The organism is Acinetobacter sp. CWB-B33, from assembly GCF_039655955.1.
In the GTDB taxonomy this organism is placed as follows: domain Bacteria; phylum Pseudomonadota; class Gammaproteobacteria; order Pseudomonadales; family Moraxellaceae; genus Acinetobacter; species Acinetobacter bouvetii.
In genome coordinates, this window is record NZ_JAGFEU010000001.1 from 715,653 (window position 1) to 1,177,025 (window position 461,373).

Consider the following 461,373-nt stretch of genomic DNA (forward strand, 5'->3'; position numbering starts at 1 on the left):
GCGCATTATAGAGGGGGAATATGTGGCTTTTCACATGTCGCATTTGCTGCATCCGCTGCGGATGACTTTAGGCTGTATCCGTCAAAATGGGCAGCTGAGTTTTGATCAGCTGGAATTGCCGAATAATGAAAAAGCGGCTGAACATTTGGTACAGGCAGCCCAGCAGTTTATTCAATGGCTGAATGCTGAAATCGATAAATAAAAATTCAGGGTAAAACTTTTTAAAATTTATAGCGTTGGATTGCGGATGGTTGCTTTGCCGTATTGGAAATTTCTTTGCGCGCTTAACTTTTTAGCCAAAACTCGGTAGGCTATAGCCGTTCTTTCACGGTCTAGGTCATATGAAACAGGAAACTGCACTCAAGTTATTAAAAGCGGGCGAAAATGTCTTTTTGACAGGTTCAGCCGGTGCAGGCAAAACCTATACGCTGAATCAATACATCAATTATTTAAAAGCGCGCAAAGTGACGGTCGCCATTACTGCATCCACAGGGATTGCGGCGACCCATATGAATGGCATGACCATACATACATGGGCAGGCATTGGTATTAAAGATGCCATTTCAGAAGATGAATTGAAACGCATGAAAGAGCGCAAGTACCTCAAGGAACATTTGGAAAACGCGCAAGTGCTGATTATTGATGAGATTTCAATGCTGCATGCCAAGCAGCTGAATTTAGTCAATAAAGTGCTGAAATATTTTAAAGAGAGCGACGAGGCTTTTGGCGGCATTCAAGTGATTGCGGCTGGAGATTTTTTCCAGTTGCCGCCTGTGGGGAAAAAAGAGGAAAGCAACCGCGACAAATTCTGCTTTATGTCTGAGGCTTGGGTGGAAGCAAAATTCCGCGTGTGCTATTTGACTGAGCAGCATCGTCAGGGGAATGATTATTTAAATGATATCCTGAATGCGATTCGCGGACAGAGCATTGCAGAGGCACATTTGCAGGCCTTAGAACAAACCCGCAATCAAGATGTCGGAGATACCTTTACCCGCCTGTATACCCATAATATGGATGTGGACAGCATCAACTTTAAGCACTTGAATGAAATTGATCAGGAATCCCGTCAATTTGATGCGCAGTGTGACGGCAATGATAAGCTGATCGAAACTTTAAAGTCGTCTGTGCGCGCGCCGGAAAATCTGACCTTAAAGAAACATGCCAAAGTGATGTTTGTGAAAAACAACTTTGACTTAGGGTATATCAACGGCAGCTTGGGTGAGGTGATTGCCTTTGAAGAAGATGATGAATATGGCGTACTGCCGAAGGTGAAACTGACGGATGGAACCACATTAATTGTGGAGCCGGAAACATGGTCGGTAGATAATGATGAAGGCAAAACGATTGCCAGCTTTCAGCAGATTCCATTGCGTTTGGCTTGGGCCATCACCATTCATAAATCTCAGGGCATGACGCTGGAAGCGGCGGAAATTAATTTGGCGCATACCTTTGAAAAAGGTCAGGGCTATGTGGCTTTATCACGCTTAAAAAGTTTGGGCGGTTTAAGATTGCTGGGAATGAATAGTCAGGCGCTGGAGCTGGACAGTTTAGCCATTAAAGCAGACCGCCGTTTTCAAGAGCTTTCAGAAGAAGCGGATGTGCATTTTGAAAATGCAGATTTTACCGTGCAGCATAAAGCGTTTATCCGCCATTGCGGCGGCACTTTGAATGAATATGAAATTGAGCGCAATGAGAAAAAACTGGCAAAATCGGGCGGCAAGCAAAGCTTTGCATCTGCAACCTTAGATGAAACCCGCGCCTTGTTTGAAGAAGGCTATGAAATTCAGGATATAGCTGTAGAGCGTGGTTTAACGCCAGCAACCATCATTAATCATTTAGGCCGATTGCGCAAAGAGCAGGGGCTGGATATTTCTGTTGCGAGTCCAGGTGAAGAATCCGTCGAGCAAGTCCGCAAAATTTATAAGCGCTTAACTAAACGCAATGATGCGGAGCATTTTAATGATGACGGCAGCATTAAGCTGCGTCCGATTGTGGAGCTGACCAGCCCGCGCATGGGCTATGATCAAGTCCGCTTAGCGCTGCTGTTTGTAGAGTGACGCGGATTTGGGCATAGAATGCTGCAGCAGCTGGTTTTTTTTTAATAATATCAGTTAAACTGATGCATAATTTTTAGATTAAATCCAATCGCTATGGCATTTACGGCTTGGTATACGCTTCGAAAGTTTGTCTATAATAATTTGCATAATGATGAATACGAACCGGCCTTTAGCCGTGCTGTCAATTATTTTCTTATTCTGTTGATTCTAGGCAATGCCACAGCCGTGCTGCTTGAATCCGTTGATGATATCTATCAATCTTACCGGTTGCTGTTTGACAGCTTTGAACATCTTTCAATTTTTATTTTCAGCATGGAGTATTTACTCCGGCTCTGGTCTATTGCAGAACAGGAACCCTTTGAATCGGGCTGGAAAAACCGGCTGAAGTGGATTAAAAGCGGCGGAGCCATTATTGATTTGCTGGCGATATTGCCGGCTTATATTAACTTCTTTGTGCCTATTGATTTAAGATTCCTCCGAATTTTGCGTTTATTGCGTCTGCTGAAGCTGACGCGTTATTTCATCTCTCTGCAAATTTTGCTTCGGGTTATAGAGCGTGAAAAGGGTTCTTTTCAAGCGGTTATCTTCATTCTCAGCATTATGATTGTGATGGCTGCTGCCTGTATTTATGTGGTGGAAAATAAAGCGCAGCCAGATGTGTTTACGTCCATTCCTGCCTCGATGTGGTGGGCGGTGGTAACGTTGACGACAGTCGGCTATGGCGATGTTACCCCGATCACGCCTTTGGGCCGGTTTTTAGGCGCCCTGATTACGATACTGGGTGTAGGGCTGGCAGCCTTGCCTGCGGGTATTTTGGCTAATGGCCTGGCCAATGAATTGGAGCAGCGCAAACAATTTCTGGAGCTTAAATTTAGGGAACTTTTGCAGCATTCGGAAATTGATTTAGTTGCTGATCAGGAAAAAATAGAAGAAATCCGTAAAGATGTCGGTCTCACCAAAGAGCAGACACAGGATATTCTTTTGCAGTTGATGCGCGAACAGCGTGAAGAGGCCTTGAAGCAAGAACGCGATCTATATGAATATTGTCCGCATTGCGGGAAAAAATTGCCAGAATTGTAAATTGGGTTTTATTTAAAACTGTGCTATCAGATGTATTAAATGCCGAAAGAATAGCCTATTTGCCAGCAATTAAACCCGAAGATGAATAAAATGATCCTAAATCATGTTAAAATGAATTTTATTCAATAGTTAAATGAAAAGCTGTATACTTTTCATTAAGAGCCTATTCGTTGCGCGGGAAAGAGCAGATATGCTGGAAATTCGTCATTTAAAAACATTAACTGCACTGAGAGAGCATGGTTCACTGGTTTCTGCTGCCAATGATTTATGTTTAACGCCATCTGCAATCTCACATCAATTGAAAGAATTGGATCATTGGTATGGGGTGGAAGTGGTCAATCGGCGTACCCGGCCTGTGACTTTTTCTAATGTTGGACAGCGTTTGCTGAAATTAGCTGATGATGTTTTGCCGCAAGTGCAGATTGCGCAATCGGACATCACCCGCATTGTGCATGGTCAAACTGGGCGGATCACTTTTTCTTCAGAATGCCACAGCTGTTTTGACTGGCTGATGCCGCTGTTGAATGCTTACCGCCAGCAATATCCTGATGTTGATTTAGATTTCGCCTCTGGTTTTGAAGCCAATCCGCACGAGCTGCTGCAAAATGCAGAATTTGATTTACTGATTACGGCAGATCCGATTACCTTAAAAGGCATCGAATATTTTCCGATTTTTGAATATGAATCCAGACTGGTGCTTTCACATACACATCCGCTGGTGCGCGCGGACAATATTACTGTGCAGGATCTGGCGAATGAAACGCTGATTACTTATCCTGTCGATAAGCACCGATTGGATATTATGGCAAAGCTGTTTATTCCTGCGAATATTCAGCCTAAACATATCCGCACGACAGATTTGACGCAAATGCTGATTCAGCTGGTGGCCAGCGGCCGGGGCATTGCAGCGCTGCCGGACTGGGTGGTCAATGAATATGAGCAGAAGGGCTGGGTAACATCGCGCCGCTTGTCTTGCGTGTCGCCTAATGGCCTGCGCCGTACCTTATATGCCGGTTTTAGAACAGAAGAGAAAGACAAGAGCTATTTTGAGGGTTTCTTGAAGCAGCTGGAAAAATTTTCTCAAAAACGCGCTACATATTATTCTTCATAATATCCTTTGGCCTGGACGGATAATTATGCAGACTGCATCACATATGCGGTCTGTATTTTTTGACAGGGTTATCAAATTATTGATTTTGAGCCTATACAGGGTTGCAAATAATTTTTAAAATTAAATCAATCTGAGTTTTCAAGAGCCTTTCATGCCTAAGTCTAAACAGCCGACGCCGAAGCAATTAATGTCTGTCATTCAAACGCAAACAGCTATTGCGAAATTGGGTTTGGATTTGAATGCCGTGATGACTTTGGTGGCCGAGCAGGCGCAGTCTTTAACCCATGCGGAAGGTTCGGTTGTTGAACTGGCGGAAGATGGCGAAATGGTATACCGAGCGGTCTCGGGCGGTGCAAGCCATTTGCTGGGTTTGCGCCTGAGCCAGAAAAACAGCTTGTCTGGCTTGTGCATTGAAGAAAACAAAACACTTTACTGCCAAGATTCAGAATCAGATGCGCGGGTTGACCGTGAGGCTTGCAGAAAGGTTGGGCTGCGTTCAATGGCAGTGGTGCCGCTTGTGCATTGTGATGAAGCGATTGGTGTACTGAAAATATACTCAGAACGCGCGGATGCCTTTAAAGAAGGTGACCTGCAGCTGTTAGGCCTAATGTCAGAACTGATTGCGGCAGCCATGTATCATGCCACCAAATATGGCGCGCAGGAGCTGTATAAGCTGGCGACTCAGGATAATTTAACGGGATTGGCCAACCGCGCGTTATTTTTAGACTGTTTGCGTCAAGGTTTGGAAAGCGCCAAAAAAAATAAAAAGGTCATTGGCATTTTAATGATTGATATGGACGGCCTGAAACCGATTAATGATCGGTATGGGCATCGCGCAGGGGATGCAGCTTTAAAAGAAATCGGTCAGCGGATTGCCAGCCATACCCGGAATGACGATTTAGTGGCGCGTTTGGGCGGCGATGAATTTGCCGTGATTCTGACGAATATTGCCGATTTGGATTTGGCGACTAAAGCGATGAACCGGATTGCGGAAACTTGCGGCTTGCCTTTTGCTTTTGAGAATGTCAGCTTGAAAATAGGAGCAAGTATAGGTCTGGCGGTATTTCCCGAAGATGCGCAATCGATTGATCAATTAATGGAAACCGCTGATTTAAAAATGTATGACAACAAACGCCAGCGTAAAATGGCTGATGCTTAGAGACGGCAGAACTGGAAAATGCTTGCCGGCAGAATTTTAAAGTTGAATTTTTAAACTTTAATTTAGACCGTTGGCAACGTTTAAATCTGCGAAAGAACAGCGGGTAAATATTGATTATACGTGGACGTTTAAGTCAGTTCGTATGCAGATCTAATGTAAAGGATAAGCTATAAAAAAGTCGCATAAAATGCGACTTTTTTATAGCGGCTAAAATTAAAATTTTAAACCGCTTCAGCTTCTAAAATTTCAAAATCGTGGGTAATTTCTACACCGCCATCCATCAGCATTTTGCTGGCAGAACAGTATTTTTCTGCAGAAAGTTCGATGGCTTTTGACACTTGCTTTTCTTTAACACCATTGCCTGTAATCACAAAATGCAGATGAATTTTGGTAAATACAGCAGGAATTGTGTCTGCCCGGTCAGCTTTAAGTTCACAGCGCACATCGGTAATATCTTGGCGTGCTTTTTTCAGAATGGTCACAATGTCAAAAGAAGCGCAGCCGCCAAGCCCTGTCAGGATAAGCTCCATTGGGCGTGCACCGCGGTTTTCACCACCGTATTCAGGCGATCCATCCATGATTATAGTGTGGCCGCTTTGAGTTTTTGCTTCAAAAGCGACATTCTCTAGCCAATGAACACTCGATTGCATTGCAAGTCCTTAAAAAAAGCTATAAATTTACGCAGTACCTGTACACTAACATAAATTGAGATGATAAGGAATTTCACCTCTTTCGTGTGACAAGTTCATTTTAGGTCTTGTGCGATCTATAAATTATCCATAATCGGAATTGTTAGCATGACTTCAAGCTTTTCACAACTAAGCACTGATGCGCTGTCTCCTGGTCAACTCCCAGAGTCAGTTAAAGCATTATTAAAACGTGCATATATTAATCGTTATCCTAAACGCACGACTATCGTGGATGCAGGGTCAGAGTCAAAATCTTTATATTTGATTCTGAAGGGGTCTGTATCAATCATCTTAAGTGAAGATGATGAGCGAGAAATCGTAGTAGCGTACTTAAACGCGGGTGATTTTTTTGGGGAAATGGGTTTATTTGAAACCAATGCACAGCGCACAGCGGAAGTCCGCACACGTGATGTCTGTGAAATTGCTGAAATTACCTACGAAAACTTCCATGAATTAAGCAAGCAATATCCAGACCTGAGCTATGCAGTATTTGCTCAGCTGGTGCGCCGCTTGAAAAATACAACACGCAAAGTGACTGACTTGGCGTTTATAGATGTTTCAGGCCGTATTGCCCGCTGCTTAATCGATTTATCATCGCAGCCAGAAGCAATGATTCTGCCAAATGGCCGTCAAATCCGCATTACCCGTCAAGAAATTGGCCGTATTGTAGGCTGTTCGCGCGAGATGGTTGGCCGTGTTCTGAAAACTTTAGAAGAACAGGGCATGATTGAGACTGACGGTAAAGCAATCTTAATCTTTGATGCATCTTTGGAGGCAAACAGTGAATTCTCTTCTGAGGAATTTGAAGAAGAATAAGTTTCTGATTTTAATGATGAATAATTAAGCCAAAACGCGATTTAGCCAGATAGCGTTTTGACAAAAAAGCAAATCTTCGGATTTGCTTTTTTTATGGCAGCCTTTTTCATATTTAGGAACAAACTATCATGAAATAATGATTTAACCTGATGATAAGATTTGGCTAGTCTAAATGCATTTTGATATATCTAAATAAAGTAAAAAGGAATGGAAGAAATATGCAATTTAAAACGCTGGGACATTCAGGGATTCAAGTGCCGGAAATTTGTCTGGGCACCATGACATTTGGGGAGCAGAATACCCAAGAGGAAGGCTTTTCACAGCTGGACTATGCTTTAGACCGCGGACTGAATTTCTGGGATACGGCTGAAATGTATCCCGTGCCACCTAAGCCAGAAACGCAAGGTTCAACCGAACAAGTCATAGGCAATTGGTTGGCACAGCATGGTGGCCGAGACAAAATTATTTTAGCCAGCAAAATTGCAGGTCCTTCACAGGGCGGTAGTCAAATTCGAAATGGTCAAACCCGCTTTATTGCCAGTGAAATTGAATCTGCGCTTGATGGTTCTTTAAAACGCTTACAAACAGACTACATCGATTTATACCAATTGCACTGGCCACAGCGCCCAGTCAATTTCTTTGGTACATTGGGCTATGGCAATGCAGAAGCCTTCAATGAGCGTGAAGTGACTGATTTAGCCGAAACTTTAACTGCACTCAGCAATGAAGTGAAAAAAGGCCGAATCCGCCACATAGGCTTATCTAATGAAACGCCATGGGGAACACTGAAATTTTTGCATTTGGCCGAACAGCTGGGCTTAGAAAAAGTGGTCAGTGTGCAGAATCCCTACAGCCTGCTGAACCGCACTTATGAGATTGGCATGTCTGAAATTGCGAAATATGAAGGTGTGGGCCTGCTGGCTTACTCGCCGTTAGCCTTTGGCTATTTAACAGGAAAATTCCGCAATGGCGCGCGTCCAGAAAATGCCCGGGTAACTTTATATAGCCGCTTCAGCCGCTACAGCAATCCTGAAAGCGAGTGGGCGGTAGAACAGTATGCACAGCTGGCAGAAAAGCATAATTTGACATTAACCCAGCTGGCGCTGGCGTTTATTAAGCAGCAGTTCTTTGTCACCAGCACCATTATCGGTGCAACCAGTTTGAATCAGCTGAAAGAAAACATTGATGCTTTTGAAGTTAACTTGTCTCAAGATGTTTTACAGAGCATTCAGGCGATTCACCAAAAACAGCCCAATCCTGCACCTTAATTTATCTTACTGAAATGAGAAAAAAGCGCTTTTTGATGAGCGCTTTTTTTTGTATAAAAAACATGATTATTATCGTTTTTAATGGTGCAAGGGCTTAATACAAAACTTGTTGAAAAAAAAACTATTCGTCACTTGAAATAATTTTTCTTTATACCCATATTATATATAAGGTTTAATATTAAGCTGATTTAAGTTTTTGAAAAATATATCAAAATATTGCTTTGAAAAATGATAAACCGTTCCCATATATCCATTAAGTACACAATTTGTTGTGAGGAATAACAAGAATGCGTTTTGAAAAATTTACAAACCGGCTGCAACAAGCTCTCTCAGATGCCCAATCTTTAGCAATGGGAAAAGACCATACTGCGATTGAGGGGATTCATATCCTGGCGGCTTTGCTGGAAGAGCCATCTAATCTAAGTTTGCTGCAGCAGGCGGGTGCAAATTTACCGGAGCTGAAAACTAAGCTTCAGCAAGCCTTAACAGATACAGCAACCATCGCCAATCCAACAGGAGATATTAATTTAAATCCAGAAGCCGTAAAGGCGCTTAACCTGGCAGACAGTTTTGCGCAAAAAGCTGGAGATGAGTTCTTATCTACCGATTGGGTCATTTTAGGTTTGGCTGAAACAGGCAAAACAAAGTCTTTATTAAATAGTGCAGGCGTAACTTCAGATAAGCTGCGTAAAGCCATTGAAAATATACGAGGCGGTGAACAAGTAATGAGTAATAACCATGAAGATCAGCGTGATTCACTCAATAAATATACACTGGATTTGAATGCGCGTGCTTTAGAGGGAAAACTTGACCCTGTGATTGGCCGTGATGAAGAAATTCGCCGCACGATTCAAGTATTGTCTCGGCGCAGTAAAAATAACCCTGTGCTGATTGGTGAGCCGGGTGTCGGGAAAACGGCCATTGTTGAAGGCTTGGCGCAGCGCATTGTGAATGGTGAGGTTCCTGAAAGCTTAAAAGGCAAACGGGTGCTGTCGCTTGATTTGGGTTCATTGCTTGCGGGCGCTAAATACCGCGGTGAATTTGAAGAACGCCTGAAAGCTGTGCTGAAAGATTTGGCCAAATACGATGGGGAGATCATCCTCTTTATTGATGAGCTGCATACCTTGGTGGGTGCCGGTAAAGGCGACGGCGCAATGGACGCCGGAAATATGCTGAAACCTGCGTTAGCCCGCGGTGAATTGCGCTGCGTCGGTGCCACCACCTTGGATGAATACCGCCAGTATATTGAAAAAGATGCTGCGCTTGAACGCCGTTTCCAAAAAGTGATGGTTGATGAACCGAGTGTAGAAGATACCATTGCAATCTTGCGCGGACTCAAAGATAAATATGCCACCCATCATGGTGTGCAAATTTTAGACTCTGCGATTATCGCGGCGGCAAAAATGTCGCACCGCTATATCACTGACCGCCAGTTGCCTGATAAAGCCATTGACTTGATTGATGAAGCCGCTTCACGCATTAAGATGGAAATTGATTCAAAACCAGAGCCGCTAGACCGTCTTGACCGCCGCCTGATTCAATTAAAAATGCAGCTTGAAGCGGTGAAAAAAGATGCTGATTCTGTCAGCAAGGCGGAAGTTGAGCATCTCGAAAAGCAAATTGCTGAAGTTCAGAAAGAATACAGTGATTTGGAAGAAGTCTGGATTGCGGAAAAACGTCTGGTTGACGGTACAAACCAAGCGCAGATAGAACTGGATAAAGCGCGGACTGCGTTTGAAAAAGCCCAGCGTGAAGGCGACTTGGCAGAAGCAAGCCGTTTGCAATATGGCGTCATTCCAGAATTGCAAAAACGCTTGAATGAAGAAGAAGTTGCGGAAATCAATGAAGAGCCAAAACTGATTCGGACCAAAGTGACTGAAAACGAAATTGCTGAAGTGGTCAGTGCCGCTACAGGCATCCCTGTTGCGAAAATGCTCCAGGGTGAGCGTGAGAAGCTGCTGCATATGGAAGACTTCCTGCATAACCGTGTTGTGGGCCAGGATGAAGCTGTTGTGGCTGTATCCAATGCAGTGCGTCGTTCACGTGCAGGCCTGTCAGACCCGAACCGTCCAAGCGGATCGTTCTTATTCTTAGGCCCAACAGGTGTAGGTAAGACTGAATTAACCAAAGCTTTGGCAAACTTCCTGTTTGACAGTGATGACGCCATGATCCGCATCGACATGTCAGAATTTATGGAGAAGCATTCGGTCAGCCGTTTGGTGGGCGCGCCTCCAGGCTATGTGGGCTATGAAGAAGGCGGTGTGTTGACCGAAGCGGTGCGCCGTAAACCTTATAGCGTTGTGCTGTTTGATGAAGTTGAGAAAGCGCATCCGGATGTATTCAATATCTTGCTTCAAGTTTTGGATGATGGACGCTTAACGGACTCGCAAGGCCGTGTCATTGACTTTAAAAATACGGTCATTGTCATGACATCAAACTTGGGTTCAAATGATGTGCGTGAATTGGGTGAAGATGCAACAGAGTTTGAAATGCGGGCAGTTGTCATGAGCGCAGTAACACAGCACTTCCGCCCAGAATTTATTAACCGTATCGATGAGTTGGTGATTTTCCATTCACTTAAAAAAGATCAAATTCGCGGTATTGCTGATATTCAATTGGCCCGCTTACGTTCACGTTTAAGTGAAAAAGATATGAGTTTAACTGTAGATGACAGTGCCTTTGATCAATTGATTGATGCAGGATTTGATCCAGTATACGGCGCCCGCCCATTGAAGCGCGCAATACAGCAGCAAGTTGAAAATCCTTTAGCTCAGAAGATCTTATCGGGAGAATTTGAAGCTGGAGATACTATTGTGATTAAAGGCGGAGATGGGCATCTTAATTTTGAAAAGCTGAAATTAAGTTAATTTTGACCTTGTATATTCATTGATGTTTCATAAAAAACCTAGCTTCGGCTAGGTTTTTTTATAGGTGTATTTATTTAACGCTTGTCGTATTTTTCGTTTCAATACGTAAACCAGATTGCATTTTTTTGAATGATGCAATTAATATGACCACCGTTCCAAAGAGAACAGGGTCTTTGATCCGGCTGTTAAAACAAAAAAAATACTGCCTGAAGGGCAACAGGGAATAAATACAATGATCGAATTTAAGCTTTTACGCCGTTTAAATAATGAGCCATACAGTGAGTATAAGCTGGCTGCAGATATTTCAGTTCATGAACTCAAACGGATGTACAGCATTTATAAAAAATATTATGCCAATACTGAATATGAAATTTTTGAAAAAGATTTCATGCAAAAGACGGGTGTATTTTTAATTAGAGATCCTAAGTCCAAAGAAATTGTCGGATTTTCAACAGTTCTAGAACGTGATTTTATTGTCGATGGCAAAGCGCATCATGCTTTTTTCAGCGGCGACACGATCATTGAGCAGCAGTACTGGGGCAGCAGGGCGCTGCAGCGGGCTATGTACCGCTACATTATCACTTATAAAATTCGCCATCCTTTTGCGCCATGCTATTGGATTCTCATTTCTAAAGGGTTCAAAACCTACCTGCTGCTGGCCAATAATTATTACAGCTATTTTCCGCATTATGGAGAGAAGCATCAGCGGTTGGAAAAATACATTAATTCCTATTGTGAACAGTATTTCAGTGAATATTTTGACCAAAACTCAGGGCTGTTGAATTTTGGCGAAGAATATCAGCCATTGAAGGCCGATGTCGCGCCGATTACGCATGAAATGCGCGAAAAAAATGTCAAGATTGCATTTTTTGAAGACATGAACCCGACATGGGTTGATGGAACGGAATTGCCTTGTATTGGCGAACTGACATGGTTGGATTTGTACCGTTATGTTCAGCGATTCTTATCCAAATCGGACAGTAAAGGAAAACGGGACAGCTTAAAGAAAATAAAGCCGGCACTGCATATTGAATCTGCAAATACTAATTCAAAGGTGGCTTGAGAATGGGGATATGGCTTACCGCTTCCCATCGAGTTCTAGAGGCCGCATGCCGAAGCGCTTTTCAGCGTTTTCGGCAGCAAGCGTCTCAATTGGAATGGGTGCAGCGTAAAAAACTGAAGAATTTGGTGCTGCTGCATACTGGCCAGCAGTTAAGCTATGAGCAATTTGCTAAAAAGTACCCGCTGACTCGGTATGCGGATTGGAAATCCAATATTGAGCAGTCCCGCCGCAGCGGGAAAAACTATTTAAGCGCAGAAAAAATTATCCGGTTTCAGCCGACCAGCGGCTCAAGTGAAGCGCTGAAATTTATTCCTTATACCCAAACATTTTTAAATGAATTGGATCAGGCCATAGGACTCTGGCTAAGAAGCCTATACCGCCAATACCCCAAGCTGAGAAATTCAACACATTACTGGTCTGTGTCATGGCTGCCTGAAAGCCAGCGGAAGCTGCTGGAAAATGACAACCTCAATGATGACAGCGCATTGCTGAATGTGTCAAAGCGGATATTGAGCAAAATTACGCAGTCTGTGCCAGCTGAGATTGCATTGGCAGAATCGGCAGAAGACGCTATGTTCGCGACGGTTACTTATTTGGCCGCAGATAAGCATCTGGGCATGATTTCGGTGTGGAGCCCAACTTTCGCTTTGCAGCTGTTTGACATGATTGAGCAAAATCAAGCAGAAATTTCGATGATCTTAAGGACTGGAAAATGGCAGCGCAAGAGTTTGGACTTTCTTGAAGCGCCTAAATCCTGTGAACAAAGTTACAAGTTAAGAGGACTGGATTTTCAAAGTTCAGACGTGTGGAAGCAGCTGTGGCCGAAACTGACGTTAATTTCCAGCTGGGATACTGCCAGCGCGGAACAATGGGCAATTCAGCTGCAAAAACGGGCTGCAGGAGTCAGCTTTGAAGGCAAAGGCTTATGGGCGACTGAAGGTGTAGTGACACTGCCTTTTGATGGCCAACACCCCTTGAGCTATCAATCTAATTTTTATGAATTTTTGCTTCAAGATGCAGAACTGCCCATTCCAAGCTGGCAGCTCAAGCAAGGCGATATTGTCAGCCCGGTCATTACAACCGGTTCAGGGTTAATGCGCTATGTTATTGATGATGAATTAGAGGTTACAGGCTTTTATCAGCAAGTTCCTTGCTTTAAATTCTTGGGCCGTAAAATGACCGTGGATTTGGTGGGTGAAAAACTGGATCATAGTGTTGCAGTCAATGTGCTCAGCCAATTTCAAATAGAAGATTATGTGCCTATCAGTTTATTAGGCATAGAGCAATGCTCAGATAAAAAGCCGCACTATGTGCTCTTGAGTGAAGGCAATGGGCAGCATCAGCCTTCAGCCGCGCAGTTAGATGAACATTTGAAACAAAACTTTCATTATGAACTTGCAAGAAATTTAGGCCAACTGGATGAGCCTGAAATTAAGCATGTAGATGATGCATGGCATTATTATAAAACTCTGGCGATGCATAACGGCATGATAGAGGGCAATATCAAGCCAGAACCTTTAAAGAAAATGAAAATAAAAATAGATTGAGTAGGTTGTCATGAATGCAGAAATATCTAATACCTTAGAAGACAATGTTGAAAAAATATACCGTTCCGAAAGAGTGCCGCATTTTTATGTAAGGGCTGCAACGGGGGAAGATGACGTGCAGCTGAGAACATTAATTTCCGAAAATATGCCCAGCAACGGCATGGTCTTATCATTCGAGCGTAATCCAAGTTATTTACATGCAACGCATACGCAGTACAACCGTCCAGATATCAGGGTGGTTGTTCCAGAGAATCAGCCGGACAAAGTGGTTGGCATGATGAATTTAGGCTGGAAATATTGTTTTATCAATGGCAAACCGGATGTCCTTCGCTATGTTTCAGATTTGCGTTTAGATCGGGACTACCGCGGACAGAAAATTCTGCGGTTACTGATGGATTATCTGCAGGATAAATTGCCGGCAGACAGCCTGCTGGAAAGTATTGTGCTTGAAGGCAATGCGCCTGCGCGCCAAATTTTGCACGAAAAGCGGAAGGGCTTTCCTGTGCCATATCATTATGATGATATTCAGACTTTTATGGTGTCTCAGATGAAAAAGCCACAAACCTATGAGCAGTATCGTTTTGAGTGCTTAAGCCCCGAGAAGATTGCCGCGGCGAATGCTTTTGCTGATGCGATGAAAGCGCATTATAATTTTTTGCCGAATTATGACTTTTCTAACCTGATCACTGGGCATCATCCATTTTGGCGCGGATTAAAGCTGGATGATTTTCATCTCATTTATAATCTGGAAAATCAAATTGTCGGCATATATGGGTTATGGGATCAGAAGCCATTTAAGCAAACACGGGTTGTGCATTATTCGTGGCCTTTGACGCTGGCCAAGCCGTTTTATAATGTATATGCACAATTTCAAGGCGCGCTGCTGCTGCCGAAAAAAGATCAGGCGATTGATTATCTGGTGCTGCATAGCGCCTTATGCCATCCACAGCACACCCAAGTGTTTGGCAGCCTTCTGTATCATGCCAAAAGCCAAATAAAATATTATAGAAAATACGCATTTTGCATCACTTTAGCGAAGAATGATCCTCGGATTAAGCTCATGCACAATACCCGTTCGCATGTCATTCATGCAATACATGCATTTCATAGTTTTCAGGGAGATCCTTGCGGATATTTTGACCGTTCGAAAATCAGCTATTTTGAAAGCGGTCGAATTTAGTTCACAAAATTTTATGAAAATATGAAAAAAACTATACTTTTTATTTTAAAATGTATTTTTTTGTAAACATAAATTAAATATACTGCATTGATAGAATAATCAAAAAGAGTCAAATAATGTCTAAAATTATTTGGGGTGCAGGTTTTCTTTTAGCTGCGGCGGCTTCAGGCGCTGCGGCAAATTGGTATGCAGATCAAAAGTTAACATCGTATTATGAGCAGGCGCAACTGGCAAAATCCGTTGATGAGGCGAATATAAAATACAGCAATATTCAATTAGGGCCATTCAGCGGTACCGCAGACTGGGTGCTGACAATTACGCCAGATCCATGCAAATCAAATGACGTTATTGTGCTGCATGGGCAGGATAAAATACAAAAGAAATGGAATGGCTATGCTATAGATTCCATCTATACACTGAAATCAGGCAATGAAAAAGTCAAAGCAGCGCTGCGCGGCGAACAGCATGCGGAAACTCATATTAATTGGCTGGGGAAATCCTTAACTACAGTTCATTTGCCAAGGATTGATACGCAGGCGGAAGGGCTCAAAATCCGTATTGATCCCAGCCAAGTTCATATTTATGCGGCTTCACCTGCCAATGGTGAGTCTCAGGTTTCCAAACTGATTATGGATGTTCCCGCGTTTACGGTCGTTAAAGGGCCAAGTCAAATCCTAGCGCAAAAAATTCAGCTGGAAACCACGCAAGGCCTGAATCAGGCAGAAATTGAGTCGGGCTATACCCGGTTTACAATAGGCGCTTTTCAGCGTTTAGACTCTAATTTGTCGGGCGGCATTAAAAATATAGATTTGCAGCTGGATACCAAAGTCAAAGAAGGCAAAGTTTCATTTGATGGCAGTTTTAAAATCGGCGAGCTGAATGTGCCAAATTCACCGCTGACGAAAGATATTGTGATGAATTTGGACGTGCAGAATATCAGTTTGCAGCGCATGCAGGAATTATCGGCTATTTTGCAAAAGGCTCAAAACAGCTGTGCCAGCAATGAATTTCTGCAAGAGGATGCATCGAATGCTTTCCTGAATATTGTAAATGATGGGCTTGATTTCGAATCAAAGAATCAGATGCGCATGGGGGACGGCTTAGCAACGGCCAATATTGCAGGTAAAATGATGCCGGGGCATCATGGCTCTGTTCAGGCCTTTGCAAAAATGCTGCCGAGCCTGCTGACGTTCAAAGCTGAGCTGGAATTTGATAAGAATCTTTTCAGGGTTCTTACCAACAGTTATGCGAAAGCGACTGAAGATAAAATGATGTCAGAACAGGATATTGAAGCAATGTTCAGCAGTATGGAAACTTCTGGGCATGCTGTGCGGTCTGGCGACAGCATTCAATTGCTGATGGATTACCAGTTCGGTCAAAAGCAATTTTTAGATCCGAAGAAAAATTAATATTGAAATAGCATGCAAGAAAAAGCCGCTGAATTCAGCGGCTTTTTCTTGGGCTGAAATTTATTGCATCTGTAAATATTTTTTAAATCATTAATTCATGATTTGATTAGAACCGGCTATCTATCGGAGAGTTAAGCTGCAGATATTGTTTTAGGATTGGAAAATAGTTAGCGTGTTAATGCTATAAAAATAAAAGGAATAAGCATTATGAGGATCTATAGCCAAATACTGGATCACTTAACAGCAGGCATCATAATCGGCAGTATTCTGCTGACGCCGCTAGTGTCATATGCGGATGCAAAAACGCATTTGCCAGATCACAAGCTGGAAACTGCAGTGAGGATGAACGGCACTTTAAATCAAGATGCTTTGCAGCAGGCATCTGTAGACGCTGAACAAAGCCAGACCAAGCAACTCGAGGCTTCTAAAGAAAAAGCCAGCAGCATCAATAAGCAATTACAGGAAAATAGCTTGGATGGCTCAGCAATGAGTGACTATCTGCTGCAGAAAAAAAGAGTGGGAGAGTCTATGCCTGCCGGGAAATCGGCAGATATTCCTGATGTGAGAAGAATTGTGCATCAAGAGAAGCATGAAAATATCACAATTTCATATCCTGACGGTTTAGTGGTAGAGATGAAGCACAATTAATGTGCTTCATCTTTTTTAAGCCGGGAAATAAAATATCATCATGCCCAATTCATTTGCTTAAACAGGGAAATGCTGAATTTTCCATGCGCGGTGGATTTTGGTATTGCGTTTGAAATCCAGGCCAATGGTTTCATTGCTGATTTCTTTGACATCAAACATGGCTTCAATTTCTTCATCCATCTCAAAACCGCGGTAATTGTTTGAGAAATACAGCGTGCCATCTGTCGTCAGGCGGTTCATTGCCCGTTTCAGCAGTGAAATATGGTCACGCTGTACATCAAAGGTACCGTAGAATTTTTTAGAGTTAGAGAAGGTTGGCGGATCAATAAAGATCAGGTCATATTGTTCATGGCCTTCTTTTAACCATTCAAAACAGTCGCTGGCAAAAAATTGGTGCTGTTCATCTGCATGGTCGACCGTTAAGCCATTTAAGACGAAGTTTTCTTTAGACCAGTTTAAATAGGTATTTGAAAGGTCAACGCTGGTGGTGCTGGCTGCGCCGCCTAAAGCCGCATGTAAGCTGGCTGTAGACGTATAGCTGTATAAGTTCAGGAAGTGTTTGCCCTTGGCCTCTGCAGCAATGCGCAAACGCATTTGACGGTGGTCAAGGAATAAGCCTGTGTCTAAGTAGTCCGTCAAGTTAACCAGGATTTTGGCTTTGCCTTCCTGCACAATAAAGCGTTTTGATGCTGTACTTTGTTTTGAATACTGGGTTTTACCTTCTTGGCGCGCGCGGGTTTTAATAAAGATCGCATCACGCGGCAAGCCTGTTACTGCGCGGATAGAGGCCAAAGCCAAGTTAAAGCGTTTTTTGGCTTTTTCTGGATCAATTGTTTTTGGCGGCGCATATTCTTGCACATGCAAGCGGTCACCGTATAAATCTACAGCAACATTGAAGTCTGGAAGATCCGCATCGTATAGGCGCAAACAGAAGATATTTTCTTTGACGGCCCATTTTTTCAAGTTCTGCATATTCTTTTGCAGGCGGTTGGTAAAGTCTTCCGCGCCTTCAATGGCCTCAAACTGCTGCGGCTGCCAAGTGGCTAAGAACGGCTGCGCTGCGGCCGCAGGCTTAATCACGCCAAAACGCACATAAATTGGCAATTTACCGTTCATTAAGCGCAGAATTTGCGGTTCATTAAAGGCAAGCACATCGGCCTGTTCAACGGCAGCAGCAATGACCGCTGCGTATTGATTTGGAAAATTCTTTTGCAGTAGCGCAGACAAGCCTAAGTACAGTGCGCGGTTAGACGCTTTGTCACCCAATCGCTCGCCATATGGCGGGTTCGTAACCACAAAAGCGCGTTTCCCTTCAGCGTGGAAGTCTGGCCAGTCGGCTAAAGTACGCTCTTCAATTTTGATTTGATCGAGTACAGATTCAAAACCTGCTGCAATAATATTTTGTTTGGTCGCTTTTACCGCTTCCCAGTCTGCATCAAATGCATAGAATTTTGGCAATTCTTGTTCTAATGCTTTGGCATGGCGCTCGGCAGCGTCTGCTTTAATATCCATCCACAATTCATGATTATGTCCATTCCAGCCATTAAAGCCAAAACGGCGGACTAAGCCCGGTGCACGGTCAGTCAAAATCATCAGGGATTCAATAATGAATGTGCCTGAACCGCACATTGGATCCAAAATGATTTCAGGATTGCGTTCTTTCAGTTTTGCTTTTTGCAGAATGGCTGCCGCTAAGTTTTCTTTAATTGGCGCATCTGTCATAAAGCGGCGGTAACCGCGTTTATGCAGTGAATCACCTGATAAATCTAAGCAAAAGGTATGCTCAGTTTTACCTGCCAGCACATACAGGGTGATTTCAGGCTGCTTAATATCGATGCTTGGGCGCTTGCCGACAGCTTCCATGAATGAGTCCACTACACCGTCTTTAACACGCAACGTTGCAAACTGGCTATTCACCTTAATGTCACGTTCGATATGCAGGCGCACTGCAAAAGTGCTTTGCGGCGCAAAGATCAATGACCAGTCAAAACTGATGGCGCCTTCATAGAGTTCTTCCGCAACATCACGCGCATCATGCGTAAATTCAAGCTCATGGGTATGTATTGGCATTAACACGCGGGATGCTAGGCGTGACCACATGCAAATGCGGTAAGCATCTTCGAGTGTGCCTTGGAAAATCAAACGACCCGGCAATTGTTCAATATTTTGAACTCCTAAACCCTCAATTTCCTCGCGGAGTAAGGTTTCAAGTCCATCTGCACAGGTGACCCAATATGAAGAAAGACGGGGTTTCGAATTCATGAATATTTCCAAAGACATTAAAGCAATCGCGTATTTTAGCGTATTTTGCTTACGAAAACTTGCGGATTGAAATTTTATGCGCTGAAAATTTTGAAAAATGCTAAAAAAAAGCAGAGGTGCTGTATAAAGTTGCTTGAAATATATTCAATATATCCGTATTAAAAGCAGGAATGAATAAAAAGATATTTAAATATGCTTAGTCTGATTGTTTCAATGTTCACTTTTTCATTGTCGATGTCCATTTCACCCGGGCCTGTAAATTTAACGATTCTCAGCAGCAGTATGAATTTTGGAGCTAAGCCCACTTTTGCGTTTATTTCTGGCGCGACGTTAGGATTCACGGCGCTTTTGGCTGCAGTCTGTTTTGGCTTGTATCAGGTGATTGAGCTTTATCCTGCGCTATTAGACATCATTAGCATTTTAGGCACAGCATTACTGGTGTGGATTGGCGTTAATATCCTGAGGACAAAAGGGAAAACCATCCAAACTGATGTCAACGATGAATCTAAAATTCCAACGTTTATGCAAGGCGCTTTGATGCAGTGGCTGAATCCTAAAGCGTGGATCGCAGCCGTTGCAGGAACAGCTTTGTTTTCAGCTTCAGCTTATTCTTTTGCATTGGCTTTATTCATTTTGATCTATTTTTCAGTGTGTTATTTATCGCTTTTGATTTGGGGCATTGCTGGTGAAAAGCTGGCTGTTTTTCTCAATATTGGAAATCGAGCGCGAATTTTTAATATGATGATGGGCTTGGCATTAATCATCATTTCTGTAGAAATGTGCCTTCGCCACTTTGGTATCTTTTAAGCTAAATAAGCCTTTGGCACATGTTTTGCTACATCTGTTCGTGCCTTGGGTACGCAGCATATTGCGCAATTGTGGGCACAGCTTGTGCTGACACTGTTTTAAAAGGGTGAATATTTATATGAATAATTTAATGAACAGCGGTTTTTCAGAACATGGTGAAGCATTTTCTATCGCCACATTAATTTATGCACGTTTACGGCGCATTACTGGCCGTTTGATTGATGTTATGTATGTGGTAGAAAGCCGAGTTTATGCACAATGTGTAGTAGATTTGGCTCTGGCTGCCAATGACGCAGATTTGTTGCGTCATGCAATGCGTTTAGATGCGCTAATCGAGCGTGAAAACAGCATGAATCCATTGCTGGAAAATATCGATCAGCCTAACTATGCCGCGGTTCAACAAGCAAAAGCTCCTGAAGATTTAAGTTTGCCGCGTGAGGCGACTGACGAGGAAATTTATAAAGCGCAGGTTTCACATCACTATATTGGTGCGCTGCGTTAAGTTTTAACCAAAATCATGTTTTCGATTTTGGACAGGCTTTAAAATCTGTCACCTTTTAAAGCCTGTATTGTCTATTTGCTTGAAGCACTAAATGTAAAATTTGAATTTTAATCGACGTTCAGCTTTCAGTTTAGAAGTAGGCAAATGGGGGGAGTTGAAAATAATTAATGATTTTGAAGCGATGGCTGAATTGACTGCGGGTTTTCATTTTCATGCGCTGCTGATGCCTGGCAGGAACGTAATGACAATTAAAGCAATGAAATTATAGGAATAAGGGATCGAGTATATAGATTCTGTTTAAATTATCTAATTGAATTTATGCATAGGAATTAGGAAATCTATTTTTTATTTCTGAATAAGTTTTGTGTAAACGCTGAAAACTTCAACTGCTAAACCGTAGGATTCTCTGTATAATGCGTTAACTTAACGATAAGGAATCTCTCATGCACTTGGCGGCATTGCATACACCGAGCCAGATTCAACTCAACCAAGATGGCCACTTAAAGCATTTTCTCACCATCGATGGTTTATCTAAAGAAACCCTTACAAAAATATTGGACACAGCGCAGTCCTTTTTTAATGACCAAAATCAGCTCATTACCAATAATCTGCTAGAAGGCCGGACGGTGATGAATCTTTTTTTTGAGAATTCTACCCGCACCCGCACCACCTTTGAAGCGGCGGCAAAACGCCTTTCTGCGAATGTGCTGAATATTGATATTGCCCGTTCAAGCACTTCTAAAGGTGAAACGCTGCGAGATACGCTGTGGAACCTTGAGGCGATGGCCACTGATATTTTTGTGGTACGCCATTCATCTTCAGGCGCACCGCATTTTATTGCCAAAGATGTATGTCCGCATGTCGCGATTATTAATGCAGGCGATGGCCGCCATGCGCATCCAACGCAGGCGATGCTGGACATGCTGACCATCCGCCGTGAAACGAAAAAGAAATTTGAAGACATCAGGATCGCCATCATTGGCGACATTAAGCATTCGCGTGTGGCACGCTCCGATGTGGCTGCGCTGCAAACTTTGGGCTGTAAAGACATCCGTGTGATTGCGCCGAATACATTGCTGCCTTTCGGTTTTGAAGAATATGGCAGCGATGTCCGTTTGTTTAACAAAATGGAAGACGGCATTAAAGATTGCGATGTGATTATTACTTTGCGTATTCAGAATGAACGCATTGATTCACCGGCGCTGTCGTCGCAAGCTGAATTTTATAAAATGTACGGCTTGAATAAAGAGCGTTTGGCTTTGGCAAAACCGGACTGCATCGTGATGCATCCCGGCCCGATGAACCGCGGGGTTGAAATTGATTCCAGCATTGCAGATGGTCCGCAATCGGTGATTTTGCATCAGGTGACTAATGGCATTGCGGTGCGTATGGCGGTGCTGGCGTTGGCGATGCAAGGCCAGCTGCAGGAAAAAGGTTTGTTAGAAGCGATTGCGGGTTAAGGGAAAGTCATGACTATTGTAAAAATTGAAAATGTGCGTGTCTTAGACCCAATCCGTCAAATAGATGGCGTGCAAACGGTTTATATCGAAAATGGCAAACTGGTGGCGGAATCAGCGCAAATCAGTGAAACAATTGATGGCCAGGGCCTTTGGCTGATGCCCACGATGGTTGACCTGTGCGCGCGTATGCGTGAACCAGGCCAGCAGCAGCACGGCACATTAAAGTCAGAAGGTAAAGCAGCCCGTGAAAATGGGATTCTGCATGTCTTCACGCCGCCGGATTCTAAGCCGATTGTTCAGGACAATGGCGCGCTGATTCATGGCTTGGTTGAAAAAGCCATGCTGGATGGCGGCATTTATTTGCAGGTGATTGGCGCGCAGACGCAAGGCTTAAAAGGCAATCAGCCTGCTAATATGGCGGGTCTGAAAAAAGGCGGCTGTACGGCAGTATCGAATGCCAATGCGCCGTTTGCCGATGATGATGTGGTCATCCGCACACTGGAATACGCTGCTGGTTTGGAGATGACAGTCGTGTTCTATGCAGAAGAGCCTCAGATTGCTAAAGATGGCTGTGTGCACGAAGGTTTTGTCGCTTCGCGTCAGGGCCTGCCGATGATTCCGGCTTTGGCAGAAACAGTGGCTATCGCCAAGTATCTGTTGATGATTGAAGCAACAAAGGTACGCGCTCACTTTGGTTTGCTGTCATGCGGCGCTTCGGTTGAATTGATTAAACAAGCGAAAGCCAAAGGCTTGCCCGTGACGTGTGATGTTGCCATGCATCAATTGCATCTGACAGATCAGCTGATTGATGGCTTTAACTCGCTTGCGCATGTGCGCCCGCCGCTGCGTTCAGAGCAGGACAAAGAATTGCTGCGTCAGGGTTTGAAGGATGGCGTGATTGATGCCATTACCACGCATCATGAACCGTTAAGCAGTTCTGCAAAAATGGCGCCATTTGCTGAAACGCTGCCAGGCTTTACCGCTTTTGATACCTTTGTGCCTTTTGGCCTGCAGCTGATTCATGAAGGCTTGTTTGAGCCGCTGCAATGGGTTGAAAAGGTGACGGTTGCTCCTGCAAAAGTTGCCAATATGTATGAGCGCTGGCTGGCGGAAGCGGGCTGGGTTCTTGTCAATCCTGCGTTGGAATGGATCATTACCAAAGACAGCATTGTTTCCAATGGTAAAAATACACCGCTGATCAATCAAGCTGCAACAGGGAAAGCCGTACGGACATTTACTGCATAAATCTTCAGTAAGTCCTTGAATAAAAAGCCAGCATCAGCTGGCTTTTTTTGTATGTGAAATTCGATTGTTGAAGCAATACAATTAATTACAGAAGCAGAATTCGTTGGGCATAAACTGTTTAATTAATAAACAAAATAAAAATGACGAAGATGATAAATAGCAAAGGATCAGGCCGATGAGCAATAATTTAATTGAGGTATTGAAACAGCAAGTCTCTGCAATGGTGCTGGAAGGAGAAAGCACATTTCTTACAGAAAAAAATACGGCATTAAGTCTTTTCTATCCCATACTGCTGAGCATTTTAAGAGGAAATCCCCGTTTAATTGAGCGTTTGAGGGATCAGCTGAATCCGCGGCTGAATGATTTATTTGAAGGCCATCCTGCCTTAAAGCCCCAGTTTTTAGATTCTTTGCGCGGTGCAGCGCCTGCGCCCGAAATTGAAAGCACATTGTCTAAATCTATTCTGCCGGTCTTGGGCGTATTGGAGAATCAGGCAGGCTCTGCTGACCCGGATGCAATGGTGCATTTAATCAATACACAGCAAGATTCAGTGCATCGCGCTTTGCCCGTGTGGGCTGCTGGAATACTGGAAGCATTAGGCATCAATACCGCAATCGGGAAAACGGCCCATCAAGCGTCTGAAATTGTAGCGCAAGTGGCGGTTAAGGAGAAAAAATCCGGCGCATGGCTTCCTATTTTAGCCCTTATCATTTTAGGGCTGCTGGCCGCGTTTTGGTATAAATCCTGTTCGAGCAAAAACAGCGTGGAAGATGCTGGGCCTCCTGTGCAAAGCGCAGCGGCACAGCCGGCATCTTTGCATCTCAGCACAAATGAACAGGGGGCGCTGGCAAGCTGCCAAATATATGTCAACAACAGCAGTTATATCGATATTTTACAGCAGCAAGTGAAACAGATTTTTAGCAGTCCTGCAGGCTGTGGCGCTTCGGCGGACGCCGGCTACCATACCGTATATACGGATCAGGATGCCATTCCATCGGTATTGAAACTTATTGAAGGCACACCTAATGTCTCCTTGAATTGGGTCGGTGAACAATTGTCGATTCAAGCGGCTAACCCGCAGGATGCTGAACGGTTAGCCGGTGACATTAAGAAAATTGCAAAAAACATGAATATTTCGGTTCAGAAACCTGTTGATGTCAACGCAACCGTGAATAATAGTATTTCTGAGGCGCAAAAGGCGCTAGCTGCAATTAATCCTGAGCATATTCGCGCACTGGATGTTGCGACTGCACTGAATATGCAAATTATTAATTTTGCTGCGGGCTCTTCAGAAATTCCTGAAGCTAACAAATCAATCCTGGATCAGGCTGCGGCTTTAATGCAGCGCGCGAAGCAGGTCGAACTCACCGTAACAGGGCATACCGATGCGACAGGCAGTGCGGCGGCCAATAAAAAATTGTCTCTGGCCCGGGCCCAGGCTGTTGTGGATTACCTTATTGGCAAGGGCGTAGATCCGGCGCAATTGAGGGCTGTCGGCATGGGGCAGGAAAAACCGGCAGCAGAAAATGCCACAGAGGAAGGCCGGTTTAAAAACCGCCGCATTGAGTTTGAAGTGTTGAATAAAGATACAGGCGTGGCGCGTACAGTAGATGAACAGGGTGTGAAAGAATATTCTTATTAACGCCATGCATGCCGTGCAGCAATGTTTTAAGCAGTTCTTTAATTCTGAAAAATCCTTGCACTGGCTGCAGGGTTTTTTCAAGAAGCTATGGTCAAGATGCTGCGTTTTTGATTTAATACGCGAAAATTATAAAACAGTATGGTTAAAAGATGATAAATAAAAAATTAATGATCGGCCTCATGTGCGGTACTGCAATGCTTTCAGGCTGTGATTATTTTAAAAATAAAAAAGATAAAGCCACTTCAGAAGAACCGAAAATACAGCAAGTGACAGATTTCAGCTGTACAGCGCCAGCAAATGTAGAGCAGCTGCAGGATTATTTGAAGGAAGAATATCTTAAGGATTTAGATCAGCGCCTGCGCCAGTCATCTTTTGAAGCAGATCAGGCCTTATTGGATAAAATCCGCAAAAATATAAAGTTTGAAATTACCCATATCAGCACAAAAACGGAAAATCCTGAGCAGGCTAAAACCTTGGACTGCAGCAGTTTAGTGACTGCAATTTTGCCAAATGGCCTGCAAAAGCGGGCTGAAAATGCGTTTATGGATGCGCCGTGTGAGGAGTGTGAAGGTGAAGCAGCGGATAACACGACGCTGCAAGATTATCTGGGCAGTTCGTTTGCCGGCCTGACTTTGAAAAATGACCGCCTGAATGGCATCGACTTTATTTATCATATTGATAAGTCTGATAAAGATGAAATCAGCATGACCATGGAAAATCATTCAGTCATCAGTCAGTCCGCATATTTGACTGAATTGGCGGTGCAGTATGCTTCATATATGAAAGCCAATGAACAAAATAAAGAAGAGTCTAAAAAATATGTGGAAGAGGATACCGCGCAGCGTGAACTGGCGCAAAAAGCCTTAGATGTGCGCCAAAAAGAAATTGATGGGGAACAGAATGCTTCGGTAGAGAAGCTGAACGCTGCTTGGGACCGTTTGACGGCAGAGCAGAAAACTTCCCAGCAGCAGGATCAGTCAGATTGGTTCGAAAAGCGTGATGTGGACTGTAAAGTGCTGTCGCAAAAAAGCGTACATCAGGTCGATGAAAAAGAGTTAGAGACTTACCAAAAGAAATCTGACTATTGGAATGATGCGATGTCTGCACAGAATCAGGCGATTCAATACAGCAAATGCTTTATCCAAAAAACCAAAGAACGCACGGTCTATTTAAACAATCTGTTTAATTAATTTATAGCCGCTGCAGCATTGTTTACCGCGGCGCGCAATAGTGCATTCTTGAATTGAAAAGTGCGGGGATGAATGCAGCTGCGGTAAATTAATCTGAAGGACGAATTGATTCGTCCTTTTTTTATAGGCATGCTTAGGCATCATTTTAATAATGCAGCGGAATTATGCGGATCAGTTTTATTGGCGCAGGGCGGGTGGCGCATCATTTGGCGCGGGCTTTAAAGGAGCGGCACCAAATTGTTCAAATTTGCAGCCGGAAATATGAACATGCAGCCGCGTTGGCGCAGGCGGTGGGCGCTGAAGCGGCAACGTCATTCAGTGCTTTGAAGGCCGAGATTGATTTATTGATTATTGCCGTGAGTGACAGCGCAATTGCCGACGTGATTCAATCTGTTCACCGCTATGCGCCAGAAGTCTTGATTGCGCATACATCCGGCAGCACAGACATTGCCAAATTAACCGCAGTTCATCCTAGAGCCGGCGTGCTGTATCCTTTGCAGACCTTCAGTTTTGAACGTGAAATTGATTGGGCGCAAACCCCAATATTTATAGAAGCTGCAGAGCTGCAGGATTCAGCCATATTGAATGCATTGGCAAATGAGCTCAGCCAGCGGGTATATCAATACAATTCCGCGCAGCGCCTGAGCCTGCACTTGGCGGCGGTTTATGCCTGCAATTTTGCCAATTACTGCTACGACATGGCGAAACAGGTTGTCGATGCGCAGCAGGTCGATTTCAGCCTGCTGTATCCGCTGATATTGGAAACTGCGCAAAAAGCCACTGCAGCTGATCCTAAGGCAATGCAGACAGGCCCAGCCATGCGGGGAGACAAAAATATTATCGCCATGCATGCAGAAATGCTGGAACAGTCACAGCGTCAAGATTTGAAAGCGGTTTATGCACTGCTGAGCGAACAAATTTTAAAACGGCATCACTCATGATTTTATTGAAGCAATTGATGCTGAATGCTTGAGAAGGAGCGGATTTTGGCAAAGGATTTTAGCAGTCAGCAGGTGGTTGATGGTTATGACCAGCATATTCGAAAATTGATTCCGGGCTATGAGCTGGCGCATCAGCAGATCTTGGCAATTTTACAGGGATATCTGCCAGAGAAATCCAATGTGCTGATTATTGGTGCAGGGACTGGCTATGAATTGGGTTATCTGCTGCAGGCTTTTCCGAAGTGCAGATTTACCGTGACAGAATTGTCCCAGCCGATGCTGGAAAAAGCGCGGCACTATGCGGCGCCGTGGAATGCGGATCAGCGGGTAAATTTTGTTTTTGGCCCGCATACGGCATTGACTGAGCAGGGCGATTTTGATGCCGTGCTTTCGGTACTGGTAACGCACTTCATTCCTTTTTGCGAAAAACTGGCTTTCTTGCAGGGCGCACAGCAGTGTTTAAAATCCAGCGGGATTTTTTTGACATTTGATCTAATGCAGTTTCATGACCAGCAGGAAGCGATGGCCTTAAAGCGGCTGTGTGAAATGAACGGTTTGGCGGAAAAGCAAACACAAGCCATGCTGCATCGGATGAATGACGATTTTTATGCTTTAACTGAATTGGACACTTTGGCGCTGTTGCAAGAAGCCGGCTTTAAGCAGATATCTTCATTTACGCAAATTTTATGCTACCGGGGCTTTATCGCTGGTAAGTAAAATCATCTTCAGGTTCAGCAGCTGTTTATACAAAAAAATGACCTTTAAGTGAAATACGTGATGACGTTTTTTACAGATATATGCTATTAAAAGACAGACATGAAAAATAAAAATCAAAGGAAAACAAAATGCAAAAGGAATTTGACTACATTATTATCGGCGGAGGCAGTGCCGGCAGTGTATTGGCCAGCCGTTTAACGGAAGACCCGAATATTTCTGTTTGCCTGCTGGAAGCTGGGGGGCAAGGCGACAGCTGGACGGTGAATATTCCTGCGGCCTGTGTCGTAAGCCTGCCAACAAAAATCAATAACTGGGCCTTTGAAACGGTGCCTCAGGCAGGCCTGAATGGCCGAAAAAGCTATCAGCCGCGCGGCAAATGCCTTGGCGGATCTTCCGGCATTAATGCCATGATTTACATCCGCGGCAACCGCGCCGATTATGATCATTGGGCAGCATTGGGAAATGCAGGCTGGTCGTATGACGAGGTGCTGCCGTACTTTATCAAATCGGAAAATAATGAACGCATTGAAAATGAATTTCATGGCAATGCAGGGCCGCTTTCAGTCAGTGATGTGCGCACCGACAATCCGATCCATCAGCGCTATATGGCAGCAGCGGAAGCGCAAGGCTATAAAGTTCTGGATGATTTTAATGGCGCAGAACAGGAAGGCCTGGGCGTATATCAGGTGACCCATGTGAACGGTGAGCGCTGCAGTGTGGCCCGGGGCTATCTTTTCCCGCACTTAAGCCGCCCGAATTTAACCGTGCTGACACAGGCCATAACACATAAAATTCTGATCGAGAACCAAATAGCGGCGGGTGTGGAAGTGCAGCATGCAGGGCAAATCAAACAGCTGCATGCGCGTAAAGAAGTGCTGCTGTGCGCAGGAGCAATTCAGTCTCCGCAAATTCTGATGCTGTCAGGAATTGGTGATCAGGCGGAATTGAATGAACACCAAATTGAAGTGAAGCACCATTTGCCAGGCGTCGGTAAAAACTTTCATGATCACCCCGATTTTATTTTCGGCTATACCGTGAAAGATACCGCCAATACATTTGGCGTGTCCATGTCTGGCTCCTTGGGGATGATCAAGCAGATTAAGCGCTACCGCAGTGAACGCCGCGGCATGATTGCATCCAACTTTGCGGAGTGCGGCGGCTTCTTAAAAAGCGATCCTGCATTGGACATTCCAAATTTGCAGCTGCATTTTGTGATGGCGCTTGTTGATGATCATGCGCGTAAATTCCACGCCAGCCATGGCTTATCCTGCCATGTGTGCTTATTGAATCCGCGGAGCCGAGGCAGTATACAGCTGAGCGGCAATAAAATTACTGATCCGTTAAAAATCGATCCGAACTTTCTAGGCGATGCCGGTGATGTGGAGGACTTGGTTCAAGGCTATAAACTGACGCAGCAGCTGATGCAGTCTCCATCTTTATCTGAACTGTATAAGCAGGATTTATTTACTGCGGATGTGCATACAGATGATGATATCCGCAGTATTTTAAGGGCGCGGGTGGATACCGTGTACCATCCTGTAGGCAGCTGTAAAATGGGCATCGATGAAATGGCGGTCGTTGATCCGGAGCTGCGCGTGTACGGCATTGGCCAGTTAAGGGTCATTGATGCCTCTATTATGCCCACAGTTGTGAATGGCAACACGAATGCGCCTGTGGTGATGATTGCTGAAAAAGCAGTGGATTTGATTCGTCAGAGCCAGATTTATAAAGATGTGGCTTGATCAGGCAAAGCACGGTACTGACGAGATTGAAATACACCTATTTTGCAAAGATTAAATAAAGGAAAAATGCATGGCAATGGAACAGCAGCAGGCGCAAGCAGGGAATAGCGCTGCTTTAGAGCAGATTTTTACACAGCAGAAATTGGCATTTAAAGCGCAAAGCTACCCCAGCTATGAACAGCGCAAACAGAATTTACAGACCCTTTACCAAATGTTGGTTGATCACCAAGACGAGATCGCTGCCGCAATCAGCCGCGACTTTTCCAACCGCAGCGCTGACGAAACCCGCTTATTTGAAGTAATGACCAGCTTAAACGGCATCAAGCACAGCTTGAAATACTTAAAAAAATGGATGAAGCCCAGCAAACGCGATGTCGGTATCTTGTTTCAGCCTGCTAAAGGCTATGTGCTGTATCAGCCTTTAGGTGTGGTTGGCGTGATTGTGCCTTGGAACTATCCTTTATTTTTAGCTGTAGGCCCGCTGGCTCAGGCTCTGGCTGCTGGCAATAATGTCATGCTGAAAATGAGTGAATTTACCCCGGACTTTTCTGTACTGTTTAAAAGGCTGATTGCAGACAATTTTAGGGAAAGTCATGTCACTGTAATTACAGGCGATGCACAAATTGCGCAGCAGTTTACCCATTTGCCTTTTGATCACTTGCTGTTTACAGGGGCGACTTCAATTGCTTCGCATGTCTTGCATGCCGCAGCAGACAATTTAACGCCAGTTACCTTAGAGCTTGGAGGCAAGTCGCCTTCTATTGTTGCGCAGAATGCTGATTTAAAAGAGAGCGCTCGGCGCATTGCTTTCGGTAAAACCATGAATGCAGGCCAGACCTGTGTGGCGCCAGATTATGTGCTGGTGCACAGCAGTCAGCAAGATGCCTTTATTCAGGCTTATATGGATGCGCTTAAGCAGTTTTACCCAAACAGCATTGAAGGCAATCCTGACTATACAGCTATTGTGAATGCGCGTCAGTTTGAGCGGCTGCAGCATTATCTCACTGATGCGCATGCCAAAGGCGCGCAGCTTGTTCAGGAGCATGCTGAGCCGGATGGGCGCCGTATGCCGCATGTTGTGGTGACGAATGTCAATGATGATATGGCGCTGATGCAAAATGAAATCTTTGGGCCGATTTTGCCGATTGTCTGCTATCAACAGATTGATGAGGCGATTGAATATATCAATGCGCGTGAACGCCCTTTGGCTTTGTATTATTTTGGCTATGACAAAGCAGAACAGCAGAAGGTGCTGCATGAAACGCACAGCGGCGGCGTATGCCTGAATGAAACACTGATGACTGCAGGGATGGAAGATATGCCGTTTGGCGGTATTGGCGCTTCAGGCATGGGGCATTATCACGGTCATGAGGGTTTTAAAACCTTCAGCCATGCCAAGTCAGTTTTTGTACGGCCTAAATTCAGTTTGATGAAGCTGATTTATCCGCCTTATGGAACATTCATTCAGAAGCTGATTTACCGTTTGTTTATCCGTTAAATGAGCTTCCCATTTAAAGCATAAAAAAAGCGCTCCATTGAGTGCTTTTTTTATGCTTTGGCAATTAACCGATTTTCTTAAATAGGAAGTCGTTAATCTTATGTCCAGCTTCTAAGCCGCGGCGTTCAAATTTAGTTTGCGGACGCCAGTCTGGGCGCGGGTAGCTGTTGCCTTTGCCTGCCGCATTTTCTAAATTTGGACGGTTGTCCAGCACATCCAGCATCCATTCAGCGTAGGGTTCCCAGTCAGTTGCGGCATGGAAAGTGCCGCCGAGTTCCAGCTTTTGCTCCACCAGCGGCATACGGTCATGCGATACGAAGCGGCGTTTGAAGTGGCGTTTCTTTTGCCATGGATCAGGGAAATACAGCTGTACGGTATTGATGCTGTTGTCAGGCATTTCGCGCAGCACTTGAATGGCATCGGCATCTAAGACGCGCAAGTTTTTCAGCTCAGACATCCCGGCTTCAAAAACACATTGCGCAATACCTGGTACATGCACTTCAATGCCGACAAAGTTGCGTTCCGGGTTTGCTTTAGCCATCAGGACTAATGAGCGGCCCATACCGAAACCAATTTCAACCGTCAGCGGGCGCTCAGGGTGTTCGAAATGCTGACGTAAATCACCGACAGGATATTCCAAAATTAAGTGACCATATTGTTCAAGCGCAGTACGTTGAGAGGTGTTCAGCGGAGTTGAGCGGCGCATAAACGTCACGATTTCACGCTGTTCGCTTAAATTGTCCAGCTCTACGACTTGCTGGTCTAATTGATCGTTCGACATAACTTTGGCAAATCTAAAAAATTCAGAATGCGGTATTTTAAGTCCTGAGCTGAACAAGTCAAACTTTTTGCCTTGATTTTATCTTTAAAATGGCTTTGTCTGGGCAGCAGATGGATAGGATTAGCAAAATATCAGGCGTACCTATTTCATCATGCTTCAGCAGAAGCTTTATGTTTCGGGGCTAAAGGCAAGCTGACCTGAATGCTGGTGCTGCCGAATTGCGAAGCTATATCGAATGTACCGCCTAAACGGCTAATGCGGGCGCGCATGCTTTGCAGTCCAACATGCAATCCTGCATCTACAGTTTGCGGGTCAAATCCAGCGCCATTGTCGTGAATGTGCATGAGCAGTTCATGATTGTCTGTTTGGGTTAAAGAAACCGACACTTTTGAAGCTTGGCTGTGTTTGAGAATGTTGGTCAGGGCCTCTTCTGCAACGCGGGTTAAGGTTAGGCACTGCAGCGCTGTAGGCAGTTTCTCCCAGGTTGGCTCAAAAGACCATTGTGAAAGGATCTCTATTTCCTCAAACAGCTGGACAAATCTGTGGCGAATCGGCGCAGCCCATTCAATAGGCGTATCAGGAACTTTAGCGGAAAGGCTGGATCCTGTATCAATCACTTGGCGCAGATCACTGCGCAGCATTTTTAGAATAGACATCACTTGAGGCTTATTGATTTGTTCATTGCGCTCCAGTGTGATGATGGAGCGGACAATAGAGCCGCCTAAGCCATCATGCAGGTCATGCGAAAGGTGAATGCGTTCCTGCAGGCGGGCATTTTCCAGCGCCAGTTTATGCTGTAGGCCTAAAGACTCAGTGAGTTCACTTTTGGCGCGAATGATATTTTCATTTAGAGTTTTATTAAAAGCCGCAATTTCACGTGAGTCACGGGCTAAGCGGAATGCCAAAATTATGCCGATGGACATTGATGAAAAAGGCGCAGTATAGGGCGACAGCGGCTGACCTTGCAAAGTGGTCATAAATATTGCGTCATTAATCGCAATAGGAATAAACACGAGATATGTCACAGACATAAAATAGGTTTCAGTGATTTTAGACTTATAGGCGATATAAGGATAAGTCAGGCATTTGGCTAAAAAGATCAGCACGGCAAGGCCGAAAAAAACCTGCATGGTTTGATTGATATAGGCATCAGGCGCAAAGGCAATTGCAGCTGCTCCGCAGAAGGCAAAGGCAGACAGTATTTTTTCAATTTTAGGAAATGACTTGCGTGCAAAACGCCATGCGCCCAAACAGCCAGCAACCACATAAAAGCAAAAAATAATATTCTGCAGGCGGTCTACATCAGTGCTGTTCAAATAGGGCAGAGGCTCTGAATACACGACCAGTGTGCTGTACAGCACCCAGGCAATCGATACCAGTGCAAACCATAAAAATGCGGAATCATTGCGCGCTATGACCCAAACCAAGAAGCAAATAATAGCAATCACTAAATTCAGCATGGCGTTTAAATAAGGCAAGGTTTTCTTCTCAAGGACCCATTTACTATAGGCTTGATAAATACTTGCATAATCGCCAATCAGCACTTGGCCTAAGCCCGACTTTTGGGTCAAGCTGCCTTGTACTTGTACCCACAGAATATTTTCACCTTGATGCAGGCTTGAGGCTGGAATATTCCATAAATGCGGTGTAACGGCATTGCGTGCAATAGGTTCTTCAGTTGAAATATCTTGCCAAAGCAAGTCATTATTAATAAATACTTGCCCCGTCTGTGTAATGCTTTCAATGGCCAGTGCCAAAGGCGAGTTTTGCGCAGGATTTTGACAGCTATAGCTGAAAATAATTTTGTACCATGCCTTGCTGTGATAGCCAGGCCAGCGCTTTTCCCACTGATCCGGCAGTCTGTCCAGCGTTACCCAGCCTTGAGCCGGGCGCTGCATTTCCTGATTTGGATTGCCTTGCGCGGTTTCTATGCGCTGTATTTTTGTCTGACATTCTGCAGCGCCGCTGTGCTGCTGCGAGGATGCAAAAGCGCTGCTGGATACCCCAATGAAACTCGCAAACCAAACGAAGCACGCAATGATGGCGTGCCTGATCAGATTGGAACGATATTCAGAGTCTTTCAGCTCAATCACAGGTGTTTCCCCAAACCTTATGTTAAAACTAGACAAAATATGACACTTAGCTGAAATCAGAAAGCCGGCAAATGAAATACTGTAAATGTTTAATTTATAATTTTTTTTTGGAAAAATATATAGATAATTACCCTGAGCGTTCAATAAAGCGCTTTAGACAGGGCTGTTGATGCCGCTTGGATGCAATACGGATTCTGCGCATCTGTTTTGCAATTTCAAGAAGGTGAAGTTGGATTTGCTCAGTATGCAGGCGGTCAATTAAGGCGCTGCTGTCTTGATTGCCATAAGGGCAACCAACGCTGCTTGGCCAAATTTGCGATTAGACATCTGACCGATTAACAATAAGGTGTATGAGTAAGGCGAAATCATAAGTTTATAGGGAACTTAGATTCTGGAGGCATTAAAAAAATATCGAACGCTTATTTTAATGCAATAGTGAGTACGCCAAGGGCAATGAGGATGATCCCCAGATATTCTTGGACGCTGGGCCGTTCACCTAAAAAAAGTACAGCAAATAGGGTTGCCAACACGATACTGAGCTTATCAATCGGTGCCACTTGCGATACCTGACCTAGCTGTAGGGCGCGAAAATAACAAAGCCATGATGCGCCAGTGGCGAAAGCAGATAATGTTAAAAACAGCCACGTTTTGCCTGAGAGCAGCAAGGGATTCTGCCACTTACCCAAGCCCCAAACCAATAAACTTAATACAAATGCAATAATCACGGTGCGAATTAGTGTTGCTAAGTCAGAATCGATCTGCCGCAAACCAACTTTGGCAAAAATAGCCGTTAAGGCAGCGAAGCAGGCAGATAATGCGGCCCACACCAGCCAATGATTCATATTCATATTGTTGCCTATATTTTTAGTTTTGAACTGCTATCGCATAGGTTGTTTTATTTATGATAGCAGTAATGGTTTCATTTTTATTTCAGTAAAAAACTAAAGCGGATTGCAGCGGTCAATTAAGGTGCTGCTGGCTTCATTTAATCCTATGATTTCAACATCAATATGCTGATCTTTAAATTTCTGCACTACGGTATTCAGCATATTCACTGAAGTCATATCCCAGATATGGGCATGAGTCAGATCAATGATGACCTTGTGCAGATCTTCTTTAAAATTGAAAAATTGAAAAAACTTATCTGAGCTGCTAAAAAAGATTTGTCCGTAAATGCTGTATGTGCGGATATTGCCGCTGCGCTCAGACTGTACTTTGACTTCACTTTCCAGTTTGTTAATGATGAACAGGGCAGAAAGCAAGACGCCGACCAACACACCCAAAGCCAAATTGTGCGTTGCCAGCACTACAATAACCACGGCAAGCATCACCGCATTAAACGAAGCCGGATGCTTGCGGAATTGCTTGATTGAGCCCCACTGGAAGGTGGTAAAAGACACCATGACCATAATCGCAACTAAAGCCGCCATAGGCACATAGGCCAGCCAGTCTTTAAAAAATACCACCAGGCACAGTAAAAAAACGCCTGCCACTAAAGTGGATAAACGGGTGCGTGCCCCTGAAGAAACATTAATAATTGATTGGCCGATCATGGCGCAGCCAGCCATGCCGCCCATAAATCCGCTGACAATATTGGCAAAGCCTTGCCCGCGGCATTCCTGATGGCGGTCGCCCTCAGTGCCGGTTACTTCATTGATGACAGTTGTGGTCATCATGGTTTCGAGCAAACCGACAGTGGCCAAGGTCATAGAATAAGGCAAGATGATCTGCAGGGTTTCCATATTCAGCGGAATTTCTGGAATCAGGAAAATCGGCAAGGTATCAGGGAATTGCCCTAAGTCGCTGACGGTACGCATATCAGTGCTCAGCAAAAGCGCCAAACCGCTTAGAACAACAATACAGATGAGTGGCGAAGGAATGGTTTTGCCGATTTTAGGAATGTATGGAAACAGATAAATAATCGCGAGGCCCAGTGTCATAAATAAATAGCCTAAGCTATCCATCTGGCTTATTTCAGGAATCTGCGCCACGAAAATTAAGATGGCCAGCGCATTGAGAAAGCCATACACAACAGCCTGCGAGACAAAGCGCATCAGCTTAGCAACTTTAAAGTACCCCGCAATGACTTGTATCACACCTGTTAATACGGTAGCGGCCAGCAAATACTGCAAACCATGCGCTTTGACCAGCGTAATCATCAGCAGGGCCATAGCGCCAGTCGCTGCCGAAATCATGGCGGGACGTCCGCCTAAAAAGGCAATGGTGACGGCAATGCAGAACGATGCATACAAGCCGACTTGCGGGTCTACGCCGGCAATAGCGGAAAAAGCGATAGATTCAGGAATCAGCGCCAGCCCGACGACCAATCCTGCCAGTACATCTGTACGTATATTGGAAAACCACTCTTCTTTTTTAAAAACCACAATTTTTTCATCAAAATTAAATCAGGCGTATGGTAAATCATCATGAAGCAAAATTGCATCGCAGATTCACTTGAAAAAAGCTGTAATTTAGACAATATTCAAAGCGTAAAGGTTTTTATCCATTTACGCTTTTTTGCAATTTATAGGTGTGATCACTTGAAAGTTTGTTAGAAGCGATTTAAAACAGTTAATAGTGTAATAACAAGGATCAGATATGAAGCTTTACTATTCTCCAGGCGCTTGCTCATTGGCATCGCATATTATTCTAAATGAAATTAATGTTGATTTTGATTTGGTTCGCGTCGATCTAAAAACACATAAAACAGAAAAGGGCGCAGATTATTATGAAATTAATCCTAAGGGCTATGTCCCGGCTTTAGAGATTAATCCAGGCTTGATCCTTACTGAAAATGTTGCAATTTTACCGTTTCTTGCACAGCATGATCCGAAGCAAGATTTAATTCCGCCGTCGGGTTTGGGCCGCGCCAAGGTTTTGGAATGGCTGGGCTATTTAAACTCAGAATTGCATGATGCCTATGCGGTGTTTTTTGGCGCGCCGCTGAATGATGAGGCCAAGGCAAAAGGCTATGCAGAAATTGACCGCTTGTTGAGCTATATCGATAAAGCGATCAGCGAATCAGACAATGATTACTTGGTGGATGATAACTTTGGGCCAGCGGATGCATACCTATTTGTGCTCACCAACTGGTCGAATTTGATTCACCATGATTTAACGCCGTATAAAAATATTATTGCACTTCGCAATAAGGTCGCCGCGCGCCAGTCTGTGCAAATTGCGATGCGGGATGAAGGCTTAATTCCTTAAAAAATAGTTTCAAAACGCCAGATGATAAAAAAACGCCTTAGGGCGTTTTTTTATGCCTACTATTCTGATTGCTGATTTTTAATCAATAATATTTTGCATATTCGGGAATTTTTAACAGTATTTATTGCCGCTATAGTGCCTGCAGTACTTAATATTCAAGGCTTAGACATGAGTAACATTTTAATTGTAAATGGCGCCAAAACATTTGCGCATTCAAATGGTGAGTTGAACGATACCCTGACGGATTTAGCAGCATCCGTTCTAGCTGATTTGGGGCATCAGGTTAAAATTTCTCGTGCAGATTCCAATTATGATGCGAAGGATGAAGTGCAAAATTTTCTTTGGGCGGATGCTGTCATTTACCAAATGCCAGGCTGGTGGATGGGCGCACCTTGGACCGTCAAGAAATATATTGATGATGTTTTTACCGAAGGGCACGGCAGTTTATATGCAAGTGATGGCAGATCACGTTCTGATGCCTCTAAAAAATATGGTTCCGGCGGTTTAATTCAGCATAAAAAATATATGCTGTCATTAACCTGGAATGCGCCGATGGCGGCATTTAATGAACCTGACCAGTTCTTTCATGGTGCGGGTGTGGATGGGGTGTATCTGCCGTTTCATAAAGCCAATCAATTTTTAGGATTGCAGGCGCTGCCGACATTTATTGCAAATGATGTCATTAAGGCGCCAGCTGTTGAAACTTACAAAGCGCAATACCGTGAACATTTGATACAGGCTTTTGCTTAATTGGCAATCAAGGAAACCATTATGCTCACTGTTGTTGCAGAAATTATATGTGCTGCAGAAACTGATTTTGTTAGAGTGCTTGAGTCATTTAAAAAGATCCGTCCGCGGGTTTTACAGGAAGCGGGCTGCTATGGCTATGACATTTATATTGATGATCTGTCAGGTGAAAGCGCTATGCAGGCGAAAGTTCCATATTCCATTATTATGTACGAAAAATGGGAAACGCGGCAGGATCTGGAAACGCATATGCACAGCGTTAATATGAAAGCGCATCAAGAGGCAATACAAGGTGCTGTATTGCAGGTTCAAGTGCGCATACTGGAACAAGTGGTATGAGTTGATTGCATTTGCAAAATAGCCCTGCGGCAGGGCTATTTTACTCAAACTCATCATGTTCATTAAATTGTATTTGCTCGAGGCTCAGTGAATATTTATTTTTTAATTTTGACCATTCAACTTTAACGGGCTGCGCAGTTTCTGAAAACTCATTTTCTCCAGATGTGCGTTTTATTTTTCCTGTTAAGAAATTGATACTGCGTGCGCTGATATCGCCTGATGCGCGATGAAAGTCATTGCTGTCCAGGCCAATCAATTTAAATGCATGGTTTTGATATTTGAAGGTATAGGTCTGATTGGTGACGTACCATGAGCCGCAGCTGAGCCAATAATGCAAGCTGATTTTCAGCAGGCCTTTCTGGATGGCTAAGGTTTCACCTTCACCCAATGGGTCGGCGAGGCAAGGAGCATCGGCATCACCTTCGGTCGGCAAGCTTTGGTTGCTGGCAGCCAGCTGATAGCCTTGCTGTGACTGCAGCAGTACCATCAATTTCCGCGGATTCAGATTGAGTTTGTCGCTGCCCAAGTTTTCATTTAAGACAATCTTTTTCGGGTCAGTATCTTCGATAATGACAGCAAGATCGGGCAGTCCGTCCGCATTCAAGTCGCCTTGGGTTGTTTTGAGGACTTTCCAATGTTCAGGAATAAAGGACTGATAGCTTGTTAAAGCAGGCTTTTGTGCTGAAATGCTGCTGATCATTAAAGACGCGACAATAAAACAGAAGAGTCGTTGTTTTAATGGCATGTTTTGGCCCTTTTAAATTTTTATCGAACACACAGCAGCATATCAAATGCTAAAAATAAAATTTGAAAAGCAATCAAGGATAAAAGGATTCCGAAGAATCCTTTTATACGGTATTTTTGCTGATTATTTAAAGAAATACCCGGTTTCTGGCGAGCTGGCATTGGCCATACGCTTGCGCGGCATGCGGCCTGCTAAAAATGCTTCACGGCCAGCTTCGACGGCTTTTTTCATTGCAGAAGCCATCAGCACTGGATTTTGCGCGGCGGCAATCGCCGTATTCATCAGTACGCCGTCACAGCCTAGTTCCATGGCAATGGCTGCATCACTGGCTGTCCCTACGCCAGCATCCACCAATACCGGAACTTTGGCATTTTCTTTAATAATTGAAAGGGTGTGCGGATTTAAAATCCCAAGGCCAGAGCCAATTAAGCTGCCCAACGGCATAATGGCCACGCAGCCCATGCTTTCAAGTTCCTGAGCCACAATAGGGTCGTCTGAGGTGTAGACCATAATTTCAAAGCCATCATCAATTAAGGTGCGGGCAGCTTTTAAGGTTTCAGTGATATTGGGATAAAGGGTTTTTTCATCTCCCAGCACTTCCAGTTTCACAAGGTTATGCCCATCCAGCAATTCGCGCGCCAGCATGCAAGTGCGGATTGCACTGTCGGCATCAAAACAGCCTGCTGTATTTGGCAGTATTGTATATTTCTCAGGCGGGACAACGGACAGTAAATTAGGCTGATCTGGATGCTGGCCAATATTGACACGGCGGATTGCCACGGTCACGATTTCAGCGCCGCTGGCTTGAATGGCTAAATCTGTTTCGTGCAAATCTTTATATTTTCCCGTACCGACCAATAGGCGTGACTTGAATGTACGTGAACCGATTTTAAAAGTGTCTTCCATGGGGACTCCATTTAGCCGCCGCCGACGGCATGAATTATTTCGATGCGATCTTCATCGCAAATGGCGGTCTGTTCTAATCTGCTTTTCGGAATAATCATTTCATTTTTCTCGACGGCAAAGCGCTTGCCTTCCAGTGCGAGTTCTTGAATGAGTTCCAATAAATTGCGGCAAGCAGTTTGCTGCGGCTCGCCATTCAGGTAGATGTGCATGCAAAAATCTCTACGGGGTTATTTTGCGAATTTAAATGCGTTCCAAGCCAAAATCAGCCAGCCTAAAATCATCAGCGCACCGCCAATCGGGGTGATGGCGCCTAATATGCGGGGCAGGCCTAAAGCCATGATATAGAGTGAACCGCAAAAAAAGAGGATGCCCATTTGAATCAGCCAAAAGCTGGCTTTTATGGGAAGCTGCGGAATGATTTTGCTGATGATGGCTAAGGCAAGAAGGCCCAAGGCATGATAAAAGAAATAATCTGTTGCAGTTTGCCACCAGGCAAGCTGTTCAGGCGATGCAATTTTTTTTAAACCGTGTGCGCCGAATGCGCCAAGCATCACGGCTAGAGCGAGGTTAATTGCAGAAATTCCAATCCACATACACAAGATGCCCTTGGTAAAATTTGCGCTCCACCATAGCATATTTAGGGGCAGGCGGGTAAGCCGAAAACTGCCATTTTTTAATATCAGGATTTAACATAGATGCATATGTGCGCACTTGTGTTGAATGTGAAATCGTCAATAAAGCTGAAACTCAGCGGCCAGTGTCGTAAACCATCACAGGGGCATTGCTGTAGGACATTGAACTATTTGCATCAACGGCAATAGCTTGCGCTAAGCCGGCAGATTTCCAGCCATTGCCTAAGTCAAACTGTTGATTGCGCGCACCAAAGTGCCGCCAATTGAAGTTGCAGATAGGCGCTGGATAGCATGCGGGTCATTAAATCTTTTTTTAAAGCGCGGAGTTTTATTGATATATAACGGTCAGAGCCACCCTTTATTTTTATTGAATACATACACGTGTCATTATCTTTTGCGCAGGATAAGAAAAATTTAGACAATAAAAAAGCGCCGAAGCGCTTTTTTATAGAAGCTTAATTAGCCTAATTATTTAGTTGGATGACATCGCGACTTTAATTTTTTCCATCGCGTTTTTTTCAAGCTGACGGATGCGCTCTGCAGAAACATTATATTCAGCTGCTAATTCATGCAAAGTTGACTTTTCATCATCCAGCCAGCGGCGCTGCAGAATATTGCGGGAACGGTCATCTAGTTGGTCCATTGCGTCATGCAATGCTGACGTGCTCTGTTCTTCATAGTCTTCATTTTCGACCAGACGCGCTGGATCATAACGGTTGTCTTCTAAATACAGCGCAGGCGCCACATGGGTTGAGCCTTCATCATCATCATCGCCTTGTGCTTCAAATGCGGCATCATAAGCCGTTAAGCGGCCTTCCATTTCCAGCACTTGCTCAGCAGTTACATTTAAATCTTTTGCAATAGACTGCGCTTCTGCCAATGTTAATTTTTTAGATGACTTTTTTAGGCTACGCAAGTTGAAAAATAATTTACGCTGCGCTTTCGTTGTCGCAATTTTGACAATACGCCAGTTGCGGATCACGTACTCATGAATTTCAGCTTTAATCCAATGCACAGCGAAAGACACTAAACGTACACCCATGTTCGGGTCAAAACGCTTTACAGCTTTCATTAAGCCTAAATTGCCTTCTTGGATTAAATCGCCTTGCGGCAGGCCATAACCCGCATAACTGCGTGCAATATGAACAACAAAACGCAAATGAGACATGACCAGCATTTTAGCCGCGTCTAAATCTTGATCATAATAATAGCGTTCTGCCAGCTCTTTTTCTTGTTCAGCTGTAAGAATAGGAATCTGGTTGACAGTACTGATATAAGCACCAAGATTCACCCCAGGTGCTGATAATGACAGGGGCATCAATTGATTGCTGCTGTCACGCATGTGTTCTCCTTAAGAGTCAAATGGGTTCTCGCCCAATAATTAAGTTTTATCTTAATCCAATATTTACCTGAATTATGGGAAATTGGGTAGAGAAATGTAAACTTTAATACGATTGAGGTAGCTTTTAGTCTAAACGAAAATATTTAAGATTCAATTAAGTAGTGATATTCAAAATCAGAAATTTTGTTAGGCTGACACCTTAATGCGTGCAGTTGGCAGTAGCGTGAAACATCTTGCTGACTATGCGGATCTGACGACATTAATAAGAAATTTTTCCCAGCATTGCTTTTTAGCGCCTTTTTAAGCATCAGCAGGGGCATCGGGCAAGGTCTGCCCATTGCATCCACAATAATACAGGCAGCTGAATTCTCACTCATTTTAAAATCCGTTCACGATTTTTAAAAAAGAACATGAATATTAGCAAATTGAATGCCAAACCCCAAGAAGGCTGAATTTTTTTATAAATGGCTCATTAGTAAAATAAACTCGAAGCTTATGAAAAAATTATAAGATAAAATTAAGATTGATGAAAAAAATTCTATTATTTGTCAGTAACCCATGTTAAGCTCGATCCGAATTTAGGATTTCAGATAAGCAAAAGTTGTTTGTCGCCCTATTTCAAATGGATGTAACCGGGATTTTGTTAATAGTTTTACAGAATGATTACAAGCTTAGAAATAAAAAGATTTTTAAACTTGTTTGCTCTGCTGTTTGCAACACCGGGTTGTCCTTTTTATGCTATACAATGAGGATTAACTTATGACAGCACGTGAACAAGGCGTTGTTAAATGGTTCAACGACACTAAAGGTTTCGGCTTTATTCAACGTAACGGCGGCGACGATGTATTCGTTCACTTCCGCGCTATCCAAGGTGACGGCCACCGTTCACTTCGTGATGGCCAACGCGTTGAATTCAGCGTAGTAAAAGGTCAAAAAGGCTTCCAGGCTGAAGAAGTTCAGCCTTTAGACTAATCGTCTAAAAGGTCTTAAAAACGCTCCAATGTAAATTGGGGCGTTTTTTGTTTATACTGTTCCAAGTTTTTTGTGATTACTAACGTTCGAGCGCATTTATATGTCATCTGGTTTTGAAACCTTAAATTTACATCCGCAGTTGAAACAGGCAATTGACGCCTTGGGTTTCAAGGAAATGACGCCAATCCAGCAAAAAGTTTTGAAATATACTTTAGCGGGGCATGATGCAATTGGCCGTGCGCAAACGGGAACAGGGAAAACAGCTGCATTTTTGGTCAGTGTGATTAATGATCTGCTGAATAACCCGATTCAGACGCAGCGCTTCCGCGGAGAACCTCGTGCGCTGATTTTGGCGCCTACGCGTGAGCTGGCTTTGCAAATTGAGAGCGATGCAAAAGAATTAACAAAATTTACGGACCTGCATGTAGTAACTTTGCTGGGCGGGGTGGATTTTGATAAGCAGAAAGCCCAGCTGGCTAAAAACTTTGTCGATATTATTGTGGCAACACCTGGCCGCCTGATTGATTTGGTCGAGCAAAAAGAAGTTTGGCTGGATCAAATTGAATTTTTAGTGATTGATGAAGCAGACCGCCTGCTGGATATGGGCTTTATTCCTTCAGTCAAACGCATCGTGCGTTTTTCGCCGCGCAAAGAGCAGCGCCAGACGCTCATGTTCTCTGCGACTTTCAGTTATGACGTGCTGAATTTGGCGCAGCAGTGGCTGTTTGAGCCAGTCACTGTTGAAATTGAACCTGAAAAGAAAACCAATGCAGATGTGGAACAGCGTGTGTATATGGTTGCAAAATCAGATAAATACAAACTGCTTGAAGAGATTTTGCGTGACGAGCCGATTGAAAAAGTGATGATCTTTGCCAACCGCAGAGATCAAGTGCGCAAACTATACGATCATTTGAAAAAAGATGGCTATAAAGTGGTCATGCTGTCCGGTGAAATTGCACAGGACAAGCGCTTGAAAATGCTGGATCAGTTTAAAAACGGCAAGCACAATATTATGATTGCAACCGATGTTGCAGGCCGCGGTATTCATGTGGATGGTGTTTCACATGTGATTAATTATACGTTGCCGGAACAGTCCGATGATTATGTACACCGTATCGGGCGTACTGGCCGTGCTGGTTCGCGCGGTGTCAGCATCAGCTTCTTGTCAGAAGACGATGCTTTTTACCTGCCGGAAATTGAAAAAGCCATTGGACAGAAATTGCCATTAACCCGCTTGGAAGGTTACTGCTGATTCTGTCATGGTAAAAAAACCGCTCATTGAGCGGTTTTTTTATTTTAAACATTGAAACATGCAGTATCTGAATTATTTGGCTTTGCAGGTAAACGTCAGTACCGTTTGGTAATCATCATCTTTGCTGAGATTGCCGCTGTTGCCGGTAATGGTGCCTAAAACATTGGCTGCAGCTTGCACCATTTGCCCCGTTTTTTCATCCAGCACGCCTTTTAAGGCGCCATTGTATTCGCTTTTTTCATCCGAGATCACAGGGACTGCATTTTTGCCGCAAGTGCTGTTGGCTGCGCTGATGGCGTTATTTTTAGAAATCAGTGCGGATTTTCCGACACCTGTCACTTCGTATTGATTATTGGCTTTTTGAATAGCGAGAGACTGTGTTGGCGTATTAGATGCGCAGGCGCTAAGTAAAAGCGCTGAAGCGATAGAAGAGCAGATGGCGAATTGTTTTTTCATTGTTTTCCCCGTTGTGATTAAGAATTTATCTATTTGAACATAGCTTTGAAAAATCGATGCATAAAAGCTGTATAGATTATGCTGCTTTTCATTGATGAACTGTATGGTGTAAATGCGTATCAAATTTGAAACTGACAGATTTATTCCATATGGAGTAAGTGCTTGAGAATATGCTAATCTTGAGCTTAGCCTTATTTAAGTGATATATAAAATCAATGTCAGATATTGCGGTTGAAACAGTTCATCAAAATATTCATCAGCGCCAATCCATTGGGCATCTGGTTGAGCCTGCACCCAATGCTGCGCAACTAGAAATGGCTTTTGCTGCGGCATTGACAGCGCCAGATCATCACCGGTTAAAGCCGACCCGTTTTGTTGTGGTGGCGGAATCAGAGCGTGAGGCATTTGGCGAACTGCTTTCCCAAGCGCTGGCGGATACAGGACAAACCGAAGAAGCGCAGCTGGAGCGGGTGAAGCATCATCCTTTTCGGGCGCCGTTGCTGGTTTTGGCTTTAACAAAATTGCAGGATCATCCTAAGGTGCCGCATTTTGAACAAATTTTGAGTTCCGGCGCAGCAATACAGAATTTTCTGCTGTCACTGCAGGCGCAAGGCTTTTCGACCATGTGGCGCAGCGGCGCAGTGGTTGAGTCTAAACTGTTCAAGCAATCTTTGGGCTTGAGCGAATCTGATTTAATTGCAGGGATTATTTATATTGGAACGGCATTCAAGGCGATTCCGCCGCGTTCAGCCATTAATGTTTCAGAATTTGTCAGTGATTGGAAGTAATAAACGTTCAAAATGAACGTATTGGGAAATAAAAACAATGTCAGAACTTAAATTTTCAGATTTGGTTGAGCCAGTTGCGCCAGCGGATAAAACAGCGTTGAGAGTGACGGTATTGGGCGGCGGCAGTTTTGGTACGGCAATGGCCAATACCGCAGTGCGCAACGGCTGCAATACCATGATCTGGATCCGTGATGAAGCTGCGGCGGCAGATATCAATACGTCACATATCAATAAACGTTATCTTCCAGATTTTCAGCTTGAAGCTGGGCTTCGCGCGACTTCGGATTTAGAAGAAGCTGTGTGCAACCGCGACATAATTTTTGTGGCAATTCCGAGCCATTCCTTCCGCAGTGTTCTGGAGCAGATTAAGCCTTTTATTACCTCTCAGGCGGTAGTGTCTTTAACCAAGGGTATTGAGGCGAAAACCTTCAGCTTTATGAGTGATATTATTCGTGAAGTATTGCCTGAAGTGCCTTATGGGGTGCTGTCTGGCCCAAATTTGGCAAAAGAAATTGTTGCAGGGCAGCCAGCGGGAACAGTCATCGCCAGCCAGTCGGAAATGGTGCGCTACGCTGTGCAGCAAGCTTTGCATAGCGCATTGTTCCGTGTATTTGCCAGTGATGATGTGCATGGTGTGGAACTTGGCGGGGCATTGAAAAATATTTACGCTGTGGCAATGGGGATGGCAGCTGCTTACGGTGTCGGTGAAAACACCAAAAGCATGATTCTAACCCGCGCTTTGGCTGAAATGAGCCGTTTTGCAGTCGAGCTTGGCGCAAATCCATTAACTTTCTTGGGCTTATCGGGTGTGGGTGATCTGTTTGCGACTTGCAGCAGTCCGCTGAGCCGCAATTACCAAGTGGGTTATGCATTGGGTTCGGGCAAAAGCCTGGAGCAGGCAACGCAGGAATTGGGCCAAACGGCGGAAGGGATCAATACCATTGTTCAAGTGAAAGCGCGTTCAGAAGAATTGAATGTATATATGCCAATCACCAGCGCGTTGTATAATGTGATTTTTGAAGGCGCACCGCCGCTGAGTATTGCGCTGTCATTAATGAAAAATGGCCACCGCAGTGATGTAGAATTTGTCTTGCCGCATCAGCAGGTTTAATTTGAAGGTGATATGCCTTTTGTTGAGAGTGACAGCATGAATTGTCATACACAGAAGCTATAATGCAGCATAGAAAAAAGGAAATTTTATGCAACTGACTTTAGTTCGTCATGGGGAAGCGGCGCCGCCGGTTATGGGGAATGATGCCAAGCGTCCGTTAACGCCGAGAGGGCATCGGCAAGCTGAGCAAACAGCGGCTTTTTTGAAAGGCGTGATTCAGCCTGAAGTGTTTGTGGTGAGTCCTTTGCTTCGCGCGCAGGAAACACTTGCGCATTTGAGCCAGCATTTTCCAGAAGTGCCTGTGGTGATTTGCAATACAATTAAACCCGATGATGATGCGCGCACGGCTGTAGAGTGGCTTTCGCATCTGCCTTATGAATCTGTTGCTGTGGTGTGCCACATGAATGTAGTTGCACATATTGCATCTATATTACAGGCAGAGCCATTTCAGCCTTTTGCGCTGGCAGAAGCCCGAATTTATGAGCAGGCAGTGATTGCGCCAGGACTATCGACACAAATTAAAAGCTTTATACCAGCAGCATAATAAATTAATTATAACGGCAGAACAGAACCGATGTTGTATTTGTGGACACCTGAAGCCAATGGGGTTTGGCAGTGGTCAGATGGAGAATGCTGGAAACAGTCCTCTAATCTTGAGCAGCTAATTCAAGATCTGAAAGAGCATCATGGCAAAGAAGCAGCCGTTTTTTTTCCAAGCAGGGATGCGCAGATTATTCAGCAGAGTTTTCCCAAGGCGCAGTATAAAAAACTCGGCGCAGATGGCGTGAAATACTTGCTGGAAGAGTATGTTATTTTGCCTTTGGACTTAATGAAAGTGCTACACCATTTTCAAAACCCAGAGCAGTTAACGGTTTTTGGCATCGCGAATGCTAAAGTAGAAACCCTGCAGCATGCTTTGACCTTAATTCCTGTGAATGTGACCGCATTGCTGCCAGATTTTTTGCTGCTGCATGAGCCGAAAGCGGGGCAAGCTGTTTTAGCAAATATTAATGGTCATTTGCTGGTCCGTGAAAATGCGTTTTTGGGAAAAACGGTCGATGATTTATCCCTGTTTTTAGATTATCAGCAAACTCAGCCTTTATATCAGATTGCGAATCTGACGGCAGAGCAGATGAATAGCCTGCAGGCAGTTGTGACAGCAGAGCAGATAGAAAGTTTCCACTATGAAGTCCCGGTTATTAAAAAGCCTAAGCAGCATCCATTTAATGTGCTGCCGAAAGCGAAAAACCAGCAGGGAGTATCGGGTTATTGGAAAGCTTGCGCCGCTGTGCTGCTTGGGCTGCTTGTGGTGCAGTTTAGTTATGATGCTGTGCGCTGGCATCAAAACAAAAAGGTGGCGAATGCGATGGCAGTGCAAGCGGTTGATCAGTTTAAATATTGGTTTGGCCAAAGCTATCCGGTGACAGAGCAAACCTTGAAAAGCCAGTTTGAGGCGCAATTGCGTCAAAGCCAAACGGGTAGTACGCAGGCCTTATCTTTGCTTAGCCGTGTTGGACCTTTGCTGATGCAGCAGCAGATTACGGCAAACCGTGTATCTTATGACGCATCGGCCTTAAATATGGAACTGAAAGCAGGCTCAGCTGAACTGCTGCAAAATTTAATCCAGCAGCTGAATCAGCAGGGCTTTAAAGCTGAATTGGGGAATATTCAGCCCAGCGCTTCCGGTGTGGTGGGATTGGTGAAAATACAATAATGAAAGCATTAGAAAATTTACAGCATCGTATTGATCAGCGTGTTGAACAGATTACGGATTATCTGGATGGCCTCTCTGTGCGCGAGCGGGTGATGGTGGTGTTTACAGCGGCCTTTGTTATTGTGGCGGCGGCGGGTTCTGCACTTTTTTATATGCATAAAGCGGCGGAATATCAGCAAAAGCGCCTCAATGATTTGAAAGATATGATGGTTTGGATGCAAAGTAATGCAGTGACGATGAAGCCCGCGGGTGATACTGTTTTATCCGCGGCAGATAAGGTGCAGCGGGCCGCGCAGCAGCAGGGGCTGTCGGTTGCATCACAGCAGTCTGGCGATCAAATTCAAATTGCGGTCATGCATGAAAATTATGCTGTGCTGGCTAACTTTTTAACCCAAATGGCGCAGATGGGCTTGAGTATTGAAAAAATGGAGTTAAATTCTGAAGCGGGTCAGATTAAATTAACTGCGGTTGTGCATTAATGCGTGTCCATGCCTGATCAATAGCATGAATGGTTCTTCTGCTTTTTGGGCTAAAGAGCTAGGTGCACTGCTTATATATGGTGCTGCTGGTAAAATGCTCTCCATCGGCACATTCATCTATAATGGCGAACAGGCCATCACGATGGATGTGTCAGGTGTAACGATTGATCATAATGCGTATTTAAGGGCGGTTTTTCAGTAAATGCCGGCCATGGCGTGAGTTCCGTTGCTCGGCTGGGATTTAGTGATAAATTGGATGGATATTCTTTCCGGCATTATGCCGCGAAGAATATCGAATGAAGTTGTATATTATTGAAACAATAAAATCAGAACTTTATCAAATAAGCTTTTATCAAGCATGGTGTTTTAGTGCAGCTATGCCTATAATATGGCGACTTAAAAAGCAGTAGACTTTTGCCGATATGTTGTATTCTCTTGCCCGCCCTTTGTTGTTTTCTTTAGCACCAGAGCGTGCACATGAGCTGACATTATCCCTTTTGAAATCATCCCATAAAATGGGCTTGATGCGTCAAGCTGTTGCTGAAAAGCCGGTGACCTGCATGGGTATCGAGTTCCCAAATCCGGTCGGTTTAGCGGCAGGTCTGGATAAAAACGGCGCTTATATTGATGCCTTGGCAGCCCAGGGTTTTGGTTTTATCGAAATTGGCACCATTACGCCAAAGCCTCAGCCAGGCAATCCTGAACCCCGCCTTTTCCGTTTGCCGGAAGCCAAAGCCATCATTAACCGCATGGGTTTTAATAATGATGGCGTAGATCAGCTGATTAAAAATGTCAAAGCCGCTAAATTTAAAGGTGTGCTGGGCATCAATATCGGAAAAAATGCAGCGACCCCGGTTGAAAATGCGGTCGATGATTATTTGATTTGCCTCGAAAAAGTTTACAATTACGCATCATATATTACGGTTAATATTTCATCCCCCAATACTAAAAATCTGCGCAGCCTGCAAAGCGGCGAGGCTTTAACAGAATTGCTGGAAACCCTGAAAAAGCGCCAGCTTGAATTGGCTGAAGAATATCAGCATTATGTTCCTTTAGTGCTTAAAGTCGCGCCTGATTTAGAACAGGAAGATATTCAGTTCATCAGTAATCAATTGCTGCAATTTAAAATAGACGGTTTGATTGTGACTAATACGACTTTGTCGCGTGAAGGCGTTGAAAACCTGAAGCATTGCGATGAAGCAGGCGGTTTATCTGGCGCTCCAGTATTTGCAAAAAGCACAGCATGTTTGGCTGCTTTTGAGAAAGCGCTGAAAGGTCAAATTCCATTAATTGGCGTGGGCGGCATTTTGTCAGGCGAAGATGCTGCGGCGAAAAAGAATGCCGGCGCCACCCTTGTACAAGTTTACAGCGGTCTCATATATACTGGACCTAGGCTTGTTAAAGACTGCGTCGACGCGCTATAAAGATTATGAATGCCATTGATATCTTTATACTGATTATATTGCTCATTGGAGGGCTTAACGGTTTGCGTCAAGGATTTATTAAAGCCTTTGCGAACTTGGCAGGATGGATTCTGGCATTAATTGTTGCGGCAAAATATGCATCCATTTTGGCGCCTTCAATGCTTGCGCTCAGTTCGGATCCAGTGGTTCAAAAAATTGCGGCCTTTGCATTTATTGTGCTGGCGATTGTTGTCCTCACATGGATAGCCACATCCTTGCTGAACGGTATTTTGAAAAGCCTGAAATTAGGCCCGTTAAACCGTTTGGCAGGCGGTGTATTTGGAGGCCTAAAGGGCTTGCTGGTGGTGCTGATTACAATTCAAGGCGTCGGGCCTTGGGTGGAAAGTTCACCGCACTGGAAGCAATCAAAATTTATTCAAGCATTATTGCCATATGCACCTTGGGCTGCGCAAATGTCCAAAGATGCTGCCAATGAAGCCATGCATCATATTCATTCCGAAGACCAGCCAAAGTCTTCGGAACTTTCATCTGAGGCGGCTGCCAAAAAAACGCCGTCTGAAGTTAAGTCAACAAATAATCCTTTTTATTAATCCTAGCTTGTCTGCGAGGTTGCTATGTGTGGAGTAGTTGGTATAGCTGGTAAATCACCCGTTAACCAAATGTTGTTTGATGCATTAACGATGTTACAGCATCGTGGACAAGATGCCGCTGGGATCGTAACTTGCCATGAAGGTCGCTTATTCCTTCGCAAGGACACCGGCATGGTGCGTGATGTGTTTCATACACGTCATATGCGCGCTTTGCAGGGGAACTACGGTATTGGCCATGTGCGTTATCCAACTGCGGGTTCTTCAAGCAGTGCTGAGGCCCAGCCATTTTATGTAAACTCGCCTTATGGCATTACATTGGCGCATAACGGCAACTTAACCAATGCAGCGGAAATTCATGAGGACCTGTTTAAAACAGATTTGCGCCACATGAATACGGATTCTGATTCAGAAGTACTGCTCAATGTTTTTGCGCATGAGCTGCAAAAACGCAGCAAATTGACTGCGTCAGCGGAAGACATCTTTGATGTGGTTTCCCGCGTGCATGAGCGCTGTAAGGGTGGCTATGCTGTGGTCACGATGATTACCGGGCAAGGATTAGTGGGCTTCCGCGATCCAAATGGTATTCGCCCGCTGATCTATGGCTCTCGTGAAACAGAGCAGGGCAAAGAGTATATTATTGCTTCTGAATCGGTCGCGATTACTGCCCTTGGTTTTAAAGTTGAGCGTGATATTGCGCCCGGCGAAGCGATCTTCATTACGGCGCAGGGTGAGATGTTCACGAAACAGTGCGCATCAGAACCTGAATATCGCCCATGCATTTTTGAATACGTTTATTTTGCGCGTCCAGATGCAACTATTGACGGCATTTCAGTCTATAAAGCCCGTTTAAAAATGGGTGAGAAGCTTGCGCAGAAAATCTTGCGTGAATGGGGTGAAGAGCATGATATTGATGTCGTGATCCCAATTCCGGATACATCACGCACTTCTGCGCTTGAGCTGGCAAATACCTTGGGTGTGAAATTCCGCGAAGGCTTCATGAAGAACCGTTATATCGGCCGTACCTTCATTATGCCGGGTCAGCAGCTGCGTAAAAAGTCAGTTCGCCAAAAATTGAACCCGGTTGAATTGGAGTTCCAAGGCAAAAATGTCTTGCTGGTGGATGACTCTATTGTCCGCGGCACAACATGTAACGAAATTATCCAGATGGCGCGTGATGCAGGTGCGAAAAAAGTATTCTTTGCCTCTGCTGCGCCTATGGTGAAATATCCAAATGTATACGGCATTGATATGCCTGCTAAATCTGAGCTGATTGCATCAAACCGCAGTGTTGAAGAAATCCGTGAAATTATCGGTGCGGACCGGTTGGTCTTTCAGGATTTGGAAGACTTAAAAGCGGCTGTGCGCACGACGAAAGTTCCTGAACTTCAAGAGTTTGACTGTTCTGTATTCAATGGCGTGTATGTTGCGGGCGGCATTGATGAAGCTTACTTGGACGCATTGGAGAAACAGCGCAGCGATTCGGCGAAGCTGGAAAACAATGACAAGTATATTGATGTTAATATCGACGCGGCATCGGTTGACTTAACAGGGGTTCGCGAAGAGTAATCACTTCAAAAACTCTATGAAAAGCGGGAATTTCCCGCTTTTTTCATTTATGATGGTTAAACAAAAGACAATGTTGTTTTAAGGGATTGCATTGAGAAAAGTCGGCTATGCTTTTATAAAAAACAAAAATATGTTTTGGTCCGCTTCTATTTGTGCGGTTGCTGTGCTTTTAACGATTGTGCTGATTAATACAATTGTCGGCTTATTGGTTTTTTATGTAGATTCAACCCAATCAATTTATTGGCATATGCTCAGCCCATATTTAATTGCGCTGCTGATCTTGATCATGTCTGTTTCTGTTATTTATGAATTTTATGTTTTTAGAATGGGCGGACATTCGTTGGCAAAGCAGCTGGGTGCGCGCCGATTAAGCCTGATAGAAAGCATTCCTGAAGAAAGCGCAGCGCTTAAAATTACAGAACAGCTGGCGGATACATTTTTAATTGATATGCCGGCTTTATATGTGCTGCCGTATGAAGTTGGGGTGAATGCCTTAACTGCGGGTTTTTACCCGCGAGATACCGCTATCATTTTAACATGGGGGGCAATGCAGAATTTAGATGAAATGGAGTTGTATGGTTTGCTCAGCCATGAATTTAATAAAATTTTGTCGGGTGAAGCTGCCGAAAATACCCGCCTTAAAATTTTATACAGCGGTTTGACAACATTCAGCCAGTGGGGCAGTAAAATTGCGAAACGCGGTTTTTACCGTAACGGCTATGTGCGTGAAAATAAATTTGAAACTGTATTTGTAGCCATTGGCGCGTTGATTTGGCTTACAGGGAGTTTAGGAATACTGATTACCCGCTTTATTAAGTTTATTACCTTGGGCGGGCGCACATACCGAAATGACCAAAAGACCAAGCGTCTAATTCAAAATGATGCCAATATTCAAACGTTGCTGCGGATATATGTCCATCACTCGGGTTCTCAAATTCACAGTGAATATGCTGAATCCATCTCTCATATGTGTTTTGCCAACGCATTAAGCCCGCAAAACTGGATGAATATTCATCCCAGTATTGCGCAGCGCATTTTTGAGTTGAATCCGGGTGTCATTCAGGATTTACAGCTGGAAAATCTAAAAAAATTAAAAAATCAGCTGCTGTTTAGCTTATTCCGTTCGCTGGAAGAAGTCAGTCCGGATGTTACGATTCCTTGGAGTTCACCTCAGCCTTTGCCTTTGCTGCGGCTGTCGCCAATCAGCTTTGCCATTAAAGATGCGATTAAACCTTTAAAGCCTGAAATCCGCACCAATTGGCAGCGACCTGAATTGATTGTCCGGGCGATGCAGACGGCTACGGGGTCGCGTGAAGTGATGGTGGCGATTTTAATGATTCGTCAGTATCGGGAATTTATTCCGACGGAAGCGGAAGTCAGCCGCGCTATTGTCGATTCATTGTTGAATTTGGATGGCCGGGTCCATATTGCTATTTTTAAAGAAGCCTGTAAAAACATTGGCGGTATGCCGGCAACAATTGCAAGACAGTTCCTTATGAAGCTGGCGCTCATTATTCAGGAAGATGGTGAAATTGGGCTGCTGGATGCTTTGCTGCTCGAGCGGGTAAAGTTTGAGCTGAACCTGATGCCTATTCATACAGCGACAGCTTTAGAGGATGTAAAGCCCAGTATTGTGCGTTTGATTGATGCCTTGCTGCATGTGCAGCAAATTAACAGTGACAGTCAGCTGGAAGTGCGTGAAAAAATTCTTAAGCGTATTTTAAGTTCAAAAGAGCTGGAGCGTTACAGCGAAATTTCAGATGAACCCATTGATTTAGCGGAAATTCTAAATGATATTGCAGGGCTTTTGCTTCGCGACCGATTCAGTATTTTGGCTGTTGCAGAAATTTGCTTATGGAATGACCGGATTATCACGCAGGATGAGCTGGATGTGCTGGAGCTGCTGTATTGGCGCTTAGGTTTTGAAACTGATGAAATGATTGATTTAATGCAAAAGAAAAACAGCTTGATGATTATCTAAATGATGGGTTTAAGCTGTGGCGTTGGTATCCGTCAAATGGGTTTTGACTGCGGCGATCCGGTTTAACAATTGACGATGCGCACCATTTAAGCTGAATTAAAATAAAAGTACAGCAAAGTGCGCCTAATCTCGATAGAATATTGGCTAGAATTTTGGTGATGATGAAAGCATGATGGGGCATCAGCGTGACATAATGGCGGCGTTGGGAATTGATATTTGGATTCCTAAGGATGCTCTGTGTCAGCAGCATCAGCCTGCTATATGGCGTGATCAGGCGCCTGAAGAAGCTATTTCGGAAATCATCCTGCCGCACATGCCTGCGGTGGCTGAACAGCCGGAACGGCCTCAGCCGCCTGTCCATCAGGAGCCTGTGCTTTCAGCCCCTGAGGCGGAACAACAGCAAACAGCACCCGCTGCAGTGCAAGAAGCTTTAGTTTCGGCAGTTCACATTCCCGCTTTTTCAATTGAGGCAATGGTGTTGCCGCAATGCGTGCTGCTGGTTGACGCAACTGCGATCACGGCCGATCAGCAGCAATTATGGCGCAATATTCAGCGTGCCGTTTCTGCAGATTTTCATCATCTGCAATGGCCATTTGCTTGGCAGAACATGCAGGATGGCCGCGGTGCATCATCTTATATACAAGGCTTTTTAGATGTGTTCAGCACAGAAAAAAATGTGCTGTGCTTAGGGGAAATTCCTCACCTGCAGGCATCCCATTCTATTCAGCTGGCTTCACTGCAGGAAATGCTGAGTCAGCCTTTGTTAAAAAAACGCCTTTGGCAATTTATGCAAAATAAAATGAAGGAATCGTGAATACATGAAAAAGAAAGTTGTTGTTTTTAGCCAAATCGATAATGAAATTTTGATGAGACTGGAACAGCAATATCATGTTGTTCAAATTAATCCGAAAAAAGGCGATATCAATCAGCAAATTCTAGAAGAAAGCCGTGATGCGGATGGGATGATCGGCGCTGGCCGGCGGCTGAGTGAAAGCAATTTAAAACATGCAGAAAAACTCAAGGTTATTTCCAGTGTGAGTGTGGGGTACGACAATTATGATGTGTCATATCTAAATCAAAAGCATATTTGGCTGACGCATACCCCGCACGTTTTGACTGAAACGACAGCAGACTTGGCGTTTACGCTTTTAATGAGCGCGGCAAGAAAAGTTCCATCATTGGATGCCTGGATGAAGCAGGGGCAATGGTCCAGAACAGCAGGCCCAGAGCAATTTGGTGTTGATGTTTATGGAAAAACCTTAGGCATTATCGGTTTAGGCTCTATCGGCGCTGCGATTGCGAGACGCGGTTTTTACGGATTCAATATGAATGTGCTGTACCATAACCGGCGTGAAAAAATTGAAACCGCAGAACAGTTTAAAGCTGAATTCTGCAGTCTAGATGATTTATTAAGCTGTTCTGATTTTGTTGTAATTGCAGTTGATTTAAATGCGGCATCCAAATCATTAATTGGCGCGCGCGAATTGCAGCTTATGCAGCAGCACGCTGTGCTGGTCAATATTTCTCGCGGTTCTGTGATTGATGAAAAGGCGCTGATTGAGGCTTTAAAGTCGCGCAGTATTTTCGCAGCTGGATTGGATGTATATGAAAAGGAGCCGCTGCAGGCTTCAGAATTATTTGAGCTGGATAATGCAGTAACCTTGCCGCATGTCGGGTCTGCGACTGCGCAAACCCGCAAGCGGATGGTTGAATTGGCATATGAGAATTTGGTCGATGCTTTGGAGGGCAGGCAGCCTCGCTACGCTGTTAAGAAAGTGGATTAATTAAAAATTTAATAACACTTTCTTTCATAATGGCTCATTTTTCAATGCTATATTTCGGAATGAATAAGCAATAAATTTGATTGGGATGCGGCATTGAAAAAAACTTTACTGGCTTGCAGTCTGGGACTGTGTTCGATGCTCGCGCAGAGTCAAACGGTAGAATTTAATTCGGCAGCTCAGTTTGCTGTGCCGGAGATTGGCAGCGGCGTTGGTTTGCTTGATCAGCAAAAAGAAAAGGCGATTGGCGAAAAAGTATTCCGTGAAGTCAATAAGCAGATGCCGGTTCTGCAAAATCCTTGGCTTGAAGACCGTTTGTATGCAGTATTTTCCCATATTTTAAGCCAGACACAGCTCAGTCAGCCGGTCGGCCTTTTAATTATTAGTGATCCGCAAATTAATGCTTTTGCTGTGCCTGGCGGATTATTTGCCCTGAACGCGGGTTTGATTAACTCTGCGCGCAACATGGATGAGATGGCTGGTGTAATGGCGCATGAAATTGCGCATGTCACACAGCGCCATTATAGCCGCTCTCAAGAAGCCTTTAAGGGGCAAGGCTTGCTTTCATTGGCAGGCATTTTGGTGGGTGCATTGGTTGCTTCCAAGGCAGATGGTGATGCGGGTGCTGCTGTGATGCTAGGTTCGCAGGCGGCACTGCTGGATAAGCAGCTGACTTATAGCCGAAACCAAGAACGTGAAGCTGACCGCATAGGAATGCAGTATATGTATGCTGCAGGCTATAACCCGCAAAGCATGGCTGATTTTTTTGAAGTCATGAACCGCGCTACAAGTCAGGCCAGTTTTTTGCCGGACTTTTGGCTGACGCATCCACTCACGACACAGCGTATGAGTGAAGCGCGCCTGAGGGCAAATCAGCTGCCGAAAGTAAAGCCAAATTTAGACAATGAAGATTTTGAAATAATTAAGCAATATAGCCGAGTTCTGTCTGGCCAGAGCAGCGAACAGCAGCTGCAGGCGTTGGCGAATCAAAATAATTTTGCGGGTTTAATGGGCTTGGCTGCTTTTCACATACAGCATGGTGATTTTTCGGCTGCACAAACTGCGCTTGATAAAGCTAAAAATGTTAAATCCAGCCATGTGCTGATGACGCTGCTGCAGGCAGATGTTTACTTGGGACAGAATAAAATTGAAAATGCATTCAGTTTAATGAGCAGCGCTGCGGCGGTTATGCCGGAAAACCGCGCGTTAAATTATAAATATGCAGAAGTGCTTATCCTTAATAAGCAGCCGGCTCAAGCGGAGTTGACGGTGCGTCAATTTTTACGCAATAACCCGCGTGATGTATCCGGCTGGCGTCTAATGCAGCAGTCTGCAAATGCTGACAATTCCTCTGCGCTGCGGTCTGTGAATGTATTGCGCTACCGTGCGGAGGTGGAGTTTTGGACAGGCAATGAAGAAAATGCCATAAAGTCTTTATTGCATGCTAAGCGTTTAGCCAAAGAGCGCAAGTCACTCGAAGCTGTAATAGACCAGCGCTTAAAAGAAATGCAGAAAGACCGGCAATTGACGGTCTAGGCGAAAGTGCTGGAGTTCTCCATAAGGCGTCTTCACTGCATTGATCGGCAGGGGTGAAGATTAAGCCAACGCAATTTAAAGCATAATAATTCAAAATAATGGAGTGCTGTAATGATTCAGGGACAGTGTTTGTGCGGTGCGATAAAATACCAGTATGAGGCCGAACTGGAACGGAGCATTTTGTGTTTTTGTCAGCATTGCAGGCTGGCGCAAGGTGCACTGTTCGGCTGGAACTCTCCAATTGATAAATCCAAGTTTCAGCTGCTGCAAGGCGGTGAGGCTTTAAAGGAATATTTTCATACAGCTAATAAGGCTCGTGTATTTTGCAGTCAATGCGGCAGCCCGGTGTATTCCTGCCGAACTGATTTGCCGGATGTCTTGCGGCTGCGTTTAGGAACTGTGACACATGGTGCATTGCCTGCGCCTGAAGAACTGGCTTATAAAGAATATCAGCCAGATTTTATTTGTATTCATGATCTTTGAGCGATACACAATTTTGGCCTGATGCTACAATGGGTAGCAGTGCTTTTTTTAAGTTTAATGATAAAGATTGATTTGATGAAAAAAACTTGTTTGGCTTTATTTATTTTGGGAATTTCACAGCAGCCAGTTTGGGCGGCCAGCGCTGAGCAGTATGTGCATGCAGTTGAAAAAATTAATGAAAATTATCAGCAGGATACTCGGAATTTTTTTAATACGTTGGATCCCATGCAGCGCGGATTTACTGCTGAGCAGCAGGTGGTTTTTTGTAAAATATTGAGTAAATATGCAGATGATTTATATCAGGCTGCAGATAGCAATAGAGCCTATTTGGATAAGCAGTATGCCAATATCAGCAAAAAAGATGTGATTGTTCAGGTATTGTCTTCAAAAGAAATGCAGATGCTGAAGCGCTATAATGTTCAGTGCAATTTGAATTAATTGTTTTTGAATGAATTTTAGTATCTATGGAAGAACTGTCTTAAAGGTTTGATCTAAATTTTAAGGCAGTTCAACGCAAAAGAGGGAAGTATTTGGGTATTAAGCAAGTTTTGCTTTAATTTTTGCAGAAACTTGAGAAGGATCGGCGCGCCCGGCTATGAGCGGACGCAGAGAGTTCATCACCTTACCCATATCTTTCATGCTAGTAGCTTCTTGCGCAGCAATAGTCTGTGCAATGATGGAATCAAGTTCTTCCTCAGTCATAGCTTCTGGTAGAAATTGAGATAAAACCTCAAGTTCGGCTTGTTCCTTACTAGCTAAATCTTCTCGACCAGCGCCTTCAAAGGCTTTGATCGATTCTTTACGTTGTTTGATTTGCTTTTCAATGACCGCAAGAACCTGAGTATCGTCAAGCTCAATGCGTTCATCGACTTCAATTTGCTTGATTGCTGCCTGTAGACTACGAATTACCGTTAACTTGCCCATTTCTTTAGCACGCATAGTTGCTTTCAAAACATCAGTTATTTGGTTTTTTAAAGTAGTCATTTATTTTTCCAGGTTAGTCAATCAATCACAAATTAATCTTAGTAAAGGCGAGTCGTACGTACTGATTCACGCGCCAATTTCTTTTGGTAGCGTTTAACAGCAGCAGCTTTTTTGCGCTTACGTTCTTGAGTAGGTTTTTCGTAGAATTCACGTTTACGAACATCAGCAAGAACACCCGCTTTTTCGCATGAACGTTTGAAACGACGGATAGCTACGTCTACTGGTTCGCCTTCTTTCAATTTAACTTGTGGCATGAAGAATCCTCATTAAGTTATGGATAAGATCTAGGGCGAAATTGCCTTCGATCACAAGTGAAGGTCAGTATTTTACTCATTTACATCTCATACCACAAGTCTATAATAGGCTTCGCAATAGATTTGATACAGGTTATAGGCAGTTTAATGATCGTTTTAGGCTTAGAAACATCTTGTGATGAAACAGGGCTCGCATTGTATGACAGCGAGTTGGGTTTGCGCGGGCAAGTGCTGTATAGCCAAATTAAACTGCATGCAGAATATGGCGGCGTCGTGCCGGAGCTGGCTTCGCGTGACCATGTGCGCAAATTAATTCCTTTAATCACCCAATTGCTGGCAGACAGCGGCATTAAAAAATCTGAAATTGACGCCATTGCCTATACCCGCGGGCCAGGTCTGATGGGCGCGCTCATGACAGGCGCGCTGTTTGGCCGAACTTTAGCCTTTGCGCTGAATAAGCCGGCGATTGGCGTGCATCATATGGAAGGTCATATGCTGGCGCCATTGCTGTCCAAAACTCCGCCAGAATTTCCATTTGTCGCTTTGCTGGTGTCGGGCGGCCATACACAGCTCATGGCTGCGTATGGCATTGGCCAATATGAACTGTTGGGCGAATCTATTGATGATGCAGCAGGCGAAGCCTTTGATAAAGTCGCGAAAATGATGGGTCTGCCTTATCCGGGCGGGCCGAATATTTCTAAGCTGGCTGCAGCTGGTGACATGAATGCATTTGCATTTCCACGCCCAATGCTGCATCAAGGTTTAGATTTTTCTTTCAGTGGTTTGAAAACAGCAGTATCTGTGCAATTGAAAAAAGTGGAAGGCGAAGGCCGCGAAGCCGATATTGCGGCTTCATTCCAAGAAGCATTGGTGGATACACTGGTGAAAAAATCAGTGAAAGCATTAAAGCAAACCGGCTTGCGGCGTTTGGTGATTGCTGGCGGTGTAAGTGCCAACAGCCGCCTGAGAGAACGCTTAGAAGCCGACCTGGCTAAAATTCGTGCCCATGTGTTTTATGCAGAGCCTGCATTGTGTACCGATAATGGCGCCATGATTGCTTTTGCGGGTTATCAGCGCTTAAAAGCAGGACAGCATGATGGCTTGGCGGTAACCACAACACCGCGCTGGCCGATGACGGAATTGAGCAATCCTGAACAAGGTTAAGTGCTGAATCACACAAACCGATATAAAAAAGCCCAGACATGAGATCTGGGCTTTTTTATATCGGTTATAAGACTATTTTAGGGAAATTGATTTCTTGATGCGAAAGGCAGTTGAAGTAAATGCAAGCTCGCTGAGGAGTGAAATCGGTTTAGATACGAATAGTGGATAAAAATTTTAAAGATAGTTGGATTGACTGTATTTTTCGTTAAGAAGATGAAAATGGAATTTTAGTTTTATAAATTCTGCCAATCGATTAATTCAAGAGGGGTTTTTCAAAAAATAACCGTTGTCTCTGCAGTCTACGTTCGCTATTTATGGGGTGGAAAGGGGATAAAAATAATGTGCTGATGAATCATAAAAGTATTTAAGTCAGTATCTTAATTATGCTTATTTTGTGGGTAAGACCTGTAATATCAACATGTTTTTGTGAAAAAAGGCTCTATTCAAAATAAACAGGGCCTTTATTTTATTGCCGTATGAAGGAAATTAAAACTTAAAAACAGAGTTATAGATTCAATAACTGCTGTGAACCAATCCAGTGTTTAGAAAATTGATACGCTGCGCGCCCCGAACGCTGTCCGCGTCCTTGAGACCATCTTAAAGCCGCTGTCCGGGCATCTTCGGTCCATGGCAGATTGGCTTTCGCTAAATAATGTTCAGCAATTTCCAGATACAGCTTTTGGTCCATGGGGTAGAATGACAGCCACATGCCAAAACGGTCAGACAGAGAGATTTTTTCTTCAATGGCTTCCTGCGGATGCAGTTCTGTATATTGAGGGACATCCACCTTGGTTACAGGCGTGTTTTCATGCATAAATTCAGGCAGCAAATGGCGGCGGTTGCTGGTGGCGTAAATAATGAAATTGCTTGAACCTGACTGCAGTGAGCCATCTAAAACACTTTTTAAGCTGCGGTAATTTTCATCTTCTGCGTTAAAGGCCAAATCATCACAATAGACAATAAATTTTTCCGGACGGCCGGCAATGAGTTTTTGAATTTCAGGCAGATCAGACAAATCATCACGTTCAATTTCAATTAAGCGCAGGCCTTGAGATTCGTATTCAGTCAGTAGCGCGCGCACGATAGACGACTTGCCCGTGCCGCGTGAACCTGTAAGCAAAACGTCATTGGCAGGGAAGCCTTTTAAAAACTGCAAAGTGTTTTGGATGACTTTTTCTTTTTGGCGCTCAATGCCTTTTAAATCTTCCAGATACATTTTTTTTGATTGCTGAATTGCTTTCAGCTGTTTATCCTGCCATTTATAGGCAGCAGCGGTAAAGTCTGGCGCTTTTCTAAGTTCAGGAAGCGTTTGCTGCAATTGCAAAAGAACGCTGGACAGGGACTCTAAAATATTATCTGGTAAATCTAAGGTTGGCATGGGTATTCAGCTTGTGATTAATCGATGAATAGATGTAATTTTACAACAACAATGTATAGTATTTCGGCATGATATGCCAACGGAAGCAACTTTTGCCTATTGAATTAATGATCAAATTTTGCAAAAGTTTAAGCTGCATAAGAATCTAATGATTATGCAGCAGATAAAAGCCAGCGCTGAGGGATGGATATGCTATTTAAAGACTTTGCAAGGGATGTAAATCCGCACCAGGCGTACAGAATAAAAAAACTAAGCCGGCAACTGGAAACTGCAGAAAGCTATGCCGAGTGGAAAAGCACTGCGCTGAAAATTGATGAGGAATCTGGCGCTCAAGAATGGAAGCTGGATAATTGCTCTCCTTATTTTGATGCAGAAATTATTGTGCACCGTTTGGCTTTGCTTAGGCGTTACCGCCAGCAAAAGCGCACTCGCGATCTGATGTATATTTTGAGTGAAGGCTTAACCTACGATATTGCGAATATTGGCCATCCATTGCTCTTTTCCGTGACGCATGTCGGGACAAAAAAAATTATTGAAGACTATGTGTCGGAAGTCAGTGAAGGCTTGGCTTTTATTGCTTCCGAAGACTGTGAATGTTTAACATCAGAAGAAAAAATTGGTTTCTTTGAACAGTGCCAAAAAGCCTTTGGACAGCCTGCCATGATGTTCTCTGGCGGATCAACCCTCGGCCTGTTTCATACAGGCGTCTGTAAGGCGCTGATGGAACAGGATTTAATGCCTAAAGTGCTTTCTGGTTCGAGTGCCGGCGCCATCATGACCGGCATGCTGGGCGTGTCAAAGCCGTCTGAGTTTATGGAAATTTTAAAGGGGCATAATTTTTACAGTGAAGCCTTTCATTTTAGAAAGCTCAGCGATTTGCTGCGCGGCAATGGCGGATTGGCGGATGTAAAATATTTAAAGAATTTTCTCAAAGAAAATTTAGGGGATATGACCTTTGCAGAGGCGAAAAAAACCTCGGGGCTGAATATCAATATTGCGGTTGCGCCCTATGATGCTTCGCAGGATGCGCGCATTATGAACGCATATACTGCGCCGGATTTGCTGGTGTGGAGTGCTGTTCTGGCTTCTTGCGCAGTGCCAATTCTATTTCCGCCAGTTAAGCTGACCAGCAAGCGCTATGATGGTCAATTCACGCCTTATATGGCATCTACCCGCTGGGTGGATGGCAGTGTGCGCAGTGATTTTCCGCAGGAGAAAATGGCGCGCTTATACAACATCAATTATACGATTGCCAGTCAGGTGAATCCGCATATTGTGCCCTTTATGCAAAATGATATTTCCCGCTTCCGCAAAGACATGCTGAGCTGGCCTGAGCGGATTATCCGCCGGCAGGGCAAGGTGATTACTAAAGGGGTGATGGATTTTGCCCGTGAACGTGTAGGCAGTGTGCCGCCGATACGCCGTTTGCTGGATCATGGCTATGGCGTGGTTGATCAGCGTTATTATGGCGATGTGAATATTGTCGGTAAGCAGAGCCTGCGCCATTACAGCTATATGCTGCAAAACCCGCGCCCATATTTATTTAAAGTACTGCAGCGAGAGGGTGAACGGGCGACTTGGCCGAAAATTTCACTGATTGAGACCCATGCGCGGGTTGGAAAAACCATTCAGCATTGTTTAGAGCTGCTGCATTATCAAGAATCACCTGAAAAGCAGCATGCAGAATTTATTGCAGTGTGATCAGGATTTATTGCAGACAGCTGTATACCGCTTAAAAGCCAAAGCCCAGAGTTTGAATTTTGGACGGTACTTGTATCTGCTGCAAAATGCGTCTAACGGCGATCAAGTTAATTCCTCCTGTTTTTGGCTCAAAGGGCAGTCCATGCGGGAAGAGGGCTTTAAGCATGCGCAGCAGGGGTTTTTACAGGAACTGGCGCTGTATCAGCAGTGGTCTCTGCAGCGTCACAGTTTTTTGCTGCCGCATCGTGTTATCTCAGTCAATCAGCTGGATCACCGGCAGTTAATTCAAGCAGGCCATCTGCATCCGCAACTATTGCTATTGCCTCATGCGGAATCGATTTTTAGTCAGGACTCGAACCAGTTCAATTTAAGCCAAATTAAAGCGCTGATGATAGAGGCTGTTAGCGCCTTAGCGCAGTTAACTGAATTAGGGTGGCTGCATGCAGATCTCAAAGCAGCGCATTTTGTCCGCTATCAAGGGCAGGTGAGGCTGCTTGATTTTGAACAGGCCGTGCCGATAGCGTCTGCAAAGCGCCCGGCTATGAACGCAACACCGCGCTATATGGCGCCGGAGTTATTCAACGGGCAGCCCAAAAGTGTGCAAAGTGATCTTTACGCCTTAGGCATTGTGCTGCTGGAATGGCTGACAGCTCAGCGTTTGCAGGCTCATACATATGAAGATTGGGCTGTTTTGCATTGTCAGAGGTTAACAATTGATCTTCCACAGCAATTTATATTTTTCGAACCGATATTGCGAGATATGCTTGCGAAGCAAAAAAAGCAGAGAATGCGTGATTTTTCGCAAATAAAAATGCGCTTAATATCTGAAAATGTTTAAGAAATCTCCAAATTATCTTTTTTGATTTTTATTTAAGCAATCAAAATGCTTTTTTCTAAAAAAGGCTTGTCATGTACAGGTGATCTCTATAATATACACAGCCATTGGGGACGTGGCGAAATTGGTAGACGCACTGGATTTAGGTTCCAGCGCCGCAAGGTGTGAGAGTTCGAGTCTCTCCGTCCCCACCACTTAAAGCTTAGATTCAGGTTTAAGCATTAAGAAAATAGAGGATTGGTGTAATGGTAGCATGACGGTCTCCAAAACCGTTCGTCAAGGTTCGAGTCCTTGATCCTCTGCCAAGCTTTAAAAGACTGACTTTGTGTCAGCACCCTGATGGGGACGTGGCGAAATTGGTAGACGCACTGGATTTAGGTTCCAGCGCCGCAAGGTGTGAGAGTTCGAGTCTCTCCGTCCCCACCATCAAGTATTAAAGCAAGGTTGTTGGCCTTGCTTTTTTATTGCAAGTTTTAAAGCGGTAATATCTTGTTAAAGAAGTCCATTTATATTGTATATAATTGGCGCCCAGTTGGGGACGTGGCGAAATTGGTAGACGCACTGGATTTAGGTTCCAGCGCCGCGAGGTGTGAGAGTTCGAGTCTCTCCGTCCCCACCACTTAAAGCTTAGATTCAGGTTTAAGCATTAAGAAAATAGAGGATTGATGTAATGGTAGCATGACGGTCTCCAAAACCGTTCGTCAAGGTTCGAGTCCTTGATCCTCTGCCAAGCTTTAAAAAGACTGACTTTGTGTCAGCACCCTGATGGGGACGTGGCGAAATTGGTAGACGCACTGGATTTAGGTTCCAGCGCCGCAAGGTGTGAGAGTTCGAGTCTCTCCGTCCCCACCATCAAATATTAAATCATGGGTTTATTATTGATTTAATAGCTGTTTTTTTAAACAGCAATATGTGAAAAAGTCCATTTATCTTGTTATAATTGGCGACCTAAGGGGATATGGCGGAATTGGTAGACGCACTGTGTTCAGGTCGCAGCGCCTTCTGGGCGTGAGAGTTCGAGTCTCTCTATCCCCACCAGAATTTAACTTCATATAGCCTTATATGAAGTATAAAGCCTTAATTCAAAAAGAATTAAGGCTTTTTTTATTGCTTAATTTAATGTTTGAGATTCCGTTGATCAGGCTGAAGTTTAACCGATTTTAATGGTTAAACTTGGGATGAAATAAAAAGAAAACTGATGCATCGGGAGCTGAAGCAAAATTAGATCTTGTTGAATCTATTGAAATACTCTTTCTTAGAGCAAGTGACAGCCGTATAAAACGGGCAATAGGTATTTAAATTTTAGCGGCTATTCAACGTTTACCTTTTTTATCAGCACACATCAGGCTGCAAAGGGCAGGGTAACCAGGCGCTGCCTAATTCAACTTGCAAAAATTCATCATGCTTGGAACAAAGCTTGCGGCCATATGCAAAGATAATCCAAATAAAGCCTTGATCATTCAGCCGGATTGGATGTCTGTATCTGAATAAGTATGGTTCCGGCCGTGGCCACCTGTAGATTCTGCGTACCATTGGCTGCAGGGATCAAACTCAATATTATATTTCTGTGATTAATCAAAGCGCATTAAGGAGTCCCCATTCATTGTTAGGCGCGGGGGATATTTATTTATAAATGATAAAGTTCAATAAACACTGATGATTGGTTTGTACAACAAAGTCAGAGGCAGAGTTTATAGCCTTGTGTTTTATTGCCTGAGGCAAGAAAAGCTGCAGTGCTGTAAAATATAAGCCCTCACAATGGAGGGCCTAGGTTCGAAAAATCCATTTTTCTCGATCAAAAATTGGCAGATGAATTATGCTTTTAAGTGATCCTCAAATTCTTCGCCCAGCTGCATGGCCAAAGCATTGCCGGAGAGGTCACAGGTGACTAAGCCGTATTCTTTTTTAAAACTGAATGAGAAGCCGCGGTTGTCTGCTAAGCTGCGGACGTTATAGCCTAATTTTTCAAGCCAAAGACGAAATGCGATCAGATTTTTTGCTTTAACCACTTTTTTCACGAGAGAACTCCTTATTCATTGATAAATATTTAATAGGGATGGTTAAATATTTTTTAAAGGGCAAAATGGAACTTTTTATAAAATTACATTTTTTTGCTGAATAAATAAACAATAAAATTGGTTAAAATGATAAGGGTTTTAAATTAAATATATAATTTATAATCAATTTTATAGAGTGTAACTAATTATGATTGCATTGATAAAATAAACTTAAATGCAATAAAAAATATATTCTTCAAGGTTATGCTGTATTAAATCTGAATGTAAATCATACAGCTGATCAAAATCAAAACGCGATAAAAGAATAAAGTATGTAGTTAGCGCTAAAATGCGGCCTCTGATTAAGGCATCATTCTTTCAGCATGATGCAGGATTTTTTGCGCTGTATATTTGAGTTTGCAAGTAAAGCCAAACCGAAGAGGGGAAATAGTCATGCGGTCTGAAACCATTGAACAATTCGTTGCCAATCAAATTGACAGAATGACGCAAAATGATCAAGATCCAGCCGCGGTGATGCTGGGCCATGAAGACTGGCTGATTTTTTCTGCTGAATCGAAGGTCGCCTATACGCCATTTGGCAGTGCGCGCCGTTATCAGCCGGCATTGGGCGGGCTGCTTTTGGTCCGTGTGGATGAAATGCATGCAGTTCGTGTGGTGACACAGGCGGAACTGGATGCATTCGCTGAAACAAATCAAATTTTATGATAGAAAAATTCGAGTTTTAGTACTTGGATATTGCTTAAAGCCCGAGTCTTTTTTCTTAGAACTGATCTTTCATTTCTCTTAAGCGCTGAAACTCTTCTGCATTGTCCGCTCGGAGAAAAGGATTGGTTTCAAGTTCTAATTCAATTGTGCTGGGCAGGGTGCACTGTCCCAGCATGCGCAGCGCTTCAACACGATCAAAACGCTCTCTGATGGCCATATTGTGAGGCTCTGCATGCAGTGCAAACTGCGCATTGGACAATGTGTATTCATGCGTGCAATAGACTTTGGTCCGCGGCGGCAGGGCAGCCAGCCGGTTTAATGAGTGGAACATTTGCGGATGGGTTCCTTCAAAGACGCGCCCGCAGCCCATTGCAAACAGTGTATCACCGCAGAACAGTACATCTAAAGCATCAATAAAATACACAATATGCCCTAGGGTATGGCCTGGAACAGCGATAATATCGATCTTTAAGCCGTGAAATTCAAAATGGTCTTCATCTGCCAAGGGGTGAGTGATAAACGGAATTTTAGATAATTCATCCCGCGGGCCATAAACAGGTATATTGCGCTCACTGATCAGCTCCGGCACGCCGCCAACATGGTCTTTGTGCCAGTGTGTCAGCCAAATTTGCGCTAAGTTCAGCTGATGTGCTTGGCAGTATTGTTCAACCAAGCCCGCTTCTGTCGGGTCGATGGCAATAACATCTTGAGAATCTTCATGTTCTAAAAGCCAGATGTAATTTTGAAGCGCATTTTTAACATCTATGCAGTGAATTTTAAAAGACATGGGGCTTACTTCTTAATTTTTTGCATAAATTCAACTTATCATGTAAAGCGCATTGCTAATACTGCAAAAATTGAATATTTGCGGGAGTTAATATTAAAAAATACGGAAACTGTACGGCATCGGCATTTTGCTGAATCCGCTTTATTCTTGATCCGTGTAAACGCTGACGGCATCGCCGATGGTGTAAAAATGCCCGCCAGCCACATGATGCAGGCTTTTCCATTCATTTGCGGCATCCTGATAGTGCCAATGGCCATCCCTGAAAACCCTGTTGTCGGCATAAGCGCCAATGACTTTGCCAATAAATAAATCATGCGTCTGCTGATTATGCGGTTCTGGAATAAGCTCGCATAGAAGCCAGGCGGCGCAGCCCGCGACAACAGGAATATTGAAATGAGGGAATTTAAACAGCTCAGCCCCAGAATGGCGCAGTTTCTCAGGTGCATCTTTGAGGCTGATCATGCCTAAGGCATACACCATTTTCAGCTGTTTGAGCGTGGGAACTTGAAGGGCGAAGTATCCTGAATTTTCAATAATTTCTCGAGTTTTTGTGCTTTTATCCAGCACGACTGTGACTTTAGCGGGGCTGAACTCCAGCGCGCAGGCCCAAGCAGCTGTCATGACATCGGTATGTTCATGATCCTGAGCCGAAACTAGCACTGTTGGCCCATGATTAAGCAGGCGGTATGATTTTTCTAATTCAACGGGAAGAAGATGTGTAAGCATGCAGTGAACCTGAAATCTAAATGGATTTAATAAACTGAGGGAACGCTGATTGAAGCTTAAACCATCAAGCAGGGACTGCAAAGCTTGTAATTCTGCACTGCGCATAAACATGAAGCTGACGAAGATATCATCAAGAGGCGGGTCATAAACACAAAATAGCTGTGGCCGGCTGAATGTGTGCCCTTGGGCAACGTTGAGCTGAAAGCGTATAATAGAGCTAGAAATTTAAAGGAAAGCTCATGAATACACCAATAATGCTGAATATCGCAGTATTTATTGCACTCTTGTTGTTGCTTGCGCAGATGCATAAAACCCAATGGAGCCTGTCAAAGAAAGTTTTTGCCGGTTTAGGGCTAGGTGTGATTTTTGGTTTAGGACTGCATGCCGTTTACAGCAGTTCGCCTGATATTTTAAAAGACTCGATACAGTGGTTCAATATTGTCGGCAATGGTTATGTCAAGCTGCTGCAGATGGTGGTGATGCCGCTGGTGTTTATTTCCATTTTAGGGGCGGTTATTAGGCTGCATGATGCCAGCTCATTAGGCAAAATCAGTATTTTAAGTATCGGCACACTGCTGCTGACTACTTTTATTGCCGCTTTTGTCGGGGTGATGGTAACCAACTTATTTGGCTTAAGCGCTGCCGGTTTGGTGCAGGGCACTCAAGAAACCGCACGTTTAAACCAGCTGAACACGGAATATATTTCAAAAGTTGCAGATTTAAGCGTGCCGGATTTGGTGCTGTCATTTATTCCAAGCAATCCTTTTGCTGAACTGACAGGCGCGAACCCGACATCCATCATCAGTGTGGTGATTTTTGCGGTGATGCTGGGGATAGCAGGGATTAAGCTCATCAATGAAGAACCTGAAAAAGGGCGCCGTGTATTAACTGCCATTGAAACGCTGCAAGGCTGGGTGATGAAGCTGGTGCGGATTGTCATGCTGCTAACGCCATATGGTGTATTTGCTTTAATTACCAAAGTGGTCGCCAGTTCAAATTTGGCGGATATTCTGAATCTTGGCGGGTTCTTGGTCGCGTCTTATATTGGCCTTGCTATTATGTTTGCGGTGCATGCGGTTATTTTGGCGCTTACAGGCATGAATCCTTTTAAATTCTTTAAAAAAGTCATGCCGGTTTTGGCCTTTGCTTTTACCAGCCGTTCCAGTGCAGCCAGCATCCCCTTAAATATTGAAGCGCAAACCCGCCGTATTGGCGTGCCAGAGTCAATCGCCAGCTTTTCTGCGTCATTTGGCACCACCATTGGTCAAAATGGCTGCGCAGGGCTGTATCCAGCGATGCTGGCCGTGATGGTCGCGCCGACGGTTGGCATCAATCCTTTAGACCCATTATGGATACTGACTTTAATCTGTGTGGTGACACTCAGTTCAATTGGTGTTGCAGGTGTGGGCGGCGGAGCGACTTTTGCGGCTTTAATTGTCCTGCCCATCATGGGCTTGCCAGTGACTTTGGTGGCGCTGCTGATTTCGATTGAGCCTTTGATTGATATGGGGCGGACTGCGCTGAATGTCAGCGGGTCGATGACGGCAGGCACAGTGACCAGCCAGCTGCTGGGGCAAACGAATAAAACAATTTTCAATCAAGAAGATGTAGATTTAACACACGTTTAAAGACACAATCTGACTATAAGGTTAAATTTAAAAGCCAATGCATTCGTGTTGGCTTTTTTACATACATATCAAAGATGATGAAAAATCAGTGATCAATCAGGGAAAAGCACAGATGAAAATGTATCAGGTCGATGCATTCACCAAGCAGCTGTTTAAAGGCAATCCAGCAGCGGTAATTGTATTGGATCATTGGCTGGATGAAGCAGCCATGCAGAATATTGCTTTGGAAAATAACCTCTCTGAAACAGCATTTGTGAAAATGCTGGATTCGTTGAATTATGAAATCCGCTGGTTCACCCCCACGACAGAAGTCGATTTTTGCGGGCATGCGACATTGGCCAGCAGCCATGTCATTTTTAAAGATTTTACCGATGCTCAAACGATTCAGTTTCACGTTAAAAAATTGGGCATCTTTACTGTAGAGCAGGCAGATGACGGCCAAATTCAGATGAATTTCCCCATGCGCCGGGCGCAGGCAGTAACGGAATATCCCGATCTTTTAAGGCAAGCTTTGACTAAACCCTTTAAGCAAGTGTATTTGAATGCCCAAGCTTATATTGTGGAATATGAAAGTGTTCAGGATGTTTTGGATGAGCAGCCTGATTTTGAATTGCTGAAACAGTTAGGCCGCATCCGTACAGCCATTACCGCTTCAGATGGCGATGTTTGTGTGGATGTTGCAATTACATCGGGCAATCAGCAGTATGATTGTGTATCCCGCTATTTTGCTCCTGGCAACGGCATTAATGAAGACCCAGTGACCGGTTCTATTCATACAGGGATTGTCCCGATTTGGGCCGATAAACTGGGTAAAAAAGAACTTACTGCGTATCAGGCTTCGGCGCGGGGCGGTGAGCTGTATTGCCGCATTTTGGAAAATGACCGTATCGAAATTTCGGGCTATGCCAAGCTGTACATGCAGGCAGAAATTTTTACAGATTACTAGCTTTCGCTAAAGCTTAAGCAGGCATCCAATTTTGCTTGATAGCTTGATAGCTTGATAGCTTGATAGCTTGATAGCTTGATAGCTTGATAGCTTGATAGCTTGATAGCTTGATAGCTTGATAGCTTGATAGCTTGATAGCTTGATAGCTTGATGTGTGCTGGATTCATCTGGCAAATGTATTAAAAATACGGCAGATTTAAAAAAATCCTGTATATAATGAGAATCATTCTCTAAAATAAACAGCATTACAAATTAATAGACTTGATTGGAAAGATTTTATCCATGCGTTTTAAACAGCTTACTCTCTCACTTTTTTTTCTTGGCTGCAGCTCAGCAATTTTTGCGCAGCCTGTTTTGGTTAAAACCGAACAGGATATTGAAGAATATAAATTAGACAACGGTTTTCGTATTATTCTGGCACAGAATAATAAAGAAAATAAAATTTTTATGAACACGGTTTATAAGACTGGTTCATTGAATGATCCGCAAGGCAAAGGCGGCTTGGCGCATTTGCTGGAGCATTTGGCTTTTAAGGGCACGCAGAATGTCAAAGGCGATGAGTTTCAGCGCAGACTGGATCAGTACACCTTAATGACTAATGCCAGCACAGACTATTATTCGACGAAATATACCAATATTGTGCGCCCAGAACAGGCGGCTTTGAATGAAGTGATTCATCTTGAAGCGGAGCGCATGGATAAACTGGTGCTGCAGGAAAAATATGTTCCGTCTGAAATTTCGATTGTGAAGCGGGAACGTGAAGTGCGTTTAGACCAGCCTTTTGCCGTGTTGATGGATCAGGTGTTTAAAAGCGCATATGGCAATCAGCACTTGGGCCGTTTGCCCATCGGCGATCTGAAAGAACTGCAGTCTATTAACATGCAGGAGCTGAATCAGTTCTACCGTGCGTGGTATGTGCCAAATAATGCGGTCATGGTGCTTTCCGGCAAGTTTGATAAAGCTGCAGTGCTGAAGCAAATTGATGCGCAATTCAGCCCAATCGCATCACGCGCTGTGCCTGCGCAAGCGGTTGTGCCTAAACTGGATGGCAGCAAGATCAAACAGCGCCAGTTCAGTGTGCAAAAAGGCAGTGATTTTGCCAAATTCAATATTTATCTGAATGGCGCAGATCAGGCCATTGTGCCTGCGCTGTCAGTATCCCCCGCGCTTTATACGCTGCAGCCCAGCGGCCATCTATATCAAAGTATCGTAGAAACTGGTTTAGCGACAGGTGTTGCGGCATCAACGTGGCTGGATAAGGATTTTAACTTAGTCTTTTTAGGCGCTGTGTATGCGCCCAATCATGATGCCGCCAAAGTTCAGGCCCAGTTGAATCAAGGGGTAGAGCAGAGCAAAGCCTTTGATGAGACAGAGCTGAATCGGGTAAAAAGCATGACCCGAAATCAGGCCGACAGCATTAAAAATAATGCAGCGGCATTAGGTTCCCGCCTCAGTGATTATTATGCGGCGTATAATGGCGACTGGACGCGTTATTTTAAAGATTTAGAGGATATTCAAAAGCTGACGCCAGCCGAGGTGAATCAAACTTATAAAGCCTTTTTAAAGCCTGAATACCGTATTAGCGGGAATATTCTGCCGACACCGGAAGATCAGAAAAAGGCAATGGAGCAGAAAAAAGCTCAGCCCGCTAAAACACTGGGTCAGCAGGATGCTGCAGAAGAGCCGCTGAAAGATGCCAGTGCTTATAAAGAGGAAGTGAAGCAATATGTTCAGCAGTCAAAAACATACCTAGAGCAGAAAGAAAAACAGATTCAGCGCGGCAAGCTTAAAAATGGCATTCAATATGCGCTGTACCCGACAACGACGCGTGACGACAAAACCTATGCCTCGATTGCTTTGGATTTTGGCACGGCAGAGTCGCTGATGAATAAAGATGTGACTTTGGATTTGACCGCTTATTTGCTGTTCCGCGCATCGGAAGGCAAGAGCTTGCAGCAGATTGCGGACAAGATTATTGAATCAGGCGGTTCAGCCAGTGTCAGCGCCAGCGGCAATGGTTTCACTATTCAAATTTCTGCCAAAAAAGACAAATTTGAAGAATTCTTTAAATATTTCTTAGAGGCGGTGAAGACTCCTGTTTTTGAGCAGGCGCAGTTTGACTTGATTAAGTCACAAAGCTTGTCTAGCTTAGACCGTCCCTATACAGAGCCCGATACGGTCGCTGCTTTAAACATGGCGCGTTTAATTGAAACGCATCAGCCGGGTGATTTGCGCTACCACTTTGAGCCGGAACTGGTGAAAAAGCAGTATCAGGCGGCGACACGCGAGCAGGTGCAGCAGCTGTATCAGCAATTCTTTAAAACCAATCATGGTCAAATTGCCATTACAGGTGACTTTGATGCCAAAAAGATTCAAAAGTTATTGAAGTCTGAATTTGGCAGCTGGACTACAGCGGAACCTTATGAGCGCCTAAGTGACGACTATACCGCCTATAGCGCGCAGAAAGTGCATGCGCTGTCAGAGCAGCGCGAGTTCGGCAGCTATCAAGCTCTGCTAACCGTTCCTGTCGGCAGTGATCATGCAGACATGCCTGCACTGCAAGTTTTCCGGCACATTTTAGGCGATTCGCAGCTATCGTCACGGCTGGCGCAGGAGCTGCGCGAGAAAAACGCGCTGGTTTACGGCTTTGGCGCAAATATGAACTTTGACAGCTGGACAGATTCCGGCGCCTTAATGATCAGCGCAAATTATACGGCTGGAAAATCAGCGCAAGTTTCACAGACGGTGCATAAAGTGCTGCAGGCTTTATTGGACAAGGGTGTGACGGAGCAGGAGCTGGAGTCTGCAAAAGCGTCTATGCTGAAAAAGCGCGTGACTGCTTTGGAAGATGAACGCCGTATTCACAGCATGCTGATTCCTCAGCTTGAAAAAGGGCGTGATTTGCTTGACCGCGAAAAGCGTGATCAAGACATTGCGAAATTAACCAAGGCAGATGTTGATGCTGCGATTAAAAAATACATCCGTCTAGATCAGCTGGTCGAGGTGATGGCGGATCAGTACGGTAAAGCGCAAACGCCCAATAAAAAATAATTGCATGCGATGTTAACTGCATTCAGTAAAAAAACTCCCAGAGCTTGACGCTCTGGGAGTTTTTTTACTTCTGCTGCTGAAGTTTCTGTTTTATAGCTTGTGCATTTGAAGCGGCAGTCAGCCTGCCGAAAATTACATACGGTAAAACTGTTTGGCATTATGTCTAAAAACGTGTGAAAGCGCATCTGGATCATAAGCTGCAACGGCATCACTGAATGCATCGATAATATTCACCAGTGACGTGCTGACACTGTCCATAGGAAAATTGGACGCAAAAATGACACGGTATTTGCCAAAGCAGCTCAGCACATGATGAATCATCGGATATGCCAAATCAAAAACTTCATCTTTGCTGGCTAAACGGCGTTCTTTATGAAAACCGTGGCCTAATACCGGCATAAATAAGCCGGACATTTTAGTGTAGACATTGGGACAGCGTGACAGTTCAGCGATATCATCCTGCCAGCGGAATAAAATATTTTCCCGAGCTGTTTGGGTGATGCCTGTATGCGCGCCGACAGGGCCAAACAGGCCGGCAGGTGTGCCAAAGTGATCTAATACAATCGATGTTTCAGGAAACGCTTTAGCCAGTTTGATTAAATCTGGCAGCTGGGTGGAATAGACCCATGCGTCAAAGCTTAAATCCAGAGCCGCCAGTGCTTCAAAACCCTTCATGAATTTTTTATTGCTATACAAATGCGGCTCATCAGCCCAAGCATGAATCTGACGGTCTTCATGCGCAGCCGCCATTTTGCGTATGCCGCGGAATTTTGGCGACGCTTTTTGATGCAATTTTAAAATTTTCTTAAAGCTGCTGTCTCTCGGGTCTGCTGTGCCGACAATTGCGCCAAGCTTCAAGCCTTCCTGTGCAAAAGGCAGCTTAGAGATAAACTCAGTTTCGCCAATGACGCCTTTGCCCTTATGGTCATGCCAGCTGGCTTCAACATGCACAACTTGCTCTACCGCATAGCGGCCAAGATCCGCTTTATAATCGGAAGGTAAATAGGGGGAGGTGACATGCTGGGTCAGTCCGAGAGTTTCTATCAGATCTTTTGGTTTCACCATGCGCATCATTTTGTCCAGCAGCTTGGGGTGCTTGCCCAGCAGTTTTATCGCGGTGGCCGCCGCATGCGGTGTGCTGTAGGGGTCCCATTGGTGAATGTGCGCATCAATGATGCCAAAATCGAGCTGCTGCATGGCGTTCCCTAATGTGCAGTATTGTGGTGTTGAACAAAACTTTTATCATAAAAAAGCAGCGGATCTGCAAAAAAGATGACAAAACGCTGCGTATTTGAAGGCAGTGAATGATATTCAATCAAAACAATAAAAGCCCCGAAGGGCTTTTAAATGCGTTTGCATGCATTCAGCAGCACTGAATGACTTGGTCAAAACTCAAGGCGTTCAGTGCTTATGATCGTGATCATGCTTGTTGGCATGAAATTCTTCATTATGGCGGAAGCGCAAATAGTTTTCGAACTGTTCACAGTATTCATCGTAGTTGTCTTCCAGCATCATTTGGAATTGCTGCAAGATGTATGACATGACTTGATCTTTGGCATCGCGCATTTCATTGCCATCTTTGAAGTTGTTGGCTGCTACCCAAGTGTTGAAACGGGCTGTGCCAAACAGCATAGCAGCGCTGATTTGCGCGCGTTTTTCAGCAGGCTTTTCTTGGCTGCCTTTTTCTACACGGCTAAATTCATTTGCAAGTTTAATAAATTCATCAGCACGTTCAAAGAAAGCCGCATTTAACGCTTCTTCTTCAGTTACATCGGTCGCATCAATCTTTTGAACCATGAATTTTTCCTGACATCTAAAATCTTAAAGGTTAATTATAGGCAAAGCCTTGCAGAAACAAAACCATTGACTTAATCTAAAAATAGCCTAAGCAAATTGGAAACCGCCATGCAAGATGCAATTGCAGTACAAAGTTTAAAAAGCGACATTGCGTTATTGCGTCAAAATATCTGGCCGCCGGCAAATTTAGCCAATGTTGAAGGCTTGCCCATTTACTATGGCAGCAAAGAACAAGTTGATGAATATTATCAGCAATGGGAAGGGCTGATAGAGCGGGCGCAAGCGCTGTTTCAGCCTTTTATGGAAGATGAAGCGATCGACGCCATTCATTTGCCGAGCCATTTAAATTTACCGTTATTTTATTTTCATGTAGACCGTATCCGGATTAATAAAACCCGCGCCAAAGAGTCAAAAACGTTTCGCGGCATTGCAAGCTTAGTGGAAAAATGCGGGCAGTTTGAGCCTCAGGAAATTTCCGCCATGCATCACTGGCTGGACGCAGATGATACAGCGGCCTTGGTTGCGCACCGTGAATTTATCGACTTGCGCACTTATGTTTTTCAGTTTGGGCAGAGCGAATATACCCGCACACGGTTTTATGTGAATGGCATTGTGCTGAGTGTCGAAAATGATTTCCAGCTGGTCGATGCTCGGGATAAACCGCGCAAGCAGCGTAATGACAGTTATAGCGATCCCTTGGCCGACAATCATACTTGGAAAGTTTTTGGCAAATACCGTTAATCATTAATTCATTTCAGATGTGCATGAGTGAGAGTGAATAGCGTAAATGAAGCCGGCCTGATGTTTCGGATTTATTCGGAAAATGCATCTGCACATTTACCAAAAGGGCTGCGCTTGGTTAAAGCGTTTCAAACTTTTAACAATATGCTTTTCAAGCTGCTGTTTTTCAGCTGTGATCCAGCCGAGAACAAACCATGCTTCAGGCTGCTGCTGTGTATTTTTTTCAAATAATGAATACGCGACAGACAAGTCATTAAAGCGTCCTAAGTTATCCTGCAATGGTTTAAGGGCCTTTAAATAGGTTTTCACCTTGGTTTTGGAATAGAGTGAGGATGCAAACTCCACACTATAACGCAGTGTTTTTACCCGTTTGCGCAACCGGTGTTTTTCTGCATCCTGCATGTGCGCAAATTGCGTTTGCGCACGGCAAATATGCGCATGCATTTTATGGAGCCGTTTGTTCAGCGGTTTTTTGAGTTTTGGACTTTTCTGAGGCGGTGAATAGGCAAATTCAATCAGCTCCAGTAAAAGCAGCGTTGTTGCTGGTGTTTGAAATATATCAGGGATATTTACAGTTTCAGTTTCTTGAAGCAGCGGCAATTGCACAATCGGTGAACCAGCGGCAATTAACTGGGGCATGAAGCTTTCAGACAAGGCATCACGGTCGCGGGTAGTGCCAAACTGCCGAAACAAATCAGCCAGCTTTTGCTGCCAAAGGGCCGCTTTAGATACCGCAGGCGATTCAAAAGCAAAGGTTTTCAGCGCGCTGCGCAGGCGCCGTATGGCAACGCGGGTTTGATGCACATGCTCTGAACTGAATTGACCTGAAGCGATTGCGCTGGAATTTGGCAGCAGGTGTTCCAGGCAATTGGCGGTGATTTTCTTCAGGGCTGTATCGCAGTCATCTGCTGCATTCAGTTTAAGGGCAGATTGATACTGAACTAGCGCTGCTGAACACGACTGCTGCAGCATTTGCCCTTTAAGCGCTTTACTGCTGCTGTCCAGCCAGACGTGATATTTTTTGATCCACGGCAGAATAGCTTGAATCAAATCGCGTATATTGCCTTGCTTGAGTTCAAATTCGATTTCATGAATCTGAAGGGCGTGATCATTGGCTGTGATTTGGCCTTGGTCAAAAGCAATTTCAATTTCACTGCCATTGAATGGCTGCAGGATCTGCTGACGCTGAATTTGTGTTTCAAATTGAACAGATAATGGTGATTGCAGGGCAGGCAAAAGTACGGCTTGCAGGCTCTTTTCCTGAAGATAGGGCTCTAAGCCGATTGAATTGGATTCATGCGGATTCAGTTCGGTTTCAATTTCAATCCGTTCGATATTATTTTTAGGCGCTTTCAAGGTCTGCAGCCATTTTTCATTTTCTAGGCGCTGGCGCAATGAAATCTGGTGCTGCTGTAAATATAAATCTGCAGTATCAAAATATTTGGCATGCAGCTGCAGGCGCTCAGGATTCTGCTGCTGCACATAGCGGCTTAAGGCTTTCAGTTTAGCCTGAGGAATTTGGAATTTAAGTTCAATCTCGGACATTGCAAAACAACCTTTCCCAGTAAGTTAAAAGCAGCATTACATCTTGAGTATTGACTATAAAACAAAGCGGTTGAAAAATATACAAATTGATGCAATGCGGGTGTGCGGTAGCCCGCATTGCATCTGGACGGTTCTTTCAGCCGAAGCTATTTCATAAATTTACGGCTCACCAAAAATTGTTCTGTCGCTTCTAACAGTTTTTGCGCATAAACTTCCTGCTTTGCCGTCAGCCAGCCCAATACAAACCAGTCGCTGGCTTCCAGCTCAGTTTGCTGGATATAGGCTGCTGATGAGGCTAAAACCTGATATTCCTTGGCAGCCAATTGCGCATCATTCAAGGCCTTGCTGTATTTTTGCAGATTTTTGACATCATAAATGGATGTCAAAATCGGAAAGCTGAATTTCAGCTCCTTAATTTTGGCTGCCAGCACATCCAAACTCTCAAAATTGGCAATATCTGCATCATTTAAACTGTCTTGCAGCGCTTTATATTGGCTTTGCAGGGTGTTTTGCGCAAACCATTTTAAATCATGCTGCTGCGGCTGGTCTTGCGGATTTAAACTGAACATCAGCAGTTCTAAATAGTGATGCACATTCAGTGTCGACTTGACCAAGTTATGCAGTTTTTCTTGAGCATATAAAATATCTTTGGCTAAATTTTCAGAGGTGGTCCGGTTCTGTAAAAAAGCGCCCAGCGTATTTTGCATATGTTCGAAATGATGCAATTGCTCGAACTGCTGTTCAAATGCTTCCAGCTGATATCCCCATTTATCGGAGATATCGCTGTTCCAGTCTTTCAGCAATGAAATAGTCAGCTGCAAATGCTGCAGCGCCAGTTGCGCTTCTGCAACATGTTCTTGCGCAGCTGTTTGCGCGGACATTGCTGCAATATTTGGCAATAAGTGCTGCAGCTGCTGGCCAACCAGCTGCCGTAAGTTTTTATTGGCCGCTTCTTTTTTGCTCAGTACAAATTCTTTAGCCTTTGTAGCAGGGCTGGCTGCCTGATGCATCACTAATAAATTGCCAAGCTCGGCTTTGCTGCGCACATCCAGCCACAGCTGATATTTTTTAACCCATTCAAAACTAAACGCCAATAAAGACTGAATAGATCCGCTTTTCAGTTCAAACTCAATTTCATGCACTTCCTGTTCCGCGTGCCCGGTACGGATGCAACCGATATCTAAGCTGACTTCAATTTCTGCATCTTGATACTGAATAACCCGTAAAGTACGGGCGATATCGGTTTCAAATTGCAGGGTGAGCTGATCCTGCTGATTGCCTAAAGCATTCTGCAGTACCGCTTGAGCCTCGGCGTGCTGTGCATAAACTGCCAGATTCAGTTCGGGGGCTTGTTCTGATTCACCCAGATCTACATTATGTTCAAAGCGTTCAATGTGGCTTTTGCCGGCTGCTTTTAAAGTTTGAATCCAGCGGCTGCCTTCCAAGCGTTGACGCAGAGCGGCATGTTTTTGAGCCATTAATCGGTCAGGCGTATCGTAATATTTAGCTTTCAGTTGAATCTGCTGTGATTTTTTTGGATCAAGCGCCTTCAGCAACGCGGTGCGGCGCGCTTCGGGAATTTGAAATTTCAATTCAACCTCAACCATGTTTATGTCCTAATTGATAAGATCTATGTCGGCAATTTAATCGGCGCAGCGCTTTGAGCACTTGATCAAATGCCTGCAGCAATATGCATATGTCATTTTTTAGCTTTTGATTTTAACCAAAAACAAAATGCATGTAAGACTTGACGCGGTGCTAAAGTGCTTAATTGAACAGAGATTAGCACCAATTTTCTGAAAAACACGCAAGCATAGGGCAATGAAACAGCCATGCAATAAATATTTGCGCTCCAGCTGTACTGGCTTTCCATTGCTTGAAATTTGCGCTATGGTGATTGAAAATCATCAGGAAGATGCGAAAAATGAATGTCCAAGCGCCAGTTTCAATTGAGCCCTCATCAGAACCGTATTTTGAATTGCCAATCCGCAACTATTCAGATTTTTACCGTTTTTATCTCTCCGAGCACCGCAATATTATGAGCAGGCGCTTGCATGTGGCTGGCAGCACGATTGGGCTGTATTTTTTTTCCAAGGCTGTACGCCAGCGCAAAGCTAAATATTTTGTTTATGGCTTGGTTTCAGGCTATGCCTGTGCATGGATAGGGCATTTTGTATTTGAAAAGAATAAGCCTGCCAGTTTTAAACAGCCAATCTACAGCTTTATATCTGACTGGCGCATGCTTGCAGATGTGCTTTGCGGCAATTTGAGTTTGGCAGACCGCAGTCGAGATAAAATTGAAAGCTGAATTTCAACTACCTAAGCGGGCAGCCATGGAGAAATTCATGGCGGATTCTGTATGACGGTTATAATTATGCAGAGTTTGCAGACATCTGATTAAAAAATGTGCATATATTTATTGCTGAATCAATAACTTGAATTTTGTTCAGATTTTAATATTGCATTTTTTAAGTAATTGTTCTAATAATATTAAGATTGATATTTGAAAAAGATGAACAGCATTTGCAAGATCAATGCTTTCCAAGCCTAGAGCGACCTTTCTCTAGGCTTTTTTTATTATAAGGTTTTGGTTTTTTTAAGAAGTTTTGATTTTCTGGAAATAGGGTAGGCCTTTTAATGATTTACGCTCCCCATGCGTTTATCTTAAATCATTAAAAGGCCTAATCTTGCGCGGTGTGATTTATAATTATTAAGTTTATTTTTTTATCGCTATATCTGTCATTTTACAATTAACCCAAAGCAAGGCTATCCCCAGAATTTGGTATTTTTCACTTTAAAATTGGCATTACATAACTTTCTGGCCGTAATTTTATTTGTTCAGCATTGTCTGCAGCGGGTTTAAACAATATTTCACATGAGAACTGCTTAATATTATTCACGCTTTGCCTATAATAGGAAAAATTTAATTGATGTGAATGTTGTATGCGCGGTTTATATCTAATTACCAATGATGATCCTATTGAATTGCTTCTAGCTAAGCTTGAAGGGGCTATGGCGACCTATGATGTTGCAGTATTGCAGTACCGCCGGAAAAAAGTGCCTAAAGAAAATCAGGCCTATGAAATTGAGTACATGAAACATCTATGTGCGCAATATAAAGTGCCTTTTGTCATCAATGATGATCTTGAAGCGGCAGTGCACTATGGCGTGGGAGTGCATCTAGGGCAAGAAGACGGCTCAGTTGCAGAAGCGGCGGCGCGGTTGCCAAAAAATGTGCTGATTGGCAGCAGCTGCAATAATTCGGTAGAGCTTGCGGAACAGGCCATTGCACAAGGCGCGACATATGTGGCGTTTGGTGCAATTTATGCTACAGATACCAAGCCGGAAGCGGGCAATATCGGTATAGAAACGTTAAAGCAAGCCAAAGCAAAATTTAACGTGCCAATTTGCGCGATTGGCGGTTTAACCGTTGAAAATTCAGGTGATGTGATTGAAGCGGGTGCTGACCTTTGTGCCGTGATTAGTGATATATTGAACCGGTCAATGTCCGCAGTTCCTGCACGAATCGAAGAGTGGTCTGATTTATTTGCATCAAAAGCGTAAGCTTTTTTTTGATGCGGCTTTATTTTTAGTTGAGACATTTCATGAGCTTATCTCCAAAGCAAGAACAGCTGTTTAAACAAGCCAGCAAGCATATTCCTGGCGGTGTGAACTCACCTGTACGTGCGTTCAACGGCGTGGGCGGTACGCCAGTATTTATTGAAAAAGCGCAAGGCGCATACTTGTATGATGTAGACGGTAAACGCTATGTGGATTATGTGGGTTCATGGGGGCCCATGATTTTAGGCCACGCCCAGCCAGACATTATTAAGGCTGTTCAAGAAGCCGCGGTCGATGGTTTAAGTTTTGGCGCGCCAACCGTGCATGAAACGACTCTGGCGGATATTATCTGTGAAATTATGCCGTCAATTGAATTGGTGCGAATGACCAATTCAGGCACAGAAGCCACCATGACCGCGATCCGCCTGGCGCGCGGCTATACAGGCCGTGACAAGATTGTGAAATTTGAAGGCTGTTATCACGGCCATTCAGACTCGCTTTTAGTGAAAGCGGGTTCTGGCTTGCTGACCAGTGGTGAAGGCGAAGCGACATCTGCGGGCGTTCCGGCAGATTTTGCCAAGCATACTTTAACGCTGCCGTATAACGATATTGCAATGTTAAAAGAGTGCTTTGCAAAATTCGGCTCTGAAATTGCAGGCGTGATTGTAGAACCTGTTGCAGGCAACATGAATTTAGTGAAACCGATTGAAGGTTTTTTGCAAGCCATTCGTGATGTCTGTGATGAACATGGTTCAGTGTTCATTATTGATGAAGTAATGACGGGTTTCCGTGTAGGTCTTGGCGGTGCGCAGGCGCATTATGGCGTGACACCTGATTTAACCACGCTGGGTAAAATTATTGGTGCAGGTTTGCCGGTTGGCGCATTTGGCGGCAAGCGTGAAGTGATGGAATGCATTGCGCCTTTAGGCAAGGTGTATCAAGCAGGCACATTGTCGGGCAATCCATTGGCAATGCGTGCCGGCATTGAAATGTTTAAGCATCTGCGTCAGCCGGGCTTCTATGAAACCCTGACTGAAAAATTGGCAGGCTTGCTGGCAGGCTTACAGTCTGCAGCGGATGAAGCGGGCATTCCATTTTTTACCCAGCAAGTGGGCGGCATGTTTGGGCTTTATTTTACCGATCAAGAAGAAATTACCAGTTTTGATGCCATTTTAAAATGTGACGTCGATGCTTTCCGCAAGTTCTTCCATGGCATGCTGCAACGCGGCGTAAACTTGGCGCCGTCCGCTTTTGAAGCCGGTTTCTTCTCTAGCGCGCACAGTGATGAAGATATTGCATTTACCATTGAAATGGCGAAAGAAACTTTTGCTGAAATGAAAAATGCATAAGCGCTGAAATCCAGTACACTAAAAGCCCGCATAATATTGCGGGCTTTTTTATATGAATTTGCAAATAAATGCACAGGGAATGAGCCAATGAAAACCAAACATTATCTAACACTTGCAGACGCTGAGTTTTTGCTGAATCAGGCGCATCAATATGCAATTGAAAACAGCTTTAATGTCAGCATTGCGGTTACAGATGAAACCGGTAATTTGCTGGCAATGAAACGTATGGATGGCGCTTCACCCATGACAGCAAATTTATGCTTAGAAAAAGCCAAATGTTCTGCGATGAGTAAACGTCCGTCAAAGCTGTTTGAAGATTTGATTAAAGGCGGGCAGATGGGCTTTCTAACCATGAAGACCTTTAATGGCATGCTGGAAGGCGGAGAACCAATTGTGTATGACGGTCAGCTGGTTGGGGCAGTAGGTGTATCTGGCGTGAAGTCTTTTCAGGATGCTGACATTGCACAGCAGGCGATTGAAAAGTTTTTAGTGCAAGTGCATTAACGGTTTGATGTTTAGGAATGTATAAAGCATTCCTAAGGTAAAAAATAATAGGCGCGGAACGTGAATAGTCACAAAAAAACCATGATAGTGCGCTGAACCCCATCATGGTCTCATATAAAATATTGATGCTTATAGAAAAACTTCAAGTAATTCGTATAAGGCGCATTATGGTAATTTTAAAAATACTTAATAAGTATCGCGTTTTATTCAATACTAAGTCGAGAACCTGATTTAAAGCCATTTTTATGTGCTGAAAATACAATAAATAGCCCAATCAAGGATAAAAAGGTCATGCTGACAAAAAAAGAACTGATGCCTATTTCTTTGAGAAGAATTCCACCTGCAATACCGCCACCTGCAACAGCTAAGTTAAAAACAGTCACTAACATAGACTGAGCAATATCGACATTATTCCCTGAAGTATCTGCAATAGCCGTTTGCAATAGTGTTGGAGCACCGCCGAAGGTAACTCCCCATAAGGCTATACCTATTATGACCATCAAAGTGTGACCACTAAACAGCCCTATAAAAATAGAGGCAAAAGCAAAACCTAATAAATTAATTAAAACTAATTTTCTTAATGCTTTATCAATAAAAACACCTGTAATCCAAATACCTAAAATTGAAGATAAACCGAATACTAACAGTATAAAATCAAGGGACTCATTGAGATGGGCTGAACTAAGATAAGGAGCAATAAAGGTATACAAAATATTATGAGCAAATATCCATAAAAAAATAACAGCTAAAATTGAACGTATTCCAGGATAGTAGAAAACTTCCTTTACCGATGTTTTTTTATCAACTGACTGCCCTTGGATATTAGGTAACTTTGTTTGTACCCAAATGATTAAACACAAAGCTAAGCTAGAAATCATAAAGAAAACGCCACGCCAATCAAACATACTCCCTAGCCATGTTGCTATAGGCACTCCCATGCATAAAGCAATCGGTTGACCAACGCCAACGATCGCCATAGCTCTGCCTTGTAGATTGCCAGATACCATATTGCGAGCATAACCAGCTAAAATTCCCCATATAACTCCAGCAGACATACCTGCGAAAAACCTTAGAAATAATATGACGATATAGTTTGAGGATATCGCTGTAAGACTATTAAAAATAAATAAGCCACTAATTGCTAATAAGAATAGTGATTTTCTTGACCAACTGCGTGTTGCAGAAACGATAGGGATTGCTGCAACGACAGATCCTAATGCATAAACTGAAATTAATTGTCCCGCTAAAGACTCTGAAATACCTAAGTCCTTACTTATCAAAGGCAATAAACCTGCTGGGATAATTTCAGTCATAATTGTAATAAATCCAGCAAGTGTGAATGCTAGTAATTTCCCAATTGGTAAGTGCTCTGTTGGGAAGGTATTGGCGCTGTTCATATAGAAAATATCTCTAGACTTTTATTTATAAGGGAATGATCATTCCAGTATGTGATAAATAAAATCCTTAGCTATCATCGATATTAGCTAAGGATCGATTAATAATTATTACAATATATTTAAAGCAACTTTAGCGACATTAGTCAGATATTCTTGACGAGTTTCTTCAGTACAGCCCTTACTTAAAACTCTTATCCCTTGAATTGTATTCACAAAAAAAAGAGCTAGTGCGAGCGGTGAATGATGTATAGAAATTTCACCACTTTCTTGCCCTCTCATGATTAAGCTTTCCAATGCTTTTTTTAGTCTTTCAAAGTTATAAATTACTGTTTTAGCAATTTTTTCATCCTGTCCTGCTAGTTCTAGGCTAGCATTAGCAATTAGACAGCCACGATGCTGTGAATCTGTTAATTCATCTTTAATAATTTGAAATAAAAGTTGGCTAATTAAATCTTTTACTGAACCTGGACTGGATAATAATTCAATATTAGCTTTTGTTTTGATTTGATAATGGTGTAGAGCTTTTTGGTACAATTCCTCTTTATTTTTAAACGTACTATATAAACTACTACGTGATAAACCAGTCTCTTCAACCAGATCCTGAATAGAAGTAGCCGCAAAACCTTTACGCCAAAAGACGTCCATAGCAGACTCAGTAACTTTTTCTGGATCAAATTCTTTAATACGCATAAATTTATACTGGAACAATCGTTCCTGTTAATTTATACAATGTATTCTGATGTGTCAAACTACATCCATTTAACATAAGGTTGCTATACGAAACGAAAATTTAAAATATTGTTTTTTTTCATGAGGTTAAAATTTTTTGACCGACTTGGAAAAACCGCAAAAACCCGATTTAGAAACAAATCGGGTTTTTATGGGTGATTTTGATATATTCAGCCATAAAAAGAGAACAATATTTAATTGAATTAATGCTTTGTTGTGCATTATTAACCTATCCATGGCTCAAACTATCCTTCAATTTCTGCGGACAACTCTTAGAGGGAAAAGTGATCAGCCTTGTACGCATTGGCTTACAACAATTCCCGCCCTTTGCCGCTATACGATCTCACACTGATTTCCTATCATTGAGATATAGAGTGCAGGATGCTCCAGACAAGAATAAGAAAGCAAAGAACAAGGACGAAGGTACGACAGGAGTTATACCAAGGTAACAGATATGTAAAAAAGCCCAACAGGATGTTGGGCTTTTTTATTGTCTAAAATTGCTCATCTGCCAACATCATAAGTCTTGATAGATCTGTTTAATGAATAGCTTGAACACCAAGATGAATCAACATAAGAGAAAGCCCTAGCAGCTTTGGCTGCTCTAAAGCCGTAGGGGGCATAATACTGTCTATGACTCTAAAGAACATGAAAGAACAGCGTATTTAGTATTGTGGTAAATACCGCTCAGAGTATTTCTGTCCTTGATCCTTTAACAGCCATTGGTGATAAAGGCGGTAGAAAGGCGCTTTTATACAGAGATGCTTACAGTTGCAGAGCAGCAAGATGAACTTTATCTCTCAAATTTTATTTTGAATAAGCTGTATAGGGGAAATCTAAGTTAAATCCAAGACCACAAGGCTGTGGTCTATGTATGTTCAGTTGGGGGGACAACTCGACATCATGAATCTTGGTGAAATGATATTCATGATGCCGATACGCTAATCTAATCAGCATAATACGTTATGTAGAAATCTGCGCACAACCTATCTATATGGTGCTCTATTTTGATATAACTCTTTAATATTTAGAATATTTAAGAGTTATATGCATATTTATTAATATTCTAGAGTGCTTCTTAACATCCACGCAGTTTTCTCATGTATTTCAAGTCGTTGTGTAATTAGGTCTGCTGTAGGCTGATCATTAACTTCATCGACAATTGGGAAAATTCCTCTGGCTGTTTTTGCAACAGTTTCGTGTGCATTCACCAATAAGCTAACCATTTCTTCTGCTTTTGGGACACCCTCAACTTCCTGAATTGCAGTCAATTTAACAAACTGTTTGTATGTTCCAGGGGCAGGAAATCCCAAGGCTCTAATACGCTCAGCTATTGTATCTAAAGCATTCCATTGTTCAGTATACTGATCCATAAACATGGTATGTAAACTGTTGAATTGCGGTCCAGTAACATTCCAGTGAAAATTATGTGTCATTAGATACAAAGTATAGCTATCAGCAAGTAACTTAGATAATCCTGCGACAATTTTTTCTCGATCATTGTGCGAAATACCAATATCAATTTTCATTGCTTTTACTTCTTTATTAGGGGGAGTCATAATTGATTTCCTGAATATTAAGTTAATGATATTTATATATTATTTAAAGATTTTTGATAAAAAACGGGTTGCATCTAAAACCTCGTCTATCAGAATATAATTCAACCGAAAATAAAAGCAATAGCTATTAAACAGCAATAATGTTACTTGAAAAGTAAACCAATATTACAGCCATTAAAAAACCAAGGTTAAATTTAAAGAACACAGTTCTTTCAAGCAGCTTAATCAAACCGTCCAACTTTTTGGGAATCGATTATTTAAGGGGCTTTTGATCATCTGGTTAACATGAAATCTTTTATATATAGCTCAGGGGGGAATAACCCAATCAAAGTGTCTTTATTATTCTCACCAATCAAAATCTCTGGTCTATGATGGTCTCTTTTATCATTACAGTCTCCATTTATTAGATGTCAGTGAGCGTATTGCATGCCTTAATGATTTTGCTCAAAGATCGGGTTCTCCATTTATTGAAACCGTTCTTTCAGTAAATTTGCGGCAGTACGGATTAGACTCCGCAGCAATGGTCAGCTTGACGGGATTATGGCGCGCAAATTGGGCAAATATCAGCTCTGAAGATTTATTAAAGCATGCAACTTTGCATGAATTGCTACAAATACTGATGCCTAAAAATTAAATTTAGGCCAATTGGAATTTTTTTTTTCTAAAATCGTAAAAAACGGTATTAAATCTGACATTTCGCATTGTATTTCTTGGCTAAGCTTTTTATCATTGCGCCCTTGTTTTCGCGATTGGCCTGGATTAAACATTGAATAGTTTTCTGACAGAACATCTGATTCATCGTGATGAGGATTTTATGGTAATCCACAAGCCAGCAGGCTTGCTCACTGTTCCAGGGAAAACGCCAGACTTGCAGGATTGCTTGATCAGCCGCCTGCTCCAAGAAGAACCAAAAACCTTACTGATTCACCGCTTAGACCGCGATACATCAGGTATTCTGGTTTTTGGTCTATCCCGCTTAGGTCAAAACCGCATCTCCCGTCAATTTCAAGAGCGCCAAACGTCTAAAACTTATCATGCTGTTGTGGCAGGTACTTTAGAAGGTGAAGGTACTGTTGATGTTCCCGTGGTTTATGATCCGAGCCGTCCGCCCTTGCATATTGCAGACCCAGCGCACAATAAGCCAGCACTCACGCATTGGGAAGTTATTGAAAAATTTCAAATTAATGGTGTGTCCGTAACACGTGTAAAATTGACGCCCATTACAGGCCGATCACATCAGCTGCGGGTGCATATGCAATATTTAGGTCATCCGATTGTCGGGGATACGCTGTATGCTGATGAACCGCATCAAGCGCTCATGCCTCGTCTTTGCCTGCATGCGGAACGCTTGAGTTTTCAGCATCCTGTGACAGATCAGGTCATTGAATTTCATTGTCCGGCGCCATTCTAGAAAATACTGATTAAACATTCAAAATGAGGCTCACTTTTTAGTGGGCTTTATGTCAAAATACATTGCTATTCGGTGTGAATTTTTGCTCAAATATCCAACAGGATTTGGGTCGTAAATTTGCAGTCCTTACTCAAGATAAAGGTGGAAAAATTGCAGCAGTTCGCTATTGGTCAACGTTGGTTATCGGACACAGAAACAGAACTTGGCTTAGGGGTTCTTATTGATGTAGATGAACGATCGGTCAGCATTTTATTTCCCAAAAGCGATGAAACCCGTGTGTATGCACGCCACAACGCGCCTTTATCCCGTATTGTTTTTAACTCTGGTGATGAACTTCAGGATCAGGAAGGCACAGTATGGTCAGTTGAGTCCGCAGAAGACCGCCATGGCGTATTGCGCTACAACGTGATCCGGACATTGGCGGATGGCACAGAAGAGCGCAAAGCGCTGAACGAAACCCGTATTGGCGCCAATATTCAGCTGTCTAAGCCTTTAGACCGCCTGCTGGCCAGCCAAATTGATTACAAAGAGTGGTATGACCTGCGCATTGAGTCACTGCTGATGCAGGCCAATATGCAGTCCAGCCCATTGCGCGGTTTGGTCGGTTCACGTGTTGGCCTGATTCCGCATCAGCTGTATATTGCGCATGAAGTCGGCAAGCGTTTCGCGCCGCGTGTTTTACTGGCAGATGAAGTGGGTCTGGGTAAAACCATCGAAGCCGGCTTAATCATCCATCAGCAGTTAAAAACGGGCCGTTCAGAGCGCATCCTGATTTTAGTACCGGATTCACTGCAATATCAGTGGATGATTGAAATGCGCCGCCGCTTCAATCTTGAATTCTCTTTGTTTGATTTGACCCGAACCGCATCAATTAAAGAGCATGATCCAGAACAGAATCCGTTCTTAACTGAACAGCGCATTATTGCCAGCATTGATTTAATGATTGACCATGACGACTTGCGCGAGCAAGCTTTAGAGGCTGGTTTCGATCTGCTGGTGGTCGATGAAGCGCATCATTTGATGTGGAGCGAAGAAGAAGGCGGCAATGACCGCTATGATCTGGTTGAAGAATTGGCGCAGCAAACGGCTGGTGTACTGCTGTTAACTGCAACGCCAGAGCAGCTGGGCGTAGAAAGCCATTTTGCGCGCTTGCGTTTGCTCGATCCTTCACGTTTCAATTCACTTGACCGTTTCTTGGATGAAGAAGAGCAGTATCAGCAAACTGCAAAAATTGCAGAAGTGCTGATGTCGGATATGCCGTTAGAAGCAATGCATTTAGATGCGGTTGAAGCGCTGCTGGGGCAGCGCATAGACGATACGCCTGAACAGCGCTTCCGCGCGATTCACGAAATTTTAGACCGCCATGGCACAGGCCGTATTTTATTCCGCAACACGCGTGAAGCGATTCAAGGCTTCCCAGGCCGTGACTGTCAGCCTGCGCCATTGCCGGCGCCGGAAAACTGGTCTAAAGACGGCAAGCTGCGTGAACAGATGTGGCCAGAAGAAGCGCAGCTGGATGGCGCTTGGATGGAACATGATCCGCGCGTGATGTGGCTGATGGAAAAACTGCGCACAGATTTAAAACACAATAAAGTCTTGCTGATCGCCCGCAGCGGCCCAGTGGTTGAAGCCTTGGAAAATGTGCTTCGCCTGCATGCCGGTATCCGCACAGCGATGTTCCATGAAGGCATGAGCCTGCTGGAACGTGACCAAGCGGCTGCATACTTTGCAGAGGAGTCTTATGGCGCGCAGATTTTACTGTGTTCAGAAATTGGTTCTGAAGGCCGCAACTTCCAGTTTGCCTCAGATTTAATTTTGTTTGATTTGCCTGCAAACCCTGACGTGCTGGAACAGCGTATTGGCCGTTTAGACCGTATCGGCCAGCAAAACCGCATTCAAATTCATGTGCCATACTTAGCAGGCACTGCGCAAGAGCGTATGTTCCGCTGGTACAATGAAGGCCTGAACATTTTCAGCAATATTTCGCCAACGGCACAAACTTTGCAGGAAAACTTCATTGTGAACTTAAAAGACTGCTTATTGGCAGATTTAGGGCAGCAGTTTGAAGATTTGCTGGAAGAAGTGTCTGTACAGCGTGAAGCGCTGGAGGCCGAGCTGCAGGCTGGCCGAGACCGCTTGCTGGAATACAACTCTTGCCGTCCAATCGTGGCGCAGGAAATTGTCACTGCATTAGAAGATTACGACGACAATACCACTTTGCCAATGTTCATGAAGCGCTTTATGGCGGCAACCAATATTGATTTTGATGAACAAAGCAATGGCACAGTGATCATTAAGCCGACTGATCAAATGCAGGTTCAAGGCCTGACCTTGGATGAAGACGGCATGACGGCGACATTCTACCGTGACCAAGCGCAGCTGCGTGAAGATGCGCAGTACCTGACTTTGGAACATCCATTCACAGAAAGCGTGATGGAAATGATCAATACTCAAGGTTTCGGCAGCACCAATGTGGCTGTGCTGAAATCGGCAGCGCTGCCGCAAGGTTCTGTGCTGATTGAAGTGTGGTTTAAGGTGGACGTCATTGCGCCGAAAGCGCTGAACTTGCCGTCGAGCTTGCCGCAGCAATTGGTGCGTGTGCTTCTAAGTGAAAAAGGCCAAGATTTATCGCAAAAAATTGCGCCAGAAATTTTGAAGCCTTATTTGCATCATTTAGACAGCAACAGCTGCCGTCAAGTGGTGAAAGCGCGCCGTGATGTGATTGAAGAGCGTTATAATCAAGCGCTGGAGATTGCGAAAGAAGCATTGCCAAACTTCAAGCAGCAGGCTAAAGAATTGTATGGCAGTAAATGGCAGTATGAAATTGACCGTTTAACATACCTGAAGCAGTTCAATCCAAGCATTCGTGAAGATGAAATTACGCGTCTGCAGAAATTCCAAAAAGAAGGCTTGGGCTTGCTGGATGGCCTGTCTGTTACGCCGGAAGCGATTCAAGTCATGGTTGTAGTGAAGCCTTAATTCAGGGCTTTCAATGCCGTATCATTTCTTTTAAAAAAGCGCCTATGGGCGCTTTTTTTATGGGCTGGCAGAAAATAATTCAGGCTATTTTGCCAAAGTAAAAAGCTGATATTGGTTAAGCGATAAAATTTTCAAAATGCTGCCAAATTTTGGCCGCGGCCTTTTCAGCGCGGTCAGTTTGCTTTTTTATGCCTAAAAATTCATGTTCAATTTCCTGCAGGCAGCGGGCTATTTCGGCAGCTGCTGCGCTTTTATCTTCGAGTACATCCAAGACATCAACAATATACGCATCGTATTCGTCTTGCATCGATGCATCTTTGCGGATGTTTAATGGATCCCAGTCATGCAGCAATACGTTTTGAATTTGCTGAATAAATAACTCAGAACGTTCTTCGGAATTCATGAAAGCCTCATAAAATGGAACATATAGTTTGAAAAACATTATAGCTGGAATACAGCTAAAAACTTAATCATTGCCAAGATATGGCACTTATCCTGATAAAATGAGAGCTACACATTGTGCAGAGACTGGAGGCTGGAGACCAATTCAGCTAGAATGCACGCATAATTAAAATAATGAATAAAGTAAGGATAAAAAGAATGGCAAAAGCACTGGTGACTTTAGGCTCACAAACTTCGCATGGCGGCGTCGTCTCTGAATGCGAAAATACTTTTACAATTAATGGCATTGCTGTGCATTTGAACGGCATGAAGCATTTTTGTCCAAAATGCAACGTGATGACCGCCGCAATTGCATCCAATCAAACTACGGTGGTTAAAGGGCGGGCGGTGGTCATTGCTGGAGATCAAACTTCCTGCGGCGCAACATTTATGCCAAATCAAAATTTGGTGGTTTCTGCAAAGTAGCAGATTGCCTGCTGGTGTATTGAGATGGAAGAATGACTGAACATTCAGATGAATATGCAGAAATGCAATTACTAAAAAATGCATAACGCGATAGGCTACCAGCAATGATTCCTGTTCTTTAAATTTTATGTTTCAGCCTATACATTTTACTCATGCCAACGGTATTCCTGCTGGCAGCTATGCTAAATTTTTTCAGGCATTTGATGCAAAATATAAAATAAAAGCCATTCCTGTGCTGGGAATGAGTGCTCAATTTCCTGTGACATATACATGGAGCCATTTGGTCAGCCAAGTGATTCAAGACATTGAACAGCAATTTCCAAATCAGCAGGTCATTGGTTTAGGGCATTCATTTGGCTCTTTGGTGACTTTAATGGCGGCGTATCAGCGTCCTGATCTGTTTTCGCAATTGATCATTATGGACCCGCCTTTTGTAATTGGCCCCAAATCAGCCATTTTTGAAGGCATGCAAAAGTTAAGGCTGAAAGCTGTTGATAAAATCACGCCTGCAGCGATCACGCTCAAGCGCAATGATTGCTGGCAAAGTTTTGATGAAGCATATGCTGCGCTGCGCCATAACCGTTTGTTTAAAAATTTTGATCAGGAATGTTTCGATGATTATTTTGCACATGGCATTCAGGCTGATGAACAGCGCGGCGGCGTGACATTAAGCATTCCTAAGCATGTAGAAGCGCATATTTTCCGTACTGTGCCGGCTTGGTGGTGGCGGACGCCGCGTAAAGCGCCGAATATGCCTGTACACCTCATCACAGCAGATCAAAGCCATTTTTATAAGCAGGGATTGCCGCAAGGCATGAAAAAAACTTATGGTATTGAGTTCAGTGTTGTCAATGGCGGGCATATGTTCCCGCTGGAACAGCCGGAAGTAACTGCACAATGTGTGCAAAAAATAATAAATTTACAGGCCGTAAAAAAAGGAGATTCTTAAGAATCTCCTTTTAATGCTTTTTGAGCGTTATTGGCAAGTGAGGGTAATTGGCTCATTGACCTTTGTATCGGGACCCAAGGTAAATTCACTTTTACAGACTTTATCCGCAGTTTGAACCTCCAAACTGTAATCTCTAGGCATCAAGTCATAGAGTGTAACGAGACTGCTGCTGGCAATCGGGTATTTCGCATTTGGAATGCCTAAAATACGGACCACGCTGCCACTGGCTAAAGCCTGCTGATTTGCATCAACAAACCTGAAGGTTACATCTCTGCTTTGATGATTGCTAATTGGAAAATCAATGATGTAGCCGCGCTGATTCATTGGCATAAAGGTATGGAATGTTTCGGCAATATTGGCATCAATGCCGACTTGGCTTTCATCAAAGGCAATGCTGTTTTTGGTATAGCCTGCTAAGTTGTAGCTGAAAATCTCCCCATTTTTATCGGTTTTTCCTATATATGAGCCATTGCTGTACACATCAATGTTTGGCGTATTTTCTAAGCGGACGAGCGAAAAGCTGTTGTTGATGTATTTGCTCAGGTCAAAGCGATTGCCCAGCCAAACGAGTGATCCCATATAGCTTGCGGTGTAATATTTTTGATCATCTGTTTGCAAATATTGCAAATTCAAGTCGCCGGCGTTGGTTTTAAAGCGTGTACTGAGATTGCCGGAATATACATCATGTGAGCGGCTTGCGCCGACCGTGTAGTCAAAACCAGTGTTTTCATAAGAATACTTGTTGAACTGCAGGCTGGTCTCGTCATCATCATGCTGTGAGAAGGTGATAGAATGCTTGCGGTCATCAAAGTTATAGCTCAGCATCAAATCGACACTGGCGCGGTCGCCGCTTTCTGCATCATAGGACACGCCGAAGCTGCCAAAAAGCCCTTTTGCGAGGGATTGGCTGGTTCTTAAGTTGAAAATCCGCTGATCCTGCCGGTCAGTGCCTTCGCGGTATTTTCTCTCAACATAGCTTAACGATAAGTTGTTAATGAATGGAATTTGATTTCTGGATAAGTAGATTTGGCTTTCCTGCTTAGGCAGGTAACTGGCTGTATAGTCATCTAAACCCAGCATGCGGAATTCTGGGCTGTAATACTGAGCGCGCAAGCCTATACTGTACGATTGCGTATCACGCTTAAATTCAGTATTGACGGTATAGCCTTCTAAACCGAGGTCATCTGCATGGCTGTAGGAAGAATTCACTTCCAGCAAGCCAAGCTTATACAGATACTGACTCCATAACAGTCCGGCGCTTTCCAGTTTTTTGCTGTAGTCGGCAACAGCGCCCAATGTCGTGGATGAGCTGATGCCTCTGCGGATATAGGCGCTTCCGAACCAGTCGCGGTAATCATTGTCATCATAGGCATAGTTATAGCGGAGCTTGCCGGCGGAAATATTATAATCCGTCAGTCCGGGGCGCAGCAGGCGCTGATTGACAAAGATCGGTATGCTTTTAACCGTTGTATTGCCTAAAATATCCTTTACGACAATTTCAGCATTGCCGAGGCCATTAAAGCCAAGATTGCTGTCTATATTGAACTGGCCTGGATTGACTTTGGCATTATAGGCTTGCGTGCCATTAATAATTAAATCGACGCTGGATTGAGTCAGCGCGCTGCCTTCAATCGAGGGGGTGTTCCAATAGATATAATTCGGGCGGCTGGTAAAGTTGGTGCCAAAGCTGAATCCGCCAAAATAGAAGGACTGGTTTAAGCCGGTATAGGTGCTGATATTATCGCCCAGTTTTAAACTGCTCATCTGTTTTGGAAACTCAAAACTCAATGAGGTATTTAAACGGCTGCTGTTCTGGACATTAGCCTGCTCATGATTATAGTTTTTCCGGAAAACATGGCTGCTGTTGAAGAGTATATTTTTCCAGAAGAGATTTAAGTCTGTAGAGGCATTTGCCTGCTTATTAAAATCCCCATCTTGAAAATAGAGATTGTAGTTTACAAAACCGCCTAAATTGGGCAGATCCGGCAGGTATGGCTGCTGAGATGACAGCTTTTGCGCCAGCATATATTGCGCAGGAATGCTGAGCTTGAATAGTTGATGCTGTTCATCCATTTGACTGCTGATATCCGGGCGGTCAATTAAACAATATTGCAGATTGTCTTTATTTAAATGGGTAAATTTGGATATATCGACAAATCCGCCTTTTAAAAGGCTGCATTCGATATAGGTCTGGCTGTTTTCCCTTAAAATAAATGCATCCTGCTTCAGGTCTACACCATTAATCCAAAGCCCCAAAATTGCATTTTCTGAATTTGGGCTGCTTACAGGCGGCTTTGCTGCGGATGCAGGCGAAACGTCCTGCGCTTGCGTATGTTCTAACTGAATGCAGCACAGCAGCAGGATCAGCACAGGCGGGGATTTGCGGATCTTGCATAATTGTCTTATCAGCATTGTCATTACTCCGACACATCAAATTGCAGTGTTTTAGAGTCTGCTGTTTGAACAATAAGTTTAAGGTTTGAATCAGGCTTAACAGCCAATGTATTTAAATCAAATGCAACTTGTTTATGCGGCAAAACATACTTCAGTTCTTGGGAATTAAAAATTTCTTTTCCAGCAGCATTCTGCAGTTTGAAACCCGTGATTTGAAAATGGGCGGTACCTGAATTTTTTGCCAGCAGCACCGGCTGATTTTTATTGTTTTTCGCGAGCTGAAAAGACATCTCTGGCTTAAAGTCCGTCCCGGCAAATAACGGGACATTAAAACTGTAAGCATATTTTAAGCCTTTAGCTTTCTCGGCATCAGGAAGGGGAATAAATTTGATCCGCCAGGCGGCTTCTTCCTGCAGCTGCATGGACGCAATAGGCTGCTTGAACCCCATGCGGATAATGCGCTTGCTGTTCGGTTCAAGCATAAAAGTAAGCGGATTGATCATCAACTCTGTATCTGGAGTTAAGAGTTCATGGCCCTGGTCATCCTGCGTCCAGCGGAATACATGAACTTCATAGCTTTGCGGCGGTTCTTCATTTGAAGAAATCACATTCATGGTGGTTGTGCGCTGCCCATTATCGCCAGTGATGAAAAGCTTGATTGGAAAAATAGACAAATCAGCATGTGCGGGGATGCTGACTGCCCCGATTGAAGCAATAAGCAGGCACGATAATTTGTTCAAGATGGAAGGCATTTATTCTTTTTTCCCCTAATAAATCTAAAAATCAAAGCAATTCAAAAATAGTTGCAGGTCTTTTCTGGCACATAAAAAGCCCTTCGGGAGAATGAATCAGCTTGATGGAAGTATATGATTTTATAAACAAAATAAATTAAACATTCCGCAGCGCAGATTTAATTTACTCATGACTTCAGATGATTTATTTAAAATCAGTTCGGTTCAATTACAGGCTTGCCAGCTAAAATATTTTGAGGCAGCATGGCTTAAAAATACATAAGTTAAGAAACATAAAATGAATTTATGTTTCTTAATAAAACCAATTAATAGGATATTTCAATCGTAACTTCGTCGGTGTAGTCTGTTGCAAGTAATGAGGACAGCGAAAAAGCTGGAGCGCTTGCGGTTAATGTGTAAATTTCAGGCGTGGCTGACAGCCCCGCTGTAACTTTAGTGCCTGCCGCATTATTCACAGGCACATTGCGTAAAGGGCTGGATAAGGTAATTGGATATGAAATAAGTGAGGTTCCTTTAGGGCCGGCATAGCGCAGCCATGATTGATTTACAGAACCGCTAGAGTTCTTGGTTTGGGCCGAAATTGTATAATCCGCATTGCACATGACGCTGAAAGTTTCGTTTACAGGCGTGCCATCAACTGGCAGCGACTTTGCAACTGTCGTGCCGGCTTTGGAGAGCGTACATGCGGTTGGAACAGTCAATGTATACTGCACAGTGACACTTTGTGTTGCTGCATGCGCTGCAAAAGCGCTTGCTCCAAGCAGCAAGGCGCTGGTTAGTTTAAATAGTAATTTCATGTTTTTAATTTCCCAAGGCTTAAAAAACGGGCTGTGTTATAGCTGAATAAAAATATATTTATAAAATGTTAAATATATGATTGAGTTTAGATTTGAATGATTCTTAGGGAATAACTAAATTTAGGTATTTTGAATTCATTCGGCGCATTGTTTGATCATCAGCCTGATGAATAAAACCTAATAATCCAAAACCTTAATATTGAATGACGCAGCGCTACCATTCAGCCGCGGAGAAAGTGAGGCTGGCTCTGTAAGTGCCGACTGGATATTGCGCTAAATCTTTATAGTGAGAAGAGGAAAGTTCTGCATAGGTGTTCAGGTTTTTGGTTTGGCTTGAGCTGTTGAAATGGACGTTGAAATCTGCATAAGCATTTGCGGCGGTCATCGATGCGCCTACGACAGGATAGTTGCCATCCCAATCTCCTCCGATTCTGGAATAGAGGCTGACCGGAATATAAACATCGGGTTTGCCGTCTAAACGGAAGACTGAACTATTGCCTGCGGGATTAGACCATTGAAAAGAAGGGCGCACTCGAATTTTACAATTTTTAAAATTTGCAGATACGCGTCCAGCTTGAGCGTAATTTAAATTAACATTTGTGACTGGCGCCGTAACGGTGCAGTTGTCGGCGTAGCTGTTCAATGTAAACGTGCAGCTGAGTATTGCGCTTAAAAAAGCTAAATTTTTAATTTTGAGCATGAGCAGTCAGCTTTAACTTATTTCATAGTAAGTGAAACTATGCTGCTGCAGTGCAGTTTTAGCGATACCTAAATTTAGGTATATATCATGAATTTTCGGCCCGCATGAAAAATACTTATTTTTAGGTATGCCCATGAAAAATTAAAATGACTATAAAAATAAGCGTTAAGTATTCCATCAGGCAGTATTTAACGCTTATAAAGCATTATGATAACAAGGAAAATATTATGAATCATGCAGTTGGCGCTTGGAGTGCGAAAAAAACTCCACTGTTGGGCAGTCCAGTATGGAAAACATTTGATGAAATTTTTTCAAAGCTTCTGGGCTGTGAATATACCTTAACGGCTTATTATGAGCAGGTTGTTGCTGGAACGCATTACTGCTTTGAGGTGGAAGTTAAGCCAATTTACCCGAATGCGGTTAATACAACTAAGTGGGCTTTAGTTTTTAAACCGCTGGAAGGCGCTGCTGTATTGGAAGGCTTCTACGATACGCTGCCAATCAAGTAAGCTGCTTGAAGAAATACTAAAGGCTGCGCAGCTTTTAGTATTTCTGATCCGCTGAGCTGCATAAGAAATTAGAATTGTACAGCAGCCTGATATTTTTTTAATAAAGTTTCTATTTGGAAAAAAAGGCCTTTCTGGCCCAGTCATGACGCAATGCGGCGACACGCGAGAATCCGCTTAAGCGGTTCAGTTGAATTTCCGCCTTTTGGCTTGCTAAGCTGCTAAAAATTATCTAAAAAAAAGAGTGAATGCCTCATCAACAAATCCCCAATTCTAGGGATAGAAATTATACTAAATATAGCAAAAAATATAAAAAAATATATCGGACAGTCAAATGCTGAATCTGAACTTCCCTTTGCTTAAGCCAATACTGATTCTGGAAGATGATCCCAGCGCTCAGGCGCGCATCCATAATATTCTGAAAACTTTTGGCTATCTGGATGGCGACTTATTTTTCTCGCAGACCGTAGATGGGGCAAAGCAGATTTACCGGCAGAACTGTATCGGTTTTTTTCTGGTCGATTTGGATCTGCCGGATGGCTGCGGCATAGAGTTTATTCAGTCCCTGTGCCAGAAGAATGCGCAGAATGCTCCCGTATTGGTCTTATCGGCATGGAATACTACGGAGATGATCTATAAAGCTCTGGCTGCCGGCGCTAAAGGCTATGCTGCAAAGGAACGGGATGATATTGAGCTGATGTTTGCAATCCGCACCATGCTTAAGGGTGAGGCAGTTATTGACCCAGGCATTGCAAAAGAAATTTTAAAGCAGCTGCATGTGACACAAGTGCAGGCTGTGGCAGGCGCAGCTGCAAACCTTCAGGCAAACCTGTCCAGCCGTGAACTGGAAATTCTGAATTTCATCGCCAGCGGCTTCAGCAGCCGTGAAATAAGCGAAAAAATACATATTTCCCGCTTTACAGTTGATGTGCATATCAAGAAAATTTATCAAAAGCTGCAAGTCAATTCGCGGACAAAAGCAGTGCATCTGGCGAAGCAGATCGGCTTATTGAGCTAGCTGCCGCCTGAAGCCGTTAGCGGATTTTGGCTTCATCCAGATGGCGCGCGCCTTCCAGAATCATCCGAATCATAATCATAGTTTGTTCAGCCACTTCTTTGCGTTCGTCTGCCGGCAAATCAATCACTTTGGCGCCCATATTGAATACCAGCTGCGTAATGCCCTTGGCGACAATGTCCGGATGCGCCAATTTGCTTTGGTTGAGCCTTTCCAGAACAATCAGGTCTTCTTTCAGCTCTTGCTGGAAAAAATTCAGCTGGCGTTCGACCGCCTGCTTGTACGATGCTGAACCTGTATAGCCTTCGCGCAACAATAGGCTTAAATTGCCTTTATCAATATTGAGCTGTTCTATAAAGACTTCAACAGAACTGCGGATAATACTGTTTTGTTTAGATGCTTTCAGCCGCGCTTCATGCAGAATTTGACGCAGCACCAAGCCTGAACGGTCAATCAGTTCAATAGCCAGCTCATCAATATCTTTGAAATGGCGGTAAAAGCTATTTGGCGCAATGCCGGCTTCCCGTGCGACTTCACGCAGGCTTAATGAGGCGATGCTTTTTTGCGGACCAATTAAATGCAATGCTGCTTGAAACAGTTCTTCTTTTGTAATGGTCGCTTTACGGCCAACTGTGCGGACAGCATTTGTTTCAGGGATTGCTTGTTCTTGGAGCATAGTACCTATTTTCGCTTTCAATGCAGACGGAGTCATATTTTTCAAGGGATTAGAAACCATACCATATTATCGCAAAAGCTTACAGTTTTTGTAGGGTTTAGATAAAATGAACGAATATATATACAAATATATATACATGTGTATAATAATTATAAAACCGCAATGAGATGTCTATGACAATGCATGCACTTCAGAAAACGAAACAGCCTTTGAGTTTCTTTACAGAAAGCGTTATTGACTTCAATGCTGTCAATTTTTGGCTGCAGAAATTCAATCCGCTTTGGTCAAGCAATCAAGCTTTGGCGAAAGTCGTGCATAAGGAATTTGCCGCGGATGACATGGTCAGTTTGACTTTGCAGGTCAACCGCCATTTTAAATTCGGTGAAGCAGGTCAGCATCATCCAATATTTGTAACGGTCAACGGCGTACGTTATGAACGGACTTACAGTTTGACTCAATTGGATCATCAGCATGTGCTGCTGAGTGTAAAAAAAGTAGAAGCAGGCAAAGTCAGCACATGGCTGACAGAGCAGGCAAAAGCAGGCGATATTCTTGAATTTGGCATTCCATTCGGCGACATGACCGTTCCAAAGGAGAAACCTTTGGTTTTGCTGGCGGCAGGCAGCGGCATTACGCCGATGTACAGTTTGCTGAAATCCTTGAACCAAAACAATCAGCTCAACGCTCAGCCGATCCAATTGATGTATTGGGTAAAGCATTATGAAGATGCGGCGTTTAAAGCGATTTTTGAACAGTGGGCGGAAATAAACCCAAATTTCAGTGTTCAGATTTTCTATACACAAGAAGCGGATCACGATGCGCGCTTGAATGAAGCCCATGCAGCTGAAATTGAAAATTTAACTGACACAACTGTCTTTGCTTGCGGGCCTTCAGGCTTTTCTGGCAAAGCAGAAGAATTATTTGCTCAAACTGCGCAAGTGTTTAAAAGCGAAGCATTCAGTATGAGCCTTGCGCAAACTGACGATATTGGTTTTGTGAATGTCACATTAACGCAATCCAATAAAGTGGTCAGCATTCCAAAAGGCCAGTCTATTTTAGCGGGCTTGGAACAGCAGAATCTTAAGCCGACACATGGCTGCCGGATGGGCATCTGCAATAAATGCGTGTGCAACAAGGCTGAAGGAGCAACTAAAAATTTACTGAACGGCGCACAAAACTCAGAGCCTGGCAATGCATTGAAAATTTGCGTGAACTCGGCCCAGTCTGATCTCGTGATTGATTTATAAGGTAGGACAATTAACATGAATATGCCTGTAAAATTTGAATATTTTAAAAACCCGAAAAATCGTGAGCTGAGCCAGGCTGACTTGGATAATCTTGCGCTTGAGCTGGATGCCATTAAGCAAGAAGTGCTGGATGATATTGGTGAAAAAGATGCCAAATATATCCGCCGCGTTTACTCAACGATCCGCTATTCATCATTGGCAGGCCGCGCGCTGTTATTTGCAGGATGGTTTCCGCCGGCGTGGGTGCTGGGCACAGGCCTGCTTGGCTTTGCCAAAATTATGGAAAATATGGAATTGGGCCATAATGTCATGCATGGCCAATATGACTGGATGAATGATCCGAAGTTCCATGGCCCGAGCTACGAGTGGGACATTGTCGGCACTTCAGACAACTGGCGTCAAACCCACAACTATAAACATCATACTTATACCAATATTAAAGGCATGGATGATGACATCGGTTATGGTATGGTGCGCCTGTTCCCTGAGCAGCGCTGGAAACCGGGCTATCTTCTCCAGCCGCTGTACAGCATTCCATTTTGCTTGCTGTTTCAATGGGGGGTTGCCATTCAGAACCTAGAAATCGGCAAACTGCTGTATGGACGCAAGACTAAAGCGCAGGCCAAAGAAGAATGGAAGCCGATGCAGAAAAAAATCACCAAGCAATTGTTTAAGGACTATGTCTTTTTTCCATTAATTGCTGGGCCAGCGGCTTTACCGGTCTTTACTGGAAACTTAGTTGCAAACGGAATCCGAAATATTTGGACTTTCAGCATTATTTTCTGCGGCCACTTTACCAAAGATGTGGAAGTGTTCCCTAAATCTGTACTGCAAAATGAAAGCCGCGGTCACTGGTACATGCGTCAAATCCGCGGTTCTTCAAACTTAACAGGTTCAGAGGCCTTCCATATTTTAACTGGCCATTTAAGCCATCAAATTGAGCATCACTTGTACCCGGATGTTCCGGCGCGTCGCTACCGCAAGATGGCGCCAAAAGTGCAGGCGGTTTGTGAAAAATATGGTTTGAACTATAACAATGCCAGTCTGGTTAAGCAGTATGGCAGCGTCCTTAAGCGTATTGTGAAATATGCGTTTCCATTTAAAAAGTAAGCCGTATGCAATATAAATTGCACAATAAAAAAGCCATACAATGCATGGCTTTTTTATTGTGCAGAATTATGTTGTTTTAAGATTGAATCAGTTTGGGAATGAATTAAGGTGTATGGGCATAGCTGCTGCTTGAGGGAGGATGAGTCAATTTTGGCAGATCTGCATCGTTTCCGACCATAAAGCGGTGGTTTGCCAGTTCCAACATTTCCTGATCTTCAAAACTGTTGCCATAGGCATAGATATTGGCGTAATCCTGCAGATTGAATTTTTCTAAAATGCGCAGTTTTTTCTGTTCACCGCTGCAGTCTGCAGTCTGGTAGTGCCCTGTAATTTTTTGGTTTTTAATTTCGACTTCAGAGCATATTAAGTCTATGCCTAATAATTGGCAGATGGGTTTTAAATACAGATCGACTGACGCGGAAACCAGCGCAACATCATGGCCTAAATTTTGATGTTCGCGCAGCTGCTTGAGCAGGGCAGGGTTCAGTGAGTCCAGCAGTTTTTCGGCATATTCTTCAGCAATGCGCTGTACATCAAGCGCATCTGAATTGCTGAACATGGCGCGGTACAGTTTTGGGCGCATGGCATGCGCGGGGTAAAGGTTTAAATAGTAGCCTTGAATCCACGGCAGGATTTTAATCCCTTGACGGACAATATGCCGCTTCCGAAGTGAATAAAAAATAAACCCTGTAAAACTGTCTTTGCTGCACAGGGTTCCATCAAAATCAAAAAGTGCTAAATTTTTAGATGTTTTATTCTGTTCATGCATGTTTGATAGCGTCCGTTTACTCTGCTCGCGAACCAATTGGTGTTGTATTCTCTGCTCAGTTTTGGCCCCGAAATGACAACCTCCGGCATCATGGCATAAAAAGGCTCTTTGCCGGTTTTTTCTTTGTACAATTTGGTGACAGCACGGTAGGTGGCTGTATCTTCAAAATCTTGGTCTTTTTCTTTCTTTAAATCAGCCCTGATTTGGCGCGGCGTCAAAATCACGTTATTCGCCGAAAAGACTTTAAGCAATTCTCGTTCAGATTCACTTTTTGCTGAACGCGGCGAGCCGTCTTTATCATACAGCAATAAGTCGCCATCCAGACTTAATTCAGCTTCTGTCAAATCATTCAGCATGCTTTGAAAGGCCGCATTGCGGCTCGAATAGCGCCCTGAGTTGTAGTCGGCAAAGCGGTAAATAGGCTTATCATAATCAGCCGGGTACATCATGAGGCGGTGGATGCCGTAATACATGCCGCCGTACTGGGTATACATATCTGAACGCAGTTCAGCGATACTGCCGCCTTGGCGTTTATGCGCTTTGGCATAGCCAATATGAACCTGCATAGAACCCAAAGTGGTAATCGGGTTCATTTTTTCACCGATGTCCTGGCCGACCAGCTTGGCTGCGCCGGTTAATGCGCTGACATGGTAGTGCTTAGACATATAGTCAAAAATTTCGCGGTACAGCTCGTCCAGCTGACGTTCTGTTGTGACTTTGCGCATTTGGCTTAAATAGTTATTGTCTGGGCTGGGCTGGGTTTTCAGAACCTCTTCAAAATAGCCCGCCATTGTACCGCCAATACCGTCGCCTAATTTTTCTTTAAACTTCTCGTCCAAACGGGTTTGCACTTCTTTAACCGCTTTTTCACCGAGGCCCGGCACTTGCGGGTCAGCAACAAAGTTGGATTCCTGATCAATCACAGCCACAATCGAGCAGATGTTTTGCTTGGTCTGAGGAATGCCCAGCTGATCGGTAATGTCGTAAATATCCTGCGCCCAAGATGAGCGATTTTGCACCCGCGGCGGAATCGCCTTGCGGATTTGTTCTGCATTTAAGGTGGGTTCATCATTTTTAGACCACCAAGACCCATTGCCGCAAGCCGCTAAACTGATTGAGAGGGCCAAAACAGATATTGTTTTAACACGGGCAGAGTATGCAAAAGTTTTTTTCATATCGTAGAAAGCATGTTCCGAAAAGATGAGCCGCAGGGCAGGTGCAGTATACTATGGCTGCTGGTAAAAGGATGAACTAATCTTGTATCCTTCTTGAAAATACAGCAAGTTTTTGGCCTTTGTCTATGCTGCTGAGCAACTATTTTATTGGCGCTGTTCTGTTGCATATCTTCAGGTTATTCGGCAGTTAATGCGGCTTATCATATCGGCAATGATTTGCAGGTTCTAAGGCTTGTCAGAAGCTTGAAGTGCAGAAAGCGGACATTCACATACCTGTGAAAATGGCGCAGCGCGATGAGGCGCCAACGAATAAAAATAATACAGCATGAATGTTTGATTGTTTCATGCCTTCAGTAGGCCTAGGCGGTTTGTTAAACAGGATTTTCAGTCTAAATCGCTCTTCTGCATGGTGATTTTAAGATTCATTTCATCTTGAGTTGGTAAAAAGTATAAACGGAAACTGAACTTGAATTTTTGTTAAGGAAAACGAAAATATCTGGATGATGTAAGTTCAAGATTCAGTTTCTGCTTTTAATTTTGAGCAAATCTCCATGAAAATTCGTTTTCTTCTTAATATTCTTGCAGCATCACTTTCAGCCTCTGTATTTTACACCCCTATGGCATGGGCGAAAGCAGCATCCAGCGACCAAACTTTGACCGTGATTGGCTATCATGAAATTATCAATAAGCAAAATGCGCTTATTCCTGAGTATGCTGTAAGTTCGGCTCAATTTGAAAAGCATATCGAATGGCTGAAAAAGAATGGCTATCATTTTATCAATGTCGATCAATTGCTGCAGGCGCATGCAGGCAAAGCACGCTTGCCCGCTAAACCGGTATTATTGACCGTAGATGACGGCTATGAGTCTTTTTATCAAAATGCTTATCCAATCATTAAGGCCAATAAAATACCTGCAGTGCTGGCTGTAGTCGGCTCTTGGCTGGAACCGGCGGAAAATCAGAAAATCAATTTCTCAGATGAGATCATTCCGCGCAATGCAATGCTGTCGTGGGAACAGCTCAAAGAAATGCAAAACAGCGGTTTGGTTGAAATTGCCAGCCACAGCTACAATCTGCACCGCGGTATTTTAGGCAACCCGCAAGGCAATTCAGAGCCGGCTGCTGTAACACGCCTCTATGACCCGAAAACAGCCTCTTATGAAGATGACCTGCATTATCAGCAGCGCATTACTGAAGATTTAAGGCACAACAATCAGCTTTTGAAAGCGCATGGCATTCAATCCCCGCGTGTGATGGTTTGGCCTTACGGACGCTATAATTTGCAAACAGTGTCTATTGCCAAGCATTTGGGCATGCCGATAGCCATTAGTCTGGATGATGGCGCTGACTCTGCGAAAAGCGCGCTGAATCAATTAAACCGGATCTTGGTAGACGGCAATATGTCCACCAATGATTTGGCGCAGGAAATTGAAAACCGGCAAAAGAATTTGGGCGATAACAACCGCCCGCAGAAAATCATGCATATTGATTTGGACTATATCTATGATCCGAATCCTGCACAGCAGGAGCGGAACCTCAGCAACCTGCTGGACCGCATAGAAACAATGAAAGTGAATACAGTGTATTTGCAGGCGTTTTCAGATCCTGATGCGAATGGCTCTGCAGATATGGTGTATTTCCCGAACCGCTATTTGCCAATGCGTGCCGACTTATTCAACCGGGTGGCTTGGCAGATTCAAACCCGCACCCATGTCAGCCGTGTATATGCGTGGATGCCTTTGCTGGCGTGGGAGTTGCCAAAAAATAATCCGGTGGCTGATGATGTTGTCGTCACGCAGCAAAGCGGCGACAGCGCACATTTAAATATGGGCTATAAGCGCCTCAGCCCTTTTTCTTCAGATGCGCGTAAAATCATTGCCGGCATTTATACAGATTTGGCAAAGTCTGTGCCTTTTAATGGCATTTTGTTCCATGACGATACAACTTTGTCCGATTATGAGGATGCCAGTCCTCAAGCCATACAAGCCTATGCGTCTATTGGGCTGCCAAATGATCTGGCCGCAATCCGCAGCAATGATGCCGATTTGCAGAAATGGACTGCGTTTAAAACAAAATCGATTGATGACTTTGCTTTGTCTTTGGCTGCGGATGTCCGTCAGTATCAGCCATTTCTGCTGACTGCGCGCAATCTGTATGCGCAGGTCGCACTAAAGCCTTATGCGGAAAACTGGTATTCGCAGTCTTTAGAGGAGTCTTTAAGACGCTATGATTTCACGGCCATTATGGCGATGCCATATATGGAGCAGGTGCCGAATGCCGTGCAGTTTTATCAGGATATTGTCAATCGGGTCAAAAAATATCCAAATGGCATTAAGAAGACTGTATTTGAACTGCAGGCGGTAGATTGGCGCAGCAATCAAAAGATCCCATCCGATGAGATGGCTAAAACCATTCAGTCCTTGTATGAACAGGGTGCAATGCATGTTGCCTATTATCCGGATGATCCGATTAAAGATCATCCAGACAGCAGCGTAATGCGCAAAGCCTTTGATTTGAAATCAAGCAAACTTATTCCTTAGAGGAATTGATTATGTTGGCATTTCAGCATTTTTGGCATTCGGCTTTGCACTTTGTTTTTTATTATCCATTGTTTATGTCATACCTTTGGATGGTTGGGGCACTGATTTTCTACTGGAAAGAGCGCAAAGATCCGCCGTATCAGCAGCCTGCAGCTTTAACGGAGTACCCAAAAGTTGCAGTTTTGGTGCCTTGCTTTAATGAAGGTGACAATGCGGAAGAAACACTCAGCCATGCGCTGGCGTTGCAGTACCCGAATTTTGAAGTGATTGCGATCAATGATGGCAGTTCTGACAATACGGCAGAGGTTTTAAACCGCCTCGCCCTGCAGCATGAAAAGCTCCGCGTGGTGCACTTGGCGCAAAACCAAGGCAAAGCAATGGCCTTGCAGGCGGGCAGTTTATTGACGGATGCTGAGTATTTAATTGGCATTGATGGTGATGCGCTGCTCGACCCGCATGCGGCATCATGGATGATGCGCCATTTTCTTGAAGATGAAACCGTGGCCGCTGTGACCGGAAATCCCCGTATTCGCACCCGTTCCACCTTAATCGGGCGGATTCAGGTCGGAGAATTTTCCTCCATTGTCGGCATGATTAAGCGTGCGCAGCAAAGCTTCGGCAGGCTGTTTACTGTGTCGGGGGTCATTACCGCTTTTCGTAAAAGCGCTGTGCACGCTGTTGGATATTGGTCGCCAGATATGCTGACTGAAGATATCGACATCACTTGGAAGCTGCAGCGGGCAGGCTGGAATATCCATTTTGAACCCAATGCACTGGTTTGGATCCTGATGCCTGAAACATTGAATGGCTTATGGAAACAGCGCCTGCGCTGGGCCATGGGCGGGGCGCAAGTGCTGCTGAAAAATATTGATGTCTTGATGAAGCCGCAGCTGAACTTCTTATGGCCGCTGATGATGGAACTCATTTTGACTTTGGTTTGGTCCTATTTGATGCTGCTCTTGGCCGTGGTCTGGCTAGTGCATTTTATTGTGCCTATCACCGGTGTCGGAGATATCGGTTCACCATTTTTACCGTATGGAACGGGGATGCTGCTGGGGGCAACCTGCCTGCTCCAATTTGCGGTCAGCAAATGGATGGACAGCCGTTATGAGCCCGCCTTAGCGAAGAATTATTATTGGATGATCTGGTATCCCTTTGTATTTTGGCTGATTACCATCACCGCAAGCATTGTGGCTTTTCCAAAAGTTTTAAAATTAGGTACGGGGCAGCGTGCGCGCTGGGTCAGCCCAGACCGCGGCATACGCATCAACAATTCATTAGAGAATAAAACAAATGAAAAATAACGGCTTAATTATTGATTTGCGCCATCATCTGCCATGGCATAAGCGCTATGCATCCAGTACCAGTACGGCCGTGATGTGGGCGGTATGGCTGCTGCTGTGGCGTCCGGTGCTGCTGGTTGCAGGTTTCATCAGCCTGCAAAAGCACCATGTATTGCAGCATTTATTCGGCGCTTTTGGTTTGGGGCTAGAACACGGGATAACCGCATTGCTGGCCTGCGCCGCCGCTTTACTGCTGTGGTCTAACTACATGCCTGCTAAGACTGTGCAAAAAACACAGCAAAAAACCATGACCGATTATGTGCATCATTTTAATGTGCCTGTACAGGAAGTGGAGCAGGGGCGCCAGCAGAAAATCAGTATTGTTCATCATGATGAACAGGGAAAAATTGTGCGCATTGAAACTTAAATTTTGAATCGCTTGGCTGAATGTCCTGACTGCTGAATCCAGAGTTTTCACGGTCAGGGCTTATTATATTTGCTCAGCATTGGCTAGAGTTTTTGCGCAGAAAGTTTTAGACTTGCTTCCCATTGAAATTTCTCCTTCAAGGGCTGTCACGTTCTCTTTGCTTGTATATCAGCATGGCGGTTTCCTTTGCAGGCTATTTGGAAAACGGCGTTTTCTATTTGGCCATTCAGCAAGGCATTTTGCACAACGTACAGCATCATCATCGCGCGTGGACACTTTTGCATGACTCAGCATATTGTAATCAAAGAATTGTTTGATAAACCTATTGGGAAAAAACTATGGGTTGCGCCGATGGCGGGCGTCACTGACCGCCCATTCAGAACATTGTGCAAATACTTTGGCGCAGGCCATGCAGTCAGTGAAATGATGACTGCAGATAAAACGCTGCGTATGAGCAAAAAGAGTTTATACCGCGCGAATTTTGATGGTGAAATTGCGCCAATTTCAGCGCAAATAGCCGGTTCAGATCCACAAGAGCTTGCTGAAGCAGCGCGCTATCAAGTTGCTAATGGCGCGCAGATTGTCGATATTAATATGGGCTGCCCTGCAAAAAAAGTCTGCAATAAGCTGGCAGGTTCCGCTTTGCTGCAGGATGAAGCTTTGGTTGCGCGTATCTTGGATACAGTTGTGGCAGCTGTAGATGTTCCGGTCACGCTGAAAACACGTTTGGGCTATTTAAATGGCCATGAAAATATTATGCGTGTTGCAAAGCGCGCAGAAGAAGCGGGTATTGCCGCCTTAGCCTTGCATGGCCGGACCCGTGAAGACATGTATTTAAACACGGCTCGCTATTCGCTGATTAAAGACGTGAAAAGCATGCTGAACATTCCAGTGATTGCCAATGGCGATATTGACAGCCCTGAAAAAGCTAAATATGTGCTGGATTATACAGGTGCGGATGCCGTGATGATTGGCCGCGCTGCGCAGGGGTGTCCGTGGATTTTCCGTGAAATTGCCCATTATCTGGAAACAGGCGAGTATTTGACTGCACCTAATATTGAAGAAGTCAAAACTGTATTGCTTGGCCATTTAAGCGAGCTGTATGAGTTTTATGGCGAATATTCAGGCTGCCGGATTTCGCGCAAGCATATTGCCTGGTATACCAAAGGCCTGCGTTCCAGTAATGAATTCCGTCAAAATATGTACAAGGTTGAATCCACAGCCGATCAATACAAAGTTGTTGAAGAATATTTTGACCATCTTTTAGCGCATGGCGAAATTATGAGTGATGTGCAAACAGAAGCTGTAAATTTATTGGATCATTAATTTTTGAACAGCATTTATTCTTATGCCTAAAGAGGTTTAAAAAATCATTGGCATACATTGCATCATTTATTTTATGTTTTGAGGCGGAGCTTCAATTTTAGCCAATGCGTCAGTTTGACTTTGTGAGGCGGAATCAGTTTTGTTCTTTTCTGGGCCCAATTGCACAGATGAATTGCTGGCGGCAGCATGGTCTGCCTTAATATGCATCGCTGTATCCGCTGAGAAACCGATTAAAACCAATGCAAGCAGAGCGATAGCCATAGTGTTGAACTTTTATTTAAATTATTGTGTCTAAATTTACATAATTATAACGAAATGCGATATCCCTATTTTTAGGTATTTTTCAATATTTTAAAAACTTAGGTTTACCTTGTGACCAAGTTTTGCAATTCAGCTTGCTGTTCTTACATAAAATAAATCGACAGTTTTCAATTGCTGATGAAAAAATGCTGAAAACAGAACCGGCTATTTTCAGCTGAATAGCTGTCAAAAATACAAGCTGACGCTCAGGCAAAATTCATTTCCAGCACCAGCTGATTAATCAGGTCAGCCGCTTCTAATTCACGGATCTGCGCTACATTGCTGCCGGCCCAAAATGCGCCAAAACCATGATCGCCTTGCTGTGATGCGGCAGCATGCAGCTGTTTACCTATATCATAGGCATAAGGGTAAGCGGGAACTGACGGTCTGTCGGGCGTATCAATGTCCATATGCCAATGATTGATTAATCCCCGCGCAGGGCGGCCTGAAATACTGGCTGTGATTTGGGTGATTGGCTGGTCAAACAGCGCTTTGCGATAGGCGCCATTGGCGTTGGAGCTTTTGCATTGAACAAATGCCGTGCCAAGTTGTACCGCATCTGCGCCCAAATTAAGCAGACTCTTTGCCTGCTGGCCTGACATAACTCCGCCGGCTGCCACGATTGGCAGCTGACAATGCTGTTTAAACAATTGAACTAAATCAGCAGTTCTGACACTGCTGTCAAAACTTTCATTGAAGATGCCGCGGTGTCCGCCGGCTTCTATGCCTTGAGCAATAATGATATCGATGCCTGCCGCTTGAATTGCTAGAGCTTCCGCCAAATTTGTTGCGGAAACCATGGTCAGAATGCCCGCGGACTTTAAAGCCAGAATTTGATGTGCATGCGGTATGCCGAAATGGAAACTGACGGCTTGAGGGCGTGTTTCCAAGATCAGCTGTAAAAAGTCATCATTATCTAAAAAGCTTGGGTAGATACAATTCAGCTGTGCCGGCGGCATTGCGCTGTATGTATTGAATTGGGGTTTAAGGTAGTCAATCCATTGCTGAGCCTTATATGGATCTAAAACCGCGGGCTGATGGCAGAAAAAATTAACTTGAAAAGGCTGATCTGTCAGTGCTTGTGTTTTTAAAATTTGATCCCGTGCAGAGGACACCGTACTGGCGCCTAAGCCTAAAGCGCCTAAACCGCCTTGATTGGAAACTTCCGCGGCCAGTTCAGGTGTCGAAACGCCCGCCATTGGCGCTAAAAAAATTGGGTGTTTAATGCCCAAATGTTTTAATAAGCTCATGCACTTATCTCCTTGTATCTCTTCACTTTGCCCAAGGAGCGCGCATTAAGCAAATTATATTCGCTATTTTTTCGGAGAATAATATATAGGGTGCTTGCTGACAGCTGCTGTATGGTGAGCGCCAAATTTAAGGGCAGGGTATTGGCTATATTGAAAATAGCCGCTGCGCAGCTTTGCTGAACATGGAGTTTCCCTGTTCAAATATGCGATTTCAGGCATAATGGCGCGCAAGATTGAAATTAAATTTAGGGTAGATATGAAGCGAATTGCCGCTGCTGCAGTATTTTCCAGTGCGCTATTTACGGCGTGTTCCAATCAAGAGCCGCAACAGCCGGCGGTGAATGAAGCAGCATATGCAGCCAAAGATGCGCAAGATTTACAGCAGAAAATCAATCAGCTGAATATGCAATTTTCTGAAAATTTTAAGCGCTTTAAGCAGGCAGAAAGTTTGGCTTTTTCAGATCAATCGGCTTTAGATGTGAATAATTTAAAAACACTGCATTTGCATACAGTCAGTTCGACTTCGTTAAAACCCAGCAAAGAAGCTTATTGTAAAATGATGAACGCTTATTTCAATGAGCTGTACCGTTTAGGGCATTTTAATTTGAATAAGCTTGATGGGGTGAAGATGAACAATGCGCCCGCATCTAATCTAAAAAGCAAATTTTCTAATGCGGACGCGTTCTATACCTTTGTTTTGGAAGAGCATACGACATATAAGCAAGCGCAGCTGGGAATGGGTTTTGGCTGCAACTTGCGCGGTGCTTTAACTCCCTAAGCCAATACCGAAATATACATTTAGCTTGGAATAATGGGGCGCTGGCTGCTTATCATGGTTTGCCTACGGCACTGCTGAAACATTGAATAAAGAACCTACCCAGCTGGAAAACAGCATGGCCGCGATTCCCCATGCAGTAACCCGGATAGCGCCTTTAAGCAGAGGTGTCCCTGCAGCATAACTGGAAAGTGCGCCAAGGCATGCAAGGGATAAGATGCCTACAATCATCACACTGACAGAGATATATTGATCTGGGCTCAGCAATATGGAAAGCATGGGAAAGAGTGCGCCAACGGAGAATGCCAGTGCGGATGAACCTGCTGCCTGTAAAGGATTGGCGGAGGTATTTTCATGAATGCCGATTTCATCGCGGGCATGTGCTTCTAATGCGTCTTTTTCTGTTAATTGCAGTGCAACTTCATGTGCCAGTTCCGGGGTTAAACCGCGGAGAATATAGATTTGGGTCAGTTCCTTTAATTCGTGGTGCGGATTTTTTTCCAGTTCCCTGGCTTCCATGTGAAGGTCAGCTTCTTCAATATCAACTTGAGATTTGACTGAAATATATTCACCGGCCGCCATTGAGCTTGCGCCAGAGATTAATCCTGCAACACAGGTGATGAGTAAGGTATGTGATGATGCGCCGCTGGCCGCCATGCCCATAATAAGGCTGGTGACTGAAATAATGCCGTCGTTTGCACCCAATACTGCTGCGCGGAGCCAGCCAGTGCGATGAATATAATGTTTTTCGCTATGATGTGATAATGGCATGAAGCGTACTCGTGGCGTTCATTTATTGTATAAAGAGCATAATTAAGTTGAGGCTGCAAGCTTGCAACTCTGATTTGATGAAAAAAAAGCCTTCATAAAGAAGGCTTTTTTATGAAGCTGATTTAGTGCTGCGCTTTTTCTTTCACATCAGCAGCACCTTTTTCAACAGCGGCGGCAGCATCAGCTGTTGCTTCTTTAGTGACTTCTTTTACATCATGAGCAGCGGCCTCAGTTTTGGCAGCCGCTTCATCAGCTGCTGCATCAATTTTAGCAGCAGCGTGATCAGCAGCGGCTGTAGTTTCAGATGCGGCATGATCTGCTGCATTCTTAATGTCATGAGTTGCTTGGCTGGCTGCATTTTCTAAATGTTCACCAGTAGTCGCGCCGGTTTCAGGCGCTTTTTCTTTGTTACAGCCTACAAGCGCAACAGTAGCGGCCAAGCCTAAAGCAACAAGTAATTTATTCATTGTGTTATTCCTCTTTTTGTTATGCCCGTAGCATGGGCTGAAAATATATTAGCCGAAAGAACAATCAAGATCTGAACGAAAATTGTTGATTAAGTGTAATTTTTTATTTTTTAGTGTTGACCTCATTGTCTATTCTTAGAATCTTAATGGCATTAAAACTTCAAGTGTTGCTGGCAATAAAATTGATGCATAGACATTTTTGATCCAGTTATTCAGTAAAATTTTTCACCGTCATGGCTGCATCTGCCGAATGCAGCCATCATTAACCCAGTTGCTGCGTTAGGCAATTGCACTGCTCAGGGGCGTTATCAACACTTTGTAAAGGCAGATTCATTGTACATTCAGTTTGTTTGACAACATGGGGGCTGAAAGGAGGGAAGGCTGCCATGGCTGTATGCAATTCTTCATCAGAACAATGCATGATAAATTCACAGCCATTTTGTTTTACATTGGTATTTTTTAGGGAATTTGAGTCAAAATTTTAACGCATAGATAAATTGAGGCGATAAAAAAGCCCGCATAAATGCAGGCTTTAGGGACAGCAAGAAAAATTAAAGGCCAGCAGATGCTTTAAGCGCTTCAACTTTGTCTGTTTTTTCCCAAGTAAATGCAGTATCTGAACCTTCACGGCCGAAGTGGCCATAGGCCGCAGTTTGCTTATACATTGGCTGAATGAGGTCAAGCATGCGGGTAATGCCATATGGACGAAGGTCAAAATGCTCACGAACCAATTGAACAATCAATTCATCAGACACTTTGCCAGTGTTGAATGTGTTGATTGAAATAGATGTCGGTTCAGCAACGCCAATCGCATAAGACACTTGAATTTCACATTTGTCAGCAAGACCGGCAGCCACAATGTTTTTGGCTACATAACGGCCAGCGTATGCAGCAGAGCGGTCAACTTTTGATGGGTCTTTACCCGAGAAAGCGCCGCCGCCATGGCGCGCCATGCCGCCGTAAGTATCGACAATGATTTTACGGCCCGTTAAACCGCAGTCGCCTACAGGACCGCCAATCACAAACAGACCCGTTGGGTTGATGTGGAATTTGGTGCCCGCATGAAACATTTCAGCTGGAATAATTTTCTTGACGATTTCTTCAATCACCGCTTCTTTAAGGTTGGATTGAGAAATTTCAGGATCGTGCTGAGTTGAAAGCACAACAGCATCTAAGCGTACAGGCTTGCCATTTTCATAAGCAAAAGTAACTTGACTTTTCGCATCTGGACGCAACCAAGGCAGTGTGCCGTTGCGGCGCAATTCTGCTTGCTTTTCCATTAAGCGGTGAGCATATGAAATCGGGGCAGGCATTAAAACATCAGTTTCGCGGCTTGCATAACCGAACATTAAACCTTGGTCGCCCGCGCCTTGATCTTCAGGTTTTTGACGGTCTACACCCTGTGCAATTTCAGGAGACTGCTTGCCGATCATGTTGATCACGGCGCAAGTTGAACCATCAAAACCCAAATCAGTGTGATGATAGCCAATGCCATTTACGGTATGGCGAACGATTGCTTCAAAGTCAACGTTGGCAGTTGTTGTGATTTCACCAGCAAGTACTACAGCACCTGTTTTTACAAGCGTTTCACAAGCAACCCGTGCATAAGGGTCTTCTTTTAAGATTGCATCCAGAATAGCATCACTGATTTGGTCAGCCATTTTATCTGGATGGCCTTCGCTTACAGATTCCGAGGTAAATACAGCGTACTCGCGCATAAGTCCTATCACAGTTAAATTTAAAAGACGCGATATGTTACATCGAGTTGCTTTAAAGGACTAGCGAAAGACGATCAAAATGGGTGAATTTATTTCAATTTATTGACTTTTTATTTGATATGAGCATCTAAAAAATTGATAAACACGTTGAAAGGAGCAATTCACTGTAGAGCTGGAGCCGCTTTAAAATTATTGCGTTTTGGCTGTTTTTGACAGGATGATTCTGAATTCTGTTTCATAATTAATTGAAATATAATATTTAAATCCAAATCTTTTGTGGATTTTTTTTATCTGTAAATTGGGAAGATTTAGTGCGCATCAGATATTGCTCACCTTTTACGGTAAAAAATGAATTTTATTCATTCATACTTTAAATTATTGTTATTTCATTAAAATTTTTAGCGGTATGGCGTAACTTTAAAGGGGTGATATCTGTGTTTAAGTTATTTTAAGCTGCTGTTTCAGCAAATATTTTTAAATATTCTGTATAAAAAGAAAAAATTTGAGTTTTGCCGCTGATTGCAGTGGAAAGCTGTTCAACAACTGAACGAAGAGGGTTTTGATTACGATTTATTCGTGAAAAATTCGACCTTAGTCTTTACCCTGTACGCTTTTTTTAAGACAATATACCGCAGTTTTGAATTGTTATTCATTTTATTCTTTTAAACGATTTATTTGGACGCTGACCTATGACGACCCCACTTAATGAACGCCGGATTGCAAACGCAATTCGTGTATTGGCAATGGATGCTGTGCAAAAGGCTAATTCAGGCCATCCAGGCGCGCCAATGGGGATGGCAGATATCGCTGATGTCGTTTGGCGTGAATTTTTGAACCACAACCCAACAAATCCGCAATGGGCAAACCGCGACCGTTTTGTCTTGTCTAACGGCCATGGCTCTATGTTGCAATATGCGCTATTGCATTTAACTGGTTATGATCTTTCTATCGAAGATTTAAAATCTTTCCGTCAGTTGCACTCAAAAACTCCGGGTCATCCAGAACTTGGCTATGCGCCGGGTATTGAAACAACAACAGGTCCATTGGGTCAGGGCATTGCCAATGCAGTGGGTTTTGCACTTGCTGAAAAAACTTTAGCAGCGCAATTCAATAAAGAAGATATGAAAGTTGTAGATCACTTTACTTACTGCTTCTTGGGCGATGGCTGCTTGATGGAAGGTGTTTCACACGAAGCATGTTCATTGGCGGGTACTTTGGGCCTAGGCAAATTGATTGCTTACTATGACGACAACGGCATCTCGATTGACGGTGAAGTAGAAGGTTGGTTCTCTGACGATACAGAACAGCGCTTCTTGGCATACGGCTGGCAAGTGATTAAAGTTGATGGCCACGACAGCGATGCTTTGCGTGCGGCAACTGTTGAAGCGCAAGCTGAAACTGCAAAACCGACATTGGTTATTTGTAAAACCATTATCGGTTTAGGTTCTCCAAACAAACAAGGTAAAGAAGATTGCCACGGTGCGCCACTGGGCAATGACGAAATTGCTTTGACTCGTGAAGCATTAGGCTGGACAGAAGGTCCGTTTGAAATTCCTGCTGACGTATATGCAGCTTGGGATGCTAAAGCCAAAGGTACTGCATCTGAAGCAGCTTGGAATGAAACTTTTGCGGCTTATGCAGCAAAATATCCGGCTGAGGCTGCTGAACTGAAGCGCCGTTTAAATGGTGATTTGCCTGCAGAATTCTTGGCACAAGCAGATGCGTATATTGCTGAAGTGAATGCAAAGGCGGAAACCATTGCGACGCGTAAAGCAAGTCAAAATGCGATTCAGGCATTTGCACCATTGCTTCCTGAAATTCTAGGCGGTTCTGCTGACCTTGCAGGTTCTAACTTGACCCTTTGGAAAGGCGCAGAAGGCGTTGAATCTAATCCGGCGGGCAACTACGTGCATTATGGTGTACGTGAGTTTGGTATGACTGCAATTGCCAATGGTGTTGCGCTGCACGGCGGTTTCATTCCTTACGTTGCAACATTCCTGATGTTTATGGAATATGCGCGTAATGCAGTGCGTATGTCTGCATTGATGAAACAGCGTGTGATTCATGTATATACTCATGACTCAATCGGTCTAGGTGAAGATGGCCCTACACATCAGCCTGTAGAGCAGATCGCATCTTTACGCGGTACACCAAACTTAAATACTTGGCGTCCATGTGACACGGTTGAAGCTTCTATTTCTTGGAAATCTGCTTTAACCCGCAGTGAAGGTCCGACAGCATTGATCTTCTCTCGTCAAAACTTGCCATTCCAAACACGTACAGCAGATCAAATTGCTGACGTTGCGAAAGGCGGTTATGTATTGGCGAAAGAAAAAGGCGAATTAAAAGCCATCATCATTGCAACAGGTTCAGAAGTTTCATTGGCCATGGATGCTTATGCTCAGCTTGACGGCGTGCGTGTGGTTTCTATGCCATGTGCTGAAGAATTTGTGAAGCAAGATGCGGCATACCGTGAAGCGGTACTTCCATCTGCAATCCGTGCGCGTGTTGCGGTTGAAGCTGCACATGTGGATTACTGGTGGAAATTTGTTGGTTTAGACGGCAAAGTGATCGGTATGACCACTTACGGTGAGTCTGCGCCTGCAAAAGACTTGTACCAATACTTTGGTATTACGGCTGATGCAGTTGTTGCAGCGGTAAAAGAAATTACAGCTTAATCGCTTAAGATTAACTGGCAAAAAGGCGCCCCGAACATTGGGGCGTCTTTTTTATGTTTAGATAACGATATTTCAACGAATGATTTAAAACAAAGGTTTAGAATTAATTTATTCATTGAAGTATCCAGCAGAATTGGCAGTATTTGCCAGAGTGAGGAAGAAATGAGCCTTTACGATCAAATTAATGATGAAATCGTTCTAATGGATGCGGGTGAGCAAAAATGGATTGGCGCTGATTTAGAACTTGACGCGATGATGGCGGTTGAGCTGATGCTGCAGGATTTGCAGGAAGACAAAGTCATTAAAATTCGCCGCAAGAATCATGAAAAGCATACAGGGTTAAAGCAAGTTGACCGTATTTTGGTAGAAAAGCTTTAAGCGCTGAAGGTAGAAAAGCCCCATTTGGGGCTTTAATTTTTGCTTGGCATTCCGGAATGCCAAGCAAAAATTAAATTAAAAGTTCAGTTTGAATCTGAATATTTGACGTCAGCAGCTTATGAATCGGGCAATTTTCTGCAACTTTCAGCAAGCGTTTATGCTGCTCCTCATTAAAGTCGCCTTTTAAGACAATTTTACGCACAATGATGTTCTGGCCGGCTTCAGGATCTCCTTCAGGGTTGAGCTGCAGATGCACTTCAACATGATCAATCTGGATGCCTTTGTTATCTGCATACATCTGTAAAGTTACGGTAGTGCAGGCGCCGAGTGCAGAAAGCAGCAGCTGCACTGGATTAGGCGCAGAATCTTGTCCGCCTTTTGCTGCCGGTTCATCAACATGCCACGTATGGCCTTGCGGGTCTGTCAGGGTAACGCGGTAAGGTGTTGTGGTGCTTTGGGCGAGTGCGCTATGAATCATAATATTTGTGCTGTTCTCATGTTATTCATTTTAATATACAAAGGCTGGCCAAGATTAGCGATGCAGCCATTGGATTTAAAGTGATGTTTTTTGTTAAAAAAAGCTCCCCTTAAGGAGCTTTAAAATTTCAAAAAATGTGTTAAGAATTTTTAGACACACTAAAATTCTTTGTGCTGTCTGAATCTTGCTGAATGATCCATTCTCCGCCAACACGGAACGACGCAGCCGAAGCGTAAGTATCTTCCATAAATTGGAAATAAGTAATGAGGCCATCTTTGACGACAGCTTTAATGGCAAAGGGGGACGTGAAGGTATTTTGGGCATGCACAGAGGTATAGGTAAATTGACCAAATACGGCTACAGTTTCATTTTCAGAAATCATATCCGTTACTTGAAAATCGTCAATATTCCAGTAAGTGCCTACATTGGAAAAAGTGTAAATATAGACGTCACGGCCTTGGCTGGAACCTGCCCAGGGTTCAATTTTTTTCAGTTCAGGATTGCTGAAATTCAAGGATACATAATCCGCATTTTCAGCAATTAATTTTTCTGCGGCATAAGCCACGGACTCTTTTGCGGTATTTAATAAAAAAGCCTGCACGACGTCTTTCGGCGCTTTGGTCGCCAGTGCCTTTTCAATGGCGTTTAAGGCTGCGGATTGAGCTGTTTCTTGTTCTGACATGAAATTCTCCAAGGTTATGAATGCTGTTTGTTAAATTGTGCTGATGTCAAAATCATAAAGAAAAATTGACATGAAAAAACTTGCCTGCGCAGTAAACAGTTTCCTAAAATCGGGAATATGATGAGAAACAATAAGATGATTCAATTCAAGAATTGAAACTTAAAACATTCAAAATCATGAAAAAGATTGCAGCTCACAATGCAGCGGTTGAAATTAAGTTTTTAAAGCAAATGAAACAGGACATAGATTAAAAAAGGTATGGAAAGAAGATATGAAGCAAGCAATTGAAATCCAGCCGCTGCAGTGCATCAGCAAAGAACAATGGATGCCGCTATGGCAGAGCTATCAAACATTTTATGGCGCAAAACTTTCAGAAGAGGTCAGCTGCAATACCTGGAAGAAGCTATGCAGTGCTGACACACCGCATATGTAAGGCTTTGCCGCGATCAGTGAAAATCAGGCCATAGCTATTGTGCATGTGATTTAGCATGACAGCTGCTGGACGCTTAGGCCGTATGCCTATTTGCAGGATTTATATACCCATGAAGATTTCCGCGGGCAAGGCGTCGCGCGGAGACTGATTCAGCATGTTTATGATGAAGCCATGGCGCGTCAATGTGACCGGGTATATTGGCTGACGCATGAAACAAATCAAACTGCGCAAAAACTCTACGACCGAGTAGCGAAAAAGACAGGATTTATACAATACCGCATGTAATGGGCCAGGCAGCATAAAGCTGCTGGCGTTTACAAATTTATCGTTCTACATATGCAACAAAACGTTTTATCTTTAACGGTGCAATGCGTAAAAAAATCTATAGACTTAATCGTATTCAAAAGTGAGATAAAAACATGAACTTTAAAGCATTAGCAATCGGTTTAGCAGTCGCGTCAGCAACAACATTAACAGTGGCTAAACCTGTTGCATACCAAATTGATCCAACACATACCGCAACGGTATTTACTTGGAATCATTTTGGTTTTTCAACACCATCAGCGAATTTCAGCGATATTCAAGGCACAATTAATGTGGATAATGCGAAGCCTGCAAATTCATCAGTAAATGTGACTATTCCTTTGTCTAGCTTGAATACCAATGTAAAAGCGCTGGATGAGCATTTGAAAACTGCGGACTTTTTTGACGCTGCGAAATACCCGAACATTACATTCCAAAGTACTAAAGTTCAGGCCATCAGTAAAAATAAATACAAAATCACAGGCAATCTAACTGTAAAAGATGTAACTAAGCCTGTAGTTTTAGATGCTGTATTGAATAAGCAGGGTGTACATCCGATGACTAAAGCGGAAACTGTCGGCTTTAATGCAACGACTTCATTTAACCGTTCTGCATTTGGCGTAGGCGCATATGTTCCAAACGTAGGCGACAAAATCACAGTCAGCATTACAACCGAAGCTTCTGTTGTAAAATAATATTTTTTAATACAAAAGCTTATCAAGAGGAGAGAGACTCGATAAGCTTTTTTGTCTCGAATATCTGTACGAAAATGTGATAATTTTATTCAAAATTACAATAGAATTTGTGGAGTAAATCAAAAAATATACTAGATCTGCACTAAAAAAGTGAAGATATCCAAGCCAATTCAGCGCGGTTCAAGTTGGTTTAGTGCTGTGACCTTAAGACTATGTATGAGTTACCAAGCAAATTATTAATAAATGCTAGTAAAACCATGCTTATTTATATATCACTTGAAAAGTGTTTGATGGGCGTGCATATATCAGTATCATCAAATTTTTATGTCGATGGCCTCATTTATAGCTCAAGTATAAGATCAAATAGTATTATTTTTCCGTAATTATAGATAAGATTTTTGTTTTTGTAACTATTCTAACAGCTATAATGTTCTCTGTATTTTTTTTGCGTTTTAGCTTAATAATCTTTACCTATAGTTCAAAATAAAAGGGTTATGCTTTCATAACCCTGATATTTTTATAGAATATATTTAAGTTTTTTATTTAGATAAACTAGGATAATACCTGCTAATACGGAAATTCCGAGTACTATAAAAGATGTTAAAGTTGTACTTATGTTTAAATAATAAGTAGTAGTAATTAATATCATAGGATGAATTAAGTAAATGGCAGTCGATAAATTAGCTAAATCTTTGGTTTTTCCTGATAATTTTTTGTTCTTGAAGTAAATGAATAAAGCTGGAGCTGCAAACAGAAGTGAAAATATCTGATCTAAATTCTCTGATGAGCTTATAAAAATTCTATTCAAGTTAGCTTCGAATACAACAAGTAATAAAAGGAAAAATAGTGTAAAAAAGCTGATTTTTAATTTTTGATAAATCTCATATTTATTTATTAAATAACCCATTAAGAAAAATGGTAAACAAAAAAAATAAGAAATTTCTGTGAATAGCATTGAAATTTAGATATTTATCTATAATTCCATTGAATACATGTAGATTACCAATAAGTTGGAGAACGCAGCCAATGGAAAATAAGATTAATATTAGGAAAATATGAATTTTTTTTGATAAATTTTTAATATAAAAGACGATTATTCCACTGAATAGAGCACCTATTAAATACCAAAGAACATAATAACCATTAAATAGGGTAAATAAGGTTTTTGGTATATTATCTAAGCTGAGCCATAGTGGGGAATAGATTGTCATCCATATTAAATATAATGATCCTAGTCTAAATATCCACTTTTTTAAATCATTTAAATCTTTAATATAGAAAAAATAAAAACCACTAATAATTAGGAATGTGGGAACAGCTAACCTAAAAAGTCCTTCTACTGTTGAATAGTACCCAATGATAGAAATGTCTTCTAAAAAATGGCAATGTAGAAATACGACAGAGATAGCGAGTATTATTTTTAATATATCGAGAGAAAGGTTGCGAGATTTTTCCATAAGTACTTGAGAGTTTTAAGTTTTGCAGTATTTTATATAAATAATACAGAACAAACTAGTCCCAGCCCCTAATCAGCCTAGGGCTTTATTAATGTCAAAAATTTAGGAGTAGACAGTGAATGTACCAAGTGCTGTACTTTCAAAAAAAATAAATGAAGTGTCTGGTTAGCTGTAGAAAATCTCAGCACCGCCGATTGAAACCAACACTATAAATACAAGCTACCACCAAGCGCTTAATGAGCAGAATCAAATTAATCACTGGGGAGAATTGGAATGGGGGGTTCAGGCGGCATGGATCATTTAATCCACTTATAAATAAGATGTGGCTGTAATTCAAAGTCATAGAGAGGACAACAAATGCAATTATCAGAAGATAACCTATTGGAATATTTATCTGTGACGTGGGCGCTTTTTATTTTAGGCTTACTTCCTTGCATACTGCAGCAGGGAATGGATACGCAAGTTACCCCAGCCGAATATCATGCAGGTTTATTATCAGTTATGCTACTAATTTTGGGTTGCATTGGCAACAAGAAGCACTAGCTTGAATTACATCCTGAACCGACCTTGCTGGGCTTCGCAATTATCCCTATTGATTCAATTACATTTGATGAAGCATTTCGCCGTTTGATCGAGCATGAAGGTAGATATAAGAAAGACAAGCGCAATCTAGGCAACTGGGCTGGTGGCAAGGTAGGGATAGATACGCTAAAAGGCACAAAGTTTGGATTAGCTTCCAATACTTATATGCATTTGGATATCAAGAATATTATGCAGGTGAAAGCGGTCTACAAAAAAATTGGAGGGATAAACTAGCCGGTCATGGCCTATATTCTGCTGTTACTTTTCAGCTTTGGGATTTTGCAATAAAAGCTGGCAAGAAGCTGGAAATTACAGAACTTTAGCAAGTGGCTGGGGCAACTGCAGACGGTATATTGGCCTGAAAACCATTGAGGCTGTTAATGTGCTTGATTTAAATGATGTGCTTCTTTTGTTGACTGTCGAGCGTTTAAAAGTTCTACACATCCTTAGGCACATGGTTAATATATCGCAAGGGCTGGATGAGTCGAGTGGCGGATAATTTAAAATATGCAGCGCAGGATAATTAGGATTCGTCCATCAAGTGAGGGTTATTCTTACAGCAAATTTTATAGCATTCTTGTTCAGACCAATTTAGCTCATAAAATTATGTGGTTTTTGCATTTTAAACTTGTTGAGAACTCATAAAAAAGCCAAATAAGCACCGATATATTTTAAGTATTTGTTTATTAATTATAAAGTTAACATTATAAACGTAGGCGACAAAATCACTGTCAGCATTACAACTGAAGCATCTGTTCCTGCTGCGAAAACTGCCGCAAAATAAGTTTTAATTTCCATTGATTAAAACGAAAAAGCACCCGAACAGGTGCTTTTTTATTTTGAAAATTTTAAAAAACTAATCACGATTTAAGATCAGCATGCATCCAAAACTGATAAAAATACCGCCAGTAATGCCGTCAATTTTTTTACTGAATTTTTGATAGTAATGATTGATTTTAGGCGCAGAGAAAAGAATCGCAACCAATGCAAACCATAAGAGGCTTTCGGTGAAGATTAAAATCAGCAAAGAGCTTTGCTGGGCAAGCGTTGCATCTGTATTAATGGCTAAAGCAAATACACTGCTGAAATACACCAGCGCTTTAGGATTGGCCATATTGGTAAAGAAGCCCTGCATGAGTAGGGTTTTGCAGGACTTTTGCTCTTTCGGTGCTTCCGCAGCATCAACAGCAGGGCCAGTTTTGCTGCATGCTGATTTAAACAGCTGCACGCCCAAATAGCAGAGATATAAACCGCCGCAGATCATTAAGACCTGCTGCAGCCATGCCATTTTTTGAAATAGGTAATGCAGGCCGCTCATCGCGCATATTGACCATGCCAAAATGCTGAGTGAAATGCCTAAGGCCGCAAATAGTGCATGAGTGCGCGACTGGCGGATGGCGCTTTGAGTCACAAAGAAAAAGTCCGGGCCTGGGCTGATCAATGCAAAAAAATGAATAAGGGCGATACTGATTAAAGGTGTCATTTGAGCAAAGCCATTTGAAGATAAAACTTTATATGACTTTTTAACAAGAAAAGAAAGTCAAATGACTGATTAAAATCATGATCAAGGAGGCAGGAAAACCTGACGCTATGAAAATCTAGTCAGGTTTCCCATGGGCTGTGCTATTGTTGGGTTAATGTTTTCAGCCACTGTGAAAATATTGCTGCGGCTTTATCTTCCAATGCGGATGCGAAAAGGCTGTTGTTTTGACGCAAGGCTGGGATATCAATATTGGCTTTGCGCAGCTCGCAAGTATGGCCAATCAGCCATTTTTCCATGCTGTCTGCGGCAGCTTCTATATGGAACTGCAATGCTAAAATTTGATTGCCTTTGCGGAAGGCCTGGTTGGGATACAATTCTGAGCTGGCAAGAAGTTCTGCCTGTTCAGGTAAATCAAAGGTGTCGCCATGCCAATGCAGCACAGGAGTGCCTTCCAGCGGAGATAAAATATTGTTGGCTTGGCTGGACAGCTGCAGTTTACTCCAGCCAATTTCTTTAGCGTGGCCTGCATAGACTTTTGCACCTAAGGCATGGGCAATCAGCTGCGCGCCTAGGCAAATGCCGACAGTCGGTAAATTCTGCTCTAAGCGGGCCTTGAGCAAGTCTATTTCCTGCTGAAGAAATGGATAGTCTGCTGTTTCATACACACCGATAGGGCCGCCTAAAATGATGGTTAGACCGGGATGCTCAAAAGCTTTGGTCAAATCATCTACGCCAGCTTCAAAATAGCGGACACGAAAACCCTGCTGATAAAATACATCTTCTAATGCGCCTAAATCCTCAAATGCAAGATGTTGAACGGCATAAATAGTGTCTGGAAATGCAGTGCTCATAGCAAATTATTTAATGTGAAGATGTTATGGAATTTATCCTGAAAAAGCTCAAATAGAAAGGCTGCACTCAGCCAATTGAATAAAAATCACGGAGAGTTGTAATAAATGCAAAAAAAAGTGACTGCAGGGTAGAAATTAAGTATAAAAATATTGAGTAAATTCACATTTCTGCAATAAAACAAAAAATACCTTACATTTTTGTCTTAAAATTTATTTAAAGTGTTGAAAATTGCTGAATATATAATTTGAAAATTGATATATATTAATTCAGTCTATAAAAAACTAATGAAAAAACAGATATTAATATTATACGGCCTAGGTATCATACAAAAAAATAGAATTTTTCAGTTTATGCCAAAAGGAACTTTCTTGATTCTAAGAATATGATTTTTTTATTAAAAAAATACAGGAGTGGCAGTTTTATGGATGTGGAACATACGCGTGATGCAACACTGCTGCATGCGATACATAAAATTTTGCTTAAAGAATGGGATCCGCTTCGGATTCGGCATATTCCTGCAATGCGTGATGAATATGATGATTATCTTCCGAATATATTTAAATTGATTCGAGAAAATTCAAATGAAACAGAGATTTTTGAATATCTATGGTGGATCGAACAGAACATCTTGGAAAAAAAAGGAAAAAAAGAGAATACCTTGCGTGTCGCCAGTTTATTGAAAGATTTGCAAAAACTGTAAGACTCTAAGCGGGAGCTATTGCTTTGATAAAAAAAAGCCGATATGCAAATATCGGCTTTTTCTGTAAATGGCGGCTTAGAATTTCTTTTCGACACTCAATAATAGGCTTGGAATCGATTCATTGCTGCGGGCCTGATAGAGGCTGCCGTCACTGACTTTAGTCAGGCGCTCTTTATAGTCTGTACTGAAAATATTGCGCGCATTGATCGACGCGGCCCAGTTATTGTCAAAGCGTTTTGTAATGCTTAAATCAACATTGATGCGTTGATTGCTGGTGCGCTCATATAATTCACCGTTGTAATCCTGACTGTTTAATTCACGGGTATATGCCGGCGTATAGCTGGCATTTAAACTGCTGGATAGGCGCCAAGGCTGATAATTATAGGATAGGCCAGCGCTGGCCGTATAAGGCGCTACATCGCTTGCAAGGCGCTCTGTGCCGTTATCTTCTTCAATTTTTGCCCTCACGGTAGACAGCTGCGCATTCAGCATGAAGGAATGTCCCGCCTCTGTTTGCTTCAATGCATAGCGGCCGGCAACTTCTACACCGTAAGTTGTTGCATTGTCCTGATTGAATGGGCGCTCTACAAATCGGCAGCTTGGGTCATTGGCAGTGGCGCAGCTTTGGCCTTGCGCATCTTCACTGCGGATGGCTTTTTCAATGTAATCATTGATTTCACGGTAATACGCCGTAATATTTACACCGCCTGCGGATGTGTTATAGCCCAAAGTGCTTTCATAGGCATTGATTTTTTCAGGGCGCAAGAATGGGTTGCCGCCTTGATCAGGATTGTTCAATGAGCCTGCATCAATATCGGTAGATACGGAAACTGCGGGCAGCAGCTGATCTGATTTTGGACTGCGGAACGCTTGGCTGATATTGGTTTGCAGTGACCAGCTGTCTGTGAAATCAAAGCGGTGCGCTAAAACAGGACTTAAATGGCTGTCGCTGTAATCGACCAGTCCTGAACGGTGAATCCATTCCTGACGCGCCCCCAGTGTTAAGCTTTGACGCGGGGTAAAGCGCCAGCTTCCTTCTGCATATAGCGCATAGCGCTGCTCATCTAAAGTATCCGCGGCATTGCTTTCTAACTCGCTGGAACGCAAATCTGTCCCAAATTTAATTTGCTTAGTTTCATCAAACTTGCGTACGCCATCATAAGCGAGGCCGTACTCATTAATTTGTTCATCGGTATAGCTTTGGCGCTGACTGGAGCGGGTCAATTCGGTTTCGTTCTGCTGCTCCACAGACAAACGGATTTTATCTGAGTTGCCTTTGTCTTTGCGTTCATAGCGGGTATTCAGGCGAATGCTGTCGTTTTTATCCTCCTGAATTTGATCACGCATGCTGCCTTCGCTTTCATTGTTGCGGTAGAACAGTTCTGCCACAAGCTTCTGCTGATCATCAATTGAATATTCAGCGCGCGGGCTCAGCATCTGTGATGTTCTGTTGGTAATGCGCTTTTGTGAAGACGTGATTCCAGATGCATTTTCAGTCGTCGTCACTGAATCTGAGTCGCTCCACATCTGGTTTGCAGACAGGCTGTAGGTCCATGGATCAGTTTTGCCGTCCATTTGCAGCGAGATGTTTTTGCGTTCTTCTTCTTTTTGGCTGGATTTGGCTATGCCGTAGCCTGCGCGGACGGTGCCGCTGATGCGGGTGCCGTCCAGCGGTTCTTTTAAAATGATATTGATCACGGCTGAGGACGCGACAGAAGCTTGCGCAACGCTAGGCTGTTTTACAATTTCAATGCGTTCGATCATGTCGGGGGTAATGCTGTCAACGACTGACATGCCGCCGCGCGGGCCACCTTGCACTGGTTCGCCATTGATTAGGAAGACGGGTGCGCCGCCGCCGCGGAAACGCATGCTGCCATTGCCGCCGCGCGGGCCTTGTCCAGGTGTGGGCATTTGAAAGCCTGCCGCACGGCGCAGGGCATCATTTACACTTTGATCGCCAAATTTTTCCATTTCATCGCGTGTAATAATTGTTTTAGCAACAGCACTGATGTCTGGATCTTTTTCTACAGCAGGCGCTTGTTCTACCTGAAAGGTCATAGTCGGCAGCGTCTGAACAGCTGCAGGAGGCGTGTCCTCTGCCCATGCAGGCATAGAAAGCGCGCATAAAGAAAGTGTTAAAGCGCTGAGTTTGAATGTGGATGGCATGCGTTTCATTATTGGACGTACCAAATGTAATTTTGCGTAAGATTAGTCTAAAAGTATGGAGAAAATTTGAGGAAAACGGCTGAAACAAGATGAATGAGAAATTTTTTTATGAAAAAATCTAAATAGTGTAAAAAATTGAATTCCATACATTTATTAAGGTAATTTGTCTGCTGGAATCAAGTTGCACTTTCTAAAATCTATAGAAACCATTTTGAAATAATGTGAAGGTATAAAAGTAAGTTTATGTAATAGGTTTTTACATGTTCTCATAAGTATGCTGAGAATGAATGGGTACAGGCAGGCTGTTGGCATAGGGGGATGATGCAAGGCTCTTTGCACTATAGATCAAGGTATAAAAAGATCTGATCAAATATAAGAAAGATTTATCACAAAATTTTCTTTGAAAACTTTATGAAAAATAATGCTTAGGTTAAGATGAGCCATCTTTTGGTAGAAACAATTTAAAGACCTATGCAACCTTTTGTTCTATATAACTCAGAGCAGCGTAAAAAAGTAGAATTTGTACCGCGTAAAGAAGGGCATATCGACATGTATGTGTGCGGTATGACGGTCTATGACTACTGTCATATTGGCCATGCTCGAGTGATGGTTGCATTTGACTATATTATCCGTTTCCTGCGCAGTCAGGGCTGGAATGTCAAATATGTGCGCAATATTACCGATATTGACGACAAAATTATTAAACGCGCAAATGAAAATGGCGAAAGCATTACGGCTTTAACCGACCGATTCATTCAAGCCATGAATGACGATGCAGCAAACTTGGGTTGTGCTGCGCCAGATGAAGCGCCGCGCGCGACTGACTATATCGATCAAATGCAAAATATGATTGGTACGTTGGTCAACAACGGCACAGCTTACCCGTCTAATAATGGTGATGTGTATTTTGAAGTTGAAAAGTTTGCAAAATATGGCCGCTTATCAGGCCGCAAACTGGAAGATATGCAGGCGGGCGCATCTGAGCGTGTCGATGTAGAAGTTGAAAAGAAACATCCATTTGACTTTGTACTGTGGAAGCATGCCAAAGAAAATGAACCGTCTTGGGCATCTCCATGGGGCAATGGCCGTCCGGGCTGGCATATTGAATGTTCAGCAATGTCTACTTGCTGCTTGGGCAACCATTTTGATATTCACGGCGGCGGTTCAGACTTAACGTTCCCGCACCATGAAAATGAAATTGCGCAGTCTGAAGCCTCAACAGGCGAACAGTATGTCAATTACTGGATGCATGTTGGCTTTATTAATGTAGATGGCGAAAAAATGTCGAAATCACTCGGCAACTTCTTCACCATCCGTGATGTGATGGAAAAATTCCATCCTGAAGTCATCCGCTACTTTATTGTGTCTTCACACTATCGCAGCCCAGTGAACTTCTCTGACTTTGCCTTGAAAGAAGCGAAAAATGCTTTAACCCGTTTTTATCATTCATTTAAAGCGTATCAGCAGGCGTATGGCGACAAGACTATTGATACTTTAGAAGAGGCATTGGTAGAGCGTTTTAATGCAGCTATGCGTGACGATTTCAATACTTCGGAAGCGATTGCTGTACTGTTTGAAATTAATAAAGCATTGAACAGCGCTGTAAAAGAGGAACAAGCGGAGCAAGCTGCAGTTTATTATGCAACTTTGCGTCACTTAACCAATATTTTAGGTTTGGTGCAGCACAATGTTGAAGATTTCTTGAAGTCTGATATTGGCCAAGAAGCACTTAGCTTAACTGAAGCGCAAATTGAGGATTTAATTCAGCAGCGTAAAGATGCGAAGAAAGCCAAAGAATTTGCCAAAGCAGATGAAATTCGTCAGTCATTGCTGGATCAAGGTGTTGTGCTTGAAGACACGCGTCAAGGTACAATTTGGCGCCGTGCTGATTAATTCACCAGTTGAATACGTAGGGAGTTGACAGCCTTTAAAAACTCTCTATAATGCATTCCCATATTGCGGGAATAGCTCAGTTGGTAGAGCATAACCTTGCCAAGGTTGGGGTCGGGAGTTCGAGTCTCCTTTCCCGCTCCAGAATATGAAAAAACCTTAGTTTTCGGACTAAGGTTTTTTTTTGCGTAAAATTGTTAAAACTGACGATAAGACATTATAAATTGAACATTTATAAACGTTGAATTTATGCAGATATGCTAAAATCAGCTAAATTATTCATAGTGATTGAAGCGCTGCAAGTTCAGCTCTAATAAAGGTAAAATGGCTTTGAATCCACCAAATATGCCAAATCAAATTGATTTTCAAAAGGTCGCATTGGAAACCCTCAGCATTGAATGCAATGCTTTGAGCGTACTGGCTGCCGAGATAGATGAACGTTTTACCCAAGCCTGCGAAATTATTTTGCAATGCAAAGGGCGTTTAGTGATTACCGGTATGGGTAAGTCCGGTCATATCGGCCGTAAAATGGCGGCGACTTTTGCATCCACAGGGACGCCGTCATTTTTCATGCATCCCGGCGAAGCGGGCCATGGTGACTTGGGCATGTTGGTGAAAGGTGATGTGCTGATCGCCATTTCCTATTCAGGCAAAAGCGATGAAATTATGATGCTGATGCCGCTAATTAAGCATGTCGGCGTACCATTGATCACGATTTCTGGGCAAGATAAAGGCCCAATGCCGCAAAATGCAGATGTGGCATTAACATTAGGTGATATTCAAGAGGCTTGTCCGCTAGGTTTAGCGCCAACTTCCAGCACCACGGCGACATTGGCCTTAGGCGATGCTTTGGCTGTTGCGCTTTTGGAAGCGCGCGGTTTCACTTCAGATGATTTTGCCCGCTCTCATCCTGCAGGCGCTTTAGGCAAGCGTTTGCTCTTGCATGTCAAACACTTGATGCATACAGGCGAAGAGCTGCCAAAAGTTGCGCCTGAAACGCCAATGAATAAAGTGCTGTATGAAATTTCCAATAAGCGGTTAGGGCTGACAACAGTTGTAGATGCTGATGACAAGCTTCTCGGGATTTTTACCGATGGCGATTTGCGCCGTTTGATTGACAAGCAGCAGGGTTTTGATGTGAATCTGCCTGTATCTGAAGTGATGATTCAGCATCCGTCAACGATTTCGAAAGAAGCTCGCGCAGTAGAAGCGCTAGAGAAAATGAATGCTAAAAAAATCAATCAGTTCATTGTTGTTGATGAAGACAATACCGTGATTGGTGTAATCAGCATGCATGATTTAATTCAGGCTGGGGTAAATTAAGCAATGGCTTCTTATGTATTATTGGAACAGGCCCGTCATATTCAAGCTTTGGTGCTGGATGTAGATGGAATTCTGAGTGACGGCTTTGTAACCTTGACCAATTCGGGAGACGAAATTAAGTCTTTTGATATTCGTGACGGTTTAGGTATGAAACTCGTACAAAAAGCGGGTATTAAAGTCATTATTATTACTGGCCGAAAAAGTAATATTGTTGAAAAGCGAATGTCTGACTTAGGCGTGGACTTGGTGTTTCAAGGCCGTGAAGATAAAGGTACAGCGCTTCGTGAAGCATGTGCGCAGCTGAATTTAGATCCAGGAGACTGCCTGTATATGGGCGACGACTGGCCTGATTTATCTGCATTTGCGATTGCCGGCATGAAAATTACTGTGCCCAATGGCCATGTAGAAGTGCGCCGCCGTGCAGATTTGGTAACACAAGCTTACGGTGGCCGCGGTGCTGTGCGTGAAATTTGCGATATGTTGCTGATGTCGAAAGGCGTTTACCAAGAGATGCTTGAAAAATTTGCCAGCGCACCGCATTAATAACTTAATAATTCATTAAATTTGGATTAAACAACCGCTTATGGATACAAAAGTTTTATACGTTACTGCAATCGCTATTGCGGCTGTAAGCGGCGGTTATTACTATTACAGTGGAAAAGGCAATAAACTCCAAGCCGATTCTGCGCGCAGCATGAAGTATTCTGCAGAGAATATTAATCTGACTCAAACTGATGAGCAGGGTAAGCTGTACATTCGCGCGCAAGTCGACCGTTTAGAGCAGGATTTGCAGCAAAAAACATCACAGTTGGATAATCTGAGAGCATCCACGTATAAAGATGGGCGAGTAGATGCGACATTTTTTGCCAAAGTTGCCAATGGTTATAATGACAATGAAAAAGTTGTTCTAAGGCATAAAGTTGAAGCAACAAAACTGCTGGAAAATGGAAAAATGGTCTTTCTAACAGATGAATTGACTGCTTTTCCAAAAACACGTGAATTAGAAACTGACAAACAGGTTACAGTGCAGACTCCGCAAGCCGAATTTGTCAGTAACGGTCTGAAAGCCAATTTAAATGACGGTCAGTACGAATTTTTTAATATTCGAGGAAAGTATGAACCTTAATCATAAACCACTATTGTCTAACGCTTTCCTAAAACAGGCAGTGCTGATGGGTTCACTTGCACTGTGTTCAGCAGGCGCTTTTGCATTGCCTTCAGACCGCAATCAGCCAATTTCGTTAGTGGCTGACCGCGCGACTTTTAATGAAAAAACGGGTATTACGACTTATACGGGCAATGTCATTATTGAACAGGGCACGATGAAGCTGCAGGCAAATTCCATTGTGGCAAACCTGAATAGCCGTAAAGAAATCAGCACCATTACTGCAACTGGCGGGCCTGCCCGTTTTCAGCAAAAAGTAGATCCTGCTAAAGGCTTAGCTAAAGGCCAAGCGCAAAAGATTGTCTATAATGCTGAAACAGGTATTCTTACCATGTCTGGCAGCGCTTTATTGGAACAGAACGGCGCCAGCATTAAAGGCAATACATTAAAGTACAGTATGAACAAAGGCGACATTGTGGCTGAAGGCACACCGAATAGTTCGGGTTCGTCTTCTGGCCGTGTACAAATCATTATTCCGCCTTCCAGTTCTAAGTCATTCCCAGGAGCGCGTGATTAATGGAGAAACCGCTGAATCAGCCTCAAACCTTATGCATTAAGCATTTAGCAAAGAATTACAGCAAGCGCTGGGTGGTGAAAGATGTTTCATTCAGCATGCAAAGCGGGCAGATTGTGGGATTGCTTGGCCCGAATGGCGCCGGTAAAACCACCAGCTTCTATATGGTCGTTGGCCTTGTGCGCATGGACAAAGGCGAAATCCATTTAGATGATTTGGACATGTCGGACTTGGCTATGCATGAGCGTGCGCGTAAAGGCATTGGCTATTTGCCGCAGGAAGCCTCTATTTTTAGAAAATTGACAATTTCTGAAAATATTATGTCCATTTTGGAAACCCGCAAAGACTTAAATAAGCAGCAGCGCCAGCAGCGTCTGGCCGAATTGCTAGCTGATTTTAAAATCACCCATATTAAAGACTCCTTGGGCATGAGCGTATCTGGCGGTGAGCGGCGCCGTGCAGAAATTGCCCGCGCATTGGCGGCAGATCCGAAATTTATGCTGCTGGATGAACCATTTGCAGGGGTTGACCCGATTTCAGTCGGTGACATCAAAGACATTATCCGGACATTAAAAGACCGCGGCATCGGTGTTTTGATTACCGATCACAACGTGCGCGAAACATTGGCGATTTGCGAGCACGCCTATATTGTCAGTGAAGGTTCCGTTATTGCGGAAGGTTCCCCGCAAGAAATTCTAGAAAATGAAACTGTCCGCAAAGTCTATTTAGGCGATGACTTTACAGTCTAAATGGCAAAAAACCCTCACAAAATGAGAAATGGGTCATTGTTGTGAGGGGGCTTATTCAATAAAATAATAAAAATATTCGATAAACGTAATTTTATTTACGAATTACATATAAAAACCCAAATAAAAATTATTGCGTAGAAACAATGCTAATAATAAATAGTAAGTATTTAAAACTATGGGGAAAATTTGAAAAAAATAAACGAACAGCGCTGTTTGTTCTGATTATTCCTTTTCACCTTTCCTATGCTCATGCAGAGAATGCGGAAAAAAATCAATTTCATCTTTTAAACGGTGGAATAGGGCAGTTATTTGCGCCGAAACCCAAGCGTTCTGCTGAAAAAATTGATATTACGGAATTGAGCAAATTTCCTTTTGATACGTCAAAAGTGAATGAGCTGACGCCTTCGGCGCAAGCCTCCAGTCCTCTTAATGTTCATCCCAGCTGGCCTGTTTCAGGGAAATTGAGCTTTCTTGATGCGATTCATGCCGCTGTACAGCGCAGGCCTGAAATCAGCAGAAATATTGCGAATGTCTCTGAGCAAAGCGCCAATATTGACTTAGCCAAATCGCAATACTTTCCGCAGCTGTCTGGCGGTTTCAGTACGGCGGATTTAACCAAGGGTGAGCGCGGCGGGCAAGTGGTTTCACTGAATGCTGCGCAAATGCTGTATGACTTTGGCAAGGTGAAAAGCAGTGTCAATGCTGCTGAAGCTAAAATGCTGCAAGAGCAGGCGGGTTTTTTAGTCAGTTTAGATCAAGTCTCTTATGATGTGGCGGATGCCATTATCAATATCAAGCGTTATCAGGAAATCAGCAAAATTGCACAAGAGCAGATTAAAGGCATTGGGCGAATTGCCGAGATTGCGAATTTGCGGGCAAAAGCAGGAATCAGCAGTCAGGCCGATCCTATTCAGGCTCAATCGAATTTAGAGGCGGCTGAATCCAACCTGATTGTACAGCAAATGCAGCTTCGCCTAAACCAGCAGCGCTTAAGAACGCTGCTGGGTTTTGATGTGTCTGCAAACCAATGGGAAATTCCAACGGCCATTTTGCAAAAGTCTGATTTATATAAAGACCCTGAATATAACTTCATCCCGAGTATTATGCAGGCGCAAGCGAGTGTAGAAGTGGCAAAGTTTCAAAAGAAACAGGCAAAACTGAGCGCTTATCCGACCATTAATATTAAAGGCAGCCTCAGTCAGGCGGTAAACGGCCGCAATCCAAACAATAATGAAGATGACGGCTTTTATAATTCTATTATGCTCGAAGCCAATAGCAATTTTTATCAGGGCGGCGCCATTGCGGCTCAAACGCGGGCTGCCAGCTATGCGGAAGACGCTGCGCGGGCGCAAGTGAATACCGCTTATTTAGATGTCTTGGATCGCGTGCGCTTAATTCGGGAACAAATTGAGAATAAGAAAAGGCAGATGTCGGTACTTGTGCAGCGTAGGGAAACGACAGCGCGAACCAAAGAGCTGTATCAGGAACAATATAAATTAGGCACAAGAACAGTAGTCGACCTATTGAATGCGGAACAGTCTATTCATAGCGCAGCGATGGAAATCGTAAACTCACAATACGATATTTATTCAGGACTTGCGCAGTATATACAGGTGACAGGACGCAGCAGGGAGATCTACGAATTAAATAATAAGATGATTCAGGGGGTTGAAGTTCAGCCATGACACAGACAATAAATTATCAGCCTTGGCTTCAGGCCGTACAGAATATTGCTAAGCATTACCGCATAGAAGCATCGGAAGAACGGATTCGTCTGCAGCTGGATTGGAATCAGCACGGCAATTTAGAAGAATTGATCAATGTGATGGCCAAGCAGATTGGCTTGAGCGTGCGCAAAAATAAATACGATGTCAATTTGCTGAATCCGTGGCGCCTGCCGGTCATGATTGAATTCAATAGCGGGGAAGTCGGCGTAGTTGAACGCATAGATGCGGATGGAAATGCCAGTGTGCAGCTCAGCGGCGATGAAGGCTTATCTCAGGTATTTCCGATCGAACGGCTGAATCACGGCGCACGCAATATTTATATTTTGCGTCCGGAATCCTCTGTGCCTGACATCCGTGTAGATGAGTATATTAAACCATTCGAGAAAAACTGGTTTTGGAGCATCGCCTTACAAGACTGGAAGCGTTATATCGATATTATGCTTGCTTCAATGATGGCGAATATCTTAGCGCTGGCTACCGTGCTGTTTTCCATGAATGTTTATGACCGGGTGATTCCATCGCAATCGGTTTCAACACTCTGGGTGCTGGCCAGCGGTGTGCTGCTGGCGGCGATTTTTGAGTTTGCGCTGCGCATTACCCGTATTCATCTGTCAGACATTATTGGAAAGCGCTCAGATTTAAAAATTTCAGACCGGGTCTTTGGCCATGCGCTGCGCATAAAAAACAGTGAACGTTCTAAATCAACCGGGACATTTATTTCGCAAATCCGTGAATTGGAAGGCGTTCGTGAATTGGTAACCTCTACAACGGTGACAGCCATTGCTGACTTGCCTTTCTTTTTGCTTTTTTTGGCTATCTTTTGGATTATTGGCGGCAATCTGTTTTGGGTGATGCTGCTGATTGTTCCGGTGATGGTGCTGCCGGGCATACTTGCGCAGAAGAAATTGGCGCAGCTGGCGCAAATGGGCATGCGTGAATCGGCGATCCGCAATGCATTGCTGGTGGAGGCAGTGCAAGGGATTGAAGACATTAAACTGCTGCGTGCAGAATCCCGCTTCCAGAATCAATGGAATCACATGAATGAAGTATCTGCCAATGTCAGCATGCAGCAGCGCAAAATTGTCGGCTTTATGAATGCTTGGACGCAGAAAATTCAAGGGCTGACTTTTGCCATAGTCGTGCTTGTAGGCTGCTTTGCCGTCATGAAAGGCGATATGACTACGGGGGCTTTGGTGGCCTGCTCAATTTTGTCTTCGCGCATGCTGGCGCCTATTGCACAGCTGACCGGTGTATTGGGCCGCTGGCAGCAGGCAAAAGTAGCCAAAACAGGGCTGGATGAATTGATGAAAAAGCCGGTGGATCAGCCTGATTATTCGCATTTGATTCATCGCCCTGTGATACACGGCAGTTATGAGCTGAATGGCGTGGTGTTTAAGTATGGCGATGATGACCCGAAACCCAGCCTGATTATCCCTAAACTGGATATTAAGCCCGGTGAAAAAATTGCTATTTTAGGCAGAAATGGCGCTGGAAAATCAACGCTATTGCAGCTGCTGTCTGGCATGCAGACGCCTTCACAGGGCAAAGTCAAATTGGATGGCATTGATATTGGCTTGATTGATCCTTCAGATGTCCGTCGTGATCTGGGGCAGCTGAATCAAACGTCACAGCTGTTTTATGGATCTATCCGGGAGAATTTAACACTGGGCGCGCCTTTAGCGACAGATGATCAAATATTGCATGTGCTGAATATCACAGGCGCTTTAGGTTTTGTGCAAGAAAAGAAAGAAGGGCTGGACCATATTGTGCTGGAAGGCGGTTTTGGTTTTTCGGGCGGGCAGCGGCAGGCTTTGCTGCTGGCGCGGCTGTTGATTCGTGAGCCGAATATTCTGCTCCTGGATGAGCCGACTGCATCCATTGATGATGTTTCTGAAAAGCAGCTGATTGACCATCTTCGATTTTATTTAAAGCATCGGACACTGGTTGTTGCAACGCACCGCCGGGCCCTACTGGAATTGGTGGACCGCATTATTGTGGTGAATGACGGAAAAATTGTCATGGATGGCCCAAGAGATCAGATTTTAAACCAATCGGGCGGTGTGCAAAAGCGTGTGACTGGAGCGAGCGCATGAGTGAAAATAATCAAGTAATGACGCGCTCCGCAAAAGCGGCTTTTCAGGAGCCGCCGCTGCCGAAAGCAAGCCTGGTGATTTGGATTATTTGTCTAGGCCTGGTGATTATTTTAGTTTGGGCTTGGCTATTTAAACTGGAAGAAGTTTCCACTGGCACTGGCAAGGTTGTTCCATCATCCAAAGAGCAGATTATTCAATCTTTAGATGGCGGCATACTCACCACGCTGAATGTCAAAGAAGGGCAAATTGTTGAGCAAGGGCAAGTATTGGCGCAGCTCGATCCCACTCGTTTTGAATCAAATGTTGGCGAAACAGAGTCACTATTGATGGCAAGCAAAGCGACGGCGGCGCGGCTGCGTGCGGAAGTAAGCGGCACGCCGATCAGTTTTCCTGCAGAAGTGGCAAAAGAGTCAAAGCTGGTTAATGAAGAAACCGCTTTGTATCAATCGCGCCGGGCTAATTTAGAAGAGTCGCTATCTGGACTGAAACAGGCGCTGTTCCTGGTTGAGCAGGAGCTGTCGATGACGCAGCCTTTGGTTGCAAAAGGCGCAGCCAGTGAAGTTGAAGTGCTGCGCTTGAAGCGTCAGGCCAATGAACTGCGCAATCAAATGAATGATGTGCAGAACCAGTATTATGTGAAAGCGCGTGAAGAGCTGGCCAAAGCCAATACGGATATTGAAACGCAGCAGCAGGTTGTGCGCGGCAAGACGGATACTTTAAGCCGTACCGTATTTAAATCGCCGGTGCGCGGTGTTGTTAAGGAAATTGATGTCATGACATTAGGCGGTGTTGTGCCGCAAAATGGCAAGCTGATGACGATTGTGCCATTGGATGAGCAGCTTCTGGTTGAAGCGCGGATTTCTCCGCGCGATATTGCATTTATTCATCCTGAACAGGAAGCTTTGGTGAAAATTACCGCTTATGATTATTCCATTTACGGCGGTTTAAAAGGCAAAGTCACCATCATCTCTCCAGATACTTTGAGGGATGAAGTCAAGCAGGATCAATTTTATTACCGCGCTTATATTCGTACCGATAGCGATAAGCTGGTGAATAAAACAGGTAAAAACTTTGCAATTACCCCAGGCATGGTTGCCACTGTAGATATCCGTACAGGTGAAAAGACGGTATTGGATTATCTGATCAAGCCGTTCAATAAGGCGAAAGAAGCGCTGAGAGAGCGCTAGTCCAAGTGCATTTCAGAAAAAGCTCTCGTTACTTGGGGGCTTTTCTTTGCGCTTTTGAAAACTTTTCAGGAAATAAAACGTTATAATTGAATTGATTTTTGCTATTTTGAAGCCAGATGCCGTTTACGATTGCCCGCCCTGTCAGTTTTGAGGAAGACATTAAAAAGAGCCGTTTTTTGGCCATTGCTGCGCCTGTCGAAAATGAGCAGGCAGTCAAAGATTTTTTAGCAGAACATAAAGATTTCAGCACCACGCATCAGTGCTGGGCATGGAAAATTGGCCACAATGTCCGTTTCAATGATGACGGCGAACCTTCAGGTACTGCGGGGCGTCCAATTTTAGCAACCATAGAAGGCAATGAACTGACGAATGTTTTGGTGCTGGTGAACCGCTGGTATGGCGGCGTAAAGCTGGGCACAGGCGGTTTGGTGCGCGCGTATGGAGGTACAGCAGGGCAATGCCTGATGCTGGCGGAAAAAATCGAATTAATTGAAAAAAAGAGGGTCAGCTTTCAGTGCCAGTTTAATGAATGGGCCATTTTTCAATATGAGCTGACCCTCCATCAGATTGAATTTTCTGAAGAATATACTGCATCGGGTGTGGCGGTTCATGCGCTATTGCAGGTGCATCAAATTCAGCCGCTTGCTCTGAAGCTGCAGGATGTTACACGCGGCAGAGAACAGCTAAAAATTATTGAAGAGCCAGAAGATGACTGAACAAGATCCTTTATTGAAATACCGAGAACAGCATAAGCACCGCTTGAATTATATGCCTTGGCTGTATTGGAGTTTAAAGCCAAAAAATAAAGGGTGGGCAGAAGCATGGCAGCAAGAGTATCAAGCGTATTTGATGGCGATGGAAACTGTAGACATTGGCAAAAACTGTTTCATTTCTCCTTTGGCGCATATATTTGCCGAGCCAGGCCGTAAGATCACAATCGGCGATAATACTTTTATAGCCGCAGACTGTACGCTGCATGGTCCGCTGGAAATAGGAAATGAAGTTGCAATCAATCATCACTGCATTTTGGACGGCGGCCGTGCTGGAATCAAACTGCATGATCAAGTGCGCATCGCCGCTTACTGCCATTTATATGCTTTTGATCATGGCATGGATTTAGATCAGCCTGTGTACCAGCAGCCTGTGCGTTCACGCGGTATTGAAATAGGGCGGGATGTTTGGCTTGGCGCGCATGTCGGGGTAAAAGATGGCATACATATTGATGATCATGCGGTGATTGGCATGAACAGTATGGTGACTAAAAATGTCGAAAAAAAGGCCATCATTGGCGGCAATCCAGCGGCATTTATCCGCTACCGCGAATAGCATGTTTTATTGCGGGAAAGTTATGGTGCATAAAAGCTGAACTTGTAAAAGTACTTACATAAAATCCTGCCAAGATAATAAAAGTTGTGCTAAGTTAAAAACATGAAGCAACTTATAGCCCAGCTATCTTAGAAAGAGAGGCTAATTATGAAACGTGTAATCGCGTGTATTGACTCTTCACCATGCATTAATGCACTGGCAGAAGCCGCTGTATGGATTGCTAAAGAAACCCAGCGTGAACTCGTGCTGCTTCAAGTATTAGATTATTACCCGGCCAGTTATCATTTAGGTGAAATCAGCGGCGTAATCGGTTTTGAAAGCAATGCCATGCTGCTGAAAGAGTTAGCCGAATTAGAGCAGAAACAGAGTGAGCTAGCGCTGGATTACAGCAATAATCTGCTGAAGCATATTTCTGAAATGATTCAGGAAAAATATGGCGTAACCGCGTCGCATATTCAAGAAAAAGGCGATTTTTTAGAACAAAGTTTTAATGTGCTTCAGCCTGATGATATTGCCGTCATTGGGCGGGTGGGCGAGCGGTCTGCTGAACGCAACAAACCTATCGGCAGCAATGTTGAAAACTTTATCCGCGGCGCCAAATGCACCGTGATGACCGTCGGTTCAACTTTCAAGCCGCCGACACGTTTCATCTTTGCTTATGAATATTCACCTACCTGTGTCAGCCTGATGAAGCGGGTTGGGCAAAGTGACCTGTTAAAACTGCTGCAATGCCATTTGCTGTATGTAGGCGATCATCCGGAAATTTTAAATGAGCCAATGCAGTATTTGAAAAGTGAAGGCTTAGATGTCGTGACTGAATACCGCTATGGCGACGTCGCAGAAAATATACTGTTATATCAGCAAGAGCAGGGTATTCAGCTGATTGTACTGGGTGCATTCAGCCACAGTAAAATTCATCAATTTTTCTTAGGCAGTATTGCGACAACGATTTTCAGGAACTCAACTGTGCCATTGCTGGTGGTGAAATAAGTACAATTTTAAAAACAGAGTTATCCTCATATATTGTGGATAACTCTGTGGTAAGTATTTGTAAGCTTATGTTTTATTTGTAAAATATCGGTATGGGTGATTTTTGTGCTATTGCGCTTATTTTACGATTGCAATTGCAAAACCATCGTGTCCCTTGCTGCCGACGGTTTGCAATGCCGTGCAAGACAAAATACGCGGATGGTTTTGCATGGCTTTGAACATATCCCGAATGCCTTCGATGCTCGGCTTGTGATTTTCTGGATTTAGAATTTCGCCTGCGCGGATGACATTATCCAGCACAATAATTGTGCCTGAATGTGATAAATTTAAACTCAGTTCCAAATATTCAGGATAGCTTTGCTTATCCGCATCTACAAAAATAAAGTCAAAAGCCTCTGTATCTGCAGGCAATGCATGCAGCACATCTGCTGCGCGGCCGCATTTCAGTTCAATCGTTTGAGGCAGTTTGGCATTGTCTATATTTTCCTGACCTAAGGCAGCATGCGTATCGCGGCCTTCAATTGTTAAAATATAGCCATCTTCTGGCAACGCGCGCGCAAGCCACATTGTGCTGTACGCTGCAAAAGTTCCCAGTTCAAGCACACGTTTACATTGATTCATTTGAATCAGCATTTGCAAAAGCATGCCTTGATTTGGCGCGACGGCCAAATGATCTGGGAAACCGCGCTCTGCCGTATGTTTCAGTGTTTGAACTAAGATAGGATCTTCTGGAATTAAATGTGAATCAATATAAGCATCAATTTCAGTCCACATTTGCTGCATAGTGTTCGCGCCTCATTTTAGATGCATGCATTTTAAACCTTTCATCTGGAAGCGCAATTTTTTGCATCATATTTGCAGAATTTATCGGCAAAAAAAGGCCTCTAGTGAGGCCCTGAAATTTCAACGTAATGATTTAGTAATTACACATCGATGATTGTCTGGATAAATTTGGCCCCCAAGTGCGGAAACCTTGCGTATCAATATGAATTTGACCGCTGGCATACAGCCCTAAGCCCATGTTCAAACTAGGGCCGTGCTGTGTCCAGAACTGGCAAAGTTTGAATTTAGTATTTTCAATATAGGCATAATCTTCAGGTTGAGGATATTCAGGCCCGATGCGGAAATCGATTGCGGAATTGTATAGATGGCGTGAAGAGCTTGCGCCGCCAGCGCATTGGTTCATTGGCAAATCGCGGTAGACTGAGGTCACTTCAAAGTCGGTTAGTACTTTAGCTGCAACTAAGTATTTAAATACACGGAGCGTTGGAATTTGGTTGGCCCAAAGTTCTCGGTTAGGCACCATATATTGTGAACGGCCGCATTTTTGCCAATCACGGGCAGTACGCATAAGTTCAAAACTGGGGATAATATTGCCGACGCCATTTTTTTCTAAGAATACTTCATATTCGCGGACACGGCGCAAGTTGTCTGCTGCGGCAACCCATGCGTTATATGCATAAGGGATGACTTTAGGCGGAACTTGACGCTCAAGACTGATGCGTTCTTGCGGAATAAAAATGCGTTTACCGTCTGGTGTTGTAATTGTTTGACCTTTTTTGGGCGATGTACTGCAGCCTGCCAAAAAGACTAGAGGTATTGCTGTAACTGCCAGCAACGCCTTCATAAAATGCTTCATTATAAAAATCAATTATTTACACAATCGCTATATTTTAATCTAAAATGATTGAGAAAATTTGAATAAATTGCAATGAAATGTGTGCTTTCAGTATAAAAAAAGATCAGCTAAGGCTGATCTTTTTTATTTTGTAATTTCTGGAATTACTTTTCTAAATACTGCAGTTTATCTGCTTTGCCGTTCCATTCTTCACGGTCTGCAGGCTGGTCGCCAATTTGCGTGATGTTCGGCCATTTTTGTGAAAGTTCAGTATTCAGTTCAATGAAAACTTCTTGACCTTCAGGCAATTCATCTTCAGAGAAGATTGCATTTGCAGGGCATTCTGGCTCGCAAAGCGCGCAATCGATGCATTCGTCAGGATTAATTACAAGAAAGTTTGGGCCTTCATAGAAACAGTCTACAGGGCAAACTTCAACGCAATCTTGATATTTACATTTAATACAGTTTTCGGTGACAACAAAGGTCATGGCGACAGCTACCTAAAAATATGGTTCTAATAACTAATACTGTATTTTAGGCAAAAACATAGGCAACTAACAATTCCTTTTATTGATATTTGATATAGATACTGCTGTTAAATTTGATAAAAAACATCCATATTCATCAAAAATACTTATAAATGAAAAAGACTCTCAATTGAGAGCCTTCTTCGATGGATTTTTTTTAAAGATTGTCTTTCAGCATATACAGCTGCTGCAGCGCTTCACGCGGGCTGAGGCTGTCAATATCCAAAGCCTGCAGCAGATCTATCGCAGGAGAGGTTTTTTCAACTTCAATGATGCGTTCCACAACTTCAGGCACGCTGTTTTCAGCAAATAAGTCATTCTGCACGGCATGGTTTAAATGCAATTGCTGCTGCTTTTCCAGAATGCGCAAACGGTTTTGGGCTTCTTTAATGACATTGGCTGGAATTCCTGCCAGCTTGGCAACTTGCAAACCGTGACTTTGGCTTGCAGGTCCGTGCTGTACTTTGTGCAGTAAAATCAGATTGCCATTTAATTCTTTTGCAGTGACATGGTAATTGTCAATGCCGGACTCTTTCCCTAGTTCCGTCAGTTCAAAGTAATGCGTCGCAAAAAGGCATAAGCATTTAATGCGCTTGGTCAGATCAAGCACGCAGGCCCAAGCCAGCGATAAGCCGTCATAAGTGCTGGTTCCGCGCCCGACTTCATCCATCAGGACTAAAGATTGGCTGGTGGCATGATGCAGAATTTGCGATGTTTCGGTCATTTCCACCATAAAGGTTGATTTGCCTGTAGATAGATCATCTGCTGAACCGATACGGGTAAAGATGCGGTCAATTGGGCCTAATACCGCAGATTCTGCGGGTACATAACTGCCGCAATAGGCCAGCAGGGCAATTAAGGCAGTTTGGCGCATAAAGGTTGATTTACCGCCCATGTTAGGGCCTGTAATAATTGCCATGCGGCGGTTAAAGTCCAGGAACGTATCGTTTGGAGTAAAAGCCGTTTTACTGAGAGATTCAACTACTGGGTGGCGGCCTGCTTTAATTTTTACCCCGATTTCGGGGCTGAACTCAGGGCGTGTCCAGTGATGCAGGCGGGCTTGATGGGCAAAGTTAGCAATCATATCCACCTGAGCAATCGCGCTGCTCATCATCTGCAGATTGCCGATATCCTGCCGCAATTCATTCAGCAGCATTTCGAACAGCATTTTTTCACGCGCTAATGCACGGGATTCGCTGGATAAGACTTTGTCTTCAAATGCTTTGAGTTCAGGCGTAATATAGCGTTCTGCATTTTTTAATGTTTGACGGCGGATATACCGTTCCGGCGCTTGTTCGGCCTGGCCGCGGGTCAGTTCAATATAATAGCCGCTGACGCGGTTGTAGCCGATTTTAAGTGTATTGATGCCGGAAGCTTCGCGTTCTTTAATTTCTAAATCAATCAGGAATTGGCCTGCATGGTCGCGGATTTTACGCAATTCATCCAGCTCAGCGTCAAAACCTTCTGCAATGACATTTCCGTCACGCAGTAAAACTGGCGGATGTTCCACAATGGCAGCCATCAGGCGTTCATGCAGCCCATGAAAATCGCCAAGCTCATGATTTAATTCCGTCAGCAGTTCTGACTGCTGCATTTCAATAATCGGCTGCAATGCATGGCGCAAATAAGGGACTTGCGCGCAGGCTTGGCGCAGCTGAACCAGATCGCGCGGGCGCGCGCTGCCGAGCGCGACACGGCTCAGGACACGTTCAATGTCGCTGATTTCTTTTAAGACCAGACGGACTGGCGACTCGTGATAACCGTTGAGTAAAGCCTGAGCCGCATCCAATCGGCCATCTAAAACTGCTGTGTCACGCAATGGCTGCATTAAGGTTCTGCGCAGCAGGCGCCCGCCCATGGCGGTTTTGCAGTCATTCACCAGCTGGAATAATGAGGTGCCATGATCAAATAGCGGTTCTATCAGTTCTAAATTTCGGCGGGTTACAGGGTCAAGGGCGATAAAGTCAGAACTTTGTTCCAGCTGAATGCTGCGGATATGCGGCAATGCGGTTTTTTGCGTTTCTTTGCCATAATGAATTAAAGCCGCCGCGGCCGCTTTGGCTAAGGGTAAATGATCTATGCCGAAGCCGGATAAAGTGGAGACTGAAAATTGATCGCAGAGCGTTTTCTGCGCATTGTTTAAGTTGAAGTCTACATTGGGGCGCTTGGTAATAGGGCAGTCTAATTGCTGCTTAATATGCTCAATAATATTAGGATCAATAATATCTTCATCAATAATGATTTCACTGGGCATTAAACGTGACAGTTCAATTGCCAGCTGTTCAGTTTTGAATTCCTGCTGCTGAACTTTAAATAAGCCTGCGCTTAAATCCAGCAGGGCAATACCGATTTGATTTTGCTGCACGCACAATGCCACAAGATTTGAAGTTTGATGCGCAGTCAGCAGCGCATCATCGGTCAATGTGCCTGGCGTGATGATGCGCACTACACCGCGCTCTACAGGCGCTTTACCTGTAACTTCGCCAATTTGCTCACAGATGACAACGGTTTCGCCTTTTTTAACCAAACGGGCCAAATAACCTTCCGCAGCATGGTAAGGAACACCTGCCATAGGAATAGGTTCACCATATGCCTTGCCGCGGTGGGTCAATGTAATGCCCAGCAGTTTCGCGGCTTTATGCGCATCTTCAAAAAATAATTCGTAAAAGTCGCCCATGCGGTAGAACATCAGCGAATGCGGGTGCTGCATTTTTACCGACATGTATTGCTGCATCATTGGTGTAAGTGAGCTTAGATCAATGTTGGTTTTTTCTGCAGTCATTTGATAAAAATACCTTTTAAATTAAATAGATTCATACATGTTGATCAATTTTTACAGTCTTGATGTTTCAACGGCGCCAAAGATGCAGGCAAAACTGAAAATACAGTACTTTATAAGCAATCGCCATAATTGCGAAGCTTTGAGGTCAGGCCGCTTCATAAAATAAGGCCAGGTGATTTTAGCAAAAATACGGCAGGCAAAAAGGCCTTGAAGATTAGATGAATGTAAAAAGTACAATTCTGATGGTTCGGTTTTGAATCGGCGAATAGATTTCAAGTGATGCCGCGTATTCAAGCGACCGCATTTTTTGCCATAAAGTACTGATTGCGGCCATTAGATTTTGCCAAATACAATGCTTTATCTGCACTCTGAATAAAGGCGGATAGTTCATCATGCTCTTGCGGAATAATCGTGGCGGCGCCAATGCTGACCGTCACATAGGGCGAAATTGGACTGGCTGGATGGGGGAGTTCAAGATTGCAGATGCGTTCTAACAGTTTTGCCGCTATTTTTTCAATTTGCCGTTCATCTTGCATATGAAATAAGAGCAGGAATTCTTCCCCGCCGTAACGGGCCGCTAAATCAGTACTGCGGGAGGTTACACATTGAAGCTCTTGTGCAATTTTCTGCAGGCAAAAATCGCCGGCGATATGGCCCAAATGATCGTTATATTCTTTGAAACAGTCGATATCCACCATCAGAATACTGATCGGCATGTGATACCGCATAGCTGTATGCCATTGCTTATCCAGCACGGATGTCAAATGGCGGCGATTGGCAAGGCCTGTGAGTGAATCTAGTTGTGACAGCAATTCAAGCTGTTCAGACTGTTTATCCATTTCCAGTTTATTCAGCTCAATAATGCAATTTTGCAAATAATTTTCACGATGCTGGCGGTCAATTGCATAAGCGACGGACATGCCGAGGAAACTGCTGAACGTATAAGTCCTATTCAAAAAAGTCCAATCAATCGGGTAATTCAGAAATTTGGTCACGGCAATAGCGATCAATCCGCCCAGCCAGCCTGCAATTAATGCCGTATAAAAGCGGAGTCCTACAAAGCTGTAAATGATAATGACGGCGTACATCATTGAGGCATGCAAAAGGGCATCATTGTCATTATTAACACTGGTAATAATTAAAAAGGATATTGCAACAGCTGCGGCGCTGCCTACTCCTGCGTAGAGATCAAAGTACTGGTCAAATCTTCGGATAAAGGAAACGATCCATGCGGCAAAGATAATCAACCCAACCCAAGCGTATAGAGTTAACCATTGATGGACTTGCGCACTTTCAGAAATGTTTTGATAAATGCCATAACTTAAATAAATATATAATAAGAATATAATAGGGGCGCGGAAACGGAATTCTAAAGCAGCTTCATGCTGATATTGTTTTTTATATATAGGTTCAAGCTTTTTTGAAAAATGCACATAATTGAGCCCTCTTGAAATTAAGGCTTGAATTTCATTTCGGTTTAAAAGTTTTGAACCTTCTAACTTCATATGCTTTTGCCAAATTATCTTTTATATTTTAATGGTTTTAATCCCATTTTTGGAATTTTAACGATTTCATTTTTAGCCTACAGTTACTAGTTTTAACAAAAGAATTTATGCTCTACAAGTAGAAAATATGACTTTTTTTCTGTTACACAGATAAATTATGTGATTAATGAGACAATGGGGTTTAAGGTCTAATAAGTAATAGTGATTAATAGTTGAATGGCGATTAAAAAAAATCACTTGTTTCATTTATGAATTAAATTATGATCGAATGGCAGATGCATAAAAATTATTACATGGAGCAGTAAATGACGGCTTTACAGAAGCAAGTTGATTCAAGCCTCAAAATTAATCCGCATAATGCTTGGTCTCAACAGTTTTGGGATGACCTAACCCCATATAAAAATAGAATAAGTGAACATCCTTTTTTTGTGAATATGGCAAGCGGCCAGCTGACGGTTAAAAGCTTTCGCTATGCGCTGCTGCACTTCTATCCTTTAGTTGCCCATTTCCCATCCTTTATGGCGCTGGCGCTTGCAAAGGCAACTCATTTTTCTGAATCCGGGGTAGCGGAGACACGGGATTGGCTGATTCAAAATATTAAGGTTGAAGAACGGCATCTGAATTGGTACCGGGACTGGGCTGGCGGTTTTGGCATTGCGGTTGCTGAATTGGACAGTGTCAAGCCGTCAGCAGCGATGAACGCAGTCAATCATTTTCTTTGGAACATCAACACACGCGCCAGTTTATGCGAGAGCTTAGCGGCAACAAATCTTGCTATTGAATGGGCGACGGGTGACTGGAGCAGTAGGGTGTATAAGGGAATTCAAGCTTATACAGTTCATCCTGAGGTTTCCATCAATAAGCGTACAATTGCCTGGCTTAGAGCGCATGCGCATTATGATGATTTACATCCTTATGAAGCGATGGAGCTGATCAAGCGCTTGGCCGATGGAAGCCCGGCGCTTCAGCAGCGCGCTTTTAACGCCGCTAAGGAAGGTTTGGCCTATTATGAAATGGCGCTGGATGCCTGCTATAAGATTCATCTCGAATAAATGAATCCCAAAATTAAAAAAACCGGACAATGCGCCGGTTTTTTTACAGTACAAGCTTAAGGTTTATATAATCCTAATTCTACAAGATGCTGTCTTAAAATGCGGCGCAGTTCCAGCACTGCTTCAGGTGTTTCCTGAATGGAATGCCCGCCTTTTAAAATCTTTTCAGAAACTGCACCTTCTAAATGCGCGCTTTTATAGGGAACAACATCGTCAGTGATGATATTCAGATCATCACTTTTTGTCGCATTGCCAATAATTGAATGATATTTCATGCCTTTTTTGGGCATGATGTCTTCAGTTAAAGCAATGAATTTGGATTTATAGCTTAAATCACTTGGCCCATTTTGGATTAGGCCATGATCAATTTCTTTGAACAGGTCTTTAAGGTCTTCTTCTTGCGTGAGGACATCGGCCATAGCGGATAGAAATGCGCCAGGCAGCTTGATTATTTTACGGGCAGCTCTGGTAAACCAGCGGTCTGCAAATTCGGTTCCGCGGTGAGGTGCAGATAAGAAAATGGCGCGGCTGAAATTTGGGATGTCTTTCATGACCAAACGGTCTTTAACGACATTAACGTTTTTATACTGATTGATTTGGCGGGCATTCATCATTTTAAGCGCATTTTGCGTGACATCTGCATCGCTTACCAGCAGACGGGCAATAATGCCGCCCATGCTGTGTCCGATGAGTACCGCATCATTCTTAGCCGGCGCTTGATTGCTGACTTGGGCAAATGCTTGGGTTAAGACAGCATGAATTTGGAACCGGCTTTCAACAATCGGCATATTGGTTGAATAAAACACCTGCCAAACCTGAAAATGCTCGCGCAGTACAGGATCGCCCATTATATCATTGGTCAGGCGGATCCATGCTTCTGGACTGCTGGCCAATCCATGCACCAATACAATGATTTTCTTATTCGGATTATAGGGTTCCAGCATATACAGATGAGGCATGGTCAGCTGTTCATCACGGTCAATGAGTGACAAGTATGCAGATTTCCCTAAATTATTTTGTGCAAGCCAAAGGCCGTAGGGCGCTGAAAAGTTGGCAGCCAGCGGATATTGCTTATTGCCGATGGTTAATTTTTCAAATTTATAGGGGTCATAGGCCTTAATCTGGAAATTTGCCTGATTCAGAATATCTTCAACGGAAGCAGCAGAAGCCGGCTCTGCTGTTAAAGTTGCTGCCAAATAACGCGCTTGGTGAATATTGGGATTGATGCCGCTTGGATATTTGTATGACATCGGTGAAATAATATATTTGGCTTTGCCTGAAGCCTTTGGGATGTCATCAGGCAAAACGACTAAGAACTCTGAACCGAAACCATCACGGCGGGTGATCGAGCGCAAGCCGGAAAAGTTCAGATTATAGGTTGACATGAGCTGTTCAATCCTACGTTTTTTAAGCTCTGGATAGTTGTCAAAATCAATATTATAGATGCTTTGGCCAATCTTAATTTGACTGGTGACTTCAGTCGGCTTATAGCGTAAATAATACGTATTGACGAGTTTCGCAATACTTTGATTGTAGAAATCTCGAATTTGTACCTGTCTGTTGTCAAAAATGCGGTCTTGCGGCCCGCGTTTTGTTTTAAACATGTAGGCGTAGCTGTAGCGAATGCTTTTGTCCAGCATGTACAGCTGCTGGTTTAAACATTTTTCATATGAAACTTGCTGCGCTTGCTGACGTTCCTGAGATACATGCTTGGTTAACAGGCTGATTTTGCATTCAGCTGAGTTTTCAAGTTCTATAGCCTTCGCCAGATAGAGTTCACTTGCGGTCGACAGCAGCTGTTCATCGATAATCTGGGGGATTTGCTTGATTTCATCAACGCAGCTTTCCGGAGATTCTGTGCAGATTTTTGCTTCGCGCCCAGTCATGGACAGGACATTCAAACTGGCTTCACTGAGTTTATTGCGTGAAAGAATGCTGTCGCGCTCATTGGCAATCGTAACATTTAAAGCCTGGTTTTTTACGCTGACGACTTGGCAACCGCTAAGCAGCAGTGTGCTCAGTAATCCCATAAGCAGTAATTTATTGATTTTATGCTGCATGCTGTGTTCACGAAGTTTCAAATTTTCAATGCTTAAATCATACGGCAATCCTGAGGATTTTCAATTCGCTTAAAATAAAAAATAGGCCAGTAAATGGCCTATTTTTTATTTGCAGGATTAAGATGCTTTAGGCGGGTTTAAAACCTGCCATACATTCCAGCGGCCTTGCTTTTCAATTTCTTGAATTAAGCGGTCAGCAACTTCACCTTCTTGCGGATATTTTACTTTATAGTTTTTGAGCACATTGACGGCGCTTTTCTTTTGCTCCATCGCGATGTAGTTATTGGCTGCGGAAAGGTAAGCTTCCTGTACGCCAGCTTTCATTGCTTTGTCTAAATAAGGAATCGCTTCACGCTGACCGCCGCCTTCAGATAAGCCAAAACCGAACCAGAAGTTAGCCTCAGCATCATCTTGGTTAATTTTCAAAATGCGCTGCGCATAAGTTAAAGATTTGGTGGTGTATACCGAACCCAAGTCTAAGTTGCGCGCCATAACGCTGGCTTTAAATGCGCGGATTAAAATATCAAAAGATGCATTGTCTTTAGATGCCAAAGTATCCAGCTGCTGAGTTGTTTCTTTCAGTTTAGCCTCAAACCCTTTGCGCTCATTGCGCTGTACAAAACGTGGCGGATAGTGGCGCGCTTTGCCTTCGACCAATTGCAGAAAGTCATCTATTTCAGTGATATCAATTTCGTTGTCGCCGGCCAGCACCGCATATTTCATCGAGCGGACTTTGCTGTTCACAGTCGGAATGATGAGGCGGTTAACATCCAAAGTCATTTTTTTAGATGGATCGCTGGCTAAATTCACTTCCATTTTAGTTACAGGCTGTGCCGCGGCTTTTTGCAGATCCATTTCGAATGGAGGCGGCGCATCGTAATTAAATGGGTTTAATGCGTAGAATGGCGGTGTTAATTCAGGCTCTGCAAAGATCATTGCGCCTTCAGGATTTTTATTTTTGGTTGGCGCGCTTCCGCATGCAGCAAGAGTTAAAGCGACTAAGGCAACGGCCAAGGGCTTAAGCGTCATAATGATCTTCCATTTAATTTATTTTAAAAACTTTCAAGCATGTTGGTCAGTCTAAAAAAACTCTGATCAACATGCAAGTCAGTTACTAAGCACTTGAGTGTTATTCAACAGCAGCATTAAGCTTTTGATTGGCTGCTCTGCGCTTCACATTCACGTTTCGCCTCTTCAATGATTTTCAATTCTTCATCACTGAATGGCTGTTCATTCAACTGCTGTTTTTTAAAGGTTGGATCGAGCAGAGACAAGCGCTGACACAAGGTGTTCATGCGCTTTTCATTCAGCTGAATGCGGTCAAGCAAAACACGCATGCCGTCCAGAATAGGATCAGACTGATCTTGAGTTGCCCCATAAGCTTGAAAGCCTATGCTTTCTGCATAATCACGGCGGTGATTTTCTTCATCATCTTTTGGTTTGTTTTTGGTAATGAAGCGCGCAGGATTGCCGACTGCGGTTGTTTCTGGCGGCACTTCTTTGGTCACAACGGCATTAGAACCGACTTTGGCATTTTTGCCTACGGTAAAAGGGCCTAAGATTTTAGCGCCTGCACCAACCACTACACCGTCTTCCAATGTCGGATGGCGCTTGCCTTTATTCCATGTGGTGCCGCCAAGGGTGACGCCATGATACAGGGTGACATCATCGCCAATTTCTGCGGTTTCGCCAATCACGACACCCATGCCATGATCGATGAAAAAACGGCGGCCGATTTTCGCGCCCGGGTGAATTTCAATGCCAGTTGCAAAACGGCTGAAAGAAGATAAGAGGCGAGCTGAGCCTTTACAGTCTTTAGTCCACAATTCATGCGCAACGCGATGCATGATCAGGGCATGAATGCCCGGATAGGTGGTTAAAACTTCCAGTGTGTTTCGTGCTGCAGGATCGCGCGCGAAGACAGCTTGGATATCTTCTTTGAGCTGTTTAAGCATTAGATTGATCCTCTTTATCCTTCGATTTTTTCCATGTGCCGTTATTCAGGGCTTGTACTCGGGTAAATATACCGCGAAGCAAATGATATTCCATACGATCTAATTGTATACGTCCAAATAGGCGACGCAAGCGCAAAGGCAATAATCTTGGATTTTTAGGATCCATAAATTCAATCTCTGCCAGCATTTTTTCCAAATGCGGGTAAAATTGTTCCATCTGTTCGTGAGTCACTAAAGGTTCATCCCACTGCATATCCACATGATCTGTCACATGCATTTGAGCTTCAGGATCTGCTGCATGTTCAACAAACTGCATGGCCGCCATGCGCATTTCATAGCAAATGACTTGAATGGCTTGCGCAACATTTAGAACGCCATAGTCGCTGTTTACCGGAATAGTGACGTGATAATTGGCCATCGCCAATTCTTCATTGGTCAGACCCCGGTCTTCACGGCCAAAAATAACGGCAACTTCCTGCTGCTTTTCAGAAACCGCTTTCAGCGACATTTCTGCAGCGGGGCGCGCATCCAGTAAAGGCCATGGGATAGTGCGGGTGCGCGCGCTGGTGCCAAAGACAATATGGCAGTCTTTAATGGCATCTTCTAAGCTTTCGACAATTTCAATCTGTTCGATTAAATCGGCTGCGCCTGCTGCAAGCGCGTCAATATCTGGATGCGGATAGGTTTTAGGTGCAACCAGCACTAATTTGCATAGCCCCATGGTTTTCATGGCTCTTAATGCACTGCCAATGTTTGCCGGCAGAGTGGTATTGACCATAACAATACGCACGTGGGAGAGATGCGCTGAAACAGCAGCATTGTCAATTTGACTCATCATTGTTCCAAATTTAAATATTTAAAAGTTATCTAATCAAGCGTGCTTTATCACGAGTATTGATTTGCGGTTTCAGCCTGATACATATCCATCGCGTCGTCCATGCTCATATCGGCTGGCGGCGGCGGCACATTTGCTGGCTGCGCCTGTTCGTAGCTGACTGCTTTGGCCGCTTTGGATTTTACCTGATATTCAATATGCAGCGCTTCTTTGCCAAAGTAGTCACGCAGCTTGCTTAAGGCTTCATCCAGCGGGGCGATATTCCAATTGGCGCCGCAATGCAGTTCTGCGGAAGCATAGTCAAAATCCAGTTTAAGCTGAATAGGAATATGGCTGCACATATCGACATTGCAGTAAGGCGCAATCATTTTTTGAAGATCTTGCGCTAAGGTTTTCGTGATGTGTTCTGAATCAAGGGTGATTTGAATGCTGTTGGCGCGTTTTTGACGGATTTCATTCAGGCTGAATGCTTTGCTTAAGCGGCCCATTGGACGGTCAAAGCCTTCACGCTCATAAATTTCACCTTCGATCACCACCACTTTTTCTGTCTGAATGATGTCTTTAAAACGCTGGAAGCGTTCATGATTGGCGGAAACTTCAATACGCGCCGTACCGTCATCCAGTGTGACCATCATGCGGTTCGGGAAGTTAGCGACATCGACCACGAGTCCAGCAAATACAGTGGTTACACCGCGGCGGGTCGGCGTTAATTCATTGATGCGCTGTGAAATGAATGATTTCAGTTCTGGGCGGTATACGTCTATCGGATGGCCTGTTAAATACAGGCCTAGCGTATCTTTCTCACCTTTCAGGCGGACTTCATCAGACCAAGGCTTCACAGGTTTGGCTGGTTTGCGCTGCACTTCTTCCACTTCGCCAAACAAGTCCATGATGCCTGTTTCACGGTTGCTGCGCGCTTGTTCCGCTGCTTGCACGGCTTCAGGCAGCTGCACCATGAGGCTCGAGCGTTCAATGCCTAAGCAGTCCAATGCGCCGGCACGGATTAAGGCTTCCAAAGTACGCTTATTGATTTTCTTTAAATCAATACGATGACAGAAGTCGAATAAATCACGGAAAGGGCCTTCTTGAATACGAGAGTCAATTACAGACTGCATGGCCGCTTCGCCCACACCTTTAATCGCGCCTAAACCATAGACAATGGTTTTTGGATCGCTGGCATGGAAATTATACAGTGACATATTCACTGAAGGCGGCAGAACTTCCAGACCATTGCTGCGGCAGTCGTCAATAATGAAGACCACGTTGTCGGTGTTCTGCATTTCCGATGTCATCACTGCAGACATAAATTCGGCAGGATAGTGCGCTTTCAGCCAAGCGGTCTGATATGCAACAAGGGCATAGGCAGCAGCATGCGATTTGTTGAAGCCGTAGCCCGCAAATTTTTCCATATAGTCAAAGATATGGTTGGCCGTATCGGCATCAATATCTTTTTTGGCAGCGCCTTCAATGAAGGTTTGGCGCTGCTTGACCATTTCCTCGACTTTCTTTTTACCCATGGCGCGGCGCAGCAAATCCGCACCGCCCAGTGTATAGCCCGCACAGAACTGCGCAGCCTGCATGACCTGTTCCTGATATACCATAATGCCGTAAGTTGGCTCGAGTACTTTTTCCAGCAATGGATGCAGGTATTCAAATTCTCCGCCGTGCATACGGAAGATAAAGTCTGGAATCAGATCCATTGGACCCGGACGGTACAAGGATACAAAGGCGATAATTTCTTCGAATTTGCTTGGACGCGCCTCTTTCAGCATTTTTTTCATGCCGACGGATTCAAACTGGAATACTGCAGTCGTATTCGCTTTGGCAAATACGTCGTAAGCGATTGGATCATCCAGTGGAATATAGGAAATATCGACAGGCTCTGTAACATCTGGCCGCGCATTAATATGCTTAATCGCATCTTCAATCACGGTTAAGTTACGCAGGCCCAAGAAGTCGAACTTCACCAGTCCAGCTGCTTCTACGTCATCTTTATCGAACTGGGCAACGCGGGCGGTGCCATCGGCATCACACATGACCGCTGAATAGTCAGTGAGTTTTGTAGGCGCAATCACTACACCGCCGGCATGCTTACCGGTATTTCGGGTAATGCCTTCAAGTTTCAGCGCCATTTCCCAGATTTCAGATGCGTCATCGTAGTCTGGGTTGGAGGGGTTAGTGACGACATCTTTCAGCTGCGGTTCGGCTTCAATTGATTCTTCCAGCGTCAAACCTAAGGGTTTGGTCGGGATCATTTTAGACACACGGTCTGCTAGGCCATACGATTTGCCTAATACCCGCGCTACGTCACGAATTGCGCCTTTGGCCGCCATGGTACCAAATGTCGCAATCTGCGACACAGCTTCACGGCCATAGGTGCGGGCGACATAGTCAATCACGCGGTCACGCCCTGCAATACAGAAATCGACGTCAAAGTCGGGCATGGAGACACGTTCGGGGTTCAAGAAGCGTTCGAAGAGCAGATCGTAACGCAGCGGATCCAAATCGGTAATTTTTAAACTGTATGCAACCAGTGAGCCTGCACCTGAACCGCGGCCGGGGCCAACGGGCACGCCATTGCCTTTAGACCACTGAATGAAGTCCATAACGATCAGGAAGTAGCCGGGGAAGCCCATTTGCAAAATAATTTTGATTTCGAAATCAAGGCGTTCATCATAAGGCTTGCGGATTTCTGGCCAATCGTCCCCGCGTTTACTGACGGGATATAGAAAATCGAGGCGCTCTTCCAGACCGACTTGACATAAATGTTCAAAGTAGGTGTCGATGGTGTGGCCGTCAGGAATTGGATAATCCGGCAAATCGTTAAAGCCGAGGCGCAGTGAAACGTTGCAGCGCTGTGCAATGTAATAGGTGTTTTCAATCGCGCTTGGAATGTCTGCAAACAGTTCAGTCATTTGCTCGCCAGTTTTGAAATACTGCTCTGGGCTGTAGTTTTTCGGACGGCGGTCATCACCCAGCACATAACCGTCTGCAATACAGACGCGGGCTTCATGCGCTTCATAGTCTTCAGCCGTGACAAAGTGCACATCATTATGCGCAACAACGCCAATGCCGTATTTTTTGGCCAGCTTCACCGCTTCTTGAATAAAGTCTTCTTCACCCGGACGGTTGGTTCGGGTCAGCGCTAAGTAAACACGGTTGCCGAATTTTTCGATCCATTCCTGCAGCAGCGGTTCGGCTTTTTGAGGGTTGGAGGTGAGCAGCATTTTGCCGACGTCACTGTGCTGACCCAGCAAAACAATCAGGTCTTCGTGCTGATTTAAAATCCATTCTTTTTGAATGCAGGGGATATCCAGCTGCTGCCCGCTGATATAGCCTTCAGAGACAATTTCTGTCAGGCTGCGCCAGCCTTTTTTGGTCATTGCCAGCAAGGTTGCGCGGTGTTCTGCGTCATTCAGGCGGATGGTCGAACCAAAGATCGGCTTAATGCCTTTATCTAAGCTTTTTTTATAAAATTTAACGGCGGCATGCAGGTTCGAGAGGTCAGTAATGGCCAAAGCAGGCATTTCATCTGCAGCTGCAGCTTTTACAAGATCAGGTATGCGTACAATAGATTCTGTGATGGAAAATTCTGTATAAATACCAAGATGTACAAAGTGCATAGATGAGTCCCTGCGAAAACAGCTGAACATTTTAGCATGCTCTGCGATTAATCTTGCGTTTATTGAACGGGATTGGTGAAGTTTTATCTGTTCGCTGCAGGTTCAATAAACGCGCTGGACTGGCCGGTGTTAGCAAGCAATGCCTTGGTTAATCAAGAATTTCACCAGTTTGCCATTTTTGAATGTGAATGCTAAGTTTCCAATGTAGGGTAAATCATAGTCTTCTGGTGTTTTTAAAGCGGATTTAAGAACTGAAGGCGGGAGCAGAATCACATAAGCCGGGAGATTGTTTTCTGCCAATTTTGCACTCTTCGGAAAATCCTTTTTAAATTGCTGAAAGCTGTATTGCGCTGTTATGGTTTTTTGACCGATTTGAATTTTGTCGGTGATTTTATTGGCCTGATCCCATTCCAGCCAAATATTCCCTTTGGTTTGTCCGAGCTGGGAAAATGAGTTTTTATTTTTATAAAATTGGTCATTTTTGACCTGAGGATTATCCTCAGAAAAAATTTCAAATTTTAAATATTTTTCTTTTGTTTGGGCTGAGAATTCAGTATTGCCAGTACATTCTGAATATTCATATTTTAACTGAGTTGGGGTTTTATTCAGCAGGGCATTTGCCTGAGAAGCGGGGACAGGCGATGCCAGTTCAATGCCATTTACTTTTATGCTGCTGATGTGGTCATATGGAGCGATAGATGCTTGCGCGCTATGGCTGATCAAAATAAAAGGGATTAAAGCCAAAGAATATTTCATTACATGAACCTGTTGTTATCTATGAATTGCTGGAATTATAAATGCCCATCAATGGGGCTATGGCTGTAGATTGTATATGATCAAGAAAGGGCTGATTGGACAAAAATACTCAATCAATTCACTTTAAGCTTATGCCTGCTGAATACACATGAGCAATCGCCTTATTTGTATGGGCTGACAGATTTGAAGGGCCTTAAATCTCGAACAATAAAAAGCCCTCCGAAGAGGGCTTTAAAATAAATGCGGTGTTAAAAACTTAACGCAATTTTGACAGCCAATCACCTAAGCTTTGCACCAGCTGCACTAAGATCAGCAGAACAATAACAGTTAAAATAACCACACTGGTGTCAAAACGCTGATAGCCATAAGAAATGGCTAAGTCACCGATACCGCCAGCACCGACGGCGCCAGCCATTGCAGTTGCGCCAATCAAGCTGATGGTGGCTGTAGTGAGGTTTAAAATCAGTGAGCTGCGCGATTCAGGCAAAACAAAATTGAAAATAATCTGCCAAGGCGAAGCGCCCATCGCTTGGGCAGATTCAATAATGCCTTCGTTGACTTCCAGCAGGGAAGTTTCAATGAGGCGGCCAATATACGGGCCAACATAAATGGTTAAAGGTACAATCGCAGCCCATGTGCCAATTGATGTGCCTACCAGAACTTTAGTTAAAGGAATCACAGCAATCAGCAGAATGATAAACGGCAACGAACGCAAAGCATTTACAATCGGGTTGAGGCCATGATAAATCACGCGGTTGGGCAGAATGCCGGCCGGGCGGCTGACAAACAGAATGATGGCCTGAATAAAGCCCCAGATGCAGCCAAACAGCATGGCAAAAAACACCATGTGAAAGGTTTCCTGCAGCGCGGTCACAAACTGATCTATAGACAGTGAGCTTTTCCAAAATGGGGCAGTGACTTCAGTCAGCCATTGGACAATCCATTCTCTCATGCTTGAACTCCTGACTGACTCACTTCTACACCGCTATTTTCCAGGAATGCGACTGCCTGCTGAATAGCTTCAGCATCACCCAGCAGCTGAATGAACATTTGCCCAATCACCGAACCGTTAATTTCAGTCATGTTGGCAAATAAAATATTCAGGCTGATGTCAAAAGTCTTAATCACCGCTTGAATGACCGTTTCCTGAGCGGAACTGCCTAGGAATTTTAAGCAGTAAATGCTGTTATGATTTTGATTTTCCAAATTATTCAAAATGTTTACAGGCAGCTGCTGCTGAAGTACTGTTTGAATAAAAGTTTTAGTGGTTGAATGCTGCGGCTGACTGAAAATGTCCAATGTAGAGCCGGTTTCAATCACTTTGCCTTGTTCCATCACAGTCACATAATCGCAAACGGATTCAATGACATCCATTTCATGCGTTACCATGACAATGGTAATGCCTTGTTCTTCATTAATTTTCTTTAATAAAGCCAAAACAGACTTGGTGGTTTGCGGATCAAGCGCCGAAGTTGCTTCATCGCACAGCAAAATTTTAGGATGATTCGCCAATGCGCGGGCAATGCCGACACGCTGCTTTTGACCGCCAGACAATTCATCTGGAAACGCATCTTTTTTATGCTTTAAATCAATAAATTCTAAAAGTTCATCTAAACGCTTTGAACGTTCGGCTTTGGAAACACCCAGCAGCTTTAACGGCATTTCAATGTTCTCTGCAACTGTTTTGGTTTGCAGTAAATTAAAATGCTGGAAAATCATCCCGATATTTGTACGCTCCTGACGCAATTCAGCAGCATTCAACGCCGTGAAATCTTTATCATTGATAATGATTTGACCTTCGCTCGGGCGTTCAAGCAGATTGATCAGGCGGATAAGGGTGCTTTTTCCCGCACCGCTGTAGCCGATAATGCCAAATATGCAGCCGGCCGGGATCTCTAGATTGATTTGATCCAGCGCCGTAACAGTTTGGCCTTTCAGCTCAAAATGCTTTGAAATATTTTTAAATTGAATCATATCGTCAGAAGCTATAGATAAAAGAAAAACAGGCAAATTGAATTTGCCTGTTTAGTTATGCAGAGTATAGTACTATTTTGCGTCTGTAAGATAGCTTACAGGCTTATTCACATCAACTTTTGTGCCGCCGAAGTGGTCTTGTACATATTTGCCGACTGCAGCCGTGTGGTAAAGTTCACCTACTTTTTTCAGTACTGGGTCGTTTTGACGGTCAGCAGCAACAGCAAGAATGTTGACGTTCATTTTTGTGCTTTGATCGACTGGCTCGTAGTAAATCGCATCTTTCAATACGTTTAAGCCGCCTTCCATGGCCAGTGTGTTGCCTAAAACAATAGCATCCACTTCATCTTTAACACGAACAGCAGTTGCCATTTGAACTGGCTTGATTACGATTTTCTTTGCGTTTTCAGTGATATCAGCAGGCGTGCCTTTAACGGCATCAAAATCTGCTTTTAGTTTAACCAAGCCGGCAGACTGAAGCAGAAGCAAAGCGCGTGACTCATTCGCACCGTCGTTAGGAATGGCAATAGTTGCGCCAGTTTTGAAGTCTTCAAGTTTTTTTACGTTGCTTGAGTAAAGACCCATTGGCTCTAAATACGTCGTAGAAAGCGGTGCAATTTTTTCTTTATTGCTTTCATTAAATGCAACCATATAAGCATAAGACTGGAATGCATTGACATCGATTTCTTTATTGGCAACAGCTGTATTCATCGACACATAATCAGTGAAGTTTTTCACTTCAAGTTTAATGCCTGCAGCTTTTGTTTCCGGAAGCGTTGCAATGTAGCGCCAGATATCAGCATCTGAACCTGTTGAAGCCATTGTCACAACTTGTTCTTTGCCTGCATCTGCCTGTGCAGCATCATTTTTCGGCGCTTCTTGTTTGCCGCAGCCAGCCAAGCCAACTGAAAGGCCTAACACAAGGCCAAGGAGCTTTTTCATGTATGTGTCCTAGTAAATTTAATGGATTAATAAATTTACGAATTGTCATTAGAGAGATTAAAGCAAGCTTGAATCAGATCAACTGATTAATGCAGATGACTTTAAAATGCTCCAGTTATCAATGCAATGCGATCTTAGTCAAAACAGTAAGATTCTTTAAATGCAGCTGTTAAATGGTTCCATTTAAAGAATGACAGATTTTTAACGGGATCTGAGATTTTCAATATCATAGCAATAAATGGATATGCAATATAGTGAAGAAAAACGCTGTATTTAGCGAATAAAAAGCTTAAGGCGATTTGATGAGATTTTTTTAATAGCAATTAAAACAATATATTATTTTTACTTTAACTGATAATTTGAATAAAAACAGTTGCTTTTTCCTTTATAAGATTTTATTCAGTCTAAATATGAAAAATAGATATATATAGTAAATTGAAGAATAGCGATGGCTTTTATAGCAAGCGCATCATGCTGCAGTGCAGCCTGATTAGGGGGCGGATTTTACGCAGCCTGCTTATGCACAAACGTACAATACTTAATATTTGCAAGGCTGTATTTTCACTTTTATGAATTGTTGAGATCTCATTGAGTAAATTGTGGAAATATTTCTTTATACCTTAAGTGTGATGTATAGCCCAGGCCCGGTAAATTTTATGGGTTTAAATGCCGGTTTAACGGGGCAGTTGAAAAAAACCATTGGTTTTTTTCTAGGTGTGGGCTGTGCCATGCTGATTTTATTTGTAGCATTTGGCTATATGGGTTCGGCTGCCATTCCGCAATCGTGGCTGCATTATATTGCGCTCGTAGGGGCAATCTATACCTTCTATTTAGCTGCAACAATGCTGTTGGCGAATGTTGAATCGACACAGTCTCAGCCTGCAGCTTTAAATTTTTTCAATGGCTTATGGATTCAGCTGCTTAATCCGAAAGCGATTCTGGTAATTTTACCTGTCACCACCATTATGTATCCTGCGGCAAATATCAAGGGGAGCATGATTCTTGCAGTATCGCTGCTGATTTCGCTTGGGGCATCAGGTGCGCCTTTGGCATATGCCTTAATGGGTCAATTACTGGGGCAAAAAATTGCAAATCCAGTCTGGTTTAACCGATTGAATAAAGTCATGGGTATTCTGCTGATTGTGTCGGGTGTATTTATGTTCAATGATTTTCTAATGGGTATGAGAGGGCTGTAATCACTTTTTTATGAGTAGACTTCTTTTATGGCTTTAGACATCCTCTTTATTTTTCTCTTATAGGATGAAATGAATAGAATTTAGAGAAGAAATCTATTTTCTTGTGTGGTTAAATTGATGAATTGCATTCATTTTTTTCCATTGCGCAGGGCTTAAGCCAAAGGCCTTAATGAAATGCCGCGTCATATGGCTTTGGTCAAAAAAGCCCGCGCGGATAGCCGCATTCACCAGTGATTCACCTTGCGATAGATAGGCCTTGACGCTTTCTAAGCGACGCATAGTCATATAGCGGTGAGGGCTGGTGCCAAACAATAACCTGAAATCGCGTGACAGGCTCCAGCGATCTCGATCGGTCTGTTGTTCTAAATCTTTTAAGCTTAAGTTTTCCTGCGGATAAGCCAGAATGTATTCGCGGGCTGTTTCTGCAGCGCGATAATCAAACGTTTTTGTGTTCTGTAATTTGCTATCAGAAACTTCACATAACCTTGTGGCTAAATCAAACAGAGCATCTTCTTCTTCAAGAGTATCGAGATGCTTGTGTAAAAGCAGATTTTGCGTGGCCTGAAACAGGCGCGGGTCTTGACTTAAGCCTTGCTGGATAAAGGGCAGCGGTTTGCCTTGTAATATGCTTTGGATTAAAGCCGGCTCAAGATAAATCATTCGATAATGAAAGCCAGCGGTTGTTCCGGCTTCACCATCATGCTTTTCATCTGGATGGAGCACCATGGTCATGCCGGCTAAGCTGTGTCGTAATGCACCACGATAATGAAAATTTTGTACGCCTGACAGGGTTTGGCCAATGGCGTATGTGTCGTGCCGATGAGGTTTATAGCTGTGATTTGAGAAAAAGGCTTCAATACGCTCAAATTGATGATGCTGAGAGGGTACTCGTGTCATCCAGTTGTTTTGATTTGAGGGTTTAGGCATATTAAACTAAATATTGAAGGGTTTGGTTTTATTTTAGCGTATTTTGCCTAGAATCAATGTGATCATTGTTTTTGATATCGATCCCACTCCAGCTGAAAGTCATGCGCCAATTGATCGAGATAAGTCGCTTTTAAATTTTGGATCAGCACTTGCTGAGCTTCAATAAATGCTTGATCGAGCGCACGATTCACGACTAATTCGACCAAACAATCAGGATGCTGATTATCATTCGTCTGCACACATTTGGATAAATGAGGTAGTGTCGGAATCTTACCATTGGCGGAGGATGAGGCGAGGGGTTTGGATTGGTGGAATCATTACACTAATATAGATAATTAATTGTATTATAATATAATAGATTTATTTGTAATTATTACAGACTTTGTATTTTCAGTGATTACAAGATATTAAAGAAAAATTTTAAAGATATTTTATTGGAGGGGATAAGTTGAGTACTGAGATAAATTCTGATGTTTTGCATTTAAATCATGAAGATATTATGGAGCAAAAACGTCAAGATGAGATTGAAACAAAAAAGTTTTTTTTAAGACAAAGTGAATTGGAAAATGAGCGAAGATCAAAGCTATATACTTTGATCGGTTGGACATATTTTTCGGCCATTGTTTTGATAGGTATTTGCTATATTCTCTACATGACAATTGGAACAAATCAAATTCGAGAAATATTTCAATTAAATGAGGATGTGCTATTTGCATTAAATATGAGTGTTAATGCCTTTATATATTCTTTACCAGCATTTTTGGTGGCTTGCCTAGGCTCATTGACAAAGATGTTGTTATCTCAAAATAGTTTAAAGAAAGCTGAATATATAAAATTATTGGTAGGTGCTGGACTAATAGGTGTCTTAACATTCTTAAGTCTAAAGAGTGGAATATTATTAGATTTAATAATAGAGCATAAAAGTTCAATTAATCTCGAAGAAATAGATGAAAAGAAAATATTTTATAAAATGATAGTTTTATGTTTTTTAACGGGAATGTTTTCAACTACATTGTTCTTAACTATTGAAGAAAAAGTGAATAGTTTAGCAAATAAGATTAAACACTCATAAAAAAGTAAAAACCCCGAACGAATCGGGGTTTTTACTTAATCGAAATTAAGATTAAGCATCTTCACGTGCAATTGCACGGTAACCAATATCTTTACGGTATTGAACACCATCAAAAGTCACTTTTTGGCAAAGTTCAAGCGCTTTTGCTTGAGCTTCACCAATGGTGTTGCCAAGCGCTGTTACGCAAAGTACACGACCGCCAGCAGTCACAATGTCACCATTCTCAAGTGCTTTTGTACCCGCATGGAAGATTTTCGCATCAGTCATCACGGTGTCTAAACCAGAAATTACGTCACCATTGCTAGATGTTTCTGGGTAGCCTTTCGATGCCAGTACGATACCGACAGTCTTGCGCTCATCCCATTCAGCTTCCGCAGGTAAATTGCCTGCGATACCCGCTTCAACAAGGTCAACTAAAGATGATTTTAAACGCATCATAATTGGCTGAGTTTCAGGATCACCAAAACGGCAGTTGAACTCGATCACTTTAGGCTGACCTTGTTCATCAATCATTAAGCCCGCGTATAAGAAACCTGTATAAACGTGACCGTCTTTTTTCATACCTTCAACGGTAGGACGCATCACTTCATTCATGGTTTTTTCAAATACATCTGCAGTCACAACAGGAGCAGGAGAGTAAGCACCCATACCGCCAGTGTTTGGACCTTGGTCGCCCTCAAAGATACGTTTGTGATCTTGTGAAGTTGCCATTGGTAGAATATTGTCGCCATCAATCATACAAATGAAAGATGCTTCTTCACCAGCAAGGAATTCTTCAATCACCACACGTGAGCCAGCATCGCCAAATTTGTTGCCTGCAAGCATGTCATCAATCGCATCGAATGCTTCTTGATTGGTCATTGCAACGATTACACCTTTACCTGCAGCAAGACCATCGGCCTTGATCACAATCGGCGCGCCATTTTTTTCAACAAATGCTTTGGCAGCATCTACTTCTGTGAACACGTCATAGAAAGCCGTTGGAATGTTGTGGCGTTTTAAGAAGTGCTTGGCAAATGCTTTAGAGCCTTCAAGCTGTGCAGCAAATTGAGTAGGGCCCCAAATTTTTACACCCGCTTCACGGCAAGCATCCACCACGCCATTCACAAGCGGTGCTTCAGGGCCAACCACGATTAAATCAACTGCATTGTTTTTTGCAAAGTCGATAATCGCAGCGTTGTCTAAAATGTTAAGCGCAACATTTTCGCATTTGTTTTCAGTTGCAGAACCCGCATTACCCGGCGCTACAAATACTTTTGCGACTTTGTCATCTTGCGCGATTTTCCATGCAAGCGCATGTTCACGACCGCCATTACCCAAAACTAAAATATTCATCGGTTCATACTCCATGAATCGAAAATGACATAAAGTCCTCAACCTGAAAGCAGGAGAGGACTTTATGCAAGATTAGAAATCTAGTGTATTAAGCAAAAGACTGTGCTTAATTGTCATGATCAAGTCGTCAACTTAGTGACGGAAGTGACGCATGCCAGTGAATACCATTGCAATGCCTGCTTCATCAGCAGCAGCAATTGTTTCTTCATCACGCATAGAACCGCCCGGCTGAATGATGCATTTGATGCCTGCTTTTGCAGCGTTATCAATACCGTCACGGAATGGGAAGAATGCGTCAGATGCCATTACAGCGCCTTCAACCACTAAGCCAGCGTGCTCAGCTTTAATCGCAGCAATACGAGCAGAGTTAACACGGCTCATTTGACCTGCGCCCACACCAATCGTTTGACGGTTTTTAGCATAAACAATTGCGTTTGATTTAACGTATTTCGCAACTTTCCAAGCAAAGATCATGTCATCGATTTCTTGTTCAGTCGGCGCGCGTTTAGTTACGACTTTAAGATCATCTTTAGTGATCATGCCTAAGTCTTGGTCTTGAACCAATAAGCCGCCATTCACACGCTTGTAGTCTAACTGAGATTGACGGGCATCGATTGCAGGAAGTTCGCCGCATACAAGTACACGGACGTTTTTCTTCGCGCCAGTCACTTCTAATACGCCTTCAGCAATGCTTGGCGCAATGATCACTTCAACGAATTGACGGTCTACAATCGCTTGCGCTGTTGCAACGTCTAATTCACGGTTGAATGCAATGATGCCGCCGAATGCAGATTCAGGGTCAGTTGCATAAGCCAAGTCATAAGCGGCTTGGATGCCGTCTAGAGAAACCGCAACGCCACATGGGTTTGCATGTTTAACGATGACGCAAGCGGGTTTAGCGAATGATTTCACACATTCAAGCGCTGCATCTGTATCTGCGATATTGTTATAAGAAAGTTCTTTACCTTGAAGCTGTTTCGCAGTTGAAACAGAAGCTTCAGTTGCAGTTGCCTCTACATAGAAAGCCGCAGATTGGTGCGGGTTTTCACCGTAACGTAAATCTTGAACTTTATTCAATTGGGTATTGAAAGTACGCGCAAATTTATCAGCTTGGCCGTCTTCTTTACCTACGCGAGCGCCTAAGTAAGACGCAATCATACCGTCATATTGAGCAGTGTGTTCAAATGCTTTCACAGCTAAGTCAAAACGAGTTGCATGTGATAAGGCGCCATTGGCTTTTAATTCTTCAACAACGGCTGCATAGTCAGAAGCATTGACCACGATACCTACAGATGCATGGTTTTTCGCAGCAGCGCGAACCATTGTTGGACCGCCGATGTCGATGTTTTCAATGGCATCTGCAAGTGAACAGTTTGGCTTAGCGACTGTTGCTGCAAACGGATAAAGGTTAACAACCACTAAATCGATCGCATCGATATTGTGTTCAGCCATTACAGCTTCATCTAGACCGCGACGGGCAAGGATACCGCCATGAATTTTCGGATGCAGTGTTTTTACACGGCCGTCCATCATTTCAGGGAAACCTGTATGCTCTGAAACTTCAACTACAGCCACATTATTGTCTTTCAACAATTTGTAAGTGCCGCCAGTAGATAAAATTTCTACCCCTAGAGCTACAAGGTTTTGTGCAAATTCAACAATACCAGTCTTATCGGAAACAGAGATTAAAGCGCGTTTAATAGTCATGATCTTCGTCACAGTTTTCAAGTGCAGATTAAAACAGAAATCGGTCAAATACAGGTTAAAAAAAATGCCTGCGGAAGCCGCAAGCATTTTATCATTTATTCACTCATTAAACCGTGAGCTTTTAACTTTTTACGTAAAGTCCCGCGGTTTAAACCGAGAATCTCGGCAGCGCGTGTCTGGTTGCCACGCGTATATTCTAGAACTACAGATAAAAGAGGTTTCTCCATTTCTGCCAGCACCATGTCATACACCTGAGAAGGCTGTTCGCCTTGTAGCTGTGCAAAGTAATGACGAACTGCGCGGTCTACGTGAATACGAAGAGCGACATCAGATTGTGCAGTAAAAATAGGAGATTTGCTATTCATGCGAATTGATCCGAAAAAATCAGTTATCACTTGGGTAAAGTGATATAAAAAAAGTGGTCTATAAATTCAATGAACTCTGCTTTAGATCTTAAAACAGAAGCTCTAAAACGTGGACATTGCAATTTAGCTTTAGCTTGCCACAACTCAAAGGATTGATCGAAATTTAAGCGTAACAATAGATTAATATTTGTTACAGGCAAAAATCAAACAAAAAAATCTGCTCTATACGCAATATTGGATAATGCGCATTTTGCGGAATAATATTTGTTGTGAAAAATCAGTGAGGAGTTTGCAGTGCAAAGCTTTCGTGGCGCGTATCATACCATTGTCTAAGAAAAAGTGAGCAAGAAAACTGCATTTTTTTTATATTTTTTTGCAATTTTTAATAGTTTTTTTCAATCTTATGGCCGAATTATTTCTAAATCGTAGCTATTGAAGCTTTTACGGTCGACGGGCAGTCTAAAATTGAATTTGAATGGGCTGTTGGAAGGGATGCGCTGAATTCCAGATAAGCTTTCTGCTAAATATTGCTGCGGCTGCAAGGTGTAGGTGGAAAAAACAGTACCGTTATCCTTGAGCTCAACTTTAATAACGGGCAAAGCTAAACTGCGTTCATGGTAATTAATCAGCTGGCCGGAGAATTCGACTTCTTTTTTGGAAATGGTGCGGACTTTAACTTTTTTAGTGGCAATCAGATTGTAATGCTCTTCCAGTTTAGAGCAGTTAAAAACATCGCAGGCGGCATTGAATGCGAAAGCCATGACCGGGCTGTTTTTTAAGTATTGGGGATTAAACCAGAAAAATTGAAATAGCAGGGTACTGATTAATGCAATATTGATGATGCTCCACATTGCATAATATAAAACGCCGCGCTTAGATTCGGTATCTGCTTTTTCAGACCAATTCAGCGCAGGGAAGTTGCCTATAGGCTCTGTGCTGAAATAGTTTAGATTGTTCAGATAAGTTTTCAGGTCAATATTTGAGTTTTCGACTTTATCTTCAAAAAGATCCAGAAGCTTGCGGGGCTGTTCAGCTGCGCTCTGCAGTTCATTCTGCAAATTCAGCTTAGAGATGTCGATGGCTTGAGGCTCAAATTGGATGTTTGAGTCGCGCAGCTCTAATGCTGCCGCAGCTTCAGGCATTAAAGCCTTGGCTGCGACTAAATAGCTGAGCGCATTAAACGATGTGGAACACTTGGGGCAACAAACCATGCCCTGCGCCATAGTCAGCTGAGCAACAGTTACTTTATAAGTTGTAGCGCAAGTCGGGCAGAATGTCTGTTTATTGCTCATAAGTGTTTAAGTAAATCGGTTAATGCGATTGGCGCTTACCTGAGATTCGGCACCAGTGTTCTTCACGTTCCTGAACATCTAATATATCAAAAAATTCAGAATAAACACGAGAAACATCATCAACTTGCTCTTTAATTACACCCGCTAATGCGAACTCACCCGCAGATTTAATTAAAGTTGAGAATTCAGGCGCAAGCGACATCAGCGGGCCTGCCAGAATGTTTGCAAGCAGCACATCTGCTTGCTGGCCTTTGAATTCCGCATTGAATTCTTCAGGAAGGCCGACATAAAGTTTATCCAGCACGCCATTGAGTTCAGCATTTTGCTGTGTTGCATGCACCGCTTGCGGGTCAATATCTGTTGCGTAGACTTTTTTAGCGCCTAGCAGTAATGCGGCAACGCCTAAAATGCCTGAACCGCATCCATAGTCGATGACAACTTTATCTTTAACATCCGTTTGGCCTAGCCACTGCAGGCAAAGGAATGTAGATGCATGGTTGCCTGTGCCGAAGGCCAAGCCTGGATCAAGCTTAATGTTTACTGCATCCGCTTCAGGCGCTTCCATCCATTCAGGAACAATCCAGTATTTTTCAGCAATTTGGATTGGCTCATAGGCGTCCATCCATGTGCGTTCCCATTCCTGATCTTCAATAAACTCACTGCGCATTGGCGCATTAGGCAATTGAGCTTTAATAAAGGTTTCTAAGGCTGCTACATCAATTTCTTCGTTATCTTCCTGCGCGTAGATGCCCGTCACAATGACTTTATTCCATAGCGGCGTCTCACCTGGAAGCGGTTCCAGCAGTTCCTGATTCTCAGCGTCGTCCAAAGTTACACTCACTGCGCCTAAAGAGCTGAGCAGGGTTTCAGTGTAATCGACTTGCGCTTGATCAACAGTAATATGAATTTGTAACCACTTCACGGCAAAAACCTAAATTTGTTATGTAAAAAGCTATTGTAGCGGAACTCGTTATGCAGCGCCTATAACTTATTTCATTCGTGCAAAAATAAAGGATGCCTTGGCATCCTTATCGGGTGTTCTTGTGTCAAAGGCTTGAGCGCTTAATTTGCGGCTTCTGGTGGTTCTGCGCTTAAGGGGGCATATCTGCTGATCAGTGTGCCAAAGACTGCAGCAAAAATGTACATAAAGATGGAATATACAGCGGCAGGCATGGCGACAGTCGCGCTGGACATCACCGTGAGTGCAATCGTCATTGCCAGTGTGCTGTTGTGGATGCCGATCTCAAATGCGCAGGCTCTGGCTTGTGCGCTGTTAATGTTGAATATGCGCGGGATGAAATACCCGATGCATAGGCTGCAGATGCAAAAGATTGCTGTAGCGGCGCCAACTTGACCTAAATAGTTCGCAATGTTTTGCCGTTCGCTGACCACTGCGCCAATGATGATTAAGATGAGAAAAATAACGGCAAAAATCCGCAGGGGTTTGTTGAGTTTGTGGGTGAGTGCGGGTGCGTAATGGCGGATCAGCATGCCGATGCAAACAGGAATGATGATAATACCGAAGACTTGCAGGATTTTGGAAAACTGCAGGCTGATTTGCTGGCCTTCCTGCATGAAATGCATAATTGAAAAATTGACGATTAAAGGCAAGGTCAGTGCAGCGATGACAGAGTTAATTGCGGTTAACGTAATATTTAATGCTAAATCCCCCTTAAACAGGTAGCTGAATAAATTGGCTGTGCTGCCGCCAGGCGATGCAGCCAGCAGCATTAAGCCCACCGCCAATAATGGCTCTAAGGCAAAAACCTTGCATAGTGCATAAGCAATGCCCACCAGCAGAATGAGTTGGCAGAATAATGCGATTAGTACAGCTTTAGGGTGTTTGGTGACCCGTGCGAAATCTTTAGGCGTGAGTTCTAAGCCTAGGCCAATCATGATGAAGGCCAAGGCCAGCGGCAGCATAATGGTGATGATTCCAGAATCCATCTGTTCACTCCTTGATTAAATTGGCAGTTATTCTCTTTATCCGTGTTGTTTTAAGTGGAAACTAAATTTTTGGCGTATTGGAAGCTGTCATTAAATGATTATTTTTGCGCGTTAGGATAAATCCAAAAAACATCACAAAAACATACATGAAAATTGTGTATACCCCAGCTGGGATTGCAATGGTGGTGTTGGATAGCACGGACAGCGCAATCGTGAGTGAAATCGCAGTGTTGTGAATGCCGATTTCAAATGTGCAGGCACGCGCTTGACGTTCAGGGATTTTGGCAAAATTTGGAATGGAATATCCAAGAAATAGGCTGGTAAAACAGAAAATTCCAGTTGCTAGGCCAACATCGGCAAAATACAGAACGATATTTGATTTCTCCCTGAAAAGCGCATAGAGAAAAATAAAAAATAAAAAGAAAATTGAAATCAGGCGCATTGGCCGGGTCAGCTGATAGCTGAGGGCAGGCACAGCATAGCGGAGAAGCATGCCAAGGCTGACGGGGACAAATATAATTAAAAAGACCTGCGCAATTTTTTCGATGGGCATGCCGATGGTTTGGTTGTCACCTAAAAAATAGATAATGGATAAATTCACGATAAATGGCAAAGTGAATGTGCAGATCACCGAGTTGATTGCGGTCAATGTAATATTGAGCGCGACATCGCCTTTATAGATATAGCTGAAGAGGTTGGCGGTCGGGCCGCCGGGCGATGCAGCGAGCAGCATTAAGCCAACGGACAGCAGAGGCGGTAAATTCAGCATTTTGCAGATCAGAAAAGCAATGCCCACGAGTATAATCTGCTGGGTAAAAAGCGCTAAAAAAATAGCCTTGGGATAGCGCCCCACACGCATGAAATCTTTAACTGAAAGCTCTAAGCCTAGGCCCATCATCATGAGAGCCAGCGTGGTCGGCAGGAAAAAAGCAAATAACCCCGAATCCATGGAATATCCTTTTTTGTTTTTGTCCTTCTGTATGTTTTTTGAGTGTAACCAAGTTTTTTAAATTAGCAATAAATAAAAGCGGGTGAAAATTAAACATTTTCTCCCGCTTTTTGAAACAGTTAACATTCGTTAGCTGTTTATGGATAAGTGGTTATTTAGGGCGGGGCGCCATAAAGCCCAGAGCGCATTTACCCTTTACTTCTGTGCCGCCGATTGTGACTGATGCAGCGCCTGAAGCGCTGGAGCAGGTGTTGTATAATTCGGGCTCATCGCCTTTAATCATGGCATGTTTGCCTGAAGCAAAGAATTGAGGTTCGCAAGTGCCGTTCCAGATAATTCCCCGATAGGCAAAGCTTACTGGTGCACCATGGGATTTGCCTTTACAGACTTGCTGGTATTTTTGAGGATTGTAAACTGTTTCGACTTTATCATTGGCCGAAGCGGCAAATGGCGCCAAACACAAACCGCAGAGAATCGATGACAGAATAAAGTTCTTCTTCATGATTGTTGTCCTTATGTGGTTTCTCATGGGATCATATAAAAGCATAAAAAATAACCAGAATAATGCAATATCGATCAGGTAATTTTTACTTTAAAATTGTTTCATTTTGATGAGTTATGCAATTATGTATAACAAATGATTGCCTCTATGGAGGCGCTGTGATAGCAAATAGCAAGAAAATTGACTTATTCTGTCAACTTATGGCTGAAGTTTTGCTATAATCTTTGGTTATCCATTTTTTAATTCTCTCAATACCACTATGCATTATCCTAAAGTTTACGATGTCATTGTTATCGGCGGCGGTCACGCGGGTACAGAAGCAGCGCTTGCTGCGGCACGTATGGGTCGACAGACTTTACTCCTTACTCATAACATTGAGACTTTAGGGCAGATGAGCTGCAACCCAGCCATTGGTGGTATTGGCAAGTCGCACCTTGTGCGTGAAATTGACGCCTTGGGCGGCGCTATGGCATTGGCGGCCGATAAAGGCGGTATTCAATTCCGTATTTTGAACTCGCGTAAAGGTGCTGCTGTACGTGCTACGCGTGCGCAAGCAGACCGCGTGCGTTATAAAGCGGCTATTCGTGAAACACTGGAAAATCAAGCAAACTTAGATATTTTCCAGCAAGCGGCTGATGACTTAATTGTTGAAGGCGATACCGTTAAAGGTGTAGTTACGCAAATGGGTATTCGCTTTGATGCGAAAACAGTTGTATTGACTACAGGTACATTCTTGGGTGGCGTGATTCACGTGGGCTTGAATAATGCTTCAGGCGGGCGTGCGGGGGATCCTCCTTCAATTTCTTTGGCTGCGCGCTTACGTGAATTAAACTTGCCAGTGGGCCGTTTAAAAACAGGTACACCACCACGTATTGATGCGCGTTCTGTCGATTTCTCTGTGATGACTCCGCAGCCGGGTGATTTCCCGTCTCCGACTATGTCATTCATGGGTGATGCGTCTATGCACCCTGAACAGGTAAATTGCTACATTACCCATACCAATGAACGTACACATGACATCATTCGTGGCGGTTTAGATCGTTCACCAATGTATACAGGTGTGATTGAAGGTGTTGGTCCGCGTTACTGCCCATCAATTGAAGACAAGATTCATAAATTTGCAGATAAAGATTCGCATCAAGTATTCCTAGAGCCAGAAGGTTTGGATACACATGAGCTTTATCCAAACGGTATTTCAACTTCATTGCCATTTGATGTTCAGTTTGAATTGGTTCGTTCAATCCGCGGTATGGAAAATGCCCACATTTTGCGCCCAGGCTATGCAATTGAATACGATTATTTCAACCCGCAATCTTTGAAATTCTCTTTAGAAACCAAATCGATTAATAACTTGTATTTTGCAGGTCAAATTAATGGTACGACTGGTTATGAAGAAGCGGGTGCGCAAGGCTTGCTTGCAGGCTTGAATGCTGCGCGCCGTGCGTGGGATCAAGAACAATGGACACCTAAGCGTGATGAAGCGTACATGGGTGTATTGGTTGACGACCTGATTACTTTGGGTACTAAAGAACCGTACCGTATGTTTACCTCACGTGCGGAATACCGTTTGATGTTGCGTGAAGACAATGCAGATCAGCGTTTAACTGCTATTGGTCGTGAAATGGGTCTGGTAGATGATGCGCGTTGGGATTCGTTCTGCCAAAAAATGGAAGCAGTAGAAACTGAAAAAGGCCGTTTACAGCATCTATGGGCTGCTCCAAACAATCCATTAGGCAAAAAATTCGTTGAAATGACAGGTGATGATCTGTCTAAAGAAACCAATGCGATTGATTTGTTAAAACGTCCAAATATCAATTTCTCTCAAATTGCTGAATTGACTGGTTCAGAAGTTTCAGCATTTGTTGGTGAGCAAATTGAAATTGCTGTGAAATATGCGGGTTATATTAACCGTCAGCAAGAAGACGTTGCACAAATGAAGCGTTTGGAAGACACTCGTATTCCAGAAGACTTTAATTATGATGTGGTTTCAGGTCTTTCTCGTGAGATTACATTAAAGCTGAATAATGTACGTCCAGAAACACTTGCTCAGGCAAGTCGTATTCCGGGTGTTACACCTGCAGCAGTTCAATTGGTGATGATTACGATTCGTAAAAATAACCAAGCGAAAAAATCTGCTTAAGATTTAGAGTTTTATAGAAAAATCCCGCTTGATGCGGGATTTTTTTTGCCTATTATTGGAGTATTAGAATAAATATAGAGAAAAAAGATGATTTTGCATTATGCAACTGGGGAGGAAATTCGTGCGAATGATGTTGTTATTTGGCTGAATCAAAGTGGTGAATTTTATCAATTTGATCAGCCTTTAATGAAAGTTTGGGAAGTTGCTAAAACCAATGATGGTGAAGTAGTCGGGGTTAATTTAATGCCGCTTTCTGCAGAATCGCCGATGTTGATGCTTAGAGCGATGAAGCGGTCAAATGAGCCTGAAGCAACTTCTGAACCTGTATTGATGAAAGATGTCCCGGGCTTATATTCGATAACTCGATGGTTTTTGCCTTTATGCAATGTATCTAAGTGTATAGGTCTTGTTGAAAGGATTCAGGCTTTTGCGGAATGGCAATCAGGGCATGGGGAATTAATTGCACGGAGTGTTCAACAAAAAGCAGATCACTATAGAGGAATTTATCAATACTATTTGGCTGATAAAGCATATCAACAGCGGGAATTTCAAACTTACATTGATCTATTACGTAAATCTGCGCAGTCTGGCTATACCCCAGCCATGTGTCAGTTGGCGCAGCAATTATTTATTGGCGGTATCTTGGATAAAAGTTTAGAGGGAAGCTTTAAATGGTATCGAGAAGCGGCTGCTAAAAAAGACAGTATTGCTTTATACCAGTTAGCGGGCTGTTATGCGCGCGGGCATGGTGTTGAGCAGGATTTGACAGAAAGTCAGCGGTTGCTGGAGCAGTCTTCTTTTGAGGGATGTTGGGCTGCAACTTTGGGACTGGCGGGATATTATCGATTTGGTGCTTTAAAATGTTTTTTGGTACATCCTTCCTATCCAAATTTTGGTGTGATTAAAGAACATGTGATTCATCCAGCAAAAGCATTATATCTATATCACCAAATGGCCAGTCAGGCGCCTGAAACGGAACGAGCCCCTTTAGCAAATGCCTATTATCACTTGGCTTGGATGTATCAGGATGGCATAGGCACTGCACAAGATTACGAGAAAGCAGTCTATTGGTATCAAAAATCTTCTGACCTAGGCAATCCAGTTGCCATAAACAATTTAGCTGATAAGTATGAGCATGGCTTGGGTGTGCATCAGGATCTGGATATGGCTGTTGCACTGTATCAGCAAGTTGCAGGTGAAGTAATAGCGGCTGATTTAAGTTTAGGCAGAATGTATGTTGAGGGCCGAGGCTTAGAACAAGATTTTGAAAAAGCAAAAGCACATTTAACGGCTGTGATTGATTCACGTATTGATGGCATTGCTGAAATGCAGGCAGAGGCGATGACTTTATTGGCCTCTTTTGATAATGACAATCCATTGCAAAAAGCCAAGGAAATTTTGAAAAGCCCGAAAAATTATACCATTGAACAAATTGCAGAGCAGGCGAACAAAATTAGACAATATCTGCAAAATAATGAAATGCCCGAAGTGCAAAAGCTCTTTTTTCAATTGTACCAATTAAAAGCCAATAGGGGTGATCGAGCTGCGCAGTATCAGCTTGGATATTGGTATTTAAATGGCTTTTATACAGACATTAATTATGAAGAGGCGGCTTATTGGATTCAAAAGGCTGCGGATCAAAAAGATCAGTACGCAGAAGCCAAAATTGGTTTTATGTACGAAAAGGGACTTTATTTCAATAAAGATTTAAATGTAGCGAAAAAATGGTATGAGCGATCATTGCGCTGTCCCGCTGAAAGTATTTGGCCTGAATATGTGAATGCTGAGTTAAATCCTGAATATCTAAAGATGTATAACGGGATGAATGAGGATGCGTTGGAAGGCTTGGTTAGAATCGAAGCTAAACAGCCAAAGCACAGTAAATGGAAGTTCTGGCAGAAATGATCTGAAAATCTAACAACGATTGTTTTTAGTTATGGTTGTATAGTTATAAGCTTTGTTTTGATTAAGTTTTTGTTTTTTAAAGATAAAATTAAATATTAAGACTTAAAACATATTGGTATGCAACCTTTTAGTTATAGATTGTGTTAATTGTTGCTTATGAGTTCAGCTTTAATCCGACCATTGTAGTGGTGTTTATTAGTGAAGATTCATCTCAAAATGCGCAGGCGGGCCGCGTAGGGCAGCCTGTGTACTACGGATGGAGTTAGAACATGGCACAAGTACAAACTGGAAAAATGCAAAAATTTTTAACGGTATTTTTGTGTTTCTGGGTCGCATTCTTTGAAGGTTTTGATCTTCAAGCGCCTGGAATCGCGGCAAAGGGAATCGCGGCGACATTTTCATTAGATCAAGTTCAGATGGGCTATGTGTTCAGTCTGGGCGTATTTGGTATGTTATTCGGCGCATTTTTTGGCGGCCGCGTAGCAGATTATTTGGGACAGAAAAAAGTCCTGATGTTATCAATTGCAATTTTTGGCCTCTTTATGTCAATTACGGCATTGGCGCCAAGTGTTGAAGTTTTATATGCAGCACGCTTCTTTACAGGCTTGGGTTTGGGGGCTGCAATGCCAACCATGATTTCAGTGGTAGGTGATGAAGCAACAGAAGCAAACCGGGGTAAACTTAATAGCCTGATGTACTGCGGCCTGCCGGTCGGTGCAATCTTTGTTGCAGGCTTGGCCATTATCTTTAAAGATATTTCATGGCATACGCTGTTTTTGATTGGCGGTTTAACCCCATTGCTGTTGATTCCGTTTATGGCCATAATCTTGAAAGATAAGCGCACGGAAAAAGTAGAATCAGCGCCAGTGGAGGCTGTCCCGCCAATGGCGCAAGTCTTGTTTGCTGAAAATCGCTACAAATACACATTGCCATTGTGGGTAAGCTTCTTCTTTACGCTGATGGTGAACTACATTTTAATCAGCTGGCTGCCAAACTTGCTTATGGAGCAAGGCTTAGAAAAACCGCAAGCATTTATGATTATGCTGATTTTCCAAGTGGGTGCAGTGATTGGCACGCTTGGCTTAGGTTACTTGCTGGACCGCTTGAAGTTGTGGCAAATGGCCGTGATTATCTATACAGGTTTATTTATTGCAGTATTGATTCTCTTTACGACCAAATCGATTCCACTCTTGATCTTTGCGGGCTTAATTGGCGGCATTTTCTCTACAGGCGGTCAATCGATTCTGTATGGCATCTCACCAATATTTTACTCAAATGCAGGCAAGGTGACAGGTGTGGGCAGTGCAATTTCTCTGGGACGATTAGGCGCAATGACTGGTCCATTGCTGACGGGTAAAATCTTGGCCTTAGGTTTGGGTACAACCGGTATTTTGGCTGCCAGCGCGCCGGGCATTGTATTGTCGGCGATTGCTGTAGCGGCTTTATCTGCTTATAAGGCAAGCAAGAAATAAACTGATGTGATTGATTCAGATAAAAAGGAAGCTCAGGCTTCCTTTTCTGCGTTTTAAGATGCAGTTTTGCCTGCTGATTATTTTTTAAGTTTTTTGATACACTACGGCAGTTTTTTTGAAAATGTGATTTTATGGCTTATCAATTGGTTCAGCTTGATATACAGGCAACAGATAATATTCAGTGTCCGCATTGCCGGCAGCAAGTAATTAACTGGGCTGAAGAACAATATGTACAGCCTTGTGAGCACACACTCTTTATTGCTATGGATATTGGCTTTGAATACATTACAGATGAGTTTGAGCAAACCATGCGTCGTACAGTGGATGACCTGCATGCCAATGATGATCAGGTCAGTGTGATTGCGGAATTAACGGCGGCGCAATATCCTGAATTCACGATTTATCAGTCTGATTTGGGGATTGAAGGTTATTCACGCTATATCGGTTTTACTGCATAAAATGGTGTTAGACCGCATTGTAAAAAAGCCAGTCATTTGACTGGCTTTTTATCTGAAGCGAAAAAATTAACCTTCTAACTCTTCTTCAACATCATCTTCTGCACTGTCCATACCGAGTTCTTTCAGCTTGCGGGTCAGTGTGTTGCGTCCCCAGCCTAGAAGTTCTGCAGCGTGACGCTTGCGGCCGCGGGTTTGCTGCAGCGCCGCATTAATCAGGGTGCGTTCGAACATTGGCGTGGCAATATCAAGAATTTTCATCTCGCCATTTTTGAGCTTTTGTATTGCCCATTGACCGAGCATTTCATCCCAATGATGGATGGAGACACGGTCAATGGTTTGCGGCGCCTGAGCGCCTTCGCCGCTTTGATGAATTGGAATTTGTTTCAGCTCAGAAGGTAGATCTTCAGGGTATACTTCGCGGCCAGTGATCATGACGGTTAGCCAGCGGCAGGTATTTTCCAATTGGCGCACGTTGCCTTGCCATGGCAATTTTTGCATGTATTCCTGTGTTTCAGGGCGCAAAATTTTAGGGCTGACACCGAGTTCTTTGCCAGCGCGGGCCAAGAAGTGCTGCGCAAGCATTGGAATATCTTCACTGCGGTGCGCCAGTTTTGGGATGTGAATGCGAATTACGTTTAGACGGTGATACAAGTCTTCACGGAAGCGGCCTTCGTGCACCAGCTTTTCCAAATCCTGATGCGTCGCTGCCACAATACGCACATCCACTTTGACGGGGATGTGACCGCCCACGCGGTAGAACTCACCGTCCGCCAATACACGCAGCAAGCGCGTTTGCGTTTCAAAAGGCATGTCACCGATTTCATCCAAAAACAGCGTGCCGCCATTGGCTTGTTCAAAACGGCCTTGGCGTTGAGTGTTGGCGCCGGTAAACGCGCCTTTTTCATGACCAAACAATTCTGTTTCGATCAGGTCTTTAGGAATAGCCGCCATATTCAGCGCAATAAAAGGCTTGCTGCTGCGCGGAGAATGGCGGTGCAATGCATGCGCGACCAATTCTTTGCCGGTGCCGGATTCGCCATTAATCAATACCGTAATGTGCGATTGAGAGAGGCGGCCAATCGCGCGGAATACTTCCTGCATGGCAGGAGATTCACCTATAATTTCTGTCGATTGAATTGGCGGAGCAGTTTTTGCTGATTCCTGCTGCTGCAGTTTGGCAATGTGTAAAATGGCGCGGTTCACTAAAGCCAAAGCTTCGTCAATATCAAACGGCTTAGGCAGGTATTCAAAAGCGCCAGTTTGGTAGCTTGAAACCGCAGATTCTAGATCTGAATGAGCCGTCATAATGATGACGGGCAAATCGGGGTGGTTGGCTTTGACTTTGCCAAGGAAGGTTAAGCCATCAATGCCCGGCATGCGGATGTCGGTTAGAATCACATCCGGCGCATCTGTACTCAGCTGATCAAGCGCAGATTGGGCTTCTTCAAAACTGGTGACATCAAAACCTTCTTCTTTGAATGTTTTTTCCAGCACCCATCGCATGGCGCGGTCATCATCAATTACCCATATTTTATTTCGCGACATGGTCTGACTCCCAAGGTAAATATAAGCTAAATACTGTTTTTCCAGGAACTGATTGACATTCAATCATTCCGTTATGTTGATGCATAATGTTCTGCGCAATGCTTAATCCTAAGCCTGTTCCTTTTGCGCGGCCTGTCACGAGCGGGTAGAACACTGATTCAAGGATTTCTTCGGGAACACCAGGCCCATTGTCTTCAATGTCAATGCGCACGGCCGAGCGCTGCAGGACGCCATTAATGGTCACAAGGCGCTGAATGCGGGTTCTAAGAACGAGTTCCGGCTGATGATCTATAAAAAATTCTTTATTTTCAGTCATGGCTTGCACGGCATTGACACTGATGTTCAGCATGACTTGAATCAATTGATCGCGGTCCGCCAATACGTCTGGCAGTGACAAGTCGTAATCGCGGGTGATTTTTATCTTCTTTTTGGTTTGATTGACAATCAGCGCGCGTACCCGTTCTAGCGGCTCATGCACATTGACCGGTTCATAGCTTGGCAGCTGGCGCGAACCGAGCATGGTATCGGCTAGATTACGCAGGCGGTCGACTTCGCTGATGATGATGTCGGTGAATTCACTGTATTTCGGGTCATTCAGGCTGCGCGCTAAAAGCTGTGTGGCGCCGCGGATGCCGCCTAAAGGATTTTTAATTTCATGCGCTACGCCGCGGATCAGCTGGCGGGCAACTTGATGCTGCTGAATCAGGTTTTCTTCTTTTGATATTTTCAGCATGCGGTCAATTTGATTTAACTCAATCAATAGCAGCGGGTGGTAAGGCTTTCCGGAATTCAGCTGTGAGGCGGTATAGTCCACATGAATGTCTTTGAAATTGACATTGATGGTGGCTTCTCGGCGGGTGTAGTGCTGACCGGAGTGCAATGTGTTTTTGAGCGCTTCTTCAGTGTTGAATTCATCATTTGGCATGTGCAGCAGATTCAGCACAGGCATGCCTGAGGCGCGCAGCAGGCTGATATCAAACAGCGCTTCGCATGCAGAATTCAGATAAAATATGTTCAAATTACTATCGACCAGTAGAATGGCTGTGGTTAAGTTGTCGACCAGCAAGCGGTAATCGATAGCGATAGGATGATCCATTAGCGATGGTTTCCTGTATTAAAATAGCGCAATGGCATCTTCATAAATCGGGCGGTTTAATCTCATAAGGCCTGATATGATGCAAAATACACGCCAACTTTTATAAAAATGACTAAGTTTTGGTGCTTGTTTTGAAAAGTGCGCTGAAAGTGGACTGATTTAAAAATGTATAGCGGATTTGATGGGGGCTGTAAATAAATAATGTCCCAAATTGGTGCGTTGAATATTATGTGGGTGAATTTATAGCATTATTTTAGTGCGTGGTGTAAAGAGTGATGATTCTACCTGTTTTTATGATACGAAAAGACATACAATACGCGGATTCTAGTGGAGCGCAGATTCATGAAATCCCCCAAAGTCGGTTTTGTTTCTTTAGGTTGTCCTAAGGCATTGGTAGATTCCGAACGAATTTTAACTCAGTTGAAGACTGAAGGTTATGATGTTGCATCAGATTATGATGGTGCAGATTTAGTTGTTGTAAACACCTGCGGTTTTATTGAATCTGCAGTGCAAGAGTCTTTAGATGCCATTGGCGAAGCCATGAGCTCAAACGGCCGCGTAATTGTGACAGGCTGTTTAGGAAAAGACGAAGACAAAATTCGCCAAATGCACCCAAATGTTTTAAAAGTAACCGGGGCAGCGGCATATCAAGAAGTTATGGAAGCAGTACGCGAGTATGTTCCAGAACCGCCAAAACATAATCCATTTATCGATTTAGTTCCGGATCACGGCATTCGCCTGACGCCAAAACACTATGCATATTTGAAAATATCAGAAGGCTGCAACCACCGCTGCACATTCTGCATTATTCCAAGCATGCGCGGTGATTTGGTGTCACGCCCAGTGGGTTCTGTGCTGAGTGAAGCGCAGGCGCTGAAAAAAGCCGGAGTAAAAGAAGTACTCGTGATCTCCCAAGATACTTCTGCTTACGGCGTAGATACTAAATACAAACTGGATTTTTGGAATGGCCAGCCAGTAAAAACCAAGTTTTACGATATGTGTGAAGCTTTAGGTCAGCTGGGTATCTGGGTGCGTTTGCATTATGTCTATCCGTATCCGCATGTGGATGCAGTGATTGATTTGATGGCGCAGGGTAAAATTCTGCCATATTTAGACATTCCTTTTCAGCACGCCAGTCCGCGCATCTTAAAATTGATGAAGCGACCAGCTCACAGTGAAAATACATTGGATCGTTTAAAAGTATGGCGTGAAAAATGTCCGGATTTAGTCATCCGTTCAACCTTTGTGGTTGGCTTTCCAGGTGAAACTGAAGAAGATTTCCAAATGCTGCTGGATTGGCTGAAAGAGGCGCAGCTGGACCGCGTGGGCTGCTTTACCTATTCTCCAGTTGAAGGCGCAACAGCCAACGATTTGCCGGATCATGTGCCTGAAGACGTGAAGCAAGAGCGCTATGAGCGCTTTATGGAAGTGCAGCAGGCTATTTCTGCGGCGAAACTGCAAAAGCGCATTGGTCAAACCATGACAGTGCTGGTTGATGATTTCGAGGAAGAATTTCCGGTGGCTGTCGCGCGTTCTTATGCCGATGCGCCAGAAATAGACGGCAATGTTTTTGTCGAAGATATTGATAAATCGCAAATTAAAGCTGGTGATTTGCTAGAGGTTGAAATTACTGATGCAGATGAGTATGACTTGTTTGCCAAGCTGATCCGCATTAAATCTGCTTAAAAGCAGCATATACGAATAAAATTTTAGATTAGATATAGGTATTTTAGATGATGGACTCAAAAAAACCGCGTTATGAACGCATTTTGCTGAAATTGTCAGGCGAAGCGCTTGCAGGCAACAAAGAGATGGGTATCGATGCGCAAGTGCTCGATCAAATGTCTTTGGCTATTGCGCATTTAGTCGGTTTAGGCGTTCAAGTGGGTATCGTTGTGGGCGGCGGCAACTTGTACCGCGGCAGTCAGCTGCAGCAAGACGGCTTGGTTGGCCGTGTAACTGGCGATCAAATGGGTATGCTGGCAACAGTGATGAATGGGTTGGCACTGCGTGATGCTTTGGTCCGCCGCAACATCAAAACCCGTTTAATGTCTGCTTTGCCGATTGGCGCGGTCGTTGAATCATATTCTAGCCGTGATGCGATCCGTCATTTAACTCAAGGTGAAGTGTGTGTATTTGTTGCGGGTACAGGCAACCCATTCTTTACCACGGATACAGCAGCTTGCTTGCGCGGTATTGAAATTGAAGCGAACTTGATCTTGAAAGCGACAAAAGTTGACGGTGTGTATAACAAAGACCCAAGCAAGTACGATGATGCTGTTAAATATGACACATTAACGTTTGACCAAGTGCTTGATGAAAAGCTGGGTGTAATGGACTTAACCGCAATTTGCTTATGCCGTGATCACAATGTGCCGCTTCAAGTATTTGATATGAATAAGAACGGTTCATTGCTTTCTGTTGTTATGGGCGAAAAAGAGGGTACTCACGTTACCAAATAATGACGTGAGCCTGAAAGCGTTTTATACTGCAAACTATTTTGTAAATTACATCTTTTAAAATTAAGTAAGGAAGATCACATGATTAACGATCTTAAAAAAGACAGCGAAGACCGCATGAATAAGACTTTAGAGTCTTTAGAACATGGTTTTGCTAAAGTACGTACAGGCCGTGCGCACCCATCTATCTTAAATGGTGTGATGGTTCCTTACTATGGTTCAGACGTGCCATTAAACCAAGTAGCGAACGTGGGTGTTGAAGACTCACGCACACTTCTGGTTCAGCCGTTTGAACGCACAATGGTTGCTGCCATTGATAAAGCTATCCGTGAATCAGATTTGGGCCTAAACCCAATTACTGCAGATGCGATCCGAGTGCCAATGGCTGCATTGACTGAGGAAACACGCCGCGATATGCAGAAAGTTGCGCGTAACGAAGCGGAAAACGCTAAAGTTGCAATCCGCAACATCCGCCGCGACGTGCTTGGCGATATCAAAGCATTATTGAAAGAAAAAGAAATTTCTGAAGATGATGAGCGCCGTGCAAGTGATGACATTCAAAAAATCACGGATAAATTTGTTGCAGAAGTTGATAAGCGTTTAGCTGCCAAAGAAGCTGAATTGTTGAAGGTCTAAGCTTTAATGACTTCAACTGAAGAAACTTCCTGTCTTCCAAAACATGTTGCCATCATCATGGATGGCAACAACCGTTTTGCCAAAAAAAATCAAATGCAGAAAGGCGATGGGCACCGCGAAGGTAAAAGCGTCCTGGATCCAATCGTTGAGCATTGCCGTTCTCATCATATTCAAGCTTTAACTGTTTTTGCCTTTTCAAGTGAAAATTGGAATCGGCCTCAGTTTGAAGTTGATTTGCTGATGAAGCTGCTTGAAGAAACCATTCGCGAGCAATTGCCGCGCATGGAAGAATTTAATATCGCTTTGCGTTTTATTGGTGACCGCTCGCGGTTGTCAGCGGAGCTTTGTGACTTAATGTTGCATGCCGAAGAAAGTACTGCTAAGTTCACAAGCATGACTTTAACGATCGCGATCAGTTATGGCGGAATGTGGGATATGGCGCAGGCTGCAAAAAAGATTGCGGCAGATGTCCTCAGTAAAAAAATAGATATTGAAACAATTGATGTAGACCTGTTTGGTCAATATGTCAGCTTGAATGACCTGCCGGCTGTGGATTTGTTAATTCGTACAGGCGGTGATTTTAGGCTTTCAAATTTTCTGTTGTGGCAGGCGGCGTATGCTGAGCTGTACTTTACGGAAACATTGTGGCCTGAATTTACCATTGAAGAATTGGATGATGCCTTTTCTGTCTTTGCAGGGCGCGAACGCCGCTTTGGTAAAACTTCAGAGCAAGTTCAACAAGAGCAACTTGAGAATTAATAAATGTTAGAGCGGATTATTACCGCATTGGTTTTGGTCGCAGTTGTACTGAGCTGTATGTTTGCTGCGCAGTCACATTATCCAATGTATATGCTGATGATCATTGCAGCAGGGGTTGCTGGATATGAGTGGTTTAAACTCATGCCTAGAAAATCAAAAAATGTAATCAAACCGTTTGCCTGGGGCTATGGATTGGTGACTGCAGTTTTATCTGCATTGGCTTTGCAGTACAGCGATTTTGCATTGCTGCTGTGGATTGCCTCTATTTTCACCTGGATCTTAAGTGTTTATTGGGTGAAGTCATATCCTGACTATGACAGCTGGTATAATAACTCATTAAAATTTATTGGTTTAATTCTCGTTTCTGCAGCCGTTACGGCGATATTTGCTGTTTGGCAAAGCTCCCCGTGGTGGCTGATGTACCTGTTTCTGCTGGTTTGGGGCGCAGACAGCGGTGCATATTTTGTCGGGCGTAAATTGGGCAAGAAAAAACTTGCGCCAGATGTCAGCCCGAATAAATCTGTAGAAGGCTTATATGGCGGTATTGCAACGGCCATGGTCATTGTGATTGCTGTTGAAGTGCTTTACTTGGATTTAAGTTTAGCCGAGCATGTTCTTTTCCTTATTCTTTCAGTCATTACGGTATTCAGTTCAGTATTGGGTGATTTATTTGAATCAATGATTAAGCGCCGCGCCGGCATTAAAGACTCAGGCCGAATTTTGCCAGGCCATGGCGGCGTGCTTGACCGTATTGATTCATTGCTTGCTGCTGCGCCAATTTTTGCGGCAGGCGTATATGTTTTAAAACTTATAGGTGTAGATTTATAGATGTCACAGTCTGTTTGCATATTGGGTGTCACAGGTTCCATTGGTCAAAGTACCCTAAAAATTTTGGACAGCCACCCTGAAGAGTATTCCGTTTTTGCAGTCACAGCGCATAGCAGAATTGTAGAATTGGCAGAAATTTGCAAACAGTACCGGCCGAAAATCGCTGTTGTGCCATCGCATAAAGTAGATGAGCTGCATCAGCTGCTGATTCAAGACGGTTTAACAGAGATTGAAATCCTGCATGGCGAAGCTGGATTGATCGCTGTGTCTGAACATCCGCAAGTAAATGTGGTGATGGCGGCGATTGTAGGCGCTGCGGGTTTGCTGCCGACTTTGGCTGCGGTCAAAGCGGGCAAGCGGGTGCTGTTAGCCAATAAAGAAGCGCTGGTCATGTCTGGCGATATTATGATGCAGGCGGCAAGAGATCACCATGCTGCTTTGCTGCCAGTGGATTCTGAACATAATGCGATCTTTCAATGTCTGCCGGATGGGTATTTTCAAGCTGAACGCAATGGCCAGCCTAAAATGGGGGTTTCCCGTATTTTGCTGACCGCATCAGGCGGCCCGTTCTTAAATCATACAATTGAACAGCTGCAAAGTGTGACACCTGCACAGGCATGCAAGCATCCGAACTGGTCGATGGGTCAAAAAATCTCAGTAGATTCAGCTACTTTAATGAATAAAGGGCTAGAGTTAATTGAAGCCTGCCATCTCTTTGCAATTTCAGAACATTTTGTAACAGTTGTTGTTCATCCGCAGAGTATCATTCACTCCATGGTTCAATATGTGGATGGTTCAACTTTGGCGCAAATGGGCAACCCTGATATGTGTACGCCAATCGCTCATGCTTTGGCATGGCCGAAGCGCATACAGACGCATGTGCCTGCTTTGGATCTGTTCGCAAATTCACATTTAAATTTCCAAGAACCGGATACGGCCCGTTTTCCTGCGCTGAAACTGGCGCGTCAAGCCATGAAATCGGGTGGCCTGGCGCCAGCAATTTTAAATGCAGCGAACGAAATAGCAGTTGCGGCTTTCTTAAATAATCAGATAGGATTTACTCAGATTCCTCAAATTGTTGAGCAAACCCTGAATCGGATGGAAAATGCTGCAGCTGACACGATTGATGTAATTTTGCAGGCTGATCAGGCGGCGCGCGCTATTGCTCAGCAATTTGTAATGAATAAAGGAAGCTGAAACGATGAATGCCTTGTTTATTATACTCGCTGCAATTTTTTTGTTAGGGCCGCTCATTGCGATACATGAATTTGGCCATTACATTGTTGCGCGTAAACTGGGCGTAAAGGTTTTAGTGTATTCCATTGGTTTTGGTCCAACATTGCTGAAATGGACATCGAAGAAGTCTGGCATTAAATACCAAATTTCTGCATTGCCCTTGGGCGGTTATGTCAAAATGCTCGATGAGCGTGAAGGCAGTGTAGCTGAGCAGGACTTGCCTTATGCATTCAACCGTCAAAATCCCTGGAAGCGAATTGCAATCGTAGCTGCAGGCCCGCTGATCAATCTGGCATTTGCAGTTGTACTTTTTTGGATTCTATTGCTGCCTGCGCAAGAGCAATTGAACACGCGTGTCGGCAAGGTATTGCCGAATACACCGGCTGCTGCCGCGCAAATGCATGCAGGCGATAAAATTACTGCAATTGACGGCATGCCAGTATCAACTTGGGAAAAATTAAACTTTGCTTTGGTAGACCGTGTCGGCGAAACTGGCAGCATTACCGTTGCTGCAGAGCGTGCGGGTGAAACCAAGAATTTTAATTTGCCGATTCAAAGTTTTTTAAAAGATCAATCTCAATCACCATTAGATGCTGTAGGTTTCATTCCTTACCGCCCGCATTTGCCGGCAGTCGTGACTGACGTCAGCAAAGACGGCGCTGCGATTCGTCAGGGCATGAAATCTGGCGATAAAATTGTTGCCATCAATGGCGTAAAAATGAATGAGTGGTTTGATGTGGTGCAGGTTGTACAGGCATCTCCTGAAAAATTGCTCAAGATTGATGTTTTAAGAAATAATCAACTGCTTCATCTTGAGGTTATGCCGCAAGGTAAACGGGACAATATGGGTAAGGTGACGGGTGTGCTGGGAGTGCAGAGCGATCCAGGCAAAGTCACAATTCCTGCGGAATATAAGCAGACCATACAATATTCCCCAGTAGAAGCGTTTACAATGGCAGTGGATAAAACTGGGCAAATTTCCAGTATGATTCTGAATTCCATTGTCAAAATGGTGCGCGGGCTGATTGGTTTCGATAACTTGTCAGGGCCCATCACTATTGCGAAAGTCGCAGGTCAAAGTGCGGAAATGGGCTGGCAAACCTTTATTTCATTCATGGCGCTGATGAGCGTGAGTTTGGGGATTCTAAATTTGCTGCCAATTCCAATGCTGGATGGCGGACATTTGGTGTACTATTTGGTTGAATTAATTCGTGGTAAACCTGTTTCTGAACAAATACAATTGGTTGGACTGAAAATTGGTATGGTACTGCTTGGCAGCATGATGCTGCTGGCACTTTTTAATGATTTTATGCGTTTATAAAATGCATAGAAGATGAAATAAATTAACAGCGGAAAAGACTGGCATGCAGCACACACATTTATTTATGCCTCTGGCACTGGTTAGTGCTATGACAGCAGCACAACAAGTATATGCGGCAGATGATTTTATCGTACAGGATGTAAGAGTAGACGGCTTGGTCCGTTTAACGCCAGAAAGCGTATACGGCATGCTGCCGGTGACTAGCGGTGACCGCGTTAATGACCCAGTGATTGCGAATGCGATACGTACTTTATATGCCACGGGCCTGTTTGATGATATTAAAGCGGCTCAGGAAGGCAATACGCTTGTATTTAAGGTTGTCGAGCGCCCTGTCATTTCTAAAATTGAAATGAAGGGCAATAAGCTGATTCCTAAAGAAGCGCTCCAAGAGGGCTTGAAAAAAATGGGGTTGGCTGAAGGTGAAGTGTTAAAGCAGTCTGCATTGCAGACTGTTGAGACCGAGCTGGAACAGCAGTACATGCAGCAAGGCCGCTATGATGCGGACGTGACTGTAACCACCACGCCTAAGCCGAATAACCGTGTAGATTTATTGATTGAATTTGAGGAAGGCAAAGCTGCTAAAGTCTTTGATATCAATATCATTGGCAATACAGTATTTAAAGATAGCGAAATTAAGCAAGCCTTTGCTGTTAAAGAAAGTGGCTGGAGCTCAGTTGTTTCACGCAATGACCGCTATGCGCGTGAAAAAATGGCGGCTAGCCTGGAAGCATTGCGTGCAATGTACTTGAATAAAGGTTATATCAATTTCAATATCACCAATTCAAGCCTGAACTTAAGTGAAGACAAAAAGCATGTCTTTATTGAAGTGACTGTTGATGAAGGCGAGCAGTTTAAATTTGGCCAAACTAAATTTTTGGGTGATGCGCTTTATACGCAAGATGAATTGAAGCCATTGCAGCTGTATAAAGATGGTGATTTATATTCACAGGAAAAAGTGAATGGCGTGAAGCAGCTTATGCTGCGCAAATACGGTAATGCGGGATATTACTTTGCCGAAGTAAACGTCGTGCCTGAAATTAATAATCAAACTAAAGTTGTTGATTTAAATTACTATATTAATCCAGGTCAGCAAGTGAAGGTTCGCCGCATTAACTTTACCGGCAACTCTAAAACTGCAGATGAAGTCCTGCGTCGTGAAATGCGCCAAATGGAAGGCGCACTGGCAAGCAATGAAAAAATTGATTTGTCTAAAGTACGCCTAGAGCGTACGGGCTTCTTTAAAACTGTTGATATTAAGCCTGCGCGCATTCCAAACTCACCGGATCAGATTGATTTGAACGTGAATGTAGAAGAGCAGCATTCAGGCACCAGTACATTGGCGGTTGGTTTCTCGCAAAGCGGCGGTGTAACGTTCCAGGCTGGCTTAAGCCAAACGAACTTCTTGGGTACAGGTAATTCAGTCTCTGTGGATTTGTCGCGTTCTGAGACTCAAGATTACTATAACCTCAGTGTAACGGATCCGTACTTTACCATTGATGGTGTGCGCCGCGGTTACAATATGTACTACCGCAAAACAAAACTGAATGATGACTATAACGTTAACAACTACGTAACAGACAGTTTTGGCGGCGGGATCAACTTTGGTTATCCAATTGATGAAAATCAAAGCATCAGCGCCGGTTTGAATATTGACCAAACGGAAGTAACGACAGGACCTTATGTGTCCACCTATGTTCGTGACTATTTGCTTAAAAATGGCGGAAAGGCCAAAGGGCAAGGTCAATACTGTTCGACTGATAGGTTGATGTCTCAGCGTGAGATTGAAAAAGCGAGAGATGGGGCCAATTATGTGGAGCCTAACCCGATTCCTGCGGGTTATGATGATTCCCTTTGTGTAAGCAGTACGAATGCAGATGTTGGGTTTACTTCATTTGATGATGAATTTTCTGGTGATTTTTTAACATACAATTTGAACTTGGGGTGGTCATACAATACGTTAAACCGTCCTGTATTCCCAACAAGCGGTATGTCGCACCGTATAAATGCTGAAGTGGCTTTGCCAGGCAGCGATGTTGAGTATCAGAAATTGACCTATGACGCGCAGGCATTCTTCCCATTGGGTAAAGATTTTGTTCTGCGTGGATATGGTAAGTTGGGTTATGGTAATGATTTGCCGTTCTTTAAGAACTTCTACGCCGGCGGTTTTGGTTCGGTGCGCGGTTATGACAACAGTACGCTAGGGCCAAAATATCCTGGTGTGACATATAACGAATCGCATAAAAAAGATTATGATCCGGAAGAAGTGGGCGGTAATGCTTTAGTGCAATTTGGTGCTGAATTAGCGCTGCCGTTGCCGTTTAAAGGGGATTGGACTCGCCAAGTCCGTCCGGTGTTGTTTGCTGAAGGCGCTCAAGTCTTTGATACACAATGTGATATTCCATCTGGTAAGCTTTATTTATCGGGTGGCGTAAATGATCAAGGCGTAGATGCTAAGCAATACTGTGAAGATAACTTCGGTTTCGACATGAACAATATGCGTTACAGTGTTGGCGTAGGCTTTACTTGGATTACGATGATTGGCCCACTGTCACTCAGCTATGCATTCCCGCTGAATGATAAAGCCGGTGATGAAACCAAAGAAATCCAATTTGAAATTGGTCGTACTTTCTAAGTACGGCCTTTTCGGCTGAAAAAACAACTTAAACTCAGGGAATAATATGAAAAAATATTTTGGCGGCGCAATTGCCTTGAGCATGCTGTGTACATCGGTGAGCCATGCAGCAGGTTACGGTATCGTGGATTTAGAAAAAATTGTTGAGCAAAGTGCTTATATTAAGCAGCAAAATGCCAGCATGCAGCAGCAGATCAAGCCGCAAACTTCAAAAATTGAAAGCTTAACCAAAGAGCTTGAATCTTTGCAGCAGCGCGCGCAGCAAGGTGCAAAATTGTCTGATGCTGAAAAGAAGACCATGACTCAGCAATATCAAAGCAAACTGCAAGAGCTGAATGCTTTGCAGCAAAAAGTTCAGGGTGCGGTAGAGACCAATATTCAGGCTCTAAATAGAACGATGGACTCAAGAATTAAGCAAGCGGCGGAACAATTGCGTAAAGAGAATAATCTTGATGTTGTTTTGAATAAAAATTCAGCGCTTGCCTATGACCCTAAGTATGATTTAACTGATAAAATGATTCAAAAGGTCAATGCAATCAAGTAATCAATGAATCCTCAAAATTTCAGCTTAGAAAAACTCGCTCGTCTTGTGCAAGGCGAGTGTGTTGGTCAGCATGACCTTCAGCTTGCTGGCCTCGCCAGCTTAGAGCATGCAGCGCCACAGCATTTGGCTTTTGTAAATGCCGAGAAGTATATTGATTCAGCAGAGCAGTCGAAAGCAGGCGCTTTGATTGTGACTGCAGCCTTAAAAGAACAAATTAAATCAAAACAGAATTTTATTGTGGTTGCCAATCCCTATTTGGCTTTTGCAATTTTGACGCACGTATTTGAGAAAAAGCACACAAAAACAGGCATTGAAAGCACAGCGCAAATTGACGCCTCTGCAATTATTTCTGATTCAGCCTATATTGGCCATTATGCCGTCATTGGTGAGCATTGTGTGGTCGGTGATGAAACGGTCATCCAATCGCACTGCAAAATTGATGATGGCGTTGAAATTGGCAAGCAGTGCTTGATTGATTCGCATGTCGTGCTGACAGGGCAGTGCAAATTAGGTGACCGGGTGCGGATTCATGCCAATACAGTGGTTGGCGGAGAAGGCTTTGGCTTTGCGCCATACCAAGGCAAGTGGCATCGAATTGCGCAGTTGGGCTCTGTACGGATTGGAAATGACGTGCGCATTGGCTCCAACTGCAGTATTGATCGCGGCGCATTGGATGACACGATTTTGGAAGATGGCGTCATTCTTGATAACCTTGTGCAAATTGCCCACAATGTTAAAGTCGGCGCGAATACGGCGATGGCAGCCAAATGCGGTATTGCGGGCAGCACCACAATTGGCAAAAACTGCATCTTTGCGGGTGCGGTAGGCGTGGTAGGCCACATTAATATCGCCGATAACGTAACAGTTACCGGGATGTCAATGGTCACAAAAAGTATTTCTGAAGCTGGAAGCTATTCTTCCGGCACGCCTATGCTGGAAAGCCTGCATTGGAAACGCGCAGCTGTGCGCTTTAAACAATTAGCAGATGTGCCATTGACCCAATTGATGAAAAAACTTGATCATATGCAGTCTCAAGTAGAGTCCCTTGAATCAACTTTTAAATTGCGTAAATAATTATGATGACTGAGTCGAATACTCCCGCATTCACAAAGCCTGAACTGCCAATGCAAATTCAAACTATTCGTGAATATTTGCCGCACCGCTATCCGTTTTTACTTGTAGACCGTGTGACTGATATTACGGATTCAGGCATTGTCGGCTATAAAAATGTCTCGATGAATGAAGAATTTTTACAAGGACATTTCCCTGGCTTTCCTATTATGCCTGGCGTGCTGATTGTTGAAGCAATGGCGCAAATTTCAGGCATTCTTGGTTTTGTCATGAATAATCAGAAACCATCGAGTGACAAAATTTTCTTATTTGCAGGCGCAGAACGCGTTCGTTTTAAAAAGCAGGTTGTGCCAGGTGATCAGCTTGTTTTAAAATCAGAGCTCGTGATGCAGAAACGCGGCATTTATAAATACAACTGTATTGCTACAGTTGATGGCATTGTCGCTGCGACTGCGGAAATTATGATTACGCAACAGAAAACAGAGCAAGCATGAGTAATAACGAATTTATTCACCCAACCGCTATTATTGACTCATCTGCAGTAATTGCGCCAGATGTGCAGATTGGCCCATATTCGATTATTGGCCCAAATGTCACAATCGGCGCAGGTACAAAAATCCATTCACATGTTGTGATTGGCGGATATACCCGTATTGGTCAAAACAATGAAATTTTTCAGTTTGCCAGTGTCGGTGAAGTTTGCCAGGATTTGAAATACGCAGGCGAGGAAACTTGGCTGGAAATTGGTGACTATAATTCAATTCGTGAACATAGCAGCTTGCACCGCGGCACAGTTCAAGATCAAGGCCTGACCAAGGTAGGCAGCTATAATTTATTGATGGTGAATACGCATATTGCGCACGATTGCGTTGTAGGCGACCATAATATTTTTGCAAATAACGTGGGCGTGGCTGGTCATGTGCATATCGGCGATTATGTAATTGTCGGCGGCAACTCAGGCATTCATCAATTCTGTAAAATTGATTCTTACAGCATGATTGGCGGCGCATCGCTTATTCTTAAGGATGTTCCTGCTTATGTTATGGTTTCAGGCAATCCTGCGCATGCATTTGCAATGAATGTTGAAGGCATGCGTCGTAAAGGCTGGTCTAAAGATGTGATTCAAGGCCTGCGGGAAGCATTCAAATTGATTTATAAGTCAGGCCTGACCACAGACGAAGCTCTTCAAAAGATCCGCGCAGAAATCTTACCGGAAGTTTCTGAAGCGCAGCTGCTGATTGACTCTGTAGAACAGTCTAAACGCGGTATTGTGCGTTAATACAGTTTCTCAATAAAAAAAACCGCCTAAAGGCGGTTTTTTTTATTTCTAATGCGCTTATTTAAAATACTTGGCTTCTTCAGACTGAGGATAGCTCTTTAACAGTTTTTGCTTATACTGTCCGGCTTGGGCTGTATTGCGGTCTACATCTTTGGCTATGCTGTAAAGCTGATACAGTGCCCGTGAGGCGCGTGATGAGTTGGGGTATTTGTTGACAACAATGCTGTAGTTGCGCTTAGCTTCTGCATAGTTGGTTGGTTCGATTGCAAGGTTGAATTCTGCCAGCCAAAAGTGGGCATTGCTGATATATACGCTGTTTGGGTTGTTTTTGATAAAGTTCTGCATTGGCGCAATGGCTTTCTTGGCGCCACCTTGCTTATAGGCATCCAAGGCAACAGTATAGGCGGCTTTATCCAGTTCTGCGGCTGTTTGCGGTGTACTTCCCGCAGATGGCGGCTGTATGGCAGGCGTATGAACAGGAGACGCAGCGCTGGCTGCTGCTGGCGATTTTAAGGCTGCGGGTTGGCTGGCAGTGCCGCTGGGTGCAGTATCCTGTTGGTTATCCTCCGCATGGCTATCTTCTGAAGCTGGATCAACTTTTTGTTGCAGTAATTCTAGGCGCTGATCTAAATCAGCATAGCGGTTAGTGAGTTCATTTTTTAATTGAGAAATTTCATTGTCTTGTTCTTCAATTTTTCCGCGCAGCGTGCGCAGGTCACTTTCCAGCTGCTGGTTTTTCTGCATCAGCTGCCAGTTCAAATTGGTTGAAACTGGTGTGCTGTCTGCTGAGCTGCTGCCTGAAGCATAAGCTGCAGGGGTATTCGAGCTGTAACTGGAACTGCTTTGGCTTAAGCCGCGGGATTCAATCGGAACATTTGCCAGAACAGGGGCGGAGCATAATAAGGCGATGGCGCCCAAAACATGCTTACGTAACATCATAAAATTTCCGTATTGTTTTGCAGATGTCTTATTTCTCGCAAGAAAAATTCATCTTTGTCTGAATGAGATAAGCACATTAAAAACGTCAAAGGTCTGAAAAGCAATAATCTTTTGCAAACTTGTTGTGTTTTAAAGTAAATCCTTTCCTGATGTTTTAGGGTGTTTTTGCATCAAAAACCGGCAATCTGCTGTATAAATAATCAAATGAATGAGTGGTTTAGTGAAATTCAGCAATTTGCCTTGCAAGTTCATTAAAAATCTCTATACTCTGTTCTTGCAATGGTAGCCCTGCTGGTTACTTCGCAATTGTAATCTACGAACCCCGCCAGGACCGGAAGGTAGCAACGGTAGTAGACCTATGATGTGCCGAAGGCTTGCTGGCAGGGTTGCCACCAGTTATATAATAATTCGATTTTTCTCTGCTTTTATATCAATTAGCTTTTTTTTCAATTTTTTATTTGCCTAAGCTGCTTTCAGTATTGGTTTTTTCCTATCTTTATTGAAAATCATCATCTTTGCGTGAAATCGCTTTTATAATCGCATCTATTTCAAATCCTCGATACATTAAAAAACGAATCTGCTTGGCTTTGATTTTAGGATCCTTTGTGACTTCGGTTCCATACTTTCTGACTTTCAGTTCGTAAGCCTGCTGAACCCAATCAGTTTCTTTGAGTTCTTCCGCAATTAGGGCAGTATCAATTTTTTTATTTTTCAGCTTCATTTTAATTTGATTCGGGCCTTTGCCTTTGCGCTTCTGGCTGGACAGCATGATTTCTGCGACACGCTGGTCACTTTGATAGTTTTCACGCGAAAGCTCATCCACGAGTGTTGTCACTTCCTCTCGCGATTCTGCATATAAGGCCAGTTTTTCAATCAACTCAGCTTTGGAGTATTCCTTGCGGGTCAGGACGGCAAATGCGTAAGAACGCAAACGGGAGCCTTGCAGGCCCGGTTTTTTCTCAGCTTCTTTTGGTTCGAAACTTAAGGCATGATCAGCGGCTGAGTTTTCTGCTGCGCTGCTGGCAGCAGGTTGGTAGCCGTCATCGCCGAATTGCTGTTTCAGCGCTTGATAATCGAGTAGTTTAGGAAATTTTGGATCATTCATTGCGGCATATGCTTAGATAGAAAAACGCCCCGAAGGGCGTTTACCAGTTTAACCTGAAAAGGCAATACGGTCAGCTTTTCAAGTTTAAGTATTCTTGCGTTAAGCAAAAAAGCTTAAGCATCTAGAAAATCAGGCTCGACTTCATCTTTGTCTTCTACTGGCACATTGCCTGTAGTCAAAAGCTGCTCACGAATCATTTTTTCAATGATTTGCGCAAGCTCAGGATGCTCTTCTAAATGGCGGATTGTATTGTTTTTACCTTGGCCAATTTTATCGCCTTGGTATGAATACCATGCACCAGCTTTTTGCACGATTTCTTGCTGTACAGCGAGGTCAATCAATTCGCCCAAATGGTTTACGCCTTTGCCGTAAAGGATTTGGAAGATGGCTTCGCGGAATGGAGGCGCCATTTTATTTTTAACGACTTTGACTTTGGTTTCTGAACCAATGATTTCGTCGCCTTCTTTTACTTGGCCAATACGGCGGATGTCTAAGCGTACAGACGCATAGAATTTCAGCGCGTTACCGCCAGTTGTTGTTTCAGGGCTGCCGAACATCACGCCAATCTTCATACGGATTTGGTTAATGAAAATCACCATGCAGTTTGAACGCTTTGCATTACCTGTGATTTTACGCAGCGCTTGACTCATTAAGCGCGCTTGCAGGCCCATGTGTGAGTCACCCATTTCGCCTTCAATTTCAGCGCGCGGCGTTAATGCCGCTACGGAGTCGACTACGATCATATCGATTGCGCCAGAGCGAACCAGCATGTCGGCAATTTCTAAAGCTTGCTCGCCGTTATCTGGCTGAGAAACTAAAAGATTGTCAATATCTACACCCAGTTTGCGGGCATATTGAGGATCAAGCGCATGTTCGGCATCGATGAATGCGCAAGTTCCGCCATTTTTTTGACATTGCGCAATGGCTTGCAGTGTCATGGTGGTTTTACCTGAAGATTCAGGGCCATAAATTTCAACAATACGGCCTTTAGGTAAGCCGCCAATGCCTAGCGCGATATCTAGAGTTAACGAGCCCGTTGATACTGCTTCAACAGCTTGAACAGTATTGTCACCAAGACGCATTACCGTGTTCTTGCCGAATTGCTTTTCAATTTGGCTGAGAGCCGCATTCAGCGCCTTGCTTTTATTATCATCCATCTTACAACCTCAATACGATGTCACAAACTATATACTCAAGTGGATGTATGTGCTTAAAACTTTTTCCACAGGGCTATAGTGACAGAAATTATCCTTATGTACAGTAAAAATCACAACACGTGCGACATATTGTGACGCTCTTTATTCATCATCATTATAAGACCAATTTTGGTCAAACTGCTGATCATTTTCTCTTTTGAATTTGCCAATATCACGCCGGTCTTTTTTGCTTGGGCGATGATCTGGACGTGCCAGATTATGCAGCTTTCGCTGTGATGCAAGCAACTCTCTTTTGCTGATGCTGGCTTCTGTTTCATCGTATAGGAGCTGTGCCGCGGGAGCAGGCCCGCGCACATCGGAAAGCGCTTTAACCACAACCGATTTTTTCTCAATGCCTTGCACAATCGTCAGCTCCATGCCGACGCGGACTTCACGCGAAACTTTCACCCGCTCGCCGTTATGATGGACTTTACCGCCTTCAATGGCATTTTTAGCAATGGAGCGGGTCTTGAAAAAACGCGCAGCCCATAGCCATTTGTCTATACGCATTCCGACCGCATCTTCGGCCAGATTTGATTTACGCATATTTCTTTTGTTCCTCGGCGCTTTCTAAAATAGGGATTAAGTCTGTTAATGCGTCCAGCATTGAGTAATTGCAAGAGCTTCTTGGCGCATTGGCGGAAGATGGCTGTGCAATGCTGTAGAGATTTTCAATGCCGAAGTTTTTTGCGCCATGCAGCACTTTCTCGGTATCGTCAATAAAATAGCAGAAGGATGCATTGAACGGATGGGTGGCCTGCAGTTTTTCCCAGAAGGGTTGGAATTCTTTGGCATGTCCCAAGGTTTCACTGCTGACCATGACGTCAAAATATTTGCCAATGCCTGTTTTTTCAAGCTTGAATGCAAGTCCAGCTTCATCTGCATTGGTCGCCAGCCATATTGGATAGCCATTATTTTTTAAATACGTCAGTAACTCAATACAGCCTTCGCGCAATGCGACGCGCGCTTTATGTTCGATTTGCATCGCCAATACATCTACGCCGACTTTAGCTGTCCAAAAGCGTGAAGAGTACCAATTTAAGGTATGATTATGCTCTTGGTAGAATTCGGACAGGGTGTGCCTGCTGTGTTCTAATGAGCAATGATGTGTTTCCGCATAGCGGATTGGAAGTAAATGATTCCAAATGAAATCATCATAGGCAAGATCAAGCAGTGTGCCGTCCATATCAAAAATGATGACGGGTTTTTCTGAATAATTTGGCATATAAAGGCTTTCTATGTTTAAAACTGCAGCGTCGCCGCAAGATCCGATGATTTTACAGCTGGTGCCCATTGTGACACAGGCCTGTGAAATTTTGCGAGAAGAATATCAGCGATATTGTTCGGGTGATGCATTTAATGTGGAAGAAAAAGAGGATCATTCACCTGTCACACAGGCGGATTACCGCGCTAATAGTTATATTACACGTGAGCTGGCCAAAATTTCTGACTTGCCGCTGCTGTCTGAAGAGGGTGAAAAAGGCGCGCGTGAAAAGTGGCAAAAATTTTGGCTGCTGGATCCTTTGGATGGCACCAAGGAGTTTTTGCACAAGCGGCCTGAATTTACCATCAATTTAAGCTTAGTCGATGGCGCGGCAACAGTGTTTGCTGTACTGGCGATACCGGGCAAGCAGACGATATATTTTTGCCCTGAACAAGGCATGCCGCTCAAGCTGAATTATAAGACAGCGCAATGGTCTATCTATTACCCGGCAGATCATGAAAATAATGTGCAGATCGGATTAAGCCAAAGCAGTCAAAATAAGCCGAAATATGCTGAATATTTGGAATATCTATCAACCTTAACGGAATTCAGTGTCTTTAAGGCAGGCAGCGCCTATAAGTTTTGCATGATGCTGGAAGACCGGGTGGATATTTATCCGCGCTTTCATCCAACCTGCGAGTGGGATACCAGTGCAGGGCAATGCCTGATCGAACGCATTGGCGGCGGGTTGGTTGATTTTGAGGGGCGCCCCTTTACATATAATCAGCGTGATACATTGCTGAATGGCGGGTTTATGGCATTTAAAAATCAAGAGATGAAAAATATTGCGCTGCAGGCGCTGGCATTGATGCAGAAACGCCATTGAGCAAAAAACTGTTCATGCTATAGTGGTTTTGAATTATTGAGTTTAATGAATTATGCCCTTAGATTTGCTCCCGCCCAGTATGTTCAAAGCAATAGACTTATTGCCGGACGCAAAAACACCTGTCACTTTGTTCACGCGGCATTCGATTCGTGAAGTGGTAACAGGGCAAGGGCTTGCGGGCTATGATTTGCAGCTGACGAATCAAGGGCGTGATTTGGCTCAAGCATGGGGTTCTTATTTAATTGATAATACAGACCGCGTGATTCAGCATTGCATTTCCAGCCCGATTCAGCGCTGTGTAGATACGGCTGCGTTAATGATTCAAGGCGCAGACGTGCAAACGGTAGAACCCAATACCCATCATATCGAAATTATTGAACAGGGGCTGCTGGTCGAACCCGGCAGCTTTGTGCTGGATATTAAGCAGGCGGGTCCATACTTTCAAAAACAGGGTGCTTTGGGTTTTATTAACAGTTTTGTAAATAATGCATTGCCGGGCATGAAACATCCGATTAGCGGCGTGGTTGATGTGCTGGAGCTGATTTATAACACTCACCCAACGAATCCATATGGATTAAGCCTTGCTGTAAGCCATGATACTATTTTAGCTGCGATCTTAGCTGTCATTTCTGGCAAGCATATTGTGACGAGAGATGACTGGCCAAAAATGATGGAAGGCTTATTTGTCTGGTTTGAAGGGGATGTTTTCCTGGAATCCAAACTGAAATGGGTGTGGCGCGGTGAAGTTAATGAACTGAATATCAAGGACTTCCAAAAACTGGAAATATAGTCCATATCTCAAAGGCGCTGAAAAGAATGTGTTCTTTTCAGCGCCTTTTTACAGCTATTCCAGTATTAAATTTTAGCTTTCAGCCGGTGCGGAAAATCCTGCAGGTCAATAGCCAGCCCTTCATCATTTAAAGGCCAGATGGACGTATTCACAGGAGTGCTCTGCTGATGCAGGCGGCTGTATTTATCTGCAGCAATCAGAGTTGCAATATGGTGATCTGGAATAGTATAAGCATTAATCACTATTTCCGGATATTGCGTGCGCGCATAGAAGCCTTCTTCAGTTTCCCCTTGATGCAGCGCGAATATGCGCTCGATAGCGGGTAAATACACCCCATAGCTCAGCCAGGCATCAACACCTTGCGAAGCTTGAATTTCTGCTGTGCCTTTCATATTGGAAATGACTTTACCCAAAATATCCTTTTCGCCTTTTGCGGTGAAGTATTCAATATATTGCTGTTCAGCAGGCTGAAATTTTTCAAGCGTTGGCAGAAATTTATTAATCATCAAATGCACCTGTTTTATTTTCAATGTTTCTCAGTTCTGAATAGAGAATACCATAATTTTTTTATGGGTATTTTGGGCGGGTTAAAAAAACTCAAAAGAATCGTAGCCCGCCGAAAATGGCTTGTTAAGTTTTTATAAAAATAAAGAGCTGTGTTAAAAAAATAATGACTTTTTTTGACACTGTATCAGCATAAATAATACTGCGCTATGCAGTATTGTGATTAAAAAAGAAGATCTCTGTCTCACAATCTTTTTGATTAATAATCGTTTTTATGGATTAAATTTTTAAATTGTCTTTTTGTGACAAATCACGCCATTTGTAATTAATACTGAATCTTTATACTATATGTTTTCAAATAAATTATTGATTTTATGTATTAATTTTAATTCACATTTTAATGTGAAAGTGCTTGATAATTCGGGGGGATTATGAAAAGTGTGATTGATTTTACGTCTAGCAAGCTGAGTGTTTGTATCTTGGCGCTGATGCTGAGTGCATGCGGTGGCGGTGGGGCAAGCGACGGTGCATCTGCATCGGGTGGAAGTGGGGATTCATCGAATTCTGACGGAACCGCTGAAAGCTATCCTGAACCTGAGAAGGATGTTGCTGATACGGCAAGTATTGGTTTTTATGACTTTAATGCGGATGATAAAGAGCGTGAAATTCGCCCTGATTTAGAAGGGGATTTTCAGGCAATGGTGCAATTTGGTCAGGGGCATGTGGTCGACCCGAATGGCAATGAGAAAAAGAAAATGCCTAGGCTGACTGCTGAACGCGAGGCGCTGTTATTAGTCACTCCTGTAAAAGCACTGCAATCTGTAACGAATCTAAAAGTTGAAATTTATCGTAATGGCACTTTATTAAGAACCGTTGATTTATCTCCGCCTGAGGATATTCCGGCTTCAGATCAAAACATTATTCAAAATCGTCCATCTGTTGTTTATAGCCAGCGGGCGTGGTCAACCAAACTCGCTTGGAACGAAGTTCAGCCTGGCTTGCATATTAAATTCATCGATTCAGAAAACAGGCAAGGTGAGTTGGTGGAAAGCAAGATTGATTTTGCTTCCCCTGGTGAATTGGTGCTGAATAACATCCGTATCGGAATGTTGACGTCCGCGCCTGTTTCGAGTGGGCATTATATGTTGTTGGAGCCTGAGAAAGCAGGGACAGACTATTTCCAGACTATTCCAGCTGCTCAAATGATTGTTGCGAAGTACGACGATGTTTTCTTACCGCGTGTTATGGTGTCAAATGGCACGATTTACAGCAGTGCAAGCAGTACAGAGGGTGACGCTTATTCTGGAGATATGCGTGGAGATACAGCGAAATCGACGTTTAGTGTTGGTATTAATTTAGCGAATTGGGGCGTGACCAGTGCATCTATGAGTGATCAGAGCCAGCCGCAGCTGACTGAGTCAGTCATCGCGCATCATGCTCAGGGCGTTTATAGCAATGGGGTGAAAGGTCATGGTCTGAGCGGCGGTAACGGCATGCTGACCCTGTATGATTCTGTAGGTAACGAGTTTAGTCATGAAATTGGCCACCATTATGGTTTAGGGCATTACCCAGGCCGTGTTGAGATTGATAAAACTACAGTGAATGATTTTTGGGCAGCGCATCATGCAGACAGCGGGTGGGGGTATATCGGCTACCGCAATAAAATGCGCGGCAATTTATCTTGGACTGCGACGTGGAAATGGGATGGTTCGAATGGCATTCCAAACTTTAAAAATCTGTTCCCTTACGGTAAAGATGCGATGTCGGGTGGCTATACAGACAGCAGCATATCTAAATATACCCATTACACGGGCTACAGTACATTTTTAAAAATCCAGCCTCATTTTGACCGTTATGTGTGGGATGAAAAATCACCTACAGGCTATAAAAAATGGAATAAAGATACGCGTCAGATGGAAGTCGCGCAGCCTGTTATGCCAAACTCCACCTCACCGGTATGGTATCGCGCAAATCAAAATTATCCCCGTCCTCGCGTTTTTGGTCAGCCGGTACTGACGATTCTTGGCGGTTATGACCCGGTGGCTCAAGTTGGCTTATTGTATCCAGCTGCACGTTCTAACTGGGGGAATGTCTATGACTTGCCAAGCGCGAATACATCGAGTGGACAGGCATCTTGTTGGTTAAATGTTCAGTACTCTGGTAAATCGACAAATATTGCACTTGCGCCGCAAAGGCTTTGGGTAACAGACAAACCGGAAGGCAATGCGAATAAGCTGCATGTCAATTTATCACTGGCTGACCATCCTCAGAAAGTAGACCTGTATTGTAAAAAAGCCAATGAAGCTGAGAAGCTGTTATCTACAATTGATATTTCTGTATATGCAGATACGATCAAGCCGGCTGTGAAAATCGGCCGTGAAGCGGGGTATAGCGCTTTACGCAAGATTGAACTTCCAGAGCTTGAGCAAGCGCTGGTAAATCAATCAAGCAATGCGATTATCGCTTTGTCGCCGTCTAATTTCGCATTGTATGAATCCTACAAAACTTTTGCTCATGAGCTGTCTGGAGCTGCGCAGGCTGAGTTGCGCCGTTTTGAAGATCAACAGTCTAAAGTGTACCGGTTAAACCGTTGGATGAATGTATATTCTAAAGACTTGGAAGCACAAAAGCCTAAGGCAATAGAAGCACTTGATAAGTTCAAGACATCTTTGGGTTTGGCAGAAGACAATGTGTTTAAAAATGCCTCGCCGATCAAAAATGGCAGCAATTGCTTGAAAGGCGCGCCATTGGCCAATGGTGAATATGATCTTTACATCAGCGGCGCATCTGGTTGTAAGGCGGATAGTACAGAACAGTGGATATATGATGGCTTAGGCCGTATTCATAATAAAAATGCGATTGATCAGTGTTTGACAAGTACGGGCGGTTCAGGCAGCAAGGTCATCATGAGTAAGTGCGGCACAAATTTGAACACTCAAGTTTGGACAATGAACCCTGGCACTGGAACCATTCGCCAAGATGGGCAATGTATGGATTTAAATACAGGACATTTGGTGAATAACCGTCAAATACTGATTCGCTATGGGTGTGGTGATAATAATGCCAATCAAAAATGGACAAATTTGACTGCGAATCAAAGTTTAATTCTCGCGTATTTGAAGCCGCAGAATTTGAAGCTGCTTGCTAAATAAGCGTAATTCAATTGCTTATTGCAGGTATATTGCTTTCTGCAATAAGCAGCATTTTATAAAGCTTGAGTCATAAAATGGCGTACCGCGCATTTCATGGAAAATGCCAGATAGAATTCCTTTAGTATTTTTATGTGCGTGCTGCAGCTGTTTGACTTTAAGCTGATGAAAATAGAATTATTTGATATTTTGGAAAGTGAACGTTATTTGTTTTATGTGATTAAAAAGCAATAAAAAAAGCCCTAAAAAGGGCTTTTTTTATTTTGCAGCAAATTAGTTAGCTAAAGCTTTAACTTGTGCATTTAAACGGCTCTTATGACGAGCAGCTTTGTTTTTATGGATGATGCCTTTATCAGCCATACGGTCAATTACAGGTACCGCAGTTTTGTATGCTTCTGAAGCAGCAGCATAATCGCCAGCAGCAATAGCCGCTACTGTACGTTTAAGATAAGTACGAACCATAGAACGTAAGCTAGCGTTGTGTTTGCGTGCTTTAACGTTTTGACGGGCACGTTTTTTAGCTTGAGCAGAGTTTGCCACTCGTGCACTCCTTGAAATAGATTGGTCTGGGCGGGCTGAAACTCAACTGAAAACCAACATCAGAAGAACTATCACCAGCCCGTAAACAAGTGCCATATTTTGATTAGATTATGCAGTTAAGTCAAGTCTTGACATGCTTTGACAACATTTTAGTTGAAGAAAAATTCCTAAGAAAACGTTAGATTAATGATATCGAAGGGAGATTGTTCAAAAAATGATTAAATTTATTGAGAATGCAATTGTGATCGGGGCGACTGGTTTGGTTGGGCGGGAGCTGGTTCGGCAGCTGAGTCAAAATGGAGATTGTGTAAATATTACGGCGGTAGTCCGCAAGCGCGACGAAGAATTTAACCATTTGGAAAAAGTGCAGCAATTTGAGCTGGCGGATTTCTTGATGCTGAATGAGCAGGATGTCAGCGGATATACTCACGCTTTCAGCTGTCTGGGCACAACAATGAAGCAGGCGGGTTCAAAAGAGAATTTTTACAATACCGATTTTGTGATTAACGCGCATTTTGCTGAGCTGCTGGAAAATATGAATACGCATTATCTTTTGCTCAGCGCATTAGGCGCAGATTCTAAATCTCCTTTTTTTTATAATCGGGTTAAAGGCGAACTGGAATACTATGTGAAAAGCCTGGATTTGCCCTGTACGTCCATTCTTCGGCCTTCTTTGCTGCTGGGCCAGCGGCAAGAGCAGCGCAAGCTGGAAGATGCAGCTCAAAAGCTTTATCAGCGGTTTTCGCATTTAGTGCCGGATACTTTTAAATACAAGCCAGTGACAGCATCACAGGTGGCTCATACTATGGTCGAGGCTGGGCAAACTCAAACTGAAAAATTTCAGATTTATGATAATTTACGCATACAAAAAACCAAATGAGGGATAAAACCGTGTCTACAGTGCCTTTTGTAACTTGTGATTTGCTGGATGATCATCCTGAAAAAGACATTCAGGTGGTTACGCCGTCGATGGACGGGAAGTTTTTTAAAAGCTATGGCGCGCGCAAAAGCTTTGGCGGCCAGGCAGTGACCGTCAAATGTTTTGAAGATAATTCACGTGTCAAAGAGCTATTGGCGACTGAAGGCGCAGGCAAAGTTTTGGTTGTGGATGGCGGCGCATCGATGCGCTGTGCATTGATGGGGGATTTAATTGCTGAATCCGCAGTAAAAAATTATTGGAATGGCGTGATTATTTATGGCTGTGTCCGTGATGTCGATGCAATAGCTGCCTTGGATCTAGGGGTGCACGCTTTGGCCTCTATTCCGAAAAAGAGCAACCGTAAAGGCGCTGGGGAAACCGATATCCAGCTCGAATTTGGCGGTGTCAGCATTCAATCTGGCGACTATGTATATGCAGACAATAATGGCATTGTCATTGCAAAAGAACCGCTGGTTGCGCTTTAAGCTTTTTTGCGCAGTCATCAGGTCATTCTGGGGTATTCAAGGCGGCTTAGATGATGCTGCGCCTAAGTCCTGTTAAATGTGCATCAGCCGAAAGATCGGCTGATGCACAATGTTCTAGGCTTTTGTTATATTTCACTTTTTTGGATAGGCTGTGAATGTGTGAAGTCATTTATGTGTTATTTTAGATAAGCAAAAAAATAAAACAGCTATGCACGATGGAAAATGAATATGCTCAAACATCAAATAAAAGTGGCTCAGTCTCTGCTTTCAAGCCTTGCCGCAGGCGGCCGCGGCACAAGCGGCACACCGCATCCTATTCAGCCGGACAAAATATTAAAACTATATGAATTTGAAGGCTCTCCCTTTTGCCGCCGGGTCAGGGAAGTGCTGACAACCTTAAATATTGATTATGAAGTATATCCTTGCCCGAAAGGCGGTCAGCGGTATCGAAATGAAATGAAGAAATTAGGCGGCAAAACCCAATTTCCTTTTTTGGTGGATGACAATACGGGTGATCAGCTGTATGAATCACAGCAGATCATTCATCATTTATTTAAGCATTATGGGCATTCGGGAAAGACACCTAAGAAATATTCGCATTATCCAAAAATTCCTGTCGTAGCGCTGGCTGGAACGATTATAAATGGTGCCCGCGGCGTATGGGTGAATCAGGCTATTTTACAGCGTGAAGCGCCACAGCAGCTTTTAGAGCTGTGGGGATTTGAGGCCAGCCCATTTACACGAATTGTCCGCGCGGAACTAACTGAATTGGAGCTGCCTTATAAGTTTCACAATGCTGCAAAAGAGCGCTGGCAAGATCAAGGTCCCGCTGTTCTGCGCCTAAAACCTGGCAAATATACGCCACTGGCGGGCGGTAAGCGTGAGCAGGTGCTGAAGGTTATGGGAGATAATATTCAAGTACCGTATTTGGTTGACCCTAATACCGGTGTTAAATTATTTGAATCGGCCGAAATTGTAAAATATTTAAAACAGCAATATGGCTTAACTGCTTAAATTCAATGGCTAGCGTCATGAAAGCCAAAGGGCGTGCCAGAATCATCAAAATGTTAAAGGCTAAAAATAATTTCTGAATAAACAGGAATATACTTAATTATAGGGATGTTGTGCAGTTTTCGAATTGTTTAGAATTGGAAAATAGTTTTGAGCAATAGGAGTGATGGCTATGGAAGTGGTTTTACCGGTACCAGTTCTGGTCGTTGAAGATGAAGAAATTATCCAATTGCGGCTTCGTAAAATTTTGCTTGATTTGGGCTATGCCAATGACGTGCTGCTGTTTGCAAAAAATGTAAAAGAGGCGTTTGATATTTTGCAGCAGCAGCCTATTTCACTGGCTTTGATTGACTTGGGGTTGCCTGATGGGCATGGTACGGAAATTATTGAAAAAATCCGAGCTTCTGAAAGTAACGCGTTGATTCTGGTGATTTCTGCATGGAGTACGCAGGAAAGCCTGTTTAGTGCGATTAAAGCTGGCGCGACAGGCTATGTGCTGAAAGAGCGTGATGATGCTGAAGTTTTGCTGTCGATCCGCAGTATTCTGCGCGGCGGTGCGCCAATTGATCCTTTTATTGCGCGTGAAATTCTTAAGCAAATTGCTGTCTTAGAGGCAGAGCCGCAGACTGAAGCGGAAACCAGCAGCAATGACGCAGATCAAGGTTTGCTGACGATTCGTGAAAAAGAAATTTTGGGTTTAGTGGCGCAAGGCTTGAGTAACCGAGAAATCGCGGAGAAGCTATTTGTCTCGCGCTATACGGTAGAAAGCCATATTAAGCATATTTACCGAAAACTGTCGGTGACCAAACGAACAAAGGCAGTCAGCACAGCGCGTTCTTTAGGGATTTTATAAATGGGTTTATGGAAATATATATGCTGTATATGTTTGTGCTGCCTGATCAGCACGATATGCCGCGCATCTGTTTCCTACGAAATTAACAGTCAATGCCAAGTTCAGCTGAACAGCATCAGTAAAGTAAAAACATCATCAGATTTAGAGTTGCCCCAGCAGGGCTGGGAACCGGTGAAAAAGCTGCCTGACCACTGGGATGGAACGTGGCCGGGGTACTCCGGAGGCGCATGGTATAAGCTGATCTGGGATTGGAATTGCCAAAACAATTCGCGTCTGACAGATCCTATTGCGTTTTCCATCAGTTATATTAATTCCGCGGGTGCGCTTTTTTTAAATGGTGATTTGCTTTGGCGGGATAAGAATCTGCAAGAGCCCTTGTCTAGAAGCTGGAATATGCCTAGATTTTGGATCATGCCAGTTTCAGGCCTAAAGAAAAATGACAATGAGATACTGATATATGTAACAGGCTACTCAGCAATGAGTGCGGGGATTGGCAAAATCAGTTTTGATAATGCCATTAATGCCAATACCTTGAATGAACGAAGAATATGGAATACGCGGACACTTTTTCAAATTAATTTAATTTTGTCTGCTACGCTCGGCACGTTTTGCTTTGTGATCTGGCTGTACCGCCGTTCAGAAACTAGTTTTGGCTGGTTTGCACTCAGCTCATTGTTATGGATCTACTTTATATCCAATATTTTGGCTACAGAAACTTATGTGTTTTCAAGTTCTATCGTTTCATCACGCATTAATTTGATTGTTTTTTTATTATATATTTTGTGTTTTTGTACATATTTGCTGAGATTTATACAGGTAAAAAAACCAAAAATTGAACGGTTTTTGCTGATAATCACTGCAGTATTTATTCTCAGTATTTGGACAGTTTCATTGGCTCAAATGAAAATGCTGTTTAATTTTATATTCTTAGTGTATTGCTGTATTTATTTTGCGACTTATCTTTATTTGTGTTGGGTCGCATGGCGTGTAAGGCGCTCAGATTACATTCTGCTGGCGATCTGCATGACAGCCATTGTCTTGATTTCCATCTATGATTTAAGAATTGCTTTTTTAGGCCCAGGCTATGACCTTATGCCTTTATCGCCATATACCTCGCCGCTATTTACGCTGTTTATTGTCATTATTCTTGGTTCACGCTTAGATCGCAACATTAAAAAGATTGAACAGTTTAATGTAGAACTGTCTACAAAAATACAGCAGGTCAGTTTGGATTTAAGCAGCAGTTTAAATGATCAGCACCGTTTGGAAGTCTTTAATGCACGGTTACAAGAGCGGATGAAACTGTCGCATGACCTGCATGATGGATTGGGGTCATCTATTGTGCGCTCTATGATTTTAGTCGATCAATGTGAGCAGAAAATTCCCAATCAGCAATTCTTATCTATGCTGAAACTCATGCGTGATGATTTACGTCAAATTATCGACAGCGGTTCTGCATTGGATGGCAAGATTCCTGAAACGCCTGTGCTCTGGGCCGCTCCTGTACGCCACCGTTTCAGTCAGCTGATGGATGAAATGGATATTCATGCGGAGTGGCGTTTTGCAGAGCGGTGGGAAGCAGAGCCCTCGGCCTTGCAATGCTTGAATTTAATCCGTGTATTAGAAGAGAGTTTAACCAATGTTATTAAACACAGTCAGGCGATTCAGGTCAAAGTCAGCATGTATTATACGAGTCCAAGGCAGCTGGAGTTGATTATTCAGGATAATGGCGTTGGTTTTGATGTGGATTGTGTGAAACAAAATGGCATGAGTATTGGCATGCGCAGTATGCAGAGCCGGATTGAAAGAATGGGCGGGCAATTAAGCATTCATTCAGGTAAGGGGCTCACCCAGATACATGCCATCATTAAATTGCAATGAGCGCAAAAAGAGCCGAATAGTGGTGTTTTTTTAATAAAAAAAGAGGACAGAATGTCCTCTTTTTCCGCATTGAATATTACTCTTCAGAATCTGCCGGCAGCAGCATGAGTACTGATTCATTCATCAGCTGTGCAATATCTTCTAAAATATCTTGATCAAATAAAGTTTCATTCAGGGCAATCGCCTGACCGTCGGCCAATTTTTTTAGATGCGGCGCAAACTGTTCTGAGATGCAGATGCTTTCACCATTTGCCCAAAACAGCAGCTCACCGTCCTGATCGGTATAGAGTAAGCGTGAAGCAGGCTCAAGCATTAACAGATAGCCTTGTTCCAAGGCGTCTTCTAAATCACCTGTGCCAATGGCTTCAGCTTCTGGAATATTTTCAGGATACTTGGGTTCAGACATTAAGCTGACAATGGCATCTTCAATCACTGTAGAATTTTGCAATTGTTCGAAGATTTTTGCTTTTAAGTATTCCAGTTCATTTTGCGTCATTTGGCCCATTGAACTTTGCTGGCTGCGGACAATATCAAGAAGCGGATTTTTCAATAGATCATTTTCAGAGAATTTGTCGCAGATGCGATCCATCATATCTGGAACATTCGGCATGCGGAAACCGAAAGAAAAGGTGAGGCAGTCATCTTCCGCAACGCCGTAATGAGATAAGCCGGGCGGTACATACAGTAAATCGCCAGGTGCCAGCACTTCATCAAAATGCACCTCCATCTCAGGCAACAATTTTAAAGGCTGGCCCGCAACAAAATCTGTATCTGCATCACACATTTGACCCAGCTGCCAGCGGCGGTGGCCATGCCCTTGCACAAGGAACACATCATAGAAGTCGAAATGCTTGCCAACCGAACCGCCTTTAGGCGCATAAGACACCATAATGTCATCACGGCGCCATTGCGGAATGAAAGCAAAATTTTTCCACAATTCAGCCAAGTCAAAAGAGTAGTGGTCGACCGCCTGAATCAGCAGCGTCCAGAGTTTTGGCATTTTTTGGAAATCTGCTTTCAGCAGAGGTGAGGTTTTGACGGACCACTGGTTTGGATCGCGGTCTTTTTGCTTAATGAGGCGGGCAGTGACATTTTCATCCAGCGCCAATTCCATAACATCATTAGGTTCTAGCATGCCTGCAATTTCAGGAAGCGCATTGCGGACCAGGAGCGGTTTTTTTTGCCAATATTCGGCAAGGAATTGCTCGGCAGTGATGCCGCCGAGAACGTCTAAAGGTTGAGACATGGATATAGCCTAAGCAAATTTAAATCAAGATTGGCTTATTGTCTTATGATCAAAGGGAGCGGTGCAAGCAGTTATATCATTATTTAAATACGCGGCAGGGTATTTGCAAATCAGTCAGTATTGCATGAAGGCTGCTTATTGAATGATTGAATTTTACTTTTACGCTTTTTTTGAACTGCACATGTCAGCATCCACTCGTTAGATCTTCTAAAAAGAGGATTAAGCATATTGCCTGCTGGTAATTTATTGCTAAGGAATGCATCTTCGGGAAAAATCAGCGAACAGCATATTATAGCTGTTCGCTGACTGATTGAATATCACGCGGGGAATGCAAGACCTTAAGGGACTAAAACATTCAGCTGGCGCAGAATGTTGCATAACTGAATCATCGGCATGCCCATCAGGGTGGTTTGGTCATGGCCGATCATTTCTTCAAATAGGCTGATGCCCAAACTTTCACATTTAAAGCTGCCCGCGCAATGTAAAGGCTGTTCTATTTCAACATAGCGTTCAATTTCCGGCAGGCTGAGTTTGCGGAACTTTACTTTGTAATGCTCGACCAGTGTCTGTTCAAACCCAGACGCTAAGTGCTGAACGCTGAGCGCCGTACTGAAATACACAATCTTGTCTGAATTGGCTTGCAGCTGCTTGACTGCTTTCTCAGCGCTGAGCGGCTTGCCGATGAAGATATCTGGCGCGCCTTCACGCCAAGCCACCTGATCTGAACCGATCACAATCGCATCAGGATGCTGTTCAGCAATGCATTTTGCTTTTTCTAAAGCCAAGCGCATGGCCAAATCATCGGCATGGCTTTCACCGCGCGGCGATTCATCAATATCAGGCACTATGGACAGGTAATCAATCCGTAAACGATCCATCAAATCTTTACGGGTTTGGCTGCTGGACGCCAAAATGATCTTGTGAGTATTCATTACACTGCATATTCCATTAGGACATTAAGCGGTACATAAGAAAGTACAGCTTGATGACATGCTTGTATTTTAATAGGCGGAGCAATGCCTGCTTGGTATGCTTCCACCCAACGGGTCACACAGATGCACCAAAAATCGCCTGGCTGCAGGCCAGGAAAACCGACTTCAGGCAGCGGTGTGGTTAAATCATTGCCTGCTTTTTGAGAAAAGCTTAAAAATTCAGAAGTCATTTCAGCGCACATGGTGTGCTGTCCCAAATCAGTCACCGCTGTATGGCAAAAACCGTTGCGGAAATATCCGGTAATCGGGTCATAGCAGCAGCTGGCTAAAGGCTCGCCTAAGACGTTTAAACGGTTAATATTTGGATCTGGATGAATGGACATAAGCTCTGAATCTTAAAGGGGCTTTTTACTATGATAGCAAAAGTTTGGCTTTCGATGCCTTTTCTGCAAAAGAAGCTAACCTTTTTCTGCATAATCATTTAAAATCTCCGCGTTTTGATATCAATAAAGAGAGCTATACATGAACTTTCAGCGTATGACTGACCTTGATTTAGCAGGCAAGCGTGTTCTTATTCGTGAAGATTTAAACGTTCCTGTTAAAAACGGTGTGATTACCAGCGATGCGCGCCTTCGTGCTGCATTGCCCACAATTAAAGCTGCTTTGGAAAAAGGCGCAGCTGTAATGGTTTATTCTCACCTAGGCCGTCCTGTTGAAGGTGAACCAAAAGCTGAACAGTCTTTGGCGCCAGTGGCTGCATATTTAACAGAAGCATTAGGTCAAGAAGTTAAATTGTTTACAGATTATTTAGATGGCGTTGATGTTCAGCCAGGTCAAGTGGTCCTGCTTGAAAACTGCCGTTTCAATACGGGCGAAAAGAAAAACAACCCAGAGCTGGCTGCAAAATATGCAGCGCTTTGCGATGTATTTGTCATGGATGCCTTTGGTACTGCACACCGTGCAGAAGCATCGACTGAAGGCGTGGCGCGTTTAGCGAAAGTTGCGGCTGCAGGTCCATTGCTGGCTGCTGAATTAGATGCACTCGGCCGTGCGCTGAAAACACCTGAAAAGCCAATGGCTGCCATTGTTGCTGGTTCTAAAGTGTCGACAAAATTGGACGTCTTGACATCTCTTTCAGACATTTGCGATCAAATTATTGTAGGCGGCGGCATTGCCAACACATTCCTTGCAGCGGCAGGTTTCAATGTCGGTAAATCATTGTGTGAACATGATTTAATTGATACAGCAAAAGCCATTGCTGCAAAAGTTTCTATTCCGCTTCCAACGGATGTTGTGGTTGCGGATGCCTCTGAAATCAACTTTGACGATTTCTTAGGTTCTTTGGCTGCAGCGAAAGCTGTCGTTAAGAAAGTAGAAGATGTTGCAGACAATGACATGATTTTGGATGTTGGCCCAGAAACTGCAAAAGCATTTGCAGAGATTCTAAAAACATCTAAAACCATTCTTTGGAATGGCCCAGTCGGCGTGTTTGAAGTCGATCAATTTGGCGAAGGTACGAAAGCATTGTCTTTAGCGATTGCTGAATCAAATGGATTCTCTATTGCCGGCGGCGGTGATACTTTAGCGGCAATTGATAAATATGGCGTTGCAGACAAAATCGGCTACATTTCGACTGGCGGCGGCGCGTTCCTTGAGTTTGTAGAAGGCAAAACGTTACCGGCGGTAGCGGTATTGCTTGAACGCGCTTAAAGCGTAAAGCACGTTGAAAAAGGCTGACAGATGTTCAGCCTTTTTTATTGCTCTTTTTTTGATATTTAAACGATTCATTTTATAGTCATCAAAATGAAATATAACTGCAATAAAATTTTCTGCAGTTACTCATCCACCTGTAGGAAAATCTGATGAATCTTAAACTGGCACTTGCTGCATTAATCATTGCGCCACTTGCATTAACAGCATGTTCTAAGAAAGAAGAAGCGTCAAAAGCTGAAACTGAAGCATCTGCACCAGCTGCCGATGAACAAACTACACCGGAACAGCAAGCTAAAATTGATGCGCTGGACAAGCCTGTACTTGATGAAAAGAATCAGGATGTGCCTGCTGAAGTGGCCAATGCGCCGGCAGATGCAGCAACGGTGGATGCGGAAGCTCACTAAGTTTGTTGTTTTTATTTTAAAAGTCCCTGCATAAGCAGGGATTTTTTTTATAAAAGGGCTTTTTGATGCTGATTTGAAACCATTGTGCATGTAGAATATGTCGCATTACCTGGGAGGACACTATGGCTCTTATTTCATTGCGCCAGCTCTTGGATCACGCCGGCGAACATGCTTACGGCGTACCAGCGTTTAACGTAAACAACTTAGAACAAATGCGCGCAATTATGCTTGCAGCAGATGCAACAAACTCACCTGTTATTGTGCAAGCTTCTGCAGGCGCGCGCAAATATGCAGGCGCACCTTTCTTGCGTCACCTTATTTTAGCTGCGATTGAAGAATGGCCACACATTCCTGTCGTGATGCATCAAGACCATGGTACAGATCCTGATGTATGTCAGCGTTCGATCCAATTGGGCTTCTCATCAGTCATGATGGACGGTTCTCTGGGTGCAGACGGTAAAACACCGACAACCTATGAATACAACGTAGACGTAACACGCCGTACAGTTGCTATGGCGCATGCCTGCGGTGTTTCTGTAGAAGGTGAGATTGGCTGTTTAGGCAGTCTTGAAACTGGCATGGCGGGTGAAGAAGACGGCGTAGGCGCAGAAGGCGTACTTGACCATTCACAGCTTTTAACTTCTGTTGAAGAAGCGCGTCAATTCGTTGCGGATACCAATGTCGATGCTTTAGCGATTGCTGTAGGCACTTCACATGGCGCGTACAAGTTCACGCGTCCGCCTACAGGCGATATCTTGGCCATTGACCGCATTAAAGAAATTCATGCGGCGCTGCCAAATACGCACCTTGTAATGCATGGTTCAAGCTCTGTTCCTCAAGAATGGCTTGCAATCATTAACCAATACGGCGGCGACATCAAAGAAACGTATGGTGTTCCTGTTGAACAGCTGGTTGATGCAATCAAGCACGGTGTCCGTAAAATCAACATCGATACAGACTTGCGTTTAGCTTCTACAGGCGCAATGCGCCGTATGATGGCTGAAAAACCAAGCGAATTCGACCCGCGCAAATTCTTCGCTCAAACTGTTGAAGCCATGAAACAGATCTGTGTTGACCGTTACGAAGCTTTCGGCACAGCGGGCAATGCAGACAAGATTCGTCCAATTTCTTTAGAGAAAATGGTCGACCGCTATAAATAATCTGCTATAGATTATTTTTTCAGAAAAGCCCACACTATGTGGGCTTTTCTTTTATTGAAGCATTGAAAATATAGCGCGTTAGCGATGACTTAATGATAAAGAGATTGCCATGGAACTGATTTTTGCCGCTGCGTTATGCAGTGTGGCAGTATCTATTTTACTTAAAATTTGCAAAGAAAAAGGCTTTAACACATTCCAGATGATTGCATGGAATTATGCAGCCGCGAGCATTTTGTGTTTTTTATGGTTTAAGCCGGATTTACAGCATATCTCGATGCAGCATACGCCGTGGTGGCTGATCCTGATTTTAGGCATTTTATTGCCGTCCATTTTTCTGTGTTTGGCGAAGTCGCTGCAGACCGCTGGCATTTTAAAAACTGAAATTGCGCAGCGGCTTTCCGTAGTGTTGTCTTTAATGGCCGCGTATTTTGTATTTCAAGAGCAGTTTAGTCAGCTTAAAGTTATCGGTGTTGTATTGGGGCTCAGCAGTGTGCTGTGCATTTTGCTTTCGCACCGTACTGATGCGGAAAGAACAGAAGGCCCCTATGCCATTTTATATTTAACAGGGGTATGGGTCGGCTATGCGCTGATTGACGTGCTGCTTAAATATACGACAGGTTTAGGACTGCAATTCTCAGTGGCGCTGAATTTGGTCTTTATCTATGCCTTTGCCTTATCTATTTTGTACACCACTGTACGGCATAAAAGCATTGGCGCGGGAAGGGACATTCTTGCGGGTCTGGGATTGGGGGTGCTGAATTTTGCCAATATTGCGCTATATGTCAAGGCCCACATGCTCCTGAAAGACACTCCAGCCGTTGTCTTTGCAGGGATGAATATTTTAGTGGTGATGTTTGGTGTACTCAGCGGCCTTGTTATTTTTAAAGAGAAATTAAGGATCTGGTCTGGTCTGGGATTGTGCCTAGGCATTGTGAGTGTATTGTGTTTGGCCTATACGATGTTTTAAAACAGGATATGGCCGTACGTGTAGAAGAAGAGGGCCTGCTGAAGCAGGCTTTTTTATGCCCTTTGCCCTGAAATGAAAAGCCAAGGCCTTAATTGGATTGGTCGCGTGCGGATTCCAGCATGCGCCTGTAGTTTGATAAAAATTGAATAGGGTGATGAATGAAGTCTTCTGTTTCTACAAGGCCTTGCAGCAGGCCCGCCTGCTGGCAGTTAGGGCAGGCAGGGTAATGATGAGCATCTAATGCATAAGGATGCAAATAGTTTTGATGGCATGCGGCGCATTCAAACTTCATAGGCATGTTGAATAGCGCAGGAGTGAAACTTAGTTTAGGAATGCTCAAAGCCATTGGACACCTCACAATCAGGTAATTGGTATGTGTTTAAGGAATAAGCAACACTTGGGCCAAATGATTCGAATCCATTGATTTTCTTAGACGGATGCCTGACTGAGAGTACAGATAAAACAGCGCCTCGCATTTAAGGGAGGCGCTGTTGATCAATCAAATGCTTCAGTTGAATTTAAGCATCAATATCAGCGGTTAAAGCGCAGCATAGAATCTTGCAAATAGCTCTTTGCGATGGCCAGTGGGTATTTAAACAGGTCGTGGGTTTCGATTGTGCCTTGCAATTGACCTGCGTTCTGGCAATTCGGGCAAGCTGGGTAGTTTAAAAATGCGTCTGAATTGTATTTATGCATATATACAGTTTTGCATGCTGTACATTTAAATTTCATGGGTAATTTTGGTGCAACAGGCATAATGAGTGACCTATTTTGTATTTGCGCAAAATATACTCGATTATTGTTTAAAAAATAAGTCCTGAAATGACAGAAAAAGGGAGAAATTCTCCCTTTCATCGTTTTTATTTATAAATTAAAGCGTCGTGAAAATATCTTCTTTTACGAGGCGTGATTTTGGCAGCTTTGCATTGAAGTCATTTTCACTGCGGTAACCCAATGTCAACAGTACAGATGGAATCAGGCCTTTTTCAGCCAAGCCCAGTTCTTCTGTAAGAATAGACTCATCAAAGCCGCCAATAGGCGTGGCATCAATGCCTTCAATGCCTGCCGCCAATAAGGCCTGACCCAGCGCAATAAAAGTCTGATTTTCTGCCCAGCGCTGAATATCGCCTTTTTCATTGCGATAGTAATCGACATAGCCTGTGCGGCTGTCTTTTTGACCTTGCTTGGCTTTTTCATCTTTAAAGCGTCCACTGATTTCATCGCGGTTCAGCAGATTTTCAAGATGGGTTTCGCTGATGTCTGCTTTGGTGCAAAACAAAATTGTGTGCGATGAATCTAAAACTTTAGGGGCATTGTATGCATATTTGCCAACGAGCGCTTTGGCAATGCGCTCTTTCGCTGCCATATTGTCTGCAATGAAAAAATGCCAAGGCTGAATATTAATGGAGGATGGGGCAAGCCGCAGAATTTCTAACAGGCGCTCAAACTGTGCCTGAGGGATTTTTTTAGCAGGATCATAAGCTTTAGTGGTATAGCGGGTTTTCGAAACGTTCAGCAAATCCATGAATGGGCTCTCCATTAATCAATTTGCTTTATCTTACCTGATTCGAATGACAAATAGATGAGAAGAATTTTCATATAACTTAGGGCTGATAAAGAAAATCCAGAAAGAAGTCTTGAAAGCCTCCGGTGAGCAAGGATCAATTCCTGCTGATTTACACACGGACTTATAGTTCATTTCAATGAGGACATAGCAATTCACTATTGGTACTTCTAGCCAAAAGGGGTTTAATCAAGTCAATATCTCATCCTGCATTGAGTGTGTACATGATTGATTATACAAACTACTTTAAGCGTAAATTGAAAACCCAGCAGCAGATTGGCTTATGGGTGGGGTTGGCGGATGCGTACGGCACTGAAATCGCGGCCAACGCCGGCTATGACTGGCTGCTGATTGATGGCGAACATGCGCCCAGCGATTTAAGAACCACATTGGCGCAGCTGCAAAGTATTGCCGCTTATCCGTCACAAGCGGTTGTGCGCCCGCCGATCGGCAGTGTGCAGCTGATCAAGCAGCTGTTGGATATAGGTGCGCAGACGCTGCTGATTCCCATGGTGGAAACAGTAGAGCAGGCACAGATGATGGTAAAAGCCGTGCATTATCCGCCTATGGGCGTGCGCGGCGTGGGGGCAGCCTTAGCGCGGGCAACGCGCTGGAATAGTATTCCTGATTATTACGCCACTGCGCATGAAAATATCTGCCTGCTGATTCAGATCGAGTCAGTCACGGGATTGGAAAATCTAGATGAAATTCTGAAGATTGACGGGATTGATGGGGTATTTATCGGGGCTGTTGATTTGTCAGCAACCATGGGCTATGAAGGCAACCCAAATCATCCGGAAGTGCAAAAAGCGGTCATTGATGCCATACAGCGCATTCGTGCAGCGGGTAAGGCTGCAGGCATATTATCTACACAGCATGAAGCGACGCAGCAATATATGGCGCTTGGAACAGAATTTGTTGCGGTTGGTGTAGATACCAGTGTATTGATGAATTCACTGCGTGCACTTTTGCAAAAATATAAGCCAGATGCAGAATCCATCTGTTCAGAAGGCGGCTATTAAGCCCAGCAGTATTGCGCAGAGAGCAGCCGTTTAGGTGTTTATATGGATGCTGCAGTATGTGAAAATTGAACATTTAATATATGCAAAGTTTGGAATAATAAGTGATTAATTCTAAGCTTTGCATATATTGTAATGACAATGTATAATAAAAACCTATTTAAGAATGGGCGATCTGCCTGTTTAATTTTTTATAGCTGATTGTGATTTATTAGTTTATAGCCAAATGGCCTAAAAACTGTGTAGAAAACTGCATGGCTGCAGTCGAAGAATTATTATTCCAAACCCGTTTATTAATCCTCTTTGTTGTGTCACAAAAAGCTCAATTGTTGAGTGAATATCTTGGAAATTTTAAATCAATGGCGTACAGCCATAGCCGTAAATGGCGATATTGTACAAGTACAAGTGGTTCCGCTTAACCGTAAGCAAAATACGGTAGGCGGCTTTATTTGGGTTCCGGTAGGAGAAGAAATCTTATTGGAATCTGGTCAAACAGTTCCTATGAATTTAGACGGATCCAGCTTTTACATTGGACAGAATCAACTATTCCGTTTGAAGTAAATCTGGCTGAATAATGAGTGATTTAAAAAATGGCATCAATAGTGCCATTTTTTTAGCTCTAAATTTAGCTCAGGATTTTGCGGATCCAGCTCCAACATCAGCGCTTCATGTTCACGCCAGTCGCCTAAAACAATACGCGGCTTGCCGTGCACATCATGGATTTGCGGGCGGTGGGTATGGCCATGAATTAAAATATCCGCATCTGACAAAGCAAGTTCAACAGCGTGCTGATTGACATCCATAACCTCATAGCTTTTGATTTGATTGGCTTGCTGGCTTTTTTTGCGGAAGCCATTGGCGAGTTTTTGACGGAAGCTTAAAGGCATTTTCTTTAAAAAGCCCAGTAACAGCGGATTGCGGATAATTTTACGGAATTTTTGATAGGAGACATCATCGGTACAGAGCAGGTCGCCGTGTTCTAAACGGATAATGGACTGTGCAATTTTTAAATATTCGATGTCTTTCAGCAATGTGCCGTCGAATTTTTGCAGAAATGTTTTGCCCAATGCGAAGTCGCGGTTGCCTGATAAAAAGTAAATTTGATTGCCGGCATCATTAAACTGCTTTAAGGCAATGATGATTTCATCCAGCCATGGCGCGCTGTAGTCATCGCCAATCCATGCATTAAACCAATCGCCTAAAATATACAGCTGGGTGTTGTTGTTTTTATAAGCATTTAATAAATCTAGAAACCCCCGAACGAGCCGAGGGTGATCTGGTGACAAGTGTAAATCTGCGATAAACAGGTAGGTCACGAATCTTTTCCTTATTTTAGAATCCCTCCCAGCCTCCCTTTGATAAAGGGAGGTGTACTTGCATCTAGTCAAGAAGCTCCCTCCTTAATTAAAGGAGGGCTGGGGAGGATTTAAAAATTATTCAGAAATGATTTTAGCAGATTCAATTACAACGTTTTCTAGCGGCACATCAGCGTGGTAACCGCGGTTGCCAGTGCGAACGCCTTTAATTTCGTTTACAACATCTAGGCCTTCAGTAACTTTACCGAAAACTGCGTAGCCCCAGCCTTGTGCATTTTTGCCAGAGTGGTTCAGGAAAGCATTGTTGCCAACGTTAATAAAGAATTGCGCAGATGCAGAGTGAGGTGCTTGTGTACGCGCCATAGCAATTGTGCCAAGGTCATTGGTCAGGCCGTTGTCAGCTTCGTTTTCAATTGCATCACGTGTTGCTTTTTCTTTGAAGTTTTCATCCATGCCGCCGCCTTGGATCATGAAGCCATCAATCACACGGTGGAAAATCACGCCGTCGTAGAAACCGTCACGAACATACTCTAAAAAGTTAGCAACAGTTTTTGGCGCTTTTTCACTGTTAAGCTCAAGCACAATACGGCCTTTAGTGGTGTTTAATTCGACTTGAGGAAAACTCATGGTGTAATCTCCTGAACATGGCCTGCAAAGCCATGGGTTTTTTGGTTGTGAGAAGCATAAGCAAACTGTAAACTACAAGGCAAGTAAAAACGTTATTTTCTTTGTTAAAATGATCAAATAGCGTTTTAATTCTCTTAATTTTTTATTTTAAAAGTGATTTTACTGTTATGAAGCCAAATGATGTTGTTTCAACACTGCCGAACACCCCGACACCAAATAGCAACGCCGTCGACACTGTGCAGCAGGAACAACAGCCAGGCTTAGACTTTGTGCGTCAAGTGATTACCGATGATTTGGCTTCTGGCCGTACGCAGCAAGTGGTTACACGTTTTCCGCCAGAGCCGAATGGCTATCTGCACATTGGCCATGTAAAAGCAATTTGCTTGAACTTTGGGATTGCACAAGAGTTTGATGGCTTATGCAACCTGCGTTTTGATGATACAAACCCGGATGCTGAAGAACAAGAATATGTCGATGGTATTGCCAACGACGTAAAATGGTTAGGCTTTGAATGGAATGGCGAACCGCGCTATGCATCAAGCTATTTTGACCAGCTTTATACCTGGGCGGTGCAGCTCATTGAGCAAGGTGACGCATATGTTGACTTGCAAAGCCCTGAAGAAATCCGTTTAAACCGCGGCAACTTTATTGAGTTAGGTAAAAACTCACCGCAGCGTGATGCAACCGTTGCAGAAAACTTAGCGCGCTTTGAACAAATGCGTAATGGCGAGCTGGGTGAAGGTCAGGCGGTTTTACGCGCCAAAATTGATATGGCTTCTCCTAACGTTCACATGCGTGATCCGATTCTTTACCGCGTACTGCATTCAGAGCATCATCAAACGGGTGATAAATGGAAAATGTACCCAATGTACGACTATGCGCATCCTTTATCTGATGCGATTGAAGGCATTACGCATTCATTGTGCACATTAGAGTTTGTTGATCACCGTCCGTTCTATGACTGGGTGATCGAGAAGGTGAAATCACCCTCTGTGCCGCGTCAGTATGAATCAAGCCGCTTAAATGTTGATTACACCATTACTTCTAAGCGTAAATTGCGCCGTTTAGTGGATGGCGGTTTTGTGAATGGCTGGGACGATCCGCGTTTGCCTACAGTTGTGGGGATGCGCCGCCGCGGTTTTACAGCAGAAGGCCTGCGTGAATTCTGTAAGCGTGTGGGTGTTACAAAAGTCGATGGCAGTATTGTTGATGTGGCAATGCTTGAATTCTGTATCCGTCAGTCTTTAGAAAATACCGCAAGCCGCGGCATGGCGGTGTTAAATCCACTGAAAGTGACCTTAACAAATTTGCCTGAAGCAATGGATTTGGTACATGCGCGCCATCCTAACGTGGACATGGGCGAGCGTATTATTCCGCTAACTTCTGAGCTATTTATTGACCGTAAAGACTTTGAAGAAGTTGCACCAAAAGGCTTTAAGCGTTTGATTCCGGGCGGTGAAGTGCGTTTACGCCATGCTTATGTAATTAAGTGTGACGAAGTGATTAAAGACGAAAATGGTGAAGTTGTTGAGCTTAAGTGCTCGATCGATCCGGAAACTCTAGGCAAAAACCCTGAAGGGCGTAAGGTGAAAGGTGTTGTGCACTGGGTATCTGCGACTAAAGGCGTGAAAGCTGAAGTGCGTATTTATGACCGCTTATTCACAGAAGCAGACCCTGAAGTAAGCGAAGACTTCCTTGATAATTTAAATCCAAATTCGTTAACGATTGTTGAAGCGGTGATTGAGCCGGCATTGGCGGAAGCTCAGCCTGAAGACCGTTTCCAATTTGAGCGTGAAGGCTACTTTGTTGCAGATCAATACGATCATACAAGCAGCAAACCGGTGTTTAACCGCATTTTGGATTTAAAAGACAGCTTTAAGCCAGGTAAATAAAACCTCGTGTTTTCAATGGGATTAACCTTTGAATTCTAAATAGGTTAAGATCAAGCTCAACTTCGGTTGGGCTTTTTCATGCCGCTTCATCTGTAGAACAATAAGGAATAGCTGTGATTATCCGCGACAAAACCAATAGCTTTAAATTGCTGTTTGCATGGCATGGCACAATTTTGCCAAAAGTCTTTCCTGCATTGCTGGTTGTGGTGCTGATATCTGCCGGTTTGGTTTATATGGCGGCTCGGCACTACGTAGCTGTTCCAGAGGTGCCTGCAATTGGCTTTACCATTTTTGGGGTCATTCTTTCCATCTTCTTAAGTTTCCGCAATACAGCCTGTTATGACCGCTGGTGGGAAGGGCGCAAGCTTTGGGGTGCGCTGATTGCAAATACACGGCATATCATACGTGATACATATGTGCTGGAGGATGATGCCCGTGAAGTGATGATCTATCGTGTGATGCTGTTTACGCACTTGCTGCGTGACCGCCTGCGCAAATCACATGCGGCGTATGATCATTACCAAAAGCATATTCTGTTCAGTGAGCAGCAGTGGCAGATATTGCAGGTACATTTGAACCCGCCGCAATATGTCATGGAAATTGTACAAAAAGATCTAGCTGGCTTTTATAAGCAAGGACTGATCACCGATATTATCTACAGTGCATTAACCAGGCACACAATCGCATTGGGCGATATTCATGCAGGCTGTGACCGTATTTCATCGACACCGCTGCCATTTTCCTATTCTGTGCTGCTGCACCGCGCCGTGTATTCCTTCTGCTTTATTCTGCCGTTCAGCTTGGAATCCAGCTTAGGCATTTGGACACCGGTCATTGTGGCGCTGATTGCGTATCTTTTTTTAGGGCTGGATGCACTCAGCGCTGAGCTGGAAGAGCCTTTTGGTGAACAGGAAAATGATCTGCCGCTGGATTCAATTGTGCGCAATATTGAGCGTGAAATGCTTACATCAATAGGGGCTGAACTGCCGCCAGTCATCCATGCGCATAAGAGTAATTTAAGCTGAAAAATGCTGTGCCTTCCAATTTTGAAGATAACAATTTTGTGATATGAAGCCTGCTTAAAGCTGTGTTATCACAGAGAGATCTCGAACAGTAAGACTTGGAAGGATGAAGTGATGAGCATAGTGATTGAAACCCAAATGCTGATACGGAAATCAGCCAATATCGTTTTTAATGCTTTTGTAGATCCGCTAATCACTACACAGTTTTGGTTTAGCCAATCCACCGGTTATTTGGAAAAAGGTAAGTCTGTACAATGGACATGGCAAAAATATAATGCAGCAGCCAATGTGCATGTGCTGGATATCCAAGAAAATAAATTAATTCGCATTATATGGGGTGAGCCGAAAAGCAAAGTTGATTTTGTATTTGAAAAAATTTCGGCTCTGGAAACCTATGTGACGATTAAAAATTATGATATCCCCCTTGAAGGAGATGCATTAATGAACTTTGTGATCGACAGTACGGGCGGTTTTACGACTGTGCTGGATGCTGCAAAAATACATTTGGAACATGGCATTCACGCGAACTTTGTGCAGGATAAGTTCCCGCCATTCTAAAAAAATACAGTGAGTTTATCCAACAGCTGCATCAAGGTTTAAACTAGTGTTTTTTATGTTCCTGCTGCTTTAATTCTGTATAAACGGATATTTGCATTTTTGCTTTTTCGTGTAACTTCTTCTTAATATAAAAGACCAGAGCGAAACAAGTTGTAGTTACGGTCAGCATCATACTGTTCATAAAACTCATTGCGGAACTGACATAGCCGATTGTCGTCAGCCGGTTCATCATGCGCACGACTTGAGGGCTGCTTTCTACACCTGTAATGGCCCAAGTGCATAGATGTTCACAGTTATTGATGATCAGATGATAATTATTTTCATGCATGCGCGAGCGCATGCGGCGTACAACTTTACGGCCAGTATATTTAGGCGCACGGTAAGGCTGAATTTTAAATTTTTTACCATGGCAAAAAGCCTCCAAAGAAGTGATTTCGATGGGGTGCTTTTTGAAGAGATGAGCGAAACCTGAGTAATGAATTACTCTGCCTCGTCCTGCATAGATTCCATGATGGCTATAACCAAGATGCTTAATGATTAAATGCGCCCCTAGAGGAATCCGTGGTGTCTGCTGGTGCATGTAGACGTTTACCAATAAAGCTGCAAGTGTATTTTTATGGTCTAGTCTACTTCTTTTCTGCGAATTAATCGACTATTTTGGAATTAATGGGGATGGGCATTCTGCAGTGAAATTATTAAATACATGGAATCTGCCTGTGAAGGCGAGTTTCTTGACGTTGAGCCTTTTTGCTGTGCAGCAGGCACCCGCAAAACTGCGCAGCTGGGAATCTGAAGAACCTATTCAGAGCGCAGTCGTTGAAGTGCGGGACTTTAAAAACTTAGGATTGTACCTTTACAGCCCTCAGAACACGCCTTATCTAAGGTTCAGCAGGCTGGACGCTGCATTGCGCAAACGCTGCAGGATTCTGCAATTTGCCATGAATGCAGGTATGTATCATGCGGACTTTTCACCAGTGGGGCTGTATGTTGAAAATGGTCAGCAGCTGCGCGGGCTGAATAAGGCCAAACATGGATTTGGCAACTTTTTCATTCAGCCCAATGGGGTCTTGGCATGGAATGATCAAAAAGCGCTGATTCAGACCACTGAGGCTTTTCAGCGGAATCATTTTAAAGCCAAATATGCAACGCAATCTGGCCCAATGCTGGTGATTAACGGCAAGATCAATACCAACTTTCTGCAGGATGCCAGCTCGCATAAAATCCGCAATGGGGTGGGCATTAAGGATCAGAAGCTGTATTTTGTCATCAGCCGTGAGCCAGTCACATTTTATCAGTTTGCATCCTACTTCAAAGACAGCTTGAAAACAGACAATGCACTGTATTTGGATGGCAGCATTTCCAGCCTATATTCAAGCGGCTTAAATTTGCATGATGCATCGCGGGATTTAGGACCGATGCTTGCATACAGTGAGCCGTCAGCGTGTAAATAGGCTGAATTGGGGCAAGCTTTAACTTAAGCAGACTTTAAGGCTGTTTAGATGCCATATTCAGAAATGCGCTTTGCATATTGCAGGCTTGAACAGCATCTTCTTTGCTTAATCCCTTGATGCTGTCTTCAAACTCTTTTTTATGCGCTTTAATTTGGTCTTCCGGCATTCCCATCTGCTTAGAAAGGGATTCGATCTTTTTCCAGGATTCGCTGCATTCCTTCGGCACTTGGCTGCATGCGTTTAGACTGAGAATAACTATACTACTTGTAATGACGCTAAATGATTTCATGATTGCCCTATAATTATTGAATGGTTTTTTATGCTGAAACGGCACCGAGTAAAAAATGCTGTTCAAGCTTTTTAGAGTTATTTTTTAATACAGCAGAGAATATAGAACAAGATAACTGTTTAATAAAGATAAAAGCAAAGTTAGGTTGATAGTATTCATTCAATAAAAAAGGCATTTAGTGTGCTAAATGCCTTTTTTTGAAACTCAGACCTGCTATTGAAGCGGCAAGTGCTGAAGTTCATTGAGCTCTTTGCGGCTGTAGCCTCGAGAAGCTAACACTTTTTTAATGCCAATAATGACATCTTCATCGGCGGCTTTCGCTAACGCTTGAAGAAGCTGTTCATTGGTTTTGCAAGAACAATCATTTTCAACACAAGCAATTTGATTTTTATGCTCGTTTTCCTGTTCATTCGAAAACAGTTTTTGCCAAAAACTCATAGAGCCTTCATCTGCAGCCTAACATAGGACGAAATATATCCAAACCAGTAAATAAAGCAAGCCGACAAGAGAGATAAAAGCATCAATCAAATGCTGTTTTTTCCGATTGATAGGCCTCTAATAAGCGAAATTTCTGAATCTTACTGTATGTAAGCTCTTAAGTGACTCATTTTTAATAAAATAAAAAGGGTTTTAGATAAAACCCTTTTTATGGCATTAGTATGACTGGAAATAAATTGTTTAAATCTTTTCCAGCAAAACGCCAGATTCCACATGATGGGTGTATGGGAACTGGTCAAACATTGCAAACTGCACAATTTTATGGCTTTGCAATAGTGTTTTCAAATTGTCATGCAAGGTATCCGGGTTGCATGAGATATAGATAATACGTTCAAAACGCTGCAGCAGTTTGAGGGTTTCATCATCAATGCCGGCACGCGGCGGATCGACAAAGACCGTGTCAAAATCATAGCTGCTCATATCAATGCCAGCTTCTTCTAAGCGGCGGAATTCACGTTCGCCATTATAGGCTTGGGTAAATTCTTCTGCAGACAGGCGGGCAACTTGAATGTTATCAATGGCGTTTTTTTCAATATTCCACTGCGCAGCATAAACCGAAGACTTTGCCAATTCAGTGGCTAAAACACGTTTAAAGCGCGTGGATAATGGCAGTGTAAAGTTGCCGTTGCCGCAGTAAAGCTCCAGCAGATCTTTGTTGGACTGCTGCGCTGCATTGCAGGCCCATTCCAGCATTTTCTGGCACACTTTTGCATTGGGCTGGGTAAAGCTGCTTTCAATTTGCTTGTATTGATAGCTGCGGCCGAAAACGCTGAGTTCTTCAACCACATAGTCATCGGTCAAAATGACACGCTGTCCGCGGCTGCGGCCGTAAATTTTAATATTCAGTTTATTGGATAATGCTTTGGCGGCAGTTTCCCACTCTGCATTGAGCGGGCAGCGGTAGACCAAAGACACAAGCATTTCGCCTTTTAGCGTTGCTAAAAAGTGCACTTCAAATAAGCGGTTCGAGAGAATTTTTTGGGCTTTTAATTCATCGAGCAACACCGGCATTAATGCATTAATGCTTTGATCCGCAATTGGAAAATCTTTGATTTCAACGACTTTCTTTTGGTCGTCTGCATCACGTTCAAACATCGCATAGAACATATCATCTTCAGTATGCCAAATACGGAATTCTGCGCGCATGCGGAAGTTTTGCTCTGGTGAATTGAAAACTTCTAATGAGGGAGGATTAAATTCGGCAAATTGCGCTGAAATACGCTCAACTTTTGCATCAAGTTGTTGCTGATAAGATGAAGTCATATACAGAAAAAATCACAAACATGTTCAAAGCTGGGATGGTAGCAAAGATTGAACTTCAACGGTCAAATTATTCTTTCAAAATAGCCATTTTTTTATCATTTTCAGCTGGCATAAAAAGCAAACCCGTACGGATACGGGTTTGCTTCCTCTGAGGGTAGAGGACTGGTTAGCTCATGGTCATCAGGCTGGCATTGCCGCCAGCAGCCGCAGTATTGATGCTGACTGCGCGTTCGATGACAAAACGTTCCAGCGGAATATCATGCTGACCCGGCTCTAAGCGAGTAATGCCGATAATCGCGCCATCACGTGCAGCAATTTGTTTTTGCAGCTGAAGCAGCTGCGCTTCTGTGCCATGCAGCAGCACGGCATCAAACTTGCCTGTTTCAATCGTGGCCAGCACGGCGATGCGGGCGGCAACGGCTTTAGGCATCTGCTGCAAATATTTAAGAATGAATGTGTTCTCTGCTAAGACTGCAGGCTGTGAACCGACTTTTAAGATTGCAAGCAGCTGATGGATATAGTCCTGCTCTTGCTCTGCAAGCAGCAGTACGCGGCTGCGCGGCAATACAGCATACTGGTTGCTTTCACCTGTTGGGCCTTGCAGTTCAAAACTTTGGCCTGCGCAGAAGCCTTCTGGCAGCTGTAGTGAATGCTGCGGAAACATGTGTTCAGCCCATTGCTTGAATTGCTCATACAGAGCTTCATGGTTCGGCAGAGCTTCAGCTTTGCCTACAGCAAAAGGCTGAGCCAGTTTTTTATGGCTGCAATGCTGCATTAAGCGGTAAGCATAGATCGGGCCGCCCGCTTTAGGGCCGGTGCCTGACAGGCCTTCGCCGCCAAATGGCTGCACGCCTACCACTGCGCCGACAATATTGCGGTTAATGTATAGGTTGCCGACTTCCGCTTTGCCGATGACGGTTTGAATGGTTTCATCAATACGGGTATGCAGGCCCATGGTCAGTCCATAACCTTTGGCATTGATTTGATCAATCAGCTGATTAAGCTCACCGTATTTATAGGTAATGACATGCAGGACTGGACCAAAGACTTCACGTTCCAGATCATTCAAGTTTGGCAATTCAATCAGGGTTGGCACAACAAAAGTGCCTGAGGTTAAGGCAGATTGATCGCTATTGCGCATGAATTGATGAACCTGATGGCCTTTGGCGCGCATTTTATCAATGTGCGTATCAATAATGCCTTGGGCTTCAAGGTCAATGACTGGGCCAATATCCGTATTTAATAAATACGGTTTGCCGACATTCAGCTGCTGCATTGCGCCTTTGAGCATGGCAATCACGCTTTGGGCACTGTCTTCCTGCACGCAAAGAATGCGCAGGGCAGAGCAGCGCTGGCCCGCACTGTCATAGGCTGAATTGACTACGTCCAAAATGACCTGTTCTGTTAATGCCGATGAATCCACGATCATGGCATTTTGCCCGCCAGTTTCAGCAATCAGCGGAATAGACTGTCCTGAACGGCTCAAGCGCTGCGCTGCGGTCTTTTGCAAAATTCTGGCAACTTCAGTTGATCCGGTAAACATGATGCCTTGCACACGTTCATCCGCACTCAGTTTGGCGCCAACAGTTTCGCCGCGGCCAGGCAATAGCTGCAATACAGATGGAGGGACGCCTGCATCCCAAAGCATTTGCACAGCTTGCGCTGCAATCAGCGGGGTTTGCTCAGCAGGTTTGGCAATGACCGTGTTGCCAGAGGCTAATGCCGCCGCAATTTGGCCTGAAAAAATGGCCAGCGGGAAGTTCCATGGGCTAATGCACAGTACCGTCCCTAAAGGTTCAATTTGTACGGCATCATCCAAGTCAATGATTTGCGCCGCATAGTAGCGCAGGAAATCGACAGCTTCGCGGACTTCGGCAATGGCATTGGCATAAGTTTTACCGCTTTCACGGCAAAGCAGAACCATCAGCTGCTGCAGATTATTTTCCATGCTGTCAGCGGCGCGCTGCAGGCAGGCTGCGCGGTCATTCTTCGCTAAACTTTTCCATGCCTGCTGCGCTTCTTCTGCATTGGCTAAAGCTGAATCCACTTGATCCAAAGTCGTTTCAGTCACATGCCCCACAACATCTAAATGATCAGCTGGATTCAGCACAACAATAGATGTTGCGTCTGCAGCTGCCTGCAAATTGCTGCCCATAGGCGCAGCTTGCCATTGCTGCTGATGCAGCGCTTGCGCAGTAGCGTCTAGCGCCGAAAGGTCATGATCATTGGCTAAGTCAAAACCGGCAGAATTTTTGCGCATATCGCCATATAAATGGACAGGATATGGAATGGCTGGATGCTTCAAGCCGGCTTTGCCTTCCGCTTGCGCGGCATCTTCGATGGTAATGCGCGGGTTTTCGATTAAGTCATCAATCTGTAAAGTTTTATCTGCAATACGGTTTACAAAAGAAGTATTTGCGCCGTTTTCCAGCAAGCGGCGCACTAAATAAGCCAATAAAGTTTCATGGTTGCCCACAGGTGCGTAGATACGGCAAGGCACGCCTAATTTTTGATCTTTCTTGTCTCCGACAACTTGCTGATACAGCGGCTCACCCATGCCATGCAGGCATTGGAATTCGTATTGGCCGGCATAGTATTTTGCAGGATCTGCCAAATGATAGATTGTTGCCAGTGTCTGCGCGTTATGCGTTGCAAACTGCGGGTAAATCAATTCAGGCGCATCCAGCAGCTTTTTGGCGCAGGCAATATAAGACAGGTCTGTATGCACTTTGCGGGTAAAGACCGGGTAATCCGCCATGCCGTCAATCTGCGCTTTCTTAATTTCACTGTCCCAATACGCGCCTTTCACCAATCGGATCATTAAGCGCTTTTGGCTGCGTTTGGCTAGATCGACCACATAATCGACCACATAGAAACAGCGTTTTTGATACGCTTGAATCACAAAGCCGATGCCTTTCCAGTCCTCCAGCTGCGGTTCAAAGCACAGCCGTTCCAAAAGCTGCAGTGAAATTTCTAAACGTTCAGATTCTTCAGCATCAATATTTAAGCCAATATTGTAATGCTTTGCCAATACAGCAAGCTTCAGCACTTTGTCATACAGTTCGTCTTGCACGCGTTCAATCTGAGCGCGCTGATAGCGCGGGTGCAGCGCAGAAAGCTTGATAGAAATGCCAGGGCCGTCATAAACATCTTTATTGGCAGAGGATTGGCCAATGGCATGAATGGCATTGGTGTAATCATCATAATAGCGTTCTGCATCAGGGGCGGTTAAAGCCGCTTCGCCCAGCATGTCGTAGGAATAGCGGAAGCCTTTCTCTTCTAAAGTTTCAGCATTTTTTAAAGCTTCGCTGATGGTTTCCCCAGTCACAAACTGTTCGCCCATCATGCGCATTGCCGCGTCAACCGCTTTGCGGATAATGCCGCGGCCGCTGCGCGCCAATAGGCCGGTCAGCAAGCCAGACAGATTGTTGGATTTTGGCGTTTCCATTAATTTCCCGGTCAGCATTAAGCCCCAGGCCGCCGCGTTGACAAACATCAGGCTGCTTTGACCTAAATGGTCTTTCCAGTTGCCTTGGTTGATTTTGTCTTTAATTAATAAGTCACGGGTGGCGGTATCCGGAATGCGAAGCAGCGCTTCAGCCAAGCACATCAGTGCAATGCCTTCTTGAGAAGATAAAGAAAACTCTTGCAGCAGTCCTTGCACGATACCGGCTTTGCCTGAATCGCCTTTGCGCTCACGCAAGCTGTGCGCTAAGTCAAATGCCAGCTTGTAAATACGGTCTGAAATTTCAGGATCGATTTTGCTGTTTTCCAGCAAATTTTCTACGGTTTCACTTTCATCACGGCGCCATGCACGGTTGATTTCCATTTCATATTCGGTTTTTACATCAAAAGGGGTGATATAACCGGGCTGCGTTTGGGCTTCGCTGAATTGAGATCTTGCTTCCATCATTTTTACGCCAACATCCTGTGACAGTGAAAATTTAAATTGAGTATTCGGGTTTATTTAATTTATGATCACAGAAAATATGGCGTACAACTCACTATATTTTGCTTAATTTTTAGGGAAAAATTCAAATGGCGAGCCCAATCATGACGTTGGACCGTACAGATATCAGGATATTGGATATTCTGCAAAAAGATGGACGGCTTTCGAATATTAAACTGGCGGAAATGGTGAATTTATCACCAACAGCAGCCTTGGCGAGAGTGCAGAAACTCACGAAAGATGGGTTTATTTTAGGCTATGAAGCAAAGCTCAATCCAGACATGCTGAATAAAAGTTTTGTCGTTTTTGTCGAAATTCTTTTGGATAAAACCACGCCCAATGTTCTGGAAGAATTTACCGATGCCGTTATTCAATATCCTGAAATTGTGGAATGCCACATGATCAGCGGAGGATTTGACTTTGTGGTGAAAATCCGCTGCGCCAGCATGGAAGAATTCAGAAAAATATCAGGTCAGGTGCTGTGGCAGCTGCCGGGGGTGAAGGAAACCCGCAGTTACCCTGTCATGGAAGTGATTAAGGAGTCTTCCCAGATTGAGATCAAGCAGCCGCTGAAAAAATAACAGTTTTGTACAGGCAATATAAAAGGGGCTGAGCGCCCCTTTTTTATTAAATGCTTAAATTAAATCTTATTGCTTAGATTTAAGCTCAAGCATTTCTTTTTCATACAGAGCATTGGCCTGATCAAAACGGTCGGTGACCTCTTTCGATGGCGCTTTGCTGATTAAGCTGAAAATGACAATGCTGATCAGGGAGAAAATAAAGCCAGGGATGATTTCATAAATGCCTGTATCCGCCATCATGTTTTTCCACAAAATTACCGTTGCAGCGCCTACGATCATGCCTGCAATCGCACCATTCAATGTCATGCGCTTCCAGAACAAAGACAGGAGAATCAATGGGCCAAATGCAGCGCCAAACCCAGCCCATGCATAAGCAACCAGTCCAAGAACTTTGCTTTCAGGATTGAGGGCAAGAATAATGGCAAGCACCGCAATGGCAAGCACCATCAAGCGGCCAATCCAGACTAATTCTTTTTGAGACGCATTTTTACGGATGAAAGCTTTATATAAATCTTCGGTCAATGTGCTTGAACAGACCAAAAGCTGGCAGCTGAGCGTACTCATGACGGCCGCTAAAATGGCCGCCAATACGACGCCTGAAACCCATGGATTGAACAGGATTTTAGTCAATTCCATGAACACTGTTTCAGGGTTCGCAGTCACTGCTGCGGCATGCCCCGGGTGAATGTTGAAGTAGGCGATGCCTAAGTAGCCCACGGCAACTGCGCCGCCTAAGCAAAGAATCATCCACGTCATGCCAATGCGGCGCGCAGATGGAATGGATTTTACGGAATCCGCAGCCATAAAGCGCACGAGAATATGCGGCTGGCCAAAATAGCCCAAGCCCCATGCCATGGATGATAAAATTGCGACCACGCCTAAATCGGAAATCATATTATTTGCCAATGGGCGCACCGATTCAACCACAGCCGTAACTTGCTGCGCATGATCGCCAATTGCCATATAGGTCATGATGGGCGCCAGCAGCAGAGCAAAAATCATTAAGCCTGCTTGGAAAGTGTCTGTCCAGCTGATGGCAAGAAACCCGCCAATGCAGACATAGCTGATCGTGGCGATTGCGCCAATCCAAAGTGCAGAAGTGTAATTCCAGCCAAACAAGCTTTCAAACAGGCGCGCGCCTGCAACCATGCCGGAAGCGCAATAAATGGCAAAAAAGATAAGAATGACGAATGCTGAAATAATGCGCAGAATTTTTTTAGTATCACCAAAACGGCTGGTGAAATAATCTGGCAATGTTAACGCATTATGCTGTACTTCGGTATGAACGCGCAGACGTCCAGCGACCAGCAGCCAGTTGAGCCAAGCACCGATAATTAAACCAATTGCAATCCATGCTTCTGATAAGCCGGATAAATAAATTGCGCCAGGCAAGCCCATCAGCAGCCAGCCGCTCATGTCAGATGCGCCAGCAGAGAGTGCGGTAACGACGCTGCCTAAGCTGCGCCCGCCTAAAATATAGTCGTCAAAATTTGTCGTTGCCTTGTAGGCGTAAAGCCCGATGCCAAGCATTGCCACGATATAGAAAATAAACGTGATTAGCGTTGGATTGAGTTGGCTCATAACTATGCCATCCATTGTCTGTTCAAATGACCATCTTTCCAAAGATGAATTATTGTTCGATATGACCGAGGTGCAGATTCAACCATAATTTAAAAATTACGCTCTGTTACAGTTGAGTGCTATTTATTATAGTTTTGTGAAACTGTTTGTAAATTTAGTTACAAAGAAAAGAAATTCATTGATTTTTAAAATTTGGCTATATGTATGAATATTATCCAGCCGGCCGAGCTGTTTTGAAAATAAGATGATGTAGACTTCAATTTGATTTCATTTTAAATCACGCAAGACGCTAAAGGAAGGAGAGTAAGCTAATTTACGAATTGTCACAGTATTTACGTAAAGGCTTTACTGTTAATAATTTATTGCATAATGAAATAAAAATGTTGTGGAGTCGGCTATAAGACAAGATACGATAATTTTGCACAACTATGGTGCATTTATAGAGAGTATGTAACGTGTCGATGGTTCAATTGGAAAAAACAAGAATAGAACGTGATTTGCTGGGAGCCAAAGAAGTCCCAGTAGAAAGCTATTACGGCATTCATACTTTGCGGGCATTGGAAAATTTCCAAATTTCTTCGAATAAGGTGGGTGAAAACCTGCCTTTTATCCGCGCTTTGGCGCAGGTGAAAAAAGCATCGGCAAAAACCAATTTGCAGTTTGATAAAATCTCAGCAGAAATCAGTACGGCAATACAGCAGGCCTGTGACTGCTTAATTGCAGAACCTGAACAGTGGAGCCATGCTTTTCCGCTGGATGTGTATCAGGGCGGCGCAGGGACATCAATTAATATGAACTGCAATGAAGTCATTGCCAATATTGCATTGGAACAGCTGGGTTTACATAAAGGCAGCTATTCACATATTCATCCGAATGATCATGTCAATAAGTCACAATCTACCAATGATGTTTATCCAACTGCTTTGCGTTTAGCGGTGTATTACAGCTTGGATCAATTGCTGGCTGCTTTGCGCACAATTATTGACAGCATTTACGCAAAATCCGCTGAATTCGAGTTTGTGATAAAAATGGGCCGTACGCAGCTGCAGGATGCTGTGCCGATGACATTAGGGCAAGAGTTCCGCGCTTTTGCGACTTTATTAAAAGAAGACTTAAAGCTGATTGATTCAACCCGCCAGCTGCTGCTAGAAATCAACTTAGGCGCGACGGCGATTGGCACAGGGGTGAATACGCCAGCAGGCTACGCCGAGCAGGCGGTTCAGTCATTAAAAGAGATTACGGGGTTGGCGCTGATTGGTGCGGAAGACTATGTAGAAGCCACCAGCGATTGCGGCGTGTTTATTATTTTATCCAGCACATTAAAGCGCCTTGCCGTCAAATTGTCCAAAATCAGCAATGATTTGCGCCTGTTGAGTTCTGGTCCGCGTACAGGTTTGGCTGAAATCCGCTTGCCTGAGCTGCAGGCGGGTTCTTCGATTATGCCAGCCAAGGTCAACCCTGTGATTCCAGAGGTGGTCAATCAGATTGCATTTAAAGTGATCGGGAATGATTTGACGGTGACATTGGCTGCCGAAGCTGGCCAATTGCAGCTGAATGTGATGGAACCTGTGATTGCCGTATCCATTAATGAATCGATTAATTTGCTGTGTCAGGCCATTCAGACCTTAGATGTAAAATGCATTCAAGGCATTCAGGCGAATGAGCAGGCTTGTTATGATGCCGTCATGCGCAGCGTCGGCATTGTTACACTGCTGGATCCAATTTTAGGGCATGCCAAGTGCGATGAAATTGGCAAGCAGTGTATCGCCGAAAATAAAACCATTCAGCAGGTGGTTTTAGAGCAGGGCTTGCTGACACAGCAGCAGCTGGATCATATTTTTGCTTTTGAAAACTTAGTGTCAGAAGTAAAGTTCGGGCAGTCCGCATTGGCTCAGGTCTCTTAATGAAAATCGATGACTGCAGCTATGATGCGCTTTAAAAGTACAGGTGCAGTCAGTTTCGAATAAAATGCCCTATAAAAAGCAGCCGAATTGGCTGCTTTTTATATGAATGCAGAAAACAGTTGAATCTGAAGCCGCTGATTCGTTCTAGAATAGTGTTTTGCTGCTGAATCCATAGATAGTTATGTTCGACAAAATTTCCTCCATATTTAAAAGCAATAAGCCAACAGCTGAGCAGCTGTATAAGGAAGAGCATCAGATTTCATTTGAAGAAGGTGCGGGTTATATCATCAAGGGTATTCTGCTGAATCAAGAGCATGGCAAGCGCTTAGAGCATTTGTCTAATCGCCGTATTTCAAGTTTTGACGATTTGAAAGCTTTATATAGCGCAGCCATCATTATCAATGAAAGAATTGATTTGGAAATTGCTCATCAGCGTTTTACAGCGCATTTGGGCAATACTGAAGAAAATCTGCTGGAATTAAAGCGCTGTCTAAAAATATTAAATGACTATTACAGAGGGTTTCTGCGCGACCGAACATAGGCTGCATCCTCCGTCTTGCCAGCAAAGAAAATGAAACTTTAAGCTGGCAGGCAAAAAGCAGGTGAGGAATAAATACATCGTGCTAAAATAATACACATGTTGTTTAGACTTTAAAGCTATATACATGTTCCAACAAGAAATATCACAACTGAAACTTAGCCAGCTCAAGGCTGGTGAAAAGCGCTGGATTGGCAATTTGCAAGGCTCGGCGGCTGGTCTGCTGTTTAAAGAAATTGCAGCGCAGAATAAGCAGCTGTTTGTCATTGTCGCCCGCAACAGCCAGCATCTAGGCCAGTTGGAAAGTGAGCTGGAATTTTACGGAATAAAGCCCACAATTTTTCCGGATTGGGAAATTTTGCCTTATGACCGCCTGTCACCGCATCAGGATATTGTGTCGGAACGTTTGGCAATTTTATCAAATATGCCGAAATCAGGCGTGCTGCTGATTTCTGCGTCTACTTTAGCGCAGCGCATTGCGCCGGCTTCATGGGTGCTGGGTGAGCATTTTGATATTAAAGTCGGACAGAAATTTGATTTAGAACAGCAAAAACTCAAACTGATTCAAGCGGGCTATCATCTGGTCGATACGGTGTATGATCATGGAGAATTTGCGGTACGCGGCAGCATCATGGATATCTATGCCTCAGGTCAATCCGCGCCTATACGCATAGACTTGTTTGATGATGAAATTGAAACTCTGAAATTTTTTGATCCTGAAACGCAGCGCACTTCAGAAACACTGCAAAATTTTACGGTGCTTCCGGCTAAAGAATTTCCATTAAAAGAAGGCCGGGCTGTATTCCGCGACCGCTATGCGGATATGTTTCCAGCAGCCAATCCAAAGAAAAATCCAATTTATCAGGATGTGTTAGAAGGCATCGCATCTCCTGGGCTGGAGTTTTATCTGCCTTTATTTTTCAGTGCTGAAGCAATGCAAAGCCAAAGTACGCTGATGGCGTACTTGCCAAAGAATGGCATTGTCATTACAGATAAAGACGTAGATGAGGGCTTAACCCAGTTTTGGAAAGAAGCTATACGCCGTTATGAAGACCGCCGGCATAATGTTGACCATCCGATTTTAGCCCCAGAACATCTGTTTATGCAGCCCAGTCAAGTGCTGGAGCAGTTGAATCTTTTTGGCCGGGTGATTGCTTCAAGTGAATGCTTTGAAGAAAAATCGGGTGTGCTGAATATTGAGTCGGAATTGCCGCCTAGGCTGCCTGTGGATCCAAAGCGGGAAAAGCCATTTGCCGAAGTTAAAAATTATATAGACCGCAGCGGTCATCCAGTACTGCTGGTTGCAGAAAGCGCTGGCCGGCGGGAAACATTAAAAGATGCCTTACGCCCGTCTTTAGGCGATATTCCGTACGTCTCGAATTTTAATGATTTTATCGAATCGCTGCATGCAGTTGCCATTACCAATGCGCCTTTAGAGCGCGGCTTATTGCTGACCGGCAAGATTACGGTTATTTCAGAAAATCAGCTGTATGAACACCGTGTGGTGCAGCGCCGCCGCAAACGTCAGCAGGATGTTTCCGAAGAATTTTTAATCCGCAGTTTAACTGAGCTGAGCCTGGGCGCTCCCGTCGTGCATATCGATTATGGTGTAGGCCGTTATGCCGGGTTAGTCACCTTAAGCATTGATGATCAGGATCATGAGTTTTTACAGCTGGATTATGCAGATGCCGCCAAGGTTTATGTGCCGGTGACCAACTTGCATCTGATCAGCCGTTACAGCGGCGGTGATCCTGATTTAGCGCCTTTGCATAAGCTGGGTACAGATGCCTGGAATAAAGCAAAACGTAAAGCCTTAGAGCAGATCCATGATGTGGCCGCGGAGCTTTTGCATATTCAGGCGCGCCGCCAGTCTAAGCCGGGTTTTGGATTTGAGCTGGATCAGAGTCTATATATGCAGTTTGCCAGCGGTTTTGCATATGAAGAGACATTGGATCAGGCCAATGCAATTGAAGCCACGCTGCATGACATGCAGTTAGCCAAACCGATGGACCGTTTAGTCTGCGGTGATGTCGGTTTTGGCAAAACAGAAGTGGCAATGCGGGCGGCCTTTGTCGCCGTGCAAAATAACAAGCAGGTCGCCGTTCTGGTGCCAACAACCTTATTGGCGCAGCAGCATTACGAATCATTTAAAGACCGTTTTGCCGATTGGCCGGTACGGATCGAGGTGTTATCGCGTTTTGGCACATCCAAGTCACATACGAAAACGATTGAAGATTTGGCTGAAGGCAAAGTGGATATTGTGATTGGCACACATAAGATCCTGCAGGAAAATGTGCAGTTCAAAAATCTGGGACTGATGATTGTTGATGAAGAGCACCGCTTTGGCGTGCGTGACAAAGAGCGGATCAAAGCCCTGCGCGCAGATGTGGATATGCTGACGTTGACCGCAACCCCAATTCCGAGGACGCTGAATATGGCTTTCAGCGGCATGCGGGATTTATCGATTATTGCGACGCCGCCCGCCCGCCGTTTAGCCGTAAAAACTTTTGTGCAGGAACATACGGCTGAATCTATTAAAGAGGCGATTCTTCGTGAATTGCTCCGCGGCGGCCAAGTGTATTTCCTGCACAATGAAGTGGATACCATAGAACGCACAGCCGAGAATATTCGAGACTTAGTGCCGGAAGCGCGTGTAGCCGTAGCGCATGGCCAGATGCGCGAGCGTGAGCTGGAACAGGTCATGCAGCAGTTCTACCACAAAGAATACAATGTGCTGGTGTGTTCAACCATCATTGAAACAGGCATTGATGTGCCAAATGCCAACACCATATTGATTGAACGGGCGGATAAGCTGGGTTTGGCGCAGCTGCATCAATTGCGCGGACGGGTTGGCCGGTCTCATCATCAAGCTTATGCCTACTTGCTTGTACCGTCGATAAAAGGCTTAAAAGGCGATGCGGAGAAACGCCTTGATGCGATCAGCCGTGCGTCAAACCTAGGCGCGGGCTTCATGCTGGCGACAGAAGATTTGGAAATCCGCGGCGCAGGTGAACTGCTGGGTGAACAGCAAAGCGGCTCGATGCAGGCCATCGGATACAGCCTGTATATGGAGATGCTTGAAAAAGCCACAAAGGCCATTCAAAAGGGCAAAGCCCCGAATTTCGATGCGCCATTGTCATTGACTGCAGAAATTACTTTGCATATGCCCGCTTTAATTCCAGATGAATATTTGGGTGATGTGCATCAGCGCCTGCTGTTCTATAAGCGTATCAGCAATACAGACAGCACAGACAAATTGGATAATATCCGGATGGAGCTGATCGACCGTTTTGGTGTGCCGCCGCAGCCGGTCAAGCATTTGTTCGCTGTGCATCAAATCCGCCTCAAAGCAGAACAGCTGGGCATTACTAAAATTGATATCAGCAGTCATGGCGGGCACTTAGAGTTTTCACCGGATACTCCTGTGCAGGCTATAAGCATTATTCAAATGATGCAGAAACATCCGACCTTTTTTAGAATGGAAGGCGGGCAGCGCTTAAAAGTCATGGTGATGCTGGAAGATTATGAAAAGCGCATACAGTTTTTGAATGATCTGCTGGATAACTTAATGAAAGAATTGCACTGAATGTAAAGTTTTTTTAATGAATGGCGGTATGTGCAGCTGCATTTCTGCACATATTTTATTCTTTTTAAGAAATCTTTGATTTTTTTCATAAATTTATTAAAGTTTTATGTGTGATTTAATTCAGCTAAATGCAATGATATTTATACTGAAAACATAAAGCTGAGAATATTCACGTCCATAAGGATGTGATAGTATTGGCTATCATTCTAATTTGCATCATTTATAAAGATATGTTTAGTTTACATCCACAACTTGCTCAAGATACGTTTTATGTAGGCGATTTTCCACTGTCAACATGTCGTTTAATGAATGATATGCAATTTCCGTGGCTCATTTTGATCCCTCGCGTACCAGGCGTTACAGAACTTTATGAGCTGAGCCAGGCTGATCAGGAGCAATTCCTGCGTGAATCGAGCTGGCTGTCAAGCCAATTGGCCCGTGTATTCCGTGCCGACAAAATGAATGTTGCTGCTCTGGGCAACATGGTGCCGCAGCTGCATTTTCATCATGTCGTACGCTATCAAAACGATGTGGCTTGGCCAAAACCAGTATGGGGCACGCCGGCAGTTCCATACAGCAACGATGTACTGGCGCATATGCGTCAAACTTTAATGCTTGCACTTCGCGGTCAAGGCGACATGCCATTTGACTGGCGCATGGATTGATCAGAAAGCGGTCTATAACGGGGTATGATTGTGATTGTCTGTTAGGAGTGAGTGTGTGCCATTAGACGATTGGATCAATAAAGAACCAAAACAGTTTGAATATTTTCATCGATTGATGGGGTATATCATGCTGTCTTTGGTTGTAGTCGTTTATTACTACACTCAGCCAGATACAGAATATCAAGTCTATATCCCGATTTTTTTGCTGCTTATCTTGCTGATCACGCCAAAACTCTCGCATTGGCTGATCTATCGATACAATAATAAAGTTAAACGCACAGTATTGTTTTTTATTGATATTGTTGTGATCTCGGTCATGCTGTCGGCAGTGCATCTGAATTTGGTGCTGACTTTTCTTGGCCTGTTTGCGCTGCTGTATACAATCATCAGCAACAAAATATCCTTTTTGATGGTGTCTTTAGCCAGCCTCACCGGAATAGTCGTTTTTTATTTCTGCACGATTTTTATTTTCGGCTTTCATGAATATTTTGAACCGACCAACAGCGAATTAACCATTTTAGGCTTTATCTGTTTAATTTCTTATTTTGGTGTGGGCAGTTTTTATCAGAGTGGCCAAACTTACTATCTCGCGAAGAAAAAAGATCATTACTTTGATCAAATGAACCGCTATATGGAATTTGCCAATCAGCTGAGCCGCTATGCGCCAGTGCAGTTGTGGCAATCCATTATGAAAGGTGAATCAGAAGCAAAAATTGAATACAAGCGTAAAAAGCTCACCGTATTCTTTTCTGATATTCAAGGTTTTACTGAGCTTTCTGAAACATTGATTCCGGATGACTTGGCTTTCCTGCTGAATGATTATCTTAGCCACATGACCGAGATTGCCAAGCAGTATGAAGCAACTGTCGATAAATTCATGGGCGATGCGATTCTGATTTTCTTTGGCGATCCGCATAGCCAGGGCGTCGAGCAGGATGCTAAAGTCTGTTTAGAAATGGCGATGGTCATGCGCCAGCAAATGAAGCTGCTGCGCGAGCGCTGGGTTAAAATGGGCTATCCGCCCTTGCATATCCGCATGGGGATCTCGACGGGCTATTGCCACGTTGGGAACTATGGCGCGGCGCACCGCATGGCTTATACCATTGTGGGCCGAGATGCCAACTTGGCTGCGCGGCTGCAAAGCGCGGCTGAAGTAGATGAAATTTTAATTTCTGATGATACGCATCAGCTGGTGAAAAACGATTACCTTTGTGCGCCGAAAGCGCCAATTTATTTGAAAGGTATTAAAGGGCCTGTCCGGACTTGGCAAGTCATGGAAAAATATTCTTCGAAGAAGACAGATTATCAGCGCTGGTTTGATTACGAGTACAAAGGTTTTCATTTGCTGCTGAACTTGGATGAAGTTCAGAACTTTGAATATCCGGAATTGATCCTGGTACTGGAAAAAATGATTAAACGCTTGCAGACCCAGCAAAAAATGACCAACTCAGAAGGTATTGTGAAGCTGAATCTGGAAGATGAAGTGATTGTGGAAGAAACACATCATCATTAATGATTTGGACAGCCAAACAAGAATAAGCATTATTTATCGGCTTTTTAAAAATTTGGTGTCTGATTCGGTACTTATTTTTAATATTTAATGAATTTTCTGTATTTTGAGATATAAAAAAACCGCTGATTTCAGCGGTTTTTTGATTTTTAAACAATCAGTGATTTTCAGAAGCATGATTGATGGTGTACTTTGGAATTTCTACTTCCAAATCTTCATCTTCAATTTTGACTTGGCAAGACAGGCGGGAATCTGGTTCCAAGCCCCATGCGCGGTCTAGTAAGTCAGCTTCAATATCATCCATTTCATCTAAACCGTCAAAGCCTTTACGGACAATCACATGGCAAGTGGTGCATGCTTTTGACATGTCGCAAGCATGTTCAATTTTAATGCCGTTATCGAGCAGGCTCTGGCATAGATTTGCATTCTGCTCAACTTCAAACTCAGCGCCATTAGGGCAAATGGTTGCGTGAGGCAATACTTTAATACGTGGCATAGTCTTTACCTATAAATTAGTTTGAGTTTGACCAGTCGTCGAGCTTGGTGCCCTTAAGTGCGGCATCAATATGCTGATTCATGCGCGCTGCAGCAAAGGCGTCGCTGTGTATTTTAAGCTGTTCTACAGCTTCTTCAATGGCTTTAATTTCATCACCTTCAAGCTGAACTTCGAGCTGAGCTTTGGCAGTATTTAAAGCAGACAATTCTGATGCAGATAAAAGCTGCGCATCGGCTTTTAAAGCCTGCTCTAAAGCTTCAAGTTCGCGTTTAGCTTCAACTTTGGTTTCTTGCAGGTGCCGAAGTGCTTTGTCTTCTTCTGCAAATTTAAAACCGTCCAGCAGCAGGCGTTCAGTATCTGAGTCTGATAAGCCATATGAAGGTTTAATATCAATTTGCGCATGCACGCCAGAAGTCGTTTCTGTTGCTGAAACAGTGAGCAGGCCATCTGCATCAACCTGGAAAGTCACTTCAATGCGAGCCTGACCGGCAGTCATTGGTGGAATGCCGCGTAACACAAAACGGCCAAGGCTGCGGCAGTGTTCTACCAAGTCGCGTTCACCTTGAACCACATGAATCAGCATGGCGGTTTGGCCGTCTTGATATGTAGTGAATTCTTGGCGGCGCGCGACGGGGATGGCGGTATTGCGCGAAATTAAGCGTTCTACCAAGCCGCCCATGGTCTCTAAGCCAAGAGACAGCGGGGTAACGTCCAGCAGCAAGGCGCCATCTTGAGCATTGCCGATCAGCTGATTGGCTGTAATGGATGCGCCAATGGCAACGACTTCGTCAGGATTGATAGTGCAAAGCGGTTCTTGATTGAATACTTCACCTACAGCTTTTTGCACCGCATAAGAACGGGTAGAGCCGCCCACCAAAACGACATTCTGAATGTCATTCAGCTCTAATTTGGCATCACGCATCACGCGTTTGCAGACACTGATGGTTTTGTCTAAAGCGATTTTAATAATCGCTTCAAATGCAGGGCGGTCTAAGGTTAAGCTTTGATCTAAAAGTTTCAGTTCAACAGATTCAGCATCCGATAACGCTTCTTTGGCTTTACGCGCTGCAACAATGAAATGTGCAAATTCGGTGTCATTTAAATGTTCAATTTGAAGCTGCTTTTTTGCCCATTTCACAATCAAGCGGTCTAAATCATCACCGCCCAGCGCAGTATGGCCGCCTGTTGCTAAAACTTCAAAGACACCTTGAGAAAAACGTAAAATGGAAACGTCAAATGTGCCGCCGCCTAAGTCATAAATGACATAGTTGCGGTCTTGCGCTAAATTGCTTTCTTGGTCTAGGCCGTAGGCCACGGCCGCAGCTGTAGGCTCATTGAGCAAGCGGAGAACATTTAAACCGGCTAACTGAGCGGCATCACGCGTTGCTTGGCGCTGCGCCTCATCAAAATAAGCTGGAACAGTAATGACTGCGCCATTGACTGGATTTTTTAAACTTTCTTCTGCGCGGTCTTTTAATTGCTTTAGAATTTCAGCTGAAATCTCAACAGGTGTTTTTCGGCCCTGAGCAGTTTCAAAGGCAGGCATTTGACTGTCTTCGCCAGACAATTCATAGGGATGCTGAAATTTAATGTCTGCCTTAGAGCGGCCCATAAAACGCTTTACAGAGACAATGGTATTTTTAGGATCTGCTGTAATAAAGGGTTTTGCATCATCGCCATATTCGGTGCTTTGAGCAGAATAGTGCACGATTGATGGAAGTAACACACGGCCTTGCTGGTCTTGAAGCACTTTGGCTTTACCTGAAAGAACAGTGGCAACCAAAGAATGGGTGGTGCCTAAATCGATACCAATCGCAATGCGATGTTCATGCGGTGCACTTGATTGACCTGGTTCTGCAATCTGCAAGAGAGCCATTGTGTTACATCCTTAGAACTTAAATATTTGTAAACAAGTAAAATTAAAAATCATCATCTAAATCAAAGCTGTCATCATCCAGAAAACGGTCTTCAGCTTTGTTGATGTCAGCCATGACTTTTACAAAGAATCGCAGTTTGCGAACTGTATCGCGCGCTTCCGCCCAATCCTCATCTGCATAATCAATTTTAAATTCGCGGACTAAACCGCTGATCCATTGTTCAACCTCAGTTTTTAATGAAATTAAATCATCGGCAGAGGCTGCATCATCCAGCTGTTCGCGAATTTCCAAAGCAGACTGCAAAAACTCAAAATCACTGATGGACTGATCCAGATGGTAATCTTGCTTTTTTAAGCTGAGCAAATATGCAGCGCGGCTGTCAACATTTGATAACGCTTTGAATGCCTGATTGATTTCGCTTGATTTAATCAAGGCTTGATCTTTATCTTCGGCTTTATCCGGGTGATATTGCTGCTGCAGCTGAAGAAAAGCATCTTTTAAAGCTGCCAAATCAATATCGAGTGCTGCAGGAAGGTTGAACAGCTCAAAATGATTCATGGGAGAAATGATCCGCGATTAAGGTGCAAAAGTATGCTTTAAATACAATTAAAACAGTGTATTTTACACTGTTTTAATGCAAAACAAGGCGAGTTGTGATTAAACAGTGAATGATTCACCGCAGCCGCATTCGCCTTTTTTATTAGGGTTGTTAAACTCGAAGCCTTCATTTAGACCATTTTTAACATAGTCCATTTCCATGCCTTCAAGATAAACTAAGCTTTTCGGGTCAACGAAGACTTTAACGCCAAACTGTTCAAATGTTTGGTCATGAGTGTCAATTTCATCGACGAACTCAAGCACATAGGCTAGGCCAGAACAGCCTGAAGTTTTCACGCCAACGCGAATACCTTCACCCTTACCGCGATTCTTTAAGTAATTGCTGATATGAGCTGCAGCATTTTCAGTTAAGTGGATCATGAAAACTCCGTAATACTTACTTCAAAAAACTTGAAACGATTAAGCTTTAGTTTTTTTGCTGCGGTAATCTTCAACAGCAGCTTTAATGGCATCTTCTGCAAGTACAGAACAGTGTACTTTGACAGGAGGAAGGGCAAGTTCAGTCGCAATATCAATATTTTTGATCGCTTGAGCTTCATCCAGTGTTTTGCCTTTCAGCCATTCTGTTACCAATGAGCTGGAAGCGATTGCCGAACCGCAGCCATAAGTTTTAAAGCGCGCTTCTTCAATTACGCCGTTGTCATCCACTTGGATTTGAAGGCGCATTACATCGCCACAAGCGGGTGCGCCGACCATACCTGTACCAACATTTTCTGCATTTTTGTCTAAAACACCAACATTACGAGGGTTTTCGTAATGGTCGATTACTTTTTCGCTATAAGCCATGATGCTTCTCCAAACCTCGGGGTCAGCCTAATATTAAATATGGGGGTGAAATTACAGTTTTCAATGAGATAGCTTTATCGTTAAAGCTATCTCAGCGGGATGAATTAGTGTTCAGCCCATTCAACAGTAGAAAGGTCGATACCATCTTTGTACATGTCCCAAAGCGGAGAAAGGTCACGCAATTTCTCAACAGCAGCTTTAGTAATCTCAAGAACGTGGTCGATATCTTCTTCAGTCGTGTATTTGCCAAAACTGAAGCGGATAGAACTGTGTGCAAGCTCATCAGTCAAGCCGAGCGCGCGGAGCACATAAGATGGCTCAAGTGTTGCAGATGTACATGCTGAACCGGAAGATACAGCGGCATCTTTCAAGGCCATCATCAATGATTCGCCTTCAACAAAGTTGAAGCTTACATTTAAATAGTTTGCAACATTGAGTGTTGGATGGCCATTGAGGAACACTTGTTCGAGGCCTTGCAGGCCATTCCAAAGCTTGTCACGCAATACACGAATGCGGGCTTGTTCAGATGCCAGGTTTTTACCTGCAAGTTCAAACGCTTCACCCATACCCACAATTTGGTGAGTTGCAAGTGTGCCTGAACGCATGCCACGCTCATGACCGCCGCCATGCATTTGCGCTTTAACGCGAACACGCGGAGAGCGGCGGACAAATAGAGCGCCAATGCCTTTAGGGCCATAAATTTTGTGTGCAGAGAAGCTCATCAGATCAACTTTCATTGTAGAGAGGTCAATCTCAACTTTACCTGCAGCTTGAGCCGCATCAACATGGAAGAAGATTTTTTTAGCGCGGGTAATTTCACCAATGGCAGCAACATCAGTGACGGTGCCGATTTCATTGTTTACCATCATCAGGGAAACAAGAATAGTGTCTGGGCGGATCGCCGCTTCAACCATTTCCGGTGTAATTAAGCCAGTTTTTTCCTGCGGCTCAATATATGTAATTTCAAAGCCTTCTTCTTCTAATTCACGGCAAGTATCTAAAATTGCTTTATGTTCAATTTTAGACGTAATGATGTGCTTGCCTTTTGACGCGTAAAACTGAGCTACACCTTTTAGTGCAAGGTTGTCAGATTCAGTTGCGCCCGAAGTCCATACGATTTCACGCGGATCAGCTTTAATTAAGTTTGCGACTTGTTCACGTGCATATTCTACTTTTTCTTCTGCCTGCCAGCCATAAGCGTGTGAACGCGATGCGGCATTGCCAAAAGTACCGTCAAACGTTAGGCACTCCATCATACGTTCTGCAACTTGAGGATCTACAGGAGTAGTTGCTGCATAATCAAGATAAATAGGACGCTTCATGTCAAATACCTGTAACCGATAGAAGGGCTGAATCAAATGCTGAAGAGTTTTGGCGGATGGCAACGGTTTGTACATTGTCACGCGCTACTAAGTCAGCAAGTGTGATTTTAGCGAGATAATCGGCAATATGATGGGAGAGTTCTTGCCATAAATCATGAGTTAAGCACATCGCGCCATTTTGGCAATTGCCTTTATGGTCACAGCGGGTGGCGTCAACTGTTTCATTTACAGCTTCAATAATTTCTAAAACAGTGATCTCTTCAGCGCTTCGTGCTAAATGGTAGCCGCCGTTTGCACCGCGGATACTGGAAACTAAGCCGTGGCGCTTTAATTTCGCAAATAGCTGCTCTAGATAGGCTACTGAAATTGTTTGACGTGTTGCAATTTCTGCAAGAGTAATCGTTTGTTCAGTAGGCTGCAAAGCTAGATCAAGTAGAGCAGTCACTGCGTAACGACCGCGAGTTGTTAAGCGCATGATTCAATACACGTGATTAGACTAGATGTGCTGATTCTAAGAATCCTGACTAAAATAGTCAAGTTTTTTTGAGATTGTTTATTAAATTTGCATTTTTTATAAAAAATTTATATTTATCTAAGCCATAAATTATACACTAATAACGCGATTAAAAGCATTGTAATAATTGTAAATATAACGTTTATCCGCTTTTGGCGGCGTTCAATACGCTTAATGCGGTTTTTGTATTGGATGACTTCAACTTGCAGTGTATTGATTCTAGAGCGCTGCTGGTCAATTTTTTCCAATAGCGGCGCAATGCGTTTTTTGGATGCAATTACATCCTGGTCATCTGCCGGTTCTGTCAGCCACTGTTTCCAGTCAGCGAGTACTTTAGGCAGGCTGAACAGTGACAGCAAATCACGGAATTCATCCTTTAAAACGGTATTGCCGTCAATGCGCATGCCTTTGATGCTGCGGCGGTTGCCGAAAATAAAGATTTTGATTAAATCCATTAATGTGGTGCGGACATCTAAATCGACCGCTTTTTCAGGCGCTTTATCATCAAATAGAATGCCATTTTCAGTAAATTGCACATAGAAGTCGAAATAAGGGATATAGCTGTTTATTTTAATGGCTATTTTTTCATCTACGAATTTTTTTGCCTGCAGCGCGACAACACGGTCATGTTTCAAGATAAACGTGAAAATTGTTTCTAAAACAATTAAGGTCATTGTGAGCAACAAATGCGGCTGATTTTGTCTTTGTTGCGTGTCACTCATAAAAATCCAATCCTTTCCTGAAATAAAAAAAACAAGCATCCTGCCTGTGGGTGATTTCAGGTTAAAACTAAAAACACTTGAATTAAATTGCTTTGTAGAACAGTTTTGCAAATCTATCAAGCCTTAAGTTTGCTATTATAGTGTTAATTTGCAGATTGACATATAAATTTGCACATGAAATCACTAGGAGCGGTGCTTTGTATGGATAAAACAAATACAACTGAGTCAGACACACCTGAGCAGAACCTTTCAGAAAAACATAATAAGGCGAAGTCCCGGCATCCGCATGACCGCAAATCCGTATTGGATTTTCGTAAATATACTAAACAAATTTGGCTTGCTGGATTAGGCGCTTTTTCACGTGCTGAAGAAGAAGGAAATAAGCTTTTTGATTCGCTGGTGAAAGTGGGTGAAGAGCTGGAATCGAAGAGCACAGATATCGCAGATCAGACTGTAGAAAAAGTGTCTGAAAAAGCAAAAGAATCCGTTATTGATACTAAAGATAAAGTTGAAAAAATTTTAGATAGCAGTGTAAACCACTCTTTAAACCGCTTGGGTTTGGTGGCAGCTAAAGATTTGCAGCATCTTGAGAAAATGATTTTGCAGCTTCACGCTAAAATTGACCGTTTGGCGGAAGAGCAGCGCAAAATTCAAGAGAAATTGGCTAAAAAATAGAGTTTTGTGAACAATTATTCATTTTTCAAGGTTTTTTTCGTCAAAATTTTGCAAAAAAAGAGGTTGAGGAGTATTGCGTTTCCCCCTAAAGCATTGCTATAAAGGCGCTAGGGCAAATTAAACAACTTCTGAACCTTAAATAAACGATATTAAGAGGACGTAATTTTCATGAATAAATCAGAATTAATTGATGCTATTGCAGAGAAAGGGGGATTATCTAAGGCTGACGCAGGTAAAGCTTTAGATGCAACGATCGCTTCTGTAACTGAGGCTCTTAAAGCTGGCGATACAGTAACTTTAGTTGGCTTCGGTACTTTCAGCGTTAAAGAACGCGCTGCTCGCACAGGACGCAACCCGCAAACTGGTGCAACTTTAGAAATCAAAGCAAGCAAAGTTCCAAGCTTTAAAGCTGGTAAAGGCTTGAAAGATTCTGTAGCTTAATATTATTGAGCTTCGAAACGCGCCATCATGGCGCGTTTTTTATTGATAAATATGATTTAGCGCTTTAACGCATTCATTCATTGCTGGTTTTCAGTTAAAATCCTTCGCAAATAAAATATTGGATTACTTATGGAATCTTTTCGTAAAGTCATTAAGGGCTGGCTGGGCAAGGCTTTGCTCATTTTGTTTTTAACCCCTTTAGCGCTTGTCGGTATAGAAGGATATTTTAGCAGCGGGTCAAAAGATGCCGTGAAGTCAGTCAACGGTGCTGAAGTCTCTAAAAAGGATTTAGAACAGCTGACGAACTCGCTAAAAGAGCAATATCTGACTTATGCGAATGGTGATGAAACTTTACTAAATCAGAATTTCATTAGTAATAAAGCTTTAGAAACTTTGATTGCGCGTCAGTTATTGCTTCAGCAAGCGGAGAAGCTAGGCATAAGCTTAAGCGATCAGCAGTTAGTGCAAATGATTCAGCAACAGCCGAGTTTTCAGCAAAATGGTCAATTTTCAGAAGAACTGTTTGCAAATTACTTAAAATCTATTGGTATGACAAACCGCGCGTTTATTGACAGCCTGCGTAAAGATCATGCTTTAAAAATGCTGACATCAACTTTTATGGATTATGCATTGGTCAGTAAAGGTGATATTGCGCAAATTGCGAACCTGCAAACTGAACAGCGTACCCTTCAATTGGCCAGTGTAAAATTGGACGATTACAAAAATGCGGTGAAAGTGACTGATGCGGAATTGAATGCATACTATAAAAAGCATGCTGCTCAGTTTAAGCAAGTTACCAGCGTGGATGCAGATTTTGTCGTCATTTCTCCTGCAAATATTAAAGGTGCGTCCAGCGAAGTAACGGATGCGGAACTGCAGCAGGCCTATAACGGCTTCGTGCAGAAACAGCAGCACTCAGCTCAGCCAGTTGTGAAGCATATTCTCATTGCTGTTGATGGCCGTACGGATGCTGAAGCGAAGAAATTGGCTGATGAAGCTGCTGCTAAAATCAAAGCAGGCGCTTCATTTGCAGCAGTTGCCGCGCAGTATTCAGAAGATCCGGCTTCCAAAGCAAATGGCGGTACAATCGCAGTTTATCAAAAAGGTGTTTTTGGCAATGCCTTTGATCAAGCGGTGGCTAGCTTAAAAGCGGGCCAAGTTTCTGCTCCTGTAAAGACAGATTATGGCTATCATTTGATTGAGACTGAAGCATCGGCTGTGCAAGTGCCTTCATTTGAATCAGAAAAAGTGCGTTTAACGCAAGAAGTGCTGAAAACTAAAAATGCCAACCTGTTCTCTGACACAGTGAACAGCTTGAATGACATGGTTGTAAGCAGTGATTCTTTAGATGTGGTTTCACAAGAAGTGAAGGGTGTTCAAGTTCAAACTGTGAAAGGCTTTACTTTATCAGCTTCACATCCTGTATTGAGCGATGCCAATGTTAAAGTGAAGCTGTTTAATGATGATGTTAAAAATGGCGAGCGCAACGTTTCGAGCAGCATTCTATTGGCAAACGGTGATGCAGTATGGGTGAAAGTCCGTAATTATCATCCCGCCGGCGTGCAGACTTTTGTTGAAGCGAAAGAAAAAGTGAAAGCTAAACTGATTGAGCAAAAAGCATTTGATGCGGCTAAAGCAAAAATTCAAAATGCGCTGAATGAGTTTAAAACTAAACCTGCAGCTGAAGTGAATAAATCAGGCATTAATTTTGTCAGTGCCGGCACGTTTACCCGTGCTGACGGTATGCTGAAACGTGATATTCAGCGCGCAGCATTCAGTCTTCCTGCACCTAAAGCGGGATACTGGTCAGTATCGACTGCGAAACTTCCAGATGAATTGGTGGTGGTTGCTGTAACCAACGTCAATAAAATGGATTCTGCCGCTTTACCTGAAGAACAGTTGAATGAATTGACTAAACTGTATCAGCAGCTGCGCGGTCAGCAAGAATTTGATGATTACACGCGTTATTTAAAAGCGCATGCAAAAATCAAATAATTATTCTGTAAATAAAAAAAACCAGCCTTTGTGCTGGTTTTTTATGTTTATTTTTTATGCAGATGCACACTTGGCGGCAGAGTTGTGAATTGGTGCAATTTTATAATGAAAATAACATTGGCCTGATTTGCTCAGATCATTTAAATTTTGATTTGGGTGCTTTTAATTATTTAATATCATATAAATAACAAAATCGAGGCGTTATGAAACAGCATAGTGGATTAGATCATTTTTTTAAAAATTCTTCATGGCAAAACAATCATCAATATATGCATGCTCATCGGCATGATCAAAATGCGGCCGCGCCATCAGTACCGAATGTCACTGAATTTTCTTCGGTATTGGCTGGTACGGCAGATGCGAAAAGCTGGGTGGTTATTAGCGTAGGCCAAGCGCAATATCGAGTTAAAGCGGATGCGCAAGGCAATTGGAGCATAGATAATCCAATTCAGGATGGGGGATCAGCGGCTATTTATTCTGTTAATCAGTTTGGTGTCCGTTCAGAAGATATTCAGATTGCTCAATTGCCAGCGTTAATTTCGCCTCCTAACATGCCTGAAATTATAGAAAGTGAGGAGTATTTGTCTGGAACAGCTGATCCCGGAAATACGGTAATCGTGACGCATAATGGGCAGGAATATACAGCCATTGCAGATGAAAATGGCCATTGGAGCATGCTGAATCCGCTGGTTTCTGCGGGTTCAATGACGATCACAGCGGTCAATGCAGCAGGCACGCGTTCTGATGATCTTGTTATAGCCAAAATATCTACGGTTCAAACACCGGTCATTATAGAAAATGATGAAGTATTGTCAGGAACTGGTGAGCCGAACTCGATTATTGTCATTAAGGCAAATGATGCGGACTATCGTACGCTGGTTGATGATTTGGGCAATTGGAGTATTGAAAATCCAATAGCGAACGGCGGCACAGCTGAAATATATGCAATGAATCAATATGGCAGTACATCTGTAATTATTGCAATTGCGAAAATAGCGGAATTGCCGATCCAGCCAAGTTTTCCATCTGTAACGGAAAGCGGTGCTGTGTTGGCAGGCACTGCGGATCCGCATGCGATCATCATTATTCAGGCGAATGATATAGAGTATCGGGTGATTGCAGATGATTTGGGCAATTGGAGTATTGATAATCCAATAGCAAATGGCGGGGTATTGTCTATGATCGCGCAAGATCAATTTGGCCGGCAGTCGCCTGAAATCTTGCTGGCGGAGCCTTTTGCGCCGGTATTGCCTGAAACGCCTCAGTATGCAATTGCTGCGCCTATTGTTTTGGTTAATGGAGATATGCTGGAAGGAAAGTCTGCACCGAACTTGAAAATTGTGATCAAGGCCTATGATCAGCAATTTGAAACACATGCTAATGCAGGTGGATACTGGAAAATAGAAAATCCAATCAAAAATGGCGGCTTTGCAAGCATCTATGCAGAAGATCGTTTTGGTGTTCATTCAGTAGAAATTTCTATTGCTAAAATTGCGGTAATGCCGCTTGCGCCAGAAAATGATTTATCTGATGTGCTGACGGCCTATGCCGATGTACAAACCGAAACAGGCCATCAAGATCAAGGGGCAAATCTGCAAGCATCGATAGATGTTGATTCCTTGCTTCGCGCTGATCCGGTGAGTGAGGCGCAAAGTGTATGGCTGGAGCCAAATGCTGTTTTGGAGCTTGATGCGGTTTTGCCTCAGCAAGAGGTTCAGAATTTATCCGTCAGCTTCGAATATCGCGCGATTGAATTGAATGCAGTGCAGCCGGCAGCTCACTGGGTGGCTTGATTGACTTGATTTTGCATCATGCAACGACTAACCAGCCCGAGGGCTGGTTTTTTATGGCAAAAATTGACTGTGTTTTTTGAGTTTATAACGTTTAGGCAAATGCAGCATAATGCTATTCAAGCTAGAGTAGCAGGCTGAATGAGATCAAAATTTAATCATCATAAAGCAGCTTGATTAAACCCATCAAAAGCAAATAAGGATAATAAGAAATGGACAATTCTTTAATAAGTGCTGTAAAGCGCGCTAGCATCATTAAACTGATATTGGCACTGTTTATCTTGCTTCCATTGGCACCGATTTATGCTGCTGAAATTAATTTTCAGAGTATTTTGCAGCAGGAACGCGCATGGGCAGGTTTAAGCACCAAAAAAGTTAAATCTGAAGAGATTGAATGGGTATACAGCGAGGGTGGAAATCCATCAAATCCAACCATTTTGCTGCTTCATGGCCTCTCAGGTACCCGTGACAACTGGAACCGTGTAGCGCGGTATTTAACGCCAAATTATCATGTGATTATTCCTGACTTGCCTGCGCATGGTGAAACCCGAGTGCCTGATGATTTTGATTTGTCCGTTGCCAATCTGGCAGAAAAGCTGCGGCGTTTTGCTGATGCGGCCAAGATAGACCCTCATTTGCATATTGCCGGCCATTCAATGGGCGGCGCTGTCGCAATGCTGTATAGCGCGCAGTATCCTTTAGAGGTGAAGTCTTTAATGCTGGCAGATGCAGCAGGGGTATTTAAAACGGCCAATACGGTGTATTTAAAAGATCCTGAGCAGTTAAGGCAGCTGCTGGTTAAGCAGCCGGGTGATTTTGACAGGCTGATGCGGATTGCTATGCAAGCGCCGCCGTTTATCCCGCTTGAACTTAAAAATGCACAGGAAAAGCTGATGCTTGCGCAGTCTAAAAACACAGAGAAAATGGTGCTGAAATTGGTTGAAATGTCAAAACTGTATACGCCGGATTCTTTTGCTTTAATGGCGAAGTCTATTGATGCGCCAACGATGATTGTTTGGGGGAAGCAGGACCAGGTGATTAACGCAGAAGCGGCTTCAGAGTTAAAAGCGCTATTAAAAAATGCAGAGCAGCCCATCCTGCTTGACGGTATTGGCCATATGCCCATTCTGGAAGCGGAGCAATTGATGGTTCAGCCATACTTGAGTTTTTTAAAGAAAGTGCGTTAACCGGAGGTGTGTGAGCTGGAAGTGCAGTCTCTGCCATGTTTAAAAAAATACGGGAGCCGTATGAGCAGCCCCCGTATTTTTATGTTCAATGATGATTAATGGCGGGGTTATTCAGTACGGATTTTAATTTCGTAGCCCGTGTATTTGCGAATATTAATGACACCGGTATCTAAAATTAAATACTGACCTTTGATGCCTTGCAGCTTGCCGCGGATCACAGGAGTTTTATCCAAATTGTGAGACTTTACTTTTTCCGGATATTGATTTACAGGATAAATAAATTCGCGCGGCAATTCATCATCCAGCAGCTCTACGGTTTCGTTGAATTCCAGATTTTGGCTGAATTCGTCCCGGATGGTTTGAATTTTAGGCGCAAACTCTTCAACCAGCTGCTCACGGATTTCCAGCAGGTTAATCGGTTCGGCTTCGCCCTTAAGCAATTTTCGCCAGTCAGTTTTATCGGCCACTTGAGTGCCAAACATGATTTCCAGTTGCCCGGACAGGCGGCGTGAACCGACTTTCATAATCGGCAGGGCTTGAGTTGCGCCCTGATCCAGCCAGCGGGTCGGCATTTGGCCGATACGGGTAATGCCGACTTTCAATGCGCTGGAATTGGCTAAGTAGACGATATGCGGCTGGAAGCAGACTTCATGCGCAAAATCATCTTCACGGCAGGTGCCTAAGTGATAATGGCAGGTTTCCGGCTTCATAATGCACATATCGCAAGCCGCTTTGGTCTTAAAGCATTTGAAGCAATGGCCTTGTGAATAGGATTTTGGTGTTTTGCTGCCGCAGGACACGCAGTAGATATTGCCCGTCCATTCAATTTCAATCTCTTGACCTAAACTGAATGGAAGCTCAGTTTCTGAGCGGTCTAAAATAAATTTGTATTCTACATTTGCCTTGTGAGTCTGTTGATCAGTTACACTAAGGTCTGTGAGACCTGCACGCATTTTATGGCAAATGCCTTGTAGTTCCATGAAATACTCTCTTCAATAATAAGGATGCAGTTATGGCTGGGCAAAATGTCATCACTTCAATGCTAGACGATTTATCAAATGAACAGCCAATTTCAACTGCATTATGTATTGGACAAAACCTTGAACAATACGGCAATAATCAATCAATTCAATGGCAATATTTTAGCGTATCTGAGTTTTTAAATCTGCTTTTTAGTCAGCGTTATGATTTGGGGTTTGTATTGTTTGATACGCCTGAAATGGCGGATATTTCCAAACAGGATAAATCTCGGCTGCTGGTGAAACTGCGTGATTTGATGGCGAAACGCATTGTTGTCGTCAGCAAATTGCACGATGAGCAGCTGTTGCGGGCGCTGGGCTTTACGCAGCTGATTGATAAAACCGCACATGACAGCGATTTTGCATTGTGGCAGTTCAATATTTTAACCTATAAGCATGTACCGGACTGGTTTAACTCGAAATTTTGGGCAAACCCAGAGAACTGGAATAAATTCCGCTGGTGATCAGATTTATTGAGGCGATAGCAGATGCAAAATTTAACAATCTGACTGCGGCGAGATTAAATTTTCTACGTATGCTGTTTATTGGGCTCAATTCGGAAGATAACAATGACAAATCTCAGCAATATTGTGGAAATTTTAGCGCAGCAGGCGCTGGGCAATGCTGATCAGAAAAACCAGCAAGGCGGTTTAGGGGGAATGCTAGGCTCTGTACTTGGGCAATTCGGCAATAATGCGTCATCAGCCAATGCGCAAGGCGGTCTGGGCGGAATTCTGGGTTCTGTATTGGGGCAGCTGGGCGGTACAGGTCAGCAGTCACAGAATACTTCTGCAGGCGGTGCAAATGCATCCTCTCTATTCATTGCTGTTCTGCCGCTGGTTCTTGCCTGGATTCAAAAGCAGGGCGGTTTGCAAGGGGCTTTGGATACACTGCGCGGACAGGGTTTCAGCAGTCAGGTGGATGACTGGGTGTCAACCGCTCCCGGCGATAATGCCGCGGTGCAGCCTCAGCAGCTGCAGCGCCTATTTGATGATGCTGAAATTGCAAAAATAGCGCAGGAAACACAGGCGCCTAAGCAGGATATTTACAACGCGATTTCATCGGTATTGCCGCAGATCATTGATTCCCTGACGCCGCAAGGCGAACAAACCAGCAAGACAGAAGCCAATGCGGACATTCAGCAAGTGATGTCGCTGGTTTCTGGGTTCCTGAAGCGTTAATTTATCTGGAGATGGTCAATTAAGAAGCTGGGTGGCGGGCATTTGCGAATTATTGCAGATTGAATTCGGCTTAGCTTTTTGATGTTTTGTGGCTATAAAGCTTATGTGTCTAAATCTAGATTAAATAAACGGTTGGAAGGACAAATCCGTTTAGCGATGTAATGCGATTTTTTGGGGCGGATCAGGATAACCTGAGACTGGAATTCCAATTCGCCAAATTCAGGCTCGACTTGAACATAATGCAGCTGTCCGTATTCATCACGGACCCGCGCTTGAGCTGAAAAACCGGGACGCGCATTGCCGCTGGATATTGTGGCTAGACGCCCAAGCAAATTCACCTGCTGCTTAATGCGTTTGGTTGGAATCACCTGATCTAAGCAATGAATCATGAATACGGTAAAGAAAATTGCAATGATGAGTGCTGGAAGCATTAAATAATAGGCAGGGAAAAAAGTCATTTCGCGCGCATAAATGCAAAATTGCAAAAAATAGCCCGCAAAGCTGAAATTCATCAATAGAAAAAAGATAATCAGTGTTTTTGAAAATTTGACGTTCAGCAGGGGTAAATCATCCAAATGCTTGGGTGAAAGTTTTTTGAACAGGGTTGTAGGGCGCAGATTTATATAGTAGCCGATAGTTTCTGCCATGCCGAGCAATACAACAGCAATGAGACTTAAATGAAAAGGCATTAAGTTGTAGTTTGTAAGAAACTCAGGCATAGCAGTATCCTGCAAATTTTATTCGTCTAAAAGATAGATTCCGCCATCAGAATGCACGTTAATCTCTACTTTTTCAAGTGATTGCCCTTGGCATGGGCCAGAAATGCATTCGCCGGTTTCAACCAAAAATAAAGCGCCATGCGTAGAGCACTCGATGTATTCCTGATCGCGGTCTAAAAATTGATTTTCTAAAAATTCCAGCTCGACTTGCAAATGCGGGCACAAATTTTGATAGGCAAAAAAAGAACCGTCACGCTGAGTCACAAAAATGGTATCGCCATTTGGCGTCTCATAAGAGCGCGCTTCGCGCTCAGGCACATCTTCAGTCATGCAAATTTTATGCATTATGCACATTCCTTTAGAAAATTTTGCAGTAAAAGCGCGTATTCATGATTGGCTAAACGCGGGCCAAACTTTGACACTACTTCACTTGAAATTAAAATCGCAAGCTCCGCTGCAGTTTTATAGCCTAAACCTGCATTCAGCGCATATAAAAATGCGCCTGCAAAGGCATCGCCAGCGCCATTGGCATCAACAGCGGTAACTTTGCGGCCCGGCACCATAAACGTTTGCTCATTATTATGAATCAAAGCACCTTTCGCGCTTTGTGTAATGACAATGTGCTTGCTCAGTAATTTTAATTTTGCTAAAGCGGCTTCAACGGTATCTGTTTCTGTATACATCATGGCTTCATGTTCATTGCAGAACAGTAAATCTACACCATCGTCCAGAAGTTCATCTAAGCCTTGGCGCGCGTATTGAACCATTGCAGGATCTGACAGTGTTAAAGCAATTTGCACGCCATTGGCTTTGGCTATCTTGCGCGCTTCTTTAACTGCTGCCCGGGCAGAATCGCTTGTTGACAGGTAGCCTTCGATATAAAGCCATTTTGCAGAATTAAGCGGACTGAAATCAATTTGGCTGTCAGAAAGTTCTGCTGTGATGCCTAAAAAGGTATGCATGGTGCGTTCAGAATCCTGACTGACCAAAACCATGCACGTTCCGGTAACGCCGTCACTGATCGACTGAGTTGCGGTTTGGATGCCGGCATCATTTAAGCCATCAAGATAGATTTTGCCTAAGTCATCATTGCCGACACGGCATGCATAGAATGCTGAACCGCCTAATGCGCTGAATGCAACTGTAGTATTGGCTGCTGAACCGCCAGAAGCTTGACCTTTATATACTTGACTGGCTTGCAGGCTGCTGTAAAGCGCGGCTTGAGTTTCACCGTCAGTCAGCTGCATTGTGCCTTTCTGCAAATTCTGCTGAGTAAGAAAATCATCAGAAACTTTAAATTCCTGGTCAATTAATGCATTGCCAATTGCAAAAAGATCAACGGTCGCCATGTCTTTCAGTCACATCAAAAAATGAAAGCACTAAGTTTACACGAATGCTCAGGATTGCTGTAGTTTGTTGAATAAAATTCATGATCTGCCGCGGGCGCCGTTTATTTAGACAGATCTGGCGGATTTAGGCTTTTTTTGGCATTATTCTTACATTTGTATCTCTTTGCTATTGAACATCGGCCATTTTTTTATTTACATAGGCCACTACGGTTCTTTTGCAGTTTCGCTTTTGAAACTGCTGAAAAAAGATAAATTGAGTATTAGATTAAAAAGCGTGGGTATATGGAAATAAGTATTCGTCAGGCCGAACAATTGCCAAAGCAGATCGAAAATTTAGCTGCATTGGCAAATCAAGAAGGCTATGCATTTATTCAGCGTTTAATCGAAGAGTTTCAAAGCGGTAAAAACCGTTTTGATCAAAAAGGCGAGAGTTTGCTGCTTGCATTTGATGGTGACACATTGGTCGGATGCGGCGGTTTAAATCAGCAATGGGGCGATGCGGGAGTTGAAGAACGGATTGGGCGCGTCCGCCGTTTTTATGTGCATCCGCAATACCGTCAGCATGGTGTGGGGAAAAAACTGCTTTTAGAATTGGAAAAATTAGCAAAGCCTTATTATTCTGCGCTTTGCTTAAATACAGATCAAAAGGGTGCGGCGCATTTCTATCAAAAGCATAATTATGTCTTTGTTGAAAGCCATCCAAATTATAATTATTTTAAATATCTAATCGGCTGAGCGGGCTGCTGCACTGGCCTGTCTATTAAGAAGCGCTGCAGATACTATAGGCAGCGCTTCTATTTTTAAAACAATAAATTCTGTACCGCAAATTTTCTTATTTTTAATCTGTATTTAAGCTGGCATGCAAACAATAGAGTGAAGTTTCCTTGTTTGGGGTCGCATATGATCACTGCAGCTGCGCCTGATGATAGTTCACGCCAAATGCTGGCCAAAGTGCCGCAAATTACAGCGCTTTTCTGGATCACTAAAATTTTCGCAACGACCTTTGGTGAAACCGCAGGTGATGCATTATCGATGTCGCTGAATTTGGGTTATTTGCTCAGCACCTTTATTTTTGCCGGCATTTTTATTTTAGCTGTCTATTTGCAAATTAAGTCAAAAGTCTTTCATCCATTTTTGTATTGGTTTGCCATTATTGCAAGCACGACAGTCGGGACAACACTTGCAGACTATGTAGACCGTTCGCTCGGAATAGGCTATGTCGGCGGCAGTACAATTCTATTGTCTTTAGTTTGTTTGTCATTATGGGTTTGGCATAAGGTTGAAGGCACAATTACTCCGCATGTTGTTCATCAGCCGCGGACTGAACTGTTTTACTGGCTGACAATTACCTTTTCGCAAACTTTGGGTACAGCGCTGGGAGACTGGTCAGCCGATACAGCCGGTTTAGGCTATACAGGTGGTATAGTGCTGTTTAGCGGATTAATTGCACTGATCTTTTTACTCTATAAATTTACCTCTGTTTCACGTGTGCTGCTGTTTTGGGCCGCCTTTGTGCTGACCCGTCCATTAGGCGCGGTGGTTGGGGATTTTCTGGATAAGCCGATCAGTTCCGGCGGTTTGGATTTAAGCCGTTTTACCGCGTCTGCTGTGCTTTTGGCTGCAATTTCACTCTGTGTTTATTGGTCACAGCGCATGGATGCAAAAGGCGGCAGGCCTCTTTCTTAATGCGCTTTGATTTCTGCTGATTGGATAAGGACTAAGCTGGTGTTTTGAGTGAAGTGCGATGCTGAATGATCAATGCTTTGGCTATGCCAAGAAAAAATGGAGCAGGTTCGGGCTGCCGCTTCATTTTTTGTATTGAAGCAGACAGATGAAATGTAGAGTTTTAAAGGTGACTAAATAACTCGGAAAATTGTCTTTGATTGAATCCTCATCTGGTTTTTAAGGTATACTCAAACGTCTTAAAAATGCATTAGATTAGGAGATCACATGACTGTAGATGTCACTGAAACCATTTCACAAACTGTTCATCCCGCGTTTCAGTTGGTACGTCAACACCATGTTGAAGCCTTAGACATTGCCGTGTCTGAATATAAGCATAAAGTGACAGGCGCGGTGCATTACCACTTGGCGTCAAAGCATGATGAAAATGTATTTTTGGTGGCTTTCCGCACGCAGCCGATGGACTCCAAAGGTGAAGCGCATATTTTAGAACACACAGCTTTATGCGGCTCTGAAAAGTTCCCGGTGCGCGACCCGTTTTTCCTGATGATCCGCCGTTCATTGAATACGTTCATGAACGCGTTTACAGCAGCGGATTGGACAGCGTATCCCTTTGCGACACAGAATAAAAAAGATTTCCAGAACTTGCTTGAAGTGTATATGGATGCCGCTTTTTCCGCGAACTTAAATCCGCTGGATTTTGCGCAGGAAGGCATCCGCATTGAACTTGAGAATGGCGAGCCGGTCTATAAGGGCGTAGTTTTCAATGAAATGAAAGGCGCGATGAGCTCGCCATCCGATCAGCTGTATCATCAATTGGCGCATCATTTATTTCCGGAAACCACCTACCATTATAATTCCGGCGGTGATCCCAAAGACATTCCTGACTTGACTTACGAGGAGCTGGTAAATTTCTATAAGTCGCATTATCACCCAAGCAATGCCGTATTTATGACTTTTGGCAATGAGCCCGCTTATAAGCTGCAAGAGCAGTTTGAAACTTTGGCACTGTCTAAATTCAAGCAGGGTGAAACGCTGTATTCAAAACCTGAGCGCCGCTTGACGCAGCCTGTTGCGGTTACAGAAACGTATGCAGTTGATGCGGAAGATTTGAAAGATAAAACGTATCACATCATTTCTTGGCTTTTGCCTGAGTCCAGCGATATCAAGCTTCGTTTAGGCATGCGTTTGGTGGAAGGCGTACTGCTGGAAGATTCGGCATCGCCATTGCGCCATTACTTAGAAACTTGCGGTTATGCGCAATCTACAGGCCCGATTATGGGCGTAGATGATTCTAATTTTGAAATGACTTTCTTCTGCGGCGTGCAAGGTTCCAACCCTGAATATGCAGAAGAATTTAAAAATGGCGTGTTTAAAATTTTAGAAGATGTTTCATCCAAGCCGGTAGACAGCGCTTTAGTGGACGCAATTCTGCATCAAATTGAATTGCATCAGCGCGAAATCAACGGTGACGGCATGCCGTACGGTTTAAGTCTGATTTTAAATGGTTTGGGCAGTGCGATTCATCATTCAGATCCTATACATGTCTGGGATGTGGATAGCGCGATGGAGCAGGTAAAAGAAGAATTAAAAGACCCGATGTGGCTGTCAAATTTAATCAAAACACATTTGATTGATAATCCGCACCGCGTACAAATGACCTTAATTCCAGATGCGCAAAAGTCTGCAAAAGAAGCCGAAGCTGAAAAAGCCCGCCTTGCTGAAATTGGCGCAAAACTGACAGAGCAAGAAAAAGCGGAAATCATTGCACAGACCGAAGCGCTGAATATCCGCCAAGATACGCCAGATGATTTAAACCTGTTGCCTAAAGTCGGTTTGGAAGATGTGCCTGCGGAAATGCAAATTGTACAAGGCCAGCTGCGTGAAATTATTTCCAATAATATGGATATGCCGCTGAATCTGTACCATGCAGGCACCAACGGCATTTACTATCAGCAGGTGCTGATTCAAATTCCAAATGACATTGTGAAATCTCCGTATTTTAACTTGTTGTCGATTTTGCTGGGTGAAGTCGGGGCTGGACAGTATGGATATCTTGAGCTGCAGCAATTGCAGACCGCTGTCAGCGGCGGTTTAGGCATGGGCGCATCACTGCGTTCAAAAGTCGATGATAAAAACCAAATCAGCGCTTGGATGACCTTAACCACTAAATCGTTGGTGAATAGTTTAGAAGCGGTTAAGCTGCTGAAGCTGGCTTTTGAACAGCTGCGTTTTGACGAAAAAGACCGTATTATCGAGCTGCTGCAGCAGAGAAAAACACGCTGGCAGTCACGTGTTTCAGGCGCAGGCCACAGCTATGCGATGCAAATTGCCAGCCGCAACCACAGCGCTTTAGCGTTGCGTGATTATGACAATACAGGGCTTGGCGCTTTAAATTGGCTAAGTGATTTAACCGTTAAAATTGAAAATGACGAAGCGGCTTACAATGCATTGATTGATGAGCTGAAACTGATTCATAACCGCTTGCTGAAAGCGCCGAAACAGTTCCTAGTGGTCTGTGAAGAGCATCAGTCTGAGCGCTTGGTCGAAGAAGTTCAAACGGTCTGGGATAATGTTTCAATTGATCATATAGAGCGTGAATTAACCCAAGTTCAGCCCGAACATAGCGAAAAAGATGAAGCGTGGCTGATTCAAGCCAATGTTCAATTCTGCGCTTCGGCTTATCCTGCTGTGGAAGTGTCTCATCCTGATGCTGCGCCATTAATGGTTTTGGCTGCGTATCTGCGCAACGGCTTTTTGCATAGCGCGATCCGTGAAAAAGGCGGCGCATATGGCGGCGGTGCAAGCTATGACGGCAATGCCTGTTCATTCCGCTTTTACAGCTACCGTGATCCGCGTTTAGCAGAAACATTTAAAGATTTTGAAGCGAGTGTGCAGTGGCTGTTTAATGCAGAACAGCTGGATCATCAGCTTGAAGAGGCGATTTTAGGCTTAATTGCCGGCATGGACAAACCGGGTTCACCGGCAGGCGAAGCAATTACGGCATGTTATTCTTTGCTACATAAGCGTACGCCGTCTTTCCGTAAAGTGCTGCGTGAGCGTCTGCTGAAAGTAAGTCTGGATGATTTAAAACGCGTCGCCAAAACGTATTTGCTGGATCAAAAACCAGTGAAAGCCGTCGTTGCTCCAGTGGTTAAGCGAGAAGCTTTAATTGAATTAGGCTTTGATATTAAGCAAGTAAATTAATAGGCGTCGATTTCACAATAAGCAATTTTCAAAGAATAAGGGGTGAGTATGGCGTTCAATTCATTTGAGCGTACACCATTGCAGCTGGGCATTCTGCTCAGCACAATGGTGTCGGCGGGGGCGTATGCGCAAAATGCAGAAGTGGCTGCGAAACCAGCAACACCGGAGGCTTGTGTTGCGCTGTCATCAAATGCTGAGCGTTTGGCTTGCTATGATGCGCTGTTTAAAATTCCTGACAGCGTTAAACCTGTATTGGTTTCAGAGCGTCAAGCTGCGCAGGATCTGGAACCAGCGCCTACTGAAAAATTGACGCTGAAAGAGAAAGTCAGCCACGCATTTTCAGACCGGTTATTTGCAGTGGAAGCGCCGCAGCTGAATCCTAACTTATCTTTACTGGACAGCCGCTGGGAGCTTTCGCAAGACAGTAAATTGGGAACCTGGAATATCCGCGGCTATCAGCCTGTATATTTGATGCCGGGTTACTGGACATCTGATAAAAATGAACGTCCCTCTAGCCCAAACCCGAACAATACGGTAACTGCTGATCAAGAGCAGGATCTGAAGTCGATGGAAGCAAAATTCCAGCTGTCGCTGAAAACCAAAGCGGTTGAGAACTTATTTGGCGATAATGGGGATGTTTGGCTGGGCTATACGCAGTCTTCGCGCTGGCAGGTGTATAACGCCGACGAATCCCGCCCATTTCGTGAAACCAATTATGAGCCGGAAGCCAGTTTAGTCTTTAGGACGAATTATGAATTGCTGGGCATTAACTGGCGGATGTTAGGCTTGACGCTGAATCATCAATCGAATGGCCGCTCTGATCCGTTGTCGCGCAGCTGGAACCGTGTGATCTTGAATCTGGGTTTTGAAAAAGATAATTTTGCTTTAATGCTGCGCCCTTGGTACCGCATTGAAGAAAATGCCAAAGATGATAATAATCCTGATATTACAGATTATATGGGGCGCGGCGATTTAACGGCATTTTACCGTTATAAAGAACACGATTTCAGCTTAATGCTGCGCCACTCTTTAAAAGGCGGAGATGATTCGCATGGCGCCGTACAGTTTGATTGGACTTTCCCAATTAGCGGTAAGCTGCGTGGCCAGTTCCAATTGTTTGATGGCTATGGTGAAAGCTTAATTGATTATAACCATCGCGCAACATATGTCGGTGTGGGTGTTTCACTCATGAATTGGTTCTAGTCCGCAATCAGATCAGCTTGAATAATAAAAAACCGTGCATCAGCACGGTTTTTTATTATTCAATACGTTATAAACAGTTCAGCTGGATTTCTATCCAATTTGAATTTCCGTCGGCGGATGTTTTAAACGGCTCTTTTTCGGCGTGGCAATTAAGTAAGCCAGTGTTAATGGGCCTAAACGCCCGGCATACATCAGCATCATTAATATAACCAAGCTCGCAGGCTGCAGCTCTTCGGTAATGCCGCGTGACAAGCCGACAGTGCAGGCTGCCGAAACGGCTTCAAACAATAAGTCTTGAAAACGCTGATTCGGTTCAAGCAGCAGCAGGCAGAAAAAGCCCATAAATATCAGTGTAACCGTGATAAAAATAACAGCAAGGGCTTTAAATGTGGTTTTTTCAGGTACGGAATGATTAAAAACACGCACTTCATCTTCACGGCGCAAAAAGCTGATGACGCTGAGCACAACGATAATAAATGTCCCCACTTTAATGCCGCCGGCTGTGCTGAGCGAACCGCCGCCAATAATCATCAGCATCATTGTAATTAAAGAAGATGCATCTGTAAGCTGATCCATTGGCAGGCTGTTAAAGCCTGAAGACCGGGGAACAGTCGCATGGAACCAGGCATTGACGGCCTGATCGCCTAAGCTCATCGGCGCCAGAGTCAGCGGATTGCTGGCTTCTAAACACCAGATGACAATGAATGCAAAGATGTTCAGGCCTGCAATAGCGGATAAGATTAATTTGCTGTTTGGGCTCAGTTTTTTCCAGCTTTTATGCTGCTTAATATCCATCAGCACTAAAAAGCCAATGCCGCCGATGATATAGAGCATGCTGATGGTGAAGGTAATGATATATTGATCTGCAAAGCTCATCAGGCTGTTTGGGAACAGTGAAAATCCGCCATTATTGAACGCGGAAATGCTGTAAAAAGCGGCATAGAAAAAAGCTTTTGAAAAATCATAATCTTGTAGCCATGCAATGGTGAGGATGACTGTGCCGACGGCTTCAAAGAATAGTGAATAGAGGAAGACGCCTTTAATAGTAAAAGTAACCTTTTTCAGGCTGGTTTGGCCAATGGTTTCCTGCGCCATAATTTGCTGTTTTAACCCCAGCTGAGGGGAAAGGCTCATAACAGCTAAAATAGCAAAGCTCATAAAGCCTAAACCGCCGCATTGCAGCAAAAACATAATCACCAGTTTGCCAAAAACAGTATAGGCCTCGCCGACATTCACCACAGAAAGACCTGTAATGGTAACGGCGGATGTAGAGGTGAAAACAGCATTCAGCCAAGAGAGCTCGCCATGATGGGCAAAAGGCAGCTTCAGCAGCAGGGTGCCTAAAATAATCAGGGCTAGGAAACCTAAGGCCAGCAGGCTAGGCGGACTGAGATTGACGGTGCCATTTTTGGTGTTGTGCAGTTTTTTCATACAGATTTAAAATGTTTAGAGAGGCGGCGCAAAGGTTCTAATAAGCCTTCAATGACTAAAATATCACCTTTTTGCAAAATCATATTCGGATCAATGCTAAAGACGACTTCTTTGCCGCGTTTATGCATCAGCGTTTTGACTTCCGGTGCATGCTCCATGAGTTGATTGAACCGCAAACCTTGCTGTGCCTCTTTCAGTTCAACCTTGACAATAAAATGATTATCATCCAGAGCCATATAGCGGCTGACCATTGGATAACTCAGTGATTGCGCAATACGCACTCCCATATCTTCCTCTGGATGAATGATTTTATTGACTCCTAAATGGGTTAAAATCATATGGTGCGCTTTGGATTTGGCTTTGACCCAAATTTTATCAATGCCTAAGTTTTTGAGATGCAGCACGCAAAGAATGCTGGCTTCAATATCTTCGCCAATTGCCACCACCACCGCTTCGCACTTTTGAATATTCAATTCACTTAAAACGTGTTCATCCGTTGCATCCGCAATGACGGCATGTGTCAGCTGATCAGAAATGCTTTCTACAAATTTTTTGTTGCTGTCGATGCCGATAACATCATGTTTGAGGCCCACTAATTCTGTTGCAACGGTTGCGCCGAAACTCCCAAGTCCAATGACTGCAAACTGCGCCATATAATCAGGTCCCTATATTCATGTTGTATTTGTTAACGATTATTGGCTGTAAAGTGCTCAATTATTCGTCTATGCTGGTTTTGAGCTATTTTATCGGTTTATTCCAGCTCCAGCTATCAAGCTTACAAAATTATATATTACAAAAGCTTATTGACTTGGAGGGATTCTCGTTGGGAGTGTGAGTATGCATAAGACACTGTATCAGGCATTGCAGGTGGCTTTTCCGGAACTAAAAGACGCCCCATTGCCCGAAGAGCAGGATAATTTTGAGAGTTTGAGGCTTTGGCTGAATCAGCATTATTCAAACCTGCAGCAGCTGCAGATGATGGATTACCGTCAAAATGGCATTGCTGAATGCCACCGTTTGCAGCAGCTGCATATAGATCTGGATGAATTAAGCAATCAGATTGATGCTGAAATGCGTGCTTTTTTTGAAATGTATGAAGAAAGTGATCAGGAAATTGATCCGGAACCAGCGCATGCTTATGATTTTGAATTCACCTATAGTGTTGTATTTAATAATATAAAAATGTTTATTGAGCCTTATGATTTAGCGCTGCTGGTCATCGAGCAGGAAAATCCATATTGGCTGCTGGTGCCGAATAATGAGGAGCTGATTGACCGGATCATCACAACATTTAATGAAGCCTTTGGCAATGAAGAGCCTATGGTCTTAATTGAATAGGCATGTGGCCAATCATCTGATGCTGCCGTTTTAAATCCGGTTCTGCTTTAAGTGCTGTCATATTTTGTTCAAATCAATTTGCTAGACTGTTTAAACACGCTGTGCAAATGATAGCCAAGTCGCAGGCTGTTTGGTGTTTTAAGCAATAACGGCAGAAAAACTAGAAGATGAATGATAAAAAAATATATCAATGGCTGCAGTCATGGTATCCAGAGCTGCAAACCCGAAAAATCCCAAAGGCTAAAAACCGCAACAGTTTTGAGCAGTTTAGCCTGTGGCTGCTGTCAGAAAAGAAAGCACAGCATGAACGCTCATTTATAATGAGCTTTGACCCGCTGAATTTTACCGAAGCAGATCTGGCAAAAAGTGCTGTATTGCAAAATTTGCAGGTCAATATTGCGCAAATGCATCAAGACATAGCTAAGCAAATTCAGCCGATTTATGCGCACTATGAAAAATCTAAGCAGCTTTTGGGCAAATATTACAATGTGCAGGAACAGCTTGCAGAAATCATTTTGAACGCGCTATGTCAAGAATTAAGCCAGTATAACTATGAACTGCTGTTGATCTGTTCGGAACAATATTACTGGCTGGCAGTACATCAGGATGCAGAAAAAATTCACAAATTCTGTAAAAAAATTGAAAAGCAATTCAAAGATGAAGAACTGAAAATTGAAATCTATTCATTGCCGGATTGTTTGCAGTCGATATAGTAGAGTTTGAGTGCCCTATAACTTCAATATAAATAGCCTAAGCAAATCGTTTTAATTTCATTTGTGAATCTTAAATAAATCATGTTTCCGTATTTTCTTGTTTTAAATCCTCTGGATCATTCAATATCCGGTAAATTATCATGGCAATCATTGTCATAATAAGCAAACCGGCTATCCCTTTAGGCTGATAGGGCTGCTGATCAGCATAATTGCTCATAAAAATGAGCAGCTGCGTCAAGCAGATAATAAAGAACATATAAGCTGCGGTTGCTTTATATGCATGTTTTGGCGCGAGTTTAAGCATACTGTAGGGAATACGCACTACGAGTATGCATAGTAATATCAATAAGGGAAAGGCGGCTGTAAATTCCTGTACAAAGTGTTTAAGAATGTTGATTAGTACGCTGACGCATAATAACTGCAGAAAAGGAAAGAGAAAAAATCTTTCCCAAGATCGGATATGCAATTTAAAAATCATTTTTGTGCTTACTGAGTTTTTTTTATCTTTTTGAATATACAAAAAAATAGCCTGTATATATACAGGCTATTGTAGGTTTTTTACGCAGATTTTAAAATTTCAACGGATCATTTGAGGAAGCGCTGATAGCCCAAGTTGTTGGTAATTTCCGCATATGGATAGGTAATGCTTTCCAATGTTTCAATTAAACCGTCCGGGTTTTGCTTGGCATCGGTTGCTTCCATGCCTACTAATACACGGCCTTCAGCAGCGCCGTGATTGCGGTAATGGAATAGTGTGATGTTGTGTGTAGGGCCTAGACGCTCTAAGAAGGTCAGTAAAGCGCCTGGGCGCTCAGGGAATTCCACGCGGAACAAGCGCTCATTTTCGATATCTGCATGACCGCCAATCAGGTAGCGGATATGCAGTTTAGCCACTTCATCATCAGATAAATCATCCACGTCGTATTGGAACTTTAATGTTTCAAAAATGTCCTGACGTTCTTTATCACCGCCTTTCAGGCTGATGCCGACAAAGACTTGGGCTGCGCTGGAATTGCTGGCGCGGTAGTTGAATTCAGTAATGTTGCGGCCTTGCAATGCACGGCAGAATTTTAAGAATGAGCCTTTTTCTTCTGGAATGGTCACGGCAAAAATGGCTTCTTTGCGCTCACCCAATTCTGTGCGTTCCGCAATATAGCGCAGGCGGTCAAAATTCATGTTGGCGCCGCACACAATCGACACCATATTTTTATTTTCTATGCCATGCGCTTCTACGTACTTTTTAATACCAGCTAAAGCCATTGCGCCTGACGGTTCGACAATGCTGCGGCATTCATCATAGGTATCCTTAATGGCGGTGCAGATTTCATCGGTATTGACGAGGACAACTTCACGCTCAACAATTGGGCCTGAATTATCCGATTTTTGCAGCTGAATGACTTCAAACGGTTTTTCACCGATTTGTGCTACCGCTGTGCCATCTGCAAATAAGCCGACAGATGGAAGAATGACACGCTCACCAGCCTCAAAAGCGGCTTTTAAGCAGGCAGATTCATCATATTCCACAGGAATGACTTTGACATGCGGGGCAACATCACCTAAGTAGGCAGCAACACCGCCAATTAAGCCGCCACCGCCGACAGCAACAAAAACATATTCAACATCACGCCATTGACGCAAAATTTCATTGGCGATGGTGCCTTGGCCAGCCATAACGAGTTCATCATCATAAGGCGGAATAAAGGTCATGCCTTCATCTTGAGCGCATTGAATGGCATATTTATTGGCAACATCAAAGGAATCGCCATGCAGAACCACTTCACCGCCTAAGCGTTTAACTGCTTGCACTTTAATATCCGGTGTGGTTTTAGGCATAACAATAATGGCGCGAATACCCAACTTTTTACCAGATAACGCCACGCCTTGCGCATGGTTGCCTGCAGAAGCGGTAATAACGCCGCGTTCCAGCTGAGATTTTGGCAATTGGCTGATGCGGTTGTAGGCACCGCGCAATTTAAAAGAAAAGACAGGCTGTAAATCTTCGCGTTTGAAGCGAATGTTATTCTTGAGCTTTTCACTAATTCGTGGCGCTGCTTCGAGTGGAGTTTCGATTGCAACGTCATACACCGTTGCCTGTAATATTTGTCGAACCAAACGAGACAGCATGTTAATTTTCCATCTAACAGTTTAAAATAAGCATTCATTGTAACAAACCCCCGTACATTTGGGCTGTAAAATCAGCATCAAATGTCAAAAAATAGTTGAGCCAAGTTATGAGTCTGTATGCGACCCAAGATGAAAAGAAACAAGCAGTTGCGAAAGCTGCTTTAAAACACTTGCCGAAAGGCGGTATTTTGGGTGTTGGTACAGGAAGTACAGTAAACTTCCTCATTGAATTATTGCCAGAATTGCAATTGGAAGCGGCTGTAGCCAGTTCTGAAGCCACTGCGCAGCGCCTGAAGAAATTAGGCATTGAAGTGGTTGATATGAACAGCGTTGGCGGTTTAGACGCTTATGTCGATGGCGCAGATGAGATTGACCGCCATATGCACATGATTAAAGGCGGTGGCGCTGCGTTAACACGTGAAAAAATTGTCGCGTCTATTGCAAAGAAATTTGTGTGTATTGTGGATGATTCTAAATGGGTAGAGCAGTTAGGTCATGATTTCCCATTGCCTGTAGAAGTGATTCCAATGGCGCGTTCTGCTGTAGCACGTAAAATTGTTGCGCTTGGCGGTGACCCGGTTTACCGTGAAGGTGTTGTTACAGATAACGGCAATGTGATTTTAGATGTACACAATTTCAATATTTTAAATGCATTGGAACTTGAGAAAACCCTGAACAATATTCCAGGTGTGGTGTGTAACGGTATCTTTGCATTAAACAAAGCGGATATTGCTATTGTTGCCACTGACAATGGTATTGAAGAACGCACTGCGGTTTAAAGAATCCTCCCTGACCCTCCTTTAAAAAAGGAGGGGAAAAAGCACCTCTTTTTCTAAGAGGTGCTTGGGGGCGATTAAGAAAAAAGAAAAAATGACTCTAAACCTCCCAGAAATTCAAATTACCCGAAAATTACGCGCAACTCGCTTAAGGCTGCGTGTAGAGTCTGCGCAAATTAAATTAACTGTGCCACAGTTTTGCACACAGCGCCAAGTTCAAGAATTTTTAAAACAATCAGAACAATGGATGATTGATACGTGGAGGAAGCAGCAGGAAAAAGCAGGGCAGATTGATAAAAGCTTACCCAGTGAGTTAAAACTTTTTAATTTAGAACAGCCTTTAAAGGTTATATATAAAACGCAAAAAAACTCATTTATCTTAGATGAACAGAACCATCAACTTTTCATTAGTGATCGGCAGCCTGAACAGTATTTAAAAAGTTTTGTCATTGCTTATGCAAAAGCACATTTACCTGTGTATTTAGAGCAGTTGAGTCAAGAAATTGGCCTAGCTTATGGGGAATGTTCAATCCGTCAGCCCAAAACCCGCTGGGGCAGCTGTTCTGCTAAGCATGACATTATGCTGAATAGTGGGTTGGTGCTTTTCCCGCAGGAAATCACACGCTATGTAGCTGTACACGAGTTGGCGCATACCAAGCATTTTGATCATAGTGTAAACTTCTGGGTTGAGGTGCAAAAACATGATGTTAATTTTCAGCAGCATCGGAAAACGTTGAAGGGTAGTCCAATGCCGTGGTGGTGGACTAATGTTTGAGGTCAATTCTTTATTAAAAAAATTAATGCAAAATGCGGTAGCTTTTGATTAAGACAAAAATTATTAAAATAAGTATTAAAAAGAAGAAATATTCAACCGTAAATGCTTCTGCAAGATATAGTTTGTAATGAAAGATAATAAAAATAAGTAAGATTACGCCGATGATATAAAGCATAGTAGTTTTTAAGTGTGCGTATTTGGTTTAATGAACTAAATTATACTTAAAATTATTGTGGACCCAATGGCTAGATTATTTTTAAAAATGGAAATGATATTCTCTGATAATTACTTTAGTTCATATTTTACCGATGATAGACGTGCCGAATTGTGCGAAATATTGGTGTTCAACAAGTATAAAAATATTAAGAGCGAATACTGAATGATTTTTCAAACACAAGGAAAACTAAATAAAAAGATTAAACCCAAGCAAAACAGTTCAGAAAACCTAAACTTCCTGTCATACTACGTAGTCATCAAATGGATACTTTGAATTGAGGTAATGAGCGTGATTTCAGTTGGTATTGTCGGCGGTACGGGTTATACAGGCGTTGAATTGCTGCGTATTTTGCTGCGTCATCCAAATGCGGAAGTAAAGGTTTTAACTTCACGTACTGAAAACGGGCGCCGTGTCGATGACATGTTCCCAAGCCTGCGCGGTCATACTGACCTTCAATATTCAGACCTCAATCTTGATGAACTGAAAAAATGCGACGTTGTATTTTTTGCTACACCGCATGGCGTAGCGATGAAACATGCTGAAGAGCTGGTTGCAGCAAATACAAAAGTGATTGACCTGGCTGCTGACTTCCGCCTGCAAGACTTAGCACAGTTTGAAAAATGGTATGGTCTGGATCATGCTTGCCCAGATTTATTAAAAGACTCTGTTTACGGTTTGTCTGAATTAAACCGTGACAAAATCAAACAAGCTAACGTGATTGGCAACCCTGGCTGCTATCCGACAACCGTACAGCTCGGTTTGGCGCCCGTGTTAAAAGCTGACGCATTAGTGAAACCTGAAAGCATTATTATTGATGCAAAGTCAGGTGTTTCAGGTGCAGGCCGTAAAGCCAGCCTTGGCATGATCTATTCTGAAAATGCAGATAACTTTAAAGCCTATGGTGTAGCGGGCCATCGCCATCACCCTGAAATTGTCGAAGCGCTAGAAAATATCTCAGGCCAAAAAGGCGTATTTAATGAGATCTTGTTTGTGCCGCATTTGGTGCCAATGATCCGCGGCATGCTTAGCACGATTTATATCGATTTAACGGATGCAGGTGCAGAAGCTGATTTGCAGGCGCTTTATGAGCAGTTCTATGCCAATGAACAGTTTGTTGATGTGATGCCAGCAGGCAGTTCGCCTGAAACCCGCTCAGTGCGCGGAGCAAACCAATTGCGTATTGCACTGTATAAGCCGCAGCCGAAAAAACTGGTGATTCTTGTAGCTCAAGATAACTTAGTCAAAGGCGCAGCAGGACAGGCTGTGCAAAATATGAACTTGATGTTTGGCTTTGCTGAAGAAGCAGGCCTGCAAGGCATCGGTTTATTACCATAAGAAACGTTTAAATGCTTCACACACATTTAGATTTCGATTTAAATGTGTGTTTTGAATAAATCAAAATAAGAGATGATGATGCAAAATTCAGACTCACATACTGCGCCACAGCACAATGCCAGCGATAAAAAACCGTTTATGCAAACCAATTTGCCTTTGGCAGTTGGCGCGGCTGTTTTAATTTTGAGCAGCGGTTTGCTGGGTTACACGGTTGGGCATCGCCAAGGCCTGACAGTTGTGGGTTATGATGCTGATGCTGAGCAGCTGGTTGAAGTGGTGCAAAAGCAAAAATCTGAGCTTGCCGTATTAAATAAAAGTTTAAATACCGCAATTCAGGAACGTGATGTGGCGGTCAGCAACTCGAATGATCTGTATTTAGAAATGAATAAGGCCCGTGATGCGCAGGCTCAAGCAGAAAATATCGGAGTACTGTACCGTGAAGTACTGCGCCAGCGCGGCGGAATTGCTTTAGCTGTGCAGCATGTAGCAATTAAACCGCTGCCAGACAATGCATTTGAATATCAGCTGGATTTAATGCAAGTGAGTCCTGGAAAAAGCAATGCTTCGGGCAGTGCTGAAATCCGCTTGATTCAAGGAACTGAAGTATTAACTGTGCCGATGGAAGATAAAAACTTCAACTTTGAAAACAATGAGCGCCTAACAGGCCGCTGGACAATGCCGAAAGGCTTTACGCCAAACTTTATCGAAATCCGTTTAAACAGTGCAGGCAAACAGGTTGTCCGCCGTTTCAGCTGGTCTAAAGGGCCAGCAGTAGAGAATCAATCTTCGTTTCTCTCAGAAATTCCTCAAACTGAAGCAAATTCAAACTGAAGTGTGAATCAAGAATCATATGCGAAGCAATAAGCGCCAAATTAGTTTATCTGACATGAAAGACTCATTCTATCAAACTGGAATAGTGGACTGGCACATCAGCCCGCGCTTGAGCAATGAAACGCATGAAGATGGGGATGCCGACACCACAGTCATGACCGCGCGTCCAGAATTAAAACGTCCGCCGATGTACGCTGTTGTTTTAATGAACGATGATTACACCCCAATGGACTTTGTTATTGAAATTTTACAACAATACTTTGCTTTGAATCTTGACCAAGCCACTCAAGTAATGCTAACTGTACATTATGAAGGAAAAGGTGTTGCAGGGGTTTATCCGCGGGACATTGCGGAGACGAAAGCAAATCAAGTCAATAATTACGCTCGGTCACAAGGTCATCCTTTGCTTTGTCAGATAGAGCCCAAAGATTAAGGGGGTTGCATGCTCAGTCGTCAATTAGAAGTATCATTACGTTTGGCTGTCAGCATGGCTCGTCAAAAGAGACATGAGTTTTTGACGGTAGAACATTTATTATTGGCTTTACTGGATAATGACTCTGCTGTGAATGCATTGAAAGCATGCGGCGCAGACATTATCCTGCTTCGAAAAGAACTTGAAGAATACGTAGAACAGCATACTCCTAAACTTGGTGAAAACAGCGATCAAGCACCGCACCCTACAGAAAGCTTTGACCGCATATTGCAGCGCGCAATTTTTCATGTGCAGTCCAGCGGCAGTGACCGGACTGTAGAAGGTGCGGATATTTTGGTTGCAATGTATTCAGAGCGTGATTCTTTTGCAGTGTACCTGCTGAAGCGTCACCAAATTAACCGACTGACTTTAACCCAATACCTTTCTCATGGCACACGCAAAGACGAAGCGCCGCAGGAAGAAGAAATTGAAGAGCTGGATGGTGAAACAGCATCTTCGGCTAATGCTGGCCCGCTTGAGCTGTATACCACCAATTTAAATGCGGAAGCTCAAAAGGGTAAAACTGACCCGCTGATTGGCCGTGAAAAAGAGATTGAGCGCGCTGCGCAAATTCTCTGCCGCCGCCGTAAAAATAATCCGCTGCTGGTGGGTGATCCGGGTGTAGGCAAAACCTCAATTGCTGAAGGGTTAGCATGGCTGATTGTGAACGGCAAAGCGCCGAAACCTCTAGAAAATGCAGAAGTCTACAGCTTGGATATTGGCGCATTGGTGGCGGGTACCAAATATCGGGGCGATTTTGAAAAACGCTTAAAACAATTGCTGAATGCTTTAAAGAAAAAGCCGGAAGCGATACTGTTTATTGATGAAATTCATATGATTATTGGTGCCGGCTCAAGCATGGGCAGCACCATGGATGCCTCGAACCTGATCAAACCGGCTTTGGCAAATGGAACGTTGCGCTGCATTGGCTCGACGACATTTCAAGAATATCGTCAAGTCTTTGAAAAAGATCATGCTTTATCACGCCGATTCCAAAAAATTGATGTGAATGAGCCTTCTATTTCAGAAACGATTGATATTTTACGCGGTTTGAAAACCAAATTTGAAGATTTTCATCACGTGAAATATGATGATTTAGCCTTGGTTTCAGCTGTTGAGCTGTCTGCAAAATTTATTAATGACCGTTTCTTGCCCGATAAGGCCATCGACGTGATTGATGAAGCGGGTGCGCAGCGCCGATTAAAAGCAGAGCAGGACGATACGCTGATTACGGTAGAAAATATTGAGGATATCGTCTCGAAAATTGCCCGCATTCCGCCAAAGACGGTGTCTAAAGATGATAAGACTGTTCTGGAAAATCTGGAACGCGATTTGAAACGTGTCGTGTTTGGCCAAGATGAAGCAATTGAAGCGCTGGCTTCTGCGATTAAGCTTTCACGTGCAGGCTTGAAATCTCCTGATAAACCTGTCGGCAGTTTTGTGTTTGCCGGCCCAACAGGTGTTGGTAAAACAGAAGTAACCAAGCAACTGGCAAAATTGCTGGGTGTTGAACTTGTGCGTTTTGATATGTCTGAATATATGGAGCGTCATGCTGTATCACGCCTAATCGGTGCGCCTCCAGGCTATGTTGGCTTCGATCAAGGCGGTTTGCTGACAGATGCGATTCATAAAAATCCGCACTGCGTATTGCTGCTGGATGAAATTGAAAAAGCGCATCCGGATGTCTTTAATTTACTGCTGCAGATTATGGATCATGGTTCATTGACTGATAATAATGGCCGAAAATCTGATTTCCGCAATGTGGTTTTAGTTCTGACCACCAATATTGGCGCAGAAAGCATTTCCCGTGTCAGCATTGGCTTTAAAGAACAAGACAACAGTAAAGACAATCAGGATGCAATGAAAAAAGCATTCTCTCCTGAATTCCGCAACCGTCTAGACAGCGTGATTCAGTTTAAAGCCTTGCCAACAACGGTCATTGAAAATGTCGTGGATAAGTTCTTAACAGAGCTGCAAGCGCAATTAGATGATAAAAAAGTCATTCTGGAAGTGGATCAATCTGCGCGTGAATGGATGGCCGAGAACGGTTACGACCGTTTGATGGGCGCGCGTCCAATGCAACGTTTAATTCAAGAGCACTTGAAAAAACCGCTTGCAGAAATGATCTTGTTTGGTGAGTTGGCGGAGCATGGCGGAAATGTTGCCGTTTCTGTGAAAAAAGAGAACGGCAAAGCAGTGGGCTTAAAACTCGAAGTGTTTGAAGATCAAACTGCTGAGCCTGCCTAAAATAACGGCTTTTTGAAAATAACCCGTGGCGAACACGGGTTATTTTTTTGCATTCACATCTTATGAGTTCTGGCTGAAATGCTGTTGGGTCGCTAAGTACTGGTTATGGATATTCAAATTTCGAAAGTCATCACAACCTTTCTGTTGTTCGCTGTTACAGCTGTGATGGAAATTCTGGGCTGCTATTTTCCCTATTTAATTCTGAATCAAGGGCGAAGCCAGTGGCTGTGGCTGCCGACAGTATTGGCGCTGGCAGTATTTGTCTGGCTGTTGACATTGCATCCTGCCGCATCGGGGCGGATTTATGCAGCCTATGGCGGAATTTACATTTTTTCCGCATTAATGTGGCTGCGCTTTGTCGATCAAATCAGCTTGACCCGATGGGACTTGCTTGGCGGCGCAGTAGTATTGATTGGCGCTGCGATGATTATTTTACAGCCGCAGGGCTTGATCCGGTAATATTAAAGCAAACTGGTCGATCTTGAGCTGAAAGGTATAAAGCCTCAGTTGCTGAAATAACCGAGGCTTTATTTGGGGCATGGAGAGCATTTTTTAAAAGTTGCATTCACTATTTTTGATGGAGTATTGATATACATGCTTCTCAGAAGATAGCACCATGTTGGCTGAATAGGGATTTTTACGCTGAAATTCATGTTCGAACAGCAAATGGCAATTTTGCAGGGTATTCTTTTTCAGCATGTTTTGAATGTCTTTAATGCCTATGCTTTTTTCAAATTGTGTAAAATCTGATGTTGTAATAATGCCTTCTACCCGCATTTGATTTGCACTGATCTGATATTTTTCCATCAGCATATTTTGGTCAATTTGAAAGGGAAGTGTGCGTGAGTCTTCATCACTGATTGCATCTAAAATTTCATTTAATGCAGCGGCATTTTGAATCATGTAACGGCTGTCTAAAATCTGTTTGTTTACTAAATATTGATCAAGTTCGGTTGGTGCTGCCATAACAGCGGCAGGTATTAAAACCAGAGCACTCAAGCCAAGCAATAAAGTTTTTAAACCCATTTTTAAATCACTTATAAAATTTATGGTTTTATTAAAGCATGCAAAAACAAAAAAAGCACCCGAAGGTGCTTCATTTATATGAGTAAAAACTTAGTCTTTTTTAAGATTTTCGTTAATCAAGAATTCAACTAGCGCTTTTTGCGCATGCAGGCGGTTTTCCGCTTCATCCCAAACCACAGCATTTTTATGGTCAAGCATGTTTTCAGAAATTTCTTCGCCGCGGTGAGCAGGCAGGCAGTGCATAAATAAGCAATTTGAATGCGCCAAATCCATTAAGCGTTCATTGACTTGATACTCTGCAAAAGCTTTTTCACGGATTTTCTGCTCTTCTTCTTGGCCCATGCTTGCCCATACGTCAGTGACGATCAAATCTGCATTGACCGCAGCATCTTCAGCTGAGTTGACTAATTCTACGCAATGCGCAAATTCAGAGAGGAACTGTTCTTTAGGCTCATAGCCTTTAGGCGAAGCGATTTTTAATTTAAAGCCCCACATATGAGCAGCTTCAATATATGAGTTGCACATATTGTTGCCGTCACCAATCCAAGCCACTGTTTTTCCTTCGATTGAGCCGCGGTGTTCAACAAAAGTCTGAATGTCTGCCAATAATTGGCAAGGGTGGTGGTCATCAGTTAAGGCATTGATCACAGGAACCGTAGAATATGATGCAAAGCGCTCAACAATATCGTGGCCAAAGGTACGGATCATCACAATATCAAGCATGCTTGAAATCACGCGCGCAGAATCCTCAATCGGTTCGCCGCGGCCCAGCTGAGTGTCGCGTGATGATAGAAAGATCGCGCTGCCGCCAAACTGGCTCATGCCTGCTTCAAACGATACACGGGTACGGGTGCTTGATTTTTCAAAAATCATGCCCATTACTTTACCAACGAAAGGCTGGAATACTTCATTGTTGTGCTGTTTGCGCTTCAGTTCTATTCCGCGCTGCACAATTTGGTTAAGTTCTAAAGTCGATAGATCGCGTAAAGTAAGAAAGTGACGCAGAGCCATGATTACTCCACAATAATTGCTGAATCAAAAATAAACAACAATTAGTTGTTGGTTGGTTAAAAGAAAAGGAGAATCGAATACTCTATACCAAATATATGCAAAATTGCAAAAAAACTAAGGCTTTTGATGACCGTCGAGGAATCGATCTACGCAATACTCGATGTGATTGATCGCTTCTTGCTCATTTATGACCAGGTCAACACCTAAAATAATGCGCCATTCATAGTCGCGAAGAATTCCAAAGTACAGCATTGCTGAATTGTTGGGGTGCGGACAGTTTAAATCACCGTCTTCATGTGCTTTAGCCAGAACTTTTGCAATTGTCATCTGGATCATTTTTGCACCATTTTCATGAATGTATAGTGCAAGGGTTGAATCCTTTTGAGTTTGATTCAGGACAAGGCGAATAAAGGCAATGTTTTTGGGCTGAATAATATGCTTTAAAAAATTGCTTAGAATTCGAATTAAATAACTGCGTAATTCTTCGGGTTCAGACATGCATGCCAAACTGATGTCTTTATAAAATTGTTCACGCCGATAATCACAAATGGCCTTAAATAAGCCTTCTTTGTTGCCAAAATATTTGTAGATAGAGGCTTTGGAGCCGCCGCCGGCATGGTTGACGATGTCATCTAAAGATACTGCTTCATAACCATTTTTTACGAATAGCTCATTTGCACTTAATAAGAGTGCAAAACAACGTTCATGACCACGTTTGGTTTGTGGTAAATCACGTGCGATAGGTTCGAGTTGAGCTAAATCGTGCATATGGGGAATAATGTTATCTGCCTGCAAAAACTGCTTTAATTATAGCAAAGCTTTGAATAAGTTTCTGTAATTACAGGTATGCGCCAGATGATTATGCTGTAACGAAATAATATTATATATTTCATAAATATTTGACTAAAGTTTTAGAGTAATAATTCTAATGGGTCATAGCGGGCGAAATAATTATGGTTATACTCAAGCCTCAATAAATAAAGTGACCACTGTGGAAAGGAATATGACACAACAAACGTCTGCAGGCTTAAGATTTAGACAAGCACTGGAAGTGGAAAAACCATTACAAATTATCGGCACAGTCAACGCTTATGCAGCCATGATGGCCAAACAGGTCGGCTATAAGGCGATTTATGTTTCGGGCGCCGGTGTCGCGAACTATTCTTATGGCTTGCCTGACCTGGGCATGACCAGTTTGGACAATGTGCTTGAAGATGTCCGCCGCATTACCGAACGTGTAGACACGCCGCTTTTAGTTGATATCGATACAGGCTGGGGCGGCGCATTCAATATCGCGCGCAGCGTCAAGCAAATGATCGCCGCAGGCGCCGCGGCAGTGCATATCGAAGACCAAGTGGCGCAGAAACGCTGCGGCCACCGCCCCAACAAAGAAATCGTCACGCAGCAGGAAATGGTTGACCGCATTAAAGCGGCGGTAGATGCAAAAACCGATTCAGACTTTGTGGTGATGGCGCGTACCGATGCGCTGCAAAAAGAAGGCTTGCAGGCAGTGATTGACCGCGCCTGCGCCTGCGTAGAAGCCGGCGCCGATGCCATTTTTGCTGAAGCCATGACGGATATCACCATGTACAAAACCGTCTGCGATGCGGTAGGCGTGCCTGTATTAGCCAACATCACAGAGTTTGGCGACACGCCTTATTACACGGTAGATGAACTGGGCGAGCAGGGTATTTCAATGGTGCTGTATCCGCTCTCTGCGACACGCGCCATGCAGAAAGCTGCGCTGGAAGTGATGCATTCGATCCGCAAAGACGGCACGCAAGTGAATGTGCTGGACAAAATGCAGCCGCGCAAAGAACTGTATGAATTCCTCGATTACCACACCTTTGAAAATACGCTGGATAAACTGTTTAAATAAATCATTCAAAAAGGAGAATTGAAAAATGGCTGAAGGAAAAGTACTTACTGGCGCTGGCTTGCGCGGACAAGTGGCAGGAAAAACCGCACTTTCAACGGTAGGCAAAAGCGGTGCAGGCCTCACTTACCGCGGCTATGACGTTCAAGACTTGGCTGAGAACTGCCAGTTTGAAGAAGTGGCTTACCTGATCTTCTTTGGTGAATTGCCAACTGCAGAACAACTGGCTGCATATAAAGCAAAACTGAAATCACTGCGCAAATTACCGCAAGCGCTCAAAGAAGTTTTGGAGCGCATTCCTGCGGATTCACACCCAATGGATGTGATGCGCACAGGCGTTTCCATGCTCGGCAACCTAGAAACAGAACAATCCTTTGCTGAACAGCAGGACGCAGCAGACCGCATTTTGGCAACACTGCCAGCGATCATCTGCTACTGGTACCGTTTCAGCCATGACGGCGTGCGCATTGAAGAAAATACCGATGATGATTCAATCGGCGCGCAATTCCTGCATTTATTACGCGGTGAAAAACCAAATGAACTGCATGAACAAGTGATGAATGTTTCATTGATTCTGTATGCAGAGCATGAATTCAACGCATCGACCTTCACCGCACGCGTTTGCGCATCCACCTTGTCCGATATGCATTCATGCATCACTGGCGCAATCGGTTCACTGCGCGGCCCATTGCACGGTGGAGCAAACGAAGCGGCGATGGAAATGATTGAAAACTGGACGTCCCCTGAAGAAGCTGAACGTGAAATGTTGGGCAAGCTGGAACGCAAGGAAAAGATTATGGGCTTTGGCCATGCGATCTATAAAGACAGCGATCCGCGCAACGGCATCATCAAAATCTGGTCAGAGCGCTTAGCCAAAGATGTCGGTGATACGGTACTGTATCCAGTATCTGTGCGCTGTGAAGAAGTGATGTGGCGCGAGAAGAAATTATTCTGTAACGCTGACTTCTTCCATGCATCGGCTTACCATTTCATGGACATTGCGACCAAACTGTTCACGCCCATCTTCGTGATGAGCCGGGTCACCGGCTGGGCGGCGCATGTGATGGAGCAGCGTGCAGACAACCGGATTATCCGCCCAAGTGCGGATTATACCGGTCCTGAACTGCGTAAAGTGGTGCCGATTGCAGAGCGTTCAGCAGCCTAGTTTTGATCTAACTGTCAATAAAAAATTAAAAAAGCCTCTTCGGAGGCTTTTTTAATTTTTTATTTCCCTAATAGAACAGGGTCTTCAATGTTGTAGCCGCGTTCAAAGGGAATGCCTAGGTATTGTACAGTAACAAAGATATAAGGCCGGTTGGGCACTTTATAGGTTTTTGAAATTTTCAGCCCTTCCTTATAGCTCACTGCTGTTTGTACGGTACTGCTGTATTTTGGACTTTTAACTAAATACTGGTAGCTCCATTTATCAATAGTTTCTTGCGGGTCAAACCATGCTTTGGCTGTGCCATTGATTGAGGTGATTAATTGAATGGAAACATTGCTGTTGTGAATTGGCACAAGCTTGACTAGCCGAGTTTTAATTTTGGCAATTTCTTTATCAAACAGTGTACTGTCTTGATCATAGTCTATACGGTTTGTTTTGGGATTGATGTAAAGTGATTTAACGGAGATTAATTGTTTGGGTTGCTGAGCATTTAATTGGTAATAATAAAGCTGAGGCAGGCGGCCGCGGCCATCTTCAAAGTGGCGCATAATATATATTTTTTGGGCTTGTTGATCTAAACCAAGCACTTCAATAAATTGAGGGCCGCCTACAGTTGCATAGGCTGAAAAAGAAATACAGCAGAGCATCATCGTACTGGAAATAACATTTAGTCTATCCATGGCACATCCAAATTTACTGCTTTAAGTTAAATATAGCGGATTATTGCTGTGCGGCATGTTAAAAATTATTATGAGAAATCATACTGTGAGTTATGCCGATGTATTTGCTATGCCAACCAAATGTAAAACTTCCTTTGCTGTCAGTGCTGTCAGCTGGTCTAAGCGTTCAATGGGGCTTCCATCTAAAAAATATTTAAAATTATAAAATTGATTTTTAAATAAAATTGAAATGTAGAAAGTTCCCTCAGGTTTTTCGGCTGTTGCACTGCCGCCTGGCTTAAGTAAGCCGGTGCAGGCAACAATAAAATCGGCTTGCGTAAACAAATTTTTACCATGCTCAGCCATGGCTTGGGTGACTTCAGCAGACTCTGCTGTATAGGCATCAATGAATGACGGCATAATATGCAAGATCGAAATTTTGATGCTTGGATCGTAGCTGACTAAACCGCCAAGCAGAATATCAGCACCGCTATTTTTATAGATAGAAAATTGGCTCGCTAGATAACCAGAACTGGCACTTTCAATAAAGGCGATCGTCAGTAAATTCTGTTCAAGCGCATCGCAGCATTGTTTTAGAATCATTGTTTCCCCAAACTGCATGAATGATAGACTGTGAAGATGGAAGGAGAATTTTAAAAGATTTCTAGGTGAAAAGTCATGAATTGATGAGAATTTTTAGAATGGAATAATGTGAAAAAAGAAGAATCATCAGCTTTATTCTTTGGCCATTATCAGTTGTATATTTGCTGTTCGAAAAAGAAAAATAAAGGTTTTATCATGCGCTGAACAATGGTAAAACTGGAAATAAAGTGCATTTTGAATATAGGTGGCCACAATGAAAACAACTGTAAAATATGTCGTATTGAAAAGCTTGGACTATCAGCTGGGAACACCGTTGTTTCAAGAAGAGTTGAATGCAGACAGTCAATATTTTGATCAAATTCCAGCAGAAATCACCTACCAAAATCATAAATTTAAAGTTAAAAGTAAAGAATTAAAAAGATTGTATTTGGCTGAAGAGCTAGAAGAGACTCAAACGATTATTGTTAAAGTTGTCGCTGCGCAATAATTGAACATATTTCAAAAAAGCCTCGTGTGATTGAGGCTTTTTTTAGAAAATCTTTATGAATTTGAGGTTTATGTGTTTTTTTTATAATTTTATGAGGCATATATTAGTGTAATTATATAGTTTTTTAAGTTAATGCTTCGATTTAATCAAATCAGCATTCAATATATTTAAACTCATGACATTCAGGCTTGCTTAAAAAGCATACTGTTTGTATGGGTTTTGTGATAATTGTGTATAATTAGCTTTCAAAGTGTGACGTTGAGTAAGAATAGAAAAAAAAATTGCTTTATAATTCGCAAGTAATTTAGCGGTATGTGATTATGGATATTTTAAAATTTATTAGAAGTTTTAATACTGTCGGTACATACTTAGTTCTTGCAATTTTACTTTTAGCTTTTTTGATTATTTATTTTTATTTAATTAATCCAGCTTAATAACTTATTGTAATAAGACTAAAGAAACCTTAGCGATAGTAGCCAGAAAAAAAGAGCTGTATTTTTGATACGGCTCTTTTTTGTTTTAAATTATTATTTATCAGTGTCTTATGGTTGGTGTGCTTTATCTGACATGGTTAAAATAGGATTGCTTATTATAATGATTTATTTTAAGTGATCAGAAGTATATTCTATTCACATTAATTTATTATTTTATGCTGAAGATTTTTTTTATTTTGGAAGTTTTATTTTTAATTTCTATATATGCTATGTTTATAATTTTCAGGGTGTTATTTTTTAATAGTTAGATATTTGATTGCTGATTTTTCATGGATTATAATTTAAATATTAATAATTATTGGGAGTTCTTTAAATTTAAAAAAATTAAAAACATATACAATAAGGACTCCCCGAAATTAAAAAAATTGTCTACAATCATGTAAATTTTAAAACCTTATCAAAGGCATTTCTATGAAAAATTTAAAAGCAAGCCTCATTGTTTTAGCAGCCGCAGTATCATTGAGTTTGGCTGCGTGCAGTAAAAAGCAGGAAGAACAGTCACCTGCGGAGCCAGCCGCAGTAAGTGAGACGGTGGCTGTGACCTCTATTGAAGTAAGTCCAGATATGATTGATGCTGCGCCATTAGAGCAAGAGGGTTCTGCTGCCAGTGAAGCTTCAGTAAAATAATGAATTGAATATTATGAATAAAAAGGCCCGTTTTAGGGCTTTTTTATTATATTTATTAATGTAAAAATATTTTAATTATACGGCGGTTTAAACCGCAAGTAAGATAAAATACAATGCTTGATTTGTGCAGCGCTATTTAAGCATTATTCCGCTTTAAGCTGTGTTTGCGATTTTTAACGGATTAATCCAAAATGAATGCGATATCACTTTAAAACTTTAGGATAAGCAATGAAAAAAATAGTTTTACTTTCTATGGCTGTTCTTACTTTATCAGCATGCTCTGCCACAAATACAAACACTGCAAATTTGCCGAAAGTTGGGATTGCTAATCCTGCAAGTGAATACTGCGTAAAGCAGGGCGGAAAAGTTGAAATTAAAAATGATAAAAATGGTCAAGTCGGATATTGCCATTTGAAAAATGGAACAGCTGTTGAAGAGTGGGCTTTTTTTCGAGCGAATCAGCAAACCCGCTGTTTGCCGGAAGAAGCACAAAAATTGGTCGGTCAGTCTGGTTTAACCGCTGCTCAAATCAAACAGCTCACTCATTCTGAAATTGTCCGCATTGTCGCGCCAAATCAGCCAGTCACAATGGATTATCTTGATAATCGTGTGACAGTCATGATTGACCCTGTTACGCATAAAATATCTCAAGCGTCTTGCGGCTGATCCAAGATTTGCGGGTGTTGATGCATTTTAAATACAGTTTAGTCTTGGGGGAACTTTAGTTGAATTCATGATTATTGACTCTCAAGGCTATTCAAACTCATTAATGCATTACTTTATAAACAAAAATTTAACGATCTTCAGATCAGGAAGATACCTAGACTGATTTGAAGGCAGATGATGAAAAGCACATAAAGATGCCTGTAAGTTTTTGGTTTATTTAGCCTGTTCTCTAATTGTGATGAAAATTGGGCACATCGTTCATTAACTTTTTGTGAAAAAACAGCTGTTGAATATTGGATTTATTGCACCTTACATGCTTTGGCGTAGCAATTTTAGATCTGTTGCAGCCAGCGAATGATTCTAAGTGCATCATGGATACAAAAGCCCTCTAACGAGAGCTTTTAGATGTTGCTATTAAAATGTAATGCTAAACAGATATAACAAGATGTCCTTTTTAGGCAAAATTCAATGAAATCTTGGTGTGCGGTTCTGCCAATAAATAATTTAGCCCATTGAGATGGATTTAAACGCTTCTATTGCGCGTAAGCGTGAATATTTTAAATCTACAATTGGCCTTGGGTAATGAAGAGTATGATCATCAGGGGAGTGTGCAAAAGGATCATGAATTCGTTTTGTATCCAAATGCGCCAATTCGGGCAGCCATGAACGGATATAGTCTCCATGGGGATCAAATTTTTGAGATTGGCTCACAGGATTAAAAATACGGAAATAAGGCACTGCATCAGTACCTGTTGATGCACACCACTGCCAGCCGCCATTATTTGCGGCCAAGTCGCCATCAATTAAGTGCTGCATAAACCACTTTTCACCTAAGCGCCAATCAATCAATAAATTTTTACTTAGAAACATTGCTGTAATCATGCGGACTCGATTATGCATCCAGCCAGTCTTCAGCAATTGACGCATTCCGGCATCAACAATAGGAATACCGGTCAAACCTTGCTGCCATGCCGTCAGATCATCATGGTCATAGCGCCACTGCAGTTTTTGCGTGTCTTGTTTAAAGGGCAAATGTTTGGAGACAGCCGGAAAGTGAAACAGGATGTGCTGATAAAATTCGCGCCACAGCAATTCATCAAGCCAAGTTTGCTGTCCAATATTGTCCAGATAAAAGTTGCCGTGCTGCTGTCTGAAAAGAGCCTGCAGGCATTGCCGGATCGAAACCATGCCGATATTTAAATAGGCTGATATTTTGCTGGTGCCATTTTGATGCGGAAAATCCCGCTGTTCTTTATAAAGTGTTAAATCTTCTTGTATAAATTGATCCAGAAGGTCTAAGGCATATTGCTCGGACACAGGCCAGAGCGCCTGCAAGGGATCGTCCAAATAAAATTCGGCAAAGTCGGCCTGCTTTAAATTTTCAGGAAGATCTAAGTTTATGGTTTGCTGCTTTTGCACTGCGGGAAAAATGGATGGCAGGCTTATGCTCAGCTGTTCATAACAGCTTTTTTTGAAAGCGCTGAAAACTTGATAAGGCTGATTGGATTTATTTAAGATTGAACCGAGAGTGAAAATTGTACGGTCAGTATATTGTTTAAATGGAATAGCGGCCGATGCGAGGTCTTGATGAACCTGCCGGTCTCGCAACTGTTCATTAACGCCTGTTTCGCAATTGGCATGCAGGCACTGAACTCTTAAATGGACACACAGCTCTTTTAACTGTTGCGGGATGTTTTTCCAGAGCGGCGCATGCAGAATAATCAGCGGTATATTCAATGTTTGCAGCTGATGCTTTAAGCAGTCCAGCTGCCGCAAATAGAATTGGCATTTAACAGGCGCATCATCATGCAGCATGGATTGCTCTGGAGAAATAAATACAATGGCTGCGCAAGGACCGGCTTGAGCAGCATGCCAAAGCGCAGTCTGATCGGCTATGCGCAAGTCTTGCCGAAACCAGATTAATTGCATAGAACAGCAGCCTAAATATCAGAAGTTTGCAAAGAGTATATCCAAATTTAGGGCTGAATGAGACACACAGGCGGGACAAAAGTTCTAAATATTGAATAAATTACGCTTAAGTAGAGCGTTATTCACTGTTTAAAACAATGAAATTAAAAATCAATATTGCCCGCATTTTGTCTGAAATTCATCAAGCAAGAGCTAGGATCGGAAAATTGATTAAAAGAATAAATAGGCAGGCATCAAATAAAACATTAAAAGAAATTATTTTTCAGGCCGAAGTATCTTTTTTAAATATTCCCAATTTGTTGATATCCAGCAGATAAATGAGCCAAGGGTTACCAGGATAGCGCCATGCCAGAAAGCGGCCGGTAAATGGGTCTGCAGGATCAGCATCGAAAACACAGAAGATATTAATGGGCTGAAATAAGACAGTGTTACTAACAGTGTAATGTTGCCCTTAATGATGCCGATATTCCATGCTGCATAACCCAAAGCTGTGACGATTGAGACAGCCAGCATGCAAAATAGGGTGTCCAATTCTAAGGATGGAAGTACTGGCATGCTGTGCAGAAAATACATTTTTGACCAAAGCACAGCAGTAATGACGATAAAGAATAGGGCAATCGGGTTATGGCCATTGCTGTATTTTTTAGTTATTACACAATATAAAGACCATAAAGCCGCACCTAAAAATGCTAAAAAATAGCTGACGGGATTGGCCATAATGTTATCGAATACTGATAACCAGCTGAAAGCGCCATCGCCTGTTTGAATTAAAACAATGCCGCTCAAACTGACAGCTAATCCTAAAATAACAAAGGGATTAAATTTTAATTCTTTAAATAGAATTAGCGCAGCAATAGTCATACTGGGCCACAAATAATTGACTAAACTGATTTCAATGGCTTGTTGAGGAGTTTGCGCTAAGGCAATGGCATAAGAAAAGCATAATTCATAAACAACGAATAAAATTGTGGCAGATATGAAATATTTTTTGGGAATGACTTTTAAATTAGGAATGCGGAATAAAATCAGCAAAATAATAGCGCTGAAGCTGTACATAAAAGCAACAGCATAATCGGGTCCAATGCTGGAGCTGATACGCTTGAGCAGGCCAACAATCGCGGACCATTGCAAAATTGCACTAAAGCCAATTAGTGTTGCAAGATTTTTAGACATTCTAAGGCTCAATACATTGAGATGAAAAGCTAACAGTACTGTTGCAGCTGCAGGCGGCAGAATGCATGCAGCCGTTATTTAGGCTTAATTCGAGAAACAAGCGCCATTATTTGCATGATCAGATTTTTCAACAATCATTTCAGTATACTGAAATTGATACTAAAAATATCTAAATAAAGGTGATTTTTTAGGTTCCTGTGTTTTTCCAGTTGCATGAATAGAAAAATGAAACAACTTGGAATTCACATTATAAGACTGGAAAATGTTAAATATATCACTATTAATTTTATAAATATCCATTTTTCAATAAATAGGTCTAAGCTATTAAAACAGAAATCAAAACAGTCCATTCACCTATATTATTTAAAATAGGAATAGAGTTAGTACAATGCCAGCAGATAGCTTGAAATCTAAACGCCCGCTGTATATCCCGTATGCAGGAAATACATTGCTTGAATTGCCGCTTTTGAACAAAGGTTCAGCGTTCACAGCAGATGAGCGTAAAAATTTTAATTTACATGGTCTTATTCCGCATGTGGCCGAAACCATTGAAGAGCAGAGCCAGCGCTCATATCAGCAGTATTGCGCATTTAACGATGCGATTAACAAGCATATTTATCTTCGAAACATTCAAGATACCAATGAAACGCTGTTTTATCATTTAATTGAAAATCATCTGACTGAGATGATGCCGATTATCTATACCCCAACTGTTGGTGAGGCATGTCAGCGCTTCTCAGATATTTACCGCCGTCACCGCGGGATCTTTATTTCTTATCCAGACCGAGATAAAATTGATGACATTTTGCATAATGTCAACCGGCGCAATGTTAAGGTCATTGTCATTACTGATGGCGAGCGCATTTTAGGTTTGGGCGATCAAGGAATTGGCGGGATGGGGATTCCAATTGGCAAGCTGTCCCTCTACACCGCATGCGGAGGCATTAGTCCGGCATATACTTTGCCAATTACCTTGGACGTTGGCACGAACAATCAGCAATTGCTTAATGATCCGATTTATATGGGCTGCAGACAGCCGCGCATTTCAGGCGAAGAATATTATAATTTTGTTGATATGGTCATTGAGGCGATTCAGCGCAGATGGCCGGAAGCGTTAATTCAGTTTGAGGATTTTGCGCAGAAAAATGCAATGCCTTTGCTCGAAAAGTACCGCGACAAAATTTGCTGCTTCAATGATGATATTCAAGGCACGGCTGCAGTATCGGTTGGCAGTCTGATCGCTGCTTCACGCGCTGCTAAAAAGCAGTTAAAGGATCAAGTCATCGCATTTTTAGGTGCTGGATCTGCAGGCTGCGGTATTGCTGAGCAAATTATTGCACAGATGACCGCTGAAGGTTTAAGCGATGCTGAAGCGCGAAAACGTGTCTTTATGGTTGACCGCTTTGGCTTGATTACTGAAAATCAGCCTAACTTATTGGATTTTCAGCGTAAATTGGCGCAAAAGCCTGAGGAAGTTGCAAAGTGGGGTAATGCCGATGAAATTATCTCGCTGCTGGATGTCGTAAAAAATGCCAAACCTACTGTACTGATTGGGGTGTCTGGTCAGCCTGGACTGTTTACAAAAGAAGTAATTGAAACCATGGCTGATCATTGTGACAGTCCAATTGTGCTGCCGCTATCTAATCCGACTTCGCGGGTGGAAGCTGTGCCTGCGGATATTATTGAATGGACGAAGGGCAAGGCGCTTATTGCGACAGGCAGTCCATTTGCACCAGTGATATATCAAGATCGCATGTATAATATTTCGCAATGCAATAACTCATATATTTTCCCAGGCATTGGGCTAGGCGTTATTGCGTCTGGCGCTAAACGAGTGACAGACAATATGCTGATGGCTTCGAGCAATGCCTTGGCAGACTGTTCACCTAAACTGCAGGATCCGAATGCAGATTTGTTGCCGGATTTAAGTCAAATCCAGCAGATTTCAAAAGTAATTGCGGTGAAAGTCGCGCAAGCGGCGATGCAGGATGGTGTAGCGCCAATGATGGATTTGATCGATTTACAGCAGAAAATTGAGGCGAATTTCTGGAAACCGGAATACCGCCAATATCATCGTGTGCCGTTTTAATGAACAGGCAGTTGAATACTGCTAGGTCGTAAATCTTCGGGCTGGCATAAATCCCGGATAACAAAAACCGCTTTAAATTAAAGCGGTTTTTGTTATTTGCGGCGAATGGCATAGAAGTTTAACCTAAGCTTTATGATTCAAGTTCTATATAAAAACGTAAATCTTTCAAATATAAATATGGGCAAGCAGAGTATTGGTGCAGCTAAATTTGAACTGTATATAAATTGGAAATGCTGACTTAAATACAATCTTACATCATTAGCAGACACGGTTTCGGCCTTCATTTTTAGCTTGGTACAGACGGTTATCTGCCTGTTTAAAGGCTTCCTTAACATCATTAGAATCATGCGGCCAATATGAGATGCCAATTGAAATGGTAATCGGTGTAGGCATAGCTGCAGTTATTTCCTCAATGTTCTTGCGAAGGCGCTCAGCCGCTTTAAACACGACCGCTTTATCTGTAGCGGCCATGAGCACCGCAAATTCTTCACCGCCCATCCGGCAGCAGATATCATTTTCTCTAAAGTTTTTCTTCATTTGCTCTGCAAGAACTTTCAGCATGTGATCGCCTTGGTCATGTCCAAAATTATCATTTACAGCTTTAAAGAAATCGATATCTATCAGTAAAATTGCAAATTCAGTACCTGTATTCTGCAATTCTTCTAAAAATAGCTGCATCCCCCGGCGGTTATGCAGCCCCGTTAATGGATCTGTATTCACATGTAAATTCAATTCGGAAATCTTGTCTTTGAATTTTTTAGAACTGAACAGCAAGGCTGTACGAAAGCGCATGACTTCAAAATACCAAGGATTGATGTTTTGAATCTCTTGCTCCGTCTCAGGCTTGCTAAGCATGCCAGCCATTTGCGCTAGGCCATGCAAAGGTGAGGAAATATATTGGGTAATTTTCCAGATAATAAAAAACAGAATCATATAGAAAATAAAAATGCCAAAAGCGACCTTAATAATAATGGCATTGGCTTGTTCAAATAATTCCTCGGTTGGCTGCTGGGAAACCACCAGCCAATTGACGCTTGGAATATGCGCAAAACCTGCCAAATTATTAACCCCTTCGCTATTTACCAGTTGAATATGGCCACTTTTGTGCTTGCTCATATAAGCCAAGCCTGTATTGACTTCAATGGTTTTACCAATACGTTTGATATTGGGGTGGAAAATAATCTTATTATTGTTATCAATGACATACATGTAGCTGTTTTTATAAGAATACGTTGTCGATAAGATTTGGCTGATGAGATTTTTTTTATGCAAATACAGAGATCCTGTAATCATGCCTAAGTATTGCTGATCGGGGCTGTAAATTGGCTGTGACATAAGCACAATCAGGTTATTTGCAATGGATTTGTAAGGCGTGGAAATGTAGGTCTTTTTTGACTTTAAAGATTCCACAATTCCTACGGTTTTATATATGGTTTTGGAATCATATTTCACGTGCTGAGGTTCAAGATGCCGAATATGCGCCGTGCTGTCTATTACGCTGACAGAGTTAAAGTTATTGGACTGGTATTTTAAACGGTGCAATTCTTGCTGAATCAGCGCTTGATTAGAGAAGTCTCTACTGATGATGTTTGAACTGTACTTCAGCTCTTGAAGCATGTTGCTAAAATATTGATCGGTGCTTAAGGCAACTTTAGAGGCGTACTTTTCATTTATTGAGAGAGAGTTTTCCATAAGTTGAGCTTTAATCACATGATTAAGAATAAAAACGGAAACAATGAAAAGGCAAGAAACGCAAAGAATGATCAAAATTAATATGAGTCTTTGCAGATCTAATTTCAGCAGTAAAGCAATCTGTTTCAAGTGACCAGCTCTCTCAGTTCAGGTTTTAGAGATATTGCGTGTGGAAATTTATTATTCAAATGCATGCAGCTGAATAACACGTCAATTAAATCACATAATTTGTGAATATTTTGCTTTTACTCTAATTTAAAGCCAAACTTTTCAATTGGAAATGATTTGTGGACATAATGGTTTTTTCGATCAGTCAACAGTAGAAAATTAATCGTGCAGAAGGCATATCAAAAAATATTTTTGAATACACATTTTGGATTTCTGAGATGGAGGCCGTGTCAGATACGGATCAAGCACTATTTTGTCTAAGGCCATAAATATAGGGGAGAGGCCTTCATTTAGATTGCTGATTTTTCTCTTTTATAAATAAATATTTATTGAATGGATTCAAAGAAAAGATTTAGTATGTGATATGCACAGCAATAGTTGTAATGCAATCCGTGAATTTACCAGATACCCAGTATTTTTTGCTTGTTGTCCCATTCTGCTTAATATTGATAGGCGGTGTTTTTATTGCTGCTCATCTGGTTTTTAAAGCGCCAAAATATCTGTTGTGGATGGGGATCGGCTGCATTTTGCCTTATTTGGCATTGGGGCTGCAGAGCTTAATGACGAATGAGCAATTAACAGCAACAGCGCCTTGGATCGGGATTTTATATCTTGGCGGCGCATGGTCAGTTGCGCACGGCATGACAATAAAAGCGAATTCTCAGCCTAAACCCGTTCTGTCCGCGGCTGTCGTGGCGTTGGGGCTTTTGTTTCTGTTTTATTTCGCCTATGTCGATGAGCAATTATGGTTCAGGATGATCACGATCAATCTGATTATCATATGCCTTGAGGCGCTGGCGCTTCCCGCAGTTTATGCACTATATAAAAAATCTTCCGGCTTGCTGAAGCTGCTGAGTTTTAGCTATGTTCTGCTTTTTTCATATGCATCATTAAGAACACTGGCTGTCATTTTTTTTCTGCAAAATGTAGACCGCATTATGCTTTCATCCTCATCATGGTGGATGCTGATGCTGGCGGTCAATATTGTTTTAAGCTTATGGTTTGCCATCATTGTTTCCGCATCCACCATTAAGGAATTCTTTACAGTACTGAATGAAGAGCGAATCAGAGATCCATTAACTGGGCTTTATAACAGAAGCGGTTTTTTCGAAAAATCTAAAGCATTGTTTATCGACCCAAGTGCTGGCCATATTTATGTGGTGATGTGCGATATTGATTTTTTTAAAAGCATTAATGACACATGGGGGCATGCGGCTGGGGATCAAATTTTATGCAGGGTCGCTGCGCTGTTAAGGGAAAGCATCCGTCAAAAAGACATTATTGCCCGATTTGGCGGTGAGGAATTTATTATCCTTTTTCAAAGTATGGACGAAGCATCATCTTATTATTTGGTGGAGCGGTTGCGCAGTAAGATTGAAAAGCAGCTGTTTATGAATAATATCAAAGTGACAGCAAGTTTTGGTGTTGCATGTATGGCCAATGAAGAAGATTTAATGAATGCTTTGGAAATGGCGGATAAGCGGCTTTATTCTGCTAAAAATAACGGGCGTAATCGCATTTGCTTTGAGTTGTGAAAATAACGTCTCCCTTGCTTGGACACTGAATGTCTGGGAAGAATGACAATTTCCCGATGCATTAATCTGATGTTTCATCTTTTTCATTATCCCTATTCAAAAACAGGGCAATGATTCAAAAAACATTATCCAATCATTGCCCATCACCCAGACCAGCAATCTTTATTTCAGGTGCTTACCATAAAATGCAGTCAGCTGATCCATTGCCAGTTTGATATATTCAGGCTTCCAATAGGTTTCAATATGGGTGGCATTTGGAATCTTGAATAAGGTCTTGTCTTTTGTGCCAATGGCTTTGGCAAAAGCATCTTCGGTCATGTAAAGACTGTCTGCCTTGCTGCCTGCAATCATGAGTAATGGCTGATTGATCAATTCAATTTGATCGGTAGCATCCCAGCGCATCAGCTCAAGCAAGCTGCTCATGGTATATTTAAAGGTTGAATTTGGATGGGCATGGGTGCGCCAATAGTATTCATATCCTTGTCGGTACATCTCAAAAGGCAATGCAGCGATTTGCTCATCGGTCATATCGGCATCACCAGCATAAAGAACTTTGCCGCCTGCAATTTCCTGAGCACGGGCATCTGTGGCTTGTTTTAAACGCTGCTGAATGCTTTTTTCAAAGAGAAATATACAAAAAGAGAAAATAGATTTATATACTAATTGCTATCTATAAAAGCCATCTTTCTGTAATTTATTTGAATCATAATGTAAGGTATTGATTAATTTTGTATTTAAACAGCAGCCTATAATTTTTTTTGTAGGCTTATTTGCAGACTGTTGAATTGCAAAACAGGATAAATGAGGGCAATTCAATATAACCTTAAAATTGTATAAGTTTTTTAAAGTACTTATTAATACATATATATGCAGCCAATTCCAATCGAGTCCAAGCTTAGTGGATTATACTTTTCAAGAGAAAAATGTAAAAATAGGAACTGAATGATGATTTTTCAATTACTTTAGGGATTGATAGACTATTAAGTTGAATAGATTAAGATATTAGTTCATGGAAAAATTAGTTAGAAAAGCAAATAAAAATGACCTGAATGACATCGCAGAAATCCATCATAGATCATTTATACGTCAAACGGATTCCAAGCAATGGATAGCATCAACACTTGCAGCCTATCCAAGATTTTTCTGTTACTTAATTGAATTTGAAAAAACGGTTGGATACATTTTTTGGGCTCAAAAGTCGGGGTTTAGAGCGGAAGTGATACTGGAGCTGGATCAAATAGCTATTCATCCAGATTTTCAAGGGTTGGGGTTAAGTAAGAAACTAATCGTAGAGTCCATTAAAGACATTGAAAATGAATTATTGAAGAATAATCAAAAGATAAAAAGTGTACTGGTAACAACAGGAGTGAATAACTTTGCAAGAAAAATCTATGAAGATTTATTAAATGCCCAAGAAGTTGCCATTATCTCTGACTTGTATAGTGCTCCTGAGGTTTATTTAAAAGCAAATCGAGAAGATTTAGTTTTCTTGGATTAACCAGCGTACTAGATATCATCTTTACTAAAAGCAGATTGGCAGAGATTCAGAGTTTAAAGCTCAACCACCTTCGGGTGGTTTTTTAATGGGCGCAGTTTATGGAAGCTAATAACTATTCTTCTGAAAGCGTATACAAGCCACGTTTTGACATTGTTGCGTAGAATCTACAAACATAGAAGAAAGTGCGCTGATTTCGATGGCTGAGTCATCAGAGCAAGCATTGATTCAGTTAGTCAATGTCATGATCAAAGTGAATGATTTTTTTATGAAAAAGAGCCAAAACTCAGACGTGGACGGAAATCACAAAGCAATGATGAGGAGCAGACTAGCTGGTTTAAAACATTCCAATTCTTGATTGAGTCCGGCCATCGGCCTGCAGATATTTTTCAGATGAGCTATGGCACTTTCACTGGTTATTTAAAAGCTGCTCAAAAAAATCAAGTTACAAAGCTGCAGGTACAGACGAACTTAATACATTCAGCACAACATGCCAATGCTAAGGCATTTGCGAAATTAATTGAAGAGCTGAAGCCGAGCAAAGATTAAGCATTGTTATGTGAAGTTGATCACGCTAATATTTAATATATATATTTTACAAGGCTGGATAAAGTGATGAAGAAATTATTAATTGCCTCAGTCTTAATCTCTGCTTTCACGCTTGCAAATGCCGCTGAAACTTCAAGTTTCCGTGTGAATGGCGATATCGTTAGTGTTGGTGATTCAGTTGGTGTCTTGTTTCAGCGCGCTGGGAAACCTAAAAGCAGTTATACCTACCAAGTTGACACTGGCCGAAATACTACAGTAACGGCAACAGATTTTTATTACGAAATAGGAAATGAGATTTATACCGTTACTGTGCGCGAAGGCAAGGTGGTTAATATCAGCTGGGAGCGTCGCTGATATTTTAAATGGCAAATAACTGCATTAGCTGCAATTTCAGGCGGCCTAAAGCATTATTAATCAATTGCAAAGCTGCTAGATGGTAAAACGTTAACTATGGACAAGATCCAAGTAGACTGTAAAAACTCAACTATTGGTGAATACCCTAAATAATCACTAATTTAATTTCATAAACCCGCTTACGAGCGGGTTTTTTAATGCCCGAAATTTGGGGTCCCTATGTCAAAAAATCTAACTTTTAAACTAATTATTGATGATGATAGTAAAGGGCTTGTTGTCACTGGTTTGGAAGATATTTCCGAGCGCAGATTTGAAGTTATCCGTGAATTTGAAGGCTTTCGCGAGAATGCTTATTTAGACATAGGAGGAGTGTGGACTATTGGTTTTGGCACAATCAAATACCCAAATGGTTCCAAAGTGAAAAAAGGGGATACTTGTACACATATTCAGGCAGAAACATGGCTTAAAATGATACTGCATGGGTAGATGCTTGCTTAGATCGGGTGATTAAAGTCATTGTCAATCAAAACCAACATGAAAATTACGATGCTTAGAGTTGAATACAGGAAATTATGCCTGTGCAGCAAATCAGTTTGATCGATGGGTTTATGACAATGGCAAAGCCATAACGGGATTGATCAATCGCCGAAAAAAAGAAAAGGCTTTGTTTCTTGGCCTGATCTGAGCACTTTTTTACGAATTCAATTTTTGAGACGATATTTACAGAAACTTGAATTCCGATAATTTCATCTTTTGAATCTATATCAGTTATTGTATTTCAGTTCTAATGAAATTAACGCATTAGAACTGAAATGATTTCAGAATTAGAAACTGTAATTTCTATCATTGCCTAGTTTTGAAAATTGAACTTCCATATCATTAAATGCATCAGTGAAGCCATCCAATGAAACTTTATTTTCAATTAACTGTTTTTTATTATTATAGAATCGTGTAAATGCATAATTTCCACGTTTGAATTGTTTAATCAGCTCGGAACTATTTCTAAATAACCCCTCTCTTTCTTGAAGAATATCTTTATTATCTACATGAATAAAAACAGGATTATTTTTTAATTGCTTTTCGCCAATATTTACAATGTATTGATGGTTAACATGTAAAATAGAAATAGGGCCTTTACTCATAATACAGGCTTTCATATCTTCAAATACTTTGTATTGACATTTTATTTTCCAGCTGGCGCGTTCGATCAGCTTGTTTTCCATTAAGTCGATTTCAGCATTGCTGCTTGATTTGGCATTAACTTTTAAAATCAAAGTAGAAAGTTGATCTTCAGATGCAGATACATTGTTTGCAGTGATGAGCATTAAAAAAAGGAAGTATAAATAATTTTTTTTACGCATAATGAAATCCCCAATATAAATAAAAGTATTTAAAAAAGGTCATAATAATCAGTAATTTTTTGATATCCATTGCTTAAAGTATCATTTTTTAAAAAAACAGCAATTTAATCTACAAATTAGTACTAAAGTATAAATTAATTCTCATTTTCACTGTAAAATAGCGATACCATTAAGCAGGGCTAATGCTTTTAGAAAACGATTGATGTTGTGTGATGATCATAATTTTGCTATCAGGCCGAACAGTGCATGCCACTGTATTGTGCAGTGTGTAAATTAAAAGCCTTCATTAAGGAAATTTCGTATAATCATGTATTAACTAAGATTTTGGTTAATTTAAGTTAATGGCCGGAATTTTCATCAATGGTATTATGTGAATTTTACTTTATTCAAGAAGGGATTTATGAGTATCCAAATTAAAGGCTATATCGCGACAAGCGCAGACGGATATATTGCTGCAAAGGATGGATCTGTAGATTTTTTAACACCATTTCAGAATATTTACTGTGGCTACAATGATTTTATAAAAGATATAGATGTTGTGGTAATGGGGCGTAAAACTTATGAAGTCATAACTTCATTTGATGGAGAGTGGCCATATCCCAATCAAAAAGGATTTATTGTATCCTCTGACCATAATCTAGAATTAGTTCATCCATCTCTTTCTCGATGGAGTTTAGAGCCATCAGAATTAGTAAGCTACTTGGAAGAGCATTTTAATGGTAATGTTTGGGTTGTTGGAGGAACTTAACTTCAAAACGCATTTATTGAGAATAATTTTCTAAATTCTTTGGAAATTTATGTTATGCCTATCTTATTAGGTGATGGTATCCCATTATTTCCAAGTTTTAATACAAATCCGCGCCAATTAAAATCGATTTCTGCAGAGACAATTCAGAATCAAATTATTAAAAAAATCTATGTGTTTTAAATATCATCATTCATTTTTTAATTAACATAAGACACCTAATATGAAAGGCCCACTAATTGGGCCTTTGGGTTATTTTTAAATAGTAAACACAGCGTATTTAATCCTGTTGGCTAGGCTGCTTTGGTTGTTGATTAGGTTGCTGCGGCTGTTGTTGCTGTTGCTGATTTTGCTTATCTGTTTGTTGGCCAGGCTGTTGATTGGGCTGTTGTTGCTGCTGCTGTTGGCCTGGTTGCTGATTGGGTTGGTTTTGCTGATTTTGCTGTTGTTGATTAGCCATTTTAATTTCCATCCATAAAAGATTTTAGCTAAGAGTTCAATTTACTCCTTAAATTTTAATTTCCCAGCTTAACTTTGTTTCAATGTCGGTCAATGTAATCTCGAGTACTGTAAATAGCTGACATGCAATAAAGCTTTATTTAGCGCAGTAACATTCCTTACCAAACACCCTTAAAAATTCATCCACTTTTATCATTTTTTCTTCTTTGGACACGTCTTCTCGCTCCCGTCTAGCAAGCACATGCTTGGCCTTCGCCGTCTAAACTTTTCCAGTCTGTTTACCTGCCAGATTGTGAAAATTCATTCATGAGCAAGTATGTTCCAGGTGCTCTTTGATATTGGTCAATCATAGGAACTAATCTCTTGAAATGCTCAGTTTCACAATGCGTATCTAATGCAGCCCGGTCTGGCCACTCTTCTATAAACACAAAATGTCCAGGATCTTTCTGATCAATAAAAAGATTGTAAGAAAGACATCTAGGCTCATTTTTTGTTTTTTCTACGAGTTCTTTATATAAAGGCATAACTGCTTCAAGATGTTCCAGTTTAATAAAATCTTGTGCAATGACTTTTAACATAAGCGGCTTATCCAAATTCTAGTTTAAAATTTTGAGTGAAAAGTAGAGTAGTTCTAATGAGCAGATGAGTAAGACAGTATCATAGAAAGCAAGCAAATTATAAATATCAAAAGTTTTCTAATTATCTGAGAATATTATAAAAAAATCCTTTACCTTGGAGTAACTCCATAGTTTTCAATAAGGGTAATGACAACGGGATGAGATCATAATGGAAAAATTGCTGAAAGAAACACCGCTCTTGAACTATGAACATCCTTCAATACAGCAGCTCTTCGCGGACAGAAAGTGGCATGAATTGGGGGATGTGGAAAAAGTAAAAAGTATTTATAACTTTGTTCGGGATGAAATAAAGTTTGGCTATAACACGGGGGACAAAATTCCCGCTTCTGAAGTTCTCAAAGACGGTTATGGACAATGCAATACAAAAGCAACTTTATTGATGGCGCTGCTGAGAGCAAGCCAAATACCGACTCGACTGCATGGCTTTACAATAGATAAAGAGTTGCAAAAAGGGGCTATTGACGGTATTTGGTACAAACTCTCACCTCAAAATATTTTACATAGCTGGGTAGAAGTTTATGTGAACGAACATTGGTATATTTTGGAAGGCGTTATCCTTGATCTGCAGTATCTTCAAGAACTCAAAGCAATCAATAAAAACGTTACAAAGATATTTTGTGGTTTTGGAGTCTTTACCGACAACTTTGCCAACCCGCCTGTGGCTTGGAATTTAAGTGATACTTTTATTCAAGATAAAGGGATTAATCAAGACTTTGGGCTATTTGACAGTCCTGATGATTTTTACAGGAGTCATCAGCAGGAACTGAGCTATATTCAAAATTTCTTTTTTAAGTATTTTATAAGACATTTAATGAACAAAAATGTAAATACGATTAGGAATAAAGGCGGCTAGATGCTATTAGCAGCTAGCCATAGTATTTGTATTTTACAGAAATAGAGCGCCGTGGAGCTTGTAAATTATTTTGTATAAGTTCCATTTTATTAATGGTCTTTGAATCAATCATCAAAGTGAATCGTAAACCACATCACAGTCTTTTCTGAATGGGCAAGGTTCTCTCTCCATCAGGTTTTCCAGCATCGTCTGCATCTGCTGCAATTGCCCAATCTTCTCCCGAACTGTATTGAGCTTATCCTGCATAATTTCCTGAAACTGCTCGGCAGGAATTTCACTTTCATTCACCAAATGGGTGATCTGCCTGATCTCAGCAAGAGTAAATCCTAGATTTTTCGCAACCTGTATTAGCTGCAGCTGCTGCAGCGTTTGTTCAGGATAATCCTTATAGCCGTTATTGCGAACCAGAGGATGAATCAGCTGCATTTTTTCATAAAAACGGATGGTATCCCGGCTCATATTCATCTGTTGTGACAATTCACCAATCAGCATGTGTAAAGCTCCTTTAGGATTAATTTTTCAAAAACTGCTTGACCATAGAGTGTACTCCATACTTTAGCTTAAATATGAGCAATTCGACAGAGTATACATTCATGCACACTTCAAATCAGACCGCCCTCGTAGTCGGCGCAACAGGCTTTATCGGCAAATTTCTAATAGCACGCCTGCTTAGGGATAATGTTCAAGTGTTTGCCTTATGCCGCAATATCGATCAGCAAGCCCCGCAGCTTCAGCAATGGCTGACACAGCAGGGCATTGCGCATCAGCAGTTAAATTTCATTCAGGGCGATATTACCCGGCCCAACTTAGGGCTGTCTAAGCAGGACTGGCTGCAGCTCAAAACGGTTAATTATCTTTATAACACCAGCGCCTTATTTGCATGGCACTTAACGATGCAGCAGGCTAAGGCAGTCAATGTTGATGGGCTTGAACAATTGCTAGACAGTGTCAGCAAGCATTGCCAATTAGAACGGGCAGTACATCTGTCAGGCTATATGCTGACTTTGGATGCGCACTTACAGGCAGCCGGCATTTATCGCGAGCGCAGTGAGCAGACTGACTGGCCACAGGTCTATGCCAGATTGGGGGCATATGAAGCATCTAAAATTCAAGGGCATTTCACTTGGGTTAAACATGCCGATCAGCATAATATCCCATGGACAGTTATCCACCCAGCCACCGTTATTGGTGATGAAACAACTGGAGAGATCCTATCTCATCAGCCGATTGCGCATCTAATCCGGCAAGTGAAACAAGGAAAAATGACGGCTATTCCTGGCACGCGGCAGCATTCTCTTCCATTAGTTTCGGTGACGATGCTGGTTGATGCCATAATTCATGCTGCCCAAGATCCAAGTACGCATCAGCAGGAAATTTTAGTGGCCAATCCAGAGCAAGTTTCCTTTCAGGAATTGATTCAGATGATTGCACAGCATCTGCAGGTCAATGCGCCGCGTCACTTTATTTCGCTAAAATTGCTTCAGCCGATTTTAAAATGGCGATGGTTGGCGCGAAAACTGGAGATGTCTGCAGAAATGCTGAATTTCCTTAGAACTGAGCAGCTTGATTTGGAGCGGTTTATCACATTGAATCAGCAGTGGAATATTCCCACTACCGATATTAGAAGCAAAATAGGAAAGACAGCGGCATGGGTTAGCCACTCACCCTGAAAAAGAATAAGCCCTCAATTGAGGGCTTACAGGGCTATTTTATATAATGTGTATTGTGTTAATTTTATGAAGAATTAATAATCTAAATGCATAACGCCGTATTATTAATGAATTAAGTAATCGATGCTCATAAAACAGCTCAGATTATAACAATGGAACTTATATAAATTAGTTTACAGGCTCAGAAATAATTATGAAAACAATATATGCATTACTAACCCTAATAGGGGCAGCACTGCCATTTTCACAATTTATACTGTGGTTGACTGAATATGGATTTAATTTTACTTTGTTTTTTTAGCAAATTATTGAGAATCAATTAGCAATTTTTGCATGGCTCGATGTTATTGTAACGGTAATTGTCATTGTATTTATGGTTATGAATGAAGGTAAAAACCTTAAAATGAAAAGATTATGGATTCCTATAGCCGCATCATTTATAGGGGGAGCTTCTGTAGGACTTCCGCTGTTTTTATATATGAAGCAATGTCATTTTGAAAAAATCGATTTGAAAAGAAGTTGAATCAAATTTTTCATTTTTTCTTCTTTGGGCATTTCTTATATGTTGCCGTTTAGCATTTAATTTACCCGCGAATAAAAGCCCGATTTTCCGGACTTTTATTAGGCGGTCTGCAATCAGATTAAGTATTTGCTAAAGCATCAATATGCTGAGGAAAATTCCCTTCAGCACCAGCAGCATTGATATGGTTGAAATATTGATACCAGCCGCTGGCGTGAATGCCTTCAAGCAAAGCTTTACGGGCCTGTTGATTTGGAAAACGCCAAATACCTAAAAACTGATGCTCGCTGGCTTGATCAATTTCATGAACTGTTTCAGTCAAGGTTAAGACCTCAACTCCTATATCGGATAAGTTCGCCATTGCAGCCCCAACATTGTTTAAGTATTGCTTGCGCTCTTCGATAGGCAAGGACTGCCAAACAGCATTTGGCGTATATAATTCGACGAGATAGTGATGCATGTTTTTTCCTCTCAGGCTTGTTGTTTTAAACTTGTTTATCGATATGAGGTTTACTCAGCTTCGATGTTTCATGACATGTCATTTATAAGATTGCTGGCTACTTTTCCCAGCAGAGCCGTCAATTGAGAGCGTTCTTGCGCTGAAAGATTGCCAAAAATACTGGCGATCCAGCGGCTATGGTGTTCAAACACTGTTTTAGCCATTTCTTTGCCCTGTTGAGTGAGCCGGATGGTTAAAGCGCGGCGGTCATCAGCATTTGCATGCCGCTCAATTAAGGCATCGCGTTCCAATCCATCTAACAGCCCAGTGACGGTTGCGCGGGTGATGCCAGCCCGTTCAGCCAATACTTTAGGTGCTAAGCCTTCAGGCGCAGCATCAAGTAAAAAGAGAAGCACAAATCTTCCTTCCGATAAGCCGTAAGGCGCCAGCTGTATTGCGCAATCGCGATCAATCATTGAGGCAAGTGAAAGTGTTTGAAAGCACAGCCGGATACCTTCGATACCTGGTATTTTCCGCTGTTCGGCTTCGTTTAAGAGGGCCTTGTATTTTTGTTCAAGCTGCATTTGATTTTTCACCATATAGTATGGTGACTAACTATAATATCGACTTTTATAACTGTCAATATTCAGTGTTTAAAAAAATATTAATGAACTGGCATTGAAGAATATTTCGGATACCGTTATGCGCGAGACAATGAGTTAAAGTCTGCAGATCAGTGCGATGATGAAAAGAATGATCCGCAGATGAAGATTAATACAAATTTTGTAAAAGGATGTGAGGCCTTTTCATGAATTAAATTACCCACTACTTGTGGGGTTGTGGGTAATTTCGTATAAAAGCCATTATGTTAAATGGCAGAAAATTCTATATAATTTATAGTTTTATTGAAGATGATATTTTTGAAAAATATTAAAGTGATTTCTATATCAGAATTAGACTTAGATAGTGTCTATGAAATTTGTTTTAGTAATCCTGCGTACTATCGACATATGAACGAAGAATTGAGCAAAGATAAATTAAAGCACTTAATGACGGCTCTTCCTCCAAAAGCAGATTTAAATAATAAAAAGAATATAGGTTTTGTACATGATAACAAGTTGATAGGTTATTTAGAGATGATTGAATCATATCCTGATACAGAAACGGCATTAATTGGCTTTTTCATCTTGGATGCCTCTCTACAGGGAAAAGGTATTGGAACCTTAATTATAGATAATATAGCCAAAGAGTTGAAAGAAAAGGGGTTTAAATCAATCATACTTAGCTGTGCTGCAACGAACATATCTTCTCTAAAATTTTGGAGAAAAAATGGTTTTATCAAAACTGAAGAATTTGAAGCTTATGATGATATTGAGCTAGTAGTTATGGAGAAAACTCTAGATTAAAAAATTAAGTTTTTCCTAAAATTAACATAATGCACGTTATACGAAGCTTGAAAATTGACACTAAATCATTGATTTGTATATTGTTTAAAACTAAAGCCTGAGAAAATGTCTAGGCTTTTTGAGTTTTATAACAGCAAGTATGCAAATTAAGGCTTGATCTAAAGCTAACATTAGGCTTTATAGTTAGAGCTAAATGAATAGTAAAGATATGAATATATGAATAGCTCTAGTAAGAATTTTTTGATCTATGGTGTTAGTAAGGGGCTTGGTAAGGCAATTATTCAATCAATACCTGAATCCAATGACGTTGTTTATGGAGTATCTCGTTCTGCTCCTATTAAAATGGCCAATCTGAACTGGATAGAAGCGGATCTATCATCTAGCGAGGCTTCTGTTCATAAGATAAAAGAAGTCATAAACAATAATAAAATAGATGTTTTGATTTATAACGTTGGTATTTGGGAAACAAATGCATTTACAGAGGATTATGATTTTGAAAAAATATCATCATTAGAAATCAATCAAATGATAAATACTAATATCAGTACTTGCATACAATCACTGCAAGCTTTGCTCAAAAATTTAAAGGCCTCTGATAATGCTAAAGTTATTCTAATAGGTTCTACATGGGGAGTAGAAAATCACAATGGAAAAGAGCTCATCTTTTCTGCAACAAAATTTGCATTAAGAGGAATTGCGGAATCTTTAAGGGAAATATTACGTAATGATCTGATAGGTGTAAGTATTTTAAATTTAGGATATTTAGCTACAGAGTACGAAATAGATATTCCCGTAGATCAAGTTTTAAAAGAAACAGATCATTTTCTAATTCCTCTAGCAGATGTAATACAAGCTATTAAGTTTATTATTTCTACCTCTAACGGAACCTGTGTTAAAGAGATTTTAATGCCAGCGATGAAAGATACAAATGTTTAATTTCTCTAAAATTAACCTAATACACCTTATACGAAATGGTTGAACTTGATTTATAAGCATCAATATCTTATTTGAAGCCATGATGGGGTTCAGCGCACTATCATGGTTTCTTTGTGATCAATTTACGTTCAATGAGTAAAATTCAATCAAATTCATGAAAACAAAACTGTAGAGCTAATGAGTAAAACTAAAGCAATGATTGTTAGGGAGCTAGCTAGTTTATTTAATTTTTCGCCTTCTGTTTTCTTACTAAAAAGTTTTGATAGCGGGTAATTCTTAACAGGCAATTGGCACCATGGATACCAAAAGCATAGAAAACCTAAAGTTTTCAGGATGCCTTGTAAATTCACTGATTCAAGTAAAGCTATCAAGCTAGTTGTAACGCAGAACAACCCTAGACAAAATCCAAACCAAGATTTGATCAGGCGGGTGTCGTTATAGTTTGTTGATAAATCGGTCATATTATATTTTATAAAGTGTTATTAAGAATCATTATTAATAATACCAGATTAGCTATGTTTTTGAAAAATAATTATTATCTAGATAGTTAGGCATTTGGTTATATCTCTTGTAACTCTAGTTTGTTTGTATTTTCACTTAAACTTCAGCGACTAGTCATTAAGACATTGGTTCAGGATTTTGCATAAGTAAAGCGCCGTGGCGCTTTACTTCATTTCAGATTCTCTGAATTTAAATAATCTTCTAATACAGTTCGACGAGATAATGATGCATGCTTTTTCCTCTAAGGCTTGTTGTTCTTAACTTGTATTTTTGTTCAAGCTGAATTTGATTTTGTGCCATATAGTATGATGGCTAACTGCAATATCAGCTATTATAACTGTCAATATTCTCCCTTTTTCAATGGTCCATAAACCTGTTAAAGAAATTCTAGAAGGATGGGAACTCTGCAACCGTTGCAGATATGACATTCATGTATTCATTATAGATGCGCTGGGCATCAAATCCACATGAGCGATACCAAATAGAGGACCGCCTAAATTTGAATAAGTATACAAATTTTGAAATAATTTAATTAAAATAAATTTGTATACTCATTTGTATACAGTACGAATCCTAAATGCACCAATTCACTACATTGCCGTACAACTTAAAAAAGTCCATAAGGTATTGTATTTACAAGGTAATATAGTTGAATGCAAGGCTTTCCAATCCAGTTAAAACTAGGTGGATTCTACTTTTTCTATAGTGGTACTGTGGATTTATATAATTATTAATATTTAATAAAAACAGTAGGATATGTTAATTTTAATAAGGGCTTTATAGGGTGAAATACATGCTTGTAGACTATTTGTAGACTGCTGAGAAAAGTGATTTAATCTAGGCATGTAAAGGTTTTGGAAAAGTCATGAAACTCAATAAATCTAATGTCGATGCTATTCCATTAACTGATTCTGGTCAAAAAATATATCGTGATAGTGAGTTGATCGGGTTTGCTGTGCGAGCAACGAGTAAATCCAAATCGTACATTATTGAACGTCGCCATTTAGGTGAATTGCATCGGGTAACAATTAGCAAAACAAATGAAATCTCCGCAGTTGCTGCAAGAGCAAAAGCGCAGATGATTCTTGCTCAAATTGCCAACGGTGAGTATGTAAAACCAAATAAGCAAAACTTGGCCAATAATCCGCTGGATTTGACTGTAGGCGAAGCACTGGAGATTTACATTCAGCGCAATGACTTTAAACCCAAAACCATTCGCCAATACAGGAAGTACTTTGAACTTTATTTAGGCTGGTCCAAGAGAAAAATATTTGAAATCACGAAAAATGAAGTTCTTGATAAATTTTTGGAAGTTTCTGCGCTTAGCAAGTCTTCAGCAAATGGTGCAGTTTCATTATTAGGGACTCTTTGGAAATATGTGCATGTACTGTACTCGACCGATGAGGCTCAAATCTTAAAATCAAATCCTGTTGATGTGATTGCAGTAACCAAAGGCTGGAATGTAATTGAGCGTCGTGAGCGACACCTACATAAAGATATAATTCACAAATACTACAATGCTGTACTCAATTACCAAGATGAATTGAATCTTGAAAACACAGCGCGATCCAATACGCATAGGGATATTATCCTATTTACTATGTATACGGGTTGTCGGCGTCAGGAGGTCTGCCAGCTCAAGTGGACAGATATTAATTTCAGAAATGGCACAGTAATCTTTAGAGATACTAAAAATGGATCAGATCATAATTTCCCAATAGGCGATCATTTGCTATCTGTTTTAAAAGACCGCTATTTACTTAGGGAAAATGACTGGGTTTTTCCAGCTACAAAGATTTCCACATCTAAAAATATGCATGCAACAAAGGTAGATACGTTGCTCAATAGAATTGGTACACAAGTAGACTACTATGTATCTATGCATGACTTTCGAAGAACATTCGCAACTATTTGCAACTTATTAAGGTTTAATATTTACGTTACCAAAAGGTTGCTAAACCACACAGCCAAACCACGTCTTGATGTTACAGGCGGATATGTACAAATTCCAATGGAAGAGCTCAAAGCCTCAATGAATATGATTGAGGCGGTGTATCAAGAGAAAATAGATTGCTTTAATTACGAGTCGGTTTGGGATGAGCGGTTAAAAGAAATAAAGGCGGGATAATCCGCCTTTTTACTTATGAATATTGCGCCGTACAGGTGACTGTTCGGCTTTTTTCATATTCGAGCACATCGCATTTTTTATAGGCCACACGACGCCCGATTTTTGTATATGGCAATTTAGAACCTTCACATCGCATACGGGCTAGGGTCCATGGTGAGCAACCAAGATACATAGCAACAACTTCATGGCCAAAGTTCTGATTAGATGGAGCATTGATAAAGTCTTGAAGCGCCTGGTCCTTTTGACTATTTTCAATACCATTCATATTGCGTAATGCCATCATGACACCTCCTTCAAACTACGCTTCACAGCTGCAGGCAACTCATCTGCAGCAGCCAATTTTTCAACACACAAGTGATAAAGTACTGTCACAAGCTCAGCCGGCAATGTTGTCGTGTAAAACATTCCTGATAGATGCCGCGGAGCCAGTTCTTCGCGGAACTCTTCTAAAAGTTCGATTTCAGCAGGAGATAGTTCAGTCATTGGCTGGCTCCTGTGCTTCACTCAAGTACAAACTTAGAATTTCAGTTCCGATGTCATACTGTGTGTATTCGCCATTTTTATGATCATCAGCACTTACAACACAATCAACCGACCATTCAGCTTGACCCACCACAATTCCATATGCGAGTTCATTAAACTCACCCATTTCCGCAATGTGATTACCATCTGCAACTCGGTCACGATATATATCAAGATCAGCTTCAGCTGCATTTTTTGCTTCCTGCAAAGTATCATGATACTGAAATCCATCCCCATTAAAATCATGGCTAAAGAATTTATTGTGTCCAACTGGCACCAAAACAAACCCTTCCGGCACCCCTTGAGCTTTGGCAGCCAGCCAAGTTTCCCAAAGTTGGTGCGCTTGGGCTTCCATCCACCAAACTTTACAATCTTCCTTTTCTAAAATAACGTGTTTAAAAGGGTCCGAATTTGAGTGTGATTCAGCCCAGACTTTTACAACCTGAATTTTCAAGATTTCAGTCTTAAAATTTTCAATTTCAGCAATCAGCTTTTCTTTCTGAATATCCATCACGCCACCTAAACCTTTAATTCGCCGCGTTGTTGTTTAAGCACTTCAATCAATTTTTCTACCGCAAAGTTAATTGATTTTTTAGCGCCATCAGTTGGGAAAAGCTGAGCATATTGGCCCATGCCTAACCACATCATTGAGAAAGCAAATATCCTCGCTGATTCCTTATCTTGCTGGTTCATCTGTTGCAACATTGGATAAATAACAGCTTTAAAAATTTGTTCAGCAATTTCGTCAGAGGTGCCTTCAAATTGAGTTAAGTTGATTTCCATTTTTTGTTCTGAAATTTCCATCACGCCTCCAAATACCCTTCAAATTCTTTGTATAAACGTGCCGCAATCTTATTTAATTTGCCATTAGCCAAAATGACTGCACCGCGTGGAAAGTTTTGATTTACCGTTTCGCAGTAAAACTGTGTTTCACCAGATGCTCGGCATACCGCGCGATATCCAATTTTCACCAGCCAGATCATGAATGCCTCAGACATGAGCAGTGAGATACGTGTGACTTTGGGTTTCAAGAAGCCACCTCACTGCCTTGAGATTCCAGCTCAAAGCGGCGGCGTTTCACATAGCCCATGAGCTTTGGCTGAATATCAACATGTCGAGAGGACACTTCAATTTCCAAACAATCCAATTCAGTTAAATCTTTAGCATTTTGAATTTGCACCATCAATGACGGCGGCTCTTTTGCTTCAGCACGCTCAGGCGGATTCAGTTCATTCAAGCGTTTATGAATGGCATCAAGCAGAGGCTTGCGCTGTGTTTCACTCCAAGATTTGGTATAACCAGTCAGGGCAGTGGCCTCTGCTGGTAATGCTGCATTGGCTGCGCGCTGCAGCAGATCATCAAGAATTTTCTGATATTCAAGTTCAGCTACATCAGCTAACTTATTTTCAGCGACTAACTTTTCTGCTTCTTTCTGCAGACGTTGAAGATTTTCAACACTTAAATTTTCCGGTTCAGGATCAGATGCATATTGCTCAGGATCAAGTTCAAGCAATTTAGCTTCAGTTAGTCTGCATAAGAGCTGCTGATCTTCACGCTCAAGATGTCCGTTTGCAAAAAATACTGGGCGCAATCCCAGAACAGCTTCAGTAGAAGTGCATGCATCAATCTTTGCCGTGAATTCTTCGATAATTTGAGCAGGATCAGTTTTGATTTCAGCAACATCTTCGATGGAAAAAGCAGTGCGGCTTATTGGTGCTGGTTTTGTTTCGGCGGGCACAGTGACATCATCAATTAAACCAGCTGTATTTCCTTCAGCTTTATTCGATGTAGAATTCTGTTTATTCTGCTCCCAAGGCAATAAATTGTCCGGTACCTTTGATGCAGGAGCTTCAATAGATCCACGGCTAACAGCTATCAATGCATTGGCATGAGTAATGGCATTCTCTTCATACAAGTGAACCAAACCGCGGGAAAGCAGGCTTAAGTCGGCGTCTGAATTCTTCCACTTAAAGCCTTTGCTTAATTCAGCCGTCAAAATGGAAGGGGTAAAGCACAGAGTGCCTTTGCTTGGGCAGTCAATAATTGATTCTGGCACTTGCATTGCGCCAATGGTCATGTAGATGACAGCAATGCGGAATTCGAAATCTTGATCAATAAAAACAGTTGCAGGGAAGTTGCGAATCTCATCAAAATCTAAATCAGAGGAAACATGACGACATTCAATTTTTTGACCCGCAGTCATGGCTGCAAATGCTTCTGTACCTGAAAGAATAGGGTTCATTGTTTTATCCTCCAATTAACTATGCATGCTGTTTGGCTGCGGGTTTTGATTCTGCTGCGGCGGTGTATCTGACCAGCTCATTTGATCTGCGCGGGCGCGGCAGGCTTGCCGGATCTGATTGTTAAATTTGGTATTGCCAAATGTATCGATGGCTTTATCTAAGGTCGCAGGGTTCTTGGCGTTGCGAATAGACACCAAAGCATCTTGATAGCGTTGCTCTAAAGGTTTTTGTTGTTGATTATTGGCTTGCTGCTGATTTTGCTCATTTGATGGCTGTGACTGATTTTGATAATGCGCAGCCGCCATTTCCTGATATTTCCAATCATCCCAAATGCCTGAGAAGATATCGCCGGCAAAGCCTATAAAACTTAATGCTTTGACCATTGCATCAGTGACAGACTTTTTGGGCGCATCTTCGTCATAGACCATTTTTCCTGTTTGGGTTTTATACATGGCCATCGTGCCGCCCATATGTTCTACAGCGCATTTTTTGCCATCCTGCATGTACCAAATGCGCACAGTGGCATAGTGCATCATCGTTTCTGGATTACATTGCTGAAAACCTTGCTGCACAATCTCGATGCCCCAGCCAAGACCGCAAGGTCCAAAGGTTTCAGTAGCACGTTTCACCAGCCAATAAGGCTGCGGAGATGAGCCTTTATATGATTTACCGGTAATAGGCTTAACTTTTGAAGGATCTGTAATAGAAATTGAATTCCACAAATCCATATTCGACGTATTTGTATTTGTCATGATAATTCCCCTTACTTGAACGTATTGCCAGAGGCATCAGTATTGTGTTTTGCAATCTTGTACTGCTCACACTCATGGCGTGACTTCCAGCGCGTAAAGCTATGGTGTCGGGTCACACGGTCCAGCTTGCGCTGCGGGTTCACTACACTTTTAACTGCAGTTTGAAAGGGCAGAGAATTGACCAGATCTGCTGGAGCGGCTTTATGCATGCCGCTTTCAACTACCACTACGCAATTTAACCAGGAGAAAATCGGGGCATTCTTTTCAAATACGTTGCGGTCGAAGCCTTTGGAAAAGTCTGCAGAAACCTTGATGATGTATTCGGTACCATTCACATCCACCTTATAGCCATGGCTTACACGGCAGATGAAGCGGGCAGTAATCTTCTGTGTGCCGAGTACTTCGTTTACATTGCGGCGGATCCAAGACTTTGCAGAAAGTGTGGCTTCGTCTACGCGGTTGAGTTTACCTGCAGTATTTAGGATGTAGACTACATTGTGCTTCACGCAGTAAACCGTGTTGCCCATATGAATGCGGTGGAAGCCTGCAGCATCAAGGCCTAAGTCTTCGCGGAATGGTTTATCAAAAGTCTTGTTCATTTCCCGCCTCCGAACTGCGCTTGATACTGAACAGCCTGCGCATGCTGACGATCTACATCATTTGCACAGCCGCGGATTAAGAAAATCGGTGTAGAGATGCAAGCAATAACAATTGCTCCTGCTATTAAGTCTTGGCCCCAAGCTTTAGCTTTCTGAATGAAAGTAACTTTCATCTCGGCAGGTGTAGGGTGCTGGTATAAACGCGCAGTTGTTTGGCTTTTGTGAGCGCCAGACTGCGGTGTATTGCTATGTGATGATGGTTGGTTCATAATTGATCTCGCAAGTTGCAAAGCCCTGATCCCGTCGAAAGTCTCAGGGCTTTTTTGTTGTTCATGAGGTGTAATTTAGTATTTACTAAATATTTAGTCAATAGTTTTGCTAAATAAATTTAGCATATTGTTTAGTAAATGGTAATATAGACAAAAGAAAACCCACCGTGGTGGGCTAGAAGTTTAAAAATGAGAATTATTTTTTTTGGTTGTAGAAAATCGCTAAAAAGATAGCAACTAAAATTAATACAATAATAATTACATATAGTTCCATGGCTTCACCTATAAGCAATATATAGCCTTAAGTTTAGCACTTAATCACGAATTTTTTCTTGTAGTAGTCTAAAGCTGACTTTAGGTCAGCCAGTAGCTTTACTTCTGTATATTCATTAGGCTGAAGCTTCAACAGAACAGGCATGTAATTAGTTTTGTACTCTGCGGGATAATCCACACAAAGAATTTTGGTTTTTTCATCCTGAGGTGTTTCAGGACTATCCAGCTTATCTAGATAAGTCCCGATAATTGCATCAGACTTTTCAAATTGGGCTGTAGCCGTGCTAATTTCTTTAGGATCTTCGGCCAGCTGCTTTTGGCAGCCGGTGATAGCAAGGGAAAGAAGTAGGGTGGTGAGTATTATTTTTTTCATGGTTAGTCTTGTTGTTTTAGTGAATAAATTATAAATCATAACGCCTAAAAGAAAACCCACCGTGGTGGTGGGTTGGATTAATCTTAGAGTGGTTTTACATGCACCATTATAAAGCTTGGAAAGTTAACCTGTAATTCTAAGTGCTATCTGCTGGCTTGCAATTTTTACAGGTTCTAAAGAGTTGCAATAAATCATAACTTCAGAACCTTTAGTTTTATAGTATGCGCTATAGTTCAACTCATAATCTTCTTGGCGATAACCATAATAAATCTGTTTAATCTCTTTGCAGTTATCATAAGAAACAATCCATTTGGTTTTTACATTATCCAAGACCTTACGTATTTTTACATGATCATCATGGTTGTAAAAGTTGCGATACAAGCCTTGTCCTTTAACATAATAGGGGGGGTCTAGATACACAAGTGAATTTTCAGGTAATAAATTATCAACCAGATGCAATAGCTCGAGCGCATCGTAGTTATACACCTTAATGCGATCTTTAAATAAGCCTATCTTATTAATGCGTGCGGCTAAACTTTCTTTATTGAAACGAGCATCGAGCTTGTAGTTCCCATCTTGATTTTTCCCCCCAATGACGCCGCCTTTTAATATTCCTGATCGATTTGTCCTGTTTAAAAAAAAAGTAGCGAAACCATGCTCTAGCTGACTATGATTGTTGGGATCTGATAGGATTGCTTTCTGTTTATACCATTCTTCAATGGTGATATTTGTATTAGACAATAGCTCTAAAAAACCGTCTGTATCATCTTTCAAAGATTTCCAGAAATTAAATACAGCAGGGTCATAATCATTGATATGAATATTGTTGCAATAGTTGTTAAATAGAAGATCTAAAGCCACACCAGCCCCCCCAGCATAAGGCTCAAGGTAGTCACCATTTAAGTTATTGGATTGCATAAGATCTTTAACAAACGGGGCAAACTTTGCTTTGCCGCCAGGATATCTCAGTGGTGTGTGGTATATAGTCAAAAAACACTCCTATTAATAAGCCTAATTCTAAGTGTTTTCATACCAGCTTTCTACAAGATGTGTTGGCACACCCTTATTTTTTGTAAGAACGAATTTTGTTGAAGTCACTAATCTTTCACAAAAACTGTCCTTAAACTCTGGATTTTTAAGGACTAAAATCCTAAATGGATTCAATAATGAACCGCCTTTGATGAGAGTTTGAATCTCAGTCGACTTGAAAAAGTTCTTAAAGAGTTGTCTCACTCTATCTTCTTCGCCAGAGGAGTATTTTTTTTCATCAATGTATGACTTTAAGGAAAAATCAGTAGCTACATTAAAAGGGATCTTTAATTGATTATTGATAGCAGTAACGGATAGCATGTTATGAAAAACATCTTTTGTGAATTTAGCTTTATTGCTCCAATAACTATCATCCTCTGGTAATGTGAATAAAAATTCAAAAAGTAATTGATCGGGTGGTAAGTTACCAGGAAGCTTAATCACATTTTTGTGTTCTTTAGTGCTGATGTCTTTTTCAGGTACATCACCATCAAAAACAATTAGACTAAGCTTATTGAACTCGGGAACCTTTTGACGAACTAGCTCTATATAATTTCCACACCCCATCGAGATTTTGCTCATCAATTTCAAAGGTTTTTTCAGTTTTCTTTGAGTGACCAGTGCATTAAAAAAAGCCCGAGCCTCATCATCTTCGAAATATACATGTGTTTCAGGAAAGGATAAATCATTACTTATATCTTTCATTTTTACACTAATATCAGCAAAAACATCAGTCCAAGAAATGTTTTCTAAGACTTCAATTCTATTTGATTTATTTGATAAATATATCGTTTTGAAGTTTTTATGATCTTTTTGTGAGAGTTGATGATAATCTTCAATTAAAATTGGAGAATGAGTGGTAATTATAATTTGTAGATTTAACTCTTTAGCATACCTATTAAGAATTTCTTTGAGTTGGTATTGAGCACCAGGAAAAAGCCCTGCATCTGCCTCATCAATTAGTAACATACCACCATGATAATCTGGATATTCTTGCTTTAACTTCTTAAATGAAAAAATTGCCTGAATAATTTGACCTGCATTATCTTCTCCAGCTGAGATGGCTTCATGATCATAAGCATCGGAGTGTACGGCTGCTGATTCAATAAATCCAGTTGTGGAAGTAAATTGGGTTCCAGTTGACTTACATAAAAGCTGATTATTTATCCTAATAAATTCTTCTGAATGTTCTTTTAAGAATTCTAAATCCTTAGTTTCATATTTAGCCCTGTGAGCAATGGGTATTAGACGATTTAAACTCAAGTAAATTACTGGATGAGTTACATTGCGGCTATCATTTTTTGCATTGGGAGTAACTATGTTATTCCTAACAATTGCTCGTGGTAAGCGACGATCTTGTAGCTTATAAAACTTGAGTGTTGGATTAATTATTGCGTTAAAATAAGCATCATACAATGTATAAGATGCCTCTAATTCACCTGCGAAATCAAATTTTTCAGAGAGTCTAAAGTGATCACTGAAATTGGATTTGAATGATCCTGAGTGTAATGGTGAATACTCTAATTCGGTATTTTTTACGTAATCCTTACTGAAGCTAAATATCTGAGCTAAAAGACCTAAAATAGTAGATTTTGCAGTTCCATTTTTACCACAGATTACGGTGACTCTTTCCCCAAATGGGATAGTAATATTCTGAAGAGCCCTAAACTTCAGTACATTTATTTTATGAATTTTAGTAATCTTATTGCTCATAATTTAGTATTACTCATTTTCAAATTAACTCGTGCAAAAGTCGATATAATTTCATCAAATTTTAAAAATAAGGTTACAACTCTAATGTGCAGCCTTGGCATCTATTCTAATTCAACATTACCCAGCCCGCTTATCAAAAGATAGCCTATAGCCTCATTTAATAAAGCACACTTCAAAATTTACATATGATTCTCGTTAAATCCCATCAGACCATGTAATTTCAGCTACATGAGTCCCATACACCTATCAACTGCTGGTCTCAACTATTACCTATAGTTAGTAAATGCTAAGCATTGTAATATTTGATTCACCTCACCCACTCCAAAATATTCTCCCGATCTGTTCTAAAGGACTGCGTCGGGTTCGCAGTTCATCTAATTAAAAAGTGATTTACACCTCAGAATACCTTTCTAAAAATTCATCTATCCAGCCTTGCGCCACTTCAAGGTTGGTTATGTCAACCAACTTTAGATTGGTCTCTTCTGCTTCGTTAAAGCCCTCAATGATCGCCTCAAAGATATTTGCTTCGTTTATGACTTCACGGGCCATTTCCGCAGCGTCATAGCTTTGCTTGGCCTTTTTAAGCGCGGCTATTTGCTTATCAATGCCATCACCGATTTTACCCAGCGCTAATTTAAACTCTTGACGGTTGATTGTTAGTGCAGTTTTAGATTTATTGAGTGTTGCAATCATTACGCTTTCCCATTCTAAGAATTTTAATTACACAAATAGCTGAATTCGCTTAAATTTTTTGTTTGCTTCAATATGGCTTCTATAAAATTTATCCCTGTCTGTCGAATCTATGAAGTCTTTAAAGGTACTGGCTTCAAGAAGCTTATAAATAAACCTCTCGCCAGTCCTAAGCACCACTGTTAACAAGAAGTGCTGATAATGCACATGACTGATATTACGGGAATTAACTTCAATTGTTTGTATCAAGTTTATTTGCCATTTCCATAATTTGTCTTTCGGATTCTAGATATGTTTTTACCCATATATAAGCGCTTGTTAGGTCTTTACATAACGGGTTTTCAATATACTTTTGAGCTATTGTGCCTTTCGTAAGTTCCACTGCTAAGGCTTCTATAGTTTCCTGTTTCATTTTTATCCTTGCACCTTTATTTTATTGAACTATTTTTAAGGTTTTACCAATGCAAGCTCTAAGCGGCCAACAAAGTTGATTTCGCTTAATTGTTCATTGGTAATGAATTCATCTGGATAGCGTTTTTTATCAGGATTATCGCTAGTTAATTTCACGGTATTGGAACCATAGCTGACAAAAACACGCTTCATTCTTAATTCATGATTATGTGTAAATACATACACATTCCCATTTTTTAAAGAGTTTGGATCTTTATCTGATATATCAACAAATAAGGGGCTATCTGGCGCAACAGTTGGATACATGCTGTATTCAGCAGAATAGATAATTCTTAAATGTTCCGGCTTTGTCTGTATACCCATAATTTTTAAAATGTATGGATCAATATCCAGGTATTCACTCACATCTTCCAGAAAGTTCTCAATACCCGCACCACAAGATGCTTTGATATCTTTATAGATAGGGATGCGCACATTTGTTGGTTTTGACTCACCGCTTCTAAATTCGATAGGGGATATTTTTATACCCCCAGTAGAACCTGCCGACTGAGTAGTCTCGTCGGTAGATGGATTTTCCTTATCAAGCATTCCTTCCGCCCAGCCAACCTTCTTCTCAAGGTTTCGTGCTGCGCGCTCACCAAAGCTCCCATGCCCATTTATTAGCTGAGAAATATAGCTTGGGTTTAAGTCGTAATGCTCACAGAAAGCCACATCAGATTTAAGGCCCAATGATTTGATTGAAGCATCTATAGCTGTGCGCAAGTTTTTGCGTCTTAAGGCGATTTTTTCCATGTTTAGTATTTCACCTAGTTTTTAGTAAAAAGTAAATTCGCAAATACTAAAGATTTGTTGACATGTTTGATCTTTAAAATTAGTATTTACTAAATATATTTACCAAAGGGGATATAAATGTCTTCCTCCAACACGGAACAACTAAAAGCTTACTTCTCAAAACTCACGCTGGAAGCTCGTAAAAATTTTGCAAAAGATTGTTTAACAACAGTTGGAAATCTACAGCAGATCATTTACGTGAATAAAAAGTGTGGCGCCCCATTAGCAATACGAATTGATAAAGCTACCAATGGCCAAGTTTCTTGCGATTCATTATGCCCAGAAGCAGATTTTAATTATCTGAGAAATCAGCAGATTCCGGCATAACCAATTATCACTCGGGCAATGTTTTAAATAAACGTTCTAAAGGGTTGTAAATGAACATATTAGACGCTGTATATAACACCGTTCACGACTATCCGGGTGGCGCAAATGCTTTAGCTCCACGTATGGGAATCAAAAGCCCAGCTGTCCTAAACAGCAAGGTAAATCCAAACACAGACACGCATCACATCACGCTGCTTGAAACATCAAAGCTGATGACGTTAACGGGTGATTACCGCCCATTGCACAGCCTAAATGCAGAGCATGGGAAAGTGGCTATTGATTTGCCGCAAATACCCGAATGCCGTGATCTCGCTCTTACTGAGCTTGTATTGGGGATAGGCATTGGTGGTGGCGATATCACATCTGTTTTTAGAGAAATGATGATGGATGGGCGCATCACGAGCGGAGAGGCAGCTGACATGTCAAAAGTAATTCATGCGCTGCATATGGTTTTAGCAAAATTAGATGCGCAGGTTCATGCCTGTGTAGAAAAAGCCTGATGGATGAGATCAGGCTTTAGCAATTCGAATCTTGAGGGATTGAATATGAGTACAAATTTAACACAACACCCATGCACTAACAAGTGCAGCAATTTCAAAGAAGAACAGTGCAACAACTGTTTGATTGAACAGATTGAAAAGCGGGAATTTGATTTAGGCCTTGCGCCTGATGATGCCTATGAGAAAGGTGGAAAATCCATTCTTCAAGGGATGGAAGAGTCATTTAACGAAGTATTTGGCGTATCAACACTGCCATAAAAAACCCCGATGTATCAGATCGGGGCCATGTCCAACCACAGGTAAATGTTTATGAACGAAATGATGTTAACACATGACCGGCAAACGCAACAATTTTCTGCGAATGATAGCCAAAAGACTGCGCGTTATATGGATGCAAAAGCTGCTTCTAAAAAAGCGCTGCGTGATGAGCTTGCCAAAGTAACCGCAAAATTTTTAGAGAATGGCGGCAAAGTTGTGGAAGTACCAGGCTTTAAAAACGTAACGCATAAGGAACATAGCGTTTTAAATAATGATGCTGAAAATGCTGGTTTTACAAAAGTAGCAAGAGTTATTCGGTGGGTGAATGAAGATTTGCGATTAATGCGCAGAAAGCAGCTTTCAATTCATGCTGGTATCGGCAAGAACAGAATTTATGCCATCACTGCATCAAACCCGCATGAACGTTGTGCTATGAGCAATGCGGAATATAAAAAAATCGCAACTGCTATGGAAATTATTGAACGTCATGAACTCCAAGACATTCAAGATGCTGCGGGGGCTGTTGCATGAGTAAGCCTAAACCAAAGCAAAAATACAATCCAAGCGGCATTTCTTAAGGGTTGGGTATTCACATGACAACTTTTGTAAATTGCTTTAAGTCTTTTAATACTCAATTTGAATTAAATTTTTCTGAAAAAATCATCATCGATTTCTTTGCAGGCGGCGGCGGGGCAAGTACTGGCCTTGAAATGGGCCTAAACCGTCCTGTTTTTGCAGCCGTGAATCATAATCCTAAAGCTTTATCGATGCATGAGATAAACCATCCTCATGCAAAACATTTTGTGCAAGATGTATTCGCTGTAGATCCGGTTGTGATTTGTGAAGGGCGGCCAGTTGGCTGGTTTCATGCGAGCCCGGATTGTACGCATCATTCACAAGCTGCAGGTGGGCAGCCGCGTAAAAAAGAAATTCGTGATTTAGCTTGGGTGATACCTAAATTTGCCGGAAAAGTAAAACCGGACGTGATCTCGATGGAAAACGTTAAGCAGATGCTCAATTGGGGGCCATTGATTGCTAAGCGCGATAAGCAAACAGGTCGCGTTATTACGCTTGAAAAAATTAAAGTAGGAAATAAGACAATTCACCGAGTTGCAGAGTCTGGCGAGCATGTGCCGCGACACAATCAATTTTTAGTGCCTAACCCTAAGTCAAAAGGTAAAACTTGGAATCACTTTATGAAAAGTCTCCAAGGGCTAGGCTATGTCGTTGAATGGAAAAAGATCAAAGCAGCTGATTATGGAGCGCCGACCACACGTGAGCGTTTATTTTTGGTAGCTAGATGCGATGGTAAGCCTATTGTTTGGAGTGAGCCGACATTTAGTAAAGTGCCAAAACGCGGTCAAAAAAAATGGCGCAGCGCTGCAGAATGCATTGATTTCACAGATTTAGGAAAATCTATCTTTGACCGTCCAAAGCCACTTGCTGATGCGACATTGAAGCGAATAGCCCGCGGCTTAAAAAAGTATGTTTTGGAGTGTGAAAAGCCTTATTTCGTAAATCTTACAACTCCATTCATCAGCAGAGATTTTGGTACATCAACCGGTCATGAGATTACTGAGCCGCTTGCAACTACAACTTCAACATTTGGCGGGCATAGCTCGTTAGTTTGCCCCATACTGGCGCCGTATTTAACTGAATTTGCAAATGCATCACAGCAGCGTAATTGGTCCATTGAACAACCATTATCAACGATCTGTGCGCAAGTAAAAGGCGGGCATCACGGATTAGTAGTGCCAATGCTGATTCATGCAGGACATGGAGAAGGAACTCCTGATAAACCACGCTGGAGCAGCGGCTGTGACAACATCAATGACCCATTGGGAACAATCACGACAGCCGGCGGACGAAGCCTAGTTTCAGCAGTGCTGAGTAAAGAAAATTTAGATGGCGCATTACGGGTTGCTTCGTTCCTGATTAATTTTTATGGAAATGGCGATGCTCGTGATATTACTGCGCCGCTCGATACTGTCACAACAAAAGACCGGCTTGCATTGGTCACTGTTTGGATCAAGGGAGAGCCGTGGGTGATTGTTGATATTTGCATGCGTATGCTGCACCCAAAAGAGCTTTATAAAGCGCAGGGCTTTCCTGAGGGCTATGTAATTGCTCATGGGCATGATGGAACCCCATTATCCAAAAAAGACCAGGTGCATATGGTCGGTAATTCAGTTTCTCCGATGCCGATGGCAGCAATTGCCGAGGCAAATAATCCGTTTATAGATAAGACTGCAAATCCTGATTTGTATGGAGTAAAAGCATGAGTAATTTTATATCAAACGCATTCATGCTCCCCAACGATTTAATTGACAAAGGATACATGGCTTTGATGAAGGGTCCAGCATTAGCCTGTTACCTCTTTATTGCGCGTAAAACACGTGGTTGGAACAAATCCACAGATAGCATCAGCGTATCTCAATTAGTCGAAGGAACGGGCTATAACAAGGACTCTGTTCTAAAGGGATGTGACCGTCTTGTTGAGTTAGGAATTATTGTGCGGACATCGTTTGCAAATCAGCCTGCAAAGTATGATTTAACAGACAGCATTTTTGCAGTCGATATTTTAGATAGCGAAAAAAACGCCGTCGAAAATATAGATAGCAAATCGGATTCTGCAGTCGATATTTTAGAGGGGGGAGTCGATATTTTAGATAGCACGCAGTCGAAAATATCGACCCACAATAACAACTATAAAACAACTAATACAAAAACAAATATTAATACGCCTGAAGAACAGAAATCTATTCGTGTGAAAACGAAAAAAACAAATGCAGATAAATTTGACTTCAAATCATCATTGATCAGAAATGCTGTATCTGAAAAAACTGCAACTGAGTTCATGCAAGTTCGTAAGGCAAAAGGCGGAGTGAATACCGAACGCGCTTTCAAACTTCTTGAAAGCCAAATCGCAAAAGCAAATTTAACTTTTGCTCAAGGCATCGAGTATTGCTTAAACCGTCAAAAACCTTGGGCTGCTTTTGAAGCTCAATGGTATTTCAATGAGCAAAATCGAACCACGCAAACACTGGTACATAACCAACAGCCTTTGCAACGCCGTCGCTTTGGCAGCAGTCAACAAGAGCAACCAGCAATGATGCAAGATATTCAAGGAGAGTGCATATGAGCAATATTCAATTATTTGAAAGTGCATTTGCTGTTGATTTCCCTGTTGAAGTTGCAGACATGGTGCTTCAGCGGATGAGTGATTTATACGGCGCAGCTTTCACGAAAAATTTTGAGGTTTATACCAACGAAGAACTTCGCCATTTAGCGTGTACAGTTCTGAATGGTCTAACCCCGGCAGATATCACACGCGGTTTAATGCGGATGAACTCAGAGGAATGGTGCCCGAAAAACTTGCCTACATTTCGTAACTGGTGTGAACAGGGTGGGGACTGGTGGACGGCTGACATGGCATGGGCAAAAGCAATGCAGTTTGAATCAGATCCACTGACAAAGATCACAACACTGACCAAGCGTGCACTTGAAGAAGTTCGCCATGTGTTGGCCGCTGAGGGACAAAAAACGGCTCATTTCGCATTCAAAGATATTTATGTTGATTATCTGCGCCGTGCAAAGGCAAAGGGTATATCGCAAGAAATGTGGGTGAAGCCTAAGGCACCAAAGCAACTTGATAACCATGAGCGCAATCATACTAGTGTTCCATGTCCGCCTGAGCTGGCGGCGAAGATTAAAGAAATAGGTCGTATTGGAGGTGGAGTTTGAAATTAGATCATCCTTTAATCAGACACCACGGCGGCAAATTCCACCTAGCACATTGGATTATTTCTCAAATGCCAAACCATACTTGGTATACAGAAGTATTTTAAATCCAACAAAAACAAACAATCATCTATACGGAACTCCTTAATAATTGGATTACTTATTGAGGAATAAGATAATTATGAAAATTAAACCTAAAGATGATTTAGTGCCCTCTGATATTTTTGAAGCTCTACGTGAAAGTCATATTATTCAAAGAGATCTTTCTGAAAAGTTAATAAAAACTTCTGGTGATACTGAGGAAAGAAGGAATTTATTTGAATTGTTAAAAAATGAATTATTTGCACATGCAGTTGCGGAGGATCGTTATTTCTACATTCCTTTAATGATGACAGATCAAGGACTAAATATTACACGTCACGCACTTTCAGAGCATCATAAGATGGATGAGTTGTTAGAACAGCTAACTGAAACTGAATTTAGTAATCATGGTTGGCTTTCTATAGCAAAGAAACTCTCTGAAACAGTTCATCACCATTTAGAAGAAGAAGAGCACAGTTTCTTTCAACAAGCTGGTAAAATTTTAGATGATAAGCAGAAGATTCAATTGGCTAAAAAGTACAAGTTTGAATACTTAAAATATTTGCAAATAAATAAGGATAGTCTCACCTAATGGATGTCTAAACGTAAATATTTTTTTAAGTGTGGCTATTTATCACTAACAGCTCGGTCATTGATCGGGCTTTTTGGTTGAATAATCACAAAAAATCTACGTGATACCATACAAGTTTAACTGAAGGTCTATATTTCTAATACTTTGTGAAGAGCTCTCAATGTTAAGTTTATAGGCACAAGAAGAATCTTAAAATAATTAAAGTAATACAGTGCATTGAAAAAGCTTACTGAATTTGGGAGAGTTTAGTAGGCTTTTTTATTTACATATAGAACAAAAGATCATCAAAAGTGGATTGGAAGTACACAAGGCTGGATGATAGGTTGATATTTGTATTTTCCAAATAAAGGAGTACGAGGTGAAATCATTAGCTTTATTTAATGTTGGACTAGTTTTAATTTTTGCTCTAGGTGTAAGTGCATGTCAGGGCGAAAATGATAATAAACAGCAAGACAAGACCACTACACCACATTCCATAGATAAAGATTCATAATTAAATCTGAAATCAAACCTAATTACTGATTAGGTTTGTTATTGCACCAAAAGTGAACATCTTTAACACATAAAGTTTCAGTACTATTCTTAGTTTCATGTACTTAATGGTGTCCTTGTTAAAAAAAGATAAAGAAAATGAATGATGATCCTCGTTACTATGCGCTTCAACAAATATATGGTTTTGTAGCGGAAAGACCTGGATTCAGAACAAAAAATAATTTTGAATTATTGTTAGAATTTTTTACGGAAATTAATGAAGATTTTGATAATGGAATGAAATTTGATTTATCTGAGAAGATAATTGGTAAATTTGGTAATGTCACAGTAATAGATATCAAATCAGCGCCTCTGTTAATAAATAAAGACGAGTTTTTGAAATGGTTATATTTGAAAATGTATCAATAGTATTTAGCTGTATTTTTATGCATTTTTAAGTTTAAATTTTAATCCCTATATTTACATAACGTGGATATTTGGTTGTTAGCTGTTCAGTCTTTAATTGGTTTAAAAATGAATACAGCTGGCATCCAGATTTTAATTCCCTCGAATTCGCTGATTTTAAAACGATCTGGGGCAGCAGATTCAAACAATGGCATTGTTGCCCCAATTGAGTATATTGAAATTTCATATATATTTTATTATGATAAGTCCATTGATTGATAAATTTTTTCAATCATTTTGTGGTGAAAAAAAGTTGGCGGCCCGGAAAGACGGGCATTAGATTTAAAGTTTATATACCCGCAGCCCTAATCTAGCGGGTATTTTTTTTGTATACGAAATCCCATCCTCAATTTGAGTGTGGGATTTTTTATTACCTTAACCCTTGGCATTGGGCTTATTACCCAGCATCAATGCCGCCTGATGCAATGGAGCGGTTAAAACAAAAGTGTGAAGAGTCTCTAAAATAAAGGTCTTATAGAAGGCTAAATTAGTTGTGATAAGAGTTTGATTAATTATTAATAATGATAATTATTTGCATTTATTGGTTGATTCGATTAGAATCAATGCCAATAATTAATACTAATGTGTTTTTTAACCCAGCCTACCATTCTCCAGAAAGGCTGGGTTTTTTGTTTTTATTAAAAATAAATTTTTGATTTGGTTGGGTATTTTTTAATATGTAATATTGTGCCAATGTAAAGTTATTTGATTGATTGGAAAATAAATACCTAGAAGCTTGCTAACGCTTCTAACACCCTGTCGGGTGTCCTTGGTTTGCCCACACGGTTTTTTGTGTGGGCTTTTTTTTGAATGGGGTGATTGAAGTGTTTCAATTCATAAAATGCTTGTTTGGTTTTCATGGTGTGACTGAAATTCACCATTGTAAAGATGGGGATATAGGCTTTTGTCGAGATTGCCTTAAAGTTAAAGAAATAAATTAATTCGCCGAACGTATTACGGCACATAAAACCCCGCTCAATATGCATTATTGGCGGGGTTTTTCTTTTCTTATTTGGTGGTGAGTCACTGACACTTTAGCTTCATACTCGTGAGAGATAATTTTAATTTTTAATTTTGGATTGAGTTGTGTGCCATTCTCAATAGCAAATGAGTATAGTTGGCTTTAATAAATAAACATTAGCAAGATTCAAAAATATCAGCAAACATTAACTTGCTTGCTTCGGCGAGAGATAAGCAGTTTTTTTATTTTCATTTTTTAAGAATAAAAATATGAGTTAAATTAAAGAATGTAAATATTTGTTTAATGTAACATATTGTATTTATTAATTTGTGTCTAAATTTTTTAACGTAAGGTAAAATACCAAGTTCTAGGGATGGGCTAGCTTTCACTGATATGTTTAACTAATGCTATATTATGTTATTCATTATCTTGGTGAAAAATGAGTGAAATAGTTGGTATTATCATATTTTACATATTTATTTTATTGGGTTTATTTGTAGCAATTTATGGATTGCTTGCAGTTGATTATCTTCTTTTCCCAATAGGTGTTTTTCTGATTATTATTGCATTCTTGTTGAAGCTTGAATTTAAAGTACCGGTATTATTTTGGAAAAATGATGATTAGACGGGTTTAAGTGTTGAGTGATTAAGCCGCACCAGTAAAAGCTGGTGCGGTTTTTTATTGGGAGAGTTAAATGGACGCAGATGACTATTTCTGGAAAACCAAGAAGCGCCCACATAAAACCAAACCACGCTCTAAATCTTTGCCCAAGGCAAAAGAAAAATATCTAGAGGCTGAGGAAGATTTCGAACAAGCGCTCAATGTCCTGAATATCAAATACGAAAAGAAATTCCAATTTAAATCTACAAAGCATTGGCGTTTTGATTTTCATCTTATTTCAGTTGAGATTTCTGACGGGCCTTGGCCCGGTGGGCGCGGTGGGAAATATGAAAATAAGGCTTGGCGCTTCGAACGATATGCTGATGAGATGTGCCGTTGTTCGTTTAAATGGCGGTTTGCTGTTTATGTGTATGAGTGTTTAAGCCCCGGTCATAGAGCATGCGCCGTGTTTTGAATCATGGGTTAAAGAGTAGCTGTACGTTTAGCGCACAAAGTATGGTGAAGGCATCAAAATGAAGGTGCCATTACGCCAGAGCCTATTATGCTAGATGTATGAACAATCCAGAATTGCAGATGCAGCAGGAAACTTGTGCACTTTGCATAAATAGGGGTGAAAGTGAAAAGTAGTCGCAGTGCATGGGACATTTGGGCAAAAAGCAATGCTGGCTCATTCTCAGATCCTTTTGAAGTGAAGAAAACAAACCGCGCAGCGCGTGAACGCCGTGCGCTTGGAAGTGACATCATTTATCCATGTTCATTGAAAACTGAAGTGGTTAATGAAGACTCTGTACACCGTGGCAGCACGGGCGGGATTGTCATCACCGGGGACAGTTTCATTACAGTCAAATTGCCTTATGGGGTTAGCGCCAATGATATTTGGCGCGCAACGATTGATGAGAATGGAAGACAGAGAAACAGTCTTTCGGTTAGTGCTAAAAAATTTAAGAAAAAGGTGTATGAGACTTACGCGCCAATATTCAAAGCCCTGAAATGGAAGGCATTGAATGAAGAGTGTGAAGTGCGCCTGATGGTGCAGCCGCCACTAAAAACCCGCAATTACAGCGCTAAAACCTATCCACGCTTTGACATTGACAATTATCCAAAATTATTGATCGATTCGCTGAAAGGCCGAGAAATGCTTTTTAAAGATGACAATATTTTTGTCAGTGAAAAGATTGAATTTGCAGAGCCAACACAAGACGGCTGTGTATGGCTTTCATGCATCTTAATTAAAGAAACGAATTGGCTTGAGAAAAAAGTAGATTTTGATTGGCTTGCAGGGAGAATCGTGTAATGGCTAAGAAATCAGATTTGGAAACCCGGGCATTGATCGGCCGCAAACTCGCTCTGGCGCGCGAGCGCAGTGGCATGCTGCAGCATGAGGTCGCAATTGAACTGTTCGGTGTTGAGCAGAAAAACCGTATTTCTGAAATGGAGAACGGTAAAACGCTGCCGGATGCTGAGTTGCTGCTGGTGATGTGTAGGCTTTATCGAGTATCCGTTGATTGGGTGCTGGGCTTTACAATTAATCCAGAATTGAATGAAACAGAGTCAGTTGCAGGTGTGATTTTTAATAGTTTTGGTGAATTGTTAGCAGATAACTTAAACGCAGTAACATTTCAAATAGCTTTACTGTGCTCTAAGCATATCACCAGTTTTCCTAAGGCGCTGTCGCTCCAGCTCTTAGAGAAATCAAAAGTAGTTTCCAATCAATATGTGGATTTAATGGGACATGGCGGTGATGACAGATTAAAGCCGTTCATTATGGAATTACTTCAAGTAATTAAAGAATGTGAAAAGGATCAGGCCATACAGTTCAATTATTTGGCAAAAGGGTTGGAAGATATATTTGAGCGTGATGAAAACAATGTGCAGGAGAAAATTTTACTTGATCTTAAAAAATCGAGAAAAACACGCTTTGCGCAAACAACATTGCCGAAGGATGGCGACAGTGTCCGGCAGCTGGACTTTTTAGACGGGGCGGAATTAGGTTAATTTATGGCTGTACAATCATATCCGCAGGTAGTTTGGGATCGATTAAAGGCGGTGTATGAATCATCTCCTAAAATGACATGGCAGCAATTGGTTGATTCAGTCGCCGAAGAACTTGGCTGCGAGATGCCTTCCGCATCTGTTGTACGCCGTAAAGCATTAGCAGAAAAATGGAAGAAGAGTGCCAAATCACTAGTCAAAAAGAGTGCCCGTGAGCTCAATAAAGAGATTAAAAAAATGACTAGTCAAAAGACTGGTCAAAAAAGCTCACAAGATGATGATAGTACAGAAAAAAACAATACTGAAAAGGACGTCAAAAATGCGTCATTTTTACCTGCTTCAACTAGTCAAAACTCGGGTAATTTTGATTCTGATGACAGAGTGCAAAAAACTAAATTAACCTCAGCTACCATCATTAAGAAAAACCGCAATCGATTGGCTGATTTAGGCCAGCTCGCTGGCGATACGATTGATAGCGTGATCCACATTCGCGATGAAGTGCTGCAGATCGATATAAACGCGCCAGTCACTGAAGAGACAGAACGCATTATCAGTAATGTAAAGTTCAAAATGGGTTTAATCAGCCAAATCGTTGATCTGAATGTTAAGCAAAGTATCACATTGACGAACATAGCCCGGTCAGAGGCATTGTTCTGGGGCTTTGAACTGGAAGACCTCAAAGATCAGTCCGAGGTGCAGGCACGGCGCTCTGCGGTTGTTGCTGGAGCTGAGCAGAAGCTGCTTGAGGCAAAACAGGCGATGAAGGAAGGCAAACTTGCTGCATTTCAGCGTAAGCTTGAAATTATTGAGGCAGGTGAAGTAGATGATGATGGAATAACAGTTATAGATGGAACTGAAGTTAATTAATCATTTTTGATGTCGATGGAACAGGCAGTCAATGAGCTACTGCCAATACTTCAAAATCACTCTATGTAAAAATAGGGTGATTTTTTATGTCAAATTCTTCAAGTGGTTTGCAATATGACGAGCTTGGTTTTCTGATTGGCTTAAAACAGACTGGCCGCGATGTGGCCAAGATTGATAAAAATGTTGAGCAGATAATCAGCCTCCTGGAGCAGGCATTAAATGCTAAGGCAATTCAATATCAGCAAGCATCGCAGCCTAAGCTGAGCGCATTGGCGCAGGCCTTGCAGGATGCACAGCGGCAGCCCGTCAGTGTCGAAAGCTTGATGAAGGATCAGCGGCAGGCCACTACTGCGATGAATCAAGTGCTTGAGACGGTTGAAGACATCGTGGCTCAAGCGGCTAAGCCTGCAAACCGTAAAACCAAGCCTACATTACCCGCAATTCAAAAAGAACCTATCATCATTGATTCGCAAGAGAGTATTGCACGCGAGTTGGGAGCAGACCGCCAGCGTGATTCAAATGGCCGCTTTATTGGATCTGGCCAACAAAGTGGAACAGTCTTAGGCAAAATTACGCAAACGATAGGTACAGCAATAGCCAATGGCTTAAACAGCTCCCCGCAAGGAGTAGACCCTACTATCGATGCCATTAATGAGGTTGCCTCTGTATTGTCGCCGGTGAAGCGTGCAGCGGGCTTTATGCTGCGGCCGCTGTCCGGGCTGATGAAAAGCCGTAAACGCAGTGAGCCATTGCCGAAGGAAGAGAGCGAACATAACAAGAAGCAGATTAAGATGCTGCAGCGGATTGCAGATAATCTTTCATCTAAGGGAGGCCTGCTGGGCGGCATTGGTAAACTTTTAGGTGCGGGTGGCGGCCTTTTAGGTGGATTGCTGGGAAAAGGCGGTAAAGGTTTAGGAAAAATTCTTAAATTCGGTAAAGGCATACCGGTTTTAGGCGCTTTACTCACGGCACTTTCATTCAGCGACTGGAAGAGCCAAAGTACTAAAGAGAAGGGCGGCACAGTCGGCAGCCTTGCAGGCGGAACAATTGGTGCTGTAGCAGGTAGTTTTCTGGGCCCGGCTGGAACCCTTATAGGCGGCATGGCCGGCGCTTGGATCGGCGAAAAGCTTGGCAGTACTGTTGCGCCGTACTTTAAGGAATGGACTGACAGCTTAAAGTCAGCTGATTTACCTGGGCTTTTGAAAAGCGGCTGGGACAGCTTTATCGATTTGGCGAAAAAGGCTTTTGACATAACACCGGTCGGACAGAGTGCCAATTTAATCAAAGGCGGATATGACTGGATAAAACAAAAACTCTTTGGCAACAGTGGCGGTACATCGCTGCTATTCCGTAAACAATACGGCGGTCAGGGTTTGGATGCACCTGCACAATATGGCGGGGCGTCTTTAAATTCGTTTTCAGCGAGTGAATATGCACCAATATTAGATGAGATTGCACGAGGAGAATCAACCAAAGGGGCATTTGGTACATCTGGATACGATGCCGTATACAGCGGCGCTCCGATCAGGCCACCTAAACCCATCTCACAAATGACTTTTGGTGAAGTTAAGGCTTATCAAAAGCAACTGATTAAAGCAGGCTCAAAATCAACTGGAGCAGGGCGGTATCAGAATATTTGGAATAATGGGGCATTTGAGAAAATGGCCAGCCAAGCTGGATTTAAAGACAGTGATATCTACAACGCGGAAAATCAGGATAAGCTGGCAATTCATTATGCTGGCGGGAAGAAGCAGTTAGACGAGTGGATTAGGACTGGGAATGCGGCAGCCTTAGCAAACAAAACCTCACAACAGTGGGCAGGGGTGAAAAATGCGCGTGGCGTTGGCAACTATGATGGTGATGGGTTGAATAAAGCCCGTCATGGTGGCATTGATGCAATGCGGAAGGCCAGTGAAGAAATTTTAAATAACAGAAAACAGTCTGCGAGCTCAAAATCGCCAGTGAATAACCAGGCTGCATCAATCGTAAATAGTGCGAAAAATAATACGGCTTTGTTGGCTACAAGAACTGCAGTCACACCTACGATTGCGCGGACAACATCCTTAGTTTCATCATTTAGCCCACCTAAAATCAATACTCATGTTGAGCCAGCTAAAGAATATCTATCCTCTCCAAGCCCTCAGCAAGTCGTTGTTGTGAATCAAAACAATGGAACCATTAACCAAAATGTAAGTGATCGTTTATTTGCCCACGCTATTACTGGTGGTTTGGGTATGGGGGATGCGTGGAATGGGTAGGAGATTAGGCTCTACCATGATGGCCAAAGCCAGATTATGGTGGCCCTGCGAAAGCAGAGCTTTTTATGTCTTACTGAATTTCAAAATGGTGCTTTTTAGTCACCATTTTGATTTCTATACTCCGATAATATCTGATCATTGGGTCTTTTATGTCTTTAGTGACGTGCTCATGAAACTTTTGATCTTTCATTAGCTTGGAGTAGGTCATATATCCAATAACAAGTAAGTTTGGACCCTTTCCAGTTTTCTTGAATTCTTCAATATGTTTATTAATTTCTTTAACACTAATATTCATTTTAAATTACTACCGATAAACATTATTTTTTATATAACAGAAAAATATGACAGTTTAAAAATTTAGTTAAATTTTCTATTTGGAACTAACGTCAAGTTCTTATCGTTCACTTTGCCAAAATTGCCCTATTCAACAATAGGGCTTTTTTTATGGGCAATATCAATCTTGCGGCAATTACAGATCAAACGCCGTATGTTCAAAAGATTAAAGGCGCTTTAGAAAAGGCGACAGGGCAATCTATTCCGCTGACAGAAATTAAGAAGGTACAGCGCAAAGGTGGCATCAGTGTTGCTCCAATTACATTTTTATTTGCCGGTGGCCAAGAACTCACTCTATTTGCCCGCGCAAGTGCAGATGTGTTTAAAGCTTCGCTCAATGGTAAAGAAATTGTTCTGTCCGGTGACTTCAGTGATGACTATAAACAGACATTTGATAACGCCGTATCTGGTGTTGCCCAGTTGATACGCACCGCACAGCCGAAGATTGAGCAACAGAATAAAAAAGAACGGGTAAATATTCCACGGCGCAAGTCAAACAGCATTCAGATGCAGCTGTCCGAAAAACTAGATCAGGAAAAGCAAGTTGATCAGGAAGTCGCAGATAAGACAGCACAGCGTGACCAGCTTATTCAGCAGTTAGAGCAGGCTAAAGGCCAGACTTCTTAAATGTATCATTTGTCTAAAAACAGGTACGGAATGTGAATGACTAAAAAAGCCGTTCCAGTGCGCAGAACGCTGTAACGGCTAAAAGTAAGATGACGATTAGAAAAAGAATAAATCAAAGCATTTCGTATAAAGCGTATTCTGTTAATTAGAAAAAATTACATAAATACTATTCACCTAAATCAGGGATAAATATTTTCCTTAAAGGAATTAATGCCCTGTATTGAGGGCTAAAACTGTCGTAATACCTATAAATTAAATTAATTATTTCCTTTCCATCAATTAATCTTAACTTAGATTTGTTTGTAGCTTTATTTCTAGCTTGAGTTGTATAACTGCCGAGGTTAACAAATAAAGCGTATTCTTCATCACCTAGTGTTCCAAGTAGTTGATTTATTTCAGGCAAACCATTTGATGTTAAAGTTTTTTTACATTGCACTTTTATTATTGGTGGTTCAAAACCAAGTATGTCTTTATGAGCAATAATATCAACGCCACCATCTCCTGATTTTTGAGTAATTCTAGCCACATATCCCATGCACTCTAATAAGTGTGCTACAAATTCTTCAAATTGGTATCCATTTAAATTTTGATGCAATTTTCTAATAATAAAATCTTCTGTAGAGTTTTTAGTCGTTTCAGTAATTTCTTTAGTAGCAATTTCATCATCTAGATCTTCATCGAATTCCTCTAGACTAGCTAATAAATTAGTGTTTTCTTGTTCGAAATCGCTTAATCCAAGGGGTCCTAGGATTTCATTAGCAGTATGAGGTTTAATTGCAAAAATACTAATAAAAGCGCCAAGTTCATTTAATGTTGCTTGGCTGAAACTATTTCTAGGAAGTCCATTTGGAGTAATCCAATCAACTTTTCTTCTATTTTTATATTCATCATCTTCTAAACCACTTCGGTATTCATAGTCACCTTTAATAATACCAACGTAAATCATACGGTCTGTTTTGGATGGATAAATAATGTAATCACCTATTTGCATTTCATAAGTGAATCTAAATAATGGGCTAGATTGAGCTCTTACAGATGCATCTGTTGCATTAGGCTGATTTTCTTTTAAAGCAGCTTTAAAAGAATCTCTATTTGGTGGTAATCTGGATAAATCACCTAACTCTGACCAGCCAATCCCTATATAATTTTGTTCTATAGGCGTTAATCCTACTGATCGATCTATATGAATTCCCCAAACATTCTTTTGCATTCAAGTAGCCACTCTAACTTATTAAATTAATGGAAAGATTAATTTAATTATTCAAGAAATGCACCATTATTTAACGTAATTGGAGTTCTTTGAAATTTTCAATAAAAATGGGAGTTTAAGCCCCCATTTTTGATTTCATATAAGGAATATTTTGATAGTTTTAGAAAAATTAAAAACTTACAAATCAATAAATATATTGATGTTTTTCACTAGGAAAAGAACCATCTTTAACGGCCAGGATATACGCTTTTATCGCATCTTGGACACTCGCTTGACCTTCCATAAAATTAAAAACAAACTTGGCTGTTTTTTCATTTAATCCCAACATGTCATGTAGTACTAAGACCTGAGCATCTGTTTCTGCTCCAGCACCAATTCCAATAACAGGAATATCTACAGCCTTGGTTATTTTTTCAGCCAAATTAGAGGGTACACATTCTAATAAAAGCATTGCTGCACCAGATTCCTCTAATTTCTTAGCAGACTCTAATAACTGCTTGGCTTGTTCATCTGTTCTGCCTTGGACTTTAAATCCTCCAAGTACATTGACTGATTGAGGCGTTAAACCTATATGTGCACAAACAGGAACGCCATTTTCTGTTAATCGTGTGATTGCCTCGCAAAGCCAGATATCACCTTCCAACTTAACCATATGAGCACCTGCTTGCATTAAGACGCTTGAATTTTTTAATGCTTGTTCGGGCGTGAAATACGTCATAAATGGTAAATCAGCTATGATAAATGCTTGGTTATTGCCTTTTTTAACACATGATGTGTGATAAGCCATATGCTCAATCGTTACAGGCAAGGTGCTATCATTACCCTGTAAAACCATTCCTAATGTATCACCGACAAGCAAAGCATCAATGCCGGCTTGATTTGAAATTTTGGAAAAAGTTGAATCGTAGCAGGTTAAAACTGCGATTTTTTCACCATCCTTTTTCATCTTTTTTAATGTCTGTAATGTAACTTGTTGCATGATTTCCTCACATTTTCATCTATTAAATTTTGGCAATTATCCAAAACTGTAATGTTTAACTTGATCTATGATTAAAATAATGGCGATCAAAACCATCAAGCCTCCTGAAATTTGGCTCACAATCTGTGCAGCGCGTGGACGTGTTTTTAATAAGACTTGAGCGCTAAAACCCACCAAAAAATACACCACTGCACAACTTAGGATATGGACTAATCCCAAAGAAATAATTTGTGCAGTAATAGACCATGATGCGGAAGGGTGGATAAACTGAGGCAATAATGCTAGGAATAACAAAAAGACTTTAGGATTTAGTCCACTTACCCCGAACCCCTTAACAACCCATTTCCACCATGGTTGATTAAGATCTAGGTTCGAGTAACTTTCATTAGAGATAGTTGCAGGATGACATGATAAATTAATGCCAATCCATAATAAATAAAGCGACCCAACAACAGTAAGTGCCATAAGAGCTATTGGTTGGCTCGCAACAAGTGTCCCTACGCCCGCAGCAACAACGAGTGTTGCTATAAAATGACCAAGTAATAACCCCAAAATAGCCGGTAGAATTCTTTCTTTAATTCCCGCGGAGATTGCGTATGCCCAATCAGCCCCTGGGGTGATAACAAAAAGAATGGATATACTCCAAAAGGATAGAAGCGTACTAAATGCCATAAAATAAAAAATCATTTCATATCTCAAGCTGGAAAGGATAAAGCTTAAGATTTAGAATGTGTTTTCAAATGTTTGCTTAAAATTAATTCTGAGTGGAAGATTCTTCTAAATGGACAAGATAGATAGAAAAATTCTTGCTGAATTGCAATCTAATGGGCGTTTATCAGTTACAGAATTGGCCGACAAAGTAGGCCTAAGCCTTTCACCCTGTCATCGTAGGCTTCGAACTTTAGAAGAGTCTGGAATAATAAAGGGGTATTCGGTTCAACTTGAAGCGAGCCTTATTGGTCTGAATTTTTCAACTATTGTATTTGTGACGATGAAGGATGGAGATAAAAATACTATTGCTCATTTTGAGGAGGCTATTGTTGATATCCCTCACATCATTCAAGCCCAAAGGTTGTTTGGAGATCCTGATTACTTATTACATGTGGTTGCAAGTGATTTAGCAAATTTTCAAAAACTATATGATGAAAAGTTGTCTGCACTTCCAGGAGTCGAACGACTCACCTCTACCATGGTCATGAAAAATGTGATTTCTAACCGCTTATTTCCAATATAGCGAGTTTGTATGAATGCATCTGCAAGCTCTATAGAAATGTCTTCTTTTAAGGTATTCCTGATAGCTAGTATTTTAAAAATTCTATTTAGACCCAAAAGACTGCTTAGGTGGTCTTTTTTATTGGAACAAGTACGCTGGTTGCAGTCATAAAAATCTTACCCTGAGCATATATAGCTTGAGGTGCGGAACGTGAATGACTAAAAAGCCGTTCCAGTGCGCTGAATGCTGGAACGCTTTCAATTAAGAAAATGATTTAGAAGAGAGAAATTGATACATTTCATATTAGGTGCATTGTTTTAATTATAGAAATACTAAATTTAATATAGTGCAGGCGATTTGCTGACTATTTATTCATATTGATATTTTTTAAAACTGTAAATCCTAATAGTTTTTTAAATATTTCCCAATCCACGTCATTTTCAAATTTATTTTTTAAGGTGGATAAATTTAACTTCCGATAGATTTCATCCTCAGATTTGGTATTCAATAGATCCTGTATGATTGACAGTAGCTCATGAGGTTCAATATGTTCGGGGAGGTCTGTAGCTAACTGCAGCAATATGCCTTCTAATAGTGATAACTTATTAGATTGTATAAATAATCCATTAGTTTGGACTCTAAACATTTTAATCTTCATATAAATAATACGATAACTATATTAAAACAGATATCATCCTTAAAATGACCATATTTTAACTAGGATTCTCACTAGATCTAAAAGACTGCTTAGGCAGTCTTTTTTATTGGAACAAGTACGCTGGCTGCAGTCATAAAAATCTTACCCTAAGCATAAATAGCTTTAGGAACGGGTAATGCTGAATATTAGTTTGAATGTACTGCTGGTCTTGCTCTTTTCAATGCATGTTTATTTCGCATTTAAGGGCTTTCGCGACAGTAAAGTACAGCTCATGAATCTTCTGCGTCAGGGTGTCGTTGATAACGTTTTCAGACATTCACAGAAGATGCTGTATCTGCTGCTGATCCCTGCAGTTTTGATCACCGGCATTGCCACATGGTCTTTTTACAAAGTGCTGACTTACTGCGGCGCTTCAGACCTGATTCTTTATATTATTTTGGGCATATTCGCCTGTTATTCCATGACAGTAATTACGGCATTCTTATTCTGCAAAGTCCTGCAATTAGCGGCGTATAAGGCGGGGCTATGATAGATCGAAATAAGATACTGTCCATGCTTGATCACTGGTTCAATAGTGAAATCAACGGCTACTTCGGTTCACCTTATGGACCAGACTTAAACAGCCTGCTGATGGGGCCCTTAGATTCACCTGTGGCGAATGAATTTATCAACAAGATGAAACAGGACATTCCTATTCTTCAGCAGCTCAGCGCGGATGAGCTTGCGCTCTACAGCCAAAATGAAGGATTTGAAACCAAAGTCATTTATCTCAAAGTCGGTGATGTCGCAATCAATTTAAATCAGATCCGCGACAGCCAGCTGACAATGCAAGGGGAAACATACGATGCTGACGCAAGCTGATTTTGAGGCGCGTATTGTTGCCGCGCTGGATGATTATGAAATTCAGGAACAATATAACGCGCAAGATCCATTGGTGGTCCAGCAGGTACGTTCAATTGCGGCCTTTCTTTCCTTACTCAGTCAGGAAATTGATATTGCAGAGCTGGAGCCGTTTATTAAAACCCGCGACCGGTCAATTATTGCGGATGCGGCCAACAAAGGGATTCTTCCTATAGGAATGCCTGCGCAGCATATTTTGGAAGTGATCAACCGTGCAGGTAACAGCATCAGCTTAAGCCAAGGGCGATTGATTGAAGATAATAGCGGCAGGCCATGGCGCCTGCTTCAGTCTGTGACTGTATCAGCGGGTGAAACTGGGGAAGTACAGGCCGAGCAGAGTGAGTACAGAGAAGTCCAATACATTGTACAAAACAGTGAAAGCTTTCATCGTACGCAACTCAAATTGCAAGATGATTTGGCCTTGGCTGGTATTATCGTCAGAGATGATCTAAACAATAATTATCTGCTTAAGAAACGCTGGATGAATGTTGCGCCCTTGGAATATGCATTCAATCTAACCACGGACAGTCTGCGCCGTATCTATATAGAATTTGGTGATGATGAGAGGGCCGGATGTACAGCAAAAGCGAATCAGACCTTTACTTTTGGCATTCTGGAAACATACGGCGATGTCGATATTTCACGCCTGAAAGATGCTTCACTGGATGATGTATTCAATGCAGATGAACAGCGTGTGTCTGTACGTTTTAAGCTGGGCGGTGCTGTGCGCCAGGGTGCAGATCCGCTAAATGTATCAGAGCTGCGCGTACTTTCCAGCTATCCTTCGCTTTATGATGAAAACGCCGTATTCCTTGGGAACTTTGATTATTCAGTTCGGGCTAAATTTATGCCGCGCGCATATTACCTGGCGGTATGGAATGAAAATGAGCATGACCGCTACTATGGCGCGACCTACAAAGATATCAATCATTTGCATATTGCTGTAACCGCCAAAAACAGCGCTGAGCAGGAAATGCTGGAACAGGAAATCATTCAGTACATAGGGCAGCTGGACAGCCTGTATAAAGACCGGGTCCGTGTGCATGCCGTTTTAGAAAAGCCATACGCCTTGTCGTTAAATGGCCGTCTGGCAGCCGTGCATGACCTGGATGGGGTAAAGGTGCAGATTAAAGGCTTACTGGTGGACCGTTATGGCCAAACAAAATTAAGTGCAAGCCGTTGGCTGGTGAATGGCTTCAATACTCAGGAAATCTCCACCCAGCTGCGAAAAAACATTACCGCCTTTCAAGACAACATTAGCGACTTTTCACTGAGCGTACCTGCAGTCTTAAATAAACCGCATGAATGGGTCTATGTCTCCAATGAAAGCATCACGCTTAATTTAGAACGAACAGCAGAGATGGGGGCAGCATGGGTGCTGTAAGCTTTACTCGCCCGATTGATCAGCAGGTCAATAATCATCAGGGTTTAGAAACGGCATTGGCCAAGGCATTAAAGCAAGTTTTTGCAGATGTCTTTGAACAGCAAGTGCAGGACATGCTGGACTGTGGCTGTCCGCACTTAGGCAGCCGAACGGTCATTGAACGTTTTTCTAAGCAGGATGGCCTTGTCGTGCTGCGCCGTCCATTTACATCCGATACGCTGATGCGGGTGATTTATGCAAACTGGTCAAGTTTGGCCAGTGAGCGCGGTTTAGGCTTCTTGGAATTTGTATTGCGTATGCTGTGGACGGATCAGTGGCAGATAAAGCGCATGTGGCATCCGATAAAAACCTATTTGAATTACCCAGCACATATTACGGTTGATGAAAAGCCAGATCATTTCCTCACAAGCCGGCTGCGTATTTCAATTGAGGATACAGTCGATACTTCCGAGATTATTGAGCTGTCACCCATATTGCGCCGGCTGGTTCCCGCCAATGTTGTGGTCAAGGTACATTCAAAGGCTTTGGATGTTGAATTGGGTGATAGCTCAATAGGTGTCGGGGTATATGGTCGGGTTTATCAGGTGATTGATTTCAGCGATTTAGAACAAACTTAAAGTAGCTTAAAAAAAGAGTCCACAATAGCCAATTGATGGACTCACGTAGCATTATTCTAAAGACATACGATATTCAATTACTCCTGGTTTTTCAGCAACCCAGTCATATAATTTTTGGGCAGTATGATTGATTTCCTGTGTATGCCAATATAAACGCTCACACTGTTGAGCTATTGCTTGTTTTTGTACATATTCGATCAGGCTTTTACCAATATGCTGCCCTCGAGTTGCGGGGCACACATATAAATCTTCCAGGTAACAATAATTCTGTGTTGCCCAAGTAGAACGGTGAATTACATAATGTACAAAACCTAAAATTTTATCCCCTTGTTTAGCAACTGCACAATAAATCGGTTCGGCCTCATCAAAAAAGCGTTGCCATGTGCTTTGATTCACAGCACTGGATAAATTGACATTATAAAATTCTTGATAGGCAAGCCAAAAAGGCAGCCACTGCTGATAATCTTGTTGTTGAACTGGAATGACCAGAAGGTCTTGATTTTGCATTTTGACACATCCCTTTAGCTGTTTGAAAAGATAGAGGCGCCAAGCATAATTTTTGTATGGTACTTTAATAAGATACAGTTTTAATCTTTTGTACAGTACCAGTTTTATTGTAATAGCGAATCTTTAGTACTTAACCAAAAATAGCATACTGCGAACAGTATGCTATTGATTAGTGATAACTTTAATTCTCGATAAAATCATGGGGAAGAAATAATTTTAAATTGTTTGTTAAGCACAAGATAAGCAATTAAGCCTAATACTAAGCCCCAAAATGCACCGCCAATCCCAAATAACTTAATATTGGCTGCTGTGGCAAGAAAGGTAACTAAAGCTGCCTCACGGCTATCACTGTCACTCATGGCATTGGTAAGGCTTCCTGCAATCGTACCTAACAAGGCAAGTCCTGCTAATGAGCTGATAAATGCAGCTGGAAAAGCTGCAAATACTGCTGCAAGTGTCACTCCAAAAATTCCTACCAAAATATAGAATACACCAGCGGCAATTCCTGCCACCCAGCGTTTTGAAGGGTCTTCATGGGACTCTTTACCGGTACAGATTGCTGCTGTAATCGCAGCAAGGTTAAATGCATGTGAACCAAATGGTGCCATCAAGAAGGAACCTAAACCTGTAACAGCGAGAATAGGTTTGGCATTGGTTTTAAAACCCTCATTTTTTAAAATCAGTAAACCAGGCATATATTGTCCAGTTAATGTAATTAAAAATAATGGCAAGGCAATACTTAATGCCGAATTGATGGAAAAAGCTGGGGCTGTAAAAATAGGTGACGCTAACTTTAATTCAAACCCCGCTAAATCAATTTGTGACTGAAGTAGCAGGAACATAAAACCAAAAAACAATACACTAACAATGGCGTATCTTGCAGAAAAACGTTTGGTGATGAGATAAATTAAAAATAATGAAATTGCCAGAAATGGGTCAATGGTCATATTGGTAAAGGCAGCAATCCCGAACTGCAATAAAATTCCTGCTAATAAACCTGATGCAATCCCAATTGGTATCAGACGAATCAGTTTCTCGAAATAGCCAGTAATTCCCAAAATCACAAATGCCAAAGCAGATAGTAAATAGGCTCCAATCGCTTCAGCATATGGTACGGTAACCAGAGCAGTTATTAGAAATGCAGCTGCAGGTGTAGACCACGCAGTAATAATAGGTTCTTTTGTATACCAACTTAATAATATTCCTGTGACACCAACACCGATAGATATTGACCATACCCATGAGGCCGTAAGTTCTGGACTAAGACCAGCCATCTGTGCAGCTTGGAAGATTAAAATAAATGTCCCTCCATAATTGACAATCACCGAGATTAAGCCTGCCATGATGGGAGGCAGTAGATCCTGAGATAGACGATGAAAAGATGAGTGCCGAACAGACATAAATTTATCCCCCTAAAATATTTCAACAATGAAAGAGGTAGAGTGTATTTTTAATAATGGTATGGTCGTAAGATACACTTTTGATATTTTATAAAGTACCAGTTTGCCTATGAAAACAGCTTCTTCCGCTTATTTTCCACATTTAATTTTGCCAAAAGGACAGCAGATTAAGGAAGGTTTGTATTGTGTTTTGCGGGACGCGATTTTAGCGGGGCATTTGCCTTCTGGCGCAAAACTGCCTTCAAGCCGGGCTTTGGCAGAAATGATGTCGATTTCCCGTAATTCGGTATTAGCAGCGTTGGAGCGACTACTAGATGAAGGCTATTTAGTTACTAAACCTAGTTCAGGCACTTATATAGCGGATGTTATTCCTGATCAATTGATTCAAATTCAAAATGATATACAACATGCCGTACATCAATCGGTGCAAACGCTCAATATTAATCCAAATATCGCCAGTTTATTGCCGCATTGGCACAAGCAGAATTTATCTAACCAAGAAAAGAAAATATTTCATGTGGGGGTAGGCTGTGTAGATTTATTTCCGCATCAACTTTGGGGGAAATTATTGGGGCAAGCTTGGCGACAATCCTATTATCAATTAGGACAGTTCCACGATCCACGAGGTTATCTGCCTTTGCGTCAGGCAATTTGCCAATATGTTCAATCTACCAGAGGATTAAATTGTACTGAACAGCAAATTCTAATCGTCAATGGGACACAACAGGCTATTCATTTGGCGGCGTATGCGCTGTTAGAGCCCCAAGATCAAGTGTGTTTGGATGAGCCTGGTTATGATGCTGCTTTAAATATATTTCGCAGTTTTGGGGTAACCGTACAGCCGATTGAAAGTGATAATGAAGGCATGAAAATCCCTGACATTATTCAGCACTATGCGGACAGTAAACTGATTTATACGGCACCTTCACATCAATTCCCACTTGGTGGCACACTAAGCCTTGCTCGGCGTTTGGCTTTGCTGGACTGGGCAACACATCAGCAAAAATGGATTTTTGAAGATGACTATAACAGCGAGTTTCGTTATGGAACACACCCCATTCAAGCACTGCAAGGTTTGGACCAGCAGCAGCGTGTAATTTATTCAGGGACATTTTCCAAAATGATGTTTCCTGAGTTTAGGCTCGGGTTCATGGTCGTTCCTGAAGCCTTAATTGATGTGTTTAGTCTGGCAAAATATTATACCGATACGCGCAGTTCTTATCTTGAGCAAGTCGCACTGGCAACATTTATACAGGATGGACATTATGCTCGGCATGTTCGTAAAGTCCGTAAGGCTTGTCATGAGCGTCTACAGGCCTTAATTTCGGCTATTGAACACTTTCTTTCCGATGTATTAACTGTAGAACCTACTGACTCAGGTATTCATTTGGTATGTTGGCTTAAAGGAAATTGGACAGAGAAAAATTTTATTGATGAATGCACAAAAGTAGGTCTCTCTGTACAGCCCTTGTCACGATATTGTCAGTCTTCATCTCAAAAAGCAGCCGTGCTTATAGGTTACGCGGCACATTCAGTTAATGACATTATGGAAAATATTGAAAGATTAGCAAACTCTATTAAAAGAATTTAATTTTAAGAGCCAGTAATTCAGGGGAGTATTGGAACACTGTAAAAACTGCTCTGCACTGACTTGCCAAAATAGCCCTAATCATCTACTTATTGGGGCTTTTTAATGGCTGATACAGCTCGAAAAACCAAGAAAATTAAATACAATTTATTTGAGCGCGGCCGCCAGCATTCAGGTAAAAACCGCGCCAATGTTGACATGAAAGAAATGATCAATCAGATCAATCATCCTAAAGTTCAGGAAATGATTAAGTCGGGGACTTTGTACGGCTATAACGGACATGAGATCCGCCGCCGGTACGGAATGTTCCCGCCTGAATCGGTCATCATTGATGGCAAAGTGGTGTATTTAGAAGCTGCATTCAGAACTATTGAATCCTATGCTAATAAAAATGGTGATGTAACCCATGTAGCAGAATTTATTGATAATGCAGCAGGGGAACATGCCCGCAAGCAGTATCTAGCACGTGTAGGCGGTTTCAGCTCTGCACAGGATTACCGCCGTTCTGGACTGGGTTTAGTACCCGTTAATTTCTATGGTTATGACTATGTCACACAGCCAAACTATGTCACTAACGTTGGCGATGGCCAGCTGTTTGATGGGCTGGCTGTACCTGAGCAGCAGGAAGGTCTGATTTCCTGTTTTGACAGTGCGACAAATGTATCTTTGTTATCGCCTTCAGAAGCGATGATTGCGAATATGCTGGAACAGCAGATTGTACGGGATTTCGATAACATTCATGCACAGCTTCAGCTGCATCAGTTTAATGAGCAGGCATTAGATCAGGTAGATGTGCTTGCCGCGCAGCTGGCTAAGCGTGAGCAACGTGCAGCATTACAGGTTCAGCGTACACAGGATTTCTACACAGGCATGGTCGGAGTGATCCGCTCTTTTGACTCAGCATGCGATGAGGCTGAGCAATTGCTGAATCAAAGTGAAATTGCGCGCATGCAGATTGCTGGTGAAAAACCGAAGATGAAACCTGCAAAAGCGAAAGGCTTTAAACTCTTTGGGTGGGGCTGATTATGAGCTTGCCCAAAGATCCTCAGAAATGCATTCAAGATGCCTGGTATAAAATGCTGGTCGATTTTCGGGCATGGTTCATGCCTGAAACTGTTCAGACGAAAGAATGGAAAAATCGGAATATCAGCACTGCAATAAAGTCCTGTCCAAGCCGCCTCATGGATGATTCAGAATCGATGTTGGCTGAGTACCGCAAAAGCCAAAATGCGGATGTCTCCGGCGGCGCTACGGCGTTTATGCCCATTATGCTGACGGCCACGGCGCTGATTGATCAGCCGCCCGATGTCAGCCAGTTATTGCCGGTACCGTACTTTGTGCCGGCAGTGATCGACGAAAAGTATGTGAAGATCCGCTTAGTCGCAAAAACAGTCCGAGCGCAATTGGCTTTTTACGCGACAAACCCGCATGATGCGCGGTCAGTATGCGATCAGTTTTGCACCTATATGCAGGATGATGTTAAGCGTCGTGTAGAAGTTCCATTTGAGATATCCAGTACACATTCTGAATTCAGTAGCTTCACCGTTTTAGAAAACCAGTTGTTCCCATCACCGGTTCCCAGTGATGCCATCAACCTGTCTATTTTCACGATCGATGTGCAGCTGATCGGCTATGTTCCGCAGATTCTGGGACTGGGCGGGCCGAATGATAACAATACTGACAATGGCTATGACCCAGACGGATCTGCAATAGAAAAACCATTGAAAGACGATGTGGTAATTCAGGCGGATAAGTTTGCTGAAGATGGGCATGTCCGTATACATGCTGATAGAGACACGGGCGCCATTACGGAGGAAAATATTCGTGAGTGAAAAGATCCGCATAGACAGCCGAGTGACTGGCTTCTCAGATCAGCCGGTACGACTGATGGCAATGTGCTATCAGGACACAGGCGAAATCTTGTTGCAAAAGTCGGAGATCTACACAACGTTGGCTGTGCCGCCGGATTTGCGAAAAAATACCGTGGTTGTAACTGATTCACCCAATTTAATTAAGAATTGGCAGTTGAAATTTGATGCGCAGCAGCATCTTGAAGAAGTGATCCGCATTTACCAGGCAAGCTACCGCGGTGGGCTGGTCGAGTTTGAACCGTCAATTGCGCGCTACAATCCAATGAATATTCTGCAAGTACGGAAAATTGATAAGCGGGGCATGCAGCAAGAGTTTGACAGCAGTTCATTAGACAACGGACATATTGCTGCGCTGCTGGCGATCTGGGCGAGTCATAAGATAGCGACAGGCTACGGAGTAATGTCGAATCAGGTACAGAAAGTGGATGATATAGATCCGTCGATGTTGCCGTTTAGTATTTAATATCATTATGAGCTGTATAAAGTAATTGTTCTTTTCTTTAGCATTAGCTGAGTCGAGTCATAGGTATGAATTATAACCATATTGCATTGATAGCATAGGTTTATTAGTATGCATTTATACATTCTAAATAGTAATTATAATTATGGATCAATTGTTTTATAGATTCCGTAAGGTTGAGAATTTACTTGGCCCATATAAAGAACTTGAAAATCAAAGTATTTTTTTTGCTTCTCCTGAAGATCTCAATGATCCTATGGAAGGGTTTAGTGATATCTATTGGAGTGGAGATAAAATAGTTTGGGAAAACTTATTTAGAAATTATGTTATCTGTTTAGAACATATATATGCTCAACACTGTATCGGTGGGGGAGAATTGAGTGAAATTACAGCTAATGATATTTTACCTAATTTAAATATAGATGATTACCCAACGCCAATGTATAAACAATTGGTAACTGAAATTATTGAAGATTTTTTTAATGATAATATAAGATTATTAATAGATAAAATTCAGTCAAGAACTACATACATAAAACAAGAAGAATTACATTTTTATTTGCAAAGTATTCACTACTATGCATTGCTGACTATAATCAGAAAGTATCAAAGTAAAGGGCTAATTGGTTTTGAGAAAGAGATATTACAAGATGATTTTTATAATGACAGTATCAAGCGTATAAATGATGAAATTATAGAAAATATTGAGAATTTGATAAAGGAACTTGGTGAAGAAGCTGTTTCTCATTTATTTGGTACATATCTTAGAACTAATAGTCAAATGGATTTGTTAGTGGAGTATAATAAAATCCATCCGAATCTTAAGAATCTTAAGAATTTTAAATTTATTTTTTATTCCTTTACTGAAAATTATCTAAGAAGATTAGAAACGCTTTGTTGTCCTGATTGGTATACTGCTTGTTTTATGACTGAATCAGAAAATTCGTCCGTTTGGGGGAATTATGGCGAGAATCATACCGGTGTTTGTCTCATTTTTAAACCAGAATTAGATGGCGATAAATACAATTTACCTCTCAAATCTTTTACAGGTTACACTCAATACAAAGATGAGAAACCAATTCCAAACTACGATTTACGGAGGTTTCAGCTTTATCCAATTGACTATGAGTCAGAATTTCTCAGTTTTAATTTTTTCACTAATCTAGGCCAGTTAAACCGTCCAACATTAAGTAAGATGTGGCTATCAAACTCAAAGGGTGAGCATAGCAATTGCGCAACGGAAATTAGGGAAGATATAGAAAAGTGGAGAAAAAAATATTGGGATAATTTTATTAAAAGAAATACAATAAAATCTAAGGATTGGTCTTATGAAAATGAGTATAGATTAATTTTAAATGGTAATTTTCATGATTTTACTGATAAAAAACTTCGAACTTTATATTATGATTTTGAGTCTTTAGTTGGATTGATTTTTGGGATAAGTACAAAGGATGAAGATAAACTTAAAATAATGAATATTATTGAAAAAAAATGTAGAGAAAGTAAGAGGAGTGATTTTAATTTTTATCAAGCATATTATTCACCACGAGATAAATGTATAAAACACTTACCTTTGTCTCTTTTAAAGTTTAAAGAAGAGTCAACTGAGTAACTTTAAAATTAAGTGTAGTAATTTTATGAAATTATAAATGTTTTTTTATGGTTAGTAGCTAGTGCTTATACACATAATTCAATTTATATAAATATATCAGCATTTATAATTACTGGAACCGCATAAAATCACATCAAATTTAAAAACTTAGAATAAAAACAAGATCTAACTAAGTTTTTCAATGGCACTCCAACCTCTTGAAGAAATCCCCGAATGGTGGGAACTCTGCACCCGCTACCGCTACGATATCTATGCGTTTGCGGTTGAAGCGCTGGGCATTACTCCGACATGGCAGCAGGAGCTTTTATTTGAGTCAATTGCATTTGACGGCAGCCGCACGTCTGTAGCATCTGGCCATGGCTGTTTTGGAAAAGGAACTAAGATCCGCTTAGCAAATGGTAAGTGGAAGCGTGTTGAAAATATAACGATCAATGACGCCGTAATGGGCAGTGACGGCATTACCCCGCGGGAAGTGATCAGCACCGTTACTGGCTGGCAGGATCTTTACCGGTTTGAATATGAAAATGGCAAAAGCCATGTCTACAATAAGTCTCATATCCTCTGCCTGGTCGCGCTTGAAACAAAGAACGGCTGGAAAGCCGGCGATACCATGGAAGTGCTGGTCTCCAAATGGCAGGAATGGCCAGAAGAAACCAAATGTCAATTTGCCGCTTATGAGCTGAAGCATAAGAAATACTTCCCAGTACGCATTGAGCGCGCCGTATCGCTGGGCGAAGGCGAGTATTTCGGCTTTGTACTGGATGGTGATTCTACTTTCCTCACTGCTGACGGCATGGTGCATCACAATACAGGTAAAACCGCTTCTGCAGGCATTGTAGGGCTCTGGCATCTGCTGTTCTTTATTGAATCGATTATGATGTTTACTGCCCCGCAAATTGGGCAGCTGAAAAAACAAGTGTGGAAAGAAATCAGCATTAACCTGGCGCGGCTTAAAAATGGCCCGCTGGCTTGGCTGGCCGATTATGTCGGTTTTCAGTCAGAACTGGTTTACATCAAAGGATCGAAAGAAAAGTGGTATGTCTTTGCCAAGACAGCCCCAAAGCATCAGCCGACTAACCTTGCTGGTAACCATGGCGACAATTACATGGTTTGGGTGGATGAGGCCAGCGGTGTAGCGGATGAAGTCCTTGATGTTGCTTTTGGTGCCTTAACGCACGAAGACAACCGTGCTGTAATGACTTCGCAGCCCACCCGTAATGCGGGTATGTTCTATGAAACGCATCATACACTGAGCCACCGCTCTGGCGGAGTGTGGACCGCGCTTACATTCAACGGTGAAGAATCGCCGCTGGTCAGTAAGCAGTCTTTGCTGGAGCAGCGTCAAAAGTACGGCAGCCGCGATGATCCACAATATCAAATTCGTGTACTTGGGCAATTTCCTGACCGTGCCGATGAATTCCTTATAACCAAGCGCCAGGCAGAAGATATGTACTGTGGCGCTTCCATATTTGCTGAGCATATTTTTGGCTATGTGATCACGGTTGATGTCGGCGGCGGGGTTGGCCGAGACGATTCTGTTATTGCTGTATCTAAAGTCTGGGGTGAAGCACAATGGGGGGATCGGGCGCGGCGGGTTGAAGTGGTTGATATACCACTGTGCAAGAATAAAGATGATATTACTGAGCTGTTCGCAAAAATTCACGAATGCATTTTGAAGTATCCGAATGCCACGCTGGTTGTAGATGACAACGGTGCAGGAAAAGGCTTAGGTCAGCTGCTGAAGAAGAACGGCATCTGGTATATGCCTGTGCACTGGGGCGGCGCCTGCTTCAATAATGACAACCGCAAGGAATATGTGAATAAGCGCGCCTTGGCTTATGTGGGTCTGTACCGGGCGGTAGAGCAAGGCCGGTTTAAAATTAAAACCGTTAAGTTCAAGATTAAGGTGCAGGCTCAAATTATTAAGATCCCTTATACATTTGATGAGCACAGCCGCTATAAGATTTTCAGTAAGGATGAAATGAAGCGCATGGGGATTAAATCTCCCGATTTGGGTGATGTTTTCGCCTTCTTATTTCTGGAAAATGTTTTCTATACCGAAGCATATGAAAATGTTGCTGTCTTGGATGAAAGTCCTGAGGCGCAGGAACAGGCTGCTAGAAAATCACGTTTCAGCCAGCTGAAAGAAGCCGCGGAAAAAGAATTTGGAACAGATGGACAGTAAGGGACATTCATTGGAACTGAACCCGCCAGACTTTCCACGTACCCCTAACAATACCCAAAGTGATTAATTGGGTGGATTATGGCAATTCAGTTTTATTTAACGGATGCGGGAAGAGCTGCAGTACTCGATGCTGAAAAAATGGGCTTAAGCATTACGCTGTCACATATCGGTGTGGGCACAGCAAAATATAACCCTCAGACTGCAGCGTCGAATACAGCGCTGGTTGCTGAATTGGAGCAGTATCCGCTCAATGGCGGCAGCGTTGAGCCGGTATCAAGGACACTGCGGTTTATTTCAAATATTGAACCGACAGTGACTGTAGACTGCTTTGAAATTGGCTTATTTACTTCCTCTGGCATTTTATTTGCCATCGCTTCGACAACGGGTAATTCTCCATTAATCCGCTTGGTTGCTGATATCGTTTGTATTGCCACATTCGGTATGAAAGTTGAGGACATCAATGTAGAAAATCTAGTGATCCAGCTAGATCCGCACGCGCCTATTTCAGTGGCTTTGATGAACCAGCATTTGGCGCACTCGAACCCGCATCCGCAATACCCTTTGTCAAAAGAACTGGCCAACATCATCTGGCATGTCGGCTCTTGGCATGGAACAGATAGCACGCAATATGATCCATCTGTAGCATTAAGGCCGCTGTTCGGACACGATACCAGCTGGATGCTGCTGCCGCATATACCATATGGGGTCGAAGATATTAATCAGCCGGTTGGGGCAATCACCGGCATTTCTTCAGGATCAGCAATAAAAGCATTCACAACACGCATTTGGAAACGTCTGCGTGACGGAACTTCAGCGCCGGCTTACAGCTTAACTGCTGATAAAGCCGTGGTCGATGAAGGCAGTAAAGTTACTTTCAAACTGGTTACCTCTGGGCTGGATGAAGGAACGCCCGTGGATTGGCTGATTACCGGCATTCAGGAAGATGATATTTCACCAAGTGCTTTAAGCGGTCAATTTATCGTTGATGCCACAGGTAAAGCGTCCTATACCCTAGACGTTGTGGAAGATAATAAAACAGAAGGCACCGAATTCCTGAAGTTTGCTTTAACGTACATTCCGAACAAACAAGTCAGTGTACTGATTGTTGATACAAGCAAATACCCAGAAGGCGTGATTACGTATTATGAAGGGATTCATGAAATAGAGATCCTGCCGAATCAAACTGTGCAATTTCATCTGCATGGCGCTATGGGCGGCGGCGGCGGGTCGATCTGGTCGGGTTCAGGCGCCTCAGCCAATGCAACGGATGGCGGTGAAGTTTCCTGCACGATTGACACTGCAATTTTAACTGCCAGCGGAGGTAAAGCGGGTACTGGTGGAGAATGGGGCAATGGATCATCTTTTCATAATGGCCAGCCGGGTAAAGGCGGTTTACCTGCAGTCATTGATGCAGCCAATCTTTTTGAGAATATTGAAGAAACTGCCGGTATTAATGCGATTACTTATGACCGATGGAGCACTCAGAAAGGTGCTGATGCGCTGCCGTCAATTTTAGGTCAAATGCCTGGAGGCGGCAATGGGGCTTGGGGAATCGGGGATGATGCATGGTCATATGGCGGTGCTGCAGGTTCAGGCGCGCGGATACGGGCTATTTATACCAATATTAGCAGTCAGCGTGTAACTGCTAAAATTGCAGTCGGCAAATTCGGTGAAGGCTGGAAAAGCTGGGGCAATGCAGGTACAGACGGCGGGATCGGATTTGCGATCGTAGAAACCTACAATGACAACATTGAAGAGGTTGCTCCGCCAGTACCCGTTTTAACGATGAAGAACATTGCTCCAATCACTGATCCAGCGCCAGAAGATGTAGTTACAGTGAGCGGTACAATCTTAACCAATGGTATTGCGATGCCTTATGAAGTCAAAGTGAAAATTGGTGCAGCCGAAGTCAGTGCGGTGATCAGTACAGAGCAAAATTCCGATAATAGCTATGATTGGTCCGCAGTTATTAGCGTTGGAGGCTTAACGCAAAATACGCTGGTCAAAGCGCAAGGCAATGCAAAGCACTTAATTTATCCCGACTTAATCAGTGAATTCAGCAATGCTGTTCAGAAAACTCTAGCAGTTACGATTACGCCGGAGCCGGAGCCGGAGCCGGAGCCTGAACCGGAACCTGGAACTGAGTAGTTTCAATTTAAGCCCCGCGGTCATGTGGGGCTTTTTAGTTTGGAATTGGCAGGTTTGTAATAATCAACTGGCTACTACCATATTTAAAACGGCTTGAAGCAGCAGCAATGATTAATGAATACCGCAATGCCATCCGCGACCATATCAACCGCTTAATTAAGCAGGGCAAGTTGAATCAGCTGATTGTCTGGGATATTCAGCAGGACGAAGCTCAAGATCCAACATTATTGAGTTTAAGAATGTACGGCTCAAGGGCATATACAGATGTTATTCAAGTTGCATGCGGTACCAGCGGCATCTGGGAAAAATTGCCGGTAAAAAGAATAGCGGTCCCCCTGATCTCGGATGTTCTTAAATTTCGCCGTGAATATCTCTAAGGAATATGACTCATGGCTAACCCAACTCCTGATCAATTGCAGCAGGCCCATAAGCAAATGCAGGAAGCGCTGCGAAAAGGTGGGTTGCGCCGTGATCTTCAAGGCCGCAGAAGCGCTGACAGCAAGCAGCGCGGCGAAGCTGATAAAGAATTCAACTATGATGAATTCGGCAGGAAAATTCCCAAGCCTACTTTTTTAAGACCTGCAGATATTGAAAAAGGTGAGAAGTACGATATTGAACGCGTGCTGTATACAACGCTTGGGCAGCAAAAAGGGGAAGTCCCAAGAAAGATCACCCGCGAAGATATTATGGCCTTCAAGGACAATATTGACCTTTTGCGGGAGCATTATTCTACAGGCATCAGTATTCAAAATATTATCAACTTAAGCCATGCCGATGATATCGACCGCGCAAATGAGCAAATACATCTTGTGGTACCGCTAAGCCGAAAAGACAGTCTTGTGCATCTCATGACCAATGCAGGACCGAAAAGCAAGGTGACGAATCATCACGTTGAAATTGAGTTCAGTAGCTTCAGTTCATTGGTTTCAAGCACCAGTCAAAATGCCGTTAATTTGGTTAAACGCTGGTTAGCGGGCGGCAAAATAAAATTCGAGTGTGACTGTGAGCGGCATACATTTTGGTACCGCTATATGGCCACGATTGGCGGCTACGCCTTAGGACGCAAGGAAAATGGCTACCCGAAGCTTAGAAACCCGTTACTGTCCGGTGTTGCGTGCAAGCATGTTCTTAAAGCTGTGCATTGGATTCAATCTCCTTCAGGTGTTGAGTACCTTAAAAAAGAAATCAAAAAGGACCGAACCAAGCAGCTCAGTGTGCGAAAAAAACAGACGGATAAGCAAATTCTGGCAGAGCTGGACCAGCAAATAAGCAGTCTGAATAAAGAGACGAAGGGCAAGATTCAGCCAAATATGCAGAAGGCCGAAAAGGAAATGATCCGCCGCGCTGCAAAGGTGGCGAAGGAGTATTTTGCTGAGCAGGGAAAACAGGCCAAACACATTCAGGATGCGCAGGACCGGACAAAATACACAGAATGGCGCAATAGCGGAATTGTGACAGATGAGGTTTATCAGGAATTGATGCGGAGATTTAAATAATGCTGAATAGAGCAGTCAACCGTATAGCCAATGGCCGCCATATGGCCGCGCGCCGTATTGTGATGAATACCCTGACAAGCATTCCAGCTCAGGTTTGGCGCAAGCGCATTGTGTACAGCAATCCAGCTGATGCGGGCAAGTCAGCAGATCCGCTTTCATTTGAAGCCAATGCGCTGTCTATTCGGGACGAGCCGAACTATGAATATGATCCGGTCGGGCACGCTTTCGTGCTGGCGGACAAATTTAACGGCGGATATATCCATAAGAACAATTCCATGAATAACCCTTCTGATCTGGCAATTTTGGCACAGATTGAAGTCTATGACGCCAATTTGCCCACTTTGGCGGAACAGCTGCTGCAAGTGCCGGATACAGTTCTGAATGAAGGTGACTTGCTGGGGCTGATGGTCTACGAGGGTTTTATTCTGTGGTTTGAAATTGTTGGAATCAGCGGGCAAACCTGGATGTCTGATTTCGGCAAAAAGTATGTGTTGAACCGCCGTGATGAAATTGGACTTGATCCAGTGAAAAGCGAAGTTGAATCTCGAACAAACTAATTTTTTAAACAGGGTTGAAGCGATGTCTTATTTAATTTTTCAAGAGCGTGGAAAGAAAGCGGGTGATCGGGGGATGGCAATTCAATGCACATCAGCAATTTTCAATTACCAGGTTATTGGTGCCGGTGCAGCAGTTGAATTCTCTGGCAGCAATAAAACAGATGCTGACCCGCTTGCAGATGAACATTGGGAACCCATTGTGGCCTTGCAAGCAGGCATACCAGATTCAGAACCGTTTCGGCAGCATGTGTGGGATAAGATCCGCTATAAAGTGACTGCAGGCGACAGTGTTGAAATTTATGTCTCCAGCGGTGTTAGCGGATAAGGCTGTTTGACGGCTTTAAAAAAAAACCTGCAATTAAGCAGGTTTTTTTATTTAGGTAATTTCATTGGAACTGTATAGAACAGCCTTTTCCAAGTCATGAGAACCTATTTTCATCAAAGATTTTAGACCCATGACAGGTAAAAAAATATGTCTCTATCTGATTTAATGCAGCAGCAATTCCAAGCGCAAATGCTAGCAACACAGCAATGCCAGAACTATTTCTATAAAGACGGTGAAGAAACTGGCTTTGACAGCGCTATGGGGATGCCGGACATTCGCCCACAGGCGCTGAACGAATTACTTGATATTATGGGCTTTGACAGTGCGGCCGATGTAGATGGCGCGATTAAACTGGGTATCAGTCAATATCAATACTGTCATGGCGGTGAATTACCGCATCCATCTATCATTGCCGCAGCATTAAGCAATGGTGTTGCAATTGCTAAAAAAGTCCGCGGCTTCAGTGACCAAACGACTCAAGGCTATGCAAATTTAGAAAAAGGCTTTGATGACATCAGCAATACGCATCAGGAATCAGTCAGTATTGTGCCTGCGCTATCAGTGACTACGATTGCAACTACGATTGCGTATGCATCGCCAATCGTGGCTTATATCCCGAATAGTAATGGTTCAAATGAAGTACCGATCGTTGCGGCGCGTTTTGTCACTGACCGTGCATTTGGCGCAATGAAAAAAAATGATTATCTGGACGGTGTTCAAGCCGCGAAGCCATATGCTGAAGGACGTTTCCGTTTTGCACTCAGCAATGGCGGTGCTGGCGCTGTATATACAGTAGTTGCTCATTCCCATTACGCGGACTATGCGGCTAAAACACCGGATACCAATGCGCCGCTGCTGCCATTCATCAGCGGTAATATTTCAATCCGTATTGGCGGGAAGGAAGTAGCGCACACCCGCAACCGCAGCAAATCTAAAATGGCCGGCTCTATTTCTGCGATTGCTGAAAAAACTGCAAATATTGGCGGCGAAGAATACTCAGTGACTTCAAGCAGTATTAATTTGGATACCAGTGCGATTTCGGTCACTTTGAATAAAGCGCTGCCAGACGGCATTAAGCTTGAAGTGTGTTTAATTGCCGATTTTGATGCGCGTGATACATCCAATAAATTCAAGATGGAACCGGTTGGCGTCAGCATGGAACCTGAATACGAAACACTGGTCAGCGCGCCGATCATGACGCAAATCCGCGCATCCAAACTGCTGGTCAATCAGATTTCAAGCGAGTTGAATGTTGGCTTTGTCGGAACCGCTTTAGGCTTGATGCAAGGTAAAATTTATCTTGAACAGACCATCCGTCTGCTGGGTGAAGGCAAAGACCGTGCTTTATACAATGGCCGCGAGTTTACCTTTGATGCTTCCCGTGGTGTGACTGGCAATTTGGCGGCGGCATATAACACTTCAGGCGATTTGTTCGGCGAATTCACAAAGTATCTTGAAACTGCGAAATTAGGGATTGTTCAGGATTCTGGCGGCGCGACAGTCGGATTTGATTTATATGTCGGCGATTCGGCTAAAATTTTCTTTGCTCAGCTGTCTTCTGACAAAATGCCAGTGAAAACAGGTGCAACTGCTGGCCACGGTCAAATTGTTCGTATCGGCACACTGGCAGACGGCACTAATGTGTATCACGTGCCAAGTTCGGCAGAAGTATTGACTGAAGCAGGCCAAGCTTTTGAAATGCTGCTGATTGGCCGAGGTAATGAGCCTGTACGCAATCCATTTATCGGCTTCACTGAAATGCCGCTGACTGTGAGTGAAGCCACCCCAGATCCGCGTGAACAGCTGATTGCCTTGATTGGATCACAGGCTGCAGAGCTTAACCCTCTGGACCGCTATGCGGATCAGTTTGCATTGATCAACGCGATCAACATGCCAAAACTCAAAAACTAAAATTCAGCAAATTAAGGCGCATTGAATATGCGCCTTATTTCATTTTCTAATTTGATAAAGGGTGATTAAGATGACTCAAGCCGACCCAAATGTTCCAGCAGAAAAAGCCGCTGCAGCCAAAAAACGCATGACTAAACCGAAAGCTGCTGCGGTGAGTGAAGTACTTGTGCCAGCGGAAGCGGAAGTACAGCAAGCTGCAGATCCTGCGCCTGCCACAGCAGAACAGCTTGAAAAAGCTGATGAAGCTTTAGAAAAGGACAGCACTGATTCAGGACCTTCATTGTCATCAGCAGAAACTGAATTGCTTGCTGAAGCCGACAAATCTGAATCGTCGGATTTATCCGAAAAAGCAAATGATAAGGCTGTTCCTGCATCGGTTATTTTAGAACCCTCAGCAGATTTGCCTGAAAAAGATGAGGTTGTACCGACTCCGGAATCGGTCGCTTTAGAGCCTTCAGCAGCTTTGCAAGTGCCAAGTGATGAAGCAGAAGGCAAAGCGTATGCAACTTCTAAACAAATACAAGCCTCATCACAGCACCGCATATATGTGACTGTTAAAAATATGGGTATGCAGGCAGTATTCGAGCCGTTATCCAAGACATCAATTAAGCCTGGTGAATCAGTTGAAATCGGCTGTAAATCAAATCAATTTAAATCGGAAGTTGTAAATAACTTGCAGCAGTTTATTGGCCTAGGCAAACGATTGGAGATCAAAAATGCATGAATATAATGGCTCAAATCCGCTGCTTGATGCACTGGGTGACGAGCCTAGTGTTAAAGTCATCAGCATGACGAATTCCTCTGCTTATGCGGTGACAGAGCCATTAACGCAAGTGCTTTTGAAACCAAATGAAGTGACTGTTATTCAAGTTACGGGTGCGGCGGCTTTAGAGCATATAATTTCGAATTTAGGGCAAATTAATGCCTTAAAAGCAAATATTATTCAGCATGAATTACATGAGCCTGAGAATTCTGCGAATGCCATGGTAATGCGCGTTTCGGAAGAAGCGGACTCTGTGACTTTGGCCATCGGTGGAGGGCCATTTCAGATTAATTGGGGGGATGGCACGGTTGAAGCCGTCACCGAGGGTTATGTAACCCATGAATATGCTTCCCGCGCAGAATGGCGTATTGTCCTTGATAAGGAACAGGGAAGTGCAAACCCATCCCCAATGGAGCTGGGCACCGCAGTTGGTATCAAAGAAGTCATTGCGTGGTGGGGCGAAGGATACGAAGCCTTGCGGTTTATTGATTCTGAAGAAGACATCCTTCGGGATAAGCTGATTAAAGTTCCAAGCATTGCGCCAAAAGTATTCCCGCTTGAGCGCGGCGAATTCGCACCAATTTTCGCTGCATGCACTCAAATCAATGATCCAAATATTAGCTCTTGGGATGTGTCTTTATGGCCGAATTTGAGCGGCATGTTCCAGCTTGCAAACTTATTCAATCAACCACTAAACTGGGATGTATCGAATGCTGGCAACATGAACGGAATGTTCCAAGGGGCAGCATCATTTGATCAAGATTTATCAAGCTGGTGTGTATCAAACATTCTGTCTGAGCCGGAAGGATTTGCAGCTGGTTCGCAATTGCAGCCTGATCATTTCCCGGTTTGGGGCACGTGCCCTGTTAAATAAGCTGTAATTTGTTTATTGCAAAACCATAACCCTGCTTCGGCAGGGTTTTTTATTGGAACTAATAAGAAGTTTGCCCAGCGCGTACTGCAAGAATAAAGCTAAGAATTTTGCCGCAGGCAGTCATAATGATTTTAAATTTAGACCAGCAGGGCAGCTTGAACCTGTCTTCATCATCAGGTGGAGATGCGGTTTTCAGCCTTGAATTAGTGACTCATAGTTACTTGGCGGATACACAGCTTGAAGCTGCATTTATCAGTAAGGTTTCAAATCCAAAACTCTCTGATATTGCCTTACGCCTTCGTATTGTAGATTCAGTAAATGGCGATGAAGTCCTGAAAATTCAGGGATCACTGGATGACGATCCTGACAATTTGGCATCTATTGTCGCAGTAGCTGACGCAACAAAGGAGTTTGAGGTTTTCGAACTAAACTTGCTGCAGGAACCAAGTGTTATTTTGGAGGCGATCAAGCGTTCAGAGGCCTTTAACTCATCCAACAGTTTAGGCCGCAGCAAAACAGTCATTGAATTGCCAGATGATACGCTTCCGGCATTTGATGCCGATGAAATCTATACGATTCTGACCAATCAGGTAGAGCCGCCGGCCTATATTGTCCTGCCGCAAACAGATGATCTGCCGACTTATGTGGCAGCACTGCGCGCAGCTGAAAAACTGAATATTCCGCTGGACGCTGAAATTGATCCGACCATTACCGCAGAGCAAGCAGCGGAATTTGCATTATCCATGGATGCGCAGTCGCACCGTGTTCAATTCATCTGGTCACCAAATCTTTGCCGCGCGCGTGATTCAGGTTCATTAAGCGGCCGCAAAATTCCAGCGCCGTACATCGGGCAATATATCGGTGACAAGCTATTGCGCAACGCACGTACTGATGCTGAAGGCTATGCGCCGCTGCATGTCGCTGTAGCATGGAAGGATTTTCCATTCCGCAAAAAAGCATTAGAGCTTCGTCCAGACATTGTATTGGATGAGCCGACTATAGAGATGCTCGCTAAAGCCAAAGTGAATGTCATGCGTCCAATCAAGTTCAAACAGGGAATGCGATATGTGCTCAGCGATTTGCTGACCCAGCGCCTAAGCAAAAACAGTGCGCTTCGCTTGGTGCCGGCTGCTGAAATTGCCATGCGTACATCCAATGAAGTGGTTTCAATCTTAAAAGAACACATGCTGAAGCCGACAGATAATTATTTAAAAGATGCCAGTGATGACATTGACGATTATCTATCTGGCGCCGTAACTGCAGGATGGCTGAAGCCGGCTGATGATTTAGGCGGCAAGCCGTATGCATTTCGTTTGACACCAGATAAGAATTACCCATTTGAACGTGTGCGCCTTTACTTAGCTCGGCGGCCGGAAGGCGCAACACGGGCAGCAATTTTTGATGAAGACGTTTTAGTTAAATAATTTTAGGCAGGTGAAAATATGTTTGGTTCAAAAAACCCTTTAAATGCAAGAGGTCAGACTTTAGTTCTTCGCGATTTTGATTCAGCTGCTGAGGAAATTAAAACTTCTGTTTCAGCATTAACCAGCTCAATTCGTGAAGAGCTCTCATTTATTGAGCATGTCCGAGAACAAGCTTTGAATATTGTTGCGGATCTTGTCGATGCTGTAACTGATGGAACGCTTGAAGAAGGTGAGCTGCCATCGGACCGTTTGGACTTTCTAATTTTGGAAGCTATCGACGGTGCGGATGATGATGAAAATACCTTAGAAAATGCGGTATTGGAATCTATTGCTGATGCATTGGCTACTTTTGGTGTTGATGATTCTATCATTGAAGAAATGATGGGGGAAAATATCGAAGCAGCCGATGCCGCGATTGAAGCTGCAGCAAACACTGTGATTGCCAATATGCCAGACGATGGCGATCCGCTGGATGATTTGGTGCGTGAATTCATCTATGGCGAACCTGATGAGATGGAAAGCGGCTTTGATGCTGCAACTGGGAAAAAGCTGTCTCGCGGGAAGATGAGCACGAAATCGTTCAATGGCAAGAAAATCCGCTATAAAGCGATTGCTGCAATTCGCAAAGGGATTAAGACCGTGGTTAATAAACGCTTACCAGGACAAAAGGTGCTTTTATCGAGTGATCAGAAGGCAGGTTTGAAAAAAGCGCGTTTGAAAGCAGCTTCAGCAAACTCCATCCGCAAGCGCATGAAGTCTCTGCTGAAAGGCAAGAAGCTTGGATTGTATAAATAATTCATTCTCTATGATTAAAAGGCCGCAATTGCGGCCTTGTTTGGACTAAGCCCTTTTTGTTTTCAATTTATTTTATTGTTTTTAAATAGGAAATAACTCTATAAGTCCATTTGTATTCATATAAATGTCATGCTTTTTGACTAGGATGCCATCATCAAAATGTATATGACTTTTTTACTATGACAACGTTTAAAATTAAAACTTCTCTTTTAATCTGTTTGACATCTGGCCTATTTCTAACAGCGTGTAATGATGACGACAAGACCACAACCGTTGTAGAGCAGCCACAACAAGTTGATACTTCAATGTATTATCAAACCAAACAGCCATATCAAGCTCAACAAAATCTAAGCACTTATGAAACGATTCCAAGTGGTTATAGTCCTGTATTTACTGAGCTCGTGGCGCGACATGGTTCACGTGGTTTATCGAGCATTAAGTATGATCTCGCACTTTATAATTTATGGCTGAAAGCAAAGCAGGAGAATGCTTTAACTCCATTAGGTGAGCAATTGGGTGCAGATTTGGAGTCCATGATGAAAGCCAATATTTTGCTCGGCTATGGCGTAGAAGGCATTCGTCAATATGGTTATGGTAATGAAACCTCCGTGGGGATCAAAGAGCATCAAGGAATTGCAGATCGTTTGTTGCAACGTTTACCACAGCTATTTAGCCAAGCCTATCAACAGGGTAAATCTGTGCAAGTTGTGAGTTCTGGTGTTGATCGTGCAGTGGATAGTGCTAAATTCTTTACCAATGAATTACTCAAGCAACAACCAAGTTTGGCAAGTATTATTTCACCAAGCAGTTATCAAAGCCTAAGCAGTACATCTGTGCCAACAATTGCAGATGGTGGTGTGAATCGTTTTAACCTATATTTTCACAGCTTAACAGTTGCTGATGACCAAGCGAATATCAAAACGGAATTAGAGAAAAAAGTTTATGATGCAAGTTTGAAATATCAAGATTTTGAAGAAAACGATGCCAATTTACAGCAAAAAATAAAAGAATTGAGTGCAGATAGTAATGCCCAGAAAATTGCGAACCAAGTCTTAGCACCAATTTTTAAAGCTGAATTTATTCAAAAGCTTGGACAAACAGGTTATACCTTTAGCAATACAGGTTCTTATACGGTGACTAGCCCTAAAGGTGAACAAATCACTGAAAAAGGTAAGGGGAAAAATACCATTGCCAGTGCTGTAGATACTGCAGCGTATCTTTATGAATTATATTCAATTACGGGTGGTATGCAGGATGAGCTCGGTAAGATTGACTTCAAAAAGTATATGCCTTTAGACGCTGCTAAATTTTATGCTCAATATAACGATGCCAATGATTTTTATAGCAAAGGTCCAAGTTTTGATGCAGGTAAAGCCATTACAACGGATATTGCCAAATCTTTAAAGCAAGATTTGTTTAAGCAAGTTGATGATGTGATTGCTAAAACACAGAAAAATGTAGCCGTGTTACGCTTTGCACATGCTGAAATTATCATTCCTTTGGCAACCAGTTTAGAACTAAAAGGAATGATGAAATCTGTACCATTGACGCAAACCTATAATTATTCGAACAGTACGTGGCGTGGTGAGGATATTTCACCAATGGCAGCCAATTTACAATGGGATATTTATCAGAATGTACAAGGGCAGACCCTAGTAAAAATGTTGTATAACGAAAAGGAAACTACGTTTAAACAAGAGTGTGACTATGCTCGCTATAAAACCAATAGTTACTATTATGACTATTTGAAGCTTAAACAATGTTATAATATTCAATAAATTAAATTGTCTCTACGGTATATCTAGTGGAATTTAATAATTCATAGATATTCCGTAGAGCCCAATTTTTTTACTTCCAGCTAACAGGCTATAAACTTTAATTATCAATAAACTAAGCCATGTATTGGAACATGCTAAAAAAATAGACCAATCATTTGTCAAAATAAATTATCAAAAGACATTTGAGAAAAGCGATGCGTCAAGTCAATCCTATTTTACTCAATCAGTTAAGAGCTGACTATTTAGCTATTAAGCAGCTTGGTTCGCCTTTATTAGCATGCCAAGGCATGTTGGTGCCGCGCGGCATGGAAGACTACCGCTTGCTGATCAAGAGCTGCCCGCGTCCGATTGTCAGCAATGAAGATCCAGCAGAAGTGCAATTTCCTGGCGGCTTTACCGGAATTGTTCCTGGTGTACCTAAGACACGCTACACTGGCAACTTGCAGATGCTGGTGACTGAAGCCGGCCATGATCAGATTTTTGCAGATTATATTGTTGCCAATAGCGGAATGATTGACTGTGATTACTATGATGGCCGTGTAGACAGCTTTACACGCGCATATTTTTTAGAAAACTGTGCAATCCGCTTTGAAATGGCTGAATTTGATTCAGATAGCCGTTCCCAAAATATGACTGTTTCATGCCCGATTGATTTTAACTTTTTTGGCAATTTTGCAAATATTGGCAGCAATGGCACGGTCTTGCCGGGCTTGCGTCAAATTGAAGGCACGCAAGAGCTGATCAGTCGTGTTCAAACAGTTATTGATACCGCGCTTTCAGCAACGACTAACCTGCGAAGCAGTGTCACTCGTCAACTAGGTTCACTTTTCGGATAAAGCCATGCAGTTAATGCCGAATGACGGAACAAATACTTACCGCGCAGTGGCTGGGCCGATCTCAAAGCTTGCTGAACTTTATCATCAGAAGCTCACTTTGAAAGGCTATTCATTGCTGCAGGATGAAGTCCAAACTGCTTTTATTGAGGAAGTGAAACGCTATGCCGGCTGGCAAAGCCTTACTTGCCAGAAAAGTGCGACAGCTCCGGTCGAAGTTGATGAAAATTTAATTCTTGAAGCATTTGAATGGGTCATCATTGAACCGTGTGTGAAGGCGAACTGTGACCTTATCCAAGCCTCACTGGTGGAAGCTTCACGCAGCATGGGTACTGAAGGGTTCGGCATGACAGTCAGCGAGGCTGAACAGGCCTATGAAGCTGAAAAGGAAAAAATGCCTAAGAACGCATTTGTCCATCCGCCGTTCAGTTTTAAAACTTTGGGAGGGCAGTAAATGCAAATTGTCATTACTGCCACAAATAAGCTGATTTCAGCATCAGAGTTAATGCTGGACACACTTCGCACTGATCTCGTTCCAGTGCCATTAAGTTTTGAATTTTCTGTTAAGGCAACACCAGAACTTGAGGCACAGCTGAGAGTGGGCGCCGAAATTTTAGTGGGCAATATCAGTCAACCGCTTGAAATTGTGCTGGTGCGGCCAGTCAAGTCGCAAACAGTGAAAGATGACCGCAGGATTGGCGCCATTTCATGTATTGCGGTTTTGGCTGGCTGTCAAAAGCTCATTGTGAATACTGATCGGGCCATCATTCAAACGGAAACATCTTTTAATGCTGCGATTAGAGCATGCGGTGTAAAAAATATCCGCTTTGGGGATGATCTGCCACTTCCTGAATTCATTTGTCTCAAAGGCCGATTGCCTACTGTAAGGCTGGCCCTGTATCTGCAGCAGGAAGCGGCTGTAATTTGTTTTCGCGACAATAAGCTGAATGTTTTGAAACTGGATTCACTATTTAAACAAGATCCAGTACTGAAATTGGATTTTAGTGAAGTAAGTTGGCTGAATAGCAATCAGAAAGAAAAGCTTCAAAAATCATCCTATGTGTCAGTGGACCAGGATGGTTCAACGGTTATTGGTGATGACACAACAACATCGGGGCAAGCCGTTATTCAGAGAGCTGGACTGGATGCGCGTCAGCTAAAGAATTTAGAAAAGGTGCTCATTCCACGCGGGACGATTGAACGGCCGCTGAATATGGGTCTTATGGCGGGTTTAATTGTAGAAATCAGCCAAACAAAATACGTGATATTGACTGCTGCCCATCAGGTTGAAACCGGGGCAGTCGGGGGCAATGTCGGATCAATAACCAAATTATGGTTGGCAAGTTTATGAATACGATAAAAAATTTAGGTGAAGCCGTTGGCATTCAGCGTCAGGATATTATTGACCAGACTGAAGAGCAACTTGCGGACAGCCTTAGCAGCGCTGCAATTTTAGGCCGTTTCAAACGAGGCCGTTTAGACAAAACTATGACTATTCATCAAGGCAATATCCGCGGGCAGCTGGGTTATGATCCAAAGAACCCGGACTACATCGCCGTGCAGGATTGTCTGGATGCAGGTGTGCCAAGTGTTCAAGTTTTACGATTAAGCCGCGGTGGAGAGGGAGCGATATCAGTCGGAATTTCCCCTGATTTACCTTATCGGGATGATTGGACTGAAGATCGGATTCACTGGGCTATTGAGGTGAATGGCACGCTGTACCCAACTAAAATTGGTAACACCGATGATTATTCATATTTACATAACTACCTAAGGGCAAATGAAGGAATATTAGGATTAACTGGCAAATATGAGGATGACGAGAGTATAGGCAATTCAGCAGTCTATATCAGCAACATCACAAATACGCGCAAATTTGTTCGGTTGCTTCCAGATAAGCCTTATACAAATAGCATGACATTTATTGGTAATCCAACTGCAAAAATTGACAGTAATGGTGTGATTAGCGTCTGGTTAGAGGCAAATAACGAAGTTATATAGCCTGAGTCTACACTTGTTTACGTCCCTGTCGATCTATTTGATGAGTATGAAAATACGATTTGGAATCTAGCAAGGAAAAGTGCATTCCTGCATTTAAGCACGAATGCACAATCTTGATTAAGCTTTAAAACAGGATTCAATTTTTAAAATGAGAACCCGCCTAGTGCGGGTTTTTTAATTGGAATTCGTATTATTTCAATTTTGACACTAATTCAAACTATTCATTATTTAATGTAGGCAAAGTAATGAACACAACCAAAATATTGGGTGAAGCCGTCGGCATTCAGCGTCAGGATATTATTGACCAGACTGAAGAGCAACTTGCGGACAGCCTTAGCAGCGCTGCAATTTTAGGCCGTTTCAAACGAGGCCGTTTAGACAAAACTATGACTATTCATCAAGGCAATATCCGCGGGCAGCTGGGTTATGATCCAAAGAACCCGGACTACATCGCCGTGCAAGATTGTCTAGATGCAGGTGTGCCGAGCGTGCAAGTTTTGCGTATAGCGGGTGGCACATTGATTTGCCAGAAGCTGACAGGGGTTAATTACAGCCAGCAATTTATTGTAATTCCTGATCTTGTTGAAGGTTCAAGTCAAAAAGAGATAGATAAAGCACTGGATGAATTAATAGAGTCCGGTATATACACAATCAATGGAAAGTCATATCAATTAAAAAATACAAATTTTGGGCGTACTGATAATTATATTGATTTAGGAATATCACGATCTGAAAGTATTGGGCCGTTTACGGATGTTGAGTTTTGTGTTGCCATCCCTTTCATTTTTGAAAAACGGGAAACCTGATGCTGATTGGGTTTAAGCGCGCCAAGATCCTAAGCTACAGCGCCAAGAGCCGGACGGCAAAAGTGCATATCCACGGCATGACTGATGGAGCCAGCGAAGGTTTAACGGCCACGTTTGCTTATCCGGTCGGGGACAGTGATAAGGATACTGAACGGGAAATTCTAACGGGAGAAGACGTTTATGTATTTTTTGAAAATGGTGAGGATTCTAGGCCTGTTATTGCGTTTTTCAGCAGCCATGGTGAAGAGCCAGTTGTTGATATTCGCCGTATCCGGCAAGAGAACATTGAATTGCTTGCTAAGAGCCAAGTGTATATAGAAGCTCCAGAAGTCCGTCTTAAAGCAAAACTGATCCTGGAGGGGGACTTTGAGCATCAAGGGAACCAGGAAACGACTGGCAAGATAACGGCCACAGTCGATGTTGTTGCTGCAAATGTATCTGTTAAATCTCATCCTCATAGCAAAGTCCGTTCAGGTACAGACGATAGCGGTCCTCCTAAACCAGCTGGAACTGAGTAAGTGCATCGAATTTAACGTATTTCATAATGATTTTAATTTTAGAATCATGGCTTCGGTATGGCTGCTTCAGACATCCTTTCGTTATTGCTTGGTCCTAGCGCCAATAGTGTTCCTCTGCAGCTTGCGAATGACAATCAGGAAACTATGGTGCAAATGTTTGACTCATTTGCACCATTTTCGCTTGGTACAAATTCAACTGTAGAAAACCGTAAGCGAACCCGCAAAGAAATATATACAAAATGGGAGCAGATGCTCCGTTTCGCGCCAGTTGCAGAAGGAATCGGCATTCATGTCACTGCGGCTTTGGGCGGTGATACCCATAATGGCCAGCAAATTTTTATTACGCCTGCTGAGCGCTTGCGGGGAGAAAACGGTGCAGCAGCTAAAGAGCAGCTGGAACGGCTGCAAAAGCGCATCAAACCCATGGAAACCTTGATTAATAAATACATTACTAAGATTTGCTCTGACGGCATTTCATTTGGTGATGCTTATGCACGGATCTATGGTAAGAAAAGTAAAGGCGTTACAGACATGCTCTGTAATGAATTTACGCATCCTCCGTTAATTCAGTCCTTTGAGCAGGGCAGTAAAACCGTCGCATTCTTTGCCTTGAATCCTAAGAACTGGGTGAAAACCATTAGCAAAATGAGCTCTACACAAATGGTCAGGCTAAAGATGCCCCGTATTGTGAATGTGCCTCAATTTGATTTAGTTGAAACTGGACTGATTGTGCAAATGCTGGAGGGCGACGAGCCAGATCAATTGCCGATCCTGCCTGCTATGGTTGGCGGTTCATTCTTGTTTGCAATTGAGAAAGCATATGATGACGTCATGCTGTCTTTAACTACTATGAATAGCCAGCAAGTTGCAGATGCGGTCAATCAGATGTTTTTATCCATAAATATGGCGGGCATGCCAGAAGCGCAGCGCGAAGCATACAAGCGCGGTTTAGAGGGGATGCTGCAAGATCATGAAAAGTTTGTTAAAAATGCGATGCAAGGCGGAGAAGGTATTTGGAATACCAAATATCATGTATTGCCGACATATGACGAAAAACAAATCTTAAACCCAGTCGGTGACATTAAAGGCCAGCGCAATTCACCGATTAATATTGAAACATTCATGATCAATGTACGCCTGCTGATGGGCGGCTTTGGACTTGATCCATCGATGGTCGGTTGGGCAGACATGCTGGCCGGTGGGCTGGGCGACGGCGCCGCCACGCTGACATATTCCAGCCAGGTGATGCGGCGCTCTATGTGGATTCGGCAGTCGGCAACACAATTCGTGAATGACATTATGCATCTCGATTGGGGCTATGCATACAATGAGCAGTTTGATCAGCTGGATTTCCCATGGCAGGTTGAATTCTCCAGCAGCCAATCTGCTGCCGTGACTGAAGAAAATACGAATAAGCAGACGCAGATGAATACTTCACTGCTGAAGATTCAAGTCATTAACTCTTTGAAAGAATCCAATCTCAGTGAAGAGACGATGCAATACATGTTAGAAAAAGATGCTGGCTTCAATTATGACGATGCCAAGCGTGTGGCTAAAGATATTGCAGCTTCAAGACAAAATGAATCGGAGTAGGCTATGAGTATTTATGATGGGGGAACTTTGCCGCCGATTAGTGTAGAAGCAGCCTCAAATGCCTTACAAGGCATGTGGTCTGGCATGCCGATCAGTAAGGCAAAGGCTATTTATGACGGGATCTATAAATTAGGAACAATCTCAAACATTCATTTTGGGGTAGAGCTTAAGCCCTTTGATCCAAACAGTGCGATTGCACAACAGGATATTCCCATTTTTGAAGAACAGGTGCGGCTGCCTTGGTTATGCCAGAGTATTGATTTGTCTGTGCTGGATGCGCAGACAGACAGTGCGCAGGTGGGGGCTTTTCAGCTGAATTTTTTAACGGGAAACAATTCAGGTGAAATTTCAATTCCATTTATTGAGACAAAAAATGCTGACATTTTAAATAGTGCGGGCTTTATCAAAGATATTATGTTTCCAGATGGGGCGACCGGCGGGACACAGGCATTACCGATCGATTATCTGATGAAAATGACCATATATATTTATGATAGGCACAGTTATTCAACACGGGTTTTTGAAGTTCAGCACATGGTCGCGCTGCAGACTGGCAGCATTCCGCTGGATGCTTCTAACCGTGGCGGGGTTGGCATAGTAACGCTGAATTTTATTAAGATGTTTCCCATGTTGAAGTGATTGGAACACATAAACAGTGCGAAGTTTTTGAAGTGACAAAATTGCCTCAAGTATAAAAAGTTGAGGCATTTTTAAATGCGAAATATTGATATTTTCAAACAGTGCTGGGCTCCACATAAATCCCGCACCATTGCAGGCTTTGACTCAGCTGTAAACAGCGGAACATGCTCAATTGGCGTTATTCAAGGCAAGTATCGGACACTGAATGCAATTGTGACTGAAACTGCTACAGAAGATGATCAGTGGCGTATTGTGAATTTGAAGGGCCATAAAGACAATATTCCAGCTTTTGATTCAGTTGCCGTATTGGGCGCCGTAGACGATACGCAGGCTTCGGCATTGGCAGGACTGCAGTTCGGCCGCATGTTTGATTCTGCTGCTGACTCAGTCATTGAAACGAATCCTCAAGGGCTCATGCGGTATTTAGCTGTACCTCACTACCATAAAAATAAAAACATCATTCCTGAATGGCAGCTGGCCCAGCTTCAGGATGTCACCTGTTCCACCGTGCCCGGCTGGGATGGGATTAATTTAACCTCACACGAAGGACAAACTTCACATCTATTGCTGGATATGCAGCGGCATGATGATCATGGTGATCTCTTGCGGGAGTTTGATGGACTGGCGCCGCTGCTTGAGTCTATCGGCGCTGTGTATGCGGACTTTGATTCAATCATTGTTGAATATCAGTATTTAGAAAAGCTGATGGCCATGCTCCACAAAGTGATGCAGAACACATCAAAAGGCGGTGTAAAAATTCTGAATGTTGAACAAAGTGAAAAGCCGTTTAAGCATAAAAAAGTGCTGAATATTGCCGTTTCTTATAATTTTGAAGATGGTCAAAGCATCACGATTCTATTTCATCATCCAGACCGTGAAGCTAAAAAAATTGCGCCGCAGGATACGCTGATTTCATGGAAGATCCTCATGAATAGCCGTGATATTACTGGCGCCGTACAGCCGAATCAGGGGGAAGGCATTGCAATGCCGGTACTGGCAGGCCGGATCATGAAGCTGGTGAATCAGAATAGTGCCCGCTTTAAGCGTACTCAGGCTAAAAAAGCGGAAAATGTTCAGGCCTTAGCAGATGCGGAACAGCGGTTGCTTGATAAACAGGGCATAAAATCTGCGCTCGAGGCTGAAATTCAGGGTTTACTGAATCAGCTGGATCGACATCAGGCCCAGCAAACCTTACAAAATGAGAATATTCCTGCTGAACCTGCTGAACCTGCTGAACCTGCTGAACCTGCTGAACCTGCTGAACCTGCTGAACCTGCTGAACCTGCTGAACCTGCTGAACCTGCTGAACCTGCTGAACCTGCTGAACCTGCAAAGGCATATCCTCCAATTGAAGATTTAGGCGACGGTTATTACCAGGCTTTTAAAAATGAAAAGAAAGTTGATTCTTGGACTGCACATTTGAATACAAGCGGTGAATGGGAAGTTTCAGCAAATAACGCTCAAACACGTGCATGGAACCGTGGATTTGGAGCGCCACGATTCTTTAATACTATTGATGAGATAATTGCAAAATATCCTGCTTTTGGTGAACTGGCAGTATTGTTGGAAACATCGAATGCATCCAGCGGCAACAAAGATGATGCTGATTATTTGAATCAAGTCATTAAGGGTGAAGTAGATTTCTCGAAGCCAAATGAAGTTGAAACGAAGCTTGAAGACATTGGCAGCCGGCTTACTGCAGAAATTAATGACTTATTTGAGCAGGCCGTTACTTCCTATTCAGTTTATCAAGTCGGCCAAGCCTCACAAATTCATTGATAGGAAATTTACGTGATGAATGCATTAGAAAGATTGAACTTAACCAAAGAGCTGCGTCAGCTGGTAGATACAATTCCTGATATGAAGGGCATGGATAAGCTGCAAAGTACAAAACGTTTGCGCGAATTGATTGAGATTTTAGGCGGTCAGGCAACGTCTGAAGTTAATAAACTGTATCAGTCAATTATTAATGGAAGAGAGGAAGCATCAGTTGAATTGCTGCTGCAGGTACGTGCAGAGGCAGAAAAAAACATGCAAGATCCTTTGCTGATTGACGCCGTAAATGTATTAATTGCCCAAGTCAATGAATTGGCTGGAACAGCTGAATAATCCGGCCTGCTGCATCTTTCAAAATAGCCCTCAACAGGGCTATTTTTTTGAGTATGTGATGAGTGATTTTGCAAAAATTGACAACATTCAGGATGAATCTGAAGTTTTAACAACAATCGATAAATTAATATCCAAAGTTGAAAATAATGAGATTGTTGAATGGGACAGTGAGCAGGCTAAAAAACTGTACCGTGAATATTTATCGAATCTCGAAAATCATGATGGAAAACTAATCTTAGCTTCAAAAGCTTATTTTAATGAGCACCTATTAGGCAGATCCGTGAAAACGGCTATTGGATTAGTGCGGATCAGCTCTAAATCACGGGGAAAAATTCATGACCGGATGCGGGATGTTAAATATTTGGCGATCCCATATATTCCTGAAGTTTTAATGACGGGTGAAATCAGTGACTTAGTACCGCTGCATAAAGATCGGGAAGACAGCTCAGAAGGTTTCTATCATTTTACAAAAGATATTGCGCTACAGGAGTTCACGCTAAAAATTCAGCTCAAAGTGTCTTTAGATGAGCATGGGAATCTGCTTTATTATTTAGGGGCTTCAAAACAAAAAAACCTACTTACGGACTTTATCACAGGCTCGAGACCCCAAAGTGCAGAAGTAGGCTTTGATTCAATTGAAGCACAAGCCGATCAAGAAATCAACATTGAAATTCTCAGCATTACAGATAAGGAAGGCCATGAATTATCTGAAGAAGAAGTTTTCAAGACATTGTTTAAGGCTTTTAGCTCTGGTGTAGTTAAAGGCCGCAATAATAATGTTAAAACGGCAAAAGGAACCAAGGTTTCAACTGTTTTTGCCTTGTTTGAGGCTGATGAAATCACCGCTTCACATACAGCAGCCGGCGCTGAAAATCCCAAATACCCTCAGGAACTGCAGCCGCGCGACCGCAGCCGTGAATCCTCACAGGCTTGGGTTCAAAAAACGTCAAATGGATTAGATCCTGAAAGCCTTGGGCGATCTGGCCGAGCCGATACTGGCGCTCCGATTGTCGGGGATGATTTGGTCGTTGAATCGGGCAATGGCCGTACGATGGCCATTCAGCTGGCGTATGCGCGCGGGCAGGCTGAAGAATACCGGCAATGGCTGATTGAGGAAGCGGAATATTTCGGCTTTTCCGCTGCGCAGGCAGAAAGCTTCAAGCAGCCCATACTTGTCCGCATCCGAACTTCAGAAGTGGACCGGGTTCAGTTCACGATAGAGGCCAATCAGGACGATAAGCTGTCATTCAGCGCCACTGAGCGCGCGAAATCAGATGCTAAGCGGCTGGACGAAAACCTGCTGGCCTTATTTACTCCAGGAGATGACGGCGACCTGCTGACGGCCGGCAATCAGAAGTTCATTCATGGCTTCCTGAAATCCATAGGCGATACGGAAGCGGCTCAGTACATCACCACCGAAGGCAAGCCGACTCAGGCGCTGGTTGCCCGGATTAAGGCTGCTATTTTCAGTAAAGCCTATAACGATGACCGGTTGCTGGAAATGATGGCTGATCAAACAAAACCGGATCTGCATAACATGCTGAATGCCTTAGGCGCCGCAGCGCCCAAGTTTATAGAGGCGCAAGCGGTAAGCCGTGGTGATATTCAGGATGTATCCAGCTCAATTGTAGATGGGATCGAGCAGGCGCTGGACAAGCGCGTCACCAATGCCATTATTGATGCTGCCAATACTATCGTTGCTGCAAAGCGAAATGACCAAGACATTGCAGAGTTTGTTCAGCAGCAGGGCTTATTTGGTGACTTGGGGGAGGGTGTGCCAGAGCTGGCAGTATTCCTGTCAAAGAACAGCCGCAGCGCCAAAAAGATGAGCATGCTGTTTAAGGCAATGGCGGAGTTTGCAGAAAAGCAGGCAATTGATCAGCTGAATATGGGGCTGTTTGGAGAGCCGGAACCAGTCAGTATTAAAGACGCGATCAGTTATGCCGCAGCAGTCATCAATGATAATTATGGGGACAATGCGACTATCAGCATGTTTGACTCAGCGAATGAGGAATTCACGCTGTTTGATCAGCATGCCCATCAGGCAGCAACTTCTCCCTACAGCCGCGCCACGTTGCCGGATCAGGCGAGCTTGATTGCCGGCAAGTACCTTAAAGGCGCCGTAAAGATTGGTGAGCTGAATATCGCAATTGAAAATCCTGCAGACTCCGTCCGCGCTGGCACAGATCCCAGCGGAAAAAAGTGGGAAGTCAAAATGCAGCACCATTATGGCTACATCGAAAATACAACAGGCGCGGATGGCGATGAAATTGACGTGTTTGTTAAAAACCGCCTGGATTCAGTGCCGGAGCAAGCCTATATCATCCGGCAGCTGAATGCCGCCGGCACCTTTGATGAGCATAAAATCATTATCGGTGCTGAATCTGAGGATGAGGCTAAACAGATCTATCATTCAAATTTTGAAGCCGGCTGGCAAGGCTTCGGGAGCATTCAGCGGATCGCCATGGCGGATCTGCCGCAGAAGCTTCAGCACACCTGGTCTGAGTTTGACTCATGGGCAGCAGACGGCAGCTACGAGCATATTCCATTAAAGCAAATTGTCACAGACAAGGCGCTTAAAGTGGACGAGAGCAAAATCAACAAAGAAGATCCGGTGCTGGTGATTGAAAAAGGGCATAAGTATTATCTTGTTGTCGGGCTGGAGCGGCTGAAGCTGGCCGCCCAGCGGAATGAAAGCCTTGTGCCGGCGATCATTTTTGATGACAGGGATGTGAAGAGCAAAATCATTCAGAATGCCTTGAGAAAGGCCGGCAGAACAGTGGATACGGTTGCTCTTGCCGCATTGATTGTTGATGAGATGGAGAAAAGTTTAATTTCCAGTTTTGATTCAGCATCCAACCCACTGTTTGAAATCCTTTACCAGTCCAGCTGATTGGAACTGCAGCGGTTGGCTTTAGCTCAGCCTTGAGAAAATAGCCCTGTTCAAATCAGGGCTATTTTATGGGTAATGATCTTTCAAAAGTGCCAGCCGCTAATGCTCACTCGGTGAAACAGCCTGAGCGTATGAATGCAGATCCTTTCTGGGGAAAAGTCTCAAAACATAAATTTGCTGAATTCAATCTTTGCAGTGTTTCACGTGATGAGAGTAATAATGAGGTCATTACTGTAGATACCAGCAAGCCTACAGTGCGTGCCTTTCTGGTCGATGGTGACAAGACTATGGAAAGCCAATGGCAAACGCCTTTTGAAAATAGTAATCCCGAGCTGAAAATGCCCATGCTGATGGCGGGTTTGCAGACTGGGCAGACAATAACGTCGATGGGCGCTGCTGCAGACAGTATTCTGGGAGATACCGTTTCAGTGGCAGCAAAAGCCGCGATGAAGCCTATGGCTGACTTTATAAAGTCTGTTCAAGGGCATACCAATCTAAACAAAGTCAACACAACTCAGGTTTTCCTTTCGACTGCTTCAGTCCGCCTTAACCTCAGTCTTTTTTTTATTGCTTTTAGGAATGCAAAAATTGAAGTTGAGGAGAAAATAATGCAGCTGGAATCATGGTCTGTGCCAGTGCATTTGTCGCAGGGGACAGTACTTACAGATGTTTCAGAACAAGGGGCAGCTGGCCTATTTTCGGGTGTCATTCCGCCGTATATCTCTCTTACGACACACGGTAAAACCTATTGGCCATTTATTTTGGAAAGCGTTTCTGCCCCAATCGTCACGCCGATAGATGAAGACGGAAACCGCTTAAACCTCGCTGTAAACATTAGCATTGTGAGCCGAACAGCATGGGATGCAGATGATGTTCGTAAACTTTATGGGAATTAACAGAAATGCTGACTTTTGATCCAGTACAAATAGGAAATAATATCTATCAACTTCATGAAATTGAATTCAATAATGCATTGAAGGTCGCGGCCATTGATCAGAGGCTGAATGAAAAACGTATCAGTGAATTTTTAAGGCATATTCTTGATAAAGACCAGCCTTTGTTGATGACGGCTCAAGAGCGTTATTGCTTGATGCTGAAATATATGGAAAAGCAATCTATCACGCTCTTCTCAACCGATACGGATTTCTCAAAGTGCTATTTGTCCAATGAAAAACCATGGCTAAATGAAATTACACATAATGGGATTACAGTACGTCAGCTGATCGGTAGAGAAGTGGAGTATATGGAAGCTCACTGCACGAATGCAGCTGAATGGATCGCATGCATGCTGGCATTCCAAATCAGTTACAGCGGGCATGACGCTTTATCAGAGCTGCCGAACCGCAGTTTAAATGACACTGATTTTATTAATCAGTTTTCTGAACGTTTAGCATATTTAAAACGCCGTGCTCAAAGTGATTTTGATTTGATTTACCAGGATTTTAACGCGCTAAATAATCAGCTGTTCAGCAAAATTCATCTCAATGTCAGTAATCAAGGTCTGGTTATTTCAAGAGGTGCAGATGACGCTCCGCTTCGATTTCACCCCGCTGCCGCCTTTATTGGAATCATCAAAGAACTGGATCAGTCACTTGTTTAGTACAGCTCAAGATTTGGCTCAGCATTCAAAAATGTCTTTGCATGAAGCGCTCCACCAGCCAGTCAGTTTTGAAGCATTTTATTATTCTTCAGAGGCCTGGGAAAAACGAAAATTGGAAATTGAAGCCGAAGTGAAGCAGAGCAATGCATATTTTAAAATGGGCAATGAAATGATTAAAGCAATTAGCAGTTTAGGCGGAAAAAGGAAATGAGTGCTGTGGAAAAACCCTAGATCTAAGTCTAGGGTTTTTTTATTTGGAACATGCTTTTTTACTGCTTTATCAGCCACGCCAAAATACTTGTATAGAAAATACAGGTATACAACCATGCAGGAAAATACGATCCCGTGGATTATTAAGATAATCCCTGCAATTGTCGGGGCGATTCTTGCCCTTGTGTTAAGCGGTGACATTGATAAGACTGGGAAAATTCAAGTTTCAATGTCTGTCATTGGCAAGTTTGTGGCAAGTGTCACGGTGAGTTTGTACGGTGGATCTGCTTTCATTGAGCATTTTGAAATGCTTAAAACGTCTACGATGTATCAGGGCTTCATCATGCTCATGTTCGCGGTGTTCGGCCTTTTAGCCATCGGTATTCTGTATCAGTCGATTGCGCTGCTGAAAGGCAAGCCGCTGCCTGAGGTGATTTCTGAAATTAAAGCAGCGTTCCTTGCAATCTGGGGAAATGGCAAAGGTGGGAATGACTAATGAATATTGAAACTTACCTTAATGAACTGATTGAGCGTGAAGGTGGCTATGTCAACGATCCTACAGACCGTGGCGGTGCAACAAAGTACGGAATCACCGAAGCTGTAGCGCGTGCACATGGATATAAAGGGCATATGCGGGATTTACCAAAGGATTTAGCGAAAATGATCTACCGTAAGACCTATTGGACGAATCCCCGTTTTGAACAAGTAAATCAAATTCATGCTGCTATTGCAGAAGAACTGTTGGACACAGGTGTGAATTGCGGCGTAGCTTTTGCAAAGCCATTATTGCAGCGTGCATTGAATTTGCTGAATAACCAAGGCAAAGAGGGTTGGTCAGATCTGGCAGTAGACGGAATATATGGCCCTGCAACGCTGAATGCATTAAACGCTTTTCTTAAAAAGCGTGGCAAGGATGGTGCGCAGGCATTGCTTCGTGTACTGAATATCATGCAGGGTCAGCGCTATATTGAAATCTGTGAGCGTAATCCATCCCAAGAGAGATACTTTTTTGGCTGGGTGCTGAAACGACTTGTGATTTAAATGCTGGAAACTTTATTGGCGCCATTCTATAAAATGGTAAAGCTAATAATGGATTAGTAAATCGTCGTGCTAAAGAAAAGGCTTTGTTTTTATCATGAGCAAAGCTTTATTGCTGTGCATTCTGCTGTCAGATTGCACAGTGCATTTGATTTCGATAAAGGTGAATGTCACTGTTTATGTGCAGTGTGAGAATTATGAAAGTTCTGAATGATCCACGAACTAAAGTTGAGCTAATAATTTAATAAGAAAGAAACTATTTTATAGCTAGAAAAATAAAAAAATAGCGATTGTCTCTAATTGATAAATATAGGCTCAAAATGATATGAAAAACAATGTTTTTAATCCATAGAATATCAATTGTTACATATGGCAAATTTAAAAATTTAAGCATATGTATAAATAAAACAAAGAATTGTTTTTACAATTAATTAAAAAATGCTAATGGAGTTAGCGCATGAATCTTACAAAATCTATAACAGCGATAATGCTGTTTGGGGTTACACACACTGTTTTAGCAAATAATCCCGATGGTTTTAAGCGGTTTTCAGTATCTGCTGGTTGGCTGCACGTCATGCCTCAAGGGAAGGCTAATCCGTTTAATATTAATACGGCTGTGAAGAAGGGGACTGTAGCCACTGTTGGATCAATTAGTGAAGGCGCTTTCGTAAATTCTATAGATCCTAATGCTACCAATATTGATTATGGAACAAATACCCCTTTTAATACCAAAGATTTGCTCAAAGATTATGCTGAAACTGGGGTTCTCAAAGCGATAGGTATATCTGATGCAGATGGAAATATCATCGCAACAGAGTCCGGCACAGCAGTTGTCAATGGATTGGATTCATGGCAATCAGGAGGAACAGGCCTGGAAGCAGAGGATGTTGATACATTAGGTTTAACATTTAATTATTATCTTAATGATAATGTATCGTTGCAATTCATTGGGGGGCTTCCACCCAAGGTCGATATTAAAGGCAAAGGTGAAATTACAGCACCTTTATCAGGCCATGCTTCACCAACAGGTATTTCTGGAATGATATTTCCTGATGGTTTAGACCTTAAGCAAGATATTCCTATTACAAATCTTAGCAATAAATCAAAAGCTGCAACTGCACGCGCTTGGACACCTGCGTTAGAAGCACAGTATCAATTTGGTAAGAGCGGTGTAAATAAGTTTAGACCCTATATTGGTGCAGGATTGATGTATGCCTATTTTAATGACATTAAGCTCAACTCAGAAATTCGATCAGATTTGGAAGCTGCGGGTCATATGATTCAAAATGTTTTAGATAATAAAGCAGGGGCAGCGCTAGATGGCAAAGTATCCTCTGGTATTATGCGTGTAGATGTCGATGCTGATGATGCAATTGCACCAATTATTACCGCTGGTTTTACCTATGATTTGAATGACCATTGGTACGGTGTAGCGTCCGTTTCATATGCTAAATTGAATAACAAAACTACAATCAATGTTGTGAATGAATCTACAGGCCAACAGTTAATTCATGCTACAACTAAAATTGATATTGACCCATTAATTACTTATTTAGGTGTAGGTTATCGTTTCTAAGGATTTTTTTTATGAAAAAGCCCTCATTTGAGGGCTTTCTAAAAATATAAAGATCAATCGTTATTCGCTTTCAATAGGATTTCCATCAAGATCATAAAGCTTTACTTCTCGTGCGCCAGTATCAAAAAATAATTCTTTAAAAGCACGTATTTCAATTTTAGCCAAACCACCTTGTACCGGTTCCATAATTTGGACAATCGCGATAGGAGCTGTGGGCTTGAAAAAAGATAATCCTTTACAATGGTGCTTCATCAAAGCTTTTAATGTAATTGTAGCACTTTCAAAATCTGCCAAAATCATTCTTGGATGATTATATGGAATTGGGGGAATTTCTATTGATTTGACCGCGCCATCATTCTGCATCAAACACATGCGATCTTTATAAAAATGTATCCATATGGCTTTAGGATGTTTTGTTAAATGATCTTTGATCATTTGAGACCCTAGTATAGAAAATTACCTGATTATAAATATCTTTTCTTATAATTTTCAATTGCATTCAGTGTGATTCGAATACATCAGAATTGAACTGCTTGAAAAATTACATTTAGTATTTGTTTTAGTAAGGGTTTAGGTTGCTGTTTATGCGCAGTGTGTGAATTAAATAGCCCTCGAATGAGGGCTATTTTGTGTAACATTCCATTATGTAAAATGGAGGTGACCAAGCTACTCTTCGTCTCAAGATGCTATCATTTTCAGCAATTAAAAATCGTGGAAATGATCTCAAAAAATTCAACTATGGAAAATATCTTTCGTAAGAAATTTATTGTAATTTTATTATGGAAATTAATAAAATTTTAAGATCCTTTTTATAGGATATTGAAATATATTTGATATTCTATAAATTTGGTATAAGTATGAAAAAGAAATATCCTCTTCCTATAATGATCATACATTGGCTTACGCTTCTCTTTGTCATGCTAGCTTATATTACTGGGGGAGATCCAACAGTACATTTAAAAAGTGGAGAAATTCATGTTCTTGCTGGAATATCAGTGTTCTTGTTATTTTTTATTAGAATTATAACGATTTTTATTTACAGAAAAGATCTTCCGCTTAATAAACCGCTGAGTAAATATCAAAAAAAATTATTTTTGATGGTTAAATATACTCTTTATTCATTGTTGTTTTTAATCCCTGTGTTGGGCTTTTGTACTTTGTCTGGTTTAACAGATAATTATCAGCTATTCGGAATTAATTTACCCTTAATTAGTAATTCATGGGATACCGAAAAAATTGGCAAAACTCATGAATTTCTAGGAAATTTTTTTATGGTGCTGATTGGATTTCATGCATTAGCCGCATTAATTCATCATTATGTATTTAAAGATAATGTACTGAAAAGTATGCTTTATTTTAAAAAATGAACAAAGAGCTTAAAAGATTATGATTGAATCAAATATTGATCTTGAATTGAGAGCAAAAGCGGCTTCAAAATCAACATGGGTAAGTATTGTTGTTAATATTTTCTTATCGATTGGACAGATTTTCATTGGTATATTTTCGAAATCGCAAGGTTTAATCGCAGATGGTGTTCATACTTTAAGTGACTTAGTTGCTGATTTTATTGTACTCGTGGCGAATCGTCATAGTCAAAAAGCTCCAGATGATGTACATCCTTATGGTTATCTACGTTTTGAAAATGCAGCATCTTTTATACTCGGCCTAATTTTATTATTTGTTGGTATAGGAATGTTATGGACGGCAACGCATAAGATTCTTCATCCTGAACAAATTCCACAAGTCCATAGTATGGCACTTTGGGTTGCGATAACTGCATTGCTTTGTAAAGAATTCTTGTTTCGCTATATGCTCTCAATCGCAAAAAAAGTAAAATCTAGTTTATTGGTTGCGAATGCGTGGCATGCACGTTCAGATGCAGCCTCTTCTTTTGTTGTGGCATTAGGAATTATTGGTAATCTTGCAGGTTATCCAATTCTTGATCCAATCGCAGCTTTAATTGTTGGTTTTATGATTGCTAAAATGGGTTTCGAATTTAGCTGGGATGGTTTACATGATTTGATGGACAAATCGGCAAATGAAAACGAAATTTCAGCTATCAAAGAAACATTATTGAAACAGGAGGGTATATTGGGTTTGCATCAACTTAGAACAAGAAAAATGGGCGACATGATTATTGTAGATGTTCATTTGGAAGTAAGTGGTGAACAAAGTGTCAGAGATGGACACAAAATTGCAGTAGATGCAAGAAATGAAGTTCTTAAAAAGCATGATGTAATTGATGTCGTAACTCACATTGACCCAATATAGATCATTGTAGAAAAGCCTTATATCCGAAATAAACATGAGTATATAAAACAGTCCGCTTTGATATTAGCAAAAGTGCTTATTCTAAGAACGTACATTTCTATTTGAGGCTTACACATATATAGGAGGGCATTTTTTAATTTTTAAAGAACGAGGATACTCATCTTTAGAAATAGGCCAATTATTAGATAGCAAAGCTTAGAATATCAATCATATTGTTCAGGTATTAGATCTAGATGAATAGAATAGCTGCCGATACCATTACGATTTCTCTACTAAATCTGTTCAACGTTATGCTTATAGAAATATAGGTCATATATTTAGATTAATCGTGACTACAATAAATTTCATAAAGTGTCTGCATGATTTTCAAAACACGTATATCACTCAATTGGTAAAAAATCTGTTTACCTTCCCGTCGTGTCGAGACAATCTGATTGTTTCTTAACACAGTTAACTGTTGCGACAAGGTTGGTTGGTAGATATTAGTGTGTTGTTCAATCTGTTGTACGTTTAGCTCGCCTTCTACTAAAACACACAGAATTTTAAGACGATCTGGATTTGACAAAACTTTTAGACAATCACTGACAAGATCGACTTGTGAAAAGTCTATTTGCGTTTTTAACTGAGTAGTGTTCATGAAAGTGTCCTAATAATGAGATACAAAAAATTCAAATCTTTTTCTTGATTAATTAAAACTATTATATAATATAAAAATATATATTGTAAGTGGGTATATTACCTTATGCATGATTTTCTGATCGCATTTGTAGGTGGATTGCTTCTTGGCGTAGCTGTGGTGGGTTATCTATATGTGCATGGTCGTATCGCTGGAATCAGTGGTTTAATCGGACAGGTGCTGAACCATAAAACGATGTTTAAAACACCTGCGATTTGGTTTCTATTGGGCTTAATCACGGTGCCATTTATCTACGGACTGTTTGTTCAACCAGAAATTGAATTGAATGCGAGTCCACAGATGATGGTGGTTGCAGGTCTCTTGGTCGGCTTTGGCACACGCTTAGGTTCAGGCTGTACCAGCGGTCATGGCATTTGCGGGATAAGTCGTTTGTCTAAACGTTCCATCGTAGCCACCATGAGTTTCATGTTTGCTGGTTTTGTGGCTGTCTATATGATTCGTCATATCACAGGAGCTTTCTAAATGAAAAACTTTCTGGCTTTCTTTTTTGGCGGTTTGTTTTCTGTGGGGCTGATGGTATCAGGTATGTCGAATCCAGAAAAAGTCCTCGATTTCCTTGATCTGTTTGGGGATTGGGATGCCAGCCTGGCCTTTGTGATGATGGGTGCAATTGCTGTGGCATTTATTCCTTTTCAAAAAGCGTTACGCACTCAGGCACCGAAAACGATCTTTAATGAACCGATCGATTTACCAAAGAATAACAAGATTGATCCTAAACTGATTTCGGGCAGTCTGCTCTTTGGTATTGGTTGGGGAATTGCCGGGATATGTCCTGCACCAAGTTTTACCTTGATTGGTCTTGGACATTATCAGATTCTGTATTTTATTGTTGCGATGCTTGCAGGCGTGTTGATTCACCGTAAGTGGGTAGGAGCTTAATCATGTCAAACTCCCCAATCGTAAAAGACTTTTTCCATGAAGTTACCAATACGTTTAGTTATGTAGTAAGTGATCCTTCAACGAAAGCCTGTGCAATTATTGACAGTGTGCTGGATTATGATGCGGCATCTGCCAGCACCTCGACCACACATGCCGATCAGCTCATTGCCTATATCAAAGCGCAGGGTTTAACCGTCGAGTGGATTCTGGAAACCCATGTCCATGCCGATCACTTGACTGCAGCGCAGTATCTCAAAGCTGCGCTCGGGGGTAAAATCGCCATGAGCCAGAAAATTGCGATGGTCCAGGAGACTTTTGCTGCGATCTATCATCTGGATATCAAGCAATGGAATACCCGGCAGCTGTTTGACTACCTGTTTGAGGATGATGAGAAATTCCAGATTGGTTCCATCGAGGCATATAACATTCCCACCCCTGGACATACGCCGGCCTGCCTGAGTTATGTCATCGGTGATGCCGTGTTTGTGGGCGATACCTTGTTTATGCCGGATTATGGCACGGCACGCTGTGACTTTCCACGTGGTAGTGCAGCCATGCTGTTTGATTCGGTACAGCGCCTGTTTGAATTGCCGCAGACTACCCGAGTGTTTCTATGCCATGACTATTTGCCAGAAACACGGGATAGTTATGTGTGTGAGACGGATATCCAGACGCAAAAAAAACGCAATATTCATATTCATCATGGCACGACCAAAGCTGAATTTGTCGAGATACGTAACAAGCGCGATGCAGGCTTGAGTATGCCTAAACTGATTCTGCCTTCGATTCAGATCAACATGAAAGCAGGACAGTTCCCTGAACCGGAAAAGAATGGGGTTTCTTATTTAAAGCTTCCGCTGAATTACTTCAAATAGGCAATTTCAGGATTAAACCAGCAGGTTCTTTTATTTTGAATCACTGGAGTTAAGAGAGGTATAGGTGTGATGTGGTTGATACTGGAAGGGCTGGCCATCGGTGGCTTGCTGGGTTTAACCGGTGCGGGTGGTGGTATTCTGGCTGTGCCGGCATTGATGGCAAGTCAGGGCTGGACGGTAGCACAGGCTGCACCTGTAGGCTTGCTGGCAGTGACCCTATCAGCACTGGTTGGAACATTTGAAGGTTTGTCCAAGCGCATTGTGCGTTATCGTGCTGCGCTCTGGATTGCACTGATCAGTATTCCTGCAGCACGTTATGGCGTGCATCTGGCTGGAATTATCTCTTCCGTATGGCTCACGCTGGCTTTCAGTTTGGTGATGCTGATCATTGCTTACCGGATTTTTTTTAATAAAGTCCATGATCATGGAGATGCACTGTGCAAGGTTAATCAAATGACTGGTCGCTTGATCTGGAATATGAAAACCGCATTATCTCTCGGTGTTATTGGTCTCGTGGCAGGTTTACTGACCGGTTTGCTTGGAGTAGGTGGGGGATTCGTGATTGTCCCAGCACTGCGTAAAGTGACTGACCTGGATATGCGCAGCATCGTTGCAACTTCTCTGATGATTATTTTCCTGATTGGCGGTGTCAGTATTTCTGCACACGTACTGAATGGCTTTCAATACCCTGTTTCGGTCACGATGACTTTCGTTCTGGCCTGTATTGTGGGCATGATAATAGGACGTCGTGCGATGCACAGGATAGACAGTAATCAGATCCAGAAAATTTTTGCCACGACCGTGATTGGGGTAGCGATGTATTTAATCTATTCAGCGCTCATGGGCTAAAACAGCGGGTTGGGAATTTAAACTAAAGTGCTTTTAATCTACCTAATCATAGTTTCTAAAATATTAATATGATTTTAATGGCTGAGGAAGAATGAAAATGATGAAAACTGCAGAGCAATTGATCCAGAATGCAAAAAGCCGGATTCAGGAAGTGAGCGTAGATGAACTGTTTGAAGCGATGAAAAACCATAAAACCATTCTGATTGATGTTCGGGAGCCGGATGAATTTCAGGTGGCAGCGATAGATCGGGCGGTGAATTATCCTCGTGGTGTTTTAGAAATGAGAATTCACCAGCATCCTGTGGCGAGTCATCATTGCGATACCCTGCAGGCACTAGAGCATCTTAAAGATCAGCCGATTTATCTAATATGTGGCACGGGGGGACGTTCAGCATTGGCAGCCGATAACTTACAGACTATGGGTTTTACTCAGGTCAAGTCTGTGCAGGGTGGTTATCAGGCCTGGCTGCAACATGGTTATCCGGTAGAGAAATAAGCTATTGAATAGGTGAACAACCTTATTGTTGATTGTTTAATGTGAGAGGCAGTGATGAAATACAAAGAATTAACCCAGAATATTTCAGGCAGTTTAAGAACCTTTACTCAGGATTCACCTGATTTAATGAAAAGTTTTAATCAGTTGTCCCAGACGGCTATGCGTGACGGCGTGATTGATCCCAAGACCAAGGAAATGATTGCTCTAGGGATTGGTGTTGCATCGCGTTGTGATGGTTGTATCGGTTTTCATGTCAGAACCTTGGTTAAAATGGGTATGACCCTGCAGGAGCTGGAAGAACTTTTAGGCGTTGCTGTATATATGGGCGGTGGACCGTCATTGATGTATGCTGCAAATGCACTGGATGCCTTTAAAGAGTTTTCTAGTTGATTCCATATAGAGATAAACATTGAAGAGTTACTGATTTCATATATAGATTGTAATAGCGGACCGCCTGAAAAGGCGGTTTCTTTTGCGCCATTCAATGTTGCCATGGTTGCTGAACACAAGTGGGGCATTGTATGTGGGATAAATCTCATCAGGAAAGACCGGTTGCGGTGGATCTGGAAAGTTAAGAAGAAAAGCCCGGTCTCGCTTTATCGCTTCGAAGTTTGAACACATAGACTTCACCTTGATTTCTAATTATCATCCCCACTTAAATAATAACTCATAAAGAATAAAAATGATTTCAAAGCAATTTTATAAACCATCAGCTCTATTTAAAATCATCTGCGCTGCACTAGCCGCTCTAAGTATTGCTTTGTTTATTTATTTTCAGTATCAAATGCGACCAGAAGTACTTGGCGGCTTTAATGAGGATACAGAAGAGTACTACGGCTACCGCTATGCACGTGATAACCAACTTAAATCCGCAGATCAATGTGATGATGAAAAAGATGATCCAGCCATGAAGATTAATTCAAGTTTTATAATTGGGTGTAAGGCATATTTTAATAATTAGGCTCAAAATATTTTTTGTCTTTTTCTGTAAACATATTGTGATAAAATTCTAGTCATAAATTGACCGTAAATCAGTATATTAGAATAGCAGTCTACAAAAAATCAATAATCTACAAAAAATTAAAAATGTAGACTGATTTGTAGACTGTTAGAATGCAAGTAGAGGTATATGAATGCAATCCAATGCAACTATTAGTGTTTTTAAGGTGTTGAAAATGCAAAGGATTACAAGGTAATGCAACCTATTCCAATCCAGTTAAAACTAGGTGGATTCTACTTTTTCTACTACGCGATTGTTGGCACATTCATGCCATTTTGGAATTTGTATTTAGAAGATCAAGGGTTTAACTATCAAGAAATAGGCATTCTTTCTTCAATTGCTATTATTACCCGTTTTTTTGCGCCGTTCATTTGGGGCTGGGTGGCTGACAAATCAGGCAAGCGTATGCTGCTGGTGCGCTTTGCAACATGGATGGAATGCTGTATTTGGCTATTGATTTTTGTCATTCCAAACAGTTTTCAATCTATAGCCTTTTTGATGCTGATTTTCAGTTTTTTTCAAAATGCGATTCTAGCTCAATTTGAAGGTGTGACTTTATTTTGGCTGGGCGACAAACGTACTGAGCTTTATGGCAAGGTCCGAAAATGGGGATCAATTGGTTTTATAGCGGGTGTATTTTGCATTGGCGCGCTGCTCGAAATTATTCAAATTTCCTGGCTGCCCATCCTGCTGCTTTGCATAGCGTCATTGGCATTTCTATGGTCTTTTTGCATTAAAGAACCGACTTCTGCTCCTCATTCACAAAAACAGCTGGAGCCTTTATGGCCCATTTTAAAAAGGCCTGCCGTGGCTTGTTTTTTTGTCATTGAGTTTGTGCTACTTTTTTCACATGCGCCTTTTTATAGTTTTTACAGCAATTATTTACATCAAATGGGCTATTCAATGGGGCAGATCGGCATGCTTTGGTCTGTTGGGGTCATTGCTGAAATTATCATGTTTACATTTGCCAACGTATTTTTAGCCCGGTTTTCATGGCGGGCACTGGTATGTTCATGCTTGATTCTAACCGGGTTCCGCTGGGCTATTGTGGGATTATATCCTCATGAATTTGCATGGCAGTTTGTTGGGCAAACCATTCATGCTTTCAGTTTTGGTTTATTTCATATGATTGCAATGCGTATTATTTTCCAAAATTTTTCTGCAGGGCAGCAAGGCCGAGGCCAAGCTTTATATAGCACCATGTGGGGCTTAGGTGTTGCAAGCGGCAGTGTGCTTGCGGGGCATTATTGGAGCCTGCTTTCAGGTCAAGTGGTTTTTTTGCTGGCAGGCGCTTCCACATTGGCAGGCTTATGTTTTACAGCTGGATTGCCGAAGAAAATTCAGATGAATTAAAGCTGGCAACTTGATTACGGCCCTGTTTTTTAGCTTGATACAGGGCATTGTCGGCATTATTGATTAAATTCTGTAGGGTTCTCTGTTCTGTAAAATTATGATGCATAATGCCGATACTGACGGTAATGTGCAGCGGCGCCTTGGTATGGATGCTAATTGGAGAGTTCTCTGTAATCGCGCGAATGCGTTCTGCAATCGCATGAGTTTCTTGCAATTGCACGTTTTGCAGAAAAATCACAAACTCCTCACCGCCGATTCGGGCAAACAAGTCATTATTGCGTAGATTGTGCTGCACAGTTCTTGCAAAATGCTGCAGAACGAGATCACCAGCATAGTGCCCATGCTGATCATTCAGATTTTTAAAATGATCAATATCCAGCATAATAATTGAAAATGGGTGGCGCTTCGCATTTTGCATCAGCAGCTCACTTTGCTGAAAAAAATACCGGCGCGTCATTGCGAGAGTTAGGCTGTCATGGTTGGCTAAATACAGAACCTGCTTGAATAGCTCATGACGGTTTTGACTGATAATGCACAAAATCAGCGGCGCTAAACTTAGCATGAATAAGCCAATCCGCACGGAAATTGACGTGGATAGATATGCGCTGGATGATTCTGACAGATAGAATTGATTCAAGCTGTGGTAGGTTGCCAGCAGTACTGCAAAGTTAATGACTGCTACCGAAAATAGCCTATACGTCAGCGCTGCCCAAATTAAGGCGGCAAGCGGGTAGAGAAGCGCCCCAGGACCCGCTAGAAAATAAGTCATAAGCACGCAAATAAAAATCGCAATGAGCGGGAAAATATGACTGAGCGGATATTGCTTATGTCTTCTTTCGTAAAGAGTAAGCTTAAGTTCGCCTAGAGTCGGCATGGACAAAATTAAAGGGATAATTAAAATTGCATTAACCAATTCGCCAGTCCACCACATTCCAAAATCTATCCAAAAACGGTCGGCAGACATAAAGGTATTGGGCACATGCGGTATGGTAAATACGGCAAAGGCCGCGCCAGCTAAACAGCCGGCAAATGCGCAAATGGCAAACAAATATAAAAAGGTAAAACCTTTATTATAATTGCGGTAATTGATTTGAAAGTAATTGATAAAAAATAAGGAGACAGAGACGTTGAGTAAGTTTGAAAGAGACAGAAAAAAAGTCAGATCAAAACCATTTCCAGTCAGCAGGTCTGCCGTCATATAGGCAGTAAATGCGCCAATCCAGCCTCCAGCATTATTCAGCTGCGGGAAGCGCAAAAAAATGGCCAATAAAGCAGCATTAGCTGGCCAAAAGAAGGCAAGGAAAGAAAGAGGGCGAGTCAAAATTCCGAGAAGGCAGCACAGAAAAACGGTGATTGCAATAATGGCAAATGCCTTGCCTTGTTGGGTCATGGGCACGGATGAATAATCTGGGTTATACAAGTAGACGCATCTCTTCCTGAAAATAGCCTAAGCTTTTGGTATTCTTAGACTAAAGCTTAATCAACTGGATTATTTTAATCGATAAATTGCCAATGAATGTGAAGAAATTATGGAAATTGTGAGTTTCTTTTGAAAAATAATGAAGTGCATTATCTAAATCAGCAGTAGGCTGTGCTGCCTGAAAATGATTGTTATAAAATGGTGATAAATGAATGTTTTTTAAAAAAATGTGGTAATTTATAGCACATGGTTTATATGACTGAATAAACGTATGAAAAAAACATATTTAACAGTTTTACTTATGCTGTTTGCTTCTGGCGCAATTGCTGCAGACAATAAAAAAATACCGCAAAATCAAACTGCGGATGATCAGGTTCATGAAAGTACGGCAACAAATTACCGCGTGACGACACGTCCAGAAATTGTCGGCCTATGGGGGATGGAAATTCCCAATAACCGCAAGTGCCGAGAATATTATAATTTTAAAAGCAATAATGAGGTTGTGATTAAAAGCGGTGCGGAATGGTCAACGGGCGTATATGATTATCAGCCTTCACAGGATCAAGGCGTGCAATTGCCCGCGCTTATTTTACAAGTGAAATATGACAATAACGAGGTTGACTGCTCTGGCAATCAGTCTGATCAAACGGGTGAGATTTCACAGTATTTTGTGCAGTGGCAAAATCCCAGCACAATTAGCTTCTGTTCTAATGAAAAAGCAGAACAGTGCTTCGCAACACTGCGCCGTGTGCTGCCTTAATTAATTTAAAAATTGAGAAATAAAAAACCGCTCATTGAGCGGTTTTTTATTTCATTCAGACTTATGCTTTGTCTTCATGGCCTTCAACTTGTTTCAGCAAATGCTTCTCCAGATAGTGGATGTCCATTGCTTGTTTCGTGAAGTTTTTATCTTCTAAGATCAAATCTTTATGAAGCGGAATATTGGTTTTAATACCCGTTAGGATCATTTCTTCCAGCGCTTGCTTCATGCGGGCAATTGATGTTTCACGGTCTTTGCCGTGAGCAATCAGTTTGGCAATCATTGAGTCGTAGTACGGCGGAATGCTGTAGCCCTGATAAATATGAGAGTCTAAGCGAATGCCTGCACCGCCTGGCGCGTAAAAATGCTCGATTTTACCCGGTGATGGCATAAAGGTGGTTGGATCTTCTGCGTTAATACGGCATTCAATCGCATGGCCTTTACACACCACATCTTCTTGCTGAATATCCAGCCCAAGGCCGCCCGCAATGCGAAGCTGCTGTTCAATAATATCTACACCTGTCACCATTTCAGTGACTGGATGCTCTACCTGAACACGGGTATTCATTTCAATAAAGAAGAATTCACCATCTTCGAATAAAAATTCGAATGTGCCTGCACCGCGGTATTGCATTAATTTACATGCATTTACGCAAGCTTCTAAAATATCTGCGCGCGCTTGTTCCGGCAAACCGGGAGCAGGAGCTTCTTCCAATACTTTTTGATGGCGGCGCTGCAAAGAACAGTCACGGTCAAAAAGATGGATAGCATGGCCATTGCCGTCACCCAGAACTTGAACTTCAACATGGCGTGGCTTCTGCAGGAAACGCTCCATATAGACCGTATCATCGCCAAACCACATTTCTGCATCACGCTGCGCCGCTTGAACAGATTCAAGCAGGGTATCCACACGCTCTACAATCCGCATGCCGCGTCCGCCGCCGCCTGATGCCGCTTTAACAATCAGCGGGAAGCCGATTTCTTTTGCTTCAGCAAGGGCATTGTGAATGGTGACTGCATGGTCACAGCCTGGAACCGTTGGGACACCAGCTTTTTTCATGGCAATAATGGCAGAAACTTTGTTCCCCATTAAGCGGATGTGTTCTGGGCGCGGGCCGATAAAGATAAAACCTGAATTTTCTACAATTTCAGCAAATTCCGCATTTTCAGATAAAAAGCCATAGCCGGGGTGAATAGCGTCTGCGCCTGTGATTTCCGCTGCGGTAATAATCGCAGGAATATTCAGATAGCTTTCGCTGCTTGCACCAGGTCCAATACATACGGCTTCATCGCAGAAACGCAAATGCATCAGGTCTTTATCTGCATCGGAATAAATCCCTACGGTTTTTATTCCTAAAGTTTTGCAGGCCCGAGTGATACGCAGCGCGATTTCACCACGGTTTGCAATTAAAACTTTTTGCAACATTATTTTTCCCCGAGGTCTTAGGCGCGGTAGCGGAACAATGGTTGACCGAATTGGATGACATCACCGTTTTTCACTAAAATTTCTTCAACCACACCGCTTTGAGTTGCTTCAATTGGGTTCATGATTTTCATTGCTTCAATAATGCCAAGTGTTTCACCAGCTGAAACTGTTTGACCTACTTTAACAAAGGTTGCTTCACCTGGGCTTGGCGCAGCATAGAACACACCCACCATTGGTGAAGTTTCTACTGCACCGCGAGGTGTTTTGGCAGCAGGCGCTGCTGCAGCTGCAGGCGCGGGCATTGCAGGAACTGCTGCCGCTACAACTGGACTGCGACGAGTCAAAGCAATCGATTGGTCGCCTTCTTTAACTTCTATCGCCTGTAAGTCAGATTCAATCATCAAATCGATGAGTTTCTTGATTTTACGGATATCCATGAGACAGTATTCCTAATTTTAAGATTGTAAAGATGGCTGGATTTTGTCGATAGCATAGTCAAGTGCGGCTGCATAGCCTTTTGCACCTAAACCGCAAATTACGCCAACGGCTTTATCCGACAAATATGAATGATGGCGGAATGCTTCGCGCGCATGCACATTGGATAAGTGAATTTCAATAAACGGGATCGCTACACCCAGCAGGGCATCCCGGACTGCCACAGAAGTGTGTGTCAATGCTGCTGGATTAATAATGATGAATTGCACGCCGTCGATCTGTGCTTGATGAATTCGGTCGACAATTGCACCTTCCCAGTTGCTCTGGAACGTATCGAGTGAAATTGATGCATTTTGCGCTTGTGCAATGAGCTGCTGATTTATATCCTCAAGGGTGAGATAGCCATAAACTTCTGGTTCTCGCTTTCCCAGCAAATTTAGATTCGGTCCGTGAATGACCAATATGGTCGAACTCATTCAGCTTGCTCCAATTGAAAGTTGCAAAAATACTTTGCAAGATATCTGCAAAGTTTGCTTATTATGGCATGAAATTCCACATTTCTTTTATAATTTCTTTGAATTGACGTAGAAAGCATATGCCAGAATTGAACAGTATAATGAGAACTTTGCAAAGAATTGGCAATGTTAAAAGATTACATTTTTTAGAATTATCTGTTTTTTTTTATTTTAAACTGAATTGGCGAAAACTGTTCATATCATTTGTGTAAAGGATGCAGGTCATCCGACACTTAAAAGTTCTTTCCAGCAGGTTGTATACCGCGGTGAACGGTGCTCTTGCTTCATTTTCCATGTTTGCATTGCAGAGGAATATCCCGTTTGAATGCAGTCCGAACCATATCTATTTCGCATTTTCAATAGAGTATGCATCAGTTGATCCCGCTGCTGAATTTTTGCTAATGGCTGCCATAAATCATAAATGTGATGCTTTTTTTCATGCAATGCGCCAAACATGACGGCAACCTTTACATATTGGGTATTTTCCTTAAATAAAACATCAATTTGATGCAAGCATGCGTGGTTAATCATGAGCAGGTCATCTGTGGCATACTCTAGGCCAACTGCGTGGGAAATACTCTTTTTATAAGGCGGATAAGGGACTTTTTCGTAGAGGGACACATGCAGTGAAGCGCAAAGCTGCTGCTGTTTGGACAGCCTGCTGTGCGCTCGGCCCACGTGAAAGATCACCGCTTGTTTAATGATCTCTTTATCTGTTAAGGGTTTAGCGAAACTCCGTGATGAGAGAATCTGTTTAGATGGAATGCCAGGGGCATCCAAGGCAATGCAGGATTGACCTTTTAGCTCACGAATGGTGCGGGCTATCAGGACTGAAAACTGTTTCGCTAGGTGATGTTCATTGGCAAAAGTTAAATCGTAGCAGCTGCGGATGTTATAGCTGTCGAGTTTTTTGCCGATTTTACGTCCAATTCCCCAGATTTCAGATACAGGTGTTTCCATCATTAAACTTTCGACACTGCATAAATCCATTTCAGTCAGGTTGCAGACTGACTCAAATCCGTAATACGTCTTGGCAAAATGATTGGCAAGTTTGGCTTGCGTTTTACTGCTGCCAATGCCGATGCAGCAAGGCAGCCCAAGCCCTTGCTGAATGGTTTTGATTAGTCCGCGGCAATAATGCTCCAGTTCAAAAAGGCTGCTGTAACTGGTTAAGCGGATAAAGCATTCATCGATAGAGTAAGGTTCTAAGTCATCGGGGTTAAAATACTGTTCCAAAATCATAAAGAAGCGGCGGGACATATCTGCGTAGAGCGCATAGTTGCTGGAAAAAACCTGTACACCGGCCTGTAATGCATCTTTTTTGACCTCATGCCAAGGCATTGCCATGCCGATGTTCAGCGCCTTGGCTTCATTGCTGCGCGACACTACACAGCCGTCATTATTGGATAAAACGACGACAGGCTTTCCATTGAGTGAAGGGTTGAAAACCCGCTCACAGCTGACATAGCAGTTGTTGATGTCAATTAAAGCAAAAATTTCGTCAGACATATTGCAATTATTTTGAAAAAGTTACAAATTCAAAGTGAAGCTTAAATGGATTTTTACCTGAGATCAAACGGTCTGTAAGAAATCAGATAAAAGGTGTAAATTCTGTGAGTGTTTTGCCTTGAATTGCAGGTGGGATATTTAAGTGAGTGGGTACATATCCGCTTTATTAAAAGGCGGAAAACAGCATTCATTCTGCTGGCAGGGGATGCTAAATCTGTCGAAAAAACAGGCATGTCAAAAGGGGGAAGCAATAAATTCCGGCTGCTGCTGTGTAAAATAATGATTTTTCTTCGGATCACGGTATAGTAAACACTGAAAGAGGCGTTAAAGAACAGTTCATGAGAACGCAAACAGATTACATCGTATAAGAGGGTAAGATGAAAAAGATAATGGGCTTAGCCCTTAGCGCAATGCTGATGTCTGGCTGCGCAGCGCTTCCAGAAAGTGAAAATGTAGGAACCCGCGGGCTGCTTTTGTGTGAAGCGAATGAAATATGCCCTGCAGTGCTGGTGAGCTGGAATGAACAGAAAAAAGATGTTCTGGATATGAAAATCAGCTTGAATAGCGTCAGCCATTACTATGCAATCAAGCATGTCAGCTTCAGCAATGGTCAGAAAACACTAGGCTTTGACCCAGTTGCTGCGACAGAACAGGAAATGATTCTCGGCATGTACCGTTCACGCGCTGAAGTGACTGTTCCAGTTAAGCTGATGGCTGATTTAAAAGTGAAAGGTCAAAAACAAGATCAGTCTATTACCATGAGTTTGGAAACAGACAAAGGCACAATCACCCGCTATGTGCTGAAAAATGGTCAAGAATCATTGCTTTTTCAGCAGTTTAAGCAAGTATATTCAGCGTCATAAGCTATAGCTTATTTATATTTTGACTCAAATAGCGTAATTTAAGCGCCAGAATATCTGGTGCTTTTTTATTGCGGCGCAGATTTAGGCGTGTATATGCATAGCCGCTGAAAGTTTAGCGCAGTTTTTTCAGCACGCAGGTGACTACACCCCAAACCAGAAACTGCTCTTCACTTTGAAAGTGGATATCTGGGTATTCAGGGTTTTCGGCCTTAAGCCATATATTCTCTGAGCCATCATCCTGCTTTTCTTTCATTAATCGCTTTACCGTAAACTCATTATTAATCAGCGCTAAGACAATATCGCCATGCTCGGCCGTCAAACTGCGGTCAATTAGGATTTTATCTTCCGCATCAATGCCGGCATTCTTCATGGAAAATGAATTGACCCGCAATACAAAAGTCGTTGCGGGGTTATGTACCAGATATTCATTCAGGTCGATTGATTCTTCCGCATAGTCCTGTGCCGGAGAGGGAAAGCCGGCAGCTACCGACTCCAAAGGCGATGGAATTTGCAGCGCCGTGCGGAATTGAATCGGCATGAATTCGGCTTGAGGACTGCGGTCATCAGCAGGCACAGGCTTGAGCCATTCTTTGATGGCAATAACTTTAGATTCAGGTACGCGCATCACCACCGTTTTTTCCTGATAGTGAGCTTTGCGCCCTGCATTTGTGCGTTTTCCGCCCCGATTTTCCTGTATAGAATCTTTCATGAAATTGCCCTGTAGTAAATGGGATGGTATTTTTTTGAAATTGTTACTTTTTCAAAATTTAGCAGAATACGCAGTGTATAGAAAGCGCTTTATGTTCTATTCGCTGAATATCATCCAGCTGCCGGCAGAGATTGATTCTGCTGAGTGAAAAATAGCGTCTGTTTTCACACCGAAAATAACTATCTGACATATTGATCGGATACAATGCATTTTTCAAAGCAAAGATGAAAGCCTGAAAACTATGGATAAAGAGCTGATTGAAGAACAAAAACTGGTATGCGAAGAATTTGGCTCTGCATATCTGCCTGTTAAAGAAACGGATGTTGTTGCTATTGCGCTGCAAACCTTAAAGAAAGAGCCGATTGTCGGTTTGCGTAAATTGCCGGATGAAAATAAAGTGTCTTGGTTTATTTATGGCGGTGAGCTGGGCGATGGTGAAGAGTTCTTTGAAATTATCAGCGTAAAAGAATTGGAAAAAGAATTTCCCGATGCACTTCCATATTTAGCGCTGGATACAGGCTACCGTTTTATGATTGATGCAGATGATTATGAAGATGTTTGGAAAGAAGGCGATGAGGCCTAAGCGGAGCGTTTTCCTCTTCTGCAGCGTGATGATAAGCTTTACTCATGCAGAAGTGCTGACACAGACAGATTATGATCAGCAAATTCAGCACCACATGCAGACCATTCAGCAAACAAAAGCTGTTTTAGATGAACCGAATTCTAAAGCGGATGCTAACCAGCAAAGCCAAGCTTTTTGCGACCGCTTGAATGCTTATGAGCAGATTGCAAAATTATCGAAAGACAATGCCAATTTAGAAATGGCTTCCATTATGCTGATGGCGTCACAAAGCTTTTTAGACAAGCAAAAAGCGCGTTTAGGCGGTTCAGGCATGACAGCAGAAGTATTTTGTGCGGGAAAAATTAAGCAATAAATCCTTTTGAAAATTCAAATTGTCAGGAAATGACAAGAATTTGGAGAGAAATGATAAGTGAATCACATTAATATGGTTATTGTTAGAGAAAATAGTTCGGTATCCCTGGCTGAGCATTTTTCTTTAATACATCAGGTTAATGTCGTTCCTTGGTAGCCACTGAAAAGTGGCTTTTTTTTTGCTCGACGAATAAGCCTGCGCTGTAATTTCAGCTGTGTTGAGTTAAATTTCATGGCTATATGGAAGCATAATCTAATAGCATGGTTGCTGATGTTTTTGATCTAAGCATGCTGTTGAAGAAATAGACAAATTCAGCCAGTATGCTAAGATGATATCAGCACCATGTGTTTAATTTCAGGAGTTGTTGAATGACAGCTTATACTTCAGTCATCAAAGCAGGCAAGTATGAGGATGATATGATCCCTAAACTTGCAATACATGCATTCCGCCATGCTTTTGAGCGCGCGTGCGCATCATCTGAAGTGGTATATGCTAAGAATCAGCAACTCATGCGCCGTGCACAAAATGGGCAAGAAACAGCTGTAAAGGATTTGTCACAAGCTTATGTCGCTGCGGATCATTTACCTAAGGTGCTTAAGCGGAAAAAGAAATTAGAGAGAACAATATAGCGTATGCCTCGACAGCCTCGCATCAGGATGTTTGCGGGCCCAAACGGTTCCGGAAAAAGCACTGTAAAAGAATATTTATTGCCCCATCATATTGGGGCATATTTAAATGCGGATGAGTTGGAACAGCAGCTTCACCAAACGCAGCGCATTGATTTAATGGTTTACCATCCCTCATTGAAAGCGCTTTTCCTGCTGGATTTTTTAAAGCAGAAAAAGCGTCCGAAAGCAGGTGAATATAAGCCGCTGCTTTCTAAAGAACCTGTGATGCTGGATGAATGGAACATTCAGTTTGATGCCAGTGAAATCGATTCCTATCTTTGCGCCAGAATTATTGACTATATCCGGCTGACTTTTTTGGATTTGAAGGTCAGTTTTACCTTTGAAACGGTGATGTCGCATATTTCTAAAGTTGAGTTTTTACAAGAAGCCAAGCGTAAAGGTTACCGGACGTATTTGTATTTTGTGTCTACCGTTGACCCGATGATCAATATTGCCCGCGTAAAATACCGAGTTCAAACAGGCGGACATGGCGTTCCTGAACAGAAAATTATAGAACGCTACCAGCGCAGTATGGACTTGCTGATGCAGGCTGTAGAAGCGGCAGACCGGACTTATATTTTTGATAATTCTGCAGATGGTCAGATTGCATCCTTTATTGCAGAGATCGAATCGGCAGAAATTCTCAAGATGAACCAAAGCCTAAAAATTCTTCCTAAATGGTTTGCAGAAAAAGTGTTGAAAGATTTTGAAGCCTAAACTTGCGATAAAGAGAGAGAAGGTTAATTAAAATTTTAATACTTAAGCAAATCTTAATAGAAAAAGTGAAAGTCTAAAAATATTCGGGCTTGTATTCAGGTTAATTTTTAAATAATTAGTTTATTTAAATAATCTTTCTTTTAAGGCGCTGTCCGTATCTGATTTTTCAGCATGTTAATGCTGTATTTGAAAGAGATGGCAGCTTTTTTTTGTACGGAGATGGATAGTGAGTAAGCTAAAAAACGATAAATAAAAAAGAAAAAATGCTTGAATTAAGCTGAAGATAACATATTATAAAAACATATATTGTTTTATGGGAAGTGGGCTGTGCATGATTTCATTTTAGCCTTCATAGGCGGCACGCTATTGGGTGCATCTGCAGTGGGATACTTATATGTGCATGGGCGAATTGCTGGAATCAGCGGTTTAATCGGGCAACTGTTTAATGTTGGCCAGTTGATGCAGCGTCCAGCAGTCTGGTTCTTATTGGGACTGTTTACTGTGCCGTTTATCTATGGATTTTTTGTGCAGCCAGAAATTACCCTCAACGCTAGCCCATGGATGATGATCATTGCAGGCTTGCTGGTTGGTTTTGGCACGCGCTTAGGGTCTGGCTGCACCAGCGGTCACGGCATTTGCGGGATCAGCCGGCTTTCTAAACGCTCTTGGGTTGCAACAGCCGTATTTATGGCGGCAGGCATGATGACTGTTTTTGTGATGCGCCATGTACTTGGAGCTTCAGCATGAAGAATTTTCTGGCATTTCTATTCGGCGGCTTATTTGCCGTAGGCCTGATGGTGTCCGGCATGGCGAATCCTGAAAAAGTTTTGAACTTTTTAGATATTGCTGGCGAATGGGACCCCAGCTTGGCCTTTGTGATGGCTGGTGCAATCTGTGTGGCATTTATTCCATTTCAGCGCGCTGTACGGCATCCTGAAATAAAAACAGTCTATGGCGAAAATATTGAATTGCCTCAAAACACCCATTTAGATGCTAAGCTGATTGCAGGCAGCTGCTTATTTGGTATTGGATGGGGCATCGCTGGAATCTGTCCTGCGCCAAGTTTTACGTTAATTGGCTTAGGTCATTATCAGGCGCTGTATTTTATCGGTGCTATGTTTGCTGGCGTTTGGCTGCACCGCATTTGGGCTGGAGGAAGTAAATAATGGCAAAGCCTTGGGTACAAGCCTTTTTTGATGACAAGAGCAATACCTACAGCTATGTAGTGACAGATCCGGAAACTCGGAAATGCGCCGTAATCGATAGTGTGCTGGGCTATGATGCCGCATCGGCAACAACATCAACTGAACAGGCAGAGCAAATACTGGCATTTATTCAGCAAAATAGCCTAAGCGTAGAATGGATTTTAGAAACGCATGTGCATGCTGATCATTTAACTGCTGCTCAATATATCAAAGCGCAAACAGGCGGAAAGACTGCTATCAGCCATAATATTGCATTGGTGCAGCAGACATTTAGCGCTATTTATAATTTCGACATGAAGTACTTTAATTCAAATCAGATTTTTGATCATCTATTTGAAGATCATGAAGCTTTTAAAATAGGCGGGATGGATGCTTATAACATGCCAACACCAGGACATACGCCCGCATGCCTAAGCTATGTGATTGGTGACGCCGTATTTGTCGGAGATACTTTATTTATGCCTGATTATGGAACCGCACGATGTGACTTTCCCAAGGGGAGTGCATCGGTTTTATTCGATTCCGTACATCAGCTGTATACGCTGCCAGAGCAAATGAGAGTATTTTTATGCCATGATTATTTGCCGGAAGGGCGGAAAGAATTCCATTGTGAAACAACGATTCAGGCGCAAAAACAGGGTAATATTCATATTCATGAAGGCATTCAAAAGCAAGATTTTATCGAAATGCGCAACCGCCGTGACGCGTCCTTAAGCATGCCAAAATTAATATTGCCTGCGATTCAAATTAATATGGATGCAGGCCGTATGCCAAGACCTGAAGGAAATGGCATCGCTTATTTGAAGCTGCCGCTCAACTATTTTCATTCATAAAATAAGCAAAAGCTGAGTCCATATGATTGAGCTTTTGCCATTTCATAAAAATAGCCTAAGCAAATTTATAAATTAAATGAAAAGGCAATTGATTAAATTCCAGCTTAGAATCATCATAAATCACCTATAAAAGTACCCAAAACCAGTATGATTCTTAATTATGAACTGCATCAAAATACAGTTTCAGACAAAAATCCCATTGTGTTCATTCACGGTTTATTTGGCAGCTTAAGCAACCTTGGCATGCTGGCGCGCGCATTTATGCAAACTCATACGGTCGTTCAGCTGGATGTGCGCAATCATGGAAACTCAGGACATTCTTCAGAAATGAACTATGACCTGATGGCGCAGGACGTGATTGAAACAATCAATGCAGCTGGCCTGCAGCGGGTTAGCTTAGTCGGTCATTCAATGGGCGGTAAAATTGCCATGCGCACCGCCAGTTTTGATCCTGACCGTATTGCGCATTTAGCCGTTTTGGATATTGCGCCATTTGCCTATCAGCAGAACCACCATGAACAAATTTTTAAAGCACTTTTTGCGGTAGAGCGGGCTGACATTCAGACACGCCATCAAGCCATTGAAATCATGAAACAGTTTGTATCTGAAGACATGGTCATTCAATTTTTATTGAAATCTTTTTCTAAAGGCAAATGGCTGTTTAATGTTCCCGCTTTATATGCGCATTATGCTGATATTTTAAGCTGGAATGAACAGTCTTCGTGGTCAAAACCCGCATTATTTTTACGCGGAACAGCATCTCCGTATATCGGAAAAGCTGAATATCTGGATGCAATTGCGCGTCAATTTCCTTTGGCGGAAGTTAAAGGTATTGAAGGTGCGGGGCATTGGCTGCATGCGGAAAAAACGGCAGAAGTTCTGGATCAGCTGCAGAGGTATATAAATAACTGAAAAGGATTAATTACTTAAATTATCTGTTTACGGCGCAGTTGAAAAGCTGCTGGCCTGCAGCTGACCTTCTGATGTCAGCTGCTCGGCCATTTCCCTAGTTTTCTTTAAGCCAGGCATACGGTATTCCGTGTGTCCATAATCTTGAATGGATTTCCAGCGTCCGCCCCAAGTCAAGCCAACGGATTCTGCGACTTGCCCATACAATTGATAACCGCGCATCGCCCAAGGATCCCGCTCTGAAATAACCACTTTTCCATTGCATTTAAATGCGGCATCTGCGGCTAAGCCAAATTGATGATAGCTTTGATATCCGCGTGCGCGTGTGGTGTTGATATTCAATGCGAGTGAATTCTGACGGTCGGGGCTGCGGTAACCTTCTAAAAGAACCATGTCATAGCCATGCTGTTCCCGCATAATTTTAAAGACCATCAGCAGCCGCTGCTTATAGCGTGGATTAATTTTATTCCACTTGCGGTCGGCAGAGGCAAAATCTGTATGATGATATTCAAATAGGTTTTCATCAGCTGGATTCATTGCAGCAGATGGGGCACTCTGAGATGCTGAAATAACAGCAGTGCTGTTTTCTAATGCAATCGCATTATTTACAGCTTCTTGCACCAAGGCATCATCAACTTCTGGCGGAATGTCCAGCATTTGACCATCCAGCATGGCATAGATTTGCGGATCTGCTTCCTTTAAATAGTCGGCTTCAATGGTAGATGCGGTAATGGGCCGAGTAAATGCATACAGTAAAATACTGGAAAACAGAAAGAGTCCCGCTATTAAAATCCACCATTGCTGCAAATGCCAGTGAGACTGAATTTGGTCTGGCGATGCGGCTGCATTCAGCTGATGTGCCAATTTTTTTGCATTAAACAGTTTATTTTTGCTGGCTAAAAAGACATTGCTAAAGGCTTGAAGAAGCCAATGCCTGAATTCATAAGATATCAATAGCGCCATGGCAAAGGTCAGCATAAAAAAACTGCAGGCGATAATAGAAGTCATTGTGCTGCTGCTTGCTCTTTCACCGGCGAAAGTGTTTTTGTCACTGTCATTTGAAGCGAGCCGCGAGGGCTGGGGATTTCGGGGTCGCTGGATACCGCTTGCTTTGCGGGTGCCGGTGTATTTTTTTCTGGCGGCGGTGCTTTTGCCGCCAACTTGCTTTTTACTGCGGGTAAAGCATTAGATTTTGTTGCCGGCTTCACTTTTTGAACAGTTTTAGCGGCCTGAGGCGGGTGGAGTTCTGCTTGTGCAAAGGGGGAATGATGCTGAACTGCGGGTTTTTCATGCTTAAATGCATTCAGTAAATCACCGTCATAAATTTGGCTGGCTTCTTCTTCATCTGAATGTGGATTTTCTTGTGCAAGTTTATGACTTGGTGAAGAAATAGAAGGACGGTGCTGAGTGATCGGTTCTTCTTGCTGAAAATTTTTCTGAGAAATAAGCGCATCATTGGCTTTATGATTAAAATTTATAAACATCAGCCCCGCGGCGCCAATAAGAGCCATGCCGGCAAAGAAGCCGCAAACAGCATAAACAGCGGGATGAAGCGTTTTCTTTTGAGTAGACTGCAGTATGCGTAGATTATTTTTTTTCTCGTTTGCCATTTTATATAGTTCTTATGGTAAATGAATGATGATATAAGCTTGTTCTGCTGGCGCTGTAATCACATTTTGGAACTTTGCAAAAGACTGATTCCCTTGGCTGGAAAGCATAAAATGCAGCGCGGCGAAAGAACTGAATGCAAAAATCAGCCAAAAAATTAGAATCCAGAAGAACGGCAGTTCACGGTGAATAATATGCTTGATTTGATCGGGCAGCGCAGCAAATGGTGAGAATGAAGCTTTTTTGCCTTTCAAATAGTCAATTTCATCACCCACACGTGAAGCAAGTATATTCAGGCTTTCAATCGACTCTAAGCGGTATTTGCCATGAAATCCTAACAGCATGCAATAGTGATAGGCTTCAAGCGCGGCCAGACGCTCTTTTCCTTTACTGCGTATCTCATCCATTTTTTCAAAAAAACGGTATCCTGCAAGCTGTGAACCGAATAAGCTCAGCTGCAAAGGGCACATCATCCAGTTGTTCTGCAAGTCAAAAAAACGGGCATTCTGCTGCGTTACAATAGTTTCATCCAATAAGGCGCAATATGCATATTTAGCATCCTGAATATCCTCATTGCTGAATTGCAATTTGCGCGCCTGACTTTCAAAACGGTTCAGCAAAGTTAAAATTTTGTCTCGGAAACTGTCAGCATTGGATGGCACATACTGATTTTTTAGCAAAAAAACAATATAAAAACCGTCATGCATTAAATCGACCAGATTGGCTGTGCTGGCTATTTTTGTTTCAATCGCAGCGGGGGCCATCCCGATGCCAATGTGGCCGTCATCAAACAATGAAGGTGCATTATTCTGTATATTCATCGTAAATTACCCATTCATGACTGCAATTAATTCAATTGAAATATCTTGGAAGCCGCTTGGAATATAGACACAGAGGGTTTCTGAATCCAGCATCCGCTGGTACAAATCATTGTTTGGCTCTATCTCAAAATAACTGACTCCGGATCGGACGGGAATTGCCGTCGGCACTTGTATTAAATGCTGTAATGGAATGGCAGGCAGTGCGGCGACAACACGCTGTTCAACATCAACGGTATTGCCGACTTTAAAACGTAATGGAACATAGGAAATGAGGTCATGTGCCGGCATCACACCGCTGGAAACTGCCAGATAAAAACGGGTGTCGCGGGTGATTTTGTCTGATTCCAAACTGCCAATCCAATAGGATGGCCGAGCTTCTTTCAAGGCAATGCTGATGTAGCGGTTGGAAATAATCGTATCCAGCAAATCACGTAGAATCAGGTCTAAACTGTTGAAGCTTTCTTCTAAGTGATCATGCTGATACTGCGGCAATTGATCTACTTCATAGGCGGTTGAAAAGGTCAGTAAAGAACCGCTCAAACGGAGCAATTCAAAAAAAAGCCGTTCAGGATGAATATGCGGATACTGCAGTAAATGGTTTAAGGCCGCATGAGCTGTATTCAGGGCATTCACCAGCCAAAAAGAAACGATATCACCTGAGCGGAATTCAATCAGTTTCTGCTCGTTTTCTCGATTGTTTGCCTGAATGGCTTTAATCTTAGCTTTAATGACATTTAATGTGCGTTTCAGGCTGGAAATGAGCGACTCGCTGGATTCGATATGCAGGATAGGCGGAATAAATTTGGCATCCAGTACAAAACTGCCTGAACTTTGGCGCTTAATCCGTCCAATAGGCAGATACAAAAAGCCATCCAGCTGATGCGGCTCATGATTCAGTTCAAAAAGCTTGAATTCAGCACGGCGCCGCAGCATTGTAATTTCAGCGCTGCTCGCATCGGTAAATAAATCATGTGTTTCAATTAAATGTGAATGATATCTGCTGGATTGGCTATTCGCAGATTCAAAGCTGACGTTTTTTCTATTTGGCTGCAAGATAGGTAAAGCTAAATAAATCTGCATTTCGCCTTTTAGGTTCAGCACATCCAGCATTATCGGCTCAGGCAGCAAATCTTGGGCTGGCGCTTGGTAAATTTCCCCATCTTGCCAAATCATTTCGATTTGGCTTAAAGCTAAAATATGGGTGCCAAGCTGAGATTCATCAAATTGAAAAGACTGGATGCCGTAAGCAAAAGGAATGGTTGCGCGAACCGTTTGGTTTAACCGCTGTTCATGATAGGCATCCTGCAGCTGAAAATGCTGCGGACGCAAGAATAGGCCTTCGCCCCATAATATTTTTTCTGCTTTAAACATTTCAATTACCAACTACTGTCTGTTTCATTATTTGAGTCATGGGTATTTGCCTGCACACCCAGAAGTTCGTGTACGCTTTCTAAAGGCTTTTCATTTTTTAAAACCTGAGCCAGCCATTCATGCAGCGGCATATGGCTCCACTTAATGGTTTTTTGCAGCAGATAGCTCACAGGGCTGTGCGGTTCATTGGCTTGAAAATAGTCTGCAATTTCCTGCAGCACGAGCATAGCCTGTGCACGGTTCGCCAAATGATTTTGCGGCTGCGGCTGAAAAGACTGCTGATGATTCATGTGCTGGACAGCGTGGTTTGCAGAAAATTCAGCATGATTCACTGGTTCTGATGCTGTGTTGGCCGATTCAGCAAATGAACTGTGAAAAGCATCCGCTTTATAAATTTTCTTTATGGTCATATGGATTGTTTCAATTTGAGAATCGATGGATGCAAAACTTGGCGCATCCAGCCCCATTAAGCTGTCCAACGTCTCTTTCAGCAGCTGCCATTGATTGATAATGTCCAAAAACTGCTGAAAATTCTGATATTGAACTGATTTAGAAGTATTGAATAAAGCCTGCTCAAATTGCTCTAGATAATTTGCAGTTTCTTCATTGAGATCATCCTTAGCATTTATTTTGAGTCTTTGATTTTGCTGATGCCGCATACTGTCATAATCTGAAAGCGTATATGCTGCTGACGTGCTGACAACAGGAATGCCTTTCAATAAAGCCGGCAGCAGATTGATAAATCCTTGAAGCAAGCCGATACGCTGATCTAAATCATTTTCTTCAATTTCAGGATGCAATAGATCCCAATACGCATTCAAGCTCCGATGCGTCAGTTCAAGCGCTTTGGCAATGCCATCAAAGCCATACAGATGGGGCCACGCTTCCAAAAGCCAGGTCAACAGGCGGAGATCTTTGGTTTTCTCGGTCAATAATTCTGTTGATTTGGCATGAATAAAAGCCCAATCGGCCTGTTTTGGCTCAGAAACCCAGTCGCCTTGTTCGAGTAAAGGGTCATCTTGGGTTTTCGCTTTTTTAATCGCATGAAACTCATTGGAAAAAGAGCAATCTATGCCGCAGGGGCGGCTCTCTGAAATGGGCTGCAATAAATGGTCGAGTTCTAAACTCATATTCTGCCTTTCTTGTTAAAATTAAGTTTCTAATGCTTTTGATTTTTTTGTTTTCTGCTTTTTAGCCATTTGATTTTTAGGATCAAGCGCATAATGAATTTCATCATTTTTGACATTGATTTCAATCAAACGCGGAACTTTTTGCTCACTCATCGCCATTAAAATTTCTGTCGCCAGCGCAGGAAGAACAGATGAGTTTAAAATGTTGTCAACATTTCGAGCCCCACTGTCTATTTCAGTACAGCGGTTCAGCAGCAATTCAATGAGGTCATCGTTGTAAATGACTTCGGTTTGATACTGCTTCTTAATTCGGGCGGTAATTTTTCCCAGCTTTTGCTGAATGATTCGAATCAGTAAATCATCATGAAGCGGGAAGTAAGGCACAATGCGCATGCGCCCTAAAAAAGCCGGTTTAAACTGCTTGTACAATGCAGGTTTAAGCTGATCAATCAGTTCTTCCGCAGCCGGCCATTTATCAATTGGCGTATTCAGGCAAGCCTGCATAATAGAACCTGAACCCGCATTCGAGGTCAAAAGGATCGTGGTATTTTTAAAATCGATCAGGCGTCCTTCACCATCCTCCAATACGCCTTTATCAAAAACTTGATAGAACAGTTCCTGCACATCATTGTGGGCTTTTTCAATTTCATCTAAAAGTACAACACTGTATGGATTGCGGCGTACCGCTTCAGTTAAAACCCCGCCTTGCCCATAGCCCACATAGCCGGGGGGAGCCCCTTTTAATGAAGATACGGTATGCGCCTCTTGATACTCAGACATGTTGATTGTGATTAAGTGGGATTCACCGCCATACAATTCATTAGCCAATGCCAAGGCAGTTTCAGTTTTACCGACGCCGCTCGGGCCTGCCAGCATAAACACTCCCTGCGGTTTATTGGGGTCTTCTAATTTGGCTTTTGAGGTTTTTATGCCTTGCGCCAATTGATGCAAGGCATACTCCTGTCCCATGACACGCTGGCCAAGCTTTTCTTCTAAACAGAGGATGTGCTTAATTTCATCGTTAACCATTTTCCCGACGGGAATACCAGTCCAGTCCGAGATAATCTCATTAATAATGTGCGCATTTACCCGTTCGAAAACTAAAGGGGATTGGCCTTGAAAATCAGCCAGCTGCTGGCGCAATACAGTGACTTCGCCATTATGGTTCTGTTCGGAATCTTGCTGCAAACGATGAATTTGCTGGACTAAACCCAGCTCTTGCTTCCATTTAAGTTCCGTTTGGGCAATTTCTTCATTTAAGCTGGTGATGGTTTTTGCCAATTTGTCTAACCGTTCATGATGAATCGGCATATTTTTGTTTTCTTGAATTAAAATGTTTTGCTGCAGTTTCAGGTTATGCAACTGCGCATAAAGCTGATTCAGCTGAACAGGAGCTGCATTTTGCGTCAGCGCAACGCGGGCTGCTGCAGTATCCAAAACACTGATGGCTTTATCAGGCAGTTGCCGGCCAGTAATATAGCGGTGTGAAGCATGCACAGCATTGACAATCGCTTCATCATCAATTTGCAGATTAAAATGAGCTGCCATGACGGGAATCATCGCGCGCAGCATATCTATGGCGACTGCCTCAGTTGGCTCTTCAACTTTTACGACCTGAAAACGGCGGCTCAAGGCGGCATCTTTTTCAAAATATTGTTTATATTCTGCCCAAGTGGTCGCGGCAATGGTGCGCAATTCACCCCGCGCTAAAGCCGGTTTCAGCAAATTGGCTGCATCATTTTGTCCAGCTTGACCGCCTGCGCCGATCAGAGTATGCGCTTCATCAATAAATAATATAATGGGATGGCTTGAGGATTGAACCTCCTGAATCACTTGTTTTAAACGATTTTCAAATTCACCTTTAACGCTGGCGCCGGCCTGCAGCAGCCCCATGTCCAATGCATGCAGCTGAACATTTTTGAGCGCATCGGGCACTTGATTTTGAGAAATTTTAAGGGCCAAGCCTTCGACAACGGCAGTTTTACCTACGCCAGGCTCACCGGTTAAAATAGGATTATTTTGGCGGCGGCGCATTAAAATATCCAGCATTAAGCGGATTTCAAACTCACGGCCAATGACTGGATCTATACTGCCTTTTTTAGCTTTTTCAGTTAAATTAATAGTGTATTGATCCAAAGCCGGCGTTTTGACGGCAGTGGCGGCATGATGATCTTCTGAAGAAGGCCCTTTTTTTTGCTGCAGCGGCTGATGCTGGTTTTCACTGCTGCTTTGACATAAATCTATAAATGTATGCTTTATGGTATCAATGGGGAACAGATCAAAAAGCGCTGATGCGCGGGCAGCAATTTGATATAAGTCCTGAGCCGTCAGCAGGGCTGTGATTAAATGGCCACTGCGTATTATTGGATCCTGTTCAGCGGAAGCCAGCAGCCAGGCTTGTTCCAGCAAGCGGACAATCGACTTGGCAAAAATTGGTGTCCGGGTATTGCCTTTTGGCAATAGGGCGATGCTTTCCGTTAAGTCGCGGACGAGATCATCTTTCGGAATATTATATTTATTGATTAAAATTTGAATGTCATTGTCATTTTTTTGCAGCAGCAGCTCTAATAAAAAATGTTCAATTTCAATTTCATAATTTTGCTGTGATATGCAGGTATTGGCTGATTTTTCTAGTGATAAGCGTGATTGTGCTGATAATTTTGTAATTAAAATTTTTAAATTATTCATAGATATCTCAGTATTTTTTAATAACACGCAGCTTATTGGAATAAGTCTATTTACGGGCTAATTTTAATTAAATAATAATATTATTTTTTAAATCAATGCTTTAAGTTGTTTTTTATAATAAAGCGGTCAGCCTATTCTACATATTTTTAAAAAAAAGAAAAATTAATTTGCACTTTTTTCCAAAAAAAATCAAAAAATGACACTTTTTGTTAGATAAATAAAATTTTGTATTGACTTTTAGTGACTGTTTTTTGTTAAATTTGCTCCGTAAAACTAAAAATGATTAGAAAAAGGAAGAATCACAAATTAATAATAAGTGATGAACCTTGCTGATAACGACTAAATTTAGAGAATAATAAATGCATATTTTGACCAAAGGCATGCTTCTCGTGCCGATGATTACTGCTGTCTGTATTGCACAAGTAAGCTATGCCAAGAAAGAAGATTCACTTGAATTGAATAAATCCTGCGTCAAGTTGTATCCGCTGGCGGCTGGAGATACAGATGCTGATTTAATCAGTCTCTATACTCAAATGTGTGATAAAAATAATAGAAAGAATCAAGCGCTGCTTTCAGGGCTGCAGATTCAAATAGCGCAGAAATATCAAGTGCAAGGCTATAATTTAAAAGCCCTTCAAGCTGTTGCTCAATTGCGTAATCAAAATATCAGCACGCCAGAAATGACAGAAGCTGAATTTTTAGCTGGGACGGCCATTTCGCAAAATGCATTAAATTATATGCGCACCGTAGAGCTTCATTCATTATCTGAAGAAGCATATCAGCAGGCAAAAGTATTGGCCGATACAATCCGTTTTGCCCAGCCAGTATTGCAAAACAGAGAAACTGCGTTTTCAGAAAATGCCTATAATAAAAAGAAATCAAATAAAAAAGCGCTACCGAAAATAGCAGCCGTAAAAAAAACCAAAGCGGAAGCTCCGAAAAGTGCAGCAGCTAAGGCGCCTAAAACCAATAGAACAACAGCACCTGCGGTGAAAGAATCTGCCGAAAAAGCTTCAAATTCATCACCATTTGAAACATTCAATAAAAAATAAAAAGGAAAAGAAGATGGCCAAGCGTGAAAGTGTACAGAAAAAATTGCAGCGGATCAGACCTCCGCGAGTGCAGCTGACTTATGATGTTGAAGTAGGAGATGGCAGAGAGATCAAAGAGTTGCCATTTGTTGTAGGGGTTTTGGGAGATTTTTCCGCAGCCTCTGAATTAGAAAAAACCAAACTGAAAGATAAAAAGTTCATTAATGTTGATTTGGATAATATTGATGAAGTAATTGAATCTTTAGCGCCGCGGGCAAATTTTCAAGTCGACAACACCTTGACGGAAGACAGCGGGAAAATATCAGTCGATTTAACGTTTAAATCAATGGATGATTTCCGCCCTGAAAATGTCGTGCAGCAGGTTGATCCGTTAAAAAAACTGGTTGCCGCGCGTGAACGTCTGACCGATTTGCGCAATAAAATTTCCAATAACGAACGTCTGGAAGATCTGCTGGACGATGTACTGCAGAATACTGATCAAGTGCGTAAATTGAGTTTGGAGGCTGAAAATGAGTAATTCGAATTTGGCTGCCGCATCCAATCTTGCAGTGAAAGAAGATTATACTTTGCTGGACTCAATCGTTGAACAAAGCCGCATAGCGCGTACAGACGATGAACATGACCGTGCGAAAAGCCTCATCGGCGAGCTGGCGAAAGAAGTCATGGCAGGGACCATTACCGTTTCTGAAAATATGGCTTTATCTATCGATAAGCGCATTGCAGAGATTGATGCGCTGATTTCAAAGCAGCTGAGCCAAATCATGCATCATGCGGATTTTCAAAAAGTAGAATCAACATGGCGCGGTTTATATTATTTTTGCCAAGAAACGCCCTCTAATTCTTTAATTAAAATCCGCATGCTCAATACAACTAAAAAAGAATTGATTAAAGATTTCCAGGGTGCGGCAGATTTCGACCAAAGCACGCTGTTCAAGAAGATTTATGAAGAAGAGTATGGCTCATTTGGCGGTGCGCCCTATGCAACGCTCATTGGTGATTTTGAATTTGACCGGACGCCTGCAGATATGTATCTGCTGGAGCAAATTTCACATGTGGCCGCTGCTGCGCATGCGCCATTTATTTCAGCAGCCAGCCCAGAAATGTTCGGTTTAGAGACATTTACGGATATAGACCGTCCGCGTGATGTCTCAAAAATTTTTGAAACGGCTGAATATGTGCAATGGCGGTCTTTCCGCGAAAGCGATGATGCGCGCTATGTGGCATTAACCATGCCGCGCGTGCTAGGGCGTTTGCCGTATCACCCTAAAGAAGGCACGGCGACTGAAGGCTTTAACTATGTAGAAGAAGTCTCAGGAGAAAACCATAATGAATATTTATGGATGAATGCGGCATATGCTTTTTCGACCCGTTTGACCAATGCGTTTGATATGCACGGCTGGTGTGCGGCAATTCGCGGTGTTGAAGGCGGCGGCTTAGTGGAAGGCTTGCCTGTGCATACATTTAAAACCCATGATGGCGAAGTTGTCTTTAAATGTCCGACAGAAATTGCCATTACAGACCGTCGTGAAAAGGAACTGAGCGACTTAGGTTTTGTGCCCTTGGTGCATTGTAAAAATACTGATTATGCAGCATTTTTTGGCGCGCAATCTGCACAGAAAGCTAAAAAATATGACAGCGATACGGCCAATGCCAACTCAGCTTTATCCAGTCAAATCCAATACATCATGGCTGTTTCGCGCATTGCGCATTATTTAAAAGCGATGATGCGCGATAAAGTAGGAAGTTTTGCATCTGCGGGAAATGTCGAAGCTTTTCTGAATAACTGGCTTTCTCAATATGTACTGCTGGATGACGGCGCTTCGCAGGAAGCTAAAGCTCAATATCCGCTGCGTGAAGCGTCTGTAAAAGTTGTAGAAAACCCAGCAGCGCCTGGACACTACAAGTCTGTGGTCTTTTTAAGGCCGCATTTCCAGTTGGATGAGTTATCAGTGTCTTTGAGACTTGTTACTGAGCTGCCTCAGTCCTCAAATTAATTTGAGGCAACATAATAATAACTTGAAATTAAAATCAGGAAAAATATAACAATGAAAGATATATACGTACAGTTTCGCGGAAAATATAAAGTCGATGGCGAATCTCGGGATTCTGAACATAAAAATTGGCTGGAAGTAAATTCTTGGTCACATAATATCCGCCAGCCTAAATCAGCAACATCTTCAAGCGTCGGCGGCCATACGGCAGAGCGTGTTGAACATTCAGATATGATTTTTGTAAAAGATTTGGATGCTACCAGTCCAAAGCTTTGGGAAGCATGTTCTGCAGGCTATACATTTGATGAAGTGCAGATTGACTTTTACCGCGCAAATGGCGACAAGCGCATAAAATATCTTCAAATTAAACTGAAGCATGTTTTGGTTTCAAGCGTAACGCCGAATGTAAATGATGAAGGCGTGCCGCATGAGGCATTTGGCCTGAAATATGCCGCTGTTGAATGGACATACAATCAGCAGGATATTAACGGCACGCAAAAAGGCGCTGTAACGAAGAAATGGTCGCTTTCAAATAATACCGCTTCCTACGCTGCATAATTAAAATTGAGATGGAGGCTGATCCTCTTTGGCCTCTATTCTTTGATTTAAAATATTAAAAATAAAAATATGAACTTAGACCAGCTTTATCCTTATGGCTTTAAAACCACTTTATTTGACCGCCTGCTGCCGAATGAACTGTACGAGCAGCAAGGCTTGTCCCTGCAGCAGCTACGCGAATCGGTAGCGTTGGATTTGGAAGATTTGCTGAATAGCCGTACCGCTAAATTAAGTCCTGAAATTGATGATTTTCCATTAGCAAAACAGTCTATTTTACAGTTTGGCATTATTGATTTTGTCGGTTTATCGACATCAAATCCGTCAGACCGGGACAAGATCTGCCAGTCCATTGAACAGTCTATTGCTGCGCATGAGCCCAGACTGAAACAGATTAAAGTCGAAATGCTGATGGAAGGTCATAATATGGGCGCGCTGTGCTTAAGCATTCAGGCTTTTTTAAATATTCACCCTTTATATGAACCCGTCATTTTTGATGCCTTATTAAAACCGACAACACAACAATATGTTATTTCGACTAGAACTTAAGTGGGTTTGCTGTGATTGAAGAGCTGTTACCGTATTATGAAAAGCAACTGCAGGAATTTGGCCAGCAATCTCGTGAATTTGCGCATAAGTATCCAAAAATTGCGCAGCGTTTATCGTTAAACCAAGAGCAGATTGATGACCCGCATATTGAAAGGCTGATACAGGCCTTTGCATTAATTGCTGCAAGAATTGATAAAAAATTGACAGACAGCTATGACCTGTTTACGCGTTCAATTTTTGAGGTCATGTTTCCTCAGTATCTCAAACCTTTTCCAGCCAGTTCGATCATTTCATTTGAGGACAGCAGCAAAATCAAACAGCTGACGGAAGTGCATCATATTCCTCGCGGGACAGCCTTAAAAGCTAAAAGTATCCGCGGTGTGCAATCTGAGTTTTCGTCAGTGCAGGACGTCCGTCTGCTGCCTATTGCAATTAAACAGCTGCAGTTTAAAGCGCATCCCACAGCGCATATGCACTTAAACCAAAATGCAACGATCAGTTTAAGTTTTGAAGTCTTCAACCAAAAACATGCGCTACTGAAGATGGAAAAAATTCCGATCTTTTTGGATGCAATTTCTAATTTCCCCTTACAGGTATTGGACAGCATTTTTCAAAAAACCACGATCTTTTCAATTAAAGCCGGTCAGCAAACTTTTGACATTGCAAATCCGTTTACATTAGGCGGCTTTCAAGAGCAGGAAAGCATTCTGCCTATTGATCAGCATACCCATCAGGCTTACCGGCTATTGATGGAATATTTTTGCTGTCCGGAAAAATACAGTTTTTTAACATTAAATTTAGATTTTTTGCAGTTTTTAAATGCTTCTCAAAGCGCGTTTGAAGTGCAGATGCACTTTAAGCTTAATTTAAATGATCAGGCTGTCTTGCGGAACTATGCGGAATTAAGCACGGCAAATTTCAAATTATTTTGCACACCCATTGTGAATCTATTTAAAAAGCAGGCTGAACCGCAAAAAATTGACCATAAGCGCATGGAGTATCCCTTAATTACGGATGTTCACTATCCTGAATATTATCAGGCATATTCCATTTTAAGCATGAACATGATCCGTGAAAAAAGCAGTCAAGATCAGGTGCTTCATCCTATTTTGCCTTTTTTTGCAATGAGTCATTACCATCAGGAACAGGTGAATTTCTTTTATAGCTTGAATGGGTCATTGCATAAGAATAAGCGCCAGGAATTATCTTATTCAGTGCTTTCAAAACATTTAGAACCTCACCGCACACAGTCTGATTTTATCAGTATTGAACTGCTTTGCTCGAATCGGGATTTGCCTTATGAAAGCTACAATAAAGAGCACAATATTTTGACCTTAAACGACAGCAGTTTGGCGCGCCGGGCAGTGATGCTGAAAAGGCCAAATAAGCCCTATTATTTTGAGCAGAATAAGCAAGAACAGTGGCGCATTATTTCTCATTTGTCACTGAATACCCTGTCATTGATGAAAGGGGATGCTGTTGCTCATCTTAAAGAATTGCTTGAATTATATAACTTGCCAAAATCACGTGAAAATCAAATCATTATAGATGCGATTCAAGCGCTGGATTTTGAATTGACGCAAAAACTGGTAAACAGTCAGCCTTATCCATTATTTGTCCGCGGCGTCAAAGTCAAAATCGGCATTCAGTCTGAGGTATTCCGCGGCCACAGCCTCTATATTTTCAGCCAGTTATTGGCGCAAGTCTTTAATTTAAAAGTGCAAATGAACAGCTATGTGGATGTAACTGTTTATGATATTCAATCTCAGCAGGAGCTATACCAATGCGTGCAGAACGTTGGTGGCAAAATGCTTCTGTAATTGAAGATTTGCTGAACAATCCGGCATCATTCGAGTTTATTCAAGCGGCCCGTTTATTGAGGCATATGCCATATTTGGAGAAAGACCGGCATTGGGCGTCAGATTTCCGATTTAACAGCTCACTGACACTGAATTTCCCGGAAAGTGAAATTGAAGCGCTGCATGTTGATGGTGAACAAGTGCATATGACCAATTTGGTGGTCGGCCTAACGGGCATACAAGGTTCTCTGCCATACAGTTATACCAATAAAATTAAATTAAGCAGCCGCCAGCAGACCGCTGAGGCGCATCAATTCTTAAATTTATTCAATCATAAACTGACCGCGCAATATATTGATGCCAGCCTCAATTACAATCTGCCTGTGCGTTATGAAATTGATAATGAAAATAATTACTTAGATATTATTCATGCTTTAAATGGCTATATTAAAGGCCATCATGGTCAAACAGGGCTGGAAGATTATTTCGCGGAGTTTTCAGGGCTGATGCAGGGGCAAACCAATGCGGTATATGCGCTGAAAACGATTTTGAGCTGTGTTTTTGATGCAAATTTTGAAGTCCAAGAATATATTCCCGTCAAATTCAGCTTAGCGGATGAACAGAAAACTATGCTGGGCGGGGCAATCTCAAGCTGTTTGGGCATCAATACTTTTTGCGGTGAAACTGTGCGTCAAATAGACGACAAGATCGAACTGGTGATTGGCCCGTTAAGCCAGCAGGATTATTTAAGCTTTCTGCCGCGGCGTCCGATGAGTGAAAAACTGAAACAAATCATCAGCACATGGTGCAGCCCTACACTGAAGGTTGATGTGCGCCTGATCTTAAAAAAAGACCATATTCTGCCTGCCTGTTTAGGCTTGAACACTGCAGCTGGCTTAGCACAGGGAACATTCCTGAGCCCAAATTCATCCATGGACAATGCTGAAACCTGTTATGCATTAATAGGGGATATACAATGATTAAAATAATAATAACGGCTTTTGCCGCCTTAGCTCTTGTCATCAATACATGTGTTATTTATTACTGGCGCGATACTGCTTTTGATCCGGCCAATTCAGATTTAATAAGCTATCTCGTAATTTTACCGATGCTTATCACTGCGCTTGTTCTATCACCTTATTTTATCTTTAAGGCGATTCAGCGCTACAAAGCAAAGAAAGAAAAGAAATTGCAGCTGGCTGCTGATTTTGAACAGCGGACTGCAGAAAATATCAGCGGGGAGCAAAAGGAAAAATCCACTCAAAGCAGGCAGTTCGCTCTCAATATTTTTTCATCAGCTGCGCGGCATAGTTTTGGTGAAAATGAATCGATTCTTGCACAGTATAAGCAATTTAGAAGCCCTGAACTGGATTCAGATTTGCTTAATGCTTATGGCTTGCCCGTTTTATCTTTACGGATTCAAGATTTAGATGATGCAGTTGAAGCGGAAGATGATGATTCAATCCAGTTATCCCGGCGCGAGAAAAGAATCCGCCAGCTGATTAAGCATCAACTGGAACAGCATGCAGATACGTTATCTGCCGCAGCCGAACATTTAAAAAACTCCGCCATGTTTTATGACAGTGAAATAGCATATCAATACCGGATGCATCCCGCATGGACTGGAGAGCGTCGGGCAGAGGATGATTTTGAGGAAGATGCAGGAGGAATGGCTGAACCTATTTCCAGATTGAATAAGCTTTGCATTCATATTCTGTTGCCTGAAAGCATGATTCATCATTGGAATGATGAATCATGCGCACGCATGCAGCATCTGCTGGCAGAGCAGTTTTCAATTTTGCTTGCGCAAATTGAAATTAAACAGCACTTTGTCAGTCATCAGACTTCCTATATTGAATGGTTAACGCTTTTAGAACAAATCGCACAGCAGGAATATGTTTTTAATCTCATTATTAGCGCTGACTCTGAGATAGATCAGGATTGGCTGGATGAAAAATATTGGCAATCGGAACAGTATATTGCGGCTGAATATGCGTCCAGCTGGTGCATTGCCGGTTTAAATACTGAAATCAGCGGCTTGATGCCGCAAAAAACGCTCAAAATTATGCTGGATGAAGCCAGTATTGAAAGCTTCTTGCTGAAAAACCAGCTTCAAAGCCATCAGCAGTACCAGCAGGACGAACCTTTTATGCTGATTTTAGATGATGCGCTGAATATCAAAACCTCAAAGCAGCTGCAGCGGAAATTTGCCAATTCTTTGATTGAACCGCACCATTTTTTATATACGCACTCCAGTCTTGGGAATACTCAGCAGCTGGCAAAAATTTTCAGCTTCATGCTGGGCATGCATTTGGCTGAAGAGTTAATCAGCATGGTTTTCAGCATCGAGCTAGATCACGCATATTCATTTTTTGAAGCGTATCAAGAAGAACAAACTGATAAAGAATTGCTTCATTCATCATAATAAAACCAATAAGAGAAACACGTGAATACATTATTTTATACCTTGCTGAGCTATGTCTGGCAGTATGTGACCAATCCTAAAGCAATTATGGCGCTTTCATTTTTTGTGGCCATTTTAGCCATGCATAATGCCGTACCGGATAAAGTGTTTTGGATTATTGTAACTGTCTATATTTTCAGTCTGATCATTTGGGGCATTTACGAGCTGGTTCAGCATTACCGCCATGGCAAGCAAGGCGAAATACTGTCTGAAGCGATTTCTAAAGATACAGAAGCAGAATACGGAAAAATTAAAAATAAAGAGGAATTGCAGCTGATTAATCAGCAAATGAAGGATTCGATACAGCTCATTCGGAAATCGAAATTAGGGGATAAAAAAGGCAGCGCTGCACTGTATGAATTGCCTTGGTATATGGTGATTGGCAATCCAGCAGCAGGCAAAAGTTCAGCCATTTATAACTCCGGATTACGGTTTCCATTTGAAGAAACACATCAAAAAATGGTCTCCGCGGGTTTAAGCGGGACACGAAATTGTGACTGGTTCTTTTCTACCGAAGGTGTTCTGCTGGATACGGCGGGACGCTACTCCGTTTATGCAGAAGATCACTCGGAATGGCTGGGATTTCTCAATATCTTAAAGAAAAACCGCACTAAAGCGCCGATTAATGGCTTGATTGTGATTGTCAGTGTGGCGGAACTGGTCAGCCAAAGCCCTGAAAAATCGATTAAATTGGCTAAAAATTTACGCGCTAGAATTCAAGACTTAACCGACTGGCTGGAAATTTTTGCGCCAGTCTATTTAGTGTTCTCAAAAATGGATTTGATTGCTGGATTTACGGAGTTCTTTGACTGCTATGACAGTGATGAGTTTGACCAAGTTTGGGGCGCCACTCTGCCGTATGATCCAAATTCTTCAGAAAATTCTGTAGAGCTGTTTGAAAAGCATTACAGCATTTTATATGACGGCTTAAAAAGTGTCAGCACGACACATTTGAGCCGCAGGTACTCGCAGAACATTTCCCCAAGCGTGATGACCTTTCCTTTAGAATTTAAAAGCTTAAAACCTGTATTGAAAACGTTTATCGGGACGCTGTTTCAGGAAAATCCTTATCAGTTTAAACCCGTATTCCGCGGCTTTTATTTTACCAGCGCTTTGCAGGAAGGCATGATAGAAAGTCCAATGACTGAACAAATTGCTGAAGATTTTCATCTAATTAAGGGGGATGACAGTGATTATGGCGTACCGACTAATTCAATATCCCAAGATCACGGCTATTTTCTGAAAGGGCTGTTTTCCAGTGTTATTTTAAAAGATAAAAATTTAGTCAAGCAGCATATCAATCCTGCACGCAAGCGCCAGCGGTTTTTATTATTTATTGGCGCTTTATGCGCAGTCGCTATTCTTTTAAGTTTATGGGTCTGGTCATATCGGAATAATCAGCAATTAATTGCGGAGGCCAATGCGGATTTGGCCAAAGTAGTTCAGATGGAGGCGCGTTCAGGCAGCGAACTGTCTACCCAGCTGGATGCCTTGCTGATTTTGCAGGGGCATCTGCAGCAGTTGGATCATTTTGAACAAGAACGCCCTTTAAAATACAGTTTTGGCTTATATCAGGGCAATAATATCCGGGAAAAGCTGAAAACCGAGTATTTAAAGGGTATTCAGCAGATTGTCTTGATGCCTGCACAGCAAAATATGGGGCAATATCTGCAGCGTGTGAAGGCCAATGAAGCCGTGCTGAAAGAAAATCATATTAATATCCAGCTGAATCAAGCCGTCCGTACGAATCAGCCTTTTTCAGAGCCAGCGGATACGAATCCGCAAGATGCATATAATGCTTTAAAAGCATATTTAATGCTCAGCAATCCGCAATATATGGAATCGAGTCATTTAAGTGATCAAGTCACACGCTTCTGGCGTTCATGGCTGGATGCGAACCGCGGTTCATTGCCGCGCAATGAAATGATTTTGAAGGCGGAACAAGTTTTATCTTACGCGATGACGCTGGCCAATGATCCTAAGTTTCCGCGTTTGGAATCTGATGCAAATCTTGTGGATCAAACCCGTCAAATTTTAACTTCGATTAGCACAGGCATACCGGCGCGCGACCGGGTTTACAATGAAATCAAAATGCGCGGATCTGTACGGTTTCCAGCACTGACAATTAAGCAGATTGTTGGTGAATCAAGTCAAAACAGTATGCTCGGCAGTTATGCATTGCCAGGGATATTCAGTTATCAGGCTTGGAACGGCTATGTAAAAGAGGCCATAGAACAGGCAGCCAACAGTCCAACGGACAGCAAAGATTGGGTGCTGAATATGACCCAGTCGGATGATTTGACTTTCAGCGGCAGTCCTGAGCAAATCCGCAAGCAGCTGACCGAGCTGTATAAGCAGGAATATATTGCAGAATGGCGGAAATTTTTAAATGGAATTCACTATGCTAAGAATGCGGACTTTAAACAGCAGGCAAAGCATATGGATATCTGGGGCGAGCCTGAAAACTCCCCAATCCGTGCAGTACTGGAACGCACTGCTAAAGAAACCAGCTGGGATAATCCTGCGGTACAGGCTGAATTAGCAGCGCCTAAAACAGGATTTGCGGCTTGGTTTAAGCGTAAAGTGCTTAACCGTGATGAAGCCAAACTGGCGCAGCAGAATATGCCAGCTGCTGTTCAAGGCGTGATCGCAAAAGAATTTCAAATGTTCTATCAAATTGTCCGCAAGCGTGACGATCAGCAAAATAAATCACTGCTGGATGAATATATGCTGTCGATGGGACAAGTGCGCAGCAAACTGAACGATTTGCGCAGTGCGGGCGATTTTGGCCCAGCCAGCATGACTTTGGCTAAGCAGACGATCAACGATCAAAATTCGGTATTCAACAGCACTCAAAAGTATGTCGATGAAAAAATGGCTGTTGGGTTAAAAGAATCTGATCAGCAGCTGTTGCATAAACTGCTGATAGCGCCGTTGACGCAGTCCTTTGAGACACTGTTAACACCAGCGCAGGATGAAATGAACAAGCTGTGGATGCTGCAGGCTTATCAGCCCTTTTCAACTAATTTACTCACAAAATATCCATTCAATCCGAGCGCAAATTTGCAGGCGACCAGCAATGAAATTAATCAGATTTTTGGTGAAAGCGGCAGCATTGCGCGTTTTGTCAAAGAATATCTGGATCCCTTTGTCATCCGCCGCGGCTATACCTTAACCTCTAAAACGTGGCAGGATTTAGGCATTGGCATTAACCCGCAATTTGCGGCCAATTTCCAAAATTATGTATCGCCCAGCAATGGAATGGCCACAGGTGAATTGGATCAGCCTGCAGCTGTTGCCGTACCTTCTAATCAGTCAAATTTCCAGTTCTATCCATTGGAAAATCAACAGCTGCTGTCTTATACCATTGATATTGATGGACAAAGAATGGTGTTTGAAAATGGTGTACAGCAATGGGTGAATTTTGTATGGCCAAATAAAGGGGCAATACCCGGAGCGAGAATTACCGCAATTGATTTGGAAGGGAAAACTCATACGATTTTCGATGAGCCTGGCGAATATGGCATTAACCGTCTAGTCGAAGGTGCGGAACGCACACAAAAGGGCGCCTCTTTTGAAATGGTGTGGCGTAGCAAGCAAGATGCCAATGTATTTGTCAAAGTAAACTTCCGCTTAGTAAGCGGCAGCAATGCCGGCAATATTGGTTCAAACCCGGGCTATAGAGGCATGGCGCTGGCTAGTCAAGTGGTCATGAATAAAGCGGTTCGGGTTGTTGCAGCGCAGGAAATGCCTGCTGGTTCGATGCCGGCTCCTGCATCAGCCGCTGCAGCTGGTTTAACAGCGTCGCTCCAAGCTGGACAAACTGGAGGAACTGGACCATGAAGGCATTGAAGATTTATAGGGGCATACCGGAGAAATGCTCATGTATGACGTAAAAACGACGCCGCTTTATTATGGAAAATGCCCAGCGCGCGGTGATTTTTTAAAGTCACGCGGGCAGTACGTTTTGATTCAGCTGATTGATCAATGGGTGACTGAAGCGCTGGAAATAGCAATGCGTTCAGAGTATTTTCAAGAGGCTTATTCTAAACTGCCGTCTTTAGATTTTTTTATTGCCAGTCCGCAAGATAAACGGTTTTTGGCCGCGAATTTAATCAGCAGTGAGGACAGTTCAGGGCGGCAGTTTCCGATGGTTCTGTGCCATCTGCTTGAATTGGATGACCCTTTTGACAACATTATCTTTGCGCCATACCGCTATAAGCTGACTTTAATCGATTTGTATCAGCGCAACCGAATAATGCGGTCAATCCGTGATCCTGATATTTTACTGGATAAGCTGAGCAAGCTTTCAGATGAAATTCAGATTTTCGGCACAGAAGAAACCGCGTCTTTTTATGAGCATCATACCGTGCATTCTTTTGCCAAAATGCTGAATTTAACGCCTTATCTATTGGCGCAAAGCATGATTGGCTTAGGGCTGCTGCTGCAGCCGATTATTCGGCATGGCACCTCACGCTTAAATAAAGTACTGATTTTACCCATCAGCAATATCAGCTATTGCTATGAAATTGCCGCATTTTGGGTCAACTTAATCAGCCGGTTCATCGAAAGCCAAAATGCAGAGCTGCTGATCGGCATCCTGCACAGTGAGTCTCCAAAACTGCTGATTGGCTTTCAAGGCGCTGATATTAGGGCGCTCAGCAGCATTTTCACCCAAGATATCAGCAATGATCATTGGGTGTCGCTCATTGACGCACAATGGATTGATCCATATTTAGAGCAGAATGCCGGGCTTGCAGCCTTAGAACAGGCATTAAGCGAGCGACAAATCAGCCTGACACAGGCAATTAAACTGTTCCGACAAACTTTTATAGATGAATAACGATGAATAAATATAAAAAAAAGAGTGGGTTGAGTAAATTCTTGCTCATTGTTTTGCCTATAGTCAGTGTTTTATCTTATGCGCAGAAGCCTGTTGTGATCGAAGGCGCTGTGCCGACTGATGCAGCAAAGCAGGAAATTTTAAACAAAGCGTATATGACGTATGGACATGAAAATGTGGTAGATAAAATACAGGTGCGGACGGTGGCAGCGCCAAATGGCTGGAGCAGCAATGTCAGCAATATGATTGGCGATGATTTGAAAAAAGTGCAGCAGGGACAGTTGTCGGTTCGCGGTACGCAAGTGAATTTAACCGGGAAAATCACCAATCCTCAGGAGATACAGCAGACATCAACAAAAATGCAAAGCCTTGTGCCATCAAACTTTAAAGTGAATACACAATTAACTGTAAATGCTGCAGAACAGCAGATCATTGATGCCGCGTTAAAAAACCGAATCATTGAGTTTGAATCCGGCAGTGCCGTTTTAGCGGCATCCGGTATGCAGATCTTGAATGAAATGGCGGTCGCTTTAAATAAGGTTGGCGGCAAAAAAGTCAAAATTATTGGCCACACCGACAGTTCAGGTGACGGCGCTAAAAATTTAGCCTTGAGTCAGGAACGGGCGGCAGCGGTTAAAAATTATTTAGTGAGCAAGAGCATCGCCGCTGACAGTATGAGTGCTGAGGGATTAGGCTCAAATAGGCCTGTCGCGGATAATGCGACGCCTGATGGCCGTAAAAAGAACCGCAGAATAGAATTTGAAGTGCTGTAAAAGATCAATTAAAAAACCGCTTTACGCGGTTTTTTAGTTGATCTTGCTTTAAAGGTTAATCAAATGTAATTGCAATAAACATACACTGTGATGATAGGGGCCGAAAATTATTCCGAGCCCACCTGCTGCGCATTAATTTTAGTCCATGGCTGCGCTTCTTCCAGTTCAAATGCCAGTTCTAAAAGCGTCCGTTCATCCCCTAAATTTGCGGACAATTGCATGCCTATAGGCAGGCCATGGGCTGTAGTTGATCCCATCGGCAGAGAAATTGCGGGCGCGCCGGCAATATTCTGTATCGGCGTGAAGGTGACATAATTTTGAATTCTTGCAAATAGTTCATCAAAAGGCAGCTGCGGTGAGATATAGCCCAGTTTTGGCGTAGTGTGCGCCAGTACAGGAGACAGCAGGACATCAAACTGGGTGAAGATCTGCTGATATTCATGACGGATCTGCTTCAAACGGTGTAAAAACAACGGCGTTTTATAAAAATTCTTTTTATATAGTTTTGATAGCCCGACCGTTAAGTGGTCCAATTCTCCAGGCTGAAAATTTGAACCAAACAGCTGTTTGCCAAATGTTTGCAGCAGAAAAGAGAGAAACCCCCAGTACTGGCTGAAGTCATCGACAAAATTTTGTGAAAAAGGCAGCTGGAAATACTCGACATCGTGCCCCAAACTTTCCAGCAGTTTTGCTGTTTTTTCAAGTGTGGCGCTGGTTTCGGCATCTACAGTGCCAGTAATTGAGCGCTGCGCCACGCCGATGCGCAATTTGCGGTTTGATGCATGTTCAATCAATCCAATTTTCGGCAAATTCACATTATAAAAACTGCGCTCCATACCCGCAATAAAGTGTGCAGTATCACGCACACTGCGGCTTAGAATGCCTTCTGAAATAATATTGATGGGCAGTTTTGCGGCCGCCTCACTGTCATACGTCCGCCCCCGGGTTGGCTTGAGGCCAATTAAACCGCAGCAGGCAGCAGGAATGCGGATCGAACCGCCGCCATCATTGGCATGTGCGACAGGGACGACGCCGGCAGCCACCAAAGCGGCTGAACCGCCTGAAGATGCGCCGCTGGAAAATGCGGTATGCCACGGATTCAGTGTTGCAGAACCGTCTTTATATTCAGTTGTGGCATTTAAGCCAAATTCAGGCATGGTGCTTTTGCCTAAAAAGATAAAACCTTGATCGGCCAGCTGCTGGCTGAATTGAGGCGTTTGCGTAATGGGCGGTGTACGAATGGCCCGAGAACCATGGTGGGTTGGCAGCCCAGCTAAATCGGTATTGTCCTTCATAAAAAAAGGCACACCTGAAAAAATGCCTTTATTGGGCAGCTGGCTGTTTTGCAGCGCTTTTTCAAATTGTTCAAATTGAATCGCATTCAATACAGGATTGACTGTTTCAGCGCGTTTAATGGCGGCTTGAACAGCTTCTTGAGCCGAAATCTCTTTATTTTGAATGAGCTGTGAAATTTTTACTGCATCAAAATCTTCTAAAACATCATTGGTGAAACTATGTACACGTGAGCTGCGCTGTACTTCCATGATTCAATCCTGATTTTTCTTTTAATGAAATGAAAATTGATAAGATATATTTTGACAACACTAATTGTCAAATTTTATATTTAAAAGCGGACCATAGAGGAAATGTCCATGCAGGTGAAAGGACTGCTGCAAATAGTCATTCCTCCAGTCGAACTTATGCATAGATTCAATGGCTGTTGATGATATTTCTATCTAATACATAGATATCTGCTTTGTGGTTTTTTGACTGACTATCGACACGTATTTTCAATAACGTTGAGTTGAAAATTAAACATGGCTATGGAGTCAGCAATGTTAAAACAACAAGTGAAGCAGGTATTTGCTTTCAGTCTTCTGAGTATTTCTATTTCTCATACGGTTTGGGCTTTAGAGCCGGGGGCATCGCCGCAAGCGCCGGCAGGCAATACCATGGGTATTCCGCTCAGCGCGCCACTACCGCCAGGCCTGTACTATACAAGCTCGACGAAGCACCTTAATGGCCAGCTCAAGGATGACAATGGCGATAATATGGGGCTGAAACTGAATGCGCCAGCATCGACATCAATTTTTATTTATACGCCTGGACTGCAGCTGTTAGGCGGTGATTACCGCGCTTGGATGGCGATTCCATTCATTATGGCGGAAGAAGATATCAGCAATCCGATGCTTGGCGATGTTGGCAAGCATTCAAATAACAATATCGCCAATATTGATGTGCATTTTGCCGATATTGCATGGACATTGAATCCTGGGCAATTTGTCAGTGCAGGTTTAGGCGCCATTACCACGACGGGTTCATGGAAACTCGGGGGGACAAATACCAGCGGCGAATATTGGTCGCTTAACCCGCGGGTTGGCTATAGCTTAATGAATCAGAATTGGAACATTTCCCTAGAATCACATTATTTCTATAACTTTGAAAATGACGATACCAAATACGATTCTGGCGATGAGTTCTTCTTTGACGCCACTGTGCTGAAAAAATTGGATTCAATCCATCAGGGCTTGCAAATTGGCCCCATTGGCTATGTGCGTGAGCAGGTGACCAGTGATGAAAATAATGGCACAGCGTATTACGGAACCACAAATGGCAAAGCGCGCCAGATTGGCCTTGGCGTTCAAGTTCTGAAAGATTTCGGCCGCGGATTATTTGTAGGCCTCAGCTGGTCTAAAGATATTGAAACTAAAAATGCAGTCAGCAATGATGGTCGTTTTGCTTTGAATATTTCAGTTCCTGTATATATGAAACACAAACCAAAACCTGCAAATGTGCCGTCAGAGCTGTAATTAAAATAATGTGGAAACTGAGGGCTTAAAATAAAAGGCTCTCTGATCACACACTCATCAAGGAAGAGGCAATATGCTGCAAAATCACACGATATTAATCACTGGCGCGGGCTCAGGCTTGGGGCTGGGCATTGCCAAGTACTGTAAGGCTCAAGGCGCTCAAGTCATTGTGACGGATATTGATCAAGATAAACTGCAGCTGATCGCTTCAGCGTTTGATGAGCAGGATTTATTGCTGCGTTGTGACGTTACTCAGATTGCTGATTTACACACGTGTAAATCAGCCATTCAGGCGAAATATTCAAAATTGGATGCAGTGATTGGCGCCCAGGGGATCTTTGATGGCAACCTGCCGATTCAAAGCATGACAGCAGAACATTTAGATCAGTTATTTGATGAGATGTTCCATGTCAATGTGAAGGGGTATTTGCTGACGGCACATATTTTTGCTGATTTGCTGAAAGCCAGCAAAGGAGCATTGGTTTTTACCACCTCTACAGCCGCTTATGCCGCGGACGGCGGCGGTGCGGTCTATACGGCGACTAAAGGCGCAATCCGAAGTTTAATACAGCAATTGGCTTTCGAGTTTGCACCCGAGATCCGTGTCAATGGCGTAGCGCCAGCTGCGATTGGCAACAGTCAGCTGAAAGGCCCGAAAGCCTTGAATTTGGATCATCAAAAGCAATCCGATATTCCAAAAGATGCTTTTTTAAATCTATTCCAGTCCATAAGCCTGCTGCAAGATTTGCCTGATGCAGAGGATTATGGGGCAATTTATGCCTTTTTGGCCTCACAGCACAATAAAGTCATGACGGGGCAAACCATCGTGGCGGATCAAGGCTTGCTGAATCGGGCGGTTTTAACTCAAGCGCATTAAATCAGCATTTAACAATCAAACATAAAGCGGCGCTGGCCTAAAACTTCTCGGGCTGGAGAGGGCCCTGCGCTTAAAAATAGGGAAAATGGACTATGCAGATGAATGCATCACCAAGCCATTACCGTACAGGCTGGATTATTCTACTGGCTGTATTGACTGCGATTGCGCCATTATCGACAGACATGTATTTGCCTGCGTTGCCAGAAATGGCGAGTGATTTCGGCACATCGACGCTTTTGGTATCCAACTCGCTGCCGGCTTACTTTTTAGGTTTAGCCATTGGTCAATTAATTTATGGCCCTATCAGTGACAGAATTGGCCGTAAAGGACCCTTGATTTTTGGCTTAAGCCTGCACATTGTTGCCAGCATCTTATGTATTTATGCAGACAGCTTAAATACACTGCTGACCGTCCGTGTGCTGCAGGCGCTTGGCAGCTGTGTAGGATTGGTTCTGGCACGAGCCGCAATTCGTGATGTTTTAGACACGGCCCATGCCGCCAAAGCCTTTGCCAGCATGATGATTGTCATGGGGATTGCACCAGTCATTGCCCCGACACTTGGCGCATGGCTGCTGATCTTTTTTAGATGGCAGTCTATTTTTGTGGCCTTAACAGCATTGGGTGCTGTCAGTCTAATTTGGGTGCTGTTGCAATTTAAAGAAACTCTGCCAGCTGAGCGCCGTTTAAAGCTGTCCTTTATGCAAGCCGGTCAATTGTATGTACATATTGCGCAAGACCGCAGTTTTTTATATCCCATGCTGGCTGGCTGTTTCAGCTTTGGTATTCTGTTTTGCTATATCAATGCGGCATCTGCAGTATTCATGGACCAATATCATTTCAGCCAGCAGCAGTTTGCGTATGTATTTGGATTCAATGCGGTAGGGACTGTATTGCTTTCATCTATGAACCATAAGCTGGGAAAGAAATATAGCGTAGCGCAGCGGTTGACATTGGGCGGAGCAGTGCAGGCCTTTGGCGTATTTGTATTATTAATTGCTTTTATCTTTTCTGTATTTGAGCTGCCCTTAATGCTGGCCGGTTTGTTTTTAGCTGTTGCGGGTATTGGATTAACCGCACCGAACTCTACAGCTTTAGCCATGTCGCAGCAAGGCCGTCAGGCGGGATCTGCCAGCGCGTTGATGGGCAGTTTGCAATTTGGCTTTGGCCTGCTTAGCGGGATATTGCTGAATGTCCTGCTGTGGAGTGCGCAAGTCAATATGTCGCTTTCAATGCTGATCTTTGTCATTTGCTCTAATGCAGCCATTGCGCTGACGCAGCGCTATTTAAAATCACAGGTTATTTTTGCGAAATAGAACCACCATAAACAATAAAAACTGCAGCAAGCTTTTCCTTGGTCGCCGCTCGAAAGGGCGGCTTTTTTTTGTATCAATATTATAGAATGAAGCGCTATCTATTTCCGCAATATCTAATATCCAGCTTCATAGAACATTGCTTGGGGTGCACTGCGCTATGCTGAAAAAATCACATATTTTTGATGCATCGACAAGGATGAGCACATGCATATTCAAGCTTTTTTAGATCAGCATGGCTGGTCAAATTTTCAATGGCTTATTTTTGTGATGATGTTTTTTGTGGCCTTTTTTGATGGCATGGATACAGCGGTAATTGGCTATATTGCGCCAGATCTGATTCGGGATTGGCAGATCAGTAAAGTGGATCTCGTGCCTGTACTCAGTGCCGCTTTAATCGGCGCAGCAATTGGGGCAATTGTTCTCGGGCCTTTGGCGGACCGATTTGGCCGTAAAACATTACTTTTATTTTCAGTATTTATTTTTTCATGCAGCTGCATGCTCTCCAGCTTTGCCCAAAATTTAACGCAGCTGGAAATTCTGCGGTTTATTACAGGCTTGGGGTTAGGCGCAGCATTGCCGAATGCCGTGACGCTGCTGTCAGAATATTGCCCTTCGCATAAGCGCGCCTTTATCGTCAATACCATGTACTGCGGCTTTCCAATAGGCGCAGCCACAGGCGGTTTTGCGGCGGCTTACATTGTTCCGCATTTTGGCTGGGAGAGCATGCTGCTGCTGAGCGGTGCTTTACCTTTACTGCTGGCAATGCTGATGGCATGGCTGCTGCCCGAATCTGTGCGGTATTTGCTGCTGAATGGTGCGGACCAATCACGGATACAGCATATTTTGCAAAAAATAAATGCACTAGCACTGCAGCAAAATTTTCGCTTAGAAGCGAAAAGTCGCCAGCTGTCTGCATTGCAATCTATGCGCATGGTTTTTTCCAGTAAATTTCTTGTAGGAACCTTGAGCCTGTGGCTATGCTTTTTCTGTGGCTTGATGATTTTTTACAGCATCATAAACTGGATGCCGGTGCTCTTTAAAGAGGCGGATATGCCGCCGCATTTAGGCCCTGTGGTATCAGGCCTATTCGCCCTAGGCGGTGTAGGGGCCATGCTGAATGGCTGGCTGATGGATCATTTTAACGGCAATTATGTGATTGCTGTCTGTACTTTTTTTACTGCAATTTGCGTTGCGCTGATTGGTCCAGCCCTTCATCTGTCATTAACATTTTTCATTATCCTGATGATTTGTGCAGGCACACTGCAAAATACGGCGCAGTCATCTTTGCCTGTATTGGCTGCCAATTTTTATCCTACCGCTGTTCGTACTACTGAGGTTTCCTGGATGTGCGGCATAGGCCGCTTTGGTGCAGTTGCAGGCACAATGTGCATGGGGTATTTGGTCAATAACAATATTGGCTGGAGTCAAATTTTTACAGTCTTAGCTATACCTGCTGCAGTCATGACGCTCTGCATGCTGATAAAGAATATGTCTGAAGCCGCGCGTGATTCTGCTCGTTTTTCATTATCACAGCAGGATGCAGAATAAGCAAAAATAGACACTGAACTTTGTTTTGCTATCGCAATTTTGCATAACTGCTTTGAGTGTATTTGGATACAGCGCGCTTTAAAATTTGATTAAGCTCAAATCGGTTAGAAATAAATGCGTTTAAATTAGGATTGGAAATTAAAGGATTAACCATGAAAATGTTGGTACTTGGCGGCGGCATAGGCGGAATGGCCGCAGCCATTAAGCTGAAACAGGCAGGGCATGCCGTTGAACTGGTGGAAAAGTCAGAAGATTGGAAAGCCTTGGGTACAGGCCTGACATTGTCAGTATTGACACTGCGCGCGCTTTGCGACCTTGGGTTGCAGGATGAAATTGCCGCGCAGGGCTTTGTGCATGATGGGGTTGATATTTATGATCAGCAGGGCAATTTTATCCGCACCGTTTTATCTAAACGCGTCATTGCGGATGACTTCCCATCTGAAGGCGCAATTTTACGCCCTGTACTGCATGATATTTTGTCCAAAAAAGTGCAGGAACAGGACATTCCCGTATTTTTGGGCGACAGTGTAGTAGAGATCCGCAGCAGTTTAGAGCACGGTAATTTTGTGAAATTTGAAAGTGGCCGTGAACAGCACTATGACTTAGTGGTAGGCGCGGACGGCGTATTTTCTAAATTGCGTCAGCTGCTGATGCCTGAACAGGCTGCCCCTGAATATACAGGGCAAGCCTGCTGGCGCCTGCAATTTGACCGTCCTGCGGAGATTGTGCGCGGCCGCATGTTCCAGTCTGAAACAATGAAAGTGGGCTTTAACCCCTGCAGCCCAACGCAAATGTATATGTATATGATGGAATGTGTGCCTAAGGAAAACGTATGGCGTGAACCTGAAGATTTGCCGCGAATTGCCAAGCAGCTATTGCAGGAATTTGAACCGGTATTAAAGCCATATATCGATCGCATTAATGCCGAAACCCCGATTATTTACCGTCCATTAGAACGGGTTATGGTCAATGGCGATTGGCATCGCGGGGCTGCGCTTCTGATTGGTGATGCCGTACATGCAACCACGCCGCATTTAGGTTCAGGCGCAGGCCTAGCAGTTGAAGATGCAATTGTGCTTTCGCAAGTGATTGATCAGTTTGGCAATAACTTGGAAAAAGTATTCACTGTTTTTATGCAAAAACGGCTTGAACGCGCCTTGTTTGTTGTGGAAACGTCAGGTGAAATTGGCCGTATGGAAATCGCAGGCGAGTCGATGATGGCGCGCAGCATGCTGCTGGCTAAAGGCTTTGAGCAGGTGACGACTGCATATCTATAAAAAAAGAAAAAATAGATAAATAAAAAAGCCTGCATTTGCAGGCTTTTTTATTTCAATTGATTTATCGAATGCGTACCCATGACAGTTTACGGCTGGCTTTATTGGAATCTGAAGGGCTGCGTAAAACCATCATATGACCTCTTTTAGTCAATTTACCATTGACTTGATAGCGTTGATTAATTGCGGGGTCAACTACTTCTCCAATAGTAAGCTTGTAAGGATCTTTTAGGTCTTGTTTAAGCCCTTGAAGCAGATGAAAGCCTTTTAAATGGCTTAAATCCCGCACAGGCTGATTAGGCGGGTTAAATGCTTCAATAATATGACCTTGATAAAGATGAGGTTGGGGTTCTGTGACTTTTACTTTGACTAATGTAAAACCACTTTTATCATCAATTACTTTCCATTCCCCAGATAAATTCGTCGCATCGCCGGCAATGAGAGTTTGTGTCATGGCGAATGTAAATAGCAGGCCAAAAATCCTTTTAAGCATCATTTGTTGTCTCAACAGTTAAATTATTCAAAAGCTTCTTAATCACAAGCATTTAAAACTATAAAAAGGTTAAAAAATAAAGACTTGATTTGATTAAAAGATAGACTATAGAGCTCGTGAAATCATGAAACAAGGGCTGGATTGTCAAATATAAGCAGGAATTCAAGATATCAGTTATATCTAAATCGGATGGATTTTAAACAGCCCCTTGAGATGCACATATTTGAAGGGCTTAGCTTCTATTATTTTAGGGCTGTGAATATGACAGCCCTAAAAGCATAAAAAACCAGCCTGCTATTTAGGGGCAGACTGGTCAAAACTTAAATGATTTACGTATTGTTCAGAAGAGAAAATGCAGTAGACCGATCAAACCATGTTAATTGGCTGGCTGAGTTTCATTGCCATTTTTGACTGCCGCAGGAATATTTGTTTCACCAGCCAATACCGCTTTACGGGTTTGGCTGAATAAATAGACTTGAACGGCAACAACAATACAGCAGGCATAGCCAATGGCCTCAAAGCTGATGAATTTAACAATGGTTCCGCTGATAAATGGCGCGACGGCAGCGCCGACCATCAGCATGGCTGGTGTGCCGGCAACCGCGCGGCCGGTTGGATCTAAACGCGCCAGTAAGCCAAAGGCAAAGGTATGCACAAAGAGTATGGTAAAGGCCATAAAGGGACCCGCGAGAGCAAAGACAGCGTATTGATGAGTGTGCGTAGTCAATAGAGAAAAAATAGCTTGAAATATTGGACCGAAAGCTATAATGGCCGTGATGCTGACGCGCTTTTCCAGCAATACCGCCAATGGCGCTGGAAAAATCGTGACAATACCGTAAATGACCAAGGCCATGGTGACCATATCTCGGCTGAAACCTCGCTCTAATCCAATCCGCTCATAAAAGCTTAAAGTCATGGCTTGAGTCATGGCAAGCAAAGCCACGCCAATCATGCAGAACCAAACGGGCTTGCCAAGCGGCGGCAGGTTTTTAATCTGCTCATAATTGTCAAAATCGACAGCACGTGTCGGTTTGGGGAAAAAGAATAAACATGCAGCAGAGGCAATAAGCATGACTGCAGCCAAAACATAGAACATACTTTGGCCGCCAAACTGCTGAATAACGCCCGGTGTGCCGCCCAGAAATACCACCCCAAAAATACCGATGGCTAAGCCTGCAATACCAAAAACGCGGTGCGGGTTAACTGCATGCCCCATCGTACCGTGCGTAACGCTTAATGCTGTGCCTGCTGCCATACCGCCAACCAAATGAAGCCCTGCAAGTATCGGGAAGGAGGTGTTCATTGCAGATAAGACAAAGGCCAATGCTGCAATGGCAAAGCCTAGAATTGCTGAAACTTTAACTTGAATTTTATTAAAGCGCGGCGCAAAGAAAATACTGGCGCCCGCTGCACCGATTAAAAATAAAGTGGCTAAGCCCCCAGCTTGCTGCGGGTCAAAGTGATAATGCGCAATGAGTGTACCGACCCATACCGGCAGTGCAACCAAATCAACCATCCCTGCGCAATGTGCCAGCATCAGCGCGAACATGCCGCGTTTGCTTTCGATTTTTACCATGTCCTATCTCCGTGGGTATTTTCCATTTCAGGCTCGTCACTGAGCTTTTTTTGGTATTCAAAAAATAAGCCCCCGCAAATGATGCAGGGGCTTCGGATTAAATCGCTTCTTTTAACAGTTCTAAGGCTTTGCTGACGACAGCTGTTTGCGCTTCGACAGGCGCGCGCTGCTGTTCTAAACGTCCTATCTCCATAGAGCTTTGCGTTACCAGACGGCAGCGCTGTTCACGCCGCTGCATAAACTGCGCAAAGGCTTTTTCAACGTCAGATTCTGCTGCAAAGATTTCAGCCAAAACCAAGGCATCTTCAATCCCCATGCCTGCGCCAGACGCCAATTGCGGGGTTGTTGGATGGGCTGAATCGCCAATCAGCAAGATGCGGCCTTTATACCAAGGCCCCGGCAGATCAAAGCATTCCAATGGACGGAAGTTGATATCTTTATTATCCGCTTCAGTCAGAGATTCACGAATATCTGCCAAAATACCGTCATAGCCTTCAAGCAATTGCTTCAAGTTTTTGTAGTTATCTTCTGGTTCTTGCCAGCGCTGTTCACAGCGTTCAAGCAGGAACATATACATATGATCTTGCGATACTGGGGTAAAGCCGACTTTAACGGGGCCGCCCAAGAAATAAGTGCGGCGCTTGACCGAAGCAGGACGTTTTAAAAATAAACGCCAGCAGCTTTGACCGGTATATTCGGCTTTCGGCGCATCTGGGAACAGCATTTGACGGGTTTTAGACAATACGCCATCTGAACCTAAAACAAAGTCATAGCGGCCCGATGTACCATCGCTGAAAGCAACCGTAACAGCACTTTCACCCTGATCAAAAGCATCAGCAGTAATGCCTAAGCGCATTTCAATGCCCGCATCTTTAACGTATTTGTGCATAATTGAATGCATGGTCGGGCGCATGATGCCGCCGCTGCCTGCCGTGTCAGCATCTTCCTGCATGGGCGTGGGTAAAATGCGCAGCGGGTTGCCTTGCGGGTCGCAGACTTGAATGCCTTCACCGACATAAGCTTGATTGGTCACTTCATCATAAACACCGAGCTGTTTCAGCGCACGTAAAGTCGGACCAGTAATGGTCAGGCCTGCGCCAAGTGCGCCCCAGTTTGGGTTGATGTCGATTAAATCCACTTTCAGGCCAATGCGTGAAAGGGTAATCGCAGAAGCCATGCCGGCTGTGCCTGCGCCGATAATCAGTACTTTTTTACCGGCAGATGCGGAGTGTTGAGTCATCTGAGTCTTCCTTGATTCATTCGGATTTCAAAAAATTAGCCACGAGCTGAGTAAAGCTTTTTGCATGCTCAATTTGCGTCCAATGGCCGCACTGACTGAAAATGTGCAATTGACTGTTTTCAATCCAGTTCAACATGGTCATTGAGGTAGAGAGCGGAATGACTTTGTCATCGCGGCCATGTACCATCAAAGTCGGTTGCTGAATTTTGCGGATATCACTTTCTGCATGTGACATCGCTTCGACCCATTGCTGGCGTGGTGCAGGGAACATGCGCTCATAGGCTGCACGAGTATCTTCCTTTGTACTGGCGATATAACGCATTTGCACTAAATCATCGCCAACCAAATTTTGGTTGTAAGCAAAAATTTTCATGATTGCCTGCATATTTTGAAATGAAGGCGTGTAGCCCCAAACGGCATCCAGTCCAGCCGTCAATTCAAACGGCACGCCGACACTGCCCATCAAAATCAATTTATTCACGCGTTCAGGGTGATAAATCGCCAGCGCCAACGCCATGGAACCGCCAAAGGAGTTGCCAATCACATTGACTTTGTCTAAGCCGAGAGCATCCATAAATGACACGATTTGCTTCAGCCAATTTTCACGGTTAAAGCTCATGTCTTCAGGAAATTTGCTGTAGCCAAAACCTGCAAAATCAGGTGCAATTAAACGGAAATCGTTTTGCAGCGCTTGAATGGTCAGGCGCCAGTTGGCCCACGCGCTGACGCCTGGGCCAGAACCGTGCAGCAGTAAAACTGGTTCGCCTTGGCCGACATCATGGTAATTGGTCAGGATATCGCCGCATTGAATGCTGTGGCCAATTTCAGGGTTGGTCATTGTGTTCATATTCATTCCTTGAAAATTTGTAAAATGGGCTTCTTTTATCAGCCTTATGCTTTTCTCCTTTTGGGAGAAATACAAAGAGGGTCTGGACATGAAAGAAGCATCTTTAAAAATTTATGCGCGTTTCCACAGCAGCAGTGCCGTACGGGCTTCCGAGGTATTTTCCTCTAGACGCGCGGTCAGGCTGAGCTGGCCTTGTTCATCAAATTTAAATTGACGTTTTTGTTGTCCACCGACCCAGTTTGGAAACAGGCTGAGATCTACCAAATGAGTGACTACGCCATCTTCCAAGGTGTAACGGCCTGCATAAGAAAGCATGCTGTTATAGGCGCCAGCTTTTTCTGTATCAGAGGCGTTCCATTGACCGCCTGTAGTGAAATTGCCGCGGTTGGCTTTGGTAATTTGACAGCTCATATAGCCGTCTTCGGTATATTGAATAACGCCTTGCGGGCCTTCACCCATGGGGAAAACCACGCGGCCATCGTCATAATTTTGTTCGAAAGTCACCAGTTCCCAGCGGCCGGTTAAATTTGGCTGTGTCATATATTTCCTATTTATTCATCATTTGTTTGCAGGTCTTGCCCGAGCAGGAATTGCGTCACAATGGTGTTATGCACTTCGGGACTTTCAAATTGCGCCCAGTGGCCTGTGTCCTTCGCGCAGAAGAACTGACCTTGCTGAACTTGCGCTGCAATGTGCTGACCCAATGTCGGCGGTGTGCGGTTGGCATCGCCCCAATACACCAAAGTCGGCTGTGAAATCTGCGCTGCCAAAGCATCCGTTACTGCATGCTGCTGAATGGTGCTGCCAGACAGATATTCGGTAATAAACTGCTTCTGCACTTCAGCCAGTTTTGGCTGCTGATACAGCGCTTGGCGTACCTGAATCGCTTCATCAGTCAGGCGTTCGGGCTTGGCCAAAATACGCGCCATGCGGGTACGCACATTGTCAAAAGTTGGCTTTTCTAAAACTTCAATTGAGCTGGCTAAATTGCTGGCCCAAATCGGTTCGACATAGCCTGCAATGGCGCCTTCATTTGGTTTGTAGCCCATAGTTGTCGTGAGCACCAAACGGTCGACTTTTTCAGGGTGCTGAATCGCCAATTGCATCGCCACCCAGCCGCCCATGGATTGACCTTCAAAGTGTGCAGATGGAATATTCATCACATTCATCACATCTAAAATTTGGTCAATCAATAGGGGGATGACAGCGTGATCAAATCCTTCAGTTTGTGAACGGCCATGCCATAAAAAGTCCATGGCAATCACATGAAAGTGCTCTGCCAGAGCAGGAATGTTACGGGCATAATTTTCTAAATGACCGCCTGTGCCATGCAGCAGGAACAGTGCCGGTGCAGCTGGATTGCCTGCTTCCAAAATACGGGTACGGTACTTACCCTGAATGATGCGGATATCGCTGTGAATCAGCTGTACCCAATAATGTTCTGCGGGCTGAACGCTGTTTTCAGCCGTATTTTGTGCCTTGTTTTGCACTGTGTTATGAATGTTGGCATTCATCTTAAAATCCTTCTCTCAATTCAATCAGCTTGTCAAAAGCGCTTAATCGTTTAACGTTTCAGCTTTGCTCTGTGAGATCGGGCCTTTCAGCGTGCCATCCGATTTTTCTAGACCAAAAGTCCATTCAGTGAAGATGTGCGCTTCGGCAGCAAAGTCGGTCGATTCCCAATCTTCCGTCACGATGTCTTCATCGGCTGCATATTCCCAAGCGCCGCCAAATGGCGTGAGGAAGTACCAGAAGCAAGCAGATGAAACACGGTGACGGCCTGGGCCTGCAAAAGTTGTCCAGCCTTGTGAATCGATGTGCTGACCGCCAAAAATCACTTCATGAATATCGCGGACTTTAAAGGCCAAATGGTTGAAGCGTGTACCCGGCTGTTTGCCATTCATAAAGAACAGGTGGTGATGGTTGCCTTCTGCTGAGCAGCGGATAAATACACCGCGGTCCGCATAGCGGTCTGAAACACGGAAGCCTAAACGGTTTAAATAGAACTTCACCGCATCGCCAGCGTTGTCTACACCAATCGCCAAGTGGCTGATTTCATAAGGTTGGGCTTTTTCATAACGCGGCGCACGGCTGTTCACACGCTTTGGCTGACTTGGAGAATTAAACTGTGTTTCGTTAAATGGAATATAGCTGCGTTGAGCCAAACGGAAAGCAAGGCGAATACCCAAGTCATCTTGGCTATGTACTGTGCCGTCTTCATCAATCGTCACTTCACGGTCGGTACGCAGTTCTGCGGCAATTGCATCCAAACCTGCTTGATCAGCCACGCCCCAGACCATTTCGCACATGCCGCTTGGGCTGCCAATAGGAGTGCGCAACGGGTTGGAAGCATCTGCTTGGAAAATTTCAACTTGTGAACCGTCGGTGGTTTCAAACAGATAGCTGTTTTCCTGAAGGGCCTGCACCTGTTTTAAGCCCCAGTCATCGGCAAAACGCAGCGCATCTTGCAAATTTTCTACGCCAAAACGTAAGCAGTCTAAACCTTTAATATGAAAATCTTTTTCTGTAGACATCATCTACTCCCTATTCGAAAACCATCAAGTTATTCATCCTTGATGATCACTTTAGAGCGCGATGGCATGTGAAAAAAGCATCTAACTTATAAAGCAGTTATGCATTATTTAGATAACTGCTTTAGATTTTAAAACCTAGCGGATCACTCAGCAAATTGCGTAAGGTAGCCAAAATATAAAGATTTGGAGCAATTCGACATGAGGTCATTACCGTTATTTCACTATCAAACGCAGGGTAAAGCTGGCGCAGACTGGATTACTTTTATACCGGGTATTGGCAATGACTTAAGCTTTTGGGCAGCACACGCAGAAATTTTAGCAGCGCATTTTCAGGTGCTTACTTTTGATCCGTGGGGACATAACCTCAGCCCAGAACCGCCGGAAAATTGCAGCTTTCAAGATGTGGTCGATGGCGTGATTGCGCTGTGGGATCATCTCGGTATTCAGCAAAGCGCAGTGGTAGGGCTTGGTTTTGGAGGCTCGGTGTCTTTATCTTTAGGGCTGAAATATCCAGCGCGCGTGAGCCAAATTGTGGCCTGCTGCTGCCGTCCGCGCCAGCCTGATGACCGTCATGAATTTTGGCGAGACCGCTGCGCCAAAGCCCGTGCCAACGGTTTGGAAAAACTGGGGGATGTCACGGTAGACCGCTGGTTAAGCGAAGAATTCAGAGCAGCACGCCCAGACGTTGATGCGCAGCTGCGCGCCATGATCAAACGCACTTCGGTCGAAGGCTACTGCGCTTATGTAAATGCTTTTATTGAAATGGATTTTTCACAGCAACTGGGCAACATTCAAACGCCTGTTTTACTGCTGGCGGCAGAGCATGATCATGGCGGTGGGCCAGTCGAAGATATGCAAAAAATGGCAGAACAATTGCCAAATGCAGAAATGAAAATGATTCAAAACAGCGGGCATATTTGTAATTTTGAAGCCCCAGAACAAGTCACACAGCACCTCAAACAATTTTTTAAAGCTGATGCGATTCAAGGAGTGAAAAGCGCATGATGAAACGAGTTGTAATTATAGGCGGAGGACACGCCGGCTGCAGCTGCGCCAAAGCGCTGCGCCACGAACAATTTAACGGTGAAATAGTTTTAATCAGCAATGAATCGGAACTGCCGTACCACCGTCCGCCATTGTCCAAAAGCTTTATTAAAGATGAAGCGGAAATGGATCTGTCCAAGCTGTGCTTACAGCCTGAGAACTTTTATGAGAAATATCAAATTGATCTACGGCTGAATACTGCCGTCAGCGAAATTGACCCAGAGGAAAAGCTGGTCAAGCTCTATCATGGCGACATGCTGCATTATGATTATTTGGTTTTAGCTACAGGTACACGCCCACGCCAATTGCCTTTGCCGGGTTTGGAGCTGGACGGCGTGATGAGTCTACGCACTTTGCAGGATGCGCGTAAACTGCGTGATTCACTGGCAAAAGTGAAAAATGTAGTCATCATTGGCGGCGGTTTTATTGGCTTAGAACTGGCTTCAACGGCGCGTACTTTAGGTAAAGATGTGACTGTGCTGGAGCATACACCACGCGTCTTAGGCCGTTCGGTGGCGCCATTGGTGTCGGATTATATTGCCAATATTCACCGTGAGAATGGCATTAAGATTGAAACAGGCGTATTCATTAATGAATTTGTCGGGGAAAATGGCAAAGTTTCAGGTGTGAAATGTGCGCATGGCGTGATTCCTGCAGAATTGGTTTTGGTCGGTGTCGGTGCAATTCCAAATACTGAACTGGCAGAACAAGCAGGCATACAGTGTGAAAATGGCATTGTGGTGAACACTTCGATGCAAACCAATTTTGATGATATTTATGCCATAGGCGACTGCGCCAATCATCAAAATGCTTTTGCTGGCGAACGCCGCATCCGTCTTGAGTCGGTACAAAATGCCAATGATCAGGCTTTGACCGTAGCCAAAATGATTTTGTCGCAAAAAGCGGAATATAAAACTGTGCCATGGTTTTGGACCGATCAGGGCGATATCCGCCTGCAAATGACTGGTTTGTCCTTTGATACCAGTGATTATGTGATTCGCGGTGACATGAAAAGCGGGCGTTTTTCGGTGTTCCATTATGCGAAAGATAAACTTGTTGCTATTGATTCGGTGAACCAACCTGTAGATCATATGATTGCACGGAAATTGCTGGAAGCTGGGATTACACCTTCCAAAATTCAAGCGGCTGATATCAATACCAATTTAAAGAGCTTACTCGCTGTTTAAACACAATTGATTCTGCGCGTTACTGAACCAGCCAGCCCTCGGCTGGTTTAGTCATATAAGGATATTACAATGCAATCAATTTTGGATTCGAAGTGGCTGGTGTTTATTAAAGTTGCGGAGCTGGGCAGTCTGTCCAAGGCTGCGCACGCATTTAACGTGCCGCAATCCATGATCAGCCGTCATATTGCACAGTTGGAAGAGCAGTGTGGTACACGCCTGTTTAACCGTACTGGGCGCGGTGTGGTACTGACGGAACTGGGCTATGAACTGCTGCCGCGGATTATTAACCTCGCGATTGAATGCGGTGCGATTGAAGATGACATCCGCACCTATGGCGGTGAGCCGATTGGTGAAGTGCGCGTAGGTTTATTGCCTGCTTTGGTGCGTCAGCTTTCAGGCGCGTTATACCGCTACGTAAAAGAACACCATCCGAGGATTGATTTGCATTTAAGCGAAGGCTCGAATGTGCATTTGGAAGAGATGATTGAGGAAGGCCGGATCGATATGGCTTTACTGCTTCGTGAGGGGGAAATGGTGAAGCAGGAAGAGGCGGTAATTGCGGAATTTGGTCTGATGCTGGTCGGTCAAAGCAATGACCCTTTGGTACAGCAGCCGACCATTAAACTGCGGGATTTACAGGATTTACCGCTCATTGTACCGAGCCGTCCGCATCCTTTGCGTGCGCGTTTAGATTTGCTGGCACGGCAGATGGAATGCAAGTTTGACTGTGTTGTAGAAGCGGACTCGAACCGTTTGCAGCATGAACTGGTGGCTGCTGGCGGCGGTTATGCAATTTCTTCGGGCTTATTTGGTTTGGAAAATCAGCAGCGTTTGTCTGCAAGTTTGATTGTAGAGCCTGAGTTACACCGCAGTGTGGTGCTGGCGCATACCATTCGCAGACCGAATACACGGGCGGCACGAGTGGTGCAGCAGTGGTTTGAAAAGCAAGCACCGCAAATTTTGAAAGGGATGATTGTGAATCGGTGATGTTTTTTATAAAATTGTTGAGTCATTAATTCAACTTTATGTGTAAAAAATTTAAATTACAAGTAATTAAGTATGAAATAATTTATAAGATAGTTAAAATGTGTAGATCGTAGCATAAGATATAAGTTTGTATGTTTTTAATAAAATACATCCCCAATCAGAATTGGTCTACTCAACCATCTAAGTTATCTGGATATACCAATCAAATTATTTTAAGTGGTAATAATTGGGATGATTATGGTTCTAAAACATCTTTTAATATGATTGTTGTTCTTAATAATAAAGAGTATAAAAATTGGGCTGTAAGGATTTTGATTGAAGGGGAATCTTACAGTGCTGCTTACTTAGACAAACTTTGTAATGAAGGATGGGATGGTGTATTCCCAATACCAAATAAGAATTATATAAGTCAATTTTCTGATATTGATTTTTATAAAACTCTTGTTAGCGTGTTGGAAATAGAGCAAATTAATAAAATATTAATAAATTTCAAAGATGCTAGCTATATGAAAAATATAGAAAAAGATGTATCTATTCTTCACTTGATAGAAAATTCCATATTTACTGAATCATTGCTTCGCGATACAGGTTCACATAAAGCATTTGAAGAAGCGTGGATGTTATTTGAGGATAATATATCAAGTAGTATTAATGATTTCTGTTTTAATTATAAAGACAAAAAAAATGAAATTAAAAATATATTTTTCAATTTTTCAAAGCAATTACTTCCAACAGATATTAATGTTTTAATTGGTGCTAATGGAGTAGGTAAAAGTCATACAATTAAAGTGCTATCTGAGTATTTATTAAAAGTTGGTGAAGGTGATGTTCGGAGGTTAGAGGGCTATCAGCCATTTGATAGAAGGCCTAATTTTTCTAATTTAATATTAACATCTTATAGTGTGTTTGAAGATTTTTTAGTGGATTTAAGTGATGAGAATATCAAGGAGAATGAAAAAGAAAATTATAAATACTTTGGTTTGAGAGCCAGAGATGTTGATAATAAAAATAGAATTGCTATAGGTAGAAATATTCCTAGTTTAGATGCCAAAAAAGCAGTTTTTAAAATGATTTATGAAAACTATCAATATAAAAATTTAAATTGGTGGGTGGATAAATTAGGATTAGCTAAAGAAACATTAAAAAAAGCATTTGATTTTGATGAATTAGTTATTGGGGTTAATGAACAAGCTGATTTTTCACTTATAAGTGAATATGATTATTATCACTTTAATGGTAAAAAATACTTAATTTTAAATGAAAAATTAGAAAACTTCGAAGTGATTCACCATAGTGTGAAATTTGAAAATACTATTTTTTTCCTAAAAAATAATAAAATTATTAAACTGAGTTCAGGTCAGAAGATTTTTTCATATATAGTTTTAAATATTTTAGGTGAGATTAAAGAATCAAGTTTAATTATTATTGATGAGCCAGAATTATTTTTACATCCAACATTAGAGATAGAATTCATAGGACTGTTAAAATCAATATTAGAACCTTTTAAGTCTAAGGCCATTTTAGCTACACATTCATTGTCAATTGTTCGTGAAGTACCCTCTAGTTGTGTCCATATATACAAGGAAAATGAATTAGGGTTGAGTATTGAAAGCCCGCCATTTCAAACGTTTGGTGGAGATATGCAACGCATTTCAACCTATGTGTTTGGCGATAGTTTACTGAAAAAACCATATGAAAACTTTCTAAACACATTACTTGATAGTAAAAAATTTACTCCAACACAACTAATTGATGAGCTTGGTGAGGCAGTAAATGAGGAAATGATTATGGATATTAAAATTTGGGAATCTTTAAATGGTAACTAAGATAAACCTTGGTAAAGACCCAACTTTAGATTTTCTTGGAAACGTTTTGGATTCAAGAATAAATAATCCTTATAGTCTTCCTGAATTTTATCGAAGAATTAAAGATGATTTAATTTTAGCTTATGAGAAATATCATGTCGTACAAGGTAATCCCGAAAAAATAACTAATTTAAATTTTAGAAATTATGTTGATCATGATGATGAAGTTAAATTAAGACATGATACGTTAATTAATTTATATTCAACAAAAAGTGATAAATTTATAACTTCAATATTGAATGGTTTGAGACATGATCATCAGTTAATATTTTGCCCCTATTGTGGAGAGGAAGTTATACCAAGTACTTTAGATCATTATTTACCGAAGGAAAAATATCCTGAATATTCTATATGTTTAGATAACTTGGTTCCTGCTTGCACTAAATGTCAAGGAAAGGATGCCAAAGGTGAAAAAGTATTAAATTTAAATAATAGTAGAATTTTTTTTCATCCATATTATGAAAATATAGAAGAGTTTCTTATTCTTAAAATATTGCCTCCTTATGATTCACCAAGTTTTACTTTGGATTTAAAATACATTAAGGATAAAGACTTATATGAAATTTTAGCAAGTCATGTTGTTGAATTAAATATATATGATAGATTTTTGAGATTTGCTAAATCACAACATATTAACCTTTTAAAGCTTTCAAAAAAAAATAGAGAATCTGGAAGTGTAATGAATGACAAAATTCAAATCTATCTTGAAGAAAAAGAAATTAAAAGTAAAAATGTTTGGTCTGCGATTTATTACCGAAGTGTTTTATCTAACAGTGAGTTGTTAGATTATCTAAATACAGGTGCTTTACCTGATTTTATATAATTTTTTATTTTATTTTTTTTAAATGTCTAGTCAGTAATGATTAGACATTTTTATAATTTGGATTAGAAACTTATTAGATATTTGTAAAATGGTAGAAATTATTTTGATGCTATCCATTTTATAGATATCTGCTTTACACCTTACATGCTAGCTCCGCATATCTCACTTCATTACATTAGAAAAAAATGACTGAAACGGAGTTCAGCAGTGAACCACGCACACCATCCAACCTTATTTATCAATGATGATAATGTCGCAGAATTGGCCACTTGGCCAAGCGCGATAGAAGCACTCAGCGAAGCCTACAAACAGCCAATATCCGCAGCAATGGTGCCGCCGCGTACTATGGCACGCGGAGAAGGTTTTTGGCTGCGCAGCCTATGTGCAGTGTCGCCATCTAAACAATATATGGGCTGCAAACTCATTGCTGCAAGCCCAAAAAATAAAAAAGCCAGCTACCTCATTTCACTGTTTGACCAAGACACCATGCGCCTTGCTGCACTCATTGACGGCAACCGCATTACAGACATCCGTACCGCAGCCAGCTCAGCAGTAGCAGTCAATGCTTTGGCAGCAGCCGACAAATTGGACATTGCAGTACTCGGTTCAAGCGCATTGGCCCGCAGTCATTTACATGCACTTAATGCCACAGGTCGTATTGCCAAAGTTCGCGTATACAGCCCAACAGCAGCAAACCGTGAAAAATTAGCGCAAGAATTTGCAGAACTGTATGGCTTAGACATCCAAGCCGTATCTAGCCCTGAAGAAGCCGTAAAACATGCCAATGTGGTGGTGTGCGCATCGCGCAGTCGTGACGGCGGGCCAGTTTTTGATGCAGCGTGGCTAGAACCGGGCATGACCATTGTCTCAGTCAGCTCAACTTTGCCAGAACAGCGCGAACTGGATGTTGCAACCATGCAAGCCGCGCATTTAATTGTGGCAGATATGCCAGAAGAAGTCCTGCACGAAACTGGTGATTCACTGGTGGCGATTGAAGCTGGCTGTGATGTGGCAGCAAAAACTGTATCGCTGTCAGACGTGATGACAGGTCAGGTGCAAGTGCGCCAAAAGCCAGAAGACATCGTGATTTACAAATCCGTCGGTTCTGCACTGCAAGACATCGTGACCGCAGAAATGCTGCTGCGCAATGCCAAAACTGCAGACCTGTACCAAGAAATGCAATACAGCATTGTCACCATTGATCGTTAAATGATCATTGGTATTGCTGCAAAAATATTTATTTAAATCTAAAGAAAACAAGGAGTTTCAACATGGCGAATTACAAACGTGAAGATGCGCGCGCGTGGGCAAAGAAACATTTAAAAGGCTGTTCTTCGGTCACCATTCCAAGCTATAGCCAAGATTTAAGCCGTTTAAATGAAAAAGGCATTCGTCACGATATTCAGAAAGTCATTGCTTTAGGCTACACCTACACACTTTTATGTACAGAAGTTGCGATTACCCCTGAAGAAAATGCGCAATTTACCGCATGGGCGAAAGATCAGGCAGGGGACAAACTCGGCTTATTCTTCCACGCAGGTTTCGGCACATTGGAAGAAAATATCCGCGCAGTGAAACTGGCGGAAAAAGCAGGTGCAGATATTGTCTTGCTGTCTTATCCGTCAAACTTCTGGCCGACCTCTGAACAAGACATTTATGACTATACCAAAGCATTTTGTGATGCGACGGATTTAGGCGTGATGCTGTTTGCTATTCCGCTTTGGGGCTTTGAACGTGTACATCCACAAGGTATGTCGCCTGAATTGATTCAGCGTTTAATCGACGACTGTCCAAATGTGGTGTCTTTAAAAGCAGAGCAAGGCTTCCCGCACATTGCAGGTTTAATCGACAGCTACGAGCGTTTTAACGATCAAATTGTCGTGACCTGCCCAATTGAAAGTGACGTGATTCCATTGCTTCGTTATACCGATATGCAATTCTCAGGAACCAGCTATACGCAGTGGATGGGTGATCATTTTGTAAAAACCTTTAATCTAGCGAAAGAAGGTAATTTTGATGAAGCGATGAAATTGTACTGGCAAGCGCAACCTGCACGCGGTGCAGTGGGTGCGGCGACAGGCGCTTATATGCCAGGTTCAAACTACATCAACCGTGCGCACTGGAAATACATGGATTGGCTGGCAGGCTTTAACGGCGGCCCATTACGCGCACCAATTGCCCGTATTCCAGACCGTCAAATGAAAGTGCTGCGTCAAGGACTTGTTGCATCAGGCTTGCCATGCACCAATGACCCAGACAGCGAATTCCTGAAAGGCCGTTTCCCTGAATAAGGCGAAGAGTAAAGGATTTAAATTATGAACAGCATTGCACAGATCAATCCTGCGGATTTATTGAAAGATCCGAGCCTTTGGAAAACAGGCGCATTTATTAATGGTCAGTGGCTGCAAGAAACTGCACATGGCACTTATAGCTTAAACAACCCTGCAACGGGTTTAGAGCTGGTGAAACTGCCGCGCTGCAAAGAAGAAGAAACCAATACGGCAATTGCCACAGCGCAAACCGCATTTGAAAAATGGCGCAAAACCACAGCCAAACAGCGTTATGAAATTATTAACCGCTGGTATCAGCTGGTTGTGGAAAATAAAGAAGACTTAGCGACCATCATTACTTTAGAAGAAGGCAAGCCTTTATCTGAAGCACGCGGTGAAATGGATTATGCATCTTCATTCCTGCAATGGTTTGCCGAAGAAGCAAAACGTATCCGTGGCGATGTATTGCCAGCACCAAAAGACACACAGCGTATTGTGGTGCTTAAACAGCCGATTGGTGTTTGCGCAGCCATTACGCCTTGGAACTTCCCAGCGGCCATGATTACCCGTAAAGCAGGCCCTGCATTGGCAGCCGGCTGTACCATGGTGGTGAAACCTGCGAGCCAAACCCCAATGACGGCTTTGGCTTTGGCTGAACTTGCACGCCGCGCAGGTGTGCCGGATGGCGTATTCAGTGTGCTTACAGGTAATGACACACGCATCATTGGTGGCATTCTGACTTCGCATCCGTTGGTTCGTAAAATTACCTTTACGGGTTCAACCGAAGTGGGCCGTACTTTACTGGAACAGTCGGCAGCGACCATTAAAAAATGCTCGATGGAACTGGGCGGCAACGCCCCATCGATTGTCTTTGATGATGCAGACCTGAACTTGGCGGTCGATGGCGTAATTGCGTCTAAATTCCGCAACACCGGTCAAGCGTGTATTTCTGCTAACCGTATTTATGTGCAAGACGCGATTTATGATGAATTTGCACAGCGCCTAGCGGCCAAAGTCAAAGAATTGAAAGTGGGCAATGGCTTGGAAGACGGTGTTGTGCAAGGCCCACTCATTGATGCAGGCGCAGTGGAAAAAGTGCAGTCGCATATTGCCAATGCAGTCGAGCATGGCGCATCTGTGGTGTGCGGCGGACGCCGCAGCGAATTGGGCGGATTCTTCTTTGAGCCGACCGTTTTGACCAATGTCACTAAAGACATGGTGATTGCGCATGATGAAACCTTTGGCCCAGTTGCGCCTTTAATCCGTTTCAGTACAGATGAAGACGTAATTTCACAGGCGAATGATACCGAATTTGGACTGGCTGCATACCTTTATAGTCAGAATGCCGCGCGTGTTTGGCGTACTTCTGAGGCTTTAGAAGCAGGCATGATCGGCATTAATACGGGTTTAATTTCGAATGAAGTTGCGCCATTCGGCGGCGTGAAACAAAGCGGTTTGGGCCGTGAAGGATCGCATTACGGCATTGATGAATTCTTGGAAATGAAATACATGTGCTGGGATGGATTGCTCACAGGCTAAGTCAATAGTCAATTAGCACTATATCTACTATTGGATGTTCAGCCATTTGGACACAATGCTGAGCATCCGATAGCCGATGCATGATGCAATCAAGCGGCAACATAAAAAGATCAAAGTAATACGCGTATTCCTAGGAATGGAATACAGGAGTAATGGAATGAATATTATCGGGATTGATCAGCTGATTTACGGTGCAAATGATTTGGCCGCATCAGTGAAATTTATGCAGGACTTTGGCTTAACCGAAGTGCCGAACCAAGCCTTTGGACGTTATTTTGAAACCTTGAATGGTACGGGTATTTTGGCAGCTGAAGCTGACAATGAATCATTGCCAGCGAAACTGCCGTCGATGAGCCAGCTGCGCAAAATGGTCTATGGCGTGGCAGACCAAGCCACTTTAGACGCCATTCAAGCAGAACTCAGCACAGACCGTGAAGTCAAGGTACTGGACAACGGCGCTTTAGAGACTGTTGATGATTCAGGCATTACCATTGGTTTTCAAATCAGCATCCGCCGCGAATTGAATCTTCCAGCCGAAAAAATCAATGCACCAGGCGCAGCGCATGAGCGTGCCTTGAACGTGCTGGGTGTAGATCATTCTATTGAAATTCAGCCGCGCACCATTGCGCACGCTGCAGTATTTGTACCCGATGCTGCCAAAGCTGAAGCTTTCTATGTCAAGCGTTTGGGTTTCCGTGTCAGTGACCGTTTAGGCGGCGGGCCATTCCTGCGTTCTGGCGGCACAACAGACCACCACACCCTGTTTTTAATTCAAGCGCCTGAACATATTAAAGGTGTAGAACACATTTCATTTCATCTTTCAGGTCCAAGCGAACTGATGCTGGCAGGCCAGCGTTTCCAAAAAGCAGGGCATGAAAGCTTCTGGGGGCCGGGCCGTCACGGTTTAGGTTCGAACTGGTTCTGGTATTTTGACGGCCCGTTCGGCTGCCGTTTCGAATATGACGCCGATATGGATCAGCTGGATACCGACTGGGTGCCGCGTGAACTGCCATTGCATGAAGATAATGCGCAGGCTTATTTGCTCGAATTTAGAAAGCAAAACTGGGCGCCATTTAATGGCCCTGCGAAGAAAGCAGGCTAATCGGTTTATCTCAACATTTTAAGTATCAAGCGAATTTTACTGTCAGATTAGTTTTTTGATCTGACCGCCAGGCAGGCATAACAAAAATGGAAGGAGAGTCACATGTTCAAGTACATTCAAGTGACAGCAGGAAGTGATGAAGATTACGTAGACAATTTATGTGATCGCATTGAGGCAAGCATCAATAAAGGCTTTTTGCCCATTGATATCTTTAATGATGATGCGGTATTCCGTGCAGAAATGGAGCGTATTTATACCCGCAACTGGATTTTTATTGCACATGAAACTGAAATTCCAAATTCGGGTGACTATGTACTGCGCCGCTTAGGTTTAGATAAAGTCATTGTGACTCGTGACAGCGAAAATAAAATTAATGTTTTGCTGAATCATTGCCGTCACCGTGGTACAGAAGTATGTCATAACGATAAAGGCAATGCCTCTAGCTTCAAATGCCCATATCATGGCTGGGTGTATAAAAACAACGGTGACTGGATGGGCGCGCCGCACATGAAAGATGCTTACGGCGGCAAGCTGGACGCGAAAGAGTGGGGACTTCTTCGCGCAGCCAAAGTTGAAAGTATTTACGGTTTTATCTTTGCGTCGCTAAATGAAGATGTACCGCCATTGCGTGAATATTTAGGCGATACAGTTTGGGCTTTAGATGCTATTTTCGGTATTCATCCAGACGGTGTACGCTTGCTTAAAGAGCCTGAACGCTTCCAAGTCAAAGCAGACTGGAAAAGCGGTGCGGAAAACTTCTGCGGCGATGCTTACCACGTGAGCACAGCACATTTATCGGCAGCAAGTTCAGGCTTTATTCCAAGCGTGAACCAAGTGAGCACACATGCTTCGGGGTATGACTTTGGCAACGGCAACAGCTTCATTGGACATGATCTTTCTGGCATGGTGGGTATTCCATTGCCAAACTGGGGTTATCCGCCAGAATTGCAAGCCAATTTTGATCTTTCAAATTTAGATGAAGTTCAAATTAAAATGATCAAAGAAGTGCCGCCAACGATTGGCACGATTTTCCCGAACTTCAGCTATATGCGTCTGCCGCATCCGCCTGCACCGGGTGAAATGCCCATTCCATTTACCAATATCCGCATGTGGCAGCCGGTTGCGCCGGGTGTGATGGAGCTGTGGAATTACGAGTTTGAGTTCAGCTTTGTACCTGAAGCCTATGCAGAAAAAGCTTATGCAGCTGGGCAATATGCTTTCGGTTCAGGCGGTATTTTTGAAGCAGATGACACCGCAGTTTGGGAAGGTATAGCCAAAGGCGCGCAAAGCCCGTGGATGCGTAAAGAGCAAGTGAATTTGCACTATAGCCAAAAGCAATTGGGTAAAGATCCAGAGTGGAAAGGCCCAGGTGAATTCCATCCATCAATTTATGGCGAATACTGCCAAATTGGCTTCTGGCGCCGCTGGTTAAAAGAAATGCGTGAAGGCAAAAAAGCCAAAGTAACTTGCCTAGCGGATGAAAATGCGCAGCAAAAAGGAGTGGCATAAATGGATTTTACAACTCGCGAAACTGTACATAACTTTTTAGCGCAAGAAGCGCTATTGCTGGATGAGCGCCGTTTTGACGAATGGTTTGCGCTTTTGGACGATGAAATTGTCTACGAAGTGCCGCTGCGCATCAGCTCACTGCATTATAAAGACGAATTCCCAGGGAATGCGTACCGCATATTAGATACAAAGGCGCACATCAAAGTGCGTATTGACCGCATGGCGTCTGGTCAGGCTTGGGCGGAAGTGCCGCCGTCACGGACTTTACGTGTTATTGGCAGCGTGATGATAGAGCCGACTGAACAGGCAGATGTGGTGAATGTGCATAGCGCAACCATTATGTACCGCCAGCGCGGCCATGACGAGCAGGGCGATATCATTCCTTACCGCCGCGTGGATACTTTAAAAATCACTGAGCAAGGCGCGCGTTTGCTGAAGCGCAAAGCGGTATTGACTGAAGCGGTGCTGCGTACACCCAACCTTGGCGTATTTTTATAAAAAACAACATCGTATTTGATTTAAGGATGAAATCTCATGACACAGAAAATTGAAGTCATTTTAGACAGCAAACAATGCCAAGGTTACGGTATGTGCCTAATGTCTGAAGATATTTTTGAAATTCCGCAAGGCAGTCAAGTGGCTCAGCTCAAGCTGCATATGGTGGATTTAGACCGTGAAGATGAAATTAAAGAACTGGCCAGTGCTTGTCCAGCTCAAGCGATTAGTTTTCGCATTTTAGAAACGGCATAAGGAGCATTTAAATGTCACAAGTCAATGCAATGCTCAGCAAGCGTTTTGATCAAATCTGTTTTGTCGTAGAAGACTTGCAGCAGGCCATGGATTTTTTCAGTAAAACCAATGGCGTGGAAGTGTGGAACGTTGCGGAAGGTTTATCGCAAACGCAAAAGGAAAAAGAGTACTACGGCCAACCGGGTGACTTTCAGTTCAGCTGCGCTTATGGCTTTGCCGGCGAGACTTTAATTGAGCTGGCGCGCCATGATGGCGGTCAGAGTGTGTATAAAGACTGGCTGGATGATAAAGGCAAAGGCCCGCATCACATCGGCTTCCGCCAAAAAGATGCTGAAGAATATGCGCAGGCTGAACAGCATTACACCGATTTAGGCATCAAAAAAGCCATGGCCGGTTTTTTTGAAGGGCCATTTGGCAACTGCCGCTGGGCTTACTTTGACACTCGTGACCAAATTGGCTGTTTTACAGAGCTTTACTATGTAGATGGCGAATTAAACGACCGCATGGCAGAGCTGAAAAGCGGTAAAAACGTCAGCATTACCGACTAAAACTTTTTTATGATTCCAGCTGTCCTCAGCGGCTGGAATTTTTCAAATCTCAAACGCGGTCAAACTGCGGCAATAACCCAATCAATAATGAAATAAGCGTTAACTGCTTAGGGGTTCCCTTTGCCTAAATTTTGCCAAGCGCATAAAGAATAAGGATGATCACCATGCCACAAGCTGCGGAACATTTTGCACAGGCATTATTTGATGCCGAGCAATCCAGACAAGCCATAGCTCCGATCCGAGCAGAACTGGGCGAACACGCCACAGTAGATAATGCCTATGCGATTCAGGACATCAATACCGAACGCGCTTTAAACAGCGGCCGCCGTTTGGTGGGCCGAAAAATTGGCCTGACTTCAGTGGCTGTGCAGAAACAGCTGGGGGTGGATTCACCAGACTTCGGCATGCTGTTTGCCGACATGGCCTATGGTGACGGTGAAGCGATTGCGGCAGGCAAACTGATTCAGCCGAAGGTTGAGGCGGAAATTGCTTTGGTGCTCAAAGCCGATCTGACTCAAGCCCAGCATACTTATGCGGACATTATCAGTGCAACGGACTATGCCTTAGCGGCCATTGAAGTGGTGGATAGCCGTATTGAAAACTGGAAAATCTCACTGTTAGACACCGTGGCAGACAATGCTTCATCCGCTGCTTATGTACTGAGTTCACAGCCTGTTTCACTTGCAGATGTGGACTTGGTCAATTGCAAAATGCAAATGACGCGTGCGGGTGAAGTGGTATCAGAAGGTATAGGCAAAGCCTGCTTAGCCAATCCTTTAAATGCGGCAGTGTGGCTAGCAGATGAAATGGTCAAGCGCGGTCGTCCCTTGCAAAAAGGAGATTTTGTGCTGACAGGCGCTTTAGGGCCCATGGTGGTAGCAAATCCAGGCGATGAATTTCAGGTGCAGATTGACGGCTTTGGTTCCGTGACTGCTGTCTTTGCGCCGTTGAATATATAAGGAAAACAACATGTCAAAAATTAAAAGCGCCATCATTGGTTCGGGCAATATCGGCACGGATCTGATGATTAAAATCATGCGCAATGCCAAATATGTGGAAATGGGCGCGATGGTCGGTGTTGATCCAAACTCTGACGGCTTGGCCCGCGCAGCGCGTTTCGGCTTTGAAACCACCGCAGAAAGTGTGGAAGGTTTACTCAATTTACCTTGTTTTAAAGACATTAAAATTGTTTTTGATGCGACTTCTGCATGCGCGCATGCGCATCATAATGCGGTGCTGCAGCAGCATGGCATTCAGGTGATTGACCTAACGCCAGCAGCGATAGGCCCTTATGTTGTTCCAGTGGTGAATCTGGATGATCACATGGATGCGCCAAATATTAACATGGTAACTTGCGGCGGGCAGGCGACCATTCCGATGGTCAAAGCAGTTTCCCGAATTGCCAAAGTGCACTATGCAGAAATCATCGCCTCGATTGCCAGTAAATCCGCAGGGCCGGGGACACGCGCCAATATTGATGAATTTACCGAAACTACCTCTAAAGCCATAGAAGAAGTGGGCGGCGCACAAAAAGGCAAAGCCATCATCATTATGAATCCAGCAGAACCGCCTTTAATTATGCGCGACACAGTGTATTGCCTAGCAGAATTAGGGGCAGATCAAGAGGCAATCCGTCAATCGGTCAAAGACATGGCGGATGCTGTGCATGCCTATGTGCCGGGTTACCGCTTAAAGCAGGAAGTGCAATTTGAAGAGTTTGGTGCAGACCGTCCTTTGAATATTTCAGGCCTAGGCAAACTCACAGGCTTAAAAGTCTCGATCTTCCTTGAAGTAGAAGGCGCAGCGCATTATCTGCCAGCCTATGCCGGCAACTTAGACATTATGACCAGTGCAGCGCTGGCAGCAGCAGAATGCTTTGCTGAAACACAACTTAATCAAAAACTAAACTCAAATTCCATAACAGCAGAAGGAGCATAAAATGATTGATCCGCAGCGTAAAATTTATGTTTCTGATGTGACCTTGCGTGACGGCATGCATGCCATCCGCCATCAGTATTCTCTCGATCAAGTCCGTCAAATCGCGCGCGCTTTAGACGAGGCAGGTGTCGACAGTATTGAAGTAGCGCATGGTGACGGCCTGCAAGGTTCCAGCTTTAACTACGGCTTTGGCGCACATACCGATTTGGAGTGGATTGAAGCGGTAGCCAGTGAAGTCAAACATGCCAAAGTGGCGACATTGCTATTGCCGGGCATTGGCACCATTCATGATTTAAAAGCCGCTTATGATGCAGGCGCACGTGTGGTGCGTGTAGCAACGCACTGTACAGAAGCAGATGTGTCTAGGCAGCACATTGAATATGCGCGTGAACTGGGCATGGACACCGTTGGTTTCTTGATGATGAGCCATATGAACACGCCTGAAGGTTTGGCGCAGCAAGGCAAGCTGATGGAAAGCTATGGCGCAGAATGCATTTATGTGGTGGACTCAGGCGGCGCAATGAATATGTATGACATTGCCGACCGTTTCAAAGCCATGAAAGATGTGCTCAAACCAGAAACTGAAACGGGCATGCATGCGCACCACAACTTGAGTCTAGGCGTAGCCAACAGCATTGTCGCGCTTGAGCATGGCTGCAACCGTATTGATGCAAGTCTTACAGGCATGGGTGCAGGCGCAGGCAATGCACCGCTGGAAGTGTTTATTGCTGCCGTACAGCGTATGGGCTTGAACCATGGCTGTGATGTGAAAAAGTTGATTGATGCTGCCGAAGATATCGTCCGCCCATTGCAGGAACGGCCAGTCCGCGTAGACCGTGAAACCTTAGCGCTTGGTTATGCAGGTGTGTATTCCAGCTTCTTGCGTCATACCGAAACCGCTGCGCAGAAATACGGCCTATCGGCATTCGATATATTGGTAGAGCTGGGTAAACGCCGCATGGTCGGCGGTCAGGAAGACATGATTGTAGATGTCGCACTGAATATGCTGAAAGAGAAGCCGTCAGCATAATAAGCTAGCAGAGGTGCTTTTGCATCTCTGCCTTTTTATGGCTGAAAGACATCTTATTCAGAGAAATATCATTGAAAAAAGCGGTGTTGAAATGGAATTACGTGCGCTTTATTACCCATCGAATGAAAGCAATTTTGAAGCGGTACGAGAAAACGGCTTATATCTGCAATATATTGAAAAACAGACTGAAGTACTGTGTTTAGCTGCGGTGAGTCAGAATCCGCGGGCAATTAAATTCGTCAAAAAGCCAACTCCTGAAATTTGCTTACTGGCCGTGAAACAAAATGGCGATTTGCTGCAATACATCCGTGACCCCTCTGCAGAAATTATTCTGCAGGCTGTAAAAAATGAAGGCTTGGCATTGAAGCATGTACTGTTTCCAAATGCTGAAATCTGCCTGACGGCCGTAAAGCAAAATGGTTTTGCTTTACAATATGTCAAAAATCAAAGCCTGGAAATTTGTGATGCGGCCGTACGGGCTCATCCGCTTGCCATAAAATATGTGAAGCAGCAAACCAGTGAATTATGTGTGAAAGCCATTAAGAAAAATGGGTTGGCAATCCAAAATATTAAAGCACCAAATGAGGTTATGAAAATGATTGCCGTAGAACTGAATCCTATGGTGATTCAATTTATTGAGCAGCCCAGCAAAGCCTTGTGCAGCTTAGCCGTGCAGATTCGGCCTTATGCCATTCAATATCTGAAACATGCAGATGAAGCGTTTTGGCTGGAAGCCATCATGCATAAACCCAATGTTATTCAGTTTTTGGATTATTATTCTGAAACATTGCTGCAAACGGCATTGCGGACAAATCCACTGAGCTTTAAATATATTCCGCACAGGTTTAAAACGCAAAGCATCTGCGCACTGGCTTTACAGCTCGATGAGAAGAATAAAAGGTATTTGCCTTAAAATGAAAAGGGCTGAAGATGATCATGCCGCCTTTATTCAGCATTCAGCCCTTCACTTGGTAAATCTGATTTTACGCAGCGCTAAATCATATTACCTGTACATTGCGCTGCAATTATTTTGATCTGATCAGACCCAAGCTCCAAGTCATCCCATTTGCGCATTTGCTGCATAATCCATTCAAAATCACTGGACTTTACGGCATCCTGCACACCAAATGAACGGATAATTTTCTGTATTTTATAAAATTTATCAACATGCACCCAAGGCGAACAGTTAAACCGGATAATGTCGCTGCATACCAGCATCTGCCACACGTCATCCAATGATTGCAGGGTTTGCAAATCCTGCTGCGCCAGCTGAATAGCGGTTTCAATAGCTTTTAAGGTATTTGGATGCTGTTTTGCCCACTCCTGAGTTGTGGCTAAAACTTTATCCGCCACTTCAGGAATAATTTCTTTACTGTCTGCAATAACTTGGCTGTAGCCTTGAATTTGCGCTTGAATATTCCAAGGTTCACCGACACAAAATCCATCAATCAACTGCGCAGAAATGGCATCGACCATATACGGCGGCGGCAGGGTAGCTAAATGATAATTTTTAGCCAGCTCTGCATCAGCTAAAGCCAGCCATTCGCGCAGGCAATAATGATGAATGGATTGCTTAAAGACATGCGCCAGCTGTATTTTTGCGCCACTGTTGACGGCTTCAGCAACTTTTTGTGCAGATTCTCTGGGCGTATCATGTTCAGAAATCTGCAGTTCATAACACCGTTTTTGACTTAGGCTGATAAAGGCTTTATTGGTGCTGAGCACTAAAGAGGTCTGCAATGGAATTCCTAACTGGTCATTGCCGGTTGCAGCCGCGGGAAGCATTGCAGACAGGCAATGCGCAGCGTCTAAAATTCCAAAGGCTAAGCGGTCGCGCAGGCTGGCCCAAGATGCTTCTTTAACTAAAGTGACATTCAGGCCTTGCGCTTTGAAATAGCCCTGATGCTGCGCCCAGAGAATTGCAGCACAGTCCAGTAAAGGAATATATCCTAATTGAATGTCGGTTTTCTCCAGCGTATTCATGCGTTATTCCTTAAATTGTGACTGCAGCAGGGCTTGGGCATCAATCAGCCGCCTGGCCATTTCACCCATAGTCATGCGGTGGCTCATCGCATTTTTTCTTAATAAGGTAAAGGCTTGCTCTTCTTCAATTTTATGCATCTGCATCAGCAGCACTTTGGCTTTTTCAATATCTTTGCGGTCTGCCAATTTGCATTTAGTTTCATTAAGATCTTTGAGAAGTTTTTTATGCTTTTTAAATTGCTCAATTGAAATTTCTAAAATGCTTTCCAGTTTCTCTGGGTCTATACCATCCACGATATAGGCAGTGACACCCGCTTCTATGGCGTTTTTAATGGTGTCTTTATGCGAATTTTTGGTAAACAGCACTGTCGGGAGATCAAACTGGCTGACGCAGCTTTCAATAATATCGCGATGCGGATGATCCATATCCAACAAAATGACATCTGCATGCAGCTGCTGCAGATCGGTACTGTTTAAATGATCGATTAACAGGCAGGCTGTAACCTCGAAGCCATGCTCGATTAATGATTCTTTTATAAAAGAAGCCCGTTCAATATCATCATCGATTAAGGCGATTTTTAGTTTTGGCATGCAAAGACTCAGGTCTATCCTGACATATACTATGCGCATGCAAGCAATTTAGATGCCAACTTACAATCATAGATACAGTCACTTTAAGGGCTGTACTGAGCGTGTTTTCATCTCATTGCACCATCTTGATGCGTCTTGCATCGTTGCTATGCAGTTTTCAAACAAAACAGGCCGCGCAGCAGAAAAAAAGCTGCAGATCTGATGTTTCCCATCTCTTTAGGCAGGGAAATTCATTAAAACTGTACTTTAAAATACTGCAAAACTAAAAAAATCCATTAATTTTTAAAAGTTGGCATGAACAATGCTTTATTACCAGCAAGTCAAAGAAGACTTACAAAATTTGAAAGGCGGCCAACGACGTCCGTTCTGATCGGCTCTGATATGCATTAGCGGCATAGCAGAGTACTACATGCGTTCAGTTCAGTCAGGAGAAGGTTATGTCTTCAAATTTAAATGCTAATAAAGCGACAAAAATAAGTCTATTTAATTTTACTTCAGCAGCAATGCGGGCCTTCCACATGAGTTGGCTCGCATTTTTTGTCTGCTTCTTCGCTTGGTTTGCCTGCGCACCATTAATGCCGGTCATTGCAGGTGAGTTTCATTTAACCAAAGATCAAATCGCCAACATTAACATTGCCGCAGTGGCAATCACCATTATCGTCCGGCTGATCGTCGGCCCTTTGTGTGACAAATACGGTCCGCGTAAAACCTATACGGCATTATTGATCATTGGCGCAATTCCTGTTTTTGGCGTAGCGTCTGCCAACAGTTATGAATCCTTCTTATTCTTCCGTTTATTGATTGGCGCAATCGGCGCAAGCTTTGTCATCACGCAATATCATACCAGCATCATGTTTGCACCGAATGTGGTTGGTACTGCCAATGCAACCACAGCAGGCTGGGGAAATGCAGGCGGCGGCGCAACTCAAGCCTTAATGCCTTTATTGCTGGGCGCGATCGTCATGTTTGGTGTTGAAAAAACACTGGGGTGGAGAATTGCTTTGCTGGTTCCCGGCATCATGATGATCATCGTGGGCTGCATGTACTGGAAATTTACCCAAGATGCGCCGCAAGGCAACTTTAAAGAGCTTCGTGCACAGGGTATATCCGTAGGTTCAGATAAAAAAGGCGGCATGGCGATTTTAATGACTGCAGCGCGCAACTACCGGGTATGGATCTTGTTCGGCGCTTATGCAGCATGTTTCGGGATTGAAATCTTCATTCATAACATTATTGCAATGTACTACGTCGACCACTTCAATTTCGGTTTAAAAGAAGCGGGAATGGCAGCAGGGATCTTCGGCTTATTGGCGCTGTTTGCCCGCGCCTTGGGCGGCATTGTGTCAGATAAAGTCGCAACTAAAAAAGGCTTGGATGGCCGTACAAAAGTTTTGTTCCTTATGATCTTAATGGAAGGCTTCTTCCTGATCGTATTCTCGCAAATGAATGCGCCGATGTATGCCATTCTCGCAATGACTGTCTTTGCACTGTTTACTCACATGGCATGCGGTGCGACTTATGCATTGGTTCCGTTCATTGACCGTGACGCTTTAGGCGGTGTGGCAGGCATTATCGGTGCAGGCGGTAACGTCGGCGCGGTAGCAGCGGGTTTCCTTCTCAAGGGGATGCTGGATATTCAAACCACATTGATGATTTTAGGCGGCTTGGTGGTGATTGCAGCGAGTTTCGTCCTGATGATCCGCTTCTCAGTAGAGCATAAAGAGAAAGAACAAAAACTGTATGAAGAAGCCGTTCAAGAGCGTCACCGCCTTGAGCAAGGAGCAGCCGCCAGCGTTCAACACAACAACATCGCATAAGCCATTATTTGAAAGATAAGCAAAATATAAGATTGAGGAGATTTGCAATGAAATTAGTCATGATTGGTCATGGTATGGTCGGCCACAAATTCATTGAATCAGTTTTGGAACATGCAGGCGATGAGGTTGAAATCACGATTTTGGCAGAAGAACCTCGTCTTGCTTACGACCGTGTGCATTTAACAGAATATTTCACAGGTAAATCGGCAAAAGACTTAACGCTATGCCGCACAGACTTTGCCGATGCTTACGGAATCGATCTGCGTCTCAGCACCAAAGCCATCGAAATTGATACAGTGAATAAATTGATCACCACCAATCATGGCGAAGTCATTGCATACGATAAATTGGTTCTCGCGACAGGTTCGTATGCTTTTGTTCCGCCAATTCCGGGCAATGACCGTCAAAACTGCTTTGTTTACCGCACTATTGAAGACTTGGATGCAATCCGTGCCGCCAGTTTAAATGCCAAAACCGGTGTGGTGATTGGCGGCGGTTTGCTGGGGCTGGAAGCTGCAAAAGCATTACGAGATTTAGATTTGGAAACGCATGTAGTGGAGTTTGCGCCACGTTTAATGGCTGTTCAAATTGATGATTTGGGCGGTAAGGTTTTACGCTCTAAAATTGAAAATCTAGGGGTGAAAGTCCATACCCAAAAAGCAACATCATGTATTGAAGATGGCGTGAATGCCACACATGTGATGAAGTTTGGGGATGGTTCTGAACTTGAAACCGATATTGTTCTATTTTCTGCTGGGATTCGTCCGCGCGATGAATTGGCGCGTCAAAGCGGTTTAGCCATTGGAGAGCGTGGCGGTATTGCGATCAATGATTATTGCCAAACCTCTGATGCCGACATTTATGCGATTGGTGAATGTGCATTATGGCAAAATAAAATTTACGGTTTAGTGGCACCAGGTTATGACATGGCGCGTATTGCAGCTAAACATGTCCTTGAGCAAAGCTGTACTGAGTTTTCTGGTGCAGACATGAGCACCAAGTTGAAACTTATGGGTGTCGATGTGGCATCAGTCGGTGATGCGCATGCGATGACACCTAATTCTTTGAGTTATTTCTTTGCTGATGAAGATGCCATGATCTATAAAAAGATCGTGGTGAATGCGGAAAAAACCAAATTGCTTGGCGCAGTCTTGGTGGGGTGTGCCAAAGAGTACAACGACTTATTGCAAATGATGCTGAATGGATTGGACGTTCCAGAGAATCCTGAAAGCCTCATCATGCCAGGCTTTGCACAATCAGGTGCAAAATCGGGCGGCAGTGGTGTGGATTTGCTTCCTGACAGTGCAACGATTTGTTCATGCAACAACGTGTCTAAAGCCGATATTTGTTCGGCAATTCAAGAGGGTTCAACTTCCCTCGGCGCCCTGAAAAAATGCACCAAAGCGGCAACGGCCTGTGGCGGTTGCGCTGCATTGGTCACGCAAGTGCTCAAATCTGAATTGCAGCGTCAAGGGGTGACAGTCAATAACCATATTTGCGAGCACTTTGCGTACTCACGCCAAGAGCTGTACCACTTGGTTCGTGTGAATGAAATCAAAACTTTTGATGATCTGATTCAACAGCATGGTCATGGCTTAGGCTGTGATATCTGTAAACCGACAGCTGCCAATATTTTGGCATCGTGCTGGAATGACTTTGTACTAAAACCAAGTCATGCAGGCTTACAAGACAGTAATGATTACTATCTGGGCAATATTCAAAAAGATGGCACTTATTCCGTCGTACCGCGTATGGCAGGCGGTGAAGTCACACCAGACGGCTTGATTGCTGTCGGTCAAATTGCCAAAGAGTATGGTTTGTACACAAAACTGACAGGTGGACAGCGAGTTGATATGTTTGGTGCGCAACTGCATCAGCTTCCTGAAATTTGGGAAAAACTGATCAATGCCGGTTTTGAGTCAGGACATGCTTATGGTAAATCATTACGTACGGTGAAATCATGCGTCGGCAGCACTTGGTGCCGTTATGGTGTTGATGATTCAGTGGGTTTAGCCATTTTCCTTGAGAACCGTTACAAAGGCCTGCGTTCGCCGCATAAATTGAAAATGGCAGTCTCAGGCTGTACCCGTGAATGTGCAGAAGCGCAAAGTAAAGATGTCGGCGTGATTGCAACAGAAAAAGGCTGGAACTTATATGTGTGCGGTAATGGCGGGATGAAGCCGCGCCATGCAGAGCTTCTTGCTTCTGACTTAGATACGCAAACCTTGATCAAATATATCGACCGTTTCTTTATGTTCTATATCCAAACGGCAGACCGTTTACAGCGGACTTCGGTATGGCGTGACAACATGGAAGGCGGCTTAGATTATCTCAAAGACGTTGTTGTGCATGATTCTTTAGGTGTAGCTGAAGAACTTGAGCGCCGTATGAGCCATGTGGTTGGAACCTATCAAGATGAATGGCGTACAGCAGTTGAAGATCCTGAAGTGCGTAAACGCTTCGTGACCTTTATCAATGAAAAAGCTGAAAAACAACAAGATCCGCATATCCAATTTGCAGAAGTTCGTGGACAAATTCGTCCAAAAACCGAAGTTGAACGTGATCTGACACGTATCCCTGTAGTTGAGGCTTAAAGAGAATAAAGGAGAATGGATATGACAATTTTAAAAGAAATGAATAATTTAGAATGGGTTGATATTTGTAGTTTGGATGACATTACTGCAAATACAGGAGTCGGTGCATTGCTCGGTGAGCAACAAATTGCGATTTTCCGTGTCGGTTCAGAAAAACGAGTGTATGCGCTGAGCAACCAAGACCCGTTTAGCAAAGCTTTTGTGATGTCACGTGGCATTATCGGAGATTTACAAGGCGAACGTGTAGTTGCGTCTCCAATTTATAAGCAGCATTTCAGCTTGGCGACAGGGCGTTGTTTAGAAGATAAAGACCAAAAGCTTTTGGTTTTCCCAAGCAAAATTGAAAATGGTCGCGTTTTTATAAGCCCGACACCGCAAAAAACTTATATTACCAATAATGCGCCATCTGCTGAAAAGATGAAGTTGGTTTTAGTGGGTAATGGTCTAGCAGGGATGCGTTGTTTAGAAGACTTATTGGACATGGCGCCTGATCGTTATGACGTTACGGTGATTGGTGAAGAGCCATGGGGCAACTACAACCGTATCATGCTTTCGCCAGTCCTGTCAGGTGATAAAACCATTGAAGACATTATGCTGCATCCGCATGCATGGTATGCCGATAAAAATATTCGCTTTATTGCAGGCGATGCAGCTGTGCGTATTGACCGTCCACGTAAGCAAGTTTATACAAAAAAAGGCTTAATGGTGGATTATGACCGCCTCATTTTGGCGACAGGTTCTAAACCGTTTATTCCACCTGTCAATGGGGCAAATCTCGACGGTGTCATTAGCTTCCGTGATATTTATGATGTCAATAAAATGCTGGATTACTGCAAAGCCAAGCAAAATGCTGTAGTGATTGGTGGTGGACTATTGGGTTTAGAAGCTGCTTATGGTTTAAAACAACGTGGTATGAATGTCACCGTATTGCATTTGATGGATCGCATCATGGAGCGTCAGTTGGATGCCAAAGCCAGCCAAATGCTGCGTCATAGTATTGAGCAAAAAGGTATTTCAATTATCACTGAAGCCAATACCGAAGCTTTGCTTGCAGATGACAATGGGCATGTTAAACAAGTTCGCTTGAAAGATGGCACAGTATTAGATGCAGATCTCGTGGTTTTTGCCGTAGGTATTCGCCCAAATATGGCATTGGCACAAAGTGCCGGTTTACGCTGTAACCGTGGTGTGTTGGTCAATGACACGATGCAAACCTATGATCCAAGTATTTATGCCGTGGGTGAATGTATTGAACATCGTAACCAAACCTTTGGATTGGTAGAGCCATTGTGGGGACAAGCCTTTATTTGCGCATCGCACTTGGCCGAGCACGGCAGTTTAACTTTCAAAGCGCCTACTGTACCTACACAATTAAAAGTCAGTGGTTGTGATGTGTTCTCAGCAGGGCGTATTGATCTTGAAAAGAGTTCGCCTGAAGAGGATTTTGAGGACATCGTGTTGAATGATGAAAAACGTCAGATTTATAAAAGAATTATTATTCAAAAAGATAAAGTCGTTGGTGCGGTGTTGTTTGGCGACACTGAGGATGGTGTTTGGTATGCAGAATTGATTTCTGATCAGACTGCAATTGGCAGTATTCGTAATAAATTGCTCTTTGGTAAGGATTTTGCTTTAAAGAAAGCAGGGTGAGGAAATCTTTATTTTTTAGGTAAATCCCACCCAACCTCCCTTTGGAAAAGGGAGGAGCTCTATTCCCTTCTTTTTAAAGAGAGGAATATCCTCATCCTAAAATAATTTAGGTATTGAAGTTCCCTCCTTTCTCAAAGGAGGATTAAAAGTTTATGGCATTTAATCAATATTATTGAAAATTAGAGCAACACCTCGTTAGATTTGGAATAAGGAGCACAGCAGACAATGAATAGTATCCCTGTAATGGAACTGCACAGCTCCACAGAAAATAAAGTCAAAGTGACTCAAACCACCTGTCCTTACTGTGGTGTAGGTTGTGGTGTCACTGCAACAGTAGAAGAAACTGTACTCGGGCAAAAAGTAACAGTAGTTGGTGATGTCAATCATCCATCAAACTTTGGAAAACTCTGCATTAAAGGCAGTAATTTAGCCGATACCTTGGGCCTAGAAACCCGTGTTTTGCAGCCGATGCTGGGGCGTAAAATACAAGCACAAAATACTCGCCAAGCAACAGATTGGGATACTGCAACTGATCTCATCGCCAATAAATTTCAACAATGTATCGATACATATGGTCGTGACAGCATTGCCTTTTATGTCTCAGGGCAATTATTGACTGAAGATTATTATGTGGTGAATAAATTCGTCAAAGGCTACTTAGGCACTGCTAATATCGACACCAATTCAAGACTGTGCATGTCTTCTGCGGTCGCAGCGCATAAACGTGCCTTTGGGGAAGACCTCGTTCCTGCTAGTTATAATGATTTTGAACACACTGACATGGTGGTCTTGGTTGGTTCAAATACCGCTTGGTGTCATCCTGTGCTGTATCAACGCATTATGAAAGCCAGAGAAGAAAGAGATCTATTCGTTGTGGTGATTGACCCGCGTTTTACAGTAACCTGTGAAGCTGCCGATTTGCATTTGCCGATTTTAATTGGACAAGATGTCTCATTATTCAATGGCTTATTGCAATATTTATATCAACATGGTCATGCCGACCAAGCTTTTGTTCAGAGTCATACCCAAGGTTTGGATGCTTTATTAGAAAGTTCTCAGCCTGAATCAGACATTGAAGCAGTTGCTGCGAAAACAGGTATTTCGCTGGAAAAACTGCACCTTTTCTTTGAGAAATTTGTCCAAACTGAAAAGGTGATGACACTATTTTCTATGGGGGTGAATCAGTCCTCTCGTGGTGTGGATAAAGCCAATAGCATTATCAATGCTCATCTCCTCACAGGGAAAATTGGTAAATTGGGTGCTGCGCCATTTTCCATGACTGGACAACCCAATGCCATGGGCGGACGTGAAGTCGGCGGTTTAGCCAATATGCTGGCTGCGCATATGGATTTGGATAATCCTAAACATCAACAACTCGTGCAAAGTTTTTGGAACAGCCCAACCATTGCCACACAAGCTGGTCTAAAAGCGGTTGATCTTTTTGAAGCAGTTGAAAGTGGCAAGATTAAAGCCATTTGGATTATGGCAACCAATCCTGTGGTGAGTTTGCCCAATGCAGATCAAGTCAAACGGGCTTTAGACGCATGTGAATTTGTCGTGGTTTCAGATATTTGCAAGGATACCGACACCACGCAATATGCCGATGTGCTATTGCCTGCGCTCGGTTGGGGTGAAAAAGACGGTACGGTAACCAATTCAGAACGCCGTATTTCAAGACAGCGTGCTTTTTTAGCCGAACCTGAACTGGCCAAAGCCGATTGGTGGGCGGTATCTCAAGTCGCGAAAAAGCTTGGTTTTAGCGGTTTTGAGTTTGAAAGTAGCCATGATATTTTCAAGGAACATGCGCAGCTCTCTGCTTTCCAAAATGCAGACATTTCAAAGCGTTCTGAAGTGGAAAACTTCCGCTATTTCAATCTCAGTGGTTTAACTGATCTTTCACCGTCTGAATATCACGAGCTTGAGCCTGTGCAATGGCCACTCATTCAAAAAGGGCAAAGTGAAAGGGCTTATGCGCAACTGTTTGCACAAGGGCAGTTTAGCCATGCTGATGCTAAGGCAAAATTCATTGCAACGACGGCAATAGATCCTGTGCATCCAACTGATCGTGAATATCCTCTTATTCTCAATACAGGGCGGATTCGTGATCAGTGGCATACCATGACACGTACAGGCTTATCGGTCAATTTAAGTACGCATAAAGCTGAACCATATTGCGAAATTCATCCCAATGATGCCTTGAAATATGGTTTAAAAGACGGCGAATTAGTTGAGGTTAAATCCGCATGGGGCAACTGCGTACTGCGTGCCACGGTCAGTGACAATATCCGCCGTGGACAGATTTTTGCACCGATTCACTGGAGTGATCAATTCGCATCAGATGCTCGGATTGGTAAAGTGGTCAATCCTGTGGTGGACGCAATTTCAGGCGAACCTGAATTTAAACATACCCCTGTGATGATTCATCCTTTTTATACCCAATGGCAGGGGGTGCTCTATGTGCGTGAAGGCTTTGAGCATATCGTCAAAAAACCGATTGAAAATACCGTGTGGTGGACGAAAATTCAAACCGCCAAAGCGGTGCGCTATGAGTTGGCAGACCGCCGCCGTTTTACGCAAACCACAGAGCACTTAAAAGAACTGTTACCTTTTGAAGATGAGAGTTTTGAATGGCTCAATCTTGAAGATCAAACTGCGCATATCAGCCATAGTGTGGTATTGCAGAATGGCCAATTGATTGCGAGTTTGTATATTGCCCCGAAAACTTTCTTGCCTGATCGTGATTGGGTAGCCAGTCTGTTTAAACGTGAACGATTGAGTGCCATGCACCGAAAAGCGTTGCTTGCCGGACAAGCGATGTCGATTGGTAATAGTGAAGGGCCTTTAGTGTGTAGCTGTT

At 42.9% G+C, this 461,373-nt stretch carries 446 protein-coding genes, 8 tRNA genes, 1 other RNA gene and 4 pseudogenes (2 of these 459 running past the window's edge); 291 read left to right on the forward strand and 168 right to left on the reverse strand.

Translation table 11 applies throughout. The annotated features are described in order from the left end of the window. The 5 genes from JZ784_RS03360 to JZ784_RS03380 form a co-directional block, all read left to right on the forward strand. On the forward strand, positions 1-202 hold the end of the coding sequence (locus JZ784_RS03360; protein WP_346313805.1) for a hypothetical protein. Its footprint begins 1,814 nt before the window's first position; 202 of the gene's 2,016 nt are visible here — the last part of the coding sequence; its start codon lies beyond the left edge, outside the window; its stop codon occupies positions 200-202. Positions 203-341: 139 nt separating this feature from the next. Continuing rightward, a complete protein-coding gene (locus JZ784_RS03365) occupies positions 342-2,057 on the forward strand; it encodes an AAA family ATPase (RefSeq protein ID WP_346313806.1) in 1,716 nt (571 codons plus the stop codon). A 93-nt stretch (positions 2,058-2,150) separates the two neighbouring features. Further along, positions 2,151-3,137 (forward strand): ion transporter, encoded by a 987-nt coding sequence (locus JZ784_RS03370; protein ID WP_346313807.1) that lies wholly within the window; start codon positions 2,151-2,153, stop codon positions 3,135-3,137. 190 nt (positions 3,138-3,327) lie between these two features. Continuing rightward, the gene (locus JZ784_RS03375) at positions 3,328-4,248 is read left to right on the forward strand and encodes a LysR family transcriptional regulator (protein ID WP_005010712.1); all 921 of its coding nucleotides are present in this window, start codon (positions 3,328-3,330) and stop codon (positions 4,246-4,248) included. A 151-nt stretch (positions 4,249-4,399) separates the two neighbouring features. Then, positions 4,400-5,407, forward strand: coding sequence for a sensor domain-containing diguanylate cyclase (locus JZ784_RS03380; protein WP_346313808.1), 1,008 nt, complete (start codon positions 4,400-4,402; stop codon positions 5,405-5,407). A gap of 221 nt (positions 5,408-5,628) precedes the next feature. Here JZ784_RS03380 and JZ784_RS03385 read toward each other — a convergent pair whose 3' ends face one another. Continuing rightward, positions 5,629-6,057, reverse strand: coding sequence for an OsmC family protein (locus JZ784_RS03385; RefSeq protein WP_005010708.1), 429 nt, complete (start codon positions 6,055-6,057; stop codon positions 5,629-5,631). A gap of 147 nt (positions 6,058-6,204) precedes the next feature. Between JZ784_RS03385 and crp the strand changes: the two genes are divergently transcribed. The 8 genes from crp to JZ784_RS03425 all read left to right on the forward strand — a co-directional run bounded on the left by crp (position 6,205) and on the right by JZ784_RS03425 (position 16,894). Then, positions 6,205-6,912, forward strand: coding sequence for a cAMP-activated global transcriptional regulator CRP (crp, locus tag JZ784_RS03390; protein ID WP_005010706.1), 708 nt, complete (start codon positions 6,205-6,207; stop codon positions 6,910-6,912). 218 nt (positions 6,913-7,130) lie between these two features. Continuing rightward, the gene (locus JZ784_RS03395; protein ID WP_346313809.1) at positions 7,131-8,180 is read left to right on the forward strand and encodes an NADP(H)-dependent aldo-keto reductase; all 1,050 of its coding nucleotides are present in this window, start codon (positions 7,131-7,133) and stop codon (positions 8,178-8,180) included. A gap of 287 nt (positions 8,181-8,467) precedes the next feature. Continuing rightward, on the forward strand, positions 8,468-11,047 hold the full coding sequence (clpB, locus tag JZ784_RS03400; protein ID WP_346313810.1) for an ATP-dependent chaperone ClpB: 2,580 nt from the start codon (positions 8,468-8,470) through the stop codon (positions 11,045-11,047). 232 nt (positions 11,048-11,279) lie between these two features. After that, the gene (locus JZ784_RS03405) at positions 11,280-12,110 is read left to right on the forward strand and encodes a hypothetical protein (protein ID WP_346313811.1); all 831 of its coding nucleotides are present in this window, start codon (positions 11,280-11,282) and stop codon (positions 12,108-12,110) included. Next, on the forward strand, positions 12,107-13,657 hold the full coding sequence (locus JZ784_RS03410; RefSeq protein ID WP_346313812.1) for a GH3 auxin-responsive promoter family protein: 1,551 nt from the start codon (positions 12,107-12,109) through the stop codon (positions 13,655-13,657). The genes JZ784_RS03405 and JZ784_RS03410 overlap by 4 nt, the downstream gene beginning before the upstream one ends. Positions 13,658-13,667: 10 nt before the next feature. Next, positions 13,668-14,837 (forward strand): GNAT family N-acetyltransferase, encoded by a 1,170-nt coding sequence (locus JZ784_RS03415; protein WP_346313813.1) that lies wholly within the window; start codon positions 13,668-13,670, stop codon positions 14,835-14,837. 116 nt (positions 14,838-14,953) lie between these two features. After that, entirely contained in the window at positions 14,954-16,246 is a 1,293-nt protein-coding gene (locus JZ784_RS03420) for a DUF945 family protein (protein WP_346313814.1), read from the forward strand. A 207-nt stretch (positions 16,247-16,453) separates the two neighbouring features. Then, positions 16,454-16,894, forward strand: coding sequence for a hypothetical protein (locus JZ784_RS03425; protein WP_346313815.1), 441 nt, complete (start codon positions 16,454-16,456; stop codon positions 16,892-16,894). Positions 16,895-16,951: 57 nt separating this feature from the next. Here JZ784_RS03425 and rlmKL read toward each other — a convergent pair whose 3' ends face one another. Continuing rightward, positions 16,952-19,156, reverse strand: a complete 2,205-nt coding sequence (gene rlmKL / locus JZ784_RS03430) for a bifunctional 23S rRNA (guanine(2069)-N(7))-methyltransferase RlmK/23S rRNA (guanine(2445)-N(2))-methyltransferase RlmL (protein WP_346313816.1) — start codon at positions 19,154-19,156, stop codon at positions 16,952-16,954. A gap of 192 nt (positions 19,157-19,348) precedes the next feature. Between rlmKL and JZ784_RS03435 the strand changes: the two genes are divergently transcribed. From JZ784_RS03435 to JZ784_RS03480, 10 genes are all read left to right on the forward strand, one after another. Continuing rightward, positions 19,349-19,963, forward strand: coding sequence for a LysE family translocator (locus JZ784_RS03435; RefSeq protein ID WP_346313817.1), 615 nt, complete (start codon positions 19,349-19,351; stop codon positions 19,961-19,963). A 118-nt stretch (positions 19,964-20,081) separates the two neighbouring features. Further along, complete coding sequence (locus tag JZ784_RS03440; protein ID WP_346313818.1) at positions 20,082-20,465, forward strand: hypothetical protein; 384 nt, start codon at positions 20,082-20,084, stop codon at positions 20,463-20,465. Between the two features lie 443 nt (positions 20,466-20,908). Next, positions 20,909-21,925 (forward strand): aspartate carbamoyltransferase catalytic subunit, encoded by a 1,017-nt coding sequence (locus JZ784_RS03445; protein WP_346313819.1) that lies wholly within the window; start codon positions 20,909-20,911, stop codon positions 21,923-21,925. A gap of 9 nt (positions 21,926-21,934) precedes the next feature. Continuing rightward, entirely contained in the window at positions 21,935-23,170 is a 1,236-nt protein-coding gene (locus JZ784_RS03450) for a dihydroorotase (protein ID WP_346313820.1), read from the forward strand. A 175-nt stretch (positions 23,171-23,345) separates the two neighbouring features. Further along, complete coding sequence (locus JZ784_RS03455) at positions 23,346-24,812, forward strand: OmpA family protein (protein ID WP_346313821.1); 1,467 nt, start codon at positions 23,346-23,348, stop codon at positions 24,810-24,812. Between the two features lie 149 nt (positions 24,813-24,961). Beyond that, positions 24,962-26,002 (forward strand): DUF1311 domain-containing protein, encoded by a 1,041-nt coding sequence (locus JZ784_RS03460; protein WP_346313822.1) that lies wholly within the window; start codon positions 24,962-24,964, stop codon positions 26,000-26,002. Positions 26,003-26,166: 164 nt separating this feature from the next. Continuing rightward, positions 26,167-26,943: a DUF2520 domain-containing protein gene (locus tag JZ784_RS03465; protein WP_346313823.1), complete on the forward strand. Its 777-nt coding sequence runs from the start codon at positions 26,167-26,169 to the stop codon at positions 26,941-26,943. A gap of 45 nt (positions 26,944-26,988) precedes the next feature. Further along, positions 26,989-27,660 (forward strand): class I SAM-dependent methyltransferase, encoded by a 672-nt coding sequence (locus tag JZ784_RS03470; protein WP_346313824.1) that lies wholly within the window; start codon positions 26,989-26,991, stop codon positions 27,658-27,660. 128 nt (positions 27,661-27,788) lie between these two features. Then, positions 27,789-29,402 carry a GMC family oxidoreductase N-terminal domain-containing protein gene (locus JZ784_RS03475; RefSeq protein WP_346313825.1) on the forward strand — a complete coding sequence of 538 codons (1,614 nt, stop codon included), beginning with the start codon at positions 27,789-27,791 and terminating at the stop codon, positions 29,400-29,402. 70 nt (positions 29,403-29,472) lie between these two features. Continuing rightward, positions 29,473-30,900, forward strand: a complete 1,428-nt coding sequence (locus tag JZ784_RS03480; protein WP_346313826.1) for a coniferyl aldehyde dehydrogenase — start codon at positions 29,473-29,475, stop codon at positions 30,898-30,900. 64 nt (positions 30,901-30,964) lie between these two features. Here the strand turns inward: JZ784_RS03480 and trmB are convergent, their stop codons facing one another. The 4 genes from trmB to JZ784_RS03500 form a co-directional block, all read right to left on the reverse strand. Then, on the reverse strand, positions 30,965-31,681 hold the full coding sequence (gene trmB / locus JZ784_RS03485) for a tRNA (guanosine(46)-N7)-methyltransferase TrmB (RefSeq protein WP_346313827.1): 717 nt from the start codon (positions 31,679-31,681) through the stop codon (positions 30,965-30,967). Between the two features lie 149 nt (positions 31,682-31,830). Further along, a complete protein-coding gene (locus JZ784_RS03490) occupies positions 31,831-33,774 on the reverse strand; it encodes an ATP-binding protein (RefSeq protein ID WP_346313828.1) in 1,944 nt (647 codons plus the stop codon). Positions 33,775-34,193: 419 nt separating this feature from the next. Further along, positions 34,194-34,622, reverse strand: a complete 429-nt coding sequence (locus JZ784_RS03495) for an EamA family transporter (protein WP_346313829.1) — start codon at positions 34,620-34,622, stop codon at positions 34,194-34,196. 93 nt (positions 34,623-34,715) lie between these two features. Continuing rightward, positions 34,716-36,161, reverse strand: a complete 1,446-nt coding sequence (locus JZ784_RS03500; protein ID WP_346314248.1) for a SulP family inorganic anion transporter — start codon at positions 36,159-36,161, stop codon at positions 34,716-34,718. Between the two features lie 211 nt (positions 36,162-36,372). Between JZ784_RS03500 and JZ784_RS03505 the strand changes: the two genes are divergently transcribed. The 3 genes from JZ784_RS03505 (at position 36,373) to JZ784_RS03515 (ending at position 38,070) form a co-directional block, all read left to right on the forward strand. Beyond that, positions 36,373-36,984: a glutathione binding-like protein gene (locus tag JZ784_RS03505; protein WP_005010644.1), complete on the forward strand. Its 612-nt coding sequence runs from the start codon at positions 36,373-36,375 to the stop codon at positions 36,982-36,984. A gap of 168 nt (positions 36,985-37,152) precedes the next feature. Continuing rightward, on the forward strand, positions 37,153-37,734 hold the full coding sequence (locus JZ784_RS03510; RefSeq protein ID WP_346313830.1) for an NAD(P)H-dependent oxidoreductase: 582 nt from the start codon (positions 37,153-37,155) through the stop codon (positions 37,732-37,734). A gap of 21 nt (positions 37,735-37,755) precedes the next feature. Then, positions 37,756-38,070 (forward strand): antibiotic biosynthesis monooxygenase, encoded by a 315-nt coding sequence (locus tag JZ784_RS03515; protein ID WP_346313831.1) that lies wholly within the window; start codon positions 37,756-37,758, stop codon positions 38,068-38,070. A 40-nt stretch (positions 38,071-38,110) separates the two neighbouring features. On the opposite strand, the gene JZ784_RS03520 is transcribed toward JZ784_RS03515, so the two are convergent. The 6 genes from JZ784_RS03520 to JZ784_RS03545 form a co-directional block, all read right to left on the reverse strand. Continuing rightward, complete coding sequence (locus JZ784_RS03520) at positions 38,111-38,770, reverse strand: hypothetical protein (protein WP_346314249.1); 660 nt, start codon at positions 38,768-38,770, stop codon at positions 38,111-38,113. Positions 38,771-38,938: 168 nt separating this feature from the next. After that, positions 38,939-39,721, reverse strand: a complete 783-nt coding sequence (locus JZ784_RS03525) for a thiazole synthase (protein ID WP_346313832.1) — start codon at positions 39,719-39,721, stop codon at positions 38,939-38,941. 11 nt (positions 39,722-39,732) lie between these two features. Continuing rightward, positions 39,733-39,930, reverse strand: a complete 198-nt coding sequence (thiS, locus tag JZ784_RS03530) for a sulfur carrier protein ThiS (RefSeq protein WP_005010632.1) — start codon at positions 39,928-39,930, stop codon at positions 39,733-39,735. An 18-nt stretch (positions 39,931-39,948) separates the two neighbouring features. After that, complete coding sequence (locus JZ784_RS03535) at positions 39,949-40,314, reverse strand: DUF423 domain-containing protein (RefSeq protein WP_346313833.1); 366 nt, start codon at positions 40,312-40,314, stop codon at positions 39,949-39,951. Between the two features lie 511 nt (positions 40,315-40,825). Further along, the gene (rpoH, locus tag JZ784_RS03540) at positions 40,826-41,695 is read right to left on the reverse strand and encodes an RNA polymerase sigma factor RpoH (RefSeq protein WP_005010630.1); all 870 of its coding nucleotides are present in this window, start codon (positions 41,693-41,695) and stop codon (positions 40,826-40,828) included. 143 nt (positions 41,696-41,838) lie between these two features. Continuing rightward, the gene (locus tag JZ784_RS03545) at positions 41,839-42,072 is read right to left on the reverse strand and encodes a sulfurtransferase TusA family protein (RefSeq protein ID WP_130147412.1); all 234 of its coding nucleotides are present in this window, start codon (positions 42,070-42,072) and stop codon (positions 41,839-41,841) included. 382 nt (positions 42,073-42,454) lie between these two features. Here JZ784_RS03545 and JZ784_RS03550 point away from each other — a divergent pair, with 382 nt between their 5' ends. After that, positions 42,455-42,667 (forward strand): cold-shock protein, encoded by a 213-nt coding sequence (locus tag JZ784_RS03550; RefSeq protein ID WP_004648643.1) that lies wholly within the window; start codon positions 42,455-42,457, stop codon positions 42,665-42,667. A 100-nt stretch (positions 42,668-42,767) separates the two neighbouring features. Next, the gene (gene rhlB / locus JZ784_RS03555; protein WP_005010627.1) at positions 42,768-43,919 is read left to right on the forward strand and encodes an ATP-dependent RNA helicase RhlB; all 1,152 of its coding nucleotides are present in this window, start codon (positions 42,768-42,770) and stop codon (positions 43,917-43,919) included. Between the two features lie 72 nt (positions 43,920-43,991). Here rhlB and JZ784_RS03560 read toward each other — a convergent pair whose 3' ends face one another. Beyond that, on the reverse strand, positions 43,992-44,375 hold the full coding sequence (locus tag JZ784_RS03560; protein ID WP_346313834.1) for a hypothetical protein: 384 nt from the start codon (positions 44,373-44,375) through the stop codon (positions 43,992-43,994). A gap of 215 nt (positions 44,376-44,590) precedes the next feature. Here JZ784_RS03560 and JZ784_RS03565 point away from each other — a divergent pair, with 215 nt between their 5' ends. The 15 genes from JZ784_RS03565 (at position 44,591) to JZ784_RS03635 (ending at position 58,266) form a co-directional block, all read left to right on the forward strand. Further along, positions 44,591-45,163, forward strand: coding sequence for a nitroreductase (locus JZ784_RS03565; protein WP_346313835.1), 573 nt, complete (start codon positions 44,591-44,593; stop codon positions 45,161-45,163). Between the two features lie 37 nt (positions 45,164-45,200). Further along, entirely contained in the window at positions 45,201-46,274 is a 1,074-nt protein-coding gene (locus JZ784_RS03570; RefSeq protein ID WP_346313836.1) for an NAD(P)H-dependent glycerol-3-phosphate dehydrogenase, read from the forward strand. A gap of 88 nt (positions 46,275-46,362) precedes the next feature. Beyond that, entirely contained in the window at positions 46,363-46,818 is a 456-nt protein-coding gene (locus tag JZ784_RS03575) for a phosphoglycerate mutase family protein (RefSeq protein ID WP_346313837.1), read from the forward strand. Positions 46,819-46,848: 30 nt separating this feature from the next. Continuing rightward, complete coding sequence (gspL, locus tag JZ784_RS03580) at positions 46,849-47,988, forward strand: type II secretion system protein GspL (protein WP_346313838.1); 1,140 nt, start codon at positions 46,849-46,851, stop codon at positions 47,986-47,988. Then, complete coding sequence (gene gspM / locus JZ784_RS03585; protein WP_346313839.1) at positions 47,988-48,467, forward strand: type II secretion system protein GspM; 480 nt, start codon at positions 47,988-47,990, stop codon at positions 48,465-48,467. Before gspL ends, gspM begins: the two co-directional genes overlap by 1 nt. 25 nt (positions 48,468-48,492) lie before the next feature. Continuing rightward, on the forward strand, positions 48,493-48,669 hold the full coding sequence (locus tag JZ784_RS03590) for a hypothetical protein (protein WP_346313840.1): 177 nt from the start codon (positions 48,493-48,495) through the stop codon (positions 48,667-48,669). A 220-nt stretch (positions 48,670-48,889) separates the two neighbouring features. After that, a complete protein-coding gene (locus JZ784_RS03595) occupies positions 48,890-49,891 on the forward strand; it encodes a quinone-dependent dihydroorotate dehydrogenase (protein ID WP_346313841.1) in 1,002 nt (333 codons plus the stop codon). A 5-nt stretch (positions 49,892-49,896) separates the two neighbouring features. Continuing rightward, positions 49,897-50,481, forward strand: coding sequence for a CvpA family protein (locus JZ784_RS03600; RefSeq protein ID WP_346313842.1), 585 nt, complete (start codon positions 49,897-49,899; stop codon positions 50,479-50,481). Positions 50,482-50,505: 24 nt separating this feature from the next. Continuing rightward, positions 50,506-52,047: an amidophosphoribosyltransferase gene (gene purF, locus JZ784_RS03605; protein WP_005010598.1), complete on the forward strand. Its 1,542-nt coding sequence runs from the start codon at positions 50,506-50,508 to the stop codon at positions 52,045-52,047. A 91-nt stretch (positions 52,048-52,138) separates the two neighbouring features. Further along, entirely contained in the window at positions 52,139-54,028 is a 1,890-nt protein-coding gene (locus tag JZ784_RS03610) for a M48 family metalloprotease (RefSeq protein WP_005010597.1), read from the forward strand. A 169-nt stretch (positions 54,029-54,197) separates the two neighbouring features. Then, a complete protein-coding gene (locus tag JZ784_RS03615; protein WP_346313843.1) occupies positions 54,198-54,842 on the forward strand; it encodes a hypothetical protein in 645 nt (214 codons plus the stop codon). 4 nt (positions 54,843-54,846) lie between these two features. Further along, positions 54,847-55,812, forward strand: a complete 966-nt coding sequence (locus JZ784_RS03620) for a D-glycerate dehydrogenase (RefSeq protein WP_346313844.1) — start codon at positions 54,847-54,849, stop codon at positions 55,810-55,812. A 93-nt stretch (positions 55,813-55,905) separates the two neighbouring features. Continuing rightward, the gene (locus JZ784_RS03625; RefSeq protein ID WP_346313845.1) at positions 55,906-57,345 is read left to right on the forward strand and encodes a M48 family metalloprotease; all 1,440 of its coding nucleotides are present in this window, start codon (positions 55,906-55,908) and stop codon (positions 57,343-57,345) included. Between the two features lie 111 nt (positions 57,346-57,456). Continuing rightward, positions 57,457-57,828: a GFA family protein gene (locus JZ784_RS03630; RefSeq protein WP_346313846.1), complete on the forward strand. Its 372-nt coding sequence runs from the start codon at positions 57,457-57,459 to the stop codon at positions 57,826-57,828. A gap of 75 nt (positions 57,829-57,903) precedes the next feature. Next, complete coding sequence (locus JZ784_RS03635) at positions 57,904-58,266, forward strand: hypothetical protein (protein WP_346313847.1); 363 nt, start codon at positions 57,904-57,906, stop codon at positions 58,264-58,266. Between the two features lie 99 nt (positions 58,267-58,365). Here the strand turns inward: JZ784_RS03635 and JZ784_RS03640 are convergent, their stop codons facing one another. Together JZ784_RS03640 and rpsU are read right to left on the reverse strand one after the other, a co-directional pair. Then, positions 58,366-58,812, reverse strand: coding sequence for a GatB/YqeY domain-containing protein (locus JZ784_RS03640; RefSeq protein WP_131275917.1), 447 nt, complete (start codon positions 58,810-58,812; stop codon positions 58,366-58,368). A gap of 38 nt (positions 58,813-58,850) precedes the next feature. Next, positions 58,851-59,066, reverse strand: a complete 216-nt coding sequence (gene rpsU, locus JZ784_RS03645; RefSeq protein ID WP_001136722.1) for a 30S ribosomal protein S21 — start codon at positions 59,064-59,066, stop codon at positions 58,851-58,853. Between the two features lie 147 nt (positions 59,067-59,213). Between rpsU and tsaD the strand changes: the two genes are divergently transcribed. Then, entirely contained in the window at positions 59,214-60,230 is a 1,017-nt protein-coding gene (gene tsaD, locus JZ784_RS03650) for a tRNA (adenosine(37)-N6)-threonylcarbamoyltransferase complex transferase subunit TsaD (protein ID WP_005010586.1), read from the forward strand. 505 nt (positions 60,231-60,735) lie between these two features. On the opposite strand, the gene JZ784_RS03655 is transcribed toward tsaD, so the two are convergent. After that, on the reverse strand, positions 60,736-61,608 hold the full coding sequence (locus tag JZ784_RS03655) for an ATP-binding protein (RefSeq protein ID WP_005010585.1): 873 nt from the start codon (positions 61,606-61,608) through the stop codon (positions 60,736-60,738). Positions 61,609-61,797: 189 nt separating this feature from the next. Between JZ784_RS03655 and JZ784_RS03660 the strand changes: the two genes are divergently transcribed. The 9 genes from JZ784_RS03660 (at position 61,798) to JZ784_RS03700 (ending at position 65,182) form a co-directional block, all read left to right on the forward strand. Then, positions 61,798-63,309: a DUF3336 domain-containing protein gene (locus tag JZ784_RS03660; protein ID WP_346314250.1), complete on the forward strand. Its 1,512-nt coding sequence runs from the start codon at positions 61,798-61,800 to the stop codon at positions 63,307-63,309. Next, entirely contained in the window at positions 63,287-64,147 is an 861-nt protein-coding gene (locus tag JZ784_RS03665) for a protein kinase (RefSeq protein WP_346313848.1), read from the forward strand. The genes JZ784_RS03660 and JZ784_RS03665 overlap by 23 nt, the downstream gene beginning before the upstream one ends. A 106-nt stretch (positions 64,148-64,253) precedes the next feature. Further along, a tRNA-Leu gene (locus tag JZ784_RS03670) sits at positions 64,254-64,338 on the forward strand. 37 nt (positions 64,339-64,375) lie between these two features. Beyond that, positions 64,376-64,449: transfer RNA gene (locus JZ784_RS03675), tRNA-Trp, on the forward strand. Positions 64,450-64,485: 36 nt separating this feature from the next. After that, positions 64,486-64,570, forward strand: a tRNA-Leu gene (locus JZ784_RS03680). A 108-nt stretch (positions 64,571-64,678) separates the two neighbouring features. Next, positions 64,679-64,763: transfer RNA gene (locus JZ784_RS03685), tRNA-Leu, on the forward strand. A gap of 37 nt (positions 64,764-64,800) precedes the next feature. Then, positions 64,801-64,874, forward strand: a tRNA-Trp gene (locus tag JZ784_RS03690). 37 nt (positions 64,875-64,911) lie between these two features. Next, positions 64,912-64,996 (forward strand) — tRNA-Leu (locus tag JZ784_RS03695). A 100-nt stretch (positions 64,997-65,096) separates the two neighbouring features. Then, positions 65,097-65,182 (forward strand) — tRNA-Leu (locus tag JZ784_RS03700). Positions 65,183-65,958: 776 nt separating this feature from the next. Here the strand turns inward: JZ784_RS03700 and JZ784_RS03705 are convergent. Then, on the reverse strand, positions 65,959-66,162 hold the full coding sequence (locus JZ784_RS03705; RefSeq protein WP_005010578.1) for a hypothetical protein: 204 nt from the start codon (positions 66,160-66,162) through the stop codon (positions 65,959-65,961). 432 nt (positions 66,163-66,594) lie between these two features. Here JZ784_RS03705 and JZ784_RS03710 point away from each other — a divergent pair, with 432 nt between their 5' ends. Continuing rightward, positions 66,595-66,867 carry a hypothetical protein gene (locus JZ784_RS03710; RefSeq protein ID WP_346313849.1) on the forward strand — a complete coding sequence of 91 codons (273 nt, stop codon included), beginning with the start codon at positions 66,595-66,597 and terminating at the stop codon, positions 66,865-66,867. 55 nt (positions 66,868-66,922) lie between these two features. On the opposite strand, the gene gloB is transcribed toward JZ784_RS03710, so the two are convergent. Both gloB and JZ784_RS03720 read right to left on the reverse strand, forming a co-directional pair. Continuing rightward, on the reverse strand, positions 66,923-67,654 hold the full coding sequence (gene gloB / locus JZ784_RS03715) for a hydroxyacylglutathione hydrolase (protein WP_346313850.1): 732 nt from the start codon (positions 67,652-67,654) through the stop codon (positions 66,923-66,925). 141 nt (positions 67,655-67,795) lie between these two features. Then, entirely contained in the window at positions 67,796-68,380 is a 585-nt protein-coding gene (locus JZ784_RS03720; protein WP_346313851.1) for a flavin reductase family protein, read from the reverse strand. Positions 68,381-68,619: 239 nt separating this feature from the next. Between JZ784_RS03720 and JZ784_RS03725 the strand changes: the two genes are divergently transcribed. The 3 genes from JZ784_RS03725 (at position 68,620) to JZ784_RS03735 (ending at position 74,005) form a co-directional block, all read left to right on the forward strand. Further along, positions 68,620-70,008, forward strand: coding sequence for an L-cystine transporter (locus JZ784_RS03725; protein ID WP_346313852.1), 1,389 nt, complete (start codon positions 68,620-68,622; stop codon positions 70,006-70,008). A 112-nt stretch (positions 70,009-70,120) separates the two neighbouring features. Next, complete coding sequence (locus tag JZ784_RS03730; RefSeq protein WP_346313853.1) at positions 70,121-70,954, forward strand: PhzF family phenazine biosynthesis protein; 834 nt, start codon at positions 70,121-70,123, stop codon at positions 70,952-70,954. 282 nt (positions 70,955-71,236) lie between these two features. After that, positions 71,237-74,005, forward strand: a complete 2,769-nt coding sequence (locus JZ784_RS03735; RefSeq protein ID WP_346313854.1) for a pitrilysin family protein — start codon at positions 71,237-71,239, stop codon at positions 74,003-74,005. Positions 74,006-74,137: 132 nt separating this feature from the next. Here JZ784_RS03735 and JZ784_RS03740 read toward each other — a convergent pair whose 3' ends face one another. After that, positions 74,138-75,202: an amidohydrolase family protein gene (locus JZ784_RS03740; RefSeq protein WP_346313855.1), complete on the reverse strand. Its 1,065-nt coding sequence runs from the start codon at positions 75,200-75,202 to the stop codon at positions 74,138-74,140. A gap of 204 nt (positions 75,203-75,406) precedes the next feature. After that, complete coding sequence (locus JZ784_RS03745; RefSeq protein ID WP_005010560.1) at positions 75,407-75,802, reverse strand: DUF3144 domain-containing protein; 396 nt, start codon at positions 75,800-75,802, stop codon at positions 75,407-75,409. Positions 75,803-75,910: 108 nt separating this feature from the next. Between JZ784_RS03745 and JZ784_RS03750 the strand changes: the two genes are divergently transcribed. Next, positions 75,911-76,543 (forward strand): hypothetical protein, encoded by a 633-nt coding sequence (locus tag JZ784_RS03750; RefSeq protein ID WP_346313856.1) that lies wholly within the window; start codon positions 75,911-75,913, stop codon positions 76,541-76,543. A gap of 96 nt (positions 76,544-76,639) precedes the next feature. Here the strand turns inward: JZ784_RS03750 and JZ784_RS03755 are convergent, their stop codons facing one another. Both JZ784_RS03755 and JZ784_RS03760 read right to left on the reverse strand, forming a co-directional pair. After that, positions 76,640-78,088 (reverse strand): CYTH and CHAD domain-containing protein, encoded by a 1,449-nt coding sequence (locus tag JZ784_RS03755; protein ID WP_346313857.1) that lies wholly within the window; start codon positions 78,086-78,088, stop codon positions 76,640-76,642. 146 nt (positions 78,089-78,234) lie between these two features. Next, positions 78,235-79,695 carry a CYTH domain-containing protein gene (locus tag JZ784_RS03760; RefSeq protein WP_346313858.1) on the reverse strand — a complete coding sequence of 487 codons (1,461 nt, stop codon included), beginning with the start codon at positions 79,693-79,695 and terminating at the stop codon, positions 78,235-78,237. Between the two features lie 317 nt (positions 79,696-80,012). On the opposite strand from JZ784_RS03760, the gene JZ784_RS03765 reads away from it, so the two are divergent. The 4 genes from JZ784_RS03765 (at position 80,013) to JZ784_RS03780 (ending at position 83,502) form a co-directional block, all read left to right on the forward strand. After that, the gene (locus JZ784_RS03765; protein WP_346313859.1) at positions 80,013-80,396 is read left to right on the forward strand and encodes a DUF962 domain-containing protein; all 384 of its coding nucleotides are present in this window, start codon (positions 80,013-80,015) and stop codon (positions 80,394-80,396) included. A 635-nt stretch (positions 80,397-81,031) separates the two neighbouring features. After that, positions 81,032-81,652, forward strand: coding sequence for a thiamine phosphate synthase (thiE, locus tag JZ784_RS03770; RefSeq protein ID WP_005010544.1), 621 nt, complete (start codon positions 81,032-81,034; stop codon positions 81,650-81,652). Positions 81,653-81,693: 41 nt separating this feature from the next. Continuing rightward, positions 81,694-82,998: a glutamate-1-semialdehyde 2,1-aminomutase gene (gene hemL / locus JZ784_RS03775; RefSeq protein WP_346313860.1), complete on the forward strand. Its 1,305-nt coding sequence runs from the start codon at positions 81,694-81,696 to the stop codon at positions 82,996-82,998. Positions 82,999-83,085: 87 nt separating this feature from the next. After that, a complete protein-coding gene (locus JZ784_RS03780; protein WP_346313861.1) occupies positions 83,086-83,502 on the forward strand; it encodes a heme-binding protein in 417 nt (138 codons plus the stop codon). A 203-nt stretch (positions 83,503-83,705) separates the two neighbouring features. Here the strand turns inward: JZ784_RS03780 and JZ784_RS03785 are convergent, their stop codons facing one another. From JZ784_RS03785 to JZ784_RS03795, 3 genes are all read right to left on the reverse strand, one after another. Beyond that, positions 83,706-84,899: an MFS transporter gene (locus JZ784_RS03785; RefSeq protein ID WP_346313862.1), complete on the reverse strand. Its 1,194-nt coding sequence runs from the start codon at positions 84,897-84,899 to the stop codon at positions 83,706-83,708. A gap of 108 nt (positions 84,900-85,007) precedes the next feature. Next, entirely contained in the window at positions 85,008-85,589 is a 582-nt protein-coding gene (locus JZ784_RS03790) for a TetR/AcrR family transcriptional regulator (protein WP_346313863.1), read from the reverse strand. A 1,097-nt stretch (positions 85,590-86,686) separates the two neighbouring features. Continuing rightward, positions 86,687-87,187 (reverse strand): Dps family protein, encoded by a 501-nt coding sequence (locus tag JZ784_RS03795; protein ID WP_130144567.1) that lies wholly within the window; start codon positions 87,185-87,187, stop codon positions 86,687-86,689. Between the two features lie 766 nt (positions 87,188-87,953). Between JZ784_RS03795 and JZ784_RS03800 the strand changes: the two genes are divergently transcribed. Together JZ784_RS03800 and rapA are read left to right on the forward strand one after the other, a co-directional pair. Next, positions 87,954-88,598: an RluA family pseudouridine synthase gene (locus JZ784_RS03800; RefSeq protein WP_346313864.1), complete on the forward strand. Its 645-nt coding sequence runs from the start codon at positions 87,954-87,956 to the stop codon at positions 88,596-88,598. Between the two features lie 141 nt (positions 88,599-88,739). Further along, positions 88,740-91,577: an RNA polymerase-associated protein RapA gene (gene rapA / locus JZ784_RS03805; RefSeq protein ID WP_219189547.1), complete on the forward strand. Its 2,838-nt coding sequence runs from the start codon at positions 88,740-88,742 to the stop codon at positions 91,575-91,577. Between the two features lie 115 nt (positions 91,578-91,692). On the opposite strand, the gene JZ784_RS03810 is transcribed toward rapA, so the two are convergent. After that, positions 91,693-91,980, reverse strand: coding sequence for a hypothetical protein (locus JZ784_RS03810; RefSeq protein WP_346313865.1), 288 nt, complete (start codon positions 91,978-91,980; stop codon positions 91,693-91,695). A gap of 197 nt (positions 91,981-92,177) precedes the next feature. Between JZ784_RS03810 and JZ784_RS03815 the strand changes: the two genes are divergently transcribed. Further along, on the forward strand, positions 92,178-92,444 hold the full coding sequence (locus tag JZ784_RS03815; protein WP_346313866.1) for a PAAR domain-containing protein: 267 nt from the start codon (positions 92,178-92,180) through the stop codon (positions 92,442-92,444). A 127-nt stretch (positions 92,445-92,571) separates the two neighbouring features. Continuing rightward, positions 92,572-93,393, forward strand: coding sequence for an alpha/beta hydrolase (locus JZ784_RS03820; protein WP_346313867.1), 822 nt, complete (start codon positions 92,572-92,574; stop codon positions 93,391-93,393). A gap of 27 nt (positions 93,394-93,420) precedes the next feature. Here JZ784_RS03820 and JZ784_RS03825 read toward each other — a convergent pair whose 3' ends face one another. The 4 genes from JZ784_RS03825 to JZ784_RS03840 form a co-directional block, all read right to left on the reverse strand. Then, the gene (locus JZ784_RS03825) at positions 93,421-95,805 is read right to left on the reverse strand and encodes a fimbria/pilus outer membrane usher protein (RefSeq protein ID WP_346313868.1); all 2,385 of its coding nucleotides are present in this window, start codon (positions 95,803-95,805) and stop codon (positions 93,421-93,423) included. Between the two features lie 5 nt (positions 95,806-95,810). After that, on the reverse strand, positions 95,811-96,539 hold the full coding sequence (locus JZ784_RS03830) for a molecular chaperone (RefSeq protein ID WP_346313869.1): 729 nt from the start codon (positions 96,537-96,539) through the stop codon (positions 95,811-95,813). 305 nt (positions 96,540-96,844) lie between these two features. Next, positions 96,845-97,336, reverse strand: coding sequence for a spore coat protein U domain-containing protein (locus tag JZ784_RS03835; RefSeq protein WP_346313870.1), 492 nt, complete (start codon positions 97,334-97,336; stop codon positions 96,845-96,847). 214 nt (positions 97,337-97,550) lie between these two features. Then, the gene (locus JZ784_RS03840) at positions 97,551-98,036 is read right to left on the reverse strand and encodes a hypothetical protein (RefSeq protein WP_346313871.1); all 486 of its coding nucleotides are present in this window, start codon (positions 98,034-98,036) and stop codon (positions 97,551-97,553) included. 227 nt (positions 98,037-98,263) lie between these two features. Between JZ784_RS03840 and JZ784_RS03845 the strand changes: the two genes are divergently transcribed. Then, positions 98,264-98,545 carry a hypothetical protein gene (locus JZ784_RS03845; protein WP_005010519.1) on the forward strand — a complete coding sequence of 94 codons (282 nt, stop codon included), beginning with the start codon at positions 98,264-98,266 and terminating at the stop codon, positions 98,543-98,545. Between the two features lie 331 nt (positions 98,546-98,876). After that, entirely contained in the window at positions 98,877-99,560 is a 684-nt protein-coding gene (locus JZ784_RS03850) for a response regulator transcription factor (protein WP_346313872.1), read from the forward strand. Positions 99,561-99,576: 16 nt separating this feature from the next. Here the strand turns inward: JZ784_RS03850 and fabR are convergent, their stop codons facing one another. Beyond that, the gene (gene fabR / locus JZ784_RS03855) at positions 99,577-100,233 is read right to left on the reverse strand and encodes an HTH-type transcriptional repressor FabR (protein ID WP_228128346.1); all 657 of its coding nucleotides are present in this window, start codon (positions 100,231-100,233) and stop codon (positions 99,577-99,579) included. 179 nt (positions 100,234-100,412) lie between these two features. Here fabR and JZ784_RS03860 point away from each other — a divergent pair, with 179 nt between their 5' ends. Next, a complete protein-coding gene (locus JZ784_RS03860; RefSeq protein WP_346314251.1) occupies positions 100,413-101,480 on the forward strand; it encodes a ferredoxin reductase in 1,068 nt (355 codons plus the stop codon). A 15-nt stretch (positions 101,481-101,495) separates the two neighbouring features. Then, positions 101,496-102,590, forward strand: coding sequence for an acyl-CoA desaturase (locus JZ784_RS03865; protein ID WP_346313873.1), 1,095 nt, complete (start codon positions 101,496-101,498; stop codon positions 102,588-102,590). A gap of 103 nt (positions 102,591-102,693) precedes the next feature. Here the strand turns inward: JZ784_RS03865 and JZ784_RS03870 are convergent, their stop codons facing one another. Both JZ784_RS03870 and JZ784_RS03875 read right to left on the reverse strand, forming a co-directional pair. Further along, the gene (locus tag JZ784_RS03870; protein ID WP_346313874.1) at positions 102,694-103,359 is read right to left on the reverse strand and encodes an HAD-IB family hydrolase; all 666 of its coding nucleotides are present in this window, start codon (positions 103,357-103,359) and stop codon (positions 102,694-102,696) included. Further along, positions 103,326-104,534, reverse strand: a complete 1,209-nt coding sequence (locus JZ784_RS03875) for a DUF1615 domain-containing protein (protein ID WP_346313875.1) — start codon at positions 104,532-104,534, stop codon at positions 103,326-103,328. The genes JZ784_RS03870 and JZ784_RS03875 overlap by 34 nt, the downstream gene beginning before the upstream one ends. 551 nt (positions 104,535-105,085) lie before the next feature. On the opposite strand from JZ784_RS03875, the gene pgaB reads away from it, so the two are divergent. The 4 genes from pgaB to dusB all read left to right on the forward strand — a co-directional run bounded on the left by pgaB (position 105,086) and on the right by dusB (position 110,110). Beyond that, positions 105,086-107,074 (forward strand): poly-beta-1,6-N-acetyl-D-glucosamine N-deacetylase PgaB, encoded by a 1,989-nt coding sequence (gene pgaB / locus JZ784_RS03880; RefSeq protein ID WP_346313876.1) that lies wholly within the window; start codon positions 105,086-105,088, stop codon positions 107,072-107,074. A gap of 11 nt (positions 107,075-107,085) precedes the next feature. Then, positions 107,086-108,378 (forward strand): poly-beta-1,6-N-acetyl-D-glucosamine synthase, encoded by a 1,293-nt coding sequence (gene pgaC, locus JZ784_RS03885; protein ID WP_346313877.1) that lies wholly within the window; start codon positions 107,086-107,088, stop codon positions 108,376-108,378. Next, entirely contained in the window at positions 108,368-108,784 is a 417-nt protein-coding gene (gene pgaD, locus JZ784_RS03890; protein WP_346313878.1) for a poly-beta-1,6-N-acetyl-D-glucosamine biosynthesis protein PgaD, read from the forward strand. The genes pgaC and pgaD overlap by 11 nt, the downstream gene beginning before the upstream one ends. 282 nt (positions 108,785-109,066) lie before the next feature. Then, positions 109,067-110,110: a tRNA dihydrouridine synthase DusB gene (gene dusB, locus JZ784_RS03895; protein ID WP_346313879.1), complete on the forward strand. Its 1,044-nt coding sequence runs from the start codon at positions 109,067-109,069 to the stop codon at positions 110,108-110,110. A gap of 66 nt (positions 110,111-110,176) precedes the next feature. Here dusB and JZ784_RS03900 read toward each other — a convergent pair whose 3' ends face one another. Continuing rightward, positions 110,177-110,371 carry a hypothetical protein gene (locus JZ784_RS03900; protein WP_346313880.1) on the reverse strand — a complete coding sequence of 65 codons (195 nt, stop codon included), beginning with the start codon at positions 110,369-110,371 and terminating at the stop codon, positions 110,177-110,179. A 245-nt stretch (positions 110,372-110,616) separates the two neighbouring features. Then, complete coding sequence (locus tag JZ784_RS03905; protein WP_346313881.1) at positions 110,617-111,660, reverse strand: nitronate monooxygenase; 1,044 nt, start codon at positions 111,658-111,660, stop codon at positions 110,617-110,619. Positions 111,661-111,916: 256 nt separating this feature from the next. Here JZ784_RS03905 and JZ784_RS03910 point away from each other — a divergent pair, with 256 nt between their 5' ends. Further along, on the forward strand, positions 111,917-112,438 hold the full coding sequence (locus JZ784_RS03910) for a hypothetical protein (RefSeq protein WP_346313882.1): 522 nt from the start codon (positions 111,917-111,919) through the stop codon (positions 112,436-112,438). Between the two features lie 63 nt (positions 112,439-112,501). Here JZ784_RS03910 and JZ784_RS03915 read toward each other — a convergent pair whose 3' ends face one another. From JZ784_RS03915 to metK, 3 genes are all read right to left on the reverse strand, one after another. Next, positions 112,502-113,206: a VIT family protein gene (locus JZ784_RS03915; protein ID WP_346313883.1), complete on the reverse strand. Its 705-nt coding sequence runs from the start codon at positions 113,204-113,206 to the stop codon at positions 112,502-112,504. Positions 113,207-113,328: 122 nt separating this feature from the next. After that, a complete protein-coding gene (locus JZ784_RS03920; RefSeq protein WP_005010492.1) occupies positions 113,329-113,673 on the reverse strand; it encodes a hypothetical protein in 345 nt (114 codons plus the stop codon). A gap of 551 nt (positions 113,674-114,224) precedes the next feature. Then, a complete protein-coding gene (metK, locus tag JZ784_RS03925) occupies positions 114,225-115,391 on the reverse strand; it encodes a methionine adenosyltransferase (RefSeq protein WP_005010491.1) in 1,167 nt (388 codons plus the stop codon). 689 nt (positions 115,392-116,080) lie between these two features. On the opposite strand from metK, the gene tkt reads away from it, so the two are divergent. Both tkt and JZ784_RS03935 read left to right on the forward strand, forming a co-directional pair. Continuing rightward, the gene (gene tkt / locus JZ784_RS03930) at positions 116,081-118,069 is read left to right on the forward strand and encodes a transketolase (protein ID WP_346313884.1); all 1,989 of its coding nucleotides are present in this window, start codon (positions 116,081-116,083) and stop codon (positions 118,067-118,069) included. 162 nt (positions 118,070-118,231) lie between these two features. Continuing rightward, positions 118,232-118,447, forward strand: coding sequence for a hypothetical protein (locus JZ784_RS03935; protein ID WP_005010489.1), 216 nt, complete (start codon positions 118,232-118,234; stop codon positions 118,445-118,447). Between the two features lie 70 nt (positions 118,448-118,517). On the opposite strand, the gene JZ784_RS03940 is transcribed toward JZ784_RS03935, so the two are convergent. Both JZ784_RS03940 and JZ784_RS03945 read right to left on the reverse strand, forming a co-directional pair. Beyond that, positions 118,518-118,925 carry an OsmC family protein gene (locus JZ784_RS03940; RefSeq protein ID WP_346313885.1) on the reverse strand — a complete coding sequence of 136 codons (408 nt, stop codon included), beginning with the start codon at positions 118,923-118,925 and terminating at the stop codon, positions 118,518-118,520. Between the two features lie 139 nt (positions 118,926-119,064). Next, the gene (locus tag JZ784_RS03945) at positions 119,065-119,607 is read right to left on the reverse strand and encodes a hypothetical protein (protein WP_346313886.1); all 543 of its coding nucleotides are present in this window, start codon (positions 119,605-119,607) and stop codon (positions 119,065-119,067) included. A 271-nt stretch (positions 119,608-119,878) separates the two neighbouring features. Here JZ784_RS03945 and JZ784_RS03950 point away from each other — a divergent pair. Then, positions 119,879-120,325 (forward strand): annotated as a pseudogene (locus JZ784_RS03950) (GNAT family N-acetyltransferase). Between the two features lie 134 nt (positions 120,326-120,459). After that, a complete protein-coding gene (locus tag JZ784_RS03955; RefSeq protein ID WP_346313887.1) occupies positions 120,460-121,038 on the forward strand; it encodes a YceI family protein in 579 nt (192 codons plus the stop codon). A 517-nt stretch (positions 121,039-121,555) separates the two neighbouring features. Here JZ784_RS03955 and JZ784_RS03960 read toward each other — a convergent pair. Next, the gene (locus JZ784_RS03960) at positions 121,556-121,993 is read right to left on the reverse strand and encodes an acyltransferase family protein (RefSeq protein WP_346313888.1); all 438 of its coding nucleotides are present in this window, start codon (positions 121,991-121,993) and stop codon (positions 121,556-121,558) included. 1,069 nt (positions 121,994-123,062) lie between these two features. Here JZ784_RS03960 and JZ784_RS03965 point away from each other — a divergent pair. Beyond that, on the forward strand, positions 123,063-123,311 hold the full coding sequence (locus tag JZ784_RS03965) for a hypothetical protein (RefSeq protein ID WP_346313889.1): 249 nt from the start codon (positions 123,063-123,065) through the stop codon (positions 123,309-123,311). Positions 123,312-123,933: 622 nt separating this feature from the next. On the opposite strand, the gene JZ784_RS03970 is transcribed toward JZ784_RS03965, so the two are convergent. Both JZ784_RS03970 and JZ784_RS03975 read right to left on the reverse strand, forming a co-directional pair. Continuing rightward, positions 123,934-124,560, reverse strand: coding sequence for a LysE family transporter (locus tag JZ784_RS03970; protein ID WP_346313890.1), 627 nt, complete (start codon positions 124,558-124,560; stop codon positions 123,934-123,936). A 140-nt stretch (positions 124,561-124,700) separates the two neighbouring features. Continuing rightward, a complete protein-coding gene (locus tag JZ784_RS03975; RefSeq protein WP_346313891.1) occupies positions 124,701-125,411 on the reverse strand; it encodes a glutamine amidotransferase in 711 nt (236 codons plus the stop codon). Positions 125,412-125,833: 422 nt separating this feature from the next. Between JZ784_RS03975 and JZ784_RS03980 the strand changes: the two genes are divergently transcribed. Beyond that, positions 125,834-126,112, forward strand: a complete 279-nt coding sequence (locus tag JZ784_RS03980; protein ID WP_005010478.1) for a hypothetical protein — start codon at positions 125,834-125,836, stop codon at positions 126,110-126,112. 75 nt (positions 126,113-126,187) lie between these two features. Here the strand turns inward: JZ784_RS03980 and JZ784_RS03985 are convergent, their stop codons facing one another. Further along, on the reverse strand, positions 126,188-128,287 hold the full coding sequence (locus tag JZ784_RS03985; protein ID WP_346313892.1) for a TonB-dependent receptor: 2,100 nt from the start codon (positions 128,285-128,287) through the stop codon (positions 126,188-126,190). A 462-nt stretch (positions 128,288-128,749) separates the two neighbouring features. Between JZ784_RS03985 and cysS the strand changes: the two genes are divergently transcribed. The 13 genes from cysS (at position 128,750) to JZ784_RS04050 (ending at position 141,242) form a co-directional block, all read left to right on the forward strand. Then, on the forward strand, positions 128,750-130,171 hold the full coding sequence (gene cysS / locus JZ784_RS03990; RefSeq protein WP_346313893.1) for a cysteine--tRNA ligase: 1,422 nt from the start codon (positions 128,750-128,752) through the stop codon (positions 130,169-130,171). A 65-nt stretch (positions 130,172-130,236) separates the two neighbouring features. Beyond that, a tRNA-Gly gene (locus JZ784_RS03995) sits at positions 130,237-130,312 on the forward strand. A 201-nt stretch (positions 130,313-130,513) separates the two neighbouring features. Next, positions 130,514-131,491 carry a KpsF/GutQ family sugar-phosphate isomerase gene (locus JZ784_RS04000; RefSeq protein WP_346313894.1) on the forward strand — a complete coding sequence of 326 codons (978 nt, stop codon included), beginning with the start codon at positions 130,514-130,516 and terminating at the stop codon, positions 131,489-131,491. A 3-nt stretch (positions 131,492-131,494) separates the two neighbouring features. Beyond that, on the forward strand, positions 131,495-132,034 hold the full coding sequence (locus tag JZ784_RS04005) for an HAD-IIIA family hydrolase (protein WP_005010468.1): 540 nt from the start codon (positions 131,495-131,497) through the stop codon (positions 132,032-132,034). A 40-nt stretch (positions 132,035-132,074) separates the two neighbouring features. Next, positions 132,075-132,617 (forward strand): LPS export ABC transporter periplasmic protein LptC, encoded by a 543-nt coding sequence (gene lptC, locus JZ784_RS04010; RefSeq protein ID WP_005010465.1) that lies wholly within the window; start codon positions 132,075-132,077, stop codon positions 132,615-132,617. After that, entirely contained in the window at positions 132,607-133,173 is a 567-nt protein-coding gene (lptA, locus tag JZ784_RS04015) for a lipopolysaccharide transport periplasmic protein LptA (protein WP_005010464.1), read from the forward strand. Before lptC ends, lptA begins: the two co-directional genes overlap by 11 nt. Beyond that, a complete protein-coding gene (gene lptB / locus JZ784_RS04020; RefSeq protein ID WP_005010462.1) occupies positions 133,173-133,919 on the forward strand; it encodes an LPS export ABC transporter ATP-binding protein in 747 nt (248 codons plus the stop codon). Before lptA ends, lptB begins: the two co-directional genes overlap by 1 nt. Positions 133,920-134,062: 143 nt before the next feature. Beyond that, entirely contained in the window at positions 134,063-135,604 is a 1,542-nt protein-coding gene (locus tag JZ784_RS04025; protein ID WP_346313895.1) for a TolC family outer membrane protein, read from the forward strand. Then, entirely contained in the window at positions 135,601-137,739 is a 2,139-nt protein-coding gene (locus tag JZ784_RS04030) for a type I secretion system permease/ATPase (protein ID WP_346313896.1), read from the forward strand. The genes JZ784_RS04025 and JZ784_RS04030 overlap by 4 nt, the downstream gene beginning before the upstream one ends. Next, entirely contained in the window at positions 137,736-138,926 is a 1,191-nt protein-coding gene (locus JZ784_RS04035) for an HlyD family type I secretion periplasmic adaptor subunit (RefSeq protein ID WP_346313897.1), read from the forward strand. The genes JZ784_RS04030 and JZ784_RS04035 overlap by 4 nt, the downstream gene beginning before the upstream one ends. 116 nt (positions 138,927-139,042) lie before the next feature. After that, complete coding sequence (locus tag JZ784_RS04040) at positions 139,043-139,642, forward strand: YigZ family protein (RefSeq protein ID WP_346313898.1); 600 nt, start codon at positions 139,043-139,045, stop codon at positions 139,640-139,642. Further along, entirely contained in the window at positions 139,635-140,252 is a 618-nt protein-coding gene (locus JZ784_RS04045; RefSeq protein ID WP_219189515.1) for an acyltransferase, read from the forward strand. Before JZ784_RS04040 ends, JZ784_RS04045 begins: the two co-directional genes overlap by 8 nt. Positions 140,253-140,399: 147 nt before the next feature. Next, positions 140,400-141,242, forward strand: coding sequence for a universal stress protein (locus JZ784_RS04050; RefSeq protein ID WP_005010451.1), 843 nt, complete (start codon positions 140,400-140,402; stop codon positions 141,240-141,242). Positions 141,243-141,359: 117 nt separating this feature from the next. Here the strand turns inward: JZ784_RS04050 and JZ784_RS04055 are convergent, their stop codons facing one another. The 5 genes from JZ784_RS04055 to JZ784_RS04075 form a co-directional block, all read right to left on the reverse strand. Continuing rightward, positions 141,360-142,025 carry an O-methyltransferase gene (locus tag JZ784_RS04055; RefSeq protein WP_005010447.1) on the reverse strand — a complete coding sequence of 222 codons (666 nt, stop codon included), beginning with the start codon at positions 142,023-142,025 and terminating at the stop codon, positions 141,360-141,362. Positions 142,026-142,158: 133 nt separating this feature from the next. Continuing rightward, on the reverse strand, positions 142,159-142,881 hold the full coding sequence (locus tag JZ784_RS04060) for a D-Ala-D-Ala carboxypeptidase family metallohydrolase (RefSeq protein WP_346313899.1): 723 nt from the start codon (positions 142,879-142,881) through the stop codon (positions 142,159-142,161). A gap of 143 nt (positions 142,882-143,024) precedes the next feature. Further along, on the reverse strand, positions 143,025-143,348 hold the full coding sequence (gene fdxA, locus JZ784_RS04065; protein ID WP_004651686.1) for a ferredoxin FdxA: 324 nt from the start codon (positions 143,346-143,348) through the stop codon (positions 143,025-143,027). Between the two features lie 196 nt (positions 143,349-143,544). Continuing rightward, positions 143,545-146,169, reverse strand: coding sequence for a DNA mismatch repair protein MutS (mutS, locus tag JZ784_RS04070; protein ID WP_346313900.1), 2,625 nt, complete (start codon positions 146,167-146,169; stop codon positions 143,545-143,547). Between the two features lie 290 nt (positions 146,170-146,459). Continuing rightward, on the reverse strand, positions 146,460-147,674 hold the full coding sequence (locus JZ784_RS04075) for a GGDEF domain-containing protein (RefSeq protein WP_346313901.1): 1,215 nt from the start codon (positions 147,672-147,674) through the stop codon (positions 146,460-146,462). 305 nt (positions 147,675-147,979) lie between these two features. On the opposite strand from JZ784_RS04075, the gene JZ784_RS04080 reads away from it, so the two are divergent. Beyond that, positions 147,980-148,726 carry an iron-containing redox enzyme family protein gene (locus JZ784_RS04080; protein ID WP_346313902.1) on the forward strand — a complete coding sequence of 249 codons (747 nt, stop codon included), beginning with the start codon at positions 147,980-147,982 and terminating at the stop codon, positions 148,724-148,726. Between the two features lie 56 nt (positions 148,727-148,782). Here JZ784_RS04080 and JZ784_RS04085 read toward each other — a convergent pair whose 3' ends face one another. The 9 genes from JZ784_RS04085 to JZ784_RS04125 all read right to left on the reverse strand — a co-directional run bounded on the left by JZ784_RS04085 (position 148,783) and on the right by JZ784_RS04125 (position 160,871). Further along, positions 148,783-150,786 (reverse strand): alpha/beta fold hydrolase, encoded by a 2,004-nt coding sequence (locus tag JZ784_RS04085; protein WP_131275959.1) that lies wholly within the window; start codon positions 150,784-150,786, stop codon positions 148,783-148,785. A 117-nt stretch (positions 150,787-150,903) separates the two neighbouring features. After that, positions 150,904-151,815 carry a hypothetical protein gene (locus JZ784_RS04090; protein WP_130144662.1) on the reverse strand — a complete coding sequence of 304 codons (912 nt, stop codon included), beginning with the start codon at positions 151,813-151,815 and terminating at the stop codon, positions 150,904-150,906. Positions 151,816-151,931: 116 nt separating this feature from the next. Then, positions 151,932-152,741 (reverse strand): serine O-acetyltransferase, encoded by an 810-nt coding sequence (gene cysE, locus JZ784_RS04095; protein WP_346313903.1) that lies wholly within the window; start codon positions 152,739-152,741, stop codon positions 151,932-151,934. Continuing rightward, the gene (locus JZ784_RS04100; protein WP_346313904.1) at positions 152,734-153,576 is read right to left on the reverse strand and encodes an RNA methyltransferase; all 843 of its coding nucleotides are present in this window, start codon (positions 153,574-153,576) and stop codon (positions 152,734-152,736) included. The genes cysE and JZ784_RS04100 overlap by 8 nt, the downstream gene beginning before the upstream one ends. A gap of 50 nt (positions 153,577-153,626) precedes the next feature. Beyond that, a complete protein-coding gene (gene dnaE, locus JZ784_RS04105; protein ID WP_346313905.1) occupies positions 153,627-157,199 on the reverse strand; it encodes a DNA polymerase III subunit alpha in 3,573 nt (1,190 codons plus the stop codon). 129 nt (positions 157,200-157,328) lie between these two features. After that, positions 157,329-157,955 (reverse strand): hypothetical protein, encoded by a 627-nt coding sequence (locus JZ784_RS04110; RefSeq protein WP_005010424.1) that lies wholly within the window; start codon positions 157,953-157,955, stop codon positions 157,329-157,331. A gap of 256 nt (positions 157,956-158,211) precedes the next feature. Continuing rightward, on the reverse strand, positions 158,212-158,907 hold the full coding sequence (locus JZ784_RS04115) for a methionine ABC transporter permease (RefSeq protein WP_005010421.1): 696 nt from the start codon (positions 158,905-158,907) through the stop codon (positions 158,212-158,214). Next, on the reverse strand, positions 158,904-159,929 hold the full coding sequence (locus JZ784_RS04120) for an ATP-binding cassette domain-containing protein (RefSeq protein WP_018572993.1): 1,026 nt from the start codon (positions 159,927-159,929) through the stop codon (positions 158,904-158,906). The genes JZ784_RS04115 and JZ784_RS04120 overlap by 4 nt, the downstream gene beginning before the upstream one ends. 72 nt (positions 159,930-160,001) lie before the next feature. Further along, the gene (locus JZ784_RS04125; protein ID WP_005010417.1) at positions 160,002-160,871 is read right to left on the reverse strand and encodes a MetQ/NlpA family ABC transporter substrate-binding protein; all 870 of its coding nucleotides are present in this window, start codon (positions 160,869-160,871) and stop codon (positions 160,002-160,004) included. A gap of 599 nt (positions 160,872-161,470) precedes the next feature. On the opposite strand from JZ784_RS04125, the gene JZ784_RS04130 reads away from it, so the two are divergent. Next, positions 161,471-162,067, forward strand: coding sequence for a LysE family transporter (locus JZ784_RS04130; RefSeq protein ID WP_346313906.1), 597 nt, complete (start codon positions 161,471-161,473; stop codon positions 162,065-162,067). A gap of 93 nt (positions 162,068-162,160) precedes the next feature. On the opposite strand, the gene JZ784_RS04135 is transcribed toward JZ784_RS04130, so the two are convergent. Both JZ784_RS04135 and JZ784_RS04140 read right to left on the reverse strand, forming a co-directional pair. Next, positions 162,161-162,994 (reverse strand): AraC family transcriptional regulator, encoded by an 834-nt coding sequence (locus JZ784_RS04135; protein ID WP_346313907.1) that lies wholly within the window; start codon positions 162,992-162,994, stop codon positions 162,161-162,163. Positions 162,995-163,056: 62 nt separating this feature from the next. Next, a complete protein-coding gene (locus JZ784_RS04140; RefSeq protein ID WP_346313908.1) occupies positions 163,057-163,233 on the reverse strand; it encodes a hypothetical protein in 177 nt (58 codons plus the stop codon). Positions 163,234-163,442: 209 nt separating this feature from the next. On the opposite strand from JZ784_RS04140, the gene JZ784_RS04145 reads away from it, so the two are divergent. Then, positions 163,443-164,066 (forward strand): hypothetical protein, encoded by a 624-nt coding sequence (locus JZ784_RS04145; protein WP_346313909.1) that lies wholly within the window; start codon positions 163,443-163,445, stop codon positions 164,064-164,066. Between the two features lie 51 nt (positions 164,067-164,117). Here the strand turns inward: JZ784_RS04145 and purD are convergent, their stop codons facing one another. From purD to JZ784_RS04185, 8 genes are all read right to left on the reverse strand, one after another. Next, complete coding sequence (gene purD / locus JZ784_RS04150) at positions 164,118-165,401, reverse strand: phosphoribosylamine--glycine ligase (RefSeq protein WP_346313910.1); 1,284 nt, start codon at positions 165,399-165,401, stop codon at positions 164,118-164,120. Positions 165,402-165,533: 132 nt separating this feature from the next. Further along, positions 165,534-167,108, reverse strand: coding sequence for a bifunctional phosphoribosylaminoimidazolecarboxamide formyltransferase/IMP cyclohydrolase (gene purH / locus JZ784_RS04155; protein WP_026253435.1), 1,575 nt, complete (start codon positions 167,106-167,108; stop codon positions 165,534-165,536). A gap of 95 nt (positions 167,109-167,203) precedes the next feature. Continuing rightward, complete coding sequence (gene fis, locus JZ784_RS04160) at positions 167,204-167,473, reverse strand: DNA-binding transcriptional regulator Fis (RefSeq protein ID WP_001086304.1); 270 nt, start codon at positions 167,471-167,473, stop codon at positions 167,204-167,206. Between the two features lie 401 nt (positions 167,474-167,874). Next, complete coding sequence (locus JZ784_RS04165) at positions 167,875-168,765, reverse strand: DUF3426 domain-containing protein (RefSeq protein ID WP_018572999.1); 891 nt, start codon at positions 168,763-168,765, stop codon at positions 167,875-167,877. 19 nt (positions 168,766-168,784) lie between these two features. Then, positions 168,785-169,687 (reverse strand): 50S ribosomal protein L11 methyltransferase, encoded by a 903-nt coding sequence (prmA, locus tag JZ784_RS04170; RefSeq protein WP_346313911.1) that lies wholly within the window; start codon positions 169,685-169,687, stop codon positions 168,785-168,787. Between the two features lie 140 nt (positions 169,688-169,827). Continuing rightward, positions 169,828-170,712 carry a bile acid:sodium symporter family protein gene (locus JZ784_RS04175; protein WP_346313912.1) on the reverse strand — a complete coding sequence of 295 codons (885 nt, stop codon included), beginning with the start codon at positions 170,710-170,712 and terminating at the stop codon, positions 169,828-169,830. A gap of 61 nt (positions 170,713-170,773) precedes the next feature. After that, the gene (locus JZ784_RS04180; RefSeq protein WP_346313913.1) at positions 170,774-171,661 is read right to left on the reverse strand and encodes a bile acid:sodium symporter family protein; all 888 of its coding nucleotides are present in this window, start codon (positions 171,659-171,661) and stop codon (positions 170,774-170,776) included. A 151-nt stretch (positions 171,662-171,812) separates the two neighbouring features. Next, a complete protein-coding gene (locus JZ784_RS04185; protein WP_346313914.1) occupies positions 171,813-172,163 on the reverse strand; it encodes a hypothetical protein in 351 nt (116 codons plus the stop codon). 259 nt (positions 172,164-172,422) lie between these two features. Here JZ784_RS04185 and mnmG point away from each other — a divergent pair, with 259 nt between their 5' ends. The 5 genes from mnmG (at position 172,423) to JZ784_RS04210 (ending at position 178,138) form a co-directional block, all read left to right on the forward strand. Then, entirely contained in the window at positions 172,423-174,303 is a 1,881-nt protein-coding gene (mnmG, locus tag JZ784_RS04190; RefSeq protein ID WP_346313915.1) for a tRNA uridine-5-carboxymethylaminomethyl(34) synthesis enzyme MnmG, read from the forward strand. A gap of 330 nt (positions 174,304-174,633) precedes the next feature. Then, on the forward strand, positions 174,634-176,208 hold the full coding sequence (locus JZ784_RS04195; RefSeq protein WP_346313916.1) for a tetratricopeptide repeat protein: 1,575 nt from the start codon (positions 174,634-174,636) through the stop codon (positions 176,206-176,208). 140 nt (positions 176,209-176,348) lie between these two features. Beyond that, positions 176,349-176,474, forward strand: a complete 126-nt coding sequence (locus JZ784_RS04200) for a hypothetical protein (protein WP_346313917.1) — start codon at positions 176,349-176,351, stop codon at positions 176,472-176,474. Between the two features lie 3 nt (positions 176,475-176,477). Continuing rightward, positions 176,478-177,680 (forward strand): 3-(3-hydroxy-phenyl)propionate transporter MhpT, encoded by a 1,203-nt coding sequence (gene mhpT / locus JZ784_RS04205; protein ID WP_346313918.1) that lies wholly within the window; start codon positions 176,478-176,480, stop codon positions 177,678-177,680. A 131-nt stretch (positions 177,681-177,811) separates the two neighbouring features. After that, the gene (locus tag JZ784_RS04210) at positions 177,812-178,138 is read left to right on the forward strand and encodes a hypothetical protein (RefSeq protein WP_346313919.1); all 327 of its coding nucleotides are present in this window, start codon (positions 177,812-177,814) and stop codon (positions 178,136-178,138) included. Positions 178,139-178,204: 66 nt separating this feature from the next. On the opposite strand, the gene glnG is transcribed toward JZ784_RS04210, so the two are convergent. Both glnG and glnL read right to left on the reverse strand, forming a co-directional pair. Beyond that, positions 178,205-179,683, reverse strand: a complete 1,479-nt coding sequence (glnG, locus tag JZ784_RS04215; protein WP_346313920.1) for a nitrogen regulation protein NR(I) — start codon at positions 179,681-179,683, stop codon at positions 178,205-178,207. Continuing rightward, entirely contained in the window at positions 179,670-180,779 is a 1,110-nt protein-coding gene (glnL, locus tag JZ784_RS04220; RefSeq protein WP_005010370.1) for a nitrogen regulation protein NR(II), read from the reverse strand. The genes glnG and glnL overlap by 14 nt, the downstream gene beginning before the upstream one ends. A gap of 342 nt (positions 180,780-181,121) precedes the next feature. Between glnL and rimO the strand changes: the two genes are divergently transcribed. The 12 genes from rimO (at position 181,122) to lpxA (ending at position 193,544) form a co-directional block, all read left to right on the forward strand. Beyond that, entirely contained in the window at positions 181,122-182,465 is a 1,344-nt protein-coding gene (gene rimO, locus JZ784_RS04225) for a 30S ribosomal protein S12 methylthiotransferase RimO (RefSeq protein WP_130144696.1), read from the forward strand. A gap of 47 nt (positions 182,466-182,512) precedes the next feature. Beyond that, complete coding sequence (gene pyrH / locus JZ784_RS04230) at positions 182,513-183,241, forward strand: UMP kinase (RefSeq protein WP_005010368.1); 729 nt, start codon at positions 182,513-182,515, stop codon at positions 183,239-183,241. Between the two features lie 78 nt (positions 183,242-183,319). Then, positions 183,320-183,874: a ribosome recycling factor gene (gene frr / locus JZ784_RS04235; protein ID WP_005010367.1), complete on the forward strand. Its 555-nt coding sequence runs from the start codon at positions 183,320-183,322 to the stop codon at positions 183,872-183,874. Positions 183,875-183,880: 6 nt separating this feature from the next. Beyond that, positions 183,881-184,633, forward strand: coding sequence for a polyprenyl diphosphate synthase (gene uppS / locus JZ784_RS04240; protein ID WP_005010366.1), 753 nt, complete (start codon positions 183,881-183,883; stop codon positions 184,631-184,633). A gap of 3 nt (positions 184,634-184,636) precedes the next feature. Continuing rightward, positions 184,637-185,461: a phosphatidate cytidylyltransferase gene (locus JZ784_RS04245; protein ID WP_005010365.1), complete on the forward strand. Its 825-nt coding sequence runs from the start codon at positions 184,637-184,639 to the stop codon at positions 185,459-185,461. Next, positions 185,462-186,658 (forward strand): 1-deoxy-D-xylulose-5-phosphate reductoisomerase, encoded by a 1,197-nt coding sequence (gene ispC, locus JZ784_RS04250; protein ID WP_346313921.1) that lies wholly within the window; start codon positions 185,462-185,464, stop codon positions 186,656-186,658. 4 nt (positions 186,659-186,662) lie between these two features. Beyond that, the gene (gene rseP / locus JZ784_RS04255; protein ID WP_346313922.1) at positions 186,663-188,018 is read left to right on the forward strand and encodes an RIP metalloprotease RseP; all 1,356 of its coding nucleotides are present in this window, start codon (positions 186,663-186,665) and stop codon (positions 188,016-188,018) included. A gap of 43 nt (positions 188,019-188,061) precedes the next feature. After that, a complete protein-coding gene (gene bamA, locus JZ784_RS04260; RefSeq protein WP_346313923.1) occupies positions 188,062-190,650 on the forward strand; it encodes an outer membrane protein assembly factor BamA in 2,589 nt (862 codons plus the stop codon). A gap of 46 nt (positions 190,651-190,696) precedes the next feature. Then, a complete protein-coding gene (locus JZ784_RS04265) occupies positions 190,697-191,194 on the forward strand; it encodes an OmpH family outer membrane protein (RefSeq protein ID WP_005010357.1) in 498 nt (165 codons plus the stop codon). A 3-nt stretch (positions 191,195-191,197) separates the two neighbouring features. Then, complete coding sequence (gene lpxD / locus JZ784_RS04270) at positions 191,198-192,268, forward strand: UDP-3-O-(3-hydroxymyristoyl)glucosamine N-acyltransferase (RefSeq protein WP_005010353.1); 1,071 nt, start codon at positions 191,198-191,200, stop codon at positions 192,266-192,268. Between the two features lie 5 nt (positions 192,269-192,273). After that, positions 192,274-192,759 (forward strand): 3-hydroxyacyl-ACP dehydratase FabZ, encoded by a 486-nt coding sequence (fabZ, locus tag JZ784_RS04275; RefSeq protein ID WP_067665768.1) that lies wholly within the window; start codon positions 192,274-192,276, stop codon positions 192,757-192,759. Further along, positions 192,756-193,544 carry an acyl-ACP--UDP-N-acetylglucosamine O-acyltransferase gene (gene lpxA, locus JZ784_RS04280; RefSeq protein WP_346313924.1) on the forward strand — a complete coding sequence of 263 codons (789 nt, stop codon included), beginning with the start codon at positions 192,756-192,758 and terminating at the stop codon, positions 193,542-193,544. The genes fabZ and lpxA overlap by 4 nt, the downstream gene beginning before the upstream one ends. A 57-nt stretch (positions 193,545-193,601) precedes the next feature. On the opposite strand, the gene JZ784_RS04285 is transcribed toward lpxA, so the two are convergent. Further along, the gene (locus JZ784_RS04285) at positions 193,602-194,483 is read right to left on the reverse strand and encodes a YbgF trimerization domain-containing protein (RefSeq protein WP_346313925.1); all 882 of its coding nucleotides are present in this window, start codon (positions 194,481-194,483) and stop codon (positions 193,602-193,604) included. Between the two features lie 289 nt (positions 194,484-194,772). Between JZ784_RS04285 and ffs the strand changes: the two genes are divergently transcribed. Then, positions 194,773-194,869, forward strand: an RNA gene (ffs, locus tag JZ784_RS04290) — signal recognition particle sRNA small type. 110 nt (positions 194,870-194,979) lie between these two features. Here ffs and JZ784_RS04295 read toward each other — a convergent pair. The 4 genes from JZ784_RS04295 to JZ784_RS04310 form a co-directional block, all read right to left on the reverse strand. Next, positions 194,980-195,588, reverse strand: coding sequence for a regulatory protein RecX (locus JZ784_RS04295; RefSeq protein ID WP_346313926.1), 609 nt, complete (start codon positions 195,586-195,588; stop codon positions 194,980-194,982). Between the two features lie 113 nt (positions 195,589-195,701). Next, the gene (recA, locus tag JZ784_RS04300) at positions 195,702-196,745 is read right to left on the reverse strand and encodes a recombinase RecA (RefSeq protein ID WP_346313927.1); all 1,044 of its coding nucleotides are present in this window, start codon (positions 196,743-196,745) and stop codon (positions 195,702-195,704) included. Positions 196,746-196,886: 141 nt separating this feature from the next. Then, positions 196,887-197,330: a S4 domain-containing protein gene (locus JZ784_RS04305; RefSeq protein WP_005010335.1), complete on the reverse strand. Its 444-nt coding sequence runs from the start codon at positions 197,328-197,330 to the stop codon at positions 196,887-196,889. Beyond that, a complete protein-coding gene (locus tag JZ784_RS04310; protein ID WP_346313928.1) occupies positions 197,323-198,009 on the reverse strand; it encodes an HAD-IA family hydrolase in 687 nt (228 codons plus the stop codon). Before JZ784_RS04310 ends, JZ784_RS04305 begins: the two co-directional genes overlap by 8 nt. 13 nt (positions 198,010-198,022) lie before the next feature. On the opposite strand from JZ784_RS04310, the gene JZ784_RS04315 reads away from it, so the two are divergent. Then, positions 198,023-198,874, forward strand: coding sequence for a 3'(2'),5'-bisphosphate nucleotidase CysQ (locus JZ784_RS04315; RefSeq protein ID WP_346313929.1), 852 nt, complete (start codon positions 198,023-198,025; stop codon positions 198,872-198,874). A 52-nt stretch (positions 198,875-198,926) separates the two neighbouring features. Then, entirely contained in the window at positions 198,927-199,664 is a 738-nt protein-coding gene (locus tag JZ784_RS04320) for a histidine phosphatase family protein (protein ID WP_005010326.1), read from the forward strand. Between the two features lie 65 nt (positions 199,665-199,729). Here JZ784_RS04320 and JZ784_RS04325 read toward each other — a convergent pair whose 3' ends face one another. Next, entirely contained in the window at positions 199,730-200,170 is a 441-nt protein-coding gene (locus JZ784_RS04325; RefSeq protein WP_005010325.1) for a hypothetical protein, read from the reverse strand. 429 nt (positions 200,171-200,599) lie between these two features. Between JZ784_RS04325 and JZ784_RS04330 the strand changes: the two genes are divergently transcribed. Then, complete coding sequence (locus tag JZ784_RS04330) at positions 200,600-203,320, forward strand: M66 family metalloprotease (protein ID WP_346313930.1); 2,721 nt, start codon at positions 200,600-200,602, stop codon at positions 203,318-203,320. Between the two features lie 270 nt (positions 203,321-203,590). Here JZ784_RS04330 and rpsT read toward each other — a convergent pair whose 3' ends face one another. Next, positions 203,591-203,857, reverse strand: a complete 267-nt coding sequence (gene rpsT / locus JZ784_RS04335) for a 30S ribosomal protein S20 (RefSeq protein ID WP_005010321.1) — start codon at positions 203,855-203,857, stop codon at positions 203,591-203,593. A 214-nt stretch (positions 203,858-204,071) separates the two neighbouring features. On the opposite strand from rpsT, the gene JZ784_RS04340 reads away from it, so the two are divergent. From JZ784_RS04340 to JZ784_RS04360, 5 genes are all read left to right on the forward strand, one after another. Beyond that, positions 204,072-204,737, forward strand: a complete 666-nt coding sequence (locus JZ784_RS04340; protein WP_346313931.1) for an NAD(P)H-binding protein — start codon at positions 204,072-204,074, stop codon at positions 204,735-204,737. 11 nt (positions 204,738-204,748) lie between these two features. Beyond that, positions 204,749-205,261 carry a ribonuclease E activity regulator RraA gene (gene rraA / locus JZ784_RS04345; protein WP_346313932.1) on the forward strand — a complete coding sequence of 171 codons (513 nt, stop codon included), beginning with the start codon at positions 204,749-204,751 and terminating at the stop codon, positions 205,259-205,261. 228 nt (positions 205,262-205,489) lie between these two features. Next, positions 205,490-206,275, forward strand: coding sequence for a glutathione S-transferase N-terminal domain-containing protein (locus JZ784_RS04350; protein ID WP_346313933.1), 786 nt, complete (start codon positions 205,490-205,492; stop codon positions 206,273-206,275). A gap of 160 nt (positions 206,276-206,435) precedes the next feature. Next, positions 206,436-207,125 carry a response regulator transcription factor gene (locus JZ784_RS04355; protein ID WP_346313934.1) on the forward strand — a complete coding sequence of 230 codons (690 nt, stop codon included), beginning with the start codon at positions 206,436-206,438 and terminating at the stop codon, positions 207,123-207,125. 1,023 nt (positions 207,126-208,148) lie between these two features. Next, positions 208,149-209,006, forward strand: a complete 858-nt coding sequence (locus JZ784_RS04360; RefSeq protein WP_346313935.1) for an ATP-binding protein — start codon at positions 208,149-208,151, stop codon at positions 209,004-209,006. A gap of 76 nt (positions 209,007-209,082) precedes the next feature. Here the strand turns inward: JZ784_RS04360 and JZ784_RS04365 are convergent, their stop codons facing one another. The 3 genes from JZ784_RS04365 to JZ784_RS04375 all read right to left on the reverse strand — a co-directional run bounded on the left by JZ784_RS04365 (position 209,083) and on the right by JZ784_RS04375 (position 211,567). Continuing rightward, positions 209,083-210,252 (reverse strand): cupin domain-containing protein, encoded by a 1,170-nt coding sequence (locus JZ784_RS04365; RefSeq protein ID WP_346313936.1) that lies wholly within the window; start codon positions 210,250-210,252, stop codon positions 209,083-209,085. 338 nt (positions 210,253-210,590) lie between these two features. Beyond that, positions 210,591-211,184 (reverse strand): Maf family protein, encoded by a 594-nt coding sequence (locus JZ784_RS04370; protein WP_346313937.1) that lies wholly within the window; start codon positions 211,182-211,184, stop codon positions 210,591-210,593. Further along, positions 211,184-211,567 (reverse strand): DUF2237 domain-containing protein, encoded by a 384-nt coding sequence (locus JZ784_RS04375; protein WP_005010308.1) that lies wholly within the window; start codon positions 211,565-211,567, stop codon positions 211,184-211,186. The genes JZ784_RS04370 and JZ784_RS04375 overlap by 1 nt, the downstream gene beginning before the upstream one ends. A 139-nt stretch (positions 211,568-211,706) precedes the next feature. On the opposite strand from JZ784_RS04375, the gene JZ784_RS04380 reads away from it, so the two are divergent. The 4 genes from JZ784_RS04380 to JZ784_RS04395 all read left to right on the forward strand — a co-directional run bounded on the left by JZ784_RS04380 (position 211,707) and on the right by JZ784_RS04395 (position 215,428). Continuing rightward, positions 211,707-212,894 carry a phosphoglycerate kinase gene (locus JZ784_RS04380; protein WP_346313938.1) on the forward strand — a complete coding sequence of 396 codons (1,188 nt, stop codon included), beginning with the start codon at positions 211,707-211,709 and terminating at the stop codon, positions 212,892-212,894. Between the two features lie 152 nt (positions 212,895-213,046). Continuing rightward, positions 213,047-213,301 (forward strand): hypothetical protein, encoded by a 255-nt coding sequence (locus JZ784_RS04385; protein WP_346313939.1) that lies wholly within the window; start codon positions 213,047-213,049, stop codon positions 213,299-213,301. A gap of 122 nt (positions 213,302-213,423) precedes the next feature. Further along, the gene (gene fba / locus JZ784_RS04390; RefSeq protein ID WP_005010302.1) at positions 213,424-214,461 is read left to right on the forward strand and encodes a class II fructose-bisphosphate aldolase; all 1,038 of its coding nucleotides are present in this window, start codon (positions 213,424-213,426) and stop codon (positions 214,459-214,461) included. Positions 214,462-214,570: 109 nt separating this feature from the next. After that, positions 214,571-215,428: an EamA family transporter gene (locus JZ784_RS04395; RefSeq protein ID WP_346313940.1), complete on the forward strand. Its 858-nt coding sequence runs from the start codon at positions 214,571-214,573 to the stop codon at positions 215,426-215,428. Positions 215,429-215,516: 88 nt separating this feature from the next. On the opposite strand, the gene JZ784_RS04400 is transcribed toward JZ784_RS04395, so the two are convergent. Both JZ784_RS04400 and nfsB read right to left on the reverse strand, forming a co-directional pair. Next, positions 215,517-215,774: a hypothetical protein gene (locus JZ784_RS04400; RefSeq protein WP_346313941.1), complete on the reverse strand. Its 258-nt coding sequence runs from the start codon at positions 215,772-215,774 to the stop codon at positions 215,517-215,519. A 525-nt stretch (positions 215,775-216,299) separates the two neighbouring features. After that, positions 216,300-216,953, reverse strand: coding sequence for an oxygen-insensitive NAD(P)H nitroreductase (gene nfsB, locus JZ784_RS04405; protein WP_346313942.1), 654 nt, complete (start codon positions 216,951-216,953; stop codon positions 216,300-216,302). 263 nt (positions 216,954-217,216) lie between these two features. Here nfsB and hpaI point away from each other — a divergent pair, with 263 nt between their 5' ends. After that, positions 217,217-218,014 carry a 4-hydroxy-2-oxoheptanedioate aldolase gene (gene hpaI / locus JZ784_RS04410; protein WP_346313943.1) on the forward strand — a complete coding sequence of 266 codons (798 nt, stop codon included), beginning with the start codon at positions 217,217-217,219 and terminating at the stop codon, positions 218,012-218,014. 330 nt (positions 218,015-218,344) lie between these two features. Continuing rightward, a complete protein-coding gene (locus JZ784_RS04415) occupies positions 218,345-218,572 on the forward strand; it encodes a hypothetical protein (RefSeq protein WP_018572625.1) in 228 nt (75 codons plus the stop codon). 35 nt (positions 218,573-218,607) lie between these two features. Here the strand turns inward: JZ784_RS04415 and JZ784_RS04420 are convergent, their stop codons facing one another. Together JZ784_RS04420 and JZ784_RS04425 are read right to left on the reverse strand one after the other, a co-directional pair. Further along, positions 218,608-219,327, reverse strand: a complete 720-nt coding sequence (locus tag JZ784_RS04420; protein ID WP_346313944.1) for a UDP-2,3-diacylglucosamine diphosphatase — start codon at positions 219,325-219,327, stop codon at positions 218,608-218,610. 117 nt (positions 219,328-219,444) lie between these two features. Beyond that, on the reverse strand, positions 219,445-219,954 hold the full coding sequence (locus JZ784_RS04425; RefSeq protein ID WP_005010281.1) for a peptidylprolyl isomerase: 510 nt from the start codon (positions 219,952-219,954) through the stop codon (positions 219,445-219,447). Positions 219,955-220,121: 167 nt separating this feature from the next. Between JZ784_RS04425 and JZ784_RS04430 the strand changes: the two genes are divergently transcribed. The 3 genes from JZ784_RS04430 (at position 220,122) to JZ784_RS04440 (ending at position 223,426) form a co-directional block, all read left to right on the forward strand. Beyond that, on the forward strand, positions 220,122-221,846 hold the full coding sequence (locus tag JZ784_RS04430; RefSeq protein WP_346313945.1) for a glutamine--tRNA ligase/YqeY domain fusion protein: 1,725 nt from the start codon (positions 220,122-220,124) through the stop codon (positions 221,844-221,846). Positions 221,847-221,959: 113 nt separating this feature from the next. After that, the gene (locus JZ784_RS04435) at positions 221,960-222,871 is read left to right on the forward strand and encodes a bestrophin family protein (protein WP_346313946.1); all 912 of its coding nucleotides are present in this window, start codon (positions 221,960-221,962) and stop codon (positions 222,869-222,871) included. Positions 222,872-222,982: 111 nt separating this feature from the next. After that, positions 222,983-223,426 (forward strand): SRPBCC domain-containing protein, encoded by a 444-nt coding sequence (locus tag JZ784_RS04440; protein WP_346313947.1) that lies wholly within the window; start codon positions 222,983-222,985, stop codon positions 223,424-223,426. A 43-nt stretch (positions 223,427-223,469) separates the two neighbouring features. Here JZ784_RS04440 and JZ784_RS04445 read toward each other — a convergent pair whose 3' ends face one another. Beyond that, complete coding sequence (locus tag JZ784_RS04445; protein WP_346313948.1) at positions 223,470-224,006, reverse strand: lecithin retinol acyltransferase family protein; 537 nt, start codon at positions 224,004-224,006, stop codon at positions 223,470-223,472. 106 nt (positions 224,007-224,112) lie between these two features. On the opposite strand from JZ784_RS04445, the gene JZ784_RS04450 reads away from it, so the two are divergent. Further along, entirely contained in the window at positions 224,113-224,877 is a 765-nt protein-coding gene (locus tag JZ784_RS04450) for a phosphodiester glycosidase family protein (protein ID WP_346313949.1), read from the forward strand. A 34-nt stretch (positions 224,878-224,911) separates the two neighbouring features. Here JZ784_RS04450 and JZ784_RS04455 read toward each other — a convergent pair whose 3' ends face one another. From JZ784_RS04455 to putA, 4 genes are all read right to left on the reverse strand, one after another. Next, positions 224,912-225,043, reverse strand: coding sequence for a hypothetical protein (locus JZ784_RS04455; protein WP_018572629.1), 132 nt, complete (start codon positions 225,041-225,043; stop codon positions 224,912-224,914). 336 nt (positions 225,044-225,379) lie between these two features. After that, a complete protein-coding gene (locus tag JZ784_RS04460) occupies positions 225,380-225,604 on the reverse strand; it encodes a hypothetical protein (RefSeq protein ID WP_005010267.1) in 225 nt (74 codons plus the stop codon). A gap of 240 nt (positions 225,605-225,844) precedes the next feature. After that, on the reverse strand, positions 225,845-226,927 hold the full coding sequence (trmA, locus tag JZ784_RS04465; RefSeq protein ID WP_346313950.1) for a tRNA (uridine(54)-C5)-methyltransferase TrmA: 1,083 nt from the start codon (positions 226,925-226,927) through the stop codon (positions 225,845-225,847). 166 nt (positions 226,928-227,093) lie between these two features. Further along, complete coding sequence (gene putA, locus JZ784_RS04470; RefSeq protein ID WP_346313951.1) at positions 227,094-230,840, reverse strand: trifunctional transcriptional regulator/proline dehydrogenase/L-glutamate gamma-semialdehyde dehydrogenase; 3,747 nt, start codon at positions 230,838-230,840, stop codon at positions 227,094-227,096. A 125-nt stretch (positions 230,841-230,965) separates the two neighbouring features. Between putA and JZ784_RS04475 the strand changes: the two genes are divergently transcribed. Beyond that, entirely contained in the window at positions 230,966-231,457 is a 492-nt protein-coding gene (locus tag JZ784_RS04475; RefSeq protein WP_018572631.1) for an Lrp/AsnC ligand binding domain-containing protein, read from the forward strand. 66 nt (positions 231,458-231,523) lie between these two features. Here JZ784_RS04475 and putP read toward each other — a convergent pair whose 3' ends face one another. After that, a complete protein-coding gene (putP, locus tag JZ784_RS04480) occupies positions 231,524-233,038 on the reverse strand; it encodes a sodium/proline symporter PutP (protein ID WP_346313952.1) in 1,515 nt (504 codons plus the stop codon). A 461-nt stretch (positions 233,039-233,499) separates the two neighbouring features. Here putP and aspA point away from each other — a divergent pair, with 461 nt between their 5' ends. The 5 genes from aspA (at position 233,500) to JZ784_RS04505 (ending at position 241,244) form a co-directional block, all read left to right on the forward strand. Beyond that, positions 233,500-234,942 (forward strand): aspartate ammonia-lyase, encoded by a 1,443-nt coding sequence (gene aspA, locus JZ784_RS04485; RefSeq protein WP_346314252.1) that lies wholly within the window; start codon positions 233,500-233,502, stop codon positions 234,940-234,942. Between the two features lie 181 nt (positions 234,943-235,123). Then, complete coding sequence (locus JZ784_RS04490) at positions 235,124-235,483, forward strand: hypothetical protein (RefSeq protein WP_346313953.1); 360 nt, start codon at positions 235,124-235,126, stop codon at positions 235,481-235,483. A gap of 124 nt (positions 235,484-235,607) precedes the next feature. Next, positions 235,608-239,066, forward strand: coding sequence for a transcription-repair coupling factor (gene mfd, locus JZ784_RS04495; RefSeq protein ID WP_346313954.1), 3,459 nt, complete (start codon positions 235,608-235,610; stop codon positions 239,064-239,066). A gap of 230 nt (positions 239,067-239,296) precedes the next feature. Beyond that, positions 239,297-239,731: an HIT family protein gene (locus tag JZ784_RS04500; protein ID WP_018572632.1), complete on the forward strand. Its 435-nt coding sequence runs from the start codon at positions 239,297-239,299 to the stop codon at positions 239,729-239,731. Between the two features lie 55 nt (positions 239,732-239,786). After that, positions 239,787-241,244 (forward strand): adenylate/guanylate cyclase domain-containing protein, encoded by a 1,458-nt coding sequence (locus JZ784_RS04505; protein WP_346313955.1) that lies wholly within the window; start codon positions 239,787-239,789, stop codon positions 241,242-241,244. A 154-nt stretch (positions 241,245-241,398) separates the two neighbouring features. Here the strand turns inward: JZ784_RS04505 and fdx are convergent, their stop codons facing one another. The 8 genes from fdx to JZ784_RS04545 all read right to left on the reverse strand — a co-directional run bounded on the left by fdx (position 241,399) and on the right by JZ784_RS04545 (position 247,576). Then, positions 241,399-241,737 carry an ISC system 2Fe-2S type ferredoxin gene (fdx, locus tag JZ784_RS04510; protein WP_005010239.1) on the reverse strand — a complete coding sequence of 113 codons (339 nt, stop codon included), beginning with the start codon at positions 241,735-241,737 and terminating at the stop codon, positions 241,399-241,401. 16 nt (positions 241,738-241,753) lie between these two features. Next, positions 241,754-243,613 carry a Fe-S protein assembly chaperone HscA gene (gene hscA, locus JZ784_RS04515; protein ID WP_346313956.1) on the reverse strand — a complete coding sequence of 620 codons (1,860 nt, stop codon included), beginning with the start codon at positions 243,611-243,613 and terminating at the stop codon, positions 241,754-241,756. A gap of 43 nt (positions 243,614-243,656) precedes the next feature. Further along, the gene (gene hscB / locus JZ784_RS04520; protein ID WP_005010236.1) at positions 243,657-244,172 is read right to left on the reverse strand and encodes a Fe-S protein assembly co-chaperone HscB; all 516 of its coding nucleotides are present in this window, start codon (positions 244,170-244,172) and stop codon (positions 243,657-243,659) included. Positions 244,173-244,271: 99 nt separating this feature from the next. Then, positions 244,272-244,592: an iron-sulfur cluster assembly protein IscA gene (iscA, locus tag JZ784_RS04525; RefSeq protein ID WP_130144787.1), complete on the reverse strand. Its 321-nt coding sequence runs from the start codon at positions 244,590-244,592 to the stop codon at positions 244,272-244,274. 39 nt (positions 244,593-244,631) lie between these two features. Continuing rightward, positions 244,632-245,018 carry a Fe-S cluster assembly scaffold IscU gene (gene iscU / locus JZ784_RS04530; RefSeq protein WP_005010233.1) on the reverse strand — a complete coding sequence of 129 codons (387 nt, stop codon included), beginning with the start codon at positions 245,016-245,018 and terminating at the stop codon, positions 244,632-244,634. 104 nt (positions 245,019-245,122) lie between these two features. Then, positions 245,123-246,340, reverse strand: a complete 1,218-nt coding sequence (locus JZ784_RS04535; RefSeq protein ID WP_005010232.1) for an IscS subfamily cysteine desulfurase — start codon at positions 246,338-246,340, stop codon at positions 245,123-245,125. A 1-nt stretch (position 246,341) separates the two neighbouring features. Next, complete coding sequence (locus JZ784_RS04540) at positions 246,342-246,815, reverse strand: Rrf2 family transcriptional regulator (RefSeq protein ID WP_005010231.1); 474 nt, start codon at positions 246,813-246,815, stop codon at positions 246,342-246,344. Positions 246,816-246,928: 113 nt separating this feature from the next. Then, positions 246,929-247,576, reverse strand: coding sequence for a hypothetical protein (locus JZ784_RS04545; protein ID WP_005010230.1), 648 nt, complete (start codon positions 247,574-247,576; stop codon positions 246,929-246,931). A gap of 201 nt (positions 247,577-247,777) precedes the next feature. Between JZ784_RS04545 and JZ784_RS04550 the strand changes: the two genes are divergently transcribed. The 5 genes from JZ784_RS04550 (at position 247,778) to JZ784_RS04570 (ending at position 253,664) form a co-directional block, all read left to right on the forward strand. Next, positions 247,778-248,251 carry a phasin family protein gene (locus tag JZ784_RS04550; RefSeq protein WP_130144795.1) on the forward strand — a complete coding sequence of 158 codons (474 nt, stop codon included), beginning with the start codon at positions 247,778-247,780 and terminating at the stop codon, positions 248,249-248,251. Positions 248,252-248,419: 168 nt separating this feature from the next. After that, positions 248,420-248,692, forward strand: coding sequence for an HU family DNA-binding protein (locus JZ784_RS04555; protein WP_005010225.1), 273 nt, complete (start codon positions 248,420-248,422; stop codon positions 248,690-248,692). A gap of 129 nt (positions 248,693-248,821) precedes the next feature. Next, positions 248,822-250,687 carry a SurA N-terminal domain-containing protein gene (locus JZ784_RS04560; RefSeq protein ID WP_346313957.1) on the forward strand — a complete coding sequence of 622 codons (1,866 nt, stop codon included), beginning with the start codon at positions 248,822-248,824 and terminating at the stop codon, positions 250,685-250,687. Between the two features lie 269 nt (positions 250,688-250,956). Further along, on the forward strand, positions 250,957-252,480 hold the full coding sequence (locus JZ784_RS04565; RefSeq protein ID WP_346313958.1) for a hypothetical protein: 1,524 nt from the start codon (positions 250,957-250,959) through the stop codon (positions 252,478-252,480). A gap of 209 nt (positions 252,481-252,689) precedes the next feature. Beyond that, on the forward strand, positions 252,690-253,664 hold the full coding sequence (locus JZ784_RS04570; protein ID WP_346313959.1) for an alpha/beta hydrolase: 975 nt from the start codon (positions 252,690-252,692) through the stop codon (positions 253,662-253,664). A 107-nt stretch (positions 253,665-253,771) separates the two neighbouring features. On the opposite strand, the gene JZ784_RS04575 is transcribed toward JZ784_RS04570, so the two are convergent. After that, the gene (locus tag JZ784_RS04575) at positions 253,772-254,644 is read right to left on the reverse strand and encodes a DUF2797 domain-containing protein (protein WP_346313960.1); all 873 of its coding nucleotides are present in this window, start codon (positions 254,642-254,644) and stop codon (positions 253,772-253,774) included. 32 nt (positions 254,645-254,676) lie between these two features. Between JZ784_RS04575 and JZ784_RS04580 the strand changes: the two genes are divergently transcribed. Both JZ784_RS04580 and JZ784_RS04585 read left to right on the forward strand, forming a co-directional pair. Further along, positions 254,677-255,147 (forward strand): DUF6231 family protein, encoded by a 471-nt coding sequence (locus JZ784_RS04580; protein ID WP_346313961.1) that lies wholly within the window; start codon positions 254,677-254,679, stop codon positions 255,145-255,147. Positions 255,148-255,252: 105 nt separating this feature from the next. After that, positions 255,253-255,864, forward strand: a complete 612-nt coding sequence (locus tag JZ784_RS04585; RefSeq protein WP_346313962.1) for a YidB family protein — start codon at positions 255,253-255,255, stop codon at positions 255,862-255,864. 101 nt (positions 255,865-255,965) lie between these two features. Here JZ784_RS04585 and JZ784_RS04590 read toward each other — a convergent pair whose 3' ends face one another. Genes JZ784_RS04590 through JZ784_RS04600 form a run of 3 tightly spaced genes read right to left on the reverse strand, consistent with a single transcriptional unit; the run spans position 255,966 to position 257,932 of the window. Further along, positions 255,966-256,583 (reverse strand): OB-fold-containig protein, encoded by a 618-nt coding sequence (locus JZ784_RS04590; protein WP_346313963.1) that lies wholly within the window; start codon positions 256,581-256,583, stop codon positions 255,966-255,968. 18 nt (positions 256,584-256,601) lie between these two features. Then, positions 256,602-256,913, reverse strand: a complete 312-nt coding sequence (locus JZ784_RS04595) for a Rieske (2Fe-2S) protein (protein WP_171065521.1) — start codon at positions 256,911-256,913, stop codon at positions 256,602-256,604. A 14-nt stretch (positions 256,914-256,927) separates the two neighbouring features. Then, on the reverse strand, positions 256,928-257,932 hold the full coding sequence (locus JZ784_RS04600; protein ID WP_346313964.1) for an adenosine kinase: 1,005 nt from the start codon (positions 257,930-257,932) through the stop codon (positions 256,928-256,930). A gap of 282 nt (positions 257,933-258,214) precedes the next feature. On the opposite strand from JZ784_RS04600, the gene JZ784_RS04605 reads away from it, so the two are divergent. From JZ784_RS04605 to JZ784_RS04620, 4 genes are all read left to right on the forward strand, one after another. Next, positions 258,215-258,667: a GNAT family N-acetyltransferase gene (locus JZ784_RS04605; RefSeq protein ID WP_346313965.1), complete on the forward strand. Its 453-nt coding sequence runs from the start codon at positions 258,215-258,217 to the stop codon at positions 258,665-258,667. Between the two features lie 165 nt (positions 258,668-258,832). Beyond that, positions 258,833-259,618: a hypothetical protein gene (locus JZ784_RS04610; RefSeq protein WP_346313966.1), complete on the forward strand. Its 786-nt coding sequence runs from the start codon at positions 258,833-258,835 to the stop codon at positions 259,616-259,618. A 264-nt stretch (positions 259,619-259,882) separates the two neighbouring features. Further along, the gene (locus JZ784_RS04615) at positions 259,883-262,822 is read left to right on the forward strand and encodes an insulinase family protein (protein ID WP_346313967.1); all 2,940 of its coding nucleotides are present in this window, start codon (positions 259,883-259,885) and stop codon (positions 262,820-262,822) included. 48 nt (positions 262,823-262,870) lie between these two features. After that, complete coding sequence (locus tag JZ784_RS04620; protein ID WP_346313968.1) at positions 262,871-264,025, forward strand: phospholipase A; 1,155 nt, start codon at positions 262,871-262,873, stop codon at positions 264,023-264,025. Positions 264,026-264,115: 90 nt separating this feature from the next. Here JZ784_RS04620 and JZ784_RS04625 read toward each other — a convergent pair whose 3' ends face one another. Further along, positions 264,116-265,456, reverse strand: a complete 1,341-nt coding sequence (locus tag JZ784_RS04625; RefSeq protein ID WP_346313969.1) for a potassium transporter TrkG — start codon at positions 265,454-265,456, stop codon at positions 264,116-264,118. Continuing rightward, entirely contained in the window at positions 265,453-266,109 is a 657-nt protein-coding gene (locus tag JZ784_RS04630; RefSeq protein ID WP_346313970.1) for a TrkA family potassium uptake protein, read from the reverse strand. Before JZ784_RS04630 ends, JZ784_RS04625 begins: the two co-directional genes overlap by 4 nt. A 184-nt stretch (positions 266,110-266,293) precedes the next feature. Between JZ784_RS04630 and JZ784_RS04635 the strand changes: the two genes are divergently transcribed. Together JZ784_RS04635 and JZ784_RS04640 are read left to right on the forward strand one after the other, a co-directional pair. Beyond that, entirely contained in the window at positions 266,294-266,794 is a 501-nt protein-coding gene (locus JZ784_RS04635; protein WP_346313971.1) for a hypothetical protein, read from the forward strand. A gap of 167 nt (positions 266,795-266,961) precedes the next feature. Further along, positions 266,962-267,507 (forward strand): hypothetical protein, encoded by a 546-nt coding sequence (locus JZ784_RS04640; protein WP_346313972.1) that lies wholly within the window; start codon positions 266,962-266,964, stop codon positions 267,505-267,507. Between the two features lie 79 nt (positions 267,508-267,586). Here JZ784_RS04640 and JZ784_RS04645 read toward each other — a convergent pair whose 3' ends face one another. Both JZ784_RS04645 and ilvA read right to left on the reverse strand, forming a co-directional pair. Then, positions 267,587-268,027, reverse strand: a complete 441-nt coding sequence (locus JZ784_RS04645; protein ID WP_346313973.1) for a hypothetical protein — start codon at positions 268,025-268,027, stop codon at positions 267,587-267,589. 65 nt (positions 268,028-268,092) lie between these two features. After that, positions 268,093-269,631 carry a threonine ammonia-lyase, biosynthetic gene (gene ilvA / locus JZ784_RS04650; RefSeq protein ID WP_005010180.1) on the reverse strand — a complete coding sequence of 513 codons (1,539 nt, stop codon included), beginning with the start codon at positions 269,629-269,631 and terminating at the stop codon, positions 268,093-268,095. Between the two features lie 107 nt (positions 269,632-269,738). Here ilvA and rpiA point away from each other — a divergent pair, with 107 nt between their 5' ends. The 7 genes from rpiA (at position 269,739) to JZ784_RS04685 (ending at position 276,743) form a co-directional block, all read left to right on the forward strand. Further along, a complete protein-coding gene (gene rpiA / locus JZ784_RS04655; RefSeq protein WP_346313974.1) occupies positions 269,739-270,410 on the forward strand; it encodes a ribose-5-phosphate isomerase RpiA in 672 nt (223 codons plus the stop codon). A 91-nt stretch (positions 270,411-270,501) separates the two neighbouring features. Continuing rightward, complete coding sequence (locus tag JZ784_RS04660) at positions 270,502-271,182, forward strand: SprT family zinc-dependent metalloprotease (RefSeq protein WP_346313975.1); 681 nt, start codon at positions 270,502-270,504, stop codon at positions 271,180-271,182. A 499-nt stretch (positions 271,183-271,681) separates the two neighbouring features. After that, positions 271,682-272,734, forward strand: a complete 1,053-nt coding sequence (gene argC, locus JZ784_RS04665) for an N-acetyl-gamma-glutamyl-phosphate reductase (protein WP_346313976.1) — start codon at positions 271,682-271,684, stop codon at positions 272,732-272,734. A gap of 78 nt (positions 272,735-272,812) precedes the next feature. Continuing rightward, on the forward strand, positions 272,813-273,565 hold the full coding sequence (locus tag JZ784_RS04670) for a DUF6776 family protein (protein ID WP_005010169.1): 753 nt from the start codon (positions 272,813-272,815) through the stop codon (positions 273,563-273,565). A gap of 19 nt (positions 273,566-273,584) precedes the next feature. Next, the gene (gene clpS, locus JZ784_RS04675) at positions 273,585-273,998 is read left to right on the forward strand and encodes an ATP-dependent Clp protease adapter ClpS (protein ID WP_130144837.1); all 414 of its coding nucleotides are present in this window, start codon (positions 273,585-273,587) and stop codon (positions 273,996-273,998) included. A 9-nt stretch (positions 273,999-274,007) separates the two neighbouring features. Next, positions 274,008-276,284, forward strand: coding sequence for an ATP-dependent Clp protease ATP-binding subunit ClpA (gene clpA, locus JZ784_RS04680; protein WP_005010164.1), 2,277 nt, complete (start codon positions 274,008-274,010; stop codon positions 276,282-276,284). A 105-nt stretch (positions 276,285-276,389) separates the two neighbouring features. Continuing rightward, a complete protein-coding gene (locus JZ784_RS04685) occupies positions 276,390-276,743 on the forward strand; it encodes a YnfA family protein (RefSeq protein ID WP_346313977.1) in 354 nt (117 codons plus the stop codon). A gap of 93 nt (positions 276,744-276,836) precedes the next feature. On the opposite strand, the gene JZ784_RS04690 is transcribed toward JZ784_RS04685, so the two are convergent. The 3 genes from JZ784_RS04690 to JZ784_RS04700 form a co-directional block, all read right to left on the reverse strand. After that, positions 276,837-277,310 (reverse strand): hypothetical protein, encoded by a 474-nt coding sequence (locus tag JZ784_RS04690; RefSeq protein WP_346313978.1) that lies wholly within the window; start codon positions 277,308-277,310, stop codon positions 276,837-276,839. A gap of 90 nt (positions 277,311-277,400) precedes the next feature. After that, positions 277,401-278,321 (reverse strand): ornithine carbamoyltransferase, encoded by a 921-nt coding sequence (gene argF / locus JZ784_RS04695; protein WP_005010159.1) that lies wholly within the window; start codon positions 278,319-278,321, stop codon positions 277,401-277,403. Between the two features lie 114 nt (positions 278,322-278,435). Beyond that, positions 278,436-279,089 (reverse strand): TetR/AcrR family transcriptional regulator, encoded by a 654-nt coding sequence (locus JZ784_RS04700; RefSeq protein ID WP_346313979.1) that lies wholly within the window; start codon positions 279,087-279,089, stop codon positions 278,436-278,438. A gap of 235 nt (positions 279,090-279,324) precedes the next feature. On the opposite strand from JZ784_RS04700, the gene prpB reads away from it, so the two are divergent. Together prpB and prpC are read left to right on the forward strand one after the other, a co-directional pair. After that, positions 279,325-280,200: a methylisocitrate lyase gene (prpB, locus tag JZ784_RS04705; protein WP_346313980.1), complete on the forward strand. Its 876-nt coding sequence runs from the start codon at positions 279,325-279,327 to the stop codon at positions 280,198-280,200. 25 nt (positions 280,201-280,225) lie between these two features. Next, positions 280,226-281,362, forward strand: coding sequence for a 2-methylcitrate synthase (prpC, locus tag JZ784_RS04710; RefSeq protein ID WP_346313981.1), 1,137 nt, complete (start codon positions 280,226-280,228; stop codon positions 281,360-281,362). Positions 281,363-281,421: 59 nt separating this feature from the next. Here the strand turns inward: prpC and JZ784_RS04715 are convergent, their stop codons facing one another. Next, positions 281,422-282,042, reverse strand: coding sequence for an aminotransferase (locus JZ784_RS04715; protein WP_346313982.1), 621 nt, complete (start codon positions 282,040-282,042; stop codon positions 281,422-281,424). 90 nt (positions 282,043-282,132) lie between these two features. Then, positions 282,133-282,624: a CinA family protein gene (locus tag JZ784_RS04720; RefSeq protein WP_346313983.1), complete on the reverse strand. Its 492-nt coding sequence runs from the start codon at positions 282,622-282,624 to the stop codon at positions 282,133-282,135. A gap of 253 nt (positions 282,625-282,877) precedes the next feature. Here JZ784_RS04720 and JZ784_RS04725 point away from each other — a divergent pair, with 253 nt between their 5' ends. The 4 genes from JZ784_RS04725 (at position 282,878) to JZ784_RS04740 (ending at position 284,898) form a co-directional block, all read left to right on the forward strand. Next, positions 282,878-283,111: a hypothetical protein gene (locus JZ784_RS04725; protein ID WP_130145581.1), complete on the forward strand. Its 234-nt coding sequence runs from the start codon at positions 282,878-282,880 to the stop codon at positions 283,109-283,111. A gap of 320 nt (positions 283,112-283,431) precedes the next feature. Next, on the forward strand, positions 283,432-283,545 hold the full coding sequence (locus JZ784_RS04730) for a hypothetical protein (RefSeq protein ID WP_018572548.1): 114 nt from the start codon (positions 283,432-283,434) through the stop codon (positions 283,543-283,545). Between the two features lie 471 nt (positions 283,546-284,016). Further along, positions 284,017-284,232 (forward strand): hypothetical protein, encoded by a 216-nt coding sequence (locus JZ784_RS04735; RefSeq protein WP_005010139.1) that lies wholly within the window; start codon positions 284,017-284,019, stop codon positions 284,230-284,232. A 228-nt stretch (positions 284,233-284,460) separates the two neighbouring features. Further along, positions 284,461-284,898, forward strand: coding sequence for an I78 family peptidase inhibitor (locus tag JZ784_RS04740; RefSeq protein WP_005010134.1), 438 nt, complete (start codon positions 284,461-284,463; stop codon positions 284,896-284,898). 504 nt (positions 284,899-285,402) lie between these two features. On the opposite strand, the gene JZ784_RS04745 is transcribed toward JZ784_RS04740, so the two are convergent. Next, entirely contained in the window at positions 285,403-286,827 is a 1,425-nt protein-coding gene (locus tag JZ784_RS04745; RefSeq protein WP_346313984.1) for a deoxyribodipyrimidine photo-lyase, read from the reverse strand. Positions 286,828-287,082: 255 nt separating this feature from the next. Continuing rightward, positions 287,083-288,000 carry an aromatic amino acid DMT transporter YddG gene (yddG, locus tag JZ784_RS04750; RefSeq protein WP_346313985.1) on the reverse strand — a complete coding sequence of 306 codons (918 nt, stop codon included), beginning with the start codon at positions 287,998-288,000 and terminating at the stop codon, positions 287,083-287,085. Positions 288,001-288,388: 388 nt separating this feature from the next. Between yddG and JZ784_RS04755 the strand changes: the two genes are divergently transcribed. After that, positions 288,389-290,089 (forward strand): NAD-dependent malic enzyme, encoded by a 1,701-nt coding sequence (locus tag JZ784_RS04755; protein ID WP_346313986.1) that lies wholly within the window; start codon positions 288,389-288,391, stop codon positions 290,087-290,089. Positions 290,090-290,347: 258 nt separating this feature from the next. Here JZ784_RS04755 and JZ784_RS04760 read toward each other — a convergent pair whose 3' ends face one another. Beyond that, complete coding sequence (locus JZ784_RS04760; RefSeq protein WP_346313987.1) at positions 290,348-291,910, reverse strand: sensor domain-containing diguanylate cyclase; 1,563 nt, start codon at positions 291,908-291,910, stop codon at positions 290,348-290,350. Positions 291,911-292,332: 422 nt separating this feature from the next. Between JZ784_RS04760 and JZ784_RS04765 the strand changes: the two genes are divergently transcribed. Then, positions 292,333-293,484, forward strand: coding sequence for a GGDEF domain-containing protein (locus JZ784_RS04765; protein WP_346313988.1), 1,152 nt, complete (start codon positions 292,333-292,335; stop codon positions 293,482-293,484). Positions 293,485-293,646: 162 nt separating this feature from the next. Here the strand turns inward: JZ784_RS04765 and JZ784_RS04770 are convergent, their stop codons facing one another. After that, positions 293,647-294,012, reverse strand: a complete 366-nt coding sequence (locus JZ784_RS04770; protein ID WP_346313989.1) for an alpha/beta hydrolase — start codon at positions 294,010-294,012, stop codon at positions 293,647-293,649. Between the two features lie 481 nt (positions 294,013-294,493). Between JZ784_RS04770 and JZ784_RS04775 the strand changes: the two genes are divergently transcribed. The 4 genes and pseudogenes from JZ784_RS04775 to JZ784_RS04790 form a co-directional block, all read left to right on the forward strand. Then, a complete protein-coding gene (locus tag JZ784_RS04775; RefSeq protein ID WP_346313990.1) occupies positions 294,494-294,982 on the forward strand; it encodes a GNAT family N-acetyltransferase in 489 nt (162 codons plus the stop codon). Positions 294,983-295,372: 390 nt separating this feature from the next. Further along, a complete protein-coding gene (locus JZ784_RS04780) occupies positions 295,373-295,528 on the forward strand; it encodes a hypothetical protein (protein WP_346313991.1) in 156 nt (51 codons plus the stop codon). A gap of 66 nt (positions 295,529-295,594) precedes the next feature. Continuing rightward, the gene (locus JZ784_RS04785) at positions 295,595-295,882 is read left to right on the forward strand and encodes a hypothetical protein (protein WP_346313992.1); all 288 of its coding nucleotides are present in this window, start codon (positions 295,595-295,597) and stop codon (positions 295,880-295,882) included. A gap of 276 nt (positions 295,883-296,158) precedes the next feature. Further along, a pseudogene (locus JZ784_RS04790) lies at positions 296,159-296,567 on the forward strand (lysozyme); the annotation flags it as partial. Positions 296,568-296,706: 139 nt separating this feature from the next. Here JZ784_RS04790 and JZ784_RS04795 read toward each other — a convergent pair. Continuing rightward, positions 296,707-297,243, reverse strand: coding sequence for a hypothetical protein (locus JZ784_RS04795; protein WP_346313993.1), 537 nt, complete (start codon positions 297,241-297,243; stop codon positions 296,707-296,709). Between the two features lie 400 nt (positions 297,244-297,643). Between JZ784_RS04795 and JZ784_RS04800 the strand changes: the two genes are divergently transcribed. Continuing rightward, positions 297,644-297,991 carry a hypothetical protein gene (locus tag JZ784_RS04800; RefSeq protein ID WP_346313994.1) on the forward strand — a complete coding sequence of 116 codons (348 nt, stop codon included), beginning with the start codon at positions 297,644-297,646 and terminating at the stop codon, positions 297,989-297,991. A gap of 277 nt (positions 297,992-298,268) precedes the next feature. Here the strand turns inward: JZ784_RS04800 and JZ784_RS04805 are convergent, their stop codons facing one another. Together JZ784_RS04805 and JZ784_RS04810 are read right to left on the reverse strand one after the other, a co-directional pair. Next, a complete protein-coding gene (locus JZ784_RS04805) occupies positions 298,269-298,448 on the reverse strand; it encodes a hypothetical protein (RefSeq protein WP_005010118.1) in 180 nt (59 codons plus the stop codon). A gap of 277 nt (positions 298,449-298,725) precedes the next feature. Then, positions 298,726-299,025: a putative quinol monooxygenase gene (locus JZ784_RS04810; RefSeq protein WP_005010117.1), complete on the reverse strand. Its 300-nt coding sequence runs from the start codon at positions 299,023-299,025 to the stop codon at positions 298,726-298,728. A 208-nt stretch (positions 299,026-299,233) separates the two neighbouring features. On the opposite strand from JZ784_RS04810, the gene JZ784_RS04815 reads away from it, so the two are divergent. Next, on the forward strand, positions 299,234-299,938 hold the full coding sequence (locus JZ784_RS04815) for a transglutaminase family protein (protein ID WP_346313995.1): 705 nt from the start codon (positions 299,234-299,236) through the stop codon (positions 299,936-299,938). Between the two features lie 111 nt (positions 299,939-300,049). Here JZ784_RS04815 and JZ784_RS04820 read toward each other — a convergent pair whose 3' ends face one another. Then, positions 300,050-300,430 carry a MerR family transcriptional regulator gene (locus JZ784_RS04820; protein ID WP_346313996.1) on the reverse strand — a complete coding sequence of 127 codons (381 nt, stop codon included), beginning with the start codon at positions 300,428-300,430 and terminating at the stop codon, positions 300,050-300,052. A gap of 101 nt (positions 300,431-300,531) precedes the next feature. Here JZ784_RS04820 and JZ784_RS04825 point away from each other — a divergent pair, with 101 nt between their 5' ends. Next, entirely contained in the window at positions 300,532-301,608 is a 1,077-nt protein-coding gene (locus JZ784_RS04825; protein WP_346313997.1) for an SDR family oxidoreductase, read from the forward strand. Positions 301,609-301,915: 307 nt separating this feature from the next. Beyond that, positions 301,916-302,131, forward strand: a complete 216-nt coding sequence (locus JZ784_RS04830; protein WP_346314253.1) for a DUF2834 domain-containing protein — start codon at positions 301,916-301,918, stop codon at positions 302,129-302,131. A 118-nt stretch (positions 302,132-302,249) separates the two neighbouring features. On the opposite strand, the gene JZ784_RS04835 is transcribed toward JZ784_RS04830, so the two are convergent. Together JZ784_RS04835 and JZ784_RS04840 are read right to left on the reverse strand one after the other, a co-directional pair. Beyond that, positions 302,250-302,588 carry a DUF6616 family protein gene (locus JZ784_RS04835; protein ID WP_346313998.1) on the reverse strand — a complete coding sequence of 113 codons (339 nt, stop codon included), beginning with the start codon at positions 302,586-302,588 and terminating at the stop codon, positions 302,250-302,252. A gap of 68 nt (positions 302,589-302,656) precedes the next feature. Further along, the gene (locus JZ784_RS04840) at positions 302,657-303,151 is read right to left on the reverse strand and encodes a MarR family transcriptional regulator (protein ID WP_346313999.1); all 495 of its coding nucleotides are present in this window, start codon (positions 303,149-303,151) and stop codon (positions 302,657-302,659) included. Positions 303,152-303,487: 336 nt separating this feature from the next. Between JZ784_RS04840 and JZ784_RS04845 the strand changes: the two genes are divergently transcribed. The 3 genes from JZ784_RS04845 to JZ784_RS04855 all read left to right on the forward strand — a co-directional run bounded on the left by JZ784_RS04845 (position 303,488) and on the right by JZ784_RS04855 (position 307,538). Further along, positions 303,488-303,973, forward strand: coding sequence for a GNAT family N-acetyltransferase (locus JZ784_RS04845; RefSeq protein ID WP_346314000.1), 486 nt, complete (start codon positions 303,488-303,490; stop codon positions 303,971-303,973). Between the two features lie 216 nt (positions 303,974-304,189). Then, the gene (locus tag JZ784_RS04850) at positions 304,190-304,909 is read left to right on the forward strand and encodes an SDR family NAD(P)-dependent oxidoreductase (protein ID WP_346314001.1); all 720 of its coding nucleotides are present in this window, start codon (positions 304,190-304,192) and stop codon (positions 304,907-304,909) included. 1,366 nt (positions 304,910-306,275) lie between these two features. Further along, a complete protein-coding gene (locus tag JZ784_RS04855) occupies positions 306,276-307,538 on the forward strand; it encodes a tyrosine-type recombinase/integrase (protein WP_346314002.1) in 1,263 nt (420 codons plus the stop codon). A gap of 13 nt (positions 307,539-307,551) precedes the next feature. Here the strand turns inward: JZ784_RS04855 and JZ784_RS04860 are convergent, their stop codons facing one another. The 16 genes from JZ784_RS04860 to JZ784_RS04935 all read right to left on the reverse strand — a co-directional run bounded on the left by JZ784_RS04860 (position 307,552) and on the right by JZ784_RS04935 (position 317,204). After that, the gene (locus JZ784_RS04860) at positions 307,552-307,821 is read right to left on the reverse strand and encodes a helix-turn-helix domain-containing protein (protein ID WP_346314003.1); all 270 of its coding nucleotides are present in this window, start codon (positions 307,819-307,821) and stop codon (positions 307,552-307,554) included. Continuing rightward, complete coding sequence (locus tag JZ784_RS04865; protein ID WP_346314004.1) at positions 307,818-308,021, reverse strand: hypothetical protein; 204 nt, start codon at positions 308,019-308,021, stop codon at positions 307,818-307,820. The genes JZ784_RS04860 and JZ784_RS04865 overlap by 4 nt, the downstream gene beginning before the upstream one ends. Then, entirely contained in the window at positions 308,014-308,571 is a 558-nt protein-coding gene (locus JZ784_RS04870; protein WP_346314005.1) for a hypothetical protein, read from the reverse strand. Before JZ784_RS04870 ends, JZ784_RS04865 begins: the two co-directional genes overlap by 8 nt. A gap of 8 nt (positions 308,572-308,579) precedes the next feature. Then, positions 308,580-308,864, reverse strand: a complete 285-nt coding sequence (locus tag JZ784_RS04875; RefSeq protein ID WP_346314006.1) for a hypothetical protein — start codon at positions 308,862-308,864, stop codon at positions 308,580-308,582. Further along, a complete protein-coding gene (locus JZ784_RS04880; protein WP_130148848.1) occupies positions 308,864-309,058 on the reverse strand; it encodes a hypothetical protein in 195 nt (64 codons plus the stop codon). The genes JZ784_RS04875 and JZ784_RS04880 overlap by 1 nt, the downstream gene beginning before the upstream one ends. A 29-nt stretch (positions 309,059-309,087) precedes the next feature. Then, complete coding sequence (locus tag JZ784_RS04885) at positions 309,088-310,302, reverse strand: hypothetical protein (RefSeq protein WP_346314007.1); 1,215 nt, start codon at positions 310,300-310,302, stop codon at positions 309,088-309,090. A 15-nt stretch (positions 310,303-310,317) separates the two neighbouring features. After that, the gene (locus JZ784_RS04890; RefSeq protein WP_346314008.1) at positions 310,318-311,055 is read right to left on the reverse strand and encodes a hypothetical protein; all 738 of its coding nucleotides are present in this window, start codon (positions 311,053-311,055) and stop codon (positions 310,318-310,320) included. An 11-nt stretch (positions 311,056-311,066) separates the two neighbouring features. Further along, positions 311,067-311,654 (reverse strand): hypothetical protein, encoded by a 588-nt coding sequence (locus tag JZ784_RS04895; protein WP_346314009.1) that lies wholly within the window; start codon positions 311,652-311,654, stop codon positions 311,067-311,069. Next, positions 311,651-311,923 carry a hypothetical protein gene (locus JZ784_RS04900; RefSeq protein ID WP_346314010.1) on the reverse strand — a complete coding sequence of 91 codons (273 nt, stop codon included), beginning with the start codon at positions 311,921-311,923 and terminating at the stop codon, positions 311,651-311,653. Before JZ784_RS04900 ends, JZ784_RS04895 begins: the two co-directional genes overlap by 4 nt. 307 nt (positions 311,924-312,230) lie before the next feature. Continuing rightward, positions 312,231-312,569, reverse strand: a complete 339-nt coding sequence (locus JZ784_RS04905; protein WP_346314011.1) for a hypothetical protein — start codon at positions 312,567-312,569, stop codon at positions 312,231-312,233. 123 nt (positions 312,570-312,692) lie between these two features. Then, a complete protein-coding gene (locus JZ784_RS04910) occupies positions 312,693-313,559 on the reverse strand; it encodes a DNA adenine methylase (RefSeq protein ID WP_346314012.1) in 867 nt (288 codons plus the stop codon). A 27-nt stretch (positions 313,560-313,586) separates the two neighbouring features. Further along, positions 313,587-315,311 (reverse strand): AAA family ATPase, encoded by a 1,725-nt coding sequence (locus tag JZ784_RS04915; RefSeq protein ID WP_346314013.1) that lies wholly within the window; start codon positions 315,309-315,311, stop codon positions 313,587-313,589. A gap of 390 nt (positions 315,312-315,701) precedes the next feature. Further along, positions 315,702-316,004 (reverse strand): hypothetical protein, encoded by a 303-nt coding sequence (locus JZ784_RS04920; RefSeq protein WP_346314014.1) that lies wholly within the window; start codon positions 316,002-316,004, stop codon positions 315,702-315,704. A gap of 27 nt (positions 316,005-316,031) precedes the next feature. Continuing rightward, positions 316,032-316,247 carry a KTSC domain-containing protein gene (locus JZ784_RS04925; protein ID WP_346314254.1) on the reverse strand — a complete coding sequence of 72 codons (216 nt, stop codon included), beginning with the start codon at positions 316,245-316,247 and terminating at the stop codon, positions 316,032-316,034. After that, positions 316,234-316,413, reverse strand: a complete 180-nt coding sequence (locus JZ784_RS04930) for a hypothetical protein (protein ID WP_346314015.1) — start codon at positions 316,411-316,413, stop codon at positions 316,234-316,236. Before JZ784_RS04930 ends, JZ784_RS04925 begins: the two co-directional genes overlap by 14 nt. A gap of 35 nt (positions 316,414-316,448) precedes the next feature. After that, entirely contained in the window at positions 316,449-317,204 is a 756-nt protein-coding gene (locus JZ784_RS04935; protein WP_346314016.1) for a S24 family peptidase, read from the reverse strand. Positions 317,205-317,321: 117 nt separating this feature from the next. Between JZ784_RS04935 and JZ784_RS04940 the strand changes: the two genes are divergently transcribed. From JZ784_RS04940 to JZ784_RS05020, 17 genes and pseudogenes are all read left to right on the forward strand, one after another. Further along, on the forward strand, positions 317,322-317,570 hold the full coding sequence (locus JZ784_RS04940; protein WP_346314017.1) for a hypothetical protein: 249 nt from the start codon (positions 317,322-317,324) through the stop codon (positions 317,568-317,570). Positions 317,571-317,620: 50 nt separating this feature from the next. After that, on the forward strand, positions 317,621-318,070 hold the full coding sequence (locus JZ784_RS04945) for a phage regulatory CII family protein (RefSeq protein WP_346314018.1): 450 nt from the start codon (positions 317,621-317,623) through the stop codon (positions 318,068-318,070). Positions 318,071-318,115: 45 nt separating this feature from the next. After that, complete coding sequence (locus JZ784_RS04950) at positions 318,116-318,328, forward strand: hypothetical protein (protein ID WP_346314019.1); 213 nt, start codon at positions 318,116-318,118, stop codon at positions 318,326-318,328. A 51-nt stretch (positions 318,329-318,379) separates the two neighbouring features. Beyond that, positions 318,380-318,859, forward strand: a complete 480-nt coding sequence (locus JZ784_RS04955) for a hypothetical protein (RefSeq protein WP_346314020.1) — start codon at positions 318,380-318,382, stop codon at positions 318,857-318,859. Between the two features lie 62 nt (positions 318,860-318,921). Beyond that, positions 318,922-320,610, forward strand: coding sequence for a DNA cytosine methyltransferase (locus JZ784_RS04960; RefSeq protein WP_346314021.1), 1,689 nt, complete (start codon positions 318,922-318,924; stop codon positions 320,608-320,610). Then, complete coding sequence (locus JZ784_RS04965) at positions 320,607-321,470, forward strand: replication protein (RefSeq protein WP_346314022.1); 864 nt, start codon at positions 320,607-320,609, stop codon at positions 321,468-321,470. The genes JZ784_RS04960 and JZ784_RS04965 overlap by 4 nt, the downstream gene beginning before the upstream one ends. Then, positions 321,467-322,072 (forward strand): restriction endonuclease, encoded by a 606-nt coding sequence (locus JZ784_RS04970; protein WP_346314023.1) that lies wholly within the window; start codon positions 321,467-321,469, stop codon positions 322,070-322,072. Before JZ784_RS04965 ends, JZ784_RS04970 begins: the two co-directional genes overlap by 4 nt. Beyond that, positions 322,069-322,173 (forward strand): annotated as a pseudogene (locus JZ784_RS04975) (DNA adenine methylase); the annotation flags it as partial. The gene JZ784_RS04970 and the pseudogene JZ784_RS04975, both read left to right, overlap by 4 nt. Before the next feature lie 77 nt (positions 322,174-322,250). Further along, the gene (locus tag JZ784_RS04980; RefSeq protein ID WP_346314024.1) at positions 322,251-322,742 is read left to right on the forward strand and encodes a hemerythrin domain-containing protein; all 492 of its coding nucleotides are present in this window, start codon (positions 322,251-322,253) and stop codon (positions 322,740-322,742) included. Positions 322,743-323,139: 397 nt separating this feature from the next. Further along, positions 323,140-323,235, forward strand: coding sequence for a hypothetical protein (locus tag JZ784_RS04985; RefSeq protein ID WP_346314255.1), 96 nt, complete (start codon positions 323,140-323,142; stop codon positions 323,233-323,235). A gap of 137 nt (positions 323,236-323,372) precedes the next feature. Then, on the forward strand, positions 323,373-323,642 hold the full coding sequence (locus JZ784_RS04990; protein ID WP_346314025.1) for a hypothetical protein: 270 nt from the start codon (positions 323,373-323,375) through the stop codon (positions 323,640-323,642). Between the two features lie 1,436 nt (positions 323,643-325,078). Beyond that, positions 325,079-325,264 carry a hypothetical protein gene (locus JZ784_RS04995; protein WP_131275614.1) on the forward strand — a complete coding sequence of 62 codons (186 nt, stop codon included), beginning with the start codon at positions 325,079-325,081 and terminating at the stop codon, positions 325,262-325,264. A gap of 70 nt (positions 325,265-325,334) precedes the next feature. Continuing rightward, positions 325,335-325,647 (forward strand): annotated as a pseudogene (locus JZ784_RS05000) (hypothetical protein); the annotation flags it as partial. A gap of 353 nt (positions 325,648-326,000) precedes the next feature. Next, complete coding sequence (locus tag JZ784_RS05005) at positions 326,001-326,555, forward strand: RusA family crossover junction endodeoxyribonuclease (protein ID WP_346314256.1); 555 nt, start codon at positions 326,001-326,003, stop codon at positions 326,553-326,555. Next, positions 326,555-327,256, forward strand: coding sequence for a helix-turn-helix transcriptional regulator (locus JZ784_RS05010; RefSeq protein WP_346314026.1), 702 nt, complete (start codon positions 326,555-326,557; stop codon positions 327,254-327,256). Before JZ784_RS05005 ends, JZ784_RS05010 begins: the two co-directional genes overlap by 1 nt. Positions 327,257-327,259: 3 nt before the next feature. Next, positions 327,260-328,120 carry a hypothetical protein gene (locus tag JZ784_RS05015; protein ID WP_346314027.1) on the forward strand — a complete coding sequence of 287 codons (861 nt, stop codon included), beginning with the start codon at positions 327,260-327,262 and terminating at the stop codon, positions 328,118-328,120. 86 nt (positions 328,121-328,206) lie between these two features. After that, positions 328,207-330,378 carry a hypothetical protein gene (locus JZ784_RS05020; protein ID WP_346314028.1) on the forward strand — a complete coding sequence of 724 codons (2,172 nt, stop codon included), beginning with the start codon at positions 328,207-328,209 and terminating at the stop codon, positions 330,376-330,378. Between the two features lie 70 nt (positions 330,379-330,448). Here the strand turns inward: JZ784_RS05020 and JZ784_RS05025 are convergent, their stop codons facing one another. Next, positions 330,449-330,673, reverse strand: a complete 225-nt coding sequence (locus JZ784_RS05025) for a hypothetical protein (RefSeq protein ID WP_346314029.1) — start codon at positions 330,671-330,673, stop codon at positions 330,449-330,451. Between the two features lie 149 nt (positions 330,674-330,822). On the opposite strand from JZ784_RS05025, the gene JZ784_RS05030 reads away from it, so the two are divergent. Beyond that, on the forward strand, positions 330,823-331,338 hold the full coding sequence (locus JZ784_RS05030) for a hypothetical protein (protein WP_346314030.1): 516 nt from the start codon (positions 330,823-330,825) through the stop codon (positions 331,336-331,338). Positions 331,339-331,504: 166 nt separating this feature from the next. On the opposite strand, the gene JZ784_RS05035 is transcribed toward JZ784_RS05030, so the two are convergent. The 3 genes from JZ784_RS05035 to JZ784_RS05045 form a co-directional block, all read right to left on the reverse strand. Beyond that, entirely contained in the window at positions 331,505-332,548 is a 1,044-nt protein-coding gene (locus tag JZ784_RS05035) for a restriction endonuclease (RefSeq protein ID WP_346314031.1), read from the reverse strand. A 184-nt stretch (positions 332,549-332,732) separates the two neighbouring features. Beyond that, positions 332,733-333,527, reverse strand: coding sequence for a 3-methyl-2-oxobutanoate hydroxymethyltransferase (gene panB, locus JZ784_RS05040; protein WP_346314032.1), 795 nt, complete (start codon positions 333,525-333,527; stop codon positions 332,733-332,735). A 36-nt stretch (positions 333,528-333,563) separates the two neighbouring features. Continuing rightward, on the reverse strand, positions 333,564-334,199 hold the full coding sequence (locus JZ784_RS05045; protein WP_346314257.1) for a LysE family translocator: 636 nt from the start codon (positions 334,197-334,199) through the stop codon (positions 333,564-333,566). Positions 334,200-334,308: 109 nt separating this feature from the next. Here JZ784_RS05045 and JZ784_RS05050 point away from each other — a divergent pair, with 109 nt between their 5' ends. The 5 genes from JZ784_RS05050 to JZ784_RS05070 all read left to right on the forward strand — a co-directional run bounded on the left by JZ784_RS05050 (position 334,309) and on the right by JZ784_RS05070 (position 338,299). Then, on the forward strand, positions 334,309-334,761 hold the full coding sequence (locus tag JZ784_RS05050; protein WP_346314033.1) for an Lrp/AsnC family transcriptional regulator: 453 nt from the start codon (positions 334,309-334,311) through the stop codon (positions 334,759-334,761). Between the two features lie 812 nt (positions 334,762-335,573). Beyond that, positions 335,574-335,927: a hypothetical protein gene (locus JZ784_RS05055; RefSeq protein ID WP_346314034.1), complete on the forward strand. Its 354-nt coding sequence runs from the start codon at positions 335,574-335,576 to the stop codon at positions 335,925-335,927. After that, complete coding sequence (locus JZ784_RS05060; protein ID WP_346314035.1) at positions 335,924-336,259, forward strand: hypothetical protein; 336 nt, start codon at positions 335,924-335,926, stop codon at positions 336,257-336,259. The genes JZ784_RS05055 and JZ784_RS05060 overlap by 4 nt, the downstream gene beginning before the upstream one ends. Then, positions 336,243-337,682 carry a hypothetical protein gene (locus JZ784_RS05065; protein ID WP_346314036.1) on the forward strand — a complete coding sequence of 480 codons (1,440 nt, stop codon included), beginning with the start codon at positions 336,243-336,245 and terminating at the stop codon, positions 337,680-337,682. Before JZ784_RS05060 ends, JZ784_RS05065 begins: the two co-directional genes overlap by 17 nt. Next, positions 337,670-338,299, forward strand: coding sequence for a hypothetical protein (locus JZ784_RS05070; protein ID WP_346314037.1), 630 nt, complete (start codon positions 337,670-337,672; stop codon positions 338,297-338,299). Before JZ784_RS05065 ends, JZ784_RS05070 begins: the two co-directional genes overlap by 13 nt. 51 nt (positions 338,300-338,350) lie before the next feature. On the opposite strand, the gene JZ784_RS05075 is transcribed toward JZ784_RS05070, so the two are convergent. Both JZ784_RS05075 and JZ784_RS05080 read right to left on the reverse strand, forming a co-directional pair. Next, positions 338,351-338,806: a GNAT family N-acetyltransferase gene (locus JZ784_RS05075; protein ID WP_005009727.1), complete on the reverse strand. Its 456-nt coding sequence runs from the start codon at positions 338,804-338,806 to the stop codon at positions 338,351-338,353. A 197-nt stretch (positions 338,807-339,003) separates the two neighbouring features. Next, a complete protein-coding gene (locus JZ784_RS05080; RefSeq protein ID WP_346314038.1) occupies positions 339,004-340,206 on the reverse strand; it encodes a benzoate/H(+) symporter BenE family transporter in 1,203 nt (400 codons plus the stop codon). A gap of 109 nt (positions 340,207-340,315) precedes the next feature. Between JZ784_RS05080 and JZ784_RS05085 the strand changes: the two genes are divergently transcribed. The 33 genes from JZ784_RS05085 (at position 340,316) to JZ784_RS05245 (ending at position 375,809) form a co-directional block, all read left to right on the forward strand. Further along, positions 340,316-341,797 (forward strand): PLP-dependent aminotransferase family protein, encoded by a 1,482-nt coding sequence (locus JZ784_RS05085; RefSeq protein ID WP_346314039.1) that lies wholly within the window; start codon positions 340,316-340,318, stop codon positions 341,795-341,797. Positions 341,798-341,899: 102 nt separating this feature from the next. After that, complete coding sequence (locus JZ784_RS05090) at positions 341,900-342,817, forward strand: hypothetical protein (protein WP_346314040.1); 918 nt, start codon at positions 341,900-341,902, stop codon at positions 342,815-342,817. Positions 342,818-342,819: 2 nt separating this feature from the next. Continuing rightward, positions 342,820-343,626, forward strand: coding sequence for a hypothetical protein (locus JZ784_RS05095; protein WP_346314041.1), 807 nt, complete (start codon positions 342,820-342,822; stop codon positions 343,624-343,626). Next, positions 343,619-344,128 (forward strand): hypothetical protein, encoded by a 510-nt coding sequence (locus JZ784_RS05100; protein ID WP_346314042.1) that lies wholly within the window; start codon positions 343,619-343,621, stop codon positions 344,126-344,128. The genes JZ784_RS05095 and JZ784_RS05100 overlap by 8 nt, the downstream gene beginning before the upstream one ends. 142 nt (positions 344,129-344,270) lie before the next feature. Further along, entirely contained in the window at positions 344,271-345,737 is a 1,467-nt protein-coding gene (locus JZ784_RS05105) for a DUF2971 domain-containing protein (protein WP_346314043.1), read from the forward strand. A gap of 181 nt (positions 345,738-345,918) precedes the next feature. Further along, the gene (locus JZ784_RS05110) at positions 345,919-347,922 is read left to right on the forward strand and encodes a Hint domain-containing homing endonuclease (RefSeq protein WP_346314044.1); all 2,004 of its coding nucleotides are present in this window, start codon (positions 345,919-345,921) and stop codon (positions 347,920-347,922) included. A gap of 78 nt (positions 347,923-348,000) precedes the next feature. Continuing rightward, positions 348,001-350,070 carry a phage tail protein gene (locus JZ784_RS05115; RefSeq protein WP_346314045.1) on the forward strand — a complete coding sequence of 690 codons (2,070 nt, stop codon included), beginning with the start codon at positions 348,001-348,003 and terminating at the stop codon, positions 350,068-350,070. A 107-nt stretch (positions 350,071-350,177) separates the two neighbouring features. Continuing rightward, positions 350,178-350,447, forward strand: coding sequence for a hypothetical protein (locus JZ784_RS05120; RefSeq protein ID WP_346314046.1), 270 nt, complete (start codon positions 350,178-350,180; stop codon positions 350,445-350,447). A 12-nt stretch (positions 350,448-350,459) separates the two neighbouring features. Next, entirely contained in the window at positions 350,460-351,566 is a 1,107-nt protein-coding gene (locus tag JZ784_RS05125) for a hypothetical protein (RefSeq protein WP_346314047.1), read from the forward strand. Next, positions 351,566-352,123, forward strand: a complete 558-nt coding sequence (locus JZ784_RS05130) for a hypothetical protein (RefSeq protein WP_346314048.1) — start codon at positions 351,566-351,568, stop codon at positions 352,121-352,123. The genes JZ784_RS05125 and JZ784_RS05130 overlap by 1 nt, the downstream gene beginning before the upstream one ends. A 22-nt stretch (positions 352,124-352,145) precedes the next feature. Then, a complete protein-coding gene (locus JZ784_RS05135) occupies positions 352,146-352,448 on the forward strand; it encodes a hypothetical protein (protein WP_346314049.1) in 303 nt (100 codons plus the stop codon). Positions 352,449-352,595: 147 nt separating this feature from the next. After that, the gene (locus tag JZ784_RS05140) at positions 352,596-354,359 is read left to right on the forward strand and encodes a hypothetical protein (protein ID WP_346314050.1); all 1,764 of its coding nucleotides are present in this window, start codon (positions 352,596-352,598) and stop codon (positions 354,357-354,359) included. A gap of 70 nt (positions 354,360-354,429) precedes the next feature. Beyond that, positions 354,430-355,083 carry a hypothetical protein gene (locus JZ784_RS05145; protein WP_346314051.1) on the forward strand — a complete coding sequence of 218 codons (654 nt, stop codon included), beginning with the start codon at positions 354,430-354,432 and terminating at the stop codon, positions 355,081-355,083. Further along, a complete protein-coding gene (locus JZ784_RS05150; protein ID WP_346314052.1) occupies positions 355,076-355,996 on the forward strand; it encodes a BspA family leucine-rich repeat surface protein in 921 nt (306 codons plus the stop codon). The genes JZ784_RS05145 and JZ784_RS05150 overlap by 8 nt, the downstream gene beginning before the upstream one ends. 125 nt (positions 355,997-356,121) lie before the next feature. Then, entirely contained in the window at positions 356,122-357,420 is a 1,299-nt protein-coding gene (locus JZ784_RS05155; protein WP_346314053.1) for a hypothetical protein, read from the forward strand. Between the two features lie 18 nt (positions 357,421-357,438). Next, positions 357,439-358,215, forward strand: a complete 777-nt coding sequence (locus tag JZ784_RS05160; protein ID WP_346314054.1) for a hypothetical protein — start codon at positions 357,439-357,441, stop codon at positions 358,213-358,215. A 179-nt stretch (positions 358,216-358,394) separates the two neighbouring features. Then, positions 358,395-359,993 (forward strand): histidine-type phosphatase, encoded by a 1,599-nt coding sequence (locus JZ784_RS05165; protein ID WP_346314055.1) that lies wholly within the window; start codon positions 358,395-358,397, stop codon positions 359,991-359,993. Between the two features lie 194 nt (positions 359,994-360,187). Further along, positions 360,188-360,829, forward strand: a complete 642-nt coding sequence (locus JZ784_RS05170; RefSeq protein WP_346314056.1) for a hypothetical protein — start codon at positions 360,188-360,190, stop codon at positions 360,827-360,829. 4 nt (positions 360,830-360,833) lie between these two features. After that, on the forward strand, positions 360,834-361,280 hold the full coding sequence (locus tag JZ784_RS05175; RefSeq protein WP_346314057.1) for a hypothetical protein: 447 nt from the start codon (positions 360,834-360,836) through the stop codon (positions 361,278-361,280). Next, positions 361,281-362,177, forward strand: a complete 897-nt coding sequence (locus tag JZ784_RS05180; RefSeq protein WP_346314058.1) for a hypothetical protein — start codon at positions 361,281-361,283, stop codon at positions 362,175-362,177. Further along, positions 362,174-362,827: a hypothetical protein gene (locus JZ784_RS05185; protein WP_346314059.1), complete on the forward strand. Its 654-nt coding sequence runs from the start codon at positions 362,174-362,176 to the stop codon at positions 362,825-362,827. Before JZ784_RS05180 ends, JZ784_RS05185 begins: the two co-directional genes overlap by 4 nt. 245 nt (positions 362,828-363,072) lie before the next feature. Then, on the forward strand, positions 363,073-363,633 hold the full coding sequence (locus tag JZ784_RS05190) for a hypothetical protein (protein WP_346314060.1): 561 nt from the start codon (positions 363,073-363,075) through the stop codon (positions 363,631-363,633). After that, the gene (locus JZ784_RS05195) at positions 363,633-364,151 is read left to right on the forward strand and encodes a hypothetical protein (RefSeq protein ID WP_346314061.1); all 519 of its coding nucleotides are present in this window, start codon (positions 363,633-363,635) and stop codon (positions 364,149-364,151) included. Before JZ784_RS05190 ends, JZ784_RS05195 begins: the two co-directional genes overlap by 1 nt. A gap of 57 nt (positions 364,152-364,208) precedes the next feature. Continuing rightward, positions 364,209-365,744: a hypothetical protein gene (locus JZ784_RS05200; protein WP_346314062.1), complete on the forward strand. Its 1,536-nt coding sequence runs from the start codon at positions 364,209-364,211 to the stop codon at positions 365,742-365,744. A gap of 3 nt (positions 365,745-365,747) precedes the next feature. After that, positions 365,748-366,383 (forward strand): hypothetical protein, encoded by a 636-nt coding sequence (locus JZ784_RS05205; RefSeq protein ID WP_346314063.1) that lies wholly within the window; start codon positions 365,748-365,750, stop codon positions 366,381-366,383. Between the two features lie 75 nt (positions 366,384-366,458). Beyond that, entirely contained in the window at positions 366,459-368,162 is a 1,704-nt protein-coding gene (locus JZ784_RS05210; protein WP_346314064.1) for a hypothetical protein, read from the forward strand. 15 nt (positions 368,163-368,177) lie between these two features. Continuing rightward, the gene (locus JZ784_RS05215; protein ID WP_346314065.1) at positions 368,178-368,492 is read left to right on the forward strand and encodes a hypothetical protein; all 315 of its coding nucleotides are present in this window, start codon (positions 368,178-368,180) and stop codon (positions 368,490-368,492) included. A gap of 58 nt (positions 368,493-368,550) precedes the next feature. Then, positions 368,551-371,385 carry a hypothetical protein gene (locus tag JZ784_RS05220; RefSeq protein WP_346314066.1) on the forward strand — a complete coding sequence of 945 codons (2,835 nt, stop codon included), beginning with the start codon at positions 368,551-368,553 and terminating at the stop codon, positions 371,383-371,385. Positions 371,386-371,516: 131 nt separating this feature from the next. Beyond that, the gene (locus JZ784_RS05225) at positions 371,517-372,281 is read left to right on the forward strand and encodes a hypothetical protein (RefSeq protein WP_346314258.1); all 765 of its coding nucleotides are present in this window, start codon (positions 371,517-371,519) and stop codon (positions 372,279-372,281) included. 5 nt (positions 372,282-372,286) lie between these two features. Continuing rightward, positions 372,287-372,985: a hypothetical protein gene (locus JZ784_RS05230; RefSeq protein ID WP_346314067.1), complete on the forward strand. Its 699-nt coding sequence runs from the start codon at positions 372,287-372,289 to the stop codon at positions 372,983-372,985. Between the two features lie 325 nt (positions 372,986-373,310). Beyond that, the gene (locus tag JZ784_RS05235; RefSeq protein ID WP_346314068.1) at positions 373,311-373,691 is read left to right on the forward strand and encodes a hypothetical protein; all 381 of its coding nucleotides are present in this window, start codon (positions 373,311-373,313) and stop codon (positions 373,689-373,691) included. Continuing rightward, positions 373,691-374,236: a glycosyl hydrolase 108 family protein gene (locus tag JZ784_RS05240; RefSeq protein WP_346314069.1), complete on the forward strand. Its 546-nt coding sequence runs from the start codon at positions 373,691-373,693 to the stop codon at positions 374,234-374,236. Before JZ784_RS05235 ends, JZ784_RS05240 begins: the two co-directional genes overlap by 1 nt. A 484-nt stretch (positions 374,237-374,720) precedes the next feature. Next, the gene (locus tag JZ784_RS05245) at positions 374,721-375,809 is read left to right on the forward strand and encodes an OmpW family outer membrane protein (protein ID WP_346314259.1); all 1,089 of its coding nucleotides are present in this window, start codon (positions 374,721-374,723) and stop codon (positions 375,807-375,809) included. Between the two features lie 60 nt (positions 375,810-375,869). Here the strand turns inward: JZ784_RS05245 and JZ784_RS05250 are convergent, their stop codons facing one another. Continuing rightward, positions 375,870-376,244 (reverse strand): rod shape-determining protein, encoded by a 375-nt coding sequence (locus JZ784_RS05250; protein ID WP_346314070.1) that lies wholly within the window; start codon positions 376,242-376,244, stop codon positions 375,870-375,872. A gap of 422 nt (positions 376,245-376,666) precedes the next feature. Here JZ784_RS05250 and JZ784_RS05255 point away from each other — a divergent pair, with 422 nt between their 5' ends. Then, positions 376,667-377,176 carry a cytochrome b/b6 domain-containing protein gene (locus JZ784_RS05255; protein ID WP_346314071.1) on the forward strand — a complete coding sequence of 170 codons (510 nt, stop codon included), beginning with the start codon at positions 376,667-376,669 and terminating at the stop codon, positions 377,174-377,176. A 19-nt stretch (positions 377,177-377,195) separates the two neighbouring features. Then, entirely contained in the window at positions 377,196-378,080 is an 885-nt protein-coding gene (locus tag JZ784_RS05260; protein ID WP_346314072.1) for a cation diffusion facilitator family transporter, read from the forward strand. A gap of 322 nt (positions 378,081-378,402) precedes the next feature. Here the strand turns inward: JZ784_RS05260 and JZ784_RS05265 are convergent, their stop codons facing one another. Then, complete coding sequence (locus JZ784_RS05265) at positions 378,403-378,717, reverse strand: metalloregulator ArsR/SmtB family transcription factor (protein ID WP_346314073.1); 315 nt, start codon at positions 378,715-378,717, stop codon at positions 378,403-378,405. 105 nt (positions 378,718-378,822) lie between these two features. Here JZ784_RS05265 and JZ784_RS05270 point away from each other — a divergent pair, with 105 nt between their 5' ends. The 8 genes from JZ784_RS05270 (at position 378,823) to JZ784_RS05305 (ending at position 384,229) form a co-directional block, all read left to right on the forward strand. Continuing rightward, positions 378,823-379,239 (forward strand): YeeE/YedE thiosulfate transporter family protein, encoded by a 417-nt coding sequence (locus JZ784_RS05270; protein WP_346314074.1) that lies wholly within the window; start codon positions 378,823-378,825, stop codon positions 379,237-379,239. Beyond that, positions 379,240-379,656, forward strand: coding sequence for a DUF6691 family protein (locus JZ784_RS05275; protein ID WP_346314075.1), 417 nt, complete (start codon positions 379,240-379,242; stop codon positions 379,654-379,656). A gap of 2 nt (positions 379,657-379,658) precedes the next feature. Then, positions 379,659-380,531 (forward strand): MBL fold metallo-hydrolase, encoded by an 873-nt coding sequence (locus JZ784_RS05280; protein WP_346314076.1) that lies wholly within the window; start codon positions 379,659-379,661, stop codon positions 380,529-380,531. 69 nt (positions 380,532-380,600) lie between these two features. Continuing rightward, positions 380,601-381,380: a sulfite exporter TauE/SafE family protein gene (locus JZ784_RS05285; RefSeq protein ID WP_346314260.1), complete on the forward strand. Its 780-nt coding sequence runs from the start codon at positions 380,601-380,603 to the stop codon at positions 381,378-381,380. A gap of 100 nt (positions 381,381-381,480) precedes the next feature. Continuing rightward, a complete protein-coding gene (locus JZ784_RS05290; RefSeq protein WP_346314261.1) occupies positions 381,481-381,876 on the forward strand; it encodes a rhodanese-like domain-containing protein in 396 nt (131 codons plus the stop codon). 54 nt (positions 381,877-381,930) lie between these two features. Continuing rightward, entirely contained in the window at positions 381,931-382,266 is a 336-nt protein-coding gene (locus JZ784_RS05295) for a carboxymuconolactone decarboxylase family protein (protein WP_346314077.1), read from the forward strand. Between the two features lie 292 nt (positions 382,267-382,558). Next, positions 382,559-382,837 (forward strand): hypothetical protein, encoded by a 279-nt coding sequence (locus JZ784_RS05300; RefSeq protein ID WP_346314078.1) that lies wholly within the window; start codon positions 382,559-382,561, stop codon positions 382,835-382,837. A gap of 234 nt (positions 382,838-383,071) precedes the next feature. Beyond that, complete coding sequence (locus JZ784_RS05305) at positions 383,072-384,229, forward strand: MFS transporter (RefSeq protein ID WP_346314079.1); 1,158 nt, start codon at positions 383,072-383,074, stop codon at positions 384,227-384,229. Here the strand turns inward: JZ784_RS05305 and JZ784_RS05310 are convergent. Beyond that, positions 384,192-385,619, reverse strand: coding sequence for a diguanylate cyclase (locus JZ784_RS05310; RefSeq protein WP_346314080.1), 1,428 nt, complete (start codon positions 385,617-385,619; stop codon positions 384,192-384,194). The genes JZ784_RS05305 and JZ784_RS05310 overlap by 38 nt on opposite strands. A 301-nt stretch (positions 385,620-385,920) precedes the next feature. Between JZ784_RS05310 and JZ784_RS05315 the strand changes: the two genes are divergently transcribed. Beyond that, on the forward strand, positions 385,921-386,409 hold the full coding sequence (locus tag JZ784_RS05315; protein WP_346314081.1) for a hypothetical protein: 489 nt from the start codon (positions 385,921-385,923) through the stop codon (positions 386,407-386,409). A gap of 61 nt (positions 386,410-386,470) precedes the next feature. On the opposite strand, the gene accC is transcribed toward JZ784_RS05315, so the two are convergent. The 4 genes from accC to JZ784_RS05335 all read right to left on the reverse strand — a co-directional run bounded on the left by accC (position 386,471) and on the right by JZ784_RS05335 (position 390,294). Continuing rightward, positions 386,471-387,835: an acetyl-CoA carboxylase biotin carboxylase subunit gene (gene accC / locus JZ784_RS05320; RefSeq protein ID WP_005010084.1), complete on the reverse strand. Its 1,365-nt coding sequence runs from the start codon at positions 387,833-387,835 to the stop codon at positions 386,471-386,473. Positions 387,836-387,852: 17 nt separating this feature from the next. Beyond that, positions 387,853-388,272, reverse strand: a complete 420-nt coding sequence (accB, locus tag JZ784_RS05325) for an acetyl-CoA carboxylase biotin carboxyl carrier protein (RefSeq protein WP_005010083.1) — start codon at positions 388,270-388,272, stop codon at positions 387,853-387,855. An 18-nt stretch (positions 388,273-388,290) separates the two neighbouring features. After that, entirely contained in the window at positions 388,291-388,746 is a 456-nt protein-coding gene (gene aroQ / locus JZ784_RS05330; protein WP_005010082.1) for a type II 3-dehydroquinate dehydratase, read from the reverse strand. 261 nt (positions 388,747-389,007) lie between these two features. After that, positions 389,008-390,294 carry a Y-family DNA polymerase gene (locus tag JZ784_RS05335; RefSeq protein ID WP_346314082.1) on the reverse strand — a complete coding sequence of 429 codons (1,287 nt, stop codon included), beginning with the start codon at positions 390,292-390,294 and terminating at the stop codon, positions 389,008-389,010. Positions 390,295-390,671: 377 nt separating this feature from the next. On the opposite strand from JZ784_RS05335, the gene JZ784_RS05340 reads away from it, so the two are divergent. Next, on the forward strand, positions 390,672-391,157 hold the full coding sequence (locus tag JZ784_RS05340; protein WP_219189383.1) for a hypothetical protein: 486 nt from the start codon (positions 390,672-390,674) through the stop codon (positions 391,155-391,157). 112 nt (positions 391,158-391,269) lie between these two features. On the opposite strand, the gene umuD is transcribed toward JZ784_RS05340, so the two are convergent. Further along, a complete protein-coding gene (umuD, locus tag JZ784_RS05345) occupies positions 391,270-391,866 on the reverse strand; it encodes a translesion error-prone DNA polymerase V autoproteolytic subunit (protein WP_346314083.1) in 597 nt (198 codons plus the stop codon). 241 nt (positions 391,867-392,107) lie between these two features. Between umuD and JZ784_RS05350 the strand changes: the two genes are divergently transcribed. The 8 genes from JZ784_RS05350 (at position 392,108) to JZ784_RS05385 (ending at position 397,136) form a co-directional block, all read left to right on the forward strand. Then, positions 392,108-392,449 (forward strand): hypothetical protein, encoded by a 342-nt coding sequence (locus JZ784_RS05350; RefSeq protein ID WP_005010072.1) that lies wholly within the window; start codon positions 392,108-392,110, stop codon positions 392,447-392,449. A 28-nt stretch (positions 392,450-392,477) separates the two neighbouring features. Further along, entirely contained in the window at positions 392,478-392,801 is a 324-nt protein-coding gene (locus JZ784_RS05355) for a hypothetical protein (RefSeq protein WP_346314084.1), read from the forward strand. 368 nt (positions 392,802-393,169) lie between these two features. Further along, positions 393,170-393,430 carry a hypothetical protein gene (locus tag JZ784_RS05360; RefSeq protein ID WP_346314085.1) on the forward strand — a complete coding sequence of 87 codons (261 nt, stop codon included), beginning with the start codon at positions 393,170-393,172 and terminating at the stop codon, positions 393,428-393,430. Between the two features lie 3 nt (positions 393,431-393,433). After that, positions 393,434-394,186: a zeta toxin family protein gene (locus tag JZ784_RS05365; protein ID WP_346314086.1), complete on the forward strand. Its 753-nt coding sequence runs from the start codon at positions 393,434-393,436 to the stop codon at positions 394,184-394,186. Positions 394,187-394,513: 327 nt separating this feature from the next. Next, a complete protein-coding gene (locus JZ784_RS05370; protein WP_346314087.1) occupies positions 394,514-394,933 on the forward strand; it encodes a YeeE/YedE thiosulfate transporter family protein in 420 nt (139 codons plus the stop codon). Further along, positions 394,930-395,352, forward strand: coding sequence for a DUF6691 family protein (locus tag JZ784_RS05375; protein ID WP_346314088.1), 423 nt, complete (start codon positions 394,930-394,932; stop codon positions 395,350-395,352). The genes JZ784_RS05370 and JZ784_RS05375 overlap by 4 nt, the downstream gene beginning before the upstream one ends. After that, positions 395,352-396,224, forward strand: coding sequence for an MBL fold metallo-hydrolase (locus tag JZ784_RS05380; protein WP_346314089.1), 873 nt, complete (start codon positions 395,352-395,354; stop codon positions 396,222-396,224). Before JZ784_RS05375 ends, JZ784_RS05380 begins: the two co-directional genes overlap by 1 nt. A gap of 147 nt (positions 396,225-396,371) precedes the next feature. Further along, positions 396,372-397,136, forward strand: coding sequence for an alpha/beta fold hydrolase (locus JZ784_RS05385; RefSeq protein WP_346314090.1), 765 nt, complete (start codon positions 396,372-396,374; stop codon positions 397,134-397,136). A 27-nt stretch (positions 397,137-397,163) separates the two neighbouring features. On the opposite strand, the gene JZ784_RS05390 is transcribed toward JZ784_RS05385, so the two are convergent. The 6 genes from JZ784_RS05390 to tssH are packed head-to-tail and all read right to left on the reverse strand — an operon-like array spanning position 397,164 to position 404,751. Beyond that, positions 397,164-398,141 (reverse strand): M15 family metallopeptidase, encoded by a 978-nt coding sequence (locus tag JZ784_RS05390; protein WP_346314091.1) that lies wholly within the window; start codon positions 398,139-398,141, stop codon positions 397,164-397,166. Continuing rightward, entirely contained in the window at positions 398,138-398,743 is a 606-nt protein-coding gene (locus tag JZ784_RS05395) for a hypothetical protein (protein ID WP_346314092.1), read from the reverse strand. The genes JZ784_RS05390 and JZ784_RS05395 overlap by 4 nt, the downstream gene beginning before the upstream one ends. A 12-nt stretch (positions 398,744-398,755) precedes the next feature. Then, on the reverse strand, positions 398,756-399,562 hold the full coding sequence (icmH, locus tag JZ784_RS05400) for a type IVB secretion system protein IcmH/DotU (protein ID WP_346314093.1): 807 nt from the start codon (positions 399,560-399,562) through the stop codon (positions 398,756-398,758). Between the two features lie 6 nt (positions 399,563-399,568). Continuing rightward, positions 399,569-400,933, reverse strand: a complete 1,365-nt coding sequence (gene tssK / locus JZ784_RS05405; protein ID WP_346314094.1) for a type VI secretion system baseplate subunit TssK — start codon at positions 400,931-400,933, stop codon at positions 399,569-399,571. A 5-nt stretch (positions 400,934-400,938) separates the two neighbouring features. Beyond that, the gene (tssA, locus tag JZ784_RS05410) at positions 400,939-402,063 is read right to left on the reverse strand and encodes a type VI secretion system protein TssA (protein WP_346314095.1); all 1,125 of its coding nucleotides are present in this window, start codon (positions 402,061-402,063) and stop codon (positions 400,939-400,941) included. Positions 402,064-402,084: 21 nt separating this feature from the next. Beyond that, positions 402,085-404,751 carry a type VI secretion system ATPase TssH gene (tssH, locus tag JZ784_RS05415; RefSeq protein ID WP_346314096.1) on the reverse strand — a complete coding sequence of 889 codons (2,667 nt, stop codon included), beginning with the start codon at positions 404,749-404,751 and terminating at the stop codon, positions 402,085-402,087. A gap of 359 nt (positions 404,752-405,110) precedes the next feature. Between tssH and JZ784_RS05420 the strand changes: the two genes are divergently transcribed. From JZ784_RS05420 to JZ784_RS05470, 11 genes are all read left to right on the forward strand, one after another. Continuing rightward, positions 405,111-405,803, forward strand: coding sequence for a hypothetical protein (locus JZ784_RS05420; RefSeq protein WP_346314097.1), 693 nt, complete (start codon positions 405,111-405,113; stop codon positions 405,801-405,803). Between the two features lie 13 nt (positions 405,804-405,816). Continuing rightward, on the forward strand, positions 405,817-406,320 hold the full coding sequence (tssB, locus tag JZ784_RS05425) for a type VI secretion system contractile sheath small subunit (protein WP_346314098.1): 504 nt from the start codon (positions 405,817-405,819) through the stop codon (positions 406,318-406,320). Continuing rightward, entirely contained in the window at positions 406,313-407,797 is a 1,485-nt protein-coding gene (tssC, locus tag JZ784_RS05430) for a type VI secretion system contractile sheath large subunit (RefSeq protein WP_005010015.1), read from the forward strand. Before tssB ends, tssC begins: the two co-directional genes overlap by 8 nt. Positions 407,798-407,848: 51 nt before the next feature. Then, positions 407,849-408,352: a type VI secretion system tube protein Hcp gene (locus tag JZ784_RS05435; protein WP_005010014.1), complete on the forward strand. Its 504-nt coding sequence runs from the start codon at positions 407,849-407,851 to the stop codon at positions 408,350-408,352. A 69-nt stretch (positions 408,353-408,421) separates the two neighbouring features. Further along, the gene (gene tssE / locus JZ784_RS05440; RefSeq protein WP_346314099.1) at positions 408,422-408,898 is read left to right on the forward strand and encodes a type VI secretion system baseplate subunit TssE; all 477 of its coding nucleotides are present in this window, start codon (positions 408,422-408,424) and stop codon (positions 408,896-408,898) included. 11 nt (positions 408,899-408,909) lie between these two features. Beyond that, positions 408,910-410,718: a type VI secretion system baseplate subunit TssF gene (gene tssF / locus JZ784_RS05445; protein WP_346314100.1), complete on the forward strand. Its 1,809-nt coding sequence runs from the start codon at positions 408,910-408,912 to the stop codon at positions 410,716-410,718. Beyond that, positions 410,682-411,677 carry a type VI secretion system baseplate subunit TssG gene (gene tssG, locus JZ784_RS05450; RefSeq protein ID WP_346314101.1) on the forward strand — a complete coding sequence of 332 codons (996 nt, stop codon included), beginning with the start codon at positions 410,682-410,684 and terminating at the stop codon, positions 411,675-411,677. Before tssF ends, tssG begins: the two co-directional genes overlap by 37 nt. After that, positions 411,674-413,122: a hypothetical protein gene (locus JZ784_RS05455; protein WP_346314102.1), complete on the forward strand. Its 1,449-nt coding sequence runs from the start codon at positions 411,674-411,676 to the stop codon at positions 413,120-413,122. Before tssG ends, JZ784_RS05455 begins: the two co-directional genes overlap by 4 nt. A 21-nt stretch (positions 413,123-413,143) precedes the next feature. Then, positions 413,144-417,004, forward strand: coding sequence for a type VI secretion system membrane subunit TssM (gene tssM, locus JZ784_RS05460; RefSeq protein WP_346314103.1), 3,861 nt, complete (start codon positions 413,144-413,146; stop codon positions 417,002-417,004). Positions 417,005-417,044: 40 nt separating this feature from the next. Next, complete coding sequence (gene tagF, locus JZ784_RS05465) at positions 417,045-418,004, forward strand: type VI secretion system-associated protein TagF (RefSeq protein WP_346314104.1); 960 nt, start codon at positions 417,045-417,047, stop codon at positions 418,002-418,004. A gap of 2 nt (positions 418,005-418,006) precedes the next feature. Beyond that, positions 418,007-418,777 (forward strand): OmpA family protein, encoded by a 771-nt coding sequence (locus JZ784_RS05470; RefSeq protein WP_346314105.1) that lies wholly within the window; start codon positions 418,007-418,009, stop codon positions 418,775-418,777. A 107-nt stretch (positions 418,778-418,884) separates the two neighbouring features. Here the strand turns inward: JZ784_RS05470 and JZ784_RS05475 are convergent, their stop codons facing one another. Continuing rightward, the gene (locus JZ784_RS05475) at positions 418,885-420,321 is read right to left on the reverse strand and encodes an amidase (protein ID WP_346314106.1); all 1,437 of its coding nucleotides are present in this window, start codon (positions 420,319-420,321) and stop codon (positions 418,885-418,887) included. Between the two features lie 291 nt (positions 420,322-420,612). Between JZ784_RS05475 and JZ784_RS05480 the strand changes: the two genes are divergently transcribed. The 5 genes from JZ784_RS05480 to JZ784_RS05500 all read left to right on the forward strand — a co-directional run bounded on the left by JZ784_RS05480 (position 420,613) and on the right by JZ784_RS05500 (position 426,602). Beyond that, entirely contained in the window at positions 420,613-421,587 is a 975-nt protein-coding gene (locus JZ784_RS05480; RefSeq protein WP_346314107.1) for a transporter, read from the forward strand. A 73-nt stretch (positions 421,588-421,660) separates the two neighbouring features. Further along, positions 421,661-422,464 carry an SDR family oxidoreductase gene (locus tag JZ784_RS05485; RefSeq protein WP_346314108.1) on the forward strand — a complete coding sequence of 268 codons (804 nt, stop codon included), beginning with the start codon at positions 421,661-421,663 and terminating at the stop codon, positions 422,462-422,464. Between the two features lie 92 nt (positions 422,465-422,556). After that, positions 422,557-423,777, forward strand: a complete 1,221-nt coding sequence (locus tag JZ784_RS05490; protein WP_346314109.1) for a multidrug effflux MFS transporter — start codon at positions 422,557-422,559, stop codon at positions 423,775-423,777. 204 nt (positions 423,778-423,981) lie between these two features. Next, positions 423,982-425,325: an aromatic acid/H+ symport family MFS transporter gene (locus JZ784_RS05495; RefSeq protein WP_346314110.1), complete on the forward strand. Its 1,344-nt coding sequence runs from the start codon at positions 423,982-423,984 to the stop codon at positions 425,323-425,325. Positions 425,326-425,477: 152 nt separating this feature from the next. After that, the gene (locus JZ784_RS05500) at positions 425,478-426,602 is read left to right on the forward strand and encodes an FAD-dependent monooxygenase (protein WP_346314111.1); all 1,125 of its coding nucleotides are present in this window, start codon (positions 425,478-425,480) and stop codon (positions 426,600-426,602) included. Between the two features lie 61 nt (positions 426,603-426,663). On the opposite strand, the gene JZ784_RS05505 is transcribed toward JZ784_RS05500, so the two are convergent. The 7 genes from JZ784_RS05505 to JZ784_RS05535 all read right to left on the reverse strand — a co-directional run bounded on the left by JZ784_RS05505 (position 426,664) and on the right by JZ784_RS05535 (position 433,289). Beyond that, positions 426,664-427,053: a DUF2147 domain-containing protein gene (locus tag JZ784_RS05505; protein WP_346314112.1), complete on the reverse strand. Its 390-nt coding sequence runs from the start codon at positions 427,051-427,053 to the stop codon at positions 426,664-426,666. A gap of 415 nt (positions 427,054-427,468) precedes the next feature. Continuing rightward, a complete protein-coding gene (locus JZ784_RS05510) occupies positions 427,469-428,668 on the reverse strand; it encodes an MFS transporter (protein ID WP_346314113.1) in 1,200 nt (399 codons plus the stop codon). Positions 428,669-428,765: 97 nt separating this feature from the next. Further along, positions 428,766-429,908, reverse strand: a complete 1,143-nt coding sequence (locus tag JZ784_RS05515; protein WP_346314114.1) for an FAD-dependent monooxygenase — start codon at positions 429,906-429,908, stop codon at positions 428,766-428,768. A 16-nt stretch (positions 429,909-429,924) separates the two neighbouring features. Then, a complete protein-coding gene (locus JZ784_RS05520; protein WP_346314115.1) occupies positions 429,925-430,755 on the reverse strand; it encodes an alpha/beta hydrolase in 831 nt (276 codons plus the stop codon). A gap of 111 nt (positions 430,756-430,866) precedes the next feature. Next, on the reverse strand, positions 430,867-431,295 hold the full coding sequence (locus JZ784_RS05525; RefSeq protein WP_346314116.1) for a lipocalin-like domain-containing protein: 429 nt from the start codon (positions 431,293-431,295) through the stop codon (positions 430,867-430,869). 11 nt (positions 431,296-431,306) lie between these two features. After that, the gene (locus JZ784_RS05530) at positions 431,307-432,269 is read right to left on the reverse strand and encodes an alpha/beta hydrolase (RefSeq protein WP_346314117.1); all 963 of its coding nucleotides are present in this window, start codon (positions 432,267-432,269) and stop codon (positions 431,307-431,309) included. A 42-nt stretch (positions 432,270-432,311) separates the two neighbouring features. Further along, a complete protein-coding gene (locus JZ784_RS05535) occupies positions 432,312-433,289 on the reverse strand; it encodes a VOC family protein (RefSeq protein WP_346314118.1) in 978 nt (325 codons plus the stop codon). A gap of 198 nt (positions 433,290-433,487) precedes the next feature. On the opposite strand from JZ784_RS05535, the gene JZ784_RS05540 reads away from it, so the two are divergent. The 17 genes from JZ784_RS05540 (at position 433,488) to JZ784_RS05620 (ending at position 450,794) form a co-directional block, all read left to right on the forward strand. Beyond that, the gene (locus tag JZ784_RS05540) at positions 433,488-434,294 is read left to right on the forward strand and encodes an alpha/beta hydrolase (RefSeq protein ID WP_346314119.1); all 807 of its coding nucleotides are present in this window, start codon (positions 433,488-433,490) and stop codon (positions 434,292-434,294) included. Then, positions 434,291-435,520, forward strand: a complete 1,230-nt coding sequence (locus JZ784_RS05545) for an FAD-dependent oxidoreductase (protein WP_346314120.1) — start codon at positions 434,291-434,293, stop codon at positions 435,518-435,520. The genes JZ784_RS05540 and JZ784_RS05545 overlap by 4 nt, the downstream gene beginning before the upstream one ends. Positions 435,521-435,589: 69 nt before the next feature. After that, positions 435,590-436,507: a LysR family transcriptional regulator gene (locus JZ784_RS05550; protein WP_346314121.1), complete on the forward strand. Its 918-nt coding sequence runs from the start codon at positions 435,590-435,592 to the stop codon at positions 436,505-436,507. 131 nt (positions 436,508-436,638) lie between these two features. Continuing rightward, positions 436,639-438,333: an AAA family ATPase gene (locus JZ784_RS05555; protein ID WP_346314122.1), complete on the forward strand. Its 1,695-nt coding sequence runs from the start codon at positions 436,639-436,641 to the stop codon at positions 438,331-438,333. Further along, the gene (locus JZ784_RS05560) at positions 438,323-439,195 is read left to right on the forward strand and encodes a hypothetical protein (protein ID WP_346314123.1); all 873 of its coding nucleotides are present in this window, start codon (positions 438,323-438,325) and stop codon (positions 439,193-439,195) included. Before JZ784_RS05555 ends, JZ784_RS05560 begins: the two co-directional genes overlap by 11 nt. 207 nt (positions 439,196-439,402) lie before the next feature. Beyond that, positions 439,403-440,404 carry an ornithine cyclodeaminase family protein gene (locus tag JZ784_RS05565; protein WP_346314124.1) on the forward strand — a complete coding sequence of 334 codons (1,002 nt, stop codon included), beginning with the start codon at positions 439,403-439,405 and terminating at the stop codon, positions 440,402-440,404. A gap of 62 nt (positions 440,405-440,466) precedes the next feature. After that, positions 440,467-441,486 (forward strand): dihydrodipicolinate synthase family protein, encoded by a 1,020-nt coding sequence (locus JZ784_RS05570; RefSeq protein WP_346314125.1) that lies wholly within the window; start codon positions 440,467-440,469, stop codon positions 441,484-441,486. A gap of 24 nt (positions 441,487-441,510) precedes the next feature. Then, complete coding sequence (locus JZ784_RS05575) at positions 441,511-443,004, forward strand: NAD-dependent succinate-semialdehyde dehydrogenase (protein WP_346314126.1); 1,494 nt, start codon at positions 441,511-441,513, stop codon at positions 443,002-443,004. A 157-nt stretch (positions 443,005-443,161) separates the two neighbouring features. Further along, a complete protein-coding gene (locus JZ784_RS05580) occupies positions 443,162-444,106 on the forward strand; it encodes a VOC family protein (protein WP_346314127.1) in 945 nt (314 codons plus the stop codon). Between the two features lie 102 nt (positions 444,107-444,208). After that, a complete protein-coding gene (locus tag JZ784_RS05585) occupies positions 444,209-445,615 on the forward strand; it encodes a Rieske 2Fe-2S domain-containing protein (protein WP_346314128.1) in 1,407 nt (468 codons plus the stop codon). After that, the gene (locus JZ784_RS05590; RefSeq protein ID WP_086212211.1) at positions 445,616-446,113 is read left to right on the forward strand and encodes an aromatic-ring-hydroxylating dioxygenase subunit beta; all 498 of its coding nucleotides are present in this window, start codon (positions 445,616-445,618) and stop codon (positions 446,111-446,113) included. It abuts the gene before it with no gap. Positions 446,114-446,149: 36 nt separating this feature from the next. Then, the gene (locus JZ784_RS05595; RefSeq protein ID WP_005009939.1) at positions 446,150-446,365 is read left to right on the forward strand and encodes a ferredoxin; all 216 of its coding nucleotides are present in this window, start codon (positions 446,150-446,152) and stop codon (positions 446,363-446,365) included. Between the two features lie 11 nt (positions 446,366-446,376). Further along, a complete protein-coding gene (locus JZ784_RS05600; protein WP_086212210.1) occupies positions 446,377-446,913 on the forward strand; it encodes a VOC family protein in 537 nt (178 codons plus the stop codon). Positions 446,914-447,077: 164 nt separating this feature from the next. Further along, positions 447,078-447,872: a fumarylacetoacetate hydrolase family protein gene (locus JZ784_RS05605; protein WP_346314129.1), complete on the forward strand. Its 795-nt coding sequence runs from the start codon at positions 447,078-447,080 to the stop codon at positions 447,870-447,872. Between the two features lie 10 nt (positions 447,873-447,882). Further along, positions 447,883-448,851: an acetaldehyde dehydrogenase (acetylating) gene (locus JZ784_RS05610; protein ID WP_346314130.1), complete on the forward strand. Its 969-nt coding sequence runs from the start codon at positions 447,883-447,885 to the stop codon at positions 448,849-448,851. A 1-nt stretch (position 448,852) separates the two neighbouring features. After that, entirely contained in the window at positions 448,853-449,881 is a 1,029-nt protein-coding gene (gene dmpG / locus JZ784_RS05615; protein WP_346314131.1) for a 4-hydroxy-2-oxovalerate aldolase, read from the forward strand. 91 nt (positions 449,882-449,972) lie between these two features. Continuing rightward, positions 449,973-450,794, forward strand: coding sequence for a DUF4116 domain-containing protein (locus JZ784_RS05620; protein ID WP_346314132.1), 822 nt, complete (start codon positions 449,973-449,975; stop codon positions 450,792-450,794). A gap of 80 nt (positions 450,795-450,874) precedes the next feature. Here JZ784_RS05620 and JZ784_RS05625 read toward each other — a convergent pair whose 3' ends face one another. Together JZ784_RS05625 and JZ784_RS05630 are read right to left on the reverse strand one after the other, a co-directional pair. Continuing rightward, entirely contained in the window at positions 450,875-451,864 is a 990-nt protein-coding gene (locus JZ784_RS05625) for an ABC transporter substrate-binding protein (RefSeq protein WP_346314133.1), read from the reverse strand. Between the two features lie 3 nt (positions 451,865-451,867). Next, complete coding sequence (locus tag JZ784_RS05630) at positions 451,868-452,455, reverse strand: ANTAR domain-containing protein (protein ID WP_005009924.1); 588 nt, start codon at positions 452,453-452,455, stop codon at positions 451,868-451,870. 437 nt (positions 452,456-452,892) lie between these two features. Here JZ784_RS05630 and JZ784_RS05635 point away from each other — a divergent pair, with 437 nt between their 5' ends. The 4 genes from JZ784_RS05635 to JZ784_RS05650 all read left to right on the forward strand — a co-directional run. After that, a complete protein-coding gene (locus JZ784_RS05635; protein ID WP_346314134.1) occupies positions 452,893-454,272 on the forward strand; it encodes an MFS transporter in 1,380 nt (459 codons plus the stop codon). Positions 454,273-454,319: 47 nt separating this feature from the next. Continuing rightward, a complete protein-coding gene (gene nirB / locus JZ784_RS05640; RefSeq protein WP_346314135.1) occupies positions 454,320-456,866 on the forward strand; it encodes a nitrite reductase large subunit NirB in 2,547 nt (848 codons plus the stop codon). 21 nt (positions 456,867-456,887) lie between these two features. Further along, complete coding sequence (nirD, locus tag JZ784_RS05645) at positions 456,888-458,516, forward strand: nitrite reductase small subunit NirD (RefSeq protein ID WP_346314136.1); 1,629 nt, start codon at positions 456,888-456,890, stop codon at positions 458,514-458,516. Positions 458,517-458,741: 225 nt separating this feature from the next. After that, on the forward strand, positions 458,742-461,373 hold the 5' portion of the coding sequence (locus JZ784_RS05650) for a molybdopterin-dependent oxidoreductase (RefSeq protein ID WP_346314137.1). Its footprint extends 161 nt past the window's final position; 2,632 of the gene's 2,793 nt are visible here — the first part of the coding sequence; its start codon is at positions 458,742-458,744; the stop codon falls past the right edge of the window.

Excerpts from the sequence above, each read along its gene's own strand:
- JZ784_RS03365 (WP_346313806.1), top strand. The coding sequence starts at position 342 with ATGAAACAGGAAACTGCACTCAAGTTATTAAAAGCGGGCGAAAATGTC.
- JZ784_RS03370 (WP_346313807.1), top strand. The coding sequence starts at position 2,151 with ATGGCATTTACGGCTTGGTATACGCTTCGAAAGTTTGTCTATAATAAT.
- JZ784_RS03375 (WP_005010712.1), top strand. The coding sequence starts at position 3,328 with ATGCTGGAAATTCGTCATTTAAAAACATTAACTGCACTGAGAGAGCAT.
- JZ784_RS03380 (WP_346313808.1), top strand. The coding sequence starts at position 4,400 with ATGCCTAAGTCTAAACAGCCGACGCCGAAGCAATTAATGTCTGTCATT.
- JZ784_RS03385 (WP_005010708.1), bottom strand. The coding sequence starts at position 6,057 with ATGCAATCGAGTGTTCATTGGCTAGAGAATGTCGCTTTTGAAGCAAAA.
- crp (WP_005010706.1), top strand. The coding sequence starts at position 6,205 with ATGACTTCAAGCTTTTCACAACTAAGCACTGATGCGCTGTCTCCTGGT.
- JZ784_RS03395 (WP_346313809.1), top strand. The coding sequence starts at position 7,131 with ATGCAATTTAAAACGCTGGGACATTCAGGGATTCAAGTGCCGGAAATT.
- clpB (WP_346313810.1), top strand. The coding sequence starts at position 8,468 with ATGCGTTTTGAAAAATTTACAAACCGGCTGCAACAAGCTCTCTCAGAT.
- JZ784_RS03405 (WP_346313811.1), top strand. The coding sequence starts at position 11,280 with ATGATCGAATTTAAGCTTTTACGCCGTTTAAATAATGAGCCATACAGT.
- JZ784_RS03415 (WP_346313813.1), top strand. The coding sequence starts at position 13,668 with ATGAATGCAGAAATATCTAATACCTTAGAAGACAATGTTGAAAAAATA.
- JZ784_RS03420 (WP_346313814.1), top strand. The coding sequence starts at position 14,954 with ATGTCTAAAATTATTTGGGGTGCAGGTTTTCTTTTAGCTGCGGCGGCT.
- JZ784_RS03425 (WP_346313815.1), top strand. The coding sequence starts at position 16,454 with ATGAGGATCTATAGCCAAATACTGGATCACTTAACAGCAGGCATCATA.
- rlmKL (WP_346313816.1), bottom strand. The coding sequence starts at position 19,156 with ATGAATTCGAAACCCCGTCTTTCTTCATATTGGGTCACCTGTGCAGAT.
- JZ784_RS03435 (WP_346313817.1), top strand. The coding sequence starts at position 19,349 with ATGCTTAGTCTGATTGTTTCAATGTTCACTTTTTCATTGTCGATGTCC.
- JZ784_RS03440 (WP_346313818.1), top strand. The coding sequence starts at position 20,082 with ATGAATAATTTAATGAACAGCGGTTTTTCAGAACATGGTGAAGCATTT.
- JZ784_RS03445 (WP_346313819.1), top strand. The coding sequence starts at position 20,909 with ATGCACTTGGCGGCATTGCATACACCGAGCCAGATTCAACTCAACCAA.
- JZ784_RS03450 (WP_346313820.1), top strand. The coding sequence starts at position 21,935 with ATGACTATTGTAAAAATTGAAAATGTGCGTGTCTTAGACCCAATCCGT.
- JZ784_RS03455 (WP_346313821.1), top strand. The coding sequence starts at position 23,346 with ATGAGCAATAATTTAATTGAGGTATTGAAACAGCAAGTCTCTGCAATG.
- JZ784_RS03460 (WP_346313822.1), top strand. The coding sequence starts at position 24,962 with ATGATAAATAAAAAATTAATGATCGGCCTCATGTGCGGTACTGCAATG.
- JZ784_RS03465 (WP_346313823.1), top strand. The coding sequence starts at position 26,167 with ATGCGGATCAGTTTTATTGGCGCAGGGCGGGTGGCGCATCATTTGGCG.
- JZ784_RS03475 (WP_346313825.1), top strand. The coding sequence starts at position 27,789 with ATGCAAAAGGAATTTGACTACATTATTATCGGCGGAGGCAGTGCCGGC.
- JZ784_RS03480 (WP_346313826.1), top strand. The coding sequence starts at position 29,473 with ATGGCAATGGAACAGCAGCAGGCGCAAGCAGGGAATAGCGCTGCTTTA.
- trmB (WP_346313827.1), bottom strand. The coding sequence starts at position 31,681 with ATGTCGAACGATCAATTAGACCAGCAAGTCGTAGAGCTGGACAATTTA.
- JZ784_RS03495 (WP_346313829.1), bottom strand. The coding sequence starts at position 34,622 with ATGAATATGAATCATTGGCTGGTGTGGGCCGCATTATCTGCCTGCTTC.
- JZ784_RS03505 (WP_005010644.1), top strand. The coding sequence starts at position 36,373 with ATGAAGCTTTACTATTCTCCAGGCGCTTGCTCATTGGCATCGCATATT.
- JZ784_RS03510 (WP_346313830.1), top strand. The coding sequence starts at position 37,153 with ATGAGTAACATTTTAATTGTAAATGGCGCCAAAACATTTGCGCATTCA.
- JZ784_RS03515 (WP_346313831.1), top strand. The coding sequence starts at position 37,756 with ATGCTCACTGTTGTTGCAGAAATTATATGTGCTGCAGAAACTGATTTT.
- JZ784_RS03520 (WP_346314249.1), bottom strand. The coding sequence starts at position 38,770 with ATGATCAGCAGCATTTCAGCACAAAAGCCTGCTTTAACAAGCTATCAG.
- JZ784_RS03525 (WP_346313832.1), bottom strand. The coding sequence starts at position 39,721 with ATGGAAGACACTTTTAAAATCGGTTCACGTACATTCAAGTCACGCCTA.
- thiS (WP_005010632.1), bottom strand. The coding sequence starts at position 39,930 with ATGCACATCTACCTGAATGGCGAGCCGCAGCAAACTGCTTGCCGCAAT.
- JZ784_RS03535 (WP_346313833.1), bottom strand. The coding sequence starts at position 40,314 with ATGTGGATTGGAATTTCTGCAATTAACCTCGCTCTAGCCGTGATGCTT.
- rpoH (WP_005010630.1), bottom strand. The coding sequence starts at position 41,695 with ATGCGTGACAGCAGCAATCAATTGATGCCCCTGTCATTATCAGCACCT.
- JZ784_RS03545 (WP_130147412.1), bottom strand. The coding sequence starts at position 42,072 with ATGAGTGAGAATTCAGCTGCCTGTATTATTGTGGATGCAATGGGCAGA.
- JZ784_RS03550 (WP_004648643.1), top strand. The coding sequence starts at position 42,455 with ATGACAGCACGTGAACAAGGCGTTGTTAAATGGTTCAACGACACTAAA.
- rhlB (WP_005010627.1), top strand. The coding sequence starts at position 42,768 with ATGTCATCTGGTTTTGAAACCTTAAATTTACATCCGCAGTTGAAACAG.
- JZ784_RS03560 (WP_346313834.1), bottom strand. The coding sequence starts at position 44,375 with ATGAAAAAACAATTCGCCATCTGCTCTTCTATCGCTTCAGCGCTTTTA.
- JZ784_RS03565 (WP_346313835.1), top strand. The coding sequence starts at position 44,591 with ATGTCAGATATTGCGGTTGAAACAGTTCATCAAAATATTCATCAGCGC.
- JZ784_RS03570 (WP_346313836.1), top strand. The coding sequence starts at position 45,201 with ATGTCAGAACTTAAATTTTCAGATTTGGTTGAGCCAGTTGCGCCAGCG.
- JZ784_RS03575 (WP_346313837.1), top strand. The coding sequence starts at position 46,363 with ATGCAACTGACTTTAGTTCGTCATGGGGAAGCGGCGCCGCCGGTTATG.
- gspL (WP_346313838.1), top strand. The coding sequence starts at position 46,849 with ATGTTGTATTTGTGGACACCTGAAGCCAATGGGGTTTGGCAGTGGTCA.
- gspM (WP_346313839.1), top strand. The coding sequence starts at position 47,988 with ATGAAAGCATTAGAAAATTTACAGCATCGTATTGATCAGCGTGTTGAA.
- JZ784_RS03590 (WP_346313840.1), top strand. The coding sequence starts at position 48,493 with ATGAATGGTTCTTCTGCTTTTTGGGCTAAAGAGCTAGGTGCACTGCTT.
- JZ784_RS03595 (WP_346313841.1), top strand. The coding sequence starts at position 48,890 with ATGTTGTATTCTCTTGCCCGCCCTTTGTTGTTTTCTTTAGCACCAGAG.
- JZ784_RS03600 (WP_346313842.1), top strand. The coding sequence starts at position 49,897 with ATGAATGCCATTGATATCTTTATACTGATTATATTGCTCATTGGAGGG.
- purF (WP_005010598.1), top strand. The coding sequence starts at position 50,506 with ATGTGTGGAGTAGTTGGTATAGCTGGTAAATCACCCGTTAACCAAATG.
- JZ784_RS03615 (WP_346313843.1), top strand. The coding sequence starts at position 54,198 with ATGATGGGGCATCAGCGTGACATAATGGCGGCGTTGGGAATTGATATT.
- JZ784_RS03620 (WP_346313844.1), top strand. The coding sequence starts at position 54,847 with ATGAAAAAGAAAGTTGTTGTTTTTAGCCAAATCGATAATGAAATTTTG.
- JZ784_RS03630 (WP_346313846.1), top strand. The coding sequence starts at position 57,457 with ATGATTCAGGGACAGTGTTTGTGCGGTGCGATAAAATACCAGTATGAG.
- JZ784_RS03635 (WP_346313847.1), top strand. The coding sequence starts at position 57,904 with ATGAAAAAAACTTGTTTGGCTTTATTTATTTTGGGAATTTCACAGCAG.
- JZ784_RS03640 (WP_131275917.1), bottom strand. The coding sequence starts at position 58,812 with ATGACTACTTTAAAAAACCAAATAACTGATGTTTTGAAAGCAACTATG.
- rpsU (WP_001136722.1), bottom strand. The coding sequence starts at position 59,066 with ATGCCACAAGTTAAATTGAAAGAAGGCGAACCAGTAGACGTAGCTATC.
- tsaD (WP_005010586.1), top strand. The coding sequence starts at position 59,214 with ATGATCGTTTTAGGCTTAGAAACATCTTGTGATGAAACAGGGCTCGCA.
- JZ784_RS03655 (WP_005010585.1), bottom strand. The coding sequence starts at position 61,608 with ATGCCAACCTTAGATTTACCAGATAATATTTTAGAGTCCCTGTCCAGC.
- JZ784_RS03660 (WP_346314250.1), top strand. The coding sequence starts at position 61,798 with ATGCTATTTAAAGACTTTGCAAGGGATGTAAATCCGCACCAGGCGTAC.
- JZ784_RS03665 (WP_346313848.1), top strand. The coding sequence starts at position 63,287 with ATGCAGAATTTATTGCAGTGTGATCAGGATTTATTGCAGACAGCTGTA.
- JZ784_RS03710 (WP_346313849.1), top strand. The coding sequence starts at position 66,595 with ATGCGGTCTGAAACCATTGAACAATTCGTTGCCAATCAAATTGACAGA.
- gloB (WP_346313850.1), bottom strand. The coding sequence starts at position 67,654 with ATGTCTTTTAAAATTCACTGCATAGATGTTAAAAATGCGCTTCAAAAT.
- JZ784_RS03720 (WP_346313851.1), bottom strand. The coding sequence starts at position 68,380 with ATGCTTACACATCTTCTTCCCGTTGAATTAGAAAAATCATACCGCCTG.
- JZ784_RS03725 (WP_346313852.1), top strand. The coding sequence starts at position 68,620 with ATGAATACACCAATAATGCTGAATATCGCAGTATTTATTGCACTCTTG.
- JZ784_RS03730 (WP_346313853.1), top strand. The coding sequence starts at position 70,121 with ATGAAAATGTATCAGGTCGATGCATTCACCAAGCAGCTGTTTAAAGGC.
- JZ784_RS03735 (WP_346313854.1), top strand. The coding sequence starts at position 71,237 with ATGCGTTTTAAACAGCTTACTCTCTCACTTTTTTTTCTTGGCTGCAGC.
- JZ784_RS03740 (WP_346313855.1), bottom strand. The coding sequence starts at position 75,202 with ATGCAGCAGCTCGATTTTGGCATCATTGATGCGCACATTCACCAATGG.
- JZ784_RS03745 (WP_005010560.1), bottom strand. The coding sequence starts at position 75,802 with ATGGTTCAAAAGATTGATGCGACCGATGTAACTGAAGAAGAAGCGTTA.
- JZ784_RS03750 (WP_346313856.1), top strand. The coding sequence starts at position 75,911 with ATGCAAGATGCAATTGCAGTACAAAGTTTAAAAAGCGACATTGCGTTA.
- JZ784_RS03755 (WP_346313857.1), bottom strand. The coding sequence starts at position 78,088 with ATGTCCGAGATTGAACTTAAATTCCAAATTCCTCAGGCTAAACTGAAA.
- JZ784_RS03760 (WP_346313858.1), bottom strand. The coding sequence starts at position 79,695 with ATGGTTGAGGTTGAATTGAAATTTCAAATTCCCGAAGCGCGCCGCACC.
- JZ784_RS03765 (WP_346313859.1), top strand. The coding sequence starts at position 80,013 with ATGAATGTCCAAGCGCCAGTTTCAATTGAGCCCTCATCAGAACCGTAT.
- thiE (WP_005010544.1), top strand. The coding sequence starts at position 81,032 with ATGCGCGGTTTATATCTAATTACCAATGATGATCCTATTGAATTGCTT.
- hemL (WP_346313860.1), top strand. The coding sequence starts at position 81,694 with ATGAGCTTATCTCCAAAGCAAGAACAGCTGTTTAAACAAGCCAGCAAG.
- JZ784_RS03780 (WP_346313861.1), top strand. The coding sequence starts at position 83,086 with ATGAAAACCAAACATTATCTAACACTTGCAGACGCTGAGTTTTTGCTG.
- JZ784_RS03785 (WP_346313862.1), bottom strand. The coding sequence starts at position 84,899 with ATGAACAGCGCCAATACCTTCCCAACAGAGCACTTACCAATTGGGAAA.
- JZ784_RS03790 (WP_346313863.1), bottom strand. The coding sequence starts at position 85,589 with ATGCGTATTAAAGAATTTGATCCAGAAAAAGTTACTGAGTCTGCTATG.
- JZ784_RS03795 (WP_130144567.1), bottom strand. The coding sequence starts at position 87,187 with ATGACTCCCCCTAATAAAGAAGTAAAAGCAATGAAAATTGATATTGGT.
- JZ784_RS03810 (WP_346313865.1), bottom strand. The coding sequence starts at position 91,980 with ATGAATTCCGAAGAACGTTCTGAGTTATTTATTCAGCAAATTCAAAAC.
- JZ784_RS03815 (WP_346313866.1), top strand. The coding sequence starts at position 92,178 with ATGGCAAAAGCACTGGTGACTTTAGGCTCACAAACTTCGCATGGCGGC.
- JZ784_RS03820 (WP_346313867.1), top strand. The coding sequence starts at position 92,572 with ATGTTTCAGCCTATACATTTTACTCATGCCAACGGTATTCCTGCTGGC.
- JZ784_RS03825 (WP_346313868.1), bottom strand. The coding sequence starts at position 95,805 with ATGCTGATAAGACAATTATGCAAGATCCGCAAATCCCCGCCTGTGCTG.
- JZ784_RS03830 (WP_346313869.1), bottom strand. The coding sequence starts at position 96,539 with ATGCCTTCCATCTTGAACAAATTATCGTGCCTGCTTATTGCTTCAATC.
- JZ784_RS03835 (WP_346313870.1), bottom strand. The coding sequence starts at position 97,336 with ATGAAATTACTATTTAAACTAACCAGCGCCTTGCTGCTTGGAGCAAGC.
- JZ784_RS03840 (WP_346313871.1), bottom strand. The coding sequence starts at position 98,036 with ATGCTCAAAATTAAAAATTTAGCTTTTTTAAGCGCAATACTCAGCTGC.
- JZ784_RS03845 (WP_005010519.1), top strand. The coding sequence starts at position 98,264 with ATGAATCATGCAGTTGGCGCTTGGAGTGCGAAAAAAACTCCACTGTTG.
- JZ784_RS03850 (WP_346313872.1), top strand. The coding sequence starts at position 98,877 with ATGCTGAATCTGAACTTCCCTTTGCTTAAGCCAATACTGATTCTGGAA.
- fabR (WP_228128346.1), bottom strand. The coding sequence starts at position 100,233 with ATGCTCCAAGAACAAGCAATCCCTGAAACAAATGCTGTCCGCACAGTT.
- JZ784_RS03860 (WP_346314251.1), top strand. The coding sequence starts at position 100,413 with ATGCATGCACTTCAGAAAACGAAACAGCCTTTGAGTTTCTTTACAGAA.
- JZ784_RS03865 (WP_346313873.1), top strand. The coding sequence starts at position 101,496 with ATGAATATGCCTGTAAAATTTGAATATTTTAAAAACCCGAAAAATCGT.
- JZ784_RS03870 (WP_346313874.1), bottom strand. The coding sequence starts at position 103,359 with ATGCATGAACAGAATAAAACATCTAAAAATTTAGCACTTTTTGATTTT.
- JZ784_RS03875 (WP_346313875.1), bottom strand. The coding sequence starts at position 104,534 with ATGAAAAAAACTTTTGCATACTCTGCCCGTGTTAAAACAATATCTGTT.
- pgaB (WP_346313876.1), top strand. The coding sequence starts at position 105,086 with ATGAAAATTCGTTTTCTTCTTAATATTCTTGCAGCATCACTTTCAGCC.
- pgaC (WP_346313877.1), top strand. The coding sequence starts at position 107,086 with ATGTTGGCATTTCAGCATTTTTGGCATTCGGCTTTGCACTTTGTTTTT.
- pgaD (WP_346313878.1), top strand. The coding sequence starts at position 108,368 with ATGAAAAATAACGGCTTAATTATTGATTTGCGCCATCATCTGCCATGG.
- dusB (WP_346313879.1), top strand. The coding sequence starts at position 109,067 with ATGACTCAGCATATTGTAATCAAAGAATTGTTTGATAAACCTATTGGG.
- JZ784_RS03900 (WP_346313880.1), bottom strand. The coding sequence starts at position 110,371 with ATGGCTATCGCTCTGCTTGCATTGGTTTTAATCGGTTTCTCAGCGGAT.
- JZ784_RS03905 (WP_346313881.1), bottom strand. The coding sequence starts at position 111,660 with ATGAGCTTATTAAAACATTTGGGCATTAAACACCCAATTTTTTTAGCG.
- JZ784_RS03910 (WP_346313882.1), top strand. The coding sequence starts at position 111,917 with ATGAAGCGAATTGCCGCTGCTGCAGTATTTTCCAGTGCGCTATTTACG.
- JZ784_RS03915 (WP_346313883.1), bottom strand. The coding sequence starts at position 113,206 with ATGCCATTATCACATCATAGCGAAAAACATTATATTCATCGCACTGGC.
- JZ784_RS03920 (WP_005010492.1), bottom strand. The coding sequence starts at position 113,673 with ATGAATAAATTACTTGTTGCTTTAGGCTTGGCCGCTACTGTTGCGCTT.
- metK (WP_005010491.1), bottom strand. The coding sequence starts at position 115,391 with ATGCGCGAGTACGCTGTATTTACCTCGGAATCTGTAAGCGAAGGCCAT.
- tkt (WP_346313884.1), top strand. The coding sequence starts at position 116,081 with ATGACGACCCCACTTAATGAACGCCGGATTGCAAACGCAATTCGTGTA.
- JZ784_RS03935 (WP_005010489.1), top strand. The coding sequence starts at position 118,232 with ATGAGCCTTTACGATCAAATTAATGATGAAATCGTTCTAATGGATGCG.
- JZ784_RS03940 (WP_346313885.1), bottom strand. The coding sequence starts at position 118,925 with ATGATTCATAGCGCACTCGCCCAAAGCACCACAACACCTTACCGCGTT.
- JZ784_RS03945 (WP_346313886.1), bottom strand. The coding sequence starts at position 119,607 with ATGTCAGAACAAGAAACAGCTCAATCCGCAGCCTTAAACGCCATTGAA.
- JZ784_RS03955 (WP_346313887.1), top strand. The coding sequence starts at position 120,460 with ATGAACTTTAAAGCATTAGCAATCGGTTTAGCAGTCGCGTCAGCAACA.
- JZ784_RS03960 (WP_346313888.1), bottom strand. The coding sequence starts at position 121,993 with ATGCTATTCACAGAAATTTCTTATTTTTTTTGTTTACCATTTTTCTTA.
- JZ784_RS03970 (WP_346313890.1), bottom strand. The coding sequence starts at position 124,560 with ATGACACCTTTAATCAGTATCGCCCTTATTCATTTTTTTGCATTGATC.
- JZ784_RS03975 (WP_346313891.1), bottom strand. The coding sequence starts at position 125,411 with ATGAGCACTGCATTTCCAGACACTATTTATGCCGTTCAACATCTTGCA.
- JZ784_RS03980 (WP_005010478.1), top strand. The coding sequence starts at position 125,834 with ATGGATGTGGAACATACGCGTGATGCAACACTGCTGCATGCGATACAT.
- JZ784_RS03985 (WP_346313892.1), bottom strand. The coding sequence starts at position 128,287 with ATGAAACGCATGCCATCCACATTCAAACTCAGCGCTTTAACACTTTCT.
- cysS (WP_346313893.1), top strand. The coding sequence starts at position 128,750 with ATGCAACCTTTTGTTCTATATAACTCAGAGCAGCGTAAAAAAGTAGAA.
- JZ784_RS04000 (WP_346313894.1), top strand. The coding sequence starts at position 130,514 with ATGCCAAATCAAATTGATTTTCAAAAGGTCGCATTGGAAACCCTCAGC.
- JZ784_RS04005 (WP_005010468.1), top strand. The coding sequence starts at position 131,495 with ATGGCTTCTTATGTATTATTGGAACAGGCCCGTCATATTCAAGCTTTG.
- lptC (WP_005010465.1), top strand. The coding sequence starts at position 132,075 with ATGGATACAAAAGTTTTATACGTTACTGCAATCGCTATTGCGGCTGTA.
- lptA (WP_005010464.1), top strand. The coding sequence starts at position 132,607 with ATGAACCTTAATCATAAACCACTATTGTCTAACGCTTTCCTAAAACAG.
- lptB (WP_005010462.1), top strand. The coding sequence starts at position 133,173 with ATGGAGAAACCGCTGAATCAGCCTCAAACCTTATGCATTAAGCATTTA.
- JZ784_RS04025 (WP_346313895.1), top strand. The coding sequence starts at position 134,063 with ATGCTAATAATAAATAGTAAGTATTTAAAACTATGGGGAAAATTTGAA.
- JZ784_RS04030 (WP_346313896.1), top strand. The coding sequence starts at position 135,601 with ATGACACAGACAATAAATTATCAGCCTTGGCTTCAGGCCGTACAGAAT.
- JZ784_RS04035 (WP_346313897.1), top strand. The coding sequence starts at position 137,736 with ATGAGTGAAAATAATCAAGTAATGACGCGCTCCGCAAAAGCGGCTTTT.
- JZ784_RS04040 (WP_346313898.1), top strand. The coding sequence starts at position 139,043 with ATGCCGTTTACGATTGCCCGCCCTGTCAGTTTTGAGGAAGACATTAAA.
- JZ784_RS04045 (WP_219189515.1), top strand. The coding sequence starts at position 139,635 with ATGACTGAACAAGATCCTTTATTGAAATACCGAGAACAGCATAAGCAC.
- JZ784_RS04050 (WP_005010451.1), top strand. The coding sequence starts at position 140,400 with ATGAAACGTGTAATCGCGTGTATTGACTCTTCACCATGCATTAATGCA.
- JZ784_RS04055 (WP_005010447.1), bottom strand. The coding sequence starts at position 142,025 with ATGCAGCAAATGTGGACTGAAATTGATGCTTATATTGATTCACATTTA.
- JZ784_RS04060 (WP_346313899.1), bottom strand. The coding sequence starts at position 142,881 with ATGAAGCATTTTATGAAGGCGTTGCTGGCAGTTACAGCAATACCTCTA.
- fdxA (WP_004651686.1), bottom strand. The coding sequence starts at position 143,348 with ATGACCTTTGTTGTCACCGAAAACTGTATTAAATGTAAATATCAAGAT.
- mutS (WP_346313900.1), bottom strand. The coding sequence starts at position 146,169 with ATGACTGCAGAAAAAACCAACATTGATCTAAGCTCACTTACACCAATG.
- JZ784_RS04075 (WP_346313901.1), bottom strand. The coding sequence starts at position 147,674 with ATGAAGTTAGAAGGTTCAAAACTTTTAAACCGAAATGAAATTCAAGCC.
- JZ784_RS04080 (WP_346313902.1), top strand. The coding sequence starts at position 147,980 with ATGACGGCTTTACAGAAGCAAGTTGATTCAAGCCTCAAAATTAATCCG.
- JZ784_RS04085 (WP_131275959.1), bottom strand. The coding sequence starts at position 150,786 with ATGCAGCATAAAATCAATAAATTACTGCTTATGGGATTACTGAGCACA.
- JZ784_RS04090 (WP_130144662.1), bottom strand. The coding sequence starts at position 151,815 with ATGACGCTTAAGCCCTTGGCCGTTGCCTTAGTCGCTTTAACTCTTGCT.
- cysE (WP_346313903.1), bottom strand. The coding sequence starts at position 152,741 with ATGCTTAAACAGCTCAAAGAAGATATCCAAGCTGTCTTCGCGCGCGAT.
- JZ784_RS04100 (WP_346313904.1), bottom strand. The coding sequence starts at position 153,576 with ATGAGTCAAATTGACAATGCTGCTGTTTCAGCGCATCTCTCCCACGTG.
- dnaE (WP_346313905.1), bottom strand. The coding sequence starts at position 157,199 with ATGCACTTTGTACATCTTGGTATTTATACAGAATTTTCCATCACAGAA.
- JZ784_RS04110 (WP_005010424.1), bottom strand. The coding sequence starts at position 157,955 with ATGAAATATTCTTTGGCTTTAATCCCTTTTATTTTGATCAGCCATAGC.
- JZ784_RS04115 (WP_005010421.1), bottom strand. The coding sequence starts at position 158,907 with ATGAGAGAATGGATTGTCCAATGGCTGACTGAAGTCACTGCCCCATTT.
- JZ784_RS04120 (WP_018572993.1), bottom strand. The coding sequence starts at position 159,929 with ATGATTCAATTTAAAAATATTTCAAAGCATTTTGAGCTGAAAGGCCAA.
- JZ784_RS04125 (WP_005010417.1), bottom strand. The coding sequence starts at position 160,871 with ATGAAAAAGCTCCTTGGCCTTGTGTTAGGCCTTTCAGTTGGCTTGGCT.
- JZ784_RS04135 (WP_346313907.1), bottom strand. The coding sequence starts at position 162,994 with ATGCCTAAACCCTCAAATCAAAACAACTGGATGACACGAGTACCCTCT.
- purD (WP_346313910.1), bottom strand. The coding sequence starts at position 165,401 with ATGAATATTTTAGTTTTGGGTAATGGCGGTCGTGAACATGCGCTTGCA.
- purH (WP_026253435.1), bottom strand. The coding sequence starts at position 167,108 with ATGACTATTAAACGCGCTTTAATCTCTGTTTCCGATAAGACTGGTATT.
- fis (WP_001086304.1), bottom strand. The coding sequence starts at position 167,473 with ATGAATAGCAAATCTCCTATTTTTACTGCACAATCTGATGTCGCTCTT.
- JZ784_RS04165 (WP_018572999.1), bottom strand. The coding sequence starts at position 168,765 with ATGAGCAATAAACAGACATTCTGCCCGACTTGCGCTACAACTTATAAA.
- JZ784_RS04175 (WP_346313912.1), bottom strand. The coding sequence starts at position 170,712 with ATGGATTCTGGAATCATCACCATTATGCTGCCGCTGGCCTTGGCCTTC.
- JZ784_RS04180 (WP_346313913.1), bottom strand. The coding sequence starts at position 171,661 with ATGGATTCGGGGTTATTTGCTTTTTTCCTGCCGACCACGCTGGCTCTC.
- JZ784_RS04185 (WP_346313914.1), bottom strand. The coding sequence starts at position 172,163 with ATGAAGAAGAACTTTATTCTGTCATCGATTCTCTGCGGTTTGTGTTTG.
- mnmG (WP_346313915.1), top strand. The coding sequence starts at position 172,423 with ATGCATTATCCTAAAGTTTACGATGTCATTGTTATCGGCGGCGGTCAC.
- JZ784_RS04195 (WP_346313916.1), top strand. The coding sequence starts at position 174,634 with ATGAAAGATGTCCCGGGCTTATATTCGATAACTCGATGGTTTTTGCCT.
- mhpT (WP_346313918.1), top strand. The coding sequence starts at position 176,478 with ATGGCACAAGTACAAACTGGAAAAATGCAAAAATTTTTAACGGTATTT.
- JZ784_RS04210 (WP_346313919.1), top strand. The coding sequence starts at position 177,812 with ATGGCTTATCAATTGGTTCAGCTTGATATACAGGCAACAGATAATATT.
- glnG (WP_346313920.1), bottom strand. The coding sequence starts at position 179,683 with ATGTCGCGAAATAAAATATGGGTAATTGATGATGACCGCGCCATGCGA.
- glnL (WP_005010370.1), bottom strand. The coding sequence starts at position 180,779 with ATGGATCATCCTATCGCTATCGATTACCGCTTGCTGGTCGACAACTTA.
- rimO (WP_130144696.1), top strand. The coding sequence starts at position 181,122 with ATGAAATCCCCCAAAGTCGGTTTTGTTTCTTTAGGTTGTCCTAAGGCA.
- pyrH (WP_005010368.1), top strand. The coding sequence starts at position 182,513 with ATGATGGACTCAAAAAAACCGCGTTATGAACGCATTTTGCTGAAATTG.
- frr (WP_005010367.1), top strand. The coding sequence starts at position 183,320 with ATGATTAACGATCTTAAAAAAGACAGCGAAGACCGCATGAATAAGACT.
- uppS (WP_005010366.1), top strand. The coding sequence starts at position 183,881 with ATGACTTCAACTGAAGAAACTTCCTGTCTTCCAAAACATGTTGCCATC.
- JZ784_RS04245 (WP_005010365.1), top strand. The coding sequence starts at position 184,637 with ATGTTAGAGCGGATTATTACCGCATTGGTTTTGGTCGCAGTTGTACTG.
- ispC (WP_346313921.1), top strand. The coding sequence starts at position 185,462 with ATGTCACAGTCTGTTTGCATATTGGGTGTCACAGGTTCCATTGGTCAA.
- rseP (WP_346313922.1), top strand. The coding sequence starts at position 186,663 with ATGAATGCCTTGTTTATTATACTCGCTGCAATTTTTTTGTTAGGGCCG.
- bamA (WP_346313923.1), top strand. The coding sequence starts at position 188,062 with ATGCAGCACACACATTTATTTATGCCTCTGGCACTGGTTAGTGCTATG.
- JZ784_RS04265 (WP_005010357.1), top strand. The coding sequence starts at position 190,697 with ATGAAAAAATATTTTGGCGGCGCAATTGCCTTGAGCATGCTGTGTACA.
- lpxD (WP_005010353.1), top strand. The coding sequence starts at position 191,198 with ATGAATCCTCAAAATTTCAGCTTAGAAAAACTCGCTCGTCTTGTGCAA.
- fabZ (WP_067665768.1), top strand. The coding sequence starts at position 192,274 with ATGACTGAGTCGAATACTCCCGCATTCACAAAGCCTGAACTGCCAATG.
- lpxA (WP_346313924.1), top strand. The coding sequence starts at position 192,756 with ATGAGTAATAACGAATTTATTCACCCAACCGCTATTATTGACTCATCT.
- JZ784_RS04285 (WP_346313925.1), bottom strand. The coding sequence starts at position 194,483 with ATGATGTTACGTAAGCATGTTTTGGGCGCCATCGCCTTATTATGCTCC.
- JZ784_RS04295 (WP_346313926.1), bottom strand. The coding sequence starts at position 195,588 with ATGAATGATCCAAAATTTCCTAAACTACTCGATTATCAAGCGCTGAAA.
- recA (WP_346313927.1), bottom strand. The coding sequence starts at position 196,745 with ATGGATGATAATAAAAGCAAGGCGCTGAATGCGGCTCTCAGCCAAATT.
- JZ784_RS04305 (WP_005010335.1), bottom strand. The coding sequence starts at position 197,330 with ATGCGTAAATCAAATCTGGCCGAAGATGCGGTCGGAATGCGTATAGAC.
- JZ784_RS04310 (WP_346313928.1), bottom strand. The coding sequence starts at position 198,009 with ATGCCAAATTATTCAGAAAAACCCGTCATCATTTTTGATATGGACGGC.
- JZ784_RS04315 (WP_346313929.1), top strand. The coding sequence starts at position 198,023 with ATGTTTAAAACTGCAGCGTCGCCGCAAGATCCGATGATTTTACAGCTG.
- JZ784_RS04320 (WP_005010326.1), top strand. The coding sequence starts at position 198,927 with ATGCCCTTAGATTTGCTCCCGCCCAGTATGTTCAAAGCAATAGACTTA.
- JZ784_RS04325 (WP_005010325.1), bottom strand. The coding sequence starts at position 200,170 with ATGATTAATAAATTTCTGCCAACGCTTGAAAAATTTCAGCCTGCTGAA.
- JZ784_RS04330 (WP_346313930.1), top strand. The coding sequence starts at position 200,600 with ATGAAAAGTGTGATTGATTTTACGTCTAGCAAGCTGAGTGTTTGTATC.
- JZ784_RS04340 (WP_346313931.1), top strand. The coding sequence starts at position 204,072 with ATGATTAAATTTATTGAGAATGCAATTGTGATCGGGGCGACTGGTTTG.
- JZ784_RS04350 (WP_346313933.1), top strand. The coding sequence starts at position 205,490 with ATGCTCAAACATCAAATAAAAGTGGCTCAGTCTCTGCTTTCAAGCCTT.
- JZ784_RS04360 (WP_346313935.1), top strand. The coding sequence starts at position 208,149 with ATGACAGCCATTGTCTTGATTTCCATCTATGATTTAAGAATTGCTTTT.
- JZ784_RS04365 (WP_346313936.1), bottom strand. The coding sequence starts at position 210,252 with ATGTCTCAACCTTTAGACGTTCTCGGCGGCATCACTGCCGAGCAATTC.
- JZ784_RS04370 (WP_346313937.1), bottom strand. The coding sequence starts at position 211,184 with ATGAATACTCACAAGATCATTTTGGCGTCCAGCAGCCAAACCCGTAAA.
- JZ784_RS04375 (WP_005010308.1), bottom strand. The coding sequence starts at position 211,567 with ATGTCCATTCATCCAGATCCAAATATTAACCGTTTAAACGTCTTAGGC.
- JZ784_RS04380 (WP_346313938.1), top strand. The coding sequence starts at position 211,707 with ATGAACTTTCAGCGTATGACTGACCTTGATTTAGCAGGCAAGCGTGTT.
- JZ784_RS04385 (WP_346313939.1), top strand. The coding sequence starts at position 213,047 with ATGAATCTTAAACTGGCACTTGCTGCATTAATCATTGCGCCACTTGCA.
- fba (WP_005010302.1), top strand. The coding sequence starts at position 213,424 with ATGGCTCTTATTTCATTGCGCCAGCTCTTGGATCACGCCGGCGAACAT.
- JZ784_RS04395 (WP_346313940.1), top strand. The coding sequence starts at position 214,571 with ATGGAACTGATTTTTGCCGCTGCGTTATGCAGTGTGGCAGTATCTATT.
- JZ784_RS04400 (WP_346313941.1), bottom strand. The coding sequence starts at position 215,774 with ATGGCTTTGAGCATTCCTAAACTAAGTTTCACTCCTGCGCTATTCAAC.
- nfsB (WP_346313942.1), bottom strand. The coding sequence starts at position 216,953 with ATGGATTTGCTGAACGTTTCGAAAACCCGCTATACCACTAAAGCTTAT.
- hpaI (WP_346313943.1), top strand. The coding sequence starts at position 217,217 with ATGATTGATTATACAAACTACTTTAAGCGTAAATTGAAAACCCAGCAG.
- JZ784_RS04425 (WP_005010281.1), bottom strand. The coding sequence starts at position 219,954 with ATGAGTTTTCCTCAAGTCGAATTAAACACCACTAAAGGCCGTATTGTG.
- JZ784_RS04430 (WP_346313945.1), top strand. The coding sequence starts at position 220,122 with ATGAAGCCAAATGATGTTGTTTCAACACTGCCGAACACCCCGACACCA.
- JZ784_RS04440 (WP_346313947.1), top strand. The coding sequence starts at position 222,983 with ATGAGCATAGTGATTGAAACCCAAATGCTGATACGGAAATCAGCCAAT.
- JZ784_RS04445 (WP_346313948.1), bottom strand. The coding sequence starts at position 224,006 with ATGCACCAGCAGACACCACGGATTCCTCTAGGGGCGCATTTAATCATT.
- JZ784_RS04455 (WP_018572629.1), bottom strand. The coding sequence starts at position 225,043 with ATGCCGGAAGACCAAATTAAAGCGCATAAAAAAGAGTTTGAAGACAGC.
- JZ784_RS04460 (WP_005010267.1), bottom strand. The coding sequence starts at position 225,604 with ATGAGTTTTTGGCAAAAACTGTTTTCGAATGAACAGGAAAACGAGCAT.
- trmA (WP_346313950.1), bottom strand. The coding sequence starts at position 226,927 with ATGACTTCATCTTATCAGCAACAACTTGATGCAAAAGTTGAGCGTATT.
- putA (WP_346313951.1), bottom strand. The coding sequence starts at position 230,840 with ATGATGGAAGCAAGATCTCAATTCAGCGAAGCCCAAACGCAGCCCGGT.
- JZ784_RS04475 (WP_018572631.1), top strand. The coding sequence starts at position 230,966 with ATGGCGAGCCCAATCATGACGTTGGACCGTACAGATATCAGGATATTG.
- putP (WP_346313952.1), bottom strand. The coding sequence starts at position 233,038 with ATGAGCCAACTCAATCCAACGCTAATCACGTTTATTTTCTATATCGTG.
- aspA (WP_346314252.1), top strand. The coding sequence starts at position 233,500 with ATGGTTCAATTGGAAAAAACAAGAATAGAACGTGATTTGCTGGGAGCC.
- JZ784_RS04490 (WP_346313953.1), top strand. The coding sequence starts at position 235,124 with ATGTTCGACAAAATTTCCTCCATATTTAAAAGCAATAAGCCAACAGCT.
- mfd (WP_346313954.1), top strand. The coding sequence starts at position 235,608 with ATGTTCCAACAAGAAATATCACAACTGAAACTTAGCCAGCTCAAGGCT.
- JZ784_RS04500 (WP_018572632.1), top strand. The coding sequence starts at position 239,297 with ATGTTTAGTTTACATCCACAACTTGCTCAAGATACGTTTTATGTAGGC.
- fdx (WP_005010239.1), bottom strand. The coding sequence starts at position 241,737 with ATGCCACGTATTAAAGTATTGCCTCACGCAACCATTTGCCCTAATGGC.
- hscA (WP_346313956.1), bottom strand. The coding sequence starts at position 243,613 with ATGGCTCTCTTGCAGATTGCAGAACCAGGTCAATCAAGTGCACCGCAT.
- hscB (WP_005010236.1), bottom strand. The coding sequence starts at position 244,172 with ATGAATCATTTTGAGCTGTTCAACCTTCCTGCAGCACTCGATATTGAT.
- iscA (WP_130144787.1), bottom strand. The coding sequence starts at position 244,592 with ATGATCCACTTAACTGAAAATGCTGCAGCTCATATCAGCAATTACTTA.
- iscU (WP_005010233.1), bottom strand. The coding sequence starts at position 245,018 with ATGGCTTATAGCGAAAAAGTAATCGACCATTACGAAAACCCTCGTAAT.
- JZ784_RS04535 (WP_005010232.1), bottom strand. The coding sequence starts at position 246,340 with ATGAAGCGTCCTATTTATCTTGATTATGCAGCAACTACTCCTGTAGAT.
- JZ784_RS04540 (WP_005010231.1), bottom strand. The coding sequence starts at position 246,815 with ATGCGCTTAACAACTCGCGGTCGTTACGCAGTGACTGCTCTACTTGAT.
- JZ784_RS04545 (WP_005010230.1), bottom strand. The coding sequence starts at position 247,576 with ATGAGTGACACGCAACAAAGACAAAATCAGCCGCATTTGTTGCTCACA.
- JZ784_RS04550 (WP_130144795.1), top strand. The coding sequence starts at position 247,778 with ATGGATAAAACAAATACAACTGAGTCAGACACACCTGAGCAGAACCTT.
- JZ784_RS04555 (WP_005010225.1), top strand. The coding sequence starts at position 248,420 with ATGAATAAATCAGAATTAATTGATGCTATTGCAGAGAAAGGGGGATTA.
- JZ784_RS04560 (WP_346313957.1), top strand. The coding sequence starts at position 248,822 with ATGGAATCTTTTCGTAAAGTCATTAAGGGCTGGCTGGGCAAGGCTTTG.
- JZ784_RS04565 (WP_346313958.1), top strand. The coding sequence starts at position 250,957 with ATGCATGCTCATCGGCATGATCAAAATGCGGCCGCGCCATCAGTACCG.
- JZ784_RS04570 (WP_346313959.1), top strand. The coding sequence starts at position 252,690 with ATGGACAATTCTTTAATAAGTGCTGTAAAGCGCGCTAGCATCATTAAA.
- JZ784_RS04575 (WP_346313960.1), bottom strand. The coding sequence starts at position 254,644 with ATGGAACTACAAGGCATTTGCCATAAAATGCGTGCAGGTCTCACAGAC.
- JZ784_RS04580 (WP_346313961.1), top strand. The coding sequence starts at position 254,677 with ATGGCTGGGCAAAATGTCATCACTTCAATGCTAGACGATTTATCAAAT.
- JZ784_RS04585 (WP_346313962.1), top strand. The coding sequence starts at position 255,253 with ATGACAAATCTCAGCAATATTGTGGAAATTTTAGCGCAGCAGGCGCTG.
- JZ784_RS04590 (WP_346313963.1), bottom strand. The coding sequence starts at position 256,583 with ATGCCTGAGTTTCTTACAAACTACAACTTAATGCCTTTTCATTTAAGT.
- JZ784_RS04595 (WP_171065521.1), bottom strand. The coding sequence starts at position 256,913 with ATGACTGAAGATGTGCCTGAGCGCGAAGCGCGCTCTTATGAGACGCCA.
- JZ784_RS04600 (WP_346313964.1), bottom strand. The coding sequence starts at position 257,932 with ATGGCGACCGTTGATCTTTTTGCAATTGGCAATGCATTAATTGACCAG.
- JZ784_RS04605 (WP_346313965.1), top strand. The coding sequence starts at position 258,215 with ATGGAAATAAGTATTCGTCAGGCCGAACAATTGCCAAAGCAGATCGAA.
- JZ784_RS04610 (WP_346313966.1), top strand. The coding sequence starts at position 258,833 with ATGATCACTGCAGCTGCGCCTGATGATAGTTCACGCCAAATGCTGGCC.
- JZ784_RS04615 (WP_346313967.1), top strand. The coding sequence starts at position 259,883 with ATGACTGTAGATGTCACTGAAACCATTTCACAAACTGTTCATCCCGCG.
- JZ784_RS04620 (WP_346313968.1), top strand. The coding sequence starts at position 262,871 with ATGGCGTTCAATTCATTTGAGCGTACACCATTGCAGCTGGGCATTCTG.
- JZ784_RS04625 (WP_346313969.1), bottom strand. The coding sequence starts at position 265,456 with ATGAAAAAACTGCACAACACCAAAAATGGCACCGTCAATCTCAGTCCG.
- JZ784_RS04630 (WP_346313970.1), bottom strand. The coding sequence starts at position 266,109 with ATGGCGCAGTTTGCAGTCATTGGACTTGGGAGTTTCGGCGCAACCGTT.
- JZ784_RS04635 (WP_346313971.1), top strand. The coding sequence starts at position 266,294 with ATGCATAAGACACTGTATCAGGCATTGCAGGTGGCTTTTCCGGAACTA.
- JZ784_RS04640 (WP_346313972.1), top strand. The coding sequence starts at position 266,962 with ATGAATGATAAAAAAATATATCAATGGCTGCAGTCATGGTATCCAGAG.
- ilvA (WP_005010180.1), bottom strand. The coding sequence starts at position 269,631 with ATGCTGTCTCGTTTGGTTCGACAAATATTACAGGCAACGGTGTATGAC.
- rpiA (WP_346313974.1), top strand. The coding sequence starts at position 269,739 with ATGAGTCTGTATGCGACCCAAGATGAAAAGAAACAAGCAGTTGCGAAA.
- JZ784_RS04660 (WP_346313975.1), top strand. The coding sequence starts at position 270,502 with ATGACTCTAAACCTCCCAGAAATTCAAATTACCCGAAAATTACGCGCA.
- argC (WP_346313976.1), top strand. The coding sequence starts at position 271,682 with ATGAGCGTGATTTCAGTTGGTATTGTCGGCGGTACGGGTTATACAGGC.
- JZ784_RS04670 (WP_005010169.1), top strand. The coding sequence starts at position 272,813 with ATGCAAAATTCAGACTCACATACTGCGCCACAGCACAATGCCAGCGAT.
- clpS (WP_130144837.1), top strand. The coding sequence starts at position 273,585 with ATGCGAAGCAATAAGCGCCAAATTAGTTTATCTGACATGAAAGACTCA.
- clpA (WP_005010164.1), top strand. The coding sequence starts at position 274,008 with ATGCTCAGTCGTCAATTAGAAGTATCATTACGTTTGGCTGTCAGCATG.
- JZ784_RS04685 (WP_346313977.1), top strand. The coding sequence starts at position 276,390 with ATGGATATTCAAATTTCGAAAGTCATCACAACCTTTCTGTTGTTCGCT.
- JZ784_RS04690 (WP_346313978.1), bottom strand. The coding sequence starts at position 277,310 with ATGGGTTTAAAAACTTTATTGCTTGGCTTGAGTGCTCTGGTTTTAATA.
- argF (WP_005010159.1), bottom strand. The coding sequence starts at position 278,321 with ATGGCTCTGCGTCACTTTCTTACTTTACGCGATCTATCGACTTTAGAA.
- JZ784_RS04700 (WP_346313979.1), bottom strand. The coding sequence starts at position 279,089 with ATGCACGATTTAGCTCAACTCGAACCTATCGCACGTGATTTACCACAA.
- prpB (WP_346313980.1), top strand. The coding sequence starts at position 279,325 with ATGACACAACAAACGTCTGCAGGCTTAAGATTTAGACAAGCACTGGAA.
- prpC (WP_346313981.1), top strand. The coding sequence starts at position 280,226 with ATGGCTGAAGGAAAAGTACTTACTGGCGCTGGCTTGCGCGGACAAGTG.
- JZ784_RS04715 (WP_346313982.1), bottom strand. The coding sequence starts at position 282,042 with ATGGATAGACTAAATGTTATTTCCAGTACGATGATGCTCTGCTGTATT.
- JZ784_RS04720 (WP_346313983.1), bottom strand. The coding sequence starts at position 282,624 with ATGATTCTAAAACAATGCTGCGATGCGCTTGAACAGAATTTACTGACG.
- JZ784_RS04725 (WP_130145581.1), top strand. The coding sequence starts at position 282,878 with ATGAAAACAACTGTAAAATATGTCGTATTGAAAAGCTTGGACTATCAG.
- JZ784_RS04730 (WP_018572548.1), top strand. The coding sequence starts at position 283,432 with ATGGATATTTTAAAATTTATTAGAAGTTTTAATACTGTCGGTACATAC.
- JZ784_RS04735 (WP_005010139.1), top strand. The coding sequence starts at position 284,017 with ATGAAAAATTTAAAAGCAAGCCTCATTGTTTTAGCAGCCGCAGTATCA.
- JZ784_RS04740 (WP_005010134.1), top strand. The coding sequence starts at position 284,461 with ATGAAAAAAATAGTTTTACTTTCTATGGCTGTTCTTACTTTATCAGCA.
- JZ784_RS04745 (WP_346313984.1), bottom strand. The coding sequence starts at position 286,827 with ATGCAATTAATCTGGTTTCGGCAAGACTTGCGCATAGCCGATCAGACT.
- yddG (WP_346313985.1), bottom strand. The coding sequence starts at position 288,000 with ATGTCTAAAAATCTTGCAACACTAATTGGCTTTAGTGCAATTTTGCAA.
- JZ784_RS04755 (WP_346313986.1), top strand. The coding sequence starts at position 288,389 with ATGCCAGCAGATAGCTTGAAATCTAAACGCCCGCTGTATATCCCGTAT.
- JZ784_RS04765 (WP_346313988.1), top strand. The coding sequence starts at position 292,333 with ATGCAATCCGTGAATTTACCAGATACCCAGTATTTTTTGCTTGTTGTC.
- JZ784_RS04770 (WP_346313989.1), bottom strand. The coding sequence starts at position 294,012 with ATGACCGATGAGCAAATCGCTGCATTGCCTTTTGAGATGTACCGACAA.
- JZ784_RS04775 (WP_346313990.1), top strand. The coding sequence starts at position 294,494 with ATGGAAAAATTAGTTAGAAAAGCAAATAAAAATGACCTGAATGACATC.
- JZ784_RS04780 (WP_346313991.1), top strand. The coding sequence starts at position 295,373 with ATGAGCTATGGCACTTTCACTGGTTATTTAAAAGCTGCTCAAAAAAAT.
- JZ784_RS04785 (WP_346313992.1), top strand. The coding sequence starts at position 295,595 with ATGAAGAAATTATTAATTGCCTCAGTCTTAATCTCTGCTTTCACGCTT.
- JZ784_RS04795 (WP_346313993.1), bottom strand. The coding sequence starts at position 297,243 with ATGCGTAAAAAAAATTATTTATACTTCCTTTTTTTAATGCTCATCACT.
- JZ784_RS04800 (WP_346313994.1), top strand. The coding sequence starts at position 297,644 with ATGAGTATCCAAATTAAAGGCTATATCGCGACAAGCGCAGACGGATAT.
- JZ784_RS04805 (WP_005010118.1), bottom strand. The coding sequence starts at position 298,448 with ATGGCTAATCAACAACAGCAAAATCAGCAAAACCAACCCAATCAGCAA.
- JZ784_RS04810 (WP_005010117.1), bottom strand. The coding sequence starts at position 299,025 with ATGTTAAAAGTCATTGCACAAGATTTTATTAAACTGGAACATCTTGAA.
- JZ784_RS04815 (WP_346313995.1), top strand. The coding sequence starts at position 299,234 with ATGGAAAAATTGCTGAAAGAAACACCGCTCTTGAACTATGAACATCCT.
- JZ784_RS04820 (WP_346313996.1), bottom strand. The coding sequence starts at position 300,430 with ATGCTGATTGGTGAATTGTCACAACAGATGAATATGAGCCGGGATACC.
- JZ784_RS04825 (WP_346313997.1), top strand. The coding sequence starts at position 300,532 with ATGCACACTTCAAATCAGACCGCCCTCGTAGTCGGCGCAACAGGCTTT.
- JZ784_RS04835 (WP_346313998.1), bottom strand. The coding sequence starts at position 302,588 with ATGCATCACTATCTCGTCGAATTATATACGCCAAATGCTGTTTGGCAG.
- JZ784_RS04840 (WP_346313999.1), bottom strand. The coding sequence starts at position 303,151 with ATGCAGCTTGAACAAAAATACAAGGCCCTCTTAAACGAAGCCGAACAG.
- JZ784_RS04850 (WP_346314001.1), top strand. The coding sequence starts at position 304,190 with ATGAATAGCTCTAGTAAGAATTTTTTGATCTATGGTGTTAGTAAGGGG.
- JZ784_RS04855 (WP_346314002.1), top strand. The coding sequence starts at position 306,276 with ATGAAACTCAATAAATCTAATGTCGATGCTATTCCATTAACTGATTCT.
- JZ784_RS04860 (WP_346314003.1), bottom strand. The coding sequence starts at position 307,821 with ATGATGGCATTACGCAATATGAATGGTATTGAAAATAGTCAAAAGGAC.
- JZ784_RS04865 (WP_346314004.1), bottom strand. The coding sequence starts at position 308,021 with ATGACTGAACTATCTCCTGCTGAAATCGAACTTTTAGAAGAGTTCCGC.
- JZ784_RS04870 (WP_346314005.1), bottom strand. The coding sequence starts at position 308,571 with ATGGATATTCAGAAAGAAAAGCTGATTGCTGAAATTGAAAATTTTAAG.
- JZ784_RS04875 (WP_346314006.1), bottom strand. The coding sequence starts at position 308,864 with ATGGAAATTTCAGAACAAAAAATGGAAATCAACTTAACTCAATTTGAA.
- JZ784_RS04880 (WP_130148848.1), bottom strand. The coding sequence starts at position 309,058 with ATGTCTGAGGCATTCATGATCTGGCTGGTGAAAATTGGATATCGCGCG.
- JZ784_RS04885 (WP_346314007.1), bottom strand. The coding sequence starts at position 310,302 with ATGAACCCTATTCTTTCAGGTACAGAAGCATTTGCAGCCATGACTGCG.
- JZ784_RS04890 (WP_346314008.1), bottom strand. The coding sequence starts at position 311,055 with ATGACAAATACAAATACGTCGAATATGGATTTGTGGAATTCAATTTCT.
- JZ784_RS04895 (WP_346314009.1), bottom strand. The coding sequence starts at position 311,654 with ATGAACAAGACTTTTGATAAACCATTCCGCGAAGACTTAGGCCTTGAT.
- JZ784_RS04900 (WP_346314010.1), bottom strand. The coding sequence starts at position 311,923 with ATGAACCAACCATCATCACATAGCAATACACCGCAGTCTGGCGCTCAC.
- JZ784_RS04905 (WP_346314011.1), bottom strand. The coding sequence starts at position 312,569 with ATGAAAAAAATAATACTCACCACCCTACTTCTTTCCCTTGCTATCACC.
- JZ784_RS04915 (WP_346314013.1), bottom strand. The coding sequence starts at position 315,311 with ATGAGCAATAAGATTACTAAAATTCATAAAATAAATGTACTGAAGTTT.
- JZ784_RS04920 (WP_346314014.1), bottom strand. The coding sequence starts at position 316,004 with ATGATTGCAACACTCAATAAATCTAAAACTGCACTAACAATCAACCGT.
- JZ784_RS04930 (WP_346314015.1), bottom strand. The coding sequence starts at position 316,413 with ATGAAACAGGAAACTATAGAAGCCTTAGCAGTGGAACTTACGAAAGGC.
- JZ784_RS04935 (WP_346314016.1), bottom strand. The coding sequence starts at position 317,204 with ATGGAAAAAATCGCCTTAAGACGCAAAAACTTGCGCACAGCTATAGAT.
- JZ784_RS04940 (WP_346314017.1), top strand. The coding sequence starts at position 317,322 with ATGTCTTCCTCCAACACGGAACAACTAAAAGCTTACTTCTCAAAACTC.
- JZ784_RS04945 (WP_346314018.1), top strand. The coding sequence starts at position 317,621 with ATGAACATATTAGACGCTGTATATAACACCGTTCACGACTATCCGGGT.
- JZ784_RS04950 (WP_346314019.1), top strand. The coding sequence starts at position 318,116 with ATGAGTACAAATTTAACACAACACCCATGCACTAACAAGTGCAGCAAT.
- JZ784_RS04955 (WP_346314020.1), top strand. The coding sequence starts at position 318,380 with ATGAACGAAATGATGTTAACACATGACCGGCAAACGCAACAATTTTCT.
- JZ784_RS04960 (WP_346314021.1), top strand. The coding sequence starts at position 318,922 with ATGACAACTTTTGTAAATTGCTTTAAGTCTTTTAATACTCAATTTGAA.
- JZ784_RS04965 (WP_346314022.1), top strand. The coding sequence starts at position 320,607 with ATGAGTAATTTTATATCAAACGCATTCATGCTCCCCAACGATTTAATT.
- JZ784_RS04970 (WP_346314023.1), top strand. The coding sequence starts at position 321,467 with ATGAGCAATATTCAATTATTTGAAAGTGCATTTGCTGTTGATTTCCCT.
- JZ784_RS04980 (WP_346314024.1), top strand. The coding sequence starts at position 322,251 with ATGAAAATTAAACCTAAAGATGATTTAGTGCCCTCTGATATTTTTGAA.
- JZ784_RS04990 (WP_346314025.1), top strand. The coding sequence starts at position 323,373 with ATGAATGATGATCCTCGTTACTATGCGCTTCAACAAATATATGGTTTT.
- JZ784_RS04995 (WP_131275614.1), top strand. The coding sequence starts at position 325,079 with ATGAGTGAAATAGTTGGTATTATCATATTTTACATATTTATTTTATTG.
- JZ784_RS05010 (WP_346314026.1), top strand. The coding sequence starts at position 326,555 with ATGGCTAAGAAATCAGATTTGGAAACCCGGGCATTGATCGGCCGCAAA.
- JZ784_RS05015 (WP_346314027.1), top strand. The coding sequence starts at position 327,260 with ATGGCTGTACAATCATATCCGCAGGTAGTTTGGGATCGATTAAAGGCG.
- JZ784_RS05020 (WP_346314028.1), top strand. The coding sequence starts at position 328,207 with ATGTCAAATTCTTCAAGTGGTTTGCAATATGACGAGCTTGGTTTTCTG.
- JZ784_RS05025 (WP_346314029.1), bottom strand. The coding sequence starts at position 330,673 with ATGAATATTAGTGTTAAAGAAATTAATAAACATATTGAAGAATTCAAG.
- JZ784_RS05030 (WP_346314030.1), top strand. The coding sequence starts at position 330,823 with ATGGGCAATATCAATCTTGCGGCAATTACAGATCAAACGCCGTATGTT.
- JZ784_RS05035 (WP_346314031.1), bottom strand. The coding sequence starts at position 332,548 with ATGCAAAAGAATGTTTGGGGAATTCATATAGATCGATCAGTAGGATTA.
- panB (WP_346314032.1), bottom strand. The coding sequence starts at position 333,527 with ATGCAACAAGTTACATTACAGACATTAAAAAAGATGAAAAAGGATGGT.
- JZ784_RS05045 (WP_346314257.1), bottom strand. The coding sequence starts at position 334,199 with ATGGCATTTAGTACGCTTCTATCCTTTTGGAGTATATCCATTCTTTTT.
- JZ784_RS05050 (WP_346314033.1), top strand. The coding sequence starts at position 334,309 with ATGGACAAGATAGATAGAAAAATTCTTGCTGAATTGCAATCTAATGGG.
- JZ784_RS05055 (WP_346314034.1), top strand. The coding sequence starts at position 335,574 with ATGCTGAATATTAGTTTGAATGTACTGCTGGTCTTGCTCTTTTCAATG.
- JZ784_RS05060 (WP_346314035.1), top strand. The coding sequence starts at position 335,924 with ATGATAGATCGAAATAAGATACTGTCCATGCTTGATCACTGGTTCAAT.
- JZ784_RS05065 (WP_346314036.1), top strand. The coding sequence starts at position 336,243 with ATGCTGACGCAAGCTGATTTTGAGGCGCGTATTGTTGCCGCGCTGGAT.
- JZ784_RS05070 (WP_346314037.1), top strand. The coding sequence starts at position 337,670 with ATGGGTGCTGTAAGCTTTACTCGCCCGATTGATCAGCAGGTCAATAAT.
- JZ784_RS05075 (WP_005009727.1), bottom strand. The coding sequence starts at position 338,806 with ATGCAAAATCAAGACCTTCTGGTCATTCCAGTTCAACAACAAGATTAT.
- JZ784_RS05080 (WP_346314038.1), bottom strand. The coding sequence starts at position 340,206 with ATGTCTGTTCGGCACTCATCTTTTCATCGTCTATCTCAGGATCTACTG.
- JZ784_RS05085 (WP_346314039.1), top strand. The coding sequence starts at position 340,316 with ATGAAAACAGCTTCTTCCGCTTATTTTCCACATTTAATTTTGCCAAAA.
- JZ784_RS05090 (WP_346314040.1), top strand. The coding sequence starts at position 341,900 with ATGGCTGATACAGCTCGAAAAACCAAGAAAATTAAATACAATTTATTT.
- JZ784_RS05095 (WP_346314041.1), top strand. The coding sequence starts at position 342,820 with ATGAGCTTGCCCAAAGATCCTCAGAAATGCATTCAAGATGCCTGGTAT.
- JZ784_RS05105 (WP_346314043.1), top strand. The coding sequence starts at position 344,271 with ATGGATCAATTGTTTTATAGATTCCGTAAGGTTGAGAATTTACTTGGC.
- JZ784_RS05110 (WP_346314044.1), top strand. The coding sequence starts at position 345,919 with ATGGCACTCCAACCTCTTGAAGAAATCCCCGAATGGTGGGAACTCTGC.
- JZ784_RS05115 (WP_346314045.1), top strand. The coding sequence starts at position 348,001 with ATGGCAATTCAGTTTTATTTAACGGATGCGGGAAGAGCTGCAGTACTC.
- JZ784_RS05120 (WP_346314046.1), top strand. The coding sequence starts at position 350,178 with ATGATTAATGAATACCGCAATGCCATCCGCGACCATATCAACCGCTTA.
- JZ784_RS05125 (WP_346314047.1), top strand. The coding sequence starts at position 350,460 with ATGGCTAACCCAACTCCTGATCAATTGCAGCAGGCCCATAAGCAAATG.
- JZ784_RS05130 (WP_346314048.1), top strand. The coding sequence starts at position 351,566 with ATGCTGAATAGAGCAGTCAACCGTATAGCCAATGGCCGCCATATGGCC.
- JZ784_RS05135 (WP_346314049.1), top strand. The coding sequence starts at position 352,146 with ATGTCTTATTTAATTTTTCAAGAGCGTGGAAAGAAAGCGGGTGATCGG.
- JZ784_RS05140 (WP_346314050.1), top strand. The coding sequence starts at position 352,596 with ATGTCTCTATCTGATTTAATGCAGCAGCAATTCCAAGCGCAAATGCTA.
- JZ784_RS05145 (WP_346314051.1), top strand. The coding sequence starts at position 354,430 with ATGACTCAAGCCGACCCAAATGTTCCAGCAGAAAAAGCCGCTGCAGCC.
- JZ784_RS05150 (WP_346314052.1), top strand. The coding sequence starts at position 355,076 with ATGCATGAATATAATGGCTCAAATCCGCTGCTTGATGCACTGGGTGAC.
- JZ784_RS05155 (WP_346314053.1), top strand. The coding sequence starts at position 356,122 with ATGATTTTAAATTTAGACCAGCAGGGCAGCTTGAACCTGTCTTCATCA.
- JZ784_RS05160 (WP_346314054.1), top strand. The coding sequence starts at position 357,439 with ATGTTTGGTTCAAAAAACCCTTTAAATGCAAGAGGTCAGACTTTAGTT.
- JZ784_RS05165 (WP_346314055.1), top strand. The coding sequence starts at position 358,395 with ATGACAACGTTTAAAATTAAAACTTCTCTTTTAATCTGTTTGACATCT.
- JZ784_RS05170 (WP_346314056.1), top strand. The coding sequence starts at position 360,188 with ATGCGTCAAGTCAATCCTATTTTACTCAATCAGTTAAGAGCTGACTAT.
- JZ784_RS05175 (WP_346314057.1), top strand. The coding sequence starts at position 360,834 with ATGCAGTTAATGCCGAATGACGGAACAAATACTTACCGCGCAGTGGCT.
- JZ784_RS05180 (WP_346314058.1), top strand. The coding sequence starts at position 361,281 with ATGCAAATTGTCATTACTGCCACAAATAAGCTGATTTCAGCATCAGAG.
- JZ784_RS05185 (WP_346314059.1), top strand. The coding sequence starts at position 362,174 with ATGAATACGATAAAAAATTTAGGTGAAGCCGTTGGCATTCAGCGTCAG.
- JZ784_RS05190 (WP_346314060.1), top strand. The coding sequence starts at position 363,073 with ATGAACACAACCAAAATATTGGGTGAAGCCGTCGGCATTCAGCGTCAG.
- JZ784_RS05195 (WP_346314061.1), top strand. The coding sequence starts at position 363,633 with ATGCTGATTGGGTTTAAGCGCGCCAAGATCCTAAGCTACAGCGCCAAG.
- JZ784_RS05200 (WP_346314062.1), top strand. The coding sequence starts at position 364,209 with ATGGCTGCTTCAGACATCCTTTCGTTATTGCTTGGTCCTAGCGCCAAT.
- JZ784_RS05205 (WP_346314063.1), top strand. The coding sequence starts at position 365,748 with ATGAGTATTTATGATGGGGGAACTTTGCCGCCGATTAGTGTAGAAGCA.
- JZ784_RS05210 (WP_346314064.1), top strand. The coding sequence starts at position 366,459 with ATGCGAAATATTGATATTTTCAAACAGTGCTGGGCTCCACATAAATCC.
- JZ784_RS05215 (WP_346314065.1), top strand. The coding sequence starts at position 368,178 with ATGAATGCATTAGAAAGATTGAACTTAACCAAAGAGCTGCGTCAGCTG.
- JZ784_RS05220 (WP_346314066.1), top strand. The coding sequence starts at position 368,551 with ATGAGTGATTTTGCAAAAATTGACAACATTCAGGATGAATCTGAAGTT.
- JZ784_RS05225 (WP_346314258.1), top strand. The coding sequence starts at position 371,517 with ATGAATGCAGATCCTTTCTGGGGAAAAGTCTCAAAACATAAATTTGCT.
- JZ784_RS05230 (WP_346314067.1), top strand. The coding sequence starts at position 372,287 with ATGCTGACTTTTGATCCAGTACAAATAGGAAATAATATCTATCAACTT.
- JZ784_RS05235 (WP_346314068.1), top strand. The coding sequence starts at position 373,311 with ATGCAGGAAAATACGATCCCGTGGATTATTAAGATAATCCCTGCAATT.
- JZ784_RS05240 (WP_346314069.1), top strand. The coding sequence starts at position 373,691 with ATGAATATTGAAACTTACCTTAATGAACTGATTGAGCGTGAAGGTGGC.
- JZ784_RS05245 (WP_346314259.1), top strand. The coding sequence starts at position 374,721 with ATGCTGTTTGGGGTTACACACACTGTTTTAGCAAATAATCCCGATGGT.
- JZ784_RS05250 (WP_346314070.1), bottom strand. The coding sequence starts at position 376,244 with ATGATCAAAGATCATTTAACAAAACATCCTAAAGCCATATGGATACAT.
- JZ784_RS05255 (WP_346314071.1), top strand. The coding sequence starts at position 376,667 with ATGAAAAAGAAATATCCTCTTCCTATAATGATCATACATTGGCTTACG.
- JZ784_RS05260 (WP_346314072.1), top strand. The coding sequence starts at position 377,196 with ATGATTGAATCAAATATTGATCTTGAATTGAGAGCAAAAGCGGCTTCA.
- JZ784_RS05265 (WP_346314073.1), bottom strand. The coding sequence starts at position 378,717 with ATGAACACTACTCAGTTAAAAACGCAAATAGACTTTTCACAAGTCGAT.
- JZ784_RS05270 (WP_346314074.1), top strand. The coding sequence starts at position 378,823 with ATGCATGATTTTCTGATCGCATTTGTAGGTGGATTGCTTCTTGGCGTA.
- JZ784_RS05275 (WP_346314075.1), top strand. The coding sequence starts at position 379,240 with ATGAAAAACTTTCTGGCTTTCTTTTTTGGCGGTTTGTTTTCTGTGGGG.
- JZ784_RS05280 (WP_346314076.1), top strand. The coding sequence starts at position 379,659 with ATGTCAAACTCCCCAATCGTAAAAGACTTTTTCCATGAAGTTACCAAT.
- JZ784_RS05285 (WP_346314260.1), top strand. The coding sequence starts at position 380,601 with ATGTGGTTGATACTGGAAGGGCTGGCCATCGGTGGCTTGCTGGGTTTA.
- JZ784_RS05290 (WP_346314261.1), top strand. The coding sequence starts at position 381,481 with ATGAAAACTGCAGAGCAATTGATCCAGAATGCAAAAAGCCGGATTCAG.
- JZ784_RS05295 (WP_346314077.1), top strand. The coding sequence starts at position 381,931 with ATGAAATACAAAGAATTAACCCAGAATATTTCAGGCAGTTTAAGAACC.
- JZ784_RS05300 (WP_346314078.1), top strand. The coding sequence starts at position 382,559 with ATGATTTCAAAGCAATTTTATAAACCATCAGCTCTATTTAAAATCATC.
- JZ784_RS05305 (WP_346314079.1), top strand. The coding sequence starts at position 383,072 with ATGCAACCTATTCCAATCCAGTTAAAACTAGGTGGATTCTACTTTTTC.
- JZ784_RS05310 (WP_346314080.1), bottom strand. The coding sequence starts at position 385,619 with ATGACCCAACAAGGCAAGGCATTTGCCATTATTGCAATCACCGTTTTT.
- JZ784_RS05315 (WP_346314081.1), top strand. The coding sequence starts at position 385,921 with ATGAAAAAAACATATTTAACAGTTTTACTTATGCTGTTTGCTTCTGGC.
- accC (WP_005010084.1), bottom strand. The coding sequence starts at position 387,835 with ATGTTGCAAAAAGTTTTAATTGCAAACCGTGGTGAAATCGCGCTGCGT.
- accB (WP_005010083.1), bottom strand. The coding sequence starts at position 388,272 with ATGGATATCCGTAAAATCAAGAAACTCATCGATTTGATGATTGAATCT.
- aroQ (WP_005010082.1), bottom strand. The coding sequence starts at position 388,746 with ATGAGTTCGACCATATTGGTCATTCACGGACCGAATCTAAATTTGCTG.
- JZ784_RS05335 (WP_346314082.1), bottom strand. The coding sequence starts at position 390,294 with ATGTCTGACGAAATTTTTGCTTTAATTGACATCAACAACTGCTATGTC.
- JZ784_RS05340 (WP_219189383.1), top strand. The coding sequence starts at position 390,672 with ATGAAAAAGATAATGGGCTTAGCCCTTAGCGCAATGCTGATGTCTGGC.
- umuD (WP_346314083.1), bottom strand. The coding sequence starts at position 391,866 with ATGAAAGATTCTATACAGGAAAATCGGGGCGGAAAACGCACAAATGCA.
- JZ784_RS05350 (WP_005010072.1), top strand. The coding sequence starts at position 392,108 with ATGGATAAAGAGCTGATTGAAGAACAAAAACTGGTATGCGAAGAATTT.
- JZ784_RS05355 (WP_346314084.1), top strand. The coding sequence starts at position 392,478 with ATGATAAGCTTTACTCATGCAGAAGTGCTGACACAGACAGATTATGAT.
- JZ784_RS05360 (WP_346314085.1), top strand. The coding sequence starts at position 393,170 with ATGACAGCTTATACTTCAGTCATCAAAGCAGGCAAGTATGAGGATGAT.
- JZ784_RS05365 (WP_346314086.1), top strand. The coding sequence starts at position 393,434 with ATGCCTCGACAGCCTCGCATCAGGATGTTTGCGGGCCCAAACGGTTCC.
- JZ784_RS05375 (WP_346314088.1), top strand. The coding sequence starts at position 394,930 with ATGAAGAATTTTCTGGCATTTCTATTCGGCGGCTTATTTGCCGTAGGC.
- JZ784_RS05380 (WP_346314089.1), top strand. The coding sequence starts at position 395,352 with ATGGCAAAGCCTTGGGTACAAGCCTTTTTTGATGACAAGAGCAATACC.
- JZ784_RS05385 (WP_346314090.1), top strand. The coding sequence starts at position 396,372 with ATGATTCTTAATTATGAACTGCATCAAAATACAGTTTCAGACAAAAAT.
- JZ784_RS05390 (WP_346314091.1), bottom strand. The coding sequence starts at position 398,141 with ATGACTTCTATTATCGCCTGCAGTTTTTTTATGCTGACCTTTGCCATG.
- JZ784_RS05395 (WP_346314092.1), bottom strand. The coding sequence starts at position 398,743 with ATGGCAAACGAGAAAAAAAATAATCTACGCATACTGCAGTCTACTCAA.
- icmH (WP_346314093.1), bottom strand. The coding sequence starts at position 399,562 with ATGAATATACAGAATAATGCACCTTCATTGTTTGATGACGGCCACATT.
- tssK (WP_346314094.1), bottom strand. The coding sequence starts at position 400,933 with ATGTTTAAAGCAGAAAAAATATTATGGGGCGAAGGCCTATTCTTGCGT.
- tssA (WP_346314095.1), bottom strand. The coding sequence starts at position 402,063 with ATGAGTTTAGAACTCGACCATTTATTGCAGCCCATTTCAGAGAGCCGC.
- tssH (WP_346314096.1), bottom strand. The coding sequence starts at position 404,751 with ATGAATAATTTAAAAATTTTAATTACAAAATTATCAGCACAATCACGC.
- JZ784_RS05420 (WP_346314097.1), top strand. The coding sequence starts at position 405,111 with ATGCATATTTTGACCAAAGGCATGCTTCTCGTGCCGATGATTACTGCT.
- tssB (WP_346314098.1), top strand. The coding sequence starts at position 405,817 with ATGGCCAAGCGTGAAAGTGTACAGAAAAAATTGCAGCGGATCAGACCT.
- tssC (WP_005010015.1), top strand. The coding sequence starts at position 406,313 with ATGAGTAATTCGAATTTGGCTGCCGCATCCAATCTTGCAGTGAAAGAA.
- JZ784_RS05435 (WP_005010014.1), top strand. The coding sequence starts at position 407,849 with ATGAAAGATATATACGTACAGTTTCGCGGAAAATATAAAGTCGATGGC.
- tssE (WP_346314099.1), top strand. The coding sequence starts at position 408,422 with ATGAACTTAGACCAGCTTTATCCTTATGGCTTTAAAACCACTTTATTT.
- tssG (WP_346314101.1), top strand. The coding sequence starts at position 410,682 with ATGCGTGCAGAACGTTGGTGGCAAAATGCTTCTGTAATTGAAGATTTG.
- JZ784_RS05455 (WP_346314102.1), top strand. The coding sequence starts at position 411,674 with ATGATTAAAATAATAATAACGGCTTTTGCCGCCTTAGCTCTTGTCATC.
- tagF (WP_346314104.1), top strand. The coding sequence starts at position 417,045 with ATGTATGACGTAAAAACGACGCCGCTTTATTATGGAAAATGCCCAGCG.
- JZ784_RS05470 (WP_346314105.1), top strand. The coding sequence starts at position 418,007 with ATGAATAAATATAAAAAAAAGAGTGGGTTGAGTAAATTCTTGCTCATT.
- JZ784_RS05475 (WP_346314106.1), bottom strand. The coding sequence starts at position 420,321 with ATGGAAGTACAGCGCAGCTCACGTGTACATAGTTTCACCAATGATGTT.
- JZ784_RS05480 (WP_346314107.1), top strand. The coding sequence starts at position 420,613 with ATGTTAAAACAACAAGTGAAGCAGGTATTTGCTTTCAGTCTTCTGAGT.
- JZ784_RS05485 (WP_346314108.1), top strand. The coding sequence starts at position 421,661 with ATGCTGCAAAATCACACGATATTAATCACTGGCGCGGGCTCAGGCTTG.
- JZ784_RS05490 (WP_346314109.1), top strand. The coding sequence starts at position 422,557 with ATGCAGATGAATGCATCACCAAGCCATTACCGTACAGGCTGGATTATT.
- JZ784_RS05495 (WP_346314110.1), top strand. The coding sequence starts at position 423,982 with ATGCATATTCAAGCTTTTTTAGATCAGCATGGCTGGTCAAATTTTCAA.
- JZ784_RS05500 (WP_346314111.1), top strand. The coding sequence starts at position 425,478 with ATGAAAATGTTGGTACTTGGCGGCGGCATAGGCGGAATGGCCGCAGCC.
- JZ784_RS05505 (WP_346314112.1), bottom strand. The coding sequence starts at position 427,053 with ATGACACAAACTCTCATTGCCGGCGATGCGACGAATTTATCTGGGGAA.
- JZ784_RS05510 (WP_346314113.1), bottom strand. The coding sequence starts at position 428,668 with ATGGTAAAAATCGAAAGCAAACGCGGCATGTTCGCGCTGATGCTGGCA.
- JZ784_RS05515 (WP_346314114.1), bottom strand. The coding sequence starts at position 429,908 with ATGACTCAACACTCCGCATCTGCCGGTAAAAAAGTACTGATTATCGGC.
- JZ784_RS05520 (WP_346314115.1), bottom strand. The coding sequence starts at position 430,755 with ATGAACACAATGACCAACCCTGAAATTGGCCACAGCATTCAATGCGGC.
- JZ784_RS05525 (WP_346314116.1), bottom strand. The coding sequence starts at position 431,295 with ATGACACAGCCAAATTTAACCGGCCGCTGGGAACTGGTGACTTTCGAA.
- JZ784_RS05530 (WP_346314117.1), bottom strand. The coding sequence starts at position 432,269 with ATGAATGCCAACATTCATAACACAGTGCAAAACAAGGCACAAAATACG.
- JZ784_RS05535 (WP_346314118.1), bottom strand. The coding sequence starts at position 433,289 with ATGTCTACAGAAAAAGATTTTCATATTAAAGGTTTAGACTGCTTACGT.
- JZ784_RS05540 (WP_346314119.1), top strand. The coding sequence starts at position 433,488 with ATGAGGTCATTACCGTTATTTCACTATCAAACGCAGGGTAAAGCTGGC.
- JZ784_RS05545 (WP_346314120.1), top strand. The coding sequence starts at position 434,291 with ATGATGAAACGAGTTGTAATTATAGGCGGAGGACACGCCGGCTGCAGC.
- JZ784_RS05550 (WP_346314121.1), top strand. The coding sequence starts at position 435,590 with ATGCAATCAATTTTGGATTCGAAGTGGCTGGTGTTTATTAAAGTTGCG.
- JZ784_RS05555 (WP_346314122.1), top strand. The coding sequence starts at position 436,639 with ATGTTTTTAATAAAATACATCCCCAATCAGAATTGGTCTACTCAACCA.
- JZ784_RS05560 (WP_346314123.1), top strand. The coding sequence starts at position 438,323 with ATGGTAACTAAGATAAACCTTGGTAAAGACCCAACTTTAGATTTTCTT.
- JZ784_RS05570 (WP_346314125.1), top strand. The coding sequence starts at position 440,467 with ATGGCGAATTACAAACGTGAAGATGCGCGCGCGTGGGCAAAGAAACAT.
- JZ784_RS05575 (WP_346314126.1), top strand. The coding sequence starts at position 441,511 with ATGAACAGCATTGCACAGATCAATCCTGCGGATTTATTGAAAGATCCG.
- JZ784_RS05580 (WP_346314127.1), top strand. The coding sequence starts at position 443,162 with ATGAATATTATCGGGATTGATCAGCTGATTTACGGTGCAAATGATTTG.
- JZ784_RS05585 (WP_346314128.1), top strand. The coding sequence starts at position 444,209 with ATGTTCAAGTACATTCAAGTGACAGCAGGAAGTGATGAAGATTACGTA.
- JZ784_RS05590 (WP_086212211.1), top strand. The coding sequence starts at position 445,616 with ATGGATTTTACAACTCGCGAAACTGTACATAACTTTTTAGCGCAAGAA.
- JZ784_RS05595 (WP_005009939.1), top strand. The coding sequence starts at position 446,150 with ATGACACAGAAAATTGAAGTCATTTTAGACAGCAAACAATGCCAAGGT.
- JZ784_RS05600 (WP_086212210.1), top strand. The coding sequence starts at position 446,377 with ATGTCACAAGTCAATGCAATGCTCAGCAAGCGTTTTGATCAAATCTGT.
- JZ784_RS05605 (WP_346314129.1), top strand. The coding sequence starts at position 447,078 with ATGCCACAAGCTGCGGAACATTTTGCACAGGCATTATTTGATGCCGAG.
- JZ784_RS05610 (WP_346314130.1), top strand. The coding sequence starts at position 447,883 with ATGTCAAAAATTAAAAGCGCCATCATTGGTTCGGGCAATATCGGCACG.
- dmpG (WP_346314131.1), top strand. The coding sequence starts at position 448,853 with ATGATTGATCCGCAGCGTAAAATTTATGTTTCTGATGTGACCTTGCGT.
- JZ784_RS05620 (WP_346314132.1), top strand. The coding sequence starts at position 449,973 with ATGGAATTACGTGCGCTTTATTACCCATCGAATGAAAGCAATTTTGAA.
- JZ784_RS05625 (WP_346314133.1), bottom strand. The coding sequence starts at position 451,864 with ATGAATACGCTGGAGAAAACCGACATTCAATTAGGATATATTCCTTTA.
- JZ784_RS05630 (WP_005009924.1), bottom strand. The coding sequence starts at position 452,455 with ATGCCAAAACTAAAAATCGCCTTAATCGATGATGATATTGAACGGGCT.
- JZ784_RS05635 (WP_346314134.1), top strand. The coding sequence starts at position 452,893 with ATGTCTTCAAATTTAAATGCTAATAAAGCGACAAAAATAAGTCTATTT.
- nirB (WP_346314135.1), top strand. The coding sequence starts at position 454,320 with ATGAAATTAGTCATGATTGGTCATGGTATGGTCGGCCACAAATTCATT.
- nirD (WP_346314136.1), top strand. The coding sequence starts at position 456,888 with ATGACAATTTTAAAAGAAATGAATAATTTAGAATGGGTTGATATTTGT.